At 72.3% G+C, this 450,316-nt stretch carries 448 protein-coding genes, 5 tRNA genes and 1 pseudogene (2 of these 454 only partly in view); 212 read left to right on the forward strand and 242 right to left on the reverse strand.

The window, feature by feature from the left end:
* A protein-coding gene (locus tag BJ958_RS14525; RefSeq protein WP_179727478.1) for a CYTH domain-containing protein crosses the window boundary here: on the reverse strand, positions 1–409 show its 5' portion. Its footprint begins 71 nt before the window's first position; only the first 409 of its 480 coding nucleotides appear in the window; the start codon lies at positions 407–409; the stop codon falls past the left edge of the window.
* A 33-nt stretch (positions 410–442) separates the two neighbouring features.
* On the opposite strand from BJ958_RS14525, the gene BJ958_RS27910 reads away from it, so the two are divergent.
* Positions 443–859 carry an NUDIX domain-containing protein gene (locus tag BJ958_RS27910; protein ID WP_179727479.1) on the forward strand — a complete coding sequence of 139 codons (417 nt, stop codon included), beginning with the start codon at positions 443–445 and terminating at the stop codon, positions 857–859.
* Here BJ958_RS27910 and BJ958_RS14535 read toward each other — a convergent pair.
* Entirely contained in the window at positions 829–2,238 is a 1,410-nt protein-coding gene (locus BJ958_RS14535; protein ID WP_179727481.1) for an HNH endonuclease signature motif containing protein, read from the reverse strand. The two genes, BJ958_RS27910 and BJ958_RS14535, sit on opposite strands and share 31 nt — an antisense overlap.
* Before the next feature lie 83 nt (positions 2,239–2,321).
* Between BJ958_RS14535 and BJ958_RS14540 the strand changes: the two genes are divergently transcribed.
* From BJ958_RS14540 to BJ958_RS14550, 3 genes are all read left to right on the forward strand, one after another.
* The gene (locus BJ958_RS14540) at positions 2,322–3,176 is read left to right on the forward strand and encodes an alpha/beta fold hydrolase (RefSeq protein ID WP_179727483.1); all 855 of its coding nucleotides are present in this window, start codon (positions 2,322–2,324) and stop codon (positions 3,174–3,176) included.
* Positions 3,177–3,237: 61 nt separating this feature from the next.
* Entirely contained in the window at positions 3,238–4,302 is a 1,065-nt protein-coding gene (locus BJ958_RS14545) for a M36 family metallopeptidase (protein WP_343052689.1), read from the forward strand.
* A 62-nt stretch (positions 4,303–4,364) separates the two neighbouring features.
* Positions 4,365–7,445: a DEAD/DEAH box helicase gene (locus BJ958_RS14550; RefSeq protein ID WP_179727485.1), complete on the forward strand. Its 3,081-nt coding sequence runs from the start codon at positions 4,365–4,367 to the stop codon at positions 7,443–7,445.
* Between the two features lie 194 nt (positions 7,446–7,639).
* Here the strand turns inward: BJ958_RS14550 and BJ958_RS14555 are convergent, their stop codons facing one another.
* Positions 7,640–10,531 carry a vitamin B12-dependent ribonucleotide reductase gene (locus BJ958_RS14555; RefSeq protein ID WP_179727487.1) on the reverse strand — a complete coding sequence of 964 codons (2,892 nt, stop codon included), beginning with the start codon at positions 10,529–10,531 and terminating at the stop codon, positions 7,640–7,642.
* Between the two features lie 136 nt (positions 10,532–10,667).
* Positions 10,668–11,159: a transcriptional regulator NrdR gene (nrdR, locus tag BJ958_RS14560; protein ID WP_179727489.1), complete on the reverse strand. Its 492-nt coding sequence runs from the start codon at positions 11,157–11,159 to the stop codon at positions 10,668–10,670.
* A gap of 375 nt (positions 11,160–11,534) precedes the next feature.
* On the opposite strand from nrdR, the gene BJ958_RS14565 reads away from it, so the two are divergent.
* On the forward strand, positions 11,535–11,879 hold the full coding sequence (locus tag BJ958_RS14565; protein ID WP_179727491.1) for a hypothetical protein: 345 nt from the start codon (positions 11,535–11,537) through the stop codon (positions 11,877–11,879).
* A gap of 133 nt (positions 11,880–12,012) precedes the next feature.
* On the opposite strand, the gene BJ958_RS14570 is transcribed toward BJ958_RS14565, so the two are convergent.
* Positions 12,013–12,402, reverse strand: coding sequence for a LysM peptidoglycan-binding domain-containing protein (locus BJ958_RS14570; RefSeq protein ID WP_179727493.1), 390 nt, complete (start codon positions 12,400–12,402; stop codon positions 12,013–12,015).
* Between the two features lie 281 nt (positions 12,403–12,683).
* Here BJ958_RS14570 and lexA point away from each other — a divergent pair, with 281 nt between their 5' ends.
* Both lexA and BJ958_RS14580 read left to right on the forward strand, forming a co-directional pair.
* Positions 12,684–13,430: a transcriptional repressor LexA gene (lexA, locus tag BJ958_RS14575; protein ID WP_179727495.1), complete on the forward strand. Its 747-nt coding sequence runs from the start codon at positions 12,684–12,686 to the stop codon at positions 13,428–13,430.
* A gap of 66 nt (positions 13,431–13,496) precedes the next feature.
* Positions 13,497–15,053, forward strand: coding sequence for an MXAN_6640 family putative metalloprotease (locus tag BJ958_RS14580; protein ID WP_179727497.1), 1,557 nt, complete (start codon positions 13,497–13,499; stop codon positions 15,051–15,053).
* Positions 15,054–15,084: 31 nt separating this feature from the next.
* On the opposite strand, the gene BJ958_RS14585 is transcribed toward BJ958_RS14580, so the two are convergent.
* The 3 genes from BJ958_RS14585 to BJ958_RS14595 are packed head-to-tail and all read right to left on the reverse strand — an operon-like array spanning position 15,085 to position 18,776.
* The gene (locus BJ958_RS14585; protein ID WP_343052690.1) at positions 15,085–17,082 is read right to left on the reverse strand and encodes an ATP-dependent DNA helicase; all 1,998 of its coding nucleotides are present in this window, start codon (positions 17,080–17,082) and stop codon (positions 15,085–15,087) included.
* 60 nt (positions 17,083–17,142) lie between these two features.
* Positions 17,143–17,964, reverse strand: a complete 822-nt coding sequence (locus tag BJ958_RS14590) for an LLM class flavin-dependent oxidoreductase (protein WP_179727499.1) — start codon at positions 17,962–17,964, stop codon at positions 17,143–17,145.
* Entirely contained in the window at positions 17,961–18,776 is an 816-nt protein-coding gene (locus tag BJ958_RS14595; RefSeq protein WP_179727501.1) for an alpha/beta fold hydrolase, read from the reverse strand. The genes BJ958_RS14590 and BJ958_RS14595 overlap by 4 nt, the downstream gene beginning before the upstream one ends.
* A gap of 80 nt (positions 18,777–18,856) precedes the next feature.
* On the opposite strand from BJ958_RS14595, the gene BJ958_RS14600 reads away from it, so the two are divergent.
* Positions 18,857–19,747, forward strand: a complete 891-nt coding sequence (locus BJ958_RS14600; RefSeq protein ID WP_218865763.1) for a LysR substrate-binding domain-containing protein — start codon at positions 18,857–18,859, stop codon at positions 19,745–19,747.
* Here BJ958_RS14600 and BJ958_RS14605 read toward each other — a convergent pair.
* The 3 genes from BJ958_RS14605 to BJ958_RS14615 form a co-directional block, all read right to left on the reverse strand.
* Positions 19,719–20,411 (reverse strand): GDSL-type esterase/lipase family protein, encoded by a 693-nt coding sequence (locus tag BJ958_RS14605; RefSeq protein WP_179727503.1) that lies wholly within the window; start codon positions 20,409–20,411, stop codon positions 19,719–19,721. The genes BJ958_RS14600 and BJ958_RS14605 overlap by 29 nt on opposite strands.
* A gap of 78 nt (positions 20,412–20,489) precedes the next feature.
* A complete protein-coding gene (gene hflX, locus BJ958_RS14610; protein ID WP_179727505.1) occupies positions 20,490–21,980 on the reverse strand; it encodes a GTPase HflX in 1,491 nt (496 codons plus the stop codon).
* 58 nt (positions 21,981–22,038) lie between these two features.
* On the reverse strand, positions 22,039–23,667 hold the full coding sequence (locus BJ958_RS14615) for an alkaline phosphatase D family protein (RefSeq protein WP_218865765.1): 1,629 nt from the start codon (positions 23,665–23,667) through the stop codon (positions 22,039–22,041).
* 162 nt (positions 23,668–23,829) lie between these two features.
* Between BJ958_RS14615 and BJ958_RS14620 the strand changes: the two genes are divergently transcribed.
* A complete protein-coding gene (locus BJ958_RS14620) occupies positions 23,830–24,414 on the forward strand; it encodes a hypothetical protein (protein ID WP_179727507.1) in 585 nt (194 codons plus the stop codon).
* Positions 24,415–24,446: 32 nt separating this feature from the next.
* Here the strand turns inward: BJ958_RS14620 and BJ958_RS14625 are convergent, their stop codons facing one another.
* Complete coding sequence (locus tag BJ958_RS14625; RefSeq protein ID WP_179727509.1) at positions 24,447–25,223, reverse strand: SDR family NAD(P)-dependent oxidoreductase; 777 nt, start codon at positions 25,221–25,223, stop codon at positions 24,447–24,449.
* 50 nt (positions 25,224–25,273) lie between these two features.
* The gene (gene dapF, locus BJ958_RS14630) at positions 25,274–26,104 is read right to left on the reverse strand and encodes a diaminopimelate epimerase (RefSeq protein ID WP_273521050.1); all 831 of its coding nucleotides are present in this window, start codon (positions 26,102–26,104) and stop codon (positions 25,274–25,276) included.
* Positions 26,105–26,201: 97 nt separating this feature from the next.
* On the opposite strand from dapF, the gene BJ958_RS14635 reads away from it, so the two are divergent.
* Positions 26,202–26,870, forward strand: coding sequence for a hypothetical protein (locus BJ958_RS14635; RefSeq protein ID WP_179727513.1), 669 nt, complete (start codon positions 26,202–26,204; stop codon positions 26,868–26,870).
* Positions 26,871–26,872: 2 nt separating this feature from the next.
* Here BJ958_RS14635 and BJ958_RS14640 read toward each other — a convergent pair whose 3' ends face one another.
* The 5 genes from BJ958_RS14640 to BJ958_RS14660 all read right to left on the reverse strand — a co-directional run bounded on the left by BJ958_RS14640 (position 26,873) and on the right by BJ958_RS14660 (position 31,137).
* A complete protein-coding gene (locus BJ958_RS14640) occupies positions 26,873–27,304 on the reverse strand; it encodes a hypothetical protein (RefSeq protein ID WP_179727515.1) in 432 nt (143 codons plus the stop codon).
* Between the two features lie 31 nt (positions 27,305–27,335).
* Positions 27,336–27,962, reverse strand: coding sequence for an MSMEG_1061 family FMN-dependent PPOX-type flavoprotein (locus BJ958_RS14645; RefSeq protein ID WP_179727516.1), 627 nt, complete (start codon positions 27,960–27,962; stop codon positions 27,336–27,338).
* Complete coding sequence (locus tag BJ958_RS14650; RefSeq protein ID WP_179727518.1) at positions 27,959–28,525, reverse strand: dihydrofolate reductase family protein; 567 nt, start codon at positions 28,523–28,525, stop codon at positions 27,959–27,961. The genes BJ958_RS14645 and BJ958_RS14650 overlap by 4 nt, the downstream gene beginning before the upstream one ends.
* Positions 28,526–28,701: 176 nt before the next feature.
* Positions 28,702–29,613 (reverse strand): helix-turn-helix domain-containing protein, encoded by a 912-nt coding sequence (locus tag BJ958_RS14655; protein ID WP_179727519.1) that lies wholly within the window; start codon positions 29,611–29,613, stop codon positions 28,702–28,704.
* Positions 29,614–29,946: 333 nt separating this feature from the next.
* Positions 29,947–31,137: an IS110 family RNA-guided transposase gene (locus tag BJ958_RS14660; RefSeq protein WP_179726751.1), complete on the reverse strand. Its 1,191-nt coding sequence runs from the start codon at positions 31,135–31,137 to the stop codon at positions 29,947–29,949.
* A 289-nt stretch (positions 31,138–31,426) separates the two neighbouring features.
* On the opposite strand from BJ958_RS14660, the gene BJ958_RS14665 reads away from it, so the two are divergent.
* Entirely contained in the window at positions 31,427–32,710 is a 1,284-nt protein-coding gene (locus BJ958_RS14665) for an HNH endonuclease signature motif containing protein (protein WP_179727521.1), read from the forward strand.
* A gap of 66 nt (positions 32,711–32,776) precedes the next feature.
* Here the strand turns inward: BJ958_RS14665 and BJ958_RS14670 are convergent, their stop codons facing one another.
* Positions 32,777–34,030, reverse strand: coding sequence for an RsbRD N-terminal domain-containing protein (locus BJ958_RS14670; RefSeq protein WP_218865766.1), 1,254 nt, complete (start codon positions 34,028–34,030; stop codon positions 32,777–32,779).
* Positions 34,031–34,191: 161 nt separating this feature from the next.
* Here BJ958_RS14670 and BJ958_RS14675 point away from each other — a divergent pair, with 161 nt between their 5' ends.
* The 3 genes from BJ958_RS14675 to BJ958_RS14685 are packed head-to-tail and all read left to right on the forward strand — an operon-like array spanning position 34,192 to position 38,888.
* On the forward strand, positions 34,192–35,616 hold the full coding sequence (locus tag BJ958_RS14675) for a class I adenylate-forming enzyme family protein (RefSeq protein ID WP_179727524.1): 1,425 nt from the start codon (positions 34,192–34,194) through the stop codon (positions 35,614–35,616).
* Position 35,617: 1 nt separating this feature from the next.
* Positions 35,618–37,453, forward strand: coding sequence for a DUF3556 domain-containing protein (locus BJ958_RS14680; protein ID WP_179727527.1), 1,836 nt, complete (start codon positions 35,618–35,620; stop codon positions 37,451–37,453).
* Entirely contained in the window at positions 37,440–38,888 is a 1,449-nt protein-coding gene (locus BJ958_RS14685) for a phytoene desaturase family protein (RefSeq protein WP_246319052.1), read from the forward strand. Before BJ958_RS14680 ends, BJ958_RS14685 begins: the two co-directional genes overlap by 14 nt.
* Here the strand turns inward: BJ958_RS14685 and miaA are convergent.
* Entirely contained in the window at positions 38,872–39,789 is a 918-nt protein-coding gene (miaA, locus tag BJ958_RS14690; RefSeq protein ID WP_179727530.1) for a tRNA (adenosine(37)-N6)-dimethylallyltransferase MiaA, read from the reverse strand. The genes BJ958_RS14685 and miaA overlap by 17 nt on opposite strands.
* A 65-nt stretch (positions 39,790–39,854) precedes the next feature.
* Here miaA and BJ958_RS14695 point away from each other — a divergent pair, with 65 nt between their 5' ends.
* From BJ958_RS14695 to BJ958_RS14710, 4 genes are all read left to right on the forward strand, one after another.
* The gene (locus tag BJ958_RS14695) at positions 39,855–40,112 is read left to right on the forward strand and encodes an antitoxin (RefSeq protein ID WP_179727531.1); all 258 of its coding nucleotides are present in this window, start codon (positions 39,855–39,857) and stop codon (positions 40,110–40,112) included.
* Positions 40,113–40,175: 63 nt separating this feature from the next.
* The gene (locus BJ958_RS14700; protein ID WP_179727533.1) at positions 40,176–40,379 is read left to right on the forward strand and encodes an Rv0909 family putative TA system antitoxin; all 204 of its coding nucleotides are present in this window, start codon (positions 40,176–40,178) and stop codon (positions 40,377–40,379) included.
* Between the two features lie 31 nt (positions 40,380–40,410).
* Positions 40,411–40,908, forward strand: coding sequence for an NUDIX domain-containing protein (locus tag BJ958_RS14705; protein ID WP_179727535.1), 498 nt, complete (start codon positions 40,411–40,413; stop codon positions 40,906–40,908).
* 74 nt (positions 40,909–40,982) lie between these two features.
* Positions 40,983–41,234, forward strand: coding sequence for a hypothetical protein (locus BJ958_RS14710; RefSeq protein WP_179727537.1), 252 nt, complete (start codon positions 40,983–40,985; stop codon positions 41,232–41,234).
* Here BJ958_RS14710 and BJ958_RS14715 read toward each other — a convergent pair.
* Together BJ958_RS14715 and miaB are read right to left on the reverse strand one after the other, a co-directional pair.
* Positions 41,223–41,957, reverse strand: a complete 735-nt coding sequence (locus BJ958_RS14715) for a Type 1 glutamine amidotransferase-like domain-containing protein (protein WP_179727539.1) — start codon at positions 41,955–41,957, stop codon at positions 41,223–41,225. The genes BJ958_RS14710 and BJ958_RS14715 overlap by 12 nt on opposite strands.
* A 3-nt stretch (positions 41,958–41,960) precedes the next feature.
* Entirely contained in the window at positions 41,961–43,475 is a 1,515-nt protein-coding gene (gene miaB / locus BJ958_RS14720) for a tRNA (N6-isopentenyl adenosine(37)-C2)-methylthiotransferase MiaB (protein ID WP_179727541.1), read from the reverse strand.
* Between the two features lie 81 nt (positions 43,476–43,556).
* Between miaB and BJ958_RS14725 the strand changes: the two genes are divergently transcribed.
* The 5 genes from BJ958_RS14725 to BJ958_RS14745 all read left to right on the forward strand — a co-directional run bounded on the left by BJ958_RS14725 (position 43,557) and on the right by BJ958_RS14745 (position 47,317).
* Positions 43,557–43,952, forward strand: coding sequence for a hypothetical protein (locus tag BJ958_RS14725; protein ID WP_179727543.1), 396 nt, complete (start codon positions 43,557–43,559; stop codon positions 43,950–43,952).
* A 93-nt stretch (positions 43,953–44,045) separates the two neighbouring features.
* The gene (locus BJ958_RS14730) at positions 44,046–44,831 is read left to right on the forward strand and encodes an amino acid ABC transporter ATP-binding protein (RefSeq protein ID WP_179727544.1); all 786 of its coding nucleotides are present in this window, start codon (positions 44,046–44,048) and stop codon (positions 44,829–44,831) included.
* A 12-nt stretch (positions 44,832–44,843) separates the two neighbouring features.
* Positions 44,844–45,728: a glutamate ABC transporter substrate-binding protein gene (locus BJ958_RS14735; protein WP_179727546.1), complete on the forward strand. Its 885-nt coding sequence runs from the start codon at positions 44,844–44,846 to the stop codon at positions 45,726–45,728.
* Positions 45,729–45,806: 78 nt separating this feature from the next.
* Entirely contained in the window at positions 45,807–46,460 is a 654-nt protein-coding gene (locus BJ958_RS14740; RefSeq protein WP_179727547.1) for an ABC transporter permease subunit, read from the forward strand.
* Positions 46,460–47,317, forward strand: coding sequence for an amino acid ABC transporter permease (locus tag BJ958_RS14745; RefSeq protein ID WP_179727551.1), 858 nt, complete (start codon positions 46,460–46,462; stop codon positions 47,315–47,317). Before BJ958_RS14740 ends, BJ958_RS14745 begins: the two co-directional genes overlap by 1 nt.
* A gap of 12 nt (positions 47,318–47,329) precedes the next feature.
* Here BJ958_RS14745 and BJ958_RS14750 read toward each other — a convergent pair whose 3' ends face one another.
* The gene (locus tag BJ958_RS14750) at positions 47,330–47,809 is read right to left on the reverse strand and encodes a hotdog fold domain-containing protein (protein ID WP_179727553.1); all 480 of its coding nucleotides are present in this window, start codon (positions 47,807–47,809) and stop codon (positions 47,330–47,332) included.
* A gap of 42 nt (positions 47,810–47,851) precedes the next feature.
* Positions 47,852–49,354, reverse strand: a complete 1,503-nt coding sequence (locus tag BJ958_RS14755) for a sigma-70 family RNA polymerase sigma factor (protein WP_179727555.1) — start codon at positions 49,352–49,354, stop codon at positions 47,852–47,854.
* Positions 49,355–49,553: 199 nt separating this feature from the next.
* Here BJ958_RS14755 and BJ958_RS14760 point away from each other — a divergent pair, with 199 nt between their 5' ends.
* Positions 49,554–50,420, forward strand: coding sequence for a hypothetical protein (locus tag BJ958_RS14760; protein WP_179727556.1), 867 nt, complete (start codon positions 49,554–49,556; stop codon positions 50,418–50,420).
* Positions 50,421–50,631: 211 nt separating this feature from the next.
* On the opposite strand, the gene BJ958_RS14765 is transcribed toward BJ958_RS14760, so the two are convergent.
* Positions 50,632–51,426 (reverse strand): methyltransferase domain-containing protein, encoded by a 795-nt coding sequence (locus BJ958_RS14765; RefSeq protein WP_179727558.1) that lies wholly within the window; start codon positions 51,424–51,426, stop codon positions 50,632–50,634.
* Positions 51,423–52,328: an alpha/beta fold hydrolase gene (locus BJ958_RS14770; protein WP_179727560.1), complete on the reverse strand. Its 906-nt coding sequence runs from the start codon at positions 52,326–52,328 to the stop codon at positions 51,423–51,425. Before BJ958_RS14770 ends, BJ958_RS14765 begins: the two co-directional genes overlap by 4 nt.
* A 66-nt stretch (positions 52,329–52,394) precedes the next feature.
* Between BJ958_RS14770 and BJ958_RS14775 the strand changes: the two genes are divergently transcribed.
* Complete coding sequence (locus BJ958_RS14775) at positions 52,395–52,883, forward strand: MarR family winged helix-turn-helix transcriptional regulator (protein WP_179727561.1); 489 nt, start codon at positions 52,395–52,397, stop codon at positions 52,881–52,883.
* A gap of 48 nt (positions 52,884–52,931) precedes the next feature.
* Here the strand turns inward: BJ958_RS14775 and BJ958_RS14780 are convergent, their stop codons facing one another.
* From BJ958_RS14780 to BJ958_RS28575, 4 genes are read right to left on the reverse strand one after another with little or no spacing between them, the layout of a single operon-like run.
* Positions 52,932–54,719 (reverse strand): ABC-F family ATP-binding cassette domain-containing protein, encoded by a 1,788-nt coding sequence (locus BJ958_RS14780; RefSeq protein ID WP_179727564.1) that lies wholly within the window; start codon positions 54,717–54,719, stop codon positions 52,932–52,934.
* Positions 54,712–55,605, reverse strand: coding sequence for a 4-(cytidine 5'-diphospho)-2-C-methyl-D-erythritol kinase (locus BJ958_RS14785; protein ID WP_179727567.1), 894 nt, complete (start codon positions 55,603–55,605; stop codon positions 54,712–54,714). Before BJ958_RS14785 ends, BJ958_RS14780 begins: the two co-directional genes overlap by 8 nt.
* Positions 55,602–56,489, reverse strand: a complete 888-nt coding sequence (gene rsmA / locus BJ958_RS14790) for a 16S rRNA (adenine(1518)-N(6)/adenine(1519)-N(6))-dimethyltransferase RsmA (RefSeq protein ID WP_179727568.1) — start codon at positions 56,487–56,489, stop codon at positions 55,602–55,604. Before rsmA ends, BJ958_RS14785 begins: the two co-directional genes overlap by 4 nt.
* Before the next feature lie 17 nt (positions 56,490–56,506).
* The gene (locus tag BJ958_RS28575) at positions 56,507–57,673 is read right to left on the reverse strand and encodes a resuscitation-promoting factor (RefSeq protein WP_343052692.1); all 1,167 of its coding nucleotides are present in this window, start codon (positions 57,671–57,673) and stop codon (positions 56,507–56,509) included.
* A 355-nt stretch (positions 57,674–58,028) separates the two neighbouring features.
* Between BJ958_RS28575 and BJ958_RS14800 the strand changes: the two genes are divergently transcribed.
* Together BJ958_RS14800 and BJ958_RS14805 are read left to right on the forward strand one after the other, a co-directional pair.
* A complete protein-coding gene (locus BJ958_RS14800) occupies positions 58,029–60,104 on the forward strand; it encodes a putative bifunctional diguanylate cyclase/phosphodiesterase (protein WP_179727570.1) in 2,076 nt (691 codons plus the stop codon).
* Complete coding sequence (locus tag BJ958_RS14805) at positions 60,101–60,898, forward strand: HDOD domain-containing protein (protein ID WP_179727571.1); 798 nt, start codon at positions 60,101–60,103, stop codon at positions 60,896–60,898. Before BJ958_RS14800 ends, BJ958_RS14805 begins: the two co-directional genes overlap by 4 nt.
* A gap of 1 nt (position 60,899) precedes the next feature.
* Here BJ958_RS14805 and BJ958_RS14810 read toward each other — a convergent pair whose 3' ends face one another.
* Genes BJ958_RS14810 through rsmI form a run of 3 tightly spaced genes read right to left on the reverse strand, consistent with a single transcriptional unit; the run spans position 60,900 to position 63,431 of the window.
* Positions 60,900–61,745 (reverse strand): TatD family hydrolase, encoded by an 846-nt coding sequence (locus BJ958_RS14810; protein ID WP_179727573.1) that lies wholly within the window; start codon positions 61,743–61,745, stop codon positions 60,900–60,902.
* Entirely contained in the window at positions 61,742–62,602 is an 861-nt protein-coding gene (locus BJ958_RS14815; protein WP_179727575.1) for an alpha/beta fold hydrolase, read from the reverse strand. Before BJ958_RS14815 ends, BJ958_RS14810 begins: the two co-directional genes overlap by 4 nt.
* Complete coding sequence (gene rsmI / locus BJ958_RS14820) at positions 62,595–63,431, reverse strand: 16S rRNA (cytidine(1402)-2'-O)-methyltransferase (RefSeq protein WP_179727577.1); 837 nt, start codon at positions 63,429–63,431, stop codon at positions 62,595–62,597. Before rsmI ends, BJ958_RS14815 begins: the two co-directional genes overlap by 8 nt.
* A 40-nt stretch (positions 63,432–63,471) precedes the next feature.
* On the opposite strand from rsmI, the gene BJ958_RS14825 reads away from it, so the two are divergent.
* Genes BJ958_RS14825 through BJ958_RS14835 form a run of 3 tightly spaced genes read left to right on the forward strand, consistent with a single transcriptional unit; the run spans position 63,472 to position 66,528 of the window.
* Positions 63,472–65,220 carry a dolichyl-phosphate-mannose--protein mannosyltransferase gene (locus BJ958_RS14825; protein ID WP_343052693.1) on the forward strand — a complete coding sequence of 583 codons (1,749 nt, stop codon included), beginning with the start codon at positions 63,472–63,474 and terminating at the stop codon, positions 65,218–65,220.
* 49 nt (positions 65,221–65,269) lie between these two features.
* Complete coding sequence (locus tag BJ958_RS14830) at positions 65,270–66,244, forward strand: NAD-dependent epimerase/dehydratase family protein (RefSeq protein WP_179727584.1); 975 nt, start codon at positions 65,270–65,272, stop codon at positions 66,242–66,244.
* Positions 66,244–66,528, forward strand: a complete 285-nt coding sequence (locus BJ958_RS14835; protein ID WP_179727587.1) for a hypothetical protein — start codon at positions 66,244–66,246, stop codon at positions 66,526–66,528. Before BJ958_RS14830 ends, BJ958_RS14835 begins: the two co-directional genes overlap by 1 nt.
* A 30-nt stretch (positions 66,529–66,558) precedes the next feature.
* Here the strand turns inward: BJ958_RS14835 and BJ958_RS29075 are convergent, their stop codons facing one another.
* Together BJ958_RS29075 and BJ958_RS14845 are read right to left on the reverse strand one after the other, a co-directional pair.
* On the reverse strand, positions 66,559–67,068 hold the full coding sequence (locus tag BJ958_RS29075) for an STAS domain-containing protein (RefSeq protein WP_179727588.1): 510 nt from the start codon (positions 67,066–67,068) through the stop codon (positions 66,559–66,561).
* 491 nt (positions 67,069–67,559) lie between these two features.
* A complete protein-coding gene (locus BJ958_RS14845; protein ID WP_179726751.1) occupies positions 67,560–68,750 on the reverse strand; it encodes an IS110 family RNA-guided transposase in 1,191 nt (396 codons plus the stop codon).
* A gap of 289 nt (positions 68,751–69,039) precedes the next feature.
* Here BJ958_RS14845 and BJ958_RS14850 point away from each other — a divergent pair, with 289 nt between their 5' ends.
* Entirely contained in the window at positions 69,040–70,341 is a 1,302-nt protein-coding gene (locus tag BJ958_RS14850) for an HNH endonuclease signature motif containing protein (protein ID WP_179727590.1), read from the forward strand.
* Between the two features lie 78 nt (positions 70,342–70,419).
* On the opposite strand, the gene BJ958_RS14855 is transcribed toward BJ958_RS14850, so the two are convergent.
* The 9 genes from BJ958_RS14855 to BJ958_RS14895 form a co-directional block, all read right to left on the reverse strand.
* Positions 70,420–70,689 (reverse strand): DUF7218 family protein, encoded by a 270-nt coding sequence (locus BJ958_RS14855; protein ID WP_179727591.1) that lies wholly within the window; start codon positions 70,687–70,689, stop codon positions 70,420–70,422.
* A 44-nt stretch (positions 70,690–70,733) separates the two neighbouring features.
* Positions 70,734–71,432 carry a hypothetical protein gene (locus BJ958_RS14860; protein WP_179727594.1) on the reverse strand — a complete coding sequence of 233 codons (699 nt, stop codon included), beginning with the start codon at positions 71,430–71,432 and terminating at the stop codon, positions 70,734–70,736.
* A gap of 15 nt (positions 71,433–71,447) precedes the next feature.
* The gene (locus BJ958_RS14865) at positions 71,448–72,680 is read right to left on the reverse strand and encodes a divalent metal cation transporter (RefSeq protein ID WP_179727605.1); all 1,233 of its coding nucleotides are present in this window, start codon (positions 72,678–72,680) and stop codon (positions 71,448–71,450) included.
* A complete protein-coding gene (locus BJ958_RS14870) occupies positions 72,677–73,126 on the reverse strand; it encodes a hypothetical protein (protein ID WP_179727607.1) in 450 nt (149 codons plus the stop codon). Before BJ958_RS14870 ends, BJ958_RS14865 begins: the two co-directional genes overlap by 4 nt.
* Positions 73,123–73,596: a DUF6328 family protein gene (locus tag BJ958_RS14875; protein ID WP_179727609.1), complete on the reverse strand. Its 474-nt coding sequence runs from the start codon at positions 73,594–73,596 to the stop codon at positions 73,123–73,125. Before BJ958_RS14875 ends, BJ958_RS14870 begins: the two co-directional genes overlap by 4 nt.
* Positions 73,593–73,760, reverse strand: a complete 168-nt coding sequence (locus BJ958_RS14880; protein WP_179727610.1) for a hypothetical protein — start codon at positions 73,758–73,760, stop codon at positions 73,593–73,595. Before BJ958_RS14880 ends, BJ958_RS14875 begins: the two co-directional genes overlap by 4 nt.
* Positions 73,757–73,960, reverse strand: coding sequence for a hypothetical protein (locus tag BJ958_RS14885; protein ID WP_179727612.1), 204 nt, complete (start codon positions 73,958–73,960; stop codon positions 73,757–73,759). Before BJ958_RS14885 ends, BJ958_RS14880 begins: the two co-directional genes overlap by 4 nt.
* Positions 73,961–73,985: 25 nt before the next feature.
* A complete protein-coding gene (locus BJ958_RS14890) occupies positions 73,986–74,846 on the reverse strand; it encodes an SDR family oxidoreductase (RefSeq protein WP_179727614.1) in 861 nt (286 codons plus the stop codon).
* Positions 74,847–74,923: 77 nt separating this feature from the next.
* Complete coding sequence (locus tag BJ958_RS14895) at positions 74,924–75,622, reverse strand: PAS and ANTAR domain-containing protein (RefSeq protein ID WP_179727616.1); 699 nt, start codon at positions 75,620–75,622, stop codon at positions 74,924–74,926.
* Between the two features lie 232 nt (positions 75,623–75,854).
* On the opposite strand from BJ958_RS14895, the gene BJ958_RS14900 reads away from it, so the two are divergent.
* Genes BJ958_RS14900 through BJ958_RS14910 form a run of 3 tightly spaced genes read left to right on the forward strand, consistent with a single transcriptional unit; the run spans position 75,855 to position 78,269 of the window.
* Positions 75,855–76,883: an iron-containing redox enzyme family protein gene (locus BJ958_RS14900; protein ID WP_179727619.1), complete on the forward strand. Its 1,029-nt coding sequence runs from the start codon at positions 75,855–75,857 to the stop codon at positions 76,881–76,883.
* A gap of 7 nt (positions 76,884–76,890) precedes the next feature.
* A complete protein-coding gene (locus tag BJ958_RS14905) occupies positions 76,891–77,091 on the forward strand; it encodes a CDGSH iron-sulfur domain-containing protein (protein ID WP_179727622.1) in 201 nt (66 codons plus the stop codon).
* A complete protein-coding gene (locus tag BJ958_RS14910; protein ID WP_179727625.1) occupies positions 77,088–78,269 on the forward strand; it encodes a zinc-dependent alcohol dehydrogenase in 1,182 nt (393 codons plus the stop codon). Before BJ958_RS14905 ends, BJ958_RS14910 begins: the two co-directional genes overlap by 4 nt.
* Positions 78,270–78,342: 73 nt before the next feature.
* On the opposite strand, the gene BJ958_RS14915 is transcribed toward BJ958_RS14910, so the two are convergent.
* Positions 78,343–79,173, reverse strand: a complete 831-nt coding sequence (locus tag BJ958_RS14915; RefSeq protein WP_246319054.1) for a sigma-70 family RNA polymerase sigma factor — start codon at positions 79,171–79,173, stop codon at positions 78,343–78,345.
* Positions 79,174–79,405: 232 nt separating this feature from the next.
* On the opposite strand from BJ958_RS14915, the gene BJ958_RS14920 reads away from it, so the two are divergent.
* Together BJ958_RS14920 and BJ958_RS14925 are read left to right on the forward strand one after the other, a co-directional pair.
* A complete protein-coding gene (locus BJ958_RS14920; RefSeq protein WP_179727631.1) occupies positions 79,406–79,765 on the forward strand; it encodes a hypothetical protein in 360 nt (119 codons plus the stop codon).
* Positions 79,766–79,879: 114 nt separating this feature from the next.
* On the forward strand, positions 79,880–80,596 hold the full coding sequence (locus tag BJ958_RS14925; RefSeq protein ID WP_179727634.1) for a response regulator: 717 nt from the start codon (positions 79,880–79,882) through the stop codon (positions 80,594–80,596).
* Positions 80,597–80,741: 145 nt separating this feature from the next.
* Here the strand turns inward: BJ958_RS14925 and BJ958_RS14930 are convergent, their stop codons facing one another.
* From BJ958_RS14930 to flgN, 8 genes are all read right to left on the reverse strand, one after another.
* Complete coding sequence (locus BJ958_RS14930) at positions 80,742–83,381, reverse strand: methyl-accepting chemotaxis protein (protein ID WP_179727645.1); 2,640 nt, start codon at positions 83,379–83,381, stop codon at positions 80,742–80,744.
* Positions 83,378–83,857 (reverse strand): chemotaxis protein CheW, encoded by a 480-nt coding sequence (locus tag BJ958_RS14935; protein WP_179727648.1) that lies wholly within the window; start codon positions 83,855–83,857, stop codon positions 83,378–83,380. Before BJ958_RS14935 ends, BJ958_RS14930 begins: the two co-directional genes overlap by 4 nt.
* Entirely contained in the window at positions 83,854–86,127 is a 2,274-nt protein-coding gene (locus BJ958_RS14940) for a chemotaxis protein CheA (protein WP_179727651.1), read from the reverse strand. Before BJ958_RS14940 ends, BJ958_RS14935 begins: the two co-directional genes overlap by 4 nt.
* Positions 86,128–86,361: 234 nt before the next feature.
* On the reverse strand, positions 86,362–86,607 hold the full coding sequence (locus BJ958_RS14945; protein WP_179727654.1) for a carbon storage regulator: 246 nt from the start codon (positions 86,605–86,607) through the stop codon (positions 86,362–86,364).
* 29 nt (positions 86,608–86,636) lie between these two features.
* A complete protein-coding gene (fliW, locus tag BJ958_RS14950; protein WP_246319055.1) occupies positions 86,637–87,026 on the reverse strand; it encodes a flagellar assembly protein FliW in 390 nt (129 codons plus the stop codon).
* Between the two features lie 8 nt (positions 87,027–87,034).
* On the reverse strand, positions 87,035–87,925 hold the full coding sequence (gene flgL / locus BJ958_RS14955; protein WP_218865768.1) for a flagellar hook-associated protein FlgL: 891 nt from the start codon (positions 87,923–87,925) through the stop codon (positions 87,035–87,037).
* A gap of 23 nt (positions 87,926–87,948) precedes the next feature.
* Positions 87,949–89,352 (reverse strand): flagellar hook-associated protein FlgK, encoded by a 1,404-nt coding sequence (gene flgK / locus BJ958_RS14960; protein WP_179727658.1) that lies wholly within the window; start codon positions 89,350–89,352, stop codon positions 87,949–87,951.
* On the reverse strand, positions 89,352–89,849 hold the full coding sequence (gene flgN, locus BJ958_RS14965; protein ID WP_273516625.1) for a flagellar export chaperone FlgN: 498 nt from the start codon (positions 89,847–89,849) through the stop codon (positions 89,352–89,354). The genes flgK and flgN overlap by 1 nt, the downstream gene beginning before the upstream one ends.
* A gap of 215 nt (positions 89,850–90,064) precedes the next feature.
* Here flgN and BJ958_RS14970 point away from each other — a divergent pair, with 215 nt between their 5' ends.
* Positions 90,065–90,910, forward strand: a complete 846-nt coding sequence (locus tag BJ958_RS14970; protein ID WP_343052694.1) for a sigma-70 family RNA polymerase sigma factor — start codon at positions 90,065–90,067, stop codon at positions 90,908–90,910.
* A gap of 11 nt (positions 90,911–90,921) precedes the next feature.
* Here BJ958_RS14970 and BJ958_RS28580 read toward each other — a convergent pair whose 3' ends face one another.
* Together BJ958_RS28580 and BJ958_RS28585 are read right to left on the reverse strand one after the other, a co-directional pair.
* On the reverse strand, positions 90,922–91,125 hold the full coding sequence (locus tag BJ958_RS28580; protein WP_218865770.1) for a mycothiol transferase: 204 nt from the start codon (positions 91,123–91,125) through the stop codon (positions 90,922–90,924).
* A 142-nt stretch (positions 91,126–91,267) separates the two neighbouring features.
* A pseudogene (locus tag BJ958_RS28585) lies at positions 91,268–91,447 on the reverse strand (mycothiol transferase); the annotation flags it as partial.
* Positions 91,448–91,581: 134 nt separating this feature from the next.
* Between BJ958_RS28585 and BJ958_RS28590 the strand changes: the two are divergent.
* From BJ958_RS28590 to BJ958_RS15000, 4 genes are all read left to right on the forward strand, one after another.
* Positions 91,582–92,703, forward strand: a complete 1,122-nt coding sequence (locus tag BJ958_RS28590; protein WP_179727662.1) for a flagellin N-terminal helical domain-containing protein — start codon at positions 91,582–91,584, stop codon at positions 92,701–92,703.
* Between the two features lie 79 nt (positions 92,704–92,782).
* Positions 92,783–94,126, forward strand: a complete 1,344-nt coding sequence (gene fliD / locus BJ958_RS14990) for a flagellar filament capping protein FliD (protein ID WP_179727664.1) — start codon at positions 92,783–92,785, stop codon at positions 94,124–94,126.
* 10 nt (positions 94,127–94,136) lie between these two features.
* On the forward strand, positions 94,137–94,523 hold the full coding sequence (fliS, locus tag BJ958_RS14995) for a flagellar export chaperone FliS (protein ID WP_179727666.1): 387 nt from the start codon (positions 94,137–94,139) through the stop codon (positions 94,521–94,523).
* Positions 94,520–94,855 (forward strand): hypothetical protein, encoded by a 336-nt coding sequence (locus tag BJ958_RS15000; protein ID WP_179727668.1) that lies wholly within the window; start codon positions 94,520–94,522, stop codon positions 94,853–94,855. Before fliS ends, BJ958_RS15000 begins: the two co-directional genes overlap by 4 nt.
* An 83-nt stretch (positions 94,856–94,938) precedes the next feature.
* Here the strand turns inward: BJ958_RS15000 and BJ958_RS15005 are convergent, their stop codons facing one another.
* A complete protein-coding gene (locus BJ958_RS15005; protein ID WP_179727671.1) occupies positions 94,939–96,222 on the reverse strand; it encodes an HNH endonuclease signature motif containing protein in 1,284 nt (427 codons plus the stop codon).
* 282 nt (positions 96,223–96,504) lie between these two features.
* The gene (locus BJ958_RS15010; protein WP_179727674.1) at positions 96,505–97,563 is read right to left on the reverse strand and encodes a chemotaxis-specific protein-glutamate methyltransferase CheB; all 1,059 of its coding nucleotides are present in this window, start codon (positions 97,561–97,563) and stop codon (positions 96,505–96,507) included.
* A 72-nt stretch (positions 97,564–97,635) separates the two neighbouring features.
* Here BJ958_RS15010 and BJ958_RS15015 point away from each other — a divergent pair, with 72 nt between their 5' ends.
* The 33 genes from BJ958_RS15015 to BJ958_RS15175 all read left to right on the forward strand — a co-directional run bounded on the left by BJ958_RS15015 (position 97,636) and on the right by BJ958_RS15175 (position 123,625).
* On the forward strand, positions 97,636–98,493 hold the full coding sequence (locus tag BJ958_RS15015) for a CheR family methyltransferase (RefSeq protein ID WP_179727677.1): 858 nt from the start codon (positions 97,636–97,638) through the stop codon (positions 98,491–98,493).
* 11 nt (positions 98,494–98,504) lie between these two features.
* A complete protein-coding gene (locus BJ958_RS15020; RefSeq protein WP_203043953.1) occupies positions 98,505–98,867 on the forward strand; it encodes a response regulator in 363 nt (120 codons plus the stop codon).
* On the forward strand, positions 98,864–99,355 hold the full coding sequence (locus BJ958_RS15025) for a chemotaxis protein CheX (RefSeq protein ID WP_179727680.1): 492 nt from the start codon (positions 98,864–98,866) through the stop codon (positions 99,353–99,355). The genes BJ958_RS15020 and BJ958_RS15025 overlap by 4 nt, the downstream gene beginning before the upstream one ends.
* Positions 99,352–99,711: a response regulator gene (locus tag BJ958_RS15030; protein ID WP_179727683.1), complete on the forward strand. Its 360-nt coding sequence runs from the start codon at positions 99,352–99,354 to the stop codon at positions 99,709–99,711. Before BJ958_RS15025 ends, BJ958_RS15030 begins: the two co-directional genes overlap by 4 nt.
* 10 nt (positions 99,712–99,721) lie before the next feature.
* On the forward strand, positions 99,722–100,201 hold the full coding sequence (locus BJ958_RS15035) for a hypothetical protein (protein WP_179727686.1): 480 nt from the start codon (positions 99,722–99,724) through the stop codon (positions 100,199–100,201).
* Positions 100,202–100,265: 64 nt separating this feature from the next.
* Positions 100,266–101,024: a hypothetical protein gene (locus tag BJ958_RS15040; protein WP_179727689.1), complete on the forward strand. Its 759-nt coding sequence runs from the start codon at positions 100,266–100,268 to the stop codon at positions 101,022–101,024.
* An 85-nt stretch (positions 101,025–101,109) separates the two neighbouring features.
* Positions 101,110–102,144, forward strand: a complete 1,035-nt coding sequence (locus BJ958_RS15045) for an Ig-like domain-containing protein (protein WP_179727691.1) — start codon at positions 101,110–101,112, stop codon at positions 102,142–102,144.
* A 116-nt stretch (positions 102,145–102,260) separates the two neighbouring features.
* Positions 102,261–103,187, forward strand: coding sequence for an oxygenase MpaB family protein (locus BJ958_RS15050; RefSeq protein ID WP_218865773.1), 927 nt, complete (start codon positions 102,261–102,263; stop codon positions 103,185–103,187).
* Between the two features lie 151 nt (positions 103,188–103,338).
* Positions 103,339–103,701 (forward strand): flagellar basal body rod protein FlgB, encoded by a 363-nt coding sequence (gene flgB, locus BJ958_RS15055; RefSeq protein WP_179727694.1) that lies wholly within the window; start codon positions 103,339–103,341, stop codon positions 103,699–103,701.
* Positions 103,701–104,093 (forward strand): flagellar basal body rod protein FlgC, encoded by a 393-nt coding sequence (locus tag BJ958_RS15060; RefSeq protein ID WP_179727697.1) that lies wholly within the window; start codon positions 103,701–103,703, stop codon positions 104,091–104,093. The genes flgB and BJ958_RS15060 overlap by 1 nt, the downstream gene beginning before the upstream one ends.
* On the forward strand, positions 104,093–104,419 hold the full coding sequence (gene fliE / locus BJ958_RS15065; protein WP_179727699.1) for a flagellar hook-basal body complex protein FliE: 327 nt from the start codon (positions 104,093–104,095) through the stop codon (positions 104,417–104,419). The genes BJ958_RS15060 and fliE overlap by 1 nt, the downstream gene beginning before the upstream one ends.
* 13 nt (positions 104,420–104,432) lie before the next feature.
* Positions 104,433–106,025, forward strand: coding sequence for a flagellar basal-body MS-ring/collar protein FliF (gene fliF / locus BJ958_RS15070; protein WP_179727702.1), 1,593 nt, complete (start codon positions 104,433–104,435; stop codon positions 106,023–106,025).
* Positions 106,022–107,053 (forward strand): flagellar motor switch protein FliG, encoded by a 1,032-nt coding sequence (fliG, locus tag BJ958_RS15075; RefSeq protein WP_218865774.1) that lies wholly within the window; start codon positions 106,022–106,024, stop codon positions 107,051–107,053. The genes fliF and fliG overlap by 4 nt, the downstream gene beginning before the upstream one ends.
* On the forward strand, positions 107,037–107,687 hold the full coding sequence (locus tag BJ958_RS15080; protein WP_179727705.1) for a FliH/SctL family protein: 651 nt from the start codon (positions 107,037–107,039) through the stop codon (positions 107,685–107,687). The genes fliG and BJ958_RS15080 overlap by 17 nt, the downstream gene beginning before the upstream one ends.
* On the forward strand, positions 107,684–109,000 hold the full coding sequence (locus tag BJ958_RS15085) for a FliI/YscN family ATPase (protein ID WP_179727708.1): 1,317 nt from the start codon (positions 107,684–107,686) through the stop codon (positions 108,998–109,000). The genes BJ958_RS15080 and BJ958_RS15085 overlap by 4 nt, the downstream gene beginning before the upstream one ends.
* The gene (locus tag BJ958_RS15090) at positions 108,997–109,434 is read left to right on the forward strand and encodes a flagellar FliJ family protein (protein ID WP_179727711.1); all 438 of its coding nucleotides are present in this window, start codon (positions 108,997–108,999) and stop codon (positions 109,432–109,434) included. Before BJ958_RS15085 ends, BJ958_RS15090 begins: the two co-directional genes overlap by 4 nt.
* Complete coding sequence (locus BJ958_RS28595) at positions 109,431–110,360, forward strand: transglycosylase SLT domain-containing protein (RefSeq protein ID WP_179727714.1); 930 nt, start codon at positions 109,431–109,433, stop codon at positions 110,358–110,360. The genes BJ958_RS15090 and BJ958_RS28595 overlap by 4 nt, the downstream gene beginning before the upstream one ends.
* Positions 110,361–110,466: 106 nt before the next feature.
* A complete protein-coding gene (locus BJ958_RS29080; RefSeq protein ID WP_179727717.1) occupies positions 110,467–111,540 on the forward strand; it encodes a flagellar hook-length control protein FliK in 1,074 nt (357 codons plus the stop codon).
* Between the two features lie 9 nt (positions 111,541–111,549).
* Positions 111,550–112,065 carry a flagellar hook assembly protein FlgD gene (locus BJ958_RS15105; RefSeq protein ID WP_179727720.1) on the forward strand — a complete coding sequence of 172 codons (516 nt, stop codon included), beginning with the start codon at positions 111,550–111,552 and terminating at the stop codon, positions 112,063–112,065.
* 20 nt (positions 112,066–112,085) lie between these two features.
* Positions 112,086–112,934 (forward strand): flagellar hook protein FlgE, encoded by an 849-nt coding sequence (locus tag BJ958_RS15110; RefSeq protein ID WP_179727723.1) that lies wholly within the window; start codon positions 112,086–112,088, stop codon positions 112,932–112,934.
* Between the two features lie 100 nt (positions 112,935–113,034).
* The gene (locus BJ958_RS15115) at positions 113,035–113,307 is read left to right on the forward strand and encodes a flagellar FlbD family protein (RefSeq protein ID WP_179727726.1); all 273 of its coding nucleotides are present in this window, start codon (positions 113,035–113,037) and stop codon (positions 113,305–113,307) included.
* Entirely contained in the window at positions 113,304–114,074 is a 771-nt protein-coding gene (locus BJ958_RS15120) for a motility protein A (protein WP_343052695.1), read from the forward strand. Before BJ958_RS15115 ends, BJ958_RS15120 begins: the two co-directional genes overlap by 4 nt.
* The gene (locus tag BJ958_RS15125) at positions 114,074–115,105 is read left to right on the forward strand and encodes an OmpA/MotB family protein (RefSeq protein ID WP_179727729.1); all 1,032 of its coding nucleotides are present in this window, start codon (positions 114,074–114,076) and stop codon (positions 115,103–115,105) included. Before BJ958_RS15120 ends, BJ958_RS15125 begins: the two co-directional genes overlap by 1 nt.
* Positions 115,102–115,539, forward strand: coding sequence for a flagellar basal body-associated FliL family protein (locus BJ958_RS15130; protein WP_343052696.1), 438 nt, complete (start codon positions 115,102–115,104; stop codon positions 115,537–115,539). Before BJ958_RS15125 ends, BJ958_RS15130 begins: the two co-directional genes overlap by 4 nt.
* A 164-nt stretch (positions 115,540–115,703) precedes the next feature.
* The gene (locus tag BJ958_RS15135; RefSeq protein WP_343052697.1) at positions 115,704–116,621 is read left to right on the forward strand and encodes a flagellar motor switch protein FliM; all 918 of its coding nucleotides are present in this window, start codon (positions 115,704–115,706) and stop codon (positions 116,619–116,621) included.
* A gap of 5 nt (positions 116,622–116,626) precedes the next feature.
* Positions 116,627–117,430 (forward strand): flagellar motor switch protein FliN, encoded by an 804-nt coding sequence (gene fliN, locus BJ958_RS15140; RefSeq protein ID WP_179727735.1) that lies wholly within the window; start codon positions 116,627–116,629, stop codon positions 117,428–117,430.
* A 5-nt stretch (positions 117,431–117,435) separates the two neighbouring features.
* Positions 117,436–117,918, forward strand: coding sequence for a flagellar biosynthetic protein FliO (locus BJ958_RS15145; protein ID WP_179727738.1), 483 nt, complete (start codon positions 117,436–117,438; stop codon positions 117,916–117,918).
* Positions 117,915–118,682: a flagellar type III secretion system pore protein FliP gene (gene fliP / locus BJ958_RS15150; protein ID WP_343052698.1), complete on the forward strand. Its 768-nt coding sequence runs from the start codon at positions 117,915–117,917 to the stop codon at positions 118,680–118,682. The genes BJ958_RS15145 and fliP overlap by 4 nt, the downstream gene beginning before the upstream one ends.
* 14 nt (positions 118,683–118,696) lie before the next feature.
* Positions 118,697–118,966, forward strand: coding sequence for a flagellar biosynthesis protein FliQ (gene fliQ / locus BJ958_RS15155; RefSeq protein ID WP_179727741.1), 270 nt, complete (start codon positions 118,697–118,699; stop codon positions 118,964–118,966).
* A gap of 8 nt (positions 118,967–118,974) precedes the next feature.
* Positions 118,975–119,742 (forward strand): flagellar biosynthetic protein FliR, encoded by a 768-nt coding sequence (locus BJ958_RS15160; protein ID WP_179727744.1) that lies wholly within the window; start codon positions 118,975–118,977, stop codon positions 119,740–119,742.
* 6 nt (positions 119,743–119,748) lie between these two features.
* The gene (locus BJ958_RS15165; protein WP_179727747.1) at positions 119,749–120,885 is read left to right on the forward strand and encodes an EscU/YscU/HrcU family type III secretion system export apparatus switch protein; all 1,137 of its coding nucleotides are present in this window, start codon (positions 119,749–119,751) and stop codon (positions 120,883–120,885) included.
* Positions 120,886–121,223: 338 nt separating this feature from the next.
* Complete coding sequence (gene flhA / locus BJ958_RS15170; protein WP_179727750.1) at positions 121,224–123,293, forward strand: flagellar biosynthesis protein FlhA; 2,070 nt, start codon at positions 121,224–121,226, stop codon at positions 123,291–123,293.
* 2 nt (positions 123,294–123,295) lie between these two features.
* Positions 123,296–123,625, forward strand: coding sequence for a hypothetical protein (locus BJ958_RS15175; RefSeq protein ID WP_179727753.1), 330 nt, complete (start codon positions 123,296–123,298; stop codon positions 123,623–123,625).
* Here the strand turns inward: BJ958_RS15175 and BJ958_RS15180 are convergent.
* A complete protein-coding gene (locus BJ958_RS15180; RefSeq protein ID WP_179727756.1) occupies positions 123,606–125,186 on the reverse strand; it encodes a GAF domain-containing sensor histidine kinase in 1,581 nt (526 codons plus the stop codon). The genes BJ958_RS15175 and BJ958_RS15180 overlap by 20 nt on opposite strands.
* Positions 125,187–125,651: 465 nt before the next feature.
* Between BJ958_RS15180 and BJ958_RS15185 the strand changes: the two genes are divergently transcribed.
* Positions 125,652–127,031: a T9SS type B sorting domain-containing protein gene (locus tag BJ958_RS15185; RefSeq protein WP_179727759.1), complete on the forward strand. Its 1,380-nt coding sequence runs from the start codon at positions 125,652–125,654 to the stop codon at positions 127,029–127,031.
* A gap of 55 nt (positions 127,032–127,086) precedes the next feature.
* The gene (locus tag BJ958_RS15190; RefSeq protein ID WP_179727762.1) at positions 127,087–127,407 is read left to right on the forward strand and encodes a hypothetical protein; all 321 of its coding nucleotides are present in this window, start codon (positions 127,087–127,089) and stop codon (positions 127,405–127,407) included.
* 12 nt (positions 127,408–127,419) lie between these two features.
* Here the strand turns inward: BJ958_RS15190 and BJ958_RS15195 are convergent, their stop codons facing one another.
* On the reverse strand, positions 127,420–127,860 hold the full coding sequence (locus tag BJ958_RS15195) for a YiiD C-terminal domain-containing protein (protein WP_179727765.1): 441 nt from the start codon (positions 127,858–127,860) through the stop codon (positions 127,420–127,422).
* A 151-nt stretch (positions 127,861–128,011) separates the two neighbouring features.
* Between BJ958_RS15195 and BJ958_RS15200 the strand changes: the two genes are divergently transcribed.
* The 4 genes from BJ958_RS15200 (at position 128,012) to BJ958_RS15215 (ending at position 130,847) form a co-directional block, all read left to right on the forward strand.
* Positions 128,012–129,385, forward strand: a complete 1,374-nt coding sequence (locus BJ958_RS15200; protein ID WP_179727767.1) for a DUF445 domain-containing protein — start codon at positions 128,012–128,014, stop codon at positions 129,383–129,385.
* A gap of 90 nt (positions 129,386–129,475) precedes the next feature.
* A complete protein-coding gene (locus BJ958_RS15205) occupies positions 129,476–129,733 on the forward strand; it encodes a hypothetical protein (RefSeq protein ID WP_179727769.1) in 258 nt (85 codons plus the stop codon).
* Positions 129,734–129,870: 137 nt separating this feature from the next.
* Positions 129,871–130,380: a polyhydroxyalkanoate synthesis regulator DNA-binding domain-containing protein gene (locus BJ958_RS15210; protein WP_179727771.1), complete on the forward strand. Its 510-nt coding sequence runs from the start codon at positions 129,871–129,873 to the stop codon at positions 130,378–130,380.
* A gap of 95 nt (positions 130,381–130,475) precedes the next feature.
* The gene (locus tag BJ958_RS15215; protein ID WP_179727773.1) at positions 130,476–130,847 is read left to right on the forward strand and encodes a hypothetical protein; all 372 of its coding nucleotides are present in this window, start codon (positions 130,476–130,478) and stop codon (positions 130,845–130,847) included.
* 66 nt (positions 130,848–130,913) lie between these two features.
* Here BJ958_RS15215 and BJ958_RS15220 read toward each other — a convergent pair whose 3' ends face one another.
* A complete protein-coding gene (locus BJ958_RS15220) occupies positions 130,914–131,504 on the reverse strand; it encodes a hypothetical protein (RefSeq protein ID WP_179727775.1) in 591 nt (196 codons plus the stop codon).
* A 70-nt stretch (positions 131,505–131,574) separates the two neighbouring features.
* Between BJ958_RS15220 and BJ958_RS15225 the strand changes: the two genes are divergently transcribed.
* Positions 131,575–132,618, forward strand: coding sequence for an AraC family transcriptional regulator (locus BJ958_RS15225; RefSeq protein WP_179727777.1), 1,044 nt, complete (start codon positions 131,575–131,577; stop codon positions 132,616–132,618).
* Positions 132,619–132,765: 147 nt separating this feature from the next.
* Here the strand turns inward: BJ958_RS15225 and BJ958_RS15230 are convergent, their stop codons facing one another.
* Positions 132,766–133,578, reverse strand: a complete 813-nt coding sequence (locus BJ958_RS15230; protein WP_179727778.1) for an alpha/beta fold hydrolase — start codon at positions 133,576–133,578, stop codon at positions 132,766–132,768.
* A gap of 236 nt (positions 133,579–133,814) precedes the next feature.
* Here BJ958_RS15230 and BJ958_RS15235 point away from each other — a divergent pair, with 236 nt between their 5' ends.
* Both BJ958_RS15235 and BJ958_RS15240 read left to right on the forward strand, forming a co-directional pair.
* Positions 133,815–134,831: a hypothetical protein gene (locus tag BJ958_RS15235; protein WP_179727780.1), complete on the forward strand. Its 1,017-nt coding sequence runs from the start codon at positions 133,815–133,817 to the stop codon at positions 134,829–134,831.
* A 129-nt stretch (positions 134,832–134,960) separates the two neighbouring features.
* A complete protein-coding gene (locus BJ958_RS15240; RefSeq protein ID WP_179727782.1) occupies positions 134,961–135,980 on the forward strand; it encodes a hypothetical protein in 1,020 nt (339 codons plus the stop codon).
* Positions 135,981–136,005: 25 nt separating this feature from the next.
* On the opposite strand, the gene BJ958_RS15245 is transcribed toward BJ958_RS15240, so the two are convergent.
* Positions 136,006–136,347 carry a DUF2200 family protein gene (locus tag BJ958_RS15245; protein ID WP_179727784.1) on the reverse strand — a complete coding sequence of 114 codons (342 nt, stop codon included), beginning with the start codon at positions 136,345–136,347 and terminating at the stop codon, positions 136,006–136,008.
* Positions 136,348–136,389: 42 nt separating this feature from the next.
* On the opposite strand from BJ958_RS15245, the gene BJ958_RS15250 reads away from it, so the two are divergent.
* Genes BJ958_RS15250 through BJ958_RS15260 form a run of 3 tightly spaced genes read left to right on the forward strand, consistent with a single transcriptional unit; the run spans position 136,390 to position 140,980 of the window.
* Entirely contained in the window at positions 136,390–138,348 is a 1,959-nt protein-coding gene (locus BJ958_RS15250) for an MFS transporter (RefSeq protein ID WP_179727786.1), read from the forward strand.
* Between the two features lie 42 nt (positions 138,349–138,390).
* The gene (locus BJ958_RS15255; protein WP_179727788.1) at positions 138,391–139,968 is read left to right on the forward strand and encodes a fatty acyl-CoA synthetase; all 1,578 of its coding nucleotides are present in this window, start codon (positions 138,391–138,393) and stop codon (positions 139,966–139,968) included.
* Between the two features lies 1 nt (position 139,969).
* Complete coding sequence (locus BJ958_RS15260; RefSeq protein ID WP_179727790.1) at positions 139,970–140,980, forward strand: TIGR03617 family F420-dependent LLM class oxidoreductase; 1,011 nt, start codon at positions 139,970–139,972, stop codon at positions 140,978–140,980.
* Between the two features lie 332 nt (positions 140,981–141,312).
* Here BJ958_RS15260 and BJ958_RS15265 read toward each other — a convergent pair whose 3' ends face one another.
* The 8 genes from BJ958_RS15265 to galE form a co-directional block, all read right to left on the reverse strand.
* The gene (locus tag BJ958_RS15265) at positions 141,313–142,086 is read right to left on the reverse strand and encodes an enoyl-CoA hydratase-related protein (protein ID WP_179727792.1); all 774 of its coding nucleotides are present in this window, start codon (positions 142,084–142,086) and stop codon (positions 141,313–141,315) included.
* Positions 142,083–142,463: a VanZ family protein gene (locus BJ958_RS15270; protein WP_179727794.1), complete on the reverse strand. Its 381-nt coding sequence runs from the start codon at positions 142,461–142,463 to the stop codon at positions 142,083–142,085. The genes BJ958_RS15265 and BJ958_RS15270 overlap by 4 nt, the downstream gene beginning before the upstream one ends.
* Positions 142,460–143,029 carry a rhomboid family intramembrane serine protease gene (locus BJ958_RS27960; RefSeq protein WP_273516564.1) on the reverse strand — a complete coding sequence of 190 codons (570 nt, stop codon included), beginning with the start codon at positions 143,027–143,029 and terminating at the stop codon, positions 142,460–142,462. Before BJ958_RS27960 ends, BJ958_RS15270 begins: the two co-directional genes overlap by 4 nt.
* The gene (locus tag BJ958_RS15280; RefSeq protein ID WP_179727796.1) at positions 143,026–143,487 is read right to left on the reverse strand and encodes a class III extradiol ring-cleavage dioxygenase family protein; all 462 of its coding nucleotides are present in this window, start codon (positions 143,485–143,487) and stop codon (positions 143,026–143,028) included. The genes BJ958_RS27960 and BJ958_RS15280 overlap by 4 nt, the downstream gene beginning before the upstream one ends.
* On the reverse strand, positions 143,484–144,341 hold the full coding sequence (gene folP, locus BJ958_RS15285) for a dihydropteroate synthase (protein WP_218865777.1): 858 nt from the start codon (positions 144,339–144,341) through the stop codon (positions 143,484–143,486). Before folP ends, BJ958_RS15280 begins: the two co-directional genes overlap by 4 nt.
* The gene (locus BJ958_RS15290) at positions 144,341–145,237 is read right to left on the reverse strand and encodes a glucosyl-3-phosphoglycerate synthase (RefSeq protein ID WP_179727798.1); all 897 of its coding nucleotides are present in this window, start codon (positions 145,235–145,237) and stop codon (positions 144,341–144,343) included. Before BJ958_RS15290 ends, folP begins: the two co-directional genes overlap by 1 nt.
* Positions 145,238–145,588: 351 nt before the next feature.
* A complete protein-coding gene (locus tag BJ958_RS15295; RefSeq protein WP_179727799.1) occupies positions 145,589–146,419 on the reverse strand; it encodes an N-acetylmuramoyl-L-alanine amidase in 831 nt (276 codons plus the stop codon).
* A complete protein-coding gene (gene galE / locus BJ958_RS15300; RefSeq protein ID WP_179727800.1) occupies positions 146,416–147,420 on the reverse strand; it encodes a UDP-glucose 4-epimerase GalE in 1,005 nt (334 codons plus the stop codon). Before galE ends, BJ958_RS15295 begins: the two co-directional genes overlap by 4 nt.
* 106 nt (positions 147,421–147,526) lie before the next feature.
* Here galE and manA point away from each other — a divergent pair, with 106 nt between their 5' ends.
* A complete protein-coding gene (gene manA / locus BJ958_RS15305; RefSeq protein ID WP_179727801.1) occupies positions 147,527–148,708 on the forward strand; it encodes a mannose-6-phosphate isomerase, class I in 1,182 nt (393 codons plus the stop codon).
* A gap of 33 nt (positions 148,709–148,741) precedes the next feature.
* On the opposite strand, the gene BJ958_RS15310 is transcribed toward manA, so the two are convergent.
* The 3 genes from BJ958_RS15310 to BJ958_RS15320 form a co-directional block, all read right to left on the reverse strand.
* Complete coding sequence (locus BJ958_RS15310) at positions 148,742–149,062, reverse strand: DUF2516 family protein (RefSeq protein ID WP_179727802.1); 321 nt, start codon at positions 149,060–149,062, stop codon at positions 148,742–148,744.
* 79 nt (positions 149,063–149,141) lie between these two features.
* Positions 149,142–149,783: a hypothetical protein gene (locus BJ958_RS15315; protein ID WP_179727803.1), complete on the reverse strand. Its 642-nt coding sequence runs from the start codon at positions 149,781–149,783 to the stop codon at positions 149,142–149,144.
* An 8-nt stretch (positions 149,784–149,791) separates the two neighbouring features.
* On the reverse strand, positions 149,792–150,235 hold the full coding sequence (locus tag BJ958_RS15320) for a helix-turn-helix domain-containing protein (protein ID WP_179727804.1): 444 nt from the start codon (positions 150,233–150,235) through the stop codon (positions 149,792–149,794).
* A gap of 147 nt (positions 150,236–150,382) precedes the next feature.
* On the opposite strand from BJ958_RS15320, the gene cysC reads away from it, so the two are divergent.
* The gene (gene cysC / locus BJ958_RS15325) at positions 150,383–152,311 is read left to right on the forward strand and encodes an adenylyl-sulfate kinase (protein ID WP_179727805.1); all 1,929 of its coding nucleotides are present in this window, start codon (positions 150,383–150,385) and stop codon (positions 152,309–152,311) included.
* A complete protein-coding gene (locus BJ958_RS15330; protein ID WP_179727806.1) occupies positions 152,312–153,313 on the forward strand; it encodes a TSUP family transporter in 1,002 nt (333 codons plus the stop codon).
* Positions 153,314–153,317: 4 nt separating this feature from the next.
* On the opposite strand, the gene BJ958_RS28600 is transcribed toward BJ958_RS15330, so the two are convergent.
* From BJ958_RS28600 to BJ958_RS15340, 4 genes are all read right to left on the reverse strand, one after another.
* Positions 153,318–153,452, reverse strand: a complete 135-nt coding sequence (locus BJ958_RS28600) for a hypothetical protein (protein WP_281367179.1) — start codon at positions 153,450–153,452, stop codon at positions 153,318–153,320.
* Positions 153,453–153,540: 88 nt separating this feature from the next.
* Positions 153,541–153,675 carry a hypothetical protein gene (locus BJ958_RS28605; RefSeq protein ID WP_281367180.1) on the reverse strand — a complete coding sequence of 45 codons (135 nt, stop codon included), beginning with the start codon at positions 153,673–153,675 and terminating at the stop codon, positions 153,541–153,543.
* Positions 153,676–153,782: 107 nt separating this feature from the next.
* Positions 153,783–154,949, reverse strand: a complete 1,167-nt coding sequence (locus BJ958_RS15335) for a nucleotide sugar dehydrogenase (protein WP_179727807.1) — start codon at positions 154,947–154,949, stop codon at positions 153,783–153,785.
* An 85-nt stretch (positions 154,950–155,034) separates the two neighbouring features.
* Positions 155,035–155,811, reverse strand: a complete 777-nt coding sequence (locus BJ958_RS15340) for a DUF4143 domain-containing protein (RefSeq protein ID WP_179727808.1) — start codon at positions 155,809–155,811, stop codon at positions 155,035–155,037.
* Positions 155,812–155,977: 166 nt separating this feature from the next.
* Here BJ958_RS15340 and cysD point away from each other — a divergent pair, with 166 nt between their 5' ends.
* Positions 155,978–156,892 carry a sulfate adenylyltransferase subunit CysD gene (gene cysD, locus BJ958_RS15345; protein WP_179727809.1) on the forward strand — a complete coding sequence of 305 codons (915 nt, stop codon included), beginning with the start codon at positions 155,978–155,980 and terminating at the stop codon, positions 156,890–156,892.
* A complete protein-coding gene (locus BJ958_RS15350) occupies positions 156,892–158,163 on the forward strand; it encodes a sulfate adenylyltransferase subunit 1 (protein WP_246319057.1) in 1,272 nt (423 codons plus the stop codon). The genes cysD and BJ958_RS15350 overlap by 1 nt, the downstream gene beginning before the upstream one ends.
* Before the next feature lie 118 nt (positions 158,164–158,281).
* Here BJ958_RS15350 and ygfZ read toward each other — a convergent pair whose 3' ends face one another.
* The 4 genes from ygfZ to BJ958_RS15370 are packed head-to-tail and all read right to left on the reverse strand — an operon-like array spanning position 158,282 to position 160,626.
* The gene (gene ygfZ, locus BJ958_RS15355; protein ID WP_179727810.1) at positions 158,282–159,253 is read right to left on the reverse strand and encodes a CAF17-like 4Fe-4S cluster assembly/insertion protein YgfZ; all 972 of its coding nucleotides are present in this window, start codon (positions 159,251–159,253) and stop codon (positions 158,282–158,284) included.
* Positions 159,250–159,717 carry an adenylyltransferase/cytidyltransferase family protein gene (locus tag BJ958_RS15360; protein ID WP_179727811.1) on the reverse strand — a complete coding sequence of 156 codons (468 nt, stop codon included), beginning with the start codon at positions 159,715–159,717 and terminating at the stop codon, positions 159,250–159,252. The genes ygfZ and BJ958_RS15360 overlap by 4 nt, the downstream gene beginning before the upstream one ends.
* Complete coding sequence (locus BJ958_RS15365; RefSeq protein ID WP_179727812.1) at positions 159,714–160,139, reverse strand: transcriptional repressor; 426 nt, start codon at positions 160,137–160,139, stop codon at positions 159,714–159,716. The genes BJ958_RS15360 and BJ958_RS15365 overlap by 4 nt, the downstream gene beginning before the upstream one ends.
* Positions 160,132–160,626, reverse strand: coding sequence for a heme-binding beta-barrel domain-containing protein (locus BJ958_RS15370; RefSeq protein WP_179727813.1), 495 nt, complete (start codon positions 160,624–160,626; stop codon positions 160,132–160,134). The genes BJ958_RS15365 and BJ958_RS15370 overlap by 8 nt, the downstream gene beginning before the upstream one ends.
* Positions 160,627–160,662: 36 nt before the next feature.
* Between BJ958_RS15370 and BJ958_RS15375 the strand changes: the two genes are divergently transcribed.
* The 3 genes from BJ958_RS15375 to dtd are packed head-to-tail and all read left to right on the forward strand — an operon-like array spanning position 160,663 to position 162,323.
* Positions 160,663–161,025 carry a DsrE family protein gene (locus BJ958_RS15375; protein WP_179727814.1) on the forward strand — a complete coding sequence of 121 codons (363 nt, stop codon included), beginning with the start codon at positions 160,663–160,665 and terminating at the stop codon, positions 161,023–161,025.
* A 12-nt stretch (positions 161,026–161,037) separates the two neighbouring features.
* A complete protein-coding gene (locus BJ958_RS15380; RefSeq protein ID WP_179727815.1) occupies positions 161,038–161,883 on the forward strand; it encodes an SGNH/GDSL hydrolase family protein in 846 nt (281 codons plus the stop codon).
* 11 nt (positions 161,884–161,894) lie between these two features.
* On the forward strand, positions 161,895–162,323 hold the full coding sequence (dtd, locus tag BJ958_RS15385; protein ID WP_179727816.1) for a D-aminoacyl-tRNA deacylase: 429 nt from the start codon (positions 161,895–161,897) through the stop codon (positions 162,321–162,323).
* Positions 162,324–162,389: 66 nt separating this feature from the next.
* Here dtd and BJ958_RS15390 read toward each other — a convergent pair whose 3' ends face one another.
* The 9 genes from BJ958_RS15390 to BJ958_RS15425 all read right to left on the reverse strand — a co-directional run bounded on the left by BJ958_RS15390 (position 162,390) and on the right by BJ958_RS15425 (position 172,754).
* Positions 162,390–162,845, reverse strand: coding sequence for a DUF4395 domain-containing protein (locus tag BJ958_RS15390; RefSeq protein ID WP_179727817.1), 456 nt, complete (start codon positions 162,843–162,845; stop codon positions 162,390–162,392).
* Positions 162,845–163,273 (reverse strand): thioredoxin domain-containing protein, encoded by a 429-nt coding sequence (locus BJ958_RS15395; RefSeq protein WP_179727818.1) that lies wholly within the window; start codon positions 163,271–163,273, stop codon positions 162,845–162,847. The genes BJ958_RS15390 and BJ958_RS15395 overlap by 1 nt, the downstream gene beginning before the upstream one ends.
* A gap of 76 nt (positions 163,274–163,349) precedes the next feature.
* Positions 163,350–163,658, reverse strand: a complete 309-nt coding sequence (locus BJ958_RS15400) for a DUF1416 domain-containing protein (RefSeq protein WP_179727819.1) — start codon at positions 163,656–163,658, stop codon at positions 163,350–163,352.
* A complete protein-coding gene (locus tag BJ958_RS15405; protein ID WP_179727820.1) occupies positions 163,658–164,506 on the reverse strand; it encodes a sulfurtransferase in 849 nt (282 codons plus the stop codon). Before BJ958_RS15405 ends, BJ958_RS15400 begins: the two co-directional genes overlap by 1 nt.
* Positions 164,507–164,669: 163 nt before the next feature.
* On the reverse strand, positions 164,670–164,819 hold the full coding sequence (locus BJ958_RS29315; protein WP_425489765.1) for a putative leader peptide: 150 nt from the start codon (positions 164,817–164,819) through the stop codon (positions 164,670–164,672).
* Positions 164,820–164,889: 70 nt separating this feature from the next.
* Positions 164,890–169,365, reverse strand: coding sequence for a LamG-like jellyroll fold domain-containing protein (locus tag BJ958_RS15410; RefSeq protein ID WP_179727821.1), 4,476 nt, complete (start codon positions 169,363–169,365; stop codon positions 164,890–164,892).
* A gap of 11 nt (positions 169,366–169,376) precedes the next feature.
* Entirely contained in the window at positions 169,377–170,021 is a 645-nt protein-coding gene (locus BJ958_RS15415; RefSeq protein WP_179727822.1) for a hypothetical protein, read from the reverse strand.
* Positions 170,018–170,803 carry a HoxN/HupN/NixA family nickel/cobalt transporter gene (locus BJ958_RS15420; protein WP_179727823.1) on the reverse strand — a complete coding sequence of 262 codons (786 nt, stop codon included), beginning with the start codon at positions 170,801–170,803 and terminating at the stop codon, positions 170,018–170,020. Before BJ958_RS15420 ends, BJ958_RS15415 begins: the two co-directional genes overlap by 4 nt.
* Before the next feature lie 109 nt (positions 170,804–170,912).
* Entirely contained in the window at positions 170,913–172,754 is a 1,842-nt protein-coding gene (locus BJ958_RS15425; RefSeq protein ID WP_179727824.1) for a DUF4012 domain-containing protein, read from the reverse strand.
* Between the two features lie 138 nt (positions 172,755–172,892).
* Between BJ958_RS15425 and BJ958_RS15430 the strand changes: the two genes are divergently transcribed.
* On the forward strand, positions 172,893–174,332 hold the full coding sequence (locus tag BJ958_RS15430) for a tyrosine-protein kinase domain-containing protein (RefSeq protein WP_273516538.1): 1,440 nt from the start codon (positions 172,893–172,895) through the stop codon (positions 174,330–174,332).
* Positions 174,333–174,600: 268 nt separating this feature from the next.
* On the opposite strand, the gene BJ958_RS15435 is transcribed toward BJ958_RS15430, so the two are convergent.
* The 4 genes from BJ958_RS15435 to BJ958_RS15450 form a co-directional block, all read right to left on the reverse strand.
* Positions 174,601–175,377 (reverse strand): methyltransferase domain-containing protein, encoded by a 777-nt coding sequence (locus BJ958_RS15435; protein WP_179727826.1) that lies wholly within the window; start codon positions 175,375–175,377, stop codon positions 174,601–174,603.
* Between the two features lie 9 nt (positions 175,378–175,386).
* Positions 175,387–176,628 carry a glycosyltransferase family 61 protein gene (locus tag BJ958_RS15440; protein WP_179727827.1) on the reverse strand — a complete coding sequence of 414 codons (1,242 nt, stop codon included), beginning with the start codon at positions 176,626–176,628 and terminating at the stop codon, positions 175,387–175,389.
* A 67-nt stretch (positions 176,629–176,695) separates the two neighbouring features.
* Positions 176,696–177,739, reverse strand: coding sequence for a glycosyltransferase (locus BJ958_RS15445; protein ID WP_179727828.1), 1,044 nt, complete (start codon positions 177,737–177,739; stop codon positions 176,696–176,698).
* Positions 177,732–178,748 carry a hypothetical protein gene (locus BJ958_RS15450; RefSeq protein WP_179727829.1) on the reverse strand — a complete coding sequence of 339 codons (1,017 nt, stop codon included), beginning with the start codon at positions 178,746–178,748 and terminating at the stop codon, positions 177,732–177,734. The genes BJ958_RS15445 and BJ958_RS15450 overlap by 8 nt, the downstream gene beginning before the upstream one ends.
* Positions 178,749–178,849: 101 nt before the next feature.
* Between BJ958_RS15450 and BJ958_RS15455 the strand changes: the two genes are divergently transcribed.
* Positions 178,850–179,920: a class I SAM-dependent methyltransferase gene (locus BJ958_RS15455; RefSeq protein WP_179727830.1), complete on the forward strand. Its 1,071-nt coding sequence runs from the start codon at positions 178,850–178,852 to the stop codon at positions 179,918–179,920.
* A 27-nt stretch (positions 179,921–179,947) separates the two neighbouring features.
* On the opposite strand, the gene BJ958_RS15460 is transcribed toward BJ958_RS15455, so the two are convergent.
* Positions 179,948–181,000, reverse strand: a complete 1,053-nt coding sequence (locus tag BJ958_RS15460; RefSeq protein ID WP_179727831.1) for a sulfotransferase — start codon at positions 180,998–181,000, stop codon at positions 179,948–179,950.
* A 77-nt stretch (positions 181,001–181,077) separates the two neighbouring features.
* On the opposite strand from BJ958_RS15460, the gene BJ958_RS29085 reads away from it, so the two are divergent.
* Genes BJ958_RS29085 through BJ958_RS15475 form a run of 3 tightly spaced genes read left to right on the forward strand, consistent with a single transcriptional unit; the run spans position 181,078 to position 182,851 of the window.
* Entirely contained in the window at positions 181,078–181,779 is a 702-nt protein-coding gene (locus BJ958_RS29085; protein WP_179727832.1) for a hypothetical protein, read from the forward strand.
* A gap of 8 nt (positions 181,780–181,787) precedes the next feature.
* On the forward strand, positions 181,788–182,045 hold the full coding sequence (locus BJ958_RS15470) for an acyl carrier protein (protein WP_179727833.1): 258 nt from the start codon (positions 181,788–181,790) through the stop codon (positions 182,043–182,045).
* Positions 182,042–182,851: an SDR family NAD(P)-dependent oxidoreductase gene (locus BJ958_RS15475; RefSeq protein WP_179727834.1), complete on the forward strand. Its 810-nt coding sequence runs from the start codon at positions 182,042–182,044 to the stop codon at positions 182,849–182,851. Before BJ958_RS15470 ends, BJ958_RS15475 begins: the two co-directional genes overlap by 4 nt.
* 3 nt (positions 182,852–182,854) lie before the next feature.
* Here BJ958_RS15475 and BJ958_RS15480 read toward each other — a convergent pair whose 3' ends face one another.
* A complete protein-coding gene (locus BJ958_RS15480; RefSeq protein WP_179727835.1) occupies positions 182,855–184,120 on the reverse strand; it encodes a phthiocerol/phthiodiolone dimycocerosyl transferase family protein in 1,266 nt (421 codons plus the stop codon).
* Between the two features lie 150 nt (positions 184,121–184,270).
* Between BJ958_RS15480 and BJ958_RS15485 the strand changes: the two genes are divergently transcribed.
* Positions 184,271–185,635: a class I adenylate-forming enzyme family protein gene (locus tag BJ958_RS15485; protein ID WP_179727836.1), complete on the forward strand. Its 1,365-nt coding sequence runs from the start codon at positions 184,271–184,273 to the stop codon at positions 185,633–185,635.
* A 13-nt stretch (positions 185,636–185,648) separates the two neighbouring features.
* Here the strand turns inward: BJ958_RS15485 and BJ958_RS15490 are convergent, their stop codons facing one another.
* Positions 185,649–186,974, reverse strand: coding sequence for an MATE family efflux transporter (locus BJ958_RS15490; protein WP_179727837.1), 1,326 nt, complete (start codon positions 186,972–186,974; stop codon positions 185,649–185,651).
* A gap of 103 nt (positions 186,975–187,077) precedes the next feature.
* Here BJ958_RS15490 and BJ958_RS15495 point away from each other — a divergent pair, with 103 nt between their 5' ends.
* The gene (locus BJ958_RS15495; protein WP_179727838.1) at positions 187,078–188,058 is read left to right on the forward strand and encodes a hypothetical protein; all 981 of its coding nucleotides are present in this window, start codon (positions 187,078–187,080) and stop codon (positions 188,056–188,058) included.
* A complete protein-coding gene (locus BJ958_RS15500; RefSeq protein WP_179727839.1) occupies positions 188,055–188,792 on the forward strand; it encodes a hypothetical protein in 738 nt (245 codons plus the stop codon). The genes BJ958_RS15495 and BJ958_RS15500 overlap by 4 nt, the downstream gene beginning before the upstream one ends.
* Before the next feature lie 38 nt (positions 188,793–188,830).
* Here the strand turns inward: BJ958_RS15500 and BJ958_RS15505 are convergent, their stop codons facing one another.
* Positions 188,831–189,724 carry an FkbM family methyltransferase gene (locus BJ958_RS15505; RefSeq protein ID WP_179727840.1) on the reverse strand — a complete coding sequence of 298 codons (894 nt, stop codon included), beginning with the start codon at positions 189,722–189,724 and terminating at the stop codon, positions 188,831–188,833.
* Positions 189,725–189,765: 41 nt separating this feature from the next.
* Between BJ958_RS15505 and BJ958_RS15510 the strand changes: the two genes are divergently transcribed.
* Positions 189,766–190,842, forward strand: a complete 1,077-nt coding sequence (locus tag BJ958_RS15510; protein ID WP_179727841.1) for a class I SAM-dependent methyltransferase — start codon at positions 189,766–189,768, stop codon at positions 190,840–190,842.
* A gap of 174 nt (positions 190,843–191,016) precedes the next feature.
* Here BJ958_RS15510 and gmd read toward each other — a convergent pair whose 3' ends face one another.
* Complete coding sequence (gmd, locus tag BJ958_RS15515; RefSeq protein WP_273516520.1) at positions 191,017–192,009, reverse strand: GDP-mannose 4,6-dehydratase; 993 nt, start codon at positions 192,007–192,009, stop codon at positions 191,017–191,019.
* A gap of 66 nt (positions 192,010–192,075) precedes the next feature.
* Here gmd and BJ958_RS15520 point away from each other — a divergent pair, with 66 nt between their 5' ends.
* Together BJ958_RS15520 and BJ958_RS15525 are read left to right on the forward strand one after the other, a co-directional pair.
* On the forward strand, positions 192,076–193,110 hold the full coding sequence (locus BJ958_RS15520; protein ID WP_179727843.1) for a glycosyltransferase: 1,035 nt from the start codon (positions 192,076–192,078) through the stop codon (positions 193,108–193,110).
* A 73-nt stretch (positions 193,111–193,183) separates the two neighbouring features.
* Positions 193,184–194,083, forward strand: coding sequence for a class I SAM-dependent methyltransferase (locus BJ958_RS15525; protein WP_179727844.1), 900 nt, complete (start codon positions 193,184–193,186; stop codon positions 194,081–194,083).
* 13 nt (positions 194,084–194,096) lie between these two features.
* Here BJ958_RS15525 and BJ958_RS15530 read toward each other — a convergent pair whose 3' ends face one another.
* The gene (locus tag BJ958_RS15530) at positions 194,097–195,080 is read right to left on the reverse strand and encodes a GDP-mannose 4,6-dehydratase (RefSeq protein WP_179727845.1); all 984 of its coding nucleotides are present in this window, start codon (positions 195,078–195,080) and stop codon (positions 194,097–194,099) included.
* Positions 195,081–195,235: 155 nt separating this feature from the next.
* Here BJ958_RS15530 and BJ958_RS15535 point away from each other — a divergent pair, with 155 nt between their 5' ends.
* From BJ958_RS15535 to BJ958_RS15545, 3 genes are all read left to right on the forward strand, one after another.
* Positions 195,236–196,219, forward strand: a complete 984-nt coding sequence (locus BJ958_RS15535) for an NAD-dependent epimerase/dehydratase family protein (protein ID WP_179727846.1) — start codon at positions 195,236–195,238, stop codon at positions 196,217–196,219.
* A 15-nt stretch (positions 196,220–196,234) separates the two neighbouring features.
* Complete coding sequence (locus BJ958_RS29090; RefSeq protein WP_179727847.1) at positions 196,235–197,464, forward strand: glycosyltransferase; 1,230 nt, start codon at positions 196,235–196,237, stop codon at positions 197,462–197,464.
* A 92-nt stretch (positions 197,465–197,556) separates the two neighbouring features.
* Positions 197,557–198,261: a sugar transferase gene (locus BJ958_RS15545; protein ID WP_179727848.1), complete on the forward strand. Its 705-nt coding sequence runs from the start codon at positions 197,557–197,559 to the stop codon at positions 198,259–198,261.
* Between the two features lie 73 nt (positions 198,262–198,334).
* On the opposite strand, the gene BJ958_RS15550 is transcribed toward BJ958_RS15545, so the two are convergent.
* From BJ958_RS15550 to BJ958_RS15565, 4 genes are all read right to left on the reverse strand, one after another.
* Positions 198,335–199,048: a TylF/MycF/NovP-related O-methyltransferase gene (locus BJ958_RS15550; RefSeq protein ID WP_179727849.1), complete on the reverse strand. Its 714-nt coding sequence runs from the start codon at positions 199,046–199,048 to the stop codon at positions 198,335–198,337.
* 47 nt (positions 199,049–199,095) lie between these two features.
* On the reverse strand, positions 199,096–199,845 hold the full coding sequence (locus BJ958_RS15555) for an FkbM family methyltransferase (protein WP_179727850.1): 750 nt from the start codon (positions 199,843–199,845) through the stop codon (positions 199,096–199,098).
* Positions 199,842–201,233, reverse strand: coding sequence for an O-antigen ligase family protein (locus tag BJ958_RS15560; RefSeq protein WP_179727851.1), 1,392 nt, complete (start codon positions 201,231–201,233; stop codon positions 199,842–199,844). Before BJ958_RS15560 ends, BJ958_RS15555 begins: the two co-directional genes overlap by 4 nt.
* A gap of 93 nt (positions 201,234–201,326) precedes the next feature.
* Complete coding sequence (locus BJ958_RS15565) at positions 201,327–201,602, reverse strand: MoaD/ThiS family protein (RefSeq protein WP_273516510.1); 276 nt, start codon at positions 201,600–201,602, stop codon at positions 201,327–201,329.
* Between the two features lie 133 nt (positions 201,603–201,735).
* Between BJ958_RS15565 and BJ958_RS15570 the strand changes: the two genes are divergently transcribed.
* The gene (locus tag BJ958_RS15570; protein ID WP_179727853.1) at positions 201,736–202,476 is read left to right on the forward strand and encodes a winged helix-turn-helix transcriptional regulator; all 741 of its coding nucleotides are present in this window, start codon (positions 201,736–201,738) and stop codon (positions 202,474–202,476) included.
* Positions 202,477–202,490: 14 nt separating this feature from the next.
* On the opposite strand, the gene BJ958_RS15575 is transcribed toward BJ958_RS15570, so the two are convergent.
* Positions 202,491–204,038 carry an FMN-binding glutamate synthase family protein gene (locus tag BJ958_RS15575; RefSeq protein WP_179727854.1) on the reverse strand — a complete coding sequence of 516 codons (1,548 nt, stop codon included), beginning with the start codon at positions 204,036–204,038 and terminating at the stop codon, positions 202,491–202,493.
* Between the two features lie 82 nt (positions 204,039–204,120).
* On the opposite strand from BJ958_RS15575, the gene mshD reads away from it, so the two are divergent.
* Genes mshD through BJ958_RS15590 form a run of 3 tightly spaced genes read left to right on the forward strand, consistent with a single transcriptional unit; the run spans position 204,121 to position 209,335 of the window.
* The gene (gene mshD / locus BJ958_RS15580) at positions 204,121–204,975 is read left to right on the forward strand and encodes a mycothiol synthase (RefSeq protein WP_343052699.1); all 855 of its coding nucleotides are present in this window, start codon (positions 204,121–204,123) and stop codon (positions 204,973–204,975) included.
* A gap of 47 nt (positions 204,976–205,022) precedes the next feature.
* Positions 205,023–208,730 (forward strand): hypothetical protein, encoded by a 3,708-nt coding sequence (locus BJ958_RS15585; protein WP_179727856.1) that lies wholly within the window; start codon positions 205,023–205,025, stop codon positions 208,728–208,730.
* The gene (locus BJ958_RS15590; protein ID WP_179727857.1) at positions 208,727–209,335 is read left to right on the forward strand and encodes a hypothetical protein; all 609 of its coding nucleotides are present in this window, start codon (positions 208,727–208,729) and stop codon (positions 209,333–209,335) included. The genes BJ958_RS15585 and BJ958_RS15590 overlap by 4 nt, the downstream gene beginning before the upstream one ends.
* A 117-nt stretch (positions 209,336–209,452) precedes the next feature.
* On the opposite strand, the gene BJ958_RS15595 is transcribed toward BJ958_RS15590, so the two are convergent.
* Complete coding sequence (locus BJ958_RS15595; RefSeq protein WP_343052700.1) at positions 209,453–210,472, reverse strand: alpha/beta hydrolase; 1,020 nt, start codon at positions 210,470–210,472, stop codon at positions 209,453–209,455.
* An 87-nt stretch (positions 210,473–210,559) separates the two neighbouring features.
* Between BJ958_RS15595 and BJ958_RS15600 the strand changes: the two genes are divergently transcribed.
* From BJ958_RS15600 to BJ958_RS15610, 3 genes are all read left to right on the forward strand, one after another.
* Positions 210,560–212,731, forward strand: coding sequence for an RNA degradosome polyphosphate kinase (locus tag BJ958_RS15600; RefSeq protein WP_179727859.1), 2,172 nt, complete (start codon positions 210,560–210,562; stop codon positions 212,729–212,731).
* A gap of 131 nt (positions 212,732–212,862) precedes the next feature.
* Positions 212,863–213,483 (forward strand): DUF47 family protein, encoded by a 621-nt coding sequence (locus BJ958_RS15605; protein ID WP_179727860.1) that lies wholly within the window; start codon positions 212,863–212,865, stop codon positions 213,481–213,483.
* A 4-nt stretch (positions 213,484–213,487) separates the two neighbouring features.
* Positions 213,488–214,516, forward strand: a complete 1,029-nt coding sequence (locus BJ958_RS15610; protein WP_179727861.1) for an inorganic phosphate transporter — start codon at positions 213,488–213,490, stop codon at positions 214,514–214,516.
* Here BJ958_RS15610 and BJ958_RS15615 read toward each other — a convergent pair.
* From BJ958_RS15615 to BJ958_RS15640, 6 genes are all read right to left on the reverse strand, one after another.
* Positions 214,503–215,246: a response regulator transcription factor gene (locus BJ958_RS15615; protein ID WP_179727862.1), complete on the reverse strand. Its 744-nt coding sequence runs from the start codon at positions 215,244–215,246 to the stop codon at positions 214,503–214,505. The genes BJ958_RS15610 and BJ958_RS15615 overlap by 14 nt on opposite strands.
* A 28-nt stretch (positions 215,247–215,274) precedes the next feature.
* The gene (gene pstB, locus BJ958_RS15620) at positions 215,275–216,054 is read right to left on the reverse strand and encodes a phosphate ABC transporter ATP-binding protein PstB (RefSeq protein ID WP_179727863.1); all 780 of its coding nucleotides are present in this window, start codon (positions 216,052–216,054) and stop codon (positions 215,275–215,277) included.
* Between the two features lie 27 nt (positions 216,055–216,081).
* Entirely contained in the window at positions 216,082–217,137 is a 1,056-nt protein-coding gene (gene pstA, locus BJ958_RS15625; RefSeq protein WP_179727864.1) for a phosphate ABC transporter permease PstA, read from the reverse strand.
* Positions 217,134–218,102 carry a phosphate ABC transporter permease subunit PstC gene (pstC, locus tag BJ958_RS15630; RefSeq protein ID WP_179727865.1) on the reverse strand — a complete coding sequence of 323 codons (969 nt, stop codon included), beginning with the start codon at positions 218,100–218,102 and terminating at the stop codon, positions 217,134–217,136. The genes pstA and pstC overlap by 4 nt, the downstream gene beginning before the upstream one ends.
* A 97-nt stretch (positions 218,103–218,199) precedes the next feature.
* Positions 218,200–219,297, reverse strand: coding sequence for a phosphate ABC transporter substrate-binding protein PstS (gene pstS / locus BJ958_RS15635; RefSeq protein WP_218865780.1), 1,098 nt, complete (start codon positions 219,295–219,297; stop codon positions 218,200–218,202).
* Positions 219,298–219,468: 171 nt separating this feature from the next.
* A complete protein-coding gene (locus BJ958_RS15640) occupies positions 219,469–220,329 on the reverse strand; it encodes an NUDIX hydrolase (RefSeq protein ID WP_343052701.1) in 861 nt (286 codons plus the stop codon).
* A gap of 31 nt (positions 220,330–220,360) precedes the next feature.
* Here BJ958_RS15640 and BJ958_RS15645 point away from each other — a divergent pair, with 31 nt between their 5' ends.
* The gene (locus BJ958_RS15645) at positions 220,361–221,410 is read left to right on the forward strand and encodes a hypothetical protein (protein WP_179727867.1); all 1,050 of its coding nucleotides are present in this window, start codon (positions 220,361–220,363) and stop codon (positions 221,408–221,410) included.
* Positions 221,411–221,449: 39 nt separating this feature from the next.
* Here BJ958_RS15645 and BJ958_RS15650 read toward each other — a convergent pair whose 3' ends face one another.
* From BJ958_RS15650 to BJ958_RS15695, 10 genes are all read right to left on the reverse strand, one after another.
* Entirely contained in the window at positions 221,450–221,596 is a 147-nt protein-coding gene (locus tag BJ958_RS15650; RefSeq protein WP_179727868.1) for a hypothetical protein, read from the reverse strand.
* Positions 221,597–221,746: 150 nt separating this feature from the next.
* On the reverse strand, positions 221,747–221,950 hold the full coding sequence (locus tag BJ958_RS15655) for a cold-shock protein (protein ID WP_028654732.1): 204 nt from the start codon (positions 221,948–221,950) through the stop codon (positions 221,747–221,749).
* A gap of 296 nt (positions 221,951–222,246) precedes the next feature.
* Positions 222,247–223,044: a glucose 1-dehydrogenase gene (locus BJ958_RS15660; protein WP_179727869.1), complete on the reverse strand. Its 798-nt coding sequence runs from the start codon at positions 223,042–223,044 to the stop codon at positions 222,247–222,249.
* A gap of 109 nt (positions 223,045–223,153) precedes the next feature.
* Entirely contained in the window at positions 223,154–224,590 is a 1,437-nt protein-coding gene (locus tag BJ958_RS15665) for an FAD-dependent oxidoreductase (protein WP_343052702.1), read from the reverse strand.
* Positions 224,587–225,486: a VOC family protein gene (locus BJ958_RS15670; RefSeq protein WP_179727870.1), complete on the reverse strand. Its 900-nt coding sequence runs from the start codon at positions 225,484–225,486 to the stop codon at positions 224,587–224,589. The genes BJ958_RS15665 and BJ958_RS15670 overlap by 4 nt, the downstream gene beginning before the upstream one ends.
* A gap of 11 nt (positions 225,487–225,497) precedes the next feature.
* On the reverse strand, positions 225,498–226,694 hold the full coding sequence (locus BJ958_RS15675) for an acyl-CoA dehydrogenase family protein (protein ID WP_179727871.1): 1,197 nt from the start codon (positions 226,692–226,694) through the stop codon (positions 225,498–225,500).
* A gap of 132 nt (positions 226,695–226,826) precedes the next feature.
* Positions 226,827–227,684 carry an alpha/beta fold hydrolase gene (locus tag BJ958_RS15680; protein WP_179727872.1) on the reverse strand — a complete coding sequence of 286 codons (858 nt, stop codon included), beginning with the start codon at positions 227,682–227,684 and terminating at the stop codon, positions 226,827–226,829.
* A complete protein-coding gene (locus tag BJ958_RS15685; protein ID WP_179727873.1) occupies positions 227,681–229,315 on the reverse strand; it encodes a flavin-containing monooxygenase in 1,635 nt (544 codons plus the stop codon). Before BJ958_RS15685 ends, BJ958_RS15680 begins: the two co-directional genes overlap by 4 nt.
* Before the next feature lie 19 nt (positions 229,316–229,334).
* The gene (locus tag BJ958_RS15690) at positions 229,335–230,054 is read right to left on the reverse strand and encodes an SDR family NAD(P)-dependent oxidoreductase (RefSeq protein WP_179727874.1); all 720 of its coding nucleotides are present in this window, start codon (positions 230,052–230,054) and stop codon (positions 229,335–229,337) included.
* Positions 230,051–231,010, reverse strand: coding sequence for an alpha/beta hydrolase (locus BJ958_RS15695; RefSeq protein WP_179727875.1), 960 nt, complete (start codon positions 231,008–231,010; stop codon positions 230,051–230,053). The genes BJ958_RS15690 and BJ958_RS15695 overlap by 4 nt, the downstream gene beginning before the upstream one ends.
* Before the next feature lie 98 nt (positions 231,011–231,108).
* On the opposite strand from BJ958_RS15695, the gene BJ958_RS15700 reads away from it, so the two are divergent.
* The 3 genes from BJ958_RS15700 to BJ958_RS15710 all read left to right on the forward strand — a co-directional run bounded on the left by BJ958_RS15700 (position 231,109) and on the right by BJ958_RS15710 (position 234,180).
* On the forward strand, positions 231,109–231,666 hold the full coding sequence (locus BJ958_RS15700) for a flavin reductase family protein (RefSeq protein ID WP_179727876.1): 558 nt from the start codon (positions 231,109–231,111) through the stop codon (positions 231,664–231,666).
* A gap of 43 nt (positions 231,667–231,709) precedes the next feature.
* Complete coding sequence (locus tag BJ958_RS15705) at positions 231,710–232,582, forward strand: IclR family transcriptional regulator (RefSeq protein WP_218865782.1); 873 nt, start codon at positions 231,710–231,712, stop codon at positions 232,580–232,582.
* A gap of 296 nt (positions 232,583–232,878) precedes the next feature.
* Positions 232,879–234,180: an HNH endonuclease signature motif containing protein gene (locus BJ958_RS15710; RefSeq protein WP_179727877.1), complete on the forward strand. Its 1,302-nt coding sequence runs from the start codon at positions 232,879–232,881 to the stop codon at positions 234,178–234,180.
* Between the two features lie 91 nt (positions 234,181–234,271).
* Here BJ958_RS15710 and BJ958_RS29095 read toward each other — a convergent pair whose 3' ends face one another.
* Entirely contained in the window at positions 234,272–235,405 is a 1,134-nt protein-coding gene (locus BJ958_RS29095) for an acyl-CoA dehydrogenase family protein (RefSeq protein WP_179727878.1), read from the reverse strand.
* Positions 235,406–235,456: 51 nt separating this feature from the next.
* On the opposite strand from BJ958_RS29095, the gene BJ958_RS15720 reads away from it, so the two are divergent.
* The gene (locus BJ958_RS15720; protein ID WP_179727879.1) at positions 235,457–236,500 is read left to right on the forward strand and encodes an acyl-CoA dehydrogenase family protein; all 1,044 of its coding nucleotides are present in this window, start codon (positions 235,457–235,459) and stop codon (positions 236,498–236,500) included.
* Between the two features lie 10 nt (positions 236,501–236,510).
* Here the strand turns inward: BJ958_RS15720 and BJ958_RS15725 are convergent, their stop codons facing one another.
* Positions 236,511–237,266, reverse strand: coding sequence for a tyrosine-protein phosphatase (locus BJ958_RS15725; RefSeq protein ID WP_179727880.1), 756 nt, complete (start codon positions 237,264–237,266; stop codon positions 236,511–236,513).
* 152 nt (positions 237,267–237,418) lie between these two features.
* On the opposite strand from BJ958_RS15725, the gene BJ958_RS15730 reads away from it, so the two are divergent.
* Together BJ958_RS15730 and BJ958_RS15735 are read left to right on the forward strand one after the other, a co-directional pair.
* Entirely contained in the window at positions 237,419–238,045 is a 627-nt protein-coding gene (locus BJ958_RS15730; protein WP_179727881.1) for a hypothetical protein, read from the forward strand.
* On the forward strand, positions 238,045–239,538 hold the full coding sequence (locus tag BJ958_RS15735) for an FAD-dependent oxidoreductase (protein WP_179727882.1): 1,494 nt from the start codon (positions 238,045–238,047) through the stop codon (positions 239,536–239,538). The genes BJ958_RS15730 and BJ958_RS15735 overlap by 1 nt, the downstream gene beginning before the upstream one ends.
* Here BJ958_RS15735 and BJ958_RS15740 read toward each other — a convergent pair.
* The 5 genes from BJ958_RS15740 to BJ958_RS15760 form a co-directional block, all read right to left on the reverse strand.
* A complete protein-coding gene (locus BJ958_RS15740; RefSeq protein ID WP_218865783.1) occupies positions 239,516–240,340 on the reverse strand; it encodes an SDR family NAD(P)-dependent oxidoreductase in 825 nt (274 codons plus the stop codon). The genes BJ958_RS15735 and BJ958_RS15740 overlap by 23 nt on opposite strands.
* Positions 240,337–241,785, reverse strand: coding sequence for a pyruvate, phosphate dikinase (locus BJ958_RS15745; RefSeq protein ID WP_179727883.1), 1,449 nt, complete (start codon positions 241,783–241,785; stop codon positions 240,337–240,339). The genes BJ958_RS15740 and BJ958_RS15745 overlap by 4 nt, the downstream gene beginning before the upstream one ends.
* On the reverse strand, positions 241,785–242,534 hold the full coding sequence (locus tag BJ958_RS15750) for a glucose 1-dehydrogenase (protein ID WP_179727884.1): 750 nt from the start codon (positions 242,532–242,534) through the stop codon (positions 241,785–241,787). The genes BJ958_RS15745 and BJ958_RS15750 overlap by 1 nt, the downstream gene beginning before the upstream one ends.
* 32 nt (positions 242,535–242,566) lie before the next feature.
* Positions 242,567–244,237 (reverse strand): FAD-dependent oxidoreductase, encoded by a 1,671-nt coding sequence (locus BJ958_RS15755; protein ID WP_179727885.1) that lies wholly within the window; start codon positions 244,235–244,237, stop codon positions 242,567–242,569.
* 85 nt (positions 244,238–244,322) lie between these two features.
* The gene (locus BJ958_RS15760) at positions 244,323–245,858 is read right to left on the reverse strand and encodes an FAD-binding protein (protein ID WP_179727886.1); all 1,536 of its coding nucleotides are present in this window, start codon (positions 245,856–245,858) and stop codon (positions 244,323–244,325) included.
* Between the two features lie 143 nt (positions 245,859–246,001).
* Here BJ958_RS15760 and BJ958_RS15765 point away from each other — a divergent pair, with 143 nt between their 5' ends.
* On the forward strand, positions 246,002–248,347 hold the full coding sequence (locus BJ958_RS15765) for a PEP-utilizing enzyme (RefSeq protein WP_179727887.1): 2,346 nt from the start codon (positions 246,002–246,004) through the stop codon (positions 248,345–248,347).
* Between the two features lie 178 nt (positions 248,348–248,525).
* On the opposite strand, the gene BJ958_RS15770 is transcribed toward BJ958_RS15765, so the two are convergent.
* Together BJ958_RS15770 and BJ958_RS15775 are read right to left on the reverse strand one after the other, a co-directional pair.
* Entirely contained in the window at positions 248,526–249,344 is an 819-nt protein-coding gene (locus tag BJ958_RS15770; protein ID WP_179727888.1) for an SDR family NAD(P)-dependent oxidoreductase, read from the reverse strand.
* Between the two features lie 36 nt (positions 249,345–249,380).
* Positions 249,381–250,169: a glucose 1-dehydrogenase gene (locus tag BJ958_RS15775; protein WP_179727889.1), complete on the reverse strand. Its 789-nt coding sequence runs from the start codon at positions 250,167–250,169 to the stop codon at positions 249,381–249,383.
* A 152-nt stretch (positions 250,170–250,321) separates the two neighbouring features.
* On the opposite strand from BJ958_RS15775, the gene BJ958_RS15780 reads away from it, so the two are divergent.
* From BJ958_RS15780 to BJ958_RS15790, 3 genes are read left to right on the forward strand one after another with little or no spacing between them, the layout of a single operon-like run.
* The gene (locus BJ958_RS15780; RefSeq protein WP_179727890.1) at positions 250,322–251,530 is read left to right on the forward strand and encodes a 3-ketosteroid-9-alpha-monooxygenase, oxygenase component; all 1,209 of its coding nucleotides are present in this window, start codon (positions 250,322–250,324) and stop codon (positions 251,528–251,530) included.
* The gene (locus BJ958_RS15785; RefSeq protein WP_179727891.1) at positions 251,530–251,796 is read left to right on the forward strand and encodes a hypothetical protein; all 267 of its coding nucleotides are present in this window, start codon (positions 251,530–251,532) and stop codon (positions 251,794–251,796) included. The genes BJ958_RS15780 and BJ958_RS15785 overlap by 1 nt, the downstream gene beginning before the upstream one ends.
* 34 nt (positions 251,797–251,830) lie before the next feature.
* Positions 251,831–252,964, forward strand: a complete 1,134-nt coding sequence (locus BJ958_RS15790; RefSeq protein WP_179727892.1) for an alanine racemase — start codon at positions 251,831–251,833, stop codon at positions 252,962–252,964.
* Between the two features lie 24 nt (positions 252,965–252,988).
* Here the strand turns inward: BJ958_RS15790 and BJ958_RS15795 are convergent, their stop codons facing one another.
* Entirely contained in the window at positions 252,989–253,897 is a 909-nt protein-coding gene (locus BJ958_RS15795) for a DICT sensory domain-containing protein (RefSeq protein ID WP_179727893.1), read from the reverse strand.
* A gap of 54 nt (positions 253,898–253,951) precedes the next feature.
* On the opposite strand from BJ958_RS15795, the gene BJ958_RS15800 reads away from it, so the two are divergent.
* From BJ958_RS15800 to BJ958_RS15820, 5 genes are all read left to right on the forward strand, one after another.
* Positions 253,952–254,257, forward strand: a complete 306-nt coding sequence (locus tag BJ958_RS15800) for a sigma-70 family RNA polymerase sigma factor (RefSeq protein WP_179727894.1) — start codon at positions 253,952–253,954, stop codon at positions 254,255–254,257.
* Complete coding sequence (locus BJ958_RS15805; protein WP_179727895.1) at positions 254,257–255,525, forward strand: FAD-dependent oxidoreductase; 1,269 nt, start codon at positions 254,257–254,259, stop codon at positions 255,523–255,525. The genes BJ958_RS15800 and BJ958_RS15805 overlap by 1 nt, the downstream gene beginning before the upstream one ends.
* A complete protein-coding gene (locus tag BJ958_RS15810) occupies positions 255,522–256,424 on the forward strand; it encodes an NAD(P)H-binding protein (RefSeq protein WP_179727896.1) in 903 nt (300 codons plus the stop codon). The genes BJ958_RS15805 and BJ958_RS15810 overlap by 4 nt, the downstream gene beginning before the upstream one ends.
* Positions 256,421–257,164, forward strand: a complete 744-nt coding sequence (locus tag BJ958_RS15815) for a CPBP family intramembrane glutamic endopeptidase (RefSeq protein WP_179727897.1) — start codon at positions 256,421–256,423, stop codon at positions 257,162–257,164. Before BJ958_RS15810 ends, BJ958_RS15815 begins: the two co-directional genes overlap by 4 nt.
* Positions 257,155–257,227, forward strand: a tRNA-Lys gene (locus tag BJ958_RS15820). Before BJ958_RS15815 ends, BJ958_RS15820 begins: the two co-directional genes overlap by 10 nt.
* A 10-nt stretch (positions 257,228–257,237) precedes the next feature.
* On the opposite strand, the gene BJ958_RS27970 is transcribed toward BJ958_RS15820, so the two are convergent.
* On the reverse strand, positions 257,238–257,651 hold the full coding sequence (locus BJ958_RS27970; protein WP_179727898.1) for a transcriptional repressor: 414 nt from the start codon (positions 257,649–257,651) through the stop codon (positions 257,238–257,240).
* Positions 257,652–257,824: 173 nt separating this feature from the next.
* Between BJ958_RS27970 and BJ958_RS27975 the strand changes: the two genes are divergently transcribed.
* Positions 257,825–258,790, forward strand: coding sequence for a hypothetical protein (locus BJ958_RS27975; protein ID WP_179727899.1), 966 nt, complete (start codon positions 257,825–257,827; stop codon positions 258,788–258,790).
* Here the strand turns inward: BJ958_RS27975 and BJ958_RS15835 are convergent.
* Positions 258,780–259,310, reverse strand: coding sequence for a GNAT family N-acetyltransferase (locus BJ958_RS15835; protein ID WP_179727900.1), 531 nt, complete (start codon positions 259,308–259,310; stop codon positions 258,780–258,782). The genes BJ958_RS27975 and BJ958_RS15835 overlap by 11 nt on opposite strands.
* Positions 259,311–259,382: 72 nt before the next feature.
* Between BJ958_RS15835 and BJ958_RS15840 the strand changes: the two genes are divergently transcribed.
* Positions 259,383–260,030 (forward strand): PaaI family thioesterase, encoded by a 648-nt coding sequence (locus BJ958_RS15840; protein WP_179727901.1) that lies wholly within the window; start codon positions 259,383–259,385, stop codon positions 260,028–260,030.
* A 72-nt stretch (positions 260,031–260,102) separates the two neighbouring features.
* On the opposite strand, the gene BJ958_RS15845 is transcribed toward BJ958_RS15840, so the two are convergent.
* On the reverse strand, positions 260,103–261,593 hold the full coding sequence (locus BJ958_RS15845) for an NAD(P)/FAD-dependent oxidoreductase (RefSeq protein WP_179727902.1): 1,491 nt from the start codon (positions 261,591–261,593) through the stop codon (positions 260,103–260,105).
* Positions 261,594–261,846: 253 nt separating this feature from the next.
* Here BJ958_RS15845 and BJ958_RS15850 point away from each other — a divergent pair, with 253 nt between their 5' ends.
* Entirely contained in the window at positions 261,847–262,833 is a 987-nt protein-coding gene (locus tag BJ958_RS15850; RefSeq protein WP_179727903.1) for an ATP-binding protein, read from the forward strand.
* Between the two features lie 19 nt (positions 262,834–262,852).
* Here the strand turns inward: BJ958_RS15850 and BJ958_RS15855 are convergent, their stop codons facing one another.
* The 3 genes from BJ958_RS15855 to BJ958_RS15865 form a co-directional block, all read right to left on the reverse strand.
* Positions 262,853–263,209, reverse strand: coding sequence for a metallopeptidase family protein (locus BJ958_RS15855; RefSeq protein WP_343052703.1), 357 nt, complete (start codon positions 263,207–263,209; stop codon positions 262,853–262,855).
* Positions 263,210–263,280: 71 nt separating this feature from the next.
* A tRNA-Asp gene (locus tag BJ958_RS15860) sits at positions 263,281–263,354 on the reverse strand.
* A gap of 98 nt (positions 263,355–263,452) precedes the next feature.
* Positions 263,453–263,525 (reverse strand) — tRNA-Glu (locus tag BJ958_RS15865).
* Positions 263,526–263,663: 138 nt separating this feature from the next.
* Here BJ958_RS15865 and BJ958_RS15870 point away from each other — a divergent pair.
* Positions 263,664–263,737: transfer RNA gene (locus BJ958_RS15870), tRNA-Phe, on the forward strand.
* 76 nt (positions 263,738–263,813) lie between these two features.
* Complete coding sequence (locus BJ958_RS15875; RefSeq protein WP_179727904.1) at positions 263,814–264,887, forward strand: oxidoreductase; 1,074 nt, start codon at positions 263,814–263,816, stop codon at positions 264,885–264,887.
* Here BJ958_RS15875 and BJ958_RS15880 read toward each other — a convergent pair.
* Positions 264,851–266,905 (reverse strand): MMPL family transporter, encoded by a 2,055-nt coding sequence (locus BJ958_RS15880; protein ID WP_179727905.1) that lies wholly within the window; start codon positions 266,903–266,905, stop codon positions 264,851–264,853. The two genes, BJ958_RS15875 and BJ958_RS15880, sit on opposite strands and share 37 nt — an antisense overlap.
* A gap of 17 nt (positions 266,906–266,922) precedes the next feature.
* Between BJ958_RS15880 and BJ958_RS15885 the strand changes: the two genes are divergently transcribed.
* Positions 266,923–267,423, forward strand: a complete 501-nt coding sequence (locus BJ958_RS15885) for a MarR family winged helix-turn-helix transcriptional regulator (protein ID WP_179727906.1) — start codon at positions 266,923–266,925, stop codon at positions 267,421–267,423.
* 119 nt (positions 267,424–267,542) lie between these two features.
* Here the strand turns inward: BJ958_RS15885 and BJ958_RS15890 are convergent, their stop codons facing one another.
* The 5 genes from BJ958_RS15890 to BJ958_RS15910 are packed head-to-tail and all read right to left on the reverse strand — an operon-like array spanning position 267,543 to position 271,995.
* A complete protein-coding gene (locus BJ958_RS15890; protein WP_218865787.1) occupies positions 267,543–268,226 on the reverse strand; it encodes an ABC transporter ATP-binding protein in 684 nt (227 codons plus the stop codon).
* 20 nt (positions 268,227–268,246) lie between these two features.
* Complete coding sequence (locus BJ958_RS15895; RefSeq protein WP_179727908.1) at positions 268,247–269,068, reverse strand: ABC transporter ATP-binding protein; 822 nt, start codon at positions 269,066–269,068, stop codon at positions 268,247–268,249.
* The gene (locus BJ958_RS15900; RefSeq protein ID WP_179727909.1) at positions 269,065–269,976 is read right to left on the reverse strand and encodes a branched-chain amino acid ABC transporter permease; all 912 of its coding nucleotides are present in this window, start codon (positions 269,974–269,976) and stop codon (positions 269,065–269,067) included. The genes BJ958_RS15895 and BJ958_RS15900 overlap by 4 nt, the downstream gene beginning before the upstream one ends.
* On the reverse strand, positions 269,973–270,836 hold the full coding sequence (locus BJ958_RS15905; protein WP_179727910.1) for a branched-chain amino acid ABC transporter permease: 864 nt from the start codon (positions 270,834–270,836) through the stop codon (positions 269,973–269,975). Before BJ958_RS15905 ends, BJ958_RS15900 begins: the two co-directional genes overlap by 4 nt.
* Before the next feature lie 7 nt (positions 270,837–270,843).
* Positions 270,844–271,995: an ABC transporter substrate-binding protein gene (locus BJ958_RS15910; RefSeq protein ID WP_179727911.1), complete on the reverse strand. Its 1,152-nt coding sequence runs from the start codon at positions 271,993–271,995 to the stop codon at positions 270,844–270,846.
* A 133-nt stretch (positions 271,996–272,128) separates the two neighbouring features.
* On the opposite strand from BJ958_RS15910, the gene BJ958_RS15915 reads away from it, so the two are divergent.
* Entirely contained in the window at positions 272,129–273,610 is a 1,482-nt protein-coding gene (locus tag BJ958_RS15915; protein WP_179727912.1) for a PucR family transcriptional regulator, read from the forward strand.
* Positions 273,611–273,636: 26 nt separating this feature from the next.
* On the opposite strand, the gene BJ958_RS15920 is transcribed toward BJ958_RS15915, so the two are convergent.
* Positions 273,637–274,773: an acyl-CoA dehydrogenase family protein gene (locus tag BJ958_RS15920; RefSeq protein WP_218865789.1), complete on the reverse strand. Its 1,137-nt coding sequence runs from the start codon at positions 274,771–274,773 to the stop codon at positions 273,637–273,639.
* A gap of 204 nt (positions 274,774–274,977) precedes the next feature.
* Between BJ958_RS15920 and BJ958_RS15925 the strand changes: the two genes are divergently transcribed.
* The gene (locus BJ958_RS15925; protein WP_179727914.1) at positions 274,978–276,141 is read left to right on the forward strand and encodes a CaiB/BaiF CoA transferase family protein; all 1,164 of its coding nucleotides are present in this window, start codon (positions 274,978–274,980) and stop codon (positions 276,139–276,141) included.
* A gap of 43 nt (positions 276,142–276,184) precedes the next feature.
* On the opposite strand, the gene BJ958_RS15930 is transcribed toward BJ958_RS15925, so the two are convergent.
* The 6 genes from BJ958_RS15930 to BJ958_RS15955 are packed head-to-tail and all read right to left on the reverse strand — an operon-like array spanning position 276,185 to position 281,225.
* Positions 276,185–277,165 carry an amidohydrolase family protein gene (locus BJ958_RS15930; protein ID WP_179727915.1) on the reverse strand — a complete coding sequence of 327 codons (981 nt, stop codon included), beginning with the start codon at positions 277,163–277,165 and terminating at the stop codon, positions 276,185–276,187.
* A 3-nt stretch (positions 277,166–277,168) separates the two neighbouring features.
* Positions 277,169–277,690, reverse strand: a complete 522-nt coding sequence (locus BJ958_RS15935) for a 3-hydroxyanthranilate 3,4-dioxygenase (RefSeq protein ID WP_179727916.1) — start codon at positions 277,688–277,690, stop codon at positions 277,169–277,171.
* Positions 277,687–278,124: a RidA family protein gene (locus tag BJ958_RS15940; RefSeq protein WP_179727917.1), complete on the reverse strand. Its 438-nt coding sequence runs from the start codon at positions 278,122–278,124 to the stop codon at positions 277,687–277,689. Before BJ958_RS15940 ends, BJ958_RS15935 begins: the two co-directional genes overlap by 4 nt.
* A complete protein-coding gene (locus BJ958_RS15945; protein WP_179727918.1) occupies positions 278,121–278,915 on the reverse strand; it encodes a fumarylacetoacetate hydrolase family protein in 795 nt (264 codons plus the stop codon). Before BJ958_RS15945 ends, BJ958_RS15940 begins: the two co-directional genes overlap by 4 nt.
* A 52-nt stretch (positions 278,916–278,967) precedes the next feature.
* Positions 278,968–279,759, reverse strand: coding sequence for a 2-keto-4-pentenoate hydratase (locus BJ958_RS15950; protein WP_218865790.1), 792 nt, complete (start codon positions 279,757–279,759; stop codon positions 278,968–278,970).
* Complete coding sequence (locus BJ958_RS15955) at positions 279,756–281,225, reverse strand: 2-hydroxymuconic semialdehyde dehydrogenase (RefSeq protein ID WP_179727919.1); 1,470 nt, start codon at positions 281,223–281,225, stop codon at positions 279,756–279,758. The genes BJ958_RS15950 and BJ958_RS15955 overlap by 4 nt, the downstream gene beginning before the upstream one ends.
* Positions 281,226–281,308: 83 nt before the next feature.
* Between BJ958_RS15955 and BJ958_RS15960 the strand changes: the two genes are divergently transcribed.
* The gene (locus BJ958_RS15960; RefSeq protein WP_179727920.1) at positions 281,309–282,238 is read left to right on the forward strand and encodes a LysR substrate-binding domain-containing protein; all 930 of its coding nucleotides are present in this window, start codon (positions 281,309–281,311) and stop codon (positions 282,236–282,238) included.
* Between the two features lie 18 nt (positions 282,239–282,256).
* Here the strand turns inward: BJ958_RS15960 and BJ958_RS15965 are convergent, their stop codons facing one another.
* From BJ958_RS15965 to BJ958_RS15995, 7 genes are all read right to left on the reverse strand, one after another.
* Positions 282,257–283,606: an FAD-dependent monooxygenase gene (locus tag BJ958_RS15965; RefSeq protein ID WP_179727921.1), complete on the reverse strand. Its 1,350-nt coding sequence runs from the start codon at positions 283,604–283,606 to the stop codon at positions 282,257–282,259.
* Positions 283,603–284,883, reverse strand: a complete 1,281-nt coding sequence (gene kynU, locus BJ958_RS15970) for a kynureninase (RefSeq protein WP_179727922.1) — start codon at positions 284,881–284,883, stop codon at positions 283,603–283,605. Before kynU ends, BJ958_RS15965 begins: the two co-directional genes overlap by 4 nt.
* 113 nt (positions 284,884–284,996) lie before the next feature.
* On the reverse strand, positions 284,997–285,776 hold the full coding sequence (locus tag BJ958_RS15975) for an amino acid ABC transporter ATP-binding protein (protein WP_273516428.1): 780 nt from the start codon (positions 285,774–285,776) through the stop codon (positions 284,997–284,999).
* Positions 285,773–286,705, reverse strand: a complete 933-nt coding sequence (locus BJ958_RS15980; protein ID WP_179727923.1) for an ABC transporter permease subunit — start codon at positions 286,703–286,705, stop codon at positions 285,773–285,775. Before BJ958_RS15980 ends, BJ958_RS15975 begins: the two co-directional genes overlap by 4 nt.
* 11 nt (positions 286,706–286,716) lie before the next feature.
* The gene (locus tag BJ958_RS15985; RefSeq protein ID WP_179727924.1) at positions 286,717–287,640 is read right to left on the reverse strand and encodes an ABC transporter substrate-binding protein; all 924 of its coding nucleotides are present in this window, start codon (positions 287,638–287,640) and stop codon (positions 286,717–286,719) included.
* 70 nt (positions 287,641–287,710) lie between these two features.
* Entirely contained in the window at positions 287,711–289,297 is a 1,587-nt protein-coding gene (locus BJ958_RS15990; RefSeq protein WP_179727925.1) for an amidohydrolase family protein, read from the reverse strand.
* Positions 289,298–289,578: 281 nt separating this feature from the next.
* Positions 289,579–290,247 (reverse strand): GntR family transcriptional regulator, encoded by a 669-nt coding sequence (locus BJ958_RS15995; RefSeq protein WP_179727926.1) that lies wholly within the window; start codon positions 290,245–290,247, stop codon positions 289,579–289,581.
* Positions 290,248–290,333: 86 nt separating this feature from the next.
* On the opposite strand from BJ958_RS15995, the gene BJ958_RS16000 reads away from it, so the two are divergent.
* Positions 290,334–291,533, forward strand: a complete 1,200-nt coding sequence (locus BJ958_RS16000; protein WP_218865792.1) for an amidohydrolase family protein — start codon at positions 290,334–290,336, stop codon at positions 291,531–291,533.
* A gap of 3 nt (positions 291,534–291,536) precedes the next feature.
* Here the strand turns inward: BJ958_RS16000 and BJ958_RS16005 are convergent, their stop codons facing one another.
* Positions 291,537–292,814 carry an alpha/beta hydrolase domain-containing protein gene (locus tag BJ958_RS16005; RefSeq protein ID WP_179727928.1) on the reverse strand — a complete coding sequence of 426 codons (1,278 nt, stop codon included), beginning with the start codon at positions 292,812–292,814 and terminating at the stop codon, positions 291,537–291,539.
* Positions 292,815–292,843: 29 nt separating this feature from the next.
* On the opposite strand from BJ958_RS16005, the gene BJ958_RS16010 reads away from it, so the two are divergent.
* Positions 292,844–294,154, forward strand: coding sequence for a hypothetical protein (locus BJ958_RS16010; RefSeq protein ID WP_179727929.1), 1,311 nt, complete (start codon positions 292,844–292,846; stop codon positions 294,152–294,154).
* Positions 294,155–294,273: 119 nt separating this feature from the next.
* Here BJ958_RS16010 and BJ958_RS16015 read toward each other — a convergent pair whose 3' ends face one another.
* The 5 genes from BJ958_RS16015 to BJ958_RS16035 form a co-directional block, all read right to left on the reverse strand.
* Positions 294,274–294,459, reverse strand: a complete 186-nt coding sequence (locus BJ958_RS16015; RefSeq protein ID WP_179727930.1) for a DUF3073 domain-containing protein — start codon at positions 294,457–294,459, stop codon at positions 294,274–294,276.
* 154 nt (positions 294,460–294,613) lie between these two features.
* Entirely contained in the window at positions 294,614–295,675 is a 1,062-nt protein-coding gene (gene purM, locus BJ958_RS16020) for a phosphoribosylformylglycinamidine cyclo-ligase (RefSeq protein ID WP_179727931.1), read from the reverse strand.
* Between the two features lie 26 nt (positions 295,676–295,701).
* Positions 295,702–297,171 carry an amidophosphoribosyltransferase gene (gene purF, locus BJ958_RS16025; protein WP_179727932.1) on the reverse strand — a complete coding sequence of 490 codons (1,470 nt, stop codon included), beginning with the start codon at positions 297,169–297,171 and terminating at the stop codon, positions 295,702–295,704.
* A gap of 25 nt (positions 297,172–297,196) precedes the next feature.
* On the reverse strand, positions 297,197–298,603 hold the full coding sequence (locus tag BJ958_RS16030) for an FAD/NAD(P)-binding protein (protein WP_218865793.1): 1,407 nt from the start codon (positions 298,601–298,603) through the stop codon (positions 297,197–297,199).
* Positions 298,604–298,748: 145 nt separating this feature from the next.
* The gene (locus tag BJ958_RS16035) at positions 298,749–300,104 is read right to left on the reverse strand and encodes a dipeptidase (protein WP_179727933.1); all 1,356 of its coding nucleotides are present in this window, start codon (positions 300,102–300,104) and stop codon (positions 298,749–298,751) included.
* A gap of 30 nt (positions 300,105–300,134) precedes the next feature.
* Here BJ958_RS16035 and BJ958_RS16040 point away from each other — a divergent pair, with 30 nt between their 5' ends.
* Complete coding sequence (locus tag BJ958_RS16040) at positions 300,135–300,662, forward strand: SecDF P1 head subdomain-containing protein (RefSeq protein WP_179727934.1); 528 nt, start codon at positions 300,135–300,137, stop codon at positions 300,660–300,662.
* Here BJ958_RS16040 and BJ958_RS16045 read toward each other — a convergent pair.
* Positions 300,659–301,018: a sterol carrier family protein gene (locus BJ958_RS16045; protein WP_179727935.1), complete on the reverse strand. Its 360-nt coding sequence runs from the start codon at positions 301,016–301,018 to the stop codon at positions 300,659–300,661. The two genes, BJ958_RS16040 and BJ958_RS16045, sit on opposite strands and share 4 nt — an antisense overlap.
* Positions 301,018–301,578 carry a winged helix-turn-helix domain-containing protein gene (locus BJ958_RS16050; RefSeq protein WP_179727936.1) on the reverse strand — a complete coding sequence of 187 codons (561 nt, stop codon included), beginning with the start codon at positions 301,576–301,578 and terminating at the stop codon, positions 301,018–301,020. The genes BJ958_RS16045 and BJ958_RS16050 overlap by 1 nt, the downstream gene beginning before the upstream one ends.
* Before the next feature lie 67 nt (positions 301,579–301,645).
* Between BJ958_RS16050 and BJ958_RS16055 the strand changes: the two genes are divergently transcribed.
* Together BJ958_RS16055 and BJ958_RS16060 are read left to right on the forward strand one after the other, a co-directional pair.
* A complete protein-coding gene (locus BJ958_RS16055) occupies positions 301,646–302,908 on the forward strand; it encodes an MFS transporter (RefSeq protein WP_179727937.1) in 1,263 nt (420 codons plus the stop codon).
* 23 nt (positions 302,909–302,931) lie between these two features.
* Positions 302,932–303,975 (forward strand): hypothetical protein, encoded by a 1,044-nt coding sequence (locus tag BJ958_RS16060; RefSeq protein WP_179727938.1) that lies wholly within the window; start codon positions 302,932–302,934, stop codon positions 303,973–303,975.
* Positions 303,976–304,172: 197 nt separating this feature from the next.
* On the opposite strand, the gene purL is transcribed toward BJ958_RS16060, so the two are convergent.
* Together purL and BJ958_RS16070 are read right to left on the reverse strand one after the other, a co-directional pair.
* Positions 304,173–306,446, reverse strand: a complete 2,274-nt coding sequence (gene purL / locus BJ958_RS16065) for a phosphoribosylformylglycinamidine synthase subunit PurL (RefSeq protein ID WP_179727939.1) — start codon at positions 306,444–306,446, stop codon at positions 304,173–304,175.
* Positions 306,447–306,489: 43 nt separating this feature from the next.
* On the reverse strand, positions 306,490–308,319 hold the full coding sequence (locus tag BJ958_RS16070) for a protein kinase domain-containing protein (protein ID WP_179727940.1): 1,830 nt from the start codon (positions 308,317–308,319) through the stop codon (positions 306,490–306,492).
* A 121-nt stretch (positions 308,320–308,440) separates the two neighbouring features.
* Between BJ958_RS16070 and BJ958_RS16075 the strand changes: the two genes are divergently transcribed.
* On the forward strand, positions 308,441–309,619 hold the full coding sequence (locus BJ958_RS16075) for a glycoside hydrolase domain-containing protein (RefSeq protein ID WP_179727941.1): 1,179 nt from the start codon (positions 308,441–308,443) through the stop codon (positions 309,617–309,619).
* Here the strand turns inward: BJ958_RS16075 and BJ958_RS16080 are convergent.
* The gene (locus tag BJ958_RS16080; protein WP_179727942.1) at positions 309,570–311,165 is read right to left on the reverse strand and encodes a PucR family transcriptional regulator; all 1,596 of its coding nucleotides are present in this window, start codon (positions 311,163–311,165) and stop codon (positions 309,570–309,572) included. The genes BJ958_RS16075 and BJ958_RS16080 overlap by 50 nt on opposite strands.
* A gap of 119 nt (positions 311,166–311,284) precedes the next feature.
* Between BJ958_RS16080 and BJ958_RS16085 the strand changes: the two genes are divergently transcribed.
* On the forward strand, positions 311,285–311,743 hold the full coding sequence (locus BJ958_RS16085; RefSeq protein ID WP_179727943.1) for a nucleoside deaminase: 459 nt from the start codon (positions 311,285–311,287) through the stop codon (positions 311,741–311,743).
* Complete coding sequence (codB, locus tag BJ958_RS16090) at positions 311,740–313,044, forward strand: cytosine permease (RefSeq protein ID WP_179727944.1); 1,305 nt, start codon at positions 311,740–311,742, stop codon at positions 313,042–313,044. The genes BJ958_RS16085 and codB overlap by 4 nt, the downstream gene beginning before the upstream one ends.
* 90 nt (positions 313,045–313,134) lie before the next feature.
* On the opposite strand, the gene purQ is transcribed toward codB, so the two are convergent.
* From purQ to BJ958_RS16105, 3 genes are all read right to left on the reverse strand, one after another.
* On the reverse strand, positions 313,135–313,803 hold the full coding sequence (gene purQ, locus BJ958_RS16095; RefSeq protein WP_179727945.1) for a phosphoribosylformylglycinamidine synthase subunit PurQ: 669 nt from the start codon (positions 313,801–313,803) through the stop codon (positions 313,135–313,137).
* Positions 313,800–314,045 carry a phosphoribosylformylglycinamidine synthase subunit PurS gene (purS, locus tag BJ958_RS16100; protein ID WP_179727946.1) on the reverse strand — a complete coding sequence of 82 codons (246 nt, stop codon included), beginning with the start codon at positions 314,043–314,045 and terminating at the stop codon, positions 313,800–313,802. The genes purQ and purS overlap by 4 nt, the downstream gene beginning before the upstream one ends.
* Before the next feature lie 77 nt (positions 314,046–314,122).
* Positions 314,123–315,124, reverse strand: coding sequence for an AraC family transcriptional regulator (locus BJ958_RS16105; protein ID WP_343052704.1), 1,002 nt, complete (start codon positions 315,122–315,124; stop codon positions 314,123–314,125).
* 43 nt (positions 315,125–315,167) lie between these two features.
* On the opposite strand from BJ958_RS16105, the gene BJ958_RS16110 reads away from it, so the two are divergent.
* The 3 genes from BJ958_RS16110 to BJ958_RS16120 all read left to right on the forward strand — a co-directional run bounded on the left by BJ958_RS16110 (position 315,168) and on the right by BJ958_RS16120 (position 317,074).
* Positions 315,168–315,422 (forward strand): DUF4242 domain-containing protein, encoded by a 255-nt coding sequence (locus BJ958_RS16110; protein WP_179727948.1) that lies wholly within the window; start codon positions 315,168–315,170, stop codon positions 315,420–315,422.
* A gap of 62 nt (positions 315,423–315,484) precedes the next feature.
* Positions 315,485–315,991, forward strand: a complete 507-nt coding sequence (locus BJ958_RS16115) for a YflT domain-containing protein (RefSeq protein ID WP_179727949.1) — start codon at positions 315,485–315,487, stop codon at positions 315,989–315,991.
* Positions 315,992–316,117: 126 nt separating this feature from the next.
* Positions 316,118–317,074: an IS481 family transposase gene (locus tag BJ958_RS16120; RefSeq protein ID WP_179727401.1), complete on the forward strand. Its 957-nt coding sequence runs from the start codon at positions 316,118–316,120 to the stop codon at positions 317,072–317,074.
* Positions 317,075–317,087: 13 nt separating this feature from the next.
* Here the strand turns inward: BJ958_RS16120 and BJ958_RS16125 are convergent, their stop codons facing one another.
* From BJ958_RS16125 to BJ958_RS16140, 4 genes are all read right to left on the reverse strand, one after another.
* The gene (locus tag BJ958_RS16125; RefSeq protein ID WP_179727950.1) at positions 317,088–318,644 is read right to left on the reverse strand and encodes a long-chain-fatty-acid--CoA ligase; all 1,557 of its coding nucleotides are present in this window, start codon (positions 318,642–318,644) and stop codon (positions 317,088–317,090) included.
* A gap of 98 nt (positions 318,645–318,742) precedes the next feature.
* The gene (locus BJ958_RS16130) at positions 318,743–319,645 is read right to left on the reverse strand and encodes a phosphoribosylaminoimidazolesuccinocarboxamide synthase (RefSeq protein WP_179727951.1); all 903 of its coding nucleotides are present in this window, start codon (positions 319,643–319,645) and stop codon (positions 318,743–318,745) included.
* Positions 319,646–319,655: 10 nt separating this feature from the next.
* Positions 319,656–320,717 carry a hypothetical protein gene (locus BJ958_RS16135; RefSeq protein ID WP_179727952.1) on the reverse strand — a complete coding sequence of 354 codons (1,062 nt, stop codon included), beginning with the start codon at positions 320,715–320,717 and terminating at the stop codon, positions 319,656–319,658.
* Complete coding sequence (locus BJ958_RS16140) at positions 320,714–321,277, reverse strand: RNA polymerase sigma factor (RefSeq protein WP_179727953.1); 564 nt, start codon at positions 321,275–321,277, stop codon at positions 320,714–320,716. Before BJ958_RS16140 ends, BJ958_RS16135 begins: the two co-directional genes overlap by 4 nt.
* Before the next feature lie 94 nt (positions 321,278–321,371).
* Between BJ958_RS16140 and BJ958_RS16145 the strand changes: the two genes are divergently transcribed.
* Positions 321,372–322,346, forward strand: a complete 975-nt coding sequence (locus tag BJ958_RS16145; protein WP_179727954.1) for a sulfotransferase family protein — start codon at positions 321,372–321,374, stop codon at positions 322,344–322,346.
* A 6-nt stretch (positions 322,347–322,352) separates the two neighbouring features.
* On the opposite strand, the gene BJ958_RS16150 is transcribed toward BJ958_RS16145, so the two are convergent.
* Positions 322,353–323,246, reverse strand: coding sequence for a hypothetical protein (locus BJ958_RS16150; protein ID WP_179727955.1), 894 nt, complete (start codon positions 323,244–323,246; stop codon positions 322,353–322,355).
* 95 nt (positions 323,247–323,341) lie between these two features.
* Between BJ958_RS16150 and BJ958_RS16155 the strand changes: the two genes are divergently transcribed.
* The gene (locus BJ958_RS16155) at positions 323,342–323,704 is read left to right on the forward strand and encodes a hypothetical protein (protein ID WP_179727956.1); all 363 of its coding nucleotides are present in this window, start codon (positions 323,342–323,344) and stop codon (positions 323,702–323,704) included.
* A gap of 65 nt (positions 323,705–323,769) precedes the next feature.
* Positions 323,770–324,087 (forward strand): antibiotic biosynthesis monooxygenase family protein, encoded by a 318-nt coding sequence (locus tag BJ958_RS16160; RefSeq protein WP_179727957.1) that lies wholly within the window; start codon positions 323,770–323,772, stop codon positions 324,085–324,087.
* Here BJ958_RS16160 and BJ958_RS16165 read toward each other — a convergent pair.
* The 8 genes from BJ958_RS16165 to BJ958_RS16200 are packed head-to-tail and all read right to left on the reverse strand — an operon-like array spanning position 324,015 to position 330,972.
* Positions 324,015–325,181, reverse strand: coding sequence for a DUF2306 domain-containing protein (locus BJ958_RS16165; protein WP_179727958.1), 1,167 nt, complete (start codon positions 325,179–325,181; stop codon positions 324,015–324,017). The two genes, BJ958_RS16160 and BJ958_RS16165, sit on opposite strands and share 73 nt — an antisense overlap.
* Positions 325,178–325,564 (reverse strand): SRPBCC family protein, encoded by a 387-nt coding sequence (locus BJ958_RS16170; RefSeq protein ID WP_179727959.1) that lies wholly within the window; start codon positions 325,562–325,564, stop codon positions 325,178–325,180. The genes BJ958_RS16165 and BJ958_RS16170 overlap by 4 nt, the downstream gene beginning before the upstream one ends.
* Before the next feature lie 11 nt (positions 325,565–325,575).
* Positions 325,576–327,018 (reverse strand): adenylosuccinate lyase, encoded by a 1,443-nt coding sequence (gene purB / locus BJ958_RS16175; protein WP_179727960.1) that lies wholly within the window; start codon positions 327,016–327,018, stop codon positions 325,576–325,578.
* Between the two features lie 39 nt (positions 327,019–327,057).
* Entirely contained in the window at positions 327,058–327,552 is a 495-nt protein-coding gene (locus BJ958_RS16180; RefSeq protein ID WP_179727961.1) for a GNAT family N-acetyltransferase, read from the reverse strand.
* Positions 327,545–328,165, reverse strand: coding sequence for a hypothetical protein (locus BJ958_RS16185; RefSeq protein ID WP_179727962.1), 621 nt, complete (start codon positions 328,163–328,165; stop codon positions 327,545–327,547). The genes BJ958_RS16180 and BJ958_RS16185 overlap by 8 nt, the downstream gene beginning before the upstream one ends.
* 54 nt (positions 328,166–328,219) lie before the next feature.
* On the reverse strand, positions 328,220–328,726 hold the full coding sequence (locus BJ958_RS16190) for a GNAT family N-acetyltransferase (RefSeq protein WP_179727963.1): 507 nt from the start codon (positions 328,724–328,726) through the stop codon (positions 328,220–328,222).
* 34 nt (positions 328,727–328,760) lie between these two features.
* Positions 328,761–330,062, reverse strand: coding sequence for a phosphoribosylamine--glycine ligase (gene purD / locus BJ958_RS16195; RefSeq protein WP_179727964.1), 1,302 nt, complete (start codon positions 330,060–330,062; stop codon positions 328,761–328,763).
* Positions 330,063–330,111: 49 nt separating this feature from the next.
* Positions 330,112–330,972, reverse strand: coding sequence for an alpha/beta hydrolase (locus BJ958_RS16200; protein ID WP_179727965.1), 861 nt, complete (start codon positions 330,970–330,972; stop codon positions 330,112–330,114).
* Between the two features lie 104 nt (positions 330,973–331,076).
* Here BJ958_RS16200 and BJ958_RS16205 point away from each other — a divergent pair, with 104 nt between their 5' ends.
* Complete coding sequence (locus tag BJ958_RS16205; RefSeq protein WP_218865795.1) at positions 331,077–331,643, forward strand: TetR family transcriptional regulator; 567 nt, start codon at positions 331,077–331,079, stop codon at positions 331,641–331,643.
* Between the two features lie 45 nt (positions 331,644–331,688).
* A complete protein-coding gene (locus BJ958_RS16210; RefSeq protein ID WP_179727966.1) occupies positions 331,689–333,752 on the forward strand; it encodes a serine/threonine-protein kinase in 2,064 nt (687 codons plus the stop codon).
* Positions 333,753–333,773: 21 nt separating this feature from the next.
* On the opposite strand, the gene BJ958_RS16215 is transcribed toward BJ958_RS16210, so the two are convergent.
* Positions 333,774–335,663: a PAS domain S-box protein gene (locus BJ958_RS16215; RefSeq protein ID WP_179727967.1), complete on the reverse strand. Its 1,890-nt coding sequence runs from the start codon at positions 335,661–335,663 to the stop codon at positions 333,774–333,776.
* A gap of 83 nt (positions 335,664–335,746) precedes the next feature.
* Positions 335,747–337,030: an adenylosuccinate synthase gene (locus BJ958_RS16220; protein WP_179727968.1), complete on the reverse strand. Its 1,284-nt coding sequence runs from the start codon at positions 337,028–337,030 to the stop codon at positions 335,747–335,749.
* Between the two features lie 317 nt (positions 337,031–337,347).
* On the opposite strand from BJ958_RS16220, the gene BJ958_RS16225 reads away from it, so the two are divergent.
* Both BJ958_RS16225 and BJ958_RS16230 read left to right on the forward strand, forming a co-directional pair.
* On the forward strand, positions 337,348–338,391 hold the full coding sequence (locus tag BJ958_RS16225) for a GGDEF domain-containing protein (RefSeq protein ID WP_179727969.1): 1,044 nt from the start codon (positions 337,348–337,350) through the stop codon (positions 338,389–338,391).
* Positions 338,392–338,432: 41 nt separating this feature from the next.
* A complete protein-coding gene (locus BJ958_RS16230; RefSeq protein ID WP_179727970.1) occupies positions 338,433–338,807 on the forward strand; it encodes a nuclear transport factor 2 family protein in 375 nt (124 codons plus the stop codon).
* A 102-nt stretch (positions 338,808–338,909) separates the two neighbouring features.
* On the opposite strand, the gene BJ958_RS16235 is transcribed toward BJ958_RS16230, so the two are convergent.
* Positions 338,910–340,358: a carboxyl transferase domain-containing protein gene (locus tag BJ958_RS16235; RefSeq protein WP_179727971.1), complete on the reverse strand. Its 1,449-nt coding sequence runs from the start codon at positions 340,356–340,358 to the stop codon at positions 338,910–338,912.
* A 68-nt stretch (positions 340,359–340,426) separates the two neighbouring features.
* On the opposite strand from BJ958_RS16235, the gene BJ958_RS16240 reads away from it, so the two are divergent.
* The 3 genes from BJ958_RS16240 (at position 340,427) to BJ958_RS16250 (ending at position 343,291) form a co-directional block, all read left to right on the forward strand.
* On the forward strand, positions 340,427–341,317 hold the full coding sequence (locus BJ958_RS16240; protein ID WP_343052705.1) for a diacylglycerol/lipid kinase family protein: 891 nt from the start codon (positions 340,427–340,429) through the stop codon (positions 341,315–341,317).
* 19 nt (positions 341,318–341,336) lie between these two features.
* Positions 341,337–343,028: a lysine--tRNA ligase gene (gene lysS, locus BJ958_RS16245; protein ID WP_343052706.1), complete on the forward strand. Its 1,692-nt coding sequence runs from the start codon at positions 341,337–341,339 to the stop codon at positions 343,026–343,028.
* 89 nt (positions 343,029–343,117) lie between these two features.
* Positions 343,118–343,291, forward strand: a complete 174-nt coding sequence (locus BJ958_RS16250; protein ID WP_179727973.1) for a hypothetical protein — start codon at positions 343,118–343,120, stop codon at positions 343,289–343,291.
* Positions 343,292–343,457: 166 nt separating this feature from the next.
* On the opposite strand, the gene BJ958_RS16255 is transcribed toward BJ958_RS16250, so the two are convergent.
* Positions 343,458–343,877 (reverse strand): DUF3151 domain-containing protein, encoded by a 420-nt coding sequence (locus tag BJ958_RS16255; protein ID WP_179727974.1) that lies wholly within the window; start codon positions 343,875–343,877, stop codon positions 343,458–343,460.
* A gap of 89 nt (positions 343,878–343,966) precedes the next feature.
* On the opposite strand from BJ958_RS16255, the gene BJ958_RS16260 reads away from it, so the two are divergent.
* Entirely contained in the window at positions 343,967–345,418 is a 1,452-nt protein-coding gene (locus BJ958_RS16260; RefSeq protein WP_343052707.1) for a DHA2 family efflux MFS transporter permease subunit, read from the forward strand.
* A gap of 106 nt (positions 345,419–345,524) precedes the next feature.
* Here the strand turns inward: BJ958_RS16260 and ilvA are convergent, their stop codons facing one another.
* Positions 345,525–346,808: a threonine ammonia-lyase IlvA gene (ilvA, locus tag BJ958_RS16265; protein ID WP_273516374.1), complete on the reverse strand. Its 1,284-nt coding sequence runs from the start codon at positions 346,806–346,808 to the stop codon at positions 345,525–345,527.
* 13 nt (positions 346,809–346,821) lie between these two features.
* Positions 346,822–347,853: a class II fructose-bisphosphate aldolase gene (gene fbaA / locus BJ958_RS16270; protein WP_179727977.1), complete on the reverse strand. Its 1,032-nt coding sequence runs from the start codon at positions 347,851–347,853 to the stop codon at positions 346,822–346,824.
* A gap of 113 nt (positions 347,854–347,966) precedes the next feature.
* Between fbaA and BJ958_RS27980 the strand changes: the two genes are divergently transcribed.
* Together BJ958_RS27980 and BJ958_RS16280 are read left to right on the forward strand one after the other, a co-directional pair.
* Positions 347,967–348,557 (forward strand): hypothetical protein, encoded by a 591-nt coding sequence (locus BJ958_RS27980; protein ID WP_179727978.1) that lies wholly within the window; start codon positions 347,967–347,969, stop codon positions 348,555–348,557.
* The gene (locus BJ958_RS16280) at positions 348,554–349,051 is read left to right on the forward strand and encodes a SigE family RNA polymerase sigma factor (RefSeq protein ID WP_179727979.1); all 498 of its coding nucleotides are present in this window, start codon (positions 348,554–348,556) and stop codon (positions 349,049–349,051) included. Before BJ958_RS27980 ends, BJ958_RS16280 begins: the two co-directional genes overlap by 4 nt.
* A 6-nt stretch (positions 349,052–349,057) precedes the next feature.
* Here the strand turns inward: BJ958_RS16280 and BJ958_RS16285 are convergent, their stop codons facing one another.
* Positions 349,058–349,705 (reverse strand): TrmH family RNA methyltransferase, encoded by a 648-nt coding sequence (locus BJ958_RS16285; protein WP_179730210.1) that lies wholly within the window; start codon positions 349,703–349,705, stop codon positions 349,058–349,060.
* A gap of 85 nt (positions 349,706–349,790) precedes the next feature.
* Here BJ958_RS16285 and BJ958_RS16290 point away from each other — a divergent pair, with 85 nt between their 5' ends.
* The 7 genes from BJ958_RS16290 to BJ958_RS16320 all read left to right on the forward strand — a co-directional run bounded on the left by BJ958_RS16290 (position 349,791) and on the right by BJ958_RS16320 (position 358,867).
* Positions 349,791–350,531: a VTT domain-containing protein gene (locus BJ958_RS16290; RefSeq protein ID WP_273516371.1), complete on the forward strand. Its 741-nt coding sequence runs from the start codon at positions 349,791–349,793 to the stop codon at positions 350,529–350,531.
* Between the two features lie 34 nt (positions 350,532–350,565).
* The gene (locus BJ958_RS16295) at positions 350,566–351,048 is read left to right on the forward strand and encodes a VOC family protein (protein WP_218865798.1); all 483 of its coding nucleotides are present in this window, start codon (positions 350,566–350,568) and stop codon (positions 351,046–351,048) included.
* A gap of 638 nt (positions 351,049–351,686) precedes the next feature.
* Positions 351,687–352,982, forward strand: a complete 1,296-nt coding sequence (locus tag BJ958_RS16300; protein WP_179727980.1) for an SWIM zinc finger family protein — start codon at positions 351,687–351,689, stop codon at positions 352,980–352,982.
* The gene (locus BJ958_RS16305) at positions 352,979–354,322 is read left to right on the forward strand and encodes a DUF5691 domain-containing protein (RefSeq protein ID WP_179727981.1); all 1,344 of its coding nucleotides are present in this window, start codon (positions 352,979–352,981) and stop codon (positions 354,320–354,322) included. The genes BJ958_RS16300 and BJ958_RS16305 overlap by 4 nt, the downstream gene beginning before the upstream one ends.
* On the forward strand, positions 354,319–355,428 hold the full coding sequence (locus tag BJ958_RS16310) for an ATP-binding protein (protein WP_179727982.1): 1,110 nt from the start codon (positions 354,319–354,321) through the stop codon (positions 355,426–355,428). The genes BJ958_RS16305 and BJ958_RS16310 overlap by 4 nt, the downstream gene beginning before the upstream one ends.
* Entirely contained in the window at positions 355,410–357,656 is a 2,247-nt protein-coding gene (locus tag BJ958_RS16315; protein WP_218865800.1) for a DUF5682 family protein, read from the forward strand. Before BJ958_RS16310 ends, BJ958_RS16315 begins: the two co-directional genes overlap by 19 nt.
* Positions 357,653–358,867 carry a vWA domain-containing protein gene (locus BJ958_RS16320; RefSeq protein ID WP_179727983.1) on the forward strand — a complete coding sequence of 405 codons (1,215 nt, stop codon included), beginning with the start codon at positions 357,653–357,655 and terminating at the stop codon, positions 358,865–358,867. Before BJ958_RS16315 ends, BJ958_RS16320 begins: the two co-directional genes overlap by 4 nt.
* A gap of 4 nt (positions 358,868–358,871) precedes the next feature.
* Here BJ958_RS16320 and pyrE read toward each other — a convergent pair whose 3' ends face one another.
* Positions 358,872–359,417 (reverse strand): orotate phosphoribosyltransferase, encoded by a 546-nt coding sequence (gene pyrE / locus BJ958_RS16325; RefSeq protein WP_273521087.1) that lies wholly within the window; start codon positions 359,415–359,417, stop codon positions 358,872–358,874.
* 27 nt (positions 359,418–359,444) lie between these two features.
* Between pyrE and BJ958_RS16330 the strand changes: the two genes are divergently transcribed.
* The gene (locus tag BJ958_RS16330) at positions 359,445–360,617 is read left to right on the forward strand and encodes a pyridoxal phosphate-dependent aminotransferase (RefSeq protein ID WP_179727984.1); all 1,173 of its coding nucleotides are present in this window, start codon (positions 359,445–359,447) and stop codon (positions 360,615–360,617) included.
* Between the two features lie 9 nt (positions 360,618–360,626).
* On the opposite strand, the gene BJ958_RS16335 is transcribed toward BJ958_RS16330, so the two are convergent.
* Together BJ958_RS16335 and clpB are read right to left on the reverse strand one after the other, a co-directional pair.
* Positions 360,627–361,700 carry a hypothetical protein gene (locus BJ958_RS16335; RefSeq protein ID WP_179727985.1) on the reverse strand — a complete coding sequence of 358 codons (1,074 nt, stop codon included), beginning with the start codon at positions 361,698–361,700 and terminating at the stop codon, positions 360,627–360,629.
* A gap of 126 nt (positions 361,701–361,826) precedes the next feature.
* Complete coding sequence (clpB, locus tag BJ958_RS16340; RefSeq protein ID WP_179727986.1) at positions 361,827–364,418, reverse strand: ATP-dependent chaperone ClpB; 2,592 nt, start codon at positions 364,416–364,418, stop codon at positions 361,827–361,829.
* Positions 364,419–364,664: 246 nt separating this feature from the next.
* Here clpB and BJ958_RS16345 point away from each other — a divergent pair, with 246 nt between their 5' ends.
* Positions 364,665–366,122, forward strand: coding sequence for a hypothetical protein (locus BJ958_RS16345; protein WP_179727987.1), 1,458 nt, complete (start codon positions 364,665–364,667; stop codon positions 366,120–366,122).
* Positions 366,123–366,382: 260 nt separating this feature from the next.
* Complete coding sequence (locus BJ958_RS16350) at positions 366,383–367,870, forward strand: helix-turn-helix domain-containing protein (protein WP_179727988.1); 1,488 nt, start codon at positions 366,383–366,385, stop codon at positions 367,868–367,870.
* A gap of 9 nt (positions 367,871–367,879) precedes the next feature.
* Here the strand turns inward: BJ958_RS16350 and BJ958_RS27370 are convergent, their stop codons facing one another.
* From BJ958_RS27370 to lepB, 5 genes are all read right to left on the reverse strand, one after another.
* Positions 367,880–368,797, reverse strand: coding sequence for an Abi-alpha family protein (locus BJ958_RS27370; protein WP_218865801.1), 918 nt, complete (start codon positions 368,795–368,797; stop codon positions 367,880–367,882).
* A 22-nt stretch (positions 368,798–368,819) separates the two neighbouring features.
* Positions 368,820–370,154 (reverse strand): DUF445 domain-containing protein, encoded by a 1,335-nt coding sequence (locus BJ958_RS16360; protein ID WP_179727989.1) that lies wholly within the window; start codon positions 370,152–370,154, stop codon positions 368,820–368,822.
* 99 nt (positions 370,155–370,253) lie between these two features.
* Entirely contained in the window at positions 370,254–370,778 is a 525-nt protein-coding gene (locus tag BJ958_RS16365; RefSeq protein WP_218865803.1) for an Abi-alpha family protein, read from the reverse strand.
* The gene (locus BJ958_RS16370; protein WP_218865805.1) at positions 370,775–372,061 is read right to left on the reverse strand and encodes a DUF445 domain-containing protein; all 1,287 of its coding nucleotides are present in this window, start codon (positions 372,059–372,061) and stop codon (positions 370,775–370,777) included. The genes BJ958_RS16365 and BJ958_RS16370 overlap by 4 nt, the downstream gene beginning before the upstream one ends.
* 140 nt (positions 372,062–372,201) lie before the next feature.
* Positions 372,202–372,834: a signal peptidase I gene (gene lepB, locus BJ958_RS16375; protein ID WP_179727990.1), complete on the reverse strand. Its 633-nt coding sequence runs from the start codon at positions 372,832–372,834 to the stop codon at positions 372,202–372,204.
* A gap of 241 nt (positions 372,835–373,075) precedes the next feature.
* On the opposite strand from lepB, the gene BJ958_RS16380 reads away from it, so the two are divergent.
* The 6 genes from BJ958_RS16380 to BJ958_RS16405 all read left to right on the forward strand — a co-directional run bounded on the left by BJ958_RS16380 (position 373,076) and on the right by BJ958_RS16405 (position 377,197).
* Positions 373,076–373,666, forward strand: a complete 591-nt coding sequence (locus BJ958_RS16380) for a DUF6230 family protein (RefSeq protein ID WP_179727991.1) — start codon at positions 373,076–373,078, stop codon at positions 373,664–373,666.
* Between the two features lie 118 nt (positions 373,667–373,784).
* Complete coding sequence (locus BJ958_RS16385) at positions 373,785–374,267, forward strand: DUF6114 domain-containing protein (protein WP_179727992.1); 483 nt, start codon at positions 373,785–373,787, stop codon at positions 374,265–374,267.
* Positions 374,264–375,022, forward strand: coding sequence for a DUF6230 family protein (locus BJ958_RS16390; protein ID WP_179727993.1), 759 nt, complete (start codon positions 374,264–374,266; stop codon positions 375,020–375,022). The genes BJ958_RS16385 and BJ958_RS16390 overlap by 4 nt, the downstream gene beginning before the upstream one ends.
* Positions 375,022–375,441: a DUF6114 domain-containing protein gene (locus tag BJ958_RS16395; protein WP_179727994.1), complete on the forward strand. Its 420-nt coding sequence runs from the start codon at positions 375,022–375,024 to the stop codon at positions 375,439–375,441. The genes BJ958_RS16390 and BJ958_RS16395 overlap by 1 nt, the downstream gene beginning before the upstream one ends.
* A complete protein-coding gene (locus BJ958_RS16400) occupies positions 375,438–376,373 on the forward strand; it encodes a hypothetical protein (RefSeq protein ID WP_179727995.1) in 936 nt (311 codons plus the stop codon). Before BJ958_RS16395 ends, BJ958_RS16400 begins: the two co-directional genes overlap by 4 nt.
* The gene (locus tag BJ958_RS16405) at positions 376,373–377,197 is read left to right on the forward strand and encodes a DUF6230 family protein (protein WP_179727996.1); all 825 of its coding nucleotides are present in this window, start codon (positions 376,373–376,375) and stop codon (positions 377,195–377,197) included. The genes BJ958_RS16400 and BJ958_RS16405 overlap by 1 nt, the downstream gene beginning before the upstream one ends.
* Positions 377,198–377,346: 149 nt before the next feature.
* Here BJ958_RS16405 and BJ958_RS16410 read toward each other — a convergent pair whose 3' ends face one another.
* The 5 genes from BJ958_RS16410 to BJ958_RS16430 form a co-directional block, all read right to left on the reverse strand.
* Positions 377,347–377,778 carry a heat shock protein transcriptional repressor HspR gene (locus tag BJ958_RS16410; RefSeq protein ID WP_179727997.1) on the reverse strand — a complete coding sequence of 144 codons (432 nt, stop codon included), beginning with the start codon at positions 377,776–377,778 and terminating at the stop codon, positions 377,347–377,349.
* Entirely contained in the window at positions 377,778–378,962 is a 1,185-nt protein-coding gene (dnaJ, locus tag BJ958_RS16415; RefSeq protein ID WP_179727998.1) for a molecular chaperone DnaJ, read from the reverse strand. Before dnaJ ends, BJ958_RS16410 begins: the two co-directional genes overlap by 1 nt.
* Positions 378,963–378,998: 36 nt before the next feature.
* Complete coding sequence (gene grpE, locus BJ958_RS16420; RefSeq protein WP_179727999.1) at positions 378,999–379,556, reverse strand: nucleotide exchange factor GrpE; 558 nt, start codon at positions 379,554–379,556, stop codon at positions 378,999–379,001.
* Entirely contained in the window at positions 379,553–381,412 is a 1,860-nt protein-coding gene (gene dnaK, locus BJ958_RS16425; protein ID WP_179728000.1) for a molecular chaperone DnaK, read from the reverse strand. Before dnaK ends, grpE begins: the two co-directional genes overlap by 4 nt.
* Positions 381,413–381,553: 141 nt before the next feature.
* On the reverse strand, positions 381,554–381,796 hold the full coding sequence (locus BJ958_RS16430) for a hypothetical protein (protein WP_179728001.1): 243 nt from the start codon (positions 381,794–381,796) through the stop codon (positions 381,554–381,556).
* Between the two features lie 146 nt (positions 381,797–381,942).
* Between BJ958_RS16430 and BJ958_RS29100 the strand changes: the two genes are divergently transcribed.
* Positions 381,943–383,502 carry a LuxR C-terminal-related transcriptional regulator gene (locus BJ958_RS29100; protein ID WP_179728002.1) on the forward strand — a complete coding sequence of 520 codons (1,560 nt, stop codon included), beginning with the start codon at positions 381,943–381,945 and terminating at the stop codon, positions 383,500–383,502.
* 90 nt (positions 383,503–383,592) lie between these two features.
* Complete coding sequence (locus BJ958_RS16440) at positions 383,593–384,150, forward strand: hypothetical protein (protein WP_179728003.1); 558 nt, start codon at positions 383,593–383,595, stop codon at positions 384,148–384,150.
* Here BJ958_RS16440 and BJ958_RS16445 read toward each other — a convergent pair.
* The 4 genes from BJ958_RS16445 to BJ958_RS16460 form a co-directional block, all read right to left on the reverse strand.
* Positions 384,143–385,690, reverse strand: coding sequence for a helix-turn-helix domain-containing protein (locus BJ958_RS16445; protein WP_179728004.1), 1,548 nt, complete (start codon positions 385,688–385,690; stop codon positions 384,143–384,145). The two genes, BJ958_RS16440 and BJ958_RS16445, sit on opposite strands and share 8 nt — an antisense overlap.
* A gap of 297 nt (positions 385,691–385,987) precedes the next feature.
* A complete protein-coding gene (locus BJ958_RS16450) occupies positions 385,988–386,593 on the reverse strand; it encodes a hypothetical protein (RefSeq protein WP_179728005.1) in 606 nt (201 codons plus the stop codon).
* A gap of 30 nt (positions 386,594–386,623) precedes the next feature.
* Complete coding sequence (locus BJ958_RS16455) at positions 386,624–387,055, reverse strand: nuclear transport factor 2 family protein (protein WP_179728006.1); 432 nt, start codon at positions 387,053–387,055, stop codon at positions 386,624–386,626.
* A gap of 12 nt (positions 387,056–387,067) precedes the next feature.
* Positions 387,068–387,553: a nitroreductase family deazaflavin-dependent oxidoreductase gene (locus BJ958_RS16460; RefSeq protein ID WP_179728007.1), complete on the reverse strand. Its 486-nt coding sequence runs from the start codon at positions 387,551–387,553 to the stop codon at positions 387,068–387,070.
* Positions 387,554–387,599: 46 nt separating this feature from the next.
* Here BJ958_RS16460 and BJ958_RS16465 point away from each other — a divergent pair, with 46 nt between their 5' ends.
* A complete protein-coding gene (locus BJ958_RS16465; protein WP_179728008.1) occupies positions 387,600–388,490 on the forward strand; it encodes a TIGR03619 family F420-dependent LLM class oxidoreductase in 891 nt (296 codons plus the stop codon).
* Positions 388,490–389,650, forward strand: coding sequence for a hypothetical protein (locus BJ958_RS16470; protein WP_179728009.1), 1,161 nt, complete (start codon positions 388,490–388,492; stop codon positions 389,648–389,650). The genes BJ958_RS16465 and BJ958_RS16470 overlap by 1 nt, the downstream gene beginning before the upstream one ends.
* Positions 389,651–389,701: 51 nt before the next feature.
* Here BJ958_RS16470 and BJ958_RS16475 read toward each other — a convergent pair whose 3' ends face one another.
* Positions 389,702–390,550, reverse strand: coding sequence for an aldo/keto reductase (locus BJ958_RS16475; protein WP_345100191.1), 849 nt, complete (start codon positions 390,548–390,550; stop codon positions 389,702–389,704).
* Positions 390,551–390,726: 176 nt separating this feature from the next.
* On the opposite strand from BJ958_RS16475, the gene BJ958_RS16480 reads away from it, so the two are divergent.
* Both BJ958_RS16480 and BJ958_RS16485 read left to right on the forward strand, forming a co-directional pair.
* Complete coding sequence (locus tag BJ958_RS16480; RefSeq protein ID WP_179728011.1) at positions 390,727–391,521, forward strand: SDR family oxidoreductase; 795 nt, start codon at positions 390,727–390,729, stop codon at positions 391,519–391,521.
* Entirely contained in the window at positions 391,518–392,675 is a 1,158-nt protein-coding gene (locus BJ958_RS16485; protein WP_179728012.1) for a sulfotransferase family protein, read from the forward strand. Before BJ958_RS16480 ends, BJ958_RS16485 begins: the two co-directional genes overlap by 4 nt.
* On the opposite strand, the gene BJ958_RS16490 is transcribed toward BJ958_RS16485, so the two are convergent.
* Positions 392,676–393,044 carry a VOC family protein gene (locus BJ958_RS16490; protein WP_179728013.1) on the reverse strand — a complete coding sequence of 123 codons (369 nt, stop codon included), beginning with the start codon at positions 393,042–393,044 and terminating at the stop codon, positions 392,676–392,678. It lies immediately after the preceding gene.
* A gap of 111 nt (positions 393,045–393,155) precedes the next feature.
* Between BJ958_RS16490 and BJ958_RS16495 the strand changes: the two genes are divergently transcribed.
* Positions 393,156–393,650 (forward strand): hypothetical protein, encoded by a 495-nt coding sequence (locus tag BJ958_RS16495; RefSeq protein WP_179728014.1) that lies wholly within the window; start codon positions 393,156–393,158, stop codon positions 393,648–393,650.
* Here the strand turns inward: BJ958_RS16495 and BJ958_RS16500 are convergent.
* Genes BJ958_RS16500 through BJ958_RS16510 form a run of 3 tightly spaced genes read right to left on the reverse strand, consistent with a single transcriptional unit; the run spans position 393,601 to position 398,249 of the window.
* Complete coding sequence (locus BJ958_RS16500; protein ID WP_246319061.1) at positions 393,601–395,010, reverse strand: cytochrome P450; 1,410 nt, start codon at positions 395,008–395,010, stop codon at positions 393,601–393,603. The two genes, BJ958_RS16495 and BJ958_RS16500, sit on opposite strands and share 50 nt — an antisense overlap.
* A gap of 54 nt (positions 395,011–395,064) precedes the next feature.
* Positions 395,065–398,043 (reverse strand): AAA family ATPase, encoded by a 2,979-nt coding sequence (locus tag BJ958_RS28635; RefSeq protein ID WP_179728015.1) that lies wholly within the window; start codon positions 398,041–398,043, stop codon positions 395,065–395,067.
* A 53-nt stretch (positions 398,044–398,096) separates the two neighbouring features.
* Entirely contained in the window at positions 398,097–398,249 is a 153-nt protein-coding gene (locus BJ958_RS16510; RefSeq protein ID WP_179728016.1) for a hypothetical protein, read from the reverse strand.
* A 138-nt stretch (positions 398,250–398,387) separates the two neighbouring features.
* Between BJ958_RS16510 and BJ958_RS16515 the strand changes: the two genes are divergently transcribed.
* Together BJ958_RS16515 and BJ958_RS16520 are read left to right on the forward strand one after the other, a co-directional pair.
* Positions 398,388–399,041 carry a nitroreductase family protein gene (locus BJ958_RS16515; RefSeq protein ID WP_179728017.1) on the forward strand — a complete coding sequence of 218 codons (654 nt, stop codon included), beginning with the start codon at positions 398,388–398,390 and terminating at the stop codon, positions 399,039–399,041.
* On the forward strand, positions 399,041–400,999 hold the full coding sequence (locus BJ958_RS16520) for an ABC transporter ATP-binding protein (protein ID WP_179728018.1): 1,959 nt from the start codon (positions 399,041–399,043) through the stop codon (positions 400,997–400,999). Before BJ958_RS16515 ends, BJ958_RS16520 begins: the two co-directional genes overlap by 1 nt.
* Before the next feature lie 10 nt (positions 401,000–401,009).
* Here the strand turns inward: BJ958_RS16520 and BJ958_RS29105 are convergent, their stop codons facing one another.
* On the reverse strand, positions 401,010–402,191 hold the full coding sequence (locus BJ958_RS29105) for an RsbRD N-terminal domain-containing protein (protein ID WP_179728019.1): 1,182 nt from the start codon (positions 402,189–402,191) through the stop codon (positions 401,010–401,012).
* A gap of 117 nt (positions 402,192–402,308) precedes the next feature.
* Between BJ958_RS29105 and BJ958_RS16530 the strand changes: the two genes are divergently transcribed.
* Both BJ958_RS16530 and phaZ read left to right on the forward strand, forming a co-directional pair.
* Positions 402,309–404,000, forward strand: a complete 1,692-nt coding sequence (locus BJ958_RS16530; RefSeq protein ID WP_179728020.1) for a PHA/PHB synthase family protein — start codon at positions 402,309–402,311, stop codon at positions 403,998–404,000.
* Between the two features lie 11 nt (positions 404,001–404,011).
* Entirely contained in the window at positions 404,012–404,824 is an 813-nt protein-coding gene (gene phaZ, locus BJ958_RS16535; protein ID WP_218865809.1) for a poly(3-hydroxyalkanoate) depolymerase, read from the forward strand.
* A 159-nt stretch (positions 404,825–404,983) separates the two neighbouring features.
* Here phaZ and BJ958_RS16540 read toward each other — a convergent pair whose 3' ends face one another.
* Positions 404,984–405,172, reverse strand: a complete 189-nt coding sequence (locus BJ958_RS16540; protein ID WP_179728021.1) for a DUF1918 domain-containing protein — start codon at positions 405,170–405,172, stop codon at positions 404,984–404,986.
* A 75-nt stretch (positions 405,173–405,247) separates the two neighbouring features.
* On the opposite strand from BJ958_RS16540, the gene BJ958_RS16545 reads away from it, so the two are divergent.
* A complete protein-coding gene (locus tag BJ958_RS16545) occupies positions 405,248–405,757 on the forward strand; it encodes a DnaJ family domain-containing protein (RefSeq protein ID WP_343052709.1) in 510 nt (169 codons plus the stop codon).
* A gap of 3 nt (positions 405,758–405,760) precedes the next feature.
* Here the strand turns inward: BJ958_RS16545 and BJ958_RS16550 are convergent, their stop codons facing one another.
* Complete coding sequence (locus tag BJ958_RS16550) at positions 405,761–406,216, reverse strand: hypothetical protein (protein WP_179728023.1); 456 nt, start codon at positions 406,214–406,216, stop codon at positions 405,761–405,763.
* A 37-nt stretch (positions 406,217–406,253) separates the two neighbouring features.
* Here BJ958_RS16550 and BJ958_RS16555 point away from each other — a divergent pair, with 37 nt between their 5' ends.
* Together BJ958_RS16555 and BJ958_RS16560 are read left to right on the forward strand one after the other, a co-directional pair.
* On the forward strand, positions 406,254–407,342 hold the full coding sequence (locus BJ958_RS16555; RefSeq protein WP_179728024.1) for an aldolase/citrate lyase family protein: 1,089 nt from the start codon (positions 406,254–406,256) through the stop codon (positions 407,340–407,342).
* Positions 407,343–407,345: 3 nt separating this feature from the next.
* Positions 407,346–408,212 (forward strand): HpcH/HpaI aldolase/citrate lyase family protein, encoded by an 867-nt coding sequence (locus BJ958_RS16560; protein ID WP_179728025.1) that lies wholly within the window; start codon positions 407,346–407,348, stop codon positions 408,210–408,212.
* Between the two features lie 120 nt (positions 408,213–408,332).
* Here BJ958_RS16560 and BJ958_RS16565 read toward each other — a convergent pair whose 3' ends face one another.
* Both BJ958_RS16565 and BJ958_RS16570 read right to left on the reverse strand, forming a co-directional pair.
* A complete protein-coding gene (locus tag BJ958_RS16565) occupies positions 408,333–409,199 on the reverse strand; it encodes an SGNH/GDSL hydrolase family protein (protein ID WP_179728026.1) in 867 nt (288 codons plus the stop codon).
* Complete coding sequence (locus BJ958_RS16570; protein WP_179728027.1) at positions 409,196–410,389, reverse strand: PucR family transcriptional regulator; 1,194 nt, start codon at positions 410,387–410,389, stop codon at positions 409,196–409,198. Before BJ958_RS16570 ends, BJ958_RS16565 begins: the two co-directional genes overlap by 4 nt.
* A gap of 94 nt (positions 410,390–410,483) precedes the next feature.
* Here BJ958_RS16570 and BJ958_RS16575 point away from each other — a divergent pair, with 94 nt between their 5' ends.
* From BJ958_RS16575 to BJ958_RS16610, 8 genes are all read left to right on the forward strand, one after another.
* Positions 410,484–411,638 (forward strand): ferredoxin reductase, encoded by a 1,155-nt coding sequence (locus BJ958_RS16575; RefSeq protein ID WP_343052710.1) that lies wholly within the window; start codon positions 410,484–410,486, stop codon positions 411,636–411,638.
* A gap of 29 nt (positions 411,639–411,667) precedes the next feature.
* The gene (locus tag BJ958_RS16580; protein WP_179728029.1) at positions 411,668–412,909 is read left to right on the forward strand and encodes a fatty acid desaturase family protein; all 1,242 of its coding nucleotides are present in this window, start codon (positions 411,668–411,670) and stop codon (positions 412,907–412,909) included.
* A gap of 96 nt (positions 412,910–413,005) precedes the next feature.
* The gene (locus tag BJ958_RS16585) at positions 413,006–414,406 is read left to right on the forward strand and encodes a hypothetical protein (protein WP_179728030.1); all 1,401 of its coding nucleotides are present in this window, start codon (positions 413,006–413,008) and stop codon (positions 414,404–414,406) included.
* Positions 414,403–415,395 carry a hypothetical protein gene (locus BJ958_RS16590; protein WP_179728031.1) on the forward strand — a complete coding sequence of 331 codons (993 nt, stop codon included), beginning with the start codon at positions 414,403–414,405 and terminating at the stop codon, positions 415,393–415,395. Before BJ958_RS16585 ends, BJ958_RS16590 begins: the two co-directional genes overlap by 4 nt.
* 42 nt (positions 415,396–415,437) lie before the next feature.
* Positions 415,438–416,235 carry a crotonase/enoyl-CoA hydratase family protein gene (locus BJ958_RS16595; protein ID WP_179728032.1) on the forward strand — a complete coding sequence of 266 codons (798 nt, stop codon included), beginning with the start codon at positions 415,438–415,440 and terminating at the stop codon, positions 416,233–416,235.
* Positions 416,236–416,378: 143 nt separating this feature from the next.
* Positions 416,379–416,519, forward strand: coding sequence for a hypothetical protein (locus BJ958_RS16600; protein ID WP_179728033.1), 141 nt, complete (start codon positions 416,379–416,381; stop codon positions 416,517–416,519).
* Between the two features lie 13 nt (positions 416,520–416,532).
* Positions 416,533–416,850 (forward strand): DUF1294 domain-containing protein, encoded by a 318-nt coding sequence (locus BJ958_RS16605; protein ID WP_218865810.1) that lies wholly within the window; start codon positions 416,533–416,535, stop codon positions 416,848–416,850.
* A 116-nt stretch (positions 416,851–416,966) separates the two neighbouring features.
* Positions 416,967–417,119: a hypothetical protein gene (locus tag BJ958_RS16610; protein WP_179728034.1), complete on the forward strand. Its 153-nt coding sequence runs from the start codon at positions 416,967–416,969 to the stop codon at positions 417,117–417,119.
* Positions 417,120–417,125: 6 nt separating this feature from the next.
* Here BJ958_RS16610 and BJ958_RS16615 read toward each other — a convergent pair whose 3' ends face one another.
* The 7 genes from BJ958_RS16615 to BJ958_RS16645 all read right to left on the reverse strand — a co-directional run bounded on the left by BJ958_RS16615 (position 417,126) and on the right by BJ958_RS16645 (position 426,747).
* Positions 417,126–418,934: a cyclic di-GMP-binding domain-containing protein, MshE-related gene (locus BJ958_RS16615; RefSeq protein ID WP_179728035.1), complete on the reverse strand. Its 1,809-nt coding sequence runs from the start codon at positions 418,932–418,934 to the stop codon at positions 417,126–417,128.
* Entirely contained in the window at positions 418,931–421,552 is a 2,622-nt protein-coding gene (locus BJ958_RS29110) for an EAL domain-containing protein (RefSeq protein WP_179728036.1), read from the reverse strand. Before BJ958_RS29110 ends, BJ958_RS16615 begins: the two co-directional genes overlap by 4 nt.
* A 78-nt stretch (positions 421,553–421,630) precedes the next feature.
* The gene (locus tag BJ958_RS16625) at positions 421,631–421,915 is read right to left on the reverse strand and encodes a DivIVA domain-containing protein (RefSeq protein WP_179728037.1); all 285 of its coding nucleotides are present in this window, start codon (positions 421,913–421,915) and stop codon (positions 421,631–421,633) included.
* On the reverse strand, positions 421,912–422,838 hold the full coding sequence (locus BJ958_RS16630) for an oxidoreductase (protein ID WP_179728038.1): 927 nt from the start codon (positions 422,836–422,838) through the stop codon (positions 421,912–421,914). The genes BJ958_RS16625 and BJ958_RS16630 overlap by 4 nt, the downstream gene beginning before the upstream one ends.
* 9 nt (positions 422,839–422,847) lie before the next feature.
* Positions 422,848–423,663 (reverse strand): maleylpyruvate isomerase family mycothiol-dependent enzyme, encoded by an 816-nt coding sequence (locus BJ958_RS16635; RefSeq protein WP_179728039.1) that lies wholly within the window; start codon positions 423,661–423,663, stop codon positions 422,848–422,850.
* Between the two features lie 25 nt (positions 423,664–423,688).
* Positions 423,689–424,780 carry a family 43 glycosylhydrolase gene (locus BJ958_RS16640; protein ID WP_179728040.1) on the reverse strand — a complete coding sequence of 364 codons (1,092 nt, stop codon included), beginning with the start codon at positions 424,778–424,780 and terminating at the stop codon, positions 423,689–423,691.
* Positions 424,781–424,881: 101 nt separating this feature from the next.
* A complete protein-coding gene (locus tag BJ958_RS16645) occupies positions 424,882–426,747 on the reverse strand; it encodes an acyl-CoA dehydrogenase C-terminal domain-containing protein (RefSeq protein ID WP_179728041.1) in 1,866 nt (621 codons plus the stop codon).
* A gap of 193 nt (positions 426,748–426,940) precedes the next feature.
* Between BJ958_RS16645 and BJ958_RS16650 the strand changes: the two genes are divergently transcribed.
* Positions 426,941–427,399, forward strand: a complete 459-nt coding sequence (locus BJ958_RS16650) for an RrF2 family transcriptional regulator (protein ID WP_179728042.1) — start codon at positions 426,941–426,943, stop codon at positions 427,397–427,399.
* A 374-nt stretch (positions 427,400–427,773) separates the two neighbouring features.
* Here the strand turns inward: BJ958_RS16650 and BJ958_RS16655 are convergent, their stop codons facing one another.
* Complete coding sequence (locus BJ958_RS16655; RefSeq protein ID WP_179728043.1) at positions 427,774–428,442, reverse strand: hypothetical protein; 669 nt, start codon at positions 428,440–428,442, stop codon at positions 427,774–427,776.
* A gap of 107 nt (positions 428,443–428,549) precedes the next feature.
* On the opposite strand from BJ958_RS16655, the gene BJ958_RS16660 reads away from it, so the two are divergent.
* Both BJ958_RS16660 and BJ958_RS16665 read left to right on the forward strand, forming a co-directional pair.
* Positions 428,550–429,002, forward strand: a complete 453-nt coding sequence (locus BJ958_RS16660) for a nuclear transport factor 2 family protein (protein WP_179728044.1) — start codon at positions 428,550–428,552, stop codon at positions 429,000–429,002.
* Between the two features lie 46 nt (positions 429,003–429,048).
* Positions 429,049–429,534, forward strand: a complete 486-nt coding sequence (locus BJ958_RS16665) for an FBP domain-containing protein (RefSeq protein ID WP_179728045.1) — start codon at positions 429,049–429,051, stop codon at positions 429,532–429,534.
* Between the two features lie 10 nt (positions 429,535–429,544).
* Here the strand turns inward: BJ958_RS16665 and BJ958_RS16670 are convergent, their stop codons facing one another.
* The 3 genes from BJ958_RS16670 to BJ958_RS16680 form a co-directional block, all read right to left on the reverse strand.
* Entirely contained in the window at positions 429,545–431,869 is a 2,325-nt protein-coding gene (locus BJ958_RS16670; protein ID WP_179728046.1) for a hypothetical protein, read from the reverse strand.
* 93 nt (positions 431,870–431,962) lie between these two features.
* Positions 431,963–432,595, reverse strand: coding sequence for a TIGR02453 family protein (locus BJ958_RS16675; protein WP_179728047.1), 633 nt, complete (start codon positions 432,593–432,595; stop codon positions 431,963–431,965).
* Between the two features lies 1 nt (position 432,596).
* Entirely contained in the window at positions 432,597–433,373 is a 777-nt protein-coding gene (locus BJ958_RS16680) for a DUF3592 domain-containing protein (protein ID WP_179728048.1), read from the reverse strand.
* A gap of 31 nt (positions 433,374–433,404) precedes the next feature.
* Here BJ958_RS16680 and BJ958_RS16685 point away from each other — a divergent pair, with 31 nt between their 5' ends.
* Positions 433,405–433,635, forward strand: a complete 231-nt coding sequence (locus BJ958_RS16685; RefSeq protein ID WP_179728049.1) for a hypothetical protein — start codon at positions 433,405–433,407, stop codon at positions 433,633–433,635.
* Positions 433,636–433,645: 10 nt separating this feature from the next.
* Here the strand turns inward: BJ958_RS16685 and BJ958_RS16690 are convergent.
* Positions 433,646–433,721: transfer RNA gene (locus BJ958_RS16690), tRNA-Gly, on the reverse strand.
* 30 nt (positions 433,722–433,751) lie between these two features.
* A complete protein-coding gene (locus BJ958_RS16695; protein ID WP_179728050.1) occupies positions 433,752–434,525 on the reverse strand; it encodes an SGNH/GDSL hydrolase family protein in 774 nt (257 codons plus the stop codon).
* 64 nt (positions 434,526–434,589) lie between these two features.
* Between BJ958_RS16695 and dcd the strand changes: the two genes are divergently transcribed.
* Genes dcd through BJ958_RS16710 form a run of 3 tightly spaced genes read left to right on the forward strand, consistent with a single transcriptional unit; the run spans position 434,590 to position 436,877 of the window.
* The gene (gene dcd / locus BJ958_RS16700; protein WP_179728051.1) at positions 434,590–435,165 is read left to right on the forward strand and encodes a dCTP deaminase; all 576 of its coding nucleotides are present in this window, start codon (positions 434,590–434,592) and stop codon (positions 435,163–435,165) included.
* A 40-nt stretch (positions 435,166–435,205) separates the two neighbouring features.
* Positions 435,206–436,192, forward strand: coding sequence for a siderophore-interacting protein (locus BJ958_RS16705; RefSeq protein WP_179728052.1), 987 nt, complete (start codon positions 435,206–435,208; stop codon positions 436,190–436,192).
* A 4-nt stretch (positions 436,193–436,196) separates the two neighbouring features.
* Complete coding sequence (locus tag BJ958_RS16710) at positions 436,197–436,877, forward strand: prolyl oligopeptidase family serine peptidase (protein ID WP_179728053.1); 681 nt, start codon at positions 436,197–436,199, stop codon at positions 436,875–436,877.
* A gap of 35 nt (positions 436,878–436,912) precedes the next feature.
* Here the strand turns inward: BJ958_RS16710 and dmpG are convergent, their stop codons facing one another.
* Genes dmpG through BJ958_RS16725 form a run of 3 tightly spaced genes read right to left on the reverse strand, consistent with a single transcriptional unit; the run spans position 436,913 to position 439,741 of the window.
* Positions 436,913–437,965 (reverse strand): 4-hydroxy-2-oxovalerate aldolase, encoded by a 1,053-nt coding sequence (gene dmpG, locus BJ958_RS16715; RefSeq protein ID WP_343052711.1) that lies wholly within the window; start codon positions 437,963–437,965, stop codon positions 436,913–436,915.
* Entirely contained in the window at positions 437,962–438,930 is a 969-nt protein-coding gene (locus tag BJ958_RS16720; RefSeq protein WP_179728054.1) for an acetaldehyde dehydrogenase (acetylating), read from the reverse strand. Before BJ958_RS16720 ends, dmpG begins: the two co-directional genes overlap by 4 nt.
* Before the next feature lies 1 nt (position 438,931).
* Positions 438,932–439,741 carry a 2-keto-4-pentenoate hydratase gene (locus BJ958_RS16725; RefSeq protein ID WP_179728055.1) on the reverse strand — a complete coding sequence of 270 codons (810 nt, stop codon included), beginning with the start codon at positions 439,739–439,741 and terminating at the stop codon, positions 438,932–438,934.
* A gap of 69 nt (positions 439,742–439,810) precedes the next feature.
* On the opposite strand from BJ958_RS16725, the gene BJ958_RS16730 reads away from it, so the two are divergent.
* Positions 439,811–440,566, forward strand: a complete 756-nt coding sequence (locus BJ958_RS16730) for an IclR family transcriptional regulator domain-containing protein (protein ID WP_179728056.1) — start codon at positions 439,811–439,813, stop codon at positions 440,564–440,566.
* Between the two features lie 9 nt (positions 440,567–440,575).
* Here the strand turns inward: BJ958_RS16730 and BJ958_RS16735 are convergent, their stop codons facing one another.
* Positions 440,576–442,639 (reverse strand): CocE/NonD family hydrolase, encoded by a 2,064-nt coding sequence (locus tag BJ958_RS16735; protein WP_179728057.1) that lies wholly within the window; start codon positions 442,637–442,639, stop codon positions 440,576–440,578.
* 92 nt (positions 442,640–442,731) lie between these two features.
* Entirely contained in the window at positions 442,732–443,535 is an 804-nt protein-coding gene (locus BJ958_RS16740) for an SDR family NAD(P)-dependent oxidoreductase (RefSeq protein ID WP_179728058.1), read from the reverse strand.
* 59 nt (positions 443,536–443,594) lie between these two features.
* Here BJ958_RS16740 and BJ958_RS16745 point away from each other — a divergent pair, with 59 nt between their 5' ends.
* Positions 443,595–444,209, forward strand: coding sequence for a TetR family transcriptional regulator (locus BJ958_RS16745; protein ID WP_179728059.1), 615 nt, complete (start codon positions 443,595–443,597; stop codon positions 444,207–444,209).
* 158 nt (positions 444,210–444,367) lie between these two features.
* On the opposite strand, the gene BJ958_RS16750 is transcribed toward BJ958_RS16745, so the two are convergent.
* From BJ958_RS16750 to BJ958_RS16765, 4 genes are all read right to left on the reverse strand, one after another.
* Positions 444,368–445,297 carry an NAD-dependent epimerase/dehydratase family protein gene (locus BJ958_RS16750; protein WP_179728060.1) on the reverse strand — a complete coding sequence of 310 codons (930 nt, stop codon included), beginning with the start codon at positions 445,295–445,297 and terminating at the stop codon, positions 444,368–444,370.
* Positions 445,298–445,373: 76 nt separating this feature from the next.
* The gene (locus BJ958_RS16755) at positions 445,374–446,210 is read right to left on the reverse strand and encodes a DUF4097 family beta strand repeat-containing protein (RefSeq protein WP_179728061.1); all 837 of its coding nucleotides are present in this window, start codon (positions 446,208–446,210) and stop codon (positions 445,374–445,376) included.
* A 30-nt stretch (positions 446,211–446,240) separates the two neighbouring features.
* Positions 446,241–446,795: a toxin-antitoxin system HicB family antitoxin gene (locus BJ958_RS16760; RefSeq protein WP_179728062.1), complete on the reverse strand. Its 555-nt coding sequence runs from the start codon at positions 446,793–446,795 to the stop codon at positions 446,241–446,243.
* Positions 446,796–446,965: 170 nt separating this feature from the next.
* The gene (locus BJ958_RS16765; RefSeq protein ID WP_179728063.1) at positions 446,966–448,609 is read right to left on the reverse strand and encodes an AMP-binding protein; all 1,644 of its coding nucleotides are present in this window, start codon (positions 448,607–448,609) and stop codon (positions 446,966–446,968) included.
* A 134-nt stretch (positions 448,610–448,743) separates the two neighbouring features.
* Here BJ958_RS16765 and BJ958_RS16770 point away from each other — a divergent pair, with 134 nt between their 5' ends.
* Positions 448,744–449,733, forward strand: coding sequence for a type IV toxin-antitoxin system AbiEi family antitoxin domain-containing protein (locus BJ958_RS16770; RefSeq protein WP_179728064.1), 990 nt, complete (start codon positions 448,744–448,746; stop codon positions 449,731–449,733).
* Between the two features lie 56 nt (positions 449,734–449,789).
* Here BJ958_RS16770 and BJ958_RS16775 read toward each other — a convergent pair whose 3' ends face one another.
* Positions 449,790–450,316, reverse strand: partial view of a (Fe-S)-binding protein gene (locus BJ958_RS16775; protein ID WP_179728065.1) — the final stretch only. 2,782 nt of this gene lie beyond the right edge of the window; only the last 527 of its 3,309 coding nucleotides appear in the window; its start codon lies beyond the right edge, outside the window — the gene reads right to left on this strand; it ends in the stop codon at positions 449,790–449,792.

Consider the following 450,316-nt stretch of genomic DNA (forward strand, 5'->3'; position numbering starts at 1 on the left):
GCACGCCCAGCCAGCCCGGCAGGTCGGCCGGCTCGCCGTCGCCGTCGTCGATCTCCGCCAGCAGCGTCCCGTCTGGCAGCTCGTCGACCACGACGTGCAGGCCGTCGCGGTGCACGTGGTGACGTCTCTTGCGCAGCCTCCGGGCTGGCAGCTGCGCCAGGAGCGTCCACTCGGCGTCGTCGAGGTAGAGCGACGTGCACGCCACCTCGCTCGGGTCGTCGTGGAGGCGGACCTTGTGCCCGAGCTTGCGCTGCACCGACCCGTCCGGCTTGCGCACCTCCCGCAGCCGCAGCCGTGCTCCGTCGACGTACCGGTCCTCGATCTCCCACACCTCGCGGACGCCGTCCGGCACCGCCGCCACGAGGAACCGCCGCTCGCGCTCCACGACCGCGTACTTCAAGGAGACCATGCGCCCATTGCTACCACCTGCGACCATCGGCCCGTGGAGATCGAGGTCGTCGGCGCCGTCATCGTGCGGGACGGCCTGGTCCTGTGCGCCCAGCGCGGCCCCGGCGGCGAGGCAGGCGGGATGTGGGAGTTCCCCGGCGGGAAGGTCGAGCCCGGCGAGTCGGCCGTTGCCGCGTTGGCGCGGGAGATCCGGGAGGAGCTCGGCTGCAACGTCGAGGTCGGCGAGCCGGTCACCACCACGCAGCACGTCGGGACGTCGGTCGTGGTGGTGCTGTCGACGTACTGGTGCCGAGTGGTGTCCGGCATGCCGATCCCTGTCGAGCACGCGGCGATCCGGTGGCTGCCGCCTGAAGAGCTCGCCGAGCTCGACTGGGCGCCGGCCGACGTACCGGCAGTGGAGATCGTCGCGGCCAGGTTGGTTCAGGCGGCGCGTGGTCGGGCGGGTGCGTAGGTGATCCCTGCCTTGCTGTAGCCGTCGCGGGTGTTGCGCGGTGGTGGGGTCCACACGGGTTGACCAGTGTCCTCGTCGATGTGGACGGCCCAGGGGGTCTGGTGGACCAGGACGTGGTGGTGGCGGCACAGCATCACGAGGTTGTCGAGACTGGTCGCACCGCCGTCGGCCCAATGACGGATGTGGTGGGCATCGCAGGCCAACGGCATCCGGGCACAGCCGGGGAACGCACAGTGCCGGTCGCGGACGACCAACGCGGTCCAGATCCCGGTCGTCACGAGTCGTTGGGCACGGCCGACGTCCAACACCTGCCCGTGGGCGCCGAGCACGGTGGGGATGATCTCGGCGTCACAGGCCATCCGGCGGACCGCGGCCGCGGAGAACCGGGCTCCGTTCGGGGTGTGTCCGTTGCGGGCGAGTCCGGCGTCGATGACCTGCTGCTCGAGGGATTCCTGGTCGATCAGCACGACCACTCGCGGCTTGGTGCCGTGGTCACGGGGCAGCTCGTCGCTGGCGGCGAGCCGGTCACACGCGTCGACCAGCGCGTCCCACAGCCGGGCACCCGCCTCACGCGGGTCACGCCCATCGTGGCCACAGCCCGGGGTCAGACACGCCGCGGCGGTGGAGACCCCGTCGTCGTCGAACATCGGTTGACCGGGTTGCCGGTTCACGCCGCCACACGAGCCGGGCTCGGTGGTGGCCGGGGCGGCGAGGGGGTGGAGGGTCGCCTTGATCCTCTCGACGTCCTCCACACTGCCGTAGCCCTTCACCCGGACTCCGCCGTGGCCGTCCTCGGCGAACGACAGGTGCCGGGCGTGATGGGCAGCGCGTTCGGCCTTCGCGCGTTCCTTCTCCTCGTTCACCAGCGCGGCGTCGGGGTCGAGCTCGCGGACCACGTCACCGAACACGGTCTGCAGATCCGACGCGTCGTGCCCACGGGCCTCGACGAGGTCCAGCATCCGCCCAGCGACCGCGGTCCGGAACTGCGGCACCCGGGGCAAGGTGTGGACCTTCGACGCGATCACCCGGGCCTGGGGCAACGTCACCCGCCCGGACTCGAGGGCCGCCTGCACCTCCGGGAGGTCACGCAGCTGCTCGACCGCGCGGACCAGCCCGCCACCAGTCCCCTTGTGACCACCGGTGAGGTGGGTGAGGAAGTCCTTGACCGATGCCCAGCCGAGCTCCCGGAGGGCGTCGGTTGCCTCGAGCCGGTCGATCCCGCGCAGCAGTGCGGCATCGAGGAAGGACCGCGCCGCGACGATCGCCTCCACACCCGCCACCACGTCCGGCCCGTCGACCGCGTCCCACTCGGCGCCGGCCAGCACCGAGGCACGCTCGGCCACGGCTGTGGCCTGGTCGAGCGCCCCGGGAGAAGTCATGCGCTCATCCTATCGAACACCTGTTCGAACCGTCAATGCCCGAGACGCCGCCCGTCGTTTTCGGCTGTGCCACGATCGGGCCCATGAGCTTCTCGACCGGCACCTTCACCTCCCCCGTCGACGGCATCCCGCTCGCGACGTACGCATGGGACGACGTCGCCGAGCCTCGCGCCGTCGTCCAGGTCGCGCACGGACTGGCGGAGCACGCTGCCCGGTACGACCGGCTGGCGGCCGAGCTCAACGCGGCCGGCTACCTGGTCCGGGCCACCGACCATCGCGGCCACGGTCGCTCGATCGTCGAGACGCCCGGCGACTTCGGCGCCGCGGGATTCGACGGCCTGATCGCCGACGTCGCGGCCTACGGAGCCCTCCTTCGTACCGAGAACCCCGACCTGCCGCTGTTCCTGATCGCCCACTCCATGGGCTCGTTCGCGGCCCAGGCGGTGCTGCTGGAGCACAGCGACCAGTACGACGCCGTGGTGCTCTCCGGCTCGACCGCGCTGGACCAGCTCGCCGCCGCCATGGCCGAGTCCGAGGGGCCGGCCGGTCTCGAGGCGTTCAACGCCGGCTTCGAGCACCGCACCGGCTACGAGTGGCTCTCCCGGGACGAGGCGGAGGTGGACCGCTACGTCGCGGACCCGCTGTGCGGCTTCGACCTGCCCGAGACGACGGTCCCGTCGCTGTTCGGCCCGGCGCCCCGCCTGGCCACCCCGTCGACGGTCCGCCCGGACCTTCCGCTGCTCATCGCCTCGGGCAGCGCGGACCCGCTCGCCGGCGGCGGCGCGCTCGTCCAGCTGCTCGGCCAGCGCTACCGCGATGCCGGCGTCACCGACGTGACCGTGACGGTGTACGACGACGCGCGGCACGAGATCTTCAACGAGACCGACCGGGACCAGATCACGCAGGACGTGATCGGGTGGCTCGACGGCCGCAGCTGAGTGAAGAAGGCCGCGCACGGAGCACTTCACACGCGCTTCGTCCGGCATTAGGGTCCCGAACGTGAAGCTTCGCCCGGCCGTCGCCGCCCTCGCCGTCATCCTTCCGCTCGCGGCCATGGCCGCCCCGACCGCCCCGGCCGGCGCGAAGCCCGCTCCCGGCGTGACCACCGGCAGCGGACTGGTCTTCAAGGTCAACCCCGTGCAGTCCAGCGGCGACGAGTCGCTCGTCGACGCGAAGGACTCGGCCACCGCCGTGCCGGCGAGCGAGTACGCCACCGTTCCGCTGCGGAACCTGGACGGCTCCGGATACCTGCGCGGCACGTGGGTCACCGTCGAGTCGGCGACCGGCACGCCGGCGTACTCGGCCAACGGCGTCTACGACTACAACCGCAAGGACGACCAGTTCGAGCAGGTCATGGCGTACTTCTGGGTCAACCAGGCGCAGGAGTACATCCAGTCGCTCGGCTTCGGCTCCACGCTGCGCCCCGTCGTCAAGCAGTCCTTCAGCGTCAAGATCGACCAGTACGGCGGCGACAACAGCTACCAGACCGACAAGCCGTACCGCATCCGGTTGGGCAAGGGCGGGGTCGACGACGCCGAGGACGCCGAGGTGATCGTCCACGAGTACGGCCACGCGGTGCACGCCTCGCAGGTCCCGGGCTACGGCACGTCGCTGGACGCCGGTTCGATCGGCGAGGCCTGGGGCGACTACCTCGCCGTGTCGGTCGGTCTGGACGCAGCCCAGCAGTACAACTGGCCGGTGCAGGCGCCCGATGCCTGCGTCATGGACTGGGACTCCACGTCGTACACGGCGGGGCCGGTGCACTGCCTGCGCCGCCTCGACACCGACCTGACGGTCGCCGACCGCAAGGGCGAGGTGCACTACGACGGCCAGATCTGGAGCCGCGGCCTGTGGGACGCCCGCGCGGGCTACGAGTCGCTCGGCCTGACCTCGCGTGACTTCGACACCACCGTCATCGACGCCCAGTTCGACTTCGCCCCGGACACGTCCTTCGACGCGGCCGCGACCGCGATCTACCACAAGGCGCTGACCCGCGACGGCGCCGCGGCCGCGGGCGTCATCGAGGACGCGTTCGCCGCTCGCGGCATCACCGTCACCCCCTGACGCAGCGAACCAACCGCCACCGATCTCCTGAATCCGACGGGCGGTCCTGGCAAGCTCGCCCCATGCGGGAGGGGATCTACGAGGCGCTGATCACCAACGAGGTGCGCGCCCAGCTCGCCGCCCTGCCGTCGACCGCCCCGACCATCCGGGCGATCGACGAGGCCGAGGAGCCCGAGATCCTGGCCCGTCACGTGGCGGAGGTCGTACGTCGCCATCTCGTGGCAACGAGCGATCCTGGCCGCCGTCTCGCCACTGTCAACGAGATCCTCGACCTGCTCGAGGGCGACGCCGCGATCGCCCCACCAGCCCGCCAACTGCTCGCGATCACGACCGACACCGCGCCGGATGCCGGGGACCGCTTCGCCGCGCGACCACGCACTCCCCTCTCCGACGCCGCCCTGCTGACCAACGCCCGCGACGAGCCGAGCCTCGCGGCCGAGCTCAAGGCAGAGCTGCGCTCGGCGGACTCCGTCGACCTGCTCTGCGCCTTCGTCAAGTGGTACGGCGTTCGCCTTCTCGAGGACGAGCTTCGCGCCCTGCGCGAGCAGGGCGTCCCGCTGCGGGTCATCACGACCACCTACCTCGGCTCCACCGAGCGCCGCGCGCTCGACCGGATGGTCCGTGAGTTCGGCGCTGAGGTCCGCATCCAGTACGACGCAGCGCGGACGCGCCTCCACGCGAAGGCGTGGCTGTTCCGGAGGGCGACCGGGCTCGCCACGGCGTATGTCGGGTCGTCGAACCTGTCCCGCGCGGCGCTCCTCGACGGCGTGGAGTGGAACGTTCGGCTCTCCCAGGTCGCAACTCCGAGCCTGATGCAGAAGTTCGAGGCGACCTTCGACACCTACTGGAACGACCCCAGCTTCGAGCCCTACGACCCCGACCTGGACCGCGACCGGCTCGACGATGCCCTCGCCCAGGCCTCAGGCCGCACCGACAACCAGCGCGTCACCATCACACTCGCCGGCCTCGAGGTCCGTCCGTTCCCCTACCAGGCCGAGATGCTCGAAGCCATCGAGGCAGAGCGGGTCATCCACGACCGCCACCGCAATCTCGTGGTCGCAGCCACCGGCACCGGCAAGACCGTGATCGCAGCGCTCGACTACCGCCGCCTGTGCGAGCTCGCCGGCGGCGAGCGGCCATCATTGCTGTTCGTCGCTCATCGTCGCGAGATCCTCGAGCAGTCGCTGCGCACCTATCGCGAGGTGCTGGCCGACGGCAGCTTCGGCGAGCTGTACGTCGGCGGCGCCCGCCCCGAGCGCTGGCGGCACGTCTTCGCGAGCGTCCAATCGTTGACGGCGTACGGCGTCGCGAACCTGCCGGCCGACCACTTCGACGTCGTGGTGATCGACGAGTTCCACCATGCAGCAGCCCAGACCTACCGCCAGATCCTCGACCATCTGCAGCCGCGTGAACTACTGGGCCTGACCGCGACACCGGAGCGCGCCGACGGTTTGGACGTACGGGACTTCTTCGACGGCCGCACCGCAACCGAGTTGCGGCTCTGGGACGCGCTCGGCGCCGATCTGCTCTGCCCGTTCCACTACTTCGGGGTCGCCGACAACACCGACCTCACTGGCTTGACGTGGTCGCGGGGCAGGTACGACGACGCCGAGCTCTCCAACCTGTACACCGGCAACGACGCGCGATCGGCGATCGTGGTGAAGGAACTGCGCGACAAGGTCCTCGACCTGGGCAACATGCGCGGCCTCGGCTTCTGCGTCGGCGTGGAGCACGCCACCTACATGGCGAAGGTCTTCAACGAGGCGGGCATCCCGGCTGCCGCTGTCACCGGGCAGACGTCACCTGCCGACCGCCAACGCGCGATCGCCGACCTGCGTGACCGGCGCCTCAACATCCTCTTCTCGGCCGATGTCTTCAACGAAGGACTCGACGTCCCCGACGTCGACACCGTCCTGCTGCTGCGGCCCACGGACAGCGCCACGATCTTCTTGCAACAGCTCGGCCGCGGCCTGCGTCGCACCCGCGACAAGGCCGTGCTGACCGTCCTCGACTTCGTGGGCTTTCAACGCAGGGAGTTCCAGTGGGAACGCAAGCTGCGCGCCCTGACGGGAACGACCCGCAAGAAGCTTGTCCACCAGGTCGAGACCGGCTTTCCCTTCCTGCCCTCGGGCTGCCAGATCGTCCTCGACCGCCAGTCCCAGCAACTGATTCTCGACAACATCAAGACGCAGGTGACGCCGCGCTGGTCAAGAGTCGTGGCCGAGCTGCGGTCTCAGGGCGAGGTCGAACTGGACCGCTTCCTCGAGGAGAGCGGGATCGAGCTCGCCGACATCCTGCGCAAGGGCAGCCACTCTTGGACACGCGCCCGGCGCGACGCCGGCCTCCCCGTCCCCCGAGGCGGCGAACGCGAGGAGCGACTCCTGCGCAGGGTCCGCGCGTTCGCCCACGTCGACGACCGCGCCCGCGTCGACATCTACGGCCAACTCCTGGCAGAGGACGCTGTCACCTACGAGCAGTTGAGCGTCGGTGAGCAGCGCGTCGCGGACATGCTGTTCTTCTCGCTCTGGCCGGACGGCGGTGGGTTCTCCTCCGTGGCCGACGGACTCGCCGCACTCCGCGACGAAGCGGCCGTGCGGGAGGAAGTCCGAGCCGTCGTCGACATCTCCTTCGACGCCGCTCGCCACCGTGCGCTCTCGTTGGGCGGACCGCTGTGCGACGTACCGCTCCGCGTCCACGCCCGGTACCAGCGAGAAGAGGTTCTCGCCGCGCTCGGCTACGCCACCCTTCAGCGAAAGCCGAACTCGTTCCGCGAAGGCGTCCTGTACGAGCCGACCCACAACGTCGACGCGTTCTTCATCACCCTCAAGAAGTCGGAGAACGAGTTCTCCCCCACCACGATGTACCGCGACTACCCGATCAACCCGACGCTGTTCCACTGGGAGTCACAGTCCGGCACGAGCGTGAAGTCGAAGACCGGTCAGCGGTACGTCAACGGCACCAGCAACGTCTTGTTGTTCGTTCGGGAGACCAAGGACGACGAGTTCGGCACGTCGCCCTATCTGTTCCTGGGCCCCGCCACCTATGTGACGCATCAGGGCGAGAAGCCCATCGCGATCACGTGGAAGCTCGAGCACGCCATGCCGATCGACTTCTACAACACTGCGGCCGTGGCCGCACAGTAGGGCGAGCAGACGAAATCCGGCAGCCCTCGATCCGCACGTCGGTCGAAGACCCGGCCGAGGTCGAGGGCAGCGCAGTTCCCCAGCAGGCGCAACGCCGACGGCCCGGCTCCTCCGAAGAGGAACCGGGCCGTCGTACGTCGCCTTCGTCTCGATACGCCCTCGCCTGGCGGCTCGGGCTACTCGACGACCTCAGGTCAGCTGCAGCCGGAGGTGCTGCCGCAGCCCTCGCACACGTAGCAGGACCCAGCCGGACGCATCTTCGTGCCGCACGTCATGCACAGCGGCGAGTCGACGGCGTGGCCGGTGATCTGCTCGAGGAGCTCGGCGGTGGTCTTGGCGACCTTGACCTCGGGGGCACCGGCGAGGGGGTCCTCGTCGGTGACCTCGACGACCTCGGCCTCGACCGTGGTGGTCTTGGCTGCGGGGGCGGTCTCGACCAGCTCGGAGGCGTTGCCGGTCTCCTCGACGGGCTCGTAGGAGCCGGTCTCGAGGTGGCGCTGGCGCTCGTCGGCGGAGTAGATGCCGAGGGCGGAGCGCTCCTCGAAGGACAGGTAGTCCAGGGCCAGGCGGCGGAAGACGTAGTCCATGATCGACTGCGCCATCCGGACGTCCGGGTCGTCGGTGAGGCCGGCGGGCTCGAAGCGCAGGTTGGTGAACTTCGAGACGTAGGTCTCGAGCGGGACGCCGTACTGCAGGCCGATGGAGACCGCGATCGAGAAGGCGTCCATCACGCCGGCGAGGGTCGAGCCCTGCTTGCCGAGCTTGAGGAAGATCTCGCCGAGGCTGTTGTCGTCGTGGGCACCCGAGGTCATGTAGCCCTCGGCGCCGGCCACCGTGAAGGAGGTGGTGCGGGCCTGGCGCGACTTCGGGAGACGCTTGCGGGTCGGGGCGTAGACGACCTTCTCGACGACCTTCTCCACGACCTTGGTGTCGGCCTCGGCAGCCTCGGCGGCGTCCTTCTTGGCCTTGCCGCCACCGTCGGCCAGGGGCTGGCCGACCTTGCAGTTGTCGCGGTAGATCGCAGTCGCCTTGAGGCCGAGCTTCCACGACTCCATGTAGATCTGCTCGATGTCCTCGATGGAGGCCGACTCGGGCAGGTTGACCGTCTTGGAGATGGCGCCGGACAGGAACGGCTGGCAGGCGGCCATCATCAAGACGTGGCCCATGGGCTTGAGCGCGCGCTCGCCCATGGCGGTGTCGAAGACCTCGTAGTGCTCCGGCTTGAGACCGGGGGCGTCGACGACGTGGCCGTGCTCGCCGATGTAGGCGACGATCGCCTCGATCTTCTCCTCGTCGTAGCCGAGCTTCTTCAGCGCACGCGGGATCGTCTGGTTGACGATCTGCAGCGAGCCGCCGCCGACGAGCTTCTTGAACTTCACCAGGGAGAAGTCGGGCTCGATGCCGGTGGTGTCGCAGTCCATCATGAAGCCGATGGTGCCGGTCGGCGCGAGGACCGAGGCCTGCGCGTTGCGGAAGCCGTTGGTCTTGCCGAGCTCGACGACCTTGGCCCACTCCTCGGTGGCCAGCTTGTGGACCTCGGCGTCGGCGATGTGCAGGGTGCGCACGTCGTCGTTGGCGGCCTGGTGCTTGCGCATCACGCGCTGGTGGGCCTCGGCGTTGCGGGCGTAGCCGTTGTAGGGGCCGACGATCGCGGCGAGCTCGGCCGAGCGGCGGTACGACGTGCCGGTCATCAGCGACGTGACGGTGGCGGCCATCGCGCGACCGCCCTCGGAGTCGTAGCCGAGGCCCATCGCCATGAGGAGGGCGCCGAGGTTGGCGTACCCGATGCCGAGCTGGCGGTAGTTGCGGGTGGTCTCGCCGATCGGCTCGGTCGGGAAGTCCGCGAAGCAGATCGAGATGTCCATCGCGGTGATGATCAGCTCGACGGCCTTGGCGAACAGCGGGGCGTCGAAGGTGTCGTCGTCGCGCAGGAACTTGAGCAGGTTGAGCGAGGCCAGGTTGCACGAGGAGTTGTCGAGCGACATGTACTCCGAGCACGGGTTGGACGCGGTGATCCGGCCGGTCTCGGGGTTGGTGTGCCAGTCGTTGATCGTGTCGTCGTACTGCAGGCCCGGGTCGGCGCAGGCCCAGGCGGCCTCGCTGATCTTGCGGAACAGGGTGCGGGCGTCGACGGTCTCGATGACCTCGCCGGTCATCCGCGAACGCAGGCCGAACTCGCCGCCGTTCTCGACCGCGCGCATGAACTCGTCGTTGACGCGCACCGAGTTGTTGGCGTTCTGGTACTGGACCGAGGTGATGTCCTTGCCGCCGAGGTCCATGTCGTAGCCGGCGTCGCGCAGGGCGCGGATCTTGTCCTCCTCGCGCCACTTGGTCTCGACGAACTCCTCGATGTCGGGGTGGTCGACGTCGAGGACGACCATCTTGGCCGCACGACGCGTCGCGCCGCCCGACTTGATGGTGCCGGCCGAGGCGTCGGCGCCGCGCATGAAGGAGACCGGGCCGGACGCGGTGCCGCCGCTGCTGAGGAGCTCCTTGGAGGAGCGGATCCGGGAGAGGTTCAGGCCGGCGCCGGAGCCACCCTTGAAGATGAAGCCCTCCTCCTTGTACCAGTTGAGGATCGAGTCCATCGAGTCGTCGACCGAGAGGATGAAGCACGCCGAGACCTGCTGGGGAGCGGTCGTGCCGACGTTGAACCAGACCGGGGAGTTGAAGGAGAAGTACTGGTTGGCGAGCAGCCAGGTCAGCTCGTGCTCGAAGACCTCCGCGTCCGCCGCGCTCGCGAAGTAGCCGTGCTCCCGCCCCGCCTTGACGTAGGTCGACACGACCCGGTCGATCAGCTGCTTGAGGCCGCGCTCCCGCTCCGGCGTGCCGACTGCGCCGCGGAAGTACTTGGTGGTGACGATGGTGGAGGCGTTGAGCGACCAGAAGTCGGGGAACTCGACACCGAGCTGCTCGAAGACGGTCTCGCCGGTCTTCCAGTTGGTCTGGACGACGTCGCGCCGCTCCCAGGTGATCTCGTCGTACGGGTGCACACCCTCGGTGCTGAAGATCCGCTCGATCTTCAGTCCCTTCTTGGTGTAGCGGGCCGTCTCGCTGGGCGTGTGGCTACGGGCCGTCTCGGTCATGGCTCTCCTGGTCTCCTGTGTCGGCGTGCGGTGCGTGTTCGGCGGTCGGCGATGCAGGAGCCGCACGGGCTCCTGCGTGAAGGGGAAGGTGGTGGCCCGGCAGGCAGCTTCCCCACTACCTGCCGGGCGTCTGTGGTCAGCCCGTCGCGGCGGGCTGGGCTCCCTCGGACAGCAGCTGGCGCTCGGCCCGCATCAGGGAGATCTCGTTCTCGAAGTCGGCGGCCGAGTCGAAGCCGCGGTAGACGGAGGCGAAGCGGAGGTAGGCGACCTCGTCGAGACGACGCAGCGGCGGCAGGATCGCCAGGCCCACCTCGTGGGCGGCGATCTCGGGGCTGCCGGCCAGCCGGAGCTGGTCCTCGACCTCCTGGCCCAGCCGGGCCAGGTCGTCCTCGTCCACCGGGCGACCCTTGCAGGCCTTGCGGACACCGGCGACGGCCTTCTCGCGGGTGAACGGCTCGGTCGCGCCGGAGCGCTTGAGCACGGTCAGCTGCATGGCCTCGACGGTCGTGAACCGCTTCTCACAGCTCGGCGACTGGCAGACCCGGCGGCGCCGGATCGAGCAGCCGTCGTCGGAGACACGGGAGTCGAGGACCTTGGTGTCGTGGTGCTTGCAGTACGGACAGTGCATGGTTCCCCTCCTCTCGAGACTACGGGCTGTGGACAACTCCCCCGCCTGTGGAAAAGGTGGGGCGAACTGTGCGTTTCCGCTCCGGTCCTGTGGGTGACGAAGGCCCGCCCTGTGGACTAGATGTGGAGAACTACATCGTTGTAACTACTAGATGTAGTGGTAACCGTACGCCCCGGCCACCAGTGATGCAAGCGCGGGTCGCCACGAGTTCGGCGGGGGTCCGGTCCGGGTGGAGTTTGCGCAGGTCACCGCCACGAAGGCCGGCCCGCGACCGCTCTCCGGCCGGCGATTCGCAGCAGCACGACGAGCTTCTCGGCCGGCCCGGAAGGTGTGGAGGGCGCGTTGGCTGAGCATTCCACCCACCCATCAGGAACAATGACCGCCGTGACAGGTGGCAAGCGGGCCGGCGATCGGGCGAAGGCGAAGTTCCGACCCGCGCTGCTGCTGATCGCCGCCGCCGGAACGGCGTCCATCGTGGCCTGGGGGTACCTCGTCGTCGCGGCGATCGACTTCGGCGCGACCGCCCGCCACGACGGCAAGGGCAGCGCCTGGGCCTTCATGGCCGTCGCCTCGCTGGGCGCCATGCTGTGCCTCTTCCTCACCTTCATGCTGGCCATCCGCCTCTCCCGCGCCCTGGGCATGAGCGCGCACCACCACCACGAGCCCCGCCCCAAGCGGGACCCGGCCGCCCCCAAGGGCGGCAAGCGCGCGGCTCGCTGAGCCCGTCGCCCAACCCCCGAGGACGCGCGAAGGGCGGGATCCGGTTCGGTCGGATCCCGCCCTTCGTCTTCCCCGGGGCCGTGCAGGCCCCATCTCCGCTGGGGTCGAGGCAGCGAAGAGTCATGTGGTGCGACTAGTGCGTCGGCACCCGGAGCTCCTGGCCGACGTAGACCATGCTGCCGTCGAGCGTGTTGAGCTGCTGGATGGTCTCCATCATGTCGCGCACGTCGTCGCCCGAGGTCGCGGCGGCGTCGCTCGCGATGTCCCACAGCGTGTCACCGGGGCCGACCGTCACCAGCTGGACCTGGGGGGCGCCCCCGTCCTCGCGCGTCGCGGCCGACCCGGCGGCGAGCCAGATCGCCGCGAGGGCGACCACGACCAGCGCCAGCAGGAAGACGACCGCACGGCCGCGCCGGGTCAGCCGGACCTGCCCCCGGGCGACGGGACGGGCCGCCGCAACGGGACGGGCGCTCGCCGTACGACGAACGGCGGTGACGCGGGGCGCGAGGGTGATGGTGCTCATGGAGACCTCCGGGGGAAGTGGACGGGGCTGTCTGCAACCAGGGAGGTTGTATCCAGGGGGTCCGACGGAAGGTGTTCGATCAGGCGTTCGATCGAACATGTGTACGAGACTAGATCAGGTGTTCGAGGATTTCCAGTACCGTTCGAAAGTTCGTTCGACCGGCGTGTCGCGACACGCGGTTCGAACAGATGTTTGAAACCGGCGGCCCGGTTCGGTTAGCGTCGTCACACGGGCCCGGTCGATCCGGACCACACCACCCGAGCTGAGCTGGAGGGCGATCGATGACGGAGCGCAAGGGCACGGAGCGCAAGGCGAGCAGCGTCACCGAGCTGCCCGACGGGCCGGCCGACGCGACCGGGCTGACCCCGCGCCAGCAGCGGGTCCTGGCCCACATCAAGGACAGCATCGAGAAGCGGGGCTACCCGCCGAGCATGCGCGAGATCGGCCAGGCGGTCGGCCTCACCAGCACCTCCAGCGTCGCCCACCAGCTGCGCACCCTGGAGGAGAAGGGCTTCCTCAAGCGCGACCCCAACCGGCCGCGCGCCCTCGAGGTCTTCCTGCCCGAGGTGATGGCAGCGCGCCGGGCGATGGGCACCGCCGAGGACCCCGACCGCCAGACCTACGACGAGACCGGGATCGGCGACGCCGCGCCGACACCCGCCAACGTGCCGGTGGTCGGCCGGATCGCGGCCGGTGGCCCGATCCTGGCCGAGGAGCGCGTCGAGGACGTCTTCCCGCTGCCGCGCCAGCTCGTCGGCGACGGGCAGCTGTTCCTGCTCGAGGTCAGCGGCGAGTCGATGATCGAGGCCGCGATCTGCGACGGCGACTACGTCGTGATCCGCCAGCAGCCGACCGCCGAGAACGGCGAGATCGTCGCGGCGATGATCGACGGCGAGGCGACGGTCAAGACCTTCCAGCGCAAGGACGGCAAGGTCTGGCTGCTCCCCCACAACCCGGCGTTCGAGCCGATCGACGGCACCAACGCGACCATCCTCGGCAAGGTGACGGCGGTGCTGCGGCGGGTGTGAGGTTTTCCTGACCGGTCGGTGACATAGGGTCTGTCTGTCCTGTCGCCATACCGAAGGCCGGTCCTGATGCCTCCTCGCAGCCACTTCCCCTTCATCGGGCTGCTGTCCTCGCTCCTCGCCGCACTGCTGACGGTCTCCGTCCTCGGCGGCGTCGCCCGCGCGGACGACACCTACCCGGCCGCACCGGCCGGCACCGCCGTGCCCGTCGACATCGACGACACGGTCGCGCAGGCGACCGCGGAGCACGCCCTCGAGACGGTGCAGGACATCGTCGACACCGCTCCGGGCGCCGCGCCGAGCGACGCCACGACGGGCGCCGACCTGACCATGGCGCTGCGCGACCTCGCGCTCACCCGCGACGACCTGCCGAGCGACCTGCAGGACGACGCCGCGCAGCTGCTCGCGCGGCCCGGCACCGCCCACCGGCCGCCCCCGGGCTACCCGTCACAGGGCATCGAGTGCACGCCGGGATCGGGTCTTCCCTGCTACACCGCGCCCGAGGCAGCCCCGCTGTGCAGCGCGAGCATCTGCGTGCACTACGTGCAGGGCGCCTACGCCCCGAGCTCCGGCTCGGACGTCCCGGCTCCCGGCTACCCGAACGCGGTGCTCAACGTGATGACGAACGTCGCGAACCGGTACGTCGCCGCCGGCTACCGGACGCCCGTCAGCGACGGCAACGAGTTCGACGTCTACCTCGCCGACCTCGGCAAGCGCGGCCTCTACGGCTACTGCACGACCGACCAGCGGGTCGCGGGCCACGTGACCGCGGCCGCGTACTGCGTCCTCGACAACGATTACGCCGAGTTCGGCCCGGTGCCCGGCCCGCTGGGCAACCTGCAGGTGACCGCGGCCCACGAGTACTTCCACGCGGTGCAGTTCGCCTACGACGTCAACGAGGACGGCTGGCTGCTCGAGGCGACCGCGACCTGGGCCGAGGACGAGGTGTACCCGGCGATCAACGACAACATCCAGTACCTCAAGGGCGGCCCGCTGGGGCAGCCCGCACAGCCGCTGGACCACCGCAAGGGCCTGGCGCCGTACGGCGCGTGGATCTTCTTCAGGTACCTCAGCGAGCACTTCGCGGCGGACGCCGGCGGGATGCCCGTCATCGTGCGCGACATCTGGGACCTGGCCGCCGGTCCGGCCAACGCGCGGCAGGCGATCAGCGCCGCCCTGGCCGCGCGCGGCACCGACCTGCGCACCCAGTTCGGACGGTTCGCCGCGGCCAACCGGCGTCCGGCCCTGAACTACTCCGAGGGTGCCGCCTACCCGCGGGCCAAGCTGTGGCGCGGCGTGAAGCTGTCTCCCTCGCGCCGGTCGGTCTCCGACTCGGTCGAGCTCAAGCACCTCGCCTCGCGGACGATCCGCTTCAAGTCGAAGTTCCGCGGCAAGGCCCACCTGCGGGTCCACGTGGACGGCCCGAAGCGCAAGAAGGGCGGCTACGTCCTGGTCACCATCAAGAAGAAGGGCCAGGCGCCGGTCACCAAGCTGGTCAAGGTCAACCGCAAGGGCGACAAGACCAAGCGCTACCAATTCGGGAAGTCGGTGCAGTGGATCGAGATCACCTTCGCCAACGCCGGCAAGAAGGACTCGACCGCGAAGGTCAGCGCGAGCGCGCGCTGACCCGGCTGATCCACCACCCGTTGGTCGTGGGTCAGGCCCGGCCGCTGAGGCGGCCGAGGGCCTGACGCACGACCTTCGGGTCGTTCGTGGGCCACATCGGCGGCAGGCTGGCCTTGAGGAACGAGCCGTAGCGGGCGGTCGCCAGCCTCGGATCGAGCACGGCGACCACGCCACGGTCGCTCGTCGTGCGGATCAGGCGCCCGGCACCCTGCGCGAGCAGGAGCGCGGCGTGGGTCGCCGCGACCTGCATGAAGCCGTTGCCGCCCGCCTGGTCGGCGGCCTTCTGACGTGCGCTCATCAGCGGGTCGTCGGGGCGCGGGAACGGGATCCGGTCGATGATCACGAGCTGGCAGGTGTCGCCGGGCACGTCGAGTCCCTGCCACAGGCCGAGCGTGCCGAACAGGCAGGTGTGCGGGTCCTCGACGAACTGGCGGGCGAGCTCGGGCAGCTGCGCCTCGCCCTGCGCGAGGGTGGTCAGGTGGGGCAGCTTCTTGCGCACGTGCTCCGCGGCCGCCTCCGCGGCCCGCCGGCTCGAGAACAGCCCGAGGGTGCGGCCGTCGGCCTGGTCGACCAGCTCGGTGATCTCGTCGAGCTGGGCGGGCCCGAGGCCGTCGCGGCCGGGCGGGGGCAGGTGGCGGGCGACGTAGAGGATGCCCTGCTTGGCGTAGTCGAACGGGCTGCCGACATCCAGCCCGCGCCACGGCTGGGCGTCGTCGGGCCAGTCCGCGGCGGGCGCACCGGGCGCCACCCGCTCCGACGGCTTGAGGCCGACAGAGCCGGCGACGGTCGCGAAGTCGCCGCCGAGCATGAGGGTGGCCGAGGTGAGCACGACGGTGTTGTCGGAGAGCAGCTTGTCGCGCATCTGGGCCCAGACCTGGAGCGGCGCGATGCAGAGCATCGGCGGGATCCGGTCGGTGCCCTCCGTGCGCCACAGCACGTCCGCCTCGGAGTTGGCGGCCATCCGCTCGGCGGTGGTGAGGACCTCCTGGACCATGCCCTTGGCCTGGGTCATCGCGGCGTCGGGGTCGCTGCCGGACTCGGCCTTGGGGAAGGCGCCGACACAGGCGCGGGCGGCGTCGCGGACCAGCACCAGCGCGTCGGCGAGCGCCTCGGGGACGTGCTCGAACCGGCCGGCCGGGGCATCGGTGATCGCCGCGCGCAACGCGTCGGCAGCGTCGGCGAGGTCCTCGGCCTCCTCCCCCTCGACGTGGCGGATGCTGCGCCGGGCGGCCCGCTCGACCTCGGCGGCCCACAGCTCGTCGGTGGCCGCCTGGGTGACCCGGGCGGCGAGCTCGTGGGCCTCGTCGATCACGACGGCGTCGTACTCGGGGATCATCGGGATCCCCTCGACCGCGTCGATGGCGAGCAGGGAGTGGTTGGTGACGATGAGGTGCGACTTCTGCGCCTTCTCCTTGGCCCGCTCGGCGAAGCACTCCTCGCCGAACGGGCACTTGCTGGCCCCGACGCACTCGCGCGCGGTGACGCTGACCTGGCGCCACTCCTTGTCGGTGTGCCGCGGCGCGTCGTCGCGCTCCCCCGTCGCGCGGTCCTCGGCGGCCTTCTCGGCCCACGCGCGCAGCTCGAGCACCTTGCGGCCCATCGCACCCATGGCGTCCTCCGCCTGGATCAGCTGGCCCTGGTCGTCGGGCGCGCCCTCGCGCACGCGGTGCAGGCAGGCGTAGTTGGAGCGTCCCTTGAGCACGGCGTACGACGCATCGACGCCCGGGACCGTGCCGACGGCCTTCACCAGCCGGGGCAGGTCGCGCTCGACCAGCTGGTGCTGCAGCGCGAGGGTGGCGGTGGCGATGACGACGCGCTGGTCGTGGAGCAGGGCGGGGACGAGGTAGCCGAGGGACTTGCCGGTGCCGGTGCCGGCCTGGACGAGGAGGTGCTCCTTGTCGGCGAAGGCATCGGCCACGGCCTCGGCCATCGCGACCTGGCCGTCACGCTGCTGGCCGCCGAGCGCGGCCACCGCCGTCGCGAGCAGGTCGCGGACCGGCGAGGTCCGGTCGGCAGCGGTGGTGGTCACCGGAGAACCCTAGAGGGTCCTGCCGACGTTCCCGCGCGCCCCTCCACAGCGGGTCCGGGCTCACCGGAACGGGCCGTCCCGGACGATGCCGAGCACGTCGTCGACGCTGAGGCCGTCCGGGTCGACGTCGGCCAGCCACCAGGTCGCCCCGGCGGCCTCGAAGGCGGCCAGGTCGGCCGAGGCGGGGAGCGGCACCGCGACGTCGTACGGCGTCGCGGCGGTGCCGGCCTCGGCCCGCAGCTCCCGGATCCGGTCGACGGCGCCGGCCAGCTGGTCGGGGTGCTCGAGGTTGACCGGGACGAAGCCGTCGTGGCGGGCGGCGCGGACCAGCGGACGGCGGTTGCCGGGGAAGCCGGCCGTCCAGACCGGGACCGTGCCGTTGACGGGGCGCGGGAGGAAGCGGACGCCGTCGATCGTGCCGCCCGGGCCGCGGTGGTGGACCGCCTCGCCGCTCCACGCCTGCCGGAGGACGCACAGCGCGTCGTCGAGCAGGACGGCCCGGCGGCGGTCGTCGACCTCCTCGCCGAAGCGCGAGAACTCCTCGCCGAACCGGTCGCTGCCGAGGCCGGCACCGAGGACCAGCCGCCCGCCGCTGAGCCGGTCGAGGGTGGCGCTCTGGCGGGCCACGACCTGCGGACGGCGGCGCGAGAGCGGGGTGACCATCGGGCCCAGGCGCAGCCCGGAGGTCGCGGCCGCGACGGCGGCGAGCGTCGTCCACGGGTCGGCGAGCGCTTGCACGGGCTCCTGCCAGCGCACGTGGTCCCAGACGAAGAAGCCGTCCCAGCCGTGCTCCTCGGCCGCCACCGCCAGCCGTACGACGGCAGCGGGCTCCGCGAGCTCGTCGAACAGCGGCACCCACACCGCCGAGCGCAGCGTGGTCACGACGTGTGCTCCACGAGCTCGGCGACGAACCGGTCCCAGACCGGCTCGAGCACGTCGTGCCCGGAGCCGGGCAGCACGACCAGCCGGGCGCCGGGGACGGCGTCGCGCAAGGCCTGGCCGTGGACGGGCGGGAACACCGGGTCGAGCTCGCCCTGGACGACGAGGGTCGGGACCCGCAGGTCGCCCCACCCGCCGCCGCGGGGCCCGTCGAAGTCCATCGCGAAGTGGTTGGTCATGGTGGCGCGCAGGTCCCGGGTGCGCGCGACGTCCGCGGCCGCGAGCGCCCGGGTCGTGTCCTCGTCGAAGTGCGCCGAGCCGCCCGCGTACGCACGGAACGCCTCGACGAGGTACTCCACGACCGCCGCGGGATCGCCCGGGTCGGGGTCGGGCGGCACGTCGAGGGAGCCCATCGGCAGCTCGCCGGTGGTGGTGCTGACCAGCGTGAGCGAGCGGACCCGGTCGGGGTGGTCGACGCCGAGGACGAGGGCGACCCCGCCCGACATCGACCGGCCGACGACGTGGGCGCGGTCGATGCCGAGGGCGTCGAGCAGGGCGACGGCGTCGGCGGCCAGGTCGCGCAGGCCGTAGCCGGGCTCGCCGGGCGGGAAGCTGGTGGAGCGGCCGGTGTCGCGCTGGTCGTAGCGGACGACGTACCGGCCGGCGGCGGCGATGCGGCGGCACAGCTCCTCCTCCCACCACAGCATCGAGGCGCAGGCGCCGTGGACGAGGAGGACGGCCGGGTCGGCCGGGTCGCCGAAGGTCTCGGCGTGGAGGGTGACGCCGTTGCAGTCGTGTGCCGTGTCGGTGGTCATGCCGTCGACGCTAGGTCGACCAGTCCTTCGTGAAAAGCGATGCTTTCCGATGGTGATGATCACTGTCTACGATCAATGACGTGTACGAGCTGCGGCACCTGCGCGCCCTGGACGCCATCGCGGCCGAGGGCACCTTCGCCCGCGCCGCCCAGCGGCTGGGCTACACCCAGTCCACGCTGAGCCAGCAGGTCGCGGCCCTCGAGAGGTCGGTCGGCGGCGCGGTGTTCGACCGGCCCGGCGGCCCCCGGCCGGTGCGGCTGACGCCGCTCGGGCGGGTGGTGCTCGCGTCGGCGCGCGAGGTGCTCGGGGTCGTGGGCGAGGCCGAGGAGTCGGTCGCACGCTTCCACGCGGGCGACGGGAGGGTCGACATCGGGACCTTCCAGACGGTGACCAACGTGCTGCTGCCGCCGGTGGTGCAGCGGCGGCGGCAGGCCCATCCCGGCTGCGACATCCGGCTGGTCGAGGACGAGGCGGCGGTGCCCGACCTGGGCGAGCTCGACGTCCTCTTCTTCGACCGCCCCGGTCCCGACGACGTCGCCAGCACGCTGCTCCTCGAGGACGAGCACGTCCTGGTCGCACCGCCGGGCGCCTTCCCCGACGGACCGGTGGCGGCGGACCTGCTGCACGGGTCGTCGGTGGTGGCACTCCCGCCGATCTGCGACCAGCGCGAGGTCGAGGACCACCTCGCCGCGCGGGGCATCGCGCCGGACGTCGTCTTCCGCACCGCCGACAACCAGGCGGTCACCTCGATGGTCCGGGCCGGACTGGGCTGTGCGGTGATGCCGGTGCTCTCGCTCGGCTGGCCCGAGCGGCCCCGCGGCGTCGTGCTCCACCCGCTCGTGCCGGCGCTGCCGCCGCGGCGGATCTTCGCGCTCTCCCGCGGCACCCTCTCCCCGCTCGCCGCCGAGGTGGTCGGGCTGGCGACCCGGATCGCGCAGGAGGTCAGGGACGCGGGCGGCTGCGGCGTGTGAGCAGCTGCCCGACCCGTTCGGCGACGCGGTCGCCGAACACCCGGTGCCCGGCGGCGTCGGGGTGCAGCCGGTCGGGCTGGAAGGTCAGCGCGGTGTCCAGCATGGAGAGGTACGTCGCCCCGTGGCTCGCGGTCAGCTCGGCCAGCCGGGCATCGACGGCCGCGACGTCGTCGTACGGCAGCAGCGGGACGGCCGGCGGCCCGACGACCAGCAGCGGGCGCTCGCCGAGCGCGCGCCTGAGCCGCTCGTACCCGGCGTCCAGGTCGGCGAGCGGCTGGTCGACGTCGTTGAGGCCGCCCTCGACCACCACCAGGTCGACCCCCGCGAGGTGACGTGCGGCCGCGCGGGTGGCGTAGGAGACGTCGCCGCAGGGGCTGGCACCGCGGGTGAACCCGCTGCCGGAGAAGCCGTCGACCCGGACGCGGCCGGGCAGCCGCACCGGCCACGACTGGTCGGGACGGACTCCCGCGCCCACGGAGTAGGAGTCGCCGATCACCAGCACCCGCGCACCCGATCCGGTCACCACCGCTCCCCTCTCCCGGGCCTGCGCCCCCTTGGTCGCACACGGGTCCGGGCGCGCGCCGGCGCGGGCCAGCAGCGTCGTGCTCGCCACGGTGGCGAGGACGAGCGCGAGCAGCCCGAGCAGCAGTCGGTGCCGAGTCACGCCGGGATCATCCGTCGTGCGCGGCGACCAGGTGGCCGAATTCGGGAAATCGGAACCGAATTGGGGGACGACGCGGTGTCAGATGGCGTAGGCCGCCAGCTCGCCGGCGAGCGCCTCGGTGGCGCGGCCGGTGACCCGGGTGCCGTCGGCGGTGTGCTCGAGCGTGCCGATCTCGCCGTCCTTGTGGATGCGGTCGATGAGGTCGCCGCGGGCGTAGGGCACCAGGGCGGTGAACTCGACGCGCGGGCGCGGGAGCTCGGCCTCCACGGCCGCGATGGCCGCGGCGATCCCCTCGCCGGTGCGGGCGGAGACCGCGACGGAGTGGGGCTCGCGGCGCAGCACCCGGTCGACGACGACCGGGTCGGCGGCGTCGACCTTGTTGACGACGACCAGCTCGGGGACCTCGGTCGCACCGATCTCGGCGAGCACCTCGCGCACGGCGGCCAGCTGGCCCTCGGGGTCGGGGTGCGAGCCGTCGACGACGTGGACGATCAGGTCGGCGTCGGCGACCTCCTCCAGGGTCGAGCGGAACGCCTCGACCAGCTGGTGCGGGAGGTGCCGGACGAAGCCGACGGTGTCGCTCATCGTGTAGACGCGGCCGTCCGCGGTCGCCGTACGCCGGGTGGTCGGGTCGAGCGTGGCGAACAGGGCGTCCTCGACGAGCACGCCGGCGCCGGTGAGCCGGTTGAGCAGCGAGGACTTCCCGGCGTTGGTGTAGCCGGCGATCGCGACGGAGGGGATCGCGTTGCGGCGGCGCTCCTGGCGCTTGGTGTCGCGGGTCCCCTTCATCACCTTCAGGTCGCGGCGCAGCTTGGCGATCTTGTCGTTGATGCGGCGGCGGTCTGTCTCGATCTTGGTCTCACCGGGACCACGACCACCGATGCCCTCACCGCCCGCGGCGCGGCCACCGGCCTGGCGGGAGAGGTTGCCACCCCAGCCACGCAGACGCTGCTTCATGTAGGTGAGCTGCGCGAGCTCGACCTGGGCCTGGCCCTCCTTCGACTTCGCGTGCTGGGCGAAGATGTCGAGGATCAGCGCGGTCCGGTCGACGACCTTGACCTTGACCCGGTCCTCGAGGTTGCGCAGCTGGGAGGGCGCGAGCTCGCCGTCGCAGATGACGGTGTCGGCGCCGGTGGCCTGGACGATCTCGCGCAGCGCGTCGACCTTGCCGCGACCGATGTAGGTCGCCGGGTCGGGCGAGGTGCGGCGCTGGTAGATCGCGTCGAGCACCTCGGAGCCCGCGGTCTCGGCGAGCAGCGCGAGCTCGGCCATCGCGTTCTCGATCTCGGAGATCGCACCCCCGGTCCACACCCCGACGAGCACCACGCGCTCCAGGCGGAGCTGGCGGTACTCGACCTCGGTGATGTCCTCGAGCTCGGTGCGTAGTCCGGCGACGCGGCGCAGCTCGTGGCGCTCGACCAGGTCGAGGTCGCCGGTGGTCAGGTCCTCGGGATCGGGCTCGTCGGCGTAGCCGGACTCGAAGTCGTCGAATTCGGTGTCGGGGTCGTCCCAGCCCTCGGTGGCACGCAGCGCGGCGTCGAGGGAGAAGTCTTCAGCACGGTTCGTCATAGGCGTATCCAGCGTAACGACGAGAGTGCCGAGATGCTTCCCGATTACCTCGCGGTGGTCACCGGCTGACCGGGTCCGGCTCGAGCGCCCGCTCCCACAGCACGCTGCCCGCGCCGTCGTACAACCGCACGGTGAGCAGGCCGGAGGCGGCGAGGTCGAGCTGGCCGAAGTACTGGTTGGAGGGCTGCGGGGCGACGTCGAGCCTGCCAACCTCGGACTCGCCCTGCGAGAAGACCACCTCGGGACCGAAGGTCTGGTCGAGCTCGTCGTCCTTGAGCCAGAACGGCGAGGAGGCGACCGGACCGGAGATGACCTCCCAGAACGGGTCGAAGTCGGTGAACTCCGCCTTCTCGGGGGTGTAGCGGTAGGCGGCGGTGTAGTGGACGTCGCCGGTGAGCCAGATGACGTTGCGGACGCCGTGGCGCTTGATGGCGGACAGGATGCGGGCCAGCTCGGGCTCGCGGCCGAGGGGGCGGCCGCCGTCCTTGTTGGCGTAGCCGTCGAGGTCGGTGACCCGGTTGGTGGGCGCCGACAGCGGCATGTCGGCGCAGATCGCCTTCCAGGTCGCGGTCGAGAAGCGCAGGCTGCGGACCAGCCAGTCCTCCTGCTCCGGGCCGAGCAGACCGGCCTGGGGCCGGTGGGCGGCGACCGCGGGATCCGTGTCCGGGTTGGGTCCGCGCCAGCTGCGCATGTCGAGGCAGAACAGGTCGAGGTGCTGGCCGCGCGGGACGCGGCGGTAGAGCCGCCGGCCGGCGAAGCCGTCGCCGCCCGCGGGGACCAGCCGTCTGACCGGGACCGGCTGGTACTCCTGCCAGGCGCGCCGCCCGCGCAGGGCGAGCACGTCGGCCCGGCGCTCGCCGTACCTCTCGTCGTCGATGGTCTCGCCCGGCCACCAGTTGTTGCAGGTCTCGTGGTCGTCCCACATCGAGACGGTCGGGACGAGGGCGTGGAAGGCACGGACGTTGTCGTCGCGCAGCGGGTAGCGGTGCCGGCCACGGAGCTGGTCGAGCGTCTCCGAGACGACCATGACGTCCTCGGTGAGCTCGTTGCGCCACGTGCTGCCGTCGGGCAGCAGCACGGTCTCGTCCATCGGCTCGTCGGCGTAGATCGTGTCGCCGACGTGGACGAAGAGGTCCGGACGCAGCCCCAGCATGGTGCGGTACGTCGTCAGCCCGCCTCGGGCGCGATCGATGCCCCACCCCTGGCCGCAGGTGTCGCCCGACCAGACGATCGACTGCGCGGCGGCGTGGATCGGTGCGGTCGCGAAGGTGAGGTGCTGGGGAGCGCTGCGCTCGCCGTCGGGGCTCTCGAACCAGACCTCGGCGTCGTAGGGACGTCCGGGCGCCAGCCCGGTGAGGTGCACCCGGGCGGTGAGGTCGGCGCGCTCGTCGGTCCACGGCCCGCGGACGAGTCGTCGCTGCCGGCCGTTGCTCAGCAGCCGGACCATCAGTCGGCTCGGGGTGACCGCGCGCGACCAGATCACCGCGGAGCTGGTCGTGACCTCGCCGCTGCGTACGCCGGAGGTCAGGTCGCGGCGGCGCTCGACGAGGGCGGGCGAGTGGCCGAGGAGCCCGAGGGCGGGGACCGAGGCGCCGGACAGGCCGGCCACGATCGTCGTACGGCGGCCGACCCGGAGCTCTCCCAGGCGGTCGGTCAGGCGGGTCTGGTCGTCCCAGAGCAGCGTCACGTTGCGTCAGGCAACCGCCCCGCGACGACCGGGTCCTGAGCGGCACGCTGCGCGCCGGTGAACACGGGAGGGACAACACGCGAGGACGCCGCGGGAGGACGCGTGGGACGGAACACGGCCTCGCGGGCATAGCGCTCCCCGGGGGTGCGTCGTTGCCGTGGTGTGCGTGCTCTACGGCCGGGGGGCGAGAGCAGGACCTTCATCCTCTTCGCCTCCGTCATCGTCATCGTCATCGTCGGCAGCTTCCTGTTCCTGCGACCGGGGTCGCCGGAGAGCGCCGTCGACCCCGACACCGGGGCCGAGGACGAGCAGACCCTGCCCACCGACGTGCCGTCGGCGGAGCCGAGCGCGTCCTCGTCCGCCACGGCGTCCGGCACGGCCGACGCGACGGGGCTGTTCGGCGGGCACACGGGTGGTCTCGGCGTACCGCCGGGCCTGCAGGGCGCGGGCGACTACTCGCAGCTGCCCAAGCACAGGCTGACCGTGACGATGTCGACGCAGGGCGTGCTCGGCACGGTCGCGTGGATCATCCCGACCAGCGTCGAGAACCACGAGGGCACGGCGGTCGTGCGCAGCGGCAGCTGGTCACTGAGCACCACGGTCTACGGGAACCCGGACTACGCGGTGGTGTTCGCCCAGCAGGGGCGGGTCGACCAGCCGGTGCACTGCACGATCACGGTCGACGGCCGGGTCACGGAGCGACGCTCGACCAAGGGGGCCTACAGCGCGATGTGGTGCGAGGGCTAGGACTCCCGGCCCCCGCACCCCACCGCTGAGGACTACTTCGGGGGCATCCGGATGCCGCCGTCGACGCGGACGACCTCGCCGTTCATGTAGGAGTTGGTCAGGCACTCGACGACCATGCTGGCCAGCTCGGCGCCGGTGCCGAGACGCTTCGGGAAGAGCACGTTCTGGCCGAGGTTGGCCTTGAACGCCTCCGCGGCCTCGCCCTCGCCGTAGATCGGGGTGTCGATCAGGCCCGGGGCCACCGTGTTGAGACGGATGCCGGAGGCCGCGAGGTCGCGGGCGACCGGGAGGGTCATCCCGACGACGCCGCCCTTGGACGCGGAGTACGACGCCTGGCCGATCTGGCCGTCGAAGGCCGCGACACTGGCGAGGTTGACGATCGCGCCGCGGCAGCCGTCCTCGTCGGGCTCGTTCTGGCTCATCACGGTGGCCGCCTGGCGGACCATGTCGAAGGTGCCGATCAGGTTGATCGCGACGACCTTGGTGAACGCCTCGAGCGAGTGGGCCGACTCGAGCTGGCCGTCGCGGCCGATGGTGCGCTGGGCCCAGCCGATGCCGGCCGAGTTGACCACCGCGCGGAGCGGGGCGATCTCGGCGGCCGCCTTGACGGCCGCGGCGATCTGCTCGGTGTTGGTGACGTCGACCTGGGCGAAGACGCCGTTGATCTCGGCGGCGAGGGCCTCGCCCTTGTCGGCCTGGAGGTCGGCGACGACGACGGTGGCACCCTGGGCGGCGAGCGCACGGGCGGTGGCCGCGCCGATGCCCGAGGCGGCGCCGGTGACGATGGCGGAGGATCCGGTGAGTTCCATGGTCGGGAGCATAGGACCCGCCGATGATCGTGACACCGTCGGTGTCACTGTCAGAGATCGGTGGCGCCCTCGGCGACCACCACCGCGGGACCGGTCATCAGGATCCGGTCGTCGGCGGTCCAGGTGATCCGCAGGGTGCCACCCGGCAGGTCGACGCGGTACGCCGTGTCGCGGGCCGCCCCGTCGGCCAGGGCCGTGGCGACCATGACCGCGCACGCGCCGGTGCCGCAGGAGCGGGTCTCGCCGGAGCCCCGCTCGTGGACCCGCATCGCGACGTGGCCGGGCGCGCGTCGTACGACGAACTCGACGTTGACCCCGGCCGGGTAGACCGCGGGGTCGTGACCGGGCGCGTCGAGCAGCGGGCCCGCGTCGGCGAGGTCGTCGACGAAGGCGACGGCATGGGGGTTGCCCATGTCGACGTGGAGAGCGGACCACTGCCGCTCGCCCACGCGGACGGCGGTCTCCTCGAGCACCTTCGCGATGCCCATGTCGACGGTGATCTCGCCGTCGGCCGCACCGCCGGCGAAGGTGAGCACCTTGACGCCGGCGCGGGTGGCGACCGGGACCGGCGTCGCCGGGTCGACCAGACCCTGCTGGGCGAGGTGGCGACCGAAGACGCGCACGCCGTTGCCGCACATCTCCGAGATCGACCCGTCGGCGTTGCGGTAGTCCATGAACCACTCGGCGTCCTGGCCCACGCCGGGCTCGCCGACGGCGGCGGTCCTGATCACCCGGAGCACGCCGTCGCCGCCGATGCCGGCACGGCGGTCGCAGAGCGCGCGGACGCGCTCGGCGCTCAGCGCGCCGTGGACGGTGCCGTCGGGGTCGGGCAGCAGGACGAAGTCGTTCTCGGTGCCGTGGCCCTTGAGGAAGGGGTACACGCCCCAAGGATAGGGGGACCACGGGTGGATCCCACGGTCCACGGGATCAGTCCGCGGACGGACGCGGACCGCGCCGCCGGCGCCTAGCGTCGAGTCCATGACCCGTGCCCTCACCCTGACCACCGCTGCACTGCTGGCGGCCGTCGTGCTCGCGCCCGAGGCGGTCGCCACCCTGCTCGTCGGCGACTACGCCGGTGTCGGCGCGCTCCGCGACGCGCTCCCGGGGGCGTTCGCCGACCACTGGCGCCTGGGCGAGGCCGCCGTCAGCGGGGAGCTGGCCGACGCGGTCGGCTACTGGGCCGCCTTCCACGTCGTGAAGGCGGTGCTCGCCGGGGCACTGCTCGCCGTCCTGGTCGCCGGACTCGGTCGCGTGCGACGCGGCGCGGGCCGGGTGGCCCTGCTGGCTCTCGCGACGCTGGCCGCTGTCGTGCTGGTCGCCAACGTGCAGGGGGCCGTCGCTCCCCTGTCGTCGCTGCTCTCGATGCTGCCCACGCAGGCGAACGACCTCGCGCTGGCGTCGTCCGGCACCCCTGCGTTCGCTGCCCTGGTGCGCGACTTCTCGACGTACCACCTCGCGATGGTCGTGCTCGCCGGCGCTGCCACCCTCACGACGGCGTGGCTCGCGGTGCGTGCCGGTCGTCGGGGGCGCCGCGCGGGCGCGGGGGCCGCCGCGGCGGCCGTCGTGGTGCTCGGCGTGGTGACCCTGGCGAACGTCTCGACGGTCGCCGCCCCGGAGCCCGCGCTGGTCGGGTTCCTCCGCGGGTGAGCTCAGCGGCAGTGCTTGACGCCAGTCACGTCGATCCAGTCGGTGAGGGCGGGCTTGTCGGACCGTGTCCTGATCCGGACCTTGATCAGCACCTGCGTCTTGCTCCCGGACCCGAACCGGTCGAGGTGGGCGATCCCGTTGCGGCGCCACGGGGACGACGAGCCCGGGAAGTCCTGCCACGTCCCCTGCACCAGGAACTGGATGCGGACGCGCGCCTTCACCGACTTCCTGGCCTTGCGGGCGTCGAGCCGCATCTCCAGGCCCCAGCCCCAGCTCTCCCGGTGCTGGCAGACCTGGATCTTGGCGCCCAGCCGCTCGTGCACCGTGCTCCAGCCACGCCTCGCGCTCACGGCAGCATCCGCCGGCGCGGCCGCGGCGGGCAGCACCACCAGGAGCAGGGCGGCGACCAGCCCGGCGATCGTCGTACGACGCATGGGAACCTCCGAGAGTTCGATCGTGGAGCGCTCAGCCGTAGAGGCGATCCTCGTAGCTCGGGCCGTAGTGGGCGTCGAGCACCTCGAGACTATCGTCGGGACGCTCCAGCCGCTGCGCCAGCACCGCCCGGCGGGGCACCAGCGCCTCCGGGTCCCAGGTCTCGGGCTGCCACAGCCGGGAGCGCAGGAACGCCTTGGCGCAGTGGAAGAACACGGTCTCGATGTCGACGACGACCGCGAGCAACGGGCGGTGGTCCTTGACGATCATCGCGTCGAAGAACGGTGCCTCGCTGACCAGGCGGGCGCGGCCGTTGATCCGCAGGGTGTCGCCACGGCCGGGGATCAGGAAGTTCAGGCCGACCTGAGGGTTGGCGAGGATGTTGCGATACCCGTCGGCCCGCCGGTTGCCCGGCCGCTCGGCGATCGCGACGGTCGTGTCGTCGAGGACGTGGACGAGCCGGCCGGCCGGGTCGCCCTTCGGGGAGACGTCGCAGCGGCCCTGCCCGTCGGCGGTCGCGACCATGCAGAACGGGGAGGCCGCGAGCCAGTCGCGGTCGACGTCGGTGAGCGCTGCCCGCTCCTTGTCGCGGGCTGCGTCGGTGGGCAGGCCGAGCAGTGCGGTGAGGGTGGCGTCGTCGGTGATCTCGGTCCAGGTCACCCGCCCACCGTAGGCCGGTCCTCGAGGAGCGGCCCGGCCAGGGTGTAGCGGGCGGTGACGAACGCTCCGTTGCGGGCGGTCTCCTCCAGCTCGAGGTCGAGGCGACGCGGCAGCAGCGGCCGACCGGCGCCGAGCACGACCGGCGCGATCGAGACGATGACGGTGTCGAGCAGACCCGCGTCGGCGAACTGGCCGGCGAGGTCGCCCCCGCCGACCACCCACACGTCCCGCTCCCCCGCGGCGGCCCGCAGGTCGTCGTACACGTCGGTGACGGCGCCCTTCGCGAAGCGGACGTCGGCGCCCTCGGGGACCGGCAGCTCGCGGGTGGTCATCACCCACGTCGGCTGGGAGTAGGACCAGGGCTCGCCGGACCCGGCGAGGTGCGCGAGCACCCACTCGTACGTCGTCGAGCCCATCACCAGCGCGCCGACGGTGGCGATGAATGCCCCGTAGTTCTGCGGTCCTGACTCGTCGAGGTCCTGGCGCATCAGCCAGGCGAGCGAGTCGTCGGGGTCGGCCAGGAAGCCGTCGAGGGTGGTGGCGGTGTAGTAGACGGTGCTCATCGGTGGTTGCCTCCGGAAGCCGTTCGGTGGTCCGGGCCTGAACCAAGTGGCCCCTGGGTGCGTGCATGGCAAGGCGGCGGAGCGAGGTCGCACCGGTCCGTCCAACGAGCGACGCCAACGCCGCCAGGTGCGTGCCCAGGGCGCGGGACACGCGAACGGCTTGTGGAGTCGACCACCTAGTCCTCCCCGAGCTCGCGGCGCAGCCAGTTGATCGGGTCGCCGTCGTCGGCCTCGACGCCGGCGGCGCGCAGCCAGACCCGGGTGAGCTGGCGGCGGTACGCCGAGAAGGTCAGCACGTGCGCCACGATGCTGCTCAGCACGAAGGACTCGGGCGGCTCGCAGAGCGCGTCGACGATCCTGTCGTCCCAGGCTCCCCGCGAGCTGATGTCGCGCACGGCGGCCAGCCAGCGGGCGGCCGCGGCGTCGTGCCGCTCGAGCAGGCCGGCCGGGCTCGGCGACCTGTCGACGTCCGGGAAGTCGGTGCCCTCGATCGCCGCCAGCCAGACCTCCTTGGCGAAGACGGTGCGCTCCAGGACGGCCGCGATCGACTCCTCGGGCCCCTCCCACGAGGCGACCTGGTGGCCCGGGCTGCGGACCTCGCGCCACTGCGCGTCGTCGAGGCCCTTCGCGAGGTCGATCAGCTCGCGGGTGTCGTCGAGGTCGTGGCGGACCAGCTGGTCGGTGACCGGGCTCATCGTCTGCTCTCCTGCGTGCACCCACAGGCTCGTGGGTGGGTGGAAGTGGATGCCGTTGGCGGCGGGCAGCCACACGCTGCCGCCCGCGCCCCCGGACTCGCTCGGCGGGTGTCCGTGGGCCCGTGCGAACGCGCGGCTGAATCCCTCCAGCGACTCGTAGCCCGCCTCCCACGCGGCGTCCGTCACGTTCGTGCCCTGCCGGATCCGCCACGCGGCCCGCTCGAGCATGACCCGCCGCCGCATCGCCACCGGCGCCTCGCCGGCGTCGCGGGTGAGCACCCGGCTGAAGTGGTACGGCGACGCGAACGCCCCGTCCGCCATGTCACCCAGCGTGCGGTGGTCCTCGTCGAGCACCGCGTCGAGGAGCTCGCGGAGGCGGTCGCGGCCGGTCATGGGTCCAGTGTGCTGGTCGCGGTGGTCCCCGCGCTTGACCGTTCTTGCGCATCGGTGGTCGGGGGGGAGGAGGGAGGGAGGGAGGGCTGCGACCGTCACGAGACCCCGGCCGTGCCTCCGGAACCGTGCTCGGGCTTGAGTGGCGTAGCCGGTCGGGTTCCGAAAGGGCAGCGACGAAGAAGGTGGGGAGGTGGTCGGGTTCCGCGGTCGGGCTACGGTCCCGAGACGCCCTTTCGTGACGGTCGGTGACGTCGGTTCTCCACATCCGGCAATTGGAGTTTCCCCTGTCCCCAGGCGGGTTTCCGGCGCTGGATTGTGATGCTCCTATGGTTGTCAAGCGGCTTGGAGCCAGGTTCGGTAGCGCTGGGTGAACTCGCGGTCGAACGCGACTCCGCGTTCGATGCGGCTGACATGGTTCAGGGTGGTGCCGAGCTGTTCGACCACGACTCGGATAGGCAGGTTCTTCTCGCGTCGGATGCGTCGTAGGTCGGCGATTCCGGTAAGCGCGTTCGGGTTCTGGAGCAGCTTGAACACCTCGCGGGCGATGGCGCGTTTGAGGATTCGCAGGATCTCGGGGTTGCTGCGGTTCTTGGCGCGCTGGGTGGCGACGAACTCGCGGGTGCGGGGGTCGCTGGCCATCCGCACGGTCGCGATCGTGTGCAGCGCGGAGTTGGCGTGACGATCCCCGCCACGAGAGAGCCGGTATCGGGTGGTCTTGCCCGACGATGCCGGGACCGGTGCGGTGCCGCACAGGGCAGCGAAGGATGTCTCGCTGGCCAGGCGCTCGGGGTTGCCGCCCGCGGTGAGGAGCAGCTGCGCAGCGGTCACCGGTCCGATGCCGCGTGCCGAGATCAGGTTCAGGTTGATCGCCGCGACCAGGCCGCGGAGCTGGTCGTCGAGCAGCTCGATCTGCTGGCCGAGGAACCGGTGGCGCTGGGCCAGCATCTTCAACCCGAGCAGCACGGTGGCCACCACTCCACCGCGGGAGCCGGGGCGGCAGGCAGCGAGCGCGTCGATCAACCGCTTGTCGCTCAGCTTCCGGTACCTCTCACGGATCTCGACGGGCGCGGTGATCAACTGTGCGTGAATCTGGTTCATCGCCGCAGTACGTGCCTTGGCGGCTGAACGTCGCGTGCTGAGAAGCGCTCGAAGTCCCTCGACGTCCTCGGCCTTCGGCGCGGTCTTCGCGCGACCGGTCATGGCGGCACGGGCCGCCTGGTAAGCGTCGATCAGGTCGGACTTGCCCTGCATCCGCCGCACCGTGGCTTCGGGACGGATCACCTCCCGCACCGCGATCCCGGCCGTGCGGGCCACAACGGCCAGCCCTGCTCCGTAGGAGCTGGTGCCTTCGATCCCGAAGACCTGTACCGAACCGAACGACGCGAGGAAGGCCAAGGCGTCGCGGTAGCCCGCCGGCGTCGTGGGGAACTCGCCGTCGCCGAGATCGCGACCGTAGCCGTCGATCGCGGCCACGTGGATCGTGTCGGCGTGGGTGTCAGCGCCCGCGAAGACGGCAGGGGTCACTGGTCGTGTCGCTGTCATGATGGAGCTGCCTTCCGTGTCGTACCGATGTGGATGGTCGACGCCGGTCGGGCGAGCAGACAGGACATTGATGAGGCGCTTGCCAGGCTCTTATTAGGTCATGTCCGCCCGGCCGGCGCGCGGGGTCCCGACCGCCGGCCGGACCACAAGATGGTCAACCCAGCAGGGCGACAGTCGGAGGCTGAGGCACGACGATCGGGACCTCTTCACTACTCCACAGGGAGCAGCGAAGACCAGCATCAATGTCGGAGGTGGGTGGGAGAGTTCAGTCATGGATCTCGGAACCCACCCCCGCAGCACGGCAGCCCTGCTGTCGCGGGTGGGCGACCGGATCCGCTCCCGCAACGCGTTGGTGGTCGAGGAGTGGGAGGACATCACCGCCTGGGCGAGCGACCACGTCGTCACCGGACCCGAGGGTGCCGCGACGATCACCGAGGGCTACCTCGACACCGGGGTCCCGATCGCCGGTGACGGCGCACCACTGGTCAGCGAGTTCGCGTTGATGGAGCTCGTCGCCGTCCTCGGCCGCACCCCCGACGGCGGCAAGGCCTACGTCGGACGGGTCATCGAGTGCGCCTGGCGGCTCCCCAACGTCTACGACGCCGTCATCGCCGGGAAACTCGCTCCGTGGCGGGCCGAACGGATCGCGGACCTCACCCACGCTCTCAGTGCTGAGGCGGCGGGGTTCGTGGACCGGCAGCTGTGGAACGCCTCCGGCGTCGGGTGGGCCCAGCTCGAACGCCTCGTCGCCGAAGCCGTGCTGCGGTTCGACCCCGAACGCGGCGAAGCCGACCGCCAGAAGGCTGCCGACCACCGCCACTTCGACATCAGTGACGTCGACGAGCACGGCCTCGTGCACCTCGACGGGCTGCTGGATGCCGCCGACGGCCACGACCTCGACCAAGCCGTCGCACGCAGGGCCGAGGTGCTCGGCCGGCTCGGGGACGACTCGACACTCGACGTGCGGCGCTCCAAGGCCGCTGCGGAACTGGCCCGCCAGGACCTCGCCCTCGACCTGCTGGTCCCGGACCCCGACACCGGAGAGGTCGTCGCGACCGTCCCCGGCCGCAAGGTGATCCTCAACGTGCACGTCACCGACACCACCCTTGCTGGCCGGAACCCGGTCGGGCGGTGGGACGAGGGCCGCTGCCCGATCAGCACCACCCAGATCAAGGAGTGGCTCCGGGCCCGGCACACCACGATCATCGTGCGCCCGGTGATCGACCTCGCCGACCATCTCCCCGTCACGGCCTACGAGATCCCCGACCGCCACAAGACGCGGGTGATCCTTCGTGATCACACCTGCCGCTTCCCCCACTGCACCCGTCCCGCGACCCGGTGCGACATCGACCACCACCAACCCCACGGCGAGGGTGGTCCGACCTGCCCCTGCAACCTCGTCCCACTCTGCCGTCGGCACCACCGCGCCAAGACCCACTCGGCCTGGCGTTACGAGACCCCGATGCCGGCGACCTACGTGTGGACCAGTCCGAGCGGGTTCCGGTTCCGGGTCGACCACCGCGGCACCCACCCGGTCCACCCGCCCGACGAGTAGCGACCCCGCCCCGCACCCCGCAGGACCCACGGACCTGCGGGGGCACAGGCACGCCCGACCACGGGCTCAGCCGCCTGACGGCCGGACCAGCACCTCGGGCGCCAGCCACTTGCACGCGATCAACGCCAGCTCGAGGTCGAGCCGCTCCTCGCCGAGCGGCTTGCCGCGGGCCTCGATCGCGCGGTCCACCCGGTACTTCACGGTGTTCTTGTGCAGGTGCACGCGGGCTGCCGTGGCGACGTAGCTCTCACGCTCCTCGACGAACGCCAGCAGCGTCTCGCGCAGCCGGGCGGCGCCGTCGGTGTCCTCGGCGAGGTCGCCGAGGGCGCGGTGGACCAGTGCACGGGTGGCGGGGAGGTCGCGGGCGAGGAGGGCGGCGGCGCGGACCGTCGGGTCGTCGTACGACAGCGCGGGGGCGGCCGGGTGCTGGCCGAGCTGGGCGACGCCGTGCGCGGCTGCCGCGCCATCGTGGGTGCTGCGGAAGCCGGGCTCGCCGGCACCGGCGGAGCCGACGGCGACGTGGACCCGACCGTCGTCCTCGGCGAGGACGGCGTCGATGCCCGTCAGGTCGAGCGAGCTGGAGCGGCCGGTCGGCAGCCAGGCCCAGGCGGTCTCACGGTCGCGGGGAACGAACAGGGGCTGGCCGGCGCAGTCGAGCCGCTCGGCGATCCGGCCGACGGTGCGCTCGACGGCGGTGAGGTCACCGGCGCCGGGGTCGGTCCACACGACCAGGCCGAGGTGGTGCTGGCGCAGGCGGTAGCCGAGCGCGGCCTCGGCCGCGGCCAGGTCGAGCCGGTCCCCGCGCAGCAGCGCATCGACGGTCTCGCGCTGCACGGCACTGCGGTTGGCGAGCCAGCGCTCCCGCTCCTCCTGGTAGGCCTCGACGACGTCCTCGGAGACGGCGTCGATGTAGAGGAAGGACTGGTCGGTGAGCATCTGGGCGGTCTGCAGGGCGAGCATGGGATCGGCGATGCTGCGGGTGATCTGGGCGTGGGCCCACTGCAGGATCAGCTGTTGGCCGATCCGGTAGGCCCGCAGCAGCGCGCTGGGCGGCGTGCCCCGCTGGGCCAGCCGACGCGCGTACTCCACGGCCGCGACCGGTGCGTGCACGTCCTTGACCTGCATGTGGGCCCGCATCAGGTGCACGAAGGTCTCCAGGTTGGCACCCGAGCTGCCGACCAGGAGCTCGACCAGCGCCGGGTCGGTCGGCAGCTCGGGGATCCGCTCGCGGAAGGCCTCGACCAGCTCGTTCGTGAGCTCACGGTGACGCTCGGCGAGCAGCACGGCGATGCCCTGCATCTCGGTCTCCGGGTCCGACACGACCTGCCTCCTTCGGTCCGTCGCACCAACGGTGACGGCGGTCACGCCATGGTGCCAGAGCGGGACACCCGCCCGCCTTGGCCGCGCAGCCCCGAATCCGGCGCCCGAGTTTGGTTCCGGAGACCAAGAGCCGCGGGGTACGACGGACCTAGCGTTCCGGCATGACCCTGGACCACCTGCCCTGGCACCGCCCGGCGGCGTACGACGACCGCCCCTGCGTCCGCGACGAGCGGACCGAGCTCACCTACCGTGCGTTCGCCGAGCGCGTGGACGCCGCTGCCGAGCACTTCGCCGCCCGGGGCGTGGGCCGCGGCTCGGTGGTGGCCGTCATGCTCCCCAACCGGGTCGAGCTGCTCGTGGCGATCATGGCGGCCTGGCGGCTGGGCGCCGCCGCGACACCGGTGAACCCGACGTTCACCGCGGTCGAGGCGGGCCACCAGATCAGCGACTCGGGCGCGGTCCTGGTGATCGACGGCGACAACGTCGCGGACCTCCCCACGACGCCCGGCGGCACCCTGCCGCCGGCGCGCACCGAGAGCGGTGACCTCGCGCTGCTCGTCTACACCAGCGGCTCGACCGGGCGCCCCAAGGGCGTGATGCTCGACCACGGCAACGTCGACGCGATGATCGCCAGCATGGGCGAGGCGATCGCGATCGGCCCCGACGACCACTGCCTGCTGGTCCTGCCGCTGTTCCACGTGAACGCGATCTGCGTCAGCTTCCTGACCCCGATGTCCGCCGGCGCCCAGCTGTCGGTGCTGGAGCGGTTCCACCCGGTCGAGTTCCTGCGGGCGATCGAGAGCCTGCGGCCGACGTACTTCTCGGCCGTGCCGACGATCTACTCCCACCTGGTCGCGCTGCCGGCCGAGGTGCAGGCCGACACGACGTCGGTGCGGTTCGCGATCTGCGGTGCGGCGCCCGCGCCGCCGGAGCTGTTCGCGGCGGTGGAGCACCGGTTCGGGTTCCCTCTGGTCGAGGGCTACGGCCTCTCCGAGGGCACCTGCGCGTCGACGTGCAACCCGGTCGACGGGATGCGCAAGCCCGGCACCGTCGGCCCCGCCCTGCCCGGGCAGCTGGTCGCGGTCATGGCGCCGGACGGCACGCTCGTCGCGAACGGCGAGCGTGGCGAGGTCGTGATCAAGGGCGCCAACGTGATGCGCGGCTACCTCAACCGCCCCGAGGCCACGGCCGAGACGCTGGGCGACGGCTGGCTGCACACCGGCGACGTCGGGATCCTCGACGAGGACGGCTACCTGCGCATCGTCGACCGGATCAAGGACATGATCATCCGCGGTGGCGAGAACATCTACCCCAAGGAGATCGAGAACGTCCTCCACGCAGCGCCCGACGTCCTCGAGGCGGCCGTCGTCGGCGGCCCCGACCCGGTGTACGGCGAGGTGGTGGTCGCCTTCGTCTCCGCGGCCCCCAACCACACCGTCGACGTCGACGCCCTGCTCGCGCGCTGCCGTGCCGAGCTCACGAAGATCAAGGTTCCGGTGGCGCTCCACGTGCTGGATGCTCTTCCCAAGAACCCCGTCGGAAAGATCGACAAGCCCGCGCTGCGGGCCCGACTGAGTGGAGCCTGACATGGGATTCCTCAAGCCTGCGCCGGAGCCGATGCCGGCCGCCGAGTTCCTCGCTCTGCCGTTCCTGGAGCGGATCCGCGTCCTCAGCACCAACTGGGTGACCGAGGGCTTCAACACCCCGCGGATGCTGCACGTCGTCTACATCCTGAAGATGCTGGGCCTCTACTTCGCCGTCGGGCTGGCCATCACGTCGTGGACCACCGACCACGTGGCGTTCTCGGACCCGAGCACCTGGTTCGACAACATCGTCGTCTACCAGAAGCTGGCGATCTGGCTGATGCTGCTCGAGGTGATCGGCCTCGGCGGCGCCTTCGGCCCCCTGTGCGGCCACTTCGTGCCGATGCTCGGCAACATCCGCTACTGGCTGCGGCCGGGCACCATCCGGATGGCCCCGTGGGGCCGGCACGTCCCGCTCACCGGCGGCGACGAGCGCACCGTCGGCGACGTCGTCCTGTACGTCGCCGTGCTGGCCAGCCTCGTCCTCCCGCTCGTCGTGCACGCCGAGGCGGTGCCGTTCGTGCCCCCCGGGACCGGACCGCAGGAGCTGGTGCCGCCGCTGGCGTTCCTGCCGATCCTGGTGACGATGCCGCTGATGGGACTGCGCGACAAGGTGGTCTTCCTGGCCGCCCGCTCCGAGCAGTACCTGCCGATCATGCTCTTCTCCGCCACCCTCGGCGCCCTCGCCCTGCGCGACGGCGCCACCTCGGCCGACTTCGTCGACCTGGTCGTCGCCTTCAAGATCATCATCTGCATCGTGTGGATCGGCGCCGGCGTGTCCAAGATCGGCGAGCACTTCATCAACGTCGTCCCGCCGATGGTCTCCAACTCCCCCGGCCAGCTGAACCTCGTCAAGAAGCTGCACTACCGCCGGGCACCCGACGACATCCGGCCCAGCGGCCTGGCCTGGTTCATGGCCCACGTCGGCGGCACGACCGTCGAGATCATCATCCCGGTGGTGCTCCTCACGACGGCCGACGACACGGTCGCGATGCTCGGCGCCGTGGCGATGCTGGTGTTCCACATCTTCATCACCTCGACCTTCCCGCTCGCCGTGCCGCTGGAGTGGAACGTCTACTTCGGCTACATCGCGATCGTGCTGTGGGGCGGCTTCGGCGACGGGTTCGCCGCGTCGACGTACAACATCTGGGACTTCTCCCAGCCGGCGCTGCTGCTCCCGATCTTCGCGCTGCTGCTGTTCGGCCCGGTCCTGGGCAACCTGCGGCCCGACCTGGTGTCCTTCCTGCCGTCGATGCGGCAGTACGCCGGCAACTGGGCCTCCGCGGTGTGGGCGATGAAGCCGGGTGTCGAGCAGCGGCTCAACGAGCTGCTGCTCGTCGAGACCCAGAACAGCCAGCTGCAGCGGATGCCCGGCATGACCTACACCGCGGACGAGGCGGAGATGACCGTGCAGAAGGCGCTGGCCTGGCGCTCGATGCACAGCCAGGGGCGGGGCCTGTTCTCGGTGCTGGTCGAGCACCTCGACGACCTCGAGACCCGCGACGTGCGCGAGGGCGAGTTCATGTGCAACATCCTGGTGGGCTGGAACTTCGGCGACGGCCACCTGCACGACGAGCGGCTGGTCGCCGCCGTGCAGAAGCGGCTCGGGTTGGAGCCGGGCGACCTCGTCGTCGCCTACTGCGAGTCGCAGGCGACGCCGTGGCGCACCTCGCGGCCGCAGGAGTACCGGGTGATCGACGCCGCTCTCGGCGTCGTCGAGCGGGGCAGCTGGGACGTGCGCGAGTGCGTCAAGGAGCAGCCGTGGCTGCCCAACGGGCCGGTGCCGCTGCAGGTCGGCTGGACCGCGCCCGGGTACCGTCGCAAGGATGCCGTCTCGTGAGCAGCCGATGACCACCGCCGTCGTCGTGGGCAGCGGGCCCAACGGGCTCGCCGCCGCCATCCGCCTCGCGCAGGCCGGTCTCGCCGTCACCGTGGTCGAGGCGCACGACCGGCCGGGCGGCGGGACACGCACCAGCGAGCTCACCCTGCCCGGGCTGCTCCACGACGACTGTGCGGCGTTCCACCCCACCGGTGTCGCCTCTCCGTTCTTCGCCTCGCTCGGCCTGGAGCGGCACGGCCTGCGCTGGCTGTGGCCCGAGGTCGACCTGGCGCACCCCCTCGACGACGGGCGGGCCGGGATCGCGGCACGCGACATGTCCCTGTCGGCGGAGTCCCTCGGTGACGACGGCCCGCGGTGGCGCCGGATCTTCGAGCCGATCGTGCGCAGGTTCGACGACCTCATCGCCGAGGTCTTCCAGCCCGTGGTGCACGTGCCCCGGCACCCGCTGACCCTCGGCCGGTTCGGGCTGAAGGCGCTGATGCCGGCCACGTGGACCGCCGCCCGGTTCGGCGACGATCCGGCCCGGGCGCTCTTCACGGGCGTCGCGGCACACGCCTTCGGCCGGCTCGACACCCCGCTGAGCGGGTCGGTCGGGCTGATGCTGACCGGCACCGCGCACGCCGTCGGCTGGCCGGTCGCGGAGGGCGGCACGGAGTCGATCACGCGGGCGTTGCTGGCCGAGCTGGCGTCGTACGGCGGGCGCGTGGTGACCGGCGTACGGGTCACCTCGCTCGACCAGCTGCGTGACCTGGTCGGCTCGGCGCCCGAGGTGGTCGTGCTCGACACCGCGCCGGCGGGCGTGCTCGACATCGTGGGCGACCGCCTCCCCGCGCGGGTGCGCCGATCGCTGACCCGCTACTCCTACGGGCCGGCGGCCTTCAAGGTCGACCTGGCGATCGAGGGCGACATCCCGTGGACCAACGAGGCCTGCCGCCGCGCGGGGACCCTCCACCTCGGCGGCACGGCCGAGCAGGTCGCCGCCATCGAAAAGGGCACCGTGCGCGGGAGGATGGCCGACCAGCCGTTCGTGCTGCTCGGCCAGCAGTACCTCATCGACCCGTCGCGCTCGTCGGGCTCGGCGAACCCGGTCTACGCCTACGCGCACGTGCCGCACGGCTACACCGGCGACGCGACCGAGGCCGTGCTCGGGCAGGTCGAGCGCTTCGCACCCGGCTTCCGCGAGCGGGTGCTGGCCGTCGCCACCCGCGGCCCTGCGGAGTGGGAGGCCTACAACGCCAACTACGTCGGCGGCGACATCTCCGCCGGCGCGAACACCGCCCGGCAGATCGCCTTCCGGCCACGTCCTGCCCTGGATCCCTACTTCCTGGGTGTCCCCGGGGTCTACCTGTGCTCGTCGGCCACGCCTCCCGGAGCCGGGGTGCACGGGATGGGTGGCTTCCACGCGGCCGAGGCGGCGCTCAGCCGATTGCGCTGAGCGCCTTCGCCACGCGGTCCGGGTCGTCGTGCCGCAGCCAGGTGATCCGCGGGTCGTTGCGCCACCACGCGAGCTGGCGACGTGCGAACTGGCGGGTGGCGACGGTCGTCCTCTCGATCGCGTCCTCGACACTCATCTCGCCGGCGAGGACGGCGATCGCCTGCCGGTATCCGATCGCGAGTGCGGCGGTGCGTCCCTCGGCCAGGCCCTCCCCCAGCAGCCGCTCGACCTCGTCGAGCAGGCCGTCGTCGAACATCTGTCGCACGCGTACGGCGATCCGCTCGTCGAGGACCTCGCGGTCGATGGCGACGCCGAGCTGGACGGTGTGCGGGTCGACGTACTCCTGGACGGGGAGGTTGGCGCTGAACGGGGCGCCGGTGATCTCGATGACCTCGAGCGCACGGACGACGCGACGACCGTTCTCGACCTCGATCCGCTCGGCCGCGACCGGGTCGAGCTCGCGCAGACGGGCGTGCAGGGCCGGGCTGCCGACCTCGGCGAGCTCGGCCTCGAGCCTGCCCCGGACCGCGGGGTCGGTCCCGGGGAACTCGAAGCGGTCGAGGATCGCCCGCGTGTAGAGGGCCGACCCGCCGACCAGGACCGGCGTCACGCCCCGCTCCCGCAGCGAGCCGATCGCCGCACGCGCCCAGCCCTGGAACTCCGCGACGGTGGCGGGATCGCGGACGTCGAGGGTGTCGAGCAGGTGGTGCGGGATCCCGCGGCGCTCGGCGAGCGGGAGCTTCGCCGTGCCGATGTCCATGCCGCGGTAGACCTGCATCGCGTCGGTGTTGACCACCTCGCCGCCGAGCGCCTCGGCGAGGTCGAGCGACAGCGACGTCTTGCCGCTGGCCGTCGGCCCGACGATCGCGACGATCGGAGGCGTGGTGGACGTTCCCGGCATGGGATTAGTGTGGCAATGACCCCCATCGAGCGGCCCACTCGGGCCGGGACCGCGAGGAGCAGAGCATGGGATTCATGGACAAGCTGAAGGGTGCCAAGGACACCGTCGCCGAGAAGGTCGGCGAGGCGGTCGACAAGCACGGCGACAAGATCGAGTCCGGCCTCGACAAGGCGGCCGGCTTCGTGGACGACAAGACCGGCGGGAAGTACCACGACAAGATCGAGGGCGCGACCGGCAAGGCCAAGGACGCGTTGGGCAAGCTCGAGGGCGACGACGGCCCGACCGGCGAGCCGCCCGCGGCCGACACCCCGCCGTCGCCCTGATCCTCTAGGGTGACGGCGGTGGCCCAGGTCGGGCCGTCGTACTGACACCTCTGGGGGTTTCTCGTGGGCTTTCTCGACGACGCCAAGGACAAGCTGACCGACGCGGTCGACAGCCAGGGCGACAAGATCGGCGACGCGGTCGACAAGGCCGCCGACTTCGCCTCCGACAAGACCGGCGGCAAGTTCGGCGACAAGATCGACCTCGGCGCCGACAAGGCCAAGGACGCCCTCGACGCGCTCGACGGCAAGAACGACGACATCAGCTGACCGGCCACCGCCGGCAGAAGCGAGCACCTCGGTGACCGTCACGGACCCCGCAACCGGGAAGACCCGGTTCGCCGTGGTCCCCGCCTCCTACGTCTTCCTCCTGCGGGAGATCGTCTCGGGTGGCAGCACGACGGGCACCGAGGTGCTCCTGCAATTGCGGCAGGACACCGGCTACATGGACGGCTTCTGGGCCGCCGCCGCGGCCGGGCACGTCGAGCGCGGCGAGACCGCCGAGGCCGCCGCCCGACGTGAGGCGCTCGAGGAGATCGCCGTCGACGACCTCGACCTCACCTTCGTGACGGCGATGCAGCGCACGGCCCACGACCTGCCGATCGACGAGCGGATCGACTTCTTCTTCACCGCTCGCGCCTGGACCGGCGAGCCGCGCATCGTCGAGCCCGCCAAGTGCGCGGACCTGCGCTGGTTCCCGCTGTCCGCGCTCCCGGAGCCGCTGGTCCCGCACGAGGCCGTCGTCCTCGCCGGGCTGCGCACCGGCGACCTGCCGGCACTGAGCCACCACGGGTTCTGAGCCCGCCGGGGAGGACTGTCCGGCCCGCCAGCGGTTACCACCTGTCCGGGTGCTCCCTGATCGAGAGGAGAGCCATGAACCAGGAACTGCCACCCCAGCCGAAGCCGGTCGCCGAGCCGCCGGCACCGCCGCCGGGCGGTCCGCACCGGATCGAGGGGGTGGGCGGGGACGGCGCCTACAGCACCGAGCCGCGCGACCCGGACCCGTGGCTCAACCCCGCCACCGACGACGAGCTGCCCGCCGAGACGCTCACGCCCGAGGACACCGACACCGAGGCGACCCAGGGCAACCCCGACGTGCCGCCGGAGACGGAGTCACCCGCGTAGCAGTCGCGTCTCGAGCCGGGTCTCGACGGCCGTGCCGTCGGCGCCCCGCTCGACGAAGTACGCCGCCTTGCCGGCCTCCTCGCCCAACGCCTCGACCAGCTCGGTGCCGCGGTAGTGCAGGCCCACCCCGTCGTCGGTGGCGTAGCCCGCCGGCAGGGTGCCGTCCGCGACCAGCCGCTGGTAGAGCGGGCGGCGCTGCTCCTCGGAGTCGTAGTGCACCCCGTTGGACCACGGCACCAGGCCGAGCCCGTTGGTGACCGGGCGCAGGTCCGGACCGAACGAGTCGGTGGTGCCGCCGCTGTGCCAGCAGATCGACCCGGCCGAGACGCCGGTGAGCACGACGCCGGCCTCCCACGCCTCGCGCATCACCTTGCCGACACCGTGCAGGTCCCACATCGCCAGCAGCCCGGCGACGCTTCCGCCCCAGACCCAGATCACGTCCTGGGAGAGCAGGTGCTCGCGGATGTCGTCGACGTTGGGCATCGCGAACAGCGACAGGTGGTTGCCGTGGAAGCCCGCCTCCTGCGCCATGTCGTAGAAGTCGCGGACCACCGCCGGCTGGTCACCGCAGGCCGTGGCGAGGAAGCACACGCGCGGCGCCCGGCCCTCGACCCCGGCCAGATCGACGGCGTACGACGTCAGCGGCCCGACCGACCACCTCGTGCGTGCGCCGGGCACGACCCCGCCGGAGGTCGCGACGATCGTGGGAGCGTCGGCCGGCACGGTTCAGCCGCAGACCGGCGCGTCGGGCAGCGGTGCGGGGACGCCGATCGAGGGCATGCCGAGGCCGACGCCCTTCGGCGCGGGCGGCTCGGAGGTGCGGCGCTCCCACGCGTCTCCCGAGCGGGTACGACGCAGCGCGCGGACCGGGCCGTCGGCGACGAGGTGGTGCGGGGCGGCGTAGGTGACCTCGACGGTGACCATGTCACCGGGCCGCGGCGCGCCGTCGACAGCTGCGAAGTCGGCCTCGAAGTGGACCAGCCGGTTGTCGGGTGCACGGCCGGACAACCGGTGCGTCTCGGCGTCCTTGCGGCCCTCGCCCTCGGCGACCATCAGCTCGAGCTCGCGACCGACCAGCCGCTTGTTCTCCTCCCAGGTGATCTCGTTGACCAGCTCGACGAGGCGGTTGTAGCGGTCGGTGACCTCGGCCTGGTCCACCTGGTCGGGCAGCGTCGCGGCGGGGGTGCCGGGGCGCTTGGAGTACTGGAACGTGAACGCCCCGGAGAACCGCGCCTCCCGGACGACCTTGAGGGTCTCCTGGAAGTCCTCCTCGGTCTCGCCGGGGAAGCCGACGATGATGTCGGTGGTGATCGCGGCGTCGGGCAACGCGGCGCGGACCCGCTCGATGATCCCGAGGAACTTCTCCTGGCGGTAGGACCGGCGCATGTCCTTGAGGACCTTCGAGGAGCCGGACTGCAGCGGCATGTGCAGGCTCGGCATCACGTTCGGCGTCTCGGCCATCGCCTCGATGACGTCGTCGGTGAACTCGGCCGGGTGCGGGCTGGTGAACCGGACCCGCTCGAGGCCCTCGATGTCGCCGCACGCCCGCAGCAGCTTGGAGAACGCCTGCCGGTCGCCGAACTCGACGCCGTACGCGTTGACGTTCTGGCCCAGCAGCGTGATCTCGGAGACGCCCTCGGCGACCAGCGCCTCGATCTCGGCGAGGATCTCGCCGGGACGGCGGTCCTTCTCCTTGCCGCGCAGGCTCGGGACGATGCAGAACGTGCACGTGTTGTTGCAGCCGACGCTGACCGACACCCAGGCGGCGTACGCCGACTCGCGCTTGGTCGGCAGCGTCGAGGGGAACACGTCGAGCGACTCGAGGATCTCGACCTGCGCCTCCTGCTGGACCCGCGCCCGGTCGAGCAACGCCGGCAGGGAGCCGATGTTGTGGGTGCCGAAAACGACGTCGACCCACGGGGCCTTCTTCACGACGGTGTCGCGGTCCTTCTGGGCCATGCAGCCGCCGACGGCGATCTGCATGCCGGGCCGCTTCGCCTTGACCGGCGCCAGGTGGCCGAGGTTGCCGTAGAGCCGGTTGTCGGCGTTCTCGCGCACCGCACAGGTGTTGAACACGACGATGTCCGCGCAGTCGGCCTGCTGGCCCTCGGCGTCCTTGTCGAACGGGAGGTAGCCGGCGTCCTCGAGGAGGCCCGAGAGGCGCTCGGAGTCGTGGACGTTCATCTGGCACCCGTAGGTGCGGACCTCGTAGGTCCTCGGCTGTTCTGCGGTGGCGCTCATGACCGCTCTAGGGTACGGCGCACGGGCATGCCCATCCGAATCCCTCAGGGCTGCTCACCCGCGTCTGGTTAGGGTCGGGGCATGGCTGACACCGCTCCCCCCGGCTTCGTCGCCCGCAACAACGAGGTCATCGGCAGCGTCCTCAGCATCGTCGCGCTGCTCGCCTCGGCCGGCATGGGCGCCGGGCTGATGTTCGGCACCGGCACCCGTGGCGTCTCGGCGATCCTGACCGTGCTGACCGTCGCGGGCGGGGCGTTCACGCTGCTCCTGCTCGGTCTCGGTGCGGTGCTGCGCAGCGCCACGCCCGCGGCGCAGTGGGACGCCGAGGAGACGGCGTGGCGCGCCGAGCGTGGACTCGACCCGCTCACCGACGCCGAGCGCGCGGCGTCGGCGAAGGGCCAGGGCCGGGCGGCGATGCTCGCCGTGCTCGCGCTGGTCGTGGGACTGGCGCTGAGCGTGCTGCCCGACATCTTCTAGGCCGGGCGTTCGGACACGGTCCGGCAACATTGTCGTGCGGCCGGCCCTGAAGTACTAGCCGAGCATGGCCCATCGGGACTAGCGTCCACGCGTATGACCGTCACCGACGACGCTCCGGTTGACAGCAGCGCGCCCCGCTCCGGGGAGCCCCTGGTCGAGCTCGTCGACGTGCAGAAGTGGTACGGCGGGTTGCATGTCCTGCAGGACGTCAACCTGAGCGTGGGCCGCGGCGAGGTGGTCGTCGTGATCGGGCCCTCCGGATCCGGCAAGTCGACCCTGTGCCGCACGATCAACCGCCTCGAGCCGATCGACTCGGGCCGGATCCTGGTCGACGGCTCACCGCTGCCCCAGGAGGGCAAGGCCCTCGCCCGGCACCGCGCTGACGTCGGCATGGTGTTCCAGAGCTTCAACCTGTTCGCCCACAAGACGATCCTGCAGAACGTCGCGCTCGGCCCGATCAAGGTGCGCAAGCAGTCGAAGGCCGAGGCCGAGGCGCGCGCACGCGAGCTGCTCGACCGCGTCGGTGTCGCCCACCAGGCCGACAAGTACCCGGCCCAGCTCTCCGGCGGCCAGCAGCAGCGGGTCGCGATCGCTCGCGCGCTGGCCATGGAGCCGAAGGTGATGCTCTTCGACGAACCGACCTCGGCACTCGACCCGGAGATGATCAAGGAGGTCCTCGACGTGATGGTCGACCTCGCCGAGCGCGGGATGACCATGATCGTCGTGACCCACGAGATGGGTTTCGCCCGCACCGCGGCCAACCACGTCGTGTTCATGGCCGACGGCCGGATCCTCGAGACCGGCGATCCCGAGACCTTCTTCACGAACCCGGAGAGCGACCGGGCCAGGGACTTCCTCGGCAAGATCCTCAAACACTAGAAGGAGAAGCGCATGCGACTGAACAGACTGAAGGTTGCCGCGGCAGCCGTTCTCGTGGCGTCGACGCTCGCCGCATGTGGCGACGCCGGCAACGATGACGACAAGGGCATCGATGTCGACGTCAAGAAGGACGCCGCGTCACAGTTCGACGAGGGCACCCGGATGCGGGAGCTCGCCGATGCGGGGAAGATCAAGATCGGCGTGAAGTACGACCAGCCGGGCATCGGCTTCAAGGGGGCCACCGACGACGCCCCCTCCGGCTTCGACCCGGAGATCGGCAAGATCCTCGCAGCCAGCCTCGGCATCGCACCGGAGGACATCGACTGGGTGGAGACCATCTCGGCCAACCGCGAGTCCTTCCTGCAGAAGGGCGAGGTCGACCTGGTCATCGCGTCCTACTCCATCACCGACGACCGCAAGAAGGTCGTGGGCCAGGCCGGTCCCTACTACGTCACCGGCCAGCAGCTGCTGGTGAAGTCGGACAGCGAGATCGCCTCCCTGGACGACGTGAAGGGCACCGAGGTCTGCTCGGTCACCGGCTCCACGTCGCTGGCCAACATCGAGGCCGAGGGCGCAACGCCCCGCGGCTTCGACACCTACTCGGAGTGCGTCGACCAGGTTCTCAACGGCTCGGTCGACGCCATGACGACCGACGGCGCGATCCTGCTCGGGTACGCCGCCGAGCACCCCGACGAGCTCAAGGTGGTCGTCGACCCGTTCTCCGAGGAGCGCTACGGCGTCGGCTACTCCCTCGACCACCCGGAGATGTGCCAGTGGATCGAGGACACGATCAAGGCCGCCCAGGACGACGGCGACTGGGCGAAGGCCTTCGAGGTCACTCTCGGCAAGTCGGGCGTCGACACGCCCGAGCCGCCGGAGATGGACCCCTGCGCCTGACCATCGGCCGCCAGCGGGCCCGGCACGCGGTGCCGGGCCCGCGACGGGCCTGACCGAACGAGAAGGAGGGACGCCGACGTGGAGGACGTGTTCTCCCACTTCGACCTGGTGTTGAAGGCGTTCTGGCTCACCGTCCAGCTCGCCTTCCTCTCGGGCGTCGCGGCGCTGGTCCTGGGCACCGCCCTGGCCGCCATGCGGGTCGGTCCGATCGCGGTGCTGCGGTGGGTCGCCGCGACGTACGTGACCCTCGTGCGCAACACACCGCTGCTCGTGATGTGCGTGTTCGTCTTCTTCGCCGCGCCCAACACCGGGCTGCTGACCGGCGCTCCCTACGTGCTCAAGGGAACGATCGCGGTCAGCCTCTACACCGCACCGTTCGTCGCCGAGTCCCTGCGCGCGGGCGTCAACGCGGTCCCGCTGGGCCAGGCGGAGGCGGCCCGGGCGATCGGCATGACGTTCGGGCAGAACATGCGCCACGTCGTGCTCCCGCAGGCCTTCCGGGCGTCGGTCCCGCCGCTGGCGAGCACGCTGATCGCAATGACCAAGAACACCTCGGTCGTCGCGGTGTTCGGGCTGATGGAGGCGACTGCCCGGATGCGGTACTTCGTGAACCGCAACGCCGACGACACCATGCTGATCTTCGTGCTCTTCGCGATCGGCTACATCGTGCTCGTCGAGCTGATCTCCCTCGGTGCCGTCGGCCTCGAGCGACGCTGGAGGGCGGCTCGCTGATGACCGGATCCGTCCTCTTCGACGCCCCCGGCCCGCGCACGATCGCCCGGCACCGGCTCTACACCGCGCTCACCGCCGCGGCGGTCGCCTGCGGACTGGCGGGAGTCCTCCTCTTCCTCGACGCGAAGGGGGAGCTGGCCTATGGCAAGTGGGAGCAGTTCGTGACGCCGAAGTACGTGCGCGCACTGCTCGTCGACGGCCTGCTCAAGACCCTGCAGATGGCCTTCTCGGCCGTCATCGGTGCGGTGCTCTTCGGCGTCGTGTTCGGCATCGGCAAGCTCTCCGACCACCGGCCGGTGCGCTGGACCTGCGCGCTGGTGGTGGAGTTCTTCCGCGCCGTGCCGGTCCTGCTGCTGATGATCTTCATCTTCTACACCTGGGGCATCGGCGACGGCTTCGGCCCGTACTGGAGCGTGGTGCTGGCCCTCACCCTCTACAACGGCGCCGTGCTCGCCGAGGTCTTCCGTGCGGGCGTCCTGGCCGTACCCTCGGGGCAGGGCGAGGCGGCGTACGCCATCGGCATGCGCAAGACCCAGGTGATGACGCTGATCCTGCTGCCGCAGGCGGTGAAGATCATGCTGCCGGCGATCATCAGCCAGTGCGTGGTCGCCCTCAAGGACACCAGCCTCGGCTACTACATCGTCGCCCCGGGACTGACCTACATCGGGAAGGCCATGTGGACCGAGTTCCCCGGCACGCACCTGCAGACCGCGGTCGTGCTCGCCTTCCTCTACATCTCGGTCAACCTGGTCCTGACCGTCATCGCGACCTGGGTGCAGAGGAAGTTCGTCGGCGAGCACAAGCCGCTCGAGGTCGGGATGACCGCGCTCACCACGCAGGCGAGCACGATCCCCTGACCGCGGCGCGGGTCACTTCTTCTTGCTGGTCACCCACAGGTTGATGGTGCCCTCGATGACGACGGTGCCGTCGGCGAGCTCGCCGCGGACCCGCACGGGCAGCTCACCCTCGGCGGTGTCCCACTGCTCCTGGTCGGTCTCGGCGATGCAGGTGACGTCGCCGGTGGCCTTGGCCGTGTAGCTGACGGTCATGCCCTTGGGGATCCAGCGCTTGGTGCTGGGGATCGTGGCCTCGGCGAGGCCGCCCATCGCCATCTCGAGGCCGTTGCACAGAGCGATCGCGTGGACCGTGCCGATGTGGTTCTGCACGCTGCGGCGCTTCGGGATGACCACCGACGCGTAGTTGGGGCGCAGCTCGGTCACCCGCGGGTGGATCGTGGCGAAGTACGGGGCCTTCTGGCTGAACGCGATCGAGAAGACGCGCTTGCCGAGGGTGCCGCCGACCACGGGGAGGTTCGTCGTGGTCTTCCAGAGGCTGTGGACCTGGGTCATGGACCCAACATTACTCGCCGGTAACCTCCAGGGCGAGTCTCGTCAGTGCTTCGTGCCCACGATCACACCGCCGGGGCCCACCCCGACCTCGATCGGCAGCCCGGGCAGGGCGACGTCGATCGTCACGCCGTGCCGGCCGTCGCCCGGCAGGGTGATGGTGACCGGTCCGGCACAGATCCGGCGATCACCGCACTCGGTCGGCTTCGGCTGGCTGGTCGGCGGGGCGTCGGTCGGCGGGGTGCTCGGCGGGGTGCCCGGCGGGGTGCCCGGCGGGGTGCCGGGGGCGCTGGCCGGCGATGCCGGCGCGGAGTCGCCGGCCGGCGGGGCGGTGGGCTTCGGAGCGGGTACGTCGACCGGGTCCGGCGTGCCGGGCGGCGGCGTCGCCGCGGCCGCCGGGGAGGTGGCGACCGGCACGGCCGGGTCGGGGTCGCCCGGCGCGGGCTGGGCCGCCGGCGGGTCCGCCGGGTCGATCGGGGCGTCGCTCGGCGTCGCGACCACCACGGGACGCGATGCCGCGGGCGAGCGGTCGGGCTCGTCGTGGCCGCCGAGCGCCGCGAAGGCACCGGCGGCGACCGCGGCCACCGCGACCGCGGCGGCGACCGCCACGGCCGGACCACCGACACCCGACGCGCCACCCGACGCGCCACCCGACGCGCCGCCGGCACCGCCCGCACCCCCGGTGGTCGTGCCGGTGGTGGCTGCTCCGGCAGCGGCTCCGCCGGCCGCCGTACCTCCGGCCAGCCAGAGCAGGCCCTTGCCGCCGGCGGGTACGGCGAGCAGCACGATCGGCAGCACGTGGACGGCGAGCTTCTGGTTGACGCGGTCGACGACGAGGAAGGCGCTCCGGCAGGAGGCACAGCCGTCGAGGTGGGCGCCGAACTTCTGCTCGGCGCGGGCTCCGAGGTCGCCGCGGGCGTACTGGCTCATCCGGTGGTGGACCCAGCGGCACTGCTCGCGAGCCGGCTCGGGGCCGGCGTGCAGGTCGAGGTAGGCACGCTTGAGGCCCTCGCGCGCGCGGTGCGCGAGGGAGGAGACGGCGCGCGGCTTGAGGTCCATCAAGGTGGCGACCTCGGCCGGCTTGCGGCCCTCGACCTCGACGTGCCACAAGACCTTGCGCCAGCTCTCGGGGAGCGTGGCGAGCGCGTCGACGGCGACGGACTCGTCGAGCCCCTCGACGGCCTCCTCGGGGGTGACCTCGGCGGTCTCGGCCTGCTCGAAGAGCCACGGCTGGTCCGAGGCGACCGACTCGCGCCGCGAGCGCAGCCCGTCGCGGTAGCCGTTGCGGATGGTGACGTGGAGGTACGAGCGGAAGCTCGAGGTCGGGCCTCTGCCGGCGCTGAGCTGGCCGAGCACCCGCGAGAACGACTCGGCGACGAGCTCCTCGGCGGCCTCGGCGCCGACCAGGATCCGGGCGAGGTGGCGAGCGCCGTCCACGTGGTCGCGGTACAGCTCCTCGAACGCAGCGGTGTCGCCCGAGCGCACCCGCCCGAGGAGCTCCTCCTCCGGGGTGCGGGACGCGTCCTCGCCCATCGGTTCCTCCGCCATGGTTCCTGTGCCTTCTGCCCGCGCTCGAACGCCGCGGGAGTGTCCGCGACGCCCTGTCCAACGAGCGAGCGCCTCCGATGATGCACCGAATCGGAAAACTTTCCATCTCGTCGCGAAAACCGCGTGATGTTCCGCCCCGCGCTCCGTCCAGTTCGGTGACAGCCCCGCCCGGGGACCTGCTCGGACCGATCGGAGACAGATGAGCACGACGCGCTCCACCGCCGCGCGCGGCGCCCGTCCGCTGCCGCCGGTCGTCCCCCTGGCCCCGCGCTCGCTCGCCCGGCGTGCCGCCGTCCTGCAGGCGCGGGTGCGCGTACGACGCACGTTCGGCGTCGCGCACGAGGAGCTGTTCCTCGACGTCATCGACGACACCCTCGCCCGCACCCACGGCGTGCACAGCGAGGACCACGCCACCTGGGCCCGGCTGATCGCGCTGGTCGAGGAGCACCGCGACCTCTCGCACACGCTCCCCGCCTGCGCCGCCACGGCCAACCTGGTCGGCCTCGCCCTGTTCGGCGGGCTCGAGGACCACACCGCGCTGACCGCGCTCGCCGACGAGCTGGGCCACGTCCGGCTGGCCAGGCTCCAGCACCGCTACGGCACCGCGCTCGAGACCGACTCCCGGCTCCCGCTGACCACCACCGCGATGCGCCGGATGCTCGTCCCCCGCATCGGCCGCCGCCTCGGCGCCCGCCCGCGGACCCCCGCTCTCGACGAGGCGTTCGACGACACGCGCCTGCGTGCCGCGCACGCCCTCCTGGTCCAGGGCATCGACCGGGACTGGACCGTGCCGACGCTCGAATCCGTCGACGAGCTCGCCGACATCGTGGCCAACGGAACGATCGCCGAGTGGCGCCACCACCTCGCGATGGTCCTCGCGGACCCCTGGTCGCCGTACCCGGACCGGATCGTGGACCTCGCCCGCCAGGTCGGCCGCGCGCAGGCCGCGGTGGTCGCCGCGCTCGTCGAGCTGTGCCGTGACCAGCAGGTCGCAGCCGCCGACCGGACGCGGCCGCACCCTGCGACCCAGCGGTACCGATACCCGGGCGGCCGCGTCGCACCATGAGCTGCCGAGGCGGCTGCAGCGTCGAACCGATCCGGCTGGGGGGCGGGGTGGAACGACCGGGGTCCGAAGCATCTGGGGGGTGCTGCGGGCCCGACGACCCGGACAGGGACTGCAGTCGCCTCGGCGTACCAGCCACGACCAGGGTGGGAGCAACAGTCGCCGGGGTTCCCCGGAGGGAGGGGAATCCCGGCGGCTGCCTCGTCCCTCGTCGTCAGGCGGGGGTGCGGGCGACCACGAAGATCCGCCGGAACGGCAGCACGACGCCGTGGCCGTCGTCCGGGTAGGCCGCACGAAGTCGCGCCTTGAGCTCGTCCTCGAACCGGGCGCGCAGGTCCGTCGGCAGCGCTTGCAGCGTCGGGCGCGCGCCGGTCCCCGACACCCACGTGAAGACCGGGTCCTCGCCGTGGAGCACGTGGAGGTAGGTCGTCTCCCACGCGTCGACCTCGCAGCCGAGCGCCTGGAGCGCACGCAGGTAGACCTCGGCACGGTGGGCGTGCGGAGCGGCGACGCCGGCCGTGTGGACGGCGTACGGCGGCTCGGCGGCGAGCTCGGCGCGCAGCGTGTGGCTGGGCTCGTCGTGGTTGCCCGGGACCTGGAACGCCAGCCAGCCGCCGGGCTTCACGGCGCCCACCAGTGCCGGCACCAGGTCGAGGTGCTCGGGCAGCCACTGCAGGGTCGCGTTGGAGACGAGGACGTCGACACCTCCGGGTTCGGCGGCTGCCAACCAGTCACGCAGGTCGGCCCTGTGGAAGGACACCCGTTCTGCGGCCGAGCTGTCGGAGGCGGCGCGGATCATGGCCTCACTGGAGTCGACACCGGTGATCGCCGCCGCCGGCCAGCGATCAGCGAGGAGGGAGGTGAGGTTGCCAGGTCCACAACCGAGGTCCACCACGACGTCGGGATCGACGGCTGCGACCCGACCGACGAGGTCGAGGAACGGGCGCCCGCGCTCGTCCGCGTAGGTCAGGTAGCGGTCGGGGTCCCAGGCCGGGCTCGACTGCGTCATGGGCGCGCTCCGACGTGCAGGTGCTCGAGGATCCGGGCGTTGACGACGTCCGGCCGCTCGAGCTGCAGGAAGTGCCCGGCGCCGTCGATGACGGCGACGCGGCTGCCGGCCGGCAGGCGCTCGCCGATCCGTCCGGCCCAGCGCACGTCGAGGCAGCCGTCGTCGGCTCCGTGCAGGTACAGCAGCGGCACCCGGGGTTCGCGGGTCCACTCGTGCGCGAGCGACTGGTACCGCGCCGGGGTCTGGCGCAGCCGCCGCTGGGCGCGGTAGTAGCCGATCACGGCCGCCTTGCGGGCCTCGTCGGGTACGGCCGCCGCCAGGTGGGCCAGGTCCTCGGTCGGGTCGTGGTCGGGCGACCAGCGGCGCCACAGGTGGGCCACCAGGTCGTCGAAGCGCTGCTCGGGCAGCCGGGGCAGCTGGTTGAAGAGCGTGTACCAGCTCAGTCCTGCCTGGCGCGGCAGGATGCGCAGCCACCGGGCGAGGTCGTCGCGGCGCGGGTTCATCACGGAGAGCGGAGGGACGGCCAGCGACACGATCGCGCCGTACGGGTTGGCCGGCGAGGCCGCGATGCCGTTGGCGGTGATGGCTCCCCAGTCGTGCCCGACGAGCACGGCGCGGTCGTCACCGCCGTGCACCCGGTGCAGCGCGAGGGCGTCGTGCATGAGGGCAGGGACGTGGTAGCTGCGGTCGGCGGGGATGCCGCTGGGGGCGTAGCCGCGGGTGAAGGGGGCGAGGACGCGGTAGCCGGCACCGACGAGCGCCGGGCCGAGGTGCCGCCAGGTGTGGGCGGTGTCGGGGAAGCCGTGCAGGAGGACGGCCAGCGGCCGGCCCCGGTCGTCGGGGTCGCCCCAGACCAGGCTCGTGAGGGCGACCGGGCCGAGGTCATCAGTGCGCGTGTCCACGAGGCCGACCCTACGCTCGATTTATCTTGACATCAAGATTCTCGACTCGTGAGATATGGTGAGGGCATGCGGGACGAGGTGGACGAGCTCATCGAGGCGTGGGCGCGCGAGCGCAGCGACCTCGACCTCGGCCCGGTGTCCGTGTTCAGCCGGATCTCCCGCCTTGCCCACCACGTCGACCGGGCCCGGCGGCACGCGTTCACGACGCACGACATCGAGTCCTGGGAGTTCGACGTGCTGGCGGCGCTGCGCCGCGCGGGCGAGCCGTACGAGCTCTCCCCCGGCCGGCTGCTGCGCGAGACGCTCGTGACCAGCGGGACCATGACCAACCGCGTGGACCGTCTCGCCACCCGCGGCCTGGTCGAGCGGCACCCCGACCCGACCGACCGTCGCGGCGTGCTGGTCCGGCTCACGCCGGACGGCAAGGACGCGGTCGACGGCGCGTTCGCCGCGCTGCTCGACGCCGAGCGGGAGCTGCTGACCGGGCTCTCGCCCGACGACCAGGCCGACCTCGCCGGCCTGCTCCGGCGACTCCTGGTCCCGTTCGCCGGCTGACGCCCGGACCCGCCCGTTCGGGAGCGTGCGCCGCCCCGGGGACCAGAGCTACTCGAGCAGCTCGGCGGCCTCGAGCCACTCCAGCTCGGCCGCCTCCTTCTCCTCCTGGAGGGCGGTGAGCTCGACCCCGATCGCGGTCAGCCTCTCCGGATCGGTGGCGTGAGCGGCGAGGTCGGCGGTGAGCTCGGCCTCGCGGGCGGAGAGGCGCTCCAGGACCTTGTCGAGCCGGGCGACGGTCTTCTTCGCCGCCCGCTCCTCGGCCGAGCCCGACTTGGCCTTGGCCGAACCGGGTCGCTCGAGCCGTTCGATCGAACGGTCCGATGGCGTGTCGAGGTGCATCGCCTGGGCGCGGCGCTCGAGGTACTCGTCGACGCCACGGGGCAGCATCGAGATCTGACCGTCGCCCAGCAGGGCCCAGACCGAGTCGGTGACCCGCTCGAGGAAGTACCGGTCGTGGGAGACCACGACGAGGGTGCCGGGCCAGCCGTCGAGGAAGTCCTCGAGGACGTTGAGCGTCTCGATGTCGAGGTCGTTGGTGGGCTCGTCGAGCAGGAGCACGTTCGGCTCGGTGAGCAGCAGCCGGAGCAGCTGGAAGCGGCGGCGCTCGCCACCGGAGAGGTCACCGATGCGGGCGGTGAGCCGGTCGCCGGTGAACCCGAAGCGCTCGAGCATCGAGGTCGCGGAGATCTCGCCGTCGGCGGTACGGGTGACCCGGCGGATCGACTCGACGGTGGCCAGGACGCGGGCCTCGGGGTCGTCGAACTCGACGTTCTGGGACAGGTGCTGGAGGGCGACCGTGCGACCGTGGCGGACCTTGCCGGCCGAGGGGGCCGCCTCGCCGGAGAGCAGGGAGAGCACCGAGGTCTTGCCGGCGCCGTTGACGCCGACCAGGCCGACCCGGTCCCCCGGTCCGAGACGCCAGGTGGCGTGCGAGAGGAGCTGGCGGGTGCCGCGGGAGAAGTCGACGTCCTCGATGTCGATGACGTCCTTGCCGAGCCGCTGGGTCGCGAACTTCTGCAGCTCAAGGCGGTCGCGGGGCGGCGGGACGTCCTCGATGAGCGCGTTGGCGGCGTCGATGCGGAACTTCGGCTTGGAGGTGCGGGCCGGGGCGCCGCGGCGCAGCCAGGCGAGCTCCTTGCGGACCAGGTTCTGCCGGCGCTGCTCGGAGGCGGCGGCCTGGCGCTGGCGCTCCGCCTTGGCGAGCACGAAGGCGGCGTACCCGCCCTCGTAGAGGTCGACGACGCCGTCGTGGACCTCCCAGGTCTGCTGGCACACGGCGTCGAGGAACCAGCGGTCGTGGGTGACCACGACGAGGGCCGACGAGCGGGACGCGAGGTGCGCGGCGAGCCAGGCGACGGCCTCGACGTCGAGGTGGTTGGTGGGCTCGTCGAGCACGATCAGGTCGTGGTCGCCGAGCAGCAGGCCGGCCAGGGCGCACCGGCGACGCTCGCCACCGGACAGGCCGTGGACCGCACGGTCGAGGTCGACGCCGGCGAGGAGCACGTCGACGATCTCGCGCAGGCGGGCGTCGGCGGCCCACTCGTGGTCGGCCTTGCCCTGGAGCACGACCTCGCGCACGGTGTGCGTGTCGTCGAAGTCGTCCTGCTGGGAGAGCACCCCGAGGAGCAGTCCGCGCTGGCGCGAGACCCGGCCCTCGTCGGGCTCCTCGGTGCCGGTCATGATCCGCAGCAGCGTGGTCTTGCCGTCGCCGTTGCGCCCGACGATGCCGATCCGCTCACCGGCGCCGACGCCGAGGGAGACGTCGGTGAGGAGCGGGCGGATGCCGTAGGACTTGGAGACCCGCTCGAGGTTGAGCAGTGAGCGCGGCTCAGCCATAGGTCACCACGTGGGCGCCGGCGACGGGACCGGGGGCGAGGGTGCAGCGGTGGCCCCGGGCGGTGAGCTCGGCGACGGTGGTCCGCGCCTCCTCGACGTCCTCGTGCAGCATCAGCAGGGTCGGGCCGGAGCCGGACAGCAGGACACCGTCGGGGGCCATGCTGCGCAGCTGGACCTCGACGTCGACCAGGTCGGGGCGCAGGTCGCGGGCAGCGGGCCACAGGTCGTTGGCGAGCAGGTCGCCGATCTCCTGCGGGCAGCCGCCGGCGAGCGCCTCGATCAGGGCCTCCGGGATCGGCGGCTCCCCGGGGGCGTCGGGCGAGAGCTCGTCGAAGTGGCCGTAGACCGCGGGGGTGGAGAGCCCCTCGTCGGACAGCACGACGACCCACCACACGGAGCTGGTGTCGGCGACGGGACTGACGATCTCGCCGTGGCCGGTGCCGAGGGCCGTGCCGCCGAGCAGCGCGAAGGGCACGTCGCTGCCGAGCGTCCCGGCGATGCGGAGCAGGTCCTCGTCGGAGGTCTGCAGGTCCCACAGCCGGTCCAGCGCGAGCAGGGTCGCGGCGGCGTCGGCCGAGCCGCCGGCCATGCCGCCCATGACCGGGATGCCCTTGGCGATGGTGATCCGGGCGGCCCGGTCCAGGCCGTGGTGCGCGGTGAGGGCGCGACCGGCACGGATGGCGATGTTGTCGTCGTCGAGGGGTACGCCGTCGACCGGCTCGGTCAGACCGACCGCCCAGTCGTCGGCCTCGACGACGGTGACGTCGTCGTACAGCCCGACGGCCTGGTAGAGCGTCGCGAGGGCGTGCTTGCCGTCCGGTCGCAGCCCGCCGACCCCGAGGTGGAGGTTGACCTTGGCGGGAGCCCGGACCGTCACTTGCGTCATTGATCGCCCTTCGGGCCGTCGGCCGTCGCGTGGAGGGCGACCGCGATCGCCACGAACTCGTCGATCCCGAGTGCCTCGCCGCGGGTCAGCGGGTCGATGCCCGCCGTCCGCAGCGCGGCTTCCGCCTGCTCGGCACTGCCGGCCAGGGTGCGCAGCGCGCCGCGGAGCGCCTTGCGCCGCTGGGCGAACGAGGCGTCGATGACGGCGAACACCTGCTCCCGGGTGACCTCGTCGGTCGGCGGCGCGTGGTGGGTCCAGGCGACCAGGCCGGAGTCGACGTTGGGCGCCGGCCAGAAGACGTTGCGGCCGATCGCCCCGGCCCGGCGCACGTCGGCGAACCAGGCTGCCTTCGCCGAGGGCACGCCGTACGTCTTCGACCCCGGCGGTGCGGCCAGGCGGTCGGCGACCTCCGCCTGGACCATGACCAGGCCGTGCTGGAGGGAGGGCAGCAGCGCCATCAGGTGCAGCAGCACCGGCACGGAGACGTTGTAGGGCAGGTTCGCGACCAGTGCCTGCGGCGGCGGGCCGGGGACCTCGGTGACGTGCAGCGCGTCGGCGAGCACCACCCGGAACCGCTCGGCCTGGTCCGGCGCGAAGGTCCGGATCGTCGTCGGCAGCTCCTCGGCGAGCAGCGGGTCGATCTCGACCGCCGTCACCTCGGCACCGACCTCGAGCAGCGCCAGGGTCAGCGAGCCGAGCCCGGGCCCGACCTCGACGACGACCTCGCCGTCGGTGACGCCGGACTCGCGGACGATCCGGCGCACCGTGTTGGCGTCGATGACGAAGTTCTGGCCACGCTGCTTGGTCGGGCGCACGCCCAGCCGCGCTGCGAGCTCCCGAACCTCCGCCGGGCCCAGCAGCCGCGGCGCGGAGGTTTCAGGCATGGGGTCAGGCTATAGGTCTACCGCGGCAGTCCGAGCTTCGCGGCGCAGGCCGGCCACGCGCCGTAGCCGCCCGAGGCGTCGCGGACCCGGGTCGCGACCCGGATCTGCTCCTCGCGGGAGGCCTGGTGCGGGTAGCCGGTGCCGCCGTTGGCGCGCCAGGTGCCGACGTTGAACTGGAGGCCGCCGTAGTAGCCGTTGCCGGTGTTGATGTGCCAGTTGCCGCCGGCCTCGCACTGGGCGAGACGGTCCCACACGGTGTTGCCGGACTCGATGACCGGCTTGGTGCCGACCTTGACGACCTCCGGGGTCGGCTCGGCGGTGACGGTGGCGGTGAGGACGACGCGGCGCACGACCTTGCCGTTGCGCACCGTCACCTTGTAGGTCACGTCGCGGGTGCCGGGGACGCCCTCGGTGACCACCTTGGTCTGGCCCTGGTAGAGCGAGTCGTCGGAGACCTTCCGCACCGGCGCGGCCACGGCCTCGCCGGTCACCGAGCGCTCTCGCTTCTCGATGTCGGTGAACACGATCCTGTCGCCGTCGGTGACCTCGCTGCCGCGGGCGGGCTGCACCCGGTCGTGCTCGTCGAGCTCGACACCGACCTCGGCGAGTGCGTCCTCGACCGTCAGCGCGGGCACCTCGCGGGTGACCGGCGGCTGGCCGGCGAGCGCGAAGGTGAGCGTCTTGGGGGTGACGACGTCGATCTCCGCGCCGCCGCGGTCGATGTCGGCACCGCGGCTGGTGGAGAGCCGGCTGTCGGCGTACAGGACGCCGATCTCGCTGAGCGCGCCCTCGACGTCGGTCGCGGTCACCCAGTGGGTGCTGGTGACGCCGTCGACGGTCAGCTCGACCGGCCGGCGGAACCGTACGGCGATCCGGTCGCCCGCCTCGACGGAGGAGTCGACGCTGGGCTGGACGATGTCGCGGTCGGACACCTTGATGCCCTCGTCGCGCAGCACGTCGCCGACGGTGTCACCCATCGTGGAGACGGCGCGCTCCTTGCCGTCGATCGACAGCCGGACCTCGGTGGTCATCGAGGAGTAGCCCCAGGTCACCGCGGAGACCGCCAGGAGGACGGCGGCGATGGTGACCGTGAGCGCCTTGCGGCTGTTGGCCACGCGAAGGAGGGTCTCCTTCAGCGCCTGGCCACTCGTGAGCTGGGCGAGGGTGGGGTGCGCAAGTCGCACGATTCTCCGAACGTCGTACTGCCCGGGCCTCGAGCGACCAGCTCGGATCCAACCCCCCGTTGCAGCTGCGCGCGGCGGCTGCGGTGGCGGTCGGATCGGTGGTGAGCTGGTCGAGGAACTGCTTCCCGATCCCGGCCGTCAGTCATCCACGAGAACAGGGGTGCGCGGCGATCTGCAACTTGGCGAGGGCTCTCCTGGCGGGTCGCGGTGAGCGGTGTCACGCCGGCGGCGCCACATCCGTCCCACCAGTCACAGCGGCCGCCGGCTCGACACACAGCTTCACCGCTCCTTGCGTCAGGTCGGGCCGCGGCCCGCCGATGGGACGCAGGACCGGACCGTCCGGGAGGAGGAAGCCATGCCCACCAGCGCCCCGGGCGACGTCGTCGCCGCCGTGCTGCACGCCGCCGCCGCGGACCCCGGCACGGCCCTGCTGGTGGTCGAGCTGTCCGCGGTCGGGGAGCCGGCCGTGCGGTGGAGCAACTCGGGAGCCACCCAGCTCCTCGGCCTCGCGGGTTCGGACCTGCAGGGCGAGCCGCTGCGCGACCACATGACCTCGCCCGACGGCGACTCCCTCGCCGCGATGTTCCGCCGGGAGCGGCCGACGACCACCCTGGTGACGTTGCGGACCGCTGTCGGGGAGAGCGTGGCGTGCCGGGTGCGGTCGACGCCGGCGCCGGGCGGACGCCTGTGGGCGCTGCGGGTCGACCCCGCGCAGTCCGAGCTGGAGCTGGCGCTGCGCGCCTCGGCGGACGCGCACGAGCAACGGTTCAAGGTGCTGGCGGAGCGCTCGCCGGTGCCGACCCTGATGTCGGAGCAGGGCATGCGCCTGGGCCACGTCAACGACGCCCTGTGCACCCTGCTGGGCGTCACGGCCGACAAGCTGATCGGGACCGGGTGGATGGCCTACGTGCACCACGACGACCTCGAGCCCATCGCCGCCACGGTCGTGGCCGTGCTCGCCGGCGAGGAGTGCGAGCTGCAGGCGCGCTTCCTCAACAGCAGGCGGGAGGTCCGCCACACCGACATGAGGTTCACGCCGCTGCGGACCCCGGGCCTGGGGGACGGCTTCGTCGCGACCCTCGAGGACATCACCGAGCGACGGGCGTTCGAGGACCAGCTCAACCACCAGGCCACGCACGACTCGTTGACCGGGCTCCCCCGCCGGTCCCGGTTGTGGGAGCACGTCAACGCGGCGATGGCCACGCCCGACGCAGGGCTCGCCTGCATGTTCCTCGACCTCGACAACTTCAAGGTCGTCAACGACAGCCTCGGCCACACCGCGGGCGACGCGCTCCTCGTCGAGATCGCCCACCGGCTCACCGGTGCGGTCCGGCCGGGCGACCTGGTGGCGCGCTTCGGCGGCGACGAGTTCGTCGTCGCCTGCGCGACCACCAGCCTGGACGGGGCGGTCGACGTGGCCGACCGGATCCTGCGGGTGCTCTCCGAGCCGGTCGTGCTCAACGGCGTGGAGATCCGTCCCCGCGGCTCCATCGGCGTCGTGCTGCGCGGTCCGGACCACCACAGCGCGGACGACCTGATCCGGGACTGCGACATCGCGATGTACCAGGCCAAGTCCCGCGGCAAGGGCCGGATCATGGTGCTCGACGAGAGCGCGCGCAGCGCCGCCCACGACACCCTCACCCTGGTGGCGGACCTGCGCCAGGCGATCGAGGAACGACAGATCACCCTCCACTACCAACCGATCGTGGAGTACGGCGACCACCGCCCGCACCTGGTCTCGGCCGAGGCGCTGGCGCGTTGGCAGCACCCCCGCCGCGGATCGGTTCCCGCCGACCTCTTCGTCCGGCTCGCGGAGGAGCACGGCCTGGTGCGCGAGCTCAGCGAGCTGGTGCTGGAGACGGCCTGCCGAGCGCTGACGGCGTGGCGGGTGCAGCTCGGCCCGCTCGCGCCGGCGCGCGTCAACGTGAACCTGTCGGCGTTGCAGATGAGCGACAACCTGCTGGTCCAGACCGTCCAGCAGACCCTGCGGCGCTGCGGGCTTCGTCCCGAGCAGCTGTGCGTGGAGATCACCGAGTCCGCCCTGATGATGGATCCGGACACCGCGTCGACGATCCTGCGCGAGATGCGCGAGCACGGCGTGCAGGTCGCGATCGACGACTTCGGCACCGGCTACTCGTCGCTGGCCTACCTGCAACGGCTGCCCGTCAGCTACCTGAAGGTGGACCGCTCGTTCGTCGCCGAGCTCGAGGACGGGCACACCGCGGTGGCACAGGCCGTCATCAGCCTGGCCCACAACCTCGGGATCGGCGTGGTCGCCGAAGGCGTGGAGACCGCGGTCCAGCAGACGATGCTCACCGAGATGAACTGCTCGGTGATGCAGGGATTCGCGATCAGCCCGCCCCTGCCCGAACGCTCGTTCGTGGAGTGGTGTCGCACCACCTTCCCCCTGACCCAGGGGGCGCTGCTGTGACGCGCACGGCCCTCGACATCGACGAGGTCCTCGACGGGCTGGACCAGCTGTCCTCGCAGCGCCCGGTCGCGGCGCGGATCGTCGCCACCTGCAACAGCGACAGCGCGGGCGCCGCCGAGCTCGCTGCCGTCCTCGGCGCGGACATGGCGCTCGCGGCCCGGGTGATGAAGCTGGCCAACTCCGCCTACTTCGGGCTGTCCGGCCGGGTCACCAGCCTGCAGCTCGCCGTCACCGTCGTCGGGTTCAACACCGTGCGCTCGGTCGCCACCGTGGCGCTCGCCGGCATCGACGACGCGCAGCACCTGCCCGACGACTTCTGGACCACGTCGGTGCACCTGGCCGCTGCCGCGGGCGCGCTGGGGCCACGGTTCCAGGTGACGACGGCGGACGCCCTCAGCCTGGGCCTGCTCGCCCAGCTCGGGGCCGCGCTCCTGCACCAGGCGGATCCCGAGGGGTACGCCGAGCTGCTCGGCTCGACCGCGCTCGGGGTCGAGCGGTTCCGCGCCGAGGCCGACCGCTACGGGATCTGCTCGCCCCAGCTCACCGCCGAGGCGCTGGCCCAGTGGCACTTCCCCGCCGGCATGGTCGACGCACTGCGGGCCGTCGCGTCCGGCGCCGACGGGGCCCTGCTCCGCACGGCGTACGAGATGACCGCCCGGCTGCTGCACCCACGGCACCGGAAGGTGGCGCTCGACCGGGTCTCGGACGGCCAGCTGACCGAGGCGCAGGCGCCCGCACGCCTGATGGCCATCCGCTCGGACGTCCTGCAGCTGCAGGCGGCGCTGGGCCTTTGACCTACCAGCTGCCGCCGAACGCGGCCTCGGTGTTGGCGTCGATCGCGGCGCACAGCTCACCCAGGTCGTCGCCGCGCTCGGCCGCCATGTGTCGCACGGTCAGCGGGACGAGGTACGACGCATTGGTGCGCCCACGGTGGGGCGCGGGCGTGAGGTAGGGCGCGTCGGTCTCGACCAGCACCCGGTCACGGGGCGTGATCCGCAGCGCCTCGCGCAGCGGCTCGGCGTTCTTGAACGTCACCGTGCCGGCGAAGGACAGGTGTGCGCCGCGGTCCAGGCAGGCGCGGGCGAACGCGGCGTCGCCGGAGAAGCAGTGCATCACCCAGCGTTCGGGTGCGCCCTCGCCGTCGATCACCTCGAGCACCTCGTCGTGGGTGTCGCGGTCGTGGATGACCAGCGTCTTGCCGAGCCGCTTGGCGATGTCGATGTGCCGGCGGAAGGACTCCACCTGCACGGCCCGCCCGTCCTCGCCGGTCCGGAAGGCGTCGAGCCCGGTCTCCCCCACCGCGCGCACCTTCGCGTGCGCGCCGGCGAGCTGCTCGATCTCGTCCCACGCGGCCTCGAGCGCGGCCCGTCCGCCGTCGGCGAGGATCCGGGGCGCCTCGTTGGGGTGCAGCGCGACGCCGGCGACGAGCTCCGGGTGCTCCGCCGCGGCCGCGACGGCCCACCGGGCACCGGGCAGGTCGCAGCCGATCTGCACGATCCGTCGTACGCCGACCGCCACCGCCGCGTCGATCGCCTCCCGCGCGTCCCAGGCCCCGGCGCCCCGGCCGATGTCGAGGTGGCAGTGGTTGTCGACGACCGGGTGCGGCAGCGGCTCCGGGACGGGCGGGCGCTCCTCGCTCACGAGGCGGCAGCCTGCGCGTGGTCGACCCGGTCCAAGATCGCCTCGGCCAGCGCCTCGGGCGCCTGGGTGGGGATCCAGTGGGACACGCCCTCCAGCGGCACGAAGCGGAACGGTGCGTCCACCCAGTCGCCGGCGTGCTCGGCACCCCAGCGGGCCAGCGCGACGTCCTGGTCGCTCCACACCATCGTGGTCGGGACGCTGACCCGGCGGCGCATCAGGCGCGGGTCGCCCAGCGGCAGGGCGCGGTACCAGTTGAGCGCGGTCGGCAGTGCGCCGTCCGCGACGATCTCGGAGCGGAACCGGGCCACGTCGTCGGCGGTGAACCCGGCCGAGCGGAGCTGACGGGCAGCGATGTCGCCCGTCCGGCTGAGCACCAGCTCGGGCAGGCGCGGGAGCTGGAAGGCCAGCATGTACCAGGACTTCAGCAGCTGGCCGGAGCGCAGCATCGCGGTGAGGAACGCCTGCGGGTGCGGTACCGAGACGGCGGTCAGCGACGCGACCCGGTCGGGGTGGTGGGCAGCCAGCAGCCAGGCCGGGACGGCGCCCCAGTCGTGGCCGACGACATGGGCCTTGCCGGTCGGGCCGGCGGCGGCGTCGACCAGTGCGAGGACGTCGGCCATCAGCTCGCTGCCGCGGTAGTCGCGGCGGCGCCGCGGCCGGGCGCCGCGGGAGTAGCCGCGCTGGTCCATCGCGACGGTGCGGTAGCCCGCCGCGTTCAGCAACGGGGCGACGAACCGCCACGAGGTCGAGCGCTCGGGGAAGCCGTGCAGCAGGACGACGACCTCGCCGTCGCGCGGGCCCTCGTCGAGGACGTCGAAGACCAGTCCGTCGCGGGTCAGGGTCGTCAGCTCAGCCATCGATGTGCACCACCTGGTAGACGTCGCGTTTGGGGAGTCCAGCCTGCCCGGCCACCACGGCGATGGCCTCCTTGCGCCGCATGCCGGACTCCTCGAGGTCGGCCACCGCGGCGCGCAGGCTGTCGGGGTCGGTCGCGATCGCGGCGCCGGGGGTGGCGCCGGTGACGACGATGGTGACCTCGCCGCGGACTCCCTCGGCGGCCCAGTCGACGAGGGCGCCGAGCCCGTCGCGGCGTACCTCCTCGTGGGTCTTGGTCAGCTCGCGGCACACGGCGGCGGCCCGGTCGGCACCGAAGGCGTCCCGCATCGCCTCCAGCGCAGCCTGGGTGCGGTGCGGTGCCTCGAAGAACACCATCGTGCGCTGCTCGGTGGCGAGGTCGGCGAGCCGGCGCGAGCGCTCCCCCGCCTTGCGGGGCAAGAAGCCCTCGAAGCAGAACCGGTCGACGGGCAGGCCGGAGACGGCGAGCGCGGTGAGCACAGCGGACGGACCGGGGACGGCGGTCACCCGGATCCCGGCCTCGACCGCCGCGGCCACCAGCCGGTAGCCCGGGTCGGACACGCTGGGCATGCCGGCGTCGGTCACCAGGACCACCCGCTCGCCGTTCTCGAGGGCCTCCACGAGGGTCGGGGTGCGGGCGGCCTCGTTGCCCTCGAAGTAGGAGACGACCCGACCGGACAGCTCGATGCCGAGGTCGGTGACCAGCCGGCGCAGCCGGCGGGTGTCCTCGGCCGCGACGACGTCGGCGTCGGCCAGCTCCTCGGCGAGCCGGGGCGGCGCGTCGCCGACCTGGCCGATCGGCGTACCCGCCAGCACCAGGACTCCACTCACGTCACGATCCTTGCAGATGGGGCACGTAGGGTTTCCCCCCGTGACCGTCGTCGGCCTCTCCCGCACCGCTCTCGGCCGCCGGGTGCCGCTGGCGGTCGAGCGCGCGGTGAGCCCCGTCCGTCGCCTGTCCGCGCGGCAGCGCCTGGTCGGGTGGCTCGGCCCGATCGCCCTGACCCTGCTGGCGTTCGGGATGCGCCTCATCGGCCTGGGCAACCCCCACCGGTTCGCCTTCGACGAGACCTACTACGCCAAGGACGCGTGGTCGCTGCTCAACAACGGCTACATCGAGACCTACCTGACCGACGTCGACGGCAACACCAAGACCGACATCAACGCCGACATCCTCGCCGGGCACACGCAGCACGTGTGGACCGGCGACCCGTCGCTCGCGGTGCACCCCGACGTCGGCAAGTGGCTGATCGCGCTGGGCGAGAAGGCCTTCGGGATGGACCCGTTCGGCTGGCGCATCGCGTCGGCCGTCGCGGGCGCGCTGATGGTGCTGGTCATGTGCCGTCTCGTGCGACGGATGACCGGCTCGACCGTGCTCGGTTGCATCGCCGGCACCCTGCTCATGCTCGACGGCCTGCACTTCGTGCTGTCCCGGCTGGCGCTGCTCGACATCTTCCTCGCGCTCTTCCTGCTGTGCGCGGTCTCGTGCCTCGTGGCCGACCGCGACTGGCACCGCGCGCGGCTGGCGAAGCGCGCGCGGCGTACGGAGGAGGGCGTGGGCCTGACGGGCTGGGGTCCGCGGATCCTGTTCCGACCGTGGCTGCTGGCGGCCGGCGTGTGCTTCGGTCTGGCGCTCGGCACCAAGTGGACGGCGGCGTACCCGCTGGCCGCGCTCGGCGTGCTGTGCTGGCTGTGGAGTGCCGGCGCCCGTCGCTCGCTCGGCATCCGCTGGGCCCTGCCCAAGGGGGCGATCGCCGACGGGATCCCCGCCTTCCTCTCCCTCGTCGTGGTGGCGCTGCTCGTCTACGTCGCCACCTGGGGCGGTTGGCTGGCCCACGCGAAGGAGTACGAGGAGCACCTCAGCTCCACGCAGTACCGGCAGTACACCGGCCAGGGTCACTGCGCGAAGGACACCGACTCCGACGACGAGCACTACGTCGCCGACAACCTCGACACGTCGAGGAAGTGGCCGACCGCGACCGAGAAGGACGCCTCCGGGGTGGGCGAGGTGTGGCAGTCGCTGCGCTCGCTGTGGTACTACCACCAGGACGTCTACACGTTCCACACGCACTTCCTGAACTGCTCGACGCACTTCTACCAGTCCAAGCCGTCGAGCTGGCTGCTGATCAACCGTCCGGTCGGCGTCGCGGTCACCAACGACATCTCCCCCGACGCGCCCGGCTGCGACGCGCCCGCGGACAGCACCTGCATCAAGCAGGTGCTCCTGCTGCCGACGCCGGTGCTGTGGTGGGGCGGCGTGCTCGCGCTGATGTTCGCCGTGGTGATGTGGATCGGCGCCCGGGACTGGCGCTACGGGCTGGCGGTCGTGGGGGCGTTGTCCACCTGGCTGCCCTGGATGATGTACGACGACCGGCCGATCTTCCTGTTCTACGCGATCGCCATCCTGCCGTTCACGATCATCGCGATCACGCTCACCATCGGGACCCTGATCGGGCCCTCGCGCGCCCCGTCCCCCCGTCGTACCGCCGGCGTCGTGGTGAGCGGGGCGTTCGTCGTGCTGACCCTGGTGAACTTCGCCTGGTTCTGGCCGATCTGGACCAACCAGATCCTGACGCACAGCGAGTGGCTGGACCGGATCTGGTTCTCGCGCTGGGTCTGAGGCTGCCCTGCGCCGGTCTGCCCGCCCCGGGCAGGGGTACCGCCCACGGATGGAGATCCCCGCTGACTGCGTCGTGACCGGAGGAGCGGGCTTCCTCGGCTCGTGGCTGTGCGAGCGACTGCTCGCCGAAGGAGCCCGGGTCGTGTGCGTCGACTCGCTCGTGACCGGCAGCACAGCCAACATCGCCCACCTGCGCGAGACGGCCGGCTTCCGGTTCGTCGACGCCGACGTGACGGTCGGCATCCCGGTCGAGGGCCGGGTGGATGCCGTCTTCCACCTCGCCTCGCCGGCGTCCCCGGTGCACTACCAGCGGATGCCGCTGGAGACCCTGCGGGCCGGCTCGCACGGCACCGGCCACGCGCTCGACCTCGCCGCCCGCCACGGGGCCCGGTTCCTGCTCGCCTCGTCCTCGGAGGTGTACGGCGACCCGGAGGAGCACCCGCAGCGCGAGACCTACCGAGGTCGCGTCGACCCCACCGGCCCCCGCAGCATGTACGACGAGGCGAAGCGCTTCGCCGAGGCGCTCACCGTCGCGCACCACGTCGAGCACGGCACCCGCACGGCGATCGCCCGGATCTTCAACACCTACGGGCCGCGGATGGACCCCGAGGACGGCCGGCTCGTGCCGACGCTCATGGTGCAGGCGCTGACCGGGCAACCGCTGACCGTGGCCGGCGACGGCAACCAGACGCGCTCGCTGTGCTGGGTCGGCGACCTGGTCGACGGGCTGCTCCGCCTGGCCTGCTCCGACGAGCCCGGACCGGTGAACCTCGGCAGCGACGACGAGCGGTCGGTCAGCGAGGTCGCCGAGGTGATCCGTCAGGTGACCGGGTCGACGTCCCCGGTGCAGCACGTGCCCCGGGCACCGCAGGATCCCCTCGTGCGCAAGCCGGACCTGACCCGCGCCCGCACCCGGCTGGGCTGGTCGCCGACGACCCCGCTGCGGATGGGGCTGTCCCGGACCGCCGCCTGGTTCGCCGACCAGCTCGCCACCGACCCGCCGCACGCGTCGGTGAGCGCCTGATGCGGATCTCGGTGCTCGGCACCGGGTACCGCGCAGCCACGCACGCCGCGTGCCTGGCGGAGGCCGGCCACGACGTCGTCGGGATCGATCGTGACGTCGCGCGGATCGCGACCCTCGCCGCGGGCCGGGCGCGGACGTGCACTTCGTCTGCGTCGGCACCTCGGGCCACCCGCCTGCCGCGACGCCGACCTGGACCCCGACGGCCTCGGTGCCGTCGTCGCAACCGCAGGGTCGTCGACGCCCGGCGCTGCCTGGACCGCCAGCGGTGGGAGGCGGCCGGCTGAACGGTCAGCACCTGACACCACCGGCGGACGTCAGTCGAGGACGGTGTTGCCCTCGTCGCACTCGGTGCAGCTCCACCACTGCACCAGGAACGACCCGTCGGCACCCCGCGTCGTCGGTCCGCGCACGTGCGCGGTCATGCCGCCGCACGCCAGGCACCGCAGGACCCGACTCTCTGCTTGCGTCCCCGTGCGGTCGGAGACGTCGCCGGGCGGCGGTTCCGGAACGACTGCGAGCAGGGCCCGGATCTCCGGACGCATCAGGCGGATCAGCGTGCGGTTGGGGCGGATGACGGTGAGCCGGGCCCGCTGGGCGGTGGCCCTGCCTCGACAGTTGAGCAGGGCCGTGATGCCTGCGCTGTCCATGAAGCGCACGTGTGCCAGGTCGACGGCGACCAGCCGCGGCGCCGAGCGCAGGCACGCGTTGACCGCGCCCTCGAGGATCTCGCTGGTCGCGGCGACCAGCTCGCCCTCGACGTGGAGGGTGGCGGTGTCAGGGCCGCTCTCGGACGTCACCGTGCACTCGGACAGCCCCTCGGCCACGTGGATCGCCTGGTTCCGGTGATAGTCGAACGCCCAAAGACGGAGACACCTTGACTGGCGAGACACGAGAGGCCCCTGGATGCCTTCGACGCTACGCCGCTCCGGCACAGGAAGCCAGCACTTCGGCCACCGAGATCCGCAGCACGCGCGGGTCCGGCTCGGCCAGCGAGGAGGGCGTCGGCCAGGAGGCACAGGACCGCGTCTGAGCCCGTCGAGGTTGGGGAGGCGCGAGCGTTGCCGGCGGCCGAGCCTCGAGACCCTCGGCTTCGTGCTGGGGGGACTGTGCTCGGGCCTTCGGTTGCGTAGCCGGTTTAGTTCCGAAAGGGCAGCGACGAAGAAGGCGGCGAGGTGGTCGGGTTCCGCGGTCGGGCTACGGTCCCGAGACGCCCTTTCGTGACGGTCGGTGACGTCGGTTCTCCACACCAGTGAATGGGAGTTTCCCCTGTCCCCAGGCGGGTTCTGAACGTTCGCTTCTGATGCTCCTATGGTTGTCAAGCGGCTTGGAGCCAGGTTCGGTAGCGCTGGGTGAACTCGCGGTCGAACGCGACTCCGCGTTCGATGCGGCTGACATGGTTCAGGGTGGTGCCGAGCTGTTCGACCACGACTCGGATAGGCAGGTTCTTCTCGCGTCGGATGCGTCGTAGGTCGGCGATTCCGGTAAGCGCGTTCGGGTTCTGGAGCAGCTTGAACACCTCGCGGGCGATGGCGCGTTTGAGGATTCGCAGGATCTCGGGGTTGCTGCGGTTCTTGGCGCGCTGGGTGGCGACGAACTCGCGGGTGCGGGGGTCGCTGGCCATCCGCACGGTCGCGATCGTGTGCAGCGCGGAGTTGGCGTGACGATCCCCGCCACGAGAGAGCCGGTATCGGGTGGTCTTGCCCGACGATGCCGGGACCGGTGCGGTGCCGCACAGGGCAGCGAAGGATGTCTCGCTGGCCAGGCGCTCGGGGTTGCCGCCCGCGGTGAGGAGCAGCTGCGCAGCGGTCACCGGTCCGATGCCGCGTGCCGAGATCAGGTTCAGGTTGATCGCCGCGACCAGGCCGCGGAGCTGGTCGTCGAGCAGCTCGATCTGCTGGCCGAGGAACCGGTGGCGCTGGGCCAGCATCTTCAACCCGAGCAGCACGGTGGCCACCACTCCACCGCGGGAGCCGGGGCGGCAGGCAGCGAGCGCGTCGATCAACCGCTTGTCGCTCAGCTTCCGGTACCTCTCACGGATCTCGACGGGCGCGGTGATCAACTGTGCGTGAATCTGGTTCATCGCCGCAGTACGTGCCTTGGCGGCTGAACGTCGCGTGCTGAGAAGCGCTCGAAGTCCCTCGACGTCCTCGGCCTTCGGCGCGGTCTTCGCGCGACCGGTCATGGCGGCACGGGCCGCCTGGTAAGCGTCGATCAGGTCGGACTTGCCCTGCATCCGCCGCACCGTGGCTTCGGGACGGATCACCTCCCGCACCGCGATCCCGGCCGTGCGGGCCACAACGGCCAGCCCTGCTCCGTAGGAGCTGGTGCCTTCGATCCCGAAGACCTGTACCGAACCGAACGACGCGAGGAAGGCCAAGGCGTCGCGGTAGCCCGCCGGCGTCGTGGGGAACTCGCCGTCGCCGAGATCGCGACCGTAGCCGTCGATCGCGGCCACGTGGATCGTGTCGGCGTGGGTGTCAGCGCCCGCGAAGACGGCAGGGGTCACTGGTCGTGTCGCTGTCATGATGGAGCTGCCTTCCGTGTCGTACCGATGTGGATGGTCGACGCCGGTCGGGCGAGCAGACAGGACATTGATGAGGCGCTTGCCAGGCTCTTATTAGGTCATGTCCGCCCGGCCGGCGCGCGGGGTCCCGACCGCCGGCCGGACCACAAGATGGTCAACCCAGCAGGGCGACAGTCGGAGGCTGAGGCACGACGATCGGGACCTCTTCACTACTCCACAGGGAGCAGCGAAGACCAGCATCAATGTCGGAGGTGGGTGGGAGAATTCAGTCATGGATCTCGGAACCCGGCCCCGTTCGACAGCGGCTCTGCTGTCCGGGCTGCGTGCCGAGGTCGAAGCCCGCCAGGCCTCCCTGGTCCGCGAATGGGCGACGATCGTGGAGTGGGCCGGCGACCACATCGTCACCGGACCCGAAGGTGCGGCGACGATGACCGAGGGCTACCTCGACACCGGCGTGCCCATCGCTGGCCCCGGCGCACCACTGGTGTCGGAGTTCGCGTTGATGGAGCTCGTCGCCGTCCTCGGCCGCACCCCCGACGGCGGCAAGGCCTACGTCGGACGGGTCATCGAGTGCGCGTGGCGACTCCCCAACGTCTACGAGGCGGTGGTGGCGGGACGGCTGGCTCCGTGGCGGGCCGAGCGGATCGCCGACCTCACCCACGCTCTGAGCGCTGAGGCGGCGGGGTTCGTGGACCGGCAGCTGTGGAACGCCTCCGGCGTCGGGTGGGCCCAGCTCGAACGCCTCGTCGCCGAAGCCGTGCTGCGGTTCGACCCCGACAAGGCGGAGGCCGACCGCCAGAAGGCTGCCGACCACCGGCACTTCGACATCAGTGACGTGGACGAGCACGGGCTGGTGCACCTCGACGGGCTCCTGGATGCCGCCGACGGGCACGACCTCGACCTCGCGGTCGCCCGTCGGGCGGAGGTGCTGGGCCGGTTGGGTGACGAGAGCTCGTTGGACGTGCGGCGGTCGAAAGCGGCTGCCGAGCTCGCCCGCCACGACCTGGCCCTCGACCTGCTGGTCCCGGACCCCGCCACCGGGGAGGTCGTCGCGACCGTCCCCGGCCGCAAGGTCGTCCTCAACGTCCACGTCACCGACACGACTCTTGCTGGCCGGAACCCGGTCGGTCGGTGGGACGAAGGCCGCTGCCCGATCAGCACCACCCAGATCAAGGAGTGGCTCCGGGCCCGGCACACCACCGTGATCGTCCGGCCGGTGATCGACCTGGCCGACCATCTCCCCGTCACGGCCTACGAGATCCCCGACCGCCACAAGACAAGGGTCGTGTTGCGGGACCACACCTGCCGGTTCCCCCACTGCACCCGCCCCGCGACCCGGTGCGACATCGACCACGCGAAGCCCCACGACCAGGGCGGACCGACCTGCCCCTGCAACCTCGTCCCACTCTGCCGACGGCACCACCGCGCCAAGACCCACTCGACCTGGCGGTACGAGTCCCCGATGCCCGGGTCCTACGTGTGGACCAGTCCCAACGGCTACCGGTTCCGGGTCGACCACCGCGGCACCCACCCCGTGCACGACACCGGCGACCCCAGCCCGCCGGACGAGTAGCGACCCCGCCCCACACCCCGCAGGACCCTGTGCCTGTGGGGTCGCTGGCATGCGCGCCGGCGGGCCGGGAGCTCGCGATCAGTGGTGCCGCAGGGCGTCGATCAGCTCGCCCTTGTTCATCGAGGAGCGGCCGTCGATGTCGAGCTCGCGGGCGCGCTTGCGCAGCTTGTCGACGGTCCAGTCCTCGTAGTCGCCGGCCTTGCCGCCCCGGCGGCCGACCTTGCTGGCGCCCTCGGAGGCCATGGCGTTGGAGATCCGGGCGGCCTTCTCCTTGCTGGCGCCGTCCTTGCGGATCTCCTCGTAGGCGTCCGGGTTCTTGATGCCGGGTCCGTGCTTCTTGCCGGGCATGTCTCCACCTCCTGCTCTCGAGGGATTCCACGTACCTCCCGGCGTTACCCGCGCAGGGGCGCGAGAGACGTGCCTTCGGCGATCCGCACCTCCTGGGCTTCGTGGTCGATCTCCACGCCCGCGCCGAGCTCGACGATGCGCGCGTGGCGGTGCAGCCAGTGGATGACAGCAGCGACGACGGCCGGGCCGGGCTCACTGCGGCGGTCGTAGCCGAAGAGGGCGCCGGGGCGGCCGGGGCCGACGAGGAGGGCGACCACGCGGTGCTCGCCTGGCCCGTCGGGCGCGCCGACCATGCGCAGGTCGAGGATCTTCGAGCGACGGGGCAGGTTCGGGCACCGGACCGGGATGCCGAGGAGGTCGCCGACCCGGCAGCGGCGGGGATCGGCGGCCCGGTCGTGGGCCATGCGGTGCAGCAGGCCGTGGGCCGGCTGGGAGAGGCGTACGTCGCTCGAGACCTCCTCGACGAGATCGAAGTCGACGACGAGGGGAAGGTCCTGGTCGGCGGCCGCCTCACGGACCAGCCGGTGCGCACGGGCCAACCCGGCACCGAGGCGGCGGCCGAAGCGCGGCAGCAGGGCAGGCAGGCCCATCAGCAGTGCCGTCGGCACCAGTGCTCCGTCGTCCTCGATGAAGAGCTCGACGTCGTCGACCTTGCCGACCAGGCGGTCGTCGGCACCGACCACCTGCCGGTCGAGGAGGTGCAGCCCCACGTCGTACCCGTTGCGCTCGGCGAGCGTTCCCATCAGCCCACGCCCCTCTCAGCCCTGTCCCATCGACGTCACGACCATCAGCGGGATCGCGGCGAACGCCGCGATCGTGATGACGACGAGGTAGAACACCCCGAGCGCGTTGGCGACCGGCCCGTTGACGTGCTCACCGAGGTAGTCGGGGTCGTTGGCGACCACGAGGATCGGGAAGTACGTCAACGGCAGCGCGACCGCCGAGAACACCACCGAGATCTCGGTGACCATGATCGGGTCGACCCCGGTGAGCAGGACGCCGGCGGCGACCACGGTCGCGAGCAGCAGGATGATGTGGAAGCCGGCCGCCTCCTTCGGGCGCACGAACTTGCCCCACTGGAAGCCGAAGTACTGCGCCAGGCTGTAGCCGGTCGACAGCCCGGTCTCGCACGCGGCGCCGAAGGTCGCCGCGAAGAAGCCGAGCACGACGACGGCGAGGCCGATCTTGCCGAGCCCGACGGCGACCGGCAGACCGACCTGGCCGAGCGTCTCCACCGAGACGCCGGCGGGCAGGAAGACGGTCGCGGCGCACGCGGCGATCGCGACGGACAGCAGGCCGCCGAGCGGGAAGCCGATGAACACGTTGGCCCGCATCACGCCGATGTCCTTGACGGTCCAGCGCTCCTCGACGCCTCCGCTGGAGAAGAAGAACACCTCGTACGGCGTCATCGCGGCTCCGAAGAGCGCCACCGCGAAGAAGGCGTACGTCGCCCAGCTCTCGGCGCCCGGCTTCTCCGCCGGCGAGAGCTGGGTGGTGAGCTCGCCCCAGTCGGGACCGAGCTGCCAGAGCGCGACCGCGAAGGCGATGAGCGCGAGGCCCATCAGGCCGAGCACGTTCTCGATCGAGGAGAACTTGGCCCGCCACAGGACCAGCCACACCGCGACCGCGACGAACGGGACGATCAGCAGGTGGTGCAGCGAGGAGACCAGCTGCAGCGCGAGGGCCACACCGCCGATCTCCGCGATGAAGGTCAGCAGGGTGACGAGCATCGAGCCGACCAGGTTGAGGAAGCCCATCCGCGGGCCGAGCCGCTCGCGGACGAGGTCGAAGGTGGCGCGGTGGCTGACCGCGGCGATCCGGCCCGACATCTCGGCGAACACGCAGATGCCGACGACACCGAGGACGACGATCCACACCAGCGAGGTCCCGAAGCGGGCGCCCACCTGGGCGTTCGTCACCAGGTCCCCGATGTCGACGAAGCCGCCGATCGCGGTGAGGATGCCCAGCAGCACGGCGAAGTAGCGCTTCACGGCGCCGCCTGCTGCAGCTGGTCGGACAGGTGGTCGAGGCGGTGGACGAGCGCCTTGTCGTCGTACCTCCCGGCGACGGCGTGCGCACGCGCCTCGCTCACCAGGTCGACCGCGTGGTCGAGCAGGTCGAGCACCTGCGCCGCGTCGTCGCGGCGCGAGGCCGGCACCTGCAGGCGCGACAGGTCCTCCTCGGCCTTCGCTGCGGCCTCCTCGGCCTCGGCCACCAGCACGGTCGTGTACGACGACCAGGTGCGCTCCCGGCGCGCCGACTCCAGCGCCAGCCGGGCGGTCGCGACCTCGCTGCCGGCGTCGGTGAGGGCCTGCGTGGCCTGGTCGTCCCAGGCTGTCGCGTCGGGCTTGCTGACGACGCCGCAGCCGGCGAGCAGCAGGAGGACGGGGAGGGCGACGAGGACCGCGACGACGGCCGGTCGCTGCGAGCTCTTCACCTCGTGCGGCCCCGCCAGGGGACCGCAGCCCACATCAGGGTGAAGGCGAGCGCGACCGCCGCCGCGGCGATCAGTGCGGCGCGGGTCCCGAGCACCACGTCGAACACGAGGAGCACGACCGCCGCGGAGACCGCGGCGAGACCGACCAGTCCGGCGAGGGCGCAGCGCTGCGCGGCGGCCACGATCCAGTCGCGGCGGCCCTGCCGGAACAGCAGCCGGTGGTAGCAGACCGGAGCGACGATGACGAGGGTGGTCAGCACCGCGGTGACCAGGATGCCCAGGTAGAGCCGCTGCTGGTTCTCGGTCAGGTCCCCGAACCGGTCGGTGAACGGGACGGTGAGCAAGAAGCCGGTGAGGATCTGCACGCCGGTCTGCATCACCCGGAGCTCCTGGAGCAGCTCGTTGAGGTTCCGGGTGATCTGCTGGGGTGGCCGGCGCCCTTCCTGCGTGCCGACCGGCGCCGTGTTCACGCCCGGTCCTCGACCGTCTCCTCGACGTGCGGGTAGTCCTGCTCGGGGTCGACCTCGACGACCGGCTCGTCGAGCGGCGCCTCGGGGTCGGTCGGCACGTCGGGGTCGTCGGGGACCGGCGGCTCGTCCGGTGCAACGGGTCGCTCGGGGTCGGGGATGGTCATCGTCGCTCCTCCTCTTCGTCCTGGTTGCCGGTGCGGGCGTCCGGACCCGCCTTGCCCTCCTGCACGTCGCGGTCGGTCGGGTGCCCTGCGACGGCGTCCGACGGGGACTCCACCTCGCCGGCGTCGTCGAGGTTGCCCACCTCGGACACCTGTCCCTGCGGGGCGTGCTCGGATTCCTGCGGGTCCGGTCGGTTCGCCATGGCCCGGAGGTACCCGGCTGCAGGGTCAGAACACGGGTTTCCCGCCGGTGACACCGAGCACCGTGCCGGAGACGTACGACGCGTCGGCGGGCGAGGCGAGGAAGACGAACGCGGGTGCCACCTCCGCCGGCTGCCCGGCCCGTCCGAGCGGGGTGTCGGTGCCGAACTGCTCGACCTTCTCCGGCTCCTGGGTGGCCGGCTGCAGCGGCGTCCAGATCGGTCCGGGCGCGACCGCGTTGACCCGAACGCCGTCGCCGCCGAGCGAGGCGGCGAGGTTGACGGTGAGGTTGTTGATCGCGGCCTTGGTGGCGGCGTAGTCGAGCAGGGTCTCGGAGGGCTCGAAGGCCTGGATCGAGGCGTTGTTGACGATGCAGCCGGGGCGCTTGCGCAGGTGGGGAGCGGCAGCGCGGACCAGCCACATCAGCGCGTACAGGTTGGTCTTGAACGTCCGGTCGATCCGGTCGTCGCTGAGGTCGTCGACGGCGTGGTCACGCGCCATCTGGTACCCGGCGTTGTTGACCAGCACGTCGAGGCCGCCCAGCTCGTCGACGGTGCGCCGTACCGCCTCGTCGCAGGCGTCGCTCGTGCGCAGGTCGAGCGGCATCGCCAGCACCCGGCGGCCCGCGGCGCTCACCAGCTCGGAGGTCGCGTCGGCGTCCGGCTGCTCCTCGGGCAGGTGGGTGAAGGCGACGTCGGCGCCCTCCCGGGCGTAGGCGATCGCCACGGCGCGGCCGATCCCGGAGTCGCCTCCGGTGATCAGCGCGACCTGGCCGTCGAGCCGGCCGTGGCCGACGTACGACTGCTCGCCGTGGTCCGGCTCGGGGGTCATCTCCCCGGTCAGTCCCGGGGGTGTCTGCTGCTGGGCGGGGAACGCGGTATCGGTCATCTTCCGCCGTTACCCGGGTGCACCTCCCGGAGTCGGGTACGGCGGGGCCGAGTCGACGGGCGAAGACCGACGTGGACTCAGTCGGGCTGGTTTCCCCGAGCCGCCCGGCTGGCGGTGAGGTCGTCGAGCAGCGCGTCCAGCAACCGGCGCAGTCCAGGATGGCTGACATGCCCCTCCCGGGCCACCTGGATCAAGCGCTCGGCGACCTCCCGCACCTTCACGTTGCGGTTGCGCGACCACCACTTGAGCATCGCGAAGGCGGCCTCGGCGTCGAGTCCGTAGCCCAGCATCAAGATTCCCTTGGCCTGCTCGATCGTGTCCCGGGACGCTGCGGAGGCAGCCACCGCGGCGTCCGCGGCAGCCGCGGTCTCCGCCTCGAGCTCGGGCGTCAGGTCGAGGTAGTAGCCGACCAGGCGGTCGACCTTGCCGCTGGTGCGACCGCCGTCGTACTGGCCCTCGCCGCACAGCACGACGTTGCGCACCTCGCCGCGGACCAGGATCCGGTAGTAGACGTTGAACGGCGCTCCGTCCCCGATCGCCTCCTGCAGCGTCTGCTCGACGAGCTCGCGGTCGAGATCGTGCTTGTGCTGCATGATCAGCTCGGTGGTCGGCTCGACCTCGCCCGGCTGGTAGCCGTGGATGGCGAAGACGTCGTCGTCCCACTCCCACTTCTCGTCAGCGACGTGGAAGACGAAGCGGCCGGTCTGCCGCGCACCGTCCGTGGCCACCAGCCCGGCCAGCGACACCGGGTCACCTCCCGGGACTCCTCGACCCATCTCACCCTCCGTGGCGTGCGACTCGGCGACTGTGTATGCGGCCCGACGGCCGGGGTACCCCGCAACCACCGGAGGAGGTCGGCATGGGACGACGGACCGTCTGCGATGAGAACTATCCCGAACGCCGTACGGCGCGCACAACAGGGGGTCATCTCCTTGCGCTGCTGCGGGCGCGGCGGGTGCTGCTGCGCCTGATCCTGGGCGAGCTGTGGGAAGGAAGGACGAGGACCGGATGAGGCTGCCGAAGCCCTGTGGCCCCCTCAGCGAGGGTGTCGTCGAGTCCCTGCGAGCCCGGCCGCACGGCCCGCACGCCGTGCCCGAGCCCCGCGCGATGGGCGAGGTCACCTACCCGCTGACCGACCGGGACCTCCAGCTCGCGCTGTGGATCCTCTACGAGCTGCACTACCGGGGCTTCGACGACGTCGACGACCCGCGCGCCGAGTGGGACCCGCTGCTCATGGTGAGCCGGGCCGCGCTGGAGCGAACCTTCGAGCACGCCGTGCGGGAGCTGGTGAACGGCACGCCGCAGGACGCGCCCGCGCTCGAGGACCTGGGCGACAGCCCGGCCGAGCAGGTCACCGCCGCGCTGGTCCGGATGACCGCGCGCTCGGGCCCCTCGGACGTCGCCCAGTTCCTGCACCGCCGCGCGACCCGTGAGGAGTTCTGCTCCTACCTCGCCGAGCGCGCGGTCTACCACCTGCGCGAGTCCGACCCGCAGAGCTTCGTGCTGCCGCGGATCGGCGGTGCTGCGAAGGTGGCGCTGGCCGAGCTGCAGTACGACGAGTACGGCGGCGGCCGGCCCGACCGGCTGCACCAGGCGCTGTTCGCCCGCGCCCTGGACTCCTTGGGCATGCCGACCGACCTCGCGCCGTACGTCGAGGAGGCGAGCGGCGCGACGCTCGCCTCGGTCAACCTGATGTCGCTGTTCGCCCTCAACCGCCGCCTGCGCGGCGCCGCGATGGGTCACCTGGCCGCCTTCGAGGCGACCAGCTCGCTGCCGTGCGGGCGGATCCTGCGCGGAGCGCGGCGCCTGCACCTGCCCGACGCGGTGGCCGACTACTACGACGAGCACGTCGAGGCCGACGCCGTGCACGAGCAACTCGCGATCCGCGGGATCTGTGCTGCACTCGTCGCCGACGAGCCGGACCTGGCTCCCGACGTGGTCTTCGGCGCCACCGCGTGCCTGGCCGTCGACGGCCTGGCGGGCGAGGTGCTGCTCGACAGGTGGCGGACCGGTCGCGACGACCGGGCTGCGGGGTGATCGGGCGATGAGCAACCGACGGGTCGTCGTCACGGACTGTCCCGGCGGGCCCCTGCTGGTGCGTGGAGCCGACGAGGTGGTCGGTGTCGACGGCACGGCGGCTCCCGTCGAGCGAGCGGTCGTGGCGGTGTGTCGCTGCGGCCGGTCCGACCGATTGCCGTGGTGCGACGACAGCCACCGCGACCGACGCAGGAGGAAGAAGTCATGAGGGCCGTGACCTGGCAGGGCAAGGGCCGGATGAGCGTCGAGGACGTCCCGGACCCGTGGATCCAGGACCCGGACGACATCGTGGTCCGGGTGACCTCGAGCGGGCTGTGCGGGTCCGACCTGCACCTGTACGAGCCGCTCGCACCGTTCATGGAGGTCGGCGACGTCGTCGGCCACGAGCCGATCGGCGTCGTCGAGGAGGTCGGCCGCGACGTCACGTCGCTGCGCCCGGGCGACCGCGTCGTCGTACCGTTCAACGTCAGCTGCGGCCGCTGCTGGATGTGCGCCCATGGCCTGCACAGCCAGTGCGAGACGACCCAGAACGTCGAGCAGGGCACCGGCGCGAGCCTGTTCGGCTACAGCAAGCTGTACGGGCAGGTGCCGGGAGCCCAGGCGGAGTACCTGCGGGTGCCGTTCGCGGACCGGCTGCCGATCAAGGTGCCGGACGGGCCGCCCGACGACCGCTTCGTGTTCCTCTCCGACGTCCTGCCGACCGCCTGGCAGGCGGTGGAGTACGCCGCGCTGCAGCCGGGCGACACCCTGCTGGTGCTCGGCGCCGGTCCGATCGGCGACATGTGCGCCCGGATCGCCCTCATGCGCGGCATCCGGGTGTTCGTCGTCGATCCGGTTCCCGAGCGCCTGCAGCGGGTCTCGGCGTACGGCGCCGAGGTGCTGGTCACCGACAGCGACGCCGACACCGTCACGACGGTGCTCGAGGTGACCCGCGGACGGGGCGCCGACGCGGTCATCGACGCCGTGGGCATGGAGGCGCACGGATCTCCCGCGGCCGAGTCGATGGCGAAGGTGGTCGGACTGCTCCCGGACCGCGTCGCCCAGCCGTTGATGCGCCGTGCCGGCGTCGACCGGCTCGCCGCGCTGCACCTGGCCATCCAGGCCGTCCGGCGCGGCGGCACCGTGTCGGTGGTGGGCGTGTACGGCGGCCCGATGGACCCGATGCCGCTGATGGAGATGTTCGACAAGCAGGTGCAGCTGCGGATGGGTCAGGCCAACGTGCGGCGCTGGAGCGACGACATCCTGGCGCTGTTGCTGGAGCCGACGGACCACCTCGGTGTGGAGTCGTTCGCGACCCACCACCTGCCACTCGAGGAGGCGCCGGCGGCGTACCACGACTTCCGCGCCAAGAACGACGGCATGGTCAAGGTGCTGTTCCGCCCCTGACCTGACCGCACCCCATGCGACTCGGTCGTGGAATGCGTGAATCCGGGACCAATTCGCATGGGGCGCGGTGGTATCAGGCCGCGTGCGGACTCAGGTCCACGCCGACGGAGCGGCGCAGGTCGGTGAAGATCCGCTGCAGCAGGCGGGACACCTGGACCTGGGTCACGCCCAGCTCGTCGGCGATCTCCTGCTGGGTGTACTGGTCGTAGAACCGCATCCGGAGGATGCGGCGGTCTCGCGGCTTCAGCTTGCGGCACGCCGGCCCGAGCATCGCCACGGCCTCGCTGTGCTCGAAGCCGGGTTCGACCGTCGGCAACAGGTCACCGAGCGGGCTACCGGTCGCGGCGACCGGCTCGTCGAGCGACGCGGCGTGGGCCAGGTCGCCGCAGGCGAGCGCCTCCTCGACCTCGGCCGCGGGGCAGTCGAGCTCCTCGGCCAGCTCCTGCGGTGTCGGCGGCCGTCCGAGGAGCTGGGCCAGCTCCTCCTCGGCAGCGACCACGCGCGGGCGGATCTCCTGGAGCCGGCGCGGCGGCCGGACCGCCCAGGCAGCCGAGCGGAAGTGCCGCTTCAGCTCACCGAGGATGCTCGGCACGGCGAAGACCAGCAGGTCGTCGCCGCGCTCCGGGTCGAAGGACTGCACCGCGCGGGTCAGCGCGAGGCAGGCGACCTGCTCGAGCTCGTCGGCGGACTGACCACGGTTGCGGTAGCGGGCCGCGAGGGTGCGCGCCACGGGGATGTTGAGCACGATGACCTCCTGCAAGAGGTCGTCCCGCTCCCCTGGCGGACACTCCCGGGCCTGTGCCAGCAGCTCTGCGGTTCGCGCCTTGCGCTCGGCGGAGCTGACCCGGCCGGTGGATGAAGCGGTGGAGCGGTGGGGGATGGTGGGAATCGATGCGGTGGACATTTGGATACTCCCGAATTTCGAGAGCGGCGTGGCGGTGGGCTTGGCCACATGTCTGTTGCGTCGCTACCCAACCTAGCGCGATCCCATACGGGTGACCACCCCAACGGGTCATCGACCATGATCCGAACGGACTATCCACGAGAGGACCGCGTCCGGCGTAACGGTGTCGCCGCTCCGGTGTTGGACAAGGTGTGAGGGCGCACCCGGCGCCCCGGTCCCGTCGGAGGTCGTGGTGGAGCAGATCGTGGTGGCGCTCAGCCCCTTCACCCGGCGCAGCCGCTCGCTCGCGGTCAGCCACACCGGCGCCGGCCTGAGGCGCGGTCTCGAGCCCGGCGAGCACCTCGTCGTGCACGACCCGGAGGCTGACGAGCACTTCACCGCCGTCGTCGCCGACGTCGCCTTCGAGCTCGCCGACACGTCGTACCGCCTCGAGATCGGCACCCGGATCACCGCCGCCGAGGCGGTCGAGTGCCTCGCCCCGCCGACGGCGGACGAGCACCTCACCACCCAGGACATCGTCGCCCTGCTCGCCGAGCTGCGGCGCAGCGAGCGCGACGTCTCGGCCGCGCTGGCCGACCTCCGCGCACGCTGACACTGTCGTTCGACCACGAAGGACTAGTCCTTCCGGGTCACGCAACCAGATCCTCCGTGCCGACCTGTCCCGAAGGGATCGACCACCGGCGCGTCACACCGGAGAATCTTTACCGTGCCAGCCGAGAATCCGATCCGCGTCTACATCGTCGACGACCACGAGGTCGTCCGCCGTGGTGTGGCGAGCCTGCTCGAGACCGACCCCGAGCTCGAGGTGGTCGGCCAGTCCGGTAGCGCCACCGTGGCGCTGCGCGAGATCCTCCAGCTGCGCCCCGACATCGCGGTCCTCGACGCCAACCTGTCCGACGGCACGGGCGTCGACATCTGCCGCGAGATGCGTTCGGTCGACCCGAACATCAAGGCGCTGATCCTGACGACGTACGACGACCCGGACGCCATCTCCGCGGCGATCCTCGCCGGCGCGTCCGGCTACGTGCTGAAGAAGATCGAGGGCAACTCGCTCCTCAACGGCATCAAGCTGGTCGCCGGCGGCCACTCGCTCATCGACCCCGCCGTCGCCAACCGCGTCGTCGAGCAGATGGAGATGCAGCGCAAGTCGCTCGACGTCATCTGCGAGCTCACCCCGCAGCAGCGCAAGATCTTCTTCCTCATCGCCGAGGGCATGACCAACCGGCAGATCGCCGAGAAGCTCTACCTGGCCGAGAAGACCGTCAAGAACCACGTCACCGGGCTGCTCTCCCGGCTCGGCCTCCAGCACCGCACCCAGGCCGCACTGCTCGCCGTACGCCTGCGCGGCGCGGAGGGATCGGCGCCCGCCGCCGGCCCCGCGCTGGGCTCGGTTCCCCCCGCCGTGGACCGCCGCGTGGGCTGAGCCACCTGCTCGACGTACGAAACCCCCGCCCCCTGCGTCACAGGGGCGGGGGTTTTTCATGCGCTTGTCCGGGGTTGCAACATCTGACAAGCGCATGGATCCCCGGCTGTCCGGGGATCCATGCGCTTGCGGTGGCCAGGCCGACTCAGAGCTGGAAGCGACCCACCATGTCGCGCAGCTCGGAGGCGACACCGGTGAGCTCGGTGGCGGAGGTGAGCGTGTTCTGGGCGCCCTCGCGGGTGTCGGCGGCGGCGGTGGCGACCTGGGTGACGTCCTCGGCGATGCCGTTGGCGCCGGCGGCGGCCTCGGTGACCGAGCGCGCGATCTCGTTGGTGGTGGCGGTCTGCTCCTCCACCGCGGAGGCGATCGTCGACTGGATGTCGTTGATCCGCGCGATGACGTCGGCGATCCGGCTGATCGCGGAGACGGCACCTTGGGTGTCGCTCTGGATCGCCTCGATCTTCTGGCCGATCTCCTCGGTCGCCTTGGCGGTCTCCTTGGCCAGCTCCTTGACCTCGTTGGCGACCACGGCGAAGCCCTTGCCGGCGTCGCCGGCGCGGGCGGCCTCGATGGTCGCGTTGAGGGCGAGCAGGTTGGTCTGCTGGGCGATCGAGGTGATCACCTTGATGACCTGGCCGATCTCGGCGGACGACTCGCCCAGCGACGCGACGGTGCCCTGGGCCTCGGAGGCGACGGTGACGGCGTCCGTGGCGACGGTCGCGGCCTCGGTGGCGTTCTTGGCGATCTCGCGGATGGACGCGGTCATCTCCTCCGCCGCGGTGGCGACGGTCTGGATCGACGCGGACACCTGCACCGACGCGCTCGACGCGGAGGCCGCGCGGTCGGAGGTCATCGAGGCACCCTCGCCCATGCCCTCGGCGAGCGAGGTGAGCTGGGTCGCGGCCGCGCCCAGGGTCTCGGCCGCACCGCTGATGTTGCCCATGCTGGAGCGCAGGGTGCTCATCAGGGCGCGCAGCCCGTCGGCGACCTGGCCGACGGCGTCCTCGCCCTCGATGTCCAGCTCGCGGGTGAGGTCGCCGGTGGCGGCCGCGGAGACGACGTCGAGGATCTGCGCGACCTTGCCGGCGAGCACGGCAGCCGCCTCGCGCTCCTCGACCTCGCGGTTGATCCGGGCGATCGTCTCGGAGACCAGCCGGCCGACGTTGCGCAGCGCGTCGAGACGCTGCGTGCTCGGCTGGAGGGTCTCGGTCGCGAAGAAGTCCATCGTGCCGACGACCGCGCCGTCGACGATGACCGGGAAGCAGACGCCGGACTTGACGCCCACCCGCTGGGCGACGGGCGCCCGCACGCAGTCGGTCATCTCGCCGATGTCCTTGGTGAAGTACAGGTCGCGCTGGGCCCAGGCCCGGCCGGACAGGCCGGTGCCCTCGGCGAACGACGCCTGCAGGGTGACCTGCCGGAACTCCGGGCCGGCGTCGCCGGACTCACGGTCGAACTTGAGCAGCCGATCGGCGGGGTCGACCCTCCAGTAGGAGCCGTACGCCCAGCCGAACTCGCCGCGCACGGTGTCGAGCGCGACCTGGATCGCCGCGTCCGCGTCGGTCGCCGAGCCGAGCCCGGACAGGATCTTGTTGACGGCCGAGGTGTCGGCGGCCGCCTCGGCGCTCTCGCGCTCGATCCGCAGCCGGTCGGTGATCACCTCCCAGGTCGCCATGGCGCCGATGTACTCGCCCTTGTCGTCGGTGATGGCGCTGACCAGGAGGTCGAGGGTCTCCTCGCCGACCTTGATGTTCGCCCGCCGGGGCAGGTGCTCCGCCGTGGCGAGCAGGCCGCGCTGGTAGGCGGGGTTCTTGTGGAAGATGTCGAGGCTCGAGCCGACGACCTCGTCGGCCTTGATCGGCAGCGCACCCTCGAGGCTGCGCAGCGTGGTCAGCGAGGCCGGGTTCATGTAGCGGATGACGAAGTCACGGTCCGCGAACATCATGTTCGTCGGGCTGTTCTCCATCATCGAGGTCACCCGGGCGACCTCCTGCTCCATCCGGACCCGCTCGGTGATCACCTCCCAGGTCGCCATCGCGCCGACGTACTCGCCGTTGGCGTCGGTGATCGCGCTGACCAGCAGGTCGAGGGTCTCCTCGCCGACCATGATGTTCGCGCGACGCGGCAGGTGCTCCGCCGTCGCCAGCAGGCCGCGCTGGTACGCCGGGCTCTTGTGGAAGATGTCGAGGCTCGAGCCGACGACCTCGTCGGCCTTGACCGGCAGCACGCCCTCGAGGCTGCGCAGGGTCTCGAGCGAGGCCGGGTTCATGTACTGGATGACGAAGTCACGGTCCGCGAACATCATGTTCGTCGGGCTGTTCTCCATCATCGAGCTGGCGATGGCCATCTGCTGCTCGACCCGCAGCCGCTCGGTCACGTCCTCGAAGGTGACCAGCGCGCCGACGTAGGCGCCACTGGCGTCGCGGATCGCGGCGAACGACGCGTCGTGCGTGGTGACCTCGCTCGTGACGCGGTCGGTGAGCGGCAGGTGCTCGTCGGTCGCGGTGAGCCGGGCACCGAGCTCGGGGTGGGTGTAGATGACCTCGAAGGAGACGCCGACCAGGGTGTCGGGGTCGATGTCGGGGATGCCCGGGCCGCCGGCGGCGAGCTCCGTGCGTGCCTGCCGGTTGACGTAGCGGATGCAGTAGTCACGGTCGACGACGAACGCGCCGGTGTCGAGCGCGTCGTACAGCGCGAAGTCGACGGCGGGCGCGACCGTCCGCGTCTTGCGGGTGGTCGGTGCGGGGCCGGTGCCGTTAACCGGCGGGTCAAGGGTCTCGGTCACGGGTTTCCTCCGGTGGTGTCGGGCGTGGTGGCGACGTCGACCGCGCGGTCGGCGTCGAGGACGAGCAGGATGGAGTCGGGCAGGGGGCGGACGCCGCGGACGACGTCCTGGACCGCACGGGGCATGGTCGACGGCACGGGGTGCGGGTCGACGCCGGCGGTGTCGATCACGTCGCCGATGTCGTCGACGAGGAGGCTGACCACCTCGCCACGACTGCGGACGATCACGTTCATGGGGAGCTCGTCGCCCTCGCGGTCGGGCAGCCCGAGCCGCACCCGCAGGTCGACGGCGGTGACGATCTGGCCGCGCAGGTTGATCAGGCCGGTGACGGCGCGATCGGCCCGCGGGACGGGCGTCATCGGCTGGCGCCGCAGCACCTCCTGCACCTCGTCGACGGCGACGCCGAAGAACAGTCCGGCGACCCAGAAGGTGCAGTACTGCTCGGCGGTGCGGGCGATCGTGCCGGTCGTGGTCATGCGGGCACCCCCGATCGTGCGACGACGGCCTCGAGGTCGACCAGGTCGGTGACCCGGTCCTGGACGACGGCGCTGCCGGTGACGCCGGTACGACGACCGACCTCGCTCGCGCTGATCGCCACCTCGACGACGTCGAGCACCTTGTCGATGACGATGCCGACGGCACCCGCGGCATCTCCGGTCTCGTGGACGACGACGCTGATCTGCTCGCCCTGGTCGCTGGTGTCGGGCAGGCCGATCGCGGAGGCGAGCCGCACCAGCGGCAGGATCCCGTCGCGGTACTGCACCACCTCGGACGTGCCGCTGCGCTCGACCCGGTCACGGCCGAACTCCTCGAGCCGGGCGACCGCGGCCAGCGGCAGCGCCGCCCGGCGGCCGTCGGCGACCTCGAGCACGAGCAGCGCTGTCCGGTCGTCGGCGCCCAGCGTCCGGCCGTCGGTGGCGTCCTGCTGGGTGGCGCCGACCCCGACGGTGCCGGCGATCCCGGGGACGTCGAGGATGAGGGCCACCCGGCCGTCGCCCATGATCGTCGCGCCGGCGTACATGGTCAGCGCCTTGAGCTGGCGCCCGATCGGCTTGACCACGATCTCCTGGGTGTCGTGCACCTCCGAGACGCACAGCCCGAAGCGGACGTCGTCGGACTGGAGGACGACGACGGTGAGCGCCTCGTCCTCGGGACTCGCGCCGCCGAGGGTCTCGGCGAGGGACACCAGCGGCAGCAGCTTGCCGCGCAGCCGCAGCACGGGCGCGCCGGCGAGGTCCTCGACCTGGCGGCGCAGGTCGTCGCCCTCGATGCGCACCAGCTCGACCAGGTTGGCCTGCGGGATGGCGTAGCGCTCGCCGCCCTCCCCGACCACGAGAGCCGGGATGATGGCCAGGGTCAGCGGGATCCGGACCCGGGTCGTCGTACCGCGTCCGGGCTCGGAGGAGACGTCGACGCTGCCGCCGATCCGCTCGATGTTGGTGCGCACGACGTCCATCCCGACGCCGCGGCCCGAGATGTTGGAGACCTCGGCCGCGGTGGAGAAGCCGGGCCGGAAGATCAGGCCGAGGACGTCGCGGCTGTCCATCCGGGCCAGCTGGTCGCGGGTCACGACGCCGCGCTCGACGGCGACCGCGCCGATCGTCGCGGGATCGATGCCCTTGCCGTCGTCGGCGATCTCGACGACCACCTGGCCGGACTCGTGGTAGGCCCGCAACGTGAGCGTGCCCTTCGGGTCCTTGCCGGCGGCGCGTCGTACGTCGGGCGGCTCGATGCCGTGGTCGAGGGAGTTGCGGACCAGGTGGGTCAGCGGGTCCTTGACGGCCTCGAGGAGGCTGCGGTCCAGCTCGGTCTCGTGCCCCTCCATCACGAGCTCGACCTCGCGGCCGAGCTGGTGGGACAGGTCGCGAACGACCCGCGGCATCTTCGACCAGACCTGGCCGATCGGCTGCATGCGCGTCTTCATGATCGACTCCTGCAGCTCGCTGGCCACCAGGTCCAGCCGCTGGCTGGCGCGCACCAGCTCGGCGTCGGCGGAGCCCAGGCTGCGCTGCAGCAGCTGGTTGCGGGTGAGCACCAGCTCGCCCACCAGGTCGACCAGGTCGTCGAGGAGGTCGACGTCGACCCGGACCGTCGCGTCCACCGCCACCCGGCGCTCGATGCCGTCCCAGGGCTCGTCGGCGGCAGGGGCTGCGGGGGCGGCGGGGGTGGGCGCCGTCTCCGGTTCGGCGGCGACCGGCTCGGGCGCGGGCTCGGGTGCCGGCTCTGGTACGGGCTCGGGTTCCGCGGCGACCGGCTGGGGCTCCGGCTCGGGCTCCGCGGCGACGGCGACGGGCGGCGCCGGCTCGGTCGCGGACGGAGCCGCCGGGGACACGTCCGGCTCCTCCGTGACCGAGTCGGCCGCCAGCAGGCCCTCGATGACCGCGACGACGGGGGCGACGTCGACGGCCGGGTCGGTGTCGCGCCCGGTGCGCTCGATCCCGTCGAGCAGCGCGCGGACCGTGTCGACCATCGAGAGCAGTCCCTCGGCGATCGGGGGCGTCATCACGACCTCCCCGTCGCGCAGCCGCGACAGCAGGGTCTCCCCCACGTGCGTGAGCTGCTCGAGCCGGTTGAAGGCGAGGAACCCGCTGGTCCCCTTGATCGTGTGGATCGTGCGGAAGATGCTCGACAGCCGCTCCCGCGAGTCGGGCTGCTGCTCGAGCTCGACCAGGTCCCGGTCGAGCTGGTCGAGGTTCTCGTGGGACTCCACGAGGAACTCGGCGATGATCTCGGCGTCGTCGTCCATCCGCGCCTCCCTTCAGGCTCGCTCCCCATCGGCCCTGAGCGGGGCCGGGTGAGGCGAGTCAAGAGAGTTGGGACCTAGTCCCAGGGCGCGGGGTACGTCTCCGGCCTGCAGGGGGCTGGGAGAGGTGACTCGGGGCGCGAAGGTGACCAGAGTGCGTGTTGCAGCGGACTCATGGCGCCCACAGCGGCGAACCACGTGTCACAGCACCCAGCCCCCGCCGGAGCAGCAGCGCGATCAGGTGCGCGAGCGCAGGGCTTCGCTGAGGGAGGCGACGGCGGCCTCGGGCGGGGAGGCGGCGTCGGCGTTGGCGTCGGCGAGCTCGGCGAGCAGCTCGGCGCGGTGCACGGCGACCGAGCGGGGCGCGTCGATGCCGATGCGTACGACGTCACCGCGGACCTCGAGGACCGTGATCGTGACGGCCTCGGGCGAGCCGCCACCGATGACGACGCTTTCGCCGATGCGACGCGAGAGAACCAGCACGTGGTGAGGCTATCGCGTCGGGCGGCGCGTCACGCGACCAACGGCGCGGCGAGCGGCAGGTCCGCGTCGTCGAGGATGACCTGGCTGGCGCGGCGGGTGGCGGGATTCACCACGAGCGGGGCCCGCAGGTTGACGGTGGTGTCGGCGAGGGTGGCGCCGGCGCGGACGACGAGCAGCACGAGCACGTCGCCGGCCGTGGTCTCGTCGATGCCGAGCTCGGTGACGGTCTCGTCGTCGAGGTCGAGCGCGTAGTCCGGGTAGAACGGTGCGGGCGGCACGACCACGAACTGCAGGTCCTGGCTGTCGAGCGAGCGGAAGCCGTGGAGCACGCCGTCGTCGTCGAGGCGCACGAGCGCGAACCGGGCGTCGTCGGGGAACCCGGGCATCGGGTGGGCGAGCTCGATGACGGGGAGGTCCATGCGCTCGATCATCGCAGGAAGTCCAGCAGGCTGGGCTGCATGACGCGCGAGGTCGCGGCGAGGGCGGCCTGGTAGGCGACCTCCTGCAGCTTGAGGTGCACGGTCGTGTCCGCGAGGTCGGCGTTCTCGATCGAGCTGAGGTTGTTCTCCAACGACATCTTCGCGTCGTCGGCGGCCTGCGCCGACTGCTCGATGCGCTGGTAGCGGGTGCCGGCCGCGGCGCGGACGCCCGTGACGGTGTTCTCGCGCGTGCGCAGCACGTCGACCGACGCCCTGATGCCGGCGGTGTCGCCGGCGCGCAGGGCCGTGGCGAGCGCGTCGAGCTCGGCGAACACCGAGCTGGCGCCGTCGCCGAAGACGGTGCGGCCGTCGACGTCGACCTGGACGACGACGTCGTCGGCGACCCGGCGGTTGACGGAGCCGGCCACGCCGACCCAGTTGCCGGTGGCGTCGTAGGCCTGGCCCCCGCCCGTCACGCCGCCGAACACCGGCCGCTCGAGGTAGCTGGCGTTGGCCTGGCCGAGCAGCTGCTCGCGGACGCCGTCGATCTCGATGGCGAGCGCGTCGCGGGCCTGCTGGCCCATCGCGCCGGTGTTGGCGCCCTGGAGCGCGAGGTCGCGCGCCCGGCGTACGGCGGTCGTCACGCCGTCGAGGGTGCTGTCGACCTGGGTCAGCCACCCGAGGCCGTCCTGGGCGTTGCGGGCGTACTGCGCCTGGTCGGAGACCGAGGTCCGGATCCGCATGGCGGCGGTGGTCCCGGTCGGGTTGTCGGAGGGCCGGTTGATGACCCGCCCGGTCGACAGCTGCTCCTGCAGCGAGGCCAGCTGGCCGAGGTTGCGCTGCAGGTTCGCGAGCGAGCCGTCGGTGAGCATCCGCTGCGTGACGCGTCCGATCGTCATGACGTCCAGTTCCCCCGTGGTCGCTAGCGGCCGACCAGGCCGGTGCGGTTGATGAGCGTGTCGAGGACCTCGTCGAGGGTCGTCATCAGCCGCGCCGCGGCCTCGTAGGCCCGCTGCGCGGAGACCATGTTGACGGTCTCCTCGTCGAGGTTGACGCCCGCCTGCTGCTCGCGGGCGTCGTCGAGGGCGCCGGTCAGCGACGTCTGGTTGGCCGTACGACGATCGAGCGCCGCCACGTCCGTCCCGAGACCGTTGACCAGGCGCTGGTAGGCGTCCGGGTAGGTGCCGATCCGGCTGAGCAGGTCGGCGTTGCTGCCGTCGAGGGCGCCGCCGCCGACGCTGGAGGCGGCGAGCTCGGCAGGGTCGGTGATCGCGACCTGCAGGCTGGCCGCGCCGACGAGCGGGTCGTAGCCGAACAGCGGCGCCCCGGCAGTGCCGGTCGCGTCGAAGCCCGCCGCCTGCTGGGCGTTGACGGTCGCGGCGAGGTCCGCGGCGACCGCGTCCAGGCCGGCGCGGTACGCCGGCAGGGTGGTCGTCAACACCTCGGTGACCGCACCGAGCTCACCGCCGGGACCGGTCGCGCCGGACGGGAGGACGGTGCTGCCCCACGACGCGTCGATCCGGTAGGTGATCGGGGAGCCGTCGGCGGCGCCGGCCGGCGTGATGCCGGAGGCGAGCACGAAGGTGCCGGCCTCCTTGCCCTGCACGAGCGGCGTGCCGGCGACGGTCACGGTGAACTGGCCGTCGGCCTGGACGGTGGTGACGCCGCCGGTGAGCTCGGCCAGCCGCGTCGCGAGCACGTCGCGGCGGTCGCGGAGCACGCCCGCGTCGGTGCCGTTCTGCTCGGTGACGAGGATGTCGTGGTTGAGCGCCGCCAGGCCGGACGCGGCCGTGTTGACCTCGCTGACCAGGTTGGTGGCGTGGATGCGCTGGTCCGCCTCCTCGCCCGCGACGTTGGCGACCTGGCCGCGCAGCGCCTGGGCGAGGGTCTCGGCGCGGCCGAGGACCTGCTGGCGGGCGGCAGTGCTGCCGGGGTTGAGCGAGAGGTCCTGCCAGGCGTTGCGGAGCTCGAGCATCGCGGCGTGCACGCCGTTGGGGCCGGGCTCGCCGACGCCCTCCTCGACCCGGGCCAGGATCGTGCGGCTGGTCGAGAGGTAGGACAGCATCCCGTGCTCGCGGCGTACCCGCGAGTCGAGCAGCGGGTCGCTCATCCGGCGCACCTCGCCGACCGCGACACCCTCGCCGTGGCCGTCGTAGCGCGACCACAGGGCGGCCTGTGCGCTGCTGACCGAGGCGCCGACGACGCGGCGGCGGACGTAGCCGTCCGTGCTGGCGTTGGCGATGTTGTTGCCGGCCACGTCGAGCGCGACCTGGTTGTAGCGCAGCCCGGAGAGAGCGGTGTTGATCGACCCGAACGACCCGGCCATCACAGGCTCCGGTCGAGGAGGTGGTGACGGGGGGCGTCGGCGACCACGGTGCCGGCGTGCGTGTAGCTGGCGGTCGTCGTGCCGCCGATGGCGAGGAGGGTCTCCCGCGCCGAGCGGTAGCCGGCGGTGAGCAGGCCCTTGGCCTCCTCGGAGGTCTCCGCGATGTCACGGGCGATGGCGACCAGCGCGTCACGGTGGTCGCGCAGGATGCCGTGCCACGGGTCGGGTGCCGCCTCCGCGAGCGCGGCCAGCGACGGGTTGGGCGTCAGCCCCAGGATCGCGGCGGCCTCGTCGGCGGCAGCAGCGCGCAGCACCTCGGTGGCGCGCAGGTCGTCGAGCAGGTCCTCGATGTCCCGGGTGGCGTTGACCAGCCACCGGGTCCGGCCGCTGGCGAGCACCAGCCGCTCGACCTCCAGCCGGTAGGCCAGTGCCTCGAGCATCTCGCGCTCCCGCCACAGGACCTGTGACAGCTTGTCCATGTCTGCGGTGTCGACCACGACACTCCCCCTTCGTCCTCCCCGAGCCGGGGACCTTCGTGCCGTCCCATCGCCCGCGGGACACCCGACCTGAGCGTTTTCGCCGAACGGGCACCGCACGGATGTCCGTGCGGACCACCCGGACCCGGGACCTGGGTCCCCATTCGCCCGACCGACCGGACACTTGGCGGCCATTGCCCTGCGCGCCGCCACCACGAGGCCGGAACCTCGTGCATGTGAACGCGAACGAGGCCACCGTCGCCACCTCGGGTACCGACGAGCTGATCACCAGCCACATGCCCTTGGTGGGACACATCGTGCGGGAGACCATGGGTCGGGTGCCGTCCCACGTCAACCGCGACGACCTCACCTCCGCCGGCCTGACCGCCCTGGTCCTGGCGGCCCGCGCGTTCGACGAGACCCGGGGCGTTCCGTTCGACCGGTACGCCGCCACCCGGATCCGCGGGGCCCTCCTCGACGAGCTGCGCTCGGTCGACTGGGCCTCGCGCTCGGTACGACGTCGCGCCCGCGACCTCGCCGAGACCCGCAACCAGCTCGCCGTGGTCCTCGGCCGGACCCCCACACTGGCCGAGGTCGCCCGGGCGACCGGCCTGAGCGAGGACGAGGTCGCCGCCAACGACGACGACGTCTCCCGAGCCCAGGTGTTGTCGCTGCAGGGCTCGAGCACGACCCCGATCGAGGAGCTGGTCCCCACCCGCGCTCCCTCGCCCGAGGACCTGCTCGAGCACGGCGAGCGGCTGACCTACCTGCGCGAGGCGATCGCCGAGCTGCCGGACCGGCTGCGTGTGGTGGTCGAGGACTACTTCTTCTCCGAGCGGCCGATGGCCGACATCGCCGCCGACCTGGGCGTCACCGACTCCCGGATCTCGCAGATGCGGGCCGAGGCGCTGTCGCTGCTGCGTGACGCGCTCAACCACGAGCTGGAGCCGGCCCTGGTCCGCCCGACGGGCAAGAGCGGTGGCGTCGCCCAGCGCCGGCGCGAGTCGTACTTCGCCGCCGTCGCGGCCCGGCACGCGGCCGGGATGCGCCGCGGCGTCAGCCCGCTCGACGCGGTCGGCTGACGGCCTGCGCCCTACTCCCCGACCTGGCCGTCGATCGCCTGGCGGAGCAGGTCGGCGTGCCCGTTGTGCCGCGCGTACTCCTCGATCATGTGAGCGAGCAGCCAGCGCAGCGTGACCGGCTCCTCGGGGTCGACTGCCCGCGTGGCCAGGCCCTGCTCGGTCGCCAGCGCGTCGGCGACGACCCGGTCGGAGACGGCACCGCCTCGTCGTACCACTGCCACAGCTGGTCGGCGCCGAACTCGTGCGCGTGCCGCCACGACCAGTCGGGATCGCCGACGTCGGCGATCGAGAGCCAGCCCGGCATCGCCACCCGCCCGCGAAGGTCAGGTTGAACCAGCCGGCCTCGACCATCGTCAGGTGCAGCACCAGGCCGGCGAGGGTCATGTCCGTGGGCGGCACCGGGCGGCATAGCTCCTCGTCGCCGAGGCCGGCGCACTTCCAGCGCAGCGTGTCGCGGTGGAAGTCGAGGAAGCCGCGCAGCGTGTCCACCTCGGACCCGTCGACAGGCGGCTGGCGGCGGTCCTGCGAGGTCGTCATGCACGGCACGCTACGACCGGCCCAGGATTTTTCGGAAGACCTCTCAACCCGGCCAGCGGCGTACCGATCACCACCCCGACGGGCGACCACGGACGGTCCCCGAACAATCGACCTGATTCCAGGAGGGAAACATCATGGGTCTTCGCATCAACCAGAACATCGAGGCCACCAACGCCTACCGCAACCTGTCGGTGACGCAGGGTCAGCTCTCGAAGTCCATGGAGAAGCTGTCGTCCGGCTTCCGGATCAACCGGGCCGCCGACGACGCCGCCGGCCTCGCGATCTCCGAGGGCCTGCGCTCCCAGGTCGGTGGCCTCAAGGTCGCCGTCCGCAACGCCCAGGACGGCATCTCGGTCGTGCAGACCACGGAGGGCGCCCTCACCGAGGTCCACTCCATCCTGCAGCGCATGCGCGACCTCGCGGTCCAGGCGTCGAACGACAGCAACAACACCGAGGCCCGGGCCAACATCAAGGCGGAGGCGGACCAGCTCACCTCCGAGCTGACCCGGATCGGCAACTCGACCAACTTCAACGGCACCAAGCTGCTCGACGGCAGCGCGGGCACGCTGAACTTCCAGGTCGGTGCCGACGGTGACTCGGACAGCAACATCGCGGTCAACCTCGCCACCGCCAACGTGGTCTCGATCGCGAGCAACCTCGGCAGCGCCGGCGCCGAGTTCGACGTGCTGACCCCGACCGCCGTCACCGGCGCGGTGACCTTCTCCACCACCACGCCCGCCACCTCCGCGACCGTCACCCTCGGCGCGGCCGGCACCTACAAGACGGTCAACGACGTCGCCGACGCCCTCAACGCCGACACCGGCTTCGCGGCCAACTTCAGCGCCTCCGTCGACAAGGACAACCAGCTGGTCGTCTCCTCGAAGGTCGGTGGCACCGTCGACGTCACCGCCCCCGGTACCGGCATCGCGGCCGGTGCGGCCGTCGCCGGCGGCCTGAGCTTCGCCACCCACGCGTCGGCCCAGGCGGCGATCAACACGATCGACACCCAGATCAGCGCGGTGTCGACCGCCCGAGCCAACCTCGGTGCCTACCAGAACCGGTTCGAGCACACGATCGCCAACGTCAACGTCGCGATCGAGAACCTGTCGGCCTCGGAGTCGCGGATCCGCGACACCGACATGGCCTCGGAGATGATGAGCTTCACCAAGTCCCAGATCCTCTCGCAGGCTGGTACGGCGATGCTCGCGCAGGCCAACTCGGCCCCGAACGGCGTGCTGCAGCTGCTCCGCGGCTGATCGCACACCCACCCCAGGTGCCGGTGGGGCCGATGGCCCCACCGGCACGTGGTCGTTCTGACACCTTCCGGAGGAATCGATGGCAACCGCGAGCATCGGCGGGCTGGCCAGTGGCCTGAACACCGCCGACATCATCAGCCAGCTGATGTCCCTCGAGGCCGTTCCGCAGAGCAAGCTCAAGACCCAGCTCGCCACCGAGCAGAGCCGGCTGTCGAGCTACCAGCAGCTCAACGCCCGCCTCGCCACGCTCGGCAGCACGTCGGGCTCGCTCGCCACCTCCTCCACCACCACCGGCACCTGGGCCGCCCTGAAGGCCACCTCGTCCAACACCGCGGTCACCGTCACCGCGACGAACGCCGCCTCCCCCAGCGCGTTCACCGTCAACGTCGGCCAGACGGCGCTGAGCCACCAGCTCGCCTTCACCGACGCCCACGCCAAGACCGACGTCGTCACCGGCGCCGCCACCGATGTCGTGCTCAAGCGCGCTGGGCAGGCCGACGTCACCATCAGCACCACCGGCGGCACCCTGGAGCAGGTCGCCAGTGCCATCAACGCCGCCGACAAGGGCGTCCGCGCGACGCTGGTCAAGGTCGGCACCTCCGGAGGCACCGACCAGTTCCGGCTCCTCGTCGAGTCCACCACGACCGGCAACAGCTCGGCCTTCGACCTGACGGCGGCCGACGGCTCGCCGCTGATGGGCGGTACGACGGTCCGCGCGGGACGCGACGCCAGCATCACCATCGGCGGCATCACCGCGACCTCGGCCACCAACACCTTCACCGACGTCACCCCCGGCGTGACGATCACCCTCGGCAGCGCCGCGACCGGCAGCGCCGACATCGCCGTCACCCGGGACGCCGCGACCCGCTCGGCAGCCGTGAAGTCGCTGGTGAGCGACATCAACGGGATGCTCGACGCGATCGGCACCGCGACCGCCCACAACGCCGACGCCGCCAAGGCCGGGGTGCTGTCGGGCGACAGCACCCTGCGCGGCGTCGCCAGCCGGCTGACCACCGCGGTCTACCCGGAGGACGGGACCTCGCTGGCGCCGTACGGCATCCAGCTCGACCGCTACGGCAAGCTCACCTTCGACGAGGCGAAGTTCGCCGCCGCGTACGCCGCCGACCCGGACGCGGTCACCGCCGCGATCACCGGACCCGACGGCTTCGCGGCCCGGGTCCAGGCGGTCGCCACCAGCGCCAGCGACAAGACCAGCGGCACCGTCACCGGCGCCGTGAACGGCCGCACCGCTGCGATCACCCGACTCAACAAGAGCATCGCCGACTGGGACGACCGGCTCGCGCTGCGTCGTACCACCCTCGAGCGGCAGTTCACCGCCCTCGAGACGGCCATGTCCCAGATGCAGAGCCAGTCCAGCTGGCTCTCCAGCCAGCTCAGCTCCCTGACCAAGTCCAGCGAGTGAGGACGGACCCATGTACGCGACCCACCGCAACGCCACCTCTGCCTACCGCGACAACGCCGTGGCGACGGCGTCCCCGGCCCGCCTGCTCGTCATGCTCGTCGAGCGCCTCGTGCTCGACGTCGAGCGTGGTCTCGCCGCGCAGCGGTCGGGCGAGTGGCCGGAGGCGCACCGCCACCTGCTGCACGCCCAGGACATCGTGCTCGAGCTCGAGCACAGCCTCGACGTCGACAAGATGCCCGCCGGCAAGCAGCTGGCCAGCCTCTACGAGTTCCTGCGCAACCGGCTGGTCCTCGCCAACGTACGACGCGACCCCCGCCTCACCACCGAGAGCCTGACCCTCTCGCGGCAGCTGTGCGACACCTGGCGCGAGGCCGCGATGGCGGCGGCCGTCTCGTGACCGGCCCGGAGCAGCCCGACCGCCCCGCGTCGTGGACCGAGGCGCTCGACCGGCTGGAGGCGCACGCCGACCACGCCGAGCAGATGCTGCAGGGCGTACCTGCCGGCGCGACGGGCACGACACCCGAGCCGTGGCTGCCGCCGACCGACCTGGGCCCGCTGCCCAGCGACCTGGTCCCCCGCGCCCGGATGCTGCTCGCGCGCCAGCAGCGGCTGATGGCCGCGATCCCCGGGGTGCTCGAGGACAACCGCCGCCAGCAGCAGGTCGCCGACCGGGTGGTCCGGGCGACGACCACGCCCCCGGTGCCGGTCTACCTCGACGTCACCGCGTAGGGACGATCAACGTCAGCGACGTGAGGGTGGCCGTGCCGACGTCCCCGCAGACGTGGAGTCCTGCGGGGTGCGGGGCGGGGTCGCTACTCGTCGGGCGGGTGCACCGGGTGGGTGCCGCGGTGGTCGACCCGGAACCGGAACCCGCTCGGACTGGTCCACACGTACGTTGCCGGCATCGGGGTCTCGTAGCGCCAGGCCGAGTGGGTCTTGGCGCGGTGGTGCCGCCGGCAGAGCGGCACGAGGTTGCACGGACAGGTCGGGCCGCCCCGGTCGTGGGGTTGGTGGTGGTCGATGTCGCAGCTGGTTGCGGGTCGCGTGCAGTGGGGGAAGCGGCAGGTGTGGTCCCGCAGCGCTACGCGGGTCTTGTGGCGGTCGGGGATCTCGTAGGAGCCGACGGGGACGTGGTCGGCGAGGTCGATCACCGGCCGCACGATGATCGTGGTGCTCTTCGAACGCAGCCACTCCCGGATCTGGGCGGTGCTGATCGGGCAGCGGCCCTCCTCCCACCGCCCGACCGGGTTCCGGCCAGCAAGGGTGGTGTCGGTGACGTGCACGTTCAACACGACCTTCCGGCCGGGGACGGTCGCGACGACCTCTCCCGTGGCGGGGTCCGGGACCAGCAGGTCCAGGGCCAGGTCCTGACGGGCGAGCTCGGCAGCGGCCTTGGAGCGCCGCACGTCGAGTGAGGAGTCGTCCCCGAGCCGGCCCAGCACCTCGGCCCGACGTCCGACGGCTTGGTCGAGGTCGTGCCCGTCGGCGGCATCCATCAGCCCGTCGACGTGCACGAGACCGTGCTCGTCGACGTCGCTGATGTCGAAGTGCCGGTGGTCGGCAGCCTTGGCCCGGTCGGTCTCGGCCTTGTCGGGGTCGAACCGCAACATCGCCTCCGCGACGAGGCGTTCGAGCTGGGCCCACCCGACGCCGGAGGCGTTCCACAGCTGCCGGTCCACGAACCCCGCCGCCTCAGCCGACAGGCCACGGGTGAGGTCCGCGATCCGCTCAGCACGCCACGGAGCCAACCGCCCCGCCACCACGGCGTCGTAGACGTTCGGCAATCGCCACGCGCACTCGATCACCCGCCCGACGTAGGCCTTGCCACCGTCAGGGGTGCGGCCGAGGACCGCGACGAGCTCCATCAACGCGAACTCGCTGACCAGCGGGGCACCCGCCCCGGCGATCGGGACCCCGGTGTCGAGGTAGCCCTCGGTGATGGTCGCGGCACCTTCGGGTCCGGTGATGATGTGGTCGCCGGCCCACTCCACGATCGTCGCCCATTCGCGGACCAGGGAGGCCTGGCGGCCTTCGACCTCGGCACGCAGCCCGGACAGCAGAGCCGCTGTCGAACGGGGCCGGGTTCCGAGATCCATGACTGAATTCTCCCACCCACCGCCGACAGAAGCGAACGTTCAGAACCCGCCTGGGGACAGGGGAAACTCGTTCCCGGGGTGTGGAGAAGCGATGTCACCAGACATCACAGAAGTGATCGCGCGGACCGCAACCCGACCGCGGAACCCAGCCACCTCCCCACCTTCCTCGTCGCTGCCTTTTCGGAACCCGACCGGCCACCCAACCGAAGGCCCGAGCACAGTCCCGGCAGCACGAAGCCGGCGGTCTCGAGGCCCGGCCGCGGGCGACCCCGACCACCGGGGTCAGGCAGCGCGGGAACGTCGTACGGTCGCGATGATCCGGTCGGCGAGCTGCTCGAGCGGGAGCACGTCGTCGGCGAGGCCGGCGCCGGCGACCGCACCGGGCATCCCCCACACGACCGAGCTCTCCTCGTCCTGGACGATGATCCGGGCACCCGTCGCCGCCAGGTCCCTCGCCCCGGCGAGACCGTCCTGGCCCATGCCGGTGAGCACGGCGGCGAGCGCGCCGGCGCCGTACACCTCCACGGCGGAGCGGTACAGCACGTCGACGGCCGGGCGGCAGAAGTTCTCCTGCGGCCCCTGGTCCAGCGCCACGCGTACGCCGGCCGCGGACCGCCGCAGCCGCAGGTGGAAGTCGCCCGGCGCGATCAGGACCTCGCCCGGGCGCGCCTCCTCGCCGTCGACGGCCTCGCGGACGGTCAGTGCGCTGACCTTGTCGAGGCGCTGGGCGAGCATCGTGGTGAAGACCGGCGGCATGTGCTGGACGACGAGGACCGGGACGCCGAGGTCGGCGGGCAGGCGCGGGAGCAGCCGGGCCAGGGCGTCGGGTCCACCGGTGGAGCAGCCGATCAGGAGTGCGGAGACAGGTGCGACGGCGGGGCGCGGCAGCTCACGTCGCACGACCGGGACGGCGGTGCCGGGCGTGAGCTTGCGGATCCCCGCCAGGGCACGGATCCGGGGCACCAGCTGGTCCCGGATCGCAGCGATCCCGTCCGCGATCTGGCCGGTGTTGGAGGGCTTCGTGACGTAGTCGCTCGCGCCGCGGGACAGCGCGTCGAGCGTCGCGGTCGCGCCGCGCTCGGTCAGCGTCGAGAACATGATCACCGGCAACCGGGCGTGCTTCTCGCGGATCTGGGTCAGCGCACCGAGGCCGTCGAGGTGGGGCATCTCGATGTCGAGGGTGACGACGTCGGGGGCGAGCTCGTCGACCATGCGCACGGCCTCGAGCCCGTCGCGGGCCACCCCGGCGACCTCGATGTCCGGCGCCTGGCGCAGCGCGGTGGTCACCAGCCGTCGTACCAGTGCCGAGTCGTCGACGACGAGAACCCTTATGTGCGTCACGGCTGCTCCATCGGCGTGGGACCCGTGCGTCTGAGGGCTCAGGTCCCCGTGAGCACCGCCGATGGAGCGGGCATGACGACGTCCACCGCCTTCGCGTCCGTCTCGGCGCTCGTCCGCCGGGAGACGTCGATGGTGTACGACGAGGGCAAGGAGTACCTCGTCGAAGCCCGGCTCAACCCGCTCGCCAACGCGCGTGGCCTCGGCCTCGAGGAGTACGTCGCCCGGCTGGCGTTCGACGCCGACGAGCGCCGCAAGGTGATCGACGCACTCACCATCAACGAGACCAGCTGGTTCCGCGACCACACGCCGTACCAGGCGTTCACCGACGCGATGCTGCCCGCACTGCTGGAGAACCGGAAGCTCACCCGGCGGCTGCGGATCTGGAGCGCCGCCTGCTCGAGCGGCCAGGAGGCGTACTCGATCGCGATGCTGCTCGACCAGCACCTGCCCGAGGGCTGGACGTACGAGATCGTCGCGACCGACATCTCCACCGCGATGCTGGAGCGGGTCCGGACCGGGAGGTACAGCCAGGTCGAGGTCAACCGCGGCCTGCCCGCCACCAGCCTGGTCCGCTACTTCACCCGGGTGGGCCGGGACTGGGAGATCGCCGACCGGCTCCGCGAGCGGGTCACCGTCAAGCACCTCAACCTCGCGGCGCCGTACCTCGGGCTGGGGACCTTCGACGTGATCTGGCTGCGCAACGTGCTCATCTACTTCGACGCCCCCACCAAGCAGGACATCCTGCGCCGGATGCTGCCGATGCTGGCGGACGACGGCTACCTGCTGCTCGGCTCCTCCGAGACCACCCTCGACATGCCGGCCGACCTCGCGGCGGCCTGGCAGCGCGAGCAGATCGGGCGGGTGCCGGCGTACCGCCGCGCGTCCGCCCGGACCACCCTGACCCCGTCCCTCACCAGCACAGGAGCCTGACCGTGCGAGCGATGATCATCGACGACTCCCGGGCGATGCGGAGCATCCTGCGCCGCATCGTCACGGACCTCGACTTCGAGACGAGCGAGGCCGAGCACGGCCAGGCCGCGCTCGACCAGATGCGCGCGGGCGTCGTGCCCGACGTGTGCCTGGTCGACTGGAACATGCCGGTGATGGACGGCTACACGTTCATCACCGAGGTGCGGGCGAACCCGGAGTGGCGTGACGTCACGCTGATGATGGTGACGACCGAGAGCGAGCAGCGGCAGATCGTGCGCGCGCTGGCCGCCGGTGCGCACGAGTACGTCATCAAGCCGTTCACCCCGGACGCGATCGTCGACAAGCTCTCGCTGCTCGGGCTGGTCCCGGCATGAGCGCGCTCGACGTCGGGACCGTCGAGGTGCCCGAGAGCGAGGACGTGCTCGCCGTCACCGAGGACGTGTGGATGGCACTGCTCGGCGACGACGGGACGCTGCTGCCGCGCGCCGTACCGCCCGGTTCGCCCTTCGACGCCACCGCCTGGTCGGCCGCGACCACGATCAGCGGCGGCTGGCAGGGCGTCGTGACCGTCGAGCTCGACGAGGTCCTCGCCCGCCGCCTGACCACCCGGATGCTCGCGCTGCCGGCCGACGAGGAGGCCAGTGACAGCGACGTGGCCGACGCCGTCGGCGAGCTGGTCAACATGGTCGGCGGCAACGTGAAGAGCCTGATGCCCGGTCCCAGCGTCCTCTCGCTGCCCGCCGTGGCCGCCGGTCGCGCGGCCTTCTCCAGCGACTCCACGCTCGCCTGCCGCCTCGACCTCGTGTGGCAGGACGCCCCTGTCCGCGTCTCCGTCCACGTCCCCCAGGAAGGTCCCCGATGAAGATCCTGATCGCCGACGACAGCCGAGTGATGCGGCAGATCGTGATCCGCACCCTGCGCCAGGCCGGGCACGGCGGGCACGACATCGTCGAGGCCGAGAACGGCCGGCAGGCGCTCGAGATGGTGCAGACCGAGGCCCCCGACCTGGTTCTCTCGGACTGGAACATGCCCGAGATGAACGGCATCGACTGCCTCTCCGCACTGCGCGCCTCCGGCTCCACCGTGGCATTCGGGTTCGTCACCTCGGAGGGCTCGGAGGAGATGCGCGAGCGGGCAGCGTCCGCCGGCGCCGCCTTCCTGATCGCCAAGCCGTTCACCCCGGAGGCGTTCGACGACGCGCTCCGCAGCGTGATCTGAGGTCGAACCGATGACCGTCCACCTCCCCCAGCCCAAGCAGCTGCGCGACCTGCTCGCCGACCTCCTCGGTCGCGACGTCACCCTCACCCCGTCGGCCCCCTTCGCCCCCGGCCCCGACACGCCCGCGTCGGTGGCGCTGTACGTCGACGACAGCCTGCGCATCAGCGCGCTCATCGCCTGCGACCTGGCCTTCTCGGCGTACGCCGGCGCCGCGCTCGGCCTGATCCCCGTCGGTGACGCCGCCGCCGCGATCGGCGACGGCAAGGTCACCGACGCGATCTCCGAGAACCTCTACGAGGTGCTCAACATCGCCGCCTCGACGTTCAACGTCGCCGGCGCCGACCACCTGCGCCTGCACGCCCTCCACCCCGCCGGCCCGCCGCTCGACCCGCAGGTGCGGATCAGCACGCTCACGCTGGGGCGGCGCGAGGACCTCGCTGTCGACATCGCGGGGTACGGCGCCGGGTTGCTGTCCGTCGTGCTCCTCTGACCCCGGGCACGTCCTCACCTGTTGGGGGGATGCCGCGCGGACGACACCTTCCTATGCTCGCAGCGTGCGGCGCAGCCCAGGTGCCCTCGTGCCGCGCGAGGCACAGGTGACCGTGCCCGGTCGGCCGGTGGGCTCACCGTCGTACCGGGCGGAGCTGCTGCGCACGCTGCGCGTCGTCCTCGTCGCCGGACTGCTGTCCGGCGTCGCCATCGGCGTGCTGCTGCGGGTCGCGATGCTGCTCCTGCGCCTGGCCTCTCCCGGCTCGTCCGGCCTGGTCTCCGACGACGGGTTCGAGATCGGGCGCGTCACGCCGTTCGGCATCTACAACCTGCTCGCCTTCGGGATCCTGCTCGGCTGCGTCGGCGCGGCGGCGTACGTCGCCGTGGCACCGTTCCTGGTCGGCCCGCCGCCCCTGCGACGGTTGACGGTCGGGATCACGGCGATGCTGCTCGGCGGCACCGCCGTGATCCACGACGACGGCGTGGACTTCACCGCCCTCGACACCGGGGTCGCGGTCGAGCTCTTCCTCGCGGTGCCGTTGCTGTCCGGCCTGCTCGTGTCGTCCGCGGTCGACCTGGTCGACCGGTGCCTCGACCGATGGCCGCGCTGGCTCCCGGTCCTGACGCTGGTTCACCCGCTGATGGTCGTGGCGCTCGGCGTGGTCGCGCTGGTCGTGGCTGTGCTGCTCCCGGTGCGCCGGGCGCTCCTGGCGCCCGTCCTCGCCAGCTCCGGGCTCACCTGGACCGTGCGAGGCATCTTCGCGCTGGTCCCGCTCGCCGCTGCGTTCGGCCTGGCACTCGACCTCCGGGCCGTGCTGGGCTGACGGGACACGACCGGGACAGGACCGGGGACAAACCGGGGACCTCGGCCCTCCGGAGCGGGACGCGGAGCCTCCTAGCGTCCGCGCCATGACCCCCCATCACCGCAAGCGAACCTCCCTCGTCGCCCTCGGCGCGAGCCTCCTCACGGCCTCCCTGCTGGCCCTCGCCTCCCCCGCCCAGGCGGCCGGGGAGTGGCAGGACGGCAGCAGCCAGTCCGACACGATCATCGACTGCTGGACCGGCCAGCCGTCGACCGGCGTCACCGCCAACACCGGGTGGTGGTCTCCGACCGGCGAGGTGCCGAAGGTGGGCGAGCCGTTCCTGCTGCACGGCTACGTCGGCCTGGTCGGGCTGCCGTGCAGCAGCGGCGTGAGCGTCGTACCGGAGCTGCTCTTCGACGAGACCGCCTTCGGCTACCCCGACGAGCCCGTCACGTGGGGCATCAACGACATCGACGACCCGACCCCGACCTTCACGACCGACCCGGTCCAGCTGACCCGCGGCGTCAACGGCGGCATCGCGATCGCGTCGGTCAACGGACACGCGATCACCCTCGCGCGCGGCCAGATCTTCGAGTTCCAGGTCCCGGTCGTGGCCACGCGCGCGCTGAAGGGCACGGCGACCCCCGCTCCCACCTGCTCCGAGCGCACCGCCGGCATCGCGCCGTGCCCGGTCGCCACCTCCGGTGACCACCTGCAGGTGGCGTTCAAGGTCGCCGGCCACGGCGGCAACAAGAGCTTCGTGACGCCCTACGTCCCCCTCTTCGCGACCGGCGCCGACGGAGGTGCCGGCGGTGGCGCCGGCGGCGGTGGCGGCGGTGGTCAGCTGGGGAAGGTCACCTCGACCACCAGCGCGACCTACAAGGTCTCCGCGGGCAAGAAGGGCAGGGCGAGGGTAACCGTCCAGGCGAGCGCGACGCCGACCGGCCAGGTCGTCGTCCGCGACCTGGCCCGCAACGGCCGGGTGGTCGCGCGGGGCACCCTGACCGCCGGTCACGCCGGCGTCCTCACCCTGAAGGTGGCCAGGCTCGGCAAGGGCAAGCACCGCCTGGTGGCGCAGTACGCCGGTTCGACGGGCGTGCAGCCGTCCAGCGCCGCCGTCAGGACGATCCGCCTGACGTAGCCCCCGACGCCGCGAAGGGCCGGGTCGAGAGCTCCTTGACCCGGCCCTTCGCGCAGCGTTAGGTTGCGTGCGCCCAGATCTGAACACGCCCGTTGACAGATACCCAAGGACACACCGTGCTCAGGACCGCTCCCACGACACTGCTCGGCACCGTCTCCAGCCTCGGTGCGACGAGCGGCGTCGCCAACGTCATCCAGCAGCTGGCGCTGCCGCCGGTGGGCGAGGGCGTGAGCGAGAGCCGGGTGGTGTCGGGGAGCCCGCGGCGCTACCCGATGAAACGGGCGCGGACGACGGGCCAGTACCTCGCGCTCGCCGTCGCGGGCAACGACGAGGACCGCGCCGTCATGCGGGCGGCGATCGCCGAGGTGCACCGCCACGTGCGCTCGGGCGAGCACAGCCCGGTGGCCTACAACGCCAACGCCGCCGACCTGCAGCTGTGGGTGGCGGCGTGCCTGTTCCGCTTCTTCGTCGACCAGCACGTCCTGCTGTACGGCGACCTCGACCGCCCGGCGCTCGACACCCTCGTCGAGCAGGCGAGGCCCCTGGCCACCGGCGTCAACGTCCGTGCCGAGCGGTGGCCGGCGGACTGGGCGGCCTTCGAGGACTACTGGGCGAGCATGCTGCCGCGGCTGGCGATCTCGCCGGAGGTGCGCCGCGACTTCGAGTCGCTGGCCGATCTCGGGTTCCTCGGCGAGGCCTGGGGGCTGCCGGGCCGGATCCTCTCCCGGGTCCTCGGGCCGGCGTACCACTTCATGACGCGGGGCAACCTCCCGCCGTACTTCCGCGAGCTGATGGGCTGGCAGTGGACAGCCGCAGACCAGCGGAGGTTCGACCGTGCCCTGACCGCCCTGCGCTGGGCGGACCGGCTGGGCAACCGGGTCGTGCTGCGGACGGTCTACCGCCTCTACGTCGCCGACTTCAGGCTCAGGCGCAGGCTCGGTCTCGAGGTCCTCGGTCGGCTCCGGGTCTCCGACCTGATGGTCCGCGACGGTGGCGGCCGGCGCCGGATAGCACGCGAGCGGCAGGTCGATCGGTCGAGATAGTCAGGACCTAGTCCCAGACCGGGGACCTCAGGTCGCCGGGACAGGCACCGATCAGGCACCCGAGCGACGGATTGCTCACCCTCGCCGATGGACCGGCACCGACTGTCGCACCGACCCCTGACGGGGACGGTGCATCTCCAGGAGATCGACCGTGTCCTTCGCAGCGTCCGACGCCGTCGGCTTCGTGTTGCACTCCGCGATCAACGGGCTGTCCCAGCGACAGCAGGTGATCGCCGACAACATCGCCAACGTCGACACCCCTGGCTTCCGTGCCCGCAGCGTCGAGTTCGAGTCCGCGCTCTCCAGCGCGATCGAGAGCGGCCGCGCCACGACGAGCGACCTCACCGCGACCGTCTCGGCCACGGGCACCCCGGTCGGTGCCAACGACAACAACGTCGACCTCCGCAAGGAGTCGATCGCCGCCATCCAGACGCAGTACCAGTACCAGATCATGGGTCGGGCGATCAGCGACCGCGACTCGCGCCTGAACCTGATGGCCGGAGGTGCGGCCTGATGGGCGCCTTCGACACGCTGCGGATCGCCAACACCGCGCTCGGTGCCCACCAGGTCTGGCTCGACGCGCTGGCCGGCAACATCGCCAACGCCAACACCGTCAAGCCGACCAGCGAGGACGCCTTCCAGGCGACGTACGTCGTCTTCGACCCGCGCTCGGACGGCGGCGTCGACGTCGCGGGCTTCGCCGAGGGCGACCCCGAGGGCCGGATGGTCCACTCGCCGGGGCACCCGCTGGCCGACGAGGACGGGTACGTCCGGCTCCCCGACATGGACATGGCCGCGCAGATGAGCGAGCTGGTCATGGCGCAGCGCGGCTACCAGGCGTCGGTGCAGGTCACGAAGACCGCGCAGGACACCTACGGCGCGGCCCTCCAGATCGGCGCCCGCTGATGGACATCACCCCCCTGCAGTTCCCGTCGTTGTCGGGCGCCGACGCGCTCGGCTCGATCGCCGCGCCCTCGACCGCGGGCAAGGTCGCACCGTCGACCGGCCCCGACACCGAGTTCGGCTCCCTGGTCCTCGACGGCCTCGACCGGCTCGAGGGCCTGACCGACAAGGCCGACAACCTGGCCGTCCAGGCCGCCACCGGCAAGCTCGAGAACATCCACGACTACACGATCGCGGCGAGCGAGGCGTCCGTCGCCAGCCAGCTGACGGTCTCCCTGCGCAACCGCGCGGTCGAGGCGTTCAACGAGATCATGCGGATGCAGGTCTGAGGGCGGCTGATCGATGCAACAGCGCCTCACGCGTTACCTCACGCGCGCCCGCGACACCTTCGGCGGCTTCACGGCCGGGCAGAAGGCCGTCGCCGTCATCGGTACGGCGGCCCTGCTGATCGCCGTTTTCATGGTGTTCCGCTGGGTCTCGACCCCCAGCTACGCCCCGCTCTACTCGAACCTCTCCGGCACCGACGCGAGCGCCGTGATCGAGGAGCTCGACTCCCAGGGCGTGCCCTACAAGATCGCCGGTGGCGGCGGCACGATCATGGTGCCGCGCTCGGACGTCTACAGCACCCGGATCACCCTGTCCGGCAAGGGTCTCCCGGCGAGCACCGACGGCGGTTACAGCCTGCTCGACAAGCAGAGCCTGTCGACCTCGGAGTCGCAGGAGCAGACCAACTTCAAGCGGGCGATGGAGGGTGAGCTCTCCAAGACCGTCGAGGCCATCCACGGCGTCGACACCGCGGTCGTGCACCTGGCCATCCCGGAGAAGCAGGTCTTCACCGACGAGCAGGACCCGCCGACCGCGTCGGTCCTCATCGACACCGAGCCCGGGACGTCGCTCGACGACGGCCAGGTCCAGGCGATCGTGCACCTGGTGGCGTCCAGCATCGACGGCCTCGACCCGAAGAACGTCACGCTGACCGACGCGAGCGGCAAGCTGCTCACCACCGACGACAGCACCGACGGCGGCGTCAGCGCCGCCTCCGCGCGCACCAAGCAGGTCGAGGCCTTCCAGGACTCGATGCAGGCCGACATCCAGTCCGTGCTCGACCGCGTGCTCGGGCCCGGCAACTCGACGGTCACGGTCACCGCCGACCTCGACTTCGACAAGGCGGTCACCGACAGCCGCACCTACGGCGCGAAGGAGAACATCCCGCCGCTGTCGGAGTCGTCCACCAACGAGACGTACGCCGGCCCGGCCAGTGGCGTGGACAAGACCGGTGGGGTGGTGGGCCCCGACGGGCAGATGGACCCGGCCACGACGGGGACCGGCGGCGACTCGTCGTACAAGAACACCTCGAAGACCCGCGACAACGCGCTCGACCAGACCGTCGAGCACCGCGAGAAGGCGCCGGGATCGATCAACACCCTGCACATCGGGGCGGTGCTCGACGCGACCGCCGCTGCGGCCGTCCAGCCGCAGGTGGTCAAGGACCTGATCAGCAACGCGGTCGGCATCAACGCCCAGCGCGGCGACACGATCGACGTCACCACGATGGCCTTCGACCGCACCGCGGAGAAGTCCGCCGCTGCCGAGCTGAAGGCGGCCAAGGCGGCCGACGCGACGGCCCGGCGCAACAGCCTGCTGCGCAACATCGGCATCGGCGGCGGCATCGCGCTGATGGTGCTGCTGGCCTGGTTCCAGGCCCGCCGCCGGGCGAAGGTCCGCGACGACGCCCGGGCCTACCTGGTCGAGCAGCTGCGCTCCGACGCCGCGAGCCGCACCGCCCAGCTGGAGGCCCCGGCCCTCGCCGCACTGGAGTCGAAGGAGCTGGACGAGGAGGAGTCGATGCGCGACGAGCTCATCGCACTCGTCGACCGGCAGCCCGACGACGTCGCCGCCCTGCTGCGCGGCTGGCTCGTGGAGCCGCGGTCATGACGTTGATGGCGACGTCCGGCTCCACGCTGGTCTCGATGGGCGTCCGCAAGGCCGCGGTGCTGCTCATCCAGATGGGCAAGGAGCGCGCGGCCCAGGTGATGGCGCACCTCAGCGACGCCGAGGTCGAGGCGATCTCCGGCGAGATCGCCCGCCTGGACGCGGTGTCCGCGAGCGAGACCGCACAGGTGCTCACCGAGTTCCACGACCTGGCGACGGCGCACGCGCACGTCACCCAGGGCGGCTTCGGGTTCGCCCAGCAGCTGCTCGAGCAGTCGCTGGGGCCCGAGCGGGCCAAGGAGATCATGGAGCGGCTGCACGCGGCCGCGGTCCAGATGCCCTTCCAGTTCCTGCACCGCGCGGACCCCGCGCAGCTGCGCAGCTTCATCGCCGACGAGCACCCGCAGGTGATCGCGCTGGTCCTCGCGCACATGGCCGCCGACAAGGCGTCCCTGCTGCTCAGCGGCCTGCCCGCGCACCAGCAGGCCGTGGTCGCCCACCGGATCGCGGTCATGGACCGCACGTCTCCCGAGATCGTGCGGACCGTCGAGGCCGTCCTCGAGCGGAAGCTGTCGTCGATGCTGCAGCCCACCGAGGTCTCCCGGGTCGGCGGCGTCGACCCCCTCGTCAACATCATCAACCGCTCGGACCGTCCGACGGAGCGGCAGATCGTCGAGGGCCTCGAGGGCCTCGACCCGGCGCTCGCCGACGAGGTCAAGAGCCGGATGTTCATGTTCGAGGACATCACCGGTCTCGACGACCGCTCGGTGCAGCAGGTGCTGCGCCAGGTCGACACCGCCGAGCTCGCGCTGGCCCTCAAGGGCGTCAGCGACGCCGTGCGCACCAAGATCACAGCGAACCTGTCCGAGCGCGCGGCCGAGAACCTGCTCGAGGAGGTCGAGCTGCTCGGCGCCGTCCGCCTCGCCCAGGTCGAGGAGGCCCAGCAGGGCGTCATCCGCACCATCCGCCAGCTCGAGGAGCAGGGCCAGATCATGGTCCGGCGAGGGAACGACGATGAGTTCGTTCTCTGAGATCGAGCTGCCCGAGCTGCGGGTCGGCACCTGGACCCGCCTGGGCGGCGACAGCGTCCTCGGCGACCCGGTCACCGAGTCGCTGCTCGACGGGATCGCCGCGGAGGCCCGCGACGCCGCCCGCGCCCAGGGCTACGCCGTCGGCTGGGCCGAGGGGCGTCGTACCGCTGCCGAGCAGGCGGCGGTCGAGGAGGCCAAGCGCACCGCCGTCCACGCGGAGGCGGAGACCCGCCGCGAGGTCGAGCACCGCGCGGCTCTCGAGGCACTGGGCCAGGCCGCCGAGCAGGTCAGGGGGCTGCTCGACGACCTGGCCCGTGCGGTCGAGGCCCAGGCGACCGACCTCGCCTGGGCGCTGACCACCACCCTGATCGGCAGCCAGGTCGCCCGCCTGGGCCCGAAGGACGTCGTCGCCAGGGTGCTGCAGGCCCTGCCTCCCGGACCGGTGGGCCGGGTCCGGCTGCACCCCTCCGCTGCCGCGTCGTCGGCCGCGCAGGAGCTGGCCGACCGCGGCCTGGAGGTCGTCGCCGACCCCACGCTCGGCTCGATCGACGCCCTGGTCGAGGGGGTCGACGGCTCGGTCGTCGACCTGCGGGTCCGCGAGGCGATGGCCCGGGTGCGCGAGGTGCTGTCATGACCGTCGACACCGCCGTGCGGGCCCGCCTGCTGGAGGCCGCCGCTCCGCTGCACCTCGGCACCGTGGCCGAGCTGGTCGGCCTGCACCTCGAGGTGCGCGGACTGCCGGACGTGGCCGTCGGCGACCTCCTCGAGGTCCGGACGACGACCGGCCCGCTGCTCGCCGAGGTCGCCGCGTTGCGTCCCGGCAGCGCGATCTGCCTGCCCCTCGGCACGACGACCGGTGTCCGCGCCGGCGACCTGGTCCGCGCGACCGGTGGCCCGCTGCGGATCCAGGTCGGCGAGGCACTGCTCGGTCGCGTCCTCGACGGCCTCGGCCGGCCGGTCGACGACGGCCCCGCGCTCGCGCCGGCCCTCGGCCTGGAGACGGTGTCCACCGAGCTCGCCACGCCCGACGCGCTGAGCCGTCCGCGGATCACCGAGCCGCTCGGCACCGGCGTGCGTGCCCTCGACTCCCTCGTCCCGCTCGGCCGCGGCCAGCGCATCGGCATCATGGCCGGCTCCGGCGTCGGCAAGTCGTCACTGCTCTCGATGATCGCCCGTGGCACCGACGCCGCCGTCAACGTGATCGCCCTGGTGGGCGAGCGCGGCCGCGAGGTCCGCGAGTTCATCGACGGCGACCTCGGCCCCGAGGGCCTGGCCCGCTCGGTCGTCGTGGTCGCGACCTCCGACGCGCCCGCCGTCGAGCGGCTGCGCGCGGCGTTCACGGCCACCCGGATCGCGGAGTGGTTCCGCGACGGCGGCCGCGACGTCGTGCTGATGATGGACTCGCTCACCCGGGTCGCCATGGCCCAGCGCGAGATCGGCCTGTCCGCCGGCGAGCCGCCCGCCACCCGCGGGTACCCGCCCAGCGTCTTCGGCCTCCTGCCGCGCCTGCTCGAGCGCGCCGGTACGTCGGCCGCCGGCTCGATCACCGGCATCTACACCGTGCTCGTCGAGGGCGACGACCTCCAGGACCCGATCGGCGACACCGCCCGCTCGATCCTCGACGGCCACGTCGTGCTGTCCCGCGACCTGGCCACCTCGGGCCACTTCCCCGCCATCGACGTGCTCGAGTCGATCTCCCGCGTGCACCGGGCCGTCACCACGCCCGAGCAGCAGCAGGACGCCGTCCGGCTGCGGCGGATGCTCGCCGCACACCGCTCGGTCCGCGAGCTCGTCGAGATCGGCGCCTACGTCGCCGGCGCGGACGCCGACGCCGACGCGGCCCTCGCCCGGCTGCCCCTGATCGAGGAGTTCCTGCGCCAGTCCATGGACGACATCACCCCCCGCGCCGAGGCGTGGGACCGGCTCGCCACGGTGGTGGCCTCGTGAGCCGCGTGCACCGCGACGACCGCGGCCTGGCCGCCGTCGCCCGGGTCCGCGAGGTCCGCGAGACCGACAGCCGGATCGGCCTGCAGCGGGTCCTCGCCGAGGAAGCCGCCCTGGCCGGGCGCCTCACCGCGCTCGAGTCGAGCATCGCCTCCGCACCCGTGCCGGCCACCACGACCACCGTCGAGCTGGTCGCCGCCCGCACCCAGCTGGCCCACGTCGGCATCCTCGTCGGCGAGACCCGCGACCAGGTCGCGACCGCCGAGGTGGTCACCGCCGACGCCCGCGCCCGCTGGGGCGCCGACCGCGCCCGGCTGGCCGCGGTCGAGCACCTCCTCGAGCGCCGGGCCGCGCGTCGTCGTACCGAGGCCGAGCGGCGCGCCGCCCGCGACGCCGACGACCTGGCCGCCCAGCGCTGGGCGCGAGGTGAGCGATGAGCATCGACAACGTGACCGCACGGATCAGCGAGATCCAGGCCCGGCTGGCACAGTTCGCGACGGTGCGGACCTCCGCGAGCACGAGCGGCGGCTTCGCGACCGAGCTGTCCGCGCGGGTCGGCGGCACCGCCACCGCCGGCTCGGTGAGCGGCGACGCCGTCGTCGCCGAGGCCCGCAAGTACGTCGGCCTCCCCTACATCTGGGGCGGCACCGACCCGACCAAGGGCATGGACTGCTCCGGCCTGGTGCAGGTCGTCTACAAGAACCTCGGCTACGACCTGCCGCGGGTCTCCAACCAGCAGGCGAAGATGGGGACGCCGGTCGCCAGCATGGCCGAGGCCCAGCCCGGCGACCTGCTCGCGTGGGACAACTCCAGCCGCAACAACGGCGTCGACCACATCGCCATCTACATCGGCGGCGGCAAGATGATCGAGGCCCCGCGCACCGGCCTCGACATCCGCGTCGTCGACGTCCCGTCCACGCCGGACGTGATCCGCCGCATCATCGACCAGCCCGCCACCGGCGCCTCCCCCGTCTCCGCGCGGGCGGCCGCCGGGACGCCGTACGCCGACCTGATCAACGCCGCCGCCGCCCGCACCGGGGTCCCGGCCAACCTGCTCGCCGCCGTCGCGAAGCAGGAGTCCGGCTTCAACGCGCAGGCGGTCAGCCCGGCGGGCGCACAGGGCCTGATGCAGCTGATGCCCGGCACCGCGAAGGGCCTCGGCGTCACCAACCCGTTCGACCCGGCCCAGGCGATCGACGGCGGGGCGCGGTTGCTGCGCTCGCTGCTCGACAAGTTCGGGCGCACCGACCTCGCGCTGGCGGCCTACAACGCCGGAGCCGGCGCCGTCTCCCGGTACGGCGGCATCCCGCCCTACAAGGAGACGCAGAACTACGTCCGCAACGTGATGGCGATGGTGAGCTGATGAACCACCCCACGAAGATCTCCGCCTCCACCGCTGCGCTCGTTGGCGTCGGTCGCTTCGCTCCCCGCCTGCTTCGCATCCGGCGCACAGCTTCGGGGGGTCCCCGGTGAGCATCACTCCGTTCCTGCCGGGCCTCCCGGCCCCCGTCCCCACCGACGGCGCCCCCACCGGGAGCGACGCCGCCGACGCCGGCGGCGACCCGGGGGTCGTGTTCGGCGACGCGCTCGCCGCGGCCCTGCTCGCCACGGTGCCGCTCCCGACCACGCCGGCCGGCGTGCCGACGGCTCCGGTCACGGTCGCTCCGGCCGCTCCTCCGCTCGTCACCGCAGCGCTCGCTCCCGTGGTCGCTGCGGCGGTCGCACCCGTGGGCGCACCGGGAGGCCCGACGCCCGAACCGGCCCCCGCGCTCGCGGAGGAGGAGGCCGCGTCCACGCAGGCCGCTCCCCGCACGCCGGCGGCGATCCCTGCCCCAGGGGCGGCACCGGTCCTCGAGGTGCGAGGCGCCACGGAGCCGAGCCTCGAACCGACCGGCGCCGACACCGCGAGCCAGCCCCCCACGAGCCTCCCGGCCGCCTCATCGGAGGTCTCGAGGCTCGTCGCCGGCGCTCCTCACGCCTCGAGCACCGCCGCCCCCACGGTCGAGCGCGCCGTGGTCCAGCAGGTCTTCCCGGAGGTCACCCGCCTGGTCACGAGCACCCCGACCGACCGGCCCGGCACGCACCGGATCACCCTGACCCTGCAGCCCGAGCAGCTCGGCGAGGTGCGGGTGACACTGGTCGTCAAGGACGGCGCGGTGCAGGTGCGCCTCGCGGGCAACGCCAACGACCTCGCCGGCAGCGCGGCGGTGCACCGGGCGCTCAGCACCGGCGCGCCCGAGCTGCAGCGGCTCCTCGAGCGCTCCGGCGCCACCGAGGCCCGGGTGCTGGTCCGCGACCCGTTCAGCCCCGCCGCACCGCAGCCCACCGCGCCCAACGCGCCGGTCGCCGCCACCAGCCACGCGAGCGGCAGCACCGTCTCGGCCGACGCGGGCCGCGACGGCGCGTCCGCCTGGAACCGCTCCTCGGGCGACCCCGACCAGCGCCGGCACCGGCGCGACGTACCCGAACCGCCGCCCCTGGCGCCGGTTCTCCCCCCGACCACCCCGACCACCCCCTCCGGTCAGCTCGACCGGAGCCTGTGAGGAGTAGAGATGTCCGTCTCCAGCACCGAAGGCATCGGCGGCTACGGCGTGACCGGTACGGCGACCTCGGGCGCCACCGGCGCGACCGGTCCGTCGAAGGCCGCCGACAAGGACATGTTCCTGCAGCTGATGGTCGCGCAGATGAAGTACCAGGACCCGCTCAACCCCACCGACTCCTCGCAGTTCCTCGCCCAGACGGCGCAGTTCACCGCGCTGGAGAAGATGCAGGACGTCGCCGACCAGACCGCGATGATGCTGAGCACCCAGCTGGCGTTCGGCGCGAGCTCGCTGATCGGCCAGACGGTGCGCTGGTACGACGCCACGGGCGCCGAGCAGTCCGGTGTCGTGCAGGGCACGACCTACCTGGCCTCCGGACCGGTCCTCAGCGTCGACGGCAAGTCCGTCGCCGTCACCGACGTGATCAGCGTCGGCACCGCACCCACGATCCAGGCGCCCACCACCAGCGGTGGTGGCACCTACGTGCCCCCGAGTGGCACTCCGTCCACCACCGCCCGCACCGCCTGACCCGCAGAAGGAGAACCACCATGCTTCGCTCGCTCTTCGCCGGCATCTCCGGCCTCCGCGTGAACCAGACCATGCTCGACGTCACCGGCAACAACATCGCCAACGCCAACACGACGGGCTTCAAGTCGAGCACCACCGTCTTCTCCGACACCCTCAGCCAGATGCTCACCGCAGCCTCGGGCGGCAACACCGAGCGTGGCGGAACCAACCCGATCCAGATCGGCCTCGGCGTCCAGCTCGCCGCGACCATGGCGAACTTCGGCCAGGGCTCGGCCCAGCTCACCGGCCGCCCGACCGACGTGATGCTGCAGGGCGACGGCTTCTTCGTGCTGCGCGACGGCGCGGAGAACGTCTACACCCGCGCCGGCGCGTTCACCTTCGACCAGACCGGCGTGCTCGTCGCACCCAGCGGCATGCGGGTGCAGGGCTACGCCCTCGACGCCGCGGGCCTGCCGACCGGCGGTCCGGTCGACGTCGACCTGAACATGATCAACGCGACGCTGCCCGCCGGCGTGAACCTGACGTCGTACTCGATCGGCGCCGACGGCAAGGTCCGCGGCGTGTTCTCCGACGGCGTCCAGCGCGACATCTGCCAGCTGGCCGTCGCGGACTTCACCAACCCGATGGGCCTGGAGAAGATCGGCGACACCGCCTTCCGCGAGTCCGCCAACTCCGGCGCCGTGCAGCTCGGTGTCGCCGGCCAGGGCCAGCGCGGCCAGATCATGGCCGGCGCCCTGGAGATGTCCAACGTCGACCTGTCCGCCGAGTTCACGAACCTCATCTTGGCCCAGCGCGGCTTCCAGGCCAGCTCGCGGGTGATCACGACCAGCGACCAGGTGCTCGAGGAGCTCGTCAACATCAAGCGCTGAGCTGCTCAGGGTCTCGGGACCCTGGCCGATGGGACCTGCGGAACGCCACGGACGGCGCTCCCCCAAGCATTGCCACAGCCACGCACACGGAGGTGCCGCGGTGATCTCGCTGACCCGACTCTCGGGGACCACGTTCCTGCTGAACGCGGACCTGATCGAGCGCGTCGACTGCACCCCGGACACCGTGGTGACCCTGGTCGACGGCACCAAGTACATCGTGGCCGAGTCCCTCGACGACGTGCGCGACGCCGTCATCGACTACCGCTCGGCCATCGTGGCGCGCGCGGCCCTGCCGGACGCGTCCACCGTCGCGCCGGTACGGACGCGCCAGGGCCGACTGTCCGCCGTACCCCCGCGAGGAGTGACCCCGTGAAGGACATCGCAACCCCGGTCGGCATCGTCGTCGGCCTGGTGATCATCGTCGCGGCCAACGTCCTCGAGGGCGGCAACCCGATGAGCCTGCTGCTCCTGCCGCCGATGCTCCTGGTGCTCGGCACCACGGTCATGGTCACCGTCGCCGGCGGCACGATGAGCGACGCCAAGACCGCGATCAAGGACATGAAGCGCGCGTTCACCGGCTCGGTCGAGCCGGCCGAGGCGCTGGTCCCGCAGGTCGTCTCGCTCGCCGAGCGGGCCCGTCGCGAGGGCCTGCTGGCCCTGGAGGACAGCCTGCGCGAGATCGACGACCCGTTCCTGGTCAAGGGCGTCACCATGGCCATCGACGGCACCGACCCCGAGGACGTCCGCGAGATCCTCGAGGCCGAGCTGCGGGCCAAGAAGCGCGACGACAAGCAGGCCGCGAAGTTCTTCGGCGACGCCGGCGCCTACGCGCCGACCATCGGCATCATCGGCACCGTCATGGGCCTGGTCCACGTGCTGGAGAACCTGGCCACCCCCGACGAGCTCGGCCACCTGATCGCCGGCGCCTTCGTCGCCACCTTGTGGGGCGTGATGTCGGCCAACGTGATCTGGCTGCCGATCTCGAGCCGGCTCAAGCGGCTCGGCGAGCTGGAGTGCGCGCGGATGGAGGTCGCCATCGAGGGCGTCGCCGCCATCCAGGCCGGCGCCAACCCGCGCCTGGTCGCGGAGAAGCTGCGCTCCCTCCTGCCCACCGGCACCGTCGAGCGCGAGGCCGCCTGATGTCCGCCGGCAAGGCGGGAAGGGGCGCCGGGCCGCCCCGACGGCGCCACCACGACGAGGACCACGAGGAGCACGGCGCCGGCCACGAGCGCTGGCTGGTGACCTACGCCGACATGGTGACCCTGCTGATGGTGCTGTTCATCGTGATGTTCGCGATGTCGACCGTCGACGAGAAGAAGTACGCGCAGCTCAAGGAGGGTCTCGCGGTCGGCTTCGGACGCGAGCAGTCGATCCTCAACGGGGCCAGCCCGATCAGCAACGCGAAGGGCGCGAGCGATCCCGGCGAGGCGTCGTACGAGATGCTGCTGGCGCAGGTCCCCGAGTCCCAGCGCGAGACCGTCACGAAGATCCTGCAGGAGTCCGACCGGCTGAAGAACGAGCGCGCCCAGGGCGCCGCCCGGGCCGAGGTCGACCGGCTGCTCAAGGTCTGGAAGAGGATCGACAAGGCGCTGCGCGAGCAGGGCCTGCGCGACGACGTCCGCGCCACCATCGACGAGCGCGGCCTGGTCGTCAGCCTGGTCTCGCAGCACGTCGTCTTCGAGCCGGACATCGCCGAGCTGACCGACCGCGGCCGGCGCGTCGTCGACACCATCGCGCCCGTGCTGGCGGAGCTGACCGAGCCGATCGAGCTCGACGGGCACACCAACCAGGAGCCGGTGAAGCCGCGCTACTTCCCCTCCGACTGGGAGCTGTCGCTGGCTCGTGCGGCCAACGTGCTGCACCGTCTCGAGGACAGCCACGGCATCCCGGCGCGCCGGCTGCGGGCCACCGGCTTCGGCCACACCAAGCCGCTCGTCGACCCCGCCCGGCACGGCTCGCAGCGGGTCAACAAGCGCGTGGACATCCTCGTGCTCAGCCAGCAGCCGGCCGAGACCCGCGCCCTGATGGGTGAGGCCTACGCCGAGCTGCGCCGCGAGGCCGGTCTCGACGGCCTGCCCGTGGACCCGGCCGGCGACGGCACCGGCTCCGACCCGGCGGCGGCCGGCTCTCCCATCCCGGGCACCGACGACAGCAGAGAGGACCAACCGTGACCACGACCATGAACCCTCCCGCGGCCACCGCGGAGGACGCGGCCGCCAAGGGCGGCAAGGGCCGCACGATCGGCATCGCCGTCCTCCTGCTCGCGCTGCTCGGCGGCGGCGCCTGGTTCTTCGTGCTCAAGCCGAGCGGCGACACCGGCCCCAAGCCCGGCGACGTCGTCACGCTCGAGGCGATCCAGGTGAACCTCGCGGGCGGCCACTACCTGCGCCTGGGCATGGCGCTGCAGCTGACCGAGGGCACCAAGGAGGCCGACGGCAGCAAGGCCCTCGACGCCGCCATCACCGTGTTCAGCGGGCTGCCCGTCGGCGAGGTCAACAAGCCCGACGTCCGCGAGGCCCTGCGCAAGCAGCTGCTCGACCGTCTCAAGGAGCGCTACGACCACGAGGTGATGGAGGTGTACTTCACCGAGTACGTCACGCAGTAGCCGGAGCTCGTCGCGTGGCCGCGAGCGCCGGTGAGCGGCGTGCCGAGACGCTCCACCGGGACCCTCCCCGGGACCCTCCGTAGTCCGAACGGACCACGGGACCCTGACCGCCCGGCGTCCCGATGACCCCTCAGGTCGGCTCCGGGCCCGACGATGGGCTCGTCGTGACCCTCCAGCGGCCGCGCCGCCGACCCCGCACGGCCGAACCCACGCCGTACGACTTCCGGCGTCCCATCCAGCTCTCGCGCGAGCACCAGCGGACCCTGCAGCTCGGCTTCGACAGCTTCGCGCGCCAGGCGACGACGGTGTTCACCAGCTCGCTGCGCACGGTGTGCACGGTGACGCTCGCGGGCATCGAGCAGCGCACCTACGCGGAGTACGTCGACAGCCTCGGCCCCTCGACGTACATGACCCTTTTCACGGCCGACCCGATCCCCGGCACCGGCGTGCTGGAGATCCCGCTGTTCGCGACCATGTCGTGCCTGGACCACATGCTCGGCGGGCCCGGCTCCGACGAGCAGCCCGACCGGCCGCTGACCGAGATCGAGGACGGCGTGATCCGCGGCCTGGTCGAGCGGCTGCTCGGCGAGATGCGCTACGCGCTCGACGGGATCGTCACCCTGGAGCCGAACGTCACCGGCATCGAGTACAGCCCCCAGTTCGCCCAGGTCGCCAGCGCCGCCGACGTGATGGTCGTGGTCACCCTCGAGCTCAAGATCGGCGAGCGCGCGCACCGGGTGTCGGTGTGCCTGCCCTTCAGCGGTCTGCTCCCCCACCTCGCCAACGCCACCGGCAACGGTGCGGTCTCCGACCGCGAGCGCGCCCAGCGCGCGCACTCGGCGCAGCTGCTGCAGGAGCAGTTCCAGCGGGTCCCGGTCTCGGTGTCGGTGCGCTTCCGCCCGATCCCGGTCGACCCGGCGACGCTGGCCGACCTGCGCCCCGGATCCGTGCTCCGGCTCACCCACCCGGCGTCCGCGCCGCTGGACGTGACCGTCGCCGGCAACACCTTCGCCCATGCCACCCCCGGCGCCCGTGGCCAGCGCCTCGCCGCCCTCATCGTCACCACGCCCGAGGAGTCCTGATCCCCATGACCGATGTGCTCGACCCCGCCCTGCTCGCCGAGGCCGTCGCGGTCGCCGCTGCCGGTGCCCTCCCGGCGGTCACGCCGCTGACCCCCGGCCCGGCGCAGCCCGGCTCGCCGCACGTCACCGCGGCCTTCGCCGGCGGCGCGATCGCCGAGCTCGACGGCGGGGTGCCCGGTGCGGTCGTGGTCCTCGTCGGCACCGAGCTCGTCGAAGCCCTCGCCAGCAGCCCGATGGGCGCGCTCGACGTCGCCGCCGCCGTCCAGCCGGCCCTCGACGCGGCCGCCCGCCAGCTCGGCGCGCACGCCCGCGGCGCCCGCACCCTCGACCTCGACGCGGAGGGGTACGACGTCACCACCGAGCTCGGCGGTCCGTTCAGCACGGTGCCGCTCATCGGCGCCGGCATCGCGGCCGCCGTCCTGGTCCCCGAGGCCACCCTCGCCGGTGCCCGCGAGCCGATCAGCGAGGACTCCGAGCCCGCCGCATCCGTGCTGGCCGACGCCGTCGCCGACTCCGCTCCCGAGCCGTTCGTGCCCGCCTTCGGCGCCGCCGTCGCCCCGCCCCGCGGCCTGGAGCTGCTCCAGGGCGTCGACATGGAGGTCACCGTCGAGCTGGGCCGCACCCGGATGACGGTGCGCGACCTGCTCGCCCTGACCCCCGGCGCCGTCCTCGAGCTGGACCGCGCCGCCGGCAGCCCCGCCGACCTGCTCGTCAACGGTCGCCTGGTCGCCCGCGGCGAGGTCGTCGTCGTCGACGAGGACTTCGGCCTGCGGGTCACCGAGATCCTCGACGCGAACGCCGCGGTCTGACACCGATGCTGGACAGTGGTGGCAGCGTCGGCCTGGGAGAGCTGGCCGTCCGCCTGGTCGGCTCGCTGGCGCTCGTGGTCGGGCTGCTGCTGCTCATCGCCCGCTTCGCCAACCGCCGGTTCAAGGCGCCCTCCGGCGCGGCGATCCAGGTCGTGCAGCGCCAGGCGCTGGGCCGCGGCCAAGGGGTCGCCGTGATCTCGGTCGGCACCCGGGTCCTCGTGCTCGGCACCACCGAGCAGCAGATCACCCTGCTGGCCGAGGTCGAGCCCGACGAGATCGGCCTGGACCTGACCCCGGTCGAGCTGATCGACGACGCGGCCGGTGGCGGGACCGACACCGGGACCGACACCGGGGCCGGCGAGGGTGCAGAGGGCGCGCCGCGCCCCGCGCGCGTCGTACCCACCTCGGGCGCGCTGGCCGGCTCCGTGCTCTCGCCGCAGACCTGGAAGGACGCCATGGCCGCCGTCACCGGGAAGCGGGCGTCGTGACGACCCTGTCCCTCGCGCTGACCAGGGTCGCACTGGTCGTCGCCGACCCGGGCGGACCCAAGGGCCCCAACGGTCCGGGCGGCGGCAACGGCGGCGGCAGCGTGCAGATCGACCTGTCGGGCATGACCGACAAGCCGAGCAACAGCCTGCTCGTCTTCCTCGCGCTGACCCTGCTCAGCCTGCTTCCGGCCATCGTGCTGACCTGCACCAGCTTCACGAAGGTGCTCGTCGTGCTCGGCCTGACCCGCAACGCGCTCGGCCTGCAGCAGACCCCGAACAACCAGGTGCTCGCCGGGCTCGCCCTGTTCCTGAGCCTGTTCATCATGTCGCCGGTCCTCTCGCAGGTGAACGACGACGGCGTGCAGCCCTACCTCGACGGCGACAAGACCACCTCGGCCGCGTTCCACGACGGCATGGAGCCGCTGCGGGACTTCATGCTCGACAACACCGACGACGGCGAGCTGCAGCTGCTCACCAGCGTCGCCGACCGCAAGCTGCCCGAGAACCGCGACGACGTCTCGACGGCCACCCTGATCCCGGCGTTCGTGCTCTCCGAGCTCAAGGACGCCTTCGTCATCGGGTTCATCATCTTCATCCCGTTCCTGGTCATCGACATCGTCGTGAGCGGGGCGCTGATGAGCCTCGGCATGATGATGATGCCGCCGGTGATGGTGTCGCTGCCGTTCAAGCTGTTGCTGTTCGTGATGGTCGACGGGTGGGCGCTGGTCATCAAGGCGCTCGTCGCGTCGTACGGGACCGGTTAGCGGGGCACGACGACATGACCGACACCGCGATCATCGAGATCGCCCTCAAGACCATGCTGGTGGCGCTCAAGCTGTCGGCGCCCATCCTGGCGACCTCGCTGGTCATCGGCTTCGCCATCTCGCTGTTCCAGTCGATGACCCAGATCCAGGAGTTCACGCTCTCGTTCGTGCCGAAGCTGGTCGGCGTCGGCGTCGCGCTGCTGTTCTGCGGCAACTGGATGCTGCACACGCTGATGGCCTTCACCCGCGAGCTGTTCGACCTGCTCCCGGGCCTGCTCGCCTAGGCACCGCCGTGGTCCTCTCCGTCGACGGTGCCGCCCTCAGCGCCCTGCTGCTCGCCTCGGTGCGGGTGGTGGCGTGGCTGGTCGTCGTACCTCCCTTCGCGACGCGGGGCATCCCCACCATGGCGAAGGTGGTCCTCGCGCTCGGCCTGTCGCTGGCGATGGCGCCGACCCTGTCCGCCCAGGACCTGCCCGGTACGACGCCCGGGCTCGTCATGGCCACCGCGGCCCAGGCGCTGATCGGCCTGGGGATGGGCTACGTGACGATGCTGCTGTTCTCGGCCATCGGCGCGGCCGGCTCCCTGGTCGACGTGTTCGGCGGCTTCGCGCTGGCCGCGGCGTGGGACCCGCTGGCGATGAACTCCAACACCGTCTTCGGCCGCTTCCACCAGCTGCTCGCGACCGCGCTGCTCGTCGTGTCCGGCGGGCACCTGATCGTGATCGGCGGCCTGCTCAGCACCTTCAAGTACCTGCCGCTGACCGGCATGCCCGACGTGTCGAGCTGGGACGGCGTGCTGCTGACGGCGTTCTCGATGTTCTTCACCGTCGCGGTGCAGATGGCCCTGCCGATGATCGCGGTGCTCTTCGTCGCCGACCTCGCCCTCGCCCTGCTCACCAAGGTCGCGCCGCAGCTCAACGCGCTCAGCATGATGTTCCCGGCCAAGGTCGGCCTCACCCTGCTGCTGCTCGGACTGTCCTTCCCGATGCTCCCCGGCGCCCTCGACCGCCTGGTCACCTACGCCAACGAGGCGATGGCGACGATGGCCGGAGCGGGGTGATCGTCGGTGGCCGGTAGCGAGGAGAAGACCGAGAAGCCCACTCCCAAGCGGAAGAAGCAGGCCCGCAAGGACGGCCAGGTCCCGCGCACCCCCGAGCTCGGCGGCTGGCTGGGGCTGCTGGTGGTGTCGCTGGCGATGGGCCCGCTGCTCGACCACGAGCTCGGCGCGCTGCGCACCATGATGGCCACCTCGCTGCGCTCCGCGGCGGACCCGTCCATCTCCCTGGCCCTGACCCTCCTCGGCGACGCCGCACGCCACGCCTTCCTCACCCTGCTGGTCCTCGGCTCGATGATGCTCGTCGTCGGCGTCGTCTCCGCGCTGGCGCAGGGCGGCTTCTACCTCTCCCCCAAGCTCGTCAAGCCGGACCCGAAGAAGCTCGACCCGATCAAGGGCGCCAAGCGGCTGTTCGGTCCGCACGCCGCGTGGGAGGGCGTGAAGGTGCTCGGCAAGAGCACCGTCGTCGGCCTGCTCGCGTGGGGGGCGGTGAAGTCGATGATGCCGCTGGTCGGCGGACTGCTCCCGATCGGCGTGGTGCTGCACCAGGTGACCGCCGAGGTCTCCCACCTGCTGCTCACCGTCGCCGTCGCGGGCCTGGTCATGGCTGCCGCCGACTACGCGATGATGCGCCGCCGGATCGGCAAGCAGCTGCGGATGAGCCACAGCGAGATCAAGCAGGAGCACAAGCAGTCCGAGGGCGACCCGCTGGTCAAGGGCGCCATCCGCGCCCGGCAGCTGGCCGCCGCCCGCAACCGGATGATCGCCGACGTCGCCACCGCGGACGTGCTGCTGGTCAACCCCACCCACGTCGCCGTCGCGCTGCGCTACGACCCCGAGCAGGGCGCCCCCCGCGTCGTCGCCCGCGGCGCCGGCGCCATCGCCGCCCGGATCCGCGAGGTGGCCGCCGAGGAGCGGGTGCCGCTCGTCCAGGACGTCCCGTTGGCGCGGGCTCTGTACCGGCACTGCCAGGTCGGCCAGGAGATCCCCCGCGAGCTGTGGGCCGCGGTCGCCCAGGTGCTGGCCTTCGTGCTGAGTCGCCGGCACGCCGGTCAGCACGGCGGCGAGCACCGCACCCCTCGTCGTACCGACGAGCTCCCCGAGGTCCTCGCCCACTCCCGCCGCCGGCGGGCGGTGGAGGGTGCGTGAGCTGCGCGGGGGCCAGGTCCGGGGCTTGTAACACGTAGTTCGCCGCTCTACCCGCCGCAAGACACCTGTACCAGCCCCGTACAGCCCCGGCCGCGCGTGGTCTTGCGGCTGCTAGGTGAGCGAATGACGTGTTACAGCACGGTCCGGACCACCGCACCGCGCCGCCCCGGCCGCCGAGCACCGAGTGCCTGCACGGGTCCCCGGCCGACCGGGGACTCATGCACCCCGTCAACCCCTCATCCCCACCGCCGCCCTGCCGATGGAGCCTGCGACGCCAGGACGGCGCCACCCCGCAGTGCCACGGACGGCGCGACCGGTCGAGAGGCTGTAGCCACCGCATGTCCGTGAAGTCGCTGACCCGGCTCGGTGTCCCCCTGGGCATCGTGCTGATCGTCGTCATGCTCGTGGTGCCGCTGCCCGCGATGGTGCTCGACCTGATGATCGCGCTCAACATCACCGGCGCCCTGCTCGTGCTGATGGTGGCGATGTTCATCCACAAGCCGCTGGAGTTCTCGGCGTTCCCGTCGGTCATCTTGGTGATGACCCTGTTCCGGCTGGCCCTCAACGTGAGCGCGACCCGGCTGGTGCTGCTGGACGGGTACGCCGGCAAGGTGATCGACACCTTCGGCCACTTCGTCGTCGGCGGCTCGCTGATCGTCGGCCTGATCGTGTTCGCGATCCTGCTCGTCATCCAGTTCGTCGTCATCACCAACGGCGCCGGCCGCGTCGCCGAGGTCGGTGCGCGGTTCACGCTCGACGCGATGCCCGGCAAGCAGATGGCGATCGACGCCGACCTCAACTCCGGCCTGATCGACGAGGAGGAGGCCCGGCGCCGGCGTGCGGAGGTGCACGCCGAGGCGGACTTCCACGGTGCGATGGACGGTGCCTCCAAGTTCGTGAAGGGCGACGCGATCGCCGCGATCGTGATCACCCTGGTCAACCTGCTCGGCGGCTTCGCGATCGGCGTCGCCCAGTACGGCATGCCGTTCGGCGAGGCGATCAACACCTACTCGCTGCTCTCGATCGGTGACGGCCTGGTCTCCCAGATCCCCGCCCTCCTCCTCAGCGTCGCGACCGGCCTGATCGTCACCCGCGCGGTCGCCGACTCCGACATGGGCTCCGACATCGTCGGCCAGATCTTCGCGCGCAAGATGCCGCTGCGCGTCGCCGGCTTCGGCGCGCTGGCACTGTGCGCGATCCCCGGCCTGCCCAAGCTGCCGTTCCTCGTGGCCGGCGGGCTGATGCTGCTCGGCGCGAGCCGGATCGACGAGTCCGCCGCCAGCGGCGCGACGGGCGCCGACGCCGACGCCACCGCCGCCGAGCTGGCCCAGGTCCCCGACACCCCGGAGGCGCTGGTCGCCGAGATCCGGGTCGACCCGCTCGGCCTGGAGCTCTCCGCCGACCTGATCGACCTCGTCGACAGCCGCTCCGGCGGCGACCTGCTCGACCGGGTCAAGGCGCTGCGCCGCAAGGTGGCCGGCGAGCTCGGCATCGTGATCCCCCCGGTGCGCACCCGCGACAACCTCGAGCTGCCTGCCAACACCTACGCCATCACGCTGTACGGCGCCGAGGTCGCGCGCGGCGAGGCGCCGCGCGGCACGGTGCTGGCCATCGGCGAGTTCCTCGGCTCGCTGCCCGGCACCCCGACCCGCGAGCCGGTCTTCGGCCTGGACGCGAAGTGGATCCCGGCCGAGCTGCGGCACCAGGCCGAGATCGGCGGCGCGACCGTCGTCGACCGCGCCTCGGTGGTCACCACGCACCTCGCCGAGGTCGTGCACCAGCACGCCAGCCGGCTGCTCGGCCGCGAGGACGTCCGCCTGCTCACCGACGTCATCAAGCGCACCCACCCGGTCGTCATCGAGGAGCTCACCCCGACCCAGCTCTCGCTCGGGGAGGTGCAGCGGGTGCTCCGCGCCCTGCTGGAGGAGCGGATCCCGATCCGCGACCTGGTCCGGATCTTCGAGGCGCTCTCGGTGCGTGCCGCGCTCAGCAAGGACCTCGACGGCCTCGTCGAGGCCGCCCGCGCCGCACTCGAACCCGCCCTCGCCGCCCCCTTCGTCACCGACGGCGTGCTGCACGCGATCAGCTTCGAGCCGCTGCTGGAGCAGCACATGCTCGAGGGCATGCGCCCGACCGAGCACGGCGCGGTCATCGTCCTCGACCCCGACGTGGCCCAGCGGGTCCTGCTCGGGCTGGCCCAGGCGGTGCAGGCGGCCGAGAACACCGACGTACGACCGGTCCTCGTCTGCGCGCCCGCCCTGCGGGCCGCCGTCCGGCGGCTCGTGGCGCCCACCGTCGAGCGCCTCCCCGTCTTCTCGTACGCCGAGCTCGGCGCGGCCCACGAGGTCCGCTCGGTGGCCGTCGTGTCCGCGACCGGGGCCCGCCCGGTCCTTGGAGCAGGAGTCTGATCATGATGTTCGACCTGCGCGTCTTCGTGCTCGCTGCCCTCGTCGCCTCGCCCGCCGGCTTCCTGGCCGCCAACGGCGAGCTGAGCACGGACGAGGCGCTGACCCGCCTGCTCGTCGTGATGGTCGGCGCCACGGCCGCCGCCCTGGTGGTGCGCACCCTGTGGCCGCTGCTCGCCGGACCCGGTCCCGAGCTGCTCGACGCCGCGGCCGACGACCTGCCCCCGCTCGGGACGGCCGCGGAGACGAGCACCGAGCCCGACCTCCTCGACGACCTGTTCGGCTTCGAGGAGCCGCTCGAGGACCTGGGCCCGGTCAGCCCACTGTCGGAATGACCCACTCCAGCACGGTGCCCTGACCGGGCGCCGAGCTCACGACCACGTGCCCACCGAGCTCCTGTGCCCGCGCGCGCAGGTTGCCGGTGCCGCTGCCGGTCGTCCGGGTCGCCGGGTCGAAGCCCCGGCCGTCGTCGACGACGCGGAGCCGGAACCAGGCCGACGACACGGTCAGCTCGACGGTGACGCTGCTCGCCTCGGCGTGCCGGGCGACGTTGGAGAGCGACTCGCGCAGGGTGCTGAGCACGTGGCTGCCGGCTTCCGGGACCAGGGCCCGGTCGACCGGCCCCTGGATCCGCAGCAGCGGCTGGAAGCCCAGCACTGCGGCGTACTCGGACAGCAGGGCCCGCACGTCGTCGAGCAGCGGGCGCCCGGAGCCGGTGCCGAGCTCGAAGATCACCGAGCGCAGCTCCTTGATCACGCCGTCGAGCTCGGCGATCGCACCGTCGACCCGGGTGCGCAGCTCGGCCGGGTCGAGGGCGCGGGCTCCCTGGAGCTGCATGCCGGTCGCGAACAGGCGCTGGATGACGAGGTCGTGCAGGTCGCGCGCGATCCGGTCGCGGTCGCGGGCCACGAGCAGCTGGGCCCGTTCGCTCAGGGCCTGCCGCCGGTCGAGGATCAGGCCGAGCTGGGCCGCGGTCACCGAGACCAGGTCGAGCATGATGTCGCGCAGCGACGGCGTCTCCTCCGCGCGGTCGACGAGGATCGCGCCGGGTCCGGAGAGCCGGGTGTGCACGGGTACGACGAGCGTCGTGCGGTGGTGGTCGTGCGGGATCCTCTCGGGCACCCGGGACGAGGTCACGTCGCGGACCTGGTCGGCGTACCTCTCGACGACGCGCGGCGCCGCCGCCGTGTCGCCGGCGACCTGGCGGACCTCGAGCAGGCCGGCGTCGACGCGGACGTAGGCGACCAGGCGTGCGCCGCACAGGTCGCGCAGCGAGACGACGAGCTCGTCGAGGGCCTCCTCGACGCTGGTCGTGCCGGTCAGGTCGCGGCCCACCTCGCCGGTGCCTGCCAGCCAGCGCCGCCGCCACTCGACCTGCTCGTAGGTGCGGGCGTTCTCGATCATCGTGCCGGCCGCACGGGCCAGCGCCTCGACCAGCGCCTGGTCGGTCGCCGTGAACTCCTCGTGCCCGCGCTTGTTGCCGAGGTAGAGGTGGCCGAACGCCTGGTCGCGCACCAGCACCGGCGCCCCGAGGAAGCGGTCGATCAGCGGGTGGCTGTGGGGGAACGAGCCCGTCGACACCGGGTGGTCGGCCACGTGGTCGACCCGGATCGAGCGCCGCTCGCGCGGCACCAGGCCGAGCAGGCCGTGGCCCTCCGGCATCCTCCCGATCTGCGTGAACTGCTCGCCGACGGCGGCGTTGGGCACCAGGTCGATGAAGTCACCCTCGTCGTCCACGATCCCCAGCACGCCGTACTCGGCACCGGTGAGCTCGCAGGACGCCTCGACGATGCGGGTCAGCACGCCGCGCAGGTCCAGGTCGGAACCGATCGCGACCACCGCGTCCAGCAGTGCACGCGCCTCCGCCGGGAGCTCGAGGTCCTGGTCCACGTCCATCAGGTGCCGATCCCCTCCCGCAGCGATCGCTGACCTCCGAAGGCTATCCCTTTACTTTGTCGCGCCACCACTCGCGCATTCCGCTGATCGGCACCGGGACCGAGGTCCTGAGGACTCCGGGACGCCGTACCCGGCCACCCGGCCGTCAAGCCGTCACCAAATCACCTCGTCGAGCGTTGGGTACCTGACGGTCGCCGATGGGGAGCGACCGACGAAGGAGTGGTGACATGGGGCGCTGGCTGCGGATCGGTACGACGGTCGTCGCACTGACCATCTCGGGGACTGCGCTGTCCGCAGCCCAGGCGGCCGATCCGGCCGTGCAGATCAGGTTCACCACCCAGCCCAAGGTGACGTTCTCGGAGGGACTGACCTCCGAGAGCGGCACCAAGGGTGCGCTCGCGTCCGTCGGCTGGTCGGTCTCGCGGCCCTCCGTCGTGACCGCCCGGGCGCTCGACTCCGGGCGCCGTGGTGCGGACCCTCGCGCAGGACGTCGCGGTCGCGACCGCCCAGGAGGTCGAGTGGACCTTCGTCGACGCCGCCGGCCGCGACCTGCCCGAGGGCGACTACCGGCTGCGGGTCGAGGCGGTGGACCCCGACGGCACCCGTGACGTGGAGGAGTACGCGCTGCCGCTCGACCGGCACTCCGTCGTCCCGCTGCAGGGCGTGGTCAGCGGCACGACGTACTCGACCAACGCCACGATGTCGATCGGCCCCCGCCCGGGGGTCACGCCCACCAGCGCCCGCTTCATGGTCGGCGACGGGTACGGCGCCTCGAGGTGCGCCGTGAGCGACGCGAAGACACCGGGCCTGGGCGGGCGCATCCAGGCGACCTTCAACGTGTCCGACTGCGGCACCTACAGCGGCCTGGCCGGCGCGCTGTTCGAGTTCACCGACCGGATCGGGGCCAAGCAGCAGGGCTACAGCACCACGGTCCCGGTGCGCGTCGTCGACCGCGTGGCGCCGACGGCGAAGCTGCACCTCTCCGACGCGTCGCAGACGCTGCACCTCGAGCGCCCGGGCGCCTACGAGACCACGACGACCCGGTTCGCGGTGCGTGACGCCAGCGCGATCACCGCGACGACCTTCGAGGTCCGCAACGGGATCGGTGCCCTGGTCGCGACCGGCACGCTCGACGACGGGGGCGCGCTGGAGGCGGACCCGCTGACCCACGTGTTCGCCCTGGAGTGGGCCGGCACGCGGGACAACGGCGCCCTGCTGCCGGCCGCCCGCTACCGGGTCACCACCCGCTTCACCGACGCCGCCGGCTACCGCACCACGGGACCGGCCGTCACCGTCGACCTCGACGCGACCGTCCCGGGCACGCTGGCCGTGACCCCGGTCGACGACTACCGCTGGCAGGTCGTCGTGACCCCGAAGGCGGGCGCGGGCGTCACCGCCGTCGCCGTGTCCACCTCACCCGCCGGCACCGAGGACGACGCCCCGCAGCAGGCGACGTACGACGCCGCGACCGGCACCTACCGCACGGTGCTCGACCTGGGCGCCCGCCCGGCCGGGACCTACCCGGTGCGCGCGCACATCACGCGGGGGGCGGCGTCGACGACGTACACGACGCCCGACCAGGAGCTGGTCCTCGCCGAGGACACCGCCGGCCCGGTGGCGACCCAGCCCGCGAACAGCCGGCTCTACCTCGGCCTCCCCGACCAGTACGTCGCGGGCACCTTCACCTTCGGCGTCGCCGACCGGTCGGCCGTGGAGTCCGCCGACTTCGTGGCCAGCAGCGCCGACGGCACCACCCTCGTCGACCACACGGTGGCGGCGGGCGGGCCGCACGTCGTTCACCTGGGACGGCACCGGCCCCGACGGCGCGCGGCTGCCGGGTGGTGACTACGTCGTCCGCACGACCTTCACCGATGCCCTCGGGAACGCGACGCCCGCGGCCGTGACCGTCCACCTCGACGACACCGTCCCGGGGACGATCGCGGTCGTCGCCACGACGGGCAACCGGTTCACCGTGGAGCTGACGCCCACCCCGGGCGTCACCGTGCAGGCCGCCGGCGTCGCGCTGATCGGGAACAGCTGCTGCGGTGCGGCGATGGAGCGTGACCCGGCGACCGGCCGGTACCGGGTGACGGTCGACCTCGACAGCCGGCCGGCGGGGAGCCACTACCTCACCAGCCTGGTCGCTCGGGACACCCCGGGAGCGGCTGGGCCGTACGGCTACTACTGGACCGCACCGGTGAAGGTGACGGTCAGCCACTGAGGTTCACGAGGTTCAGAACCGGCGCAGCTGGTACAGCCCCCGCGTCCGCGCGACGACCGTGCCCTCCTCGTCGGTGACCTCGGCGAGGAGCTCGAAGTCCGACTTGCCGCGCTCGGCGTACTCCGCGAGCACCCGCTCGATCTCGTCGTCCTCGATGCGCGCCCGCGAGACGACCGCGGTCGTGGCCGGACGCAGGAAGTCGATGGTCATCGACTTGATCAGCGGTACGCCGCCCTCCACGACCAGGGAGGTGCGCGGGAGCAGCCCGCCGAGGACCTCGGCGACGGTGAACAGCGAGCCGGCGTACGCCGTCCCGAAGTGGTTGACGTTGGGGGCTGCGGGGATCCGCGCGGCCACCGTGTTCCGCTCCAGCTCGACGACCTCGACCTGCATGGCGTCGAGGATGGGGATGATGCGGCGGACGTCGGCAGTGGTCTCCTGGAGGTCGGTCACGGCGCCACGCTAGCGGGTACGACGATCGTGCCCGGTGCACAACAGCCTCCACGAAGGCTGGACTTCCGCCCATGTCGGGGCCCCTCCCCTCGCGAGGAAACTCGACGAACCGGTCCTTCGGCAGGGAGGGCCGCAGGCAGGAGTTCCCACCATGCGCGAGTGGTCCGAGATCGTCCACGACGTCCAGACGAACTGGCTGGTCTACGCCTCGATGCCGTTCCTGGCCGGGCTGATCGGGTACGTCACCAAGCTGGTCGCGATCAAGATGATGTTCCGGCCGCACCGGTACCGCGGCCTCAAGCCGTTCGGCTGGCAGGGCATCATCCCGCGCCGCGCGCCCGAGATGGTCGAGGTGCTGTGCCAGACGCTGACCGGGCGGCTGGTGTCGTCGGGCGACATCGTCAGCCGGGTCGACGGCAAGGAGCTGGCCCGCAAGATCGAGCGGCCGCTGCGCAAGGAGGTCGCGCGGATCGTGCCGATCGTGGCCGACGAGTACCAGCCGGCGCTGTGGCACGTGCTCCCCGGTCCCGCGAAGGACCTGGTCGTGCAGCGCGCACAGGACGCCGCGGTCGACCTGGTGCCCAAGCTGGTGAAGGCGCTGCGCAAGAACATCGACGACGTCTTCGACCTGCAGGAGATGGTGACGGCCGAGTTCCTCGCCGATCCCGACATCCTCGAGTCGATGTTCCTCGACGTCGGCAAGCGCGAGTTCCGGTTCATCCGCCGCAGCGGCCTGGTGTTCGGCTTCGCGATCGGCATCCTGCAGGCCGCGATCTGGGCGGCCACCCACCAGCCGCTGGTGATGCCGGTCTTCGGCCTGTTCATCGGCTGGTTCACCGACTGGGCGGCGCTGCGGCTGATCTTCAGCCCCAAGGAGCCGACGAGGTACCTCGGCGTGATCACCTGGCAGGGCCTGTTCCTCAAGCACCGGATCCCGGTCTCCCAGGAGTACGGACGCCTGATCGGCACCCGCGTCCTGACCGCTGACCGGATCGTCGCGAGCATGTTCCACGGCCCCTCGCAGCAGAAGATGGTCGACCTCTTCGCGCCGATCATCCAGCGCACGCTGCGCGACGAGCTGGTCGACGTCGAGGCGCACGTCCGCCGTGCGCTGGGCCGGCTGGCCCCGCCCGAGCTCGACCGGCTCGGCCTCGGCGTGGGTGAGCTGTCGGTCGGCTCGGTGCTCGGCGTCCTCGGCGGCGCGGTCACCCGCCCGGTGCGCGAGGCCGCGGGGGTCGGGCTCGACGTGGCCCAGGTCGGCGGCATGGCCGACACGGCGGCCAGTGAGCTCGTCGCGGTGCTGCCGGTGGTCCTGCACGACTCGTTCGGCTACCTCGACGGCCGGCTCCAGATCGAGGCGCTGATGTCGGAGAAGATGGCCGAGATGACGCCCGAGCAGTTCGAGGGCGTCCTGCGCCCGGCCTTCCAGGCCGACGAGCGCACGCTGATCATGGTCGGCGCCGTCCTCGGCTTCCTCGTCGGCGAGCTGCAGGTCCTCCTCGTCGAGCACCTCACCCATGCGTGACACCCGTCACAATGCGTTGCGTAATACATTACGCGCTGCATAGTATCGAGACATCGACAAGCACCACCCACTCACCCAAGGAGAAGCACGATGGCCACCAAGACCAAGAAGAACGACAAGCAGGTCACCGACTACATCAGCGGCCTGGTCGACACCACCAAGGACCTGCTCGACGACCCGACCACCACGGCCGGCGACATCGAGAAGAAGGCCCGCAAGAACGGCAAGAAGGCCACCAAGGCGGTCGTTCCCTCGAAGAAGGACATCAACGGCCTGCGTGACCAGATCAAGGACCTGAGCAAGCAGGCCGAGAAGCTCGCGAAGGTCGGCAAGAGCAACAAGAAGTGACACCGGTGCCGCACCACGGCACCGCACCACCTCCGAGACGCCCGCCCGGTCATCGACCGGCGGGCGTCTCGCACGTCCGCGTCATTCCCCGCCATTCTGCACCGCGTAGCATGGCGACATCCGACCGAGGAGGCTCCATGGGCACCGACGAACCGCGCGTGATCAAGCGCTATGCCAACCGCAAGCTGTACGACACCAGCCGGCGCCAGTTCACCACGCTGGACGACCTGTCCGCCCTGCTCGACACGGGCATCCGGTTCGTCGTACGCGACCACGACTCCGGCCACGACCGCACCGACGAGGTGCTCGCCCAGGTGCTCGGCAGGCGGGTCCGCGTGGGCGGCGGACCGACCGACCTGATCAGCGGATTGCTGCGTGCGCCGGGGCAGATCGCCCAGCAGCTGGTGGGCGAGGTGGCTCCGGAGCCGGAGCCGGAGAAGCCGAAGAAGGCCAAGAAGAAGTCGGCGAAGAAGAAGTCCGGCGAGGCGAGGACGAAGCCGGCGTCGACCGGGGACGACGACGCCAGGGACGCCGAGATCGCCGAGCTCCGCGCCCAGGTCGCCGAGCTCACCCAGGCGGTCTCGGTCCTGGTCCAGGACCGGCTCGCCGAGCGCGGGGCCGCCGACGAGGGCAGCGACAGCGCGTGAGGACGTGCGGCCCGCGTCACAATGCGTTGCGTAATATTCTATGCACTGCGTAAGATCGGGGCGTCCCGCAGCACCCATCCCGCAAGGAGCAGACGATGACCACGACCGCCACGAAGACCACGGCCGCCCGCAAGACCGCCACCAAGGCCGCCACCAAGGCCGCCACCAAGGCCGCCACCAAGACCACCGCCAAGACCACCGCCACCAAGGCGCCGGCGACGAGGAAGGGCACGAAGAGGGGCTCGGACCGCGTGGTCACCGACTACGTCTCGGGCCTGTTCGACTCCGCGAAGGACGTCGTCGACAGCGTGCTCGACACCGCCGGCGACGTCGAGAAGAAGACCCGCAAGAACGCCCGCAAGGCCACCAGGGCGGTGCTGCCCAGCCGCCAGGACGTCAAGGAGCTCCGCGCCCAGATCGAGGACCTCGGCAAGCAGACCCGGAAGCTCGCCAAGCTCGGCAAGTGACCTGCTGCCGCACCGACGCGGGAGCGCCCGGCCACCACGGTGGTCGGGCGCTCCTGCGTTCCGGGGTCACCAGGGTCGCTGCGGCAGGTCCCTGATGTAGGGCGCCAGCAGGGCTGCGGACTGCTCGACGCTCAGCACCTCCGCCGGGTCGAGCGGGATGACCTGCCGCTTCGAGTCGTCGATCTCCCACACGTCCTCACCGACCAGGCGGCCCTCGTCGTCGTACGGCCAGATCATGTGCTCGACGTTCGCGACCAGGTAGTGCGCGGCCGGATCGACCGGGGCGCCGGCAGCGACGAGCACGGAGCCCGGCGTCTGCTGGTAGATGGTCGCGGTGGACACGATCATGTTGTCGCCCACCGCGAGCTGCTCGTCGTCGGTGTAGAACACGCACTGGGCCGTGCCCGACCACTCCTCGTAGACCGCCTGGACCGCCTCGGCACCGTCGAGCACGGTCTGGATGCCGAAGACGTTGAAGTGGTAGACGGGGTGCGCGACCGTCATCTCCGGCGCGAAGATCTCCTTCCAGCGTCCGGCCATCTCGAGGTTGCGGTGCCGGTCGTAGGCCTCCAACAGCCAGCGGTGGCGCGGGTTGGTCGTCGTCTCCATCAGACGACGGACGGCAGCATTGGTCTGGGTGATGTCGAAACGGCTCATGGCTCCACGATCCCCCCGTCCGAGGTCGCGGGTCTTGACAGCGCGCGACCCGTTCTTGACTCTGAGCGACATGTCCCTGATCCGTGGCACGGCGCTCCAGGGGTACGCCGAGCTGGTCGACGAGCTCGGCGGAGACCTCCAGCCACTGCTCGACCTGGCCCACCTGCCGGCCGCGACGATCGGCGACCACGACAGCTTCGTCAGCTACCGCAGCGTCGTGACGGCGCTCGAGGCGGCGGCTGCTGCGACGGGAGCCGACGACTTCGGTCGCCGGCTGGCCACCCGGCAGGGACTGGAGATCCTCGGTCCGCTCGGCGTCGCGGCCCGCACGGCCGGCACGACCGGTGCGGCGCTCCAGGCCATCGAGCAGTACCTGACCGTCTACAGCCCGGCGATCGCGATCACGGTGACCGCGCCGCCGCGCTCGCGGATGGCCGAGCTCGAGTGGCGGATCGTCGTACGGCGTCCTCCCCCGCACCGCCAGGCGGCCGAGCTCGCGCTGGGGGTGGCCCTACGGGTGCTCCAGCTGCTCGCGGGCGCGGACTTCAGTCCGCGGTCGGTCCAGCTGCGGCACCAGCCCCTGGGCGACCCGGCGGCGTACCGCACCTACTTCGGCTGCCCCGTCGCGTTCGCCTCGGAGCGCTACGCCCTGCGCTTCCCGGCCGCGGTGCTGAGCCGGCCGCTCGCTGACGACGGCGACGTGCACGCCCTCGCCCAGCGCTACCTCAGCACCATCGCCGTCCCCACTGCGTCGGCGACGGCAGACACGGTGGCCGAGCTGGTCCGCCACATGCTGCCGACCGGCACCCTCGACCTCGACCTCGTGGCCGGCCAGCTGGCGCTGCACCGACGTACCCTCCAGCGCCAGCTCGCCGAGCAGGGCACGTCCTTCGCCGCCCTCGTCGACCAGGTACGCCGCGACGAGGCCGAGCGCTACCTGCGCGAGACCGACATGCCGCTGGGCCAGCTCGCCGGCGCGCTGGGCCTCAGCGAGCAGAGCGCGCTGTCCCGGGCCAGCCGTCGGTGGTTCGGCATGCCGCCGAAGCAGGTCCGGCAAGCGGCACGGCGCGTGTCGCCCGAGGTCGAGAACGAGGAACGCCAGGTCACGACCTGAGCCGGGCCACCTGGCGACATTCAGGGGTCCGCCTTCCCGACCGGGTCCCCCGCGACCCACCGAGAGGATCCCCATGGGTCGCAGAACGACCTCACCGGCTGGCGGGCGCCGGCCATCGGCTCCGCCGGGTGACCCCCGTGCGCTCGGTCAGGCGACGTCGTAGGTCGCCTGGCCGAGTCGCGGGTGCGCGGATCCCTTGAGCAGCACGTCGGCGACCAGGTCGACGTCGTCGATCATCGGGACGTGGCCGCACCCCGGCAGCGTCACGTGCTCGGCGTCCGGGAGGGCCTTTCGCGCACGGCCGGCCTGGTACGGCAGCAGCACGAGGTCGCGGGTGCCCCAGGCCACCGTGACCGGGATGGCCGGGTCGATGGGGCGGTCGAACGGGAAGCCGCCGTCGATGATCGTCTCCAGCGCCGGCCGAGCGTGCACCAGGCCGCGCACGTCGCCGAGGGCGGCCTCCGGGCTGAGCTTGTGGCCCTTGGTCATCAGCAGGCCGAAGGCGGCGGCGCGGCCGGGCGCCGTCCTGAGGATCGCGGGCGCGACCGGCTGCGCCAGCGTGGCGGCCCCGGTCAGCAGCGTGAAGACCGCCCGGATGTAGGCGAAGTCCACCTGGTTGCGCCAGAACCCGGCGGGCGCGAGCGTGGTCGCGCTGCTCACCAGGTCGTCGGCCGCCGCCTCGAGGGCGATCCGGCCACCGAGCGAGTTGCCCGCGATGTGCGGGCGGTCGAGGCCCTGCTCGACGAAGAAGTCCTCGAGGATGTCGCGCAGGATGTCGCGCACCGGGCGGCCGTCGGGGACCAGCGCCGGGGACTCACCGTGCCCCGGCAGGTCGATCAGGACGAGCTCGCGCTCCTCGGCGAGCCGGTCGACGAGCGGGTACCACGCCTGCCGGCGGTGTCCGATCCCGTGAACCAGGACGAGGGGCTCTCCCGAGCCGATCCGTTCGTGGGCAAGCATGTCGACCTCGCTCTTCCCCGCACCGACGCTGGTGCGGCAGATAGGTGCAACTGTGAGTTGCGGATACCGAGGGTATGGGACGTGCTAGCTGGGCGCAAGCAGCTGTTCGCGCCCGGTTTCTTTACCTTCCCTTCGGCGCCACACCGGCGAACCCTCACTAGGGTCGATCATCGGCACGGCTGTCCCGGGGGGAAACGGTCGCGCGCTCGAATCCCTCGGACAAGGAGATGCTCCCCATGACACTCGCCCGTACGCGCCTGCTCGGCGCCGGCCTCGCCGCTGCACTCGCCTCTGGCACGCTGCTGGCCGCTTCGCCGACGGCGCACGCTGCACCGGTCTTCATCAGTGCCACGACCAGCCAATACCACGACACGGGGCAGGCATCGAGCTGCACCAACAACAGCCCTGCGATCCCCGGAACCCCCGTGGTCCCGGTCGCCGAGAACGGCGCTCCGACCGCGACCTCGGTCTCGACGACCGCCGTCTTCACGAACGGTGGCGATCCCAGCGACGTACTGACGAACACGGCGACTCTTCAGGCGTCGTCCTCGGTGAAGTCGACCAACGGCCTGCCCACCTCGATCACGACGAGCCTCAGTGGCACGGCGGCAGCAACTGCGACCAAGGGCACCTCGACGTGCAATGCCTACGCCTCGGCCGGCCTGGAACTCGACTTCGACCTCACGACGACGGTCCCGCTGTGGGCCACGCTGACCGTCACCAAGAAGGGGCCCGGTTTCATCGAGTCGTACATCTACGAGGACAACGCAGTGCCGTACCAGGACGTGTACGGCCGCAACCTCGATGGCACTGGGACGGTCACCGTTTACCTCCCCCCGGGGCACTACCGAGGATATGTCGAGGGTGACGTCAGCAAGCGCACCGCCACGACATCCACCACCGCCTTCTCCGGCACCGCGAGCATCACCTTCGCCCCGGTCGGCTCCGCGTCCAAGGCCCCGTCCGGCAAGGCGAGCAAGTACGTCGCCCTCCCCGGCACCCGCGCCTGCGCGACCCACAACGCCACCGCCACGCTGACCACCAAGAAGAAGCGGATCAAGCAGATCGAGAAGGTCACCTTCTCGGTCAACGGCAAGAAGGCCGCCACCCTCAAGGGCAAGAAGCTCAAGAAGGGCAAGGCCGTCGGCCTCGGCCTGGCCGACAACGCCGCCGCCGACATCACCGCCACCGTCGCTCTCAAGAACGGCAAGACGCGCACCGTCGACGCCAGCTACCTCGCCTGCACCAGCTGACCGCAGGACGTACCTGCCGAGGGGGCAGGTCCGGCGACGCCGGGCCCGCCCCCTCCGTCGTTCGCCGATTCCGCCGGGTGTCCGGCTAGGTTCGTCACCTCTCGGTTTCTCGGACAAGGAGCTGCTCCCATGACACTCGCTCGCGCACGCCTGCTCAGCGCCGGCCTCGCGACGGCCCTCACGGCGGGTTCGCTCCTCGTCGCGCCGCCGCCCGCTCACGCGACCCCGGTCCTCACCAACGCCCGCCTCTCGTTCGGCGGCGCCGGGTACGGCTACACCACCACGTGCCCTCCCCAGGGTGCGGCGCCAGCGCCGGGCCCGTCCGTCGCGCTCGTCGAGAACGCCGCCCCGGCGAGTGCCAGCCACACGGTGACCCGGAAGTTCGCCGCCCAGAGCGACGCCACCGACTACGTCACCAACAGCGTCACGATCCAGGGCCGCGCCTCGGCCACCACGTCCGGCGGACGACCGACGTCGCTGGCGATGGGCTACAACGGCACGATCACGGCCTCCGCGAGCAAGGGCACCTCGCCGGGGTGCAGTGCCTACACGAGGCTCGGGGTCTTCCTGTCCACCGGCTTCACCCTGACCGCCCCGACCTGGGCGACCATCACCATCGGCGGACAGGGTCCGGGGTCCACCGCGGTTGAGATCTCGCAGTCGTCCGGCGACTTCTACCTCGCCAGGTCCGACGATACCGACGGCGCGGGGAGCTCGACCGTCCTATTGCCCGCAGGCGACTACGAGGCCGCCCTGGGCGGTGACGCGTGGCACCAGACGAAAACCGCCTACACCGGAGCACGCTCGGGCACCGCATCGATCACCTTCGCCGTGCCCGGCTCCGCATCCCAAGCCCCGTCCGGCAAGGCCCGAAAGATCGTCAGGCTCCCCGCGGCCCGCGACTGCGGTACCCACACCGCAACAGCAACCTGGCCGAAGAAGAAGGTGATCCGGTGGAGCGTCGGCCGCGTCACGTTCACGGTCAACGGCACGAAGGTCGCCACGGTGAAGGGCAAGAAGATCCGGAAGGGAAGGCCCGTCGTGCTGCCCCTCGCCGACAACGCCGCCGCCGACATCACCGCCACCGTGATCATGAAGAACGGCACGAAGAGGAAGGTCCGCGCCAGCTACCTCGCCTGCACCAACTGACCACCGACGGGGCGAGCGGCGAGGCTCAGCCTCGGAGGACCTTGTCCATCGCCTTGCCGCGGGCGATCTCGTCCACGAGCTTGTCGAGGTACCGGATCTTCTGCATCAACGGGTCCTCGACGTCCTCGACCCGGATCCCGCAGACCACGCCGGTGATCAGGGACGCCGCGGGGTTGAGCCGGGCGGCGGCGAAGAAGTCCTCGAACGTCGTACCCGCGTCCAGGTGGGCCCGCAGCTCCGTCGGCGAGAAGCCGGTCAGCCAGCAGATCGCCTCGTCGAGCTCGGCCTGCGTGCGCCCCTTCCTCTCGACCTTGGCCACGTAGTGGGAGTAGACCGACGCGACGCTGGTCGAGAAGATACGGTGCACACAGCGCAGGGTAGTTCGAGCGCAGGAAGAGGTGCCTCAAGCGTGGTCGTCGAGCAGGTCCGACCACGCACCAGTCCTGCGGTCGTCGTCGCGATGCTCTCGTGCTGCGGCATCGTGGTCTCGCTGCAGCAGACGCTGCTGCTGCCACTGCTGCCGGACCTCCCGAGGATCCTCGGTACGTCGCCCGACAGCGCCTCCTGGCTGGTGACCGCGACCCTGCTCAGCGGCGCGGTGGCGACCCCCACCATCTCGCGACTGGCCGACATGTACGGCAAGCGCCGGATGATGGTCGTGTCGCTGGGCGTCGCCGTGGTGGGCTCGCTCCTCGGCGCGCTCAGCCAGGCGCTGCCGCTCCTCATCGGGGCGCGGGCCCTCCAGGGAGTCGGGGTCGCGCTGATCCCTGTCGCCATCGCGATCATGCGCGACGAGCTCCCCCGTGACCGGGTGCCGCTCGGCGTCGCCCTGATGAGCGCGACCCTCGCGATCGGAGCCGGCGTCGGTCTGCCGCTGTCCGGGCTGATCGTCGAGCACATGGACTGGCACGCGTCGTTCTGGCTCACCGGCGTGGTCGGGGTCCTGCTCATCGCCGGGACGCTGGCCCTGTTGCCCGAGTCGCCGGTCCGCACGAGCGGCTCCTTCGACCTGCGCGGCGCAGCGCTGCTGTCGGTCGCGCTGACCGCCGTGCTGCTCGCCCTGTCCAAGGGCGGCCAGTGGGGCTGGGCCTCCGCCTCGACCGTCGGCTGCCTCGCCGGCGGCGCGGCCGTGCTGGCGATCTGGATCCCGCTCGAGCTGCGCACCCCGCGGCCGCTGGTCGACGTCCGGGTCGCGGCCCGACGCTCGGTTGTCCTGGTCAACCTCGCCTCGGTGTTCGCGGGATTCGCGATGTTCGCCAACATGCTGGTCACCACCCAGCTGCTGCAGCTGCCTGTCGAGACCGGCTACGGCCGGGGCCTCGACGTCCTCCACACCGGCCTCTGGATGGTCCCCAACGCCGCCGCGTTCGGCCTGATGGCGCCCGTCTCGGCCTGGTTGATCCGCCGGATCGGCCCGCAGGCCACCCTCGTCTCGGGTGCGCTGCTGATGGGCACGGCCTACGTCTGGCGGACCTTCTACAGCGCCGACCTCCCGCAGGTCGTGGTCGGGTCCGTGGTCGTCGGCACCGGCACCGCGATGGTGTACGGCGCCCTGCCGACGCTCGTGATGCGCGCAGTGCCCGTCACCGAGACCGCCTCGGCCAACGGCCTGAACGTGCTCCTGCGCTCCTTCGGCACGTCCACCGCGAGCGCCGCCACCGCCGCGATCACCACGGCCTCGACGCTCACCCTGGCGGGGCGCGAGCTGCCGAGCCTGCACTCGCTGATGCTGATCTTCTGGCTCGCCGCCGCGGCCGCCCTGGCGACGGCACTGATCGGCGTACCCATGCTCCGGATGCGCGAGTACGCCGAGGAGGCGGACCGCTCGGGCGCCGAGAACACCACGCGCGCGCAGATCGTCCAGGGCCAGGTGCTCAGCCTCAAGGGCAACCCGATCCGCCACGCGGTGGTGACGGTGCTGACCCCCGACGGGCGTGCGGTCGACTGGGGCCAGGCCGATGCGGAGGGGCGGTTCGCGGCCGCCGTACCCGAGCCGGCGGACTACCTCGTCGTCACCTCCGCCGACGGCTGGCGCCCGCGCTCGCGGATGATGACGCTCGACAGTGCCGCGCCCGTCCCCCCGATCGTGCTGCGCGAGCGGCTCACCCTGGGCGGCACGATCCGCGCCTCCGACGGGCAGCCCGTCACCGACGCGCTCGTCGTCCTCACCCGCGCCACCGGCGAGCTGGTCACCACGGTCCGCACCGACCACGAGGGCCGCTACGAGGTCCCGCGGCCGGCCAACGGGCGCTACGTGCTCACCGTCGCCGGTCCCACCGAGGCGCTCGGCGCCCGCACGCTCAGCGTGTGGGAGGAGGCCCGTGACTTCGACCTCGACCTCGGCACGCCCCTGGCCGACGCCACCTGACGTTCCTCCTGCGGGCCCGACACCGAGGTCTAGCCTCGGGGCATGAGCGACGTCTCCTCGGCCCGTCAGCACACCCTCGGCGACCTGCCCCGGCGCACGGCGCAGCGCGTGCCCGACAAGGTCGCCGTGATCGACGGGGACACCCGGCTGACGTTCGCCGAGCTGGACGCGTACGTCGAGCGCACGGCCGCCGCGATCACCGCGGCCGGGCTCGCCAAGGGCGACCGGCTCGCGCTGCTCAGCCACAACTGCTGGCAGTTCGCGGTGCTCGACTTCGCCGCCGCGCGCGCCGGCGTCGTGCTGGTGCCGATCAACTTCATGCTCGGCGCCGACGAGATCGCGTTCATCCTCGACCACAGCGGCGCCACCGGGTTCGTCGTCGAGGACGCGCTGGTGCCGGTGGCCGACGCCGCGCTCGCCGCGGCCGCCGGCGCGCAGGTGCGGGAGCGGCGGGTGGTCCGCGTCGCCGGGGACGCGGCTCCTGACGGCTGGGAGGACCTGTCCGGCTGGCTGGAGCACGAGGGCCCGGCGGTCGTCGTACCGATGGCCGACGACGACCCGGTCCGGATGATGTTCACCTCCGGCACCGAGTCGCGGCCCAAGGGCGCGCTGCTGAGCAGCCGGTCGCTGCTGTGGCAGTACGTCTCGTGTGCCCTGGACGGGTCGATGAGCGCCGACGACGTCGAGCTGCACACGCTGCCGCTCTACCACTGCGCGCAGCTCGACTGCTTCCTCGGCACCGACGTCTACCTCGGCGCCACCAGCATCATCCTGCCCGGCCCCGACCCGGCGAGGGTGCTGCGCGCCATCGCCGAGCACCGGGTCACGAAGTTCTTCGCGCCCCCGACCGTGTGGATCGGCCTGCTGCGCCACCCCGACTTCGACACGACCGACCTGTCCAGCCTGCGCAAGGGCTACTACGGCGCCTCGCCGATGCCGGTCGAGGTGCTGCGCGAGCTCCAGCAGCGGCTGCCCGACGTCGCGCTGTGGAACTTCTACGGCCAGACCGAGATGGCCCCGCTCGCCACGATCCTGGGCCCCGACGAGCAGCTGGCGTACGCCGGCTCGGCCGGCCGCCCGTCGATCAACGTCGAGACCCGGATCGTCGACGACCTCGACGTCCCGGTCCCGGCGGGCACCGTCGGCGAGATCGTGCACCGCAGCCCGCACGCGACGCTGGGCTACCACGACGACCCGGAGAAGACGGCGGAGGCCTTCCGTGGCGGCTGGTTCCACTCCGGCGACCTCGGCTACCTCGACGACACCGGTCACCTCTACGTCGTCGACCGCAAGAAGGACATGATCAAGACCGGTGGCGAGAACGTCGCGAGCCGGGAGGTCGAGGAGGCGATCTACACCCACCCCGACGTCGCGGAGGTCGCCGTCTTCGGCGTCAGCCACCCGCGCTGGGTGGAGGCGGTCGCGGCGGTCGTCGTACCCCGTGCGGGGACGGACCTGTCCCCCGACGACGTCCTCACCCACGCTCGGTCGGTGCTGGCCGGCTACAAGGCGCCCAAGTACGTCGTCCTCGCCGAGGCCCTCCCCAAGAACCCCAGCGGCAAGATCCTCAAGCGCCAGCTCCGCGACGCGCACGCCGACCTGTCGGCCGGAGAGGACTGACGTGCTCCTCGACCTGCAGCTGGACGCCCGCCCCGACGCCGTGCGCGAGCGGGCCCGGGAGCTCGCGGAGGCCGGCGCCGCCGGCCTGTTCACCTTCGAGGGGCCGCACGACGTCTTCCTGCCCCTCGCCGCCGTCGCCGGCCAGGTCGACGCCGACCTGATGACCAACGTCGCGATCGCGATGCCGCGCTCGCCGATGCACCTGGCGCACACCGCCTGGGACCTCCAGCTCATGTCGGGCGGCCGGTTCCGGCTCGGCCTGGGCTCGCAGATCCAGCCCCACGTCGAGAAGAGGTACGGCGCCCGCTGGTCCCCGCCCGCCGCGCGGATGCGCGAGATCGTCGGCGCCGTCAAGGCGATCCTGCACTCCTGGCAGTCGGGCGAACGCCTCGACTTCCGCGGCGAGCACACCACCCACACCCTGATGCCGCCGACCTTCGTCCCCGGCCCGAACCCCTACGGCCCGCCGCCCGTCCTCCTCGGCGCCCTCGGCCCCCTGATGACCCGCACCGCCGCGGAGGTCGCCGACGGCCTGCTGGTCATGCCGTTCCACAGCCACCGCCACTTCCGCGAGCGCACGCTGCCCGCGATCGCCGAGGGACTCGCGCTCGCCGGGCGGTCGGCGGCGGACTTCGCCGTGCATCCCCAGGCCATCGTGGCGATGGGCCGCACCGAGGCGCAGGTGGTTGCCGCGCGGGCGGGGGTGCGGGCCCTGCTCGCGTTCTACGGCTCCACGCCGGCGTACCGGCCCGTCCTCGAGGTCGAGGGCTGGGCCGACCTCCAGCCCGAGCTCAACCGCCTCTCCAAGACCGGCGACGTGGCCGCCATGTCCGCCCTCGTCGACGACACGGTGCTCGACACCCTCGCCGTCGCGGGCACGCCCGAGCAGTGCGCGGCCGAGCTCCACCGGCGCTTCGGCGGCGTCCGCGGCGTCGAGCGGGTGTGCTGCTACTTCCCCGGCTACGACCCACCGCTGGAGCAGGTCGCCGCGCTGGCTGTTGCTCTGCGCTGACCTCGGGCGGCACCGGGTCGGGCTGTCCGTCCGCCGTGCTGTAACACGTAGTTCGCGGGCCCACCGGGCCCGTGTCGGCTGTAGCAGACCCGCACAGCACCCCCTTCGCGACGTCTTGGGCCCGGGAGAGCAGGAGACAACGTGTTACAGCGCACCCGCCGCGCGGGCTGCCCGTCCGGCCATGCTGTAACACGCAGTTCGCGCACCTACCGGGCCCGTGTCGGCTGTAGCAGACCCGCACAGCACCCACTTCGCGACGTCTTGGGCCCGGGAGAGCAGCAGACAACGTGTTACAAGCGCCCGGACGACCCGCCACGAGCGCGCGCGACCCCTCAGCCCCGGAAGGCGGGCTTCTCCTTGGCCAGGAACGCCCGGACCCCCTCGGCGAAGTCCGGGCCGCCGTAGACCTCCCGCAGCAACGGCTCCTCGTCCACCGGTGCGGTCTCGGTGATGGATGCTCGGCGGCGCAGCTGCTGCTTGGTGACCCGCAGGGTGACGGGCGAGGCCTGGAGGATCCCCTCGACCAACCCGGAGACCTCGGCGTCGAGCGCGGCCCGGTCGGCCACCTCGGCGAGGATCGCGCCGGCGGCGTACGCGCGGTCGGCGGTGACCAGGCGCGAGGCGAGGAGCATCTCGCGGGTGAGGGACTCGCCGAAGACCTCGGCGCAGCGGTAGAGGACCGGCGAGGAGAGGGCGTTGCCGAGGGTGCGGGCGATCGGGTAGCCGAACCGGGAGGACGCGGTCGCCACGCGCAGGTCGCAGGTGGTGGCGACGGCCAGGCCGCCGCCGACGCAGACGCCGTCGATCGCGGCGACGGTGACCTGCGGGAGCGCGAACAGGCCGTCGAGCATCTCGCGGATCCAGGTCTCGTACTCGACCGCGTCGGCCTCGAGGAAGTCGGAGATCTCGTTGCCGGCCGCGAAGGCCTTGCCGCCCTCGCCCCTGAGCACGACGACCCGCACTGACCGGTCCTCGGCCAGCTCGAGCCACAGCTCGCGCATCGCGCGGTACATCGCCTTCGTGAAGGCGTTGCGTCGCTCGGGACGGTTGAAGGTCACCTCGACCACACCGGGGTGGTCACGGTCGATCAGCAGCTCAGCACTCACGTCCGCGAGGGTACGGCGGCCAGGAGTGCGTCCCGCATCCGCGTCCGGCTGGTGAGGAGCCCGAGCCCGACACCGAGCGCGTTGGCGACCGCATCGCGCCAGTCCATCATCCGGTCGGTGGTGAGCGTGCCCTGAGCGATCTCGAGCCCGATGCCGAGCAGCACCAGTGCAGCGGCCACGGCGAGCAGCGGCCGGCCGGGACGGAACAGCTGCACCGCGGTCGACGACAGCAGCCCGTAGACCACGAGGTGCTCCCACTTGTCGCTCGCCGGTACACCGGGCGCCGGCGGCGGCGAGCCCAGCGACAGGACGACCACCGCGAGCACGAGAGCCAGCCAGGCTCCCAGCCACAGCCAGGGCAGGTGCAGCGCCTTCACGCCGAGCGCTCGCGTACGACGAACGCGGCCACCACGCCCGCGAGAGCGCCGAACAGGTGTCCCTGCCAGGACACGCCGGGGGTCCCGGGAAGCACGCCCCACAGCACGCCGCCGTAGACCACCAGCACACCGAGCCCGACGAGGATCTCCAGCGGCTCGTGGTCGACGAAGCCCTGCACGACCAGGTAGGTCAACCATCCGAAGATCAGCCCCGACGCCCCCAGGTGCACCGAGCTGCCTCCGGCGACCAGCCAGACCGCGAGGCCGCCGAGCAGCCAGATGACCAGGGTCGCGACGAGTCCGCGGCCGATGCCGGTGGCGAGCGTGAGGAAGCCGAGCACCAGCGCCGGCACCGTGTTCGCGCTCAGGTGCCCCCACCCGCCGTGCAGGAGTGGCGCCGCGAGGATGCCGAGCAGGCCCTCACCGGACCGCGGCCGGATGCCCCAGCCGTCGAGCCGGTGCGAGGCGGCGACGTCGACGAGCTCGATCCCCCACAGCAGGACGACGAAGCCGACCGCACCGATCGCGGCCACCTGCCAGCCGGGCCGGGCGCGGAGGTCGCTCACGCGACGTCCCAGGTCGCGACCCAGTACTGCACGCCGTACGGCGCGTCGTCGTAGGTCACCTCCGCCTCGGCCAGCGACGGCAGCCCGGGCAGGCAGTCGGTGTCGGCCCACAGGTCGGCCGCCAGCGCAGGGTCGATCCCGTCGAAGGACACCCGGAGCGAGGCGTCGAACGCCTCCGCCCGCTCGTCGAAGTGCCCGGGCGCCTTCTCGGTGCGCTTGGCAGAGCCGTTGCCGACCACGAGCAGGCCGCTCTCGCCGTCGGCGACCACCTCGCCACCGACCGCAGCCACCAGCGCCTCGGCGACCCGCTCGCCCGAGGACCCCGACGCGACCACCCGCACCCGCGGCCCCAGCGCAGCCACCGCCGCGAGACAGGCCGCACGCAGGTCGGCGACCGGGTCCTCCAGCGAGGCGTACGACGGCAGCAGGGCCGGGACGCCCGGCACGAGCGCGATCACTGGATGCCCCGGATGGCGCGCAGCGGCGCTCGACGCCCGGCGATCGACCACACCATGTCCACGGTCTGCCGGGTCTCGACGACCTGGTGGACCCGGTAGATCCGGGCACCGGCGAGCGCGCAGACCGACGTGGCGGCCAGCGTGCCGAGCAGCCGCTCGCCGACCTCGAGCCCCAGGGTCTCGCCCACGAAGTCCTTGTTGGACAACGACACGAGGACCGGCCAGCCGGTCGCGACCATCTCTCCCAGCCGGCGGGTGACCTCGAGCGAGTGGAAGGTGTTCTTGCCGAAGTCGTGGGCCGGGTCGATCACGATCGACTCCCGCGCGACGCCCGCCTCCAGCGCCCGCTCGGCGTAGGCGACGGTGTCGGCGATCGCGGAGGCCACCACGTCGTCGTACTCGATCCGGTAGGGACGGGTCCGCGGCGTCACGCCGCCGGTGTGGGTGCAGATGATCGCGGCGTCGTGCTGCGCCGCGACGTCGACCAGCTCGGGGTCCGCGCCGCCCCACGCGTCGTTGAGGACGTCGGCGCCGGCCGCGCACACGGCGGCGCCGACCTCGGCCCGCCAGGTGTCGACCGAGATGACCAGCTCGGGGTAGGTCTCCCGCACCCGCGCGACGAAGTCGACGACCCGGGCCTTCTCCTCGGCCGCCGAGATCTCGACGCCGGGCGCGGCCTTGATGCCGCCGATGTCGACGATCTCCGCGCCCTGCGCGACCACCTCGGCGACCCGCGCGAACGCGGCGTCCTCGGCCCAGGTGGCGCCCTTGTCGAAGAACGAGTCCGGCGTCCGGTTGACGATCGCCATCATCAGCGCCTCGTCGTCCCCGAACGCGTGCCGTCCGAGCTTCATCACAGGTACGCCTCCGCCGCCGGTCGCTCGAGGGTCGGTACGACGCGCTCCACCGGCTCGAGCCCGCGCAGGTACTGTCGCAGCACCGCCTCCCCGTCGGCACCGGCCCCCGCCACGCCGGCCCGCGCGAGGGCGGCCGCGAGGATCTGGGTCGCCATGCCGCCGAGGTCGCGCAGCGCCTGGTGCCGGTGCGCCCGCACGCCGAGGTCGACCTGGGCGATGGCCCCGGGGCCGGCCCGGCGGACCGTGTCGACGAGCGCGGCCAGCTCGACGGCGTACCCGGTCGGGACCGACAGCCCGGCGAACCAGGTGCGTCGTACGGCCCACTCCCCTGCCAGCGGCTGCACCAGGCCCGCCAGGGCAGGGAACAGCAGCGCGATCAGCGGCCGCGCGACCAGCTCGGTGACCCGGCCGCCCTCGAGGGGACCGTCGGCGCCGGGACGGTCGTAGAAGCCCTTCACCAGCTGCACCTCGGGCTCGTGCAGCAGCGGGCCGAGCAGGCCGGGCACGAAGTGGGTGTCCCAGTCGTGCAGGTCGGCGTCCATGAAGACCACGAGGTCGCCCGACGTCACGAACAGCGACTTCCACATCGCCTCGCCCTTGCCCGGGTGGGTGCCGAGGTCGGGGCGGATCTCGGCGGAGCGGTGCACCCGCGCACCGGCGGACTCCGCGACGGCGTACGTGTCGTCGACGGAGTCGCTGTCGATCACGACCACCTCGTCGACGAGCGACACCGTGTCCATCAGTGCCGAGCGGACCCGGGACACGACGTCACCGACGGTGGCCGCCTCGTTGCGGGCGGGTACGACGAGGCTGACGCGCTGCCCGGTAGCGGCTTTCCGCCCCAGCAGTCCCTCGAGGGCCCAGTCGTCCCAGTGGCCGGCCCGGATGCCCATGCCCGTCAACCTACCCCGCGCATTCGAGGGTCCGATCGCCTCCCCAACCCCTGAACCCGGTGTTAGTGTCGAAGGGTCTCGGGAATTGTGGGTGCTCCCTCCCCCCTGGAGTTGGTCATGTCGTTTCGCCGTTTCCGACGCAAGGTGCGCTGCGTGCTCAAGCACGGGCCTCGCGGCTGTCCGCACATCGAGCGCCACACCCGCCGCCCGCGACGACGCGCACCTGCGCAGTCGATCGAGGGGCCCGACCGGATGCCCGCGCCACCGCTGGCCCCGCCCCCACTCGGGAGGCACGCCCGCAGCTGAGCGCCCTCGACCCCCAGGCTCGTCCCCCAAGCTCGCCCCCGAGGCTCAGGCCCCGAGGAACGTGCGGACCGCAGTGACCACGGCCCGCGCGTAGCGACGGCGTCCCGCGTCGCTCTCCATCACCGCGGCGTCACCGGCGTCGCGCATGTTTCCGAGCTCGGCCATCACCACCGGCACGTCGGAGTGGTTGAGGGTGCCGAGGTCCGTGCGGACGTCGATCCCGTCCTCGCCGAGGTACGTCGACGGCGCGAACCCCGCGCGGACGAGCGCGTCGCGCAGCGCGAGCGCCAACCGCTCCGACGGCGCGACGACGTCGTCGGTCCAGCCGGACCGCTCGCCGGGCCTGATCACGTGGAACCCGTGCGCGGTCGACGACCGGTTCCCGTCGGCGTGCAGGCTGATCCGCACGTCGGCCGTCGGCCCCGGCTCGCCCGGGTTGCCGATCCGCCCGCGCTCGTCGATGCACGGTCCCCACTCCGAGGCGGAGTTGTCGTCGCGTGTCATCACCACCCGCGCTCCCAGTGCACGCAGCCGGCGGCGTACCTCCACCGCCACCTGCCAGGTGAAGGTCGCCTCCGGGTAGCCGTCGTCGGTGGACGTGCCCGTCGTGTTGCAGGCCTTGTCGAAGCCGCCGGCGTCGACCAGCCGGTCGACCTCGGCCGGGAACCGCCCGTTGCCGAGCTGGTGCCCCGGGTCGAGGACGACGACGCGGCCGGCGAGCGGCTGCGGCGCGGGAGAGGGCGGCGTCGGCGCGGTCACCGACGCGCTCGGCGCCGGCTCGGTCGGCGAGGGCGCCGGCGTCCCTCCCGGGCCGTCCGTCGTGCACCCCGCCACGAGCAGCGCGACGGCGATCAGGGCAGCGGGCGCGGGACTCACGCGTACCCCAGCACGTCCTTCCGCTTCTCGCCCCACGCCAGCGCGGAGGAGATCGCCTCGTCCAGCGAGAGCTCGGTGCGCCAGCCCAGCAGCCGGAGCGCCTTGTCGGCGTTGGCGTACGCACCGGCCGCGTCGCCCGGTCGTGCCGGCGCCTCGACGACGGGGACCGGCTTCCCGACCACGCGCTCGACGGCCGCGAGCAGCTCGCGCACGGTCACGCCGTCGCCGGAGCCGAGGTTGATGTAGGTGTACGGCGCCCCGACCTCCTCCAGGACGGAGTCGAACTCCTCGATCGCCCGCACGTGCGCGCGGGCCAGGTCCCAGACGTGGATGTAGTCGCGGATACCCGTGCCGTCACGGGTCGGGTGGTCGGTGCCGGTGAGCGTGAAGCTCTCCCGGTAGCCGAGCGCGGTCTGCGCCATCAGCGGCACCACGTGGGTCGCGTCGCGCAGGTGGTAGCCGGTCGTCAGGTCGGGGTCGGCACCGATCGGGTTGAAGTAGCGCAGGATGATCGCCCGCAGGTCCGTGGCCTTCGCGAGGTCCTCGAGGACCTGCTCCATCATCCGCTTGGTCCGGGCGTACGGCGAGGTCGGGTCGACCGCGTCCTCCTCGGTCACCTCGAACTGCGGGGTGAGCGCGTACAGCGAGGCCGTCGAGGAGAACAGGATCCGCGGCTTGCCCAGCGCCGTGAGCTCGTCGAACATCTCCAGCGACTTCGCCACGTTGTCGCGGTAGTACTCGTAGGGCAGCTCGACCGACTCCGGCACGACGATCCTTGCCGCCATGTGCACGGTCGCGTCGAGGTCGGGGTGCTCGGACACGATCCGGCGCAGCAGCGCCCGGTCCGCGACGTCGCCCTCGTAGAAGATGCGGTCGCCGACGTACGCCCGCGGTCCGCTCAGCAGGGAGTCGAGGACCACCGGCGTGTGGCCGGCCTGCTCGAGCGCCTTCGCCGTGATCGATCCGAGGTACCCGGCGCCGCCGGTCACGAGAACCTTCATGCCCCGACCCTACTGAGAGTCGGGCACCCGGGATCGGGCGATGCACCGCGCGGTTCACGACCCGCCAGTAAAGTCCTGGTGTCCACTGCTCCCCAGGAGGTTCCCCTTGCTCGCGCTCGACTGCGCCACCCAGTCCTACGACTGGGGTTCCGCCGACGCCATCCCGGGCTTCCTGCGCCGTGATGCCGACGGCCGGCGGGTCGCCGAGATGTGGGTCGGCACGCACCCGCTCGGTCCGGCCCAGGTGGTCGACGCCGCCGGCGAGAAGCGGCCGCTGACCGAGGTCGCGGGCGAGCTGGGCTTCATGCTCAAGGTGCTGGCCGCGGACCGGCCGCTCTCGATCCAGGTGCACCCGGACGCGCCACGCGCCGCCGCCGGGTTCGCGGCCGAGGAGGAGGCCGGGATCGCGATCAGCGCGCCCGAGCGGGTCTTCAAGGACCCCCACCCCAAGCCGGAGATGGTCTACGCCCTCACGACCTTCGACACCTTGGTCGGGCTCCGGCGCACCTCGGAGATCATGCGCCTGCTGCACGCGCTGGACCACCCGCTCGCCGACGAGCTGACGGCAGGGCTGGTCGAGAACAGCGGCTTCCCGGGCATCGTGCGACTGATCGAGGGCCTGCTCGCCGCACCGCCGAGCGGTGAGGTCGTCACCGAGGTCGCGCAGGCGTGCCAGAAGGCGCTCGACGCGGGCCTCGACGTCAAGCGCGCGTTCGAGACCGCCGTCGAGCTCGCCGAGACCAACCCCGGCGACGTGGGCGTCATCGTCTCGCTGCTGATGAACCGGCTCACGCTGCAGGCCGGCGAGGCGGCGTACCTCGCCACGGGGATCATCCACGCGCACCTGCGCGGGATGTGCCTGGAGGTGATGGTGTCGTCCGACAACGTGCTCCGTGCCGGGCTGACGACCAAGCACGTCGACCCCGAGGGCCTGGTGCGCTGCCTGGAGGAGGGCACCTCCCGCGCCGCCCGCGTCGAGCCGATCGTGTTCAACTTCTCCACCGACGTCTTCAGCCCGTGCGGCGACTTCGCGTTGTCGGTCACCCAGAGCTCACCGGCCGACCCGGCCGGCGTCGTCCTCCCGGCCTCCGGACCGCGGCTGCTGGTCTGCACCGGCGGCGAGGTGGCCCTGGCCAACCGTCGCGACGAGGTGCTGCGCCTGCGCCGCGGCGACGTCGCGTACGCCGACGCCGGCGACGGTGAGCTGCGGGTCGCCGGGACCGGCGAGATCGCCCAGGCGTTCGTGCCGGCCACCGACGCCCGCGGCCAGCTGTTCGACCTGCTCTGAGCCGGGCGCCCTCGGCGCCCGCGGGTCACCGGGTCAGCGGCGGCGCAGGCCCGCAAGGGCCGGTCGCACGTCGGCCAGGTAGACCAGCGCCGCGACCAGCAGCGCGAGGTTGACCAGGCTCAACGGCACCGGCACCACCTGGATCAGCAGCCCGATCCCGAGGATCGCGCACCAGGCGGGCTTGGACATCTTGTCGGCCGCGGAGTACGACTCGGCGGAGTACAGGATGGCGCTGACGAAGGCGAAGATCTTGATGGCGAGCAGCGCGAACGAGACGCCGATGAAGATCCACGCCTCGATGTCGGCTCCCGCGCCGAGCCAGCTCGGCAACGGGGGGACGAAGGCATCGCTCATGCCCCCAGCGTAGATGAGGGCCCGAGCACGCAGAACGGCCCCGAGGCGGATGCCTCGGGGCCGCTCGTGCTCAACCGGTTCAGCTGGCCGGGGTGGCCTTCTTGGCCGGGGCCTTCTTGGCGGCGGGGGCCTTCTTGGCCGGCGCCTTCTTGGACGGAGCGGCCTTCTTCGCGGCCGGGGCCTTCTTGGCAGCCGGGGCCTTCGTGGCGGCAGGGGCCTTCGTGGCCGTGGCCTTCGGGGCCTCGCCGGTGCGCAGCTTCACCACGACGCCCTCGCCGCGCTTGGCGAGGTCGGCGTAGAGCGCGGTGGCCGTGGCGACGTTCTCGTCGTACGCACCCTTGACGCTGCTCTGGACCTTGGCCGGGAGGGCCTTGGCGTCGGCCTGCAGGCCGGCGATGCGGGCCTCGGCCTGGGTGCGGCGCTCGGCGAAGGTGGCGATGGCCTTGTCCTGCAGGCTCTTGGGCTCGGGGAGCTCGAAGCCCTTGACGGTGCTCTGCACGTCGGCCACGCGGGCGGTGACGTCCTTCTGCACGTCGGCGACGTAGGCGATGGCCTTGGCCTGCACGTCGGCGACGTAGGTCTTGACCTCCTCGACGGCCAGGTCGATCACGCCGACACCGGCGTAGATCGGCTTCGCGGCAGCCGCGGGGATCTCGGGGAGGTCGACCTTCTTGAGGTCGATGGTCGGGATCTCGATCTTGGGGAGCTCGAGCTTCGGCATTGCTGGTTTCACCCTTCGTTGGCGACGGCGTCAGAGTCCGTCTCGGTGTTGGTTGGCGCGTCTTCCTGCGCCGCTGCGGCCTCCGGGGAGCCGTCGGCTGCGTTGAGCGCGAGGAACGATGCGTAGACATCGAGGAGCGACTGCTTCTGTCGCTCGGTGAGGCCGGTGTCGCTGATGATGGCGAGCTCCACCGATCCCCCCACGCCGTCATCAGGGCTGAGGATCCCGGCCCTGATGTAGAGCTGCTCGGCGGAGATCCGCAGTGCCTTCGCGATCTGCTGGAGCACCTCGGCAGAAGGCTTGCGGAGCCCCCGCTCGATCTGGCTCAGGTACGGGTTGGAGACACCCGCCTGGTCGGCGAGCTGCCGCAGGGACAGACGGGCGGACACCCGCTGCTCCTTGAGGTAGTCACCCAGCGACCCGACGGTCTTCCCCACCTTGCCCTTGGCCATGGGCACCATGGTGCTAGCAATAGTTAGCAAAGTGCAAGCACCGGTGGCGTGAACTCGTTCACAAGCCCTGCTCGTGCGCTGGCCGACCGGTCCCACCTTTCACTGTTCAAATCGAATCAACTCACTCGACTCTGTACGATCACCCGTGTGTCACGCCCGCCCCTGCCCCAGCACTGCCCGACGCAGCGCGAGCTCGACGACCTCGAGCTGCTGACGTCCGGAGCAGCCGACCCGATCCGCGGGTTCAACGAGCCGGGCAGCCCCCTCACGCTCTCCCTGCCCGACGAGCTGCTCACGCATCTCGACGAGGGCAACGAGGTCGAGCTGGTCGACCCCGAGGGCCTGCCTCTCGCCCGGGTCTCCAGCGTGCTGCGCGGCGTCGCGGTGACGCCGTTGACGCACGCGCAGCACGGCCCCTTCCGCCGTCTGCACCTGTCCCCCGCTGCCGTTCGGGAGCAGTACGCCGGGCGCACCTTCGTCCCCGTCACCGACCTGATGACCGACGTCCAGGTCGAGCAGCTGCGCGGGCTCGGCCCGGTCGTGCTGCTCGCGCTCGTCGGCACGGGCACCCCCGCGGTCAGCCCGGTCGGCCTGCTCCGCGCGACGCTGCGGGTCGCCGAGGCGATCGACGCCGAGGTGGTCGCCGTACCGCTCGCCGACCACGGCTCGCTCGCCGACCCGGCACTGCGCATCTCCGTGCTGACGTCGTACGCGGACAGCGACCCGGTCGTGGAGCTCGCGTACGGCGGCCACCTCCTGCCCGGCCTCGCCGACATCGCCGAGGCCGAGCGCCCGCGCCTCGACCAGCAGGGCCTGGTGCTCTTCTTCACCGGTCTGTCCGGCAGCGGCAAGTCCACCCTCGCCCAGGCCCTGATGGACCGCCTGCTCGAGCACGGCGGCCGGAGCCTGACCAGCCTCGACGGCGACGTCGTGCGCCGCAACCTGTCCGCGGGCCTGACCTTCTCCAAGGAGGACCGCGAGACCAACATCCGCCGCATCGGCTGGGTGGCCGCGGAGATCTCCCGCCACGGCGGGATCGCGGTCTGCAGCCCGATCGCCCCCTTCGACGAGACCCGCCAGCAGGTGCGGGCGATGGTGGACCAGGCCGGCGGAGCGTTCTTCCTCGTCCACGTCGCGACGCCGCTCGAGGAGTGCGAGCGCCGTGACCGCAAGGGCCTGTACGCCAAGGCCCGCCGCGGCGAGATCCCCGAGTTCACCGGCATCTCCTCGCCCTACGAGGAGCCGCAGGACGCCGACGTCCGCGTCGACACCACCGGCCGCACGATCGAGGAGGCCCTCGAGGACGTCGTCCTGGCGCTGCGCACGGCCGGGTACGTCGACCTCACGGCCCCCGAGCCGACCGCCACCGCGGCCCCCGCGGACCCGGCCCCCGGTCCCGAGATCGCCGAGATCGTAGCGGCCGGCCCGGACGTCGCCCCCGAGCCCGTCGACGAGGAGCCCTCCGGCGCCCGCACGACCACCGGCGGCACGCGCTCGCTGCGGGTGCTCTTCGTGTGCACCGCCAACATCTGCCGCTCGCCGTACATGGAGCTCCGCTCGCGGGCCCTCGCCGGCGCCGACAGCGGCATCGAGTTCGCCAGCGCAGGCACCCACGGCTTCAACGCGCACCGGGTCGACCGGACCATGGCCGAGGTGCTCTCCGAGCGCGGCGTCAGCGCCGACCTGGTCAACGGCTTCGCCAGCCGACCGCTGACCGACGACCTGATCGAGGCCGCCGACCTGGTGCTGACCGCCGAGGCGTCGCACCGGCAGTTCGTGCTCGAGGAGGTGCCGGGCGCCTTCCGCAAGGCGTTCACGCTGGCCCAGTTCGCCGAGTCGGTCGAGCGGGTCGACGCGGACCTGCACGGCGCCGAGCTCGTGACCGCCGTCGGCCACCGCCGGGCGGGCACGGCCGAGCACCACGACATCCGGGACCCGTACCGGCGGGGCAAGGCAGCAGCCGAGGTGTCGGCCGACCAGATCGACGCCCTCCTCCAGTCCGTGCTGCGCCGCCTGGCTCAGCCCGCGACCGCCCGGACCTCCGCCCCGACCTCCGTACAGACAGGCGACGAGTAAGTGGACGACATCCTCACCCTGACCGCGCTCTCCATCGCGGCAGCCGGCTTCTTCGTCGGCATCGTCGTCGGCCTGACGGGCATGGGCGGCGGTGCGCTGATGACGCCCGCGCTGATCTTCCTCGGCGTCGGCCACACCGCGTCGATCGTCACCGCCGACCTGACCGCCGCGGCGGTCTACAAGACCGGTGGCGCACTCACGCACGCGAAGGAGGGCTCGCCCAACCTGCGCCTCGCCGGCTGGCTGATCCTCGGCTCGGTGCCGATGGCCTTCCTCGGGCCCTGGCTGGTCCAGGCGGTCACCGACGACCCGACCGAGCTGGAGAAGACGCTCAAGCTGTGCATCGGCATCGCGCTGCTGTTCGCCGCGTCGACGTACGCCCTGCGCCTCTACATCAACCTCAAGCGGGTGCGCCGCGGCGGTGCGCTGCCCGACGACAACCCGCGGATCCGGCCGGTCCCGACGCTGCTCGTCGGCATGCTCGGCGGCCTGCTGGTCGGCGTCACCAGCGTCGGCTCCGGCTCGGTCATCATGATCGCGCTGCTGATGCTCTACCCGGGGCTGTCGGCCGTCCGCCTGGTCGGCACCGACCTGGTCCAGGCCGTGCCGCTGGTGCTCAGCGCGGCGCTGGCCAACATCGCGATCCACGGCCTCGAGTGGGACCTGGTCATCCCGCTGGTCCTCGGCTCGGTCCCCGGCACGCTGCTCGGCTCCCGGCTCGCGCCGCGGGTGCCTCAGTCGTTCATCCGCCGCGGCATCGTGATCGTGCTGACGATGTCGGGCGTGGCCCTGCTGTTCAAGGCAGGTCTGCACCCGTTCGGCGAGGGCCACGAGACCCTCGAGGCCGTGCTGGTCGCCGCGATCGGCGTCGCGATGCTGGTGCTGGTCCCACTCGTGTGGGGCCTGCTGCGCAAGCAGCTCGGGATGTCGATGTTCGGCGCACCCACCGTGGCCGAGATCGAGTCGTTCGGCAGCCGCGACAAGAAGCGCACGCCCGCCTGAGCGGTCAGCCGACCAGGAGCCGGCGCTGCTCCTCGGCGAAGAACGGCCGCTCGTGAGCGGCGGCCCGCGCGAGCCCGAACGTGAGCACGGCAGCGGCGGTGACCCACGCGCCACCCGCGATTCCGATCAGCATCTCCATGGCAGTCCCCCTAGAACTGCCTCCACGGTACCCCCGTGCCCCGGCCCGATCCGTCCTCTGATCGGCGGATCCGGCTAGCCCTTTCGGGTCACCCGACCATGTCGAGGTCGCCGACCTTCTCGGCGTGGAACGACGGCCCCGCGGCGAGCGCCCGCGCGAGCCCGAACGTGAGCACGGCGGCTGCGACGGTCCACGCAGCGCCCAGCCCCACAAGAATTCCCATGAGCAACCCCCCAGTTGTCCCACATCGACGTTAGCGTGCCGCGACGGCGCCGCGAGGAGGTTGGACGTCCTCCAATCAGAGGACACGGGTCGTGGCCGCTGCCGCGATCAGTCGCGGCCGTAGACGTCGCGCGTGTAGACCTTGTCCGCGACGTCGTCGAGGGCGTCGGTGCGCCGGTTCGCGATGATGACGTCGGCCTTCGCCTTGAAGGTGTCGAGGTCCTTGATCACCTTCGAGCCGAAGAACCGCTTCTGGTCCAGCTCGGGCTCGAACACGACGACCTTCACGCCCTTCGCCTTGATCCGCTTCATCACGCCCTGCACCGCGGACTCGCGGAAGTTGTCCGATCCCGCCTTCATGGTGAGCCGGTGGATCCCGACGACCTTCGGGTTGCGGCGCAGCACGTCGTCGGCGATGAAGTCCTTGCGAGTGGTGTTGGCGTCGACGATCGCGCTGATCAGGTTCTGCGGGACGTCGCGGTAGTTCGCCTGCAGCTGCCGGGTGTCCTTCGGGAGGCAGTAGCCGCCGTACCCGAAGGACGGGTTGTTGTAGTGCCCGCCGATGCGCGGGTCGAGGCCGACACCCTCGATGATCTGCCGGGTCGCGAGGCCGTGGGTGGCGGCGTACGTGTCGAGCTCGTTGAAGTACGCCACGCGCAGCGCGAGGTAGGTGTTGGCGAACAGCTTGATCGCCTCGGCCTCGGTGGAGCCGGTGAACAGCACCGGCACGTCCTCCTCGACCGCACCCTGGAGCAGCAGCTTGGCGAACAGCCGGCCGGGCTCGGTGTCGGAGCCGACCACGATCCGCGACGGGTGCAGGTTGTCGTGCAACGCCCGGCCCTCGCGCAGGAACTCGGGGCTGAACAGGATCGACGCGGCGGGGTGCCGCTCGCGCAGGGTGTTCGTGTAGCCGACCGGCACGGTCGACTTGATGACGACGGTCGCGGCGGGGTTGGCCGCCAGCGCCGCCTTCGTGACCCGCTCGACGGTCGAGGTGTCGAAGCGGTCGGTCTCGGGGTCGTAGTTCGTCGGCGTCGCGACGACGACGTACGACGCGTCGGCGTACGCCGCCCGCGCGTCCCGGGTCGCCTGCAGCGACAGCTCGGGCCGGCGCAGGTGCTCCTCGAGCTCGGGGTCGACGATCGGCGAGCGGCGCTCGTTGACCGCCTCGATCCGGGCGGCGTCGACGTCGAGCACCCACACGTCGTTGTGCTGCGCGAGCAGCACGGCGTTGGACAGGCCGACGTAACCGGCCCCCACCACGGTGATCTTCATGCTTCGAGGCTGGGCGCGGTCCCTGAACGGACGCGGGTGTGCGGGTAGCCTCCCGGTGACGGTCAGGAGACCAGTGTCGAGCCGTTCACTGGTCCCACAGGGTCGCGATCGGCAGGCTCCACAGCCGCGGCCCGTAGACGTGGCCGCGCTGCGCGGTGTTGAGGACCACGCCGCCCCGGAAACGTCCGCCGGCGCGCCGCTCGAGCGCGTGCAGCGAGGTGAACTGGTGCGGGCGCAGGCCGGCGGCGGTGCGTACCTCGATCCCGAACACGCTGTCGTCGGGCAGCTCGACGACCAGGTCGACCTCGAGACCGTTGCGCTCGCGCAGGTGGGCGACCCGGTGCTCGACGGCACTGGTCCCCTGTTGCCGCAGCAGCTCGGCCGCGACCACGGTTCGCAGCAGCGGCGCCAGCTCGTGCCGGCCGGAGAAGGCGAGGAGGTCAGCCGGCGTGTGACCGGCCAGGTGCCGGGCCAGGGCCGGGTCGTCGAACACCACGCGGGGGCGCCCGATGGCCCGCTTCGCCGCCGACGAGCGCGACCCCGGCAGCAGCCGGAGCACGCCGATCTCGACCAGGACGTCGACGTACGGCTGGAGGGTGGTGGGCGGGATGCCTGCCGCGGCACCGAGCCGGGCCTTGTTGAGCTCGCCCATCGGCGGGTCCGCGAGCGCTGCGAGCAGCGCCGCCAGCCGTGCCGGGTCGGTACGCCGGACCGCACGTGTCTGCCCCGCGATCCGCAGCAGCTCGTCGTCGGTCACGGTGCGGGCCATCGCGGCGACGTACCGTTCGAGGTCCCAGGAGGTCCGCAGGTCACCCGGGACGGTTCCCCGGGAGCCCAGACGGGCGACGAAGTCGGCGGCCACGGACAGCAAGCGTAGGGCCTCCTGGCGCCAAACTCGTCGATTTGTCTATCGAACCCCCAGCGATGTCCCGCTGGCAGGGAATGCGTGGCACGATGACCGGGCCCGAGGGGTACAGATGACGTCCCCCGGCACCGCGATGCACCCTGAAAGGACAGGTCGCCACGGCATGACGCAGACGCACAGCGACTACCGCCTCAGCCAGCTGGACCAGCTGGAGGCAGAGTCGATCCACATCTTCCGCGAGGTCGCGGCCGAGTTCGAGAAGCCGGTCCTGATGTTCTCGGGCGGCAAGGACTCCATCGTCATGCTCCGGCTGGCGGAGAAGGCCTTCTACCCGGCGAAGATCCCGTTCTCGATCCTCCAGGTCGACACCGGCCTGGACTTCCCCGAGGTCATGGAGACCCGGGACCGCTGGGTCGCCCGGCTCGGCGTGAACCTCGTGGTGGCGAGCATCGACGACGCGATCAAGAACGGGATCATCCCCGACGCCGCGAAGATCAGCCGCAACCGCCTGCAGATCCCGACGCTGCTCAACGCGATCGAGGAGAACGGCTTCACCGCCGCCTTCGGTGGCGGTCGCCGCGACGAGGAGAAGGCCCGCGCCAAGGAGCGCGTCTACTCCCACCGCGACGAGTTCGGCCAGTGGGACCCGAAGAACCAGCGCCCCGAGCTCTGGAGCCTCTACAACGGCCGCCTGCACGAGGGCGAGCACATGCGGATCTTCCCGATCTCCAACTGGACCGAGCTCGACGTCTGGGACTACATCGGCCGCGAGGGCATCGAGATCCCGAGCATCTACTACTCCCACCAGCGCCGCGTGTTCGTGCGCGACGGCATGCTGATGAGCGAGACCCCGCTCAACCCGCTGCGCGAGGGCGAGGTCGTCGAGGAGCGGACCGTGCGGTTCCGCACCTGCGGCGACATCACGCTGACCGGCTGCGTCGAGAGCACCGCGTCCACGATCGCCGAGATCATCGACGAGGTCGCCGTGGCCCGCAAGACCGAGCGCGGCGCGACCCGCGGCGACGACCGGTTCTCCGAGGCTGCCATGGAGGACCGCAAGAAGGAGGGCTACTTCTGATGGCCGGCACCAACACCGGAACTGGCATGGACCTGCTCCGCTTCGCGACCGCTGGCTCGGTCGACGACGGCAAGTCGACCCTCATCGGGCGCCTGCTGCTCGACTCGAAGTCGATCTTCGAGGACCAGCTCGAGGCGGTCGAGGCCACCAGCGAGGCGAAGGGGTACGACTACACCGACCTCGCGCTGCTGACCGACGGCCTGCGCTCCGAGCGCGAGCAGGGCATCACGATCGACGTGGCGTACCGCTACTTCGCGACGCCCAACCGCAAGTTCATCATCGCCGACACCCCGGGCCACGTGCAGTACACGCGCAACATGGTCACCGGCGCCTCGACCGCCGACCTCGGCCTGGTGCTCGTCGACGCCCGCCAGGGCCTCACCGAGCAGTCGCGCCGGCACGCGGTGATCCTGTCGCTGCTGCGCGTCCCGCACCTCGTGCTGGCCGTGAACAAGATGGACCTCGTCGACTTCGACCAGAGCATCTACGAGAACATCTACCGCGAGTTCACGCAGTTCGCGACCAAGCTCAACGTGCCCGACCTCGAGGTCATCCCGATCTCGGCGCTGCAGGGCGACAACGTCGTGACCCGCTCCGAGAACATGCCGTGGTACTCCGGTCCCACGCTCATGCACCACCTCGAACACGTGCACGTCGCCTCCGACCGCGACCTGATCGACGCGCGCTTCCCGGTGCAGTACGTCATCCGCCCGAAGTCGGACGAGTTCCACGACTACCGCGGCTACGCCGGCCAGGTCGCCGGTGGCGTCCTCAAGCCGGGCGACGAGGTCGTCGTACTGCCCTCCGGCATGACCTCGAAGATCGCCAGGATCGACCTGTTCGACCAGGAGATCACCGAGGCCTTCCCGCCGATGAGCGTGACGGTCCACCTCGAGGACGACGTCGACGTCTCGCGCGGCGACATGATCGCGCGGGTCAAGAACGCCCCGGCCCCGAGCCAGGACATCGACGCGATGGTCTGCTGGATGACCACCGCCCCGCTGCAGCCGCGGCAGAAGCTGGCGATCAAGCACACGACCCGCACGGGCCGCGCGCTGGTCAAGGACATCCAGTACCGCCTCGACGTCAACACGCTGCACCGCGACCAGGCGACCAACGAGCTCGGCGTCAACGAGATCGGCCGCGTCACGCTGCGCACCACGGTGCCGCTGCTGTGCGACCCGTACTCCAAGAACCGCACCACCGGCTCGTTCATCCTGATCGACGAGGCGACCGGCGTGACCGTCGGCGCGGGCATGATCAACGGCTGACCCGGCCCGAACTGGCTCGTAGAACCGGCCGACCCGGCAGGAACTGGCCTGAGATGCACCTCGACCCGGCAGATACTTCTGCCGGGTCGAGGTGATTTCGGAGCCAGTTCGCGCCGGGTCAGCGGTGGGGGCGGAAGTGCAGGCCGACCTCGGGGTCGACGACGACCTCCTGAGCGGCGGGCAGCCCGTCGACGACGAGCTGGGCGGCGACGTCGGTGTTGCGCTTGAGCAGCGCGAGCGCGATCGGGCCGAGCTCGTGGTGGCGGGCCGAGGAGCCGACGACGCCGACCGCGCGGCCGCCGGCCTCGGGCAGCACCTCGGTCCCGGGCGCGGGGAGCCGGTTCTCGGAGCCGTCGAGGTGGAGCAGGGTGAGCCGACGGGGCGGCTTGCCGAGGTTGTGGACCCTGGCGACCGTCTCCTGGCCGCGGTAGCAGCCCTTGTCGAGGTGGACGGCGTTCCACGGCTCGTCGGCGATCCAGCCGACCTCGTTGGGGATGGTGCGCTCGTCGGTGTCGATGCCGAAGCGCGGCTCGCCACGCTCGATGCGCAGTGCCTCGAAGGCCCACAGACCGGCAGCCGGCCCCGCCGCGTCGGCGTACGACGCCAGCTGGTCGCGAGGCACCAGGTCGTGGCGGCCGGTGCCGACCGGGCGCCACGCGACGGCGAGGTCGCCGCTCACGTCGGTGATCTCGACGCGCATCATGAACTTCATCCGCTCGAGGAACTCGATCAGCGCGGCCGCACGGCCGGGCTCGGTGTGGGCGGTGAACGCCTCGCCGTCGTCGACGCCGGTGAAGGCGTGCTCGACGTGGCCCTGCGGCGAGAGGACGAGGCCGGAGATCCATTTCCCGGCGGGCAGGCCGTCGAAGTACTGGGTGGTGATCGAGTGCAGCCAGCTCAGCCGGTCCGGGCCGGCGACGCGGAACACGTCACGGTGGGAGAGGTCGACGAAGCCCTCGCCGGCCGCGAGAGCCCGCTGCTCGCCGTACAGGCTGCCGTAGTGGGCCGCGACCCCGGCGTCGATGCCCTCGCCGGCGACGGCGCCGGGGAGGGCGAGGAGGGGGCTGGTGCGGGTCAGGTGGGCGGTCATGTGAGGTCCCGGTAGTGCTCGAGGAGGCGGGTGAGGGTGCCGAGGGCTGCCTGCATCTCCTCGATGTGGGCCGGGTCGAGCGTGCGGAGCATCTCCTTGATCTCGGTGCTCGACACACCCGAGGTGCGCGGCAGGTACCTCACCTCGCAAACGTCGGAGAGGTCGTCGAACTTCCCGGCCCAGTCGTCGCCCATCACGAACAGGTCGACACCGTGCTCGACGATGTCGGCACGCTTCTGGTCCCACGAGCGCTCCGGCAGCACCAGGTCGACGCCCTTGATCGCGCCGACGATGGCAGCGCGGTCGTCGTACGACACGACCGACCTCTTGCCCTTGCCCGCGTTGAACTCGTCGGTCGAGACGCCCACGACCAGGCGGTCGCCCATCCCGGCGAGGCGCTCGATCAGCCGCAGGTGGCCGATGTGGAACAGGTCGAAGGTGCCGTAGGTCAGCACGGTGGTCACGGGGTCGCTCCTTCGCAGCGGGCGCAGCGCCCGTGGACGGTGAGGTGGCCGAGGTCGGCGACGAATCCCCGGGCGGCGAGGGCGGCGACGAAGGGGGCCGCCTCGGCCTCGTCCACGGAGATCACGTCGCCGCAGCCGCGGCACACCAGGTGGAAGTGCACGTGCCCGCGCGTCGAGTGGTACGTCGGCGCGCGGTCCGTGAGGTGCGCGTGCCGGACCAGGCCCAGCTCCTCGAGCACCTCGAGCGTGCGGTAGACGGTGGAGGCGTTGATCGTGCTCACCGTCTGCTGGACGTGGGCCAGCACCTCGTCGGGGGTGGCGTGGCCGAGCGCGTCGACCGCGCCGAGGATCAGCTCGCGCTGGGGCGTGAGGCGGTAGCCCTTCTCGCGGAGGGCTGCCCGCCAGTCTGCCTCCTCAGGCACGCTTGAGCCTCGCCCACAGGTGCGGCTGGAGGGGCTGGCCCATCGCAGCCATGTCGAACGCGTAGAGCAGGTCGCCCTCGACGTTGCCGTAGAGGCGCTTGCCGGCGGTGTACTCCTTGGCGGTCTCGGTGCGGGCCACCGCGTCGGTGGTCCACTCGAACTTGCCGTTGTCGGCCTCGCCGTGCCAGATCTCCGCGATGCCCGTGTTGTGGGTCAGCAGGATCTCGAAGCGGCCCTCGCCGACACCGCGGATGAACCCGGTCTCGATCGCGGCGTCGCGGACCTTCTCGTTGTTCTCGTCGATGATCCACGAGCGCGCCATGTAGTGGAAGAACGGGCGCCCGTCGTGGGTGAAGATCAGCTCCTGGCCGAACTGGAACGAGTCGATCGTCGGGTAGTCGCCGTGGCCGTTGCCACGCCACGTGCCGAGCATCCACGCGATCGGTCCGCAGTTGGGGTGCAGGTTGTCGGGAAGTTCGAAGGCCACGACGGGCCATTCTAGGCTCTGCGTAGGCTCTGACCCATGTCGCGCAGCCTCGTCGTGAAGGTCACCTGCGGAGCCGACGACCCGGAGCGCTGCAACCAGGCCTTCACCGTGGCCGCTGCGGCCGCCGTCTCGGGCGTCCCGGTCTCGATCTGGCTCACCGGGGAGGCCGCCTGGCTGGCGGTCCCCGGCCGCTCCGCCGAGCTCGAGCTGCCGCTCGCGACGCCCCTGCCCGACCTGGTCGACGCGATCCTGGCCTCGGGCTCGGTGACCGTGTGCGCGCAGTGCGCGGCACGGCGCTCGCTGTCGGAGGCCGACCTGCTGGCCGGCGTACGCATCGCGGGGGCGCCGGTGTTCGTCGAGGAAGTCCTGGGTGAGGGCGTCCAGGCCCTCGTCTACTGAGAGGGTTCTCCCATGCGTCGCGCCTCCGCCCTGCTCCTGGCGGCCGCCCTGGCGGTCACGCTCAGCGCCTGTGAGAAGTCCACCGCCTCGAAGCGCGAGTACGTCGCGCTCGGCGACTCCTACACCGCCGGTCCCCTGATCGGGCGCGCCGACGGGCGCAACGGCTGCGTGCGCTCGCGCAACAACTACCCGCACCTGCTGGCGAAGAAGGCGGAGCTCGACCTCACCGACGTCAGCTGCTCGGCGGCGCCCACCGAGGCCGCCGAGGGCGAGCAGAAGATCCGGACGCGCTCGATCGCGCCGCAGCTCGACGCGGTGGAGCCCTCCACGGACCTGGTCACGATCGGGCTCGGCCTCAACGACCTCGGCCTCTCGGTCCGGGTGTTCATCAAGTGCGTGCAGCTGGGCATGAGCGACCCCGACGGGGCGCCGTGCACCGAGGCGGACCAGGCGGCCGGCGCCAACGACATCCAGGCGGCGCTCGACCAGATGCCGGACCGGATCGGCGGGGTCGTCGACGCGGTCCGCTCGAAGGCGCCGAAGGCCGAGGTCGTGCTGGTGGGCTACCCCACGATCTTCCCGGCCGAGGGCACCTGCAGCGAGCTCGGTATCGCGGCGGCCGACGTACCGCTGGTCCAGCACGTCGTCGACAGCCTCAACGCGACGATGGCGTCGGTGGCCGACGAGCGCGGAGCGACGTACCTCGACACCGCGACGCCGAGCCGCGGCCACGACATCTGCGCCGACGACCCGTGGATCGCCGGCTCGGCGCCGGCCAAGGGCCGCCGCGGGCTCGCCTGGCACCCGTACGCCGAGGAGCAGGTCATGATCGCCGACCTGCTCGCCGACCTGGTCTGAGGAGGAGCGTCGTGCGCGCGGTGCTCCAGCGGGTCGCCTCCGCCTCGGTGGTCGTCGACGGAGAGGTGGTCGGAGCGATCGACTCCCCCGGGCTGCTCGTCTACCTCGGCGTCACGCACTCCGACGGCGACGCCGAGGTCGCCTGGATGGCCCGCAAGATCCGGGACCTGCGGATCCTCGAGGAGGAACGGTCGGTCGGCGAGACCGGCGGGCCCGTGCTGGTGGTCTCCCAGTTCACGCTCTACGGCGACGCCCGCAAGGGCCGTCGCCCCACCTGGATCGCCGCCGCCCCGGGCCCGGTCAGCGAGCCGCTCTACGAGGCGGTGTGCGATGCACTGGCCGCCGCCGGGACACCCGTCCACAAGGGCGTGTTCGGCGCGGACATGAAGGTGAGCTCGGTCAACGACGGACCGTTCACCGTGCTGCTCGAGACCCCCTGAGGGTTGCGGCACTCGCCGCGCATCTGACGAATGGGCTGCGAAATGGCCTCACGCAGAGCCCATCCGTCAGATACGACGCAGAAGACGCAACCCGAGCAGGTACATCTCGCAGCCGAGGCAGAACGCGAAGACCGCGTTGAGGAAGGCCGCGACGAAGGCGAACGCGGCGAAGACCTGGCCGAGGAGCACCGCGCCGGTGGCGAGGCCGAGGGTGGCGACGACGGCGAAGACCAGCCCGACGGCCTGGGCGAAGCGCGGCGGTGCGGGGTCCTCGAGGTGGTCGGGAGGAGCCAGGCGCGGCCTGACCAGGCGCCGGAAGAGCACCCCGGTCGGCGTCCTGTGGACGCCGAGCCCGGCGCCGATCGCGAAGAGCACGGCCTGGATGCCGGTCAGCACGGCGGCCACACCGGGCGCGGCGTCGGACAGCACGAGCGCGACCGCGAAGACGACCAGGGTGATCGACGCGGTGAAGCGGGGACCGCGGGGGTCGATGCCGGCGACGGTGGGAGCAGTCGCGGACATCAGGCCCCCTGGAGTGCGGGGAGGGCGGCGAGGACCTGCTCGCGGCGCGGAGCGCCGGCGGCACGGGTGACCTCGTGGCCGTTGCCGTCGAGGACCAGCGTGGTGGGCGTACGACGGACGTCGAGCGCGCGGACCAGGTCGAGGTGCTCCTCGGCGTCGATCTCGACGTGGGCGACGCCGTCGACCTTGCCGGCGACGTCGGAGAGCACCACCCGGGTGGTGCGGCACGGCGCGCAGAAGGCGCTGGAGAACTGGAGCAGGGTGGCCCGCTCCCCCAGCTCGGCGTCGGGCACCGAGGCCGCGACGCTCGACCACACGGTCGGCTCGACCGTGGCAGGCGCGAAGGTGCCGTCGGTACGACGGCGGTACAGACCGAAGCCGACCGCCACGACGACGGCGGCCAGGAGCAACACGAGTCCGGGGTTCACAATTCTCCTTCAACGGCGACGGCGGCCCCCGGATTCCGGGAGCCGCCGTCGTCGTGCATCACAGTCCTCGCAGGCCTCAGATGGAGATGAGGACCTCGGCGACCGAGCCGGTCTGCGCCTGGACGACGCGGTCGACCGGGTCGGCCTTGGGAGCCAGGGTCCGCAGGGTCCACTGGCCGTCGCCGGCGAAGAACCGGAAGTGGCCCGTGGCGGAGGTCGGGACCTCCGCGGTGAACTCGCCGGACTTGTCGAGCAGCCGCACGTAGGCGCTCGCCACCGGGGTGGCGTCCTCGCCCGTGCCGCGCACGACCTGGCCCTGGATCACGGCCTCCTTGGCGACGTTGACGCCGTCAAGCGACAGGCCGCCGACCTTCGCGCCGCACATCAGGCGTCACCGGGCTCGTCGCCGAGCGCGATCGGGACGCCGACGAGGGAGCCGTACTCGGTCCACGAGCCGTCGTAGTTCTTGACGTTCTTCTTGCCGAGCAGCTCCTGCAGCACGAACCAGGTCAGCGAGGAGCGCTCACCGATGCGGCACAGCGCGATGGTGTCCTTGTCCTCGTCGAAGCCGACCTCGGCGTACAGCGCCTGCAGCTCCTCGCCCGACTTGAAGGTGCCGTCGTCGTTGGCGTTCTTGCTCCACGGGACGTTGACCGAGGTCGGGATGTGGCCGGCGCGCTGCGACTGCTCCTGCGGGAGGTGGGCCGGGGCGAGGAGGCGACCGGCGTACTCGTCGGGGCTGCGCACGTCGACCAGGTTCTGCGCACCGATCGCGGCGACGACGTCGTCGCGGAAGGCGCGGATGGAGCGGTCCTGCTCCTGGGCGGTGTACGACGTCTCGGCGCGCTGCGGCAGCTCGTCGGTCAGCTCGCGGCTGTCGAGCTCCCACTTCTTGCGGCCGCCGTCCATGAGCTTGACGTCCTGGTGGCCGTACAGCTTGAAGTACCAGTACGCGTAGGCCGCGAACCAGTTGTTGTTGCCGCCGTAGAGGATCACGGTGTCGTCGTTGGCGACGCCACGCGAGGACAGCAGCGCCTCGAACTGCTCCTTGTTGACGAAGTCACGACGGACCTGGTCCTGGAGGTCGGTGGTCCAGTCGAGCTTGATGGCGCCCTTGATGTGACCCTTGTCGTAGGCCGTGGTGTCCTCGTCGACCTCGATGATGACGACCTTGTCGGCGCCGAGGTTGTCCTCGACCCACTGGGTGGAGACGAGCGAATTCTCGCGGCTCATGCTGATTCCTTACTGGTGTTCGCGTGGTGGTTGCGATGGTGCGGTACGACGGACGGTGCTGGTGTGGCAGCACGACGAACGCGCAGGACGACGCCTGGGCGCGCGACAGCGCCACGAGAAGCGACGGGCGATCCGGCAGAGAGCCGGGAGACTCAGAGACCCGTCAGCAGGGTCGACACAGCGCCGAGCTGACGCGGCAGTTGTCCACCGCGCGCCGCTTGGTCAGCAGCAGGGTCGTCGACATGGGGAAGAGCCTAGGCGGCTTTCCCGGATCCACGAACTCGCCTTCCCGAATGTTGAGACGGCTATCCATATAATGAGACCGGCCGCCCGGCCGGGCCCGTGGACCCGACCGGACGGCGCTCGTCAGGACAGCCGTGAGGTCAGCGCTTGCGGAAGCTCACCACCGCCTTGTCGGCCGCGTACGCCGCGCTTCCGGCGTACGCCGCCCGCACCTTCCAGGTGCCCGGCGCGAGCCGGACCCTGCAGGTCGCGACCCCGTTCGTGACGGCCGCCACGCACAGGGTGCGCCCGCCGGCGCGGAACACCACCTGGCCGGTGGCGCCCGGGGAGACCTTCGCCTTCAGCACCACCTTCACCCCGCGGGCGAGGGACGCCCGGGCGACCTTCGCCCTGAGCCGCGGGTCGGCCTTGGCCGCCACCGCGGCGTCCGCGACCCTCAGCACGAACGAGCGCTGCGACTCCTGGTGCGCCTCGTCGCCGACGTACGACGCCACGACCACGTAGTCGCCCGGCGGCGGCAGCGTCGCGACGGTGCACGACGCCGTGCCGTTCGCGGCCATCGCCTCGCAGAGCACCTCCTCGCCGTTGAGGAAGCGGACCAGGCCCGTGGCCGTCGCGGGGGTGACCCTGGCGCTCAGCGTGGCCTGCTGGCCGAAGGTCACCGACGCGTTGCCCACGGTGACCGACGTGGCGGAGCGGGTGTCGGCGACCTCGACCACGCGCACGACGCGGGTGGCGATCGCCTGGTTCCCGTTCCGGTCCCCCACCACGTAGGTCAGCGCGTAGCTGCCGGCGGTGTCGGTGTCGACCTCGCCGACCACGTCGATCTCGGCGGTCAGGTCCCCGTCGGCCTCGTCGGACGCGGTCACGCCGGCGAGCTCGTCGAACGTCTCGCCGACCTCCACCGTCGTGTCCTCGGGCACCGAGATGGTCGGCGGCTTCACGTCCGTGCCGGCGGCGGTCGCCCGGAACACCGTGCCGAACTGGCGGATCGAGCCGATCTGGACACCGGAGGCGGTGCGGCTCTCGGCCGTCCACGCGTAGACCTCGCCCTCGGCCAGGCCGGCCCAGGTGACGGTCGCGGGCCAGCCCGACCTCGCCGTCTGCACGCCGATCGCCTCCTCCGTCGGGGTGACCACCGTCAGCCCGTCGGTCGAGAAGGTCGTGCTCCGGCTGGACAGGTCGACCGGGAGGGTCAGGTTGTCCTCGGCGCTGTTGTAGCGCTTGCGGTCGTCGTACTCGGTCGCACCGAAGTCGTCGAAGTGCGGCGAGTAGGTGTCGATGCTGACCTCGGAGCGGTCGACGTCGAACTGGAGCAGCCGCAGCCAGCTGGCACCGAGCTGGAGCAGGTCGCCGGCCTTGTGGTCGGTGTCGCCGTCTCCGTCGAGGTCGATGTTGCCGGCCCCGTCGACCTTCTCGGGCCACAGCTCTCCCGCGGACACCTTGTAGAACTGGTAGTCGGCCAGCAGCTCGACGACGTTGTGCTGCACCGTCGCGCCGACGCCCGTCTTCAGGTTGGTCCCGACGCCGTGCTCGTGGCCGGCGAGGATCAGGAAGACGTTCGGGTTGGCGCTGACCACCTCGTCGTACAGCTTCGAGCCGTCGCCGGAGAAGCTCGCCCCCCGGCCGTCCTTGGCCGTCGACGGCGCGAGGTAGGCGTGCGTGAGCAGGATGCCGTTGCGGTCGGGGTAGCGCTCGAACACCGAGCTGGCCCAGTCCGCCTCGGCCTGCGTGACGCCGTACGACAGCCCGACCGCGACGAAGTCGAGGCCGCCGGCGGAGAACAGCACGTAGTTGTTCTGGTTGTCCTGGCCGGGCGTGCTGACGTCGCCCTGGCTGTCGGTCGTCTCGTCCCAGGCGTGGTACGACGCACCGCTCGGCCAGCCCTGAGCGGCCGTGTAGTAGCGGTTCGGCCCGTAGTAGCGGTTGAACCGCGAGGTGGGACCGGTCTCGTTGCCGAGCTGGTTGTCGTGGTTGCCCGCGATCACCTGGTTGGGGATGCCCGAGCCGTCGAGCGTGGCCTGGGCGCCGGAGGTGAACTCGAACTCGCGGGTGACCTGCTCGTCCAGGCCCGGGTAGAGCAGCTGGCCGGAGCCGTTCGTCGCGAGGGGGTTGTTGTAGTCGTTCTCGATGACGTCACCGGTGTGCCCGGCCCAGGCGATCTTGCGCGGCCCGGCCTGCTGGGCGATCCAGTCGGTCGTCGCACGGTAGGCCTTGGCCCAGATCGCCTGCTCCTCGGCCAGCATCTGGTCGGCCGGCTCGACGACGCCGTCCCAGTCGTCGTACGTGCCACCGGCCGCGCCCTCGGCGAGGTACTGCGTGTCGGTGAAGTGGGCCAGCGAGAAGTCGTAGTCCTCCGGGTCCTCGAACCTGTCCTTCGACGCCGCGGCGGTGCCGTCGCGCGGAGCGAGGTCGTCGGCGAACGGGTCGGTGCCGAGCACCAGCAGGTGCACGGTTCCGTCGTCGACGAACGCCGGGCGCAGCACGGCGTTGAGGACGGTGTCCCCGTCGCGCACACCGCGCGCGGTGGCCAGCTCGACCCAGGCGGAGGCCTGGGTGCTCCAGGCCCGCAACGTGACCGACCGCTCGGGGTCGACGACGCCCTTCCACACGACCTGCTGACCGGCGACGGCCGCGCCGACCTCGACGTCGAAGCGCTGGAACGGCAGGTCGCCGCTGGTGGCGCTGGACTCCGCGTCGCCGTCGTCGGGCACGAGGCGGCCGGTGATCGGCTGCTCCTGCTCGTGGTCGAACTCGAGGGTGGTCGGGACCTTCCTCACGACGCCCTGGACGCCACCGTCGGCGACGGTCGCGGTGGCCCTGCGGAAGGTGGTGGTGACGTCGCTGCCGTCGGGGCTGGTCGCGATCGCGGAGAGCTGGACGACGCCCTTGCCCTCGCCGGAGCCGGTGCCGCCGCCGGCGGGGATGGTGTCGGACACGAAGGGGATCTCGAAGGAGACCGGCTTGCCGAACACGTCGACCGCGGTGGCGGTGATCTTGTGTGCACCGGCCTGCAGCCCGGCGCCGACCTGATCGCCCTCGGCGACCGGCTTGCCGTCGAGCAGGTAGGTCCAGCCCGTGGCGTTGTCCTCGTGCGCGATGTCGAGGTCGAGCTCGACGGGCGAGGACAGGTGCGCGCCGGGCGCGGGCACCGAGCCGTCGAGGCGGACGCCGGCGTCGGGGTGCTCGCCGAAGGCGGCGATGTCGAGCGCCTTGATCTCGGTGTCGTTGAGGGCACGCCCGTAGATGCGGGCGTTGGCGATCTTGCCGGTGGTGTAGAACTGCGCAGCAGCGTTGGGACCCGAGTCGCCACCGACGGTCCAGGCCCGGGCGGTTGCGTTGGGCAGGGTCAGCGCGCCGGTGGCCGGCGTCGTCGCGGCGAGTGCACCGTCGACGTACAGCCTGATCTCGGTGCCGGTCCACACGCCGACGACGTGGTACCAGCGGCCGGGACTGATCACCGCGCGGGCGGTCTTGTAGCCACCGCCGATGTGGGCCATCAGGCCGACCTTGTCCTCGTTGACGTAGATCGAGTAGCCGCCGGCCTCCTTGCCGGAGCAGACCGACGCCTCGGTGCTGGCCGGCAGCGGGCCGTCGTACCGGAAGGTGCACTCGATGCTGACCGCGGAGCTGATCTGGCTCCAGTGCGGCGTGAGCGCGTAACCGTAGGCGTCGTCACCGGTGAGGGTCACGACGTCGCGGTCGAGGGCGTTGTCGTGCCCGATCGTCGGGCTGCCGAAGGACTTGATCGCGAGGTCGCGGACCCGGTCCTTCGGCGTGCCGTCGGCGAAGTCGACGTCGAGGACGTCGGCCTGCGGCGTCGGGACGGCGGTGTCCCACTGCGCCGCGAGCGCCTTCACCTCGTCCGCCGTGACGGCCCGGGAGAAGACACCGGAGGCGGCGAAGGTGCTCGGCGGGGCGGGCTGGCCGATGCCCGTGGGGCCGGCGTCCGCTCCGACGACGAAGCGCCGCGACGTGGTCGCGGGGAAGGTCAGGGCACCGGTGGCCGCCGTGGTCTGGGCGAGCTGGCCGTTGACGTACAGCCTGATCTGGCTGCCGTCCCAGGTCGCGACCGCGTGGTACCAGCGGTTGCCCTCGATCGGCGTCAGCGCGCTCTTGTAGCCGCCGCCGACGTGGGCCATGAAGCCGAGGTTCGGGCCGTTGACGTACATCGAGATGCCGCCGGCCTCCTTGTCGGAGCACAGGTCCTTCTCACCGGTGACCGGCATCGCGGTGTCGATGCGGAACACGCACTCGACGCTGAGGCCGGTCGTGAGCTTGCTCCACTGGTCCTCGAACGGGAAGCCGATCGCGTCGTCGACGCCGTCCACGGTCATGACCGGGCCCTGCTTGGCGTCGGTGCCGAAGGTCGGGGTGCCGTAGGTGATCGGCGCGAGCGACTGGGCCGCGTCCGTCGGGACGCCGCCCGGGAAGGCGACGTCGAGGACGTCGGGGGTCGGTGCTGCTTCGGCAGCCGCTGGCGCCTCGGGCAGCAGCGTCGGGGCGGTGGGCGGCGCGGCCTGGCTCGGGGTGGCCAGCAGGCCACCCGAGGCGACGGTCACGGCGACCACGGAGGTCGCGAGCAGCCGGAGCCTGCGCATCGGTCGTGCGGGCACGACGGGTCTCCTCAGGGGTTGGGGGTGGTGGGAGTTGCCCGTCGCCGGCGCCGGGCCACGAGGGTCCCGGCGAGGGCGACGAGGAGCACGGCGCCGAGAACACCGCCGATCTGGAGGGCAGCGCTGCTGCCGGTGCCGCTGGTCGTCGTGCTGCTGACGGCGGTCGTGGTCGTGGCACCGAGGGCCCAGTCGTGGGTGGGCGCGTCGGCCCCGTAGACCTGGTGCTGGCCGTCGGGTCCCGTCGCGAGGGTGCGGTACGCCGGGTGCAGGTCGGTGAGGGTGCTCACCGTGAGCGTGGCGACCGCCGCCGGCTGCGGGCAGGTGAACACGAGGTCGGCCCCGTCGGCGATCAGGTCGCCCGAGGCCTCGACCCGGCCGGGGCAGTCCCGGCCGCCGGCGGCCACCTCGACGTGCTCGAGCAGGTAGGCGTGGACCTCCGGGGCCTGCTGGACGAGGGCGGCGTCGCCGTCGTCGTACTCGATGGCGCCGTCGAGCATCACCCGGTCCTCGGGCAGCACACCGAGGTGGATCCCGAGCAGGGTCAGGTCGTCTGCGGCGCCGACCTTCCACGTCACGTGGACGACCGCGGGGTCGGAGGCATCCGGGGCGACCTCGACGGTCTGCGGGTCGCCGAACGGGTGGGCTGCCGGGGTCACGTCGCGGCCACCAGCTGCCCGACCGCGCTCGTGGTGACCACGCAGCCGATCACGGTGATGCTCGCCGCCGCGAGCACCGGGGCGATCCGGGTGGCAACGGCGACGACGGCCCGGGACTCGGCCGCGCGGACCACGACGCCGCGCCCGGCCAGGGCGAGCAGGCCGACCCCGAACAGGACCGTCGCCAGCCCCAGCCCGAAGGTGATGACGAGCAGCAGCGCGAACCCGGAGCGGCCGGTGAAGATGCCGGTCACCAGGACCAGGAAGGCAGCGGGGGACGGGGTCAGGCCGCCGGACATGCCGAGCAGCACCAGGCCCGGCCGGCTCGGTCCCTCGGTGTGGCCGTGACCGTGGCCGTGACCGTGGCCGTGACCGTGACCGTGTCCGTGTCCGTGTCCGTGTCCGTGTCCGTGTCCGTGGCCCCCGCTACGGAGGTGGCGAGCGAACAGCCAGACCCCGACGCCGACGACCATCAGCCCGGCGGCCAACTGCAGCCCGCTGGTCAGCTCCTGCAGCGAGAGCAGGTCCGAGAGCGACAGGAACGTCCAGGCGAGGGCGACGACGAGCACCGACACGGTGTGCATGACCGCGACCGAGGCGCCCAGCCAGGCGGCGTCGCGGACCTTGCCGTCCGCGCCGACCAGGTACGCCGCGGCCAGGCTCTTGCCGTGGCCGGGGCCGACGGCGTGCGCGGCACCGGCCGCGAAGGCGAGCAGGAACGCCACGGGCACGAAGCCGGGCGAGCCGACGAGGTCGACCAGGCGGTCGTCGAGGGAGGGCACGGGCAGTCATGCTCACCTCGCCCGGTGACGTCAACGGCGTTGAACGGTGGCCCTGCGGTGTCCCGAAGGTAAAGAGAAGCGGAAACCCCTCACCAAGTCTTCGGCGAGGTCAGCGGGTGTGACAGGCGGAGGGGGCCGTCGCGTTCGAGCTGCCCGGCGCCGCCCCCGGCGACATCTCGAGGCGCGCGTCTCCGGTCTGCCCCTTGCCCGTGCGCAGCACGACGTCGACCTTCTGGGTCTGGCCCGGGTCGAGGAGCACGCCGATCGTCGCCACCTGGCGCCCGGCGTACGTCGCCACGGTGGGGTCCCCCGCGGGCTGCCCGTCGACGAGCACCTCGTCGACCCTGCCGCCGACCGGCGCGCTGAGGTAGACGACGAGCAGCTGCTGGCCCGGGTCGGTGCGGTTGCCGGGGAAGAACTCGCCGGTGATCGCGTCGGGCAGCTGGTCGGCCAGGGCGGGGGTCGCGTTGGTGAACGTGATGGTGACGCCGAGCTCCTGGCGCCCGCCCGAGCACGAGCGGGAGTACAGCTCGGCCTGCTGGCGCAGGTAGTACTGCATCTTCGTCGGGCCGGCGTCGTTGACGTAGATCCCGACCACCGGAGGACCGTCGGTGCGGTCGACGAACTCCCCCGCGATCCGGGTGCCGGCGATCTCGGCCTGAGCGTCGTCGGCGAAGAAGTGCATCCGCACCCGACCCTCCTCGACGCCGGTCACCAGCGCCCGGATCACGTCGACGGCGTCGCCGTGTCCGTCGGCGAAGACGTCGAAGACCGCCTTCGCGACCGCTTCCTGGTAGTCGCTCTGCGCGGCGGTGCCGGGGGTGAGTGCGTAGATCTCGTTCTCGACCCGGCTGACGACGTTCGCCGCGGAGACGGGTGCGTACCCGGCCACCGGGACCTGGCCGGTGGCCCGCAGCAGGTAGGACACGACCACCGGGTCGACGTACAGGATGCCGTCGAGGGGCTGTCCCTCGACCTGCTGCCAGCGGGCCCGGATCAGGGCGGAGGCGCGCGGGAAGTCGGGGGTGAGGGTCGCGTCGACGCCGGTGGTGCCGAGGATGTCGCCGAACAGCTTCTCCTCCTCCGCGCTGAGCGGGAGGACCGGGCGGCCGGGGGTCGCGCCGAGCTCGGCCATGTCGACCTGCTCGACGATCTCGACCTTGCCGTCGCGCGCGTGGATGAGGGACAGCGAGCCGGGCAGGCCGCCGCTGCTTCGCGACTCGGCGTTGTTCTGGAACACCATCAGGTAGTTGCGGGGGCCGTCCTGGCCGAGCATGCGGGGCATCAGCCGGGAGGCGCGGTACGTCGACTGCAGGGTCCCCCGCGCGTCGTCCACAAGCGTGCGCAGGCTGTCGAACGCCGTCCGGATCGGGCCGACGAAGCCCGTCGAGTCGACCTCGCCCAGCCGGCCGCTGGCGGCGTCGAACGCCTTCTCGCTGCGGGCGGCGGGCTTCTCGAGGGAGGCGATCGTGTCGAGGGGGAAGGTGTGCTGGACCGGCTTGAAGCTGGCCGCGGTCACCCGGTCGGCCGCGTCGGCGACCGGCGTCAGGCCGTCACGGCCCAGGTCGGCCAGCACCGAGGCGACCGTCGCCACCCCGTCCGCGTCGTCCCCGAGCAGCGGGACGGCTCCGAACACCGACCAGGTGACGCCGTGCGTCGCGTCGTCGGCGGAGTCGGCCGCCTCCTGGTAGGCCTCGAGGGCCGAGCGCGCTCCTGCGGCGTCGCCCTGCACCAGGGCATCGCGCATCAGCCGGGCCTGCTCGTCGACCTGCCGGAGGTCGCGGGCCGCCCCGAGCACCACCCACAGCGACCAGCCGAGGAGGACCGCCGCCACGGCACCGACGGCGATCGCGATGGTCCAGCGGGGATGGTCCTGGCGGAACCGGCGCACCTGCCGCTGCAGCCGCCGGAAGCCGCGAGACCGGCGCCGACGCCGGATCTCGGGCGACATGCCCGCGAGACTAGCAGCGCGCAATTGGCGAGCATGGCACAGTGACCATCGACCGCCCCGGACGTTGGGTACGGGGGCGGGGACCTAGGATCGGCAGTCGGCCGGGTCGGGACGCATGTCACAAGCAAGGGACGGGACTTGGACTTCAAGCAATTTCTGACGGTGCTGGGGCGCCGTTGGATGAGCATCGTTGCGATCATCCTGCTTGCGCTCGGGGTCAGCTCGGCGATCACGTTCACGCGCACCCCGATGTACGAGTCGAAGACGCAGATCTTCCTGACCGTCGACGTCCGCGACACGACCGACGCCTATGCAGCGCTGCTGTTCGCGTCGAACCGCGCGGCGTCGTACGCCACGGTCGTGAAGAGCACCGGCCTCGCGGAGCTGGTCAAGAAGGACCTCAACTTGAAGATGTCCGCCGAGGAGCTGGCCTCCCGGTTCGACGCGGAGGTCGTGGAGAGCACCTCGCTCATCCAGATCAGCTACAAGGACGAGAACCCGCAGGACGCGCGGACCATCGCCGACTACGCGACCGAGAAGTTCACGACGTACGTCGCCGGCCTCGAGACGCCCGGTGAGGCCACCGACGGCGCGAGCGCGACGGGCAACCCCGAGGACTCCCAGATCCGGGCCCAGGTCACCGACAAGGCCTCGGTCGCGACCCAGGTCAGCCCCGACGTCGTCCTCAACCTCGTCGTCGCCGTCCTCATCGGCATCCTGCTCGGCATCGGCCTCGCGGTGGCCCGGGAGATCCTGGACCGCACCATCCGCACCGCCGACCACGTCGCCGAGCTCACCGAGTCGCCCGTGCTGGCCAGCATCGGCTTCGACGGCGACATCCGCTCCGCGCCGCTGCTCACCGACCTCGGTGGCTTCGCGGCCCGCACCGAGGCGTTCCGCCTGCTCCGCACGAACCTGCAGTTCATCGACCTGGACCACCAGCCGCGCTGCCTGGTGATCAGCAGCGCCGTGCCCGGCGAGGGCAAGACGATGACCTCGACCAACCTTGCGGTCGCCCTCGCCCAGACCGGCCGCAACACGCTGATCATCGACGCCGACCTGCGCCGCCCGCGCGTCGCCAGCACCCTCGGCCTCGACCCGGCGATCGGCCTCACCACGGCCCTGGTCGGCAAGACCGAGATCCACGACGCGATCCAGGTCCACGAGGCCAGCGGGCTGCACGTCCTCGCGTCCGGCGCCAAGCCGCCGAACCCGACCGAGATCCTGCAGTCGAAGATCACCCACGACCTGATCCGCCGCCTGCGGTCGTCGTACGACATGGTGATCATCGACGCCCCGCCGCTGCTCCCCGTCGCCGACGCGTCGGTGCTGGCCAAGCTCGCGGACGGCGTGATCATCGTCGTGCGGCACGCGAAGACCACCAAGGACCAGGTCAACGAGGCCATCAACCGGCTCAACCAGGTAGGCGCCCGCCTCTACGGCGTCGTGGTCAACATGGTCGCCAAGCGCGCCATCGGCTCGTATTACTACTACTACTACGAGGAGACCAGCCCCACTGGTCGCTCGGGCAAGTCCGACGCCAAGGCAGCGGCCGGCTCCGGACGCCGCCGGGCCTGACGCCCCTAGCTCGTCGAGCAGCCCGAGGCGCTGGCCAGCGCGTATCGACGAGTGGCGTAGCGAGAGGACAGCACCACCGCGGCGGAGCGGGAGCTTCTCGGCGGCTGACGCGGCTGGCCCCGCGGCTGGCCCCGCGGGCGCTGTCACACGTGGTTCGCCGCACTACCCGCCCCGAGACCACCCGGAACCCGCCCTGCGCGGGGCTGCCACAGGTGAGTTGCGGCGGGTAGTGGAACGAACTACGTGTGACAGCACCCGGGACTCCCGCTCAGCCCTTGCGCACGAACACCATCAGCGTCGGCGCGAGCGCGGGCGGCGTGAGCCGGTCGACCAGCTGGGCGACCCGCCAGGCGGGGGCGTTCGAGCCGAAGTACGTCGGCTCCGAGGCGTGCCCGTAGACGACCAGCTCGTTGGGCGGCGGGAAGAGTGCGGACAGCGAGCGCCGCGTGTTCATGCTGTAGCGGACCGGGAAGACGTCCTCGGCCTTGCGGTGGGGCTGCAGCCGCTTGAGCACCCGGGTGTGCAGGTCGTTGGGGACGGCGCGCGCGCCGATGCCGATGATCCCCCACTTGTTGGGCGTGCGGGCGGCCAGCCAGCCGCCGGGCTTGAGCACGCGCAGCAGCTCGGAGGAGACCTGGACGGCGTCCTCCTCGGCGATGTGCTCGAGGACGTGGTCGGCGACGACGAGGTCGAACTCGGCGTCGCCGAACGGGATCTTGGCGCCGGGCTCGATCACCTGCGCGGACCTCAGCGTCGGGTTGTCGAGGACGACCGGGTCCACGTCGACGCCGTGCACCTCGGCGACCCGCTCGTGGAAGCCGCGCAGCTTGCGATGCAGCTCCGGGAACGGCTCGATCGCCCACAGGCCGCGGCCGGCGCCGAAGTCGAGGACCCGGCTGTCCGCGTCGAGCAGTGCGTTGACCCGGGTGTAGAACTCGATGAACCCGTCGTGGCGGGTGTACCCGCCGGCGCGCACCTCGGGGTAGAGCCGGGAGAGCGTCTCACCCGGGCGGAACGTGGAGTCTGCGTTGTTCCCGTCGTTCACGGCCACACCTTATTTCTGGAGGTCCGCGAGCAGGGCGTCCACGGACGCCAGCACTCGCGCTGGGGGGATGGTGACGTCGTCGAGGACGCCCTGGTTCGGGCCGTTCGGCCCGGCGGCCGGCTCGGCGACGAGGTAGCGGTAGTCGGCGCCGACGGCCTGGCAGATCGCCCACAGCCCGAGGTGCACGTACGTCGACGCGAACATCTCGAGCACCCGCACTCCCGGACGGGAGAAGGTGAGGTTGGTCAGCGCCGCGCCGTGCGGCGAGACGACGACATCGGCACCGTGGAACAGGTCGATCTGCTCCTGGACGCTGTGCTGGCCGGGGTCGATGCGCGTGAAGCCTCGCCTCTCCAGCTCGGGCCACAGGGCCGCCTCCTCGACGTAGCGCCGGGTGCGGGGGGTCGTGCCGCGGGTGACGTAGAGCCGGCGCGGGGTGTCGGTCGCACCCGAGGCGGGCAGCCGGTCGCGCAGCCACCGGACGGTGGCGGGCGGGGCCTGGAGCGCCCAGTTCGGGTTGCTCGGCACGAGCAGCCGGTCGGCGGACACGGTGCGGCCGCGCTCGGGCTGGATCAGCCGGGTGGTGACCCCGGCGAGCTCGAGCAGCTGCTTCTGGTACCGCGTCCGGTGCGGCACGACGACCGCATCGGCCTCCTTGAGGGCCCGCTCCCCCATCGTCTCCTCGAGCACCGCCAGGCGGCCGAGGGCGTCGTAGAGGAAGTGGTAGTAGTTCTCGGACGTGCCGCGGGCGGTCAGGCTCAGCACCGTGCCGTCGACGTGCTCGGTGGGACCGAGGGTCGGTCGCAGGAAGATCGGGTGCTCGCGCCAGTCGAAGACTCCGAAGTAGGTGCTGGTCTCGTGGTCGAGGACCTTGGTCGGCGTGGTGGCAGCGGCGTAGTCGCCGCTGAGCCGCCCGCCGGCGATCTCGAGGGTGAAGGTCGCCGGCACCGTGGTGGCCGGGACCTTCGGCGTCGGGACCGTGGCGGCGTGGATCGCCTCGAACAGCCAGTGCCCGGCGGGCTCGCCGAGCGTCGCCGGGCGGACCCAGCTCTCCGCGGGGCTGCCCGGGTGCAGGGTGACGCCGGGCTCGCGTGCGGTCTCGGTCGCGGACTCCGTCGCCCGCCGCGGGACGCCACGGGCTCCGAGCAGCGGCGACACCAGGCGGAACAGGTGCCCGAGCAGGCGGGTCGCCAGCAGGTGCAGGCGCTTGAACAGCGGCCACCAGGGGCGCAGCCAGGTCGGCAGGCTCATCGGGGCCCCCGCGGAGTTGTGCGCCGGAGGAGCGAAGCGGGGGAGGTGCAGAACTGCGTGGGGTGATTCATCGGGCCACCAGCCGCCGCACGACGGCCCAGACCGGGCGGAAGCGCACGATCCGGCCGATGATCGCCCGCATCCACAGCGGCTTGATGATCCGCTTGACCGCGCGCGAGAGGCGGCCGTCGATCTGCAGCAGGACCAGCTCGAGCTCGGCCTCGGCCTGCTCGTTGAGCGCCACGGCCGGCGGGTGCACGAGGGGGAACGGCATCGCCTGGGCGGGCATCGGCTCGCGCGCCGTGTGCGTGTGGGTGGCGTCGGGACCGAACCCGTCGTTCTCCACGAGGTTGAGCGAGGGCGTGATCGACAGGCCGCGCCGCGACATGATCGTCACCCACCAGTGGTGGTCCCAGCCGCGCGAGTCACCGTCACGGTCCCCCGCCACCTGGGTGAAGTGCCGCAGGGCCGCCTCGGTGGCGAGCGAGTCCGGGTGCGGCAGCACCTCGACCGGGCGTACGGCGTCCGCGGTGCGCGGCGTGTGGCCGACCCGCTCCTCGGCGCCGGCGTGGTCGCGCGGGAACACCTCGCGGTGCGCGTGCCACCGGTCGGCCCAGGTCGCCCAGCCCCACACGCTCGCCCAGGTGGTGAAGGCGTAGCTCTCCGAGCCGAACATCCCTCGCGGGATGCCCTTGTTGTCGCCCGCGACCTGCCAGACCCGCGGCTCGTCCTGGTAGCGGTCGAGCAGCTCGACGCAGAAGTCGAAGAACGTGGGGTGCGGGATGCAGTCGTCCTCGAGCACGATCGCCCGGTCGACCTGGGAGAACACCCAGTCGAGGCCGAGCTCGACGTTGGCCTCGAGCCCGATGTTGCGCTCGGCGAACCGGGTGTGGACCCGCCCCGGCCAGGGTGCCGACGTGAGCAGCTCGCGGACCTCCGCGCACCGTGCGGCGTCCTCGGGGTGCGTGGCGCGCGGGCCGTCGACGACGAGGAACACGTCGGCGGGCCCGGCGGCGATCACCGCCTCGACCGTGCGGCGTACGACGGCCGGCCGGTTGAAGGCGACGATGACGACCGGGGTCCCGAGCGGGGCGGCGGACGGCTCAGGCACGACGGCTCTTCTCTCCGAGCTGGCTGACGAAGCGGTGGGCGGCGGTGGCGGCCCGGCTGTTGACGGCGGTGCGGGCGGCGTGGCGCAGCCGCGGCGAGCGGAGCACCTGGCGCGCGATCGTGGCCGCCCGTCCGCCGACCCGGTTGAGCACCAGCTCCAGCTCGCGCTCGACCTCGGGGTTCAGCGCGACCTGCGCCGGGTGGTGCAGCGGGAAGGTGATCTCCTCGGCTGCGTTGTCGCGCTTGCCGGGCGCGACGCCGTGGGTCGCGTCGGCGCCCCAGCCGACGTTCTCGACCAGGTTGACGGCCGGCGAGATCGCCAGGCCGCCGAAGGTCATCATCGTCAGCCACCAGTGCTTGTCCCAGCCGTGGGTGACGGTGTCGTCCGAGGCTGCGGCGTCGGCGAAGTGCTGCTGGCCCGACCGGGTCACGAGCAGTCCCGGCTGCTGGACAGCGGGCACGGTGCGCACCGGCGCGTCCCCGGACACGTGATCGCGCGGGAACACCGACCGGTGCCGCTGCCAGCGGTCGGCCCAGGTCGCCCAGCCCCACACGCTCGCCCAGGCGGTGAACGCGTAGCTGTCGTCGCCGAACAGCCGCCGCGGCACCCCGAGCCCGCTGCCCGAGACCTGCCAGACGCGCTCGTCGGCGCGGTGGTGCTCGAGAAGGTCGGCGGCGTAGCGGAAGAAGGTGGCGCCCGCCTGGCAGTCGTCCTCGAGCACGATCGACGCGTCGACCTGCGAGAAGACCCAGTCCAGGCCGAGCTCGACGTTGGCCTCGAGGCCGAGGTTCTCCTCGGCGTAGCGTCGGTGCACCTCGCACGGCCAGTCGATGTCCTCGAGCACGGCGCGCACGGCGGCACACCGCTCCACGTCGTCGGCGTTGCCCGGGCGCGGGCCGTCGGCGACGAGGAAGAGCTGCGCAGGCTGCGCAGCCCGGATCGCGGCCAGCGTCCCCGAGGTCAGCTCGGGGCGGTTGAACGCGATCAGCGTCACAGGGGTGGTCAGCAAGCGGATCCTCGGGGGGTGCGGATTCTGCGGTTGGCCATCAGTGGAACTCATTCCACCAGATGCAGAACGACCCGCAACTGATGCGGTTACAGTTGCCCACCGTGCCCCAGATTTCAGCTGACGAGCTCGTCGCCAAGGCCCGCCGTGCCAACCCCGAGCTGGTCGCCGGCTGGCTCCGTCGCCGGGTCAAGTCAGGCGCTGCGCGCGCCGGTTTCATGGTCAGCCGGATCGACGAGGAGGGCCGCCGCTACACGTCGGTGACCCACAACGACGACGTCGCGCTGCCTCCCGGCGCCGAGGCCGAGCTGCGCGGCGACAACCCGCGCCTGGTCGAGCTGCAGGCGACGTACGACGCCCTCGACCTGCCCTCCGCGGTCCACACCCAGTGGCGCCAGGGCTTCTTGAAGAAGAACCTCTCCCTCGCCTGGTTCCGCGGCGACAACGCCTACGTGTGGCAGTTCCGCCAGCTCGGCCACGCCGCCCGGATCCGGATGTACCTCGCGATGCTCGACGTGAAGGAGCGCGACTCGCTCGGCCTGTTCGAGAAGCTCGAGGAGGACGGCCTGTTCGGCGCGTTCACCTTCGAGTTCGGCAAGCGCCCGCCGGTCAGCCGCGACCTGCTCGACAGCATCAACGAGATCAACTACCTCAACGACCAGATGGGCCTGGCCTCGATCGACGGGCTGCGCGTGCTCGACATCGGCGCCGGCTACGGCCGCCTCGCACACCGGATGTCGACCGCGTTCCCCGACCTCGCCGCCTACGACTGCGTCGACGCCGTCGCGACCTCGACCTTCCTGTGCGAGTACTACACGAGGTTCCGCGGCCTGCCCGACACCGTGCGCGTCGTCCCGCTGCACGAGCACGAGAAGCTGGCCGAGCGCTACGACGTCGCGGTCAACATCCACAGCTTCTCGGAGGCCTCGCACGAGGCGGTGTGCTGGTGGCTGGACCGGATCGCCGAGCGCGACATCCCGTGGCTGCTGATCGTCCCGAACACGCCCGACGAGCTGCGCAGCACCGAGCTCGACGGCTCGATGAAGCCGTTCCGCCAGGATGTCCTGGACCGCGGCTACGAGCTGGTGGACGACCGAGCGATCCACCAGTCCGACGAGCTCCGCGAGCTCATCGACCTGCACGACCGGTTCTACCTGTTCCGCAAGCTGGCCTGACCGGGCCTGACCGCCCGGCCCGGGCGGTCAGAGCGACCAGGTCGCGAACGCCTGCCCGGTCAGCGCACGCAGCCGGTCGACCTCCGGCCGCAGCTCGGCCCGCAACGCCGCCTCGGTGGCGGGGCCGAGCTGCGGCCGTTCGATCCTCTCCCCCGTACGACGCCACGCCAGGTGCGCCAGGCGACGGGCAGCCGGCAGCCGGCGGACCGCCCGCACCAGCGGGCCACGACGGATCGCCATCAGCCACGGCGGCAGGGCCCGCTTCTCCTCGGCGGTGTTGTGGCGTCCCCAGTCCTCGGCCGACAGCGCGGGGCTCTCGAGGTCCAAGAACGCGAAGACCCGCGCCATCGTGGCGTCGACGTCGGCTCCCAGGTCGGCGAGGTCGACGACGAGGAGCCGGTCCTTCCCGAAGGCCTCGAGGTAGGGCTCGAGCTGGGTGGCGTAGCGGCTGGACGCGACCAGCGGGCTGGTCGGCTCGCCCGGGTCGGCGAGCTCCTCGTCGAGCGGTCGCTCCGCGGAGTTCCAGGCGACCATCTCGACGTGCTCGGCGACGATCCGGTCGATCGGGTCGCGCACCAGGTAGATGATCCGGGCATCGGGCACCAGCGCGGCCATCCGCTCCACGACGCCCGGGTAGCAGGGGGCCTTGCTGTAGAACGGCGTCGACTCCAGCCGGTAGCGGGTCCCGGGCGCGAACCGCTCCTGGTAGGCCCCGACCCAGTCGCGGCAGTCGGGGTCGGTGAAGAAGCGCATCTCCTTCTCCTCCGACGCCGCGATCTCCGGGTGCACGGCGAGGTAGGCGTGCATGCTCGTGGTACCGGCCTTGGTGGCGCCGACCACGACCACGTTCGGCAGCCGCTCGGGGTCGGGCTGCTGGGGGGTCGCGTCCCCGCGGCGTACCCGGTGGCGCGGAGCGACCCGGACGGTGCAGTTGGGGCACGCGTCGAGCGCGTTCCCGTCGGCGGCGAGGGTCCAGCCGGTACGCCGCAGCCAGGCCGGGGTCGCGATGGTCAGGACGGGCGGGATGCACAGGTCGCACTGCATCGAGAGCCGGCCGTGGGCCAGGGGGGCGAGAAGCACGCGGCAGACAATAGAGGCTGTCCGCGCTCTCCATGATCGGCTCCGCCGAACCCGACGGCGTGTGTAGGCTGCGCCGCGTGCGCCAGGCCCTGACGACCCTTGTCTTCCTGCTGCCCCCGAGCAAGCTCAAGAACCGGCTGCTGCGCCGGCTGGGCCACGTCGTTCCGGACACCGCCGTCGTCGGGATCAACCTGGTGCGCCGCGTCGACCGGTTCGAGCTGGGCGAGGGGGCCCTGATCCACCACTTCAACATGTTCCGCGACCTGCGGCTGGTGAAGCTGGGCACCGGTTGCCGGATCATGCTGTTCAACCAGGTGGTCGGCGACTCCGGCTACGAGCCGGGCGCCACGCAGACCGACGACCTGCGCACCCTGCGGATGGGCGAGGACTCGCACATCATCAGCCAGCACTACCTCGACTGCGGCGGCGGGATCATCCTCGGCGACAACACCTGGGTCACCGGCATCCGCTCCACGCTGCTCTCCCACGCCTTCGACCCGACCAACGGCGGGGTCATCCTGGACCCGGTCACCATCGGCGACCGCGCCGTGATCGCGACGTCCTGCACGATGCTGCCCGGCACCGTCGTCGGCGAGGGTGCGCTGATCGCCGCCGGCTCCACCACCTGGACCGGGCAGGAGGCGAAGGGCGCCCACCTGCACGGCGGCGTACCCGCCCGCCGGCTCGCGCCGATCGACATTCCGCGGCACGTCTACGACCGGGCCCGTTACCAAGGACCCCGTGACGTCGTTGGCCCTGCGAACCCCCCATCTGAGTAGAGGTCGCAATGAACGAGATCGAATCCCGGATCGTCACGATCGTCGCCGAGCTGCTGGAGCGCTCCGACCGTGAGGACAAGACCGTCGCGCTCGGCGCCATGCTGCACGGCGACGAGGGCCTCGGGCTGGACTCCCTGGAGACCGCCGAGCTGTCCGCGATCCTCGAGGACGAGTTCGGCACCGACCCCTTCGGCGCCGGCCAGCTGCCGGAGACCGTCGCGGACATCGTCGCGTTCTACGCCGACGCGACCGCAGCGTCCGCATGACCACCCCCGAAAGTCCTACGCCTCCCCCGCTCCGCTCCTCCGCCGAACAACGTCCCGGGGACCCCGGGGCAGCGGCACCCCGCACGGTCATCATCACCGGCGGCAGTCGAGGTCTCGGCGAGGGCATCGTCCAGCACTTCCTCGACGCCGGTGACCGGGTCGCCACCTGCGCCCGCAGCGAGACCGACGCGGTCCGCGCGTGGCAGTCGGACCCGGCGTACGCCGACCGGTTCCTGTTCCGCAAGGCCGACATGGCCGACCGCGAGCAGTGCACGTCCTTCTTCAAGGACGTCGTGGCGCAGTGGAAGTCGGTCGACGTCCTCGTCAACAACGCCGGCGTCGCCCGCGACGGCATCCTCGCGCTGTTCAGCGACGAGGACTCCGACACGGTGATCGACCTCAACCTGAAGGCGACGATCCACCTCACCAAGCAGGTGGTCCGCAACATGCTCGCCCACGGTGGCGGCCGGATCGTCAACATCTCCTCGATCACCGGCCTGACCGGCTACCGCGGCCTGAGCGTCTACGGCGCGACGAAGGCGGCGCTCGACGGCTTCACCCGCGGCCTGGCCCGCGAGGTCGGCTCGCGAAGGATCACGGTCAACAGCATCGCCTCGGGCTACCTGAAGACCGAGATGAGCCACGGCCTCGACGACGGGCAGCTCAACCAGATCATCCGTCGCACGCCGGCCGGCCGGCTCGGCGAGCCCGAGGACATCGCCCGCGCGGTGTCCTTCCTGGTCGACCCGGCCAACGACTGGATCACCGGTCAGGTGCTGGTCATCGACGGCGGCCTCACCGCCTGACGGTCAGTCCCTGATCGTCGCCTCGTCCACGCCGATCAGCGCGAAGTACTCCTCCAGGAGGGCCTCGCGCTGGTCGGGTGCGAGGCGGTTGTCGTCGGTCGCGAAGGTGTGCACCAGCCGCCCCTTGTAGGACGTCAGCGCGAGGAACACCACCTGGTTGGGCGCGGCGACCAGCTGGCCGTGCAGGCTGCGCAGCCACTCGGGGTCGGAGCCGGGGTCGACGATGCCCATGTTGCTGACGACCACCGACGGCGGGCCGGCGCTCAGCGCGGCCGCGACCCGGTCGCGTCCCGTCGCGAGGTCGGTGACGTTCTCCAGCCGGGCGAGGTGGAAGAAGAGGTCGCCCTCCCCCCGGGCCAGCGCTTCGACGACGGCCGCCTTGACCTGGCCGGCCAGCGTCCAGCGGTCGTCGAGCGCCACCTCGAACGGGTGCGCCAGCACCGCGATCGCCATCGCGGGCGCCTGGTTGGGGTCGCTCGGCGGGGTGCCCAGGTCGGCGGGCGCGGCGAGCTGCAGGGTCGCGTCGCCGCCGCACAGCACGCGCGCGGCGCTGGCCAGCAGTGCGGAGACCACGTTGGCGAACGGGTTGGCGCCGTGGGCGCGGCCCTCGGCGACGACCCGTGCCGAGGTCTCGGGGCCGACCTCGACGTGCCGCATCCAGGAGCGGCGCGGGACCGAGCTGTCCGGCCACTGCACCGGCTGCGGGGTGCCGTACGACGAGTTGCGTGCCTTGAGCTCGCGGAGCAGGTCGATCATCGCCGTCCGGCTCTCCTGCCAGGCATGCGGCGTGGCCGACGCGGCCGGCTCGGAGAGCAGCTGCTGCTCGGGCACGTCCTGGCCGTCGAGCAGGCGGACGAACCACTGCAGCTCGGTGATGCCGATCCGGCCGTCGATGACGGCGTGGTGGCCGTTGAAGATCACCCGGGAGCGGCCCTCGTCGGGACTGGCGAGGTAGTGGCAGCGCAGCGGGACGCCCAGGTCGCAGGGCGTGTCGCCCTCCTCCTCGAAGGCCCGGTCCCACTCGGTGCTGGGGAGCACGTCGCTGCGGAACACGTCCTGGTCGAGGCCGACGTCGGCGATGGTGAGGTCCTCGGTCGCGGCCGAACGGGCCAGCACCCGGCGGGCGCGGAACTCCTGCCAGACCCGCCGCACCTCCTCGGGGTCGAAGCAGCGGTCGAGGTCGGCCGAGATCATCGCGGTGCTCGGCCATGCCTGGTCGAGGAAGGTGTAGTACTTCTCCGCGACCGTCATCGGACGATGGGCACCCACGCGCACTCCAACCTCTCGGGACACAGGACGATCCTGCCCCCTGCCCAACTGTTCGACGGACTCCGGGTGACGGCCGCTGCCCATGCGCGATACTCGCCCCCGGCCCGTTTGTTCCCCCCACGGTCGGGCCCGCGAGAGGAGTCGACACCGATGATCGGGTTGCTGGAGAAGGCCGCCGCAGACCGGCCGGCGCAGGTCGCCGTCGTGACCCCCGAGGTCACCCTCACCTACGCCGAGCTGCACGACGGCGCCCGCCGTGTCGCGGCCGGGCTGCGGGCGCGCGGCATCGAACGGTTCGCCGTCCTCGAGCCCGACGCCGCCTGGATCCTGCGCCTGCTCGGCGGTGCGGCGTCGGTCGGCAGCGAGCCGTGCCAGTACCAGCCGGACCTCGACGCGACCCAGTTCACCGAGCAGGCGGCCGCCCTGGGCCACGACGTCGTGGTCACCCGGCGCACGGACCTGCCGGCCACGCTCACCGTCGTACGTCCCGACGAGCTCGACGGTGACCCGGCCGGCCTGCCGGCGTACGACGGACCGCAGCCGCTGATGATCCGCACGACCGGCACCACGGGCCTGCCCAAGGCGGCCCGCCACGACTGGGCCGTGCTGTCGCGGCGCGGCGCGACCACGACGCCGCGGCCCGGGCAACGCTGGCTGCTCGCCTACGGACCCCAGCAGTTCGCCGGGATCCAGGTGCTGCTGCACGTGATGGCGGCGCAGGCGACGCTGGTCGCGCCCTTCCCGCGCCAGCCGCGCGACGGCCTCGCCGCGCTGCTGCGCGACGAGCTGACCTGCGTGAGCGCGACCCCGACGTACTGGCGCTTCCTGCTCGCCGAGGCCCGCAGCAGCGGAGCGGACCTGCCGCCCCTGGAGCAGATCACCCTCGGCGGCGAGGCCAGCTCCCCCGACCTGCTCGCCGAGCTCGAGACGGCGTTCCCGACCGCGCGGATCTCGCAGGTCTACGCGTCGACGGAGTTCGGGTCGATCGCATCGGTGCGCGACGGCCGACCGGGACTGTCGACGTCGAGCCTGTGGAGCCCGGAGAACCCGGATGCCGTGCTGCGGGTGCAGGACGGCGAGCTCCAGGTGCGCGCCGGCACCGGCATGCTCGGGTACGCCGGCGACACCGCGGGGGCGCCCGAGGAGCACGACGGCTGGGTCTCGACCGGCGACGTGGTCGAGGTGGTGGCGGACCGGGTGCTCTTCCGCGGCCGGTCCTCCGAGGTCATCAACGTCGGCGGGGTGAAGGTGCACCCGCTCCCGATCGAGGAGCGCGTGGGCGCCGTGCCCGGTGTCCGGCTGGCACGGGTGCACGGCCGCAGCAACCCGATGGTCGGTGCGGTCGTCGCCGTCGAGGTCGTGCTCGCCGACGACGCCGACGAGAGCGCCGTGAAGTCCGCGGTCCGCTCCGCGTGCGCCGACCTGCCCCGCGCCTGGCAGCCGCGCAGCGTCAAGGTCGTCGACGAGGCCGAGCTGGCAGCCGCCACCAAGGGCGGCAAGATGATCCGCCGCTGAGCCCCGCCGAGGCTCAGGCGCGGTGCTTGCCCGGCGCGACCCTGACCGGTCGTGCGGGCACCGGCTCGCGGTCGCCGTCCTCGCCTTCGCGTTCGTCCGTCGCCGTCCTCGCGGGCAGGTCCGGGAGCGGGCCGCGACCCTTCCAGATCACCGCGACCCACCAGCACACCGTGGAGACACCGGTGCCGACGGCCATCGCCCACAGCGCGCCCTCGGCGTCGCCCCAGGCCGCGCCGACCACCATGCACGCGCCGACCAGCACGATCGAGACCACGTCGGTCACCATCGCCGCCTGGATCCGGTGGGTGCCGATGAGCGAGGCCCGCAGGCCGCTCTGCGCCGCCATCAGCAGCACCTTAAGGCTGACCGCCAGCATGAGCGGCTCGACGATGTCCCACGCCTCGCCGAGCACCGCGTGACCGACGACGTCCGGCAGGAACACCAGCACGACCAGGTTGAGGACGCCGACGACGGTGGCGATCAGGATCGCCCGCCGCACGTGGCGCCAGACCGCCCTGGGGTCCTCGCGCTCGCGTGCGATGTCGGCGGCGGCCGACGTGCCGACGGCCATCTGGACCGCGGTGCTCGGAGCCCCCAGCAGGGTCGCCGCCCGGAAGGCGGCCACCGCGATCGGGCTGCTGAACAGGGTCATCAGCGAGGCGGTCGCGAGCGCCGTACCGCTGGCCGACAGGCCGCTGACCATCGAGCGCCAGGAGAAGTCCCAGCGCTCCCGCAGCCAGGCGAAGCCGCCGCCGGTCGGGGCGCCGCACTGCACGAACACCCACAGCGAGGCGACCACGCCCGAGCCGGTCCACGCGGCGATCAGCCAGGTGAGCGAGTCGAGACCGAGCTGCTCGGTGCCGACGAAGCCGACCACGAGGAGCCCGAACCACAGCGAGTCGAGGGTGACCGCTCCCGCCGGCCGCTGCTTCGCGATGGCGAGGTAGCGACCGACGTCGTGCAGCATGAGGAAGGTCAGCGACAGGCCGAGGACGAGGATCGGTCCGCCCATCGCACTGTCCGCGGCGATCAGCGCGAGGCCGGCCGCGGAGCACAGGATGCTCGCGCCGATGCCGAGCACGACGGTCGCGCCGAGGATGTCCCCGGCACGGGTGTCGGCATCCTCGGGATGCACGATCGCGGTCGTCGAGATCAGGCTGCGGAAGACCACCTGGGCGACGGTGTAGACGAGGATGACCAGGCTGAACCGGCCGAAGTCGATCGGCTCGAAGGCGTGCGCGACCCAGATCAGGGCGGCGATGTTCGACAGGCTCGACAGGATCTGGTCGACCGTGACGAGGCTCAGCCGACGATTCGCGGAGCCCCCCTGGGCAGTCATCCGCACCTCAGGTGGTGTGACACGGGGCAGATCATTGCACGCAGGTGACACGGTCGTGCCGGTAACGACAATCCCTCAGTTCCGTTGTGTCATCGTGACCACCGTGGCCCTCAGTTCCGCACTCCACCGAGCACAGGGCTCGGTGCGGGTGCAGCGTCAGCTCAGCAAGATCCGTCGATTCCGCAGCCGCGTCACCAACGTTCCGCTGCGCCAGGTCGAGCAGGCCCGCCGTCGCCTCGAGACCGAGGACGTCGACGTACTGGTCCTCGGTGACAGCTCCACGCTCTGCTGGTCCCTGCGCGACACCGACCGCACCCTGCTGCCCGAGCTGATCGGCCAGCGTCTCGGCAACGTCGTCACCCTGTCCGGCCCCGGCTTCGGCTCGAACATCTACGGCGAGGCCACCCGCCTGCTGACCGCCATGGACCGCCGCCCGAAGGCGGTCGTGTTCACCCTCGCGCTGCGCACCTCCACGGCCACCCACATCGTGGCCGACCCGATCACCGGCTACCACCGCTCGCTCGCGGCGATGGCGAAGGTCCGCGGTGCCGACCGCAGGGTCCGCTTCGTCGGCCGCGGCGGCACCTTCGCCACCGACGAGGAGCGCGACGTCTTCCTCGCCCACCCCATCGAGAGCCGGTGGAACGGCCTGCGCACCGTCGGCTGGTACCGCGAGCAGCTGGTCGGCACGGGCCTGCCGCCGTGGCCGATCGAGCTGGAGAAGCTGCGCTTCGACTACTTCTACGGCGAGCAGCTGCACGCCGACAACCCGCGGCTGGAGTCGCTGACCACGTTGGCCCGCCGCCTCGAGGAGTACGGCGTGCCGGCCGTCGGCGTGTGGACCCGGCCCCCGATGCAGCGCGGCGAGATGCACTTCCCCGGTGAGTTCGAGGAGCACGTCCGCTCGCACAAGGTGCTCCAGGACGCCGCGCTCGCCCGCGGCTCCTCCTCGATCGGGCCGATGCTCGACATCCACCTCGAGGACGAGGACTTCGAGGACAGCTTCAACGCGACCGAGCACTTCGCGTACACCGGGCGGGTCAAGGTCGCCGACGCGATCGCCGACGCGGTGCGGTCGCGGTGAGCCTCGGACGGCTGCGGGCATTCGTCCGGCTCCGGCGGGCGCGGCTGCGCGGCTGGATCGCGCTGTTCCGGCTGCTGCTGGCCGCGCTGCGCGGACAGGTCGACGAGGTGTGGGTGGGCGACTCGCACTCCGTCACCTTCAACACCGAGCACTCCCCCCTGCCCGGCATCCTGCGCACCGGCGAGCGCCGTTGGACCTGGCACCTCGGCCCTCGGGTCATGTACTCCATCGCCCGCGACGACTTCCCGCCCACGCTGCGGCGGACCGCACGCCTGGTCGCCCGGGTGCCCGGCGCCCGTGACGCCGCGTGGTTCTTCTCGTTCGGCGAGATCGACATCCGCTGCCACCTCGCCCCGCGACTGGCTGCCGGTGGCGACGTCGGCTTCGTCGCGACGTACGTCGACCGGGTGCGCGGGCTGGTCGGGCGCCTGGGCACGCCGGCCGGCACGATCGTCGTACCCGTCCCGCCGTGCCTGGACAGCTACGACCACGCGGCCTTCCCGGTCGCCGGCTCCCCCGACCAGCGTCTGGCCGCCCACCGCGCCGTCCGCTCGGCCCTCACTGTCGCCGTCGGCGCCGCGCCCTCGAGTCCGGAGCTGCGCCTGCTCGACCTCACCGAGGCCCTCGCCGGCCCGGACGGGCTGATGCGCGACGAGCTCACCGACGACGGGTGCCACACCAACGCCGCCGGTCGCGCCGTGGTGCGCGGCGAGGTCGCCGCGCTCGTCGGCTGAGGACCGGCCCAGCCCGGCCCAGCCCGGCCCAGCCCGGCTCAGGCCAGCTCGTCCGGGACCAGCTCGGAGATCGCCTTCAACCCGTCGGCGTCGTCGCGGTGCACCACCGCGACGTCCCAGTAGATCCGCGAGCGCGCCCGACCACCGGGGACCTCGTCGAGGACCCGGCCCTGCTGGGCGATGCGGTCGGTGGTGGTGCGACCGACGGTGAAGCCGCCGTTGTCCCAGACCGCGACGTGCTCGTAGCCGAGGTCGGCGAGGCGGGGCCAGACGGCCTCGGGGTCGCGGTCGGCGAGCCGGGTGAGGTAGGGGTCGTACTCGAAGAAGAGCACCGGGTGGACGTCCCGCCACGCCTCGGCGACGGCGGGGACCAGCTCGACGTCGTACCCGTCGGTGTCGGACTTGACCAGGCGCAGCCGGTCGAACGCCGGGTGGTCGGTGCGCAGCGAGGTCGGCGAGACGGTCGGCATCGCGTCGCCGGCGGCCCCCTCGACGAAGCGGGTGGTGCCGCCGGAGCGGACGGCCGTCGTTCCGCCGTCACCGCCGTCGACGGTGAGCAGGGCCTCGACGACCGTGACCCGCGGGTCGCGGTCGACGTTGCGGTGCAGGAAGTCGAGGTACGCCTTGTCCGCCTCGATGCAGAGCACCCGGCCGTCGGCGGCGTTGAGGATCTGCACGGCGGAGTCGCCCACGTTCGCGCCGATGTCGAGGACGGTCAGCGGGCCGGTGGTGGCCAGCAGGCGGCCCAGCTCGACGAGGTTCTGCCCGTAGGTCGGCTGCCACACGGCGTAGTCGGGCAGCCGGTGGGACCACGGCAGGACGAGCTCGACGCCCTGGACGTGGCGCACGACGGGCCGGAACGGGAAGCGGTCGCGGATGATCCATCCGACGCGTCGCTTGGCAGTGGAAGCAAGGGTTCCGAGTCCGGTCACTCGCCGGATGCTAGGGCATGAATCGCCCTAGGATGTGCCACATGTCGGGCTCTCCCCCCAATGCGACCGCGACGGCTGCCCTCGATGAGGCCCGTGCCTACTACTCCCACGAGCTGGAGCAGGGAGTCGACCGCTTCCTCCTGGCGACCCGCACGACCTGCCCGTGGTGCGGCGACGACCGCCTGAAGCACCGCACCACCACGCGCGACCTGCGCCAGTTCAAGCCGGGCCGGTTCCGGCTCGACGAGTGCCGCGGCTGCGGCCACGTCTTCCAGAACCCGGCGCTGAGCGACGAGGGCCTGTCGTTCTACTACCGCGACACCTACGACGGCCTCAACGCCGAGCGCGCCGAGGCCAACCTCGGCTCGATGGGCGAGATCTACCGCCGGCGCGCCTCGACGGTGCGCGACCACCGCCCGGACCAGCCGAAGCGCTGGCTCGACGTCGGTACGGCGTCCGCGCACTTCCCCGCCGCCGCGGCCGAGATGTTCCCGGCGACCGTGTTCGACGGCCTCGACATGTCCGACGGCGTGCTCTCCGGGCACCGGGCCGGACGCATCGCGACGGCCTACCAGGGACAGCTCCCCGAGCTCGCACCGCAGCTGGCCGGCCAGTACGACCAGGTGAGCATGTTCCACTACCTGGAGCACACCCGCGACCCGCTGGCCGACCTCGACGCGGTTGCCACGGTGCTCGCCGACGACGGCTGGGTGCTCATCGAGCAGCCCGACCCGCAGGCCCGTTCGGCGAAGCTGTTCGGCTCCTGGTGGGCCGGCTGGAACCAGCCCGAGCACCTGCACATGGTCACGTTGCCGAACCTGACGAAGGCGCTGCAGGAACGCGGCTTCGAGGTCGTCGAGGTCGTGCACCGCGAGGCGCACATCCCGCTCGAGGCGTTCATCGTGCTCGCCACGATCCTCAACCGGATCGCCCCCGGCGAGGAGGTCCCGTGGCGCGACGGTCGTCCGCCGCGCTTCGCCCGGGCGCGCCGCCTGGCGGGCAAGATCGTCGCGGCGCCGTTCGTCCCGCTGGCCCGCTTCGTCGACAACGTCGTGCTGCCGCGCATGCTGCGCAGCTACCACGCCTACCGGGTCCTCGCCCGCAAGGTCCCCGCCTGACCGACCCGGCCCGAACTGGCTCCGCAATCGCGCCGACCCGGCACGAAGTCGCTCGCAGAACGGATCGACCCGGCAGGAAGTGGCCTCGAGAGAAGCCACTTCATGCCGGGTCGGCGTGTTTCTCGAGCTGCTTCGTGCCGGGTCGGCGTGCTGTGCGAGCCAGTTCGGGCCGGGTCAGTCGAGCTCGCGCTTGTGCCGGACCAGCCGGCCGAGGTGCTCGATGTCCGAGTCGACCATCAGCTCGGCGAGCGCCTTGGCGTCGGTGCCGGCCTTCCAGCCGAGCACGTCGTGCGCCTTCGAGGCGTCGCCGATGAGCGCGTCGACCTCGGTGGGACGCTCGAAGTTCTTGTCGTAGCGCACGTGGTCCTCCCAGTCGAGGCCGGCGTGCGAGAAGGCGTACTGGCAGAACTCGCGGACCGTCGTACCGATGCCGGTGGCGAGGACGTAGTCCTGCGGCTCGTCGTGCTGCAGCATCCGCCACATGCCCTCGACGTACTCGGGGGCGTAGCCCCAGTCGCGGATCGCCTCGAGGTTGCCGAGGTCGAGGTGGTCGGTGATGCCGAGCTTGATCGAGGCGACGCCGAGGGTGATCTTGCGGGTCACGAAGCTCTCGCCGCGGCGCGGCGACTCGTGGTTGAACAGGATCCCGGAGACGGCGAACAGGTCGTAGGCCTCGCGGTAGTTGACGGTCACCCAGTGCGAGTAGAGCTTGGCCGCGCCGTAGGGCGAGCGCGGGTAGAAGAGCGTCGACTCGTTCTGCGGCGGCGGCGTCGCGCCGAACATCTCGGACGTGGAGGCCTGGTAGAACCGGCAGTCCAGCTTGGCCGCCCGGATCGCCTCGAGCAGTCGCAGGGTGCCGACCGCATCGGTCGACGCGGTGTACTCCGGGAGCTCGAAGGACACCTTGACGTGGCTCTGCGCGCCGAGGTTGTAGACCTCGTGGGGCTCGATGTCGCGCAGCTGGTTGCTCAGGCTGACACCGTCGGTCAGGTCGCCGTAGTGCAGGTGGAGGTCCGCAGTGCCGTGCAGGTGGTCGATCCGGCTGCGGTTCAGGGTGGACGACCGACGGACCAGTCCGTGCACCTCGTAGCCCTTCCCGAGAAGGAGCTCGGCGAGGTAGGAGCCGTCCTGGCCGGTGATCCCGGTGATGAGTGCGCGCTTGGTCACGGGGGCACAGTATCGTCGCGCCTCGTGCATCTGGTCGTAGATTCCGTAGTCGTTCGCACCGGAAGCGTGACGATCGTGATGGAGCACCTCGTCCGCGCCTGGGCCGAGGCGTTCCCGCAGGACCGGATCTCGGTGCTCTTCGGTCCCGAGGGCCAGACCTTCCCGCTGCCCGACGGCGCGCACGCGGAGGTCCTCGCCCAGCCGGGCGGACCGATCGGAGGCCTGTGGCTCCGATCGGTGGCCGTACGACGCGCCGCGCGCCGCCTGGGCGCGGACGCCGTCCTGGCGGCGGTTCCCGCCAGCGGCCTGCTCGGCTCGCGCAGCCCGCGCGGCGTGATCCTCTACGACCTGCGCTTCGAGCTGCGTCCCGAGCAGTTCAGCCGCAGGACGCGGGTCGCGCGCAAGGTGTCGTGGCTGTGGAGCATGCGCCTGGCCGACCGGATCTTCACGATCTCGGACCGCACGCTGCACGACCTCGCCGACCTGCACCCGTCGCTGTCCGGCCGCGCCCGGACCGCCGCCCTCGGGTCCGACCACGCACTCGCCTGGCCGCAGCCCGACGCGCCGGACCCGGAGCACCCCTACGCCATCGCGTTCGGCCACTACGGCAACAAGAACGCGAACGCCGTCATCGACGGCTGGGCGCAGTTCTGCGCCGCGCACTCCCCCGAGGCCGACGGCTGGCGGCTGCGCCTGGTCGGCATGGGGGCCCGGGACCGGGCCGCCGCCGAGGAGCAGGTACGCCGCCTCGGTGTCGGCGACCGGATCGAGCTGATGCCGTGGCTCGACGACGACGCCTTCGCCCGCGCGTTCGCCGGCGCCAGGCTCGTGGTCTTCCCGTCGGACTTCGAGGGCTTCGGCCTGCCCGCGGCCGAGGCGATCCGGCTCGGCATCCCGGCCGTCATCTCGACCGACCCGGCGCTCGCCGAGGTGACCGGCGGGCACGCCGTGACCGCCGTCTCGACCACGCCGGCCGACCTGGCGAAGGCCTTCGAGACGGCGCTCGCGCTCACGCCCGAGCAGCTCGCGGCCGGCCGCGCCTTCGCGGAGGCGTTCACCTGGCGTCGTACCGCCGCGGTGATCCGGGCCGGTCTGTCCTGACCGCCGGATCCGGCCACGCGACCGGGCACCAGCCCCTACCCTTGCCCCGACCCACCCAGCCTCGGAGGACTCGATGCCCGTTTGCCCGGCCTGCGCCGGTTCCCGCGTCCGCACCGGCCCGGCCTCCGGCGCCACCGGACGCCAGATCACCGCGTGCCGCGACTGCGGGGTCCACTACTGGGCCGACCACGAGGCCGCCGAGCGGCAGGAGGCGATCGAGCTCCAGACCGAGCTGACCGCGGAGGGCTACAGCGACTGGGTCGACATCAAGCGCGAGCAGGCCGGCCCCGAGGCGTGGCGCGACGCGATCGCCTGGATCCGCAACGCCCTGCCGAAGGACGCCGGTCGGGGCAGCGCGCCCGTGATCTACGACGTCGGCGCGGGCGACGGTCACTTCCTCAGCCTGGCTCGTGACGAGGGCGGCTTCGCCGTCACCGGCAACGAGATCGCCAAGGGCGCGGTCGAGCTCGCCAAGGAGCGCTACGACGTCGACCTCGACCTCGGCGTCCTCGAGGACCTCGGCCACGTCGAGGACGTCGACGCCGCCACGCTGTGGTGCGTCCTGGCCCACGTGCCCGACGGCGACCAGCTGCTGACCGAGGTGCGCACGATGCTGCGCCCGGGCGGCGTGCTCTTCCTGCAGACGCCGCACTGGACCGCCGCCGACGAGGCCGCCGTCCGGGTCAAGGACCTCACCCGCGGCCGCGTCGCGAAGGTGCCGGACCGACGCATCGCCCAGCACCACTGGATCCTGCACACCCGTCGCAGCATCACGGCGCAGCTCAACCGGCTCGGCTTCGTCGACGTCGTGGCCGAGCCGAAGCTGCGCTACACGCTGACCTCGCGCGCCTACTTCGCCTCGATGAACCCGCCGCAGTGGACCATCGGTCCCGCGTCGTGGCTGCTCGACAAGGCGGTCGCCAGCGGGCTCGCGCCGCGGATCGTGCTCGACGTGCGCGCCCGCAAGGGCTGAGCCCCGGCGGGCCTCAGGCCCGGATGCCGGCCGGCAGCAGGTAGTCGACCGCCTCCGGTACGCCGCTGCGCAGCCGCTCGAGGTCGACGGCCACCATGTGCTCGACCAGGGCCTCGAAGCCGACCTGCGCCCGCCACCCGATCGCGGCGGCGGCCGGCTCGGGGTCGGCGACGAAGACCGAGGTGTCGGAGGGTCGCAGCAGCGCGGCGTCCTGGACGACCCGGTCCCCCGGCTCGCCGAGGCCGGCCGCAGCGAACGCCTGCTCCAGCAGGTCCTGCAGCGAGTGCACCCGCCCGGTGCCCAGCGGCAGGTCGAGGGGCTCGTCGTGGGCGAGCTGGAGGCGCATCGCCTCGACGTACTCGCCGGCGAAGCCCCAGTCACGGTGCACGTCCAGGTTGCCGAGGCTCACGGTGTCGCGCCGCCCGAGCGCGATCTCGGCCGCGCTCAGCGTGATCTTGCGGGTGACGAACCGCGGCGAGCGCAGCGGGCTCTCGTGGTTGTGGAGCACGCCGCAGACCGCGAACAGGTCGTGCTCGGCCCGCGCCTGGCGGACCACCTCGTCGGCCGCGGCCTTGGCCCGTGCGTACGGGCTGTCCGATGCGCTGCCGTGCACCTCGGCGGACGAGGCCTGGAACAGCCGGGCGTCGTGCCCGCGCTCAGCACGCAGCCGCAGCAGTGCGGCGACCAAGCGCTCGACCGGGGCGGCATTGGTGGCTGCGGTCAGCTCCGGCTCCTCCCAGCTGCGGCCGACCGAGCTGAGCGCAGCGAGGTTGTAGACCTCGTCGGGAAGGACCTCCGCGACCAGCGCCTCGAGCGCCGCGCCGTCGCGGACGTCGAGCTCACGCAGCTCGACGCCGGCGAGGTAGACCCGCCGCGGCTCGGCGGCGGCGAAGCCGGGCGCGACCGTCCCGACGACGGCAGTGCCGGCGGCGCGGAGGGAGCGCGCGAGGTAGACCCCGTCCTGCCCCGCGACGCCGGTGACGAGGGCGGTACGCACGGTCGTCACCCTAGCGGGAGCGAACCGGGCGGGCCGTTGGTCCCGACTTCGCGGGCAGTCCTCGGAATCGCGGACAGAGGCCGTGACGCACCCGGCAACGCCTCGTTGGTCACACGACGCTGGGGGGCGGATCCAAATCGACATGAGGAGTGCGCATGAACTCGGGCCCAGTTGATGTTCTCGTCGCGGGTGGCGGCGGTTTCATCGGAGGTCACCTCGTCGCTGACCTCCTCGCTCAGGGCAAGACGGTTCGCTCGGTCGACGTGAAGCCGATCGACGAGTGGTACCAGGTCCACCCCGACGCGCAGAACTCCGTCGGCGACCTGTCGCTGCTCGACCAGGCCGAGGCCGCGACCGAGGGAGCGCGCGAGGTCTACATGCTCGCCGCCGACATGGGCGGCATGGGCTTCATCGAGAACAACAAGGCCCTGTGCATGCTGACGGTGCTCACCAGCACCCACATGCTCCAGGCCGCGCAGAAGTACGACGTCGAGCGCTACTTCTACTCCTCCTCGGCCTGCGTCTACGCCGCCGACAAGCAGACCGACCCGGGCGTGACCGCGCTCAAGGAGTCGGACGCCTACCCCGCCATGCCCGAGGACGGCTACGGCTGGGAGAAGCTCTTCAGCGAGCGGATGGCCCGCCACTTCCGCGAGGACTTCGGCCTCACGACCCGGATGGCGCGCTACCACAACGTCTACGGCCCCGAGGGCACCTGGACCGGCGGCCGCGAGAAGGCGCCCGCCGCCGTGTGCCGCAAGATCGCCGAGGCGGTCATCTCCGGCAAGCACGAGCTCGAGATCTGGGGCGACGGCGAGCAGACCCGGTCGTTCATGTACATCGACGACTGCGTCAAGGGCTCGCAGATGATCCTGGCCAGCGACCTCGAGGACCCGATCAACCTGGGCTCCGCGGAGCTGGTCTCGATCAACCAGCTCTACTCGATCGTCGAGGAGATCGCCGGCATCAAGTGCGAGCGGAAGTACGACCTCTCCGCCCCGCAGGGCGTCCGCGGTCGCAACTCCGACAACACGATGATCAACGAGGTCTTCGGCTGGGAGCCGTCGATCAGCCTCGCCGACGGCCTCGCGAAGACCTACGCCTGGGTCTACGACCAGGTCAAGCGCGCGCAGGGCTGAGCGGGCAACGGCACGGTGCGCATCCTCGTCCACGACCACAGCGGGCACCCCTTCCAGGCCGAGCTCAGCCGTGAGCTGGCCCGGCGGGGCCACGACGTCACGCACTCGTACGTCGAGGGCTACGTCTCCGGGAAGGGTCGCCTCGAGGCGGTCCCCGGTGAGTCGATCACCTTCGAGGCGATCGGCGGCGCGAAGAAGGTCGACAACCAGCGGATGGCGCAGCGCCTGCTGCGCGAGGTCCGCCGCGGCTTCGAGCTGGTGCAGCACGTCCGCAAGGTGAACCCCGACATCGTGATGCTGTCCAACGTGCAGATCCCGACGCTGGTGATCTTCGCGTTCGTGATGGCGGTGCTCCGGCGGCCGTGGGTGCTGTGGCACCAGGACGTGTACGCCGTCGCGGTGAGGTCGTTCACCGGCAGCAAGCTGCCGAAGCGGTTCGCTTTGGTGGCGTGGGCCTTCGAGGTCGCCGAGCGCTGGTGCTCGCGGCGGGCCGCGGCGATCGTGGTGATCGCGCCGTCCTTCGTCCCGGTGCACGAGGCGTGGGGGACGGCCGACAAGGTCACCGTCATCCCGAACTGGGCGCCGCTCGACGAGATCGTGCCGACCGAGCGCAAGAACGACTGGGCGATCGAGCACGAGCTCGACGACGTCGCGACCCTGGTCTACTCCGGCACCCTCGGCCTCAAGCACAACCCGGCCCTGCTGGTCCGCCTGGCGCGCGCGGTGCGCGACGAGGGCAGGAAGGTCCGGCTGGTGGTGGTCAACGAGGGCCCCGCCGTCGAGGTCCTGCAGGACGAGGCGCGGCGGCTCGACGTACCCGTCACGCTGCTGCCGTTCCAGCCCTACGAGCGGCTGCCCGAGGTGCTCGGCAGCGGCGACGTGCTCGTGGTGCTCCTCGAGCAGGAGGCCGGCGCGTTCTCGGTCCCGTCCAAGACGCTGTCCTACCTGTGCGCGGGTCGCCCGGTGCTCGGCCTGATGCCGGGCGAGAACCTCGCCTCGTCGCTGGTCACCCGCGCCGGCGGCCTGGTCCTGCCGCCCGCCGACGGCTCCCTCGCCGAGGCCGCGTCCTGGGTCAGCGGCGTGCTCGCCGACCCCGAGCTGCGCAGCGAGCTCGGCGAGGCGTCCCGGGACCTGGCCGAGCAGGAGTTCGCGCTGGCGGGCTGCGCGACGAGATTCGAGCGCCTGCTCGCCGCCCAGGTCGGCGCGACCACAGGTGATCGGCAATCCCTCGCAAAGTTGTCGTGAGACACGTATCTCATCGATCACTCGGTCGTTGAGAGGTCGCGGGACCGCCTCACCCGCGTATTCGGGGACACATTTTCTGGTGGAGGTCACTGGTGAAGAAGCGGGCGTTCGACGTCGTCGTCATCTGCTTGGCTGCCGTGGTGTGGGTGCCTGTCGTGGCCCTCTCCGCGATCGCCGTGCTGGTGCTGTCTGGTCGACCGATCTTCTACAAGTCGCGGCGCTGGGTCGGACCCGGCACCGCCATCGAGATGGTGAAGCTGCGGGTCATGGTGCCCAACGCCAACAAGGTGACGGCACCCGTCGAGGCCGGCCGCTTCCTGAACACGCCGGCTGACTCGCCGCTCTACACCCCCGTCGGTCGGGTGCTCGACCGGCTCGGGCTCAACGAGATCCCGCAGTTCGTCCACGTGCTGCGCGGCGAGATGAGCATCGTCGGCGCCCGACCGCTCACCGACGTCGTCCGCGACGCACTGAGCGAGCAGCACGGCGACATCGACTCGCGCTGGGTGACCCCGGCCGGACTCACCGGTCTCCCCCAGCTGATCGGCCGCCACGGCGTCGACGACCAGCAGCGCCTCGCCCTCGAGTCGGCGTACTCGCTGCGCTCGGCGACCGCCCCCAGCCTCCGGCTGGACTTCATGATCCTGCTCCAGACGGTGCTGATCACCTTCGGCCTGCGCAAGCCCATGACCTTCGAGAAGGCCATGCGGATGGCTGAGCCGCGTCGCCGGCTGCACGCGCCCGAGCTGGCGCACCAGCGGTACGTCGCCCCGGCCGCCGAGGCCGACGTGGCCTGATCTCCACCCCGCAACGACGAAGAACCCCCCGGGCCCTCGGCCCGGGGGGTTCTTCGTCGTTGGCCGGTGGCGCTCAGCGCATCCGGATGGCCAGGTGGCCGAAGTAGTGCCAGGCCGAGGCGAGCACGTCGTACTCCCGCATGTAGGCCGAGCAGTAGTTGTCGAGCGCCTGGAACTCGTTGAGGACCGAGGAGAACTCGTCGAACACCACGATGGTGCCGGGCACCAGCAGCGCGTCGAGGCGGGTGAGGACGTAGAGCGCGGAGGAGTAGAGGTCGGAGTCGACGTGCACGACCAGCTGGCCCTGCGGCTCGAACTTCTCCAGGAAGGAGTCGAGCGTGTGCTGGAACCAGCCGGGCACGAAGGAGACCCGGTCGTCGTCGATGTCGGGCAGCACCCCGTCGACGTCGAAGTGCGCCTTGACCATCTGGCCGTCGAAGCGCTTCCAGTCCTCGGGCAGGCCCTCGAAGGAGTCGAAGCCGAAGAAGCGCGACTCCGGGTTCTTGTTCAGGCTCGACCAGTGCCGGATCGAGTCGCCCTGGAAGACGCCGAACTCGAGGTAGTCGATCGCGGCGTCGCCGATCAGCTCGGCGTGCACGTGGTCGTACATCGCGGTGCGCTCGTCGAAGGCGGGGGTACCGGCCGGGACGTGCTCGCGCCGCCAGGTCTCGATCTTCGGGAGGTTGACCAGGGTGTCGAGGCGACGGCTGTCGACCCCGACCTTCGCGATCGCGACCTTGGACTTGATCCGGAAGCTGGCCAGGGCGTCCTGGAGGGAACGTGCCACGGGGGTGGTCTCCTGTCGATGGGGGATTCGGAGGGAGCGGGGGTGGATCAGTGGTCGCGGACCACGAGGACGTCGCACTGCAGCAGCCGTCCGGTCGGGTCCGAGAAGCCGGTCTCGAGGCTCTGCAGGCGGTAGCCGTGCTCGCGGAGGACGGCGATGGTCTGCTCGGCGAGCTGCTGGCCCTCGTAGAGCTCGACGAAGGAGACCTCGAGCTGCATCCCGTCGAAACGGCCGAGCAGGTCGCCGGCGCCGGCCATGACCTCGGCCTCGTAGCCCTGCGTGTCGATCTTGAGCAGGGTCCGCGCCGGCTCGACCGCGAACTTCTCGGCGAGCGCCGCGACCGTGGTGACCTCGACCCGCTCGACCGCGACGTACGCCGAGTCGGGCGCCCCGTCGAGGTGGGCCTGGGTCATGCCGAGGATCGAGGAGGAGTAGGAGTTCGCGGCGACGTTGATGTCGGTCTCGCCGGCCTCGCGCCCGACGGCGGCGTTGACGGTGTGCCAGTGCGGGTCCTTCGCGGCGCGACGCGACAGCTCGCCGTACGCCCCGGAGAGCGGCTCGCAGCTGATGATCCGGCCGGCGTACCCGGAACGGCGCAGGCCGAGGGCGTACTGGCCGACGTTGGCACCGACGTCGAGCACCGTGTCGATCCCGCGCGACTCGAGGGTGCGCGCGACCTGGCGGGTGAAGATCCCCCGGCTCACGTCGAGGTCGAGACGGTGCAGGCCGCCCCGGACGGCGAGCTTGGCTCGCTCCCGGACGCGGTTCTTCAGGCTCTGGTCGGGGCCGTTGCTCATCGAGGGGTCTCCGTGGCGGTCGTCGCGGGGCGGGGAGCAGGGGTGTCGTCGACAGCATCTGCGACGTCGTCGGGGACGGCGTCCCAGCCGACGTCACGTTCGTGGCGCATGTTCATCGCCAGCAGGATCACCGGCGCCAGCGGCACCCACAGCGTGCGGTCCTCGAGGGCCGGGACCGTCGGGGTGATCGCGATGAACGCCCAGGCGAGGTACGCCAACCGCCGGTTGGGGTGGTTGCCGATGATCGGCCGCGCCATCACGAACAGCACCATCAGGTAGCCGAGCAGGCCGATCAGGCCGATGCTCGAGGCCACACCGAGCACCACGTTGTGGACGTAGATCGCCTGCGCGAACCCGTTGCCCACGATCGGGTGCTGGAAGAACATGTCGATGCCGAAGTTCTGGGCGTTGAGCCGGGCCTGGTCGGCGACCAGGGCGTCGCCGGTGCCGGCGAGCCGGCTCAGCGCCGACTCGTCGCTCGACGACTGCAGGATCAGCGGCAGCGCGACGATGCCGATCGCGAGGCCGAGGGCGAGCACGAAGCCCTTGACCGCGGAGCGCTCCACGAACGGGACCATGACCACGAGGCCGGCGATCACCGCCGCAGCCGCACGACTGCCGCTCGTCACGACCGAGAGCAGCGCCGCAGCGGCGCACGCGGCGACGACGGCGCGGTACCAGACCTGCTCGCTGCGCCGCCACAGGTACATGCAGGCGGCGAACGCCATCACGCCCGCCTCGCCGAAGGCGTTCGGGTGGTGGGTCAGCCCGATGCTGCGCCCGGCGATCGAGCCGCCGATCGGCGAGTAGGCGACGCTGAGGGTGTGGCCGGCGACGTAGCTCCACAGCAGCACGTCGACCGTGCGCCAGCCCGGGGCCCAGATCGCCAGCAGCCCGACCAGGCCGACCAGGACGACCAGCCACTGCACGAACTGCAGGGCGCTGATGACCGGTGACGGCGAGAAGACCGTGGACAGGGTGCCGACGGTCAAGATGATGAGGACGCCGATGACGTAGCCCAGCGGCAGCCGCACCGGCCGGCCGATGATCGTCGGCAGCAGCAGCACCACGGCGAGGCCGAAGACCAGGTCGGTCGGCGTGACCGGCGTGTTCTCGCTCGGCGCCAGGCCCTTGTACATGGGGGCGGTGGCGAAGGCCGCGATCATGGCGAGCATCGCCATCCGCTCGCGACCGAGCACCGCGAGCGCGGCGACGAAGCCCGCGAGGCCCACCCCGATCGCGGCCGCGATCGGGCCACGGGCCGAGGCCGCCGCGAGGAGGACCGCCAGGAGCACCAGGAAGGCGGTCACGACACGGCGCTGCACCACGCCGTTGCTGCCGTCGCCCCTGACCGCCGTGGGCGGTCGCGTGGTGGTCTGGTTCGGCACTGGTCTCCTCGTCGGGTCCGCTGTCGTCGTACCGACAACGGCGGAAGGGAGTCTAGGCGACGGACTAACTCGTCGTGGCCGATCGGCGAGCGATCAGCCGCCCGCGAAGGGAGGCAGGAACTCGACCGTCTCCCCCGGTTGCACGACGACCGCGGCCGGGTCCGTGGAGGACACCGGACGCTCGCCGACGAGCACCGAGCAGACGCCCACGACCTCGGGCAGTCGGGTGCCCGCATGCCGCCCGACCACCTCGGCGCGCAGCTCGGCGAGGGTCAGCGGGCCGGCGACGGCCACCTCCTCCTCCGCGATCCCGGCAGCCGCGCGGGCAGCCGCCCAGTACCGCACCCGGATGACCTGCGTCTCACTCACTGCGTCGACCCTTCCCCGTTGCCTGCATATTTCGGTATCGTCCCTCACCAGAAAACTGGCCGTTGCCCAGCGTTGCGTTTCGGTCTCGACTCGGTGTCGCCCGAAACAGGCAGATGCCGGTGAGGAGGCCAGCATGAGCACTCTCCTTCTGCTGACCAGCGCCCTGCAACCCTCGGCCGAGGTGCTGCCGGGTCTCGCGCTGCTCGGTCACCACGTCAAGATCCTGCCCGCCGAGGGCAGTGCACTGCTCGACGCCCCCGACGCGGACCTGCTGCTCGTCGACGGCCGCCAGGACCTCGCGGGCGCCCGCGACCTGTGCCGGCTGATCCGCACGACCGGGACCGACGTGCCCGTGCTGCTCATCGTCACCGAGGGCGGCCTGGCCGTCGTCAACCACGACTGGGGCATGGACGACGTCGTGCTGCACACCTGCGGACCCGCCGAGCTCGAGGCCCGGATCCGGATGGCGATCGGCCGGCTCACCGCGGCCCGCGACGCCGCCGACCCCGACGCCCACCTGATCCGCTCCGGCGAGGTCGTGGTCGACGAGGCGACGTACACCGCCAAGGTGGGTGGCCGCACGCTCGACCTGACCTTCAAGGAGTTCGAGCTCCTCAAGTTCCTCGCCCAGCACCCCGGCCGGGTGTTCAGCCGCCAGCAGCTGCTGCAGGAGGTGTGGGGCTACGACTACTTCGGCGGCACCCGCACGGTCGACGTCCACGTCCGGCGGCTGCGCGCCAAGCTCGGTCCCGAGAACGAGACCCTGATCGGCACCGTGCGCAACGTCGGCTACCGGTTCGTGCTGCCGTCGAAGGAGTCAGCGGCGGAGGCCGACGCAGCCGCCCTCGCCGAGCACGAGCAGCAGGACGCCTGACTGCCGCCCGGCGGCTACGACGTGCGTCCCTGCTCGTCGAAGTGGTCGGCGGTGTGCATCAGGCGCATGACCTGCTCGCGCAGGTCGGGGCCGAGCTCGCCCCAGCCGTCCTTGTACCCGTAGACCGACGCCAGCGAGCGGGCGTCGTAGTCGCCGTTGAAGATGTCGACGTCGGCACAGGTGATCAGCGCCGGGTGCGGTACGCCGACCGCCGCCGAGACCCGGGTCAGCTCCTTGCGCAGGGTGCGCAGGTAGACCGCGCACCGCTCCGCCTTCGACACCGGGTCGAGACCGTGGACCAGCCACGGGTTCTGCGTGGCGATGCCGGTGGGGCAGTGGTCGGTGTGGCACTTCTGCGCCTGGATGCAGCCGATGGAGAGCATCGCCTCGCGGGCGACGTTGATCATGTCGGCACCGAGCGCGAACGCGACGACCGCGTTGTCGGGCAGCCCGAGCTTGGCCGAGCCGATGAACGCGATGTCGTCGGTCAGCCCCAGCTCAGCGAAGGTGCCGTAGACCCGCGAGAACCCCATCCGGTACGGCACCGCGACGGAGTCGGCGAAGATCAGCGGCGCCGCGCCGGTGCCGCCCTCGCCGCCGTCGACCGTGATGAAGTCGACGCCGCGCTCGCGCGGCGACATCAGGCGGGCGAGCTCCTCCCAGAAGTCCATCGCGCCGACGGCCGACTTGATGCCGACCGGCAGCCCGGTCTCGGCGCCCAGCAGCTCGACGAAGTCGAGCATCGAGTCGACGTCGTGGAAGGCGGTGTGCCGCGAGGGCGACGCGCAGTCCTTGCCCTCCGGGATGCCGCGGATCTGCGCGATCTCGGCGGTCACCTTCGCTGCCGGCAGCAGCCCGCCCAGACCCGGCTTGGCGCCCTGGCTCAGCTTGATCTCGAGCGCCTTCACGGGGGCCGAGTCGATGAGCTCGAGGAGCCGCGGCAGCGAGAAGTCGCCCTTCTCGTCACGGCAGCCGAAGTACGCCGTACCGATCTGCAGGACGAGGTCGGCCCCGTTGCGGTGGTACGGCGAGATCGCGCCCTCGCCCGTGTTGTGCAGGCACCCGGCCGCAGCCGCGCCCTTGTTGATCGCGGTGATCGCGTTCGAGGACAGCGAGCCGAAGCTCATCGCCGACACGTTGACGACCGAGCCGGGCCGGAATGCCTTCGCCCGCCCGCGCGGCCCGCCGAGGACCTTGGCCGCCGGCAGGGTCCAGTTGGCGTCCTGGTCGCTCGGCAGCTTGTCGGCGAAGGTGCGCTGCTTGATGTAGGCGTGACCCTGGACGTGCTCGACGTCGACGTCGGTGCCGAACCCGAAGTAGCTGTTCTCCTCCTTGCTGGAGGCATAGATCCAGGTCCGCTGGTCGCGGCTGAACGGCCGCTCCTCCTCGTTGCTGGTCACGATGTACTGCCGCAGCTCGGGACCGATCGTCTCCAGCCAGTACCGGAAGTGGCCGATCACGGGGAAGTTGCGCTGCAGCGCGTGCTTCTTCTGGGCGAGGTCGCGAGCGGCGAGGGCCCCGAGCGCAGCGGCGGCCCCACCCACGGCGTGGCTCAGCTTCATGCATGCAGTCCTACCGCGTCGTGCTGTCGCATGTAAACGGCCGGCCCGGAACGCACCGGGGCGGCCGGATAGCGTGGGAGAGGTGACCTCGGACCTCCCCCTCCTGACCGACACCTCCGCCCTCGACGCGATCGGGCGGGTGCGCGACGCCAGCCGGGAGGCCGACGGGACCGACCCGGTCGACGAGGCGGTGACCCTGCGCCTCAAGCACCACGGGCTGAGCGGCACGGGCGCGTGGGTGAGCGGCGAGGGCTTCGCGCTGCGGCACGAGGGCTCGCTCGACCTCGCGGTCGCCCCGTCGTCTCGAGGACGCGGTCTGGGCGGTGCGCTCGGCGAGCTCGCCGTCGCCGCGCCCGGAGCGCTGAGCGCCTGGTCGCACGGCGACCACCCGGCCGCCGCTGCGCTCGCGCGCCGCTGGGGGTTCACCCGCACGCGGGAGCTGTGGGTGATGCGCCGGCCGGCCGCCGTACCGCTGCCGGCCGCGGAGCCGCCCGCCGGCGTACGGATCCGCGACTTCGGCGCCTCGGACGCCGACGCGGTGCTCGCGGTCAACGCCGCGGCGTTCGCGCACCACCCCGAGCAGGGATCGCTCGACGCGGCCGGACTGGCGGAGCGGATGGCCGAGCCGTGGTTCGACCCGGCCGGCCTGCTGCTCGCGGTCGACGACGACGGCGCCCTGCTCGGCTTCCACTGGACCAAGCAGCACGACGCGTCGCTCGGGGAGGTGTACGTCGTCGGCGTCTCCCCCGCCGCGCAGGGCCGCGGCCTCGGCCGGGTGCTCACCGTCGCCGGGCTGCAGCACCTCGCGGCACGCGGAGTGGCCGAGGTGCTGCTCTACGTCGAGTCCGACAACACGCCCGCACGGCGGCTCTACGAGGATCTGGGCTTCCAGCACGCCGCCGCCGACACGCACGTGCAGTACCAGCGGGCGGACTGACACAAGATTCCGCGTAACCCCGACACCGATGAGTAGATTTACCCACCATGAGCTCTGTCACCGATGGCGAGCCGGGTCCCGAGGACTCCCGGCTCACCGAGTCGCGCTCCGGGCGCGGCCGGGGGCGCAGAGGCATGCTCTGGCGGCGCCACGACGAGGACGTCCCCGCCGTCGGTGAGCTCGACGCCGACGACATCCAGGAGCTGCTGCGCCGCAGCAACACCTCGGTGCCGCTCGAGGTCGAGGTCGACGAGCCGACAGCCGTCGCCGAGGAGGCGCCGTACGACGACATCGCGTCGCGTGTCGGCAGCCGCACCGGTGCGCTCCCCGACCCCGGTGACGTCGACGACGTCGACTGGGGATCGATGGTCGAGCCGCACACGCCTGACGACCTCGACAGCGTCGACAGCGACGACGCCCCGGGCTCCGACCGCTTCGGTCCCGGTCCCTCGACCGACTGGGCCAGCGTCATCGACCGCTCCCTCGGGCGGCCGCTGACCGAGATCGAGCCGCACGAGTTCGAGGCCGGCTCCAGCGCCGCCACCGACGACCCGTCCCTGCGCGGCACGCTCACTGACCGGCTCCAGCGGATGCGCTCGGAGTCCGTCGAGGAGCCCGAGGACGTCGCGGCCGAGGAGACCGAGGACGACGGGACCGGAGCCGAGGCCGATGACGCCGCGGAGCAGGAGGAGCAGTCGCAGTCGGGCGACTGGTCGGCGATCATCGCGCGCGCCACGGAGCGTCCCTTCGGCGATGCCCACGGCGTCACCGAGCCGGCCGCCGAGGACGAGCCGGTTGTCGAGCCGGAGTCCGGGCCGGTTGCCGAGTCGGAGCCGGTGGACCCGCTGACCGCCGAGGTGTGGGTCGAGGAGGGCGACGCCGCCCCGGAGCCCGAGCCGGTCGCCGAGGTCGAGCCCGTGGTCGAGCCGGAGCCGGAGCCGGAGCCCGTGGTCGAGGCCGCGCCGGTGGCCGAGCAGGCGATCCCCGATCACCGCCTCACCGACGAGGAGGCCGGCCAACGGGTGATCGCGGCCGCCGTCGACGGCGGCTTCGCGGAGCCGACGCCGGTCCCCCAGCCCAAGGGCCTGGCGCGCCTGCGTCGCCGTCAGGGCGCGGGATCCGCGCCGCGGCCGCAGGCCCGCCCGCTGCAGGAGGTCGTCGAGCCGCCGCTGCTCGAGGAGCCGATCCCCAACATCGACCGGACCGACGACGTGCCGCGCCGGCCGGAGGAGGTCCTGGCCCACGCGCGGGCCGAGATCGAGGCCGAGCTGGTCGCCCCGGTCGAGACCACCGACGGAGCGGAGGCGACCGAGGTCGCCGTACCCGACAACGCCGAGGTGGTCGCCGCCCTGGCCGCCCGCCTGCGACGCGACGCCGAGCTGGCCGCGGCCGAGCAGGCTGCCGAGCGGCTCGCGGCCGAGGAGGCCGCCCGGCTCGCCCACGAAGCCCGCGCCGAGGCGGACCGGCTGGCCAACGCCGCGTCCGCGCAGCGCGAGGAGGCCGAGCTGCGCGCCGTCGAGCACGCCCGGCTCGCGGCGGAGGCCCACGAGGCCCGCGAGGCAGCCGAGGCCCGTGCCCGGGTGATGGCCGAGGCGGCGGCGGTCAGCGCCGCCGAGCACGCCGAGTTCGCCCGCCGGATGCTCGAGGAGCGGGAGGCCGCCGAGCGGACCTCCGCCGAGATCGCCCAGGCCCGTGCCCTCGCCGAGGACGCAGCACGCCAGCAGGCCGCCCTCGCCCAGGACGCCCACCGGGCCGCCGAGGCCGCCGAGGAGCGGGCCCGGATCCTGGCCGAGCAAGCAGCCGCCAGCGCCGAGGAGCACGGCGCGCTCGCCCGCCAGGCCGTCGAGGAGCGCGCGGTCGCCGAGCACGCCGCCGCCGAGCACGCCCGCCTCGCCCAGGAGGCCCAGGCCTCCCGCCGCCTCGCCGAGGAGGCCGCGCTCGAGCAGGCCGAGCTGGCCCGCCTCGCCCTCGAGACCGCCGAGGCCGCCGAGCGCCGCGCCGGCGAGGCCGCAGCCCGCGCCGAGGAGCAGTCCGCCGCCCGCGTGGCCGCCGACGAGTCCGCGACCCAGCAGGCCCGCCGCGCCGAGGAGGCCCACCAGGCCCGACTGCTCGCCGAGCAGGCGGCCCGTCAGCAGCTGGAGCTCGCCACCGAGGCCCAGGCGGCCGCAGCGGCCGCCCACGCCTCCGCCGCCGCGCTCGCCGAGGAGAAGAAGGCCGCCACCGAGGCCCTCGCCCTCGCCTCGGAGGTCGCCACCGAGGCCACCCGGGCACGGGCCGAGGCCGAGGAGCGCGCCGCCGCCGCCCTCGCCGAGCTCGAGCAGTCCGCCGCCGCTCACACCAGTGCCGTCGAGAGCCTGCGCTCCGAGCTGGTCGAGGCCGAGGAGCGCGCCCTCGAGCACGCCCGCGCCCGCGCCGAGGCCGAGGCCCGAGCCGCCGAGCTCGCCCGGGAACGCGAGCGCGCCCTTGCCGACGCCGCCGCGCTCGCCCAGCAGGTCGCCCAGATCCGGGCCAACCTCGCTGCGGAGGTGCCGGAGGTCCCCGCGAGCGAGCCCCCCGTCGAGCCTGAGCCCGTGCCGGAGCCCGTGCTGCTGGTCGAGCCGGAGCCCGAGCCGGAGCCCGAGCCGGTCGTCGAGCCGGAGCCCGAGCTGCTGGTCGAGCCGGAGCCCGAGCCGGTCGTCGAGCCGGAGCCCGAGCTGCTGGTCGAGCCGGAGCCCGAGCCGGTGGTCGAAGCGGAGCCCGAGCCGCTCGCCGAGCCCGAGCCCGACGTGGCCGAGCTGGTCGACGCCGAGCCGGCGACCGACGTACCTCCGGTGAGCGACCTTGCCGCCCAGATGGCGCAGATCCGCGCCCGGCTGGCCGAGGAGGATGCTCCCACCGACGAGCCCGAGCCCGCCGACGAGCTCGAGGACGAGGTCCCCGCGGAGCCCGAGGCGCTCGGCGTCACCGGGGTGCTCGGCCGCCACGCCGACCGCGGCCCGTCGCTGATGGACCAGTGGCGAGCGACCGCGAGCACCCCCGACCCGACCGGTGAGACCGACGAGACCGAGGAGTTCCTCGACGACGTCGAGACCCTCGACGTGGCCGCCGAGGACGCCGAGCCCGCACCGGAGCTCCTCGCCGAGCCGGAGCCTGCACCGGAGCCGGAGCCCGAGCCGGAGCCGGAGCCGGAGCTCGTCGTCGAGCCCGAGCCCGTCGTGGAGCTCGAGCCGGAGCCGGAGCCGGTCGTGGAGCCGGTCGTGGAGCCGGTCGTGGAGCCCGTCGTGGAGCCCGTCGTGGAGCCCCAGCCCGTGGCCGTCGACGTCCCCGCGCCCAGGCCGGTCGCCAAGCCCGTCCCGTTCCACGCCAAGCGCGGGAGCGACAGCCTGGCGCCGCTCGCGATCCTGGTCGCGCTCGGCCTGGCGGCCGTGGTCGGCATGCGGGCGATCAAGGGCACCCTGTGGGACGACATCACGTTCAGCGCGACCCTCACCGCGGTGGCGGCGATCCTGCTCGGCTACGCGCTCAAGGCGAGCAACTCCTCGCGCAGTGTCAGCATCGACGAGAGCGGCGTCCTCAAGGTCACGCAGGGCGACACCAACAGCACCTTCGACCTGACCAGCCCCAACACCAAGATCGAGCAGACGGGGACGCCGGGATCCCGGGCGTGGCGGGTCCTCATCCTGCGGCGCAGCATGGCGCCGGTGGTCATCGACTCCCGGATGGTCGACGCCCACACCTTCCTGGAAGCGCTGCGCCAGTGGCAACCGGACCTGTGAGCGACCACGACGTCGACCCGATGGTCGCGCTCCGCCTCGAGCGCGACGACCTGGCCCGCCGACTGGCCGACAGCCAGGACGAGGTCGCGCGGCTGAGCGCCGCGCTGGAGAGCTCGCGCGCCGAGGTCGCCGCACTGGCGGCCGGTGGCTCGCTGTCGCTGTTCGAGGGCGACCCGCAGCCCGGCGACCGGCTGACCGGCGACGGCAGTGACCCACGGGTGCTCTCGATGGTGCTTGGCGCCACGGCGGTCGTCGCCGGCATGGTGGCGCTGCTGACCCTGCTCAACGGCAAGCTGGCCACGCCCTTCGGCGTCGTGATCGTGCTCGTCGCGATCGGGCTCGGCTGGGCCGCGGCCCGCACCCGGGTCGTCCCGGTCGAGGTGAGCGTCAGCCGCGGTGTCGTCTACGTCGAGCAGGGCGAGTCCACCCACCGCTTCGACATCCGCAAGCCGGAGACCCAGGTCGAGGTGGTCGGCCGCCCGGGCGAGCCGGGCTTCCAGGTCCGCTTCCCGCGCAAGGCGATGGAGCCGTTCGTGATCGACGGCTCGATGGTCGACGGCGAGGAGCTCCTGCGCCAGCTGCGCGAGCACCGCCCCGAGCTCTGACCCCTCGCCGACCCGGCTCGAACTGGCCCGGATTCCGCGTCGACCCGGCAGGAAGTGCCTCGAACGCGAGCCACTTTCTGCCGGGTCGGCGGTGTCCAGGGGCCGGTTCGGGCCGGGTCAGCCGAGAGCGGCGCGCACCCGCCCGGCGATCTCGCGCACGGCGGCCCGGCTCGTGCGACCGACGCCGAGGATGTTCAAGAACCCGTGGATCTGGTCGACGTAGCGCTTGAGCTCGACCTCGGCTCCGGCGTCCACCATCCGCCGGGCGTACTCCTCGCCCTCGTCGCGCAGCGGGTCGAACCCGGCGGTGGCGACGAAGGCGGGCGCGAGGCCGGCGGGGAGGTCGATGTCGAGCAGGTTCATCCGCTCGTCGACCTGGTCCTCGGGACGAGGCAGGTAGGTGTCGTTGAACGACTGGATCGACTCGGCGGTGAGGTACAGGCCCTCGCCGAACAGCCGCAGGCTCTCGGTCGACCGGTCCGCGTCGGTGCACGGGTAGACGAGCAGCTGGAAGGCCAGCGGCAGGCCGGCGCGGGCAGCGGCGATCGCGGTCCAGGCGGCCAGGTTGCCACCGGCGGAGTCCCCGGCGACGCCGATCCGCCCGGGGTCGACGTCGAGCTCGCCGGCGTTCTCGTGCACCCAGCGCAGCGCGGCCTCGGCGTCGTCGAAGGCGGCGGGGAAGGCCGCCTCGGGGCCGACCCGGTACTCCACCGCCAGCACGCGCACGCCCGACTCCTCCGCCAGGAGGCGGCAGGGGGCGTCGTGGGAGGCGAGGTCGCCGTAGAGGAAGCCACCTCCGTGGAAGAACAGGAGCAGCCCGGTCCCGACCCGGCGTGACGGCTCGTACAGACGCGCCGGCAGGTCGGCCACCGCGAGGTCGCGGATGCTGCCGATCGGCTGGCGGCCGCCCACCAGGGCGGCGTTCTCCCGCATCGCGGCGCGTCCCTCGGCGATGCTCTCGCCGGCGAGGTCACCCTTGCGCGCCAGCCGCTGCAGGGTCAGCATCACCTGGACGTCGGGCGCCAGCGTCTGCCCGTCGAGGACGAGGGCGCCGCCGGACACCAGTCGCTGCGCCCGGGCGGGCAGTCCCATCAGGGTTGCCAGGGTCCGGGCCTCGACCGCGGTTCGGATGCTCACGGGCGACAACATACTTCCAGTACGGCGCCGCGCGCCGTCCCGTCCGTCGTCACCCCGCGTTCACCCGGAGGTGCCACACTCGCGAACATGTCGACCGAGCAGCAGCCGACGTCCCTCCTGCCCGACGCCGAGACCGGCACCCTGGTCGCGGTGTCCGACGACACGGCGGGCGAGCACCCCGGATACGTCCCCGACCCGGCGCTGGTCGAGGCGATCGAGTCGGTGGACAACCGGTTCGTCGACCGCGAGCTGTCCTGGCTGCGGTTCAACGAGCGGGTGCTGGAGCTGGCCGAGGACGAGGCCCTGCCGCTGCTGGAGCGGGCCCGCTTCCTGGCGATCTTCACCAGCAACCTCGACGAGTTCTTCATGGTGCGGGTGGCCGGACTCAAGCGCCGGATCGCGACCGGCCTGGCGGTCCGGGCCGCGAGCGGCCTGATGCCGCTGGAGGTGCTCGAGGCGATCTGGCGCCGCTCGGCCGAGCTGAGCCAGCGCCACGCGCGGGTGTTCCACGACGAGGTCGTGCCGGCGCTGAGCGCCGAGGGCATCGAGCTGGTCCGCTGGGCGGACCTGGACCGCGATGAGCAGAAGGAGGTCAAGCGGCTCTTCAAGGAGCGGATCTTCCCGGTGCTGACGCCGCTGGCCGTCGACCCTGCCCACCCCTTCCCCTACATCTCCGGCCTCTCGCTCAACCTCGCGGTGGTGCTGCGCAACCCGAAGTCGGGCAAGGAGCTGTTCGCCCGGGTCAAGGTGCCGTCGAACTTCGACCGCTTCGTCTCGCTCGGCAACGCCCGGTTCGTGCCGCTGGAGGACGTCATCGGCGCCCACCTGCGCCGGCTGTTCCCCGGCATGGAGGTGCTCGAGGCGCACACCTTCCGGGTCACCCGCAACGAGGACCTGGAGGTCGAGGAGGACGACGCCGAGAACCTGCTCGCCGCGCTCGAGAAGGAGCTGCTGCGCCGCAAGTTCGGCCCCCCGGTCCGGCTGGAGGTCGAGGAGTCGATCGCGCCGTCGGTGCTCGAGCTGCTCGTCTCCGAGCTCGGCATCAGCGAGAACGAGGTCTTCCGGCTGCCCGGGCCGCTCGACCTGCGCGGCCTGCACTCGATCGCCGACCTGCCGCGCGAGGACCTCAAGTACCCCTCCTTCGTGCCGAGCACCCACACCCGGCTCGCCGAGTTCGAGTCGGCCGCGCCGGTCGACGTGTTCAAGGCGCTGCGCCGCCGCGACGTGCTCCTGCACCACCCCTACGACTCGTTCGCGACCTCCGTGCAGCGCTTCATCGAGCAGGCCGCGGCCGACCCGCACGTGCTGGCGATCAAGCAGACGCTCTACCGCACCTCCGGCGACTCCCCCATCATCGACGCCCTCATCGACGCGGCCGAGGCCGGCAAGCAGGTCCTGGTCCTGGTGGAGATCAAGGCCCGCTTCGACGAGCAGGCCAACATCCGCTGGGCGCGCAAGCTGGAGCAGGCCGGCTGCCACGTGGTCTACGGCCTGGTCGGTCTCAAGACCCACTGCAAGCTGGCCATGGTGGTGCGCGACGAGCCCGAGGGCATCCGTCGCTACACCCACATCGGCACCGGCAACTACAACCCGAAGACCTCGCGGATGTACGAGGACCTCGGCCTGCTGACGACCAACGAGGCGATCGGCGAGGACGTCGCCCACCTGTTCAACAACCTGTCCGGCTGGTCGCGCAAGGCGACCTACGAGCAGCTCCTGGTCGCGCCCGACTCGGTGCGCACCGGCCTGATCGACCAGATCGAACGGGAGATCGCGCACTCGAAGGCCGGCCGGCCCGCCGGGATCCGGTTCAAGGCCAACTCGGTCGTGGACGAGGAGACCATCGACGCGCTCTACCTCGCCTCCTGCGAGGGCGTGCCCGTCGAGCTGCTCGTGCGCGGCATCTGCGCCCTGCGCCCCGGGGTCGCCGGGCTCAGCGAGAACGTCAAGGTCCGCTCGGTGCTGGGCCGCTTCCTCGAGCACAGCCGGGTCTTCTCCTTCGAGGGCGGCGGCGAGCCGGCGACCTGGATCGGCTCGGCCGACCTGATGCACCGCAACCTCGACCGGCGCGTCGAGGTGCTGGTGCGCCTGCCGGAGGCCAGCCGCGACGAGGTACGACGCCTGCTGGACCTCGCGTTCGCCCCCACCACCCAGGCGTGGGAGCTGGGCGCCGACGGCGAGTGGAAGCGCAACGCCGGCACCGTGCACCTGCAGGAGACCCTGATCGACCACCAGCGAAGGCGTCGTACGAGCGACTGAACCCCGCTCTGACCTGCGACAACGCGTCCCCGTGCGCCGCACCACAGCGCTCGGGACCGCCCGCAGTTGCGTTCACGGGGAAGTGGTCCCCTAGCATGAGCGCGTTCGCCTCCGCCTCAACGGGAGTCCATGTGGGTCTGCGTCTGCGTCCGGTCGATACCTCCTTCTACGACCTCTTCACCCAGTCCGCCCAGCACCTCGTGGGCGGCGCCGAGCTTCTCGCCGAGATGCTGTCCGACTCGTCGGACAAGGCGGGTGTCGCCGAGCGGATGCGTGCCGCCGAGCACGCCGCCGACGAGACGACCCACGAGATCGTCAAGAAGGTCAACAGCACCTTCGTGACCCCGTTCGACCGCGAGGACATCTACGCCCTCGGATCCGGTCTCGACGACGTCATGGACATGATGGACGAGGCGGTCGACCTGATCCTCCTCTACGAGGTCCAGGTCACGCTGCCCGCCGAGCTCTCCGAGCAGGTCGAGGTCCTCCAGCGTTGCGCCGAGCTGACCGCAGCCGCGATGCCGCGCCTGCAGTCGATGCAGTCGCTCGACGACTACTGGATCGAGATCAACCGGCTCGAGAACGCCGGCGACCGCAACCACCGGCGCACGCTCGCCAAGCTGTTCTCCGGCGAGTACCCGACCCTCGAGGTGCTCAAGCTCAAGGACATCGTCGAGTCCCTCGAGGGCGCCATCGACGCGTTCGAGCGGGTCGCGAACACGGTGGAGCAGATCGCCGTCAAGGAAGGCTGATCGGGTGACCCTCACCCTGGCGATCGTCATCGCCGTGGTCGTCATCGCGCTGGCGTTCGACTACACCAACGGCTTCCACGACGCGGCCAACGCGATCGCGACCTCCGTGTCGACCCGTGCGCTCACGCCGCGGATCGCGCTGACCCTCGCGGCGTTGATGAACTTCATCGGCGCATTGCTCGGCCAGGAGGTCGCGAAGACGGTCGCGGACGTGATCACGATCGAGGACGCGAACGGCAACCTCCAGGTCGGGGTGCACCACGGCCTCGTCATCGTGATGGCCGGCCTGCTCGGCGCGATCATCTGGAACCTGATCACCTGGTACTTCGGGCTGCCGTCGTCCTCCTCGCACGCCCTCATCGGCGGCCTGGTGGGTGCGGCGATCGCCGGCGGCGTCAGCGTCAAGTGGGACACCATCGTGCAGAAGGTGCTGATCCCGATGGTGATCTCGCCGCTGTTCGGCTTCTGCGCCGCCTTCGTCGTGATGACCCTGATCCTGTGGATCTTCCGCAAGGGCAACCCGCACCGGATCAACCGCGGCTTCCGCGGCATGCAGACCATCTCGGCGGCCGCGCTGGCGCTCGGCCACGGCCTGCAGGACGCGCAGAAGACGATGGGCGTCATCCTGCTCGCGCTGGTGGTGGCCTACCCGTCGACGTACGACATCGAGACGCTGCCGATCTGGGTCGTCCTCGCCGCGGCCGGCGCCATCTCCGCCGGCACCTACGCGGGCGGCTGGCGGATCATGCGCACCCTGGGCCGCAAGATCATCCACCTCGACCCGCCGCGCGGCTTCGCCGCCGAGTCGGTCGGCGCAGGCGTGCTCTACACGACGGCGTTCGTCTTCCACGCCCCGATCTCGACGACCCACACCATCACCTCCGCGGTGATGGGCGCCGGCGCGACCAAGCGGTTCTCCGCCGTGCGCTGGGGCATGGCCCGCACCATCCTGGTCGCCTGGGTGTCGACCTTCCCCGCCGCCGCCCTCGCCTCGTGGGGCTGCTACGAGATCCTGCACCTCATTCTGCTGTGAGGCTGTAGCCCCGGCCGCGGATCCGGCGTACGTCGGCCGCGCCACCGAGGCGTGCCCGCAGCCGGGTGACGTGCATGGCGATCGTGTTGCCACCGGGCCGCTTGCCGTCGGTGCCCCACAGCGCGTCGCGCAGCTCGTCGTCGGTGACGACACCCGGCGCGGCCAGCAGCAGCGCGCGGAGCAGCTCGAACTCCTTGAGCGGGAGGTCGGCGATCCGCTCCCCGTCGACCCGGACGCTGTAGGCGGTCGCGTCGAGCGTGATCCGCCCGAACTCGAGGCGCGCGTGCTCGGCCAGCGAGCGCGGCGCGTGGGTGAGCAGGTCCCACAGGTGCTGGGGTGCGTACGGCCGCACCGCCACGGCGGAGGCGCCGGCCAGCATGAGCGGCCCGACTCCCCCGGCCCCTGCCTCCTCGCCGTCGCAGGTCCCCGCGATGACGTACGGCGAGCCGTGCTGCCGGATCACGCCGACGAACTCCTCGGCTGGGATCCCGGGCGCGCCGGGGGTCACCACGACCGCGTGGGGGTCGGTGCGCCCGAACTCCACGAGGCCGTCCAGGGTCGACCCGACCCAGGTCACGTGCACGCCGCGGCCCGCCATCGCCTCCGCGAGCGCACCCCCGTCGTCGCTGGGGTCGACCACCAGGAGCTGGGCTCCCGACGACTCGACCCACCGGTGGAGGTAGGCGCGCACGGACTGGCGACGGGCGTCGCGGCGCCCGTCGTCCCGCATTCCCATCGCCTCGCCGAGACCCTTCTGCTCAGCCGAAGCGACCGGAGATGTAGGCCTCGGTCGCCGGGTCGTCCGGGTTGGCGAACATCTTCTTGGTCGGGTTGAACTCGACCAGGTGCCCCGGCTCGCCGGTGGCCTTGAGGTTGAAGAAGCCGGTGTCGTCGGAGACGCGCGCCGCCTGCTGCATGTTGTGGGTGACGATGACGATCGTGAACTCGTTCTTGAGCTCGTGGATCAGGTCCTCGATCGCCGAGGTCGAGATCGGGTCGAGCGCGGAGCACGGCTCGTCCATGAGCAGGACCTGCGGCTCGACCGCGATCGCGCGGGCGATGCACAGGCGCTGCTGCTGACCACCGGACAGGCCCATGCCCGGCTTGTTGAGCCGGTCCTTGACCTCGTTCCACAAGTTGGCGCCGCGCAGCGACTTCTCGACGATCTCGTCGGCGGCCGACTTCTTCATCTTGCCCGCGTTGAGCTTGAGGCCGGCGAGGACGTTGTCGTAGATCGACATCGTCGGGAACGGGTTGGGGCGCTGGAAGACCATGCCGACCTGGCGGCGCACGGCGACCGGGTCGACGCCGGCCTCGTAGAGGTCCTGTCCGTCGACGACGATCTTGCCCTCGACCCGCGCTCCCGGGATCACCTCGTGCATCCGGTTGAGCGAGCGCAGGAAGGTCGACTTGCCGCAGCCCGAGGGACCGATGAACGCGGTCACCGCGCCGGCGCGGATCGTCATGTTGACGCCCTGCACGGCGAGGAAGTCCCCGTAGTAGATGTTGACGTCGGAGACGTCGATGCTCTTGGCCATGACTGATTGCCTCTCAAACCCTGCGGGTCACTTGTTTCGGGGCGCGAAGATCTTGCCGATGATGCGTGCTGCCAGGTTGAGCACCATCACGATGACGATGAGGATGAAGGCGGCGCCCCAGGCGATCGCCTCGGCCGGGGCGTCGCCCCGCAGGTTCTGCCCGTAGATGAGGACCGGGAGGGTCGTCATCGCGCCGTCGAACAGGTTCATGTTGGTGCGGTCGGTGGCGCCTGCGATGAGGAGCAGCGGAGCGGTCTCCCCGATGACGCGGGAGATCGCGAGCGTGATGCCGGTGAGGATGCCGCCGATCGCGGTGGGGAGCACGATCCGCACGATCGTCTTCCACTTCGGGGTACCCAGTGCGTACGACGCCTCGCGCAGGTCGTCCGGCACGAGCATCAGCATCTCCTCCGTGGCCCGGACCACGATGGGGATCATCAGCAGCGACAGCGCGACCGATCCACCGATGCCGGAGACGTAGGCCGGGCCGAAGATCAGCGTGAACAGGGCGAAGGCGAACAGGCCCGCGACGATGGACGGGATGCCGGTCATCACGTCGACCAGGAAGGTGATCGCCTTGGCGAGCTTGTTGCCCTTGCCGTACTCGACGAGGTACACGGCCGCCATCACGCCGACGGGGACCGAGATGACCGCGGCGCCGAGCGTGATCAGCAGGGTGCCGATGATCGCGTGGTAGACGCCGACCGGCTGGTCGATCTGGGTCTTGAAGAAGGAGTAGCTCAAGAAGGTGCCGTCGAGGCGGCCGGCACCCTTGCTGATGACCCGCCAGATCAGCGAGACCAGCGGCACCACCGCGATGCCGAAGGACGTCCAGATCAGCCCCGTCATCAGTCGGTCGGTGGCGCCGCGGCGACCCTCGATCACCAGCGACCAGACCGGGAGCACGGCGAGGAAGGCGACGACGCCGAGGATCACGGAGCCGACCAGGCCCATGCCGAGCACGAGCAGGAGGCCGCCGAAGGCCGCGGCGATGACGGCGACGATCGCCGGCGCCTGGCGGGGCAGCCGCGGCTGGACCAGCGGGACGTGGACCCGCGTCTGGACCTCTTCCAGCGTGGTCATCGCGCCATCCGCCTCTCGTTGCGGCCCACGATCCAGCGGGCGAGGAAGTTGACCAGGAAGGTCATGAGGAAGAGCACCAGACCGGTCGCGACGAGGACGTTGAGCGTGTCGGCGCTGCGCTCCTTGTACTTGAGCGCGATGTTGGCCGCGATCGAGGTCGGGCTCGAGGAGCCGATGATGTTCCAGGACAGGTCGAAGCCGAACGAGAGCACCATGGTCACCGCCATCGTCTCGCCGAGTGCGCGGCCCAGACCGAGCATCACGGCCGAGACCATGCCGGAGCGGGCGTAGGGGAAGACCGTCATCCGGATCATCTCCCACCGCGTGGCGCCGAGCGCCAGGGCGGCCTCCTCGTGCAGGCGCGGGGTGCGCGAGAACACCTCGCGGCTGATCGCGGTGATGATCGGCAGGATCATGATCGCGAGCACGATGCCGGCCGTCAGGATCGAGCGGCCGGTCGCGTTCGGCTCGCCGAAGAGCGAGCCGAGGACCGGCCAGTCGCCGAAGGTGTCGTGCAGCCACAGGTGCATGGGCTTGAGCTTGTTGGCCAGGTAGAACGCACCCCACAGGCCGTAGACGACCGACGGTACGGCGGCCAGCAGGTCGATCACGTAGGCCACCGGGGTCGCGATCCACCGGGGTGCGTAGTGGCTGATGACCAGCGCGATCCCGAACGCCAGCGGCACCGCGATGACCAGTGCAATGACCGAGGCGGTGAACGTGCCGACGAGCAGCGGGACGACGTACCCCAGGAAGCTCTCGGCGTGCGGGCCGTAGACCTCGGCCGACTTGGTGAAGCCGGGCGCGCCCTTGATCGCGAGGAAGATGAAGACGCCGGCGAGGGCGGCCAGGATCGTCAGGCCGGCCGCGAGGGCGGCGCCGGCGAAGATCCGGTCGCCGACCCCGGCGCGGGCCTTCGCCCAGTTCGCGGAGGCGTCCTCGACCTCGGCGGTGGGTGCTGTCACTGCTGTCACCTCATGCTCGGGTGCTGCTCGGGTGCTGTTCGGGTGGTACGGGTCGAGGGGGTGAGGACGGGATCGCCGTCCTCACCCCCTCTCGAGGTCACTTGGCGGAGATGCCCGCCACGATCTCCTGGGCCTTGCTGGCGGTCTCGGGCGCGAGCTTGGCGGAGCCGGCGAAGTCGGCCGCCTCGGCCTGGCCCTCGTCGGAGACGATGTAGCTCAGGTAGCCCTTGACGTTGGCCGCCTCGGCGGCGTCGTCGTACTTCTCGCAGGCGATCAGGTAGGACAGCAGGATGACCGGGTAGGCGCCGGCCTCGGTGGTGGTGCGGTCCACGTCGACGGCGATGTCGGTGGCGTCGCGGCCCTCGACGAGCGGCGAGACCTCGACGGTCTTGGCAGCGCCCTCGGGCGACGGGGCGACGTAGTCCTCGCCCACCTTGACGTTGACGTGGCTGAGGTCGCCGGTCTGGCTGGCGTCGGCGTAGCCGATCGTGCCCTCGGTGTCACCGATGGTCTTGACGACACCCGAGGTGCCCTCGGCGGACACGCCGCCGGAGACGGGGAAGGCGTCGGCCGCCTCGTACTTCCACTCGCTCGGGGCGACCTTGCCGAGGTAGTCGGTGAAGTTCTTGGTCGTGCCCGAGTCGTCGGCGCGGTGGACCGGGACGATCTTCAGGTCGGGGAGCTCGGCGTCGGGGTTCTGGTCCGCGATCGCCTTGTCGTTCCAGTTGGTGATCTTGCCGTCGAAGATCTTCGCGATCGTGACGGCGTCGAGGTTCAGCTCGTCGACACCCTCGAGGTTGTAGGCGACGGCGATCGAGGAGATGTAGGCCGGGACCTCGACGACGTTGCCGCCGCAGCGCTCCTTCGCGGCCGCGAGCTCCTCCTCGGAGATGTAGGAGTCGGAACCGGCGAACGACAGGGCGCCGCTGGTGAACTGGCTGCGGCCGTCGGTCGAGCCGAGCAGGGAGTAGTCGATGGTGAGGCCGCTGTTCTGACCCTGGAACGCGGTCTTCCACGCCTCCTGGGCCTTCTCCTGCGACGTCGCGCCGCCACCCTTGAGGTTGCCGCTCAGGCTGCTGCCGGAGTCGCCGTTGTCGCTGCCGCCGTCCTCGTTGGACGCACCGCAGGCGCTCATGAGCAGGGCCAGAGCAGCGATACCGGGGACCGCGGCGTTGCGGATGGACTTGAGGTTCAAGGAACTGCCTCTCGGAGGTGAGGGGCTCTCGTTCCTGCCCCTCGTTGCGTACTGGACGACTGCGAAGTTAGGCAGCGTCGGTAACGCAACTCCCCGGCCGATCTGAACGAACGGTGAACAGTGGCAGTCGGGGTGGGGACCTCACGTGGCCCGCATCACCCCATCGCCAGCTCAACGGGGGCGGTGGCGCTCCACGGCGACGACCCGGCCCTTGCGCACGTGCAGGACGAGCAGCTCTGCGGGGGCCAGGCCCTCGTCGGGGGCGAGCTCGATCCCCAGCGCCTCGTAGACGTGGCACAGGACCGGGCGGTGGGTGCACACGACGCTGCCGGCCTCCGTGGCGAGCAGGTCCTCGACGATGTTCTCGACCGCCTTCGCGGTGGCGTTCTCCTCGCTGAGGCGCGGGCGCAGGTCGAGGGAGTAGCCGGCGGTCTCGGCGTACGGGCGCACCGTCTGCACGCAGCGGGTGCTGGTCGAGGTGACGATCCGGGTGACGTCGTACGCCGCGAGCAGGGGCACCAGCCGGTCCGCCTCCAGCTCGCCGACCTTGAGCAGGGGCCGGCCGGCGTCCGGTCCGTGCCAGGCGCTGCGCGAGCGGGCCTGGGCGTGACGGAGCACGACGACCGCGTGCGTCCTGCGGCGCACCCGCAGCGCTGCCGCGAGGGTCTCGCGGTCGTAGCCGTAGCTGAGCCGCGCGGACGCCTCGTCGACCGGCACCCAGGCCACGGCGTCGATCTCGTCGTTGGGCCGGTACGCCGTCACGTCGTCGTCGCCCACGACGCGTCCGGTCCAGTAGTGGACGGTCTTCATCCGGCGCGCGACCGGGTAGCGCTGCGACGGCAGCCGGGGGCCGAGCCGGACGTGCACGCCGGTCTCCTCGGCCACCTCCCGGACGGCGGCGGCGGTCGGGTGCTCGCCGCGGTCGAGCTTGCCCTTGGGGAAGGACCAGTCGTCGTACTTCGGGCGGTGCACCAGCAGCACCTCCCGTCCGGGACGGAACACGACCACGCCGGCAGCGAGGATGTCGGGCACGGGCCCCAGCGTAGGGCCATAGGGTTCGGTCATGCGTCGCCGCTGGATCCTGCTCCTCGTCCTCGCGGCTCTCGTCGTCTCGGCCGCCGTCGTGGTCGGCTGGCGGCTGAGCTCCGCGGACCGCACGCGGTTCGAGACCGCGCTGGCCCTGGCGCCGAAGACCGCGGCCCGGTTCAGCTGGACCGACTGGGCGGGAGTGCGCTCCGAACTCGGCGCCGACCTGTCCGCGTCCTCCTCGGGGGCCGAGGTGGACGACTTCCTGCAGGACGCGTTCGACCGGGACCTGGCCTCGACGACCGCACTCGACGCCTCGGCCCCGACGATCCAGGAGCAGCTCGGCTTCTCCCCCGCCACCATCGACTGGGAGCTGTTCAGCCAGGGCAAGGACGGCGCGCTGGTGCTGATGGGACTGCCCGACGGCTTCGACGTCGACGGCCTGCGCGAGCGGCTGCGCGCGGTCGGGTTCGAGGAGCCGGACGACGCCGACGGCGTGTGGCGCGGAGGCGTCGACCTGCTCGAGGGGCTCGACGGCCCGGTCACCCCGGAGCTCGCCGCGCTGCAGGTCGACGAGGAGGACGACGTCCTCGTCGGCAGCGACGACCCGGACTTCCTCGGGCAGCGCACCGACCTGGCCCGCGGCGACCGGGAGGACGGCGTCAGCGACGTGGTCGACGCCGAGGGCGCCGCGCTGAGCGCCTCGGTGGCCACCGGCGACCAGGCCTGCTCGGCGCTGGCGATGACCGACGCCGACCCGGCCGACCGCACCCGGGCCAGCGAGCTGGTCGAGCAGGCGGGGGGCGTGCACCCGCTGACCGGGTTCGCGATCGCGGCGCAGCCGGGGGGCGGCGTACGGGTGGCGATGGCGTTCGAGACCGACGACCAGGCCCGGGAGGACGCCGACAGCCGCTCGAAGCTCGCCGCCGGACCGGCGCCCGGCCAGGGCGGCAGCTTCCCCGAGCGGTTCTCCCTCGGCAAGGTGGTCGCGTCCGGGCGGGTGGTGACCATGGCGCTGAAGCCGGTCGAGGGGTCCTTCGTGCTCTCCGACCTCAGCAGCGGGCCGGTGCTGTTCGCGACCTGCTGATCCCCACGATGGAGCGACGACGAGCTCGCGCCGTCGAGCTCAGTGCAGGACGCCGAGGATCCGGTCGATCTCCTCGGTGGAGAGGCGCTCGTCGGAGTTGCTGGCCGCGATGATGAGGTTGGTGGTCAGCTCGACCTCGGTGAGGAGGTCGCCGTCCTCGAGGGTCACGTCGAACTGATCGGCCATGCTTCCCTCTCCCTCGAGCCGGACCAACGCACTTTTCCGACTCCATGATCCCCCTCGGCGCCCCCGGCAAACCCAAAAGTTCCGGAAAAATTCGTGGGGCCCCGCCGACCGGCGGGGCCCCACGGAAGACGAGGTCTTCTCGGAGGTGACTCAGAGAGGACGAACGTTCTCCGCCTGGGGACCCTTCGGGCCCTGGGTGACGTCGAACTCGACCTTCTGGTTGTCCTCCAGCGACTTGTAGCCGGTGGTCTGGATCGCCGAGTAGTGGACGAAGACGTCGTCGCCGCCACCCTCCTGCTCGATGAAGCCGAAGCCCTTCTCGGCGCTGAACCACTTCACGGTGCCCTGAGCCATGTTGCTCGTTACTCCTCGTATCGGGGCGAGAGCCGCCACCTCGACGGCCCGCAGCGGCTGCGATGACGCGTCGCTCCGATGCGTGATGACGACACCACAAACCAGAACGCCGTCGGCCACAGACTCCGCAGGCGTTCACCTTCGAGAACTGCAGCCGCTGCGAAGTCGACACTACCAATCCGCGGCGACAGCGGAACCTCTCCGACGACATGAACTTCGGTTAGGTCATGAAGGTTCTGCAACACACGTGTGTCAGTCCGGAAAACCCCTCTGCAGCGGGCGTTCCGGACGGGCGATCAGCCCAGCAGGGCGCCGGCCAGCTCGTCCCCGAGGAGGGCGCGAGGCGACACCCCGGCCGTCCAGCCGCCGTCGACGGCGATCTCCGCACCGGTCGTGTACGACGCGTCGGCGGACAGCAGGTAGACGATCGCCCCGGCGATCTCGGAGGCCGACGCGACACGGCCCATCGGGGCCGGCGGGTACATGCCCTCCCCCTCGACGACGCCGGCGCTCTGCACCGTCATCGGGGTGTAGACCATGCCGGGGTGGACCGAGTTGACCCGGATCCGCTTGTTGGCCAGCTCCAGCGCGGCGACGCGGGTCAGGCCCCGCATCCCCCACTTGGCGGCCGCGTAGCTCGAGGTCAGTGGCAGGCCGACCAGGCCGCCGGTCGACGACACGTTGACGATCGAGCCGCCACCGTTGTCCTTCATCGACGGGATGACCGCCTGCATGCCGTGGAAGACGCCCGAGAGGTTGGTGGCCACGATGGCGTCCCACGCCTCGGTGGTCTCCTGGTCGAACGGCGCTGCGGTGGCGGACAGGCCGGCGTTGTTGACGAGGCCGTCGATGCGGCCGTGGGTGTCGAGGACGGCGGCCACGACCTCCTCCCAGCTGGCGCGCGAGGCGACGTCGTGCTGGAGGAAGCTCGCCCGCTCGTCGCCGATCCGGGCGAGTGCCGCCTTGCCCTTCTCGACGTCCCTGCCGGTGATGACCACCGTCGCGCCGGACCTGACGATCCGGTCCGCAGCGGCCAGCCCGATGCCGGAGCCGCCTCCCGTGACGATGATGACCAAGTTGTCGAGATTGCTCATGGCGTCCCCCGTGTCGATGGAGTGTCGTTGGAATGTCACGAGCACTCTGAGACCTGGGTCACAGGCGGTCCGCGCCTGTCCCGCTCCACAGGACAGGCGCGCCGCAGGATCAGCAGCCGGCGGCGGCACGACCGGCGCGGCGGCCGAAGAAGGTGCCGTCGCCGAGCGAGGTGCCGCTGACGTAGCCCTCGCCGTGGATGCCGGAGGTGGCGCGGCCGGCGGCGTAGAGGCCGGGGACGGGGACGCCGGACGCGTCGAGGACCTCGCCGTCGACGGAGGTGCGCAGCCCGCCGAGGGTGAACCCCGAGACGCCGGTGCCACCGCGCGAGCCGGTGCCCTCGGGGTCGAAGCCGCGGGTGGCGTCCACGATGGCGTACGGCGCCTCGAGGGGTCGCAGCCAGCGCGGGTCCTTGTGGAAGAGGGAGTCCTCGCCGGCGGCCGCGTCGCGGTTGTAGCGGGCGACGGTGTCCTCGAGCGAGCCGGGCGGCAGGCCGAGCTCGGTCTCGACCTCGGCGAGGGTCTCGGCGACGACGGCGGGCTGCACGCCCCAGCGCTCACGCTCGGGCACGTCCTCCCAGCCCCGCTCGTCGACCAGGGTGAACCACGGCCCGGGACGGTGCCGGACCGCGGCCTGGCTGAACCGACCGGGGTAGACGTCCTCGTTGACGAACCGCTGACCGAGGCCGTCGACGAGCATGCCGCGGACCGCGAGGGCGGGCACGACGGACAGCGCGACCTGGGTGCTGGCCATCCGGCGGAGGGTGCCGCCGGCGGCGACGCCGAGGCGGATCCCGCTGCCGTCGTCGAGGCCGTCGCTCACGACGGAGTGGCCGATGAGCACCGGCGCGTGGTCGGCGACCATCTCGGCGTTGTCGGCGAAGCCGCCGGTGGCGATCACGACACCGCGGTGGGCGCGGTAGGTGACGTCCTCGCCGAAGCGGCGGGCACGGACCCCGACGACGCGGCCGGAGTCGTCCTGGACCAGGCCGGTGACCCGGGTGTCCGGGTGGACGTCGACGCCGGCCTCGCGGACGGCGGTGGTCAGCCGGTCCATCAGCAGCCAGCCGCCGAAGCCGTCGGTGGCGGGGCGGTGGCCGCGCGGCACCGGGCGGGCGAGCCCGGTGAACGGCCAGGCGTTCTCGCCGAGCCACATCAGGCCGTCGGCGGTCGGCGGGAGCCACGAGACGCCGTCGTACAGGCTCGGGTTGAAGGTGATCCCGAGCCCGCGGAACCACTCGAAGTGCTCGACGCTGCCGTCGCAGTAGAGGCGGAGCTTGTCCTCGTCGGGGTGCGGCCCGAGCGCCTCGTGGAGGTAGGCGTACATCAGGTCCGGGTCGTCGTCGACGCCGCAGGCCTGCTGGAGCGCCGTGCCGCCGCCGAGGTAGAGCTCGCCGCCGGACACCGCCGACGAGCCTCCCGGGGCGGCGCGGTCGAGGGCGACGACGCGCGCGCCGGCGCGGGCCGCCTCGAGGGCGGCGGCCGCGCCGGCACAGCCCATGCCGACGACCACGACATCGGCGTCGGCCTCGACCATCGGTGCGCTCACCGGGGGACGAACGCGGCCAGCGGCTCGGAGCCGGACCAGTCGTGGCCCCAGTAGCTGTCGGCCGTGATCTCCTCGGCGGTGTACGACGACTCGTCGACGAGCATGCCGTCCCAGCCGTACTCGATGTCCCAGCCGCCGGGGGCCCGGACGTAGAACGAGATCATCTTGTCGTTGGTGTGCCGGCCCAGGGTCGAGGAGATCGAGAACTCCCGCTTGTTGACCTCGTCGAGCGCGCGGCCGACGGCGTCGAGCTCGTCGACCTCGACCATCAGGTGGACCATCCCGGGCGCCTCGTCGTGCGGGGCGGGGCAGATGGCCAGGCTGTGGTGACGGCGGTTGATGCCGAGGAACTGGATCCGGCGGTCGCCGGGCACCTTCATCGAACCGCGCTCCAGGAAGCCGAGCACCTCGGTGTAGAACGCCGTGGTCTCCTCGGGTGCGGTCGTCGGCAGGACGACGTGGCCCATGCCCTCGGCGCCCGTGTGGAACCGCTGCGCCCACTTCGTGACCACCGGGCTGTGGTCGAGGACGGGTCCGCAGAAGACCTCGAGCACGGTGCCGGCCGGGTCCTCGAAGGAGATCGCCTTCTCGACGCCGCGCTCGGCGCACTCCTCGGTGGTCAGCTCCTTGACGCCGCGGCCCGAGGCCTCGACGTCGGCGGCGACCCGGGCCAGGGCCGCGGAGTCGCGGACCTCCCAGCCGATGGCCTGCACCCGGTCGGTGTCGCCGGGCAGGACGACGAGGCGCGCCTGACGCTCGTCCATCCGCAGGTAGAGGCCGTCGGGGTCGGGCCCGGTGCCCTCGGCGAAGCCGAGCGCGTCGATGGTCAGCTCGCGCCAACGAGCGAGGTCGGTGGCCTGGACCCGCAGGTAGCCGAGTCCGCGCAGGTGGGTCATGGGGTGTCTCCTCAGATCATCGAGCGGAGCGGGCCGGACGGCGGCTCGAGGCCGAGGTCGCCGAGGCCTGCCGCGTGGAAGGTCGGGCCGGGCACGTGGATCGCGTGCGCCAGGCCGGTGTGCGCGTCGCGCCAGAAGCGCTGGATCGGGTTGTCCATCCGCATCGCGTTGCCGCCGGAGCGGGCGACGACCTCGTCGAGGGCCCGGACCGCGCGCCAGGCCGCCTGGACCTGGGTACGACGACCGGCGGCCCGCTCGGCGAAGGTCGGCACGTGGCCGCGGGAGACCGCGTCGTACATCCGGGTGACGTTGTCGACGAGCGCCGCGCGGGAGGCGGCGATGTCGGCGGCCGCCTCGCTGAGGGCGTACAGGGCGTACGGGTCGTCCTTGCTCGCGGCGCCGGAGACCGTCGTGCGGGAGGCCTGCCAGGCGGCGTGGTGGGCGAGGGCACCCTCGCAGATGCCGATGACGGCGGAGGTGATGCCGAGCGGGAACACGCAGGAGAAGGGCACGTGGTAGCCGGTCTCGGTGAGGCCGGCCTCCTTCGCGGCGTCGCCCTCGGCGACCTTGGTGTACTCCAGCGCGCGGTAGGACGGGATGAACGCGTCCTCCACGACGATGTCCTTGGAGCCGGTGCCGCGCAGGCCGACGACGTCCCAGCTGTCGGGGACGATCGTGTAGTCGGCGCGCGGGAGGATCACGTGCATCATCTGCGGCGGCATGACCGGGGCGCCCGTGGCGTCGCCCATCATCGCGCCGAGGAAGATCCAGTCGCAGTGGTCGGTGCCCGACGAGAACTGCCAGCGCCCGCGCAGGGTCCAGCCGCCGTCGACGGGCGTGAGCACACCCATCGGGGCGTACGGCGACGCGATCCAGGTGTCGGGGTCGGCGCCCCAGACCTCCTCCTGGACCCGCTTGTCCGCCATCGCCATCTCCCACGGGTGGACGCCGACGATGCCGGCGACCCAGCCGGTCGCGCCGTCGAGCTGGGCGATCCGCATGACCGTCTCGGCGAACTCCGCCGGGTGGGCCTCGTGGCCGCCGAACTCCTTGGGCTGCAGCAGCCGGATGACGCCGGAGTCGCGCAGCACCTTGGCCGCCGCGTCGTCGAGCTGGCCGAGCTGCTCGTTGGCCGGGCCGAGCGCCGCCAGCTCGTCGGAGTGCTCCTCGATGGCGGCGAGCACGGTGCCGCGGGTCTGGTCGGTCATGCGGGTTCCTTCCGGGGCTGACGGGTGTCGGGGACGACCTCACGCTCGCAGCGGAGGTCGGTTCGCGGAGGCCGGTTCTCGCTCATCGGGACCTCGAGGTCGTCGAGTGGCCGCGAGCACCGGCGAGGGCTCTCAGGCGCGGGTGAGGAAGGCGAGCACGGCCGCCTCCCAGGCCGCCTGCTGCTCGATCATCGCCCAGTGGCCGCAGCGCGGCAGGACGTGCAGCTCGGCGTTGGGGATGGACCGCATCGGGAGCATCGCCATGTCGACCGGGCTCACCCGGTCGTCGCGTCCCCAGGTCAGGAGCACGGGCGCGGTGATCTTGTGGAGCATCGCCCAGTACGGCGGCCGGTCGCTCGCCGCGGCCGACCTGGCCCGGGCGGCGTTGGCCTCGCGGCCGTACATCCGCCGCGCCGAGGCGAGCGTCTCGGGCTCGGTCGCGAGGTCCCAGCGCTGCTGGATGAGCTCCTCGGTGACCATCCCCTGGTCGAAGACCATCGACCGCAGCCACTGGACCAAGCCCTCACGGGTCGGGTTCTCGACGAAGTCGGTGAGCCGGACGATGCCCTCCCCCGGACCGGCGCCGAAGACGTTGGTGCCGACGCCGCCGACGGTGACGATGCGGGTGAACAGGTCGCTGCGGGCGATCGCGAGCTGGGCCGCGACCACGCCGCCCATCGAGTTGCCGATCACCGGCACCGGGCCGAGGCCGAGGCCCTCGACGAACCGGGTCACCGCGGGACCGGCGGCCACGAACGGCGACTCGTCGATGTCGTGGCTGACACCGAAGCCCGGCAGCTCGAGCACCAGGCAGCGGAAGTGCGCGCCGAGGGCGGGCAGGTTCTGGTGGAAGTTGCGCCAGCCGGTCACGCCCGGGCCCGATCCGTGGAGCAGCAGCAGCGGCGGGCCGTCGCCGTACTCGTGGTAGACGAGGGTGCCCGCGTCGGTGGCGAGCTCGCGGCGCGTGTCGTCGTACGACGGGAGGCTCATGCGCTCGCCTCCACCGGCGCCGAGACGCGGGTCAGGACGTAGCCCTCGAAGCCGTTGTCGCGGGCCTCGTCGCAGATGCGGCGGTAGTTGCCGAAGCCGCCGATGTAGGGCATGAAGGTGCGGGTCTTGCCCTCGATGTTGGCGCCCATGTACCAGGAGGCGGCGCGGGTGAAGAGGGTGCCCTCGGCGACCTCGCCGAGGTGGGCCGTCCACTTCTCGGCGGCGTCCTTGCGCGGCTCGGCCTGGTCGATGTCGTTGGCCCGGCAGAACTCGATGAGGTCCATGCCCCAGTCGACCTGCTGCTCGGTGTGCGTGGACATGTTGGCGAGCACCGACGGGCTGCCGGGGCCGTTGAGGGTGATCAGGTTCGGGAAGCCGGCGACGCCGAGGCCCAGGTAGGTCTCCGGGCCGTGCGCCCAGTCGTCGGCGAGGACGGCGCCCCGGGCGCCGCGCAGGTCGATCGAGGTGAGCGCGCCGGTGAGCGCGTCGAAGCCGGTGGCGAAGACGATCACGTCGAGCTCGTACGACGCGTCGTCGGTCTTGATGCCCCACGAGGTGACCTGCTCGATCGGGTGCTTGCGCAGGTTGACCAGCTCGACGTTGTCCCGGTTGTACATCTCGTAGTAGCCGGTGTCGGTGACGATCCGCTTGGTGCCGATCGGGTGGTCGGTCGGGATCAGGTCCTCGGCGACCTGCGGGTCCTTCACGATCTCGCGGATCTTGGCCTCGGCGAACTCACGGGCGTAGTCGTTGGCGACGATGTCGACGCCCTGGTCGGGGAAGGTCTTGGCGAACAGCACGCCGCCCTCCTGCCAGCGGGCCTCGAACGCGCGCTCGCGCTCGGCGGCGTCGACCTCGGTCGCCTTCCTCGGGTGGGTGGTGCTCAGCGAGCCGGCCGGGGCGTAGAGCGAGGCCTTGCGACGCTCGGGGTAGGTCTCCTGGACCTTCTCCCACTCCTCCTCGGTGAGCGGCCGGTTGCGAGCGGGGACCGTGTAGTTGGCGCTGCGCTGGAAGACGGTCAGCGACTGGGCCTGCTCGGCGAGCAGGGGCGCGGCCTGGATGCCCGAGGAGCCGGTGCCGATCAGGCCGACCCGCTTGCCGGTCAGGTCGACCGGCTCGTCGGGCCACTGCGCGGTGAACAGCTGCGTGCCGGCGTACTCGTCGATGCCGGGCAGGTCGGGACGGTTCGGCGCGGACAGGCAGCCGGTCGCCATCATCAGGAAGCGGGCCCGGTGCCGGGTGCCGTCGTCGAGGGTGACCGTCCAGGTCGAGGCCTGCTCGTCGAAGTGCGCGGCGGTGACCCGGCGGCCGAAGGTGAAGTGCCGGCGCAGGTCGTAGCGGTCGGCGACGTGGTCGAGGTAGGAGCGGATCTCGGGCTGGGTGGCGAACCGCTCGGTCCACTTCCAGTCCTTCTCCAGCTGGCGGTCGAAGGAGTAGGAGTAGTCGACGCTCTCGACGTCGCAGCGGGCGCCGGGGTAGCGGTTCCAGTACCAGGTCCCGCCCACGCTGTCGCCGGCCTCGACGCCGACGACGTCGAGGCCCTTCTCGAGGGCGCGGTACATCGCGTAGATGCCGGCGAGGCCGGCGCCGACGATGACCAGGTCACGGGTGTTCTCGGTGGGTGCGTTCATGGCTTTCTCCTGGTTCGGGCTAGGCGCTGAGGCCGCCGTCGACGGTGTGCTCGCCACCCGTGCAGTAGGCGGCGGCGTCGCTGGCGAGGAAGGTGATCAGGGCGGCGACCTCACGGGGGTCGGCCGCCCGGGACAGGGGTACGGCGGACCAGTCGACCTGGTCGGCGCGCATCATCGGCGTCTCGATCGGGCCCGGGCACACGGCGTTGACCCGGATGCCCCGCTCCCCCAGCTCGAGGGCCGCGGAGCGGGTGACGCCGCGGACGCCGAACTTGGTCGCGGAGTGGACGAGGGCGTGGCGGTGGCCCGAGAGGCCCGCGGTCGAGGAGACATTCACGATCGCGCCGCCGTCGGCCATCGACCGGGCGGCGGCCCGGGTGCCGAGGACGGTGCCGCGCAGGTTGACATCGAGGACCAGGTCGATGTCGTCGTCGGCCATCTCGGCGAGCGGGGCCTTGCGGTAGACGCCGGCGTTGTTGACCAGCACGTCCCAGCGGCCGTGCTGCGCCCGGATCTCCCCGGTCACGCGGTCCCACTGGCCGGCGTCGCGGACGTCGAGCTCGACGGCGGTGGCCGTGCCGCCGATGCCGGCGGCGGTGCGGCTGGCGCCGGCGAGGTCGCTGTCGCCGAGGACGACGTGGGCGCCGGCCTCCGCGAGGACGGACGCCACGGCCGCGCCGAGGCCACCGGCCGCGCCGGTGACCAGGGCGACCCTGCCGGTCAGGTCGGGTCCGGTCATGCCGGTCCCCCGGCAGGCGACGCCACCCCGAGCAGGGTGCGCAGGTCGGCGTACAGCAGCTCGCGGGCGGACGCGCCTGCGCGCAGGGTCATGAAGGTGAGCAGGCCGTGGAAGAGCTGCGGGTGGATCCGGGTGAGGACCGGCACGCCGGCGGCGGCGAGCTGGGCGGCGTAGCGCTCCCCCTCGTCGGCCAGCGGGTCGGCGGCCGTGATGACGACGACGGCCGGCGGCAGGCCGGCGTGGCTCGCGGCGCGGGCCGGGGCGACCAGCTCGGGCGGCTCGGGGAGGGTGCGCTCCGGGCCGAGGTACTGGTCCCAGTACCACTCCATGTTCGCCCGGGTGTTGAACCAGCCGTCGGCGTAGGTGTCGTAGCTGGGAGTGTCGCAGCCGGGGTCGATGACCGGACCGAGCAGCGCCTGGCCCGCCAGGGCGGGTCCCTTGCGGTCGCGGGCCATCAGCGCGACGACGGCGGCGAGCGCACCACCGGCGCTGTCGCCGGCAACGACCACCCGGGCCGGGTCGGTGCCGAGCTCGTCGTGGCGCTCGCTCGCCCAGAGCAGGGCGGCGTACGCGTCCTCGGCGGCGGTCGGCGCACGGTGCTCGGGGGCGAGGCGGTAGTCGACCGACACGACGACGGAGTCGGTCTGCCGGGCGAGCTGGCGGCAGAAGCTGTCGTGGCTCTCGAGGTCGCAGAAGACGAAGCCGCCGCCGTGGGTGAACACGACCAGCGGGCGCCGTACGTCGCCCGGGCCGTGGGGCTGGTAGACCCGGGCGCCGATGGTGCCGCCGTCGACGTCGATGGTGACGTCCTCGGCCGAGCGGACGTCGTCCAGGTTGGCCGGCGGGACCTGCCGTGCCTTGGTCGCGGCGCGCGCGTCGGCGCCGGTCATCGTGGAGACCTGCGGGAAGTTCTCGTTGAGCAGCGCCAGGAACCCGGCGACCTCGGTGTCGAGCATGTTGCGAACGTAGGCAGCGCTCTCCCGCGGAGTGGCTCCGGTCCCGTTGGACGGGACCGGAGTGTTACGAATCGGAACATTCCTTACCGTCCGATGTCATGAGCGCCCTCGCCTTCTCCCCGACCCCGCCGCCCGCCGAGGTGCTGGAACCGACGCCCGACGTCATGCGGCGCGCGATGGGCGCCTTCCCGAGCGGGGTCACCGTGGTGACCGCGGTGCACGACGACGAGCCGGTCGGGTTCACCTGCCAGTCGTTCGCGTCGCTCTCGCTCGAGCCACCGCTGGTCCTGTTCTGCGCGACCAGCGAGGGCCGGGCGTGGGCCCGGATCCGGGAGGCCGGGGCGTTCTGCGTCAACGTGCTCGCCGAGGACCAGGTCGACCTGTGCCAGCGCTTCGGCTCGCGCAACGGACTGCGCTTCGAGGGGCTGGAGTGGACCGCGCCGCACGGTGCCCCGGCACTGCCCGGCGCCGTGCTCCGCGTGCACGCGACGCTCGAGACGGTGCACGTCGCCGGCGACCACGACATCGCGATCGGGCGGGTGCAGGGGCTCGAGCTCGACACCGCCCCGCCACTGGTGTTCCACCGCGGCCGGTTCGGGCTCGACGCACCCAAGGCGGGGTTCGCGCACTGGGGCGAGCAGGACTTCTGGAGCTGAATCGCGGGCAGGGCCGGCGTACGGCGGGCCTATCATGAGCCGCATGGCGAGTGCCGCGGCGAAGAAGAAGGCGGACGGGGAGAGCTCCGACCCGCCGGTGTCGATGGTCGCGCGGATCGCCCTGATCATGCGGGTCTTCGACGAGCCCGGCGCGCGGTTCCGGCTCGACGACATCGCCACCCGCACGGGCCTGCCGCGCTCGACGGTCCACCGGATCCTCGACCAGCTGCTCGTCACCGGCTGGATCCAGCGCCGACCCGACGGCTACTCGCTGTCCGCCGGCGCCTCGACCGCGCGGCACTCGCCGTCCGAGCACCCCGAGCTGCGCTCGGTCGCCGCCCCGGTCCTCAACCGGCTGCACCTCGACACCGGCCTGGTCGTGCACCTCGGCGTGCTGATCGGCACCGACGTGCTCGTCCTCGACCGGATCGCCGGGCGCGCCGCCGCCGGCAACGCCGGGACGGCGTCCCGCGTCGGCGGCCGGGTCCCGGCCCACGCCACCGCCCTCGGCAAGGCGATCCTGGCCCAGCTGCCCGGCGAGGAGATCGACACCCTCTTCCGCCCAGGCCTGCCCAAGCGCAGCCCCCGCACCATCGACGACCTGCCCACGCTCCACCAGGAGCTCGGTCGGATCCGCGCCCGCCGCGGCCTCGCCTACGAGAACCAGGAACTGGTCCTCGGCACCTCCGCCCTCGGCGCCGCCATCCGCGCCGACGGCCTCCTCGCCGCGATCTCGGTCGGTGGCGCCGTACCCCTGGAGAAGCTGGAGCGCCTCGGCCCGCTCATGCTCCGCGCCGCCGCCCACGTCACCCAGCGGCTGTCCGGGCAGGACGAGGCCGTCGAGCCGGTCCGGCCGACCTCGGACGGGGTGCTCGGGCGGATGCTGCGCACGCTACCGGCCGACGGCTGGGTGTAGCGCTCGCCGGTGGCGTGCCGGTGGTTGAGGGGCGGGAGTCGCGCAGCCACCGAAGATCGGGCTGTGCTGCTGGGGTCCGTCCGTGGGCGTCGGTCGCGTAGCCGGTTTCGTTCCGAAAGGGCAGCGACGAGGAAGGTGGGGAGGTGGCTGGGTTCGCGGCTCGGGTTGCGGTCCCGCAGTCACATTCGTGGCATGCCGTGACGTCGGTTCTCCACACCCTCCGAATGGAGTTTCCCCTGTCCCCAGGCGGGTTCTGAACGTTCGCTTCTGTCGGCGGTGGGTGGGAGAATTCAGTCATGGATCTCGGAACCCGGCCCCGTTCGACAGCGGCTCTGCTGTCCGGGCTGCGTGCCGAGGTCGAAGGCCGCCAGGCCTCCCTGGTCCGCGAATGGGCGACGATCGTGGAGTGGGCCGGCGACCACATCATCACCGGACCCGAGGGTGTCGCGACGATCACCGAGGGCTACCTCGACACCGGCGTGCCCATCGCCGGGGCGGGTGCCCCGCTGGTCAGCGAGTTCGCGTTGATGGAGCTCGTCGCGGTCCTCGGCCGCACCCCCGACGGCGGCAAGGCGTATGTCGGTCGGGTCATCGAGTGCGCCTGGCGGCTCCCCAACGTCTACGAGGCGGTGGTGGCGGGGAGGTTGGCGCCGTGGCGTGCTGAGCGGATCGCGGACCTCACCCGGGGTCTTGGTGCTGAGGCGGCGGGGTTCGTGGACCGGCAGCTGTGGAACGCCTCCGGCGTCGGGTGGGCCCAGCTCGAACGCCTCGTCGCGGAAGCCGTGCTCCGCTACGACCCCGAACGCGCGGAAGCCGACCGCCAGAAGGCTGCCGACCACCGGCACTTCGACCTCAGTGACGTGGACGAGCACGGGCTGGTGCACCTCGACGGGCTGATGGATGCCGCCGACGGGCACGACCTCGACCTCGCCGTCGCTCGTCGCGCGGAGGTGCTGGGCCGGTTGGGTGACGAGAGCTCGTTGGACGTGCGCCGGTCGAAAGCGGCTGCCGAGCTCGCCCGCCAGGACCTGGCCCTGGACCTGCTGGTCCCGGACCCGGACACCGGGGAGGTGGTCGCGACCGTCCCTGGTCGCAAGGTCGTGTTGAACGTGCACGTCACCGACACCACCCTTGCTGGCCGGAACCCGGTCGGGCGGTGGGACGAGGGTCGCTGCCCGGTCAGCACCGCTCAGATCCGGGAGTGGCTGCGTGCCCGGCACACCACCGTGATCGTCCGGCCGGTGATCGACCTGGCCGACCACGTCCCCGTCACGGCCTACGAGATCCCCGACCGCCACAAGACCCGCGTCGCGTTGCGGGACCACACCTGCCGGTTCCCCCACTGCACCCGTCCCGCGACCCGGTGCGACATCGACCACCACCAACCCCACGACCAGGGTGGTCCGACCTGCCCCTGCAACCTCGTCCCACTCTGCCGGCGGCACCACCGCGCGAAGACCCACTCAGCCTGGCGCTACGACACCATCACGCCCGGATCCTACGTCTGGACCAGTCCCAACGGCTACCGGTTCCGGGTCGACCACCGCGGCACCCACCCCGTCCACGACACCGGCGACCCCAGCCCGCCCGACGAGTAGCGACCCCGCTCCACACCCCGCAGAACCATGCATCTGCGGGGGTAGCGGCATGCTCAGGACGGTGCAGTCGTCCCGGACTGAGACGTCTGCGTCACCACCAGCGGTCGGTGATGTCGAGCCCGTAGGCCCAGCGACCGAAGATCGACAGCGTCTGGTCGACCGAGTTGGCGGCGTTGGTGGCGGCGACCTGGGCGTCGCGCCAGGCACGCTGCAGCGGGTGGCGGCGCTCCCAGGCCTCGGGGCCGGCGGCGTCGAGGAAGCTGCCGATCGCGCGGACGGCGCGCTCGGCGGCCAGGGACTGGTCGCGGCGGGCACGCACGACGCTCTCGGTGTGGGGCGGCTCGTTGCGCTCGGCGCGCTCGAGCAGGCGCTCGAGGTGGCCGGTGAGCTGGCGCCAGGCGACGTGGAGGTCGGTCGCGGCGCGGGCGACGGTGGGCGCGGCAGCGGCCTCGGGGCGGTCGGCGAGCAGCGCGTCGTAGGCGCCCTCGGCCGCGCCGATCACGGGGACGGCGACCGCGTGGGTGTGGATGACGCTGTAGGGCATCCGGTAGAGCGGAGGCAGCTTGCCGGCCCACGCCGGGTCCTCCTGGAGCATCCGCTCCCGCGCCCCGAAGGTCCGGTACGACGGCACGAACGCGTCCTCGACGGCGATGCCGTCGGCGCCGACGGCGCGCAGTCCGGTCGGGTCCCAGCGCTCCTCGATCCGGTAGTCGGTGGCGGGGACCAGGGTGCCGACGAAGTCGACCGGCTCGCCCTTCTCGTCGAGCAGGAGCGCGCCCACGACCGCCCAGGTCGCGTGGTGGATGCCGGTCGACGTACGCCACCGGCCGGTGAGCCGGTAGCCGCCCTCGGTGGGGGTGAGCTGTCCGTCGGGGGTGTACGACGACGCGAGCCGCGCGGCCGGGTCAGCGCCCCACACGTCGGCCTGGGCGCGCTCGTCGAAGAGCGCGAGGTGCCACTCGTGGGCGCCGAGGATCGAGGCGACGAAGCCGGTCGAGGGGCAGGATCGCGACAGCAACCGGACGGCACGGAAGAAGGTGACCGGGTCGGCCTCGAGGCCGCCGTACGCGGCGGGCCGGAGCATCCGGAACAGGCCCGTCTCGGTGAGCCGCTCGATCACCGCGCTGTCGACCGCACCGTTGATCTCGACCGCCGCTGCGTCGCGGGCCAGCTCGGGCAGCATGGCCCGGACCCCGGAGATGACCGCGTCGGTCGCCTCGCTCACCGTTCCCCCTCCATCACGACTAGTGTCGGCCTCGACAGCCTAGGAGGACCCTTGCACACCCACACCGCGCTCCGCGACCGTGTCGAGGACCTGGTCCCCCGCATCCGCGAGGAGGCCGCCCGCACCGAGGCGGAGCGCCGGATCCCGACCGAGGTCCTGGCCGCGCTGCTCGACGCCGGCGCGTTCTCGCTGGTGCCGGCCGCCGAGCGTGGCGACCGCGAGGCGGAGCTGGTGGAGCTGGTGCGGACCGTGGCCGCAGCGTGCGGTTCCACGGGCTGGGTGACCGCTGCCGGGAGTGCGGTGCCCTGGCTGCTCGACCTGTTCCCGCAGGCCGCCTGGGCGCGGCTGCACGACGAGGCCGGCGACCCGCTGGTCGCGTTCAGCCCCGAGCCCGCGGGCCGGCTGGTCGGGCCCGAGGACGAGCTGGTCCTCAACGGCCAGTGGACAGCGGTGACGGGAGCGGCGAACGCGTCGTGGCTGTTGCTCGGCGTACGACGTCACAAGGTCCCCGGCGAGCCCGGCCGCGCCGGCCTGGCGCTGGTCCCCGTCGCTGACTGCGAGCTCTCCGACCCGGTCGACACGGTCGGCCTGACCGCGTCGGGCGCGCAGGACGTCCGGGTCCGCGGGGCGGCGATCCCGGTCGGCTCCTGGGCCGATGCGGAGCACCGCGGCGCCGACCTGCGCGCGATCGGCACCATCGCCGCGATGGCGCTCGTCGGCTCCGCCGCCGGCGCGCTGGTCACCCACCTCGACCAGTCCCGGCAGCGGCTCGCGCTGTCGCACGGCGGCGAGGACGCCCTCGACCTGTCCCCCGCGCGGATCGCCCGCGCGGCCTCGCTCGTCGACGGGGCGGCGCTGGTGCTGCGCGAGCAGGCCACCGGACACCACGACCCCGACGACCAGCCGCGCGATCCGTTCGAGGACCAGCTCTACGCCGTCGACCGTGCCGTCGAGGCGACCGCCCTGGTCTTCGCCAGCCTGCGCGCGCACGCCCTCGACAACGGCGACCCGGTCGCACGGTTGTGGCGCGACGTCCGGGTCGGCGGCTACCACGCCCGGGCGTTGATCACCCGGCTGCGCGCACTCGGCGGCTGAGCTCCGCGGGTCAGCCGACCAGCGCGAGCCGCAGCGCGGCCAGCTCGGCCTCGGTGAGGCCGTGGCGCAGCAGGAACTCCGCGCCGCCGCCGTACGTCGCACGCAGCGCGTCCACGAACGAACCGATCGCGGTGCCGTCGACGGCGAACACACCCTGGCCGACGTTGGGCAGGTTCTTGTAGGCGGGGATGCGGACCAGCCGCTCGCGCACCTGCGCGGCGCGCTCGGAGGTGAGGGCGTAGTCGGCGGCGATGTCCTCGGACGAGACACCCACGGCGTCGAGCAGCACGGCGGCGATGACGCCGGTGCGGTCCTTCCCGGCGGCGCAGTGGAAGACCACGGCGTGCTGCTCGGGGTCGCCGATGATCCGCGCGGCCTCGACGAACGACTCGGTGCTGCCGGCGAGCAGCTGCCAGTACAGGGCGCCGAGGTCGGCGCTGGTGCCCGAGGGCACGACGACGTCGAGCAGGGTCGCGTCGGCCTTCTTCACGGGGAGGTTCACCACCCGCACGGCCGTGTCGCGGAGCAGGCCGTGTCCCTCACGGGCGGCCTCGTCGGGCAGCCGCAGGTCGATGATCGTGCGCAGCCCGCGCACGTCGACCAGCTCGGTCACGTCCGCAGCGCAGATCTCCTGCAGCGTGCTGGCCCGGAACGCCACGCCGGAGCGGGTGACGCCACCGCCCGCGACCGGGAGACCGCCGAGGTCGCGGATGTTGTCGACCTCTGCCAGGTCGAGCCACCTGGTGGCCTCGCTCACCGTGCCCACAACTGCCTCCGTCTCGATCGGGGTGACGACGGTGTCACGATCCCCGGAGCGACCGGTTCGCCGCGGACTCGTCCCGCTGATCGGGAGCGACGGCCCTCACACCCCGCGCTCGGGTGAACCTCGGGTGAACCGAACGAGACGAGGAGATCGAGATGTCCGTTGCCGAGCCCACCCTGCTCAGCGTGCTGCGCGTCGTCGAGCTGAAGGGCCGGGTCCGCGAGGCCGACGTGGCCACGCCCCTGGGGATCGCCCCCGAGGCGGCCGGGGCCCTGCTGACGGACCTCGAGGGATCCGGCGAGCTGGTCAGGGCCGGCGCCGGCTTCCGGCTCGCCGACCCCGGTCGCGCCCGGCTGGCCGAGCTGCTCGCCGCCGACGCGGCCACCGTCGACCAGCCCTCCCTCGCCGCGGCGTACGACGACTTCTGCGTCGTCAACGCCGACCTCAAGACCATCGTGACCGCCTGGCAGCTCCGGGCCGACGGCACGCCGAACGACCACACCGACGCGGCGTACGACGCCGGGGTGCTCGCGCGCCTCGCCGACCTGCACGCCCGGGTGCTCCCGCTCGTGGAGCGGCTCGCGCAGGTCGCGCCGCGCCTCGCGCGCTACCCCCAGCGGCTGCAGCACGCGCAGGACCGGCTCTCCGAGGGCGACACCACCTGGGTCGCCCGCCCGATCCTCGACAGCTACCACACCGTGTGGTTCGAGCTCCACGAGGACCTGATCCAGCTCAGCGGGCGGACCCGCCTCGAGGAGGCCGTCGCAGGACGCGCGCACTGATGGGCGACCTCGTGGCCGACGTCGTCGTGCTCGGCCACGGCGCCGCCGGCTGTGCCGCGGCGATCGAGGCCCACGACGCGGGTGCCCGTGTCGTCCTGGTCGACAAGCTGCCCGCTGGCCTGGAGGGCGGCAACACCCGCGTCTCCGGTGGCGCCTGGTGGGAGCCGTCGAGCGCCGAGCGGGCCGCGGCCTACCTGCGCAGCCTGTGCGGCGAGCGCCCCGTGCCCGAGCCGGTCGTGGCGGCCTGGGCCGAGGAGTGCACCCGCACCACGGCATGGATGCGCGAGGTCGTCGGCGCCGAGGTCGGGACCGTGCCGGGCACGCTCGACCGCGGCATCGCCGGCACGGTCGTGGAGGTCCCGCCCGAGTTCCCCGAGCTCGAGGGCAGCGACGCGGTCACCGGGTGGCGTGCCGTCGGCGGAGCGCTCGGCAGGTCGCGCCTCCTCGCCGCCCTCACCCGGGCCGTGGCCGCCCGCGACATCACCGTCCTCCTCGGCACCCGTGCCGAGCGCCTCGTCCAGGACGCCGACGGCACCGTCGTCGGCGTCCAGGTCACCGACGCCGACGGCGCCCGCCGCACCCTCCCTGCGGCGGGCGGCGTCGTGCTCGCCACCGGCGGCTTCGAGGGCGACGTCCGCATGGTCCGCGACTACCTCCGCCTCCCGCAGACGCTGACCTGGGGCTCGCCCCACAACACCGGCGACGGGCACCGGATGGCCCAGAAGGCGGGCGCCGACCTGTGGCACATGGACAACATGACCAGCATCGAGGGCTTCCGGGTCCCCGGCTTCGACAGCGGCTTCTACGCACGGTTCTCGTTCCGCAAGGGCTTCCTCTACGTCGACCACGACGGTCGCCGCTGCGTCGACGAGCTGCCCCGGACCGGGCACGGCCAGGCCCGCGTGCACGGCGCCTACGAGCACGTCCCGGTCCGCAGCCTGCACGCCGTCTTCGACGAGGCGACCCGCCTCGCCGGACCGATCTCGCCCACCGCGGCGATGCTGCCGGTCGGCTGGAACGTGCTGGTCGAGGACTACGAGTGGAGCTGGGACAACAGCGTCGAGATCGAGAAGGGCTGGCTGCACAGGGCCGACACCCTCGAGGAGCTGGCGCCGCTGATCGGCGTCGACCCGGAGCTCCTCGTCGCCTCGGTCGAGCGCTACAACGCGGCCTGCGCAGCCGGGTTCGACGAGCAGCTCGGCCGGGACCCGTCGACCCTGGTCGCGCTCGGCGACGGCCCCTACTACGCGTTCACGTCGGCACCGATGCTGGCCTGGAGCAACGGCGGCCCGCGCCGCAACGAGCACGCCGAGGTCCTCGACCCGTTCGGCGAGACCATCGCCGGCCTGTACGCCGCCGGCGGGGTCAGCACGACCTACAGCTGGTGCAAGGACGGCGGCATGCACATCGCCGACGCGCTCGCGTTCGGCCGCATCGCCGGTCGCCGAGCCAGTGCTCGGGCGCGCGTGCTCAGCGCACGATCGCAGGGTTGACCGCGGGCGGGCCGCCCAGCATCGACCGGTGCGAGGGCGGCTGTGCGCCGTCGACGTCGGTCACGCCGAGCTCGACGGCGAGCTCGGCGTTCACCACCGTCTGCCCGTTCCAGCGGGTTCGCTCGGGGTGCTGCCAGAGGGCGGCGATCACCCTGCCGGGGAGCTCGACGGACTCGGTGCGTGCCGCCAGGTCGCCGTATCGGTCGGGGTCGGCCTCCAGCGCAGCCTGCGTCCGCTCGGTGCGCAGGATGCCCATCCACAACGACACCGCGGTCACGCCGTGCGGCTCGAGGTCGATGCCGAAGTCGTGGGCGAGCCGGTCGACACCGGCCTTCGCGGCGCCGTACGCCGGGCCGTGCATGTAGCAGCCGCCGCCGAAGGACGAGGTGTTGACGAGCAGTCCGCGGGCTGTGACCAGCAGCGGCGCCGCGTGCCAGCTGGCGGCGTACGTCGAGCGCAGGCCGACGTCGAACATCGCCTGGTGCGCGAGCGGCCGCTCCCAGAACGGCAGGTCGTCGCCGAGCCCGGGAGGCAGGGCGATCGCGTTGTTGACGAGGACGTCGAGGCGACCCTGTTCCTCCCCCACTCGGCTGAACAGGGCCGCCACGGCGGCGTCGTCACCGTGGTCGCAGAGCACGCCGATCCCGTGGCCGCCGCGGACGCCGACCTCTGCGGCGACGTCGGCCACGGACGCGGAGCGGCCGGTCACGTAGATGGTCGCGCCGAGGTCGCCGAGCGCCAGCGCGATGCCGCGACCGACGCCCCGCGAGGCGCCGGTCACGACGGCGACGGGTGCGGTCACTCCGCCTCCGCTGCCCACGCCTGCAGGCGGGCGAGGTAGGGGTTCTCCTCGGCGGCGACGCTCTCGATCCGGCCCTCCCAGACCTGACCCGTGGCGCCGTCGACGGTGATCTCGCGACCCACCAGCGACTCGACGGTGCCGGCACCGCAGCCGACCACGCAGGGGCGCGCGATCTCGCGGCTCACGACGGCGGCGTGCGAGGTCGCGCCGCCGTACTCGGTGACGATGCCGTTGGCGGCGAGCATGCCGTGCAGGTCGTCGGGCGAGGTGGCGGAGCGGACCAGGATGACGTCCTCGCCCGCCTCCGCGCGCTCCTCGGCCTCGTCCGGGTCGGCGACGGCGACGCCGTACGCCAGGCCGGGGCAGGCCGACTCACCGGTCGCGACCGGCGTTCCGACGCCGGCGCCGGACGCGGCCTCGACGACCGCCTGCAGCTGCTCGGCGCTGACCTGGGCCACGGCCTCGGCCGGCGTGAGCACGCCCTCGTCGACCAGGTCGACCGCGATCCGTACGGCGGCCGCCGCCGTCCGCTTGGCCGACCGGGTCTGCAGCAGCCACAGCCGCCCGCCCTCGACGGTGAACTCGATGTCCTGCACGTCGCGCCCGGACTCCTCCAGGGTCGCGGTCGCCTTCATCAGGTCGGCGTGCACCGCCGGCATCTGCTCGGCGAGCATCGCCAGCGGCTGCGGGGTGACCCGGCCGGAGACGACGTCCTCGCCCTGGCCGCGGGCGAGCCACTCGCCGAAGGGCGCGGGCTCGCCGGTGCTCGGGTCGCGCGAGAAGAGCACGCCGGTGCCGGAGTGGTCGTCGAGGTTGCCGAAGACCATCGCCTGCACGGTGACGGCGGTGCCGAGGTCGTCGGCGATCCCCTGCGTGCGGCGGTAGGTCTGGGCGCGAGCGGACTGCCAGGACCCGAAGACGGCGGCGACGGCGGCACGGAGCTGGGCCCACGCGTCGTCGGGGACCGGGCCCTCGGCAACGGTCTCCTGGTACTGCCGGACGAAGCGCTCGCGGGTGTCGGCGACGTGCGCCTCGTCGCCGCTCTCGGCGACCAGCGCGGCCGCGGTGGCGTCGGTGAGGCCGAGGTTGAGGACGGTGTCCATCATCCCGGGCATGCTGACCGGCGCGCCGCTGCGGACGGAGACGAGCAGGGGACGCTCGGTGCTGCCGAAGCTGCGGCCGGTCTCCTCCTCGAGGAAGGCGACGCCGCGTCGTACCTGCTCCCAGACGTCGTCGGGGACGGTGCCGTCCGCCGCGTAGAAGGCCGCGCAGCAGCCGGTGGTGAGAGCGACGGCGGGCGGGACGGGCAGCCCGAGGGCGCGCATCGCGTTGACGCTCCAGGCCTTGCCCCCGATGGCGGCACGGTCGAGGTCGCAGCTGCCGTCGAGGCGGACGACGTCGGCGGTGATGCCGGCAGCGATGGCCGGGCGGTCGATGGTCGCCATCATGAGAAGTACAGACCGCTGGTGATGCCACCGTCGACGACGAACTCGCCGCCGGTCGAGTAGCTGGACTGGTCGGAGAGCAGGAACGCCACGAGCGGCGACACCTCCTCGGGCTGGCCCCAGCGCGGGATCGGGAACTTCGCGAACGCTGCACCGGCGGCGTCGCCGCCCTCGTGCTGCGTCATCGGGGTGGCGATGCCACCGGGGTGGACCGAGTTGACCCGGATGCCGGCGGGGCCGAGCTCCTGGGCCGCCGCCTTCGTCAGGCCGCGGACCGCGAACTTGCTGGCGGTGTAGGCGGTCGTGAAGGCGGTGCCGAGCAGGCCGTTGATCGAGGAGATGTTGACGATCGAGCCGCCACCGGCCTCGGTGATCACCGGGGCGACCGCACGCAGGCCGAGGAAGGTGCCGGTCACGTTGATGTCCATCATCCGCTGGAACGCCTCGGGCGTGGTGTCGGCGAGCGAGCCGAAGCTGAGCACGCCGGCGTTGTTGACCAGGCCGTGCACGGCGCCGAAGGTCTCCGTGGCGGTCGCGACGACCGCGTCCCAGTCGGCTGCCGAGGTCACGTCCTGGTGCACGAAGACGGCGTCGTCGCCGAGCTCCTTGGCGAGGATCTCGCCGGCGTCGTCGATGACGTCGCCGATGACGACCCGGGCGCCCTCGGCGATCAGGTGGCGGGCGTGCGAGGCGCCCATGCCACGGGCACCGCCCGTGATGATGATGACGCGTCCGTCAAGCGTTCCCATGTCGCGAATCTCCTTGTCCTGCGGGGAATTCCTCAGTTGGTGGCGCCGGCGGCGTGCAGCGCGGCGAGGTAGCCGAAGACCATCGCGGGACCGATGGTCGCGCCGGCACCGGCGTAGTCGTTGCCCATGACCGAGGCGGCCACGTTGCCGGTGGCGTAGAGGCCGGTCACGGCGTTGCCGTCGGCGTCGAGCACCTTGCCGAGGCGGTCGGTCACGAGACCGCCCTTGGTGCCGAGGTCGCCGGCCTCGATGCGCACGGCGTAGTACGGCGCGTTGTCGACGGCGCCGAGCACCGGGTTCGGCAGCGTCGGGTCGCCGTAGTAGCGCTCGTAGGCGCTCTCGCCGCGGCCGAAGTCGGCGTCCTCGCCGCTCGCGACGATCTCGTTCCAGCGCTGCACGCTGGCGGTGAGGGTCGCGGCGTCCATGCCGGTCAGGCGCGCCAGCTCGTCGAGGGTCGAGGCCTTGTGGGCGGTGCCGGCGTCGTACCACTTCTGCGGCAGGTCGGCGCCCGGGACGGTGGCGCCGAACGGGTAGCGGCGGCGCGCGGTCTGGTCCATCACGAACCACAGGTAGGGGTGGCCGTGGGCGATCTGGTCGTGGACGAAGGTGACGTACGGCGACGCCTCGTTCGTGAACCGCTCGCCCTTCGGCGAGAGGATCACCGAGTTGGGGATCGACCGCTCGGAGACGAGCGAGTGCACGCGGCCGTCCGGCTTGCGCACCGCCGGCATCCACCAGGCGTCGTCCATCAGGTCGAGCGCACCACCGGCAGCGTGGCCGATCAGGATGCCGTCGCCGGTGTTGGTGTCGGCGCCGCCGGAGACGTCGGCGCGACCGACCTCGGGGAGGTACTCCTTGCGCATCGCCTCGTTGTGGTCGAAGCCGCCGCTGGCGATGATCACGCCGCGCCGCGCCCGGATCCGGTACGACGCTCCGTCGCGCTCGACGACGGCGCCGACCACGGCGCCGTCCTCGTCGCGGACGAGGTCGAGCAGCGGGGTCTCCAGCCAGACCGGGACGCCGGCGTCGCGCAGCGAGATCCGCAGCCGGGCGACCAGCGCCTGGCCGAGGGAGACCATCTGGCGGCGGCGCAGCTTGTTGAGCGTCGACCTCACGCCGAGCTTGAGCGCACGCCAGCGGCCGCGCCAGGTGCGGGTGACCATGTTGAGGTGCACGTAGTCGGCCGAGGTGATGATCAGGCCGCCGGGGACCTTCATCGCGCTGCCGCGCTGGGTGTAGGCGAGCTCGCCGAGCTGGTGCATGTCGAACGGGGGGCACTCGACGGAACGGCCCTCGGGACGCCCCCCAGGCGCCTCGGGGTGGTAGTCCGAGTAGCCGGGGCACCAGCTGAAGGTCAGGTGCCGGGCGTGCTTCTCGAACATCTCGAACATGGCCGGGCCGTGGTGGGCGTAGGCCACCAGCCGGTCGCGGCCGATCGAGCCCTGGGTGATGTGCTCGAGGTACTCGACCACCCGCTCCTCGGGGTCCGTGATGCCCGCGCGGGCCAGGGTCGGGTTGTTCGGGACCCAGATGCCGCCACCGGACAGCGCCGTCGTGCCGCCGTACGTCGTGGCCTTCTCGACGAGCAGGGTGTCGAGGCGGGACAGGGCGCCGGTGAGCGCGGCGGTCATGCCGCCCGCGCCCGCGCCGACCACGAGCAGGTCGACCTCGTGCTGCCAGGCCGTCGTGGTCGGGTCCGTCATCGTGTCCTCCTGGGGTGCTGCTCGGGTCGTGGGCGTGCGGCCCTAGACAACGCACTGGCGTGCCCCGGTGGGGCGGAAGTCCCGTTCAGCGAGAAGCGCCGGAACCGAGTGCGTCGAGCACGGCGAGGTGGCCGAAGACCATGCTGGCCGCGATCGGGTTGCCGCCGCCGGGGTACGTCGTACCGGTCACCGCGGCCATCGAGTTGCCGGCCGCGTAGAGACCGGCGATGACCGTGCCGTCGGGGCGCAGCACGCGGGCGTGCTCGTCGGTGACCAGGCCGCCCTTGGTGCCGAGGTCGGACAGGCCGAAGGCGACCGCGTGGAACGGGCCCTTCTCGATCGGGACCAGCGGCGAGCCACCGCCGGCGAAGGAGCGGTCGTAGGGCTCGTCGCCGCGGCCGAAGTCGGGGTCGTGCCCGGCCGCCGCGTGCTCGTTGAACCGGGCGACGGTGGCCTCGAGGGCGTCGGCCGGTACGCCGATCGCGGCCGCCAGCTCGGCGACGGTGTCGGCGGTGTGCCAGAGCCCGGCGGCGACGTACTCCTCCGCGGGGGCGAGGGGCAGCGTCGTCGAGCGGACCGGCGGCAGCGCGCCGTCGCGGTCGTCGTGGACCATCCAGTACCTCTCACCCACGCGGCCCGAGCGCTGGGCGTCGATGACGTCACGGCCGAGGCGGTCGTAGGGCAGCGACTCGTTGACGAACCGCTCGCCGTCGGCGTCGACGAAGATCCCCCCGGTGAACCAGAGCGAGAACGACGTGGTGCCGTCGGGGTGCGCGATGCCGGGCGCCCACCAGGCCTGGTCCATCAGGTCGGTGGCGGCGCCGATGTCGATGCCGGCCTGGATGGCGAGGCCACGGTTGGACGCGGGGCCCATCGCACCGCTCACGGCGCCGGGGACGCCGTGCTGCTCGCGCATCGCGGCGTTGTGCTCGAAGCCGCCCGAGGCGAGGACGACGCCGCGGGTGGCGCGGACGCGGCGCTCGCCGGCGACCAGACCGACGACGCGGCCGTCCTCGACGACCAGCTCGGTGCAGGCGGCGTCGAGGCGCAGCTCGGCCGTGTCGAGGCGCCCGAGGGCCAGCAGGAAGCGGCCGATCAGGGCCTGACCGCCGATCAGGGTGTCGGCGGGGGCCGCGCCGGCGCGGTCGACCTTGAGCGGCGGGCGCAGCTGCTCCGCGAGCGGGCCGAGCTCGGCCGGGTCGAGCGGCAGCGCGCGGATCTGGCGCTCGACCGCGGCCCCGGGGACCGAGCCGAAGTAGTCGGGCCACGCGAACGGCTCGAACGCGAAGGCGTCGTCCTCGAGCAGCCGGTCGACCAGGGCCGGTCCGGTGGCCAGGAAGGTGTCCTGCAGGGTGCGCGGGGTGCGGTCGCCGACCACGGCGTGGAAGTAGTCGCGCGCCTCGTCGGCGTCGTCGTGGCCCGCGGCGCGCAGCACGGTGTTGCCCGGGAACCAGATGCCGCCTCCCGAGTAGGCGGTGGTGCCGCCGTACGCGCCGCCGGCCTCGACGAGCAGCACCGAGGCGCCCGCCCGCGCTGCCGTCCAGGCGGCCGTCATGCCGCCCCCGCCGGAGCCCACCACCACGACGTCGAAGGTCTCGTCCCACTCAGGATTGCTCGTCACGGACCGGGAGCCTGCGGCCGTCCTCGGCCCGCCGTTCGGGGTCTCCCGCTGAGTGGGACTCCGCGACGTGACCGCCCTCACGGGCCGGACGCTCCTCGTCTGGCCCCGTACGACGGGCCGGTGAACCACGAGGAGGAGAGTCCATGCGCGTCCTGATCACGGGAGTCGCCACCGAGGACGGGCGCGACGTCGCCCGCCTGCTGCTGGCCGCCGGCCACGAGGTCGTCGGAGTCGGGCAGCACCGCTACCTGGACCCGGGCGTCACGGTGGTCGCCGACGTCGCCGCGGCCGGCTCCGTCGATGCCGTCGTGCACCTCGGCGGCGGTCCGCTGCGCGTCGCACCCGGCACCCGGGTCGTGCTCCCCACCCCGCTCGGCGGCACCCACGCCGCGGCGGCCGCCCTGTCCTCCGCGGGCGCCGAGGTCGTCGTCGTCGAGGTCGCCCCGGTGGCCGGTCGTCGTACCGACCGCGCGGCGCTGCAGACCCTGGCCGACCTGCTCGCGAGCGACTCGGCCGCGCTGCAGGTGGTGCACCACGACGACCTGAACCGCGCCCTGGCCGCCGCCGTCTCGGCCGAGCCCGCCGGGCCGTTCACGCTCGCCGCGCCCGGGACCGTCACCGGCACCGAGGCGCGCAAGCTGCTGCAGGTCGCCGGCGTGAAGCCGGCCGTCCCCGGCGTCTCCGCCCGTCCCGCCGCACCGCTCGCCGAGAGCGCCGTCCCCGCCGGCTTCGGCTACGGCTGGACCGCCCGCGAGGCCGTCGAGGACCTCGTCCGCGGCCTGCGCGGCACCCGGATCACCAAGCGCGGCGCCGAGGTCGAGTCGGGCCGGTTCGGCCTGCCGACGTACGTCGTCCCGAACAACCTGCCCGCGAGCGACGGCGGCACCCTCGTGGCCGCCGGCCCGGAGGACCTCCAGGGCGAGTTCGACACCCTGCTCGACCCGCGCCTCGCCGTGCTGACGGCGACCAACACCTCCGAGGCGCTGCCGGGCCCGCTCACTCCGATGTCGCTGGACCTCCAGCTCGGCGCGCAGCGGATCTCCAACGAGGGCATGGGCCGCATGCTCGCCCTCGAGGGTGCGGCGCTGGAGCAGCAGACCAGCCTGGTGCTGGGTGTGCTCGGCCACTGCGTCTACATCAACGCGTCGGTCGGCGTGAACATCGTCGAGAACATGCCCGGCTGGGACGAGGCCACCGTCCGCAAGGACGTCTACGGCAACATCCCCGAGGACGTCGTCTTCCGGCCCCAGGGCGGGCCGCCGATGCCGACGGGCCTCGCCAGCCGGATCGCGACCTTCACCGCCACCAGCCGGGTGATCGCCCGGGCCCGGAAGTTCAAGGAGGAGGCCGAGGCGGTGCACGCGGCCGCGGTCGCCGAGAGCCTGGGCGCCGAGCAGGTGGCAGCGCTGAGCGACGACCAGCTGCACACCCGCGCCCTGCTGTGGCGCGACCGCCTCGCCCACGCCTGGTCGGTCGCCTCGATCGGCGTGATGATGACCAGCGCCGCCGACGGGATCCACGAGCGCGGCAAGAACCCCGAGCACGTCGCCGTCGACGTCGAGCTCCTCGAGTCGGCCCGCACCATGCTCGCCGTCGAGCGGCTCGCCGACGAGCTGCGCGGCGACGACCACCTGCTCAAGCTGGCCCGCGAGGGCGACGTCGAGGCGCTGCGCGCGGCGTCCCCCGCGTTCTCGGCCGCGCTCGACGCCCAGCTCGCCGTCATGGGCCACCGCGGTCCCGGCGAGTGCGAGCTGGAGAACCCGTCCTTCTCCGACCGGCCGGCCCACCTCGTCGGCTCGGCCGCCGCCGCGGCCGCCCGGCCCGCCGCCGCCCGCGAGGCCGTCCCGGCCATGAGGTCGCGCACCGGCAAGATGGCCGCCGGCGCGATCCTGGCCCGCGAGCGTGCTCGCGACGGCGTGGTCCGCTACACCCACGACCTGCGCCTCGCCGTACGCGAGCGCGGGAACCGCCTGGTGGCGGCCGGCCGGCTCGCCGCCGCGGACGACGCGTTCTACCTGACCCTCGACGAGCTCTTCGTCGACCCCAGCAGCCTCGACGAGCGGGTCGCCCGGCGCCGTGCCGAACGGGTCCGGCTGCAGGGCGTGCGGATGCCCGACGTCGTCGTCGGCACCTGGGCGCCCGAGGGCGTCCACTCCGGGGTGGGCGTCGGCGACACCATCGGCGGCATCGGCGTCAGCGCCGGCGTCGTCGAGGGCCGGGTCCGCGTCCTGCGCTCCCCCGACGACGACATCGAGCCGGACGAGGTCCTCGTCGCCTCCGTCACCGACGTCGGCCACACCGCGATGTTCGGGTACGCCGCCGCCGTCGTCACCGACATCGGTGGCGCCGCCTCCCACGCCGCCATCGTGGCCCGCGAGTTCGCCATCCCCTGCGTCGTCGACACCAAGCACGCCTCCACCAGCCTCGCCGACGGCATGCTCGTCCGTGTCGACGGTGCTGCCGGCACGGTCGAGGTGCTGGAGGGCTGACCCGGCAGAAACTGGCCCGAAGCTCCCGCCGACCCGGCAGAAACTGGCTCGCATGCCCGCCACTTTCTGCCGGGTCGGCGTCTTTTCGGGGCCACTTCGCGCCGGGTCGGCGGAACGAACGAGCCCCCGGGTGCGGGGGCACCCGGGGGCTGTGGTCGTGCGCGAAGGAGAGGTGGCGCTACTTGACGTCCTTCTTGAACAGCGCGGTGATGACCTTCTGGTAGCCCGGGCCCATGATCCGCGGCAGCACGGCCATGAACTTCGCGTCGTTGCCGCACAGGATCTGGGCCTTGTCCTTGCGGATGCCCTTGATGATGATGTCGGCGCACTCCTCGACGGTCATCTTGGCGATCCGGTCGAAGTTCGCGGCGAGCTGGGCGACGTCGCGGTCGCCGCCGGCGCGGGCCTTCTTGGCGATGTCGGTGCGGATCGAGCCCGGGTGGACGCTGCTGACACCCACCTGGTGCCCGTACATCCTCATCTCCTGGCGCAGCGCGTCGGTGAAGGCGCGGATGGCGAACTTCGTCGCGTTGTAGCCGCCCTGGGTCGGGCACGCGACGAGGCCGAACATGCTGGAGATGTTGGCGATGTGGCCGTCACCGGAGGCGATGACGTGCGGCAGGAACGCCTTGGTGCCGTGGACGACGCCCCAGAAGTTGATGTTGACGATCCACTCGAGGTCCTCCCAGCTGACCTCCTCCACGCTGGCGACCAGCGAGACGCCCGCGTTGTTGACGACGACGTTGACCTTGCCGAAGTCGGCGACGACCTCGTCGGCGTGCTTGAGGACGGCGTTGCGGTCGGTCACGTCGACCTCGTACGCACGGGCCTCGGCGCCGGCCCTGCGGCACAGCTCGGCGGTCTCCTCGACGTTCGCGATGCTGCGGCCGGACACGGCCAGGCGGGCGCCCTCCCGGGCGAGCTGGACCGCCAGCTCGCGGCCGATCCCGGCCCCGGCGCCGGTGATCACGACGACCTTGCCGTTGAAGTCCTTCATGGTGTTCTCCTTGTCGTGCGCTCGGCGGCAGGGTGCCTAGAGCGAGGTGAAGCCGCCGTCGGCGACGAACTCGGACCCGGTGCTGTAGCTGGACTCGTCGGAGATCAGGAACAGCACGAGGTTGGCGATCTCGACGGCCTCGGCCTGGCGCGCCAACGGCTGGTGCTTCGCACCTTCGTGCGACCGCGCGGAGCTGGCCGTCATCTCGGAGCGGGTGAAGCCCGGGTGCACAGAGTTGACCCGGATGTTGTCGGGGCCGAGCTCCTGGGCCGCGGTCTTGGTCATGCCGCGCACGGCCCACTTCGAGGCGACGTACCCGACGATCCGCGAGTACGCGATCAGGCCGCCGGTCGAGGAGATGTTGACGATCGAGCCGCCCACGCCGGCTGCGGAGGCCCTGCGCAGCGAGGGGATCGCCGCCTTCATGCCGAGGAAGACACCGACCTGGTTGACGTCGATGACGCGGCGGTAGTCGGCCTCGGAGTGCTGCTCGATCGGGTCGACGTGCACGATGCCGGCGTTGTTGACCAGGCCGGACACCGGGCCGAAGGTGGCCTCCGCAGCGGCGACCGCCTGCTCCCAGCCGTCCTCGCTGGTCACGTCGAGGGCGACGTACGACGCCCGCTCGCCGAGCTCGTCGGCGAGCGCCTTGCCCTCGGCCTCGAGCACGTCGGCGATGACGACGCGGGCACCCTCCTCGACGAGCCGGCGCACGCACGCGGCACCGATGCCGCGGGACCCACCCGTGACGATGACGACCTTGTCGGCGACGCGGCCGGGAACCGGATCGGAGGCAGGGGTGGACTGGCTGGTGATGGAGGTCATGACGGTAGGGAAGCCCCGCCGTCGGCGCCCTCGGCCGGGGATCCCGATCAGCGGGACCTTCGTGCCCAGAGCGGTGTGGCGTCCATAACGTCGCAGCATCGGCAGGCCTCTCGGGCCCTGTCCCCACCAGCCCCACCACGAGGAGATCGAAGATGACCGCGGTGCACAACAGCACGGCCGCCGACGAGGTCCGCCACATCGAGTTCGAGGCCGCCCCGGCCCGGTTCGCCCGCGGCTGGCACTGCATCGGCCTCGAGAAGGACTTCCGCGACGGCAAGCCGCACTCGATCCAGGCGTTCGGCACCAAGCTCGTCGTGTGGGCCGACAGCCAGGGCGAGATCAAGGTCCTCGACGCCTACTGCCGCCACATGGGTGGCGACCTGTCGCAGGGCTCGATCAAGGGCGACGAGGTCGCGTGCCCCTTCCACGACTGGCGCTGGGGCGGCGACGGCCGTTGCAAGCAGATCCCGTACTCGCGCCGGGTCCCGCTGCGCGCCCGCACCCGCACCTGGCACGCGATGGCCCAGGACGGCCTGGTCTTCGTGTGGCACGACCACGAGGGCAGCGCCCCGATCCCCGAGCAGGCCATCCCGCTCATCGACGGCGGCCCGTCCGACCCGACCTGGACCGACTGGGCGTGGGCGACCACGGTCGTCAACACCAACTGCCGCGAGATCATCGACAACGTCGTGGACATGGCGCACTTCTTCTACGTGCACCACGCCTTCCCGACGTACTTCAAGAACACCTTCGAGGGCCACACCGCCACCCAGCTGCAGAAGGGCGTCAACCGCGACGACATGCGGCCCGCCGAGGTCGCCATCGGTGCCCCGAAGCGGCTGGGGAACACGTCGGTCGCGACGTACCACGGCCCGTCGTTCATGATCGACGACCTGATCTACCACTACGAGCACGGCGACACCCGCACCGTGCTGATCAACTGCCACTACCCGATCGACGAGAACTCGTTCATGCTGCTCTACGGCATCAGCATGCAGCGCCCCGAGGTGGAGGACGACGACCCGGCCGCCGCCGACGCGCTCGCCGCCAAGATGGTCGCCACCGTGCGCCTCGGCTTCGAGCAGGACGTCGAGATCTGGAAGAACAAGACCCGGATCGACAACCCGCTGCTGTGCGAGGAGGACGGCCCCGTCTACCAGCTGCGCCGCTGGTACGAGCAGTTCTACGTCGACGCCGACCAGGTCACGCCCGAGATGACCGACCGCTTCGAGTTCGAGCTCGACACCACCAAGCCGGTCGAGGCCTGGCAGCGCGAGGTCCAGGAGAACGTCGCCCGCCGCGCCGAGGCGGCCGCCGCCGAGGCCGCAGCCGCGGCGGTCCCCCAGACCCAGGACGCCTGATGGGCGTGCGGCCGGACAACCGGCTGGCCGACGCCCCCATGCACCCGGTGGCGTGCGCGTCGTGCGCCGCCCGGGTGCTGGTCCGCAAGGCCAGCTGGCAGCAGACCTCGGTCCAGTGGTCCGACGACGCCATGGCCGCTTGCTCGTCCTGGTCCCCCGGCTCCGCCGTCAAGGGCCTTCCCCCGGTCTGCGACCGGCTGCGCGACAGCATCGCGCAGGCCGTCGTGGACGGGACGCTGCCGGTCCTGGCACCCGAGGACGACTGACCTCCTCACGGAGCCGGGGAGTAGGTTCGCAGGCGTGCCCGACGTCCTCCCCCAGCTGCGCCTGGACCTGTCGGCGCTCGACCACAACATCGCGCTCCTCGCGGACTGGTGCCGCGAGCAGGGCGTCGTCCTGGCTCCGCACGTGAAGACCACGATGACCCGGCCGATCGTCGAGCGGCAGCTGGCCGCCGGCGCCTGGGGCGTCACCGTGGCCACCGTCGCCCAGGCCGCGATCGTGCGCGACTGGGGCGTCGACCGGATCGTGGTCGCCAACCAGGTCGTCCAACCCGCCGAGCTGGCCCGCCTCAGGTCGTGGCTCGAGGCCGACGCCTCGCTCGACCTGTGCTGCCTGGTCGACTCCGTGGCCGGCGTCGGGATCGCCGCCGGTGCGTTCGCCGGCGCCGCCCGGCCGTTGCCGGTCCTCCTCGACGTCGGTGCGCCGGCCGGCCGCACCGGCGTCCGGACCCCTGCGCAGGCCCTCGACGTGGCCCGAGCCTGTGCTGCCGCGCCCGGCGTCGTCCTGGTCGGCGTCTCCGGCTACGAGGGCGTGCGCCCCAACACCCGCGACGCGGCGACCGTGGCGCTCGTCGACGAGCACTGCCGTACGACGCTCGAGGTGCTCGACCAGCTCCGCCCCCTGCTGGAGACCTCCCGCCCGGTGCTCACCCTGGGCGGCTCCGCGTTCCCCGACCGCGCGCTCCTCGCGGCCGCCGGCGCCGACGTGATCGACGGGGTCGAGGTCGTCCTCCGGTCGGGCTGCTACGTCACGCACGACCACGGCACCTACGCCGAGGTGTCGCCGTTCCCGGGCCTGCGCCCCGCCCTCTCGGTGCGCACCGTCGTCCTCTCCACGCCCGAGCCCGGACTGGTCGTGCTCGCCGGTGGCAAGCGGGAGCTGCCCCACGACGCCGGCCTCCCCGTCCTCCTCCCCGACCCACTCACCGACCCACTCACCGACCCACTCACCGACCGGGGCCCCGCCCGCGGCACCGCGGTACGGATCTACGACCACCACCTGGTGCTGGAGCAGGCGAGCGGGCTCGCGGTCGGGGACGTCGTCGACCTCGGCATCTCCCACCCGTGCTCGGCGTTCGACAGGTGGCCGGACATCGCGGTGGTCGACGCGGCAGGCGACGTCGTGGGCACCTGGCACCCCCGGTTCCACTGACGGCCCGCAGGCCGGCAGGGGCGCTCAGACCAGCCGGTCGACGTAGGCGACGACCCGGTTGAACAGAGCCGTGACGGCGACCGGCGTGGTGACCCGCGGCGCCGGCGGCTCGGCGAGCTCGTAGAGCAGCGGGGTCGCGTCGGCCAGGCCCGCCTCGGCCGCCACCCGTGCCGCGACCCGGGCGGCGTCGCGCACCGCGACCGGGTCGACGGTCCACACGGTCTCGAAGACCCGCTCCCGGTCCGGGACCCCCGCCTGGCCGGGCAGCTCCCAGGCCGACAGGCACGCCGTCGAGTCGAGCGCGTCGCAGACGACCGCCCACTCGCGGCGCATCGGCGCGTCGGGTGCCAGGTCGACCCGTACCGGCCCGCGCTCCGCCCGGGAGCCGGGGTCCCACTCGTCGGCGAAGACGACCGCGGAGCGGGCGACCCGGGTCAGCTCGGCCCAGCGTCCGGCGGAGGCCTCGTAGAACCTCCCGCGCTGGAAGGCGCCGAAGAGCACGGGCCGGTCGGCCACCGCGCAGCACTCGTCCTCGATGGCCCACGACAGGGCGATGAGCGTTGACTTCCGCAGCCGGTGCACGGCGAGCGTGGGGTGGCGACGTCGCAGCTCGGCGAAGATCGACGGGCTCGTCGGCGCGGCGCTCGCCGCGGCCTCGGCGATCGCCACCTCGAGGCGGATCCCCGCGGCCTTGCGCCGCAGGACCTGCCGCACGAGGTCGACGTCGGCCTCGGAGTAGCGGCGGTGCCCGCTGGCCAGCCGGCGCGCCTCGGGGAACCCGTGCCGCGACTCCCACATCCGCAGCACGGCCGTGCTCACGCCCGCGCGGCGTGCCAGGTCGCCGATGGTCAGCTCGTCGTCCCCGCCGGCCTCGTCGGCGACGCCCGATCCTGCCGGGGGTTGCGCCGCGCCGAGGTCCTGGTCCATGCTCATAGCCTAATCTTAAACAGATTGTTGATGTTTTTGTTTAGGTCACTGGGAGGCCCCATGAGCACGGCGAACCTGTCCGACCCCGACCTGCGGCGCCTCCTCGTGCGTGCCGCGACCGGGGACGTCGAGGCCTTCCTCGACTTCTACGACGCGACCTGCGCCGTCACCTGGCGACTGGAGCTGTGCCGCCACGGGCACGCCGACCGGGCGAAGGACGCGGTGACGAGGAGGTACGTCGGCGCCTGGCTGCACGCCGCCGCGCAGGCCCGGTCGGGGCTGAGCGCGCGAGCGTGGCTGCTCAGCCTCTCCCCCGACCTGATGCCGCCCCTCGCGTGGGACGACGTCGCCCGGGTCGGCGCCTGATGGTCCCCGTCCTCGTCGTCGGCGGTGGCCTCGCCGGGCTCGCGTGCGCCGCCCGGCTGCACCGGGAGGGCGTGCCGGCACTGGTCCTCGAGGGTGGCGAGCGCGTGGGGGGCCGCGTGGGCAGCGACGTCGTCGACGGGTTCACGCTCGACCGGGGGTTCCAGGTGCTCAACACCGCCTACCCCGCACTGCGCCGGACCGTCCGGCTGCAGGACCTGGACCTGCGCCTGCTGCCGAGCGGGGTCCGCGTGCGGCGGGAGGGGCGTCTGCACGACCTGCCCCACCCGCTGGCATCGCCCGCTGCGCCCCTGCGCGCACTGACCTCGGGCGCCACCGGGCTTCGCGGCAAGGCAGCCCTCGCACGCTACGCCGGCGGCGTGCTCACCGCCGGGCCGCGGCGGCTGAAGGACAGGCCCGACGTCACCGCGGGCGAGGCGTGGGCCGGGCTGCCCACCGCGCTGGTGCGGGACGTGCTGGTGCCCTTCGTCTCGGGCGTCGTCCTCGAGGACGAGATGACGACCAGCCGCGTGTTCACGGACCTGATGATGCGCATGTTCGCCACGGGCCGCTCCGCGGTCCCGTCGGGTGGCATGCAGGCGCTTCCCCGGTCGCTCGCCCAGCGGCTGCCCCCGGCGGCCGTCCGGCTGGAGAGCCCCGTCGCCGAGGTGCGTGCGGACGGGGTCGTGCTCGCCGACGGCACCACGGTCGAGGCCCGCGCAGTCGTGGTGGCGACCGATCCCTGGCAGGCGCCGGCCCTCGTCCCGGCCCTGGGCACGGCACCGCAGGCCCACGGCGTGACGACGTACTGGTTCGCGGCGGCACCGTGGCGCGGTCTCGACGGCACGCTCACCGTCGACGCCGACGGGTCGGGGGTCACCAACTCGATCGTCATCACGGCGTCGGCGCCGTCGTACTCGCGTGACGGGCGGGCACTGGTGGCCACCTCGGTGCTCCACACGGACGGCCGGGCGCGGGTGGACGCCGACACGGCGCGGCGCACCGCCGCCGTCCTGCACCGGGCGCCCGACGACGACTGGGAGCTCGTCGCAGCACACGACGTCCCACTCGCCCTGCCCGCGATGACCGCGCCCCACCCCCTGCGCCGGCCGGCGTACCTGCCCGCGGCGGGGGTGTGGGTCGCCGGCGACCACCGCGACACCAGCTCGATCCAGGGGGCCCTCGTGTCCGGCCACCGGGTCGCCGGATCCGTGCTCCGCCACCTGTCGGCTCCGTCGCGGACGGCCACCCGGGACCGGAGCACGCGGTGAGCGCCTCCACGGCACCCGTCCTCGTCGCCGGCGGCACCGGCTTCGTCGGCAGCCGCCTCGTCACCGCGCTCGTCGAGCAGGGCAGGGAGGTGCGCGTGATGACCCGGCACCCCGATCGTTACCGCGGCCCGGGGACGCCCGTGCACGGCGACGTCAGCGATCCCGCCACGCTCGACGGACCCCTCGACGGCTGCGCGGCGGCGTACTACCTCGTCCACTCCCTGGGCCACGACGACTTCGAGACCCGCGATGCCCGTGCCGCGCAGACCTTCGGGACCCGGGCCGCACGCGCCGGGCTGGAGCAGCTCGTCTACCTCGGCGGCCTCGGCCGGGACGGCGACGACCTGTCGGCCCACCTGCGCAGCCGGCGCGAGGTGGAGTCGCTCCTGGGTGCCGGCGGCGTCCCGGTCACCGTGCTGCGGGCCGGCATCGTGGTCGGCCACGGCGGCATCTCCTGGGAGATCACCCGCCAGCTCGTCGAGCACCTGCCCGCGATGGTCACGCCCCGGTGGGTGCGCACCCGGACCCAGCCGATCGCGGTCGCCGACGTGGTCCGCTACCTGGTCGGGGTGCTCGGTCACCCGGACGCGGTCGGGCGGGTCTTCGAGATCGGCGGGCCTGACGTGCTCGAGTACGCCGAGATGCTCGGGCGGGTCGCCGCGGTCGAGGGACGCCGGCTGCCGATCCTGCCGGTGCCCCTGCTCACCCCCGGCCTCTCGTCGCGCTGGCTGGCGCTGGTCACCGACGTCGACGTGCGGGCCGGACGCAACCTCGTGGACTCGATGGTCAACGAGGTCGTGGTCACCGACACGAGCGTCCGCGACGTCGTACCGTTCCAACCGATGACCTACGACGACGCGGTCCGCATGGCGCTCATGGAACGCGCCGCTGCCCGATGACGCGCGGGTCGCGGCTCGACCGCCTGCTGCCGAAGCCCCTGTCGCACGTCGCCGTCGCCGAGGTGGTCGAGCTCCCGCCCGTACGCCGCCGGCGCCGCCGTGTCGTCGCGGCGACGGCCGTGACCGGCGCCGGCCTGCTGGGCGCCTCCCTCTCGACCCCGCCCGGGTCCCGTGAGTTCTACCTGTCCACGGCCGCGGTCGCCGGGGTGTGGACCGCGGGCGGCCTCGCCTCCGGTCCCCTCCACCTCGGCTGGATCGAGAGCCGGGACTCCACGCTGCGCCGCCCGCTGGTCACCCCCGTGGCCACGGGGGCCGCCGCGTTCGGCCTCTTCTACGGCGCGGCGCTCGTCGCCCAGCGGGTGCCCGTGCTCGGCGACGCGGTGGCCCGCGTCCTGCGCTTCGCCGACGAGGGCGACGACCGCCTGGTCCTCGCGACCACGCTCGCCAACGGCATCGGTGAGGAGGTCTTCTTCCGGGGCGCCCTGTACGCGTCCCTCGGCAGGCGGCACCCGGTCGCGACGTCGACGGCCGTCTACACGCTGGCGACCGCGACGACCCGCAACCCGGCGCTGGTCCTGGCCGCGAGTGCCATGGGCACCCTGTTCGGGCTCCAGCGCCGCGCCTCCGGAGGACTGCAGGCGCCCGTCATCACCCACGCGGTCTGGTCGGCGCTCATGCTGCGCTTCCTCCCCCCGCTCTTCCGTCGCCGGGCGACCACTAGGCTCGGTCCGGGCCGTTAGCTCAGTTGGTAGAGCACCGGACTTTTAATCCGAGGGTCGTCGGTTCGAGCCCGACACGGCCTACCCAGAGCTGCTACTGCCGCCGTGCGCACTCGGCGCACAGGCCGACCAGCTCCACCGTGTGGCTCACCTCGGAGAACCCGTGCTCGTCGGCGACGGCGTGCGCCCACCTCTCGACCGCGGAGCCGGTGATCTCGACGGTGCGGCCGCACGAGCGACAGACCAGGTGGTGGTGGTGCGAGTCGCTGCAGCGGCGGTAGGTCGCCTCGCCGGCCGGGTTGTGGCGCACGTCGACGTCGCCGCTCTCGGCCATCGCCTGCAGGGTGCGGTAGACGGTGGCCAGGCCCACCTTGTCGCCGGTACGACGCAGGGTGTCGTGGATCTCCTGCGCGCTCTGGAAGTCTGCGGCGTTGGCCAGGGCGTCGGTGATCGCACGGCGCTGGCGGGTCGGCCGGAGCGCGCTCGGGCGCGCGTCGGTGTCGGGCACCGGGCCTCCTGGGGCAGTCGACTGGGAATCAGTCTCAAATCTACCGTGCCGACGGGGAGGACCATGCCGGCATGGCCCGATCGGACCATCGGGACGGGACCGGTTGACGGCGACGTCCGGGACCGGGCACCGGTAGCCTGACCGCCGGGAGAGGGAACAGGGAGGACTCGCTCGTGGGGAGCAAGGACGAGTTCGGCCCGGACACGGAGAGCATCCGCGCCTGGCTGGACAAGCGGGGCACCTATGCCCGGGACGCGCGGGTCGTCGGCGCACCTCGTGGCGGCGCCCCGACGGTCGCGCCCACGCCCCCTCCCCCCGCGCCCGGCACGTCGCCCCAGGGACGCGCCGACTCCCGTGAGGCAGGACGCTCGGTGCTCGAGGCGCTCGGCGTCGCGACGCCGCCGGAGCCGCCGTCGCGGATCGCGCAGGCCGTCGGCCTCGACAGCACCGACCTGGGACGCTCGGTCGTGGAGGCGTTGCGCGCCGACATGCCGAGGAAGCCGAGGCCGGCGCCCCGTGCGACCCCGGCCCCGCCGACGCCCGCTCCCGTGCAGGTCGAGGCGCCCACCCAGCCGGCCCGCCCCGTCCCGGCCCCGCGGGTGCGCGCCGAGCCCGAGGTCCGGCACGGCCGCTGGACCGAGCCGGCGGACAACCTCACCGCGCTCAACGCGAGCACCGACGCGCAGTTCCCCGTGCGCGGCGGCGTCCGCCGCGCGCTCTCCTGCGTCCTGCTGGCCGTGCTGACCGGCACCGCCGTGGCGTCGTACGCCGCCGCGAAGCAGCCCACCACAGGCTCCATCGGCGTGGCGGGGACCCTCGGCCTCCTGCTCCTCGTCGTGTGGGCGGTGCGCGCCGGCTGCACGACCACCGAGCTCGCCGTACGACGCGGGCAGCTCTCGATCAAGCGCAACGGGCAGACCGAGCTGGTCGACCTGGCCAGTCCCTACACACCGATCGCGATCATCGGCGAGCCGAGCGACCGCCGCTGGACGGTGCTGATCGAGCGCGAGGGCCTGCCGTTGGTCGTGGTCACCCGGTCGTGGGTCGACCCGCACTGGTTCACGACCGTGCTCTACCGGCTCCGCCCCGGCCTGCGCCCGGACGACACGGGGTCGAGCACCGAGCCGGTCACCCCGTAGCGATCCAGTACCGCAGCTTCCCGGCCCGCTCGTCCTCGAGCACGCCGCCGCCCGCCTCGATGGTGCGCCGGGACGCGTCGTTGCCGACGTCGCAGGTGACCAGCACCCGCTCGATCCCGAGGCCGGCCGCGGCCTCCACCCCGAGCGCGAGCGCCCGCGCGGCGTGGCCGCGGCGCCGGGCGGAGGGCCGCACGGCGTAGCCGATGTGTCCGCCCTGCTCCAGCAGCCAGTCGTTGAGCAGGTGCCGCAGGTGCAGGAAGCCGACCACCTCGTCCTCGGGCCCGCCGTCGCCGTCGGTGATCCAGAAGTACGTCGAGGGCACCCGCGTGCCGTCGAGGTCGGCGGTCGAGGTCAGCTCGGTCATGGCGACGTACGCCGCACAGCCGGCCTCGGTCGGCACCGGGTCGCCCTCGAGGTTCCAGTGACCCGAGCCGTGCATCTCGTCGGTGCCACCGAAGTCCTCGATCATCGCCGCCCAGGACTTCCAGCGGGCGACGTCGGGCGGCACGAGCGCGGTCATGGCTCCATCCCACCATCCCGGTCAACGGGTTTCCCCGCCGCCACAACGAGAACGTGTTCTACTCTGGCGGGCATGAACTGGCACCTCCCCGACGCCGACGAGACGCCCGCCGCCGAGGTGGAGCGCGAGGCGGCCGTGTGGCGCCCGCTCGCCGAGGCCGCCCGCGAGCTGGTCGACCTGTGCGTCATGTCGGACGTCGAGGAGGACGAGGTCCGCGCCGCCCAGGCCGACGTCGAGGCAGCGGTCGCCCGGTTGCGGAAGGTACGTCGCACCCAGACCCTCGGGCAGCAGCACCTCACCGGCGGCCGGCGCCGCCCCTGGGGCAACCCCGTCATCGGCCTGCGCAACCCGATCGCCCCGCCGCTGCACGTCACCAGCGACGCCACCGGCCGCGCCGAGACGCGGTTCCACTGCGGCGCGGCGTACGAGGGACCGCCCGGCCTGGTCCACGGCGGCGTCGTCTCGCTCATCCTCGACCAGGTGCTCGGACACTCGGTCGGCGCGGCCGGCCGCCCGGGCATGACCGGCACCCTGACGATCGTCTACCGCCAGGGCACCCCGCTCGGCGACCTGCGGGTCGAGGCGTGGATCGACCGCGAGGACGGCATCAAGACCTGGGCCAAGGCCCACATGATCGGTCCCCGCGGCGTCACCGCCGAGGCCGAGGGCGTGTTCATCCTGCCGCGCGCGATCCGCGAGCGACTTCTCGACCGCTCCTGACGCTTCCTGGCCGTTGCACCGGTCAAGAAGCGCGGGAATCGCCTCTGAAGAGGTGATTCCCGCGGCCCGGCGTCAGCCGCCGACCTTGACCCCGCGCTTGTTCTCGTCGGACAGACGCGCCTCCTCGGCGGCGACCTCCTCGAGCTCGGCGCGGCGCTGGGCCTCGTCGAACTCGCCGGGCTCGGAGACCAGGTCCGTGGCGCCACGGGCCAGTCGCTGGAGCGCGACGCGGGCGAAGATCTGCTGCTCGGTCGAGGTGCGCTCGGAGCGGCCCTTGCCGATGAACGAGACGAACCAGTGCATCACCGCGGTGACCCGGTTCTTGAAGCCGGTGATGTAGAAGAGGTGCACGACCAGCCACATCAGCCAGGCGAGGATGCCGGTGACGCGGAGCTTGCCGACCATCGCCACCGCGCGGAACCGGCTGATGATGGCCATCGAGCCCTTGTCGAAGTACTTGAACGGCGGCTGCGCGGGCTTGCCCTGGAGCCGGCCCTCGATCTCCTTGGCGGCGTACTTCGCGCCCTGGATCGCGACCTGCGCGACACCAGGGAGGTTGTCGAGCGAGATCATGTCGCCGACCACGAACACCTCGGGGTAACCGGGCAGCGTGAGGTCGGGGTTGACCGAGATCCGGCCGGCCCGGTCCAGGGGCGCGCCGGTCTGCTCGGACAGGGTCTTGCCGAGCTTGTTGGCCTGCACGCCGGCGGCCCAGACCTTGGCGATCGCGTCGATGCGCTCCTCGGAGCCGTCCTTGTACTTGACGGTCAGGCCGCGCTCGTCGACCTGGGAGACCAGCGCGCCGAGCATGACCTCGACGCCGAGCTTCTCGAGCTTCTCCTGGGTCCACTTGCCCAGCTTGTGGCCGAACGGCGGCAGCACCTGCGGCGCCGCGTCGACCAGGATGACGCGCGCGTGGCGCGTCGAGATCGCGCGGAAGTCGCGGGTCAGGGTGCGGTGGGCGAGCTCGGCGATCTGGCCGGCCATCTCGACACCGGTCGGGCCGGCGCCGACGACCACGAAGGTCAGCAGGTGGTCGACGTTCTCGCCGCGGGAGGCGCCGAGCTCGGCCATCTCGAAGGCGCCGAAGATCCGGCCGCGCAGCTCGAGGGCGTCGTCGATGCTCTTCATGCCGGGGGCGAACTCGGCGAAGTGGTCGTTGCCGAAGTACGACTGGCCGGCGCCGGCGGCGACGATCAGCGAGTCGTACGGCGTCACGAGCTCGCGACCGAGCACGTGGGAGGTGACCAGTCGGTTCTCGAGGTCGATGTCGGTGACCTCGCCCAGCAGGACCTGGGCGTTCTTCTGGTTGGCCAGGACCTCACGGGTCGGCGGGGCGATCTCGCCCTCGGAGAGGATCCCGGTCGCGACCTGGTAGAGCAGCGGCTGGAAGAGGTGGTGGGTCGTCTTCGCGATCATCGTCACGTCGACGTCGGCGTCCTTGAGCTGCTTGGTGCCGAACAGGCCACCGAAGCCGGACCCGATGACGACGACCTGGTGACGGTCGGAACGGGGGACGATGACGCGATCGGGCAGGTCGGGCTGGGTGTCGCCTGCTGCCATGGCTTCCTCCTGGAGCACCTCTTGGATGACGACGTGATGACGTCGGTTCGAGCCCATCATTCCGCGTCCCCTGCACGACCCCCAACCCGAGGTCAAGGTCTGGTCGGTCACACCACTCCCGGACCGTCACCAAATGAGGTTCCGGAGGTTGGTTTAGTCGTCAACCGGGTGGGGTATCGCACCCGGGAACGTCCTCCTCAACTACCCGGACATCGACCACAACACTCGGGCCGCGACACCGGAAGGTTCCTCCGTGCAGCACCGGCAGACCCTGGACCTGGCCCCCGGGCCACGCATCGTGCACGACGCACGACGCTGGGTCGTCCAGACCTGTGGTCAGCTCGGGCGCACCGACCTCGCCGACTGCGCCGAGCTCGCCGTCTCCGAGCTGGTCACCAACGCGGTCCTCCACGGCACCGCGCCGATCCGGCTCCAGGTCCGGGGCACCGCCGACCACCCGCGGTTCGAGGTGCACGACGCCTCGGTCATCCCTCCGCAGCCGGTGACGCAGGCGGGTGGCTTCGACATCGATGCCTTCGACCTCGACGCGTTCGACGCGCTCGACGAGGAGCAGCTCGCCTCGCTGACCACGGTCGGCCGCGGCCTCGACATCGTCGCCCGGGCCTCCGCCGCCTGGGGCGCCGAGATCGACGAGGACGGCAAGGCCGTGTGGTTCGAACCGGCTCCCGAGCTCTCCGAGACCGGCGGCGCGCCGTACCAGCAGACCCACAGCATGCCGTCGCTCGCCGCCGACCACACCCGCGTCGGCGAGGTCGGCGTCCAGATCAACGGCGTCCCGATCGGCGCCTTCGGCCGGTTCCAGCGCCACTACCGCGACCTGCGCCGCGAGATCCGCCTGCTCGCCCTCGCCCACGAGGACGACTACCCGCTGGCGAAGGTCCTCTCCGAGCACTTCGACGCCCTCGAGCGGCCGCTGCGCGCCAACATGGGCCGCGAGCAGGTCGACAAGGCCTACGCCGACGGTCGCGAGAGCATCGACCTGCGGCTGCGGATGCCGCGCGAGACCGCCCGGCAGATCGGCGGGCTGATCGACCTGCTCGACGCCGCCGACGAGTTCTCGCGGGCCCAGCGCCTGCTGACCGCGCCGCGCACCGCCGAGCAGCGCTCGTTCCAGATCTGGTTCCTCGGCGAGTTCCGCCGCCAGGCCGTCGGCGCCCCGCCGGTCGCCTGGCAGGGCAGCGGCACCGGCTCCGGCTCGCTCCCCAGCCTCCAGGCCTGAGCGCTCCCCAGGGCGTCTCCTAGGCGTAGCCGAGGTCGTGCAACCGGGCGTCGTCGATGCCGAAGTGGTGGGCGACCTCGTGCACGACGGTGATCCGGACCTCCTCGGCCAGGTCCTGCTCGTCGTCGCACATGTCGAGCAGGGGGCCCCGGAACAGGAAGATCCGGTCGGGGAGCTGGGGCTCGAACCCGCCACCGCGCTCGGTGAGCGCGACGCCGTCGTAGAGGCCGAGGAGGTCGTCGGGCTCGCCCTCGGGGGGCTCGTCCTCGACGAGCACCACGACGTTGCGGACGAGCCGGGCCAGCTCCTCGGGGATCTCGTCGAGGGCACGGTCGACGAGGGCGTCGAAGTCGTCGGGGCTCATCTCGACCGGCACGAGACACATTGTGCCCAAGCCGAAAATGCAGGAAGCCCCGGTCGTGCTGACCGGGGCTTCCTGCTTGTCGGCGACCCTGACGAGACTCGAACTCGCGACCTCCGCCGTGACAGGGCGGCGCGCTAACCAACTGCGCTACAGGGCCATCTCGCTCACTCCGCTCTCGCGTGGTGAAGCGGAAGGAACTCTAACCCATCCACCTCCAGCAGTCCCAATCGGGAGCCACCTCGGCCGGTTGAGCCGCACCCCCAACCGGATTCGAACCGGCGTACCCGCCGTGAAAGGGCGGTGTCCTAGGCCGCTAGACGATGGGGGCCCACCGTGGAGGACGGGCCTCCGCAGCGCCGGCCAGCATAGTGCCCGGCACCGGCAGATGCGCATCGGCGCAGCATCGGCACAGTGTCGCCCCAGATTCGTTCCTCGGCACACCCTCCGGTAAGGTTGTCGACTGCTTGGGCAGGTAGCTCAGTTGGTACGAGCGATCGCCTGAAAAGTGATAGGTCGGCGGTTCGACCCCGCCCCTGCCCACAAGCAGCGAGACCCCCGTCGGGACACCGGCGGGGGTCTCGTCGTTGCGCCGGGTCCGCGTTGGCAGGATGGGCCGGTGACCTCGCTCTCCGACACCGTCGTCCTCGCCCACGGCCCCGCCTGGGGCAACCGGTTCGCGCTCGCCCCGCTGACCAACGTGCAGAGCAACGACGACGGCACGCTCAGCGACGACGAGCACGACTGGCTCGTGGCCCGCGGACGCGGCGGGTTCGGGCTGACCATGACCTGCGCGGCGTACGTCGCCCCCGAGGGCCGGGCCTGGCGCGGCCAGCTCGGCATCGCGGGCGACGAGCACCTGCCGGGCCTGCGCCGGCTCGCCGAGAGCCTGCGGTCGACCGGCACCCGCTCCGCCGTCCAGCTCCACCACGGCGGCCGGCGCTCGGACGCCGCGCTCAACGGGGTGCCCAACGTCGGGCCGTGGGCGGATCCCGCCAAGGACACGGTGGCGCTGAGCACCGACGGCGTACGACGGATGGTGGCCGACTTCGTCGCCGCCGCGGTCCGCGCCGAGCAGGCCGGCTTCGACGGGGTCGAGCTGCACGGTGCCCACGGCTACCTGCTCGCGCAGTTCCTCGACGCCCGGTCCAACCACCGCGAGGACGGGTACGGCGGCGCGCTCGAGGACCGGATGCGTCCGTTGCTCGAGGTCGTCGACGGGGTCCGGGCCGCGACCGGCCCCGACTTCCAGGTGGGCCTGCGGCTCACGCCCGAGGGCTACGGCACGACCCTGCCCGAGGGCCGCGAGACCGCGCGGGCCCTGCTGGCGACCGGGCAGCTCGACTACCTCGACATGTCCCTGTGGGACGTCCGCATGCAGCCGCGGGCCGAGGGGCACGACGGCCTGCTGATCGAGCACTTCACCGACCTGCCCCGGCACGGCGCCCTGCTCGGCGTCGCGGGCGGCGTGCTGACCACTGCCGACGCGCAGTGGTGCCTCGACCGGGGCGCCGACGTCGTCACCGTCGGCACCGGGGCGATCCTGCACCACGACTTCGCGGCCCGTGCGCTCGCGGACACCGGCTTCCGCACCCGGCCCCGGCCCGTGCCGCGCGCCGAGCTCGCGGCCGAGCACGTCGGGCCGGCGTTCCTCGACTACCTCGCCGCGGGCTGGGACGACCTGGTCGCCTGACGCCTCGGCCACCAGAACCGGTCGCCGAGGCGGAGCGCGATCGCCGGCACCAGGACCGTGCGCACCAGCAGCGTGTCGAGCAGCACTCCGACACAGATGACGATGCCGAGCTGCGCCAGCACGACGAGGGGCAGCACGCCGAGGACCGCGAATACCGCCGCGAGCAGCACTCCTGCGCTGGTGATGACGCCGCCCGTGGAGGCCAGGGCACGGAGCATGCCCTCGTGGGCGCCGTACCGCTCCGCCTCCTCCGCGGCGCGCGTCACCAGGAAGATGTTGTAGTCGACGCCGAGCGCGACGAGGAAGAGGAAGGCCTGCAGGGGTACGCCGACATCGAGCCGCTCGAAGCCGAACACACCGTGGCCGAGCACCCACCCCGCTCCCAGGGCGGCGAGGTAGGTGGCGACGACGGTGAGCACGAGCACGACGGGCGCGACGAGCGAGCGCAGGAGCAGGGTGAGCGCCACCAGCACGACGGCGAGGATCAGCGGCAGGACCAGCGCCCGGTCGTCCCTGCTCGCGGCGTCGGAGTCGACGTCCTGCGCGTCCGTGCCGCCCACCACGGTGCCGGGCAGGCCGGCCACGGCTGCGCGCAGCGCGACGACGTCCTCCCGCGCCCGGGGCGTCCCGGGAGCGTGGTCGAGGACGACGTCGATCCGGCTCAGGCCGTCGTGCTCACCCACCGGACGCGCCGACGCGACGCCGTCGGCGGACCGGACGGCACGAAGGACCTTCCCGACGTCGTCGCGGGTCAGCACCACGGCCGGGTCGGCGCTGCCGGCCGGGAACGACTCGGCCAGCCGGGAGGCGGCCGCGATCGACTCCGGGGTGTCGATGAACTGGTCGGCCTCGGACAGGCCGCTGCGGATGCCGAGGACTCCGCTCGCCAGGACGGCCAGCAGCACGACACCCGCCGATGCCCAGCGCAACGGTCGGCGGGCCACGGCGTCACCGATCCGGCGCCACAGGGTCCGTCCCTCCGAGGCGGTCGGTTCCCCCACCTCCGGTCGGCGTGGCCAGAAGATGCCACGCGGGAAGACGACCAGCGCCAGCGGCAGCACCACGAGCACGGCGAGGGCGGCCACGACGACGCCGATCGCGCAGGCCAGACCGAGCCCCCGGGTCGTCGGGAACGCGGAGAGCAGCAAGGCCAGCAGCGCGACGACGACCGTGGCCGCACTGGCGAGCACCGCCTCGCTCGTGCGCAGCCATGCCTGCGCCATCGCCTCGGCCCGGCTCGGGGTGCGGTGCAGCTCGTCGCGGTAGCGGGAGATCAGCAGCAGCGCGTAGTCGGTGCCGGCGCCGAACACGAGGACGGAGAGGATGCCCGTCGTGGACTGGTCGTAGGCGACGTCCAGCGCGGTGAGCGCGTGGGTGGCCCCCACGGCAGCCAACCGGTCGGCGACGCCGACGACGAGCAGCGGGACCAGCCACAGCACCGGCGAGCGGTAGGTGATGATCAGCAGCAGGGCCACGACCGAGGCGGTCACGAGCAGCAAGGTCAGGTCCGCACCCTCGAAGACACGGGCGAGGTCGCCCTGGATCGCGGCCGGACCGGTGACCTCGGCGCGCACGCCGTCGGGCAGTCCCGCGCGGACGGCGGCGCGCAGGTCCTCGACGTCGTCGGCGAGCTGGGCAGCGTCGCTGCTCGGCATCGGCAGCACGCCGACCAGGGCGGTCCCGTCCTGCGCAGCCTGCAGCGGCGTTGCCTCGCCGCCGCCGGCCTCGGCGAAGACCTGCTCCACCACCCGCAGGTCGGCCGGCGCGAGTGGGCGGCTCGCGGAGAACAGGACCACGGCCACCCGGTCGTCACCGGACGGGAACTCCTGCAGCAGCCGGACCACCGCGGTGGCGTCGTACCCGTCGGGAAGCTGATCGTTCGCGGCACGATCGACCGGCGCCGTGCCCACGACCCCGATCAGGGCGCCTCCGACGAGCAGGTAGAGGGCAGGGAGCACCCAGGCGACCCGGGGACGGAGAATCAGCGGCAAGCGGGCGCTCACCCGAGATAGTTCCATGATGGAAGGATATGCCCATGCCGTCGACCACCGACCAGCCACCCGGAGCCCGGGTCCCGCTGCTGGTCCAGCGGCTGTCCTACGAGCTCACCCGCTTCTCGCACCTGTTCGCCCGCCACCACGCCCTGCACCCCACCGACGTCGAGGCCCTCGCCCACCTCCACCAGGCCTCGCTGCGAGGTCAGGTCATGACCCCCAGTCGCCTCGCCGACGCGATCGACCTCAGCCCGCCGGCGACGTCCGCGCTGCTGCGCCGCCTCGAGGCGAGCGGCCACGTGGAACGCGTGCCCGACCCCGCCGACGGCCGCCGCCACCTGCTGGCCCTGACCGACACCGCTCGCCAGGTGGCCAGCGGCTTCTTCGGCCCGCTCGCAGGAGCGCTGCGCGCGTCGCTGGTCGATCTCGACGACGCAGAGGTCGCCGTGGTCGAGCGCTGGCTCGCCAGCGCTGCGGACGGTGCCGGGCGACTCGCCGACCGGATCGCCGACACGGACCGTCCCGGACCACCCCACGCCTGAACGGCGTCGAGACCGACATCGGGGTCGGTCACGGGGGTCGCTGTCCCCCGGGCCCGCACGACACGTCAGCACGGGCCACCCACGACTCGCCCGTGCTGACGTGCCGGCCCGAGGGCGGCTCAGCTCATCCGCAGGTAGGCGTCAGCGACCCGGGGATCGTCCGCGAGGTCGGCGGCCGCGCCCGAGAGGGTGATCCGCCCCGTCTCCATCACGTGCGCCGTGCTGGCGAACTCGAGCGCGAGCACCGCACTCTGCTCGGCCAGGAGTATCGCCGTTCCCGCGCGGTTGAGATCGGCGAACACCTCGAAGAGCTCCTCCACGACCATCGGGGCCAGACCCAGCGAGATCTCGTCCGCGACGAGCAGCTCCGGCTCGCTGATCAGGGCTCGCGCGAGCGCGAGCATCTGCTGCTCCCCGCCGGAGAGGGTGCCGGCGAGCTGGTGGCGCCGCTCGCGGAGCCGCTCGAACGTCGCGTACTGCCGGTCCAGGGCCTCGGCCTGGTCGCGCCCCGGCGGCCGCCAGGCGGCGACCAGGTTCTCCTCGACGGTGAGCGCCGGGAACACCCGCCGCCCCTCGGGCACGTAGGCGACGCGGTGCCGGACCCGCGCGTGCGCAGGCAGGGCTGCGAGGTCGACGCCGCCGAGCCGCACGCTGCCGCCGGTCAGCGGCAGCAGGCCCATGACCACCTGCATCAGCGTCGACTTGCCCGCCCCGTTGGAGCCGAGCACGACGACGAACTCCCCGGACTCGACGGCCAGGCTCACGCCGTGCAGGACGGCGCTCCGTCCGTATCCGGCACTCACGTTCTCGATGCTCAGCCGGCTCATCCCTCGTGCTCGCTTCCTGTCGACTGCTGGACGCCGCCGTCGGCTCGGGACCGCTTCGTCCCGAGGTAGGCGTCGATGACGGCCTGGTTGCCGCGGATCTCGTCCGGGTCGCCCACGGCCAGCAGCCGGCCGCGGTTGAGGACGACAGCCCGGTCCGAGAGGGACAGCGCCAGCCCGACGTAGTGCTCGACGAGGAGCACCGCGACCCCGCGCTCCCGGATCCTCCCCAGGAGCTCTGCGAGCGGGGTCAGCCCGTCCGAGCCGACCCCGGCCGCAGGCTCGTCGAGGAGGACCAGCCGCGGCTCGTCGCCCAGGGCCCGCGCGATCTCCATCCGGCGCAGGTCACCGGGACTGATCTCCGAGGCCGGACGGTGTGCGACCGCCGTGAGTCCGGCGAGCTCGAGCAGCTCGTCGACCCGCAGCTGCAGCGCGCGGTCGCGCGACCGGGGCCGCAGGCTGCTGAGCACGCCGCGCAACCGGTGACCACCGGCACCCAGCAGCACGTTGTCCCGCACCGTCAGCGAGCCGATCGGCCGCGCGACCTGGAAGGTCCGTCCCACGCCACGGGCGTGGACCAGGTCGGGGCGTGACCTGCGGACCGGCTCGCCGTCGAAGAGCACCTCCCCCGAGGTCGGCCTCTGCACGCCGGAGATCACGTTGAAGAGGGTCGACTTGCCGGCCCCGTTGGGGCCGATCACCGAGACGAACTCCCCCTGCCCCACCGCGAAGGACACCTCGTCCAGCGCCTGGAGCCCTCCGAAGCGCACCCCGATCCCGCGCACCTCGACGAGCGGTACCTCGCGCCTGCCCGCGCTCATCGGGCCACCTCCTTCGGGGTCGGGAGCGACGGACTCGGGCGACGCAGCAGCCCGGACACACCGCGGGCCAGCCAGCTGTCGTCCCCGACGAGTCCCTGCGGCTGGAACCTCAGCACGAGCACCAGGAACACGCCGTAGACGAGGTTGCGGTAGTCCGAGGCGAACCGGAAGAGCTCGGGGACCAGGGTCAGGAGGACGGCGCCGACGATGGCCCCGCGGATGGTCCCGATCCCACCGATGATGAGCATCGACAGCAGGAGCACCGACTGGTTGAAGCCGAAGGTCTCAGGCGTGATGCTGCTGATGAAGAAGGCGTAGACGGCCCCGACCACACCGGCCAGGAGGGAGCTCAACGCGAACGCCGACGCCTTGAAGAGCGCCACCGGTGCTCCCAGCGAGGCTGCCACCAGCTCGTCCTCGCGGATCGCCATCAACATGCCGCCGTACCAGCTGTCCCGCACGATCCTGGCGACCAGGACGACGACGGCGAGGAGCACCACTGACAGCACGAGGAAGTGGTCGTTGGTGAACGCCGTGCTGCCGAGCACCGGGAGCGGGAGGCCGTAGATCCCTGTGGCCCCACCGAAGAAGTCGACGCTCTTGAACAGCGCGACCACCACGAAGTTCAGGCCGACGGTCGTGATCGCGAAGAAGTCCTCGCGCAGCCGCAGGCTGATCGCCCCGAGGACCGCCCCCGCGAGCCCCGCGACCAGTGCTGCCACGGGCAGCACCGACCAGAAGGACATGCCGTGCTCGACCGAGAGCACCGCGGCGAAGTAGGCACCGAGACCGAAGAAGGCGCTCTGCGCGAGGTTCGGCTGACCGGCATAGCCTGCCGTCAGGTTCAGGCTCACGACGACGCTGGCCATCAAGATCGCGGTCACCGCCACGACGATCGCGTAGGTCATGCCTTCACCACCCGGGACGGGATCAGGCCCTGTGGCCGGTTCAGGAGCATCACGATGAGCGCCACGAACGCGATGGCGTCGCGGGGCAGGGCGAACCCGAAGGACGCCACGACCCACGACTCGACGAGTCCGATGAGCAGGGCTGCCACGATCGTGCCGACAGGGCTCCCGAGGCCGCCGAGGATGATGATCGCCAGCATCTTGTAGGCAGGGATGTCACCCAGGGTCGGGTAGACCGCGTCGTACTTCACCGAGAGCAGCGCACCGGCAAGTGCCGACAGGAGGTACCCGACCGCGAAGACGGCCGCGATGACCCGAGGGGCGTTGATGCCCACCGCACCTGCCACGTTCCGGTCCTGCGCGACGGCCTGCCACAGGACGCCGCTCCGCGTCCTGGTCAGCACGTACCAGGTCGCGCCGATCACGCTGACGGTCACCGACAGCACCACGACGTCGATGCCCTCGAGCCGTACGCCGCCGAGGTCGAGGTCGGGCAACGGAAGCTCGACGTGGGCGCTGCGCTGCGACGGCCCGAAGACCAGGCGGAACAGCTCGGTGGCCACGATGTAGAGCCCGATTCCGGTCACGAGCGTGACGATCGGCCCGCGGTCGAGGATCGGCCGGTAGATCCAGCGCTGGACCACCCAACCGAGCACGGCGCCCGCGGCCAGGCCCGCCAGCACGCCCAGCAACGGGCTGTCGGCGCGCTCGGCGAGGACGAGGACGAGGTAGCCACCGAGGGTCAGGGCAGCGGCGTTCGCGATGTCGAGCACGCGCAGCAACCCGTAGACCAGGCACGGCCCCAGCGCGACCAAGGCATACAGGGACCCGATGACGAGTCCGTCGACTGTGGTTTCCATCAGCAGCTCACGGAGTGATGACGGCCGGGTCGGTGATCTCGCCGACCGACACCAGGCTCGCGCCCTCGAACCGGAGAACCTGCACGGGCTTGACCACCTGCCGCCCGTCGGTGAACTTCGCCAGGGTGCCGGTGGCACCGGCGTGGTCGGAGGTGCCGACCAGCCCCTTGCGGATGTCGTCCGCGCTGGTCCCCGATGCTTCGGCGGCATCGAGGATCAGCTTCACGGCGTCGTACGACGACGCGGCCACCATGTCCGCAGGGAAGTCGTTGGCCTCGGCGAAGTCCGCCAGGAAGGTCGTGGTCGCCGTCGCGTCGGCGTCGCGGTTGAGGTTGGTGGTGATCTTCGTGCCGTCGGCGAGGTCGCCGATCGACTCGAGGAAACCGGCCGAGTCGATGCCTTCGGTGCTCAGCACGGGCAGGTCCACGCCGGACTTCCGCAGGGCGCGGAAGAACTGGGTTCCCTCCGCGACGTACTGGACGAGGTAGATCGCGTCGGCGCCGGCGTCGACGGCGCGACGAACGATCGAGTCGAAGTCCTTCTCACCGAACTCGTTCTTGTCGACGGAGACGACGTCCAGCCCGCTCTCCTCCGCCTGGTCGCTGAACCCGTCCACGAGTGCGTTGCCGAAGTCGTTGTCGATCGCGATGATCGCGGGCTTCCTCACCCCGTCCTGGGCGAGCTGGACGGCGCCGGCGCGGCCCTGCACCTCACCGTCGAAGTCCTGCTGGAAGACGAAGTCGCCGGTCTCGGGGATGCCCGGGTTGACGGCGTACGCAGACACGAGCGGGACCTCGTTCCGCTGGAAGATGGTCGCCGCCGCGAGGGTCTGCGGGCTGTAGGAACCGCTGACCGCCGCGACGACCCGGTCCTGGGACACCAGCTTGGTCGCGATCACGGCGCCCTGCTTGGGGTCGCTGGCGTCGTCGTAGGTGATCAGCTCGACCTTCCTGCCGTCGATGCCACCGTCCGCGTTCGCCTGGGCGACGGCGAGCTTCGCGCCGGCCAGGGCGCTGCGTCCGTCCGAGGACCCGAACCCGGACGATGGCGCGAAGAAGCCGATCTTGAGCGTGTCGCCGCCGGACTCACCTCCCGAGCAGGCGGTCGTCGCGGCCAGCAGCGCGACGAGCGTGCCAGCCATCACAGAGCGGATTCGCATGCGTACTCCTTTGTTCGAGGTCGCGGACGACCCGGGTTGAGGGACGTCTGGGTCGACGTCCCGACCGGTCGAGGCACACCGCCGCGACCGCTGTCCTCCTTCAGTGGCGATCGCCGTCCGGCACAATGCGGCCATGCCCGTGGTGCTGCGCGACCTGCTCGACGAGCCCAACCTGCAGGTGCGGGCGGTCGTCCTTCCGGAGGGCGCAGCCGACCAGCCGATCAGCTGGCTCTCGACGACCGAGCTCCCGGACCCGGTGCCGTTCCTGCGCGGCCAGGAACTGGTGATGACCACCGCCCTGCTCGACCGCTCTCCCGAGGAGTGGCACGACCTGGCGACCCGCCTCGCCGCGGTGCCGGTCACGGCGATCTGCCTCGGGATCGGCCTGGTCCACGACGAGCCGCCCGCGCACCTGGTCGCCGCGGCGCGGGACGCAGGGCTGCCCCTCGTCGTCTCGCCGGTCGAGGTGCCCTTCATCGCGATCAGCCACTGGCTGGCCGACCAGATCTACGCCGAGACCTATGCCGCGGTGCAGACCAATCTCCAGGTGCAGGACCGACTGGTCCGGGAGCTGTTGTCCCGACGCGGCATCGACGGCATGCTCGGCGAGCTGCGCCGCCGCCTCGGCCTCGATGCAGTGGTCCTGGCCGAGCCCAGCGGGCACGTCCTGCATCGCTCGCCCAAGAGCTCGCGCTGGACCCCGGTGGCGGGCGAGGACACCGAGGAGGGGAGCTCCGCGTCGTCCGAGGTCCTCGTGGACGACGTCCCGGTGGCCGTCCTGCACACCGTCCCGGCTCCGACCCATGCAGGCGTGCTTCCGTTCGCCGCCACGGTGCTGGGCCTGGAGCTGGCCCGCGAGCAGGCCTTCCTGACCGGCCGCCGGGAGCTGCTCGGCCAGGTCCTCGAGGACGTGTTGCACGGCCTGGTCTCCGACCACGCGGCACGGAACCGACTGCGGCGGCTGGGCGTCCAGGCCGACGCGGCCCAGACCATGGTCGTCGCGCTGCTGGACGACAGCCCCGACCGGCTCCGCCGCGTGCCGTGGGAGCTGCGATCGGTTCTCGCGCGCGAGGGCGACGCCCTTCCCACCGCACTCCTGGAGGATGCGGTCGCGGTCGTCGTGCCCGACGGAGTCGACGCCGCCGCAGTGGCGGACGATCTGCGCGAGCAGCTGCTCCGAGCGCGCCACCAGCCTGCGATCGGGCTGGGCGCTGCGCGTCGCGGGGTGGCCGGCCTGCGACTCGGCTACTACGAGGCCAGGCAGGCTGCCGTGCCCGACGGGGTGGGCCGTTCCGCGCCCCTGTCGCTCACGGGGCTCCTCCTCGGGAACCTCGACCTGCCGCTCGCGGAGCTCGGGCAGGAGGTCCTCGGCCCGCTGCTCGATCGCGACGACCAGGCCGGCAACCACCTGCTTCTCACCCTGCGCACCTACCTGGCCCACGACTGCGTCCCCAGCGCCACCGCTGCTGCGATGGTGATCCACCGCAACACGCTTCGCTACCGGCTGGAGCAGGTCGAGCAGCTCCTCGGCCGCGATCTCGACCGACTCACGGACCGCATGGAGCTCGCCCTCGCGCTCGCCGCGCTGGACGCGGCGGGGGGTTCCGGCTCGTAGCCCGCCCCGCGGGCCCGGCTGCGTGCTCATGCGAGCAGGTGGCGAGCCATGACGACCCGCTGGATCTGGTTGGTGCCCTCGTAGATCTGCGTGATCTTCGCGTCGCGCATCATGCGCTCGACCGGGAAGTCCCGGGTGTAGCCGTATCCACCCAGGAGCTGCACCGCGTCGGTCGTCACGGCCATGGCCGTGTCCGATGCCAGGCACTTGGCGGCCGCACCGAAGAAGGTGAGGTCATCGCTGCCCGCCTCGCTGCGCGCGGCCGCGGCGTAGACCATCTGCCGCGCCGCCTCGACCTTCATGCCCATGTCGGCGACCATGAACTGGATGCCCTGGAAGTCGGCGATCGCCCGGCCGAACTGCCGGCGCTCCTTGATGTAGGCGACCGCCGCATCCAGCGCACCCTGGGCGATGCCGACCGCCTCGGCCCCGATCGAGACCCGGGTGTGGTCGAGGGTCCCGAGCGCGACCCGCATGCCCCGGCCCCGCTCGCCGATCAGGCGGTCCACGGGGACGCGACAGTTCTCGAAGTAGACCTCGCGGGTGACGGAGCCCTTGAGTCCCATCTTGCGCTCCGGCTCGCCGTAGGAGATGCCCGGGTCGTCGGCGTGCACGATGAACGCCGAGAGCGAGCGCGAGCCCTGGCCCGGGTCGCTCACCGCGAAGACCACGAGGTAGCGGGCGATCCCGGCCGAGGTGATCCACGTCTTCACGCCGTTGAGTACCCACGAGTCACCGTCGAGCCGCGCGCTCGTGCGCATGGCCGCGACGTCGCTGCCCGCCTCGCGCTCGCTGATCGCGTAGGCCATCAACGCCTCGCCGGACGCGATCTCGGGCAGGTACCGCTGCCGCTGGTCCTCGCTGGCGTAGTGCAGGAGCGGGACCACGCCCAGCTTGTTGGAGGTGATGATCGCGCAGCTGGACGCGCAGACCCGGGCGACCTCCTCCACGGTGATCGCGGAGGCGATCGCGTCCACGCCGTCACCGCCGTACTGCTCGGGGATGCCGGGCGCGTGGAGGCCCGCAGCGACCAGGACGTCGTAGCTCTCCTGGGGGAACACGGCGGCCTCGTCGACCGCGGCGGCGCGGGGCGCCAGCTTCTCGGTGCTGACGCGGCGCGCCGCGGCGCGGAGCTCGTGGTGGACGTCATCGAGGAGGTACATGGCTTCGCTTTCGACGGGGACCGGTGCGGCACCCATTCACCCGTTCGTGACGGGACTCACGCAATGTGCAAGTGCCCGACACGAAACGCAATGATTGGGCACTTGAACATGGCCTGCCGGGACGGCCGGTTCCTACGGTTGCCGCGCTCGGGACGGTCGTACGGATCGCCCCGGGATCCCTGAGGAACGACGAGGAGGACGACGATGCCGCTGCTGACCGACGTGAAGGTGCTCGACCTGAGCCGGGTGCTGGCCGGCCCCTACTGCACCTCCCTGCTGAGGGGCCTGGGCGCCGACGTCGTCAAGGTCGAGGGCCTCCACGGCGACGACGCCCGGCACCTCGGCCCCTTCCGCGACGGCGAGAGCGTCTACTTCGCGCAGCTCAACCACGGCAAGCGCAGCATCGCGCTGAACCTGAAGGACGCCGACGACCACGCCACCTTGCTGGATCTGGCCCGCGCCGCCGACGTGGTGGTCGAGAACTTCCGCCCGGGCGTGGCGACGCGGCTCGGCATCGACCACGCGGCGTTGAGCGCGATCAACCCGCGCCTGGTGTACGCCAGCATCTCGGGCTTCGGCCAGGACGGTCCGCTCGCCCACGCCCCGGCCTACGACCTGGTGGTCCAGGCCATGTCGGGCCTGATGGAGGGCACAGGGACCGCGGAGGGCGGACCGACCCGGGTGGGCGAGTCGGTCGGCGACGTCATCGCCGGCCTCCACGCCGCCTGGGGCGTCACGGCCGCACTCTTCGAGCGCGAGCGGACCGGCGTCGGGCGTCACGTGGACGTCGCGATGTTCGACTCGCTCGTCTCCTTGCAGGTCACCGCGATGAGCATCCTGACCGCGACCGGTGCGCTGCCGGGCCGCGTCGGCAACCGGCACCCCGTCTCCGCACCCTTCGACACCTACCCGTCCAAGGACGGACTGGTCGCGATCGCGGTGGCCAACGACAGCGTGTTCGCACGGTTCTGCACGCTCGTCGGTCACCCGGAGGCCGCGAACGATCCGCGCTTCGCGGACGACGGGTCCCGGACCGCGCACCGGGTCGACATCGAGGAGCTCGCGACGTCGTGGTCGACCCGGTTGACGACCGACGAGGCCGTCGCCCGGGCCGAGGAGGCGGGAGTGCCCGCGGCGCCGATCTGGGACCTGGCTCAGGCACTCGCCAGCGAGCAGGCGACGCACCGCGGGCTGGTCGACCACTTCGAGCACCCGGTGCTGGGACGGACACCCTTCCTCACGCAGCCGCTGCGCTTCCCCGGTTCGGGCGAGGGGCGCGCCACGGTCACCGCCTCCAGCCCGGACCTGGGCGCGGACCGCGACACCGTCCTGGCGGACTGGCTCGACGTCGTCCGCGTCGAGGCCTGACGGACCTCGCGCAGCACGGCGGCCTCACCTCGGGCAGGACGAGTCAGGACCCCAGGAACCGGGAGGCGTTGCCCCAGCGCAGGGCGGCACGGTCGGACTCGCTGAGGAAGTCCGCGTCGTCGACCACCTTGCCGACCGGGCGCTCTCCCAGCGGGTAGGGGTAGTCGCTGCCGACCATCACCTGGGACACGCCCATGGTGTCGACGAGGGTGCGCAGCGCCCGCGGGTCGAAGACCACGCTGTCGACGCTGAACCGGTCGACGTACGCCGAGGGCGGCTGTGCCGAGGTGGCGATGACGTCGCCGCGGCGGTGCCAGGCGTTCTCGAAGCGCCCCAGCCAGAAGGGGAACGAGCCGCCGCCGTGGGCGAAGCAGATCCGCAGCGAGTCCGGCACCTTGTCGAACACGCCGCCCAGGATCATCGCGAGCACCGAGAGATGGGTCTCGGCGGGCATCCCGGCCAGCCATCGCGCCATCCACCGGTCCAGCCGGGGCGAGGTGTGCATGTCCCAGGGGTGCACGAAGACCGGGACTCCCGAGTCGGCGGCGTGCTGGAGGAAGGTGATGATGCCCGCGTCGTCGAGGTCGCGATCACCCACGTGGTTGCCGATCTCGACGCCCCGGTGCCCGGCGGCGACGGCGCGGTCGAGCTCGACGCACGCCAGGTCCGGGTCCTGGAGCGGGACCTGGCAGAACGGCACCAGGCGCTCACCGCCGGGCGCGCAGATCTCCAGCGCCAGGTCGTTGAAGATCCGGCAGACGGCGGCAGCCTCGGCCCCGGGCAGGTCGTAGGAGAAGAAGACCGGCGTCGGCGAGACGACCTGCCGGGCGACGCCGTCCGCGTCCATGTCAGCGAGCCGCACCCCGGCGTCCCAGCAGTCGTCCTGGACGCGCCGGAACTCGGAGTCACCGACGAGGATCATCGCGTCGCGCTCGGAGTCGATCCGCAGCCAGGGCTGTCCCGGGCCGAGGTCCGGCCAGCCACGGGGGACGTAGTGGGTGTGGACGTCGACGGTGCCGCCCACGGCTCAGCCCTTTCCGGGGTGGAGCGCACCGCAGCTCGTGCAGGTGCGCGCCTCCTCGGAGGCGTAGAACTGCTCGAAGACGGGCGGCAGGTCGGCGACGATGTCGCGCACCTGGAGCTCGACCTCGTGGACCTGGTGGTGGCAGGACTCGCAGAACCACACGAACTTCTCGAGCGTGCCCTCCTCGCGGATCCGCTCGATCACGATGCCGATCGACCCCTCCTCGGGGCGCTGCGGCGAGTGGTGCACGTTGCGCGGGAGCATCCACATGTCGCCCTCGCGGATGTCGACGCGGACGGGGCCCTCGTCGGTCATCAGGTTGACGTGCATGTTGCCCTTGACCTGGTAGAACCACTCCTCGTAGGGGTCGAGGTGGAAGTCGGTGCGCTGGTTGGGGCCGCCGACCACCTGCACGATGAAGTCGCCCATCGGCTCCCACATCTGCCGGTTGTTCACCGGCGGCTTGAGCAGGTGCTCGTGCTCGGCGACCCACTTCTCGAAGTTGAAGACGGGTGGGATGTTCATGCGTCGTCCTTCCGGTCCGCGGTGCCGGGCAAGCAGGCGACCGCCTGGATCTCGATGAGCAGGTGCGGGTGCGGGAGCTGGTGGACCGCGACCGTCGTACGGGTCGGACCGTCGTGGTCGAAGAACTCGGCGTAGGTCTCGTTGTAGCCGCCGAAGTCGTTCATGTTGACCAGGTACGTCGTGACCTGGACCAGGTCCTCGAGGCCGGCTCCGACGGCGGCGAGGATGTCGCGGATGTTCTCGATCACGGCCCGGGTCTGCACCCGGATGTCGAGGTTCGTGACACCGAGGTCGTCGACCTCGACGCCGTCGAAGGTGTTGTCCGGTCGCCGGCTGCTCGTCCCGGACACGTAGGCGAAGCCGCCTGCGACCTTCACGTGCGGGAAGCGCCCCCGAGGCGTCGCCTTCCCGGCCACCAGGTGCGCCTCGCTCATCGTGCGCCCCCGATCGTGCAGGACACGCTGCCGAGCCCGGCCACGGTGGCCACGACCTGCGCCCCCGCCCGGTCGGGCAGGGGGGCAGCGGCCGTGGCGGCTCCGGCGAGGATGATCGATCCGGCCGGCGCCGGGACGCCGTGCTGCGACGCCAGTCGGGCGACCGCGGCGACGGCACGCAGCGGGTCGCCGAGGATGTCGCCCGTGGAGCCGGTCTCGGCGACCTCGCCGTCGATCTCGAGGGTCACCTCGAGGTCGGCGAGATCGAGGTCGGAGAGGACCGTCGCGAGGTCGCGCCACTCCCCGACCACGAATCCGGCGGCGGAGGTGTTGTCGGCGACGACGTCGGCGAGCGAGAACCGGAAGTCGCGGTAGCGGCTGTCGATGATCTCGAGCGCCGGTGCGACCTGTGCGACGGCCGCGAGCTGCTCGTCCGCCGGCGCCGCCGGATCGAGGTCGGCACCGAGGAGCAGCGCGATCTCCGGCTCGACCCGCGGGTGGATGAAGCGGCTCCGGTCGATCTCGCCGCCGTCCTCGGTCTGCGTCTGCGCGGTCATCACGCCGAGGATGACGTCGGAGACGCCCATCTGCTCGGCCTTGGCCTTGCTGGTGAAGCCCAGCTTGACTCCGACGACCCGCTCCCCGCGCCCGACCCGGAGGGCGATGCCCTCGCGCTGGACGAGGTACGCGGACTCCAGGTCGACCTCGGTGCCGGCGGTCAGCTGGACGATGGGCGCACGCCCGGTCCGGGCCCGGTCGAGCCGATCGGCCAGCTCGGCGATGTCGCTCACGTGTCCTCCTCGATGTGGTGCGTGCTGTGGGGGCGGCGCGGGCGCCACGTCGTCATGCCGCCTCCCGCTCCACGAAGGTCGCGGTGAGCTCACCGAGACCGGCGATCCGCGCGTGGAAGGCTCCCGGGCCGATGACGGGGACAGCCTGTCCGACCGCTCCGGAGAGGACCACGTCACCGGCTCGCAGCGCAACACCCCTCGCCGCGAGCGCACGCGCGAGGGAGGTGACGGCGACGATCGGGTTGCCGGCGATCGCACCGGCGAGGTCGCCGTCGCGGCCGACCTCGGTGAGCACGGTGGTCGCGCCGACCAGGTCGACACCGGCCAGCGGGCGCGGGATGCTGCCGAGGACGAACGCCCCGCTCGAGGCGTTGTCGGCGACGGCCTCGGCCGGCGTGACGTCCCAGCCGAAGATCCGCGAGTCGACGATCTCGATCGCCGGCAGCACGAAGTCGGTCGCCCGGATCACGTCGGCGACGGTCGGGCGCTCCAGGTCGAGGTCCCGCCCGAGCACGAACGCGACCCCGACGCCGACCCTCGGCTGGAGCAGGCTGTCGAGCGAGATCGGCTCGCGGTCGCCGTACGCCATGTCGTCGAAGAGGGTGCCGATGCCGGACGTGCTGTCTCCGACCAGGTGAAGCCTCGGGGCCGAGGACAGGCCGACCTTGTGTCCGACGACCCGGTGTCCGTTCTCCTCCCGGTACCGGCTGACCAGCGCCTGGACCCGGTAGGCCGCCGCGAGGTCGTCGGTGTCGATCAGGTCGCGCACGGGCTCGCACGGCTCGCCCCAGCGTGCGGCGTCGACCAGCCGCCAGGCGGCGTCGGTGATGTCGTCGTCGTTCACAGCTGCACGCACACGTTCGTGGGCTCGGTGTAGAAGTGCAGGGAGTGCGTCCCGCCCTCGCGGCCGATGCCGGACAGGCCGACGCCGCCGAAGGGCGAGCGCAGGTCGCGCAGGTACCAGGTGTTGACCCACGACATGCCCACGCGCATCTGCTGGGCGACGCGGTGGCCGCGCTCGAGGTCGCGGGTCCACACGGCGGCGGCCAGGCCGTAGCGGGTGTCGTTGGCGAGCCCGACGGCCTCCTCCTCGGTGTCGAAGGGCATCAGTGCCGCGACCGGGCCGAAGACCTCCTCCCGGACCGCTCGTGCCTGCTGGTGCAGTCCGGCCCACAGCGTGGGCTCGATCCAGGCACCGCCGGCGAGGTCCGCGCCGAGGTCCGGGACGCCGCCGCCGACCAGCACCTCGGCCCCCTCGTCGACCGCCGTCGCGAGGTAGCGCTCGACCTTGGCGCGGTGCTCGACGGAGATGAGCGGTCCGGTGGTCGTGGCCTCGTCCTCGGGACGTCCCAGGCGCAGGCCCCGGGCGTGCTCGACGAGGCCGGCGACGACCTCGTCGTACACCGGGCGCTCGATGTAGACCCGCTCGGTGCACAGGCACACCTGGCCGGTGTTGGTGAAGATCGAGCGCCCCAAGCCGGCCACCGCCTTGTCGAGGTCGGCGTCGGCGAAGACGACCGCGGCGTTCTTGCCGCCGAGCTCGAAGGAGACCGGGCGGACGAAGGGCGCGACGCCGCGCATGATCGCCGCCCCGGTGGCCGACTCCCCGGTGAAGGTGACGCCGTCGATGTCGGGGTGGGTCGTCAACAGCTCGCCGGCGGAGCCGGGACCGAAGCCGTGCACGACGTTGTAGACGCCGTCCGGAGCACCGGCCTCGGCGATGACCTCGGCGAGGAGCGTGGCGGTCGAGGGCGTCTCCTCGGACGGCTTGACCACGACCGCGTTGCCGCAGGCCAGGGCGGGCGCGACCTTCCAGGTCAGCAGCAGCAGCGGCAGGTTCCACGGGACGACGATCGCGACGACGCCGAGCGGGCGCGGGACCGCGTAGTTGAGCGCCCGACGCCCGTCGGCCAGCTCGGTGAGGAACGAGTCGAGACCGGTGGCGCTGACCGTGTCGGCGAACGAGCGGAAGTTGACCACCGCGCGGGCCACGTCGAGCTCACGGGCCTGGCGCAGCGGCTTGCCGGTGTCGGCCACCTCGGCAGCGACGAACTCCTCGAAGCGAGCCTCGATCCGGTCCGCGATCCGGCGCAGGAGGGCAGCGCGCTCGGCGACCGTGCTGCGCCCCCAGGCGCCGTCGACCGCACGCCGGGCCGCGGCGACCGCGGCGCCGACCTGCTCGGCCCCGGCCTCCTCCACGAGGGCGACGAGCGATCCGTCGACCGGGCTGTGCTTCTCGAAGGAGGCGACACCCTCGACGTACGCGCCACCGACGAAGTTCTGCAGGCGCTGGGCTGTTGCGTTGACCACATGCCGAGCGTAGGAAGGTCAGCTATGTCCGTCCAATGCCCTTTCGCTCGCCAGCCATGCTCGTCCGGGCATACCTTGGCCCCATGGTCACGGATCGCCTCCTCGACGGCAGGCTGAAGCTGCGCCACCTCGTCCTGATCGTCCAGATCGAGGACGCCGGCAGTCTCGCCGGTGCGGCCGAGGCGCTCCACATCACCCAGCCCGTCGTCACCCGCGGGCTCCGGGAGGTCGAGGACCTCCTCGGCGTCGACCTCTTCGAGCGGGGACGTCGGGGAGTGACCCCGACCCAGTTCGGCGAGTCGCTCCTCGTGCACGCGCGGGCCGTGATCGCCCAGCTGCGGCAGGCGGACCGCCAGATCGAGCAGCTCGCGCGCGCCGACCTCGGCACCGTGACCGTCGGCACCCACCTCGCCGGCTCCAACGTGCTCCTCCCGCGGTCGATCGCCTCCCTCAAGCAGGAGCACCCCGAGCTGACCGTGGTCGTGCGGGAGGGCCCACCCGACGCGCTCCAGGCGGCCCTGCTGGCGGGCGACTGCGACCTCGTGGTCGGCCGCCTCACGGGCGGCGCGCCGACCACCGTCGTGCAGCACATGCTCTACCGCGAGCCGATCCGCGTGGTCGCCCGGGAGGGGCACCCGGCGGCGCTGCTGCACGAGCCGACGCTGGCCGAGCTCGCCCCGTACCCGTGGGTGTTCCCCATCAGCCAGACGACGCTGCGGCGAGAGCTGGAGGAGGCCTTCGTCCACGAGGGGGTCGAGCTGCCGGTCAACCGGGTGGAGTGCACCACGATCCTGACCCTGCGCGAGCTCGTCGTCTCGATGGACGCCCTCGCCGTGCTGCCCGAGCTGATCGCCCTCGCCGATCCGGCGCTCACGGTGCTCGACGCGTCGCTGGCCTCGATCCGGCGAGCCGTGGGCGTGACCCGGGCCAAGCACCGGCCCCTCTCGCCGGCGGCCAGCGCGATGCTCGACCACCTCCGGGTCGAGGCCGCCACGCTCCCCCGCCCTCGGTGACCCTCCGGGCCGCGCGGCTCAGCGGCGGCGAAGGCCGCGCGCGGCGATCGCGCCGAGCGCGGTCGCGCCCAGGGCCCCGATCGTCGTCAGCACCCTGCCCTGCCGTCGGGTGCGACGCAGCACCTCGGCGTACGGCACCGTCGAGAAGGAGACCAGCTCGTACCGCGAGACCACGAGCGAGGGGAACCACCGCTCCAGGGCGTGCATCGCGGTGTTCTTGGTGCGGTGCACCCGCGAGTTCACGAGGTCGCGCATCTCGACGAAGTTCTGCAGCGCCATCGCCGCGATGGCGTCCGTGTTGGGCTTGCGCGCCTTCTCGTACGCCGGCAGCACCCGCGACCAGTCCCCGTCGTGCCTGTCGAGCAGGGTGTCGATCTCGATCGCGTCCTCGAAGGCGCAGTTGGCGCCCTGCCCGTAGAACGGCACGATCGCATGGGCCGCATCCCCGACCAGGGCCACCGAGGCAGCCGCCCCGTGCGCCGTCCACGGCCAGGCGCGCACCGTGACCAGCGATCCGACCGGGTTGGCGAGGTAGTCCTCGGCGAGAGTCGGCATCAGGTCCACGACGTCGGGGTACTCCCGCGCGAAGTGGGCCCGCACCTGCGCGGCGGTGCTCAGCGAGGAGAGCCCGCCCGGACCGTCCTTGGGCCAGAACAAGGTGCAGGTGAAGGACTTGTCGAGGTTGGGCAGGGCGATCATCATCGAGCCGCCGCGTGCCCAGATGTGCAGCGCCGTCGGGTCGATCGCGAAGTCGCCGTCGCGCGCCGGGATGGTGAGCTCCTTGTAGCCGTGCTCGAGGAAGTCCTGCGCATAGTTCGTGCCCTCGCGGAACTGGACGGCGCGGCGGGTGGCGCTGTAGGCGCCGTCGCAGGCGAGGACGATCGACGCAGCCAGCTCCTGGACGCCGTCCGGCCGGGCGACCGTGACCACGCCCCGCTCCAGGTCGACCGCCTCGACACGCGACTCGAAGAGCACCGTCACGCCGGGGGTCTTCTCGGCGGTGTCGAGCAACGCCTCGTTGAGGCCGGAGCGGCTGATCGAGTTGATCGCCCGCGTGCCGTCGGCGCTGTAGGACTGGAAGTTCGGGCTTCCCGTGACGGGGTGGACCATCCGGCCCCGCATCGGCAGCGCCGCGGCCAGGGCCTCCTCGCGAAGGCCGACCCGCTCGAGGGCGTCGAGGCCGCGCGCGGAGAGCGCGAGGTTGATCGACCGGCCGCGCTCGGCACCGGCCCGCCGGGGGTCGGCACGCCGCTCGAGCACGGTGACGTCGTACCCGCGGCGGCCGAGGAGCGTCGCCAGCAGGCAGCCGGCCAGACCGGCACCGACCAGGGTGACGTCCTTGCTCCTGGTCGCCTTGTTCGTCGTCACGAGGACTCCTGGATCCGGCGCAGCGCGTCGTACGCACGCCAGCAGTCGTGGTAGGTCGAGTACAGGGGCACCGGCGCCAGGCGGATCACGTCCGGCTGGCGGGCGTCGGCGATCACGCCGAAGTCCCTGCGCAGGGTCTCGGCGAGCTCACCGACGTCGATCCGGTGCGAGCGGACCGAGAGCTGGCATCCCCGACGGGCGGGGTCCCGCGGCGTGATGACCTCGAAGTGGCTGGCGCCGAGGGTGTCGAGGAGCGACTCGAGGTAGCCGGTGAGTCGCTGGCTGCGCCGGCGCAGCGTCGCCATGCCGACCCGGTCGAAGATCTCGAGGCTGAGCAGGACCGGCGCCATGGCCAGGATCGGCGGGTTGGACATCGACCAGGCGTCCGCGGTCGCCTGGGGGGTGACCTCCGGTGCCATCTGGAAGCGCACCGACGGGTCGGTGCTCCACCAGCCCTCGAGCCGCGGGATCGAGCGGTCCTGGAGGTGGCGCTCGTGGACGTAGGCGCCCGCAACGGCACCGGGCGCGCTGTTGACGTACTTGTAGGTGCACCACGCCGCCCAGTCGACGCCCCACTCGTGGAGCTTCAGCTCGACGTTGCCAGCCGCGTGGGCCAGGTCGAAGGCGACGATCGCGCCGGCCGCGTGGCCGGCCCTGGTGATCAGCTCGAGGTCGAGGTGCTCGCCGGAGTAGTAGTTGACGGCGCCCAGCAGCACCAGCGCGACGGTGCTCCCCTCCTCCTCGAGGAAGGCGGCGACGTCCTCGCTGCGCAGGTTGTCCTCGCCTGCCCGCGGCTTGAGGCGGACGACGGTCTTGTCCGGGTCGAGGCCGTGCCACGCGGCCTGGCTGCGGACCGCGTAGCTGTCGCTCGGGAAGGTCGTGTCCTCGATGACGATCCGCGTGCGGTCGCCCTCGGGACGGTAGAAGGACGCCATCAGCAGGTGCAGGTTGACCGTCAGCGAGTTCATCATGACGACCTCGTGCGGCCGGGCACCGACCAGCCGCGCTGCGGGCTCGCGGAGCAGCTCGTGGTACGACACCCACGGGCGCCGTGCCTCGAGGTGCCCCTCGACGCCGAGCTGGGCCCAGTCGGCCAGCTCCTCGCCGAGCCGCTCGGCGAGGGCCGCCGGCTGCAGGCCCAGCGAGTTGCCGGCGAAGTAGGCGATCTGCCCGTCGCCGTACGGCGGCAGCAGGAACTCCTCGCGCAGGGAGCCCTCGGTGTCCGACGCGTCGAGCGCCAGCGCATCCCGCTCGGTCGGTGCGGGGTAGGAATCCATGACTCTCCAAACTCGTCTGTTGTCCGCCGGAACCGAGCGTAGGAACGGCCTGCTATGTCCGTCCAATGCCATTTTCCGGGTCAGGTATGCCCGCGCGGACATGCCTGGCGTGTTCAGCGCACGCGGCGCAGGAAGCTCGCCGTTCGCTCGTGGCGGGGGTTGTCGAGGACCTCGGCGGCGGTGCCCTCCTCGACGACGACGCCCTGGTCCATGAAGACGACCCGGTCGGCGACCTCGCGGGCGAAGCCGATCTCGTGGGTGACGACGATCATGGTCATCCCATCCTCGGCGACCCGCTTCATGACCGCCAGCACCTCGCCGACCAGCTCGGGGTCGAGCGCACTGGTGGGCTCGTCGAACATCATCAGCTGCGGCTGCATCGCCAGCGCGCGGGCGATGGCCACCCGCTGCTGCTGGCCGCCGGAGAGCTGCGAGGGGTACGAGCCCTCCTTCTCCGCGAGGCCGACCGTGGCGAGGAGCTCACGCGCCCTCGCCACCGACGCGGCCTTCGGCTGTCTGAGGACCTTCACCGGTCCGTAGGTGACGTTCTCCAGCGCGGTCATGTGCTGGAACAGGTTGAAGTGCTGGAACACCATCCCGATCCGGCGCCGGGCACGAGCGACGGCGTGCTCGCCCTGCTCGTACAGCACGCCTCGCCTCATCTCGTAGCCGACCCGCTCCGAGCCGACCTCGACGATGCCGCCGTCGACCGGGTCGAGGTGGTTGATGCAGCGCAGCAGTGTGCTCTTGCCCGAGCCCGACGGTCCGAGGATGCAGACGATCTCGCCCTGGCGCACCTGGAGGTCGACGCCGCGAAGCACGTGGTTGTCGCCCATCCACTTGTGCACACCCTCGACCTTGAGCATCGTCCGGGTCGTGGTCGAGGTGCTCATGCGACAGCCTTTCCGGTACGCCGCACGCCGGCGCGCTGCCTGCTCCTGGCGGCCACCCGACGGTGTCCGGCCGACGCGCTGAAGTGACGCTCGAGGAAGTGCTGGCCGACCGACGCGATGCTGACCAGGGCCAGGTACCAGATGGTCGCGACGGCCAGCAGCGGCAGGATCTTGAAGTTCTGGCCGTAGATCAGCTGGGTCTTGGTCAGCAGGTCGCTGCCGCCGATGACCGAGACCAGCGCGCTGGCCTTGAGCAACCCGATGAACTGGTTGCCCGTCGGCGGGATGATGACCCGGATCGTCTGTGGGAGCACGATGCGGCGCAGCGCCTGGGGCCGGGTGAGCCCGATGCTCACGGCGGCGTCGGTCTGGCCGGGCGGGACCGACAGGATGCCGCCGCGGATGATCTCGGCCATGTAGCCGGACTCGGCGAGCGAGAGGGCGCACAGCCCGGCCGTGAACCCCGAGATGAGTGTGTTCGTGTCCTTGCCGAGGATGGTCGGGAACAGCACCGCCATGTTGAACCAGAGCAGGACCTGCACCAGCATCGGCACGCCCCGGAAGAACCACACGTACGCGCGACCGATCAGCGCGGCGACCTTGTTCTGGCTCTGCGTCAGCATCGCGACGACGAACGCGACCGCGATCGAGATGACCATGCTCAGCACCGAGAGCAGCAGGGTCACCTTGATCCCGTCGAGGATCATCGGGTGGAAGAGGTACTCACCCGTGACGCCCCAGTCGAGATTGGGGTTGCGGGCCTGGGTGCGGACCAGGGAGGCGAGGACGACCAGCGCGACGAGCGCCGTCAGCCACTGGCCGCAGCGGGGCCGGCGGCGGGCCTTGATGGCGACCGAGCGCCGGTCGTCCTCTCCCCGCAGGGAGAGGCGACCGGCGTCGACCGGCTGCGCGATCCGTTCGACGTCCACGGCACTCATCGTCACGACGTCGCCAGGTTGATGCCGGGCGTCGGCAGGTCGATGACCTCGACGTCCCACTTCTTGAGGATCTCGTCGTACGTGCCGTCCTCGTGGATCGCCTCGAGGGCGGCGAAGAAGGCATCGCGCAGCTCGGAGTCGTCCTTGCTGAAGGTCATCCCGAGGTAGACCTTGGGCTCGAAGTTCACCGGCAGCGACTCGAGCTTGTCGTCGGTCTCGCGGTTGATCACCGAGACGGCCATGTCCGGCCAGAACATGGCGTCCACGCGACCCGACACGAGGGCCAGGTTCTTGTCGCTGCTGCTCGGGAACGAGACCAGCTTCGTCGGGGGCTTGCCGGCCTGGACGCAGGCGGCGGCCATCATGTCGACGAGGCGCTTGGCGTCGCTGCCCTTGACGTCGCCGATCTTGATCCCGCAGCCGCCGTCGACCTCGCTGGTGATGCCCTTGGGGTTGCCCTTCTGGACCATGAAGACGGTGCCGGCGACCTGGTAGTCGATGAAGTCCACCTGCGCCTGGCGCTCCTTGCGGTCGGTCATGCCGGCGATCGCGGCGTCGAACTTCCCGCTCTGCATGCCGATGAGCAGCTGGTCGAAGGGGACCTTCTGCCACTCGACCTTCAACCCGAGCTTGGCGGCCATCGCGTCCATCAGGTCGACGTTGAAGCCCTTGATCTCGGACTCGCCGATGGGCGTGAAGTTCGCCGGCTCGAAGTCGGGCTGGGTGCCGACGACGACGGTGCCCTTCTCGGCGATGTCGGCCGGCACCAGCCCAGCCAGGGCCGAGTCCGCCTTCGGCCGCGCCTTCTCGGAGCCGTCGCCGCCGCTGCTGCCACACGCGGCGGCGGACAGCAGGACGGCGCCGAGCGCCGCTCCGGCGACACCCCGACGGGCCATGGTGCGGCGGTTGAGGGTACGGATGTTCATGTGGGTGCTCCTCATCAGGTGCTGTCCCGGGGCGGGCCAGCGGTGGGGTGGGTTGTTCCGAGAGGTCTTCTCAGCAGCAGGCGGGCACGAGGTCGTGGTCGGGCTGGTCGACGAAGACGTCGGCCCGCTCCATCTCGTCCCACATCGCCTGCACGATGCGGCCGGACTCCGCGAGGATCCGGTCCTCGTCGATCCCGAGGACGTGTCCGTCACGGACCTGCCAGTTGCCGTCGGTCATCACGTTGCGCACCGAGAGACCGTTGGCGTAGAAGAGGTGGTTGAGCGGCTCGCGCGGCACGGTTCCGACCCCGACGAGCAGACCGGTGACGTCGATGCTCGTCAGGTCGGCCTTGGCGCCCGCCTCGATCCGGCCGAGGTCGTCGCGGCCCAGGCCGCGGGCGCCGCCGACGGTCGCCGCCTCCAGTCCGGTCCAGATCGACGGACGCACCATCGGGACAGGCGTGCTGTCACCGAGGAAGTCGGCGCGTATCCGGCCGTAGATCACGGCCATCTTGAGGTTCTCCAGGTAGTCGTTGGAGTGGGTGTCCAGACCGATGCCGGAGTTGACCCCGGCGCCGAGCGCCTCGGGCCACGGCCACTGCGCGGGCGTGACGCCGGCGCCGGTGCCCGACGGGCAGTTGGCGAACGTGAAGTGGTCGTTGGCGAGGACCGGCAGGTCCCGGGCGAGGTCGATGCCGAGCAGGTGGGCACCGAACACCCGGACCGAGCCGTCGAAGATGCCCAGGCTCTCGAGCCAGGGCACCTCGTCGTGACCCCACAGCCGCTGCAGTGCCTGGGTGTCCGGCTGCGGCGCGCGGCCGTAGCCCGACTGCAGGTGGATGTGCAGCCCGTGCAGCTCCTGCGCAGCGGTCTTCATCGCGAGGTAGGTCTCGGGGGTGTGCACCGCATTGGTCGCCGGCGCCATCATCGGCCGGATCCGACCGTCGTCGACGCCGTCGATGCTGCGGGCGTAGACGAGGTTGTCCTCGATCTCGGCGAGGGTGCCGGCCACGGAGTCGAGCAGGGGCTGGTCGTCCTCGCCGCGCTTCCAGATCGGCAGGATCCGCTTCATCCCGGGAACGGCGCCCGAGGGGTAGCCACGCAGGCCCAGTTCCCGCGCGACCCGCACGTAGCTCTGCATCTGGCGCAGGCTCTTGGACATCTCGACCTGCGTGGTGCAACCGCCCCGCACCATCTCGACCAGGTTGAGCGCGGTCATCAGGTCGAGGTCCTCGTCGCTGAGGTCGTCGAGCATCACCATCGCGTGCAGGAACTGGCGTCCCTGGCGCAGCTCGACGCCCTTGGCCATCGGCGTGAGGTTGCCCTCGACGTAGCCCCGGGTCGCCGCACCACCGGCAGCGTGGCCGTGCATCGAGATGAAGCCGGGCACGAGGACCTGTCCGTGCATGTCCACCCGCTGGTCGACCGACCCACGCCGGGGTCGGACCTCGAGGACCCGGTCGCCCTCGACGACGACCTCGTGGTCGCGCAGCAGGGCCATCCGACCGTCCTGCCAGGCGAGCACCCAGCTGGGCGCGAGGACGAGTGGGCCCGTGGCGGGCACCGAGGTCCGCTCGCCCCTGACCCTGTCCAGCAGGGCGCCGCGAGCACCGATGCTCGCCTGCAGACCCTCGCGTCGTGCGCTCTCAACAGTCACTGGTTCTCCTGCCTTCCGGCTTGGCCGTGGTCGATGGCCTATGGTCTACCATTTACCGAAACGGCGTGGCAAGGGTCACATCCCGAAATCTCGGCGGCGGCACACGACGCGGCTCGCCGCAGGCCGAGCCGCCGCCCGGCGACCAAGCGCGATCGCCCGGGGCGTCCCGCAGGGAGGCGGCGGGCGGGCCGGCCCGCCGGCTCGCGGCCCCAGGGCGCGCGCCACCGGCACAGGTCCTCAGCAGGGCCGACACCGAGGTGCGCCCCGCGGGCGGACCCGGGTCAGGCGCGGGGCGAGAGCTCGAGCAGGCGCAGGGTCTCCTCGGTCGTCTCGCGCACGTGCTCGCCTGCCAGCGCGGCCGCGTGATCGGCGTCGCGAGCGAGGATCGCCTCGAGGATCCGGGCGTGCTCGTCGACGTGGTGCCCCTGGTGCTCGCGCGTCATCCAGAAGAGGCGCCGCAGGTGGCCGTGGAGGCTGGCCATGTGCGCCTGGAGCAAGACATTCCCTGTGCAGCGGGCGATCTCCTCGTGGAACCGCACGCTCGCCGTCGCCGCTTCCTCGAGGTTGTCCGCGCGGACGGCAGTGCGACAGGCAACCTGGATCGCCGCCAGCCGCTCGGCGCCCGCGCCGTCGTGGCGCTGGGCAGCGAGTCGCGCGGCGAGCACCTCCAGCGGCTCTCGCAGCTCGAGCAGGTTCAGGATCTCCGGCCCGCCGAACTCGGTCACGACCGACCCGCGCCGGGGAAGCTGGACGACCAGGCCCTCCCCCGTCAGCTGCTGGAGCGCCTCCCGGATGGTGATCCGGGAGACCTCCATCTCGGCGGAAAGGTCACGCTCCACGAGGCGATGTCCCCCCGGGAGTCGGCCCTCGACTATCCGGTCCCGGATGTCGTCGACCACGTGGTCGCGCAGGGAGCGGAACTGGGAGCCGAGCGTGTCCGGAGAGGTCATGGCTGGGTCCTTCCCGTGACGTGATGGCCGACACTCTTGGTCTACCATAGGCCAGACGAATGGAGACTGACCAGATGATCGACAGGATGATCCTGCAGGATGTGCACCTCCCCGACGGCACCGGGCCGGTGGACCTGACCGTGGAGGACGGCCGGATCACGGCGGTCGGTCCCGGCCTCGCCGTACCCGCGGGCGCGACCGCCGTCGACGGCCGGGGTGGAGTCGTCCTTCCCGGCCTCGTCGACGCCCACTGCCACCTCGACAAGACCCTGTGGGGGATTCCGTGGCAGCCGCACTCGGCCGGAGGAGCCGCGATCGAGGACCGGATCCGCAACGGCGAGGTCCGGCGTGCCGAGCTCGGCCTGCCCAGCCGTGACAGCATCCGCGCCCTGCTGGCCACGATGGTCGCCGCCGGCACCACGCTGGTCCGCACCCACACGGACGTCGACCTGAGCTGCCGCCTCGAGGGCATCGAGGCGGTCACCGAGGTCGCGGCCGAGCTCGGCCACGCGGTCGAGGTGGAGCAGGTCGCGTTCCCGCAGGGCGGGCTGCTGACCCGCCCCGGAACCCTGACGCTCCTGTCCGACGCGATCGACGCCGGGGCCACCGTCGTCGGCGGCATCGATCCGTCGGCGCTCGAGCGGAACCCGGTCAGACACCTCGAGACCGTCTTCACGCTGGCGGCCGAGAAGGGCGTCGGGATCGACGTCCACCTGCACGAGCGCGGCACGCTCGGCGCCTTCGCGATGGAGCTGACCGTCGAGCTCACCGAGCAGTTCGGGCTCCAGGGGCGGGTCGCCCTGTCCCACGCCCCCGCGATCGCCGACATCGATCCGGAGCCCGCCCGCCGTCTGGCCGACCGGCTCGCCGCCGCCAGCATCTCGCTGGCCACGGCGACCGTCTACAACACCCCCGTGATGCCGGTCGCGATGCTCGCCGAGGCCGGCGTGACGCTGGCCTCCGGCAACGACGGGATCCGCGACCTGTGGGGTCCGTACGGCACCGGTTCGATGATCGAGCGCGTCCACCACCTGGCCTTCCGCAGCGGCTTCCGTCGCGACGACCAGATCCTCAGCGCGCTCGCCACCGCGACCACCGGTGGGCGGCGGATGCTCGGCCGCGACGAGGTGCAGCCGGCCGCCGGCTCGACAGCCGACCTGGTGGTGCTCCCGCTCCCCAACGCCGCCGAGGCGATCGTCCTGCGGCCGACCCCTGCTCTCGTGCTGAAGGGTGGCGTCGTCGTCGCCCGGAACGGAGAGGTCCTGGAGGCCGCCCCGGTCGGGTGACCCTCAGCCGTGACGCGCCTCGGCCAGCACCGCGTCCCGGTCCTCGGGCAGCACGAAGCCCGCGGCGATCGCCGCGTCCGTCGCGGTGACGTACGCCGACAGGTAGGCCTCGTGCGTCGGCCACAGCCGTTCGGCGGCGCCCGCGGCGAGCGGGAGGGTCCGACCGAACAGCCCGCAGATGACCGAGGCGTCCGGTCCGGCGTCGCCGGAGACCACGTCGGCGGGAGCGTCGACGACGGGCGTGCGGATCCCGCCGCGGACGATGCCGAGGTCGTCGCGGACCAAGGCGCCGTCGACGACCTCGAGCGGTGCGGCGGTCGGGGCCGCCGGGCCGCCGCGGGCCCAGGTGTCGAGGTGGCGCAGGGCCGCGCGGGCGACGTACGCGTGCTGGCCGCGGTTGACCGGGTCCGGGCAGCCGAGGAAGGCCTCGAACTCGCCGATCTGGAACAGGTCGGCGTGGGCGGCGCCGGCGACCTCCCACACCCGCAGCATCGGGCCGTCCGGCTGGCGTGCGGGCAGGTAGTTGATCCTGCCGAGCAGGTCGCCCTCGGCCTCCAGCACGATCACCGGCACGTCGAGGTCGTCGCGGACCGGCGTCGGCCGGCCCGCGGCGCGAGCGGCGAGCAGGTCGATGCCGCGGCCGGGCTCGCCGAGCGGAGCGGCGACGTCGCCACGGCTGTGGACCAGGAAGCCGTCGAAGTAGCGCTCGGTCGGGTGGACGTGGTTCAGGTAGGTCGTCAGCGTGTACGCCGACTGCGACTGCCCGACCGCCAGCACCAGCGCGGCACCCGTCCGCTCCGCGACCGCCCGCGCGACCTCGGTGAAGATGCCGTACGCGTAGGCGTCGCCCGGGTGGTCGAGCCCGCCGTAGCGCGCCGGGTCGACCGCCTTGAGGCCCTGCAGCACCGCGCCCTCGACGGCGACCGTCGCGGTGCCGCTCTCGACGCCGTTGAGCTGAGCGGAGACGCCGGCCCACGCGTGCCCCTGACGCACGAGCTCGTCGGCCAGGTAGGTCCAGTCCGGCGCCGCGTCGGCGCCGCTGCTGACGTTGAGCCACTCAACGACGAGGGTCCCGCTGGCGGGCGCCTGCACCGGCCGGCGTACGACGACCCGGGTCGTGAAGCCCGCCGACCCGTGCGCGGGGTCGGCCGCGCGGGCGATGCCGCTGGCGGCGTACTCCTCCTCGGACCAGCCGGCGGCCGCCAGGTCGGGGCCGGGGCGGGCGGCGGTCAGCACGATGCCGTTGCCGCCGGACAACGGGACGAGGGTGGGGACGGGCACGGACGCATCATGCCGCGTAGGGTGCGCCCGTGCTGCCGTCCTTCGCGATCGCCGCCCGCCACCGACCGATCACCCTGGTGGCGACCGAGGGGTTCCCGCTCCTCGCGCCCTTCGGCGCGGTCGAGGGCGCGCTGGAGGGGGACCAGCCGGCGGAGCTGGCGCTGCAGGCCGCGGACGGCACCCGGCTGGCGGTCCGGCTCGAGGACGACCGGACCTCGCTGCTGGTCCGGACCGGCGGCGCCGAGCACGCGTTGCGCAGCCGGCGGCACGGGAGGCTCGCCAAGCCGGCCACACGGCTGGGCCTCACCCTCACCGGCAGCCACCTCGCCGTGCTGAGCCTGGAGGACGACGCGTGGGTGGCGCGCGGGCGGATCGACCTGCGCGAGATCGGCGGCCCCGACACCCGGGACCCGGGCTGGCTGGCCGGACTCAGGCCCGAGGCATCAGGGGTGAGCGAGGTCCGCGCCGGGAGCTTCGGGCAGCTCGGGCTGCGCGACATCCGGCTGGTGTCGCACGCCGACGGGGCGCCGTACCGGATCGGCTCGGAGGTGCTGTTCACCGCCACCAGCGCCGGTCCCGGCTTCTTCGACACCGCGCACACCTCGGTGTGGGCGCTGTCCCCGGCCGGCGAGATCACCTGGCGCAGCGACCTGTTCTTCGAGCGCCCCGACCGCCCGGGGGTGCACGGCGACCACGCCACCCACCTCGTCCGCGACGGCGACGGGTGGCTGGTCGCGACGAGCACCTGGTCGGACTTCCCCGCGCGCAGGTCCGAGCGGGTCCCGGGCGCGCTCGGCGTCACCCTGGCCGAGTCTGCCGAGGACCTCACCCGCGGGCAGCACGTGCTGCCCACCCGGCGCCTGGAGCTGCCCAGCGACGGCCCGAGCGTCGGGATGTGGGACCCCCACCTGGTGCGTACGCCGGGCGGCTGGCTGGTCGGCTACGTCAGCGCGCGGAGGTTCTTCGACTTCCACCCGCTGCTCGCGGCGGGCCCGTCGCTGGACCACCTGGCCCTGCAGGGTGCGGCCACCGATCGGCGAGCCACCGAGGGCACCACCCTGCTCCGCGTCGGCGAGGACTGGAGGGTCCTGGCCAGCGACGGCAGGGACAACCGCCGGGCGGTCCGTGGCCGCTACCCGGTCTTCGACACGTCGATGACCGAGATCGGCACCCTGACCGCGCCGTACCCCAGCAACATCCCGTGGCCGACCGTCGTGCCGCCCGACCCGGACGTGCCGGGCGACGAGTGGCGGCTGGTGACGTTCGACGGGCGCCGGTCAGGTGGCCGGCTCGCCGGCTACGGCACCCACGGGGACGTGGTGGTGATGCGAGAGGCGTGACTGCCCGCCGACGAGCAGCCGGAGCCCCGGGACGAGTACGAGTGGCGGGCCGGGGCGTGATGACACGTCTCGAAACGCCCTCGCCCAGGGGCTCGGGCTACTCGACGAGCGAGGTCAGCTCAGTCGCGGCGGTCGGCGTAGTCCGACCACTTGTCGTCGATGTCGTTGTCGACCTCGTCGGTCCCGACATCGTCCGGCTCACCATGGAGCTCGCGCGCGAGTGCGCTGAGGTCCGTGTCGTGAGTGCGGTACTTCAGGTCGCGTGCGACCTTCGTCTGCTTGGCTTTCGCTCGGCCGCGGCCCATAGGGTCCAGCCCCCTCGCACACTTGGCCGGGTACCCTCCGGGCCCCGGACTGCTGAATCAGAGTCTCGTGGGTCCAACGGTACATGGCCGATGGCTGTTCCCGCACGCCGGGAGGCCCCTTCCGCGCGCGTGGCGCGCGCGGATGAGGCGCAGGTCACCAACCGGGGTGCTGGCCGACCAGCTCGACGGTGCCCTGCTGGGCCGGGTCGACCGACACCTCGCCGGCGACCCAGCTGTCGATCCCGAAGTCCGCGAGGCGGGCCAGGGCCGCGTCGACGGCGTCGGGGGCGACGAGGGCGACCATGCCGACCCCGCAGTTCAACGTGGCCTCGAGGTCGGGCTGCGCGACCTCGCCGACCTTGCGGACGACGTCGAAGACGGGGGCGGGGGTCCAGGTGCCGCGGTCGAGGGTCGCCTTCAGCTCGGGCGGCATGACCCGCGCGAGGTTGTTGGCGAGACCGCCGCCGGTGATGTGGGCCATCGCGTGGGTCTCGGTCTCGCGGGCGATGGCGAGGGCCGGCTTGGTGTAGATCCGGGTCGGCTCGAGGAGCTCCTCGCCCAGCGTGCGGCCGAACTCGTCGACGTGCCGCTCGACCGTCCAGCCGGCCTGCGTGAAGAAGACGTGGCGGGCCAGGGAGTAGCCGTTGGAGTGCAGGCCGCTGGCGGCCATGGCGATGACGACGTCGCCCTCGCGGACCAGGGAGGCGCCGAGCAGGGCGTCGGCCTCGACGACACCGGTGGTGGCGCCGGCGACGTCGTACTCGTCGGGGGCGAGCAGACCCGGGTGCTCGGCGGTCTCGCCGCCGACCAGCGCGCAGCCGGCCTCGACGCACGCCTCGGCGATGCCCTTGACGATCGCGGCGATCCGCTCGGGCACGACCTTGCCGGTGGCGATGTAGTCGGTCATGAACAGCGGCTCGGCGCCGCACACGACGAGGTCGTCGACGACCATGCCGACCAGGTCGAAGCCGATGGTGTCGTGCTTGTCGACCATCTGCGCGACCGCGACCTTGGTGCCGACACCGTCGGTGGAGGTCGCGAGCAGCGGGCGCTTGTACGACGTCAGCGCGCTCGCGTCGAAGAGGCCGGCGAAGCCGCCGAGACCACCCAGCATCTCGGGGCGGCGGGCCTTCTCGACCCACTCCTTCATCAGGTCGACGGCGCGGTCCGCGGCCTCGATGTCGACGCCGGCACGGGCGTACGCGTTGTCAGCCACGGTTCCCTCGGTCTCCTTGCTGGATGTCACGGGTTGTTGAAGACGGGCAGGGCCTCGCCGTGCGTGCTCGGCTTGAGCGTCGCCTCGAGGAGGTGCTTGCCGAGCAGGCTCTCGTCGGGGAGCTCGATCGGGTAGTCGCCGGTGAAGCAGGCGGTGCACAGGGTGCTCTGCGGCTGGCCGGTCGCCTGGACCATGCCCTCCAGCGAGATGTAGCCGAGGCTGTCCGCGCCGACGCTGGCGGCGATCTCGTCGACGTCGAGGCCGTTGGCGATCAGCTCGGCTCGGGTCGCGAAGTCGATGCCGTAGAAGCACGGCCACTTCACCGGCGGCGAGGAGATCCGGACGTGGACCTCGGTCGCGCCGGCCTCGCGGAGCATCCGGACCTGGGCGCGCTGGGTGTTGCCGCGCACGATCGAGTCGTCGACCACGACGATCCGCTTGCCGCGGATCATGTGCTCGAGCGCGTTGAGCTTGAGCCGGATGCCGAGCTGGCGCAGGGTCTGCGACGGCTGGATGAAGGTGCGGCCGACGTAGGCGTTCTTGACGAAGCCCTGGCCGAACGGGATGCCGCTCTCGAGCGCGTAGCCGGAGGCCGCCGGGGTGCCGGACTCGGGGACCGGGATGACCAGGTCGGCCTCGACGGGGAACTCGCGGGCGAGCTGGCGGCCCATCTCGACGCGCGCCTCGTGGACGCTGCGGTTGGCGATGGTGGCGTCGGGGCGGGCGAGGTAGACGTACTCGAACACGCAGCCCTTGCGGCGCGGCTCGGCGAACTTGTGGGAGCGCAGGCCGTCCTCGTCGATGACGATCAGCTCGCCGGGCTCGACCTCGCGCACCACGCTCGCGCCGGTGGTCGCCAGGGCGGCGTCCTCGCTCGCGACGACCCAGCCACGCTCGAGGCGGCCGAGCACCAGCGGCCGGATGCCCTCGGGGTCGCGGGCGGCGTACAGCGTGTTCTCGTTCATGAACACGAACGAGAACGCGCCCTGGACCTGCGGCAGCAGCTCCAGCGCGCGGGCCTCCAGCGACTGGTCCGGGTGGTGCGCCAGGAGCGCGGTCACCAGGCTGGTGTCGTTGGTGGACGACTCGAGGTTGCGGGCGTGGATGTCGAGCTCGCCGTCGTCGCTCGGCAGCTCCTGGACCATCTCCGCGAGGCGCGCGGTGTTGATCAGGTTGCCGTTGTGACCCAGCGCGATCGAGCCGTCCTCGGTGGGCCGGAAGGTCGGCTGCGCGTTCTGCCACGTGCTCGCGCCCGTGGTCGAGTAGCGACAGTGGCCGACCGCGAGGTGACCCGCGAACGACTCGAGGGTGTTCTCGTCGAAGACCTGGGACACGAGGCCCATGTCCTTGTAGACGAGGATCTGCCGCCCGTTGCTGACCGAGATGCCCGCGGACTCCTGCCCGCGGTGCTGCAGCGAGTAGAGGCCGAAGTACGTCAGCTTCGCGACGTCCTCACCCGGGGCCCATACACCGAAGACTCCGCACACGTTGCGCAAGCCTACCGGCCGGGGCCCCGATCGTTCAGTTCGCGACGACCGGCCGAGTCGCGCGCTCCACCACGGCCGTCGCGACCTGCGCCGCCTGCCCCCGGATCTCCGGGATGGCGGTCGACTCCCACAGCGTGCCCTTGCGCGGCGGACCGACCACGAACAGCCCGTCGACCACCCGGCCGTCGGCCCCGAGCACGGCTCCGTCGGCGGTCGCGTCGATGCCCAGCGCGAGCGGGTCGGGGGCCACGGTGCCGCGGGCGACCAGGGCGCGCAGCAGCGGGTCCGTGCTGCGTCGTACGTCGGCCAGGGGGCCCGTGCAGTTGACGACCGCGTCGACCTCGACCGGCTCGTGGCCGGGGGCGGTGGTCACCCGACAACGCTCGCCGAGGTCCTCGACGGCGTGCAGGCTGCCGGCGAGGACGGCCAGCCGGTCGTCGTACCGGTAGGACTGGAGGCGCAGTGCGACCTCGGGCGCCATCCGGTGCCGGCGCACCTCCCAGTCGCGGGCGTGCACCTCGAGGAAGCGGCGGCGCTCGGCGAGCGTGAGCCGGCGCCAGAGGTCCTGGGTGAGCGGGCGCAGGCCGTCGACGACCGCGCGCCAGCCGACTCCGCGCTCGGCGGCGGCGCGGCACTCGTCGGCGATCGCGGCGGCGATGTCGTCGGCGGTGGTGGCGTCGTCGGGGACCTTGGTGACCCAGGCGGTGTGGGCCTGGCCGACGTGCGGCTTGGGCAGCAGGCCGTTGCGGCTGACGAGCGTGACGTGCCGCCCGGGGCCGTCCTCGAGCAGCGTGATGGCGGTGTCGATGCCGGTCAGGCCGGTGCCGACCACGACCACCCGGGCCTCGGCCGGGAGCGCACGCAGGCGGGCCAGCTCCCAGGGGTTGGCGACGTGCCAGGGCGCGTCGGGCACAGCCGCCCCGTCCGCGGTGGCGAGCGGACGGGGCGGCTGGTTCCCGTGGCACAGCACGACGGCGTCGGCGTGCGACGTGGACCGCTCGGTGACGACCTCGAAGCCGGCCCCGGCGGGGACGACGTCGAGCACCCGGCCGGCCCGGATCCGGAGCCGGTCGTCAGCGACGTCGGCGAGCCGGTCCTGGAGGTAGATCGCGTAGTCGGCGCGCGGCAGGAAGCCCTGCGGGTCGTTGCTGCGGCCGGTGCGCAGCGCCCAGTCGAGCAGGTCGGACGGCGCGTCCGGGAAGGCGCTCATGTGCCGCGCCCGGACGTTGAGCAGGTGACGCTGGTCGTTGGTGCCGTAGGCGATGCCGCGCCCGACGATGCCGCTGGCCTCGTGGACGACGACCTCGAGCCCCGGGTCGTCCGAGCGCACGAGCAGGTTGATGGCGGTCAGGACGCCGCTCGCACCGCCGCCGATCACCGCCACCCGGGTCCGCGTTCGGGGGGACGTCGGGGTGGTCGTCGGGATGCTCGTCGCCGTCATGCGAGTAGTCTAGCGAATCACTTGACTTAAGCCAGTTCTGCTGGACCGCTCCCCTCCGCCGAGCTGCGGCAGTCACCTCGTCGAGCCCACCGAGGTGGCAGCTCGAGCGCGGGACCGGGCAGCTCGACGGAGAGGACGGGGAAGCTCAGCGGCTGCCGAGGTTGCGCAGCAGCAGCGCCTCGGCGAGCAGCACCTTCTCGAACTCGGCGAGGTGCAGGCCCTCGTTGGGGCCGTGGGCGCGGGTGTCGGGGTCCTCGACGCCGGTCACCAGCACGGAGGCCTGCGGGAAGGACTCGAGGAACTCCGCGATGAACGGGATCGATCCGCCCACGCCCATGTCGACCGGCGCGGTGCCGTCCCAGGCCTCGGTGAACGCGGCCCGCGCGGCGTCGTACGCCGGACCGGTGACCTCGAGCGCGATCGGCTCGCCGGTGTCGACGACCTCGACGGTGAGCTGGGCGCCCCACGGGACGTGCTGCTCGAGGTGGGCGCGCAGGCAGGCCAGCGCGTTCTCGGAGGTCTCGCCGGGCGCGGTGCGCAGGGCGAGCCGGGCGCGGGCCGACGGGATGAGGGTGTTGGACGAGCCGTCGACCTTGGGCGCGTCGAGGCCGATGACGGACAGGGCGGGACGGGTCCACAGCCGCTCGACCGCCGGGCCGGAGCCGATCCACTCGACGCCCTCGGCGACACCGGACTCGGCACGGAGCCGCTCCTCGGGGTACTCGACGTCGGCGGCGGGCCCGGAGTGCAGGCCGGCGACGGCGATGTTGCCGGCGTCGTCGTGCAGGCTCGCGATCAGGCGGGACAGGGTGATGAGGGCATCGGGGACCAGGCCGCCCCACATGCCCTGGTGGACGGCGTGGCTGAGGGTGCGGACCTCGACGTTGACGCGGACCAGGCCGCGCAGGCTGGTGGTCAGCGCGGGCACGCCGATGTCCCAGTTGCCCGAGTCGGCGATCACGATGACGTCGGAGCGCAGCTCCTCGACGTACTTCTGCAGCAGCTGCGGGAGGGTCGCGCTGGCGACCTCCTCCTCGCCCTCGATGAACAGCCGCACGGTGACGGGCAGGTCGTCGCCGAGCATCCGCAGCGCCGCGACGTGGGTGAGGATGCCGGCCTTGTCGTCGGCGGCACCGCGGCCGTAGAGGCGGCCGTCGCGCTCGGTGGGCTCCCACGGCGGGGAGTCCCACTCGGCGTGGTCGTTCTCGGGCTGCACGTCGTGGTGGGCGTAGAGGAGCACCGTGGGCGCTCCCTCGGGCCCCTTCTTCTCCCCGATGATGGCGGGCGGGGCACCGTCGAACGCGCGCACGATCTGCACGTCGACACCCTCGGCGGCGAACAGGTCGGCAGTCGCCTGGGCGCTCACCTCGACCTGGTCGAGGCGGGCGGGGTCGGCGCTGACGGACTGGATGCGGACGAGGGCCTCGAGGTCCGATCGGACACCCGGGAGGATCTCGGCGAGGCGCGTACGCAGGTCGTTGGTGGAGACTGGTCCGGTCATGCCGGCCAATCTATGGGGCAGGATCGACGCATGGCACCTTCTCGGGCCCTCGGGGCCATGACCGTCGCCGCGACCGCCGTCCTCGCGCTGACCGCGTGCAGCGACGACGACCCCGGACCCGTCCGGGACGCCGGCACACGCGTGCCGGCGGAGCCGGTCCAGGTCCGCCGCGTCCTCGAGCCGTCGACCGCCCCGTGCCCCCCGTCGGTCGCGCAGCCGGCCGCCGACGAGGTGGCCGTCGCCTGCGACCCGGACGGCGCCGCCTACCGGCTCGCTGCGGCGGAGATCGTCGGCGGCGTCGACGACGCGGAAGCGGCCCGGAGCCCGGACGGAACCGGGTGGAGCGTCACGGTCGAGCTCGACGACGCCGCGTCCACCACCTTCGAGGACATCACGCGGGAGCTGGTGGGCACCGAGCAGCAGCTCGCCATCGTCTCGGGCGGGACGATCGTCTCGGCGCCCGTGATCCAGTCGGCGATCACCGACGGCCGGGTGCAGATCACCGGCGACCTCACGCGGGACGAGGCGACGGCGCTGGCCGACGCGCTCGAGGGCTAACCCAGCGGGAGGTACGGCGCCAGGTCGGTCCGCTCCCCGCTCGCCTGCACCCGCACGCCCTCGACGGCGTCGACCCATGCGAGCCGCCCGGTCGCGAGCGCGATCCAGGTGGCGGCGTCGGTCTCGATGAGGGCGGGCGGGGTGCCGCGGGTGTGCCGGACGCCCTCGATCACCTGGACGGCGGCGTACGGCGGCACCCGGACCTCGACCGACCGGCCCGGGGCGAGCGCCTCGAGCAGCGCGAGGTAGTGCTTGGTCAGCAGGCGCAGGTCACCGCGCTCGGCGGCACCGGCGTCGAGGCGGGCGAGGGCGGCGGCGACGTCGGCAGCGGGGGCGGGCTTGAGCCGGGCGGGCATCAGGAGTCCTCGGGGTAGGGCTGGATGAGCTGGAAGACCGACCACGTCTCCCGGCCCTCGCCGGGACCGTGGCCGCGGCCGGTGTCGCGGTACCGCTCGACGACCGCGGCGAGCTCCTCCATCAGCTCCTTCGCCTCGTCGGCGCTCATCAGCACCGACCACTCGGACGCGCTGCGGCCGGGGTTCTCGGTGCCGTCGACGCTCAGGGCCCGCTCGACGAGGTGCTGGCCGTGGGCGACGGCGTTGCGCTGGAAGACGGCGTACGCCGCGCGCCCGCCGGGTCGGGCGAGCACGTCGGCCGTGCGGAACCGGATGCCGTCGGGGTCCACGAGGCGCCAGACCCGGTCGCGGCGGTCGCGCGCGGCGTCGGGGTCCTCCTCGACGAGGCCGTACTTCGCCAGCTGGCGCAGGTGGAAGCTGGCCTGGTTGGCGGGGACGTCGATCAGCCGCGCGATGTCGGCGGCGCGCAGCGAGCCGGCGGCGGACAGCTCGTGGAGCACCCGGTTGCGGGTGGGGTGCGCGATCGCGCGGAGGATCCGCGGGTCGTCGTACATCACCATGGCGCCAGCCTAGCGACATCCGCAGGACTCATTGCGCAATATATGTTGCGCAACATAGGGTGCGGGAATGTCGTCCCACCGTTCGCTGGCGCGCAACCGCGACTTCACCGCGCTGTGGATCGGGGCGACGGTCTCCGAGCTCGGCACCCGGGTCACGACGTTCGCGCTGCCGCTCGTGGCGTACGCGCTCAGCGGGTCGGCGCTGTGGGCGGCGGCCGCCGAGGCGGCGTACCTCGTCGGCATGGTCGCGATGCTGCTGCCGGCCGGCGTGCTCGCCGACCGGCGCCACCGCCGGCGGCTGATGCGCCTCTCCTTCGGCGCCGGCGCCCTCCTGCACGCCTCGCTGGTCGGCGCCGGGCTCGCCGGCCGGCTCACCCTCGCCCACCTGCTGGCGGTCGCCGTCGCCAGCGGCCTGGTCGCCGGGCTGTTCGTCCCGGCGGAGAGCTCCGCGATCCGCACGGTCGTCGACCGCGACGAGCTGCCGACCGCGCTGAGCCAGCAGCAGGCCCGCCAGCACGTCGCGAGCCTGCTCGGAGGGCCGCTCGGCGGTGCGCTGTACGGCGTCGCGCGGTGGGCGCCGTTCGCCGCCGATGCCGTCAGCCACGTGCTCGGCTGGGTCCTGCTCGGCCGGATCCGCACCGACCTCTCCCCCGAAGGCCGGCCGGGCGACCCGGGCCGCCCCCTGCGCGACCTCGGCGAGGGGTTGCGGTTCTTGTGGGCGCACCGGTTCCTGAGGATCGTGCTGTGCTGGTCGCCGGCAGCCAACCTGGCCGTCAACGCGCTCTTCTTCGTCGCGCTGCTGCGCCTGGTCGAGGCCGGCTTCCCCGCCTGGCAGATCGGCCTGGCCGAGACGGCGACCGGCGCGTTCGGCGTCCTGGGCGCGCTCGCCGCCCCGCTGCTCATCGACCGGGTCGCGACCGGGGCGCTCGTGGTGGTCGTCGCGTGGAGCTTCGTCCCGCTCGCCGTACCGCTCGCGCTGTGGAACCACCCGTGGTCGCTCGCCCTGGCCGCGTCGGTCGGCATGTTCCTCAACCCGGCCGGCAACGCGGCGCTGGGCTCCTACCGGCTGGCGATCACGCCGCCCGCGCTGGTCGGCCGGATGCAGGCGACGATGCAGACGGTGTCGATGGCGACCATCCCGGTCGCGCCCGCCCTGGCCGGCGCCCTGCTCACGCTCGTCGGGGGCCGGGACGCGGTGCTCGCGCTGGCCGCGCTGACCGGCGTGGTCGCGCTGGTGCCGACCCTGTCCCGCTCGGTCCGCGCGGTGCCGCGCCCCGCGGAATGGACACCCCTCACCACTCCAGATCGGAGTCCTGCACACGCCGCGTGACCCCGCCCACCACAATGGGGCCCATGCTCCTTCGTCGCAGCTCCACGGCCGTGCTCGGTCTGCTCCTGCTCGCGCCCGGCCTCGCCGCCTGCGGGGGCGAGGCCGGCGGGATCGAGGTCGGCGACGTCGTGCCGGCGGCGAACGACGCCCAGTTCGCCGGGCAGGGGGTCGAGTCCGTGGTGGCGCTGCCGGTCGGCCGCCTGGAGGTCACCGCCGGCAAGCCGGTCACGGAGATCTCGGCTGCGGACACCCGCGACGTCACGAAGGTGCAGGCGCCCGAGGGCAGTGCGTTCGTGCCGATCACCTGGCAGTACGACGCCGCCACCTTCGGTGCGCTCGCCGGCTACCTCTCGACCGACACCGGGCCGGTGGTCGACCTCGTGGCCGACGGGGCGTCGTACCGCATCCCGGCGCCGGAGCTGACCGGTGAGGGCTCGAGCTCGTTCTACGTGCTGGTGTCCGGCAACGGTGCCGACCCGGAGATGGACGTCGACTTCGACGGCGTCACCCAGAGGGTCGACCTGTCCAACGGCGAGGTCGAGGAGGGCCGGGCCGCACCGCTCTACGACATCACCAAGCCCCGCGCCAAGCGCTTCCCGTGCTCACCCGACGTCGCGTTCGACCGCACCACCGTGCGCCCGCCCGACTTCAGCTGCACCGTGACCCGCCCCCTCGACCTGCCGTACGCCGGCGACGCCTGGGCCGCCGACGGCCACACCTGGCGGGTGGTGACCGTGCGCACCAAGCTGGGCCGCTGGACCGAGGTCTCCGACGACCTCACCTCGGGTGCGATCTACTACGCCGACACCGTCCGGGGCAGCTACCGCCTCGGCGACACCGAGGCCGCCCACGTGATCCGGAACCCGGCCAACACCGCGTGCCCGGACGTCGCCGACAACGGCAGCTGCACGACCGAGTTCCAGGTCGTCTTCGACGTCGAGGGCAAGCCCTCCCGGGCCCTGTCGATCGAGCAGCACTTCCCCCTGCGCCTGGCCACCGTCTACGGCGATGCCAAGGCCGAGGACTCCCTGGACGTCACGGTCACGACCTCAGCCACCCTGAGGTGAACCCGGCGCGGGCTGATGCGCTGCGTGATCGACTCACGGTGCCATTTGGCGCTCGCTCCGCTCGCGCATGTCGGGCGCCCTTTTGACGCGTGATCTTCCCTCGCTGCGCTCGCTGACGCTCGCTCCGCTCAGTCCAGATCACGCGGGGCGCCCGACCCAACCCTCTCAGATGATGCGCTGCGCGAAGAGCGCCAAGCTCACCCGAGCGCTGAGGGCAGCGTGGTGGTCCAGGCCTCCCGCAGCTCACCGAGCGGCACCTCGAACTGTCCCTCGACGGCGAGCACGTCGCCACCGGTGGTGCCGAGCTCGGTCATCGGGACGTCGTGGCGGGCGCACAGCGCGCGCAGCTCCTCGAGGTCGCCGGCGTCGACGGTGACGACGGCGCGGGCGGCCGACTCGGCGTACAGGCCGACGAAGGCGTCGCCCTCGAGGCTCACCCGGGCGCCGATGCCGCTGACCATCGCGGCCTCGGCGAGGGCCTGGGCGAGGCCGCCGTCGGAGAGGTCGTGGGCGCTCGTGGCGATGCCGACCAGGTCCTTGAGCAGGCGGGCGAGGTTGCGCTCGGCGCGCAGGTCGACCCGCGGCGGGAGGCCGCCGAGGTGGTCGTGCGCGACCTTGGCCCACTCCGAGCCGGACAGCTCCTCGCGGGTGGTGCCGAGGAGCACGATCCGCTCGTCGGCCGCCTGGAAGGTCGAGGGCGTACGACGACGCACGTCCTCGATCACGCCGAGCACGGCGACCACCGGGGTCGGCAGGATCGCGGTCTCGCCGGTCTGGTTGTAGAGGCTGACGTTGCCGCCGGTGACCGGGATGCCGAGCTCGAGGCAGGCGTCCTTGAGGCCACGGCAGGCCTCGGCGAACTGCCACATCACGGCGGGGTCCTCGGGGGAGCCGAAGTTGAGGCAGTCGGAGACCGCCAGCGGCAGCGCGCCGCCGGTGGCGACGTTGCGGTAGGCCTCGGCCAGCGCGAGCTGTGCGCCGGCGTACGGGTCCAGCTTGGCGAAGCGGCCGTTGCAGTCCGTCGAGATCGAGACGCCGAGGTGGGTCTCCTCGTCGACGCGGACCATGCCGGAGTCGGCCGGCTGCGCGAGGACGGTGTTGCCCTGGACGTAGCGGTCGTACTGGTCGGTGATCCACGACTTGTCGCAGAGGTTGGGGCTGGCGACCAGCTGGAGCAGGGTGGCGCGCAGCTCGTCGCCGGTGGCGGGCCGGGCCAGCTTCTCGGCGCCGTCGGCCTGGAGCGCGTCCTGCCACTCGGGGCGGGCGTACGGGCGTTCGTAGACGGGGCCGTCGTGGGCCACGGTGCGCGGGGGTACGTCGACCACGGTCTCGCCGTGCCAGTCGATGACCAGGCGGCCGGTCTCGGTGACCTCGCCGATGACCGAGGCCTCGACGTCCCACTTGGTGGTGATCGCGAGGAAGGCGGCGATGTCGCCGGGCTCGACGACCGCCATCATCCGCTCCTGGCTCTCGCTCATGAGGATCTCCTCGGGCGAGAGGGTCGAGTCGCGCAGCGGCACCTTGTCGAGGTGGACGTGCATGCCGCCGTCGCCGGCGGAGGCCAGCTCGGAGGTCGCGCAGGACAGGCCCGCGCCACCGAGGTCCTGGATGCCGGCGACCACACCGGCCCGGAACAGCTCGAGGGTGCACTCGATGAGCAGCTTCTCCATGAACGGGTCGCCGACCTGGACGCTGGGGCGCTTGGCCGGGCCGTCGGCGTCGAAGGTCTCGGAGGCGAGCACCGAGACGCCGCCGATGCCGTCGCCGCCGGTGCGTGCGCCGTACAGGACGACGAGGTTGCCCTCGCCCGACGCCTTGGCGAGGTGGAGGTCCTCGTGGCGCAGCACCCCGATGCAGCCCGCGTTGACCAGCGGGTTGCCGAGGTAGGTCTCGTCGAAGACGGCCTCGCCGCCGATGTTGGGCAGGCCCAGGCAGTTGCCGTAGCCGCCGACGCCCGCGACGATTCCGGGCAGCACGCGGTGGGTGTCGTCGGCGTCCAGCGGCCCGAAGCGCAGCGGGTCGACGACCGCGACCGGACGCGCGCCCATCGCGATGATATCGCGGACGATGCCGCCGACGCCGGTCGCGGCACCCTGGTACGGCTCGACGTACGACGGGTGGTTGTGGCTCTCGACCTTGAAGCTGACGGCGTAGCCCTGGCCGATGTCGATGACGCCGGCGTTCTCACCGATGCCCGCGAGCATCGGGCCGATCGGGGTCTCCTGGGGGATCTCGCCGAACTGCTTGAGGTGCACCTTGGAGGACTTGTAGGAGCAGTGCTCGCTCCACATGACCGAGTACATCGCCAGCTCCGCACCCGTGGGGCGCCGGCCGAGGATCTCGCGGATCCGCTCGTACTCGTCGGCCTTCAGGCCGAGCTCGGACCAGGGCTGCTCGCGGTCGGGGTCACCGGCTGCGACGGCCACGGTGTCGAGGGTGGAACGGGCAGGTGCAGAAGCGGTGTCGGCCACGGCCCCAAGGGTATCGGCCGAGCGCCGGATCACCGTTTTCGGCTCAGCCCCGTGGGACGTCGGCGACCTCGGCGGCCGAGGGCAGGTCGAGGTCACCGAGCACCTGGCGAGCCTGGGCCCGGGTGTGGGCGTAGACCGTGACGGAGTACGGCGCCCGCTCGTCGTCGTACCAGACCGCGAGCTTGGTCTCCCAGGTCTGCCCCTCGGCCTTGGTCAGCTCGACCCACGCGGCGGTGAGGTCGTCGCCGACGTCGGTGAGCGGGGTGAGGATCTGGGCGCGGTAGTTGTCGTCCATCGCCTGCCAGGTCGTCCACTGCGTGTAGTGGACCGACGAGGCGTCGTCGTGGCACCAACGGGAGCGGACCCGGACGGGCTTCGGGTCGCTGACCTCCGTGCAGTCACCGGCCTCGGGGAAGGCGGAGACGAGAGGGTCCGGCGCGGCGCCTGCGCGAGCAGCCACCTCCTCGCCCGTCGGCAGGTCGAGGGCATCGAGCGCGTCGAGCACCGCCCGCTCACTGTCCGCGCAGACGGTGACCGAGTACGGCGCCGCGCGGTCGGCGTACCAGACGGCGAGCTTGCGCTGGCAGTGCCCACGGTCGACCTCGGCCAGCTCCACCCAGGCTGCCTTCACGTCGGAGCGGTAGGAGTGGTCCCGCAGCGCCCGCTCCCGGTAGTTGGCGTCCATCGCGTCCCAGCCGCGCCACTGGGCGTAGTACACCGACGACGTGGCGTCGAGGCACCACCGCGCCTGCACCCGCGCCGACTTGGGATCGGGCACCACGTCGCAGTCGGCTGCACGAGGGAACGCCGCGAGCAGCGCGTCGGCCTCCGGCTCGGCGCCCCCGGAGGAGGGGTCGCTCGCGCCCGCCGGCGGAGCCGGGTCGGAACCGTCGAGGGCCCAGGCGATCGCGCCCACCGCCAGGACGAGCGCGGCGACGAGGCCGGCCAGGAGGAGCGGCCGGCGCCTGCGACGGGACTGCTCCCCAGCGCCCGCGCGTGTCCGGGTGGGCGGCCCGGGGTCGACCAGGGTGGGCTCGGTGTCCGGTCCGTCGAGCGGGACGGCGTCGAGCGCGGCGACCAGCTCGGCCGTGGTGCGGAACCGCTCGGCGGGATCCTTCGCCATCGCCACCCGGAGCACCTCGTTGAGTGCCCGGGTCGCCCGTGTCGTCCCCGGGAGCTGCGGGACCGGGCCCTGGAGGTGGCCGAGCAGGACCTGTCCCGTCGCCCCCTCGTACGGCGCCCGCGCGGTGAGGGTCGCCCAGAGCAGGCAGCCGAGGGCGTAGATGTCGGACGCGACGCTCGCCGCGGTGCCCTGGTGCCGCTCGGGCGCCATGTAGCCGGGCGTGCCGATCGCGCCGGTGGTGGCGAGCTGGTCGAGGTCCGGGACCGCCGCGATGCCGAAGTCGCACAGGACCGGGCGCAACCCGCCGTCGGGGCGGTGCGCGACGAGCACGTTGGACGGCTTGATGTCGCGGTGCAGGATCCCGGCCTCGTGGGCGGCGCCGAGCCCGAGCGCCAGGTCGCGGACGATCGAGACGGCATCCGGCGCAGGCAGCGCGCCCCGGCGGCGGAGCAGCTCGTTGAGGTCGCCGTCGCGGACCAGCTCGGTCGCGATGAACAGCGCGCCGTCCTCCTCGCCGGCGTCGAAGACCCGCACGACGTACGGCGAGTCCAGCCGCGCCAGCGCCTTCGCCTCCCTCAGGAACCGGGTCCGGTAGCCGATGTCGTCGGCGAGGTGCGGCGCGAGCACCTTGAGCGCGACCGGCCGGTCCAGGTCGCGGTGGACGGCGGCCAGCACGACGCCCATCCCGCCCCGGCCGAGGTACCCGGTCACGTCGTACCGACCGAACGAGTCTCCCGGTTGCAGCGGCACTCCACCACCGTAGGGGAATTACAGATCTGTAGTTCACCCCGAGGCCTGTTACTCCTGTGATTGCTGTGGTTATCGTGACTCGGTCTTTACCCACCAGACCCCTCTTCCCCTGGAGTCCGAGATGCCTTCCCGGCCCGTCCGACCGCCCTCCCGCCGCTTCCACCTCCCCCTGCTGGGCACCGGAACCGGCGTCCTGATCGTCCTGCTCGCTCTGGTCCTCGCCCCGCTGGGCGGCACGCCGGCAGCCCGCACCGACGCGCCGGTGGACCTGGCCGCCAAGTCGACCAACCCGCCGACGCCGGGCGCCTTCACCGGCTACGGCTTCGACCAGTGCGAGACCCAGTCGCAGGCCAAGATGGATGCCTGGCTGGCGCACTCGCCGTTCCGGGCGGTCGGCGTCTACATCTCCGGGGCGTCGCGGTTCTGCAAGACGCAGAAGAACCTGACCCCGACCTGGGTGTCGACCCAGCTGGCCCAGGGCTGGCAGATCCTGGCGATCACGCTCGGCCCGCAGTCGAGCTGCGTCGGACGGTTCCCGCGGTACGGCGCCGCCATCGACCCGACCATCGTCAACGACCCCACGAACGCGTACGCCGCCGCGCGCGCCCAGGGCTCCGCGGAGGCGGACAGCGCCGTCGCCGCGGCGACCGCGCTCGGCATCGTCCCGGGCAGCACGCTCTGGTACGACCTCGAGGGCTGGAGCCTGAGCAAGGCCAACGCGGGGTGCACCGAGCCGGCCCTGGCCTTCCTCAGCGCCTGGACCGCGCGGGTGCGCCAGCTCGGCTACGTCTCGGGCGTCTACTCGAGCGCCGGGTCCGGCATCAAGATCCTCGAGAACGCCCGCGTGCAGGGTCGCGCGGACGTCGTGCTGCCCGACCGGATCTGGATCGCCCGCTGGGACAACGTCGCGAACACCTCGACCAGCTACATCGCCGAGGACGGCTGGCGCCCGAGCAGCCGGGTGAAGCAGTACCAGGGCGGCCACAACGAGACCTGGGGTGGCGTGACCATCAACATCGACCGCAACTGGCTCGAGCTCGGCGAGGTCGTCGGATACGGCTGCGGCGGCGTCAAGACCAGCCTGAAGTCCTACAAGAAGGTCGCACCGCGCAAGGCCAAGCCGCGCCAGGTCCGCGCCCTGAAGTGCCTGCTGCAGCAGAAGGGCATGTACCCCGGGAAGATGTCGGGGAAGTACAACAAGAACCTCCGCGCCGGCATCCACGCCTGGCAGGGCCAGGCCGGGCAGAAGGTCAAGGACGCCTGGACGAAGAAGAACTGGGCGTCCCTGCTCGGGGGGTGAGGCCCTCGCCGCCGAAGCCGACCTGCGGGTCGAGACCGGTCCGCATCCGCCAGCCGAGGAGAGCGATCCCGAGGCCGGTGCGGTGGTCGGGCTCGTCGAGGGAGACGCCGAGCAGCCGCTCGATCCGGGCGAGCCGGTCGTAGAGCGACTGCCGGCGGATCCCCAGCAGCTCGGCGGTGCGGGCCTTGGACAGCGAGCAGGAGAGGTACGCGTCGAGCGTCCGCAGCAGCTCGCTGCGGTGCTCGCGGTCGTGGTCGACCAGCGGCCCGACCTGCTCGCGCACGAACGCCCGCATCACCGCGGGGTCGACCGCCGAGGTGACCAGCCGGTGCGCGGCGACGTCGCGCTCCATGACGACGCCGTCGCGACGGCCGTAGCGCCGGGCGGTGCGCAGCACCTGCCGGGCGCGACCGACGGCGGCAGCGAGGTCGCCGGCGTCGGCGACCGGGGTGGTCGCAGCGAGAAGCACCCGCCCGGGCAGTCGGGCTGCGAGCCGGTCGCGCGCGGCCTCCAGCTCGTCGCGGACCTGCGCCGGCACCGGCCGGCGTCCCCCGCGGTGCACGACCACCACATGGCCGCCGCTGATCCCGACCAGCACGGCCGGGTCGCCCCGCTCCTCCTCGTGGAACGCCGCCTCCGTGGCCGCGACCGCGTCGCTCAGCGGTACGGCGGCGTCCACCTCCACCGCGGCCACGACCAGGTGGCGTCCCTCCTGGGGCGGCCAGCCCAGCGCGGCCAGCCGGTGCAGCACGTCGGCCCGGGACACCACCGCCCCGGCGACCAGGTCGGAGACCAGCGACTGCGCCGGACCGGGCCGGTGCCCGGCGCCGCTCCCCCGGCCCACCTCGAGCGCGACGGCGTGCGCGGCGACCTCCGCCAGCCGCAGCCGGTCAGGGCTCTCCTCCCCGAGCAGGCGCAGGGTGCCGACCGGGCCCGACGGCCCGCGGACCGGGGTCGAGGCGCCCGCGTCCGCGGACACCGACGCGATCCGGCTGCGCTCCACCGTCTGGCCGTCGGGGTCGCGCAGCTCGACGGCGCAGCCCGCGAGCCGCGACACCTCGTCGAGCAGGGCGCGCAGCCCGCGGCCCTCGATCACGACCTGGGTCAGTGCCCGCCAGCCCGCGTCCCCGGCGTCCCCGCCCGAGGCGACCCGGCGTCGCACGAGCAGCTCGTGGAAGTCCTCGACCATCCGCTCGAAGGGCACCATCGTCGGGAACGTCAGCAGGGCGAGGTCGCGTCGCCGGGCGGCCGCGAGGATCGGCTCGGGCACGGCGAAGAAGGTGCGGCCGAGCTCGAGCGCCAGGGCCGCGACCCCGGCGTCGGCGAGCTGGTCGACGTACGCCGCGAGGTGGTCGGCCGTGCGGCCGTGGAGGCCCAGGCCCGTGGTCAGCAGCACCTCGCCACCCGCGAGCAGGGCGCCCATCTCGAAGACCTCCGAGGAGTGCACCCACCGCACCTGGACCCGCTCGACGTCGCCGTGGACCACCTCGGTGTTGGCAGCCCGGAACGACGGGAGGGCCAGAACCTCGGCGAGAGTTGCCCCCATCAGGACGTTCCGTCCGCACAATGAGCCCTCATGCCAGACAGTATGTCCCTTGTCGGCCCCCGGCGCCTCTGGTGGTGTGAGCCCCGACACACCGTCCCCACCCGACGCGGAGGCACCCCATGAGCACCGACGACGACTGCAGGTTCCTCGACCTGGCGATCGAGCAGGCCCGGATCGGCTGGGAGGAGGGCGGCATCCCGATCGGCGCCGCGCTCGTCCACGAGGGCGAGGTGCTCGCCGTCGGCCGCAACCGCCGGGTCCAGCTCGGCTCGGCGATCCGGCACGGCGAGACCGACTGCATCGAGAACGCGGGCCGGCTCCCGGCCAAGGTCTACCGGGCGAGCACCCTCTACACGACCCTGTCGCCCTGCTTCATGTGCGCCGGCACCTCGGTGCTCTACGACATCCCGCGGATCGTGGTCGGCGAGAACAGGAGCTTCCAGGCCTCGGAGGAGTGGCTGCGCTCGCGCGGCGTCGTCGTCGACGTGCTCGACGACCCGACCTGCCTGGACCTGATGGCCACGATGATGCGGGAGAAGCCCGACCTGTGGGCCGAGGACATCGGGGAGGAGGCATGACCCTGTCCGACAACACGCTGCAGCCCGGCGCCGAGACCGCTCAGGCCGTCGTCGACCCCGACTACCCGGTCACCCCGGTCCCCGCCCACGCCCGCAAGTCGTTCCTGTCCCTGGCGGTGGTGCTGCTCGGGTTCACCGTCTTCACCCCGACCATGCTGGCCGGCGCGCAGCTCGGCTCGGCGTTCGCGCTCGGCGAGCTCATCCGGGTGATCCTGCTCGGCTCGCTCGTCCTCGGGACCTACGTCGCCCTGCTCGGCTGGATCGGCGCCAACACCGGCCTGACCACCGTCGTGATGGCCCGCTACGTGCTCGGGCACCGCGGCAGCAAGCTCGGCTCGATCCTGCTCGGCGGCACCCAGATCGGCTGGTACGGCGTCGTCATCGGCACCATCGGCGACCTCACCGCGCAGGCGTTCTCGTGGGAGTCCGACCTCGCCAAGGCCGCCGTCATGGTCGTGACCAGCGTGCTCATGTGCCTGACCGCCTGCTACGGCTACCGCGGCATGTACTGGGTCTCCGCGATCTCCACGCCGCTCATCCTGGTCCTCGCGTTCTGGGTGCTGTTCCGCTCCCTCGACGAGGTCGGCGGCTGGTCCGGGCTGGCCGACGTGCAGCCCAACGGGTCGATGACGATGGCGGTCGCGGTCACCACCGTCGTGGGCACCTTCGTCTCGGCCGGCACCCAGGCACCGAACTGGACCCGGTTCGCCCGGTCCGGCAGCCAGGCGCTGGTCGCCTGCGTGATCGGCTTCCTGATCGGCAACGGGCTGATGATCTTCTTCGGCGCGACCGGTGCGATGACCTTCGGCCAGGGCGACTTCGTGCTCGTCCTCTACGACCTCGGCCTGGTCACCTGGGGCCTGGTGCTGCTGTTCGGCAACCTGTGGAAGTCGAACGCCGACACGGCGTACGCCTTCGGCGTCGCCGGTGCCGAGCTCTTCGAGAAGCCGTCGAAGACGCCGTTCGTGGTCGGCGGCTCGGTCATCGGCACCGTGCTCGCCCTGGTCGGCGTGCAGAACCACCTGGTCGACTACCTGGTCCTGCTGGGCGTCTTCATCCCGCCGCTCGGCGGCGTCGTGATCGGCGACTACTTCGCCCGCTGGCGCCGCGGCGGGATGCCCGAGGGCGAGCGGCTGCCCGCCCTCAACGTCCCCAACCTCGCGGTCTACGCGCTCGCCAGCGGCATCGCGTGGATCGCCAAGGAGACCGAGTTCGGTGTGCCACCTGTCATCGGCGTCGTGCTGGCCGCGTGCGGCTCGTACGCCGTCGGGCGCGCCGGGCTCAACCGCCGGCTCGGCTGAGCCGGCACCCGCACCCCATGCGAACCGGTCGTGAAACTCCTGAATCCGCGACCGAGACGCATGGGGTGCGGCGGCATGCCCCCCGGGGCCTCAGGCGAACGCGGTCTCGACGAGCGAGGTGAAGAAGCCGAGCCCGTCGAGGCCGCTGCCGGTCAGCTCCTCGACCGCGTGCTCGGGGTGGGGCATCAGGCCCACGACGTTGCCGCGGGCGTTGGTGACGCCGGCGATGTCGTCGAGGGAGCCGTTGGGGTTGACCTCGAGGTAGCGCGCCACGACCTGGCCCTCGCCCTCGATCCGGGCGAGGGTCTCGGCGTCGGCGACGAAGCCGCCCTCGCCGTTCTTGAGCACGATCCGGATCTCCTGGCCCTGCTCGTAGGCGGAGGTCCAGGCGGTGCGGTTGTTCTCGATGCGCAGCAGCTGGTCGCGGCACACGAACTTGCGGTGGTCGTTGCGGATCAGCGCGCCGGGCAGCAGGTGGGACTCGCAGAGGATCTGGAAGCCGTTGCAGATGCCGAGCACGGGCATGCCGGCGTTGGCGGCCTCGACGACCTTGCCCATCGCCGGGGCGAACCGGGAGATGGCGCCGCAGCGCAGGTAGTCGCCGTACGAGAATCCGCCCGGCAGGATGACCGCGTCGACGCCCTTGAGGTCGGCGTCACCGTGCCAGAGGGCGACGGCCTCGTTGCCACCGATCCGGACCGCGCGCTGCGCGTCGACGTCGTCGAGGGAGCCCGGGAAGGTGACGACGCCGATCCTCACTGCTCGACGCTCACGGTGTAGTTCTCGATGACCGGGTTCGAGAGCAGCGTCTCCGCCATCTTCTCGACCTCGGCGAGCACGGCGTCGGTGACGTCGCCCTCGAGCTCGATCTCGAACCGCTTGCCCTGGCGGACGTCGGTGACGCCGGTGAAGCCCAGCCGGGGCAGTGCGCCCTGGACGGCCTTCCCCTGGGGGTCGAGGATCTCGGGCTTCGGCATGACAGCTACGACGACTCGGGCCACGGCCCGCAGTCTAGTGCGGCGGCGCGCTGGGACCGATTCGCGGTCGCCGTCACGGACACCGCCGCCCGGGCGCCGGTTCAGCCGCGGCGCCAGACGCTCGGCGCGACGCCGTGCTTGCGCTTGAACGCGCGGCTGAACGCCTCCTCGGACTCGTAGCCGACCCGGCGCGCGATCGCGGCGACACCGAGGTCGGAGGTGGCCAGCAGGTCCTGGGCGACGTGCATCCGCCACGTCGTCAGGTAGCGGATCGGCGGCATCCCGAGGACGATCCGGAAGCGGTCGTCGAGCAGCGACGGGGAGACCCTGCTGGCGGTGGCGAGCTCGCCGACCGTCCAGTGCTCCTCCGGCGCGCGGTGGATGGCGGCCATCGCCGGAGCGACCACCGGGTCGCGCAGCGCGCGCACGAAGCCCCGGTCGGCGGCCGGCGCGCTCGCGAGGTGCAGCCGGAGGACCTCGAGCAGCAGCAGCCGGACCAGCTCACGCGGCGTCTCCGCGTGGCCCGGGTCGACCAGCCCCGTGCGCTGCAGGGCGAAGTCGACGCTCGCCCGCACCCAGTGCGCCGCCGCCCCCTCCGGCCGGACGACGAGCACCGGCGGCAGGGCCCGGAGCGCGGGGTCGAACAGCGGGTCCTCGCAGGTGATGTAGCCGCACACGATGTGGGTCAGGTCGCCCCCTTCGCCGTGCTCGATGAACGGCATCCGGGTCCACGGCGGCTGCGGGACCAGGCCGCCCGCCTCGACCACGACGGCGTCCTGGGTGCCGCCCATCCGGTGGCGGTCGCCGTACGGGAGCACGATGACGTCGCCGGCCTCGGCCCAGTGCCGCTCCCCGCCGACGTCGATCCAGCAGCGACCGGCGGCGACCAGGTGGAAGGGCACGATCCGGCGTGCCTGCGGTGCGAGCAGGGCACCGAGGTCGGTGTTCGGCACCGACCGGAACGCCCACGCCTCGGTGTAGTGGGCGCGCAGGAAGATCGCGCCGCCGACCTGCAGTCCGTCCAGGGCCGCCCCGAGCGCGTCGGTGGGGTCCTGGTCAGGTACCTCGGGGGCACGGTCATGGTCCGCGGGCGACCGAGCCACGAACCTGAGTGTGGCAGACAACCACCGAACGAAGGAACGAGAAATGGCTCTCTTCATGGACGTGCACGAGACCCTCCCGGACGGCGCCACCGCAGCCGACGTCGCGGGGGCCCACGCCGAGGACCTGCGGCTGCAGGGCCAGTACGGCGTCGAGTACAAGAGCTACTGGGTCGACGAGACGGCCGGCAAGGTCTTCTGCCTCGTCGAGGCCCCCGACGCGGAGACCGCGGCACGCGTGCACCGCGAGGCGCACGGACTGGTCGCCGACCACATCTTCGAGGTCGTCGAGGGCAGCTGACGGCACGCCGGCCGGCCGCGCCGCACGAGCCGGGGACTGGACGCGCCGGGCAGACTGGGGGCATGAGCAACCCCACTCCCGGCGCGTTCGCGCGCTCCCTGCTGGCGCTCGAGTTCCCGCAGTCGCTGGCCGTGTACGACGACTACGCGACCGCCCAGCGCACGGTCGACTTCCTCTCCGACGAGGGATTCCCCGTGCAGAACTGCATGATCGTCGGCACCGACCTCAAGCAGGTCGAGCGGATCACGGGCCGGCTCACCAGCGGCCGGGTGGCCGCCGGCGGCGCGATGAGCGGGCTGTGGTTCGGGCTGTTCGTCGGCGTGCTGTTCAGCTTCTTCGGCACCGGCGACACGCTGCCGATCATCGTGTCGACCACGCTGATGGGCATCGCGTTCGGCGTCGTCTTCGCCCTGGCCGGCTTCGCGATGACCCGCGGCCAGCGGGACTTCTCGTCGGTCAGCTCGGTGGTGGCGACCAAGTACGAGGTGCTCGTCGAGCACAAGGTCGCCGCGCAGGCCCGGGAGCTCCTCGCGAAGCTCCCGGGCGCGCTGCCGAACCCGTTCGCCTAGTGTCCCTGGCCCGGGCGCCTAGCTGTACCCGGCCAGGACGTTGGTAGCGGCGAGCCTGGCTGAACGAACGAGAACCTCCGGGTGGGATGTGGCTTGTCTAAGGCCCACTCCAACCCGGAGGTTCTCGTGTCCCACGGTAGTGCCCGACTGACCGTCCACGGTCGCCGATTGATCGTCCAACGCCACCAGGCCGGCTGGAAGCAAGCCCACATCGCCACGGCGATGGGCGTGTCTCGCAAGTGCGTGAAGACCTGGATCGACCGCTACGCCGCCGAGGGCGAAGTCGGCCTGACCACCCGCTCGTCACGCCCCCACACGATGCCCACCAAGTCCAGCGACGAGATCGAGCAGAAGGTCCTCGCCGCCCGGACCGAGCTCCGCGACGGCCCCGATGTCCTCGGCCCCAAGCTCGGCGTGCCTCCGCGTACCGTGTCCCGGATCCTGCGCCGCCATCGCGTGCCCTACCTTCGCGAGTTGGACCCGATCACCGGCGAGGTCATCCGGTCCTCGAAACAGACCGCCGTTCGTTACGAACGCGACCGCCCAGGCGAGCTGGTCCACATGGACGTGAAGAAGATCGGCCGGATCCCCGACGGCGGCGGCTGGCGCGTCCACGGCCGGGCGATCCCTCGCGACCGCGTCAACGGGCCCGGCTACGACTACGTCCACTCGCTCGTCGATGACCACTCCCGGCTGGCCTACTCAGAGGTGCTGCGCGACGAGAAGGGCACCACATGTGCCGCGTTCCTCGAGCGTGCGATCGCCAACTTCGCCGATCACGGGATCACTCGGATCGAGCGGTTGATGACCGACAACGCCTGGGCCTACCGCTACTCGCTGCGCACGGTGTGCGCCGAGCACGGCATCGTCCAGAAGTTCATCCGTCCCCACTGCCCGTGGCAGAACGGGAAGGTCGAGAGGCTGAACCGCACCCTGGCCACCGAGTGGGCCTACCGCCAGGTCTTCACCAGCAACGACGAGCGAGCGGCCGCTCTTGCACCCTGGCTCGAGCACTACAACACTGAACGCCGCCACAGCGCACTCGGAGGCAAACCGCCGATCAGCCGACTGCTACCAACCTGATGGCCGGGTACACCTAGCTCAGCTCGCGCTTGAGGATCTTGCCGGTGGCGGTCATCGGCAGGCTGTCGACGACCTCGACGATGCGCGGGTACTTGTACGCCGCCATCTGCTCCTTGCCCCAGGCGACGATCTCCTCGGGGGTGGCGCTGGCGCCCGACTTGAGGATGACGAACGCCTTGATCTCCTCGCCGTGGCTCTCGTGCGGCACGCCGATCACGGCGGCCAGGGAGACGGCCGGGTGGGTGAGGAGGACCTCCTCGATCTCGCGCGGGTACACGTTGAAGCCGCCGCGGATGATCATGTCCTTGGAACGGTCGACGATGTAGTACCAGCCGTCGGAGTCCTTGCGGCCGAGGTCGCCGGAGCGGAACCAGCCGTCCTCGCTGATCGACGCGGCGGTGGCCTCGGGCCGCTTGTAGTAGCCCTTCATGATGTTGTGGCCCTTGATGGCGATCTCGCCGATGCCGTCGGGGTCCTTGACCTCGTCCCAGGTGTCGCCCTCGAGGAGCTTCATCTCGACGCCGGGGATCGGCGTACCGATGGAGCCGACGCGCACCGGCGAGCCGAGCCGCGAGAAGCTCGCGACGGGCGAGGTCTCGGAGAGGCCGTAGCCCTCGAGGATCACGACGCCGAAGCGCTCCTCGAACTGGTGGTGCACCTCGACCGGAAGCGCCGCGCCGCCGGCCACCGCCACCCGGAGGTTCTCGGCGAGGGCCTTGACGTCGACGGACTCGTCGAGCGCGTTGAGCAGGCCCCAGTACATCGTCGGGACGCCGGCGAAGAAGGAGACCTTCTCCTTGAGCATGAGGCCGATCGCGGCCGCCGCCTCGAAGCGGGGCAGCATGACGACGGTGCCGCCGAAGGCGAAGGCGCCGTTCTGGATGACGGTCTGGCCGAAGGAGTGGAACAGCGGCAGCACGCACAAGAAGGTGTCGGGGTTGGCCGGGTCGGCGCCGAACAGGTCCTTGCCGGCGAGCGCGTTGTCGCGCATGTTGCGGTGCCGCAGCTCGGCGCCCTTGGGCTGGCCGGTGGTGCCGGAGGTGTAGAGGATGACGGCGGTGTCGTCGTCGGACACGTCGACCGAGTCGAAGGTCGGCGCCTGGCCGGCGAGGCCCTGGCCGAGGGTCTCGGTGCCCTCGATCGGCGACGGGGCGGTCGGGTCGGCGGTGATGACGAAGAAGTGCTCGCAGCCGTCGGCGGCCTGGAAGCCGTCGTACGCCTCCTGGCCGATCGGCAGGTCCGGGGTGCCCTGGAAGGCGAAGTAGGCCTTCGCGTCGGAGTCGGCCAGGTGGTAGGCGACCTCACGGCCCTTGAGCAGCACGTTGAGCGGCACGACGGTCGCGCCGGCCTTGAGGATGCCGTAGTAGACGATCGTGAAGTAGGGCAGATTCGGGCAGCTCAGCGCCACCTTGTCGCCCGGCTCGATGCCGCGCGAGACGAGGAGGTTGGCGACCTGGTTGGCCGCGCCGTTGACCTGGGGGTACGACAGCCGGGTGTCCCCGAAGACGATGGCCGTGCGGTCGGGGTAGGACTGGGCGCTGTTCTCGAGGAACTCGGCGAGGTTCGTCATGCGGCACAACCTACTTGCCGGTCGTGACCGTGGTCACTGGTCGCGGGACCAATGCGTCCGGAACGGGCTTGTGCCCGGGACCAACCTGCCGGGAGCGCTCAGAACGTCTCGCCGGTGAGGCGCTCGTAGGCCTCGATGTAGCGGCTGCGCGTGCGCTCGACGACCTCGGCGGGCAGTGCCGGCGGGGCCTCGCCGGACGCCTTGTCCCAGCCGCTCTCCGGGGAGAGGGCCCAGTTGCGCACGATCTGCTTGTCGTACGACGGCTGCGCGCGACCGGGCTGCCAGTCGTCGGCCGGCCAGTACCGCGAGGAGTCGGGGGTGAGCACCTCGTCGCCGAGGATGATCCGGCCGTCGCCGCCGGGCACGACCCCGAACTCGAACTTGGTGTCGGCGAGGATGATGCCCTGCTCGCGGGCGATCTCCTCGGCCCGGCCGTAGACCTGGAGGGTCAGGTCGCGCAGCGCCTCGGCCGCGTCGGCGCCGATGGTGGCGACCACGGCGTCGTACGAGACGTTCTCGTCGTGGTCGCCGAGCTCGGCCTTCGTGGCCGGGGTGAAGATCGGCTCGGGCAGGCGGCTGCCGTCCTCGAGGCCGGCGGGCAGCGCGATGCCGCAGACCTCCCCGGTGGCGCGGTAGTCGAGCAGGCCGGAGCCGGTGAGGTAGCCGCGGGCGACGCACTCGACGGGGAACATGTCGAGCCGCTCGCAGATCACCGCGCGACCGCGGACGGCGTCGGGGACGTCGGTCGAGATCACGTGGTTGGGGACCAGCGGGGCGAGCTGGTCGAACCACCACGACGACATCCGGGTGAGGATCTCGCCCTTGTCGGGGATCGTCGTCTCCAGCACGAAGTCGAAGATGGACAGCCGGTCGCTGGCGACCATCAGCAGCTTGCCGGCGTGCGGGCCCTCGGTGAGCTCGTAGAGGTCACGCACCTTGCCGGAGTGCAGGTGGCGGGTGCCGGGGAGCTCCGGGGCGGGCGGGATGTTCGCGAGCGTCACGGGCGACAGACTACGGCGCCGGGACGCCGTCGATCTCGGCGCCCGCCGTTCCACCACCCGGGCACCCGATCCCGTCGAACCGGCCGTCGAGCAGCTCCTGGTCCCGGGCGGTCGGTACGCCGGCGACGACGATGTCGGCGTACTGCCAGATCGCGTCGGACCACCCGCCCTCGTCGGCGATGTCCTGCAGGGCCGGCCAGTGGTGGGCGGTGCCGAGCGCCTGCTGCGCCTCGGCGACGAGGGCCGTCTGGTTGCCCATGCGTGCACCCTCGTACCGGTCGATCCACTCGCAGGTGACCGCTCGGGTGACGTCGGCGACGACCTCGTAGCGGGTGAGCCCGGTGCTGAGGACGTCGGCCCGGCTCAGCGTCGAGGGCAGCGGGATGCCGGTGAGCGCCTCGTCGATCGCGGCAGCCCGCTCGTCGTCGAGGATCGCCTCGTCCGGCAGGTGCTGCTGGAGCTGGTCGTGAGCGACCAGCTCGAGCTGCGCGAGGACCGCGCGGAAGGCGGTCTCGTCCATGCCGGAGCCACGGACCTCGAGCGAGAACCTGCCCTCGACCGGGCGGATGACGGTGTGGTCGCGCTTGCTGTAGGCCCACAGCAGCGACGGCTTGCCGAGCACGTCGACCTCGGTGGGTGTGCCCAGGTCGTTGCGGTCGGCGACGTAGGTCTCGTGGAGGTCGGCGGGCCGCCACATGATCTCGAGGGTGCGGTCGTCCTTCGCGAACTCGTAGTCGAGCTCTCCGCCACGCTTCGGGTCGTCGGTGACGTAGGTGACCGTCCAGCCGGGGGCAGACAGGACGGCGAGCTCGCCGGACACGGCGGGACCCTTGGCGGCGGGGACCGGGGCGACCTGCTGGTCGCGCTGCAGCCCGAGCCAGGCGGCGCCGGAGACGACGGCGAGCACGGCGGCGGCCGCCGCGAGGACGGGCAGGACGCGGCGGTGGCGGCGGACGGGGGTGGGCTCGGTGGTCTCGACGGGGGCGAGGGTCATGATCTCCTCCAGCAGCTCGGCGCGACCCTCGTGGATGGCCAGGCCGGCGACGCCGGCGTCGGTGATCGGGCGGTTCATCGGTGACCTTCCCTCCGGGTCGTCGTGACGGGTTCTGCAGGGAGATGTCCGGGGGCGGATGGATCGTTGCCGGGATCGGGGCCAAGCAGGTCCCGCAGCCGGGAGCGGGCGCGCGACAGGCGCGGTCGGACGACGGCCGCCGGGACGCCGAGCACGTCGGCGATCTCCCGCGGCTCGAGGCCCTCCCACAGGTGCAGCTGGAGGACCTCCTCGTCGCGCGCACTGAGCCGCTTCATCGCGGCGGTGACGTCGGCGCGGTGGACGACCTCGTCGGCGAGGTCGTCGACGGCATGGGCGAGCTGGCGGCGCAACCGGTCGCCGAGCGCGGCCCGGCGGCCCTCGCCGCGGCGGTGGTTGGCGAGGGTGCGGCGGGCGACGCCGTACAACCACGGTCGCGCAGCCTCGCCCGCTGGCACGTGGGCGAGCCGGCGCCAGGCGACCACGAAGGTGTCGGCGGCGACGTCGGCCGCGTCCTCGGGCCGGTCGGTGCGGCGCAGCGCGAAGCCGAGCACGGCGTCGAAGTGCGCGGCGTAGAGCCGGCGGAAGTCGTCCTCTCCCATGCCCCTCTCCTGTCCGGCAGGAGGACGATCGTTGCACCACGCCTTGTTGTCCAACTAGAGTCACTTACTAGACTTAATGCCGAGGGAGGCGCACATGACCAGGGAACCCCGCCCCGACTTCCTGCTCGTGGGCGCGCCCAAGGCCGGCACCAGCGCGCTGCACCTCGCGCTCGCGGCCCACCCGGACGTCTTCGTGACGACGCCGAAGGAGCCGAAGTTCTGGCTGTGCGAGGGCGCCCCACCGCCGCACTGGGGCGGCCCCGGCGACCGGCACTCGCAGCAGGAGTGGATCTGGCGCGCCGACGCGTACGCCGACCTGTTCCGCCCCGCTCCGCCGGACTCCGTGCGGGGCGAGTCGACGCCGTTCTACCTGTGGCACCGCGGCGCCCAGCGCCGGATCGCGGACGCGCTGCCGGAGGTGCGCCTGATCGCCGTCGTGCGCGACCCGATCGACCGCGCCTACTCCAACTGGATGCATCTGTGGTCCGACGGGCTCGAGCCCGAGGCCGACTTCGAGACCGCGTTCGGCCGTGAGGCGGAGCGGATCGCCGCCGGGTACGCGCCGTTCTGGCGCTACCGCGAGCTGGGCCTGTACGGCGAGCAGCTGCGCGACCTGGTCAAGCTGGTGGATCCCGCGCGGATCCTGGTGGTCCGCTACCGCGACATCGTCGACCACCCGGCCGAGACGGTCGACCGGGCCTGCCGCTTCCTCGGCATCCGCGAGGGTCGGGTCGAGCAGATCCCCCGCGACAACTCGCGCCCGTACGTCGCCCCCGGCTGGCGCCCGCGGGTGCTCGGCCCGCTGGTCCGCGGCGGCGCCTGGGCCGGGCAGTTCGTGCCGCCCGAGGTGTGGCGCCGCGCCAGCGTCCCGGTCGTGGCACAGCTGCAGACCCGCGACGCCCACCGGCCCTCGCTGAGCGCCGAGCAGCGCGCCCGGCTGCTGCCGGCGTTCGCCGACGACATCCGGCTGCTCGGCGAGATCACCGGCGAGGACTTCTCCGACTGGCTCTCCACCCGCGACCGGGGATCCTTCGCCCAGCGAGCACAGGGCGTGCCGAGCCCTCGCTGAGGCGCCTCAGCGCACCAGCGTCACCAGGTCGTGCGCCCCGTCCGGGCGGGCGGCCTCGACGTAGAACCGGGTGCGCCCGTCCGGCAGCGGCACGGCGGACGCGTAGCGCCACGCGCCGTCGCCGTGCGGCGAGGCGATGGGCGGGCGATCGGCGGCGACCAGGCGGGTGCCGTCCCAGGTGGCGACGCCGGTGGTCTCGAACCAGTTGGCGGCGGCGTCGCGACGGCCGTCGTACAGCACCGTCAGGGGCAGGCCCGGGACGGGCGGGAGGACGGTCGTGACCCGGGCGCCGCGGGCGTCCCACTCCCCCGGCCGTCCGGCGAGCACCTCGCCGTGGTCGGTCCAGGTCAGGCCGTCGGGGCTGCGCAGCAGGCGGGTGGTCATCCGGTCCTCGTGGCCGGCCTCGGTGAGCGGGTGGCAGCACAGCCACATCTGCCAGCCGTCGGGACCGTGGGTGAGGACCGGGTCCTTGACGGCGACGGTGTCATCACCGGGGAGCACGACCCGGCGCTGCCCACCGGGCAGCTCGGCGGGCGTCGCGGCGGTGAGGCTGTCGACCCACCAGTGCTTGGAGCCGGGGGTCGCGCAGGACAGGTAGAGCCGCCAGCCGACGCCCGGGACCGGCACCAGCACGGGGCGCTCGAAGGACTCGCAGCCGAAGGCGTCGCGGTGCACCTCGGCGACGGTGGCGAAGGACTCGCCGTCGTCGGAGCGGGCGACCACCACCGTGACGCCGCGGCCCTCGTCGAGCGGGCGGCGCACCCGGTAGGTCAGCCAGAAGGTGCCGTCGACGAGAACGGCGCTCGCGGCGCCCGCCCAGTTGCCGGCGCCGGCGGCCGGGGCGGGTACGACGACCCGCGGGTCGTCGTACGTCGGGACAGCGAGGGCACCCAGGGTCATGGGCGCCATAATACTTCACAAAGTCAATCGACTTTGACGGCTGCGAACTCGGGGGTCCTGCTCGGCGCCGGGGCAGCAGGTGGCAGAGTGTCGCCATGACGGAGTCCGCGCAGCCGCTCATCGACAGCTCGTCCTTCGCCCCCGGTCAGGTGGTGTGGGAGGACGAGGTCTGGATCCTCGCCCGCCACGACGCCGGCACCCGGCTCGGCCTGACCCTGCACCACCGGGAGCCCGAGGCCTTCGGCCAGCTCTCCGACGAGCACGCCTCGCAGCTCGGCCGGATCGGCAACCGCCTGATCCGCATCATCGAGCACCTGCCCGAGGCCGGGAAGGTCGGCCTGGCACGCACGTCGGGCGACCACGTCCAGCTCGCCTTCGAGGCCGAGGGCGTGCCCGAGAGCCGCCTGCACGACATCGCGGTGAAGCTCGCCAACTGGGGCGGCGACGCCCGGGCCTGAGCCCGCACGCCCGGGCCGTCCCTCGCACCTCCGGCCGCCGGTGTGGTGATGCGTAGGCTCGACGCATGTCCGTCGTGAAGATCAACGCCATCCAGGTCCCGCCGAACGCCGGTCCCGAGCTGGAGAAGAGGTTCGCCGCCCGCGCCGGCGCCGTCGAGGGCTCCCCCGGCTTCCTCGGCTTCCAGCTGCTCCGCCCGACCGCCGGCGAGGACCGCTACTTCGTCGTCACGCACTGGGCCGACGAGGAGTCGTTCGCCGCCTGGCGCGACGGCGATGCCCGCGCCGCGCACGCGACGCCGGAGGGCGAGCCTCAGCGCAAGCCGGTCTCGACCGGCGCGAGCCTGCTGGAGTTCGAGGTCGTCCTGGACGTCAAGCCCGCCTGAGTGCGGGTGGCCGCCGAGCGCACGACCAGCGCGAACGCCAGCACGATCGGGCCGCTGGCGCCGACCATCGTGCCGGCGAGGAAGCCGTCGACGGTGCCGTAGACCGGCGTCGCCAACACCGCGGTGAGCGCCGCCGACGGCGTCGCGAGCGCGGCACCCCACGACAGGCTCCGCCAGCGGGCCTCGGCGACACCGCGTCCCGCGGCACGCGAGCGCAGGGCGCCGGTCAGGCAGACCAGCACCAGGCCGGTCGCCGGGACCAGGTGCCCGACCCACAGGCTGGTTGCCGGCACCTCGTCCGGCAGCGGCGCGAACCGGGCGGCCAACCACCCCGAGCCGGCGACGGAGACGACCAGCGCGGCGGGGTACTGCCACCGGACGCCGGCCGCGACCGGTGACGTACGCCGGGCCGGCTGGCTCAGCAGGAACGCGAGGGCCCCGGCACCGGGTGCCACGACGGCCAGCGTGGACGCGCCGACGTCGAGGCCGACCATCAGCTCGATCCCGTGGTCGAGCCGGCCGAGGCCGATCCAGAGCACCCGCAGCAGGGGCGCCGTGAGCATGAAGGCGATGTTCATCCCGATCCACGCGCGGTGGCTGACCACGTCGCGGCGACGGATCGCGACCAGGGCGAGCCCGGCGCTGGCGAGCGTCGAGCTCGCCAGGACCCACAGCTGCAGGTCGAAGGCAGAGCCACCGAAGTAGTCGATCTGCGGCGCCGCAACGAGGAAGGCGTACGCCGCCGCCATGCTCACGCCCGTCAGCAGCAGGTACGTGCGGCCCGTCCAGCGGTGCACGCCCGGGACGCGCCGCAGCCGGGCGGAGTACTGCAGCACCGCCAGGGCCAGGGCCAGCGCGCCGGCCGAGGTGTGCACGAGCATCACGACGCGGTGCGCGCGGTAGTCGTCGGCCCGCAGCGCCACCACCGACCCGTGCCCGTAGGCGAAGTCGTGGCCGACCACGGCGCTCTGCACCGCGTCCTGGAGGCGTGGTGCGCCCGGGACGAAGAAGTGCCAGACGTAGGTGAACGCCAGCGGGAAGTAGCCGACGGCGAGGAGGACGACCACGACCACGCCGAGGCGACGCGCGCTCATCGCCGAGCCACCAGGCGCGCCGCGCGCCGCAGGTCGGCCGCCACGGCCGGCCGGGCGCCGGCGGTGAGCAGGCCACCGAGCCCGAGGCCGTGGACGGCGAAGTCGGCCCTCACCGTGCAGGTCCCGGCCTCGCCCGGGGTGAGGCGGAGCTCGAGCCGGGCCCGGAACGGGCCGAACTCACCCTCCTCGGCCCAGCGGTACGGCGGCTCGTCGATCGTCGTGCGCATCCGCGGGCGCACGCCCGGGACGACGGTGACATCGGTCCACGCGGCACCGTCGCGTCGTACGTCCGCGACCGAGCGCAGGGACGACTGCCACTGCGGCCGGTTGCGCGGGTCGGCGAGATAGGCGAACGCCCGGTCCGCGGGGACCGGGAACGCCACCTCCAGCGCCGTCAGAGGATCGCGCCCGGCTGGTAGTCGGCGGCGCCGGGGTGCGCGGCGACGACGGCCGCGACCCGGCGGCAGACCTCCTGGGTCTGCGCGACCGCGGCACCGGTGAAGGTGATCGGCTCGGCGACCAGCGACTGCAGCTGCTCCTCGGTGAGCCCGAGGCGCTCGTCGGCGGCTAGCTTGGCGAACACGTCGTTCTCGGCCTGGCCCTGGCGCATGGCGAGGGCGGTGCCGACGGCGGCCTGCTTGATCGCCTCGTGCGCGCTCTCGCGACCCACGCCGTTGCGCACGGCGGCCATCAGCACCTTGGTGGTGGCGAGGTAGGGCAGGTAGCGGTCGAGCTCGCGCTGGATGACGGCCGGGAAGGCGCCGAACTCGTCGAGCACGGTGAGGAAGGTCTGGAACAGGCCGTCGACGGCGAAGAAGGCGTCGGGCAGCGCCACCCGTCGTACGACCGAGCAGGAGACGTCGCCCTCGTTCCACTGGTCGCCGGCGAGCTCGCCGACCATGGAGAGGTAGCCACGGGTGACGACCGCGAGGCCGTTGACCCGCTCGCAGGAGCGGGTGTTCATCTTGTGGGGCATCGCGGAGGAGCCGACCTGGCCCTCCTTGAAGCCCTCGGTCACGATCTCGTTGCCGGCCATCAGCCGGATCGTCGTGGCGAGGTTGGACGGCGCCGCGGTCAGCTGGACCAGCGCGGAGAGCACGTCGAAGTCCAGCGAGCGCGGGTAGACCTGCCCGACGCTGGTGAGGACCCGGTCGAAGCCGAGGTGGCTCGCGACCCGCTTCTCCAGCTCGGCGAGCTTGTCGGCGTCGCCGCCGAGCAGGTCGAGCATGTCCTGCGCGGTGCCCATCGGGCCCTTGATGCCGCGCAGGGGGTAGCGGCCGAGCAGGTCCTCGATGCGCTCGACGGCGATCATCAGCTCGTCGGCGACGGTCGCGAACCGCTTGCCGAGGGTGGTGGCCTGCGCGGCGACGTTGTGGCTGCGGCCGGCCATGACGGTCGTCTCGTGCTCGGCGGCGAGCCGGCCGAGGCGTGCGAGGGTGGCCACCGCGCGGTCGACGAGCAGCTCGAGGGACTGCTTGACCTGCAGCTGCTCGACGTTCTCGGTCAGGTCGCGGCTGGTCATGCCCTTGTGGATGTGCTCGTGGCCGGCGAGGGCCGCGAACTCCTCGATCCGCGCCTTCACGTCGTGGCGGGTGACCCGCTCACGGGCCGCGATGCTGGCCAGGTCGACGGCCTCCGCGCCCTGGTCGGCGACCTTCTCGTAGGCCTCGACGACACCGTCGGGCACGTCGATCCCGAGGTCCTTCTGCGCCTTGAGGACGGCGATCCACAGCTGCCGCTCGAGAACGATCTTGTGCTCGGGCGACCAGATGGCGGTGAGGTCGGCGGCGGCGTAGCGGGTGGCCAAGACATTGGGCACGACGTTCGGGACGGTCACGGTGAGCAATCTTCCCACGTGCGGGGCAGGGTCCCGAACTCAGCGAGCAGGGCGGACCAGGACCAGCTCGCCGTCCTCGTTGCTGCCGCGGACGCCGGTGAACCCGGACTTGGCGGCGACCCGCAGGCTCGCGGCGTTGTCCGGCGCGATCGAGGCCCGCACCCGCACGCCCGCCGCGTCGGCCCGCGCGAGCAGCGCGCCGAGCGCCTCGGTGGCCAGGCCGTAGCCGCGCGCCTCGGCGACCAGGCCGTAGCCGACCTCCACCTCGGGCACCTCGTCGTCGGCCGGCTGCGGCGGCCCGAAGAACCCGATCGAGCCGATCACCAGGCGCTGCTTCAGCGACACGATCGACCGCGGCCCCCACGGGTCGCCGTCGTGCCACAGGGTCGCCGCGCCGCGGTCGTCCTCGCGCGGGAACTCCGGGTGCCAGCCCGGGAGCCGCTCTCCGGAGCGGATCGCGCGGACGGTGACCTCGTCCCACAGCACCAGCTGCAGGCGGTCGGTCCGGACGCCGGCGGGCTGCTGGTCAGCCATCGAGCGCCACCGCCCGGCCGTCGTACGCCGCCAGCTGCCGGGCGACGTCGGCGAGGTCCGCACGCCAGACGTCCTCGGGCCCCGGCGGCAGGATGTCGTCCCAGTCGACCGCGAAGGAGCCGCGGATCGACGGCAGCCCGGCGGTGCGTGCCATGAACCAGGTGTGCAGGTGCTCCGCGCCGTCGCCGATGCGCTGCACGTGGCACCGCGCGACGTGGGGCAGGCCCTCGACGATCCGTGCGATCCGCACCGCGAGCACGCCGTGCTCGGCGGCCATCGCGTCGTCGAGGTCGGGCAGGTCGAGGTGGTCGACCGGCTCGAGGATGAGCACGAGCGGCAGTCCGCTGCGCTCGGACAGGTGACGCAGGCGCCACCGGTCGTGGGCCCAGATCACGCCCTGCGGCCGGTCGGCGCAGGCCGCGCAGTCCACACCGCCCTGCCCCTGGCGGGCTTCCTCCGGCGCGGGCGCGGCGAGCGGCTTGGCGGCGAGCTGCCCGTCGACGACCTCCCACGGGAAGACGTCCCACGCGGCGACGGACGGCAGCGGCACCCTGCCGCGCTCGTCGGCGGCGGCCATCACCCGGGCATGGACCTGTTCGGCGGACTCAGCCATGGCGCCACTGTGCCAGCACGCGACGCGGTGCGTCCGGGTGCCCCACAGGCTGCGTCATTCCCCCGGTCGATCCCCCAGCATCCGCTGCCACCACACCACGTCGATCCACCGGTCGTGCTTGCGCCCGACCTCCCGCAGCACTCCCTGCCGCTCGAAGCCGCAGGCGCGGTGCAGGCCCTCGCTGGCGTCGTTGGGCAGCGCGATGCACGCCAGGGCGGTCCGTACGCCGCCCGCGCGCATCCGGGCCAGCAGGTCGTCGTACAGCAGTCGTCCGAGGCCGCGGCCGGTGGCGGCGTGGTCGACGTAGACCGTGACCTCGCGGGTGCGGTCGTAGGCACCACGGTCGCGGTACGGGCCGGAGTAGGCGAACCCGGCGACCGCCCCGTCGACGTCCGCGACGAGGAAGTGGTCGCCCGGGTGGGCGGACGCGAGCTTCGCCTCCCACCTCGCGCGCGGGGGCGGCTCGGTGTCGAAGGTGGCGTAGCCGGTGCGGACCTCGTGGGCGTAGATCGCGGCGACCGCGTCGAGGTCGGCGTCGGTCGCGGGCCGGACGGTCGTCACGAGTCCAGGGCCCGGGTCCACCGGTGGCTGCCCACTACGCGCCACCCTCGTGTGGGTCCAGGCTGAGCGAGGCGCCCTCGACGACGCCGAGGGGCTCGGCGGCGATGTCGGAGCGGCGCTGCATGCCCGGGAAGGAGATCAGGTCGGCGGCGGCGTAGGCGCGCGAGCGGGCGTCGGCGACGTCGTACCCGACCGCGCGCACGGCGAGCACCCGACCGCCCGCGGTGACCAGCCTCTCGCCCTCGCCGCCCTCGACCAGGGCGGTGCCGGCGTGGATCACGTCGACGTCGGCGACCCCGTTGGCGCGGCCGACGCCGATGATGACATCGCCCTTCGAGGAGGACTCCGGGTAGCCGGCCGAGGCGAGCACGACGGTGACCGCGGCGCCGTCACGGAAGCGCGGGGCCTCGACCTCGGCGAGCCGACCGGTCGCCGCAGCGTGCAGCAGCTCGCCGAGCGGGGAGTCGAGCAGCGCCAGCACCGGCTGGACGTCGGGGTCGCCGAAGCGGCAGTTGAACTCGATGACCCGGGGGCCGGCCGCGGTGAGCGCGAGGCCGACGTAGAGGCAGCCGACGAAGGGCGCGCCACGGCGGGCCATCTCGTCGAGGGTGGGCTGGACGACGGTGTCGACGACCGTGGTGACGAGGTCGGCGGGTGCCCAGGTCAGCGGCGAGTACGAGCCCATGCCACCGGTGTTGGGGCCGCGGCCGCCGTCGAAGATCCGCTTGAAGTCCTGGGCCGGCTGCAGCGGCCGGGTGGTCGTGCCGTCGCACACCGCGAACAGCGACACCTCCGGGCCGTCGAGGAACTCCTCGACCACGACCCGGCCGCAGCCGGCCGCGTGGGCCAGCGCCTCGTCGCGGTCGAGGGTCACCACGACCCCCTTGCCGGCGGCCAGGGCGTCGTCCTTGACGACGTACGGCGCCCCGAACTCGTCGAGTGCGGCCGCGACCTCCTCGGGCGTGGTGCAGGTGCGCGACCCGGCGGTCGGTACGCCGGCGGCGGCCATGACCTCCTTGGAGAACGCCTTGGATCCCTCGAGCTGCGCGGCGGCCCGCGAGGGCCCGAAGACGGCGATCCCCGCCTCGCGCACGGCGTCCGCCACACCGGCCACGAGCGGCGCCTCGGGGCCGACGACGACGAGGTCGGCACCGAGCGAGGAGGCGAGGACCGCGACCGCCGCGCCGTCCATCGGGTCGACGTCGTGCAGGGTCGCGAACGCGCCGATGCCCGGGTTGCCCGGAGCCGCGTGCACCTCGCTCACCGCGGGGTCGCGGGACAGGGCCAGGGCCAGGGCGTGCTCGCGGCCGCCGGTACCGATGACGAGGGTCTTCACGGGGGTCGATCCTAGAAGGCGCCGCGCGCCTCCCCCGAGGGCGGCTGCCTCAGGCGCCGAGTCCGCTCCGGCCGAGGAACGCCAGGGACGCGTCGGCGACCTCACGCCAGTGGCTGTCGATCACCAGCGAGTGGCCGACGCCGGGGATCTCGACGATCTCGGTGGGGTGGTGCTGGTTCCTGCGCTGCTTCTTGTACGCCGCGTTGGCCAGGGCGAAGGGGACGATGTGGTCCTTCTCGCCGGTGATGACCAGCAGCGGGCCGCGGTCGGCGTTCGTCTTGGCCGCCTTGGTCTTCGCCCAGGGGTTGAGGTTCGCGGTGGCGGCCTGGAAGAGCGGACGGCCCGGCGCCGGTGTGTGGAAGGTGCGGTAGAGCTCGCGCGCCTCCTGCTCGGAGACCGCGTTCGCGAATCCGTAGCGGAACTCCTCGAAGCTCAGCGTCACGGTGCGGCCGCGGTTGAGCGGGTTGCCGAGCACCGGGAAGGAGGCCTTGAGCGCCGAGAACGGCAGCGGGAGCACGCCCTGGCTGGGTGCCGGGTCGATGGCGACGGTGCCGGCAGCGAGCCCGCGCCCGGCGATGATCTGGGCGAGCAGTCCGCCGAAGGAGTGGCCGATGACGACCGGCTTGCGGTCCAGGCCCTCGATCACCTCCTCGACGTGGTCGGCGACGTCGGGCACCGAGGTGCCGGCCAGGGTGTCGGGGTGGGCGTGCGCGGCGTCGTACGTCGGCTCGTCGCCCGGCCAGTCGACGGCAACTGCGGCATAGCCGCGCTCCTCGACGTAGGCCTTCCACCCGTCCCAGCTGTCCTGCAGCAGCCACAGGCCGTGGACGAAGACGATCGGCTGGCGGCCGGAGGCGTTGGCGGCCGCGACCTCGGCGGCCTCGCGGGCGGTGACGGTGCTGGTGCTCATGGCTTCTCCTCGTATGATGGAGAGAACGTTCGTTCTCTTTGCTGGCTCAACCATGGAGGTGCACGGTGCATTCCGTCAAGGCCGGGATTCGTAGGATCGGCCCCGTGAAGGTGTCCGAGCCCCGGGAGCGGCTGCTGCGCACCGCGACCCGGCTCTTCTACGAGGAGGGCATCAACGGGGTCGGGGTGGACCGCGTCGTCGCCGAGGCTGGTGTCACCCGCGCCACCATGTACCGGCACTTCCCCGGCAAGGAGGCGCTCGTCGTCGCCTACCTCGAGCACGAGGACGCGATCATCCGCAGCCTGTTCGCGGCCGCGGCCGAGCAGGCCGCCGCCACCGGCGCGAGCGCCTCCGACCTGCTCGCCCTCGTCATCGACGGGGTCGCCGACGACGCCACCCGGCTGCACACCCGCGGCTGCCCGTTCATCAACGCCAGCGCGGAGTTCCCGGATGCGACCGGCCCCGTGCGGACCGTCGTACGACGCCACCGCGACTGGTTCCGCGCGACCCTGACCGAGGTCGCGACCGCTGCCGGGGCACCGGACCCGGCCGCGACCGCCGCGTCGCTGGTGCTGCTGCGCGACGCGATGCTGGTCGGCGGCTACCTCGACGGCGCGGACGTGGCGAGCGACTTCCGGGCCACGGCGAGGAAGGTCGCCGGGCTGGCCTGAGGCACACTGGCCCGCGTCGCACCCACTCGATCTCGGGAGAAGCAGATGCGCGTGCCCACCGTCGGCGAGCAGCTCGGCCGATACCGCCTCGACCGCGTGCTCGGCCGTGGCGGCATGGGCGTGGTGTTCGCGGCGACCGACCCGCGGCTGCAGCGCACCGTCGCGATCAAGGTGATCACGGGCACCCTCGCCTCCTCCGACGAGTTCCGGCAGCGGTTCCAGGCCGAGGCAGCTGCCCTGGCCCGGCTCGACTCGCCGCACGTCATCGCGATCCACGACCACGACGAGGTCGACGCGACGCCGTACATCGTCACCCAGCACGTCGACGGGCGCGACCTGTGGAGCTGGCTGCGCGAGCACGGGCCGATGCCGGCGCGCCGGGCGCTCCAGCTCTGCGCGCAGCTCGCCCGTGGGCTCGCCGACGCCCACCGCGTCGGGGTCGTGCACCGCGACGTGAAGCCCTCCAACGTGCTGATCCGCGATCCCGGCACCCCCGACCAGCACGCCTACCTCTGCGACTTCGGCATCGCCCGCGCCGACGGGATCGCGGGGCCGGCACCCACCGCCGCGGGCTCGGTCGCCGGCACCTGGACCTATCTCTCCCCCGAGCGCGCCGAGGGCCTGCCCGCGACGCCGTCCAGCGACGTCTACGCCCTCGGCTGCGTGCTGTGGGCCTGCCTGACCGGGCACGAGCCCTACCAGGGCACCGACGTGCAGGTCGCGCTCGCGCACCAGCAGGCGCCGATCCCCCGCCTGCCCGGGGACTCCGCGTTCACCGCCGACCTCAACGCCGTCATCGCCCGGGCCCTGGCGAAGGACCCGGCGCACCGCTACCCGGACGCCACCTCGTTCCGCGAGGACCTCGAGCGGCTCGCGGCGATCGCACCGCCCGACACCCAGGAGGCGCCCGCGCCCGCGACGGACGCCGGCACCGCCGTGCGCGCCGCCGCGTCCGCCGTACGACGCCGGTCGCGGTGGCCGCTCGCCGTGGCCGGGACCGTCGCCCTGGCGCTCGTCGCCGGTGTGGCCGCCTGGCTGCTCGTCCGCGACGACGACACCCCCGCCGCGGCCGAGGGCGCCGACGACCCGGCCCCGGCGATCGCCGGCGACCTCACCGGCGACGGGTACGGCGACGTCCTGGTCCACCAGACCCGCTTCGACGCACTCAGCCCGCTGTCCACCTGGACCGTGCCCTCCACCGGGCTGCAGCTCGGCTCGCCGCGGCGCGCGGGGGCCGAGGTCGGGCGGCCACTCCTCGGCGACGTGGACGGGGACGGGCGCAGCGACGTGCTCTGGCTCGACGAGGACGACGACCGGATGTCGGTCGTGGTCGTCCCCGGCAAGGGCGAGAGGTGGACCGCCGAGCTCGACCTCGATCCGGCGTTCGACATCCAGGACTACCACGCCACCACCGCGGACCTCGACGACGACGGCAGGGACGACCTGGTCCTCTACGGCGACCCGTCGGACGAGCCGGAGAGCCTGCACGTCGCGCTGGCGGAGGACCACGGGTTCGCGGCACCCCTCCAGTGGTACTCCTCCGACCTGTCCGACACCCTGCCCACGGGCGGGGACTTCGACGGGGACGGGAAGGACGAGCTGGTCGTGTGGGGCACGACCGCGCAGGACGTCGACACGGTCCGCCTGCTGCGGCCCGCGGACGGGAGGCTCACCCTCGTCGCCGAGCGGGCGCTGAACGGAGCCGGCGTCGTCCCGCTCGACGACGGCTGGCTCGTCGGCGACCTGGACGGCGACGGCACGGACGAGCTCACCGCCACGAACGCGGCGGGCCGGGCGATCTTCGTCTACCGGGTCATCGGCGACTCCTTCGCGCCCCGTGAGCGGTGGTTCACCAAGCGGGTGCCGCTCGACCAGGCGCGCAAGAACCTGTACGACAGCGGCATCGCCGGCGAGACCCTCAGCGACGTCGACGGGGACGGCGACGCCGACCTGGTCCGGCTGCGCCACACCGCCAACGACGGCTCGAAGGACGACGAGCTGGTCCTGGAGGTGCAGCTCTCCGACGGCTCGGCCTTCGGCGACCCGCAGACCTGGGGCTCGCTCGCCTGCGCGCCGGAGTGCGACGACGGGTTCGACCTCGTCGACTGATCCCCGCCGTCGCTGCGCCGGTCAGGATCGCGGGATCTCCGGCTGCGCCGGCAGGTCCAGGACGAAGGCCGGCCGACCGGAGCCGTCGTCGACGTAGCTGGCCTCGCCGCCGTGGAGACGCGCGATCTCCCGCACGAGGTACAGCCCCAGCCCGGATCCCGCGGTGGGGCCGGCGTGGGCGAACCTGTCGAACACACGGTCGACCAGGCGCGGCTGGAGACCGGGGCCCGCGTCGCTGACCGCGATCCGGATGCCCCGCGCTGTCCGCTCGCCCGACATCGCGACCGGCGGGCGGCCGTGCCGGATGGCGTTCTCGAGCAGGTTGTCGAGCGCCTGGCCCAGCCGTGAGGGGTCGGCCACCAGGTCGACGTCGTGGTCCACCCGCACCTGGATCCGGGCAGCAGCACCGTGCGCGGCTCGTACGCGGTCGACCGAGGTGACCAGGGCGGCGCGCAGCGACACCGGCTCCGGAGACAGCGCCAAGGCCTCGGCCTGCACGTCCGAGGCCGTGCCGAGGTCGGTGATCAGGCGCTGGAGCCGGAGCGCGCTCGAGGACATCGCCTCGAGCACCTTGCGACGCTCGTGCGGCTCGAGGTCGTCGCCGCCGTCGCGCAGCATCGCGACCGCGCCGTCGATGACGGCCGCCGGCGTCCGCAGCTCGTGGGCGGTGACGGTGAGGAGGTGGGCCTGCTGCTCGAGCGCCCGGCGCCGCTCCTCCTCGTGGGCGCGTTGGTCGGTCTGGTCGCGGGTGACCTTGGCGAACCCACGGTGCCGGCCGGCGTCGTCGTAGACCGCCGTGATCACGACGCGAGCCCAGAAGGTGCTCCCGTCCCGACGAATCCGCCAGCCCTCCTCGGCGTACACCCCGTCGCGCAGCGCCATCGCGAGGTTGTGCTCGGGGTGGCGGGACGCGCGCTCGCTCTCGGGGTAGAACACCCGGAAGTGCTGCCCGATGATCTCGTCGGCGTCGTAGCCCTTGATGTGGGCCGCACCGGCGTTCCAGCTCGCAACCCGGCCGTGGACGTCGAGCATGAAGATCGCGTAGTCCTTGACCGCGCCGACGAGCAGGCGGAAGTCCTCCTCGCTGCGCCGCAGCGCGAGCTCCGTGGTGACGTCCTGGACCTGCGCGAACACGTAGAGCGGCGCGCCGCCGGAGTCCCGGACGGGTGTCAGCGTGAGCCGTGCGGTGCGGACGCGCTCGGTGCCGATGGGGTGCTCGAAGGAGACGACGGGCTCGCCGCCCTCCGTGATCCGGGCCAGCGCGTCATCCAGCTGCTCGCCGTGCTGACGGGTGAGGACGCCGTAGTCGAGGCCGACCAGGTCGCCCGCCGGGCGACCGACCAGCTGGACGAGTGCCCGGTTGGCCCTGACGATGCTGCCGTTCAAGGTCAGCGTCGCCATCCCGATGGTGGCCTGGTCGAAGACCTCGCGGTAGCGCTCGAGGTGCTCGTCGAGCACGCGCTGGGCCCGGGGCTCCGGGTCGTCGGGTCGCGCGAGACGCAGCGCGCGGCTGCGCGAGGGCCCCTGCCGCGGGCGTGGATCGCCGACGTGGCTCCACAGCCGCTCGACGAGCGTGTCGAGGGGCGCGCCCTTCTCGACGAAGTCGGTCGCGCCCAGCTCGCGGGCACGGTCCGCCAGCCCGGCCGACTGGAAGCCGGTGTACATGACGACCTTGCTCTCGGGAGACACCGCCAGCACCAGCGGCAGGCACTCGAGGCCGTCGAGAACCGGCATCGAGGTGTCGAGCAGCACCAGGTCCGGTTGGTGCTCGTGCGCGAGCATCAGCGCCGCGCCCCCGTCACCGCCCTCGCCCACGACGTCGAAGAGCCCCGACGCCCGCAGCCGCGCGCCCACGACGGCGCGCAGCTCCGGTGAGTCGTCGATGATCAGCACCGTCGCCTGTTGCGCCACCCCACACCCTCACGTCCACCAGGTCCCCACGTCCAAAGTGTGGTGCCCCGGGACGGGGATCGCATACCTGCCTCGTCAGAGAACTAGCGCAGGGCGTGCCGGACGACCGCCTGCTCGCGCTCGGGACCCACGCCGACGACCGAGATCCTGGCGCCGGAGCGCTCCTCCACGAACTCGACGTACGCCTGCGCCGCCTTCGGCAGCTCCTCGAACGAGCGGCAGCCGGAGATGTCCTCGGTCCAGCCGGGGAGGTTCTCGTAGATCGGCACGGCGTGGTGGAAGTCGGTCTGGTTGACCGGCATCTCGTCGTGGCGGACCCCGTCGACGTCGTACGCGACGCAGACCGGGAGCTCGGCCAGACCCGTGAGCGTGTCGAGCTTGGTGAGCACGAAGTCGGTCACGCCGTTGACGCGCGCGGCGTAGCGGGTGATCACGGTGTCCATCCAGCCGCAGCGGCGCGGGCGGCCGGTGGTGGTGCCGTACTCCCAGCCCGCCTTGCGCAGGAACTCGCCGTTCTCGTCGTGCAGCTCGGTCGGGAAGGGACCCTCGCCGACGCGGGTGGTGTAGGCCTTCGCGATGGCGATGACCTGGTCGATGCGCGTCGGCGGGATGCCGGTGCCGGTGCAGGCGCCGGCCGAGATCGCGCTGCTGGAGGTGACGAACGGGTAGGTGCCGTGGTCGACGTCGAGCAGGGTGGCCTGGCCGGCCTCCATCAGCACGACCTCGTCGCGGTCCAGTGCCTGGCTGAGGAGCAGCCCCGTGTCGCAGACGTACGGCGCCAGTCGCTCCGCGTGCGCCAGCAGGCCCTCGACGGTCTGCTCGACCGAGGGGGCGCGGCGGTTGTAGATCTTGGTGAGGATCTGGCCCTTGAGCTCGAGGGCCCCCTCGACCTTCTGGGTGAGGATCTTCTCGTCGAACAGGTCCTGGACCCGGATGCCGATCCGGTTCATCTTGTCGGCGTACGTCGGGCCGATGCCGCGGCCCGTCGTACCGATCCGACGGGAGCCGAGGAAGCGCTCGGTGACCTTGTCGATGGTCCGGTTGTAGTCGGCGATGACGTGCGCGTTGGCGCTGAGCTTGAGCTTGCTGGTGTCGACGCCGCGGCCCTCGAGGCCGTCGATCTCCTGGAACAGCACGTCGATGTCGACGACGACGCCGTTGCCGATGACCGGCGTGCAGCCGGGGGTGAGGATGCCGCTGGGCAGCAGGTGGAGGGCGTACTTCTCGTCGCCGATGACGACCGTGTGGCCGGCGTTGTTGCCGCCGTTGAACTTGACGACGTAGTCGACCTGGCTGCCGAGGTGGTCGGTCGCCTTGCCCTTGCCCTCGTCGCCCCACTGGGCGCCGACGATCACGATTGCAGGCATCTTGGTTGCTCCTTCGCACGGACGGAGTCCCTCCGCCCGCGAGGACGGCTGCTCAACGCACCACTTGCTCTCTTGCTGGTGTCGGACAAGCAAGAAGCCCCGGCAAGGACCGGGGCTCTTGCGGCGTCACGTTACCAAAACGCGACCGATGTCCGGCTTTCGGCGGGTCCGGTCTAGTCAGGTCGCGCCACGCCGGGGCGACGATCGGACCCGATCTCCCGGCCGGTGGCCCGGGCCTGCGCGATCACCGGGTGGGACGACCTGCGCCCGCCTACCGTCGATGGTCCGCCCGTTCCCCACCCCGTCTCGGATGCCCCATGAACGTCGTCCACTGGATGCAGCCCCGCAACCACCGCGCCGCCGCCCGCTCGGTCTCGACCCTGTGCGCCGTCGGCGCCGGGGTGGCGTTGTCGACCGCCCCCGTCCAGCACCAGGACGTCGGCCGGACCGGGGTCGCGGTCGCGGGCGGGCTGGTGGCGCTGGTGATCGCGTTCAGCGTGCTGGCCCGCCGGTTCGACGAGCGGCACCGGCTCGGCTGGGCGCTCGGCCCGCTGCTCGCCGTCGGTGCCCTGGCCGCGATCGACCTGCTGACCCGCGACAGCGGGATCTCGGCACAGGTCTTCTTCCTCTTCCCGGCGCTCTACGGCGCCTCGCAGCTGCGCCCGCGCGGCGCGGCCCTGATGACGGTGGCCTCGGTGGCCGGTGAGCTGGTCGTCGTGCTCGTCCAGCTCCCGGCGCGGGCGGCGGTGGTCGACGCGTTCTACGTGACCGCCGCGCTCGTCACCTCGTCGGTGCTGCTGGCCGTGGCCAGCGAGCGGCACGCCCGGACCGTCGCCCAGCTCGAGCGGATGGCGGCGGTCGACCCCCTCACCGGTCTCGCGACCCGGCGGGTCCTCGACGAGGCCGCCACGTCCGCGCTCTCCGGGGCGCACAGCGACGCCGGCACCGCCCTCGTCCTCATCGACGTCGACCACTTCAAGGTGATCAACGACCAGCACGGGCACCCCACCGGCGACGAGGTGCTGGTGCAGCTCGCCGGGTTGCTGCTCGAGCACAGCAGGCCCTCGGACGTCGTGTGCCGGCTCGGGGGCGACGAGATCGCCGTCCTGCTCCCGGGGTGCAGCCTGGCGGTCGCGCTCGCGCGCGCCGAGGAGGTCCTGGCCGACGTACGGGGCCGGGCGTTCGTCGTCGGCGACGACACCCGCCTGGACGTCTCGATCAGCCTGGGCTGCGCCCACATGCCCACCCACGGCGAGGACCTCAGGTCGCTGTACTCGGCCGCCGACGCGGCGCTCTACGCAGCCAAGCAGTCCGGCCGCGGACGGGTCGGGACGACGGCCGCCCTCGCCGACGCCGGATGACCTATGCTCAACTAGAACGTGTTCTAGATCTAGGAGCAGCCATGGGCGCCAGCCGCGAGACCATCCTCGAGACCATCCACAAGTACGTCGACCTCGTCGCGACCGGCACCTCGGCCGACGTCGTCGCGCTGTACGCCGAGGGCGCCACCGTCGAGGACCCGGTCGGCTCCGACGTGCTCACCACCCGCGAGCAGATCGCCGCGTTCTACGCCACCCTGGACAGCCTCGAGCAGGAGGGCCGGCTGCTGTTCGCCCGCGTCGCCGGCAACGAGGCGGCCTTCTCGTTCGAGCTCGCCACCAGGGCCGGCGACCAGACCTTCACCCTCGCCCCGATCGACGTGATGACCTTCGACGACGACGGCAGGATCACCAGCATGCGCGCGTTCTGGTCCGGCGAGGACATGCTCGTCAGCTGACTGTTCCGGCCTCGCCGACCCGGCAGGAACTGGCTCGGGGAATCCGCTGACCCGGCAGAAAGTAGCCCGCACGAGAGCCACTTTCTGCCGGGTCGGCGGAAATCAGGAGCCAGTTCGGGCCGGGTCGGCGAGCCGGGCGGCGATCTCCGCGACGACCGCCCGGGCGAGGGTCTCGGGGGTGTCCTCGGCGGTCTCGGGGACGACGCCGTGGACGTCGCCGTCGGCCAGCAGGTCGAGTGCGCCGACCTTCTGCTGCGAGGCCATCTCGGCGGCCCGGGAGGGCTCGCCGTGGACGATGACGCTCGCACCCTCGGGCGGGAGCGGGGAGAGCCAGCCCCGCTCGGTCGCGAGGACCGTGCTCGCGGGGAGCAGGGCGAGCGCGCCGCCACCGCAGCCCTGGCCGAGGATCACCGACACCGTCGGCACGGTCATGGTCACCAGCCCGGCGATGCAGCGGGCGATCTCGCCGGCCATCGCGCCCTCCTCCGCGTGCTGCGAGAGCTCGGCACCGGGCGTGTCGATCACGGTGACCAGCGGGAGCCGCAGCTCCTCGGCGAGCTCCATCGCGCGCCGCGCCTCGCGCAGCGCGCCCGGTCCCATCGGTGTCGCCGGCGTCTGGCGGGAGCGGTCCTGACCGACCAGGACGCAGGGCTGGCCGTCGAGGCGGGTCAGCGCGATCAGGACCGAGTCGTCACGCTCGCCCTCGTCGGTGCCCTTGAGCCGCAGGGTGCTGGCGGCGCCGTACCTGATCAGGTCGCGTACGCCGACCCGGCCCTCGCCGCGCGTGGCCTCGATGTCGTCCCAGACCGGGTGGTCGAGCGCCGTGCCCGGCGCGACCGGGTCGCGACGCTCGAGCGTGGGCGCCGAGGGCGGGTCGACGAGGACGCCGAGCGCGTGGTCGACGAGCGCCGGGATGCTCTCCACCGGGATGACCGCGTCGATCACGCCGTGGGCGGCGAGGTTCTCGGCGACCTGGACACCCTCGGGGAACGGCTTGCCGTTGAGCGCCTCGTAGACCTTCGGGCCGAGGAAGCCGACCAGCGCGCCCGGCTCGGCGACGGTGACGTGCCCGAGCGAGCCCCAGGACGCGTAGACACCACCGGTCGTGGGGTGGCGCAGGTGCACGAGGTAGGGCAGGCCCGCGCCGCGGTGCTCCATCAGCGCCCGCGAGATCTCGACCATCTGCACGAAGGCGCGGGTGCCCTCCTGCATCCGGGTGCCACCCGAGGACGTGCTCGCCAGGACGGGCAGGCCCTCGGCGGTCGCCCGGCGTACGGCGGCCGCGATCCGGGTCGCCGCGGCGACGCCGATCGAGCCGGCCAGGAAGCGGAACTCGTTGACGACGAAGGCGACCGGCCGCCCGCGCACCGTGCCGCGCCCGGTCAGCACCGACTCGTCGGTCCCGGCCTTCTCGGCGGCCGCGCGCAGCTCGGCCTGGTAGGCCTCGCCGTGCCCGCTGATGTCGACGGGCGTGTCCCACGACTCGTAGGAACCCTCGTCGAGGACGAGGTCGATCATCTCGCGGGCGGACCAGCGGCGGGGCGTGCTCATGAGCCGGATCCAACCACGGCCGCGTACGGCGTACGTCGGCAAGTTCTGCCAATCCATAGAGTGGACGCGTGGCCACGAGACTGCTGCTGATCACCAACAGCGACGCCGGGACGGCGGACCGGGAGGCCGTCGACGCCGCCTTGGCGGTGCTGCGGGAGGGCGCCGAGGTCGAGGTCAGTGGCACGTCCTCGCCCGAGGAGCTCGACGACGTGCTGGCGAGCGCCGGCGAGCGCACGGTCGTCGTGGCGGGGGGCGACGGAAGCATCCACGCGGTGGTCCAGGCACTGCACGCGCGAGCCGACCTCGCCGGCCGGACCCTCGCGCTGATCCCCCTCGGCACCGGCAACGACTTCGCCCGCACCCTCGGCCTCCCGCTCGACCCGGCGCAGGCGGCCCACGTCGTGCTGACCGGGACCCCGCGACCGACCGACCTGGTCGTCGACGAGGACGGGCAGGTGACCGTCAACAGCGTGCACCTCGGCGCCGGCGCGGAGGCGGGCAAGCGGGGGGCGCGGTGGAAGGAGCGGCTGGGCAAGGTCGGCTACCCCATCGGCGCCCTGCAGACCGCGCTGAACCCGCCGAGCCTGCGGGTCCGGGTCGAGGTCGACGACGAGGTGGTCGTCGACGTCGACCAGCCGGTGCTCATGGTCGCCGTCGGCAACGGCGCCTCGGTGGGCGGCGGCACCGAGCTCACCCCCGACGCCGAGCCGCACGACGGCCAGGTCGACGTGCTGGTCGCGACGCCGCGCGGGCCGGTCGCACGGCTCGGGTACCTCGTCCGGCTGCCGTTCGCGCGCCACGAGGACCACGGTGACGTCCGCATCCTGCGGGGACGCACGGTCCGGGTCAGCGGCACGGCCTTCGACTGCAACAGCGACGGCGAGATCGACGGACCGGTGCGGTCGCGCACCTGGCGGGTGCAGCCGGCGGCGTACGCGATGGTGGTCCCGCCGCGCTAGCGCAATAGGCTTGCGAGCCGTGGCACGTGGACAGAGCAACCAGCAGCAGGACCCCGCCGACTGGGTGACCCGGACCGCCGACCTGGCGCTGCGGCACGCCGAGCAGGTCAACGGCGGCACCCTGCCCGACCTGGTCACCTGCGCGTCCGGCATCAGCCCGTCCGGGCCGATCCACCTCGGCAACCTGCGTGAGTTCCTCACCGTGCACTTCGTGGCCGAGGAGATCCGCCGCCGGGGAGTCACCGTGCGCCACCTGCACAGCTGGGACGACTACGACCGGTTCCGCAAGGTGCCGGCCGGCGTCGACACCGCCTGGAACGAGCACATCGGCCGCCCGCTGTCCGCCGTCCCCGACCCCACGGGCGAGTTCGCCAACTGGGGCGAGCGCTACAAGGCGCCGCTGCGTGCCGCGCTGGTCGAGATGGGCTGCGACATGGTCGAGGTCGACCAGACCACGATGTACCGGTCGGGCACGTACCGCGAGCAGGTGCTCACCGCGATCCGCAAGCGCGGCGAGATCGAGACCGTGATGTCCCGCTTCCGCACCAAGAAGGCCGAGGGCGCGGAGGACTCCACCGCCGAGGCCGACGACGCCGGCCACGGCGCCAGCGAGGACCTCGCCCGGTTCCCCTACAAGCCCTACTGCCGCGGGTGCGGCCGCGACACGGTCACCCTGACGTCGTACGACGACGAGACGACCGACCTCGCCTACACCTGCGACGTGTGCGGCGACTCCTACGTCACCAACGTCGCCACCCAGGACGAGGGGAAGCTGGTCTGGAAGGTCGACTGGCCGATGCGCTGGACCTTCGAGGGCGTGCACTTCGAGCCCGGCGGCGTCGACCACGCCTCCCCCGGCTCGTCGTACACCGTCGGCAAGGAGATCGTCGGCCCGATCTTCGGCGGCACCGCGCCGTCGTTCGTCGGGTACTCGTTCGTCGGCGTCGCCGGCATGCCGAAGATGTCGTCGTCCAAGGGCGGCGTGCCGACCGCGGCCGAGGCGCTGCGGATCCTCGAGGCCCCGATCCTGCGCTGGCTCTACGCCCGCCGGCAGCCCAAGCAGGCGTTCAACGTCGACTTCGGGCAGGAGGTGCTGCGCCTGTACGACGAGTGGGACGCCCTCACGAAGAAGGCCGCCGTCCCGGAGAAGCGGGACGCCGCCGTGCTCGCCTGGGAGCGGGCGTCCGCCACGTCGACGGCCGGCACGCTGCCGACCCCGGCGGTCGTCGTACCGTTCCGGATGCTGTCGTCGGTCGCCGACGTGACCGCCGGCTCGCGGGAGATCACCGCGCGCACCGTCGGCGCCAGCGAGGCGGACCTGGAGCCGCGGCTCACGAAGGCCGCGACCTGGATCACCGCGTACGTCGACCCGGAGGAGCGCACCACGGTCCGCGAGGTCGCGGACCTCGAGCGGCTCGCATCGCTGTCGGAGCAAGAGTCGCTGTGGATCGGGCTGCTGGTCAAGCGGCTCGCAGCGGCCTTCGAGAGCACCGACCAGGTCGACGGGCTCACCACGGTGATCTACGGCGTGCCCAAGATCGCACGCGGACTGACGTTGGACGACGCCCCGACCGACGAGGTGAAGGCCGACCAGAAGGCGTTCTTCAAGCTGCTCTACAACCTGCTCGTCGACGCCGACCGCGGCCCGCGGCTGCCCACCCTGTTCGCCGCGCTGGGGCACGACAAGGTGCGCTCGCTCCTGGTTCCCTGAGGTCCGCTCCGGGGTTTTTCTCCGAATCCGCGTGATGAACGCCGCCGGACCGCGTCCGGACAGGTGTACATCTCGGACAAGGAGATCTCATGCGGACCACCCCACTGACCCAGAAGCACCGCGCGACCGAGCCTGTGCCCGCGGCCGAACGTCCCGCCGCGACCCGCGCGCACCGTGGCTCACGCGCCACGGACCTGCCGATCGCGGCCGCGCTCGGCCTGATCCTGCTGGTGGTCGCCGCCTGGCTGGCCGTGCGGGGCTGACATGACGCTGTGGCTCTCGTCGCTGGGAGCGGCGCTCAACGCCCTCGTCATCGACCCGGTCCGGCGGCTCGTGCGTCACTGACGAGCCCGGAGGTCGTCGAGCAGGCCGCGCCCGTGGGCGAGGCCGTGTCGAGACGCCTGACCGGGGTCTCGACACGGCGGGCGGTCACAGCAGCTCGTCGTACGCCGTCGGGCTGGAGTCGCGCAGGAAGGCCGAGCAGCGCTCCCACTCGTCGCTCTCGCCGATCGCGCGCGCCGCGAGGGCGAGCAGGGCGAGGGCGCGCAGGAAGCCGCGGTTGGGCTCGTGCTCCCACGGCACCGGGCCGTTGCCCTTCCAGCCGTTGCGGCGCAGCAGGTCGAGCGAGCGGTGGTAGCCGACGCGGGCGTACGCGTAGACCGTCACGTCGTCGGCGCCCTGGTCGCGGGCCTGCTCGGCGAAGGCGGCCCAGGCGAGCGGCGAGGCCGGCAGGCGTCGTACGACGGCCGCGGGCACCTGGCCCTCGGCCAGGAGCGCCTCGGCGGGGTCGACGGGAAGGTGGGTGGGCGGGGGGCCGGCCATCAGGTCGGCGCCGGGCGTGATGCTCATGGAAGCCATTCTTGCCGGAGCGGGAAGCACTGTCGGCGTCCGGGTGTTGACTGGTGTTCGTGACCCAGAGCCCATCAACCTCCCCGGCGGTGAACGCACCCGCAGCGGCCGAGAGCAACCCGTGGCCGGCCCTGTGGGCCCTGGTCATCGGGTTCTTCATGATCCTGGTCGACCTGACCATCGTGACGGTCGCGACGCCGACGATCATCGAGGACCTCGACGCGTCCGTGAACGACGTCGTGTGGGTCACCAGCGCCTACATGCTGGCGTACGCCGTGCCGGTGCTGATCACCGGACGGCTGGGCGACCGGTTCGGGTCGAAGTACCTCTACCTCGCCGGCCTCACCGTGTTCACCCTCGCCTCGCTGTGGTGCGGCCTGACCACGACCGTCGACGCGCTGATCCTGGCGCGGGTCGTGCAGGGCTTCGGCGCGTCGATGATGACCCCGCAGACGATGGCGATCATCACCCGGATCTTCCCGCCGGCGAAGCGGGGCAGCGCGATGGCCGTGTGGGGTGCGACCGCCGGCGTCGCCATGGTCGTGGGCCCGATCCTCGGTGGCGTGCTCACCGACGGCCTGGGCTGGGAGTGGATCTTCTTCGTCAACATCCCCGTCGGCGTGGTCGCGTTCGTGATGGCCTGGCGCCTGGTCCCGGCCCTGCCGACCCACGCCCACAAGTTCGACTGGCTCGGTGTCGCGCTGTCGGGCTCGGCGATGTTCCTGCTCTGCTTCGGCATCCAGGAGGGGCACCAGATGGACTGGGCCGGCTGGATCATCGCGATGATCGCCGGCGGCATCGCCCTGTTCGTCGCGTTCGTCCTGTGGCAGCGGTTCAACCGGGCCGAGCCGCTGGTGCCGCTCAGCCTGTTCAAGGACCGCAACTTCTCGGTCTCCAACGTCGCGATCATGTGCATGGGCTCGATCGGTGCGTCGTTCGGCTTCCCGCTGATGCTCTACGCCCAGGCCGTCCGCGGGAACTCGCCCACCCAGGCCGCCCTGCTCATGCTGCCCATGGCCGTGATGTCGATCTTCCTCGCCCAGCCGGTCGGCAAGCTCACCGACCGGCTGCACCCGCGCCAGGTCCTCGGCTTCGGCTTCGCGGTCAGCCTGGCCGGCTTCCTGCTGCTGATGTGGCGCCTCGAGCCGGGGATCGCGGTGTGGGAGATCGCCGTACCGATGGGGGTCATCGGCGTGGGCAACGCCTTCATCTGGGCCCCCACCGCCGCCACCGCCAACCGCAACCTGCCGATCCAGCTCGCCGGTGCGGGCGCCGGCGTCTACAACGCCACCCGCCAGGTCGGCTCGGTGCTCGGCGCCGCCGCGATCGCCGTCCTCATGGACAGCCGGCTGGCGCACTACCTCCCGGGCGCGGCCGCGCACGGCGAGGCCGGCGCCGCCCGGATCCCCGACCCGCACGTCGCCGACCTGTTCAGCAGGGCGATGCAGCAGTCGCTGTGGCTGCCGGCGGCGATGTACGCCGTCGGCCTGGTCGCGGTGATGTTCTACGAGAAGCCGCGGCACGAGGGGTTCGGGCACTGAGGTCCGGATTTCGGCCGCTGCCAGTTTCACCGGCCGGCCGGTGAAACTGGCGCTGGGACGAGGATGCATCCTCGTCCCAGCGCTAGTTTTCTCGTCCAGGCTCGCGTTATGACAGCACGAACCCGAACAGCGGGCTGTCCGGCGGGACCTTCTGGACCCGCAGCCGCGACTCCTCCATGCGGGCCAGCAGGCCGGCGAGGTCGTCGGGCGACTGCATCTCGATGCCGACCAGGGCGGGGCCGGTCTCGCGGTTGTTGCGCTTGGTGTACTCGAACAGGGTGATGTCGTCGTCGGGCCCGAGCACCTCGTCGAGGAAGCGGCGCAGGGCGCCCGGCTCCTGCGGGAACTCGACGAGGAAGTAGTGCTTGAGGCCCTCGTGGACCAGGGCCCGCTCGACGATGTCGGCGTAGCGGGAGACGTCGTTGTTGCCGCCGGACACGATCGCGACGACCCGGCTGCCGGGGGCGAGCCCTTCGAGGCCGGCGCCCGCGGGCAGGCGCAGCGCCGCGGGGGCCAGCGCCCCGGCGGGCTCGGCGATGATGCCGTCGACCTGGTACAGGTCGAGCATCTCGACGCAGATCAGGCCCTCGGGCACGGCGACGACCGACAGGTCGACGGCGTCGCGGGCGGAGGCGACGGCGCGGTAGGTGAGGTCGCCGACGCGGCGTACGGCGGCGCCGTCGACGAACGGGTCGACCGAGTCGAGCTCCACCGGACCGCCCGCAGCCAGGGCGGCGGCGAGGGACGGGGCACCGGCGGGCTCGGCGGCGAGGACACGTACGCCGGGCAGCCGCTCGCCGAGGACGGTGAGGGAGCCGGCGATCAGGCCGGCCCCGCCCACCGGGAGGACGAGGGCGTCGGGCTGCCAGCCGAGCGCCGCCGACTGCGCGAGGACCTCGGCGGCGACGGTGCCCTGGCCGGCGATGATGCCGGGGTGGTCGAACGCGGGCACGGCGGTCGCGCCGGAGGCCGCGGCGAAGTCGGCGGCGGCCACGGCCGCGTCGTCGTACTGGTCACCGGCGATCACGACCTCGACCTGGTCACCGCCGAGGGCGGCGACCCGGTCGCGCTTCTGCCTGGGGGTGGTGCGGGGCAGGAAGATCGTGGCGTGCACGCCGGCCCGGGCGCAGGCGAACGCCACGCCCTGGGCGTGGTTGCCGGCGCTGGCGCAGGTGACGCCCCGGGACCGCTCCTCCTCGGAGAGGCCGGCGAGCACCGTGTAGGCGCCGCGGGCCTTGTAGGAGCGGACCGGGGTGAGGTCCTCGCGCTTGAGCCAGACGTCGTACCCGGTCAGCGCCGAGAGCCGGTCGGCTCGCTGCAACGGGGTCGGCGCGATGACCGAGCCGAGCAGCCCGGCCGCCTCGTCGACGTCCGCCGCGGTGGGAAGCACCGGCACCAACGGATCAGCCGACGGACTTGCCGGCCGAGCGCAGGTTCTCGGTGGCCTCGACGATGCGGGCGGCCATGCCGGCCTCGGCGGCCTTGCCCCACGCGCGCGGGTCGTAGGCCTTCTTGTCGCCGACCTCGCCGTCGATCTTCAGCACGCCGTCGTAGTTGCGGAACATGTGGTCCGCGGCGGGGCGGGTGAAGGCGTACTGGGTGTCGGTGTCGATGTTCATCTTCACGACGCCGTAGTCGACCGCGGCGGCGATCTCCTCGGCGCTCGAGCCCGAGCCGCCGTGGAAGACGAGGTCGAACGGCTTCGCGCCGGCGGCCAGGCCGAGCTCGGCGACGACCGCGGCCTGCGCGTCGCGCAGGATCTCCGGGCGGAGCTTGACGTTGCCCGGCTTGTAGACGCCGTGCACGTTGCCGAAGGTCAGCGCCGTCATGTAGCGGCCCTTCTCGCCGGTCCCGAGCGCGCGCACGGTGGCGAGGGCGTCCTCGGGGGTGGTGTAGAGCTTCTCGTCGATCGCGCCGACGATGCCGTCCTCCTCGCCACCGACGACACCGACCTCGATCTCGAGGATCACGTTGGCCGCGGCGGCCTTCGCGAGCAGCTCCTCGGCGATCTCCAGGTTCTCGGCCAGCGGTACGGCGGACCCGTCCCACATGTGCGACTGGAACAGCGGCGCCTCGCCCCGGGCGACGCGCTCGGCCGAGAGGGCGAGCAGTGGCCGGACGAAGCCGTCGAGCTTGTCCTTGGGGCAGTGGTCGGTGTGCAGCGCGATGTTGACCGGGTAGTTCTTGGCGACCTCGGCGGCGTACGCGGCGAAGGCGACCGAGCCGGTGACCATGTCCTTGACGGACGGGCCGGAGAGATACTCCGCGCCGCCGGTCGAGACCTGCAGGATGCCGTCGGAGCCGGCGTCGGCGAAGCCCTTGAGCGCGGCGTTCAGCGTCTGCGAGGACGTGACGTTGATGGCCGGGAAGGCGAACGAGCCGGCCTTCGCGGCGTCGAGCATCTCGGCGTACTTCTCAGGGGTGGCGATGGGCATGCGATTGGCTCCTGCGCAGGGTGCGGTGACGTCCGCCTCAACCTACCGTGACAACCGATCGCCGTCGGCGTGCGTATCCCTGCTTGAGTGAACCGCCACCCCTGGAGGACCAGATGCAGGAGATCACGGACCGGCTCGACGCCGAGATCCGCACGCCGCCGCCGCCGACCTTCGACGTCGCCGCGACGGTGGGCGCCGGGCGGCGCGCCGTACGACGCCGGCGGCTCGCGCGCGGCTCCGCTGCCCTTGCGCTGGCCCTCGTGGTCGGCGGGGCGGGTCTCGCCGTGACCTCGCGGTTCACGGGCACCGCCGGCGCCGCCCCGGTTGCGGTCGCGGCAGGCGTCTCCGGCGAGGGGCTCGTTTCGTCGGACCGGCCGACCGACCAGACCCCGGCAGTCGACGACCCGCAGCACGAGGGCGTGATCCTCGTGCGTACCGGCTGGGAGGTCATCGCCCGCGTCGAGGATCCTGTGACGGGCCTGCGCACGGTCGGCGGTACCGGCCCGATCACCGACTCCACGGCCCTGGGCCTCCGCAAGGGCGCGACCACCACCTGGGTCGTGCTGTTCCGCTTCGCCGCGACGGGCGACCAGCCGACCAGCCAGGCAGGCGGCGCCCTCGCCGAGACCGCGGCCGAGACCGGCGACGACAGCCTGGCCGCGTGGCTCGACCACCTGGACATGTTCACGAAAGCCGCCCGGTGAGGCGCGCGGAACGCGAGGCGGCGTACGTCGAGTTCGCCACCGCCCGCCGCGACCAGCTGCGCCGGATCGCGTACGGCATGTGCGGCGACTGGCACCGCGCCGACGACCTGGTGCAGACCGCGCTGGTCCGGCTGTACGTCGCCTGGCCGCGGGTCTCCCGCAACGGCACCGAGGACGCGTACGTCCGCAAGATCCTGCTCAACGCGGTCATCGACGAGTCGCGGCGCGCCGTACGCCGGGAGGTGCCGACCGAGACCCTGCCCGACCTGCCGGCCTCCTCCGGCCTGGGCGCGGAGGAGCGCGACTCGCTGGTCACCGCGCTGCAGCGGCTGCCGGCCCAGCAGCGGGCGGCAGTGCTGCTGCGGCACTGGCTCGGGTTGCCGGTCGCCGAGGTCGCGGCCGAGCTCGGCATCTCCGAGGGGACCGTCAAGAGCCACACCGCGCGCGGCCTGCACGCACTGCGCGGGCTGCTGGAGACGCCGGAGCGGGCCTGAGCCGGCCTAGCCCCGCCAGGCCTCGTCGCTGTCGAGGTCGGCGTGCTGGCGCACCCAGGAGTGCATCGCGATCGCAGCCGCGGCCGACGCGTTGATCGACCGGGTCGACCCGAACTGCGCGATGGAGAAGGTGCCGTCGCAGGCCTCGCGGGCGCCGTCCGAGAGCCCCGGGCCCTCCTGCCCGAAGAGGAAGCAGACGCGCTCGGGGATCTGCATCGTCTCCAGGTGGGCGGAGCCGGGGAGGTTGTCGATCCCCAGCAGCGGTACGCCGGACGCGGCGAGGTACTCGTGCAGCTCGGCGACGCTCGGGTGGTGGCGGACGTGCTGGTAGCGGTCGGTCACCATGGCGCCGCGGCGGTTCCAGCGACGGTTGCCGACGATGTGCACCTCGGCGGCGAGGAAGGCGTTGGCGGAGCGGACGATGGTGCCGATGTTGAAGTCGTGCTGCCAGTTCTCGATGGCGACGTGGAAGCCGTGGCGACGCCGGTCGAGGTCGGCGACGATCGCCTCGACCGACCAGTACCGGTAGCGGTCGACGACGTTGCGCCGGTCGCCGTCGCGGAGCAGCGCCTCGTCGTACACCTCGCTCCCGGGGCCCTCCGGCCACGGCCCCGGCCAGGGCCCGACGCCGACCTCGGGCTGCCCGTGGGGCATCGGGTCGTACGGCGCCCGTTCCTCGTCGTCCACGGATCGCACCCTAACGACCACCACGTTGGGCGGCGGCCGGTAGCGTGGCGTCGTGAACTCGCTGGTGGCGACCCCGTTCGTCGTACCCATGCTGCTCGGCATCAAGTGGCTCGACCCCGAGTGGCTGCAGCACGAGTACGGCACCACCTTCATCTGGATCGCCATCGCCATCGTCTTCGTCGAGTGCGGCCTGTTCTTCCCGTTCCTGCCCGGTGACACCCTGCTGTTCGCGCTCGGCCTGTTCATCGCGGGCAGCAACAAGACCGGCTACTCCGTGGTCGGGATCTCCAACGAGCCCGTCGAGCTCGTCATCGCCTGCGTCCTGCTCGTGGTCGCCGCGTTCGCCGGCAACGTCGCGGGCTACGAGATCGGCCGCAAGCTCGGCCCGCCGCTCTACCAGCGCGACGGCCGGATCCTGAAGAAGAAGTACTTCGACAACACCAGCGCCTTCTTCGACAAGCACGGCAGCAAGGCCCTGGTCATCGGCCGGTTCGTGCCGTTCGTGCGCACCTACATCACGGTCGTCGCCGGCGTCACCTTGATGGAGCGACGCCGCTTCTTCACCTGGAGCGCGATCGGCGCGGTGCTGTGGGTCATCTCGATCACGCTGCTCGGCTACTTCCTCGGCGCCGCGATCCCGGCGCTCGGCGAGAACATCGACTACGTCACCCTCGCCATCCTCGCCTTCTCCGCCGTCCCGGTCGCCTGGGAGTGGTGGCGCCACAAGCGTCCCGGCGCCAAGGGGCGCGACGCGAGGGAACCGGACGCCAAGGTCGACTCGCCCGTCGAGTGATCGCGGGTGTCGGAGGTCGGCGCGATGATTCCTGGTGCGCCCGCCGGTCCACTCCGGCATCCACCTCAACCACCCGGGAGCAACCATGGCGATCAACCTCAACCCCTACATCAACTGGCGCGGCCAGGCCCGCGAGGCGATGGAGTTCTACCAGTCCGTCCTCGGCGGCGAGCTCACCGTGATGACCTTCGCCGACATGGGCGGCACCGCGATGGGCGTCGCCGAGTCCGAGGTCGACTGGGTGATGCACTCGGCCCTGTCGGTCTCCCCCTCGGTCCTGCTCATGGGCGCCGACCACCCCTCCCACGTCCCCGGCGAGCCGCAGACCCAGCAGGTCAGCATCAGCGGTCCGGCCGAGGACGGCGACACCCTGCGCGCCTGGTGGGAGGGCCTGACCGACGGCGCCACCGTGATGCAGCCGCTCGAGCCGGCGCCCTGGGGCGACAGCTTCGGCATGCTGAAGGACAAGTACGGCGTCGACTGGCTGGTCAACATCGCCGGCGCGCCCCAGGGGTGACCCTGCGCCGTCCCTGACCTGCAGCGGCGAGCGGTTCATCGTGCACCGCTCGCCGCTGAGTGTTGTCGGTGCCGCTGTAACACGTCGTTGGCCGCTGTGGGAGCCCGGCGTCCGCTGTAACACGTGGTTCGCTGCTCTACCCGCCCCATGTCACCTGTAGCGGACCCGTACAGACCCCCATGTCCGTGGTCAGGCGGCTGGTAGGCGGGCGAACCACGTGTTACAGCACCCGGAGCACCACACGCGACGGGCGCGCACCGCGCCGCCGCGCTGTAACACGCGGTTCGCTGCTCCACCCGCCCCATGTCAGCTGTAGCGGACCCGTACAGACCCCCATGTCCGTGGTCAGGCGGCTGGTAGGCGGGCGAACCACGTGTTACAGCACCCGGAGCACCACACGCGGCGGGCGCGCACCGCGCCGCCGCGCTGTAACACGCGGTTCGCTGCTCCACCCGCCCCATGTCACCTGTAGCGGACCCGTACAGACCCCCATGTCCGTGGTCACGCGGCTGGTAGGCAGGCGAACCACGTGTTACAGCACCCGGAGCCCACCGCCCGCGCCGAGCCACCCCCAGCACCCACCTGAGGCATGGCGGGAGCGAGCATGAGTCGGTGGGATCAACCATGATGGGCGCACCATGCCGCGCTGGAACCTCCAGGCCGTCGAGAAGGCCGCCCCGGACGCCTCCTCCCTGACCGCCGCCCGCAAGCTCGCGGTGCCGGGGCCCTGGTCCGAGACGGGCAGCACGGACACGCTCGTGTGGGGCCAGTGCCAGGGCAGCGGGAGGACGCCGTACCAGGTGTCGATCGACCTGGCCGGGCCGGCGTACCGGTGCAGCTGCCCGAGCCGGAAGTTCCCGTGCAAGCACGCGCTGGCGCTGCTGCTCCTGTGGGTGCGCTCGGACGGGGCGGTGGCCGATGCGGCCGAGCCGGCGGGGTTCGCGGGCGACTGGGCGGCGACCCGGGCGGAGCGGGCGGCCGGTGCGGCGGCGACCGAGGCGAAGCGGCCGGTCGACCCCGAGGCCCGCGCCCGCAGGGTCGAGGAGCGGCGCTCGACGATGTCGGCGGCGCTGGAGGACTTCGCGCAGTGGTTGGCCGACCTGGCACGCAGCGGTACGGCGAGCGCCCGCCGCCAGCCGTGGACCTGGTGGGACACGGCGGCGGCGCGGCTGGTGGACGGCCAGGTGCCGGGGCTGGCCGAGCGGCTGCGCGACATGGCGACGGCCGTCGCCAGCCGGGACGACTGGGCCGAGCACCTGCTGAGCGAGGCCGGCCGGTGGTGGCTGGCGGTGCAGGCGTGGCGCCGCTGGGACGAGCTGACCGCGACGACGCAGGGCGACCTGCGCACCTACCTCGGCTGGTCGTGGGGCGCCGACGACCTCGCCGACGCGGAGCCGGCCGCCGGCTGGCAGGTCTTGGGCGCGCACCGCGACGAGACCGGCCGGCTCAAGGAGCAGCGCACCTGGCTGCGGTCGGTCGCGACCGGCGAGCTGGTGGTGGTGCTCGACTTCGCCGGCGGCCCGCAGCCGCTGCCGGTGCCCCAGCTCGACGGCAGCGTCGTCGACGTACCGCTCGTCCGCTACCCCGGCTCGGCACCCACCCGCGCCCGCTTCGCCGCCTCCCCCGCGCCGCTGTCCCTCGACACCCCGTTGCCGGCCGGCGGCTCGCTCGCCGACGCCCGGGCGGCGCTGAGCGACCTGTGGCAGCGCAACCCGTGGGCGGTGCGGGTGCCGGCGGTGGTGCGGGGCCGCCTCGTCCCGCCGTACGACGGCGCGCCGGCCACCTTCGTCGACGAGTCCGGCGACACCGTCGACCTGCTCGGCCCGGACCCGTGGGACGCGCTGGCCGTGACCGGCGGTGCGGTGACCGATGTGTTCGGGGAGCTCGAGGACCGCGGCCTGCGGCCGCTCAGCGTCACGGCGGTGGACGCGTGAGCGCACCCTGGTGGCAGCAGACGACGGCGGCAGCTTTGCTCGGCACCGAGCGCCGCGAGCCGCCGGCCCTCCCCCACGACCTCGGCGTCACGGCACGCCCCGACAGCACGCCCGAGACCGCGCTGCTCGACGCCGCGGCCCTCGGCGGTGCGCTGTTGCGCGCCGCCCTGCCCGCCCGCCCCGCGGGCGACCTCCCGGAGCCGGCCGCGCCCGACGCCACCCCGCTCGCGCCGCCCGCCGCCGTCCAGCTGCTCGGCCTGCTCGTCAGCCAGCCCCCCGTCGCCGCGCGGCTGCGTCCGCTGGCGCTCGAGCGCTGGCTGCGCGTCGCCGCCGACCGCGGCGTCCGCGTCCCGGCCCGCGCCCTGCCGCGCCTGCTCGCGCTGGTCACCCAGCAGGCCGAGCTGCGCGCCGCCACGCGGCCGGTCGTCGGCGAGCGCGGCCGCTGGCTCGCGGGCCTGCGCCCCGACTGGCGGTGGGTGCTGGACGACGAGCCGGCGCCCGCCGCACGCGCGCCGCTCTCCCCCGACGACTGGCGCGCCCTGCCCGCCGCTGCCCGCGCCGACGCGCTCCCGGCCGACGACCCCGACCTGCTCGAGGCGGCTCTCGACGACCGCTCCGACAAGGTACGACGCCGGGCGCTCGCACTCCTCGACGCGGCTCCCGGCTCGGCACGGGCCGCCCGGATGGCCGAGCGGCTGCGTGCGCTGCTGGCGCCGACCGGTCGGCTCCGGCGCGGTCTCGAGGTCGCGCTGCCGACCGAGCCGGACGCGGCCGGCGTGCGCGACGGCCTGACCCGGACCCGCGGCGGCTCGCAGCGCGAGCGGTGGCTGGAGCTGATCAGCGCCGGGGCACCGCTCTCGGTGTGGACCGACGCGACCGGCAAGGACGCCGCCCACACCTGGCCGCTGATCACCCAGCCGGCGGCCCGGGCCGGCGTGCTGCGTGCGATCCGGGCCCGCGGCGACGTCGCCTGGGCGACGGCGGCCGCGGCCGACAGCCCCGACCTGCTGGCGTACCTGCCCGCCGCCGAGCAGGACGCGGCCGCGCTCCGGCTGCTGCGGACGACGAAGGCCGCGGCCGGCGTCGCGGCGGTGGTCCGCCACGTCGCGGCGCCGTGGAGTCCCGCGCTCAGCGCCGCGGTCGTCGACATCCTGCGCCACACCGCCCCGGCTGCCGGCTCGGCCGCCCTGGCCCTGCCGACCCTCGCGGCCGGCCTGCACCCCTCGGTCCGGCCGGCGGTCTCCGCCTGGGCCCGCACCGAGAGCAGGTGGGGCTCGCTGCCCGCCGACCTCGACCAGTACCTCTCCTTCCTGCCCGCGATCACGGAGGCCTTCCGATGACCCTCACCGAACCCACCGGCACCGACCCGTCCGGGGTGCTGCGCCAGCACGCCGAGGACGAGTACGCCCACGAGCTCGCCGCCCTGGCCGCCGCCGACGACCGGCCGCGGCCGCCGCAGTGGCGGCTCTCGCCGTGGGCGGTGACGACGTACCTGCTCGGCGGGCGCCTCGACGACGGCACCGAGATCAGCCCGAAGTACGTCGGCGCGCGGCGGCTGATGGAGATCGCCGTCGCCTCGCTGGCGACCGACCGTGCGCTGCTGCTGCTCGGCGTGCCCGGCACCGCCAAGTCCTGGGTCAGCGAGCACCTCGCGGCGGCCATCAGCGGCAGCTCGACCCTGGTCGTGCAGGGCACGGCCGGGACGCCGGAGGAGTCGCTGCGGTTCGGCTGGAACTATGCGCGCCTGCTCGCCGAGGGGCCCTCGCGTGGCGCGCTGGTGCCGAGCCCGGTGATGCGGGCCATGGAGACCGGTGCGCTGGTCCGGGTCGAGGAGCTCACCCGGATCCCGGCCGACGTGCAGGACGCGCTGATCTCGATCCTCTCGGAGAAGACGCTGCCGATCCCCGAGCTCGACGACGAGGTGCAGGCCCGGCGCGGGTTCAACGTCATCGCGACCGCCAACAACCGCGACAAGGGCGTCAACGAGCTGTCCTCGGCGCTCAAGCGCCGGTTCAACACGCTCGTGCTGCCGCTGCCCGACAGCCTCGGCGAGGAGGTCGAGATCGTGCGCACCCGGGTCGCCTCGATCGGCCGCGGCCTGGAGCTGCCCGACGAGCTCGCCGCCACACCGGAGATCGAGCGGGTGGTGACCATCTTCCGCGAGCTGCGCGGCGGGATGACGCTCAACCAGCGCACCACCGTCAAGTCCCCGTCGAGCACCCTGTCCACCGCCGAGGCGATCTCGGTGATGACCAACGGGGTCGCGCTCGCCGCCCACTTCGGTGACGGCGTGGTCCGCGCCGACGACCTCGCCGCCAGCATCACCGGCGCGGTCGTCAAGGACCCGGTGCAGGACTCGATCGTGTGGCAGGAGTACCTCGAGACCGTCGTCAAGGACCGCCCCGAGTGGGCCGACCTCTACCGCGCGTGCCGGGAGCTGACCTGACCACGAGGGCCCGGGTCGAGGTCCTCGGCGTCCGCCACCACGGCCCGGGCTCGGCGCGCTCGGTCGCCGGCGCGCTCGAGGAGCTCGCCGCGGACGCCGTCGTGATCGAGGGGCCTCCGGAGCTCGACTCGCTGGTCCGGTACGTCGGCGAGGGGCTGGTGCCTCCCGTGGCCGGCCTGGCCTACGCGACGGCCGAGCCGTGGCGGGCCGCGTTCTACCCGATGGCGGCCTTCTCCCCCGAGTGGGTCGCCCTCACCTGGGCGGTCGAGCACGGCGTACCCGTCCGGTTCGCCGACCTGCCCGCCGCCCAGTCCCTCGCGCCCGCCGATCCCACCGGTCCCACCGATCCCCCCGTGACCGAGCCGGAGCGCGAGGAGCGCACCGACCCGATCACCCTGCTCGCCACCGCGGCCGGGTACGACGACCCCGAGCGCTGGTGGGAGGACGCAGTCGAGCACCGGGCGGAGTCCTCGCTGGCGCGGTTCGCCCTGCTGCGCGAGGCGATGGCCGAGGCCCGCGCCTCCGGCCCGGTCGGCGACGACAACCTGCGCCGCGAGGCGGCGATGCGCAAGGTGCTGCGGGCCACGATCAGGGAGGGCCACGAGCGGATCGCGTTCGTGTGCGGCGCCTACCACGCGCCCGCCCTGGAGCCGGCGAGCTTCCCGTCCCAGGCAGCCGACAACAAGCTGCTCGCCGGCCTGGCGAAGGTGAAGGTGACCGCGACCTGGGCGCCGTGGACCGCGGGCCGGCTGGCCTACGCCAGCGGGTACGGCGCCGGCGTCACCTCGCCCGGGTGGTACCAGCACCTGTTCGCCTGCTGGGCCGAGGACCGGCCCGGCGACGTCGTCCCGGGCTGGCTGACCCGGGTCGCCCGGGCGCTGCGCGACGACGGCCTCGACGCCGCGCCCGCGACCGTGGTCGAGGCGGTGCGGATGGCGGAGGCGCTGGCCGCCGTACGGGGTCGCCCGTCGGCCGGCCTCGAGGAGCTGATGGACGCCAGCCAGACGGTCCTCTGCGGCGGCTCGGCGGTCCCGCTCGGTCTCGTGCAGCGGCGACTCGTGATCGGCGAGGAGCTGGGGCAGGTGCCCGACGCCGTCCCCCTCGTGCCGCTCGCCGAGGACCTCGCCCGCACCCAGCGCCGGCTCCGGCTCAAGCCGTCGCCGACACCCGCGACGATCACCCTCGACCTGCGCAAGGAGGGCCAGCTCGAGCGCTCGCGGCTGCTGCACCGGCTCGCCCTCCTGGGCATCCCGTGGGGCACCCCCGGCGACGCCGGCCGCACCACCGGCACCTTCAAGGAGGCGTGGGACCTCGAGTGGCAGCCCGAGTTCGCCGTCTCGCTGGTCGAGGCCGGGCTGCTCGGGACGACCGTCCTCGGTGCCGCGGAGACCCGGGTCCGGGAGGCGGCCGCCGCCGCGACCGACCTGGCCACCCTCGGCCGGCTCGTCGAGTCCGCGCTGGTCGCCGACCTGCCCCGCGCCCTCGCCACCGTGGTCGACGCGCTCGCCGCGGCCACCGCCCACCAGCACGACACCCGCGCCCTGCTCGACGCGATCGAGCCGCTGGCCCGCACCCAGCGCTACGGCGACGTGCGGCGCGCCGACCTGGGCCGGGTCCGCGAGGTGCTCGCCACCGTCGTGGTCCGCTCGGCGGTCGAGCTGCGGGCGGCCTGCAGCGGCCTCGACGACGACGCGGCCGCCGCGCTGCGCGGCTCGATCGACAGCGCCCAGCGCGGGATCGCGCTCGTCGGGGTCGGCGCCGAGCGGTGGCGCGAGGCGCTCGCCGGCGTGGCCGCCGACGACCGGGTCCACGGCTCGGTCGCCGGCCGGGTCAACCGGATCCTGCTCGACGGCGGCCACCTCGCGGCCGAGCGGGCCGCCGAGCGGCTCAGCCGCCAGCTCTCCGTCGGCGCCTCCCCTGTCCACGCCGCCGCCTGGCTCGACGGCTTCCTCGAGGGCGAGTCCGTGCTGCTGCTGCACGACCCGACCCTGCTGGCGATGGTCGACGAGTGGGTCGGCCGCGTGGACGAGTCCGTCTTCGAGGACCTGCTGCCGCTGCTGCGCCGTACCTTCGCCCGGTTCCCGCCCGCCGAGCGTCGCCAGGTCGCCAGCCGGGTCCGCAACCTCGACGACGACCACGCCGACGCCGTGCCCGACCTCGACCTGGCCGCCGGCCGCGACGCCGCTCGCCAGGTGGCCACGCTCCTCGGACTGGAGGTGAGCGCATGACCGAGTCCCTCGAGTCACCCGTGCCCGAGCCGCGTGACCGGCTGACCCGCTGGCGGCTGGTGCTCGGCGGCGACGAGGCCGACCCCGCCGACGTCCACCTGTCGGCCGAGGACCTGGTCCGCGACCGCGCCCTGTCCCAGCTGTACAACGGCCCCGGCGACGGCCCCGGACGCCCGGGCGGCCCGCGCCGCGGCGGGCTGGGCCGCTCCGCTCCCGGCGTGAACCGGTGGCTCGGCGACATCCGCACCTACTTCCCGTCCTCGGTGGTGCAGGTGATGCAGGCCGACGCGATGGACCGGCTCGGCCTCCACGAGCTGCTCCTCGAGCCCGAGACGATGGCCGCGGTGCAGCCCGACCTCAACCTGGTGACCACCCTCGTCGGCCTCAACCGGGTGATCCCCGAGCACAGCCGCACGACCGCCCGCGCGGTGGTCCGGGCGGTCACCGACCAGCTCGAGCAGCGGCTGCGCAGCAAGACCGTCCAGGCCGTCTCAGGCGCCGTCGACCGGGCCGCCCGCACCCGCCGGCCCCGGCACCACGAGATCGACTGGCGGCGCACCATTGCCGCCAACCTCAAGCACTACCTGCCCGAGCACGGCACCGTCGTGCCCGAGCGGCTCCACGGCCACGCCCGCCGCACCCGGCAGACCCAGCGCCACATCATCTTGTGCATCGACCAGTCCGGCTCGATGGCGGAGTCGGTCGTCCACTCCAGCGTCTTCGGCGCGGTCCTCGCCTCACTGCGTGCCGTCTCGACGCGGCTGGTCGCCTTCGACACCGAGGTCGTCGACCTCACCGACGAGATCGAGGACCCGGTCGACGTGCTCTTCGGCGTCCAGCTCGGCGGCGGCACCGACATCAACCGCGCCCTCGCCTACTGCCAGTCGCTGATCGAACGGCCCGAGGAGACGGTGCTCGTGCTGATCAGCGACCTCTACGAGGGCGGCATCGCCGAGGAGATGATCCGCCGCGCCAACGCGATCACGTCCTCGGGTGCGGTCATGGTCGCGCTGCTGGCGCTGAGCGACTCGGGGGCGCCGTCGTACGACGCCGCGCACGCCGCCGCCCTGGCCGCGATCGGCGTGCCGGCCTTCGCGTGCACCCCCGACCAGTTCCCCGACCTGATGGCCGCGGCGATCGAGAGGCGCGACCTCGCCCAGTGGGCGGCGGCCAACGACATCGTGGTCGCGAGCGCCGTCGAGGACGACTAGCGGGTCACGCCTGAGCTGCGTCGCGAGCGGCGTCCAGCTCGGCCTTCGTGAGCACGGCGCGGACCTCGAGCTCGACGTCGGCGAGCGGGTTCTCGCCGGCCGGGCTGCGGTCGATCGCGCACACCACCGTCTCGACGACGGCGCCGCCCTCGCGCAGCGCGTTGGTCGCGTCGCGGACCGCGCCGCCGGTGGTGATGACGTCCTCGATCAGCACCACCTTGCGGCCGTCGTACGACGGTCCCTCGGCGAGCTTGGCGGTGCCGTACTCCTTGGCCTTCTTGCGCACGAACACGACCGGCAGGCCGACGAGCTGACTGACCGCCGTCGCGATCGGGATGCCGCCCATCTCCAGGCCGCCGAGCAGCTCGGCGTCGGCCGGCAGCAGCTGGGCGACCTCGCGCGCGACGCGGGCGAGGAGGAGCGGGTCGGCCTCGAAGAGGTACTTGTCGAAGTACTCGTTGCTGACCTGACCCGACCGGAGCACGAACTCGCCGGTGAGGCGGCAGGTGGCGTCGATGTCGGCGGCGAGGGCGGTGTCCGTGGTCGTCACGCGCACAGGTTATCTATCGTCGTCCCCATGCCTCCTGCTGCCCGACGCGTCGCCGGGATGGGTACGACCATCTTCGCCGAGATGTCCGCCCTCGCCGTCCGGACCGGCTCGGTCAACCTCGGCCAGGGCTTCCCCGACACCGACGGGCCGGCCGTCATCCTCGACGCGGCCGTCGCAGCGGTGCGCGGTGGCGCGAACCAGTACGCCCCCGGCCCCGGCGTCCCCGCCCTGCGCGAGGCGATCGCCCGGCACCAGCAGCGCCGCTACGGCATCGAGCTCGACCCGGACCGGCAGGTCGTGGTGACCACCGGCTGCACCGAGGCGATCGCGGGCGCCCTGCTCGGGCTGGTCGACCCGGGCGACGAGGTCGTCGTGCTCGAGCCCTACTACGACTCCTACACGGCGATGATCGACTTCGCCGGTGGCGTACGACGGCCGGTCACCCTGCGCGCACCGGACTTCCGGCTCGACCCGGCCGAGCTCGAGGCCGCGGTGACGGGGCGGACCAAGCTGATCCTGCTCAACACGCCCCACAACCCCACGGGCCGGGTGCTCGACGGCGACGAGCTGGCCGCGGTCGCCCGGGTGGCGATCGCCCACGACCTGCTGGTCGTGACCGACGAGGTCTACGAGCACCTCACCTTCGACGGCCGCCCGCACGTGCCGATCTCGACGCTGCCGGGCATGGCCGAGCGCACCCTCACCCTCTCCAGCGCCGGGAAGTCCTGGTCGGTGACCGGGTGGAAGGTCGGCTGGGCGAGCGGCCCGGCCGAGCTGGTGGCGGCGGTGACCGCGGCCAAGCAGTGGCTGACCTTCACCTCGGGCGCGCCGCTGCAGCCGGCCGTGGCCGCGGCCCTCGACGCCGGCGACGACTTCCCGTCCGGGCTGGCCCGCGACCTGCAGGCCCAGCGGGACCAGCTGGTGGGCGGGTTGAGGGCGGCCGGCCTGACGACGTACGTGCCCGAGGGGACCTACTTCGCGACCACCGACGTGAGCGAGCTCGGCTGGACCAGCGGCGGCGACTTCTGCCGGGCGCTGCCCGAGCGGGCCGGCGTCGTCGCGATCCCGTCGGAGGTCTTCTACGACGACCCGGACGCCCCCGGCAGCGGCCGCCACCTGGTCCGGTGGGCGTTCTGCAAGAAGCCGGAGGTCATCGCCGAGGCGGTACGCCGGCTCGGCGCGGCCGACCTGCGGGCCTGACGCCGGGGCTCAGCGCCCGGCGTACCATCGCGCGACCTCGGGTCGCAGCAGCAGGCTGGTGGCGCCGGCGAGGGCAGCGACCAGGATGACCAGGGGCCAGGCGCCGAGCGCGAGGAAGAGCGAGGCCGCGGCGCCGCTCCCGGCGCCGATGGCCAGCACGATCCGGGCCCAGTTCTGGCCGACGAACGCGAGCGCGGCGAGCACGATCGCGCCCAGCGCGCACGCCGTGACGCCGGCGAGGAGCACGTAGATGCCGGCGACCAGGTCCTGCTCGGTGACCTGCGAGCGGTCGATCCAGGACGGCTGGTCCTTCATCACCTCGGCGAACAGCTTCTCGCTGTTGGCCGACACGTAGGCGACCATCCCCGCGACCAGCAGCACGATCGTGACCGCGACGACGCAGGTGATCGCGCACGCCGCGACCAGGGCGGGCGGTCGGGCACCGACCACGGGTCCGCGCGCCGGCGGGGCGACCCCGGTGACGGGACCGGCCACCGGTCCGGGGAGGTGACCCGGCTGGCGCACCGGGTGGTCCACGGGCCGGCTCGGCTGGCTCGGCTGGCTCGGCTGGTCGAACCGGGACGGTGGGACGGGGCGCGTCGCGGACCTGATCGCGTTCAACCGGGCGGCCTGGCGCTCCTCGAGGCGCTGGGCCCAGGGCCGGCCGGCGTACCAGTCCCGGGTGGGCTGCAGCCACAGCAGCACGATCCCGGCGAGCACCATCGGGGCCAGGAAGCCCGCCGTGGCGAGGCCGCCGACGAACAGGAGCGGCGAGAGCGCGGTCAGCGCGACCCGGGCGCTCGCCGAGCGCTTGAAGACCTGGATGCCGAGGATCGCCGACGCCGTGGCCGCCCCCGCGCCGACCATGCAGAGCACCCGGATCATCGTCGCGAGCCCGTCGGCGTCGAGCCCGAGGTCGGCCGTCATCGGCTCGGTGAGGACCTTCTGCAGCTCCTCCTGCACCGCGAGGGTGTGGAGGGTGGAGATCCGCTGCCACGCGGCGAGCACGACGAACACCGACCCGCCGATGATCAGCGCGCCCGCCAGCGTCGCCTGTCCCGGCCGGGGCTGCTCCTCGCTCATGGCCCCATTCCACCAGACCGGCCCACACGCCGTACTTCCTCACCGCTGTTGCCGCTTCCTGCCCGTTGCAAAGGGCAAGAGGCGCGGGAATCACCGCTTCAGCGGCGATTCCCGCGCCCCGCGACCTCAGCCCGCGAGCACCAGCCCGTCCTCACCCCGGTCGACGGTGACCGAGCCACCGTCGGTGACCTCACCGCTGATCAGCAGCCGGGCGAGCGGGTCGCCGATGGCGGTCTGGATCAGGCGGCGCAGCGGGCGGGCGCCGTAGGCCGGGTCGTAGCCGGTCTCGGCCAGCCAGGCTCGCGCCTCGGGCGTCACCGAGAGCGAGATCCGGCGAGCGGAGAGCCGCGCCTCCAGCGAGCGGAGCAGCAGCTCGACGATCTCGGCCAGGTCCTCACGGGACAGGGCGTCGAAGGTGACGATCTCGTCGAGACGGTTGAGGAACTCCGGCTTGAACGCCTGCCGCACCACACCCATCACCGACTCCTTCTGGACCTCCGGCGAGAGCGACGGGTCGACCAGGAACTGCGAGCCCAGGTTGGAGGTGAGGATCAGGATCGTGTTGCGGAAGTCGACCGTGCGCCCCTGGCCGTCGGTCAGACGACCGTCGTCGAGCACCTGCAGCAGGATGTCGAAGACCTCGGGGTGCGCCTTCTCGACCTCGTCGAGCAGCACGACGGAGTACGGACGCCGGCGCACCGCCTCGGTGAGCTGGCCGCCCTCGTCGTACCCGACGTAGCCCGGAGGGGCACCGACGAGGCGCGCGACGGAGTGCTTCTCGGCGTACTCGCTCATGTCGATGCGCACGATCGCCCGGTCGTCGTCGAACAGGAAGTCCGCGAGCGACTTGGCCAGCTCGGTCTTGCCGACACCCGTCGGGCCGAGGAACAGGAACGACCCGGTCGGCCGGTTGGGGTCGGAGATCCCGGCCCGCGCCCGGCGTACGGCGTCGCTGACGGCGCGCACCGCGTCGGCCTGGCCGATCAGGCGGGCGCCGATGACCTGCTCCATGTCGAGCAGCTTGGCGGTCTCCCCCTGCAGCAGGCGTCCGGTGGGGATGCCGGTCCAGGCCTCGACGACCTCGGCGACCTGGGTCGCCCCGACCTCCTCGCCGACCAGCTTCTCGCTGGGGTCGACGGTGTCCTCGGCGGCCTCGACGGCCTTGATCTGCTGCTCGAGCGCGGGGATCTGGCCGTAGAGGATCTCGCTGGCGCCGGCGAGGTTGCCCTCGCGGGTCAGCTTGTCGGCCTCGACGCGCAGCTGGTCGAGCTGACGGCGCAGCACGCCCTCGCCCTCCAGCTCGGCCTTCTCCCGCTCCCAGCGGGCCTCGAGCCCGCGCAGCTCCTCCTCCTTGTCGGCGAGGTCGGCGCGCAGCGCCTCCAGCCGCTCGCGCGAGGCGTCGTCGGACTCCTTGGCGAGTGCGAACTCCTCCATCTTGAGCCGGTCGACCTGGCGGCGGAGCTGGTCGATCTCCTCGGGGGAGGACTCGATCTCCATCCGCAGCCGGGACGCGGCCTCGTCGACCAGGTCGATCGCCTTGTCGGGGAGCTGGCGGCCGGAGATGTAGCGGTCGGACAGGGTCGCGGCGGCGACCAGTGCGGCGTCGGTGATCCGCACGCCGTGGTGGGCCTCGTACTTCTCCTGGATGCCGCGCAGGATCTGGATGGTGTCCTCGACCGAGGGCTCACCGACGAAGACCTGCTGGAAGCGGCGCTCCAGGGCAGGGTCCTTCTCGATCGACTCGCGGTACTCGTCGAGCGTGGTCGCACCGATCATGTGCAGCTCGCCGCGGGCCAGCATCGGCTTGAGCATGTTGCCGGCGTCCATCTGGCTGTCGCCGCCGGCGCCCGCGCCGACGACGGTGTGCAGCTCGTCGATGAAGGTGATGACCTGGCCCTCGGACTGCTTGATCTCGTCGAGGACGGCCTTGAGCCGCTCCTCGAACTCGCCGCGGTACTTCGCGCCCGCGACCATGCCCATCAGGTCGAGCGAGAGCACCCGCTTGCCCTTGAGGGAGTCGGGTACGTCGCCGGCGACCACGCGCTGCGCGAGGCCCTCGACGACGGCGGTCTTGCCGACGCCGGGCTCACCGATGAGCACCGGGTTGTTCTTGGTACGACGGCTGAGCACCTGCACCACGCGGCGGATCTCCTGGTCCCGGCCGATGACCGGGTCCAGCTTGCCCTCCTCGGCGGCGGCCGTGAGGTCGACGGAGTACTTCTCCAGCGCCTCGTAGGTCGCCTCGGCGTCCTGCGACGTCACGCGCCGGTTGCCGCGGACGGCGGTCAGGGACTCGCGCAGCGCGTCGGCGCTCAGGCCCGCCTCGCCCAGCACCTGCTGGGCGGAGGACTCGACGGTGGCGAGCGCGATCAGCAGGTGCTCGGTCGCGACGTACTCGTCCTTCATCGACCGGGCCAGGTCCAGGGCGGACGCGAGCACCCGGGTCAGCGCGGCCGATCCCGCCGGCTGCTGCACGGTGGCGCCGCTGGCGCGCGGCAGCCCGTCGCGGGCCGCGGAGGCGGCGTGGACCAGCGCCGAGACGTCGACGCCGGCCTTGGCCACGAGGTGGGCGGCGGTGCCGTCCTCCTGCAGCAGCAGGGCGACGAGCAGGTGGATCGGCTCGACGTTGGTGTTGCCCGCCGTGGTCGCGGCGAGCTGGGCGGCCTCGATCGCCTCGCGGCTGCGCGTGGTGAACTTGTCGGCCCCGAATTGGCTCATGCGTGCTCCTCGAGAGTGTCTGGGTTCATCTTGGCCGGAATGCTCCGGCCGGTCATCAGGTCAAACGTCCCGAAAGTTGAGTCTGTTCCACTCAACTTTGGGATGGTCCGGGTGTCCCGCGTCACACCGGTCCCGTTTACCGGGCCGACGAGGTGGTAGGCCACAGGTGTCCCCCTGACATCTCTGGCGCCCGGCCAGGCCGTGCGCCATCTCGGAAAGCAAGGTCCCGTCGTGGTCGATTCAGCAGTGCTTGCCAGATTCCCCGGCCTCCACGCCCGCCTGGGCGAGTACAAACGGGCCGCCATCGACGCCATGATGAAGAGCGGCGGGTGGACCGTCGAGGAGACGCAGTACACCCAGAACTCCACGACGTCCTACTACTGGGCCGACCGGCCCGGCCCCGACGGCGAGGGCGGCGGCAAGGGCGGGTGGTCCAACGACCTCCCGCAGACCGGCGAGGACGACTACACCGGGTCCTTCAACGCCGTGCGGGCGCGTTGCGACGAGATCTGGGACCGCTGGCTGTCCTCCAACACCGACCAGGCGAGTGCGACGCAGGCCGTGAACGCGCTGGCCGAGGCGCACGCGATCATCGCCGCCGAGGGCACGGTCGTCGACGGGAGCTCGGAGGGCACCGGCACGATCAACGTCGAGTTCGAGGACCTCGCGGCCATCGTCAGCGAGCACCACGTGTCGGGCGGGCTCTTCGACGCGTTCCGCAAGGACTTCCTGTTCAAGCTCGACGACGTGACCGGCAACATCGACGCGCTGCTGATCAAGGTGGGCGGCGCGGCCTGCGCGGAGCTCGCCGTGTGGGCCGAGCAGAAGTGCACCGCGGTCCTGCTCTTCGAGAACAGCCTCGCCAAGCTGAACGCCGCCCGGACGGCCAGCAGCGCCAGCTGGGAGACCTTCTTCAAGATCGCCGGCTGGGCGGTCGCCGGCGGCTCGGCGTTCATCAGCGGGGGCGCCAGCGCTGCCCTCGGGCTCGCGTCGGTCGCCGTCAGCGTCGGCGCGGACGTCACGAAGACCCCCGTGCCCGAGCCCAAGACCGAGTACGAGTCGATCATGAGCACCGTCGAGAAGGCCAAGGCGGACCTGGTGACCGCGATCGACACCGAGCTCGCGGCGATCCGCGACGACTGCACCGCCGTCGCGGACATCGGGTCGACCGGCCCCAACACCAAGGCCAAGTACCAGATCGACGACCCGGCGACCAAGGAGCACGAGGGCGAGCTGACCGTGACCGACGGCTCCCAGCTCGGCGCCGGTATCTCGTTCGACCTCGACAAGGTCAGCCGCATCTGGACCAGCGTGCTGCCGAACGTCGCCTCGAGCCTCGGCAAGACCGGCTCGCAGTTCGCGAAGGCCGAGTACCCCCACGACGGGTTCGTGTGCCTCGGGCTCCCCACGAGCGGCGACTTCGGCGCGCTCGCCGCCTACGACAGCGCCCTGCAGCTGCTCATCGAGCTGGTCGGCCTCCTCAAGCAGGACGTCACCAACGCCGCCGACAACCTGGAGCTCGGCGTACGCGACCTGAACAACCAGGACGCCGCCTCCCAGGCGGCGCTCGACGGCCTGCAGAAGAGGATCAAGGACCAGCAGAAGTACACGCCCTGGGACACGACGGACGGTCACCAGCACCAGCCCGGCGACGAGGTCCACCACCCGCCGCCGCCCCGCCGCGGGGGCCGCTACATCGAGTGAGCGTCGTGAGCCGGGCCCGACGTGGCGGGTGGACAGGTCTCGGGCTCATCCACCCGCCACGAGTCGCGGCGGGTCGTCGCGGTCGACCCGGGCCGTCCTCCTGGTCCCCGGAGCAGGAACGCGACCCCACATCGCGCTGGCCACAGGGTCGACCGCGCCAAGGACAACGTGGCACGCCCGGTGTCCTCTAAAGCGATTGTTTCGGTCCGGACTCGTCGTGAAACGCAGCGATCGCCCCCTGCGGGCGGCACCATGACGACGTGGCTCGGCACACCGATGAGATCGACGACCCGTCCCCGCTGGCCGGGGCGCGGATCGACGTCGCCGCGCGGATCGGGTGGTTGCTGCGGTCGAGCCGGGTCTCCGCTGGAGTGCCGCTGCGGGAGTTCGCGGCGCGCAGCGGCGGCGGACTGTCGCCCGCCACGCTGTCCCGGGTCGAGACCACCGGGCGGCGCAGCGGCGCGATGGCGGCGGCGTACGAGCGGGCGCTCGGGCTGCCCCACGGGCACCTGCGGGCGCCGATCGACGTGCTGTGCCGGACCTTCGCCTACGCCCCTGCCGACACCGACCCCTACGTCCCCGAGCCCACGCTCACGGGCTTCACGGAGGCGGTCGACGCCGTGCAGTCCGCCGAACCGGACGCGCAGGACTGGCTGCGCTTCGCCGAGTACCACGTGCTCACGTCGTTCGGGATGCCGGCGCACACGATCCGCCCGCTGGTCGTCCGCCTCACCGACGAGCTGGGCCGCGCCGCGGGGCTGGCCTACCAGCTGCGCTACGAGGCGTTGAGCAAGCTGCGCTGCAGCCCGTACGCCGACGTCGTCGGCCAGGCGATCCGCGAGGCGGTCGAGCAGCCGGGCATGCAGCGCCCCGCCGACCTGCTCAGCGCGATCACCGAGCTGCCCACCCCCGACCTGGTCACCTGGTGCGGCGAGCTGCTCTCCGACGAGTCCTGGGTCATCGCGCGGGCGGGGTGCCTCGGCATCCAGAACATGCGCAGCGTCGGCGGCCTGCGCCGCTCCGACTGGCTCCCGCTGGTCCCGGTGTACGCCGCCGCGTGCGACGCCGCCGTCGGCGACCCGCTGCGTCAGCCGATCCTCAGCGCCACCCTGGCCGGCTGCCCGCCGGAGTTCCGCGCGGCCGTCCGCAGCGCCCTCACCGGACCGCTCGTCGAGCCGCGCCGCGCCGCCGCCTGGACCCGGACCCGGCGCAACCACCACTACACGTACGCCGCCACGCTGGCCGCGGAGATCGCCGACGGCCATGCGGGGGAGGCGATGCTGGCCCGGTTGCTGTTCGAGGTGCTCTACGACTTCCGGGCGACGCACGTGACGACGTCGTCCTTCCTCCTCGTCGCCTCGCCGTTCGCCGACCGGGTCCGCGAGGCGATCTGCCGCTCGGCGCTGGAGGGGCCGGACGAGACGACCCGGCACGGCGCCGCCTTCGCCTTCGCGAACCTGATGATCCCCTTCGACTCGGCCGACCCGGCGCCCTGGCTGGCCTCCGACGACCCGGTCCTGCGCGGAGCCGGGCTCAGCATCTGCGGCTTCGCCGGCGTGCCGCTGGAGCGCGGCCTGCTCCACGAGCTGGTCCGGCGCGAGGACCAGGTCGGCTACGAGGCGATGTTCGCGGCGGGCATGTCCCAGCAGCCGGAGCTGGCCGAGCTCGCCACCGACGCGACCCTCCCGGCCTCCACCCGGGCCGCCGCAGCGTGGTGGCAGCAGGCGGGCGGCCGGATCGTCCGCTGACCGGCTCGCTCAGGCCCCGTCGATCTCCGGCGGCGCCTCGTGCTCGGGCAGGTCCGCGCTGGCGGCGATGTCCTCGTCGACGAGCGCCAGCTTGCAGAACTCCTCACCGAACGGCGTGAGGTGGATGCTGCGCCGCACGACCTTGGCGAACTTCACCGAGTGCAGCGCAGCGAGCACGTCGGGCTGCGCCTCGAGCACCTGGTACTCCAGGTGGTCGTGGACGGGCTCCCGCGAGAACCACACCAGGCCCAGCCGGAACAGGTTGTTGAGGTACGACGGCACCTGCTCCAGGTAGCGCAGGCCCGCGCGCGGGCCGACCATGTTGAGGCCCGGGGCGACCAGCTGGCTGCTGACCATGCCGATCGGCCCGCCGGTGCGGACGTCGACCGAGGGCTGCGGGCCCTTGCTCAGCAGCATCACCAGGATCCGGGCCTCGTCGGGCGCGAGCTCGTCGAGGATCCGGTCGAACGCCGGGTGCCGGTCGTCGGTGCTCCACACGTCGCGTGAGCGCTCGAGCAGGTCCTTGCCGCGGTCGCGCAGCGACTGCGGGCGCGACGCGATCACCTGTCCGTCGACGTACGGCGTCGCGACCACCTCGCGGGGCCGGTCCGGGCTGGCGCCCAGCGACTCGCCCGCACGCATCAGGGCGGTCGCCACGGGCACACCGCCGGAGACCTGCTTGGCGACCTCGCCGAGCGCGCCGACGTAGGACCCGACGTCGCGGATCAGCGAGGCCGCCTCGTCCCTGCTGGTGACCGCGCGCCCGACCCGCATCCAGTTGCGGGTGGTCGTGCGCAGGCCCCAGCCGGCGGTGTGCAGCGCGGCCGAGCCGGCGACGCGGGCCAGGCCCGGCAGCGACTCGGCCACCGCGGGACCGGTCAGCGCGGGCAGCCGCGGCAGGCCGTCCTGGTCGAGGTCCTCAGTCATCTCAGCCTTCCCTGCTCGGGCCTCACGCCGGGGGGAACCCCGGTATCCAGCCCCAATTGAAGATGCCGAGGTGGATGAACCCGCCGGCGGCACCCATGATCGCGCCGTGGGCGTAGAGCATCCACTCGTCCTCCTTGATCGCCGAGCGCATCATCTCGACGAAGTCCTTCGGCGGCAGCTCCTTGGTGCGCCGGGCGATGAGCACCCGGATCTTCTCCGACTGCTGCTTGCTGAAGCCCGGGTCCCGGAACGGCGTGATGGTGCGCCCGACCGCCTCCTGGGCGAAGGAGTCCTTGATGCTGTCGTAGCGCCGGCCGCCCATCGCGACGTTGACCGCGCCGCGCAGCGGGCCGGCCGCCTTGTCGATCGCGGGACGCATCGCGGTGGCGATCATCTGCCGGGTGCGGTCGCCGCGCGGGCCGTCCATCAGGAAGTCGCCGATCCGCTCGAGCGTGATCACGTCGTCGGCGATGATCCGGGCGTAGACCTCGGCGCACTCGTCCTGGCGGCGCAGGAACAGCCCCTGCACCTTGATGCCGAGGATCCGCCTCTCCTCCGGCGGGTCGAAGATCAGCCACATGCCGAGCAGGTTCGTCGTCCAGCCGACGACGACCCCGAGCAGGGGCAGGAGCCACCAGATGTGCCAGGTCTGGTCGATGATCGCGACCGGGATGCCCAGCAGGAAGCCGAAGATGAAACCGAAGGCGACCATCAGGTTGAGCTCGCGCTGGCCGACGTCCTTGAAGACCTTGACCACCAGCTCGGGGTTCTTGCGGAAGTGGTCGATGACCATGATCTTCGGGTCGAGCAGCTGGTTGATGTGGACGCCGATCTCGTCGGTGATCGTCTTGACGACCCCGGGCAGCTGCGCCTGGACCCGGTCGATGACGGCCTGGCGCACCGGGCGCGGCAGGTCGCGCCACAGCCGCGGGTGCTCGCGCATCATGACCTCGTCGACGAGGTCGGGGAGGTCGGGCCGGAAGACCGCGACGATGTGCTCGGCGATCTGGTCGGGCTCGAGCTGGGCGTAGAACTCGGCGGGGGTGCCGAGCTTGGCGATCACCTTGTCGACGGCGATGCTGCCCATCTTCGCGGCGCGGGCGGGGACGATGCCCTGCCAGCCGAAGCCGCCGTCCATCCAACCGGGGACCTCCTGCAGCTTGCGCGGCAGGACGCCGGCCACCTCCTTGAGGCCGGGGACCCGGAAGCCGTAGAAGTTGATCGGCTTGAACAGCATCCACAGGCCCGACCAGTTGATCAGCCAGCCGATGATCCCGGTGAAGAACGGGATCGACACGAAGGCGAACCAGTCGACGTGGTCGGCCCAGTCCCTGAGCCCGTCCAGCACTGCGTCCACGCGTACCTCTCGTCCTTGTCGGTCCCGGCCGTGCCCCCATGCACCTTCGGACCCGACGGGTGGAGGTTAACGCCTGTTGTGGTAACCGGCACAGGGATCTCAGGTCACGGTGTCGCAGGAACCGCCTGCCTCGTCCCCCGCGAGGCAGGCGAGCACGAAGGCCCGGCCGAACGGGGTCAGCTCGAGGCGCCGGCGTACGACGTGCGCGCGGCGCGCGGCGCGCACGGCAGCCAGCACGGCCGGCTGGGCCTCGACGACCTGGTAGCGACTCAGGTCGGCGACCGGCTCGTCCGCGTCGGCGACCAGCCCGAGCCGGCGCAGGTTGGTGAGGTGCAGGGACAGGCGCTCCGGACGTCGTACGCCGGCGCGGGCACCGACCATGGTCAGCCCCCGGGCCAGCACCGCGGGCGCGAGGCGGCCCATGAGGCCGCCGACCCGGACGTCGACGGTGGGCTCGGGCCCGCAGGCGTGCAGGAACGACAGCAGCCGGGCCTCGTCGGGCGCGAGCTGGTCGAGGACCCGGGCGAACGCGGGGTGCTCGACCGGGACGGCGGCGACGTCGCGCGAGCGGGCGAGCAGCGCGCGACCACGCGCGGCCAGGCCGTCCGTCGCCGGGTGGTTCATCCGCCGACCCCGAACAGCCACAGGTGGAGGAAGCCGCCGGCCGCGCCCATGATCGCGCCGTGGGCGTAGAGCAGCCACTCGTCCTCCTTGATGGCGGCGCGCATCATCTCGACGAAGTCGCGCGGCGGCAGCTCGCGGCAGCGGTCGGCGACGAGGGTGCGGATCCGCACCGACTGCCGGGCGCTGAAGTCGGCGTCGCGCAGCGGGACCAGGGTGCGGTCTGCTGCCTCGAGCGCCACGGTGCGGCGGATGGCGTCGAAGCGGCGCGGTCCGACAGCGGCGCGCACAGCGGGCGCGAACGGCCCGAGGGCCAGGTCGATGGCCGGGTGCAGCGCGTCGGCGATGACCTGGCGGGTCCGGTCGCCGGCGGGGCCGTCGAGCAGGTGCGCACCGATCCGCTCGAGGGTGATGACGTCGGCGGCGATGTGCCGGGCATAGACGTCGGCGGCCTCCCACTGGCGGCGCGCGAAGAGACCTTGGACGCGGAACGGGCCGATCCTGCGGGGCTCCGGCGGCTCGAAGATCAGCCACATCCCGAGCAGGTTGGTCACCCAGCCCACCGCGACGCCGAGGACGGGCAGCAGCCACGCCCGGTGCAGCAGGTGGTCGAGGACGGCGACCGGGATGCCCAGCAGGAAGCCGAGCACGAAGCCGAGGACCACCATCATCCGCAGCTCGCGGGCACCGAAGTCGCGGAAGATCCGGACCACCACCTCCGGGTGGCGCTCGAAGTGCTCGATCACCATCACCTTCGGGTCCAGGAGCTGGTCGATGTGCTCGCCGATCTCGCCGGTGACCCGGCCGACCACCTCGGGCAGCTGGGCCTGCACGCGTTCGATCACGCCCGCCCGGATCGCGCGCGGCAGGTTGGCCCACAGCTGCGGGTGCTCGCGCCACATGACCTCGTCGACGAGGAGCGGCACCTCCTCACGGAAGCTGCCGACGATGTGCGCGGCGATCGCGTCCGGCTCCAGCCGCTCGTAGAAGTCGCGCGGCGTGCCGATGCGCGAGATCGCCTTGTCGACGGCGATGCTGCCCATCTTCGCGGCGCGGGCGGGCACGATGCCCTGCCAGCCGACGCCGCCGCGCAGGATGCCCGGCACCTCCTGGACCCGACGGGGCAACGCGCCCGCGACCCGGGCCAGGCCCGGCACCCGGACGCCGTGGAAGTGGATCGGCGCGAACAGCATCCACAGTCCCGACCAGTTGATCAGCCAGCCGATGACCGCCGTGAACACGGGGATCGACCAGAAGCCGATGCCACCGAGATCGTCCGAGAACATGGGTGTCCTGCCTTCGTCCCACCCGTGCCGGCGTCCCATGTGCCGCCGTACGGGTCCCTCTCCCGGGCCGGGACACTAGACCACGGCCACCCGCCTTGGCGAGGGTTCCTGCGACATTCGGTCACAGAAAGTCGCGGGGCCTACTCCTTCCCGGGCACCAACCGCGCCCGGTCGGGCAGCCGGCCGACCTCGCCGACCGGCTGCAGCCGGAACACGATCCGCGCCCTCACCTGGTCGTCGCGCACGAAGCCGAAGGTGCGCGAGTCGTCGGACCCGCCCCAGTTGTCCCCGACCACCCAGTAGGAGCCGTCGGGCACGGTGACCCAGGCCGGCGACCTCCCGGCGGGCAGCGAGGTGCCGTCGTCGGTGCAGCAGCCGGCGACCTTCGCGCCGACGCGACCGGCCCAGGTGGGGTTGTCGACGACGTACGTCGCGTCGCCGCCCGCGGGTCGCACGAGGACCACCGGCGGATCCTGGTCGGCGCGGACCTTGATCCGATCGCCCGGCAGGCCGATCACCCGCTTCACGACAGGGATCTCGCGATCCCCGAGGGTGCTCTCGATGATGTCGAAACGATGGACCTCGCCCTTCCCGAACGGGTCGACGAGCAGCCGGTCACCGGTCGAGAGGGTCGGCTCCATGCTGCTGCCGGACACCTTCACCGAGAACGCGAGGGCCGCGATGACGACCAGCATCACGGCGAAGAAGACGACCAGTGCGGTGATGCCGAGGACGGTGCGCAGCCAGGGTCGCGAGTCGGCGCGGTGGGTCACGGCGCGCAACCGTACGTCATCCGGGAGTCATCGGCAGCGGTCGAGGAAGGTTGAGAAAAAAACTGTTACCGAGTGTCGCGCACACCTCGAGGTGTGTGTCACACTCCGTCACGCTTGGCCGAACTGAGGAGGGCTCGGGACCCCCTCGGTTGAAGGCATGGGGATGCGGCCAGCGTTCCACCGTCGGTTCGGGAGGGATCGACGGGTGCCTTTGGGAGGAAAGTTGAAGAAGGTCGAAGGAATGGGCCGTACCCGTCTGGGTCGGTTCGCAGCCGTCACGGTCCCGGCGACCCTGCTCACCGCAGGGCTCGGGGTCGCGATGCTGCAGGGAATGGTCGGCGCCGTGCTGTCGTCGGCCGACGGTTTCACGCTCAACAGTGACCGGATCACCAGTGACGGGCTCAAGGCGCGCACCGGCGCGGCCAACGTCGCCGGCGGCAACCAGGCCACGATCTACGCGGAGACCGGTGCGAACACCAACGCGAGCGGCATCGAGGTCGTCACTCCCGACGTGACGATCCCGCTGCTCGGCAGCAAGGCCCACCTCGAGGTGGCCTCGACGGACACGACGATCGCGCTGGGATCGGTCGGGCTGAACGCCAAGACCCTGACCACGCCGAACGGCGCCACCCTCGGCACCACCACCATCGGTGTCGCGCAGTCCGAGGCGGGCTTCGCCAACACCGCGGCAGACAGCGGGTACGTCGCCGACGGCTTCGCGCTGACGAGCTCCTCGGCGGACCTGCCGAACGTCAACGCCAAGGCCTACGCGATCACGCTGCAGAGCCTCGCGCTCGACAACCTGTCGCTCTCGGTCGCGCTCGGCAACTGATCCGAGCCCGACCTCCGACGGCTGGCTGGGCCCGGTCGCCGTCGACTCAGCACATCGCCTCGTGGGGCGCGCGGCCGCGCGCCCCACGAGGCACCCCTCGTCTCGTTGGGAACCTCGCATGACTGACATCACCGCCTCGACCATCGCCACTGCCTCGCCCCGCCCGTCCCGGCCGGCGGCGCTGCGCCAGCGCTTCGCCCGCTTCCGCCGGACCCGCCCGTTCTGGGGCGCGCTCACCCTCGCGCTCGGGGCGTACTTCATCGCCCGGCCGCTGCTGGGCGGCACCTTCGCCTTCTACACGACCGTCGGGATCCGCAGCATCACACCGCTGCTGCTGGCCGGCGGCATGGTCGCCGCGGCCGGCATCGCCCTGGTGCTGCCCGCGCAGCGACACTTCCCTGCACTGGTCGCGATGATGCTCTCCGTGGCCTCGCTGCCGCTGGCCAACCTCGGCGGCTGGCTGATCGGCATGGTCCTCGGCATCACCGGTGCCGGGCTGGTCTTCGCGTGGACGCCGTTCTCGGAGAAGCAGCTGACCCGGTTCGCCGAGAAGGACGCCGCCCGCGCGGCGAAGCGCGCGGCCAAGCAGGCGGCCCGGTGACCGACGCAGACACCCGCGTCGGCCCCCGGCTCGGCACCCGCCGGCGAGCGCTGGTGCCGCTCGCCGGCGGGCTCGTCGCGCTCGCGGCCATGTTCCAGCTGGTGAGCAGCAACGTGCTCGCGGTGAACTTCACGACGGCCAACCAGGAGTTCAAGCTCTACTCGAACTACCTCCAGGGCGCCCAGGCCGCCGGATTCCTGTCCACCAACGACACCTCGTCCGGTCAGGACAACGGCGTCGCCGAGCTCGGCATCCGCTCCGCGAAGCTGGCCGGGCTGTGCGCGATCGCGTACGAGACGGTGCCGGTGGTGGGCGAGGTCTCGCTGATGATCCTCGCCGGCGTGCCGGTGAAGAGCTCGTTCGCCAACGGCAGCAACACCACCAGCGACGGGGCCGGCAACGCGCTGACCTTCGACGCGAACGGCCTGCTGACCGGCGGCAACCACATCACCGCCAGCAACCTGTTCGTGAACTCCCGCTCGCTCAACGGATTCGGCAACCTGATCAGCGGCATGAACCTCGGCCAGAGCGCCGACACCGTCGACGACACGGCCGGCATCGCCTGGCCCGCCGGGCAGACCCCGCCCGACGCCGGCGACTTCGGCCTGACCGTGGACCGGCTCAACGTCGGCGGCCTCGGCGGCGACACGTACGGCATCAACCTGCAAGGAGCGATCACCTTGCCGAACCTCAAGATCAAGGTCGTGCCCGGCCACAAGACGCAGGCCGACTGCCCGACCCAGGCGGCCGGCTGATGGCCGCGCAGGTACGCCGCCGGGTCGGCGCCGTGCGCACGGCGTTCCGCGGCTTCCGGCGTACCCGTCCCTTCTGGGGCGGGCTGTGGTGCATCCTCGCCGGGGCCTGGATCGTCCGCGCGATGTTCTTCTCGTTCCTGCTCGCGGTGAGCGGCGGGTGGAGCTACTCGGCCGGCTACATCCTCGGCGGCGGGCTGGTCCTGTTCGGCCTGGTGGCGTGGTTCGCCCCGCACTACCGCGGACTCGTGGGGCTGCTCGCGGTCGGCCTGGCGCTCGCAGCGTTCGTGGCGGCGAACCTCGGCGGCTACCTCGTCGGCTCGGTGCTCGGGATCCTCGGTGGCTCGATGGTGTGGGCCTGGGGCGAGAAGGCTCCGCGCCGGGCGCACGGGGGCCGCCGCCGGGCCGTTCGGGCGTCGTGAGGCCGTCGCTCGGCACGGCGCCGGTCGCACGGCAGCGCTGGCTCGTGCTGGCGGCCGTGCTCGTGCTCGCGGCCGCCTGCGTGCTGCTCCCCCGCACCGGCGACCGCGCGCTCGGCCAGGCACAGAGCAGCTCCTACCAGCCGTTCGCCTGCGACCAGCCCGGCAGCAGCAACCCCCAGCAGCGCCGCCAGGACGTCCAGCTCGACAACGGATCGGGCGACTTCAACGCCGCCGGGCGGATGTACCCGTGCCTGGCCGGCGTGCGCTGGCACCTCCAGTCCGGCAACGTCGCCACGTCCAGCCCGGACGCGGGGATCGGGCAGATCCGCACGGCGTACGGCCGGAAGTTCCCCAACACCGTCTACTACGCGGCGGCGGGATCGCGCACGGACCTGTACCAGGTCGCGTTCAGCGGGCTGCAGTTCTGCACGGATGACAACACCCCGGTCGGCGCCTGCCCGGCGGGCGGCACCACCGACATCCAGCTGTACGCCGACAGCGGCGACGCGCCCGCCCCGAAGCCGGCCGCGCCGTACCGGTTGACGATCGACCCGGACCAGGCCATCACCATCGGCGGCGCAGGCGTGTGGACCGAGGTGCTGGCGACGGCGAGCAGCTCGTTCACGGTGCCGGTCGCGCAGCTGCCGACCGCGACCCACCTGGCGTGCGGACTGGTCGGCGGTACGGCGCGCGGCGGCTTCCTCGGCATCGGCGGCACCTGCGAGCTGAGCGCCGAGGACTTCGCCGGCGACCTCGCGCAGTGGCTCGGCGGCGGCTCCAACTACACGCTGCTCGGCGTGAACCTGGACTTCTACTACCTGGTCACGCACCGGCAGAACCCGAGCGACCCGTACACGCAGGTCCCGGTCGACGGGTCCGGCAACCCGCTCAACTCGATCCAGCTGCCCAACACGACGATCTCGGTGGGCTGATGGAGCGCGAGCAGCGGAACGGGACCCGGTGGGGCCGGGCGGCGGCCGTGGCGGGCACGTCGCTGGCGACACTGGGCACCCTCGCGACGCTGACGTGGCAGCAGGCGCTCGGCTTCGACGCGACCGTCGTGATCCAGGGCGGCAACGCCACGTTCTCGTCGTCGCGGATCACCGCCGACGACGCGGCCTTCGGCATGGCGCCGGTGCGGCTGGGCAACGGCACCTGGAAGAACCTGCTGCGGGCGGGCTTCGCCCGGGCCGGCATGGACGGGCTGTGCGTGTCGAAGACCGAGTCGGTCGGCCCGGTGAAGTACACGATCAAGCTGACCGCCGGCGACGGCACCTCCGCCCTGGAGATCGGGGCCGCCGACGCCGGCTTCGACGTGACCACCCTGCGCGGCACCGGCATCAACCTGCAGGGCAGCACCCAGATCGGGCAGGCCACCACGGACCTGACCACGGCACCCGGCGCGGCGCCGTACGTCGCCAACCCGTTCGGCGTCCCGGCGACGTACGACGGCGGCTTCCTCGGTCCCGGCACCACCGGACCGCAGGTCTACGGCGCCACCGGCAACGGCGGCCACGTCAACGGCCAGGGCTACACCGGCATCGACGCCACCCGCGGCGCGCTGACCGGCGTCTACGGGCAGCTGTGGCAGGCCCAGGTGAGCGGCAACATCACGCTCCCGAACCTCAGGATCCAGGTGCTCGCGTTCAAGGACGACACCGGCTTCAACGCCAACGGCACGTCCACCACCACCCCCGACGGCATCGACGACCGCTCCTGCTGGTCCGAGGCACGGCAGGGCACGTTCCCGCGATGACCCGGCAGGAACTGGCTCCCGACTTCCGCTGACCCGGCACAAAAGTGCAGCCGGATCGACGGATCGGAAGCCATCTTCTGCCGGGTCAGCGGGAAACGGGAGCCACCTCGCGCCGGGTCGGCGGGAAACGGGAGCCAGCTGGGGCCGGGTCAGGGGTTGCGGCGCCACACGACGACGGACTGGCCGACGGCGGAGGCGGGCAGCGCGGGCAGGTTGCTCCGGGGCACGACGGGCCGCACGGCCGTCGCCTGGCGCAGGGCCTCGCGGGTCGCCTCGAGCTCGGCGGCCAGCTCGGCGTTGCGCGCCCGCAAGGCGGTGACGGCGTTCTCGAGGTCGAGTATCCGCTTGACGCCCTCGATGCCGATGCCGGACGCGGTGAGGTCGGCGATCTCGCGCAGCCGCTCGATGTCGCGGTAGGAGTACCGCCGACCGCCGCCCCCCGTGCGGCCAGGCGTGATCAGCCCGACCCGCTCGTACGTCCGCAGCGTCTGCGGGTGCAGGCCGCTGAGCTGGGCCGCCACGCTGATGACGTAGACGGCCTCCTCCTCACCCGGAGGGCCCTGCGGCGGTCGGGCGGCCATCAGCTCGCGTCCTGGAACAGCCCGGAGCGCAGCCGGGTGTCGTCCGTGGCGGCGGCGTACGCCTCCAGGGCCTCCTTGGCCTCGGCGCCGAGGTTGCTCGGCACCTGGACCTCGACCGTCGCCAGCAGGTCGCCCCGCGTGCCGTCGGCCTTGGTGGCTCCCTTGCCGCGCACCCGGAAGGTGCGCCCGTTGGGGGTCCCGGCGGGTACCTTCAGGGTCACCGGGGCGCCGCCGAGGGTGGGGATCTTGATCTCCGCACCGAGGGCGAGCTCGGTGAACGACACGGGTACGTCGACCGTGAGGTGCTCGCCCTTGCGACCGAACACCCGGTGACCGGTGACCTTGACGGTGACGTAGAGGTCGCCGGCGGGGCCGCCGTTCTCGCCCGCACCGCCCTTGCCGCGCAGCCGGATCCGCTGGCCGTCCTTGACCCCGGCGGGGATCTTGGCCTGGATGGTCCGGGTGGCGCGGCCCTGGCCGGTGCCGTGACAGGTGGGGCAGGGGTCGTCGTAGACGAGCTGGCGTCCGCCACACGTCGGGCAGGTCTCGTTCATGGAGAACCCGCCGCCGACCGAGGCCGTGACGACACCGGCGCCGTCGCACGTCGGGCAGACGTGCGGCTGGGTGCCGGGCTTGCCGCCCGTGCCGTGGCAGGTCGCGCAGGCGCCGTCGGAGCTGACCCGCAGCGACACCGTGGCGCCCTCGAGCGCCTCGGTGAAGCCGATGGTCGCCGTCGTCTCCAGGTCGGCCCCGCGGGTCGCCCGCGGAGCGCGCGCCCGGGCCCGACCGCCCCCGCCGAACAGGTCGCCGAACAGGTCGCCGAAGCCACCGCCCCCACCACCCGCACGGTCACGGAGGAGGTCCTCCACGTTGACGCTGCCACCGAAGCCACCGCCGAAGCCGCCGAAGCCCGCCCCGGCGGGGAACCCGCCGCGGCTGAACATCTCGCGGGCCTGGTCGTACTTCTTGCGCTTCTCGGCGTCACCGATGACGTCGTACGCCTCGGCCACGGCCTTGAACTTGTCGTGCTTCGCGGTGTCGTCGGGGTGCGAGTCGGGGTGGTTGGCGCGCGCGAGCTTGCGGTAGGCCTTCTTGATCTCGTCCTGCGACGCGGTCTTGGCGACCCCGAGCTCCTTGTAGAAGTCCTTGGTCGCCCAGTCGGACCGGATCCCGTCGTCACTCATCGCACACCTCCCTCCTCGTCGTGTCTGTCTGTCTCATCAAGCGGGGTCGACCACCAGCACCTGTGCTGCGCGGACCACCCGGTCACCGATCTTGTAGCCGGCCTTCGCGATCACCTTGCACGTGGTCACCTCGACCTCGGCGTCGGTGCCGATGTGCGAGAGCGCCTCGTGGATGGTGGGGTCGAACGCGTCCCCGACCTCGCCGAACTTCACCAGGCCCAGCCCGGCGACCACGCGCTCGAGCTGCTCGGCCGTGGCCTTGAAGCCACCCTCGAGCGGCTCGTGCTCGCGCGCCCGGTCGATCGTGTCGAGCACGTCGATGATCGGGGTGAGCGCGGCGTACGTCGCGTTCTCACGCAGCAGCTCGCGGTCCCGCTCGACCCGGCGCTTGTAGTTGAGGAACTCCGCCTGCAGGCGCTGCAGGTCGAGGGTCCGCTCCTCGAGCTCCATCTTGGTGACGGTCAGCTCGTCGGCCTCGGCCTCGGCGGCCGGTGCCTCGGGGGCTGCGGCCGACTCGGGCTCGTCGCCCTCGGGCGAGGGAGCCGCAGTCTCCTGCAGCTCCCCCTCCTCCGGGTTGAGGTTGTCCTCGGTCACTTGGCGTCGCCCTCGGTGTCCTCGTCGACGATCTCGGCCTCGACGACGTCGTCGTCCGACTCACCGGTCGCACCGGTGGTGCCACCCGCGGCGGCGGAGTCGGCCTCGGCGGCGGCGTACATCGCGGCACCCATCTTCTGGCTGGACTCGCCCAGCTTGGAGATGGCGGCGGTCAGGTCGTCGGCGCTGGACTCGGCGTTCTCGAGGACGCCCTTGAGCGCCTCGAGGTCGGTGGTCACCTCGGCCTTGACGTCGTCCGGGATCTTGTCGCCGTTGTCGGCGAGGAACTTCTCGGTCGTGTAGACGAGCTGGTCGCCCTGGTTGCGGACCTCGACGGCCTCGCGACGCTTGGCGTCCTCCTCGGCGTACTGCTCGGCCTCCTTGACCATGCGGTCGATGTCGTCCTTGGACAGCGCGCTGCCGCCGGAGATGGTCATCGACTGCTCACGGCCGGACGCCTGGTCCTTGGCGGAGACGTGGACGATGCCGTTGGCGTCGATGTCGAAGGTGACCTCGATCTTCGGCACGCCGCGCGGGGCCGGCGGGAGGCCGGTCAGCTCGAAGTTGCCGAGGGGCTGGTTCTGCGACCAGATGGCGCGCTCGCCCTGGGCGACCTTGATCTCGACCGACGGCTGGTTGTCGTCGGCGGTCGTGAAGATCTCGGACCGCTTGGTGGGGATCGTGGTGTTGCGCTCGATCAGCGTGGTGAACACGCCGCCCTTGGTCTCGATGCCGAGGGACAGCGGGGTGACGTCGAGGAGCAGCACGTCCTTGACCTCACCGGCGAGCACACCGGCCTGCAGGGCGGCGCCGACGGCGACGACCTCGTCCGGGTTGACGCCCTTGTTGGGCTCCTTGCCGCCGAGCAGCTCCTTGACCAGGTCGGTCACCGCGGGCATGCGGGTCGACCCGCCGACGAGGACCACGTGGTCGATGTCGGCGACCTTGACGCCGGCGTCCTTGAGGACGTTCTGGAAGGGAGCCTTGGTCCGCTCGAGCAGGTCGGCCGTGAGCCGCTGGAACTCCGAGCGGGAGAGCCGCTCCTCGAAGTGCAGCGGGCCGTTCTCGCCGTGCGTGATGTAGGGCAGGTGGATGGTGGTGTCGCTGGAGGAGGACAGCTCGATCTTCGCCTTCTCGGCGGCCTCCTGCAGGCGCTGGGCCGCGATCTTGTCGGCGCCCAGGTCGACGCCGTTGGCGTCCTTGAACTTCTTGACCATCCACTGGACGATCGCGTTGTCCCAGTCGTCGCCACCGAGGTGGTTGTCGCCGCTGGTCGCCTTGACCTCGACGACGCCCTCACCGATCTCGAGCAGGGACACGTCGAACGTGCCGCCACCGAGGTCGTAGACGAGGATCGTCTGGTCGTCGCCCTTGTCGAGGCCGTAGGCCAGCGCGGCCGCGGTGGGCTCGTTGACGATGCGGTCGACCTTCAGGCCCGCGATCTCGCCGGCCTCCTTGGTGGCCTGGCGCTGCGCGTCGGAGAAGTACGCCGGGACCGTGATCACCGCGTTGGTGACGGTCTCGCCGAGGTAGGCCTCCGCGTCGCGCTTGAGCTTTTGCAGGATGAACGCCGAGATCTGCTGCGGCGTGAAGTCCTTGTCCACCGGGTCACCGATGTGCTGGGTCCAGTCGGTGCCCATGTGGCGCTTGACCGACCGGATGGTGCGGTCCACGTTGGTGACCGCCTGGCGCTTCGCGACCTCGCCGACGAGCACCTCACCGCTCTTCGCGAAGGCGACGACGGACGGGGTGGTCCGCGCTCCCTCCGCGTTGGCGATGACCGTGGGCTCGCCGCCCTCGAGGACCGCGACGACGCTGTTCGTCGTACCGAGGTCGATGCCGACCGCTCGTGCCATGTGTGTTTCTCCCTCTGTGCTGAAGATCTGGATTCAAGTTAGTTGAGCCGGATGGACTCAAGTCTGACACAGGGCACAACGGGCGGCCACCGGGGGTTGTTCCCGGCTGCACGAACAATCTTCAGCGGGTCCGGCGGCCCGTCAGGGCAGCACGCCGTCGACCTGCGTGGTCGCCCCGGAGGGATCCCGCGTCCCGGGCGCCTGGATCACCGGCGGCGGTGCCGGGGTCGGCTCCGGAACGTCCGCCGGGAGCGGCCCGTGACGGCCCTGCACGCTCACCAGGAAGCCGAAGACGACCGCCAGCACGGCTGCAGCCGCCTCGGCCGCCGTCAACCCGGCGAGGACCTGCAACCGGTGCCGGCGCTCGCGCTCGACCCGATCCACGGATCCCACTCTCCTCGGCCAGGGCGCGTTGTCATCCCCCAGAAGCGCGCAATCGGGTGCCGACCCCGGGTTCCCGGGGCTTCCCGGGGACAGCCCCGGGGCCCTACCCTCGAAGGGCGAGGGACCACGCACCGAGGGGATGTGCCGTGAGCCCGGAGCAGGAAGCCCGTCGCACCGCGATGTGGACCCGGATCAGCCGGGGCGAGCTGAACGCCGCCGCCACCGACGCCCGGCTGCTGCTGGAGTCGACCCCCGATCCGCGGGTGCACGCCGAGCTGCACGCCGCCCTGGGGCTGGTCCTGCAGCGGGTCGGCCGGATCGCGGAGTCGCGCGACGCGTTCGCGCTGGCCGCCGCGCTGGCCGCGGAGCAGCCCGGCGAGCAGGCGTCGTACGTCGCCGACGAGGCGGGCTCCCGCTTCCTGCTGGGCGACCTCGCGGGAGCGGCGCAGGCGGCCGACCGGGCCCGCGGGCTCGGGGAGCAGCACGGCAACCGGTTCGCGGCGTGCGAGGCGCTCAACACCCAGGCCGCGATCGCGTTGAGCGAGGGCCGCCCGGCCGACGCGCTGCGGCTCACCAAGATGGGCATCGCGCTGCAGGCCGCGGAGCGCCAGAGCTCCGGCGGCGGGCCGCTCTCGCACCTCTACCACGGGCTGGCACTGGTCGAGCTCGACCGCTTCGCCGACGCCGAGGCGGCCTTCGGCGAGGGACTGCTCCGCAGCAACGCGGCGGGGTCGACGGGCCAGGTCGCCTGGTACCACGCGATGCGCGGGCTGGCCCGCTACCTCAACGGCCGCTGGGACGAGGCGGTCGTCGACGGCCACCTGGCGCTCGACGGCGCCCGGTCCGCCGGCACCCTGATCGCCCGGCCGGTCGCCGCGGCGGTCGTCGCCCTCGTGGAGGCGTTGCGCGGCAACGTGAGCACGGCACAGCGGCACGTCCGGCCGGTCGAGGGCGGGCTCACCGTGCTCGGGCTGCCCGGGGAGGACTGGCTGTCGATGGCCAGGGCAGCGGCGGCACCGGAGCACCGGACGGGCTACACCGCACTCACCGAGGGCTGGCTGCACACCCGGCGGACGCCGTACTTCCTCAGCTGGCGCTCGCTCGCGCCGGCGCTGGTCAGCCAGGCGGTCCGGTACGACGACCACGAGCTCGCCTGCGCGGTCACCGCCAGCGCGGAGGCCGGGGCGGCAGCCGCGCCGGGCATCGGCTCCGCCCAGGGCGCCGCACTGCGCTGCCGGGCCCTGCTCGACGCCGACCCGGAGGCGGCGCGGGCCGCGATGGCGGCACTGCGGGAGGCGGGCCGCCCGTTCGCGCTCGGCCTGGCCTGCCTCGACGCTGCTCTCCTGCTCGGCGCCCGCGGCCACCGGCACGACGCGCAGGCGGCGGTGCGCGAGGCGGCCGACGCGTTCAGCGGCCTGCGCGCGACGCCGTGGCTGGCCCGGGCCGGCCGGGCCCTGCTGCGGCTGCCCGCCGACGACGGGCCCGCCGCCGACAGGGAGCCCGTCGGCTGGGCGCAGCTGACCAGCGCCGAGCGCGAGGTCGCGCGCCGGGTGGCGCAGGGACTCACCAACCCGGAGATCGCCCGCGAGCTGGTGGTCTCGCCGCGGACCGTGCAGACCCACGCGTCGCACGTCTACGCCAAGCTCGGCGTCAGCTCGCGGGTGCAGCTCACCGCGGTCCTGCACCGCCACGGGCTGGACCGCTGAGCGTCCCAGTTCAGCCAGTTGGCGGATGTCGGGCCGGCCCCGGCCGGAGGACGGTCGGGTGACCAGCCCGACCGACGAGGAGCTCCCGCCATGCGCCACCACCCCGTGCCCGAGCCGCACCACTCCACCACCCAGCTGCGATGGGAGGAGGTGCACCGCCGCAGTCGCGTCCTGCGCCGGATCATCGACTCGGGGCGGATCGACTTCGACGACCTCGAGACCCGCGCCGTGTTCGCGGACCGTGACGAGCTCGTGCGCGCGCTCTTCCAGCAGTGGGCGACCCTGATCGGCGCCAGCGTGGACCTCGCCCTCGAGGTCGGCGAGGTGACGAACGCCAGTGAGACCCTGTGCTCGGCGCACCGGGCGGCGCTGCGGCGCGCACCTGAGCTGTACCGCCTGGTCACCGAGGAGGCGACCACCCCGCTCGGCGCCCGGCTGCTGGAGCACGAGAACCTCCGCCTCGCGTACGCCGTCGGCCTGGCCACGCCCGGCACCTCGACGCACGACGCGGCGACCCAGGTCGCGGAGCTGCTCGCGTCCGTCGCCCGCCCGGGCATGCGGCGCAAGCCGTCGTGGCTGCGGGTCGCCGGCGACTGGCTGCGGGGCCGGGAGCCCGAGACCAACGACGTGCAGGCCCTGCTCAGCTGAGGCCCGCGAACAGCCCGGCCAGCTGGACCCGGCCAGACACACCGCACTTGCGGCAGGCGCTGGCCAGCTGGGTCTGCACGGTCCGGGGCGAGGTGCCGAGCTCGGCGGCGATCCGGGAGTTCGACAGCCCCTGGATCGCCAGCCGGACGGCGCGGGTCTCACCCGGGCTCAGCAGGTGCCACGGCCCCGACGGCGCCGCCGGCCGGGCGGGGCTGCCGGCGACCGCCGCGTCGACGAGCAGCCGGGCGACCTCGGCGCTCCACACCGTCGCCCCGAGCCGGTGGAACACGGTGGCGGCCTCCTGCAGCGCTGCCACCCGGTCCTCGGTGCGCAGTGCCGTCGACGCGGCCGCGACGCAACCGAAGGCCAGCGGCAGCGGGCGTCCGACGGTGCGGAGCAGGTCGAGCCCCGCCAGCAGGGCGAGCGGGTCACCGGCGACGGTGGCGGCGCAGCACTGCGCCGTGGCGCGGGCGCTCGCGGTCCCCGCGGTGGCCGCGGCGGCCCCGACCCGGGCACTGACCACCTCGGCCAGCGCCCGGTCCCCGCGCTCCATCGCCAGCACGACCAGCGGGTGCGCGAACACCTTCCAGGCCAGCAGGCTCGGCATCCCCCGCAGCCGGAACCAGGCGTCGCGCAGGGCGTCGTACCGCTCACCGGCGTCGTCGGTCGAGGCCGCCGCCGCCAGCGCCACCCACTCCTCGCCGAGCCCGGCACCGGGACCGAGGCGGTGGGACCTGGCCTGCTCGATCAGGGTGCGGGCGGTGGTGACGTTGCCGCGCAGGCCCTCCATGCAGGCGCTGATCCCCCACGCCAGTGGCCGCGCGGCCAGGGCGCCGGTGCGGTCGGCGTGCTCGATCGACCGGGCCGCCTCGTCGCGCGCCTCGGCCCAGTGCCCGTCGATGAAGTGCAGCATCGCCTGGGAGGCGAGGTACCAGGCCAGCTGCCCGGTGTCGCCCTCCTCCTCCGCGATCGCGACCCCGCGCGCGATCGCGACGTGCGCCTCCTCCATCCGGTCCAGCTCGGCCAGCGCCATCGCGAGCAGGACGTGCGCCGTCGAGCGGTACTCCGCCTGGCCGACCCCGTCGTTGCCGTACGCCGTCGCGTCGGTCGCCAGCGCGAGCGCCGCCTCGAGCTGGCCCCGCCCCAGGTGCACCGCCGCGAGGGTGGTCCGGGCCTGCCGGACGGCGATCTCGACGCCGTGCTCCGCCCCGAGCCGGTCGGCCTCCAGCGCCTCGCGCTCGGCCCGGTCCAGGTCACCGCCCAGCACGCTCGACAGCGAGCCGAACGCCAGCACCAGCGCGAGGTCCGGTGGCGAGCCCTCGACCAGGACCGCGGCCCGCGCGAACTGGTCGCGCGAGTCGGCCATCAGCCCGACCCGCTGCATCATCAGCCCCAGCACCGCCTCGACCCGGCCCCGCTGCACCGGGTCCGCACTCATGATGAGCAGCCGGGTCGCGACGGCGTACGCGCGATCGAACTCGCCGGCCTGGACGTGCAGCCACAGCGCGAGCTCCTGGTCGTCCGCAGGCTCGTCCGTCATCCGCGCCTCCCCCATGTGTGCGGGCGGCCCGAGCCGTCCTCCCATGGTGCGCCCCCGCGACGGCCCGCACCAAGCAAGGCGTCCTCAGAAGGACTACGCCGGTTGGCGGATGCGGCGAAGGACCAGTTTCACCGGCCGGCCGGTGAAACTCGCGCTTGGACGAGGAAGCATCGTCGTCCAAGCACCAGTTTTGTCGTCCCACCGTCAGTTTCACCGGCCGGCCGGTGAAACTGACACGTCGTCACCTGGCGAGCCGGGCGCGGGGAGGCGTCGAGCGGGGCGAGCGCTCGGCCGGACTCAGCCGACGGTGACGCTGATCTCGTTGCTCACGGTGCCGGTGTCGCGGTCGACGACGCGGAACCTGTTGACGCCGCTGACGCCGGTGAAGATGTAGCTGGAGAAGGTGCCGTTGGTGACGCCGACGCTGGCCGGGAAGTCGGCCCAGTCGCCGTTCTCGAAGCGCTGGACGAACAAGATCGCGCCCTCGCCGCCCGGGTAGACCCCGCTGAAGTAGATCCGCTCGCCGCTGGCGACCGTGGTCGCGAGGGCCTGCAGCGAGATCTGGCCGGCGCCCGCGCTCTCGCTGGGCATCTCGGTGGTGGGCTCGTCCTCCGGCAGCTCGGTGCTGTCGTCGGTGCCCGCCGGCTCGTCAGGGTCCTCGGTGTGCAGGGTGACGAGCGGGCCCGTGGCCTCGTCGGTCTCGACCGGCGTGGGCAGGTACATCGACTGGTGCACGGTGGAGCGCGCCGAGGAGTCCCCGTCGCCACCACCGAGGCCGAGCACCTTGGTGCCGACGAGAGTGACGAGCGCGAGGACCAGGCCGACGCCCAGCGCGACCGCGACCAGCGCCACCAGCCCGTTGACGACGGGACGTTCGCCAGGGTGCTGCTGCTGGTCGCTCACCCGCCCCATTGTCCAGACGGGTCCCAGAAATCAGAAACCGCGCGTCCAGACGACCTGCTCGTGGAGCCGGCGCGAGCGCCAGCCGTCCGTCGTGCGCACGAAGGCGTGGCGGTACAACCCGCCCACCTCGACCACGCGCTCGCCACCCTTGCCGTCGGCGATGCGCATCGGGTTGTGGAAGTACGCCGCGACCGCGGCCTCGTCGCCGGAGTCGTCGAACTCGTACGAGATCTGGCCGAGCATGTGGATCCGGTGCGTCGAGAAGCCGGGCAGCGCCTCGGCCAGCCACGCCTTGACCGCCGGGTAGGCGTCGGCGACGCCGCCGCTCTCGGTGTAGTCGATCTGCGCGTCGGGGGTGAAGACCGTGTCGAGCCGGTCGAAGTCGCCCTCGTCGACGGCGAGGGTGTAGCGGGTGATCGCGTCGGCGATCTCGGCGCGGTCGATCAGCTGTTGCAGCTCCACGGGTCTCCTCGGTCAGCGGGGCTCGAGGACGACGACCGGGATCTCCCGGTCCGTCCAGGCCTGGTAGTTGTCGAAGTCGGCGTACAGCTCGACCAGGCGCGGCCACAGCGCTGCGCGCTCGTCGGGCCCGGCGACCCGGGCGCGCACCGCGCGGCTGCGCTCCCCCGGTACGGCGACCGTGGTGTCGGGGTTCGCGACGAGGTTGTGCAGCCACTGCGGGTTCCTCGGCAGCCCGCCCTGGGACGCGACGACGACCAGGTCCGGTCCGTCGGCGAGGTAGAGCAGCGGGGTGGTGAACCGGGTGCCGCTCCGGCGGCCGACGTGGTCGAGCAGGAGCACCGGCACCGGCTTCCTCCAGCCCGCTCCGATCCGCCAGGTGGAACCGAGTCGCCCGTTGGTCAGCCGGTAGATGGCAACGTTCGCCTTGGCGCCGTACTTGATGACCTTCGCGACGATCGGCTTGTCGAGGCCGTCGGGCTTCGGCTTGGTCGCTGCCATGGGACTCACTCTGGCACAGATCTAGAACACGTTCTAGTGTGGGCTCATGCGCTTCTCCTTCGCCGAGGGCATGACCCAGGCCGACTACTACGCCCCGCTCGCCCAGGCCTGCGAGGCCGCCGGGTACACCTCGATGACGATCGCGGACAGCCTGATCTACCCGCAGGAGTCGGACTCGAAGTACCCCTACACCGACACCGGGGACCGCGAGTTCCTGCTCGGCAAGCAGTTCATCGAGACCTTCATCCTGTGCGCGCACCTCTTCGCGGTGACCGAGACGCTGCGCCTCACGCCGTTCGTCCTCAAGCTGCCGATCCGCCCACCCGTGCTGGTCGCCAAGCAGGCCTCGTCGCTGGCCTACCTGTCCAAGAACCGCCTCGGCCTCGGCGTCGGCCTCTCGCCGTGGCCCGAGGACTTCGCCGCCCTCGGCGTGCCGTGGGAGAAGCGCGGCAAGCGGATGGACGAGTGCATGGACATCCTGCGCGGCCTCACCCAGCCCGGCGACGAGCCGACCTTCTTCGGCTACCAGGGCGAGTTCTTCGACATCGAGCCCCTCCAGCAGTGCCCGGCGCCGACCGAGAGGATCCCGCTGCTCGTCGGCGGCCACTCGGACGCCGCCCTGCGCCGCGCCGTACGCAAGGGCGACGGGTGGATGCACGCCGGGGGCGACGGCGAGGAGCTCGACCGGCTGCTCACCCGGCTCGCGGAGATCCGCAAGGAGGAGGGCGACACCCGCGACGACTTCGAGGTGCACGTGATCTCGTACGACGCCTACACCCTCGACGGCATCAAGCGGCTCGAGGACAGGGGCGTCACCGACTGCATCGTCGGCTTCCGGGTGCCCTACATCAAGGGCCCCGACACCGAGCCGCTCGAGACCAAGATCAAGCACCTCGAGCAGTACGCCGAGAACATCATCGCGAAGGCGAACGGCTGATGTCCGCCTCGCTCGGGCTGACCGCTCCCCTGCAGGCGGCGATCGCCGAGGCCGAGGAGCTCATCGCGAACGCGCCGTTCATCAGGTCCGAGGCCGACCGGCTCGAGGGCTACGACTACCTGGCCGGCCGGATCCGGATGGCGATGCAGACCGCCTTCGACTACGACCTCGAGCAGCCGGTCTTCATCAACCCGACCCACCAGTTCTCCCGCCAGGGCCTCGACAACCCGGACGCGGTCTACTTCAACGCCTACCTGCGCGAGGGCGTCGAGTACGTCGTGCGCGGTCGCCGCGGGACCTCCGCCGACCTCTCCTTCCAGGTGATGGGCGGCAGCTACAGCGCGGACTCGGCCGCCACCTCGCTGATGGCCTTCGACGACCGCGAGCTCGAGATCGGGCCGGACGGCTCCTTCGAGTTCACCTACGTCGCCGAGCCCGGCGCGAAGACGCTGATCGTGCGCGAGGTCTTCAACGACTGGGACACCGAGCTCCGCGGCACGCTCACCATCGAGCGGGTCGACACCATCGGCTCGGCCCGGCGTCCGCTCTCCGAGGCGACGCTGCGCAAGAAGTACGAGGTGGCCGCGCGGTCGCTGACCAGCTCGATCCAGACCTGGTTCGCCTTCCCCCACTTCTTCCAGTACAAGGAGCCGGTCAACACCTTGACCGTGCCCGCCTCGACTCCCGGCGGCCTCTCCTCGCAGTTCTCCTCGATCGGCCACTACGAGCTGGCCGAGGACGAGGCGATGATCGTGTCGGTCCCGCGCTGCGACGACTGCACCTACCAGGCGATCCAGGTCGGCTCGGACTGGTACGCCTCCACCGACTACGAGACCCACCAGACCTCGCTCACCAAGGCCCAGGCCTCGTGCGACAGCGACGGCGTCCTGCGGTTCGTCATCTCCGAGCGGCCGCCCGGTCCCGACGGCGCCCCGATCGCGAACTGGCTGGAGACCACCGGGCACCGCACCGGACCGATCATGCTGCGCTGGCAGCAGCTCACCCGCGAGCTGTCCGCCGCCGACGGCCCGACGGTCGAGATCGTGCCGGTCACCGAGGTCGCCAAGCACCTGCCGGAGACGGTCGGCCTCTCGCCCCAGGAGTACGCCGAGCGGATCGCTGCGCGACAGCGCGCCGTCGCACGGCGGATGATCTCGTAGGGGTCCGCCAGCGCCGGCTCTCCGCTCGGAGCCCTGGCCCCGAGCGCAGGGTCAGGCAGGGATCCAGTCGAAGACGTCCGGGTTCGGTCCCTGACGACCGGCCTCGCCCTTGTCCAGCGCGGCCAGCGTCGCGACCTCGTCGGCGGTGAGCGCGAAGTCGAAGACGTCGAAGTTCTCGGCCAGCCGGGCCTTGCTCAGCGACTTCGGGAACACGATGTCGCCACGGTCCAGCGCCCAGCGCAGCAGCACCTGGGCGGGAGTCCTGCCGTGACGCTCGGCGAGAGCGGTGACGGCCGGGTCGCTCAGCTCACCGCCGCCCTGCCCGAGCGGGGACCAGGCCTGGACGTGGGCGCCGTGGCCGGTGGTCGCGGCGCGGACGGCCTCGTTGGCGAAGTACGGGTGCACCTCGACCTGGTTGACGGCTGGGACGACGCCGGTGGCCGCGACGATCCGGTCGAGGTGGTCGGGCTGGAAGTTGGAGACGCCGACCGAGGTGGTCAGGCCGGCCTCGCGCAGCTCGATCAGCGCCTCCCACGTGGAGACGAAGTCGCCGTCGTACCGCGTGGGCAGCGGCCAGTGGATGAGGAACAGGTCGACCTTCTCGAGGCCGAGCTTGTCGAGCGAGACCTTGAGCGAGTCCTTGGCGGCAGCGGGCTCGTGGCGGTTGTTGTTGAGCTTGGTGGTGACGTACAGGTCCTCGCGGGCGAGTCCGGAGGCCGCGATCGCGGCGCCGACGCCCTCCTCGTTGCCGTACATCTGGGCCGTGTCGACGTGGCGGTAGCCGATCTCGAAGGCGTCGGACACCACGCGCTCGGTGTCGGCCGGCGGCACCTGCCACACGCCGAGGCCGAACTGGGGGATGGCGGTCTGGTCGTTGAGGTCGATCCGGGGAGTGCTCACCCCTGGTGCAACCCGGAGCATCCTGGCGTATTCCGCCGGGTCGGCATCGAGCTTGGACGACGAAACTAGCGCTGGGACGACGATGCTTCCTCGTCCCAGCGCGAGTTTCACCGGCCGGCCGGTGAAACTGGTGCCACCCCTTCCCCAAAACTGAAACACGTTCTAGTCTGTCCGCCATGGTGGATCTGCTGACGGACAAGGTCATCGTGCTCTCCGGCGTCGGGCCGGGCCTGGGCCGCTCGCTCGGCGAGGAGGCGGCCCGGATGGGCGCGGACCTCGTGCTCGCGAGCCGGACGCCCAAGCGGCTGGAGAAGATGGCGGAGACGGTGCGCTCCCACGGGCGCCGCGCGCTCGTCGTACCGACCGACATCACCGACGAGGACCAGCGCAAGGCGCTCGTCGAGGCGGCTCTCGACGAGTTCGGCAAGGTCGACTGCCTGATCAACAACGCGTTCGGCATCCCGCCCATGGACCCGATCAGCACCCTGGACCTGGAGGGCCTGCGCAACGCCAACGAGACCAACGTCTTCGCGCCGCTGCGCCTGTCCGCCCTGTTCGCCGACGCCCTCGCACAGACCGAGGACAAGATCGGCGGCTCGGTGATCATGATCAACTCCTGCGTCATCTACAGCAGCCAGCCGGAGTACTCCGGCTACAAGCTGTCGAAGGGCACCCTCGAGCACCTCGCCCAGTCGCTGGCCACCGAGCTCGGCCCCCGCGGCATCCGGGTCAACAGCGTCGCGCCGTCCTACATCTACGAGGACGTCAACAAGGCCTACTTCGACTGGATCGCCCAGGAGTCGGGGCGCACCCACGAGGACGTGTACGCCGAGAAGGCCGCGCCCACCGACCTCAAGCGTCTCGCCACTCCCGACGAGGTCGCGAGGGCCACGCTCTTCCTCGCCTCCGACCTGGCCTCGGCCGTGACCGGTCAGATGCTGAACGTCGACTGCGGCGAGTTCCACGCATGAGCGAGCCCCGCCAGCGCGCGGACGTCGGCACCTTCGAGGACATCTGCGACGCCGCCACCCGCACCACCGGCCTGACCGACTTCGGCTTCGCCGACGCGCCCGGTCACGAGGAGGCGTTCCGGGTGCTGGTCGAGGACCTCGGCTCCGCCGAGGCCGGCCTGACCGGGGTGGGCAACTACTTCATGCGCTCGCAGGTCAAGAGCTCGCTCGTGGCCCGCCTGCTCACCCAGGCCCGGTTCACCGAGTTCCCCCAGCACGCGGACGTCGTCATCGAGCGGCCGATCTTCGTTCTCGGCCTCCCCCGCACGGGTACGACGGCCCTGAGCCGCCTGCTCTGCGCCGACCCGGCCCACCAGGGCCTGGAGATGTGGCTGACCGAGTTCCCCCAGCCCCGCCCGCCGCGGGAGACCTGGGAGGACGACCCGATCTTCAACGCCATGCAGGCGGCGTTCCGCGAGCACCACATCACGAACCCGGAGTTCATGGGCATCCACTACTCCGACGCCACCGAGCCCGAGGAGTGCTGGCGCGTGCTGCGCCAGACCGGCAAGTCGCTCGGCTTCGAGTCGCTGGCCCACGTGCCGGCGTACTCCCGCTGGCTGGCGACCCAGTCCTGGACCGACGCCTACGAGCGGCACCGCCAGAACCTGCAGCTGATCGGCCTCAACGACCAGGACAAGCGCTGGGTGCTCAAGAACCCCTCGCACCTGATCGCCCTCGACGCGCTGCTCGATGTCTACCCCGACGCGCTGGTCGTGATGACCCAGCGCGACCCGGTCACCTCGGTCGCCTCCGCCTGCTCGCTGTCGGCCGAGGCGACCGACGGCCACTCAACGACCTTCGTCGGCGAGACCCTCGGCCGCGACCAGCTCGGGCACCTCACCCGCCAGTGGGACGCCTTCTGGCAGGCCCGGGAGAAGGCCGACGAGAGCCAGTTCTTCGACGTCGACTACCGCGGCTTCGTGCAGGACCCGGTCGGCACCGTCGGCGCGATCTACGACGCCTTCGGCCTCACCTGGAGCCAGGCTGCGCAGGACGCCGTCCGCAGGCTCGACGAGGAGTCGCGCAGCGGGCCGCGCCGCCCCGCCCACCAGTACGACCTCGCGGACTACGGCATCACGCAGGACGAGGTCCGGGAGTCGTTCGCGCGCTGATCACGCGGCCGTCACCCGGCACAGGCAGAACGGGTGGCCCGCCGGGTCGAGGAACACCCGGAAGGACGTGCCGGGCTGGTGGGGGTGCTTGGTCGCACCCAGCGCGAGCGTCGCCGTCTCGGCTTTGTCGAGGTCGTCGACGTCGACGTCGAGGTGCACCTGCTGCGGCACGTCCTGCCCCGGCCAGTCGGGGGCCCGGTAGTCGTCGACCCGCTGCAGCTGGATCGAGCGGTCGCCGGACCACACCGAGCCCCAGGAGCCGTCCTCCTCCACGGCGGACTCCCAGCCGAGCAGGGCGGCGTAGAAGTCGGCGAGGACCCGGGGCTCGGGGCAGTCGATGACGAACTGGGGGTTGCGTGCGATGGCCATGGACCGAACCTAGGCCGGACCTCCGACACCGGACCGCCCGTTCACGCTCCTGTCCACAGGCCCGCCGCGCGCTTGTTTGTCCACAGCCGCGAGCGGCCGAGGCTGCCGGGCATGACCACCTCCGGCACACCGTCCCTCAGCCTCGCCGTCCCCCGCCGCTGGGCCACCTTCGACGACCCGGCGCCGGGCGTCGCCCTCGTCTCCCGGGCGCCCACCCCCACCCCGTCCGGCTTCACCCCCGAGCTCACGCTGCGCACCGGACCGGTCGACGCCCCGACCCTCGCCGACTGGCGCCGGGAGGCGATGGCGGCGCTCGCCCTCCAGCTCGACGACCTCGAGGTCGAGGACACCGACGAGGTCGACCTCGACGGCGAGCCGGTCGGCTATGCGCGGTTCTCCCACCTCATCGGTGGGATCGACGTCGTGTGCGACCAGTGGGCTTGGCTGCGCGGAGGGATCGGCGTCACCCTGACCGGCACGGTCGCGCGGGTCGACTACGCCGACTACGCCGACCTGTTCGAGGACGTCGCGGCGACCGTCCGGACCGGAGGCGGGGTCAGCGCGCGCGCACCCGGATCCGCGCCCCCCGCCGGGGCACGCTGGTGATGTTGCGGACCTTGGGCACGTCGGTGCCGACAGCCGTGACGTCGTAGCGGCGGAACACCTCGCGCAGCACCTCCGTCCCCTCCATCAGCGAGAAGCCGGCGCCGATGCAACGGCGCACGCCGCCCCCGAACGGGATCCACACGTTCAGCGCGGGGACCTCGTCGCCGAGGAAGCGCTCGGGCCGGAACACGTCCGGGTCCGCGAAGTTCGACTCCTGCTGGTGGCTCATGATGATCGACGGGCCGACCGTCGTACCCGCCGGCAGGTCCCAGCCACCGACCGTGGCCGGTGCCATCAGGGTGCGCACCACCATCGGGATGATCGGGTGCAGCCGCATCGACTCCTTGAGCACCGCCTCGAGCCACGCGTCGTCCCCCTCGTCGACCGCCCGCTGCGTGCGCGCGAGCAGGTCGGGGCTGCGGCCGACCTCGACCAGTGCCCACGACAGCGCGGACGCCGTGGTCTCGTGACCGGCGAGCAGGAGGGTCACCAGCTGGTCGCGCAGCTCGGTGTCGTCCAGGCCGCTGCCCGGCTCGTCGGGGTCGGTGGCGGCGAGCAGCCGGGACAGCACGTCGGAGCGCTCACCGAGGTCGTGGGCGGCGCGGCGCTCGCGGATCTCGGCGTACATCAGCCGGTCCAGCTCGACCTGGTTGTCGACCGTACGGCGCCAGGGCCCGAGCCTCTGCAACCGCGGGTACGCCCAGCCGAGCAGGATCGCCGGGTGGATCTCGACCGTGTGGTTGACCGCGGGACGCAGCTTCGCGAGCCGGGTCTCGTCGGTCACGCCGAAGACGACGCGGAGGATGACCTCGAGGGTCAGCGAGTTCATCCGCTCGAGCGCCCGGAACGGCTCGCCCTCGCGCCACGTGTCGACCTCCGCTGCGGCGACCTCGGCCACCAGGCCGCGGTAGCCGCGCAGGGCGTGCCCGAGGAAGGCCGGCATCAGCAGCTTGCGGGCCCGGTGGTGCTCGCCTGCGTCCTGGAGCAGCAGGGAGTGCTCCCCCATGATCGGGCCGAGGATCGCGTTGCCCTTGCCGGCGTGGAAGACCTCCGGGTCGGCCGCGAAGATCTCCTTGGTGACCTCGGGCCGGGTGAACAGCACGAGCGGTCGGTTCCCCGGGATGAGGTTGACCGTGTACGCGTCGCCGTACCTGCGGTGCAGCCACGGGTGGAACTGGTGCCGGAAGCGCATCAGTGCGACCGTCTGCAGCAGCGCCGGCCAGCGCGGGCCGGGCGGCAGCTGGCCGGCCGGGACCGGGGCGAGGTCGCGTCCGCCCACCACGCTGCCGTGCCGGAACCGCCGCATGGTCAGCGCGCGGGTGTCGCCGTCGAGCTCCGTGCGCTCCGCCTCCATCGTCATGCAAGGGACGCTACGCCGCGGCCGGGACGCCGGCCTCCGACCACGGTAGGAGATCTACGGGAGGAGACCGTCGCGACGGGCGATCGCCGCCGCCTCGGTGCGCCCCGCCGCGCCGAGCTTGCCGAGGATGTTGGAGACGTGGACGCTCACCGTCTTGGTGCTGATGAACAGCTGCTTGCCGATCTCGCCGTTGGACCTCCCCTCGGCGACGAGCCCGAGGATCTCCAGCTCCCGCGCGGTCAGCGCGGCACCGCCGGAGTGGCTCGTCGTGGCGGCACCCCGCGCCGCGCCGGGCTCGGCCGCCAGGTCGGCGACGAGGAGCGGGGCGCCCAGCCGGTCGGCGAGGGCGCGCGCCTGGTCGGCCTCGTCGCGGGCCCGGGCGGTGTCGCCGAGGAGTCGCAGGATCTGGGCGTACGCCGCCCGCACGCGGAGCAGCTCGGGCACGTTGCCGACCTTCACGGTCGAGTCGAGCGCGGCCTCCCAGGCGGCGAGCAGCTCGTCGCGGCGCGCCTCCTCACCGCCGGCGAGCCACTGCACCCGGTGGTGCTCGGCGACCAGGCGGTCGGTCCACATCCGGCCTTCGGGCCCCCAGGGGCCGCTGCGCTCGCGGATCGCGGCGAGGACCGCCTCACCGTCGGCGAGCAGCCGGTCGGCCCGGTCGACCAGACCACGACGCTCGGCGGCGCTGGCCCGCGGCATCGCCCGGGCGATCGCGGCGAGGGTACCGGCGGCGAGCCGGATCCGGCCGCCGAAGTACTCGCCCCAGATCCGCCCGAGGACGTCGACCACGTGGTCGTAGACCGCGATCGCCGCCGCCGCGTCGCCACGATCGCCGTGGAACTCGATCTCGGCGCCGGAGCTGTAGACCGCGACGCCGCCCTCGTCCTCCCACAGCGGGCGCAGGGCGAGCAGCCGGTCGAGGACGTCCTCGCCGCGGGCGGCGAGGACCGAGAGCCGGGCGGGCTCGATGATGCCGCGCGGGATGGGTGGGCCGCTGAGCCCGTCGACGACGTCGACCAGCGCGAGCACGTCGTCCCACTCGCCGAGCAGGTAGCTGATCCGGGTCAGCTGCCAGCGCGACTCGATGCTGAAGGGTGCCCAGACCAGGCCGGCCTGCTCGCCGAGCGCCATCGCGGAGCGGAACCATCGCGCGGACTGCTCCCAGTCCCCGGAGTCCTGGTAGGAGCGGCCGAGCAGCCAGCGCCCCCGGATCTCGGCCTGGAAGGCACCGGCCCGCACGGCGCTGTCGACGGCCGACTCGAGGGTGCGGCGCAGCGCGTCCTGCTCGGACCCGGCGACGGTCTGCACCCGCAGCCCGCTGAGCGTGGTGACGATGTCGGAGGCCAGCTGCGGCATCGCGAGCCGCTCGGCCAGCGCGAGGGCCTCGGTCGCGAGCGCCTCGGCCTCGTCCTGCTGGTCGCGGCGGTAGGCCCCGAGGATCCGGGCGTGCGCGGCCAGCGCCTTGGCCCGCAGCGGGCTCTCGCCCTCGGGAGCCAGCGCGAGCGCCTCGGCGGAGATGGCGACCGGGTCGAGCTCGGTCTCGGTCATCGAGAGCACCTCGGCGTGGGTGCTGAGCAGCCGGGACCGGTCGGCTGCGGGCGCGTCGGGCGGCAGCTGCGCGAGCCGGGCGGCGACCAGCTGGCCGGCGCGGACGGCGTTGCCGCCGGTGATCAGGGCGGTGGCGGCGCGGACCACCAGCTTGGCGTGGTCGACCTCCAGCCGGGCGACGCGCTCGGGGTCCTCGAGCAGCTCGAGCGCCTGCTGGTAGTGGTCGGCCGCCTCGTCGGGGCCGCCCACCGCCATCGCCTCGTCGCCGGCCTCGATGCTCGCCGTCACGGCCCGGTCGAGGTCGTTGGCCCGGCGGGCGTGGCGGGCCAGCTCGGCCGACGTACCGCCGGCGGCGCCGCTCGACAGCGCGGCGACGTAGCGCGCGTGCAGCCGGACCCGCTCGCCGGGCAGCAGGTCGTCGTAGATCGCCTCGCCGAGCAGCGCGTGGCGGAAGGCGTAGAGGTGTCCGCCCACCTCGAGGACGTTCATCTCGACGGCCTGACGGATGCCGGAGTCGAGCTGGTCGACGGGGACGTCGGCCGTGGCGGCGAGCAGGTCGTGGGTGACCCGGCGCCCCGCGACGCTGGCGACGCGGACGACGTGGCGGGCCTCCTCGGAGAGGCGGTCGAGCCGGACCAGCAGCAGGTCGGCCAGGTCGCCGGGCACGTCGCCCTCGGCGCAGGACCCCGAGGCGACGAGCTCCTCGACGAAGAAGGCGTTGCCCTCGGCGCGCTCGACGATCCGGTTGACGGAGCGCTCGTCGAGGCCGGCCGGCGCGAGCTCGCCCACCAGCGCCCGCACGGCCTCCGCCGGCAGCGGGCCGAGACCCAGGCGCCCGACCTGGGGCAGCCGGGTCCACTCGGCGACCTGGCGGCGCAGCGGGTGACGGCGGTGCAGGTCGTCGGAGCGGTACGACGCCACGATGGCCACCGGCCGCGCGAAGGCCCGGGTGAACAGGAACCCGAGCATGTCGCGGGTCGACTGGTCGGCCCAGTGCAGGTCCTCGACCACCAGCAGCACCGGCGCCTCGGTCGCCGCCGCCTCGAGCAGCGCGTGCACGGCCACGAAGGTGTCGCCGCGGTCGGCGCCGCGGCTGTGCTCGTCGGACGACTCGTCGCCGACCACGCGCGTGCGCCGTCCCGGCTGGAGCCGGGTCAGCGCCGGGTGGATGGCGGCGACCGCCTCGACCAGCTCCGGGTGGCTGGCGTCGAGCCGGCCCAGCACCTCGCTGAAGGGGAGGTAGGGCAGCGCGCTGTCGCCGAAGTCGAGGCAGTGCCCGGCCAGCACCTGCCAGCCGCTGTCGAGGGCGTGGTCGCGCAGTGCCCGCAGCAGCCGGGTCTTGCCGACGCCGGCGTCGCCGGACAGCAGCACCGCTCGCCGGGACGTCCCGGTCTCGGCGGCGCTGACGGCGTCGTCGAGCACGGCGATCGCCTCGGCGAGCTCGGTGTCACGCCCGACCATGGTCAGGCTGCTGTGTGCGGCCACGGGCACCATCATGGCGCCCGCCACCGACAGGGTGGACAAGTGCTGCGACCGGGTCAGCGCGTGTGGCGCTCGATGCTCGGGTCGGTGGCGGCGATCCGCCGCAGCCAGGAGATGCGGCTGCGCCCCGCCCGGCTGGCGGCCACGCCGCGGGCCGCCTGCTGGCGGCGGTACTCGTTCTCTGCGTTGAGGTAGTAGTTGCTGCTCATGACGTAGAGACTCGTCCTCTGAGGTAGTCCCCCACATCGGACACGTTCCCTATGTTCGGCTCCTGCCCTACCTCAGGTTCCGGGCCGGGCGCCTCGCACCGCCTCAGACGCACCCCCGGGCCCCCTAGGCTTGGGGCCGTGGAGTTCGCCGAGGTGGTACGCCGACGCCGGATGACGCGCGCCTACACCTCCACCCCGGTCGACCCCGCCGTCCTCGAGCGGGCGCTCGACCACGCCACCCGCGCACCGAGCGCCGGCTTCTCCCAGGGGTGGGGCTTCGTCGTGCTCGACACCCCGCCGAGCGTGCGCGGGTTCTGGGAGGCGCAGGCCGACACGTCGGCACCCGACCGCTGGCTGGCCGGGATGATGAGTGCGCCCGTGGTCGTCGTGCCGTGCAGCCGACGCGACGCCTACCTCGACCGGTACGCCGAGGCGGACAAGCGTCGCGCCGGGCTGGCCGACCACGACGCCGACCGCTGGGCGATGCCGTACTGGCACCTCGACACCGCGATGGCCGCCCTGCTGCTGCTCCAGTCGGTCACCGACGCCGGCCTCGGCGCCTGCTTCTTCGGGCTGGTCCCCGGCCGGGTCGACGCCGTCAAGGAGGTCCTCGGACTGGTCGACGGCGACGACGGGCAGGCACCGCACCCGATCGGCGCGATCACGATCGGCCACCCGGCCCCACGCAGCACCGGTGCGCAGGGCTCGGCGAGCCGGCGGCGTCGTACGCCGTGGCAGGAGGTGGCCCACCGCGGCCGCTGGGGCGCCGGCTGGGCGGGGCAGGACGCCTGATGCGGCCCAGCCCGGTGGTGACCCACCTGACCACGGCGGACCTGCGCAAGCGCGAGCCGGTACTGCCCCGGATCGCCCACCTGCTGCGGCCCTACCGCGGCAAGATCGGGCTCGTCCTGGTCGCGGTGCTCGCCGCGGCGGCGCTGCAGGCGATGGTGCCCTTCCTGACCAGGGCGGTGTTCGACGACGCGCTCTTCCCGCTCGACGGCAGCGGCCCGCACCTGCACCTGCTGGCCTGGCTGATCGCCGGCATGTGCGCGATCCCGGTGGTGGCGGCGCTGATCGGCATCGTGCAGATGTGGCTGACCTCGACGGTCGGGAACTCCGCGATGGCCGACCTGCGCGGCGACCTCTTCGAGCACCTGCAGAAGATGGAGCTGGCGTTCTTCACCGCCACCAAGACCGGCGCGATCCAGTCCCGGCTGGCCAACGACGTCGCCGGTGTCCGCACGGTGCTGACCGACACCGCGACCACGATCGTGCAGAACTCGGTCACCGTGACGGCGGCGTTCGTGTCGATGATCGTGCTGTCGTGGCAGCTGACCCTGCTCACCTTGTTCCTGATGCCGCTGTTCGTCGGCCTGCAGTTCCGGGTCGGGCGCGCGCGGCAGCGGCTGGCCCGTCGTACCCAGGAGTCCCTCTCCGAGATGACCGCCATCACCGAGGAGGCCCTGTCGGTGAGCGGCATCCTGCTCGCGAAGGTGTTCAACCGGGCCGAGTCGGAGGTCGAGCGCTACCGCGAGGCCAACCGCAGGCAGACCCGGCTGCAGGTCGAGCAGGCGATGACCGGGCGCACCTTCTTCGCGATGGTGCAGACCTTCTTCGCGATCACGCCCGCGCTGATCTACCTGGTCACCGGCTGGATCATCACCGGCCACGTCCCCGTCGGCGCCGACACGATCACCGCCGGCACCCTGGTCGCGTTCACGACGCTGCAGAGCCGGCTGCAGATGCCGCTGCTCCAGCTGATGCGCGTGACGCTCGACGTGCAGACCTCGATGGCGCTGTTCCGCCGGATCTTCGAGTACCTCGACCTCGAGCCCGCGATCACCGAACGTCCCGGCGCGATCGCCCTCGACCCCGACAAGCTGCAGGGTCGGGTCGAGCTGCGCGGCGTCCGCTTCCGCTACCCCGAGCCGCGCTCGCTGTCCGGCACCGTCAACCGCGACCGGTTCGGCGAGACAGGGGTGCGGATCGAGGACGACGAGGAGCGGCCGACCGGATCGAGCTGGGCCCTCGACGACGTGTCGCTGGTGGTCGAGCCCGGCCAGCTCGCCGCGATCGTGGGCCCGTCGGGCAGCGGCAAGACCACGGCGACGTACCTCGTCCCGCGGTTCTACGACGTCACCGAGGGCGCGGTCCTCATCGACGGGTACGACGTGCGCGACCTGACCCTGTCGTCGCTGGCCGACGCGGTCGGGATGGTCACCCAGGAGCCGTACCTCTTCCACGGCACGATCCGCGACAACATCGCCTATGCCCGGCCCGACGCGAGCTCGGAGGAGATCGTGCAGGCGGCCCGCGACGCCAACATCCACGACCGGATCATGGGCTTTCCCGAGGGCTACGAGACGATCACCGGCGAGCGCGGCTACCGCCTGTCCGGCGGCGAGAAGCAGCGGCTCGCGATCGCGCGGGTGCTGCTCAAGGACCCGAGGATCCTGATCCTCGACGAGGCCACCTCGGCCCTCGACAACGAGACCGAGCGGCTGGTCCAGGAGGCGCTCGAGCGCGCCACCCGGTCGCGCACCACGATCGCCATCGCCCACCGGCTCTCCACGATCCGCTCCGCCGACGTCATCTTCGGCCTCGAGGACGGCCACCTCGTCGAGCAGGGCACCCACGACGACCTGCTGCTGGCCGGCGGCCTCTACAAGCGGCTGTACGACGAGCAGTTCTCCCGCACCCCCGCCGGCACCCCCTGGTGCGACCCGCGGCGTGCGGACGTCCCGCTGTAGCTGGTGTCACTCACCCCAGCCCGAGGATGCGCACGCACTCCAGCGCGACGTACAGCTCGGCGGCGTCGACGGGTCGGGCGAGGTCGCGGCCGGTGATCTCCTCGAGCCGCCGGATCCGGTAGCGCACGGTGTTGCGGTGCACGTGCAGCTCGCGGGCGGCCGTCGAGGTGGAGCCGCCGGCGGCGAGCCAGGCGCGGGCGGTCGCGAAGACCACGGCCCGGTCGTCCTCGGGCAGCGCCATGACCGGCGCGAGCACGGCGTCGACGAGCACCCGGGCCTGGTCCGGGCTCGCGGCCAGCAGTACGGCGAGCGGGTCGGCGCCGAACCGGCCGACGACCGCAGCGCCGGGCGAGACCGCGGCACAGGCCACCCGGGCCTGGCGCCGCGCCTCCTGGATGTCGTCGAGGCGGCCGACGACGGTGCTGACCCCGACCCGGGCCTGGGCCAGGCCCGTGAGCACCTCGACGAGGTGCTCGGCGCCGAACCCGAACCGGAGGGCGACCACGCCCTCCTGGTGGTCGTGGTCGAGCCGCCACGCCGAGCGCACGTTGGCGCGGCGCAGCGCCCGCTCGACGTCGGGCAGCCCCTCGGCGCCGGGCGTCGGCGACTCGGCCGACACCACGACGTACTCCGTCGCGCGGCCCAGGTCGAGCATGCCGGCCGTCTCGCCGACGTAGGCCGTGGCGTCGGCGTCACCGTCGAGCAGGGAGCCGACCAGCACCGCGCGCATCTGCCCGTCGCGGCGGGCGCGGTCGGCCAGGGCTCGGCGGTAGGCGTCGGTGACGTCGGCCGCCAGCTGGTCGCTGACCGCCCAGATGTCGGCGGCGGCGAGCAGCAGCCGGTCGCGGTCCTCGGGGTCGGCCCGGTCGACGAGCACCTCCCAGATGAACCGTGAGCCGACCCGGAAGGCCTGCAGCACCATCGCGTACGGGACGCCCTGCTCGGCCCGGGTGGTTCCGGTCTCACTGGGGGTCTCGGACGCGCTGACGTCGCCGGCCAGGTTGCCGAGGATGTAGCGGGCGTTGAGCGTGCACGACGCGACGAGCTCCTCGTGGGTCACGACCTCGCCGCCGTCGTACACCGGGATCTCGTCGCGGATCCGCTGGGCCATCGCCGCGCCGAGCTGCTCGGACTCCGGCAGCAGCCGCGCACTGAGCTTGCGCACCTCGGCGTTCACGTCCGGTCCACTCACAGGACCGAGACTAGGGCCTGGCTCGGCCCGCCGTTGTGCATGCGCACACAGGATGCCCGGGAATCTCGGTGCCCACGGCCGAAGCGCCGGCCCGTCCCCGAGGACGACAGTTGGGTCATGAGCTCCTCGACCACCACCCGCCTGGCCGACGCCGCCGCTCCGCTCGACGTACTCCTCGTCGACGCCGCCCTCGGCCCCGTGCGCCGCTTCCTGCCCGACATGTCCACCGCCCGGTGGGCCGTGTCCCTCGCCCGCCGCCCGCGGACGACCGCCCGGCGCCTCGGCGCCCTGGCCGGCGAGACCGCCAAGGTCGTCGTCGGTACGTCGGACGTCACCCCCAGGCGCGGCGACCGCCGCTTCACCGACCCGGCCTGGACCGAGAACCCGCTGCTGCGGCGCCTGGTGCAGGTGTACCTCGCCAGCGGTCGCACGGTCGACCAGCTCGTCGCGGACGCCGACCTCGACCCCCGCGACCGCAAGCGGGTGCGCTTCCTGGTCGAGAACGTCGTCGAGGCGATGGCGCCGAGCAACGTGCCGCTGGTCAACCCGGCCTCCGCCAAGGCCGTGATCGACACCGCCGGGCTGAGCCTGGTCCGCGGCGGCACCCAGCTGGTCAAGGACCTCGCCTCCTCGCCGCGGGTGCCCGAGATGGTCGACACCTCGGGCTTCACCCTCGGCGAGAACATCGCTGCCACGCCGGGCTCAGTCGTGTTCCGCAACGAGGTGCTGGAGCTGATCCAGTACGTGCCGCAGTGCGACGAGGTGCACGAGGTGCCGGTGATGATCGTCCCGCCGACGATCAACAAGTTCTACGCGATCGACCTGTCGCCGGGGCGCAGCCTGGTCGAGTTCAGCACGCAGAACAACCGCCAGATGTTCGTCATCTCGTGGCGCAACCCCGACACCCGGCACTCCGCGTGGAACTTCGACACGTACGTCGGCTCGATCCTCGAGGCCCTCGACGCGGTCGAGGAGATCACGGGCAGCGCGCAGACGGTGCTCGCCGGGATCTGCTCGGGCGGCATCCTCGCGAGCATCACCGCGGCGTACCTCGCCGGCATCGGCCGCCAGGACCGCCTCGCCGGCATCGTGCTCGCGGTGACCGTGATCGACAACCACGACGCCGGGACCGTCGGCGCCCTGAGCGACCCACGGATGGCCGCGCTGGCCAAGGCCCGCTCGGCCCAGAAGGGCTTCCTCGACGGCCGCTCCCTGGCCGAGGTGTTCGCCTGGCTGCGGCCCAGCGACCTGATCTGGAACTACTGGGTCAACAACTACCTGCTCGGCAAGAAGCCCCCCGCCTTCGACATCTTGTTCTGGAACGCCGACACCACCCGGATGTCCGCCGGCCTGCACGCCGACTTCGTCGACATGGCGGTCGAGAACCAGCTCACCCGCGCCGGCGCCCTGACCGTGCTGGGGCAGCCGATCGACCTCGGCAAGGTCACCGTCGACAGCTACATCGTCGCGGGCATCGCCGACCACATCACGCCGTGGGAGAACTGCTACCGGACCACCCAGCTGTTCGGCGGGAGCACGCGGTTCATCCTGTCCACCAGCGGCCACATCGCCGCGCTGGTGAACCCTCCGGGCAACCCGAAGGCGACCTTCCACACCAACGACGAGCACGGCCCGGACGCGAAGGCCTGGCTGACCGGCGCCGAGACCCACCAGGGCTCGTGGTGGAACGATGTCGCGCAGTGGCTCGACGCGCGCTGCGGCGAGCTCAAGCCCGCTCCCAAGGAGATGGGATCGACCCGGCTGCAGCCGCTGGCCGAGGCCCCCGGCACCTACGTCTTCGACAAGTGAGGTCACCCGCGTTGGAGCTGCGCCAGCTCACCGTCCTCGGGCACGAGATCCGGGCCTCGGTCCGTCCCGGCACCGAGCCCGGCCCGCCCCTGCTGCTGTGCAACGGGATCGGGGCCAGCCTCGACCTGCTCCAGCCGTTCGTCGACGCCCTCGACCCGCGGATCGGGGTCGTCCGGTTCGACGTACCCGGTGTCGGCGGCTCCCCCAACCCGAAGCTGCCCTACAACTTCGCGCTGCTCACCGTCGGCGTCGGCGCGATGATGACGCAGCTCGGGTACGACGAGTACGACGTCCTCGGCATCTCCTGGGGCGGCGGGCTCGCCCAGCAGATCGCCTTCCAGCAGCCCCGCCGCTGCCGGCGCCTGGTCCTGGTCAGCACCGCCACGGGCTCGATCATGGTCCCCGCCCCGCCGAGCGTGCTGCGGAAGATGGTGACGCCCCAGCGCTACCGCGACGCCGACTACGCGGTCCAGGTCGCCGCCGAGCTCTACGGCGGTCAGATGCGCGACCGGCCCGACGACGTACGCCGCCTCATGCACGCCCACTCCCGGGTCGGCTCCCGGCGCGGCTACCTGCTCCAGCTGCTCGCCGGCGCCGGCTGGTCCAGCCTCCCCGGCCTGCCCTTCGTCCGGCAGCCCACGCTGATCCTCGCCGGCGACGACGACCCCATCATCCCGCTGGTCAACGCCCGGATCATGGAGCGGCTGATCCCCCGCGCCCGGCTGCACGTCTACGCCGACGGGCACCTCGGCCTGGTCACCAGCGCGGACACCCTCGCTCCGCTGGTCGCGGACTTCCTGCGGCCGGGCGGCGAGGCGCTGTAACACGTGGTTCGCGGCTCTACGCGCCACGTGTCCCCTGATGCAGCCCCGTGCAGGGGTCCCCGACGGTGGTCGTGCGGCTGCTGGAGCAGCGAACGACGTGTTACAGCCCGGGCCAGAGCCGCGCGCCCACCCCACGGCCCAGCAGCCACGCAGCCGCGCTCAGGACTGAGCAGGTACGACGTGCGCGTCCGGGCCGGGGAAGGCCAGCGACTCGTGGCCGTCCTCCCAACGGACGAGGTACGGCGGCCCACCGTCCTGTCCGCGGACCTCGAGCACCTCCGCCTCGCGCCGGCGCTGCGAGTCGGTGTGCGCCTCCACGACCAGGCGGTCTCCCACGCTCGCGTGCATGAGTCCACCATGCGCCTGCCGGGAGGTGGGACACAAGGCCCACCGCGCCTCGCCGTACCTGCCTATCGTGGAGTGGTGGACGAGCAGCCGGAGCCGACCGCGGACCCCCGTGCGGAGAAGGCCGCTGCCCGCGCCCGGATCGAGCAGCAGCAGACCTGGGTCGACCCGCAGCGGCGCCAGGCGATGGAGCGCGGCGAGTTCGACGACCTCCCCGGCGCCGGGAAGCCGATCCCCGACCTCGGGGCCACCCACGACCCCGACTGGTGGGTCAAGCGCCTGGTGGAGCGCGAGCGGATCACCGTGCTCCCCGCCGCCCTCCAGCTCCGCAAGGACGAGGCCGAGCTCGAGGCAGCGCTGGACCGTCTCGGGTCGGAGCGCGAGGCGCGTGCGTTCGTCGAGGACTTCAACGCCCGCGTCATCCGCGCCCGCTACACACCGGTCGACGGGCCACCGCTGATCACCATGCCGCGCGACGTCGAGGAGACGATCGCCGCCTGGCACGAGCGCCGCGCAGCCCGCCGCCTCGCCGCACCCCCGCGCCCCGAGCCCGAGCACCGCCGCCGGTGGTGGCGGCGGCGGCGCTGAGGCTTACCGCAGCTCCCGATCCTGCTCACAGCCGGCCTTGCCGTACTGCTTCCACTGCGCCGCCGAGCAGCTGTCCTCCAGGCGCAGCGACGCCTCCGCCAGCCCGGCCGGCACCAGCCCTGCCAGCAGCACCGCCACCACGGCCAGGGTCGTGCGCCGGCAGAGCCAGAACGCCAACGCAGCGAGCAGGGCCACGGCCATGACCCCCACCACCACGAGCCAGTAGGTGCCGGAGACCCCCGAGTCCCCACACACGACACGCCCCTGGAGGGACCGGGGTGCCGCCATCGTCCCCTCGTCGTCGTACCAGGGGCAGCGCTCGTCGAGGGGGTCGAAGTAGCGCCCCGCCCAGCCCGCGAGGATCGCCAGGCCGGCGCCGTGGAGCAGCACGACGGTCAGGACCGTGGCCCACCAGGTCCGGCCGTGCCCCGCACCGGCATCGCGCGAGATATCTCTCATACCCGGACAGGGTGACTCGCCGGTAGGTTGTCGAAACGTGAGCCACAAGAGTGCCAAGGACTTCTTCCGACCGCTGGCCGTGGGTGCGCCGCAGCCGCTGCGCGAGATCCCCGCCCGGCCGAGCCGTGCGATCCACTTCTTCGACCCCAGCAACGAGAAGATGGCCGCCAAGATCCCCGCGATGGTCGGCACGGTCGACGTGCTGCTGGGCAACCTCGAGGACGCGATCAAGGCCGACAACAAGGTCGCCGCGCGCGAGGGCCTGGTCAAGATCGCGCAGGAGACCGACTTCGGCCCGACCCAGCTGTGGACCCGGATCAACGCCCTCGACAGCCCGTGGGTGCTCGACGACCTGACCACGCTGGTGCCGGCGATCGGCGAGAAGCTCGACGTGATCATGGTCCCGAAGGTGCAGGGCGCCGAGGACATCCACTACGTCGACCGGATCCTGGCCCAGCTCGAGGCCAAGGCAGGCATCACCCGGCCGATCCTGATCCACGCGATCTTGGAGACCGCGCGCGGCGTGGCGAACGTCGAGGAGATCTGCGGCGCCTCCCCGCGCATGCAGGGCCTCTCGCTCGGTCCGGCCGACCTGGCTGCCGACCGCAAGATGAAGACCACCCGTGTCGGTGGCGGCCACCCCGGCTACCTCGTCCGCGAGGACGCACCGCGGGGCGCGGACGGCCTGCCCGACCTCGACGCGAAGCGCGCGATCTTCCAGCAGGACCTGTGGCACTACACGATCGCCAAGATGGTCGACGCCTGCGCGACGCACGGGATCTACCCGTACTACGGCCCGTTCGGCGACATCAAGGACACCGTCGCGTGCGAGGACCAGTTCCGCAACGCGTTCCTGCTGGGCTGCGTCGGCACCTGGTCGCTGCACCCGGTCCAGATCAAGATCGCCAACCGGGTCTTCTCCCCGAGCGTCGAGGACATCGCCCACGCCCGCCGGGTGGTCGCCGCGATGGGCGACGGCACCGGCGCGGTCATGATCGACGGCAAGATGGAGGACGACGCCTCCCTCAAGCAGTGCCTGGTCCTCGTCGAGCTCGCCGAGAAGCTGGCCGAGATCGACCCCGACCTGAAGGCGACGTACGACGCGATCGAGACCCCGGAGGCCTGAGAGATGACCGACTTCAAGCCGCTGCGCTCCGTCCTCTACATGCCCAGCTCCAACGAGCGGGCGCTGGAGAAGGCGAAGACCCTGCCTGCCGACGCGATCATCTTCGACCTCGAGGACGCCGTCGCCCCCGACGCCAAGCCGGCCGCCCGCGAGGCCGCCGCGGCCGCCGTCCAGTCCGGTGAGTACGGCGAGCGCCACCTCATCATCCGGGTCAACGGCATCGGCACCGAGTGGCACGCCGACGACATCCGTGCCGCCGCGAAGGCCGGCCCCGACGTCGTCCTCGTCCCCAAGGTGAACTCCGCCGAGGAGGTCCTCGAGCTCGTCGACGCCCTCGCCGCGGCCGGCGCCCCGGCGAAGACCACCCTGTGGGCGATGGTCGAGACCCCGATCGGCATGCTCAACGCGCTCTCGATCGCCACCGCGTCCGAGCGCCTCACCGGCTTCGTGATGGGCACCAACGACCTGGTCAAGGAGCTGTACGCCGAGCACGTGCCCGGTCGCCAGCCGGTGATCACCGGCCTCGGCCTCGCCCTGCTCGCGGCCCGTGCCGCCGGCATCGTGATCATCGACGGCGTCTACAACGACGTGAAGAACGTCGACGGCTTCCTCGCCGAGGTCGAGCAGGGCCGCCAGATGGGCTTCGACGGCAAGACCCTGATCCACCCCGGCCAGGTCGAGGGCGCGAACGCGGGGTTCGCCCCGAGCGAGCAGGCCGTCGAGGACGCCCGCGGCCTGATCCAGGCCTGGGAGGACGGCAAGGGCGCCGGCGTCGTCACCTACAACGGCAAGATGGTGGAGAGCCTCCACGTCGAGTCCGCCGAGCGCACGCTCGCGATCCACGAGGCGATCCAGGCCCTTCAGGCCTGACCCGCGGATTTTCGGCCGGCGCCAGTTTCACCGGCCGGCCGGTGAAACTGGCGCTGGGACGAGGAAGCATCCTCGTCCCAGCGCCAGTTTTCTCGTCCAGGCCGGCCCCTCGTCCACAGGTCAGCGCAGCGCAGCCACCAGCAGGTCGGCGACGACCGCCTGCTCCTCGGCGTACGGGTGGTACTCGAGGCCCGAGTGCGCAGGGATGATCCCGGCGATCCAGGGGTCGGTGGCGCAGATGTCGTGGCCGTCGGTGGCGTCCCAGACGTCGACGTACTCGACTCCCGCCTGGTCCGCGGCGGCGGCGAGGCCGTCGTTGATCCGGCTCACCAGCTCGCGGGCGTACGGGTAGTCGCCGCGCGCCAGCGGGAGCAGCGGGCAGGTGCCGTCCTCCGGGAAGATGGCCGGGTAGCCGACCACGATGATCGTCGCCTCGGGCGCGCGCTCCCGGACCGCCTCGATGGCCTCGACCATGCGGGTGGGCAGCTTGCCGATCTGGCGCTCCGCCCGCACGCGGAAGGACGCGCCCTCGGCGGTGCACGGCGCCCCGCCCCGGTCCTTGGCGGCCTTGCCGACGCAGGTCGTCACCAGCTCGGAGAAGACCTTGCCGTCGTTGCCGCCCATGCCGATCGTGACCAGGTCGGTCGACGAGCTCAGCGCGTCGAGCTGCGGGGGCACGGGCGAGCCGTTGGGCGGGGTCTGCGACTCGGTCAGGTCGGTGCTGGTCGCGCCGCCGCAGGTGACGTCGGTCAGGTCGAGGCCGAGCCGGTCGGCCAGCAGGTGCGGGTAGTTGCCCTTCGTCTGCTCGCAGCCGACCGCTCCGGTGCTCGGCCCGAGCCGGGGCCCTGCCGAGTAGGAGTCCCCGAGGGCGACGTACGACGACCCGCTCGGCACGGTGCCCGGGCGGTCGAGCTTCGACTCCGGCGGGTCCGAGCACCCCGCGAGCAGCACGGCGGCCACCACCAGCAGTGAGGCCCCACGCCTCATCTGCCCACCTCCTCGACGCCGAGAGCAATCGTCAGGGCAAGGACGGTATCGGGATCCTCCAACCGGTCGCCGAACAGGTCCCGGACCTGCGTCATCCGGTACCTGATCGTCTGCGGGTGCACGAACAGCGCCGCCGCCACGTCCTCGCGCCGCCCCTGGTGCAGCAGCCAGGCGCGCAGGGTCTCGCGCAGCTTGGCGGCAGCGGCCGGGCGCAGCTCGTCGAGCGGCGCCAGCACGCTGGCCCGCAGGTCGGCCAGCGCCTGCGGGTCGGCGGTGAGCACCAGCCGTGGGAGGTGCTGCTCGGTGTCGCCGGTGAGCCCGAGCGCCCGCGCCCGGACGGCGCGGTCGTAGGACTCGCGTACGTCGACCCACGGCCGGGCCGGCCCGACCAGGGCGTCGCGGTCGCGCACCGCACGCAGCAGCGTCGCGCGGCGGCGGTCGTGCGCGTCGGGGACCATCAGCAGCGCCGCACCGTCGAGCTCGGGCAGGTCCGTGGTCAGCAGGGTGCCGCGGCGCAGCACCTGGAGCAGCGTGCCGGCCTGCGACTCCGCCACGAGCACGGCGGTCAGCGTGACCGGCGGCGTCCACTCGGCCCGCTCGGCGGACGCGAGCACGGTGGCCTCGGGCGCGCCGGTCAGCAGGTGCCGGGCGAGGCGCTCCACCATCCGCTGCCGGATCCGGCCCTCGCTGGCCGACTCGTCGCGGTGCCCCGCGACGCTCGCCGCCGAGAGCTCGTCGATGTAGGCGAACACCAGCTCGGCGAAGGACGCCATCGTCGCCGGGTCGATGCCCTGCTCGACCGCCTTGGCCGACAGGTGCCGCCAGGACACCCGCGCCCCGATCCGGTACGCCGACAGCAGTGCGTCCGCCGTGCGCCCGCTGCGGACCTCACCGCGTCCGAGCTGGTAGGCACCGTCGACCGCCGACGAGCGCGGCGCCAGCGCATCCGGGCCGCGCGAGTCGCTGATGAGCGAGAGGAAGCCACCGAGGGCGACCTGGACCGCCCCGCGGATGGTCTCGCCCATCGGCCCGCTGAAGGCGTCCTCGTAGGGCGGCACCTCGCGGATGATCTGGTCGACGACGTCGTCGGCGACCCGCGCCAGCTCGCCGCGCAGCGCGACGACGGTCTCCGGCGGCAGCAGCACGCTCTCGTCACCGGTCCGTGTCCTGCGCAACACACGACGGGGCATCGATGCCTTCTTTGTCTCTCAGGTACAAAACCAGCGAGTGGATTCACCGGCTGCGGTCATGAGTTTAGCGCTCTCGGCTGGGAGCCTTGATGGTGTGAGTACGACGACCGCCGCCCCCGACGCGACCGCCCGCACCGGACGCCTCCGCACCGGCTTCCGCTCGCTCCTCGACGCCGCGGTCACCCCGCTGAGCGTCGACGACCTCCTCGACCACTTCGCGCCGCTGCGCACCGGCGCCGCCGCCGGCCTGCAGGGCCGGATCGTCTCGGTGCACAAGGAGACGGCCGACGCCGCGACGCTCGTGATCAAGCCCGGCAAGGACTGGGCCGGCCACATCCCCGGCCAGTACGTCCGGGTCGGCGTCGACGTCGACGGCGTGCGCCTGTGGCGCACCTACTCGCTGACCCACGGCCCGCGCCGGGACGGCCAGATCTCGATCACCGTCAAGGCGATCCCCGACGGCGCCGTGTCGCAGCACCTCGTCCGCGAGGCCCGCGCCGGCCAGATGATCCAGCTCGCGCAGGCCGAGGGCGACTTCGTGCTGACGCCGCCGGTCGCCGGCCGCACGCACAAGCTGCTGCTCGTCACCGCCGGCTCCGGCATCACGCCGGTGATCGGCATGCTGCGCAACCTCTACTCCCGCAACGAGGCCTCCGTCGAGGCAGCCCGTGCGGCGTACGACATCGTCCTCGTGCACTCCGCGATGAAGCGCGACGAGGTGATCTTCGGTGCCGAGCTGCGCGCCCACGCCGCGGCCGGCCGGCTGCGCCTGGTCGAGCGGCACACCGACACCGACGGCCTGCTGACCACCGCCGACCTCGAGACCGAGGTCCCCGACCTGGCCGAGCGCACGGCGTACGCCTGCGGCCCCGCCGGCCTCCTCGACACGCTCGAGGCGTTCTACGACGAGCGCCGGCTGACCCTGCACACCGAGCGGTTCCGCCCGACCGTCGTCGACGTCGACGCCGAGGGCGGCACCCTCACCTTCGCCGGTGCGGCCGCCACGACCGTCGAGACCGACGGGTCCGTGCCGATCCTCGACGCCGCCGAGTCCGCCGGCGTCCTCATGCCGAGCGGCTGCCGGATGGGCATCTGCATGGGCTGCGTGCTGCCCATGAAGTCCGGTGCCGTGCGCGACCTGCGCACCGGCGAGCTCACCGTCGCCGTCCCCGGGGAGACCCACCCCGACGGCGTGAAGATCCAGACCTGCATCAGTGCCGCCGCCGGCGACTGCACCCTCGACCACTGACTCCCAACCCCCCGCAAGGAGCCATCGCGATGACGACGATCACCAACAAGGCCGAGAACCCCACGGCACACCTGTCCGCCGAGCAGATCGAGGCGCTCGGCGCCGAGCTCGACGCCATCCGCCAAGAAGTGCTCGACGCGCGCGGCGAGACCGACGCGGCGTACATCCGCAAGATGGTCGACGTGCAGCGCAAGCTGGAGCTGGCCTCGCGCGCCGCCCTGCTGGTCAGCATCTTCCCGCCGGCCTGGGTCGCCGGCACCGTCGGCCTCTCGGTCGCCAAGATCCTCGAGAACATGGAGATCGGCCACAACGTCATGCACGGCCAGTGGGACTGGATGCGTGACCCGAAGATCCACTCGACCACCTGGGAGTGGGACAACGCCTCGACCGCCGACGGCTGGAAGCACTCCCACAACGAGGTGCACCACACCTACACGAACATCGTCGGCAAGGACAACGACCTCGGCTACGGCATCATGCGCGTCGACGAGGAGCAGCGCTGGTACCCGCTCTACCTCGCCCAGCCGCTGTGGAACTTCATCAACGCCTGCTTCTTCGAGTACGGCATCGCGGCCTACGACCTCGAGCTCGGCCGCAACCTGCGCACCCCCAAGGAGAAGCGCAGCGAGAAGTTCAAGGCCGACCTCGCCAAGACGCTGAGGAAGATCCGCAAGCAGGCGACCAAGGACTACGTCGTCAACCCGGTGCTCGCCCTGCCGACCGGCTCCTTCCTGCCCGCCCTCGCCGCGAACTTCACCGCCAACGTGGTGCGCAACATCTGGTCGCACTCGGTCATCATGTGCGGCCACTTCCCCGAGGGCGTCGAGACCTTCGAGCTGAAGTCGATCCCGGAGAAGGAGACCCGGGGCGAGTGGTACCTGCGCCAGATGCTCGGCTCCGCCAACATCTCCGGCTCCAAGCTCATGCACATCATGACCGGCAACCTGTCGCACCAGATCGAGCACCACCTCTTCCCCGACCTGCCCAGCAGCCGGTACGCCGAGGTCGCCCCGAAGGTCCGGGCCGTGTTCGAGAAGTACGGCCTCAACTACCACTCGGCCCCGCTCCCGCAGCAGGTCTACAGCGCCTGGCACCGGGTCGTGCGGCTGTCGTTCCCCAACGGCTGGCTCGCGACCACCAACGCCAAGAACCTGCCCTCGCAGCTCAAGCTGCTCTACGCCATGACCACCGCCGACAAGCGCAAGCGCCGCGTCATGCAGCGCCTCCTCGAGAGCGCGGCGGCGAAGAAGGAGATGGTCAAGGCCGCCTGACCCCGACGTCTCGGAGGTACGCCCAGGGCGTTTCGGACGCAGCCCGACAGGGCAGCGTCCGGGACGCCCTGACGCCTTTGTGAAGGACCTACTCGGATGGCCTCCTACGACGACCTCGACTCCCTCATCGTCGCTTTGAAGATCGCCCGCATCAGTGCGTGGATGAAGTCCGAGGGCTGGATCGGGCACGCCAGCTACGGCTGGTTCCGCCTCCGGGTCGCCGGCACCACCGGCTACCAGGAGGAGGTCACCGGCACCGACAGCAACGGCGAGGGCGGCGGCAAGTACAGCATCTCGAACGTCGACGAGGACCACATCCACGACTACATCGACGCGTTCAACGACATCCGCAGCGCGGTCGACGAGCACCTGAGCCCGTGGCGGACGCTGCCGGACCCCGAGGTGATCCAGAAGTGGATCGAGCCGATGCGACTGGCCATCTCGGAGATCGCCATCTCGGCCGTCGACAAGGACGGCGGACCGACCGGCGGCGGGGAGGTCGTGGGCGCCATCGAGCTGGCGATGACCGCCGCGAAGGAGTGGGCGGGCCACACCGCCGCCGCCTTCAAGCTCAACTTCCTCTCGCAGCTCAGCACCGCGGTCGGCGGCCAGTACGCCCTGTGCCTGTGCCTGGGCGGCCACCTGGAGGCGCAGAAGGGGATCTGGACCGAGGCGCGCCAGGCGGTGGCCGACATCGTCGTCGAGACGACCAAGGCCTACGACGCGGTCACCTACGACAGCGGGCTGAGCTGGGGCCTGGTCTTCAAGGTCCTCGGGTACGCCGCCGCCGGCGCGGCCATCTTCGCCACCGGCGGGGCCGTGATCCCGGTCGCCGTCGCCGGCCTCGGCGTGACCGTGGCATCGGACGCCTACGAGGCCGTCAAGACCGAGACGGCGGCGCCGAGCGTCAGCTACGACTCGGTGCGCGACGCGATGCCGGGATACTTCACGAAGCTCAACGGCGACATCGTGAAGGAGGAGCGGGCCATCCAGACCAACCTCAACCACAACCTCAACATCGTGCTCAACAACAAGTCGACCTTCGACCTGTCCCGCCCGGCCCTGCTCGACGTCGACGACGACAGCGACCTCAGCTCCGACAACATCTTCTACCGCGACCAGGAGGTGCGCGACATGTGCTCGACGTACCTGCCGGCGGTCGCGGGGCACCTGTTCAAGGCCAGCCAGCACGTCTCCGACTCCTACGTCGGCAGCATCTTCTCCGACTTCAACCGCGGGCCGGGGATCGGGATCGACAGCAACGGCCCGATGGAGGAGTGGGACAACATCTGGCTGATCACCCGCGACCTGCTGGAGGACCTCGGCGAGGAGACCAAGGCCTCCGCGACCACCTTGGACCTGGCGATGAGCGACATCGGGAAGCAGGACACCGGCGCCCTGGACGCGCTCGAGAAGCACGCCAAGGCCTCGAAGGAGATCGGCAAGGGCGACCACTTCCCGCTGTTCTGGGGCGACCACCGAGACCCCGACGCATGACCTCCGTCTCGCGACGTCCCGTGCTGGTCGCCGCCGCCGTCGCCGTGGTGGTGGTCGCGGTCCTGGTCACCTTCGTCGTCCTCGCGGGCCGTGACGACTCCGCTGCCCGCGATGCGGCCGAGCGCTACCTGGACGTCCTCTCCGACGACAGCCAGGACCCGGCCGCCCTCGCCGACCTGGTGTCCGTCGGAGACCCCTCGGCGCTGGAGCGCGCCGACGCCCTGCTGGCCGCGGCCAGCGAGCGGATCAGCGACGTGACCCTCGGCGACTCCCGGGAGGTGACCACCGCCCGGACCACCAGCGACGTGGCCTTCGACCGGTTCGAGCAGGTCGAGGTCCGCTACCGGCTCGCCGGCGAGCGCCACCGCGCGACGATCACGCTCGGCCTGCCGCGCTCGGGGAGCGACGACGACTGGCGGGTCGTGACGCCGCTGGCCGGCGAGGTCGACTGGAACTCGGCGTCCTGGGGTTCGGCTCAGCTCGACCTCAGTGTCGGCGACATCGCGGTGACCGAGCCCGGCCGGTCGACGTACGAGCCGGACGCCCAGCTCGTGCACCCGGGTGTCTATCCGGTCCGCGCCAGCGTGGGTCCCTACTTCGGCTCCGACGAGACCGACCTGGCGGTCGCCGCGGGGACGAGCACGACCCCGCTGCCGGAGTTCCGCCTCGCGCCGACCGCGGAGGGCACCGCGGTGATCGCCGAGCAGGTGCGGGCCGCCTTCGAGCCCTGCGCGCGCGGGACGGCGTCGTGTCCCGCGACCGCGCTGGTCGACGACGACGAGCTGCCCACGGGCTGGTGGCACGGGCTGGTGAGGGACCCGAGCGTGGCGATCGACGGCTCGACCATCACGCTGCGCGACGGCGCCTTCCGCTACGCGTCCACCGGCGGGGAACGGACCGTGCGGTTCGGCGGGACCGGGCAGGTCACGCTCGACCCGGGCACCGGTGAGCCCGGCGTCGCCGTACCCCTGCACCTCGAGCGCTCCTAGGGGGACTGGGCCTCGATGTTACCTACGGGTAGCATCGAGGCCATGAGCACCCACGTCAGCTGCACGGTCACCGACGGCATCGCCCACGTCCGGCTGGACCGTCCCGACAAGCTCAACGCGCTGACCCTCGACATCCTCGACGACCTCGTCGCCACCGCGCACGCGCTGCGCCGCGACAAGACGCTGCGCGCCGTCGTGGTCTCCGGCGAGGGGGACGCGTTCTGCGCCGGCCTCGACTTCGCGTCGGTGCTGCGCAACCCGGCCGGCGTCGCGAAGGCGTTCGTCCCGCGCCCGCTGCGCGGCACCAACACCTTCCAGGAGGCCCCGTGGGCCTTCCGCCGGATCCCCGTCCCCGTGATCGCCGCGGTCCACGGTCACTGCCTCGGCGGCGGCCTGCAGATCGCGCTCGCCGCCGACTTCCGCATCGCCACCCCCGACTCCCGCTGGTCCGTGCTCGAGGGCAAGTGGGGCCTGATCCCCGACATGTCCGGCATCCAGGCCCTCAAGGAGCTGGTCGGCATCGACCAGGCCAAGCTGCTCACCATGACCGCCGAGGTCTTCGACGGCTCGCGCGCCCACGAGCTCGGCCTGGTCACCCGCCTCGACAACGACCCGCTCGCCGGCGCGCTGCGCCTGGCCGAGGAGCTCTCGCAGAAGTCCCCCGACGCACTCGCCGCCGCCAAGCGGCTCTTCAACGACACGTGGACCGCCTCGCCGCGTCGCACCTTCGCGCGGGAGCGGATCGAGCAGGCCTACCTCCTCGCCGCCCGCAACACGAAGGCCGCCCGCGAGGCCGCGTTCAAGAAGGCCGACGCGGTCTACGGCCCCCGCGGTCGCTGACACCCCGGCTGCCTCCTCTGGCCCGGTCGGGTGACCACCTGGTCCATCGGGACCACTCCGGTTCGGGCCCGAACGGCCGATGAGTCCGGTACGCCGTTCGGGTCATCCTGATCGGAGTGACCCGATCGGAGAGGAGGCCAGCCATGGACCGGATCGAGCACCTCAGCCACGACCTGCCGTGCCTGGCCTGTGGGCACGCCGCCCACACCTACCTCGCGTGCAGCGACACCTGCGACTGCGCACCGACGGTGATGCCCGGGTCCGGCGCCTTCGCCGCTGCCTGACACGCTTCGGCCCGTGGTCATCGAACGCACGGACGTCCTGCTCGGCCTCGCTGCGGCGTACGTCGTCCTCAGCCTGGTCGCTCTCGTCCTCTACCGCGCCGACAAGCGCGCCGCCCAGCGCGGCGAGTGGCGCACCCGCGAGTCGACGCTGCACCTCGTCGCGCTCCTCGGCGGCTGGCCGGGCGCTCTCGCGGGCCGCCGCCTGTTCCGCCACAAGACCCGCAAGCAGCCGTTCGTCGCCGTGCTCTGGCTGACCGTCGCCACCAACTGCGCCGGCTCCCTGGTCCTGCTGCTGGCCGCGCCGTACGGCCTCGGCAGCATCTCCGGCTGACCGCTCAACGGGACTGCGGAACTTTCTGCAAGATTTCCGCGCCCACCATGTCGTATCAGGGCGAGCCGCTTCGTCGTCCTAGTAGAAGCAGCCGAGACCACGAAGGAGACACGGCCATGTGGAACACCACGGACACCCAGCACCAGCACCTCAGCCACGACCTGCCGTGCCCCGCGTGCGGCCACGCCGTGCACACCTTCCTCGCCTGCAGCGACAGCTGCGACTGCGCGCCGACCGTGATGCCGGGCTCCCTGCCGCTGGCCGCCTGAGCCCCGTCAGGCCGTCGGCGACCCCGACCAGCCGGCGCGGCGGCTCGACAGCACGACGAGCAGCGCGTGCCATGCAGCCACGGAGGCGACGACTCCCAGCACGGGCAGCGCTACGGCCTGCACGGCGGCGCGCCGACCGTGCCGCGGCGCGACGAGGCGGGCGGCCGTCGAGACAGCCACCGCCTGTCCGACGACGAGAGCGACGACACCTCCGGCACCGGCCCAGGCGGTCGCCGCGTCCATCTCACCCGCGCGCACGACGAAGGCCGTCGCGGCGACGAGCGCAAGGGGATAGGCCAGCAGGAGAGCCGGCCCGGCCAGGCCGAGCACGATCGCACCGGAGCGGGGGCGCGCGGCTCCCTCTGCTGGCGCCCGGACGGCCAGGGCCACCCTCGCCGCGGCGGCATCGAGGAGGCCGCCGGCCACCAGCACCCGTCGGCGGAAGGCGGCGAGCAGCCCGCGCGGCCGTCGGTGGGAGGTCGTCGAGTGCAGCAGGCCGGTGGGCAGCGACCGCGCGACGGCGCTGCCCGGAGTCATCGCGGACCAGCCTCCGAGTCGGCGCAGCACGCGCGTGTTGAAGTGGCTCGACGTCCACTCCGACCGGGTGTCGGACCGTTCCCGGTCCGACGGCTGGGCTCGGTCGAGCCCCAGCACGGACTCGAACCGGTCGGCGAGGCTCGCGAGCGAGTGTCGGTGTCGCCACACGTGGTCGGTGACGTCGAGCCTCATGAGGACCGGGTGTCGCTGGCGACCGGCCAGGCAGGCCTCGAGGTCGGACTCGAACACGGCCACGGCCTGTCGGAGCTGCGCCGGCACGGGAACGTCGTCGACGTCGTAGGCGACGACGTACCGTCCGCGCGCGTACGCCAGTCCCTCGTCGAAGGCCCGGACGCGGTCCGCCGCCACCTCCTGCGGCACGGGGACCACGCGCACCCAGTCCGGGGGTGCCGAGCGACGGACGGCCTCCTGGCCGCTGTCGGGCACCACGAGCACGACGTCCAGCCGGAACCGCGGGTAGTCGAGCGTCGCCAGGTCGGCGAGGGTGCGGGCGAGGACGGTCTCGTCGTCCGGCACCACGACGACGACGCTGTACACCGGGAGCAACAGGTCGCCGGCGCCCCCCGGTCCGGGACCACCGGCCTCGTCGACATCTCGGTCGGAGGCCACCAGCACGGCAGTCCTCGCAGCCCTGATCGCCGCGCCGCACTGCACCATCACGGCTGCGAGGAAGACCGCACCGGTGAGGGCCATCAGGGAGCTCAGGAGGCCCGGCGGGACGACCAGGGCCGAGGTCATCAGGTAGACGAGTCCGACAGCCAGCACGCCGGTCCGGGCGCACGGCCGCAGCCACCGCCGCTGCCGCGTGGCGACTCGGGGGACGTGTGACGCACCACGGCGGCGCACGCCGGCCGCGACGTGGTCGAGGTCGCGGCGCGTGCAGGCGACGAGCCGGACCGACAGACCGGGAAACTCCTCCTCGATCTCGAGGAGCAGGTCCGGGCCGGGCTGGACAGTCGTCGCGACCACCACGGCGTCATCGGTGACCTCGCAGGGGAGCCACCCCAGCTCCAGGCACCGGTCGATCTCCGTCCGGGCGAGCAACACCGGATCCGGCGGCTCGCGGTCGAGGTCACGCCAGACCATCCCCCACTGCTCGGCCAGTCCGTGGTGGAGCGCCTGGCGGCTGAGCGCTCCGGCGTCGAGGAGCAACTCCCCGAGGTAGCCACCCTCGACCTTCTGCCGCTCGAGCGCGTCGTCCAGCGCACCTGGCTCGACGAGCCCGCGCGCAACCAGCCGGTTGCCGATCCGGTTCATCCACGGCCCCCTCCGTGCGTCCCGGATCGCAACTCCCACGGGCCACCCCTCCCGGCGGCCAGCTCCTCCAGCCAGTCAACCATCGAACGCGGCTGTCCGAAGAGGAATCCCTGCAAGAGCCCGAACCCCAGCGCTGCCAGCTCCTCGGCCTGTTGCTCCGTCTCGACGCCCTCCGCCACGGTGACGACCCCGAGACCTGCCGCCATGGCCTGGACACCGGCGCTCACCGCGCGGGCGCGCGCACTGGTGGCGATCTCGCTGACGAAGCCCTTGTCCAGCTTGATGACGTCCACCGGCAGCTCGACGAGCTGGGTCAGCGCGCTGTACCCCGTGCCGAAGTCGTCGACGGCCACACGCACGCCGAGAGCCCGCAAGGCCCGCAGGTCGCGCAGCAGGGACCCGTTCACCGCGACCAGACGGGTCTCGGTGATCTCCAGGACCAGGAGCTCGGCCGGCATGCCGGTCTCGGCCAGGATCCGCTCGACATCGCCCCTCAGACCCAGACGAGCCAGTTCTCGTGCGCTGATGTTGACGTGCACGGCCAGGCGATGTCCGCGCACGAGCAGCTCGACGGCGTCGTCACAGGCCTGACGCAGCACGAGCGCTCCCACGCCGTGGATCAGGTCGCTCGACTCGAGCACGTCCAAGAACGCGTCCGGGGAGAGGGTGCCTCGTTCGGGGTGCTCCCAGCGAAGCAGGGCCTCGAGGGCGACGACCCGTCGCGCCCCCGCGTCGACGACGGGCTGGTAGTGCACCCGCAGCTCCCCGTCGCGGTAGGCCTCGTTGAGACGGTCGAGCACCTGCGCGGACCGCTCGAGCTCGGCCTCCAGGTCGGGGCGGTAGACCTCGAACCTGGCGCGGCCGCGGTCCTTCGCGGTGTACAGGGCGGTGTCGGCGCGCCGCAGGACCACCCGAGGATCCTCGTCGCCCTCAGCGAAGGTGACACCCACGCTCACCGTCGGCGTGAGCCGCCAGGTCCCGGCCTGCACCGGGGCCACCATCACCTGCTGGATGCGGGCGGCGAGACCGAGCCCGTCGGCGGTGGTCTGCAGGCGGGGGCACAGCACGACGAACTCGTCCCCGCCGATGCGAGCCACCGTGTCGTGCGGACGCACCACGCTCGAGAGGCGGTGTGCGATCTCGCGCAGCAGGTCGTCGCCCACGTCGTGGCCGTGACGGTCGTTGACCTCCTTGAAGTGATCCACGTCGACGTACAGGACGCCGACGACGAACCTGCTGCGCTCCGCCTCGGCGAGGGCGACCTTCAGCCGGTCCGCCCACAGGACCCGGTTGGGCAGCCCCGTCAGCTCATCGTGCAGCGCGATCGTCGCCAACCGCTCCTCGGCCGCCTTCTGGACCGTCATGTCGACCATCTGCAGGCTGAGCTCAGGCCGGGCCGGGTGCCCGGTCGCCCCGACCGCGGACAGCGCCGCGTCGACCCAGGCCGAACCCCAGGCGTCGGCGAGCTGGAGCTCGCCGCGCCAGCCGGTGTGCGCACCGGAGGCGAGCTCGTCGACTCCCGCCGCGAGCAGCGATGCCGACGCGTCCGTCAGCCAGGTGCACGGGTCCGTCCCCACCAGCTGCGCGCGGCTCCGACCGGTCAACGCCATCATCGCGCCGTTCACGTCCAAGACCTCGGGGGACGTCGAGCCGGTGGCCACGACGTGCGCGTTGGCGACCAGGGCGGCGTCCATGTGGGCCTGGAGCCGGTCTCGGTCGCGACGACTCGCGACGAGGGCTTCGGACCGCTCCTGAAGGGCGAGAGCCACCACGGCTCCGACGAGGGCGAGGACGAGGATGAGGGCCTGGGCCTCCAGGATACGCGGTTCAACCCGCGGGATCAGCGAGAACGGCCCGTGGCCGGCGCGCGTGGCAACGACGACGAGCACGCCCTGGGCTGCCGCGATGACGCTGGTCACGGCGGGCCCGCACCGCAGCGCCGCCGCCACGGTCAGCGGGATCAACGCGAACGCGACCGGCCACCGCACCAGGACCAGCGCGAGCGATCCGGCGAGCACGGTCAGCACGAGGACCGCGGAACCGGCCCGGTGCGCACGGCTGCCGCTGGCGCGGAGCCGGGGGACGGCCAGCAATGCGGACGCGACCACGAAGGTGCTGATGCCGTTGCGCGCACCGATCAGGCCGATCCCGTCCCAGACCTCGGTACCGAACCGCGCCGCGGCGACCACACCGCCCAGGAAGGCACTCACCCCCGCGCTCGCCGTCGACGCACACAGCAGTGCCGCGACGTCGGAGAGCGAGGCCATCGGGCGCGCGGTGCGCCATCCGGCCAGCCTGCCGAGCACGGCAACACCGACCAGGCCGTGGACAACGTTGACGCCGGCGAAGAGCCACGAACCGAGTGGCTCCACGCCGGTCACCCAGTTGACCGTCCCGGTCACCGCGCCGAGCACCGCGACCGCCAGCCCACGTCGGCGCCCGGCGCCGGCGCGCAGGAACCACACCACCGACACCCCCGCCGCGGGCCACACCAGGGCGAGCTCGGTGTCCACCCGGCTGAGACGTCCGACCAGCATCGCGCCGGCGTACAGCACGCCCCAGGCGATCGTCTCCGTGGTCAGCGCAAGGCGCGCACGCAGCGCGGAGTCACCGGTCACCCGGCCAGCGTCGGGCATGGTCGAGATGGCCGGGAGGGGCGAAGGTCCCGTTCCTCGGCAAAGAAAGCGGTACGGCGCTCAGGCCTCGGCGCGGCGGGCGACCTCGGCCAGGAGGGTGTCGACGTCCACCTGGCTGTAGCCCTCCCGCAGACGGGTGGTGGCGAAGGTGGCGGACGCGACGAGCGGTCGGACCGGTCGGCCCGCGGACAGCGCGTCCACGAGCCGGTCGAGGAGGTCGTCGACCTCGCGCATGTCGTAGCCGGTCACGAAGCGCACCGGCCTGAACCGGGACTCCCGGATCAGCGTCGCCAGGACGTGGGGGTGGCGCTCCGGGAAGTAGCGGTTCGCCCCGTCGTCCGTCACGGGTACCTCAGGTCGACGGTCTGCTCGCTGATCTCCCACAGGCGCCGCGCGTTCTCGTCGTTGCGCGCCAGCCGGCTCCGGCCGACCGTGCGGGGCCTTCCGGAGAGCTGGCGGAAGCCGCCCGGGCCGACGAAGGTGTTGCCGGGCAGGTCGGCGGTGGCGGCCATGAGCGAGGGCCAGGCGCCGGCCGCGGCGGTCTGGGACACGGCCCTCACACCGGCGTCGAGGATCGAGGCGATGCCGCCGGAGGAGCGGCCGTACTGGCCGTTGGCGGCCAGGTGGGTGCCGGCGAAGCCGGGATGGGCGGCGAGGGCACGGACGGGGAGGTCGGCGGCGCGCAGGCGGCGGTCCAGCTCGGCGGTGAAGTAGAGGTTGGCGAGCTTCGTCTGCCCGTAGACCCGCCACGTGCTGTAGCGACCGGTCTGCTCGCGCGGCGGCCCGAGCGGCGCCTTCCCGGCGAAGGTGTGGAAAAGCGAGGACACCGTGACGACGCGTCCGTCCTCGCTCTGGACGAGCTGCGGCAGCAGCAGGCCGGTCAGCAGGAACGGCCCGAAGTGGTTGGTGGCCATCTGCAGCTCGAGTCCGTCGGCGGTGCGGGAGTACTTCGTGCCCATCACACCGGCGTTGTTGACCAGTACGTCGATCGGTCCGACCTGCGCGGCGGCGGCCGCAGCCGCGCGGACCGAGCTGAGGCTGGCCAGGTCGAGGTGCAGCGCCTCGAGCTGCGCGTCGGGGGCCTCGGCCCGGATCGCGGCGACGGTCTCCTCGACCTTCGCCGGGTTGCGCCCGGCGAGGATCACCCGGCCGCCACGGCGGGCAAGCTCCAGGGCCGTGTGGTGGCCGAGCCCGCCGAGGGTCGGGCCGGTGACGACGATGGTGCGGCCGGTCTGGTCGGGCAGGTCGGCGACGTTCCAGTCAGACATCGAGATCCCCTACGGCGTCGTGGCGAGGCTGGCGACGATCCGCTGCCCCAGCTCCTGGTCACCCGAGACCTTCACGGCCCCCGGCGCGGCAGCACGACGGCCGCCGGCCAGCACGATGAAGCTCTCGCGATCCATGGCGACGGTGACGTTCGGCTCGTCCGGCACGGCGGCCAGAGGCTGGGCACGTCCGTCCTCGCCCACCTCGACGGCGATCGGCGTGCTGCCCTCGACGGCGAGCACGGCCGTCGTGCCGGCGGGCGGGGCGACGCGCTTGCCGACGACGAAGCCGAACGCCTCGACGAGGTAGTCGGCGGTGTGCTGGGCGCCGGGGCTGTCGAGGCCGCCGGGGCGGCCGACCGCGCGGCGGATGTCCTGCTCGTGCATCCACACGTCGAGCGGCCGGTTGCGCAGCAGGGTCCGGGTGTTCCACCCGATCAGGCCGAAGATGCCGTCGGCCGGCGCCGTGGCGTCCTCCGGCGGCGCGGCGTCCAGTGCTGCGCGGCGCCGGGCGGTCGTCGTACGGATCTCCTCGATGATCGAGGCCGGCTCGCGGCCGCGGCGGGTGACGACGCCGATCTCGGTGAACTGGCCCATCGGGCTGGTGACGTGCGCGGGCTCGCCGATGTCGGCCGTCTCGTCGGGTCCGCCGGCGAGGATGGACTCGAGGTGCGCGGTGTGCGAGGCGACCGCCTTGACGTCCCAGCCGGCGAGGTCGGTCGGCGTGCTCCAGTCGTCGGGGCCGAGCTCCTCGAGCAGGGCGACGAGGTCTCCGACTGCGCTCCACCAGTTCTCGACGTAGCCGGCCAGCAGCTCGCGGTCGCTCATGTCGCCGACCCTATCGAGGCCGCGGTCAGTACGGCGTGGGAACGCGCTGCGGGACGCCGGTGCGCGAGAGGTACCTCTTCACCGTCGGCACGCCGCCCGGGAACGTCAGCCGCGCGCCGTACATCGCCCGCCGGCCGTACTGCTCGCCGCCGTTCCACGCCCAGTAGTTCACGCCCTTCGGCTTCGACGAGTGCAACCGCACCCAGCCGTGGAAGTAGAGGGTGGTCCGGCCTCGGTGCTTGACGATGTCGCCACCGGCCGGCCCGCAGAGGCCCTGGGTGATGGTGCTGTCGAGCAGCACCGTGGGGGCGGAGAGGGACCAGTCGGTCATCGACGCGGACTGGCGCCAGGTCTCGGCGTACGAGCACCGGGCGAAGTCGCCCTCGGACGCGAACAGGTAGTAGATGCCCGCATGCCGCGTCAGGACGGGGTTCTCGATGACCCCGGTGGAGCGGACCAGCTCGGCGCTCGGGTTCGCCGGGTCCTGCCCGGTGCGCACCCGGAGGCCGCTCCGGCTCAGCGGCAGCAACCGGATCGACGACGGCTTTCCGTCGGTCTTGTAGAGCAGGTAGGTCTGCTTGCCCTCACGGTAGAGCGACGGGTCGATGACGCCGCGGCTCGGCAGGTCCGGCGTGACGACGGGGTCCTGGGCGGGCGGCACCAGCGCCTGCGACGGGCACACCAGCGGCCTCCCCCCGACCGGCTTGAACGGGTCGAGCGCCTTCTTCGCCACGGCGACGCCGATGCAGCGGCCGAAGTCGCCGAGCCCGGCGACCGGGACGGCGTAGTAGAGCAGCCACTTCCGGCCGACCTTCGCGATGTCCGCGGCCCAGATGCCGCCCTCCGCGATCGCCCACTTCGGGCGGTGCGTGAGCACCGGCTGCTGGTAGCGCCACGGGTGGCCGGGGTCCTTGTAGGCGCGGTTGATCTGCGGCCCGGTCGCGACCACGACCATCCGCTTGCCGACCATCACCACGCTCGGGTCGCCGACGTTGCCGTTGAAGAACGGCTCGGGGTACTCCCGGTCGTCGGCGCGGGCCGGCGTACCGCACAGGGCGAGCACCAGCGCAGCGAGGACGGCGAGGCAGCAGGCGAGGCGTGGAGCGGTACGGGGCACCCGCAGACCTTAAGCGACCGCCGCGCCCTGCCGTGGCCCGACGTACGACGACGGCCGCCCCGGAATCCCGGAGCGGCCGTCGGCGGTGAGTCTGCGTGCAATCAGAACGCGGCCTCGTCGAGGTCCATCACGTCCAGGCCGGTCGCCTGGGCGATCTTGAGCTCGGCCGAGAGGCGCGGCAGGTTGAGCTGAGCGAACCACTGGGCTGCGGCGACCTTGCCCTCGTAGTAGGCCTGGTCGTTGCCGGCTCCGCCGTCGAGCTTGGCCAGCGCGACCTCGGCGCCGCGCAGCAGCAGCCAGGCGCAGACCACGTCACCGAGCGCCATCAGCAGGCGCGTGGTGTTGAGGCCGACCTTGTAGATGTTCTTGATCTCGTCCTGGGCGGACATGAGGTCGTTGATCATCAGGCTGACCATGGCCTCGGCGTCGGCGAGCGCGTTGGCGAGCAGCTCGCGCTCGTTCTTGAGGCGACCGTTGCCGGCCTCCGACTCGATGAACGCCTTGATCTCGCCCGCGATGTGGCCCAGCGCCTTGCCCTGGTCCTTGACGATCTTGCGGAAGAAGAAGTCCTGGCCCTGGATCGCGGTGGTGCCCTCGTAGAGGGTGTCGATCTTCGCGTCGCGGACGTACTGCTCGATCGGGTACTCCTGCAGGAAGCCCGAACCACCGAAGGTCTGCAGCGACTCGGTGCCGAGCAGGACCCACGAGCGCTCCGAGCCGTAGCCCTTGACGATCGGGAGCAGCAGGTCGTTGACGGCCTCGGCGAGCTCGTTGCGCTCCCCCGCGGCCTTGGCGAGCTGGACCTTGTCCTGCCAGGTGGCCGTGAACACGACCAGCGAGCGCATCGCCTCGGCGAACGACTTCTGGGTCATCAGCGAGCGGCGGACGTCGGGGTGGTGCGTGATCGTCACCCGCGGCGCGGCCTTGTCGGCGGACTGGGTGAGGTCGGAGCCCTGGACGCGCTCCTTGGCGAACTCGAGCGCGTTGAGGTAGCCGGTCGACAGGGTCGCGATGGCCTTGGTCCCCACCATCATGCGGGCGTTCTCGATGACGTCGAACATCTGGCGGATGCCGTCGTGCACCTCGCCGAGCAGCCAGCCCTTGGCGGGCTCGCCGCCGCCGACCTGCGGGTCGCCGAAGGTGAGCTCGCAGGTGTTGGACACCTTGATGCCCATCTTGTGCTCGACGTTGGTGACGTAGACGCCGTTGCGCTCGCCGGTCAGCTCGCCGGTCTGGTGGTCGAAGTGGTACTTCGGCACGAGGAAGAGGCTCAGGCCCTTGGTGCCCGGGCCACCCACGCCCTCGACGCCCTTCGGGCGGGCGAGGACCAGGTGCATGATGTTCTCCTGCAGGTCCGACTCGGCGCTGGTGATGAAGCGCTTGACGCCGGAGATGTTCCAGGAGCCGTCCTCGTTGGGCGTGGCGAAGGTCTTGCCGGCACCCACGTCCGAACCCGCGTCGGGCTCGGTGAGCACCATGGTGGCGCCCCACAGGCGCTCGACCATGATCTCGGCGATGCGGATGTCGCGGGCCACGCCGTTGGCGTTCTTGAAGACGACCGAGCCCATCGAGGGGCCGGTGCAGTACATCCAGATCGGCGCCTGCGCGCCGAGCACCATCTCGCCGGTGGTCCACACCAGCGACGGCGGCGCGGTGGTGCCACCGATCTCCTCCGGCAGGCCCAGGCCCCAGAAGCCGGACTCCATCCAGGTGTCGTACGACTTCTTGAACGACGCGGGGACCGGCGCGGTGTTCGTCTTGGGGTCGAACACCGGCGGGTTCCGGTCGGAGTCGACGAACGACGCCGCCAGGTCCTCGCGCGCGATGCGCTCGACCTCGGAGAGGATCTCGCGCGCGGTGTCGGCGTCCATCTCCTCGTAGATGCCCGTGCCGAGGTAGTCCTGCACGTTGAAGAGCTCGAAGAGGTTGAACTCGATGTCGCGCAGGTTGCTCTTGTAGTGGCTCACAGTTCCCACCGTTTCCAGTTTCCAGGGATTCATGGAGTGGCTTCGCCGTGCTCGTCATGAGCACTGCTACTCACCAGTAACTTCATGATACGGGGGGTGCTAGCAGCGGGCAAGCACCGGGGTAGCGGGATCGCTCACACCGATCCACCCCTAGGTCGACTGAATAGATCGAGCAATCTGACAGACTGACCCCATGCGCGTCTCCGCCAAGTCCGACTACGCACTGCGGGCCCTGATCGCCATGGCGAGCAGGTCCGACGGGCGAGCCGTCAGCGCGGAGGAGCTCGGACGCCTCCAGGACATCCCCCACGGCTTCCTCCAGGCGATCCTCGCCGACCTGCGCCGCGCCGGCATCGTGATGTCCCAGCGCGGCCAGTCCGGCGGCTGGCGGATGGCCCGCGAGGCCACCTCCGTCTCGGTCGCCGACGTGATCCGCGCCGTCGACGGCCCGCTCGTCTCCGTCTACGGACTGCGCCCCGAGGCGGTCAACTACAACGAGGCCGCCGAGGTCCTCCAGCACGTCTGGATCGCCGCCCGCCGCGCGCTGCGCGAGGTCTTCGAGGACGTGTCGATCCAGCAGCTCGCCGACGGGCACCTCCCCGACGCCGTCACCAGCCGCACGGCGGACGACGACGCCTGGGCACCGCACTAGTTTGGCCGTCGCTTCGCTCCGGCATGTCGCGCGCGCTTGTGCGCGTCGCCTTCCTCCGCTGCGCCCGCTGGCGCTCGCTCCGCTCCGTCCAGGCAACGCGGCGCGCGCGACGGGGCTCGGCTGATTGTCCTGCGCGGACGAGCGTCATTCGGCTGGATCCCGTCGGGCGCCCCGCGTGATCTGGACCGAGCGGAGCGAGCGACCGAGCGCTAGCGAGGAAGCGAGCGCAGCGAGGGAAGATCACGCGTCAAGTGGGCGCCCGACATGCGCGAGCGAAGCGAGCGCCAAACCAACACCGTGAGTCGCTCACGCAGCGCATCAACCCCGCGCCCACCCAGCCCTCGGACCCGTCCAGCCCTCAGCCCGTCCGGGGCTCATGCCGCGCTGTGCAACCTCCGCTTGAGCTTGCGCCGCTTCCGGTCCAGCTCCTCGAGCCGCACCTCCAGCGACGCGTTGCGCCGAGCCAGCCGCTCGACCTCCCGCAGCGCCTCGGGCAGCGTCTGCAGCGCGGCGGACGCGCTCGGGAGCCCGGTGAGGCCGAGGGATGCCGTACCGAAGCCGACGAGCTTGCCGAACGCCTTCCAGACCTGAGCCGGCTCGAGCCCGTCGGTCTCGATGACGTGCAGGCGCTCGGGCTTGCGGCACGCCGCCTGCCACTGGGCGACGGCGGCGGCCTCGTCGTCGAGGCCCGTGGTCACGACGATGTTGACCTGGTGGCCGGCGAGGGCGTCGACGAGCAGCGCGACCTGCTCGGCGGTGGCAGCAGCCAGGAGCGACTGGCTGAAGACGAGGTCGCACCTGCTCTTGCTCGCCCGGCGGACCAGGCGCGTCCACTGGCCCTCGACGTCGGCGCGCTTGAGGCCCCAGTCCTTGTGGGAGCGGGTCATCTCGACAGCGGCCCGGAAGCTCTCGGCGGTGGACTGGGCCAGGGAGGCGACGCCGAGCTCGACGAGGGCCGCGTGGTGGTGCGCGAGGGCGAGCTCCACGACGTCGCCGGCGCCCGGCATGCCGACATGGATCCAGGCCTTCTGCTTCTTCGCCATGCCGCCACGCTGACAGGCCACGATGAGCGGTCCGTGAACCCGCGGTGACGTGCAGCGGTCCATCCGAAGGGGTAGAACAGGTTCTAGATTCGGCCTACCATGACCGCATGATCACCTCCGACGCGATCGCCTGGAACGCCCCCAACGACCCGCACCCGGCCCGCGCGGCGTCCCAGCGGTCCTACTCCGCCGTGGCCAAGGGCGACCTGGCCGAGTGGCTGACGGTGTACGCCGAGGACGCGGTGCTCGAGGACCCGGTCGGCCCGTCGATGTTCGACCCCGAGGGCAAGGGCCACCACGGCCACGCCGGCATCTCGGCCTTCTGGGAGAAGGCGATCGCGCCGATCGACACCTTCGAGTTCCAGATCAACGACTCGTTCGCCAACCCGGGCAGCAACACCTGCGCCAACATCGGGCGGATCAAGACGTCCTTCGCCGACGGCTCGCACACGACGACCGACCTGATCATGGTGTACGTCGTCGACGACGACGGCCGGGTGAGGTCGATGAAGGCGTTCTGGGAGCCGGACCGCACGATGGCGAGCTTCACCTCCGCCTGATCCGGCGCGCGTAAATGGGTGGCGTGGGTTCGTAGGGTGGACCGACGTGGAACCCCTCACCGAGCAACAGATCCGCGCCTCCTTCGTGAACTGCTCGAAGGGTGAGGCCAAGCGGCTGCCGGTCCCCCGCGACCTGCCTGCCCAGCCGTGGGAGAACCTCGACTTCCTCGGCTGGCGCGACCCGCAGTCGCGGGTGCGCGGGTACGTCGTCGCGGAGGTCGACGGATCGCCGTACGGCATCGTCCTGCGGGCGACCGACGGCAGCGCCGGCGTGCCGCGCAAGAACCTGTGCGCGCTGTGCCTGACGCCGCACGGCTCGGGCGGGGTCGTGCTGATGGTGGCGCCGCGGTCCGGGAAGGCCGGGCAGAACGGCGACTCCGTCGGCACCTACATGTGTGCCGACCTGCAGTGCTCGCTCTACGTGCGAGGCAAGAAGGTCAGCGACCAGGGCCGGCTGCCGGAGTCGCTGCCCCTCGAGCAGCAGGTGGCGCGGCTGACGGACAACCTCGCCGCCTTCCTGCGCCGGGTCTGAGCCGCCGAGGTCACCGCTTGACCCGGATCCGCGCCGTGGTCAGGACGACGGGCGCCGACCCCGGCAGCGTCCAGGTCACCCTCGCGCTGACCTTCCTGCCCAGGTGGCGGCCGCCCAGCTTGAGCGCGGGCCCGGTCGCGCCGGCGATCACGCGCCTGCCCACCAGCCACTGCACGCTCACCACGGCTCCGGTCGGGGCGGAGGCGGGGATGACGACCTTGAGCCTCTTGCCGACCCTCGCCCTGCCCTTGAGCGTCGGGCTGCCCGCGACGGTGAGCGGAGTGGTCGTGCCCGGCCCACCGGGCGTCGCGACGACGGTGACCACCGTCGAGAACTCGCTGACCGCGTCGCCGGTGTCCGGCGAGCGGCTCTCGGAGACGACGGCCACGCGGGTGCCAGGGGAGATCGGCGCGGCGGGCGTGATCGTCCACAGCCCGTTGCCGTCGCCCTTGACCTGGCTCTGGCCGAGCAGGGCACCGACTCCGTGCGGCGCCGTCCCCGCCGCGCTGTCGGTCGCGTACAGGTAGACGTAGTCACCCGCGCCGCCACCGTCACCGCTCACCAGTGCGTCGCGGGCGACCTGGACCTGCGGCGTGGAGACGTTGCCGTTCTCCTCCGCCGGGTTGCCCGGGCCGTCGCCGTCGTCGGGCTTCCCGGCGCTCAGCCCGCCGACGTCGAGCATCAGCCCGGCGTTGCCGGAGCCTGTGTTGTGAAGAGCCTTGTTGTGACCGGTCGAGGCGATCGTGATCGCGTTGTGCAGGCTGTTGGAGACGGTGTTCCCGCTGCCGAGCACACTCCCGATGCTGTTGCGGGTCGCGACGTCACCGCCGACGTCCTTGACCACGACGCCCGAGCCGTTGGCGCGCTGGCCGGTGCAGGCGGCGCCCACCTCGTCCACGCCGATCCGGTTGCGGCTGACGGTGGTGCGGTCGCCACCGGCGATGACGACGGCCGCGCCGCTGGCGCTGCAGATGACGTTACGGTCCTCGACGACCGTCGACCCGATGTCGCTCCGATCGCCGACCACCCTCACCGCGTGCGCCATCGGAGCGGCCGTGCCGTCGGCCAGCAGTCCGAAGACGTTGCCGGTGACGGTCCCCTCGTCCCCGTTGAGCACGACGCCGGTCGCGTCGCTCGCGACGACGATGCGGCTGGAGGACACCCCTGCGTAGTCACCGTCGGCCGCGATGCCCACCACGGTCGGTGCGAGGGCGATCGCTCCCGTGGCGTCGGTCCCGATCAGCGTCTCCTGGATCGAGACGGACCCCTCCGGGCCCGTCTGTCGTACGCCGTAGGCACCGCCGGCGATCACGTTGCGCGAGGCCGGCCCGTTCGTCCCCGCCTGCACGAATCCGGGCCCGGCATCGATGCCGACTGCTCCGGGCGCGGCGGCGGGGGTCGTGCCGTCGCTCGCCAGACCGAGGTAGCTGCCGTTGACGTAGACGCTTGCGCCCACGGCGCCGGGCGCCACCCGGATACCGGCCTGGCTCATCTGGCCGATCGCATTGCAGACTCCGTCGCAGGCCGGGGTCGCGTGCTGTCCGGCACTGAGCGTGTTGCCGATGTTGACGCTCTGGGGCACGTCGGCGCCGTTCTCGGCGACCAGGATGCCGACCTGGCCGCCGGCCACGTCGTGGCCGTTCTGCTGTCCGGGCGCGCCGTCGGCGTTGAGTCCGAGGTTGGTCGCGTTCACCGCGACGTAGTCGGCCCCCGAGACCTCGATGCCGGTCGCGGCGTTGACGATCGTCGTGCGGAACTCGTCGTACTCGCTGCCGATCGACGCACGATCACCGGTCACCCGCACCCCGATCGACAAGGGGTGGGCGACGCCGAGGGTCGTCATGCCGACCCAGACCTGCGACAGCGTCGTGTCGGCCCCGCTCAGGGCGATGCCGACCGACGCGCTCTCCGAGCTGACGACCGCCACGTTCCGCAGCGCCGCGCCCTGGCCGGAGACGCGGACCGGTGCACCGGCGAAGTCACCCGACAGGGTCACGCACGGCCGGCTCGCATCGTCGGCGCACCCGTCGACGGTGGTGTTGGGTGGGATCGACACGTGGTTGCCGAGGGTGATCGTGGTGTCGGCCGGGAGGTCGATCGTGATGCGCACGACCGTCCCACCAGCGGAGGCGGCCTCTTGCAGCGCGGCCCGCAGCGTGCACACCCCACCCGCCGTGGCACAGGTCCCGTTCAGCGCGGCATCGGGGGCGTCGAGCGAACTGTTCACCGTGAACGGCGTGTCCGCGGAAGCCGGCGCCGCCGTGACCACGGCACTCAGGGGGACCAGCAGCAGGGTCAGGACGAAGAGCGCGAAGGGGCGAACGACGGAAGGCACGGCGAGGACGCTAGGTCCGTCGTACCGCCGCGCAGAAGGGCTCCGGAGCCGGTTGAGCAATCCCCCGGGCCAAGATGAGTAACGGGCCGCACGCTACTCGGCGATCGCGTCGGCGACCCAGGTGACGAGGGGGCGCAGCCGGCGCCAGTCCTCGCGCACGCGGTCGAGCAGCTCGGCGGTGTGCACGAACGGCTCGAAGCCGTAGGACCGCATCCCGAGCACGGTCTTCATCTTGAGCAGCTCGATGCGCGGGTGCTCCTTGTCGTAGCCCCGCGGCACCGTCTTGAGCCGCTGCCCGGTGACCTCGAACCCGCCGCGCTCGAGGTCGCGCAGGATCCGCTGCAGCAGCCTGCCGGTCTTCTCCTCGGCCATCGCCTCGCGCATCCGAGCCAGGTGCGCGCCCGAGGCCTCGTAGATCCCACCGCCGACGCGGACGCCGGGGGCCGCGACCTCGACGTACCACCCGGAGGCGGGACCGACGCCGACGAAGGCGCCCTGGTGCGTCTTGTAGGGCGTCTTGTCCTTCGCGAACCGGACGTCGCGGTAGGGCCGGAACACCTTCGCGGCGCCGAACTCCTGGGCGAGTGCGTCCGTCAGCGCGACCATCGGCGCCTTCACGCTGTCGGTGTAGACGGCCTTGTGGGCCTCCCAGAAGGACTTGGTGTTGTCGACCTCGAGGTCGTCGTAGAAGTCGAGGGCAGCGACGGGAAAGCCGGTGAAGTCCACGTCAGGAGGGTACGACCGGCGCCGGGGCCTCCGCGCGCGGGACCGGCACGTTCCAGCGCAGCGCATGGACCATCGCGACCACGATCCGCTTCTCGTCGAGCGGGTCCGCGGAGTCGTACCAGACGGTCGTGCGCTGCCCCTCGACGATCGGGGCGGCGGCGGGGATGGTGACCCGCTGGCGGAGCAGGTACGGCGTGCCGTCGGTCCCGAAGAACCTGAAGGTGGTCGTGGTGATCAGGTTGGACGCGTCCTCGAAGTCGTACGGGTCGATCCCCGAGTCGACGACCGTCCCGGCGGTCGGCGTGCCCTCTGCGATCAGCCGCAGCTCGTCGAGCCAGCGCAGTCGCCGCCGGGCGGCCAGCAGCGACCCACCGATCAGGGCAAGGAGCCCGGCGGCGGCCAGGCCGGCCGCCGCGACGTCGTACCAGCCGCCGGCGCCGAGCTCGCGGGTCGCGACGACGAGGCCGGGCGCCGAGCACAGGAGCAGCAGGCCGCCGGCGTGCCAGCTGCTGAGGGCGCGTGGGAAGCGGTCCATCATGAAGAGCCAGCCGACGGACCCGACCACGGCGATCAGCAGGCCACCGAGGGTGCCGGCCGCGGCGGCACCCTGGGCGACGTAGGCCGCAGGGGCGTCGTCGTTGGCGTCGATGATCGTCAGGCCCAGGCCGTAGCCGGCCCAGGCGCTGCCCACGGCCATGAGCACGGCCGCGACGACCGGGCCGGTGCGGCGCCGGGCGCGCGGGGTGAACGTGAACGGCGGCGGCTCCGAGTGCACCATGGACCCATTCAACCCCGACCCGAGGAGAGACATGGCCAGGAAGCGCTGGAAGGACCTCAGCCCCCGCACCCGGAAGGTCATCCTGATCGGCAGCGTGGTCGACGGTGCGCTCAAGGCGGCCGCGCTCGCCGACCTCCGGGGCCGCGAGGAGGACGAGGTCAACGGGTCGAAGCGGAGGTGGACGCTCGCGCTGACCTTCGTGAACTCCGCCGGCGTGCTGCCGGTGGTGTACTTCCTCCGCGGGCGTCGCACGACCGGCTGAGGGCCGGATCTGGAGCGGACGACGAGGTTCGAACTCGCGACATTCAGCTTGGGAAGCTGACGCTCTACCAACTGAGCTACGTCCGCAGACCCCGGAGAACCGGAGCGATGAGGATGCTACCCGATGGGCTGGAAGGTGCTGCGCTTCGGCTCCACCCCGTCGCCGGACGAGCGGCCGGTGACCCGGCGCTGGACCCACGGCGCGAGGTGGGTGCGGGCCCAGGCGAGCGTGGCGGCACGCTGCTCGCGGGCGCTCAGGACGGGTGCCGGGACGGGCGGGATCGGCTGCAGGTCGTGGGCGATGCCGAGCGCGTCGAGGGCGGCGATGGCGATCATCTGGTGACCGACCGCATTGAGGTGGAGGCGGTCCTCGTCCATCACCTCGGCGACCGTCCAGCCGCGCATCCGCCACATGTCGACCAGGGTGGCCTCGTGCTTCTCGGCGATCTCGCGGACCCACTCGTTGAAGATCGCGGTCCGGCCGCGGATCACCTTGATCACGCCGTTGAGGCCGGGATCGGCGATCGTGAACATGACGACGTGCGCACCGCTGGCGGCGAGTCGCCCGACCGCCTCGTCGTACGACGCGGCGAGGGCGTCGATGTCGACCTTGGGTCGCAGCACGTCGTTGCCGCCGCCGTGGATGCTGACCAGGTCAGGGCCGAGCGCGATCGCGGCGTCGACCTGCTCGTCGATGATCGCGGGCAGCTTGCGGCCACGGATGGCGAGATTGGCGTAGCCGAAGTCGGCGCCGTCGGCCGAGGCGGCCGTGGCGAGCGCCTCGGCGGTGCGGTCGGCCCATCCCCGCAGGCCGTTGGGACGCGCCGGGTCGGGGTCACCGACCCCTTCGGTGAACGAGTCGCCGAGGGCGACGTACTTCCGGAAGGTCATCTGAGCATTCTGCGCTCGTGATCGCCGCCACTCGTCGGCAGGTCGGGCCGGTAGGGTGCGGGGCGTGCTGCTCAGCGACCGCGACATCACCGCCGAGATCGACGCCGGACGGATCGCCCTGGAACCGTACGACCCGGGGCTGATGCAGCCGTCGTCGGTGGACTTTCGCCTCGACCGGTTCTTCCGGGTCTTCGACAACCACAAGTACCCCTCGATCGACCCGGCCGCGGACCAGTCCGACCTCACCCGCGTGGTGGAGCCGGAGGGTGACGAGCCGTTCATCCTGCACCCGGGCGAGTTCGTGCTCGGGTCGACGTACGAGGTCGTGACGCTGCCCGACGACATCGCCGCGCGCGTCGAGGGCAAGTCGTCGCTGGGCCGGCTCGGCCTGCTCACCCACGCCACCGCCGGCTTCGTGGACCCCGGGTTCTCCGGGCACGTGACGCTCGAGCTCGCCAACGTGGCGACCCTGCCGATCAAGCTCTACCCCGGCATGAAGATCGGCCAGTTCTGCTTCTTCCGGCTCTCCTCGCCGAGCGAGCACCCCTACGGCTCGGAGAGGTACGGCTCGCGCTACCAGGGCCAGCGCGGCCCCACGCCGTCGCGCTCGTTCCAGAACTTCCACCGCACGCAGATCTGACGGTGGACGCCGTTCATGCAGGTTAGGTTAGCCTGACCTCATGACCGTCGACCAGAACGAGTACGTCGCCACGCTGCCCCTGCTCCTCACCGAGCTCGAAGTGGTGCGGGCCGAGCGGGTCTCGCCGTCGTTCGTGCGGATCGAGCTCGGGGGCGCGGCGCTGGCCGACCTGGGCCCGGACGGGCCGGTGTACGACCAGCGGATCAAGCTGATCTTCCCCAACGCGGCGGGCACGCTGCCGTCCTTCGCCGGGGCGGACGAGTCGTGGTGGACCACCTGGACGGAGATCCCCGAGGACGAGCGCGGCTCCCTGCGGACCTACACGATCCGCGACCGGGTGGGCGAGGGCGTCGACACCCGCCTCGTCGTCGACATCGTCGTCCACGAGGGCGACGCCCACGGCGACGACGTGCTCGACGGCGCCGGCAACCGCTGGGCCCTGCAGGCCGCGCCGGGGCAGCGGCTGGTGGTGCTCGCGCCGCGCAGGGGTCACGAGTTCGGGGGCATCGAGTGGTCCCCCGGCACGGCGACCCGGTTGCTGCTCGTCGGCGACGAGACCGCCGTCCCGGCGATCCGGGGAGTGCTCCGGGACCTGCCGGCCGACGCCACCGGGGCGGCGTACGTCGAGGTGCCGGTCGGCGCCGACGTCCAGGAGATCACCTCCCCCGCCGGCGTGCAGGTCACCTGGCTGCCGCGCAACGGCACCCCGCGCGGCGAGCGGCTGCACGCCGCGGTCCTCGACCACCTGACCGGCACCGCGCCCACCGAGGCCGTCGTCGTGAGCGACGACGAGATCGACCCGGACCTGTGGGAGACGCCGGTGCACTCCTCCTCCGGCGAGGAGGTGGCCGCAGCGACCGCAGTGCCGACCGGGGACGCGCCGTACGCCGGGCTCTACGCGTGGATCGCCGGCGAGTCCAAGGTCGTGACCGGCCTGCGGCGCAAGCTGGTCAACGACCTCGGGCTGGACCGGCGCCAGGTCGCCTTCATGGGCTACTGGCGCGAGGGCGTCTCCATGCGATCCTGACGCCGTGCCCACCCGCCACACCTACGGCGCCGACCCGGCGCAGCTCGCCGAGCTGACCCTGCCCGACGGCGAGCCGCGTGGTGTCGCGGTCGTCGTCCACGGCGGGTTCTGGAAGCCGGAGTACGGCATCGAGTACGCCCGGCCGCTCGTCCCGAGCCTCGCGGCGGAGGGCTGGGCGGTCTGGGCGGTGGAGTACCGGCGAGGTGCGGGCGCGGCGGCGACGCTCACCGACGTGGCCGACGCGATCCGCGCCTGCCCGGACCTGCCCGGACCGCGCGTCGCGATCGGCCACTCGGCCGGCGCTCACCTCGCGGTGTGGGCCGGCGGCCAGGGCGTGGGCCTGACGCACGTGGTGGCGCAGGCCGGGGTCCTGGACCTGCGGGCGGCGCACCGCGACGGCCTGGGCGGCGGCGCGGTCGAGCGGTTCCTCGGCCACCCGCCGGGGCCGGCGGACGCGGAGGTCGACCCGCTCGCGCAGGTCCCCCTCGACGTCCCCGTCTGGTGCATCCATGCCGTCGACGACGTCGACGTGCCGCTGACCCAGTCGCGCACGTACGTCGACGCGGCACGGGCCACCGGCGGTGAGGCGAGCCTCCTCGAGGTCGAGGGTGACCACTTCACCCTCATCGACCCCGCGTCGCAGGCGTGGGCCAGCACGCTGACCTGGTTGCGGTCGCTGCGCTGACCCACGCCGTCAGACCACGACGTCAGACCGCGACGTCAGACCGCGGCACCCTCGAGGGCCGCCTCCCGCTCGGCGACGATCGTCAGCGCGATGTCGACGATCATGTCCTCCTGGCCACCGACGAGGCGGCGGCGGCCGCACTCCATCAAGATGTCGCGGACGTCGACGTCGTACTGCTCGGCGGCGCGCTCGGCGTGGCGCAGGAACGAGGAGTACACGCCGGCGTAGCCGAGGGTCAGCGTCTCGCGGTCGACCCGGACCGGGCGGTCCTGGAGCGGGCGGACGATGTCGTCGGCGGCGTCCTGCAGCTTGAACACGTCGCAGCCGTGCTCGAAGCCCATCAGGTCGGCGACCGCGATGAACGGCTCGATCGGGCAGTTGCCCGCGCCCGCGCCGTGGCCGGCGAGGGAGGCGTCGACCCGGTAGACGCCGTTCTGGACGGCGACGACGGAGTTGGCGACCGACAGCGAGAGGTTCTCGTGGGCGTGGATGCCGATCTCGGTCTCGGCGTCCAGGACGCGGCGGTAGGCCTGCACGCGCGCGGCGACGTCGTCCATGGTCAGCCGGCCGCCGGAGTCGGTGACGTAGACGCAGTGGGCGCCGTACGACTCCATCACCTTGGCCTGCTGCGCGAGCTGCTCGGGCTCTGCCATGTGGGACAGCATGAGGAAGCCGGAGACGTCCATGCCGAGCTCGCGGGCGGCCGCGATGTGCTGGGCGGAGACGTCGGCCTCGGTGCAGTGGGTCGCGATCCGGACCGAGCGCACGCCGAGGTCGTAGGCCCGCTTGAGCTCGTGGACGGTGCCGACGCCCGGCAGCAGCAGGGTGGTCAGGCGGGCATTCCTGAGCACCGACGCGGCGGCCTCGAGCCACTCCCAGTCGGTGTGCGAGCCGGGACCGTAGTTGACCGAGCCGCCGGCGAGGCCGTCGCCGTGGGCGACCTCGAGAGCGTCGACGCCGGCCTCGTCGAGGGCCACGACGATCCGCTTCACGTCGGCGGGCGAGATCCGGTGCCGGATCGCGTGCATGCCGTCGCGCAGGGTGACGTCCTGGACGAAGATCTTGGTCTTCTCGGCGGGGGTGCTCACAGCGCGGCCTCCTTGTTGTCGCGAGCAGCAGCGATCCGCTCGGCGACCTGGAGGCCGGCCGAGGTCATGATGTCGAGGTTGCCGGCGTACGCCGGGAGGTAGTGGCCGGCACCGGTGACCTGGAGGAACACCGACACCTGGTGGGTGGGCCGCTCGGAACCGGGCTCCAGCAGGGTCTCGACCGGCTGGTCGGCGGGGATCTCGGCGATCTGGACCTTCTGGACCAGCTTGTAGCCGGGGACGTAGGCCGCCACGTCGGCGACCATCTTCTCGACGCTCGCGCGGATCTCGTCGTGCACGGCCGGGTCGGGCGCGTGGACGAGCGCGAAGACGGTGTCGCGCATCATCAGCGGCGGCTCGGCCGGGTTGAGGATGATGACCGCCTTGCCCCGCTTGGCGCCACCGACCTGCGCGATCGCGCCCGAGGTGGTCTCGGTGAACTCGTCGATGTTGGCGCGGGTGCCCGGGCCGGCGGACTTCGAGGAGATCGAGGCGACGATCTCGGCGTACTCGACCGGGACGACGCGGGAGATCGCGGCCACGATCGGGATGGTGGCCTGGCCGCCGCAGGTGACCATGTTGAGGTTCGGCGCGTCGAGGTGCTCGTCGATGTTGACGGCCGGGATCACGAACGGCCCGATGGCGGCCGGGGTGAGGTCGATCAGCCGCTTGCCGAGCGGGCGCAGCAGCGCGTCGTTGTGGAGGTGCGCCTTGGCCGAGGTCGCGTCGAAGACGATCTCGATGTCGTCGAAGCCGGGCAGGGCCATCAGGCCCTCGACGCCCTCGTGGGTCGTCGCGACGCCGAGGTCGCGGGCGCGGGCGAGGCCGTCGGAGTCGGGGTCGATGCCGACGAGCGCCCCCATCTCCACGTGCTGGGCGGTCTGGAGGATCTTGATCATCAGGTCGGTCCCGATGTTGCCGGACCCGATGATCGCGACCTTGGTCTTGCCGGTCTGGGCGGTCATGTCAGGACTCCTTCTTGCTGAAGCTGATGGCGACGGAGCCGAGTCCGTCGATGCTGAGCTCGACGTCGGCGCCGGGGGCGGCGGGACGCATCGGGCCGAGGGCGCCGGAGAGCACCACCTGGCCGGCACGCAGCGGGTCGCCGAGGTCGCGGGCCTGGCGGGCCAGCCACTGCAGGGCGACGAGCGGGTCGCCTAGGGAGGCGGCGCCGGTGCCGACCGAGTCGTCCTGGCCGGTCACGGTCATGGCCATGGCCGCGTCCTTCGGCGAGAAGTCGTCGAGGGCACGACGCTGGGTGCCGAGCACGTAGCCGCCGGCGGAGGCGTTGTCGGCGACGGTGTCGGCGAAGCTGATGTCCCAGTTGTCGATCCGGCTGTCGCACACCTCGATGGCGGCGACGGCGTAGTCGACGGCGGCGGCGACCTGGTCGAGGTCGAGGTCGCCCTCCGCGAGGTCGGCCTTGAGGACGAACGCGATCTCGCCCTCGACCTTGGGCTGCAGCAGGCCGCTGATGTCGATCGGGGCGGAGGCGTCGTACTCCATGTCGTCGAAGAGCACGCCGAGGTCGGGGGTGTCGACGCCCAGCTGCTTCTGGACGGCCTCCGAGGTCGCGCCGATCTTGCGGCCGACGACGGTGGCGCCGGCGGCGAGGCGGTGCGCGTTGAGCTGCTGCTGCACGGCGTAGGCGAGGTTGATGTCGCGGTCGCCGATCAGGTCGCGGATCGGTGCGCAGGGCTGGTTGTCGACCAGCGCGGTGTGCAGGCGCTCGGCGGCCGCCCGGACGGCCGTGTCGAGGTCGAGAGCTTCGGTCATGGTGCTCACTCTCGGGCCTGCGGCTGCCGCCCGCCATGCGGGCGTTCCACTCACCGGTACGCTGTGGAGGTGACTGACCTGGACACGGTCCTGGGCAAGGCGGTCGCCCTGCTCCGCGCCTTCGGGCCCGAGGACCGGCTGCTCCCCCTCGCCGAGCTCGTCCGGCGCACCGGCCTGCCCAAGGGGACCGTGCACCGGGTCGCCGGCGACCTGGTCCACCACCGGCTGCTGGAGAAGACCGACCACGGGTACCGGCTCGCAGGCGGGCTCTTCGAGCTGGGCATGCGTGCGGCCACCGAGCGGACCCTGCTCGAGATGGCGATGCCCTTCCTGCAGGACCTCTACGAGCGCACCCACGAGACCGTGCACCTGGGCGTCCGCGACGGCACCGAGGTCGTCTACGTCGCCAAGATCGGCGGCCACCGCCAGGCCCGCAGCCCCTCGCGCACCGGCGGCCGGATGCCGATGCACTGCACCGCGATCGGCAAGGTGCTGCTCGCACACACCGAGCCCTCGGTGCGGGCCGCGGTGCTGGCCGGCCCGCTGGCTCGTCGTACGCCGCACACGGTGGTGGCGCCCGGCCTGCTCGAGCAGCAGCTGGAGCGGGCGCTGGAGACCGGGTTGGCGTTCGAGCGCGAGGAGTCGACACCGGGCCTGCTGTGCGTGGCCGCGCCGGTGCTCGACACCGACGGCGCGACCGCAGTGGCGGCGATCAGCGTGACCGGCCCGGTCGGCCGGTTCCGGCCCGAGGCCCACCAGAACGCGGTCCGGGCGGCGGCCACGGCGCTCGCGAGCACCCTGGCCCGCCGCCCGGGCGGGTTGTAGAGCAGCGGCTCAGCGCACCGCCATCGTCAGCACCGACGGGTACTGCGGCCCGGTGTGCACGGTGACCGGCACCAGCTGAGCGGCCAGGTCGGTGACCGGCGAGAGCAGGTGCGGTACGTCGAACGCCTGGACCGCGATCCGCAGCCGGTGCCCCTTCGCGATCACGGCACCGGTCGGGAAGATCTCGACGTCGACGGGCGCGACCTGGCCGGCGGGCAGCTTCTCCTTCGCCTCCCGGGTGAACGGGTGGTACGGCTGGAGCAGCTGGCCGTCGAGGTAGCGCGAACGGCTCTCGTCGAGCCTGCGGTGCGCGATGGTCTGCCAACCGCCGCTGATCCGGGTGACCGTCCCGTCGGGCGCGACGTCCTCGACGGCGACCGACAGCATCCCGTCGCCGGTCGGCGTCGAGACGTAGAGCCGCGCGTTGAGCGGGCCCTGGAAGTGCACGTCGGCCGCCTGCGGCGCGGTGTCGAAGGTGACGCCGCCGAGGTCGTTGAGCGCGTTGTCCCGGAAGCAGGGCAGGTCCTTGAGCAGCGTGTTCGGCAGCCCCGCGGTCCACTGGTTGGCCGAGCGGGTGCACAGTCCCGTGACCGGGATCGGCGGTACGACGGCGGCCCCGGCGGTCGGCGTACCCGTGGTCAGGACGCCTGCCCTGCCGCCGACCACGGCGTCGCCGGACAGCGCGTAGCTGCGCGCGGACAGGTCGCTGTCGATCCACCTCGCCTTGCGCACCCAGGAGCCGGAGCCCTGCTCGTAGTAGGTCAGCGGGGCGATCTGGTCGAGCCGGCCGTCGATGCCGTTGATGTACTGGTCGAACCACCGCAGCTGCAGCTCGGCGAGCGAGCCGTAGCCGGCCTTGCCGACCTCGGCTCCGGCCGAGCCCTGCAGGTGGTCCCACGGGCCGAGGATGAGCTTGGTCGGGATGCCCCGCTGCTGGAGCCGCTCGAAGACGAGCGGGGTGCCGCGCTGGAAGAGGTCGAACTCGCCGCCGACGAGGAAGGTCGGGACGGTGACGTCGTCGAGCACCTCGATCGGCGAGCGCTCCCGGTAGAACGGCCCGTCGTACGCCGGGTCGCCGCCGAGCAGCGCCTGCGTGGCGAGCGGGAGGGTGAAGTCGAGCCCGGCCATCAGGTGGTCGAGTGCCATCGTGAAGCCGGCCTGCGGCTCCTCGAGGCCGTACGCCGGCGGGATCACGCCGGTCGCGGTGACCAGGCCGAGCCACAGCGGGATGAACCCGACGTCGATCTGGCCGCCGGAGGCGACGACGTCGCGGTAGACGTCGGCAGCCGGGACCTGCGGGAAGATCGCCTTGAGTCCCCGGGGCTTGCGGGCCGCGGCGAAGAGCTGGGAGATGCCCATGTAGGACGCACCGGTCATGCCGACCTTGCCGTTGCTCCACGGCTGGGAGGCCGCCCACTCGACGATCGCACCGGCGTCCTTGCCCTCGCGGGCGCTGAACGCGGCCCACTGCCCCTGGGACCCGCCCGTGCCGCGGGCGTCGACGGTCAGCTGGGCGTAGCCACGCGCGACCAGGTAGCCCGGGTCGGCCCCGGCGAGCGTGGCGCCGGCACCCGCCGAGAGGACCGTCTTGTTGTAGGCCGTGATCGTGACGATGACCGGCAGCGGGGTGGTGACCGGCTTGCCGTCGGCACCGGCCGGTCGCTGCAGGTCGCCGCGCAGGACCACGCCGTCGTCCATCGTGATCGGGATGTCCTTGGTGGTCACGCTGGCGCCGTAGAGCGCCGGGCGCGGGGTCCACGGGGCCGCCGCGGGAGCCGTCCCGGAGCCGCCGGCCCCGGCCGGGGTGCCGGTGGCGGTTCCGGCCGGGGCGGGCGTGGCGGCCGCCTGCGTCGCCTTGCCGCACTTCCTCGCCTTCTTGCGCTTCTTCCCGCACTTCTTCGGCTTCTGCGCGACCGGGGCGTTCGCCCCGGCCTGCTGGGCCGAGGCCGCGGCGCGGGCCGGGGTGGCGCCCGCACCGACGGCGTCCCCGGCGAGCGGGAGCACGAAGGCGGCGGCGAGGCCGGTGCTGAGCAGCGCGGCCACCAGGCGGCGGCGCAGGGCGTGATCGGTCATGGGGTGGTCCCTCCCGTGGCGTACTCACGGGTAACGAGCCACCTGTGGCGGCGGTCACGCCACGGTGCCGGGACGACGCAGCCGGCTCGGGCTCAGGGGTGGTCGGGCATGTTCGTCCAGCCCTTGCCGTCGTGACGGCCGAACCAGCCGGAGGCGGCCAGGGTGCCGCCGTCGACGGGCACGGTGTGGCCGGTGACGAAACGTGCGGCGTCGCTGGTCAGGAAGTCGACGACGCCCGCGTGGTCCTCGGCCTCGGCGAAGCGGCCCAGCGGGAGCCACAGCGGCACCAGCGCCTCGTCACGACCCCGCAGCATCGCGGCGCGCGAGGTCTGGGCGGTGTCGGTGAGGTCGGGGGCGATCGCGTTGACCCGCACGCCGCGCGGCCCCAGCTCGACGGCCATGCTCTTGGTGAAGGCGGAGACGCCGGCCTTGAAGGCGGAGTACGGCCCGTGCGCGGGGATGCCGCGGTAGGCCTCCACCGTCGAGACGTTGACGATCGACGATCCGGCCACGAGGTGCGGCAGCACGGCGTACGTCATGGTGAAGACGTGGCGCAGGTTGACCTCGTAGAGCCGCTGCCACTGCTCGGGCGTGCTGTGCGCGAAGTCGCGCGAGGCCGGGCGGAAGTCGCCGACGTTGTTGACCAGGACGTCGATCGAGCCGGTGATCGCGGCCGCCGCGGCGACGACGGCCGTGACGACGTCGTCCCGGGTGATGTCGCCGGGCACGACGGTGCAGCGGCCGCCGCTGTCACGGATGGTGGTGGCGGTGGCCTCGGCGGCGTCCGGGTCGATGTCGTTGAGGACGACGTGGTCGCCGCGCGCCGCGAGGGCCCGGGAGATCGCGCCCCCGATGCCGCCGGCTCCCCCGGTGACGATGCTGGTGCGCTGGTCCATGTGCTCTCCGTTTCGGTTCGGGTCGGTGGGGTTCAGCCGAGCTCTGGCAGGATCGCGGCGTGACGCCCGAGCCAGCTCCGGCCCGCCGGATGCGGGTGCGGGAGGACCCCGCCGTACGACGGCAGGCGATCCTCGACAGCGCCGCGACCCTGTTCGCCCGGCGCGGGTACGCCGACACGACGGTGCGGCACATCGCCGACGACGCCGAGATCCAGTCGGGCAGCCTGTACCACTACTTCGCCTCCAAGGACGCACTCCTCGAGGCGGTGCTGCGGGAGTTCCTGGCGGACCTCGCGGCGGCGACCGAGGCCATCGTCGGCGCCGACGCGCCGCCGCGGCAGCGGGTCGGCGACCTGGTCCGGCACGCCCTCGGCCTGATCGCCGAGCGGCCGGCGTGGGTCCTGACCTACCAGAACGAGTTCCTGCGCCTGGTCGGCCAGCCGGGCTTCGAGTTCGTGGCCGAGCAGAGCGCCGCGATCGAGGCCGCGTGGGTGCGGGCGCTGACCGAGAGTGCCGACGCCGGGGACTTCGCGGTCGACGTACCGGTGGACGTGCGGTACCGGCTGGTGCGCGACGCGACCTGGACCGCGGTGCGCTGGTACCGCGCCGACGAGGCGGCCGACGCGGCCGCCCTCGCCGAGCAGTACCTCGCCGTCTTCTACGGCACGCACTAGGGCGTGCCTCCCACGTCGGCGCCGTCGCGAGCGGCGTTTCGCGCCGATCCGGCAAGGCGGCGGAGCGACGACGTGCTTGTTCGCCCTTCGAGCGACGCCGACGCAGCCAGATCGGATGCGAAACGCCGCGCAGCAGGCGGGGACGTGGGAGACACGCCCTAAGCGCGCGGCGGCAGGGCGTCGACGGCGGCGACCATCGCACGCAGGGTGTCCGCGATGTCGCCGCGGTGGTAGCCGAGGAGCTCCTGCTCCGTCGCATCGGGCTCGTAGCTGAGCGTCACGCCCTTGCCGGCGACGAGGAAGTCGTCGGGGAGGAAGGCATGGTCGTCGTCGCACACGGCGACGGTGCGCTCGGCACCGGCGGCGTCGAACAGGGCCTGGAAATAGCCTTGGAAACTGAGGTTCTCGTCGCCGATGAGGTAGGCACGGCCGGACTCGCCGTGCTCGACCGCACCGGCCACGGCCGCGGCGACCGCGTGCACCGACATGTAGTTGGTGCCGCCGTGAGGTGCGCAGTCCGGCACCCGGTCGGCCATCGCGCCGCGGGCCCAGCGGACCATCTTGGCGAAGGCGTGCAGCGCCCGGCCGGGCGCGACGCCGACGACGTTGGGCGGGTTGACCGCGCACACGACGAAGTCCTCCGTGGCCAGGGCGAGGACGCCGGCCTCGGCATCGGCGCGGGCGCGGACGTAGGCGTTGGCGGCGACCAGGTCCGGCAGCACCTGGTGGTAGTAGCTGCCGACGAGCACCGCCCGTCGTACGCCGGCCTCCCGGGCCTCGGCGAAGAAGGCCGGCAGGCTGGCGGTCTGCACGTCCTGCCAGGTCTCGGCCGAGGCGTGCGGCCCGACGTGGCGGATGTCCTGGGCGGCGGCGAAGACGATCACGTCGACGCCCGCGAGGCGGTCGGCCCAGCCGGGCCGGGTGTAGTCGCCCTCGACCCAGGCGAACGCCGCCGCCGGCGAGCCCTCCTCGGGCCGGTGGCGGCCGGCGACCGCGACGTCGTACCCACGACGGGCGAGCTCGGCCGCCACCGTCGAACCGATCAGGCCGGTGCCACCGACCACCAGGACCCGCTGTGCGGCGCTCATGCTCATCCTCATCCCTATCTAACGCTTGTTCGATAAGGATAGGCCGCGTCGTCGCGGCGTCAACCGCGCGGTCCCGTCAGGCGGGAACCAGCGTGATGTCGCCGGAGACGGTGGTGGCGCGCAGCTCGACGTGGTCGGCGCCCGGCTCCGGCTGCCCGACGGGCGGCAGGGTCGAGCTGACCCGGCCGGAGACGGTGGTCACGTCGGTCCAGACCGGCGTACCCGCGGGGATGCCGACGTGCACGCGCGTCGAGGCGCCCTTGACCTGGATCCGGCCGCGGCGCGCCGTACGGACGACGACGTCGCCGGACCCGGTCTTGCTGGTCAGGTCGGCCGTGCTCTCGCCGACCTCGAGGTCGCCGGAGCCGGTCTTGACGACGGCGGTGCCGAGCACCTGCCCCAGGCAGACGTCACCGGAGCCGGTGGAGACGGAGGCGGCGCCGGCGACGCGGCCGAGGTCGACGGCACCCGAGCCCGTGCGGACGCGGACGTCGCCGTCGACCTCCGCGACGCTGATGTCGCCGGAGCCGGTGTCGACGACGACGGTCCGGGCCTGGTCGAGGACGACGGCGCCGGAGCCGCTCTTGACCCGCCCGGTCATCAGCCGGCCGCTGGCCGTGATGCTCGCGCTGCCGCTGCGCGCGATGAGGTCGCTGTCGAGCGGGACGACGACCTCGATGTCGAGCTCGTCGGCACGGCCGAAGATGCCGTTGCGCGGCTTGGGCGCGTGGACTCCGATCCGGCGACCGTCCTGGGTCACCCGGACCTCGGCCGCGCGGGCGCCCGTGAGGGTGACGTCGGTCGTGGCCTGGTCGGCGACCCGGACGAGGATCCGGCCGCGGCCGTTCTCGACGTGGAGCCGGACCGGGCCGGGGGTCTCGAGGACCTGGCGGAGGGGTTCGTGGTCGTTCATGGGATCTCCTGGTGAGCTGCGTGGACCGGGTCAGAGCCAGCCGGTGAGCCGGCGGCCGGCGCCGGGCCGGCGGCCGGGCTGGCCGCCGAACGGGAAGTCGTTGCCGAAGGGGACGCTGGACAGGTCGACGTCGACGTGGAGAGCGCGGTCGCTGGTCGCACCCCGGATCAGGTGCACCAGCCAGGTGTTGAGCGACTGGCCGGCACCTGCGGCCGCCTCGTCGGCCCGCGCCTTGAGCGACTCGGGCAGCCGCAGGCTGACCCGCGCCTGCCCCTCGTCGTCGGCCGGCACCTCGGCGGCCACCGGCCCGGTCACCTGCTGCGGCAGCGCGGGCCCCTCGGCCTCGCCCGGCGTCACGACGAAGTCGAGGTCGCGACCGTCGAGCCGGACGTCCACCCCGCCGCTCGACATCGCCGCCGTGATCTCGGCCGCCGCCTGGCTGATCGCCTCCATCACCGCGAGGCGGACCGCGGGATCCAGGGCGTAGCCGAGCCGCTCGGCCACCTCGCGCGCCTGCTCCCCCGCGCTCTCGGCGGCGGCGAGGAGGTCGCGTCGGAGGCTGTCGACGTACGGCGTGATGTCCATGGACATCATGGTGATGTCATCATGATGTCATTGTCAAGGGAATGTGACGTCACGCCGACCCGGCAGAAGTCAGCCCCGAAAACACGCCGACCCGGCAGGAAGTGGCGCGGAGTGCGCCACTTCCTGCCGGGTCGGCGGGAATTCGGAGTCAGTTGCTGCCGGGTCGGCGATCAGCCCAGGCCGAGGATCTCGGTCGACTTCTCGCGCATCTCCACCTTGCGGATCTTGCCGGTGACGGTCATCGGGAACTCGTCGACCAGCAGCACGTAGCGCGGGATCTTGTAGTGGGCGAGCTTGCCGGTCGCGAAGGCACGCACGCCGTCGGCGTCGAGCGGGTCGGCGCCGGGACGCAGGCGGACCCAGGCGCACAGCTCCTCGCCGTACTTCTCGTCGGGGACGCCGACCACCTGGACGTCCTCGACGTCGGGGTGGGTGTAGAGGAACTCCTCGATCTCGCGCGGGTAGATGTTCTCGCCGCCGCGGATGACCATGTCCTTGATCCGGCCGACGATGTTGGCGTAGCCGTCCTCGCGCATCACGGCGAGGTCGCCGGTGTGCATCCAGCCGTCGGCGTCGATCGCCTCGGCGGTCTTGGCGTCGCCCTCCTCCTGGCCCAGCGGCCAGTAGCCGAGCATGACCGAGTAGCCGCGGGTGCAGAACTCGCCCGGTGTGCCGCGCGGCACCGTCTCGCCCGTGACCGGGTCGACGATCCGGATCTCGACGTGGGGCGCGGCCCGCCCGATGGTCGAGGTACGGCGGTCGAGGTCGTCGTCCGCGCGGGTCTGGCAGCTGACCGGGCTGGTCTCGGTCATGCCGTAGGCGATGGACACCTCGGCCATGTGCATGTCGTTGATGCAGCGCTTCATCACCTCGACCGGGCAGATCGAGCCGGCCATGATGCCGGTGCGCAGGGTGGCGAGGTCGTAGGCGCCGAAGTCGGGGGCGTTCTGCATCGCGATGAACATGGTCGGCACGCCGTAGACCGCCGTGCAGCGCTCGTCCTGGACGGCCTTGAGGGTGATGGCGGGGTCGAAGCCGGGGGCGGGGATGACCATCGTCGCGCCGTGGGTGACGCAGCCGAGGTTGGCCATCACCATGCCGAAGCAGTGGTAGAAGGGCACCGGGATGCACAGCCGGTCCTGCTCGCTGAACCCGATCAGCTCGGTGACGAAGTAGCCGTTGTTGAGGATGTTGCGGTGGCTGAGCGTGGCGCCCTTCGGGAAGCCGGTGGTGCCGCTGGTGTACTGGATGTTGATCGGGTCGTTTGGCGACAGCTCGCGCTGGCGCTCGGTGAGCGCGTCGGCCGGCAGGTCCGCGCCGGCCTCGACCAGCCGCTGCCAGTCGTCGCTGTCGACGTACAGCGTCTGCTCGAGGCCGGGGACCTCGCCGCTCGCCGTGACCTGGTCGACCATGCCCTTGTAGTCGCTGGTCTTGAAGCTGGTCGCGGCGAGCAACAGGCGCAGGCCCGACTGGTTGACGGCGTAGGCGAACTCGTGGGTGCGGTACGACGGGTTGACGTTGACCAGGATCGCGCCCGCCTTGGCCGCGGCGAACTGGATGATCGTCCACTCCGCGCAGTTCGGCGCCCACATCCCGACCCGGTCGCCCTTGGCGATCCCGAGCCCGATCAGCCCGCGGGCCGCCTCGTCCACCGCGTGGTCGAACTCGCGCCAGGTCCACCGCCGACCGCTCGCCACCTCGACCAGCGCCTCCCGGTCGGGCCACCGGGCCACCGTGCGCTCGAGGTTGGCCCCGATGGTCTCGTAGAGGAGGGGTGTGGTGGTCTCGCCGGCGGCGTACGACAGCTCGGTCATGCCCCCATGGTGACGCGCCGGTGACCGCCGTCACACCCCTCGAAAGGAGGTGCGTGTCGGCGACGCCGTGGATCCTGTCCACAGGCCGCCGAGGCCGCTGCGTGCGATCGAGGCGAGGGGGGAACCCGTGCTCCATGACGCTGTCGCCACGGTCGGTGCCCACACAGGTCCAGGCGCTGCTCGACCTGCAGGGCGGCGTGGTCTCCCGGAGCCAGGCCCTCGATGCCGGCCTGAGCCGTCACGACATCGATCGCATGCTCCGTCGACATGAGTGGTCCGTCGTTCACCCGTGCGTCTACGTCGAGCACACCGGTCCGCTCACCTGGCAGCAACGCGCATGGGCGGCCGTGCTCGCCTGCTGGCCGGCGGCTCTCGAGGGCCGGTCCGCGATCCGTGCGCACGAGGGCCCCGGCCGGCACGGCGCGCAGACACACCCGATCGAGGTCGTCGTGGCCCGCAACCGACGGATCCGTTCGCCGGCGGGCGTCGTCGTGCATCGCTCAGCAAGCTTCGAGTCGGCGGTGCAATGGAACCTGTCGCCTCCACGGCGGAGGTACGACGACGCCGTGATCCGCGTGGCCGACGCAGCCGGGCGCGACCTCGATGCCATCGCGGTGCTGTCCGATGCCTGCGGGGCGCGCCGGACGACCGCGATGCGGCTCCGCGCCCGGCTCGACCAACTGCCTCGACTGCACCGCCGCGCATGGCTTGCTCAGGTCCTTGACGACGTCGCGACGGGCACGTGCTCCGCCCTCGAGCACGGCTACCTCACCCTGGTCGAACGGCCGCATGGGCTGCCCGCGGCGCTACGCCAGGTTGAGGTGTCGAGCGCGGACGGTCGGCGCATGTTCCGCGACGTCGTCTACCGCGGCCGCCGCCCGGAGTGGACCCAGATCGTCGAACTCGACGGACGCCTGGGGCACGACGGGACCACTGCCCGGGACCGTGACCTCGAGCGCGACCTCGACGCGGCGCTCGTCCGCGAGCACACGGTGCGGATCGGCGACGGCCAGGTCTTCAAGCGCGGCTGCGCGACCGCGGCGAAGGTTGCCCGCCTGCTGCAGGCACGCGGCTGGCTGGGCGAGGCTCACGCCTGTCCGCGCTGTGCCGAGAGCCCGGAATGACGAAGTGTGGAGCGAGGTGCGCGCTGTCGCGGCACCACGCTCCACACTTCGCGACCTCAGAGGTCGAAGAGGGACTCCGCGGCGTTGATGTCGACGTCCGTGCGCGGCTGGTGGGCCTCGCCGGAGTACGACGCCGGGGCGGCGGGGGCCGCGGGCGCTGCCGGGGCGGGGGCCGCCTCGACCACGGCCTCCGGCTCCGGCTCCGGCTCCGGCTCCGGCTCCGGCTGAGCCTCGGGCTCGGGGGCCGGCTCCGGCTCCGACTCGGCGACGACCTCGGGCTCGGGCTCCGCCGCCACCGGCGCGGGGGCCGGGGTGGCGGGAGCCGCGGGGGCAGCCGGGGCGGGGATGTCGAACAGCGAGCCCATGGCGTTGATGTCGACGTCCGTGGCCGGCGTGCTCGCGGGGGCGGCGGGCGCCGCAGCGGGAGCGGGCGCCTCCTCGACGACGGCGGCCTCCTCGGCACGGGCCTCGGCCTCGACCGGCTCCTGCTCGACGACCGGCGCCGGGGCCGGGGCCGCCGGGGCGGCGGCTTCGGCCGGAGCGGCGATGTCGAACAGCGAACCGCCGGCGTTGAGGTCGACCG

This window comes from Nocardioides kongjuensis (assembly GCF_013409625.1).
In the GTDB taxonomy this organism is placed as follows: domain Bacteria; phylum Actinomycetota; class Actinomycetes; order Propionibacteriales; family Nocardioidaceae; genus Nocardioides; species Nocardioides kongjuensis.

Bases quoted from the DNA above. Each gene is read 5' to 3' on its own strand.
- BJ958_RS15705 (WP_218865782.1), top strand. From the start codon at position 231,710: ATGGCGAGTGCCGCGGCGAAGAAGAAGGCGGACGGGGAGAGCTCCGAC.
- BJ958_RS16580 (WP_179728029.1), top strand. From the start codon at position 411,668: ATGACGACGATCACCAACAAGGCCGAGAACCCCACGGCACACCTGTCC.
- BJ958_RS16725 (WP_179728055.1), bottom strand. From the start codon at position 439,741: ATGACCGAAGCTCTCGACCTCGACACGGCCGTCCGGGCGGCCGCCGAG.
- BJ958_RS15200 (WP_179727767.1), top strand. From the start codon at position 128,012: ATGCGCGAGTGGTCCGAGATCGTCCACGACGTCCAGACGAACTGGCTG.
- BJ958_RS14910 (WP_179727625.1), top strand. From the start codon at position 77,088: ATGAGGGCCGTGACCTGGCAGGGCAAGGGCCGGATGAGCGTCGAGGAC.
- BJ958_RS15780 (WP_179727890.1), top strand. From the start codon at position 250,322: ATGACCGCGGTGCACAACAGCACGGCCGCCGACGAGGTCCGCCACATC.
- BJ958_RS16460 (WP_179728007.1), bottom strand. From the start codon at position 387,553: ATGGCAGCGACCAAGCCGAAGCCCGACGGCCTCGACAAGCCGATCGTC.
- BJ958_RS15815 (WP_179727897.1), top strand. From the start codon at position 256,421: ATGACGCGCGGGTCGCGGCTCGACCGCCTGCTGCCGAAGCCCCTGTCG.
- BJ958_RS16155 (WP_179727956.1), top strand. From the start codon at position 323,342: ATGACGGAGTCCGCGCAGCCGCTCATCGACAGCTCGTCCTTCGCCCCC.
- BJ958_RS14725 (WP_179727543.1), top strand. From the start codon at position 43,557: ATGGCTGACACCGCTCCCCCCGGCTTCGTCGCCCGCAACAACGAGGTC.
- BJ958_RS15020 (WP_203043953.1), top strand. From the start codon at position 98,505: ATGATCATCGACGACTCCCGGGCGATGCGGAGCATCCTGCGCCGCATC.
- BJ958_RS16570 (WP_179728027.1), bottom strand. From the start codon at position 410,389: ATGCCCCGTCGTGTGTTGCGCAGGACACGGACCGGTGACGAGAGCGTG.
- BJ958_RS15555 (WP_179727850.1), bottom strand. From the start codon at position 199,845: ATGAGCAACGGCCCCGACCAGAGCCTGAAGAACCGCGTCCGGGAGCGA.
- BJ958_RS15940 (WP_179727917.1), bottom strand. From the start codon at position 278,124: ATGAGCGAGGCGCACCTGGTGGCCGGGAAGGCGACGCCTCGGGGGCGC.
- folP (WP_218865777.1), bottom strand. From the start codon at position 144,341: ATGAAGCTCGGACGGCACGCGTTCGGGGACGACGAGGCGCTGATGATG.
- BJ958_RS15675 (WP_179727871.1), bottom strand. From the start codon at position 226,694: ATGACCGACCAGACCCGCGGCACCGTGCTCGCCGCCATCGAGGAGCAC.
- BJ958_RS15025 (WP_179727680.1), top strand. From the start codon at position 98,864: ATGAGCGCGCTCGACGTCGGGACCGTCGAGGTGCCCGAGAGCGAGGAC.
- fliD (WP_179727664.1), top strand. From the start codon at position 92,783: ATGGCAACCGCGAGCATCGGCGGGCTGGCCAGTGGCCTGAACACCGCC.
- BJ958_RS16310 (WP_179727982.1), top strand. From the start codon at position 354,319: ATGACCCTCACCGAACCCACCGGCACCGACCCGTCCGGGGTGCTGCGC.
- BJ958_RS16230 (WP_179727970.1), top strand. From the start codon at position 338,433: ATGGGCGCCAGCCGCGAGACCATCCTCGAGACCATCCACAAGTACGTC.
- BJ958_RS16395 (WP_179727994.1), top strand. From the start codon at position 375,022: ATGGCCGCGCAGGTACGCCGCCGGGTCGGCGCCGTGCGCACGGCGTTC.
- BJ958_RS14855 (WP_179727591.1), bottom strand. From the start codon at position 70,689: ATGCCCGGCAAGAAGCACGGACCCGGCATCAAGAACCCGGACGCCTAC.
- BJ958_RS14830 (WP_179727584.1), top strand. From the start codon at position 65,270: ATGGAGATCCCCGCTGACTGCGTCGTGACCGGAGGAGCGGGCTTCCTC.
- BJ958_RS15575 (WP_179727854.1), bottom strand. From the start codon at position 204,038: ATGAAGCTGAGCCACGCCGTGGGTGGGGCCGCCGCTGCGCTCGGGGCC.
- BJ958_RS15175 (WP_179727753.1), top strand. From the start codon at position 123,296: ATGATGTTCGACCTGCGCGTCTTCGTGCTCGCTGCCCTCGTCGCCTCG.
- BJ958_RS16035 (WP_179727933.1), bottom strand. From the start codon at position 300,104: ATGACCGGACCAGTCTCCACCAACGACCTGCGTACGCGCCTCGCCGAG.
- fliG (WP_218865774.1), top strand. From the start codon at position 106,022: ATGACGTTGATGGCGACGTCCGGCTCCACGCTGGTCTCGATGGGCGTC.
- fliE (WP_179727699.1), top strand. From the start codon at position 104,093: ATGGACATCACCCCCCTGCAGTTCCCGTCGTTGTCGGGCGCCGACGCG.
- fliF (WP_179727702.1), top strand. From the start codon at position 104,433: ATGCAACAGCGCCTCACGCGTTACCTCACGCGCGCCCGCGACACCTTC.
- clpB (WP_179727986.1), bottom strand. From the start codon at position 364,418: ATGAGCCAATTCGGGGCCGACAAGTTCACCACGCGCAGCCGCGAGGCG.
- BJ958_RS16110 (WP_179727948.1), top strand. From the start codon at position 315,168: ATGGCTCTCTTCATGGACGTGCACGAGACCCTCCCGGACGGCGCCACC.
- BJ958_RS15335 (WP_179727807.1), bottom strand. From the start codon at position 154,949: ATGAAGATCACCGTGGTGGGGGCCGGTTACGTCGGCCTGTCCAACGCC.
- BJ958_RS16165 (WP_179727958.1), bottom strand. From the start codon at position 325,181: ATGAGCGCGCGTCGCCTCGGCGTGGTCGTGGTCGTCCTCCTCGCCGTC.
- BJ958_RS15210 (WP_179727771.1), top strand. From the start codon at position 129,871: ATGGGCACCGACGAACCGCGCGTGATCAAGCGCTATGCCAACCGCAAG.
- BJ958_RS14650 (WP_179727518.1), bottom strand. From the start codon at position 28,525: ATGAGCACCGTCTACTACACCGCCACCACCCTCGACGGCTTCCTGGCC.
- BJ958_RS14880 (WP_179727610.1), bottom strand. From the start codon at position 73,760: ATGACCATCCCCGACCCCGAGCGACCCGTTGCACCGGACGAGCCGCCG.
- BJ958_RS16585 (WP_179728030.1), top strand. From the start codon at position 413,006: ATGGCCTCCTACGACGACCTCGACTCCCTCATCGTCGCTTTGAAGATC.
- BJ958_RS15805 (WP_179727895.1), top strand. From the start codon at position 254,257: ATGGTCCCCGTCCTCGTCGTCGGCGGTGGCCTCGCCGGGCTCGCGTGC.
- BJ958_RS15700 (WP_179727876.1), top strand. From the start codon at position 231,109: ATGAGCGCCCTCGCCTTCTCCCCGACCCCGCCGCCCGCCGAGGTGCTG.
- fbaA (WP_179727977.1), bottom strand. From the start codon at position 347,853: ATGCCCATCGCCACCCCTGAGAAGTACGCCGAGATGCTCGACGCCGCG.
- BJ958_RS16085 (WP_179727943.1), top strand. From the start codon at position 311,285: ATGAGCACCGACGACGACTGCAGGTTCCTCGACCTGGCGATCGAGCAG.
- BJ958_RS15710 (WP_179727877.1), top strand. From the start codon at position 232,879: ATGGATCTCGGAACCCGGCCCCGTTCGACAGCGGCTCTGCTGTCCGGG.
- BJ958_RS15400 (WP_179727819.1), bottom strand. From the start codon at position 163,658: ATGTGCGGCGCGAAGGTCGGCGGCCTGTCGCTTGACGGCGTCAACGTC.
- BJ958_RS16530 (WP_179728020.1), top strand. From the start codon at position 402,309: ATGAGCTCCTCGACCACCACCCGCCTGGCCGACGCCGCCGCTCCGCTC.
- BJ958_RS15310 (WP_179727802.1), bottom strand. From the start codon at position 149,062: ATGAGCGATGCCTTCGTCCCCCCGTTGCCGAGCTGGCTCGGCGCGGGA.
- BJ958_RS16765 (WP_179728063.1), bottom strand. From the start codon at position 448,609: ATGACCGAGCTGTCGTACGCCGCCGGCGAGACCACCACACCCCTCCTC.
- BJ958_RS14760 (WP_179727556.1), top strand. From the start codon at position 49,554: ATGAGCACGACGCGCTCCACCGCCGCGCGCGGCGCCCGTCCGCTGCCG.
- BJ958_RS16735 (WP_179728057.1), bottom strand. From the start codon at position 442,639: ATGACCGATCACGCCCTGCGCCGCCGCCTGGTGGCCGCGCTGCTCAGC.
- BJ958_RS14730 (WP_179727544.1), top strand. From the start codon at position 44,046: ATGACCGTCACCGACGACGCTCCGGTTGACAGCAGCGCGCCCCGCTCC.
- flgL (WP_218865768.1), bottom strand. From the start codon at position 87,925: ATGACGATCGGACGCGTCACGCAGCGGATGCTCACCGACGGCTCGCTC.
- BJ958_RS16650 (WP_179728042.1), top strand. From the start codon at position 426,941: ATGCGCGTCTCCGCCAAGTCCGACTACGCACTGCGGGCCCTGATCGCC.
- BJ958_RS15570 (WP_179727853.1), top strand. From the start codon at position 201,736: ATGAGCACTCTCCTTCTGCTGACCAGCGCCCTGCAACCCTCGGCCGAG.
- BJ958_RS16445 (WP_179728004.1), bottom strand. From the start codon at position 385,690: ATGACGGACGAGCCTGCGGACGACCAGGAGCTCGCGCTGTGGCTGCAC.
- flgK (WP_179727658.1), bottom strand. From the start codon at position 89,352: ATGGCCGGGTCGTTCGGGTCGATCAACACCGCTCTCTCCGGGCTGCGC.
- BJ958_RS15290 (WP_179727798.1), bottom strand. From the start codon at position 145,237: ATGGGCATCCGGGCCGGCCACTGGGACGACTGGGCCCTCGAGGGACTG.
- BJ958_RS14775 (WP_179727561.1), top strand. From the start codon at position 52,395: ATGCGGGACGAGGTGGACGAGCTCATCGAGGCGTGGGCGCGCGAGCGC.
- BJ958_RS15215 (WP_179727773.1), top strand. From the start codon at position 130,476: ATGACCACGACCGCCACGAAGACCACGGCCGCCCGCAAGACCGCCACC.
- BJ958_RS16720 (WP_179728054.1), bottom strand. From the start codon at position 438,930: ATGACCGCCCAGACCGGCAAGACCAAGGTCGCGATCATCGGGTCCGGC.
- BJ958_RS16385 (WP_179727992.1), top strand. From the start codon at position 373,785: ATGACTGACATCACCGCCTCGACCATCGCCACTGCCTCGCCCCGCCCG.
- BJ958_RS15800 (WP_179727894.1), top strand. From the start codon at position 253,952: ATGAGCACGGCGAACCTGTCCGACCCCGACCTGCGGCGCCTCCTCGTG.
- BJ958_RS16145 (WP_179727954.1), top strand. From the start codon at position 321,372: ATGACCAGGGAACCCCGCCCCGACTTCCTGCTCGTGGGCGCGCCCAAG.
- BJ958_RS16075 (WP_179727941.1), top strand. From the start codon at position 308,441: ATGCCTTCCCGGCCCGTCCGACCGCCCTCCCGCCGCTTCCACCTCCCC.
- BJ958_RS28605 (WP_281367180.1), bottom strand. From the start codon at position 153,675: ATGGGAATTCTTGTGGGGCTGGGCGCTGCGTGGACCGTCGCAGCCGCC.
- BJ958_RS15750 (WP_179727884.1), bottom strand. From the start codon at position 242,534: ATGGGAACGCTTGACGGACGCGTCATCATCATCACGGGCGGTGCCCGT.
- BJ958_RS16055 (WP_179727937.1), top strand. From the start codon at position 301,646: ATGTCGTCCCACCGTTCGCTGGCGCGCAACCGCGACTTCACCGCGCTG.
- BJ958_RS15005 (WP_179727671.1), bottom strand. From the start codon at position 96,222: ATGGATCTCGGAACCCGGCCCCGTTCGACAGCGGCTCTGCTGTCCGGG.
- BJ958_RS14850 (WP_179727590.1), top strand. From the start codon at position 69,040: ATGGATCTCGGAACCCGGCCCCGTTCGACAGCGGCTCTGCTGTCCGGG.
- BJ958_RS16210 (WP_179727966.1), top strand. From the start codon at position 331,689: ATGCGCGTGCCCACCGTCGGCGAGCAGCTCGGCCGATACCGCCTCGAC.
- BJ958_RS15775 (WP_179727889.1), bottom strand. From the start codon at position 250,169: ATGACCTCCATCACCAGCCAGTCCACCCCTGCCTCCGATCCGGTTCCC.
- BJ958_RS16115 (WP_179727949.1), top strand. From the start codon at position 315,485: ATGAGCAACCCCACTCCCGGCGCGTTCGCGCGCTCCCTGCTGGCGCTC.
- cysD (WP_179727809.1), top strand. From the start codon at position 155,978: ATGACGCAGACGCACAGCGACTACCGCCTCAGCCAGCTGGACCAGCTG.
- BJ958_RS16595 (WP_179728032.1), top strand. From the start codon at position 415,438: ATGAGCACCCACGTCAGCTGCACGGTCACCGACGGCATCGCCCACGTC.
- BJ958_RS16470 (WP_179728009.1), top strand. From the start codon at position 388,490: ATGTCCGCCTCGCTCGGGCTGACCGCTCCCCTGCAGGCGGCGATCGCC.
- BJ958_RS15350 (WP_246319057.1), top strand. From the start codon at position 156,892: ATGGCCGGCACCAACACCGGAACTGGCATGGACCTGCTCCGCTTCGCG.
- BJ958_RS15375 (WP_179727814.1), top strand. From the start codon at position 160,663: ATGTCGCGCAGCCTCGTCGTGAAGGTCACCTGCGGAGCCGACGACCCG.
- BJ958_RS15510 (WP_179727841.1), top strand. From the start codon at position 189,766: ATGTCGGGCTCTCCCCCCAATGCGACCGCGACGGCTGCCCTCGATGAG.
- hflX (WP_179727505.1), bottom strand. From the start codon at position 21,980: ATGACGAACCGTGCTGAAGACTTCTCCCTCGACGCCGCGCTGCGTGCC.
- BJ958_RS15880 (WP_179727905.1), bottom strand. From the start codon at position 266,905: ATGGAACTATCTCGGGTGAGCGCCCGCTTGCCGCTGATTCTCCGTCCC.
- ygfZ (WP_179727810.1), bottom strand. From the start codon at position 159,253: ATGACCGCCCACCTGACCCGCACCAGCCCCCTCCTCGCCCTCCCCGGC.
- BJ958_RS14745 (WP_179727551.1), top strand. From the start codon at position 46,460: ATGACCGGATCCGTCCTCTTCGACGCCCCCGGCCCGCGCACGATCGCC.
- BJ958_RS16125 (WP_179727950.1), bottom strand. From the start codon at position 318,644: ATGACGAACCTCGCCGAGTTCCTCGAGAACAGCGCCCAGTCCTACCCC.
- BJ958_RS15475 (WP_179727834.1), top strand. From the start codon at position 182,042: ATGACCACCCCCGAAAGTCCTACGCCTCCCCCGCTCCGCTCCTCCGCC.
- BJ958_RS16540 (WP_179728021.1), bottom strand. From the start codon at position 405,172: ATGCACGCGAGCGTGGGAGACCGCCTGGTCGTGGAGGCGCACACCGAC.
- BJ958_RS16225 (WP_179727969.1), top strand. From the start codon at position 337,348: ATGAACGTCGTCCACTGGATGCAGCCCCGCAACCACCGCGCCGCCGCC.
- BJ958_RS16250 (WP_179727973.1), top strand. From the start codon at position 343,118: ATGCGGACCACCCCACTGACCCAGAAGCACCGCGCGACCGAGCCTGTG.
- codB (WP_179727944.1), top strand. From the start codon at position 311,740: ATGACCCTGTCCGACAACACGCTGCAGCCCGGCGCCGAGACCGCTCAG.
- BJ958_RS16495 (WP_179728014.1), top strand. From the start codon at position 393,156: ATGACCACCTCCGGCACACCGTCCCTCAGCCTCGCCGTCCCCCGCCGC.
- BJ958_RS15690 (WP_179727874.1), bottom strand. From the start codon at position 230,054: ATGACCGGACCCGACCTGACCGGCAGGGTCGCCCTGGTCACCGGCGCG.
- BJ958_RS15490 (WP_179727837.1), bottom strand. From the start codon at position 186,974: ATGACTGCCCAGGGGGGCTCCGCGAATCGTCGGCTGAGCCTCGTCACG.
- BJ958_RS14680 (WP_179727527.1), top strand. From the start codon at position 35,618: ATGGGATTCCTCAAGCCTGCGCCGGAGCCGATGCCGGCCGCCGAGTTC.
- BJ958_RS15425 (WP_179727824.1), bottom strand. From the start codon at position 172,754: ATGTCGCCCGAGATCCGGCGTCGGCGCCGGTCTCGCGGCTTCCGGCGG.
- BJ958_RS16160 (WP_179727957.1), top strand. From the start codon at position 323,770: ATGTCCGTCGTGAAGATCAACGCCATCCAGGTCCCGCCGAACGCCGGT.
- BJ958_RS15730 (WP_179727881.1), top strand. From the start codon at position 237,419: ATGTCCGTTGCCGAGCCCACCCTGCTCAGCGTGCTGCGCGTCGTCGAG.
- BJ958_RS14710 (WP_179727537.1), top strand. From the start codon at position 40,983: ATGAACCAGGAACTGCCACCCCAGCCGAAGCCGGTCGCCGAGCCGCCG.
- BJ958_RS15925 (WP_179727914.1), top strand. From the start codon at position 274,978: ATGCCGCTGCTGACCGACGTGAAGGTGCTCGACCTGAGCCGGGTGCTG.
- BJ958_RS15225 (WP_179727777.1), top strand. From the start codon at position 131,575: ATGTCCCTGATCCGTGGCACGGCGCTCCAGGGGTACGCCGAGCTGGTC.
- BJ958_RS16220 (WP_179727968.1), bottom strand. From the start codon at position 337,030: ATGCCTGCAATCGTGATCGTCGGCGCCCAGTGGGGCGACGAGGGCAAG.
- BJ958_RS15985 (WP_179727924.1), bottom strand. From the start codon at position 287,640: ATGAACATCCGTACCCTCAACCGCCGCACCATGGCCCGTCGGGGTGTC.
- BJ958_RS16660 (WP_179728044.1), top strand. From the start codon at position 428,550: ATGATCACCTCCGACGCGATCGCCTGGAACGCCCCCAACGACCCGCAC.
- miaB (WP_179727541.1), bottom strand. From the start codon at position 43,475: ATGAGCGCCACCGCAGAACAGCCGAGGACCTACGAGGTCCGCACCTAC.
- BJ958_RS14535 (WP_179727481.1), bottom strand. From the start codon at position 2,238: ATGACTTCTCCCGGGGCGCTCGACCAGGCCACAGCCGTGGCCGAGCGT.
- BJ958_RS16200 (WP_179727965.1), bottom strand. From the start codon at position 330,972: ATGAGCACCAGCACCGTCACCGCCCGCGAGGCCGCCGAGGTCGCGGCC.
- BJ958_RS16335 (WP_179727985.1), bottom strand. From the start codon at position 361,700: ATGAGCGAGGAGCAGCCCCGGCCGGGACAGGCGACGCTGGCGGGCGCG.
- BJ958_RS15180 (WP_179727756.1), bottom strand. From the start codon at position 125,186: ATGGACGTGGACCAGGACCTCGAGCTCCCGGCGGAGGCGCGTGCACTG.
- BJ958_RS16590 (WP_179728031.1), top strand. From the start codon at position 414,403: ATGACCTCCGTCTCGCGACGTCCCGTGCTGGTCGCCGCCGCCGTCGCC.
- BJ958_RS16750 (WP_179728060.1), bottom strand. From the start codon at position 445,297: ATGAGCGCCGCACAGCGGGTCCTGGTGGTCGGTGGCACCGGCCTGATC.
- fliS (WP_179727666.1), top strand. From the start codon at position 94,137: ATGTACGCGACCCACCGCAACGCCACCTCTGCCTACCGCGACAACGCC.
- BJ958_RS16685 (WP_179728049.1), top strand. From the start codon at position 433,405: ATGGCCAGGAAGCGCTGGAAGGACCTCAGCCCCCGCACCCGGAAGGTC.
- BJ958_RS28595 (WP_179727714.1), top strand. From the start codon at position 109,431: ATGAGCATCGACAACGTGACCGCACGGATCAGCGAGATCCAGGCCCGG.
- BJ958_RS16485 (WP_179728012.1), top strand. From the start codon at position 391,518: ATGAGCGAGCCCCGCCAGCGCGCGGACGTCGGCACCTTCGAGGACATC.
- BJ958_RS14835 (WP_179727587.1), top strand. From the start codon at position 66,244: ATGCGGATCTCGGTGCTCGGCACCGGGTACCGCGCAGCCACGCACGCC.
- BJ958_RS14625 (WP_179727509.1), bottom strand. From the start codon at position 25,223: ATGGAACTCACCGGATCCTCCGCCATCGTCACCGGCGCCGCCTCGGGC.
- BJ958_RS14750 (WP_179727553.1), bottom strand. From the start codon at position 47,809: ATGACCCAGGTCCACAGCCTCTGGAAGACCACGACGAACCTCCCCGTG.
- BJ958_RS15960 (WP_179727920.1), top strand. From the start codon at position 281,309: ATGGTCACGGATCGCCTCCTCGACGGCAGGCTGAAGCTGCGCCACCTC.
- BJ958_RS16285 (WP_179730210.1), bottom strand. From the start codon at position 349,705: ATGCCCCACGGGCAGCCCGAGGTCGGCGTCGGGCCCTGGCCGGGGCCG.
- BJ958_RS15685 (WP_179727873.1), bottom strand. From the start codon at position 229,315: ATGAACGCACCCACCGAGAACACCCGTGACCTGGTCATCGTCGGCGCC.
- BJ958_RS14940 (WP_179727651.1), bottom strand. From the start codon at position 86,127: ATGGACGACGACGCCGAGATCATCGCCGAGTTCCTCGTGGAGTCCCAC.
- BJ958_RS16635 (WP_179728039.1), bottom strand. From the start codon at position 423,663: ATGAGCGACCGCGAGCTGCTGGCCGGCTACGTCGAGAACTGGTGGAGC.
- BJ958_RS15920 (WP_218865789.1), bottom strand. From the start codon at position 274,773: ATGTACCTCCTCGATGACGTCCACCACGAGCTCCGCGCCGCGGCGCGC.
- dnaJ (WP_179727998.1), bottom strand. From the start codon at position 378,962: ATGAGTGACGACGGGATCCGGTCCGACTGGGCGACCAAGGACTTCTAC.
- BJ958_RS15915 (WP_179727912.1), top strand. From the start codon at position 272,129: ATGCCCGTGGTGCTGCGCGACCTGCTCGACGAGCCCAACCTGCAGGTG.
- BJ958_RS14860 (WP_179727594.1), bottom strand. From the start codon at position 71,432: ATGGGAACGCTCGCCGAGCGCAACGGGTACGACGTGGGGCTGCACCTC.
- BJ958_RS14555 (WP_179727487.1), bottom strand. From the start codon at position 10,531: ATGACCGAGACGGCCCGTAGCCACACGCCCAGCGAGACGGCCCGCTAC.
- BJ958_RS15645 (WP_179727867.1), top strand. From the start codon at position 220,361: ATGCGTCGCCGCTGGATCCTGCTCCTCGTCCTCGCGGCTCTCGTCGTC.
- BJ958_RS16300 (WP_179727980.1), top strand. From the start codon at position 351,687: ATGCCGCGCTGGAACCTCCAGGCCGTCGAGAAGGCCGCCCCGGACGCC.
- BJ958_RS16320 (WP_179727983.1), top strand. From the start codon at position 357,653: ATGACCGAGTCCCTCGAGTCACCCGTGCCCGAGCCGCGTGACCGGCTG.
- BJ958_RS14665 (WP_179727521.1), top strand. From the start codon at position 31,427: ATGGATCTCGGAACCCACCCCCGCAGCACGGCAGCCCTGCTGTCGCGG.
- BJ958_RS14755 (WP_179727555.1), bottom strand. From the start codon at position 49,354: ATGGCGGAGGAACCGATGGGCGAGGACGCGTCCCGCACCCCGGAGGAG.
- BJ958_RS16465 (WP_179728008.1), top strand. From the start codon at position 387,600: ATGCGCTTCTCCTTCGCCGAGGGCATGACCCAGGCCGACTACTACGCC.
- miaA (WP_179727530.1), bottom strand. From the start codon at position 39,789: ATGCCGGGAACGTCCACCACGCCTCCGATCGTCGCGATCGTCGGGCCG.
- BJ958_RS15110 (WP_179727723.1), top strand. From the start codon at position 112,086: ATGCTTCGCTCGCTCTTCGCCGGCATCTCCGGCCTCCGCGTGAACCAG.
- BJ958_RS29315 (WP_425489765.1), bottom strand. From the start codon at position 164,819: ATGGATAGCCGTCTCAACATTCGGGAAGGCGAGTTCGTGGATCCGGGA.
- BJ958_RS15695 (WP_179727875.1), bottom strand. From the start codon at position 231,010: ATGCTCGACACCGAGGTCGCCGGGTTCCTGGCGCTGCTCAACGAGAAC.
- BJ958_RS16135 (WP_179727952.1), bottom strand. From the start codon at position 320,717: ATGAACCGCCCGATCACCGACGCCGGCGTCGCCGGCCTGGCCATCCAC.
- BJ958_RS15770 (WP_179727888.1), bottom strand. From the start codon at position 249,344: ATGAAGGACTTCAACGGCAAGGTCGTCGTGATCACCGGCGCCGGGGCC.
- BJ958_RS16680 (WP_179728048.1), bottom strand. From the start codon at position 433,373: ATGGTGCACTCGGAGCCGCCGCCGTTCACGTTCACCCCGCGCGCCCGG.
- BJ958_RS16550 (WP_179728023.1), bottom strand. From the start codon at position 406,216: ATGAGAGATATCTCGCGCGATGCCGGTGCGGGGCACGGCCGGACCTGG.
- BJ958_RS15235 (WP_179727780.1), top strand. From the start codon at position 133,815: ATGACACTCGCCCGTACGCGCCTGCTCGGCGCCGGCCTCGCCGCTGCA.
- BJ958_RS14780 (WP_179727564.1), bottom strand. From the start codon at position 54,719: ATGGCTGAGCCGCGCTCACTGCTCAACCTCGAGCGGGTCTCCAAGTCC.
- BJ958_RS15525 (WP_179727844.1), top strand. From the start codon at position 193,184: ATGCCCGTTTGCCCGGCCTGCGCCGGTTCCCGCGTCCGCACCGGCCCG.
- BJ958_RS15485 (WP_179727836.1), top strand. From the start codon at position 184,271: ATGATCGGGTTGCTGGAGAAGGCCGCCGCAGACCGGCCGGCGCAGGTC.
- BJ958_RS15105 (WP_179727720.1), top strand. From the start codon at position 111,550: ATGTCCGTCTCCAGCACCGAAGGCATCGGCGGCTACGGCGTGACCGGT.
- BJ958_RS16610 (WP_179728034.1), top strand. From the start codon at position 416,967: ATGTGGAACACCACGGACACCCAGCACCAGCACCTCAGCCACGACCTG.
- BJ958_RS15615 (WP_179727862.1), bottom strand. From the start codon at position 215,246: ATGCGGGACGACGGGCGCCGCGACGCCCGTCGCCAGTCCGTGCGCGCC.
- BJ958_RS15220 (WP_179727775.1), bottom strand. From the start codon at position 131,504: ATGAGCCGTTTCGACATCACCCAGACCAATGCTGCCGTCCGTCGTCTG.
- BJ958_RS15910 (WP_179727911.1), bottom strand. From the start codon at position 271,995: ATGCGAATCCGCTCTGTGATGGCTGGCACGCTCGTCGCGCTGCTGGCC.
- BJ958_RS16410 (WP_179727997.1), bottom strand. From the start codon at position 377,778: ATGGCCGCCCGACCGCCGCAGGGCCCTCCGGGTGAGGAGGAGGCCGTC.
- BJ958_RS15835 (WP_179727900.1), bottom strand. From the start codon at position 259,310: ATGACCGCGCTCGTGCCGCCCGACGTCGCCCGCTGGAAGTCCTGGGCG.
- BJ958_RS14640 (WP_179727515.1), bottom strand. From the start codon at position 27,304: ATGCGTCGTACGACGATCGCCGGGCTGGTCGCCGCCCTGCTCCTGGTG.
- BJ958_RS16510 (WP_179728016.1), bottom strand. From the start codon at position 398,249: ATGAGCAGCAACTACTACCTCAACGCAGAGAACGAGTACCGCCGCCAG.
- BJ958_RS16330 (WP_179727984.1), top strand. From the start codon at position 359,445: ATGCCTCCTGCTGCCCGACGCGTCGCCGGGATGGGTACGACCATCTTC.
- BJ958_RS15885 (WP_179727906.1), top strand. From the start codon at position 266,923: ATGCCGTCGACCACCGACCAGCCACCCGGAGCCCGGGTCCCGCTGCTG.
- BJ958_RS15045 (WP_179727691.1), top strand. From the start codon at position 101,110: ATGACCCCCCATCACCGCAAGCGAACCTCCCTCGTCGCCCTCGGCGCG.
- BJ958_RS15230 (WP_179727778.1), bottom strand. From the start codon at position 133,578: ATGCTTGCCCACGAACGGATCGGCTCGGGAGAGCCCCTCGTCCTGGTT.
- BJ958_RS15035 (WP_179727686.1), top strand. From the start codon at position 99,722: ATGACCGTCCACCTCCCCCAGCCCAAGCAGCTGCGCGACCTGCTCGCC.
- pstB (WP_179727863.1), bottom strand. From the start codon at position 216,054: ATGGCCAAGAGCATCGACGTCTCCGACGTCAACATCTACTACGGGGAC.
- BJ958_RS16185 (WP_179727962.1), bottom strand. From the start codon at position 328,165: ATGGCTGAGTCCGCCGAACAGGTCCATGCCCGGGTGATGGCCGCCGCC.
- galE (WP_179727800.1), bottom strand. From the start codon at position 147,420: ATGAAGGTTCTCGTGACCGGCGGCGCCGGGTACCTCGGATCGATCACG.
- BJ958_RS15660 (WP_179727869.1), bottom strand. From the start codon at position 223,044: ATGAGCAATCTCGACAACTTGGTCATCATCGTCACGGGAGGCGGCTCC.
- BJ958_RS14895 (WP_179727616.1), bottom strand. From the start codon at position 75,622: ATGGGTCGAGGAGTCCCGGGAGGTGACCCGGTGTCGCTGGCCGGGCTG.
- BJ958_RS16770 (WP_179728064.1), top strand. From the start codon at position 448,744: ATGACGCTGTCGCCACGGTCGGTGCCCACACAGGTCCAGGCGCTGCTC.
- BJ958_RS16015 (WP_179727930.1), bottom strand. From the start codon at position 294,459: ATGGGCCGCGGCCGAGCGAAAGCCAAGCAGACGAAGGTCGCACGCGAC.
- BJ958_RS15585 (WP_179727856.1), top strand. From the start codon at position 205,023: ATGAGCTCTGTCACCGATGGCGAGCCGGGTCCCGAGGACTCCCGGCTC.
- BJ958_RS16630 (WP_179728038.1), bottom strand. From the start codon at position 422,838: ATGTCTGACTGGAACGTCGCCGACCTGCCCGACCAGACCGGCCGCACC.
- BJ958_RS16695 (WP_179728050.1), bottom strand. From the start codon at position 434,525: ATGACCTTCCGGAAGTACGTCGCCCTCGGCGACTCGTTCACCGAAGGG.
- flhA (WP_179727750.1), top strand. From the start codon at position 121,224: ATGTCCGTGAAGTCGCTGACCCGGCTCGGTGTCCCCCTGGGCATCGTG.
- BJ958_RS15125 (WP_179727729.1), top strand. From the start codon at position 114,074: ATGTCCGCCGGCAAGGCGGGAAGGGGCGCCGGGCCGCCCCGACGGCGC.
- BJ958_RS15205 (WP_179727769.1), top strand. From the start codon at position 129,476: ATGGCCACCAAGACCAAGAAGAACGACAAGCAGGTCACCGACTACATC.
- BJ958_RS14935 (WP_179727648.1), bottom strand. From the start codon at position 83,857: ATGACCACGACCGGCACGATCGCCCGCACCGCCGAGCAGTACTGCACC.
- BJ958_RS15680 (WP_179727872.1), bottom strand. From the start codon at position 227,684: ATGAGCCTCCCGTCGTACGACGACACGCGCCGCGAGCTCGCCACCGAC.
- BJ958_RS16000 (WP_218865792.1), top strand. From the start codon at position 290,334: ATGATCCTGCAGGATGTGCACCTCCCCGACGGCACCGGGCCGGTGGAC.
- BJ958_RS14785 (WP_179727567.1), bottom strand. From the start codon at position 55,605: ATGACGCAAGTGACGGTCCGGGCTCCCGCCAAGGTCAACCTCCACCTC.
- BJ958_RS15900 (WP_179727909.1), bottom strand. From the start codon at position 269,976: ATGACCTACGCGATCGTCGTGGCGGTGACCGCGATCTTGATGGCCAGC.
- BJ958_RS14915 (WP_246319054.1), bottom strand. From the start codon at position 79,173: ATGTCCACCGCATCGATTCCCACCATCCCCCACCGCTCCACCGCTTCA.
- BJ958_RS14655 (WP_179727519.1), bottom strand. From the start codon at position 29,613: ATGACCGGCCGCGACCGCCTCCGCGAGCTCCTCGACGCGGTGCTCGAC.
- BJ958_RS16140 (WP_179727953.1), bottom strand. From the start codon at position 321,277: ATGGGAGAGGACGACTTCCGCCGGCTCTACGCCGCGCACTTCGACGCC.
- BJ958_RS15315 (WP_179727803.1), bottom strand. From the start codon at position 149,783: ATGCCGAAGCTCGAGCTCCCCAAGATCGAGATCCCGACCATCGACCTC.
- BJ958_RS16255 (WP_179727974.1), bottom strand. From the start codon at position 343,877: ATGAGCATCACGCCCGGCGCCGACCTGATGGCCGGCCCCCCGCCCACC.
- BJ958_RS15390 (WP_179727817.1), bottom strand. From the start codon at position 162,845: ATGTCCGCGACTGCTCCCACCGTCGCCGGCATCGACCCCCGCGGTCCC.
- BJ958_RS15935 (WP_179727916.1), bottom strand. From the start codon at position 277,690: ATGAACATCCCACCCGTCTTCAACTTCGAGAAGTGGGTCGCCGAGCAC.
- BJ958_RS15995 (WP_179727926.1), bottom strand. From the start codon at position 290,247: ATGACCTCTCCGGACACGCTCGGCTCCCAGTTCCGCTCCCTGCGCGAC.
- BJ958_RS14550 (WP_179727485.1), top strand. From the start codon at position 4,365: ATGCGGGAGGGGATCTACGAGGCGCTGATCACCAACGAGGTGCGCGCC.
- BJ958_RS27370 (WP_218865801.1), bottom strand. From the start codon at position 368,797: ATGACTGAGGACCTCGACCAGGACGGCCTGCCGCGGCTGCCCGCGCTG.
- BJ958_RS28590 (WP_179727662.1), top strand. From the start codon at position 91,582: ATGGGTCTTCGCATCAACCAGAACATCGAGGCCACCAACGCCTACCGC.
- BJ958_RS14815 (WP_179727575.1), bottom strand. From the start codon at position 62,602: ATGGCTGAGCTGACGACCCTGACCCGCGACGGACTGGTCTTCGACGTC.
- BJ958_RS14735 (WP_179727546.1), top strand. From the start codon at position 44,844: ATGCGACTGAACAGACTGAAGGTTGCCGCGGCAGCCGTTCTCGTGGCG.
- BJ958_RS15240 (WP_179727782.1), top strand. From the start codon at position 134,961: ATGACACTCGCTCGCGCACGCCTGCTCAGCGCCGGCCTCGCGACGGCC.
- lexA (WP_179727495.1), top strand. From the start codon at position 12,684: ATGACGGAGCGCAAGGGCACGGAGCGCAAGGCGAGCAGCGTCACCGAG.
- BJ958_RS15655 (WP_028654732.1), bottom strand. From the start codon at position 221,950: ATGGCTCAGGGCACCGTGAAGTGGTTCAGCGCCGAGAAGGGCTTCGGC.
- BJ958_RS16030 (WP_218865793.1), bottom strand. From the start codon at position 298,603: ATGACGGCGACGAGCATCCCGACGACCACCCCGACGTCCCCCCGAACG.
- BJ958_RS15080 (WP_179727705.1), top strand. From the start codon at position 107,037: ATGAGTTCGTTCTCTGAGATCGAGCTGCCCGAGCTGCGGGTCGGCACC.
- BJ958_RS16490 (WP_179728013.1), bottom strand. From the start codon at position 393,044: ATGGCCATCGCACGCAACCCCCAGTTCGTCATCGACTGCCCCGAGCCC.
- BJ958_RS16050 (WP_179727936.1), bottom strand. From the start codon at position 301,578: ATGGTGATGTACGACGACCCGCGGATCCTCCGCGCGATCGCGCACCCC.
- BJ958_RS15255 (WP_179727788.1), top strand. From the start codon at position 138,391: ATGAGCGACGTCTCCTCGGCCCGTCAGCACACCCTCGGCGACCTGCCC.
- BJ958_RS16380 (WP_179727991.1), top strand. From the start codon at position 373,076: ATGGGCCGTACCCGTCTGGGTCGGTTCGCAGCCGTCACGGTCCCGGCG.
- BJ958_RS28600 (WP_281367179.1), bottom strand. From the start codon at position 153,452: ATGGAGATGCTGATCGGAATCGCGGGTGGCGCGTGGGTCACCGCCGCT.
- BJ958_RS16760 (WP_179728062.1), bottom strand. From the start codon at position 446,795: ATGGACATCACGCCGTACGTCGACAGCCTCCGACGCGACCTCCTCGCC.
- rsmA (WP_179727568.1), bottom strand. From the start codon at position 56,489: ATGCCTGAAACCTCCGCGCCGCGGCTGCTGGGCCCGGCGGAGGTTCGG.
- BJ958_RS15145 (WP_179727738.1), top strand. From the start codon at position 117,436: ATGCTGGACAGTGGTGGCAGCGTCGGCCTGGGAGAGCTGGCCGTCCGC.
- nrdR (WP_179727489.1), bottom strand. From the start codon at position 11,159: ATGCACTGTCCGTACTGCAAGCACCACGACACCAAGGTCCTCGACTCC.
- BJ958_RS15795 (WP_179727893.1), bottom strand. From the start codon at position 253,897: ATGAGCATGGACCAGGACCTCGGCGCGGCGCAACCCCCGGCAGGATCG.
- BJ958_RS16045 (WP_179727935.1), bottom strand. From the start codon at position 301,018: ATGCCCGCCCGGCTCAAGCCCGCCCCCGCTGCCGACGTCGCCGCCGCC.
- BJ958_RS14695 (WP_179727531.1), top strand. From the start codon at position 39,855: ATGGGATTCATGGACAAGCTGAAGGGTGCCAAGGACACCGTCGCCGAG.
- BJ958_RS16405 (WP_179727996.1), top strand. From the start codon at position 376,373: ATGGAGCGCGAGCAGCGGAACGGGACCCGGTGGGGCCGGGCGGCGGCC.
- BJ958_RS15320 (WP_179727804.1), bottom strand. From the start codon at position 150,235: ATGGCCAAGGGCAAGGTGGGGAAGACCGTCGGGTCGCTGGGTGACTAC.
- BJ958_RS16370 (WP_218865805.1), bottom strand. From the start codon at position 372,061: ATGTTCTCGGACGATCTCGGTGGCATCGGCTTCTGGTCGATCCCCGTG.
- BJ958_RS15405 (WP_179727820.1), bottom strand. From the start codon at position 164,506: ATGAGCCGCGAGAATTCGCTCGTCTCCACCCAGTGGGTCGAGGACAAC.
- BJ958_RS16440 (WP_179728003.1), top strand. From the start codon at position 383,593: ATGCGCCACCACCCCGTGCCCGAGCCGCACCACTCCACCACCCAGCTG.
- BJ958_RS16040 (WP_179727934.1), top strand. From the start codon at position 300,135: ATGGCACCTTCTCGGGCCCTCGGGGCCATGACCGTCGCCGCGACCGCC.
- BJ958_RS15745 (WP_179727883.1), bottom strand. From the start codon at position 241,785: ATGGCGACCATCGACCGCCCGGCCATCGCTGCCGGCATCACCGCCGAC.
- BJ958_RS14685 (WP_246319052.1), top strand. From the start codon at position 37,440: ATGCCGTCTCGTGAGCAGCCGATGACCACCGCCGTCGTCGTGGGCAGC.
- BJ958_RS14905 (WP_179727622.1), top strand. From the start codon at position 76,891: ATGAGCAACCGACGGGTCGTCGTCACGGACTGTCCCGGCGGGCCCCTG.
- BJ958_RS16150 (WP_179727955.1), bottom strand. From the start codon at position 323,246: ATGACCCTGGGTGCCCTCGCTGTCCCGACGTACGACGACCCGCGGGTC.
- BJ958_RS16705 (WP_179728052.1), top strand. From the start codon at position 435,206: ATGACCGTCGACCAGAACGAGTACGTCGCCACGCTGCCCCTGCTCCTC.
- BJ958_RS15015 (WP_179727677.1), top strand. From the start codon at position 97,636: ATGACGACGTCCACCGCCTTCGCGTCCGTCTCGGCGCTCGTCCGCCGG.
- BJ958_RS16235 (WP_179727971.1), bottom strand. From the start codon at position 340,358: ATGAGCACGCCCCGCCGCTGGTCCGCCCGCGAGATGATCGACCTCGTC.
- kynU (WP_179727922.1), bottom strand. From the start codon at position 284,883: ATGGATTCCTACCCCGCACCGACCGAGCGGGATGCGCTGGCGCTCGAC.
- BJ958_RS15845 (WP_179727902.1), bottom strand. From the start codon at position 261,593: ATGGCAGCAGGCGACACCCAGCCCGACCTGCCCGATCGCGTCATCGTC.
- BJ958_RS15600 (WP_179727859.1), top strand. From the start codon at position 210,560: ATGTCGACCGAGCAGCAGCCGACGTCCCTCCTGCCCGACGCCGAGACC.
- BJ958_RS14800 (WP_179727570.1), top strand. From the start codon at position 58,029: ATGCCCACCAGCGCCCCGGGCGACGTCGTCGCCGCCGTGCTGCACGCC.
- BJ958_RS15755 (WP_179727885.1), bottom strand. From the start codon at position 244,237: ATGACGGACCCGACCACGACGGCCTGGCAGCACGAGGTCGACCTGCTC.
- fliW (WP_246319055.1), bottom strand. From the start codon at position 87,026: ATGGACCTCCCCGTCATCGAGCTCGCCCACCCGATGCCCGGGTTCCCC.
- BJ958_RS15085 (WP_179727708.1), top strand. From the start codon at position 107,684: ATGACCGTCGACACCGCCGTGCGGGCCCGCCTGCTGGAGGCCGCCGCT.
- BJ958_RS14675 (WP_179727524.1), top strand. From the start codon at position 34,192: ATGACCCTGGACCACCTGCCCTGGCACCGCCCGGCGGCGTACGACGAC.
- pstA (WP_179727864.1), bottom strand. From the start codon at position 217,137: ATGACCACGCTGGAAGAGGTCCAGACGCGGGTCCACGTCCCGCTGGTC.
- BJ958_RS15735 (WP_179727882.1), top strand. From the start codon at position 238,045: ATGGGCGACCTCGTGGCCGACGTCGTCGTGCTCGGCCACGGCGCCGCC.
- BJ958_RS15380 (WP_179727815.1), top strand. From the start codon at position 161,038: ATGCGTCGCGCCTCCGCCCTGCTCCTGGCGGCCGCCCTGGCGGTCACG.
- BJ958_RS14890 (WP_179727614.1), bottom strand. From the start codon at position 74,846: ATGACCGATACCGCGTTCCCCGCCCAGCAGCAGACACCCCCGGGACTG.
- BJ958_RS15905 (WP_179727910.1), bottom strand. From the start codon at position 270,836: ATGGAAACCACAGTCGACGGACTCGTCATCGGGTCCCTGTATGCCTTG.
- BJ958_RS15840 (WP_179727901.1), top strand. From the start codon at position 259,383: ATGAACTGGCACCTCCCCGACGCCGACGAGACGCCCGCCGCCGAGGTG.
- BJ958_RS16755 (WP_179728061.1), bottom strand. From the start codon at position 446,210: ATGAACGACCACGAACCCCTCCGCCAGGTCCTCGAGACCCCCGGCCCG.
- BJ958_RS16500 (WP_246319061.1), bottom strand. From the start codon at position 395,010: ATGACGATGGAGGCGGAGCGCACGGAGCTCGACGGCGACACCCGCGCG.
- fliQ (WP_179727741.1), top strand. From the start codon at position 118,697: ATGACCGACACCGCGATCATCGAGATCGCCCTCAAGACCATGCTGGTG.
- dnaK (WP_179728000.1), bottom strand. From the start codon at position 381,412: ATGGCACGAGCGGTCGGCATCGACCTCGGTACGACGAACAGCGTCGTC.
- BJ958_RS27980 (WP_179727978.1), top strand. From the start codon at position 347,967: ATGCAGGAGATCACGGACCGGCTCGACGCCGAGATCCGCACGCCGCCG.
- BJ958_RS16480 (WP_179728011.1), top strand. From the start codon at position 390,727: ATGGTGGATCTGCTGACGGACAAGGTCATCGTGCTCTCCGGCGTCGGG.
- BJ958_RS14540 (WP_179727483.1), top strand. From the start codon at position 2,322: ATGAGCTTCTCGACCGGCACCTTCACCTCCCCCGTCGACGGCATCCCG.
- fliN (WP_179727735.1), top strand. From the start codon at position 116,627: ATGACCGATGTGCTCGACCCCGCCCTGCTCGCCGAGGCCGTCGCGGTC.
- BJ958_RS16600 (WP_179728033.1), top strand. From the start codon at position 416,379: ATGGACCGGATCGAGCACCTCAGCCACGACCTGCCGTGCCTGGCCTGT.
- BJ958_RS15895 (WP_179727908.1), bottom strand. From the start codon at position 269,068: ATGAGCGCGGGCAGGCGCGAGGTACCGCTCGTCGAGGTGCGCGGGATC.
- BJ958_RS14595 (WP_179727501.1), bottom strand. From the start codon at position 18,776: ATGACCACCGACACGGCACACGACTGCAACGGCGTCACCCTCCACGCC.
- BJ958_RS16060 (WP_179727938.1), top strand. From the start codon at position 302,932: ATGCTCCTTCGTCGCAGCTCCACGGCCGTGCTCGGTCTGCTCCTGCTC.
- BJ958_RS15650 (WP_179727868.1), bottom strand. From the start codon at position 221,596: ATGGCCGATCAGTTCGACGTGACCCTCGAGGACGGCGACCTCCTCACC.
- BJ958_RS15440 (WP_179727827.1), bottom strand. From the start codon at position 176,628: ATGAGCCTGCCGACCTGGCTGCGCCCCTGGTGGCCGCTGTTCAAGCGC.
- BJ958_RS16365 (WP_218865803.1), bottom strand. From the start codon at position 370,778: ATGAACCACCCGGCGACGGACGGCCTGGCCGCGCGTGGTCGCGCGCTG.
- BJ958_RS14565 (WP_179727491.1), top strand. From the start codon at position 11,535: ATGACCGCCGTGACAGGTGGCAAGCGGGCCGGCGATCGGGCGAAGGCG.
- BJ958_RS15470 (WP_179727833.1), top strand. From the start codon at position 181,788: ATGAACGAGATCGAATCCCGGATCGTCACGATCGTCGCCGAGCTGCTG.
- BJ958_RS14765 (WP_179727558.1), bottom strand. From the start codon at position 51,426: ATGACGCAGTCGAGCCCGGCCTGGGACCCCGACCGCTACCTGACCTAC.
- BJ958_RS16740 (WP_179728058.1), bottom strand. From the start codon at position 443,535: ATGGACCAGCGCACCAGCATCGTCACCGGGGGAGCCGGCGGCATCGGG.
- BJ958_RS16655 (WP_179728043.1), bottom strand. From the start codon at position 428,442: ATGGCGAAGAAGCAGAAGGCCTGGATCCATGTCGGCATGCCGGGCGCC.
- BJ958_RS15060 (WP_179727697.1), top strand. From the start codon at position 103,701: ATGGGCGCCTTCGACACGCTGCGGATCGCCAACACCGCGCTCGGTGCC.
- BJ958_RS16080 (WP_179727942.1), bottom strand. From the start codon at position 311,165: ATGGGGGCAACTCTCGCCGAGGTTCTGGCCCTCCCGTCGTTCCGGGCT.
- BJ958_RS14885 (WP_179727612.1), bottom strand. From the start codon at position 73,960: ATGGCGAACCGACCGGACCCGCAGGAATCCGAGCACGCCCCGCAGGGA.
- BJ958_RS14580 (WP_179727497.1), top strand. From the start codon at position 13,497: ATGCCTCCTCGCAGCCACTTCCCCTTCATCGGGCTGCTGTCCTCGCTC.
- BJ958_RS16615 (WP_179728035.1), bottom strand. From the start codon at position 418,934: ATGAACCGGATCGGCAACCGGCTGGTTGCGCGCGGGCTCGTCGAGCCA.
- BJ958_RS16520 (WP_179728018.1), top strand. From the start codon at position 399,041: ATGCGGCCCAGCCCGGTGGTGACCCACCTGACCACGGCGGACCTGCGC.
- BJ958_RS14635 (WP_179727513.1), top strand. From the start codon at position 26,202: ATGACCCGTGCCCTCACCCTGACCACCGCTGCACTGCTGGCGGCCGTC.
- BJ958_RS14570 (WP_179727493.1), bottom strand. From the start codon at position 12,402: ATGAGCACCATCACCCTCGCGCCCCGCGTCACCGCCGTTCGTCGTACG.
- BJ958_RS15765 (WP_179727887.1), top strand. From the start codon at position 246,002: ATGCGCGTCCTGATCACGGGAGTCGCCACCGAGGACGGGCGCGACGTC.
- BJ958_RS15535 (WP_179727846.1), top strand. From the start codon at position 195,236: ATGAACTCGGGCCCAGTTGATGTTCTCGTCGCGGGTGGCGGCGGTTTC.
- BJ958_RS15975 (WP_273516428.1), bottom strand. From the start codon at position 285,776: ATGAGCACCTCGACCACGACCCGGACGATGCTCAAGGTCGAGGGTGTG.
- BJ958_RS16565 (WP_179728026.1), bottom strand. From the start codon at position 409,199: ATGAGGCGTGGGGCCTCACTGCTGGTGGTGGCCGCCGTGCTGCTCGCG.
- BJ958_RS16180 (WP_179727961.1), bottom strand. From the start codon at position 327,552: ATGGCTGACCAGCAGCCCGCCGGCGTCCGGACCGACCGCCTGCAGCTG.
- BJ958_RS15030 (WP_179727683.1), top strand. From the start codon at position 99,352: ATGAAGATCCTGATCGCCGACGACAGCCGAGTGATGCGGCAGATCGTG.
- BJ958_RS15670 (WP_179727870.1), bottom strand. From the start codon at position 225,486: ATGACCCACCTGCGCGGACTCGGCTACCTGCGGGTCCAGGCCACCGAC.
- BJ958_RS14900 (WP_179727619.1), top strand. From the start codon at position 75,855: ATGAGGCTGCCGAAGCCCTGTGGCCCCCTCAGCGAGGGTGTCGTCGAG.
- BJ958_RS16560 (WP_179728025.1), top strand. From the start codon at position 407,346: ATGACCGACTTCAAGCCGCTGCGCTCCGTCCTCTACATGCCCAGCTCC.
- BJ958_RS15785 (WP_179727891.1), top strand. From the start codon at position 251,530: ATGGGCGTGCGGCCGGACAACCGGCTGGCCGACGCCCCCATGCACCCG.